Origin of the sequence: Phaeobacter cretensis (assembly GCF_047372505.1) — a bacterium.
Taxonomy (GTDB): Bacteria; Pseudomonadota; Alphaproteobacteria; order Rhodobacterales; family Rhodobacteraceae; genus Phaeobacter; species Phaeobacter cretensis.
This window is the reverse complement of record NZ_JBKBEU010000001.1, coordinates 1112936-1568331: the sequence shown is the minus strand read 5'-3', so window position 1 is coordinate 1568331 and position 455396 is coordinate 1112936. Positions and strand designations below refer to the sequence as shown.

The following is a 455396-nucleotide window of genomic DNA, read 5'->3' as shown; positions in this document are numbered from 1 at the left end:
CTGGTGGATGGTGACGGTGAACCCGTGCGCAACGATGCAGGTAACCCGCTGACTTATCCGATGTCCGTGGATGCCATTCTGTCGGTCGAAGAAGGCCAGCAGATCATGGCGGGTGACGTTGTCGCGCGTATCCCGCGCGAAGGTGCCAAGACCAAGGATATCACCGGTGGTTTGCCACGGGTTGCGGAATTGTTCGAAGCCCGTCGTCCCAAGGATCACGCGATCATCGCAGAAATCGATGGTTATGTGCGCTTTGGCCGCGACTATAAGAACAAGCGTCGTATCTCGATCGAACCAGCAGACGAGTCGATGGATCCCGTCGAATACATGGTGCCCAAGGGCAAGCACATCCCTGTGCAGGAAGGCGACTTCGTGCAGAAGGGTGACTACATCATGGACGGTAACCCAGCACCGCATGACATCCTGTCGATCATGGGCGTGGAAGCGCTCGCAAACTACATGATCGACGAAGTTCAGGACGTCTATCGACTGCAGGGCGTGAAGATCAACGACAAGCACATCGAGGTGATCGTTCGCCAGATGCTGCAAAAGTGGGAGATCTCCGACTCTGGCGAGACCACGCTGCTCAAAGGTGAGCATGTGGACAAGCAAGAGTTCGACACTGCAAACGAAAAGGCACTGTCGCGCGGTAAGCGTCCGGCACAGGGAGAGCCGATCCTGCTCGGGATCACCAAGGCCTCGCTGCAGACCCGGTCGTTCATCTCGGCGGCGTCCTTCCAGGAAACCACCCGCGTTCTCACCGAGGCTTCGGTGCAGGGCAAACGGGACAAGCTGGTGGGCCTGAAAGAGAACGTCATCGTGGGTCGCTTGATCCCTGCTGGTACCGGTGGTGCAACCCAGAGGGTGCGCAACATCGCCCAGTCGCGTGACAACGTCGTTCTTGAGGCACGTCGTGAGGAGGCCGAAGCCGCCGCCGCACTGGCTGCCCCGTCAATGGACGATATGACCACCGAGGACGGCTTCGACAATCTGGTGGAAACACCTGAGAGCCGCGACTGATCCACGCTGATCTGAGCTAAGATCTGCCCCTCGCAACCGATGTTGCGGGGGGCTTTTTATTTTCACCTATTGCTTGAGTTTACTGTCGCAGGATTGTGAATTCTGCCCTTTCCAATTGTCGTTTTGGATGGTCTGCTACATCGCGCTCCCGTCGGCTATCAGGTCTGATTGGGGCAATTCGTCAAGGAGGCTGAGCATATGGATATTAATCTGGGCATCGTAGGGCTTGTCCGTTTCTCTGTGTTGACGCCGACCTATTTTTCTGAGCGTTTTGCTACTTTGGAGGCCGCTGCTGCGCATCTTTTTTCGCCTGAGCGGATGGAACTACGTTTTCGAGTATTCGAACGGCTCTGTCTGCCGTCTCTCCTGCGGCAGAGTGACCAAGGCTTTCAACTCATCGTTCTTACCGCTGAAGACCTTCCACTTGTTTATTTGGAACGTCTCGCGGCCTTGTTGGAGCCTGTTCAGAATATAACATTGATCCCGGTTGGAGCCGGTGCTCACTACAACATGATAAAACGGGGTTACAACGCTGTCCCCACTGATGATGTTACACATCGCGTCTTGTTTCGATTGGACGATGATGATGCGATCGATCTGGACTATGTGGCACGTAGTCGGCGTTTGGCGATGGGGCTGATCCCATTGCAAGGAGAAGATACCCCCTTCATTCTCGCGAATAATCGAGGCTTCTACTTGCGTAAAACTTATGGTCCGCATGGCCTGCAGGATGAGATCTTTGATGCTTGCGAAAAGGCACCGCTGTCGGTGGGCGTAGCCTTAGTGGCACCAGTGAGCTATGGTGCCAACCCCTATCGCTACAACCATCGCCGTTATGCCCAACACTGGAATACAGTCTCGGATATCTCGACGCCCGGTTTTCTGCGCACCATCCATGGGGATAATATGTCCCAGCCGACCCAAATGGGGATCACCCACAAGATGATGGATGCAGATATTGCTTCTGCGCTGAAACAGCATTTTGGCATAACGCCAGATCAGTTGCGCGCTGTTCTGCCATGATTTCTAGATTGACGGGAAACCAACTGGGTGCACTCCTGATGGTTGGAAGCATGGCGGGTTTCACACTTAACGACGGCATGGTGAAACTCGCCGGTCAAAGCCTGCCGCTCTCACAGATCCTGGTCGTACGTGGCGCGGTTGTTAGCTTACTCATCTATGGTCTTGCGCGGGCTTATGGTGGGCTACGCCTAACAATAGGTCGACGGGATTGGGGCCTTGTCGCTGTACGCAGTTTAGCCGAGGTCGCGACTACTTATTTCTTCCTCAGCGCGTTGCTGACGCTGCCAATTGCCAATGTGACGGCCATCTTGCAGATGCTGCCGTTGACAGTGACCCTTGCTGCGGTGGTGTTATTTGGAGAACGTGTCGGGTGGCGGCGCGCTCTGGCTATCGGAGCGGGCTTCCTTGGGATGCTTCTGATCGTGCGCCCCGGGCCGGATGGGTTTGACACTGGCACGTTCTATGCGCTGGCGGCGGTATTCTGCATCACTGCCCGCGATCTCTTTACGCGCCGGATGTCGGCCGAGGTGCCGTCGCTCACCGTGACCTTGATGGCAGCGATTTCAGTGCTGGTGTTCGGTTTGGGTCTCGGAACCCAGGAGGACTGGCAACCGCTGACTATCACCACGACCTTGATCCTTCTTCTGGCGGCCCTGCTTATCTTCGCCGGTTACCTGTTTTCGGTAATGGTGATGCGTGTTGGTGATGTGGCAGCCGTTGCACCATTCAGGTATACAGGCCTTCTTTGGGCTCTTCTGCTTGGTTGGTTTCTGTTTGGCAATTGGCCCGATGCGCTAACCTTGCTGGGTGCGGCAATCGTTGTGGCGGCAGGCGTCTTTAGCCTATTGCGCGAACGTCCCCGCCGCAGGCTTTAACGAAACCCCTCGCTGCCCGAATAGTCGGCGTCACACCCGAATGGCAAAGCGGGCTTCGAACTCGGCTTCCTGCTCTGATGTAAGGCGGATCAGCTCAGGTTCTTGTGCGTTTTTCTGTCGGGAGTCGTTGTAGCCGTTTAGAGTTCTCACAAACATCGGTGCGTCCTGAATAGTGATGCTAGGCATAAAACGTGCGATCTTCTGGTGGGCAAAATTCATAATACTCTGTTTGCAGCCTCCGGCAATATACATGCCCATAGCGGCAACAAAATATGGGCGATGCACCTCTGTGGCATAGATCCCATCCGGTTCAAATCGGGCGGTGAATCCTTTGCAGAAATCGATAGCCAGAGTTTTGTTCCGGGCGATCAGCCCGTGGCAATCGGTAGTGGTCTGGCGCAGACGCTCGATAAAATCCACTGATACCGCATCATCATCATCATGGCGAAACTGCAGACAGGGTGCGCAGAGATCGTTGCGGGCTTCGTTCAGCACTTCTTTCATTACTTGACGGTGATTGCCGGGCGGCAGGGCACGGATTTGCACCTGAGGTATATCTGCTGTCAGCTCTTGCAGCCGTTTAATATGCTCAGGTGGCAGGCTGTTACCGATCACCACGACCAATGTGAAATTCTGATCGGTTTGCGCGCGTAGGCAGGGTAGGGCGACCATTTCCAGCATACGAAACCGCTCCTTCATCCGAGCATCGGCATAGAGATAGGCGATCCGTTCCTCAAGGCTATCATGTTCTACCTGAAAACCGCCGATAGCCGGATAGGAAAACCGGCATAGACCTATAACCTGCATCGTTGTATTTCCTGCTTGCTGCGCGATCCCTTCGTGGCGCGCTTGACGAACGGGACTATGCACCGCAACGGTTGCACCGACAAGGAAACATACCCGGTGAAGTGAGGTCCAGTGCGTGTCCGCCGAGCAACGCCTTGACTGGCCACTGATACAGCCAATCTGACAGAGTGGCGAGGCGGGCCGGTGCTGTTGACATCACACCCGACTCCCCATATACGCCCGCCTATCCGGCAACCGGGGGTCGCCCCAAAAGCCGATATCAAAATCTAAGTGGCTCAAGATCTCGTGCGCTTGTTTGCGCGGATCCTCTGTAAACCCACCGCGTCGTTCACCTCGGAATGGGAACGATAGCGGTCTTTGTGCTTGCGGACGCGTAAGTACGACGAATTTAGCCGTACGTTCAAGGACGTGCATGACACATGTGTTGTTGAGACGGGGAAAAAACCGGAATGCCAACGATCCAACAGCTGATCCGCAAGCCGCGGCAGCCGAAAGTAAAACGCTCTAAGTCTATGCACCTGGAACAGTGCCCGCAAAAACGCGGCGTCTGCACCCGTGTGTATACCACCACACCAAAGAAACCGAACTCCGCTATGCGGAAAGTTGCTAAGGTTCGCCTGACCAACGGTTTCGAAGTGATTTCTTACATCCCTGGCGAAAGCCACAACCTTCAGGAACACTCTGTGGTTCTGATCCGTGGCGGCCGTGTAAAAGACCTTCCCGGTGTCCGTTACCACATCCTGCGTGGTGTTCTGGATACCCAGGGCGTCAAAGACCGTAAGCAACGCCGTTCGAAGTACGGCGCGAAGCGTCCTAAGTAAGAGGAAGATAATATGTCTCGCCGTCACGCTGCTGAGAAACGCGAAGTCCTGCCCGACGCCAAGTTTGGCGACCGCGTTTTGACCAAATTCATGAATAATCTGATGATCGACGGTAAAAAATCGGTCGCAGAAAGCATCGTTTACAACGCATTCGACCGCGTTGAGACGAAAATCAAACGTGCCCCCGTGGAAGTGTTCCACGAAGCCCTCGACAACGTGAAGCCTTCTGTCGAAGTGCGTTCGCGTCGTGTGGGTGGTGCAACCTACCAGGTGCCCGTTGAAGTGCGCCCTGAGCGCCGTGAAGCTCTGGCGATCCGCTGGCTGATCAAAGCGGCACGCGCTCGCAACGAAAACACCATGGAAGAACGCCTCGCCGGTGAACTGATGGACGCTGTACAGTCCCGCGGTACTGCCGTGAAGAAGCGCGAAGACACCCATAAGATGGCAGAGGCTAACAAAGCCTTCTCCCATTACCGCTGGTAAGCTAGGGGATCTAGACCTATGGCACGCGAATATCCGCTCGATCTATACCGCAACTTCGGTATCATGGCGCACATCGATGCAGGTAAAACCACCTGCTCCGAGCGCATCCTGTATTACACCGGCAAATCCCACAACATTGGTGAGGTGCATGATGGCGCCGCCACCATGGACTGGATGGAGCAGGAGCAGGAACGCGGTATCACCATTACTTCGGCTGCGACCACCACCTTCTGGGAACGCACCGAAGACGGCGAAACTGCTGACTCGCCCAAGCACCGCCTGAACATCATCGACACCCCTGGCCACGTTGACTTCACCATTGAAGTCGAGCGTTCGCTGGCGGTTCTCGATGGTGCTGTCTGTGTTCTGGACGCCAACGCTGGTGTTGAACCTCAGACCGAAACCGTATGGCGTCAGGCTGACCGCTACAAGGTTCCGCGTATGGTTTTTGTCAACAAGATGGACAAAATCGGCGCTGACTTCTTCAACTGTGTTGAAATGATCGAAGACCGTACCGGCGCTCGCGCTGTTCCGGTTGGTATCCCGATCGGTGCAGAAACCGAGCTGGAAGGTCTGATCGACCTCGTCAACATGGAAGAATGGCTGTGGCAGGGTGAAGACCTTGGCGCATCGTGGATCAAAGCTCCGATCCGTGACAGCCTAAAAGACATGGCCGACGAGTGGCGCGGCAAGATGATCGAAGCGGCCGTCGAGCAAGACGACGCTGCGATGGAAAACTACCTGATGGACGGCGCCGAGCCTGACGTTGCAACTCTGCGTGGCCTGCTGCGTAAGGGTACATTGGCACTGGACTTCGTTCCAGTCCTTGGTGGTTCCGCGTTCAAGAACAAAGGCGTTCAGCCTCTGCTTAACGCTGTGATCGACTATCTGCCCAGCCCGCTGGATGTCGTTGATTACATGGGCTTCAAACCCGGTGACGAAACTGAAACCCGTGACATCCCCCGCCGTGCGGACGATGAAATGGCGTTCTCAGGTCTGGCGTTTAAAATCATGAACGACCCCTTTGTCGGCTCGCTGACCTTCACCCGGATCTATTCCGGTGTACTGAACAAGGGCGACACGCTGCTGAACTCGACCAAAGGTCGTAAAGAGCGCGTTGGCCGGATGATGATGATGCACTCGAATGACCGTGAGGAAATCACGGAAGCATTCGCAGGTGACATCATTGCGCTGGCAGGTCTGAAAGACACCACAACCGGTGACACGCTCTGCGCCGTCAACGATCCTGTGGTTCTGGAAACCATGACCTTCCCTGATCCAGTGATCGAGATCGCGGTTGAGCCTAAAACCAAGGCCGACCAGGAGAAAATGTCCCAGGGTCTGCAGCGTCTTGCTGCAGAGGATCCGTCCTTCCGCGTGGAGACCGACATCGAGTCCGGTCAGACCATCATGAAGGGCATGGGCGAACTTCACCTGGACATCCTGGTTGATCGTCTGAAGCGTGAATTCAAGGTCGAAGCCAACATCGGTGCACCTCAGGTTGCCTACCGTGAGACCATCGGTCACGAAGTCGAGCATACCTACACCCACAAGAAACAGTCGGGTGGTTCGGGTCAGTTCGGCGAAGTGAAGATGATCATCTCGCCGACAGAGCCTGGCGAAGGTTATTCCTTCGAATCCCGTATCGTTGGTGGTGCGGTTCCGAAAGAATACATCCCGGGTGTTGAAAAGGGCGTCCAGTCCGTCATGGATAGCGGCCCACTGGCTGGCTTCCCCGTGATCGACTTCAAGGTTGCGCTGATCGACGGTAAGTTCCACGATGTTGACTCCAGCGTTCTGGCCTTCGAAATCGCTGCACGTATGTGTATGCGTGAGGGCATGCGAAAAGCTGGCGCTAAGATGCTTGAACCGATCATGAAGGTGGAAGTTATCACACCCGAGGATTACACCGGTGGCATCATCGGAGATTTGACCTCTCGCCGTGGTCAGGTGACTGGCCAGGAACCCCGTGGCAATGCAATTGCGATCGACGCATTTGTGCCTCTGGCGAACATGTTCGGCTATATCAACACCCTGCGTTCGATGAGCTCGGGCCGTGCCCAGTTCACCATGCAGTTTGATCACTACGATCCGGTTCCACAGAACATCTCTGACGAGATCCAGGCAAAATTCGCGTAAGCGAAACGATATTGAAGGGTTCGCGCCAAAGCGCGTTCCCTTCTCAACAAAAAAGGAGGCCTCTCATGGCTAAGGAAAAGTTTGAACGTACAAAACCGCACGTCAACATCGGCACCATCGGCCACGTTGACCACGGTAAGACCACGCTGACCGCAGCGATCACCAAGTACTTTGGTGACTTCAAAGCCTACGATCAGATCGACGGCGCACCCGAAGAAAAAGCCCGCGGGATCACCATCTCGACCGCGCATGTTGAGTATGAAACCGAAGGCCGTCACTACGCCCACGTTGATTGCCCCGGCCACGCTGACTATGTGAAGAACATGATCACTGGTGCGGCGCAGATGGACGGCGCGATCCTGGTTGTGAACGCTGCTGACGGCCCGATGCCTCAGACCCGTGAGCACATCCTGCTGGGTCGCCAGGTTGGCATCCCGCACATGGTTGTCTTCATGAACAAAGTTGACCAGGTCGACGATGAAGAGCTGCTTGAGCTGGTCGAAATGGAAATCCGTGAGCTGCTGTCGTCCTACGACTACCCTGGCGACGATATCCCAATCATCGCGGGTTCGGCTCTGGCCGCAATGGAAGGCAACAAGCCTGAAATCGGCGAAGAGAAAATCAAAGAGCTGATGGCAGCTGTTGATGATTATATCCCAACGCCTGCACGTGCGGTTGACCAGCCGTTCCTGATGCCGGTTGAAGATGTGTTCTCGATCTCTGGCCGTGGTACTGTTGTGACCGGTCGTGTTGAGCGCGGCGTGATCAACGTTGGCGACAGCATTGAAATCGTTGGTATCCGTGACACCCAGACCACCACCTGTACCGGTGTTGAAATGTTCCGCAAGCTGCTGGATCGCGGTGAAGCTGGCGACAACATCGGCGCCCTGCTGCGCGGTATCGACCGTGACGGCGTTGAGCGTGGCCAGGTTCTGTGCGCACCCAAGTCTGTGAACCCGCACACGAAGTTCGAGGCAGAAGCCTACATTCTGACCAAAGAAGAAGGCGGTCGTCACACCCCGTTCTTTGCGAACTACCGTCCGCAGTTCTACTTCCGCACCACCGACGTGACCGGCACCGTGACCCTTCCTGAGGGGACCGAGATGGTTATGCCTGGCGACAACCTGAAGTTTGACGTTGAGCTGATCGCCCCGATCGCCATGGAAAACGGCCTGCGTTTCGCGATCCGCGAAGGTGGCCGCACCGTTGGCGCTGGCGTTGTGTCCAAAATCACTGAGTAAGGTCGAGTTTTCATAGGAAACTCCGGCCTCTGGTGACAGGTGGTTTTCCCTTGGGGGAATCACCGAGAGCCACTCAGGTGAAAAATAGAAAGGGCGCTCCAAATGGGGCGCCCTTGCTTGTTGTGCCGTTGTTACTTTGTCCAGCTATTGAGCCCCGGTTTACCAAGCTGTGAGAGACCTCTATGAAATCCGAAGTTTTGCAGCGGTTTTCGCTGGGCAAGGATCCAACCGGCTATACCGAAGACCGTATTGTTGAGGCATCAGGTTTCATTGGCATCTTGGACGGTTCCGCCGGTCCACTTGGGGAGGGCCGCAACCTGATCACTGCTATCCTCGATAGTGCCGTTGCTACGATTGAGAGCTTGCCCGACAACACGGATTTGCCTGATCTGGTGGACCTACTGAGCCGAGAAGTAGCGACCCGGAAACGTATCGCAGGGTCTCCAGATATGAGGCTTGATGGTGGATTTGTTTTCTGCTTGTTCGCGCGTGAATTCAGTGAAATTTGGCGTGTCGGAGATTGCAAGTTCCGGAATGGGCCTCAGGTGAATGACCGTATGTTTGGGGCCGAAGACATCTCTGCCAGCGCACGGTCCATGATTATCAAGGCCCGTCAGGCTGGTGGGGCTTCTGACTGTGAGATAATGGAAGCCGATGGCTATGACGACCTGATCTCAGAGTTGCTTAGGGAGCAATGCAACCTCCTGAACCGTGCAAATCATCCTTTGAGTATTGGCGCGATCAACGGCACCTCCGTTCCAGAGAATCTTGTGGAACGTTTCCCGGCTGAGCCAGGAAGGTTGATGATCACCTCCGACGGCTACCCGGAAGTCTTTTCAGAACTGAACGATAACGAGCAGGCGCTGGCACGTCTCTTGAAAGAAGATCCGCTGTGCATTTCAGTGAATCGGCAGTGTAAGGGGATGAGGCCGGGACGGCTATCGTTTGATGACCGATCCTGCATTTCGATAAGGCTCGTCTAGCGACAACGTAACGAGGGTTTGCTTTTTCTATTGCAAATCAGTCAGTCGCCGAATCAGAAACTGTTTCGGGCGCTAACCCCTTGCCACACACATCCATCGGGCGTATAGGACGCCATCCCGCACTGCGGGGCAGAGGCGGGGTGATTCCCGCCTTTTGGGTTCGATGAGGGTTCGGCGGTGGTCGCAGGCCCTCCTCTCAACCCCAACGCCTGACGAAAAAGGCATGATTATGCAAAGCCAAAATATCCGTATCCGGCTGAAGGCATTCGACTTCCGCGTTCTGGACGCCAGCACGCAGGAAATCGTGAACACTGCCAAGCGGACCGGCGCGCAAGTGCGTGGCCCGATCCCTCTGCCCAACAAGATTGAGAAATTCACCGTTCTTCGTGGCCCGCACGTTGACAAGAAATCTCGTGACCAGTTCGAGATCCGCACCCACAAGCGGCTCCTGGACATCGTTGATCCGACCCCCCAGACCGTGGACGCGCTGATGAAGCTCGACCTCGCCGCTGGTGTGGACGTCGAAATCAAGCTGCAATCCTAAGATCGGAGGGTAATGAATATGCGCTCTGGTATTATCGCAAAAAAAGTCGGCATGACCCGGCTGTTCCTTGAAGACGGCAAGCAGGTTCCTGTGACCGTTCTTCAGTTGGACGGTCTGCAAGTGACCGCACAACGCACCACCGAGAAAGACGGCTACACAGCTGTTCAGCTGGGCGCAGGCTCGGCCAAGGTGAAGCGCGTTTCCAAAGCTATGCGCGGCCACTTCGCAGCAGCGAAAGTCGAGCCTAAGCGGAAGCTGGTTGAGTTCCGCGTGCCTGCGGATGCCCTGATCGAAGTCGGTGCCGAAATCTCGGCCGAGCACTTCCTCGAAGGTCAAAAAGTTGATGTCACCGGTACCTCCATTGGTAAAGGTTTCGCCGGTGCGATGAAGCGCTGGAACTTTGGTGGTCTGCGCGCCTCGCACGGTGTATCGATTTCGCACCGCTCGCACGGTTCGACCGGTCAGTGTCAGGATCCTGGCAAGGTTTTCAAAGGTAAGAAAATGGCCGGCCACATGGGCGCTGCTCGCGTGACCACCCAGAACCTGGAAGTTGTCAAAACCGACGCCGATCGTGGTTTGATCATGATCAAAGGTGCCGTTCCTGGTTCCAAGGGTGGCTGGGTCACCGTCAAAGACGCCGTGAAAAAGAAGGCCCCCGAAGGTCTGCCTTTCCCGGCAGCTCTGAAGTCGGCCGCAGCGGAAGAAGTCTCCGCGGAAGGTGGTGAAGCATGAAACTTGATGTGATCAAACTGGACGGCGCCAAAGCCGGCGACATCGAGCTGGATGCAGAGCTGTTCGGCCTGGAGCCGCGCACCGACATCCTGCACCGTGTGGTGCGCTGGCAGCGTAACAACGCGCAGGCTGGCACTCACAAGGTAAAGACGCGGTCCGAGACCTCCTACTCGACCAAGAAGATTTATCGCCAGAAGGGCACCGGTGGCGCACGCCATGGTGACCGTAATGCGCCGATCTTCCGCAAGGGTGGTATCTACAAGGGTCCAACCCCGCGTTCTCACGGCCACGATCTGACCAAGAAATTTCGCAAGCTGGGTCTGCGCCACGCGCTGTCCGCCAAAGCTAAAGCGGGTGAATTGGTCGTCATTGAAAACGCCGATTCCGTAGGCAAGACAGCCGCTCTGGCCAAGCAGGTCAAAGACCTGGGTTGGAAGCGCGCGCTGGTCATCGATGGTGCATCCGTGGACGAGGGCTTTGCCCGCGCCGCGCGCAATATCGAAGGTCTGGATATCCTGCCGACAATGGGCGCAAACGTCTATGACATCCTGAAGCGTGACACCCTGGTGATCACCAAAGCAGGTGTCGAAGCACTGGAGGCTCGCCTGAAATGAGCGCGAAGGCAGAACACTACGACGTGATCCGCAAGCCGGTCGTCACCGAAAAAGCAACCATGGCATCCGAAAACGGTGCAGTGGTGTTTGAGGTCTCGATCGACTCCAACAAGCCCCAGATCAAAGAAGCTGTTGAAGCTCTCTTTGGTGTGAAGGTCAAAGCGGTCAACACCACCATCACCAAGGGTAAGGTCAAGCGTTTCCGCGGCCAGCTGGGCAAGCGTAAAGACGTGAAAAAAGCCTATGTCACCCTGGAAGAAGGCAACACCATCGACGTGTCCACCGGACTCTGAGATCTGCCTTTTTGACAAGACTGAGAGGCCCTCGCGCAAGCGGGGGCCTTTTTCCTTTTGGGTGTGTTCAAGTCACGAAGGGCGGCGCCTGACCCTAGGTGGTGCGAAAGCGCCCTCCTGTGGGGAGGGTCGGGTGACCGGCCTGCAGCCGAGCGGGAAACAGGTATCCGGTCCGCTCCGCTTAGCTCAATCCTGAAAGTTGTTTTGAGGAGTGTCCCGAGTTGGAGAAGGTGCGCTTATTCAATTTGCATATTCATGGCTCAAACATGAAATATGTAATTACTGCGGTCGGTTCGTCGCCGGATGTTCTTCGGCAGTGACTTCACATATCTACAGTAGACAGAGAAGCGATACTCTTTGGTACCAACAGAGTGTAGAGCGCGATCCTGTGAAACTTGCACAAATTGAAGCTGAGTTAGGGTCACGTGGTGAGTACAATTCTGGAAAATTTAACTTCATAGGTCGACGTACGGCTAAGCAAATTGGCAGAAAACGGTTTGAGAGATCACTGGCTGATCGGTTGAGGGGGAGTGATAGGAACTGTGATGACTTTGTCAGCGCAGCAGAGGCCCAGAAGTTCTTCCTGTCGGCAGGCGGGCCTTCGGCAGATCCACACAGATTGGATGCTGATGGTGATGGGTTCGCCTGCGAATGGGGCGGCGAGGTTCGGCGTACATATCGAAAGTTCCATTATATACCAAAAGTTCGCGCGTACCGATCAACTCGAAGGTGCTATACGGGTCCTCGCGGTGGGCGATATACAATTTCTGCAAGTGGTCGAAAGAACTATGGTGGGTGCTAGGGGGCAGGAATGAACTCCCCCATTGCCACCCCTCCCAACCTCTGCTAAGCCGCATCAATCCTGACGGCCCCGGATTCGCTCCGGGGCTATTACGTTTGTCAGGATGTTCGAACCTTGGGACCTTCGGGGCCCTATAATCTGGCCACCCTAGTAGGGCGTTTCATTATTGGGACAACCGGGCGGGGGGCTTACACATAGCGGGCCCAAAGACAAAAACCTAAGGGTCTGCACGCTAAACGGAAGACAGAAAGCATGGCACTCAAGTCGTATAAGCCGACGACGCCGGGCCAGCGTGGGCTGGTTCTGATCGACCGTTCGGAGCTTTGGAAAGGGCGTCCGGTTAAATCTCTCACCGAGGGTTTGACCAAGTCGGGCGGCCGGAACAACACCGGACGGATTACTTCACGTCGTCGTGGCGGCGGCGCAAAGCGTCTCTACCGGATCGTTGACTTCAAACGGAACAAATTTGATGTTGCGGCAACCGTTGAACGGATCGAATATGATCCGAACCGGACCGCATTCATTGCACTGATCAAATACGAAGACGGCGAGCAGGCCTATATCCTCGCTCCGCAGCGTCTGGCAGTTGGTGACAGCGTCGTTGCATCCGCAAAGGCAGACATCAAGCCGGGCAACGCAATGCCGTTTTCGGGCATGCCGATCGGTACCATCGTTCACAACATCGAAATGAAGCCCGGCAAAGGCGGCCAGATCGCCCGTGCAGCCGGTACTTACGCTCAGTTCGTTGGTCGTGATGGTGGCTACGCTCAGATCCGCCTGTCCTCAGGCGAGCTGCGTCTGGTTCGTCAGGAATGCATGGCCACCGTTGGTGCGGTCAGCAACCCCGACAACTCGAACCAGAACTTTGGTAAAGCAGGCCGCATGCGCCACAAGGGCAAGCGTCCTTCGGTACGTGGTGTTGTTATGAACCCGATTGATCACCCGCACGGTGGTGGTGAAGGTCGTACCTCCGGTGGTCGTCACCCAGTGACACCTTGGGGCAAGCCAACCAAAGGCAAGCGTACCCGCAACAAAAACAAAGCGTCGCAAAAGCTTATCATCCGCTCGCGCCACGCCAAGAAGAAGGGACGTTAATCTATGTCTCGCTCTGTATGGAAAGGCCCCTTTGTCGATGCTTACGTGCTGAAAAAAGCCGAAGCAGCGCGCGAGTCGGGTCGCAATGAAGTTATTAAGATCTGGTCGCGCCGCTCGACGATCCTGCCCCAGTTCGTGGGCCTGACGTTTGGCGTTTACAACGGTCAGAAACACATCCCCGTCAACGTCTCGGAAGACATGATTGGTCAGAAGTTCGGTGAATATTCGCCGACACGGACCTATTACGGTCATGCTGCGGACAAAAAAGCGAAGCGGAAGTAAGTCATGGGCAAGGCAAAAAATCCCCGCCGCGTGGCAGACAACGAAGCAATGGCGAAAATCCGCATGCTCCGTACCTCCCCGCAGAAACTGAACCTCGTCGCCGCAATGATCCGTGGCAAGAAAGTTGAGAAGGCTTTGACCGACCTGACTTTCTCCAACAAGCGGGTCGCACAGGACGTGAAGAAATGCCTTCAGTCTGCTATCGCGAACGCCGAGAACAATCATAACCTGGACGTCGATGAACTGATCGTGGCCGAGGCTTATGTGGGCAAAAACCTGACCATGAAACGCGGCCGTCCTCGTGCCCGCGGCCGGTTTGGCAAGATCCTCAAGCCGTTTTCGGAGATCACCATCAAGGTGCGTCAAGTTGAGGAGCAAGCCTAATGGGACATAAAGTCAATCCGGTCGGCATGCGCCTTCAGGTCAACCGTACCTGGGACAGCCGTTGGTATGCCGACACCAAAGATTATGGTGATCTGCTGCTGGAAGATCTGCGCATCCGTGATTTCATCAAGGATGAGTGCAAACAGGCAGGCATCGCCCGCGTGATCATCGAACGCCCTCACAAGAAGTGCCGTGTGACCATTCACACTGCGCGTCCGGGTGTGATCATCGGTAAAAAAGGTGCTGACATCGAAGTGCTTCGCAAGAAGCTGGCATCGATGACAGATTCAGAACTGCACCTCAACATTGTTGAAGTTCGCAAGCCTGAGCTTGACGCTCAGCTGGTTGGCGAGTCCATCGCACAGCAGCTCGAACGTCGTGTATCTTTCCGTCGCGCGATGAAGCGTGCCGTTCAGAATGCTATGCGCATGGGGGCCCTGGGTATCCGGGTGAACGTTGCTGGCCGTCTGGGTGGCGCAGAAATCGCACGGACCGAATGGAACCGCGAAGGTCGTGTGCCATTGCACACACTGCGCGCCGACATCGATTACGCTCACTCCGAAGCCATGACCCCTTATGGGATCGTTGGGATCAAAACGTGGATCTTCAAAGGCGAGATCATGGAACACGATCCTCAGGCGCGTGATCGTAAAGCACAGGAACTCCAAGACGGTCCGGCACCTCGTGGTGCAGGCGGTCGTCGCTAAGGAGGAGATGACATGCTTCAACCAAAGCGTACTAAATTCCGCAAAATGCACAAAGGTCGGATTTCCGGTCTGGCAAAAGGCGGTTCGGACCTGAACTTCGGCACCTATGGCCTGAAGGCAACCACTCCTGAGCGTGTGACTGCACGTCAGATTGAGGCTGCTCGTCGTGCCATGACCCGTCACATGAAGCGTCAGGGTCGTGTCTGGATCCGTATTTTCCCGGATACCCCGGTAACCTCTAAGCCCGTCGAAGTTCGTATGGGTAAAGGTAAAGGTTCCGTGGATTACTGGGCATGCAAAGTTAAGCCCGGTCGCGTAATGTTCGAGATCGACGGCGTCAATGACGACATCGCACGTGAGGCCCTGCGCCTGGCCGCGATGAAGTTGCCGGTCAAGACCCGCGTCGTGGTCCGCGAAGACTGGTAAGTCCGGTCTTTTGAGAAAATTTGAAACCCCCGCTGAGCGATCGGCGGGGGTTTTCTTGTATGGGGCGACTGAAATTAGCAGTACCTAGTAGGATGGATACGCCAGGATGGCGGGGAGGCGTTTGCCGCTCAGTCTATCGATACTGGGCAGCTGTGATGAATTCGCCAAATGTCTCACACCAGATCACCACAGTTGTGTAGTTCTCTATATCCACGTTGTCTGGGAGATCTAGAATCAGCCCATTGAACATTTTAACATCACCAACAAGCCTAGACATCTCTTTGATCGGCTCAAACCCGGCCTCGTCCTCGACGAAGGTTGGTGTCAGATAGAGCTTGTAGTCTGGTCCAGGGGCCAGTTCACCCATATGCGTGATCTGTTGTGGGGATAGGCTGATACTGCCAGTTCCCCAATGTAAGAAATCGCTGCCTGCCAGATCACGTGTGAAGGTCCCGGTATAGATCGCATCCTCGGCACTTGCCGTCAGGGCTGCTGCATCTGGGCTCGCTGGGGCGGTCAGGATTGGTAACATGTAGATCCCCAGTGCAAAGCCGATTGCGAGAGTGATCCCATGAGAAAGCAGCCTAGTTATCCAACGCATATCCTACTCCTTATCTTTGTTGCGCCCAACTTACCGGGGAGCGGAGCGAAAAGGGAGAGGGCCGCTTGGCTGGTACCCGGCAAAGCATCTCGTACTCATCTGCATGTTGCGGTAAACGACAGTTATGGCACAGATAGAATCCCTCTTCGTTACCCGTCTCTACCGCGCAACGTTGTCCGAACACGGGCCCAATATTGACGCCCGTGAACTTGAAAACTCTTGCTTTGTGATCGCACAGGACGACGAAGCGGGGCAGGATTGGTGCGAGGAGAACGGCTATCCCGGTTATACCTCCTATGCATCACTAACGGATCTGCCCTGGCGTTTCCCGATCTTTGCCGATGTGGTCAAATCGCTGGATCTGCATGTGGCCGCCTTTGCCGAGGATCTGGCACTGGACCTGGATGGCCGCAAGCTGGTGCTGGAGGACCTGTGGATCAACATCCTGCCGGAAGGCGGCACCCACGCCAGCCACATCCACCCCCATTCGGTGATCTCCGGCACCACTTACGTGTCGATGCCCGAGGGGGCCTCTGCCCTGAAGCTGGAAGACCCGCGTCACGCCATGATGATGGCGCATCCGCCGCGTACTAAGGACTGCCGGCAAGAGCTGAAGACCTTTGTCTATCAGTCGCCCCGTGTCGGCGACGTATTGTTGTGGGAAAGCTTCATCCGCCACGAGGTGCCATTGAACATGGCAGAAGAAGAGCGGATCTCGGTCAGTTTCAATTACCGGTGGGAGTGAAGCCTTATCTACCAAGCGGCAATAGCTTCGCAAGAGTGATTGAGGGCCGAACGGGTGGAAACCGATACCGTATCACGACGTGAGAGGCAGACCTCTGTGTATGATCATGCACCTATTGAGCTGAATACAGGCGAGCAGTTGGTTTACGCCGTTCATGCGCGAAATGTTCCAACTCTGACCGAAGTTGTTGTCATCGTTCTATGCGCACCGCTGGCAATGGTGATCTGGTTGTTCGTGCACCGGGTATTCCGGTCATCCACATATGTGATCACTACGCAGCGCGTGCTGTCAGTTGAAAGGTCCGGCGCTTGCGTTGAGCTGGCTATCAAGGACATTCAGCGGATGAAAACCCGCCGCGGCGCGATGGTGATTGTTGCAGGTGATAAACGCCTATGGCTGCCAAGGTTGCCGGACGGCTGGCATTTTGAAACGGTCCTGAACAAGGTGAAGAAACTGGTTGACCAGTGAACTTACCACATTATTCCAAAGGGCAGGCCCGCGCCCTGTGCCGGACCTGCCTGATTGCGTCAGCTCTTCAAGACCCTGATCGTCAACGGCGCGCCGCCAGCAATAATTCCCAGCAGCAGATCGATGTTCGGATGCACTCCGGGATGGTTCTTTGCGTCTTCGGTGTGTTCCGCAAAGACAGCGATGCCGTGCGACGCGGCGTCTGCATCCAGTGTGCTGAAGTTCTGCGCGAGATACTGATAGACCGCGAGCGAACCCTGTTTGCCGGGGATATTGTCAATGCGGGCGACAACGGTCCTGGAGGGGCCTAACACCTCAATACCGTTCAGGTCCTTAATGGAAGGGACAAGTCGGAGGTTGTCTTTGAACGACGCAGTGGGCTGGATCATTGCCATATCCTTTACTGTGTGATTTGGGGCTGGGTAACAGCTTTCGGAGCTTGCCACTACGGGGTAGCCAGGTGTGGGCCGTGTCTCCCAAATCTTTCCCTTGCCCCTGCAGGTCTTCTCCTCTATAGGGACCCATCGCCTATCCCTTATCCGCACTGGATCAGGGCACGGTGATTCTTTTTTGCCGTGGTCCGCCACGGTGTGACATAACCCACCAGGTAACAAGGTGACCCTCGGGGCCTTCTGGTGCTTTGGACAAGGAACAAAGGCGATGAACGCCAATGATCTGCGCGAGAAAACCGTGGATGAACTCCGCGATGCCCTCGCATCCCTGAAAAAAGAGAGCTTCAACCTGCGTTTTCAGCAGGCAACTGGTCAGTTGGAAAGCACTTCCGGCATCAAAGCGGCGCGCCGCAATGCTGCCCGTGTGAAAACCATCCTGAACGAAAAAGCTGCAGCAGCAGCTGAATAAGGAGCTTCTCGAATGCCCAAACGTATCCTGTCCGGCGTCGTGACCTCCGACGCTAACGCACAGACCGTAACCGTTTCCGTAGAGCGTCGCTTTACGCATCCGGTTCTGAAGAAAACCATCCGTAAGTCCAAGAAATACCGGGCTCACGATGAACAGAACGCTTTCAAGATCGGCGATTCCGTACGCATCATCGAGTGCGCGCCGAAATCGAAAACGAAACGCTGGGAAGTTCTGGAAGCCTAAGAGTCTCTTCTCGAGACTCCTGGCGACTAGACTTAACAGTTAGTCGAAACCCTGGGGGATCACGCCACGCATCGGCGCCCCAAAGGTCGGGAGAAACCACATGATCCAGATGCAAACAAACCTGGATGTTGCTGACAACTCCGGCGCTCGCCGAGTTCAGTGCATCAAGGTTCTGGGTGGTTCCAAGCGTAAGTACGCATCCGTAGGCGACATCATTGTTGTCTCGGTAAAGGAAGCCATCCCGCGCGGTCGCGTAAAAAAGGGGGACGTCCGTAAGGCCGTCGTCGTACGCACTGCCAAGGAAGTCCGTCGTGAAGACGGTACCGCAATCCGTTTTGACCGCAATGCAGCCGTCATCCTGAACAATAACAACGAGCCCGTAGGTACACGTATCTTTGGTCCGGTTGTTCGTGAACTGCGCGCGAAAAACTTCATGAAGATCATCTCGCTTGCTCCGGAGGTGCTGTAATCATGGCTGCTAAACTCCGCAAAGGCGACAAGGTCGTCGTGCTTGCTGGCAAAGATAAAGGCACAGAAGGTACAATTACCTCCGTTGACCCTAAAGCCGGCAAAGCCATCGTTGACGGTGTGAACACGGCAATCCGCCACACGCGTCAGACTCAGTCTGACCAAGGTGGCCGTCTGCCTAAAGCACTGCCTATCCAGCTGTCGAACTTGGCCCTGCTGGACGCAAACGGTAAAGCAACACGCGTTGGCTTCCGCATGGAAGGTGACAAGAAAGTGCGCTTCGCCAAAACCACGGGGGACGTGATTGATGCTTGATTCCGCAACCTACACCCCGCGTCTGAAAACTCTCTATAAGGACACCATCCGTGGCGCCCTGAAAGAAGAGTTCGGCTACAAGAACGAAATGATGACTCCCAAGCTGGAGAAAATCGTTCTGAACATCGGCTGTGGCCGTGCTGCCGTTAAAGACAGCAAGAAAGCCAAGTCTGCTCAGGCTGACCTGACCCTCATCGCGGGCCAGAAAGCACTGACAACAGTGGCAAAGAACTCCATCGCTGGCTTCCGCGTTCGCGAAGGCATGCCGATGGGTGCAAAGGTGACTCTGCGCGGCGACCGGATGTACGAATTCCTCGATCGTCTGACCACCATCGCGATGCCCCGTATCCGCGACTTCCGCGGTGTTCCGGGCAGTTCTTTTGACGGCCGTGGCAACTATGCCATGGGTCTGAAAGAGCACATTGTCTTCCCTGAGATCGATTTCGACAAGATCGACGAGCCTTGGGGTATGGACATCGTGATTGCCACCACCGCGAACACCGACGCGGAAGCAAAGGCGCTGTTGAAGCAATTCAACATGCCCTTCAACAGCTAAGCGCGGGAAGGAAGAGACATGGCTAAGAAAAGCATGATCGAACGCGAGAAGAAGCGCGAACGCCTGGTGGCAAAATACGCCGCAAAGCGTGCCGAGCTGAAAGAAATCGCAGCCGACGAAAGCCGTCCGATGGAAGAGCGTTTCAAAGCGCGCCTCCAACTGGCTAAACTGCCGCGTAATTCGTCGGCAACTCGTCTGCACAATCGCTGCCAGCTGACCGGCCGTCCTCACGCTTACTATCGTAAGCTGAAGATCAGCCGGATCGCGCTGCGGGAACTGGGCTCGAATGGCCAGATCCCCGGCATGGTGAAATCGAGCTGGTAAGGGAGAGACTGATATGAACGATCCTATCGGCGATATGCTCACCCGTATCCGTAACTCGCAAATGCGTGGCAAATCCACCGTCATGACCCCGGCTTCCAAGCTGCGGGCATGGGTTCTGGATGTGCTTAAGCAAGAGGGTTACATCCGCGGCTATGAGTCCGGGACTGATGCAAAGGGCCATCCGGCTCTGGAAATCAGCCTGAAATACTTCGACGGCGAACCTGTTATCCGTGAACTGAAGCGGGTTTCCAAACCCGGTCGTCGCGTTTACATGGGCGTCAATGACATCCCGTCTGTCCGTCAGGGCTTGGGTGTGTCGATTGTCTCCACCCCCAAGGGTGTGATGTCGGACGCAAACGCACGCGCAGCCAACGTCGGCGGCGAAGTGCTCTGCACCGTCTTCTAAGGAGGCCCCACGATGTCCCGTATTGGTAAAAAACCGGTCGAACTTCCCAGCGGCGTAACGGCTTCTGTGTCCGGCCAGACCATTGAAGTCAAAGGCCCGAAAGGCGCCCGTAGCTTCACCGCCACCGACGACGTCACCCTGACTGTTGATGACAATGTCATCAAAGTTGACCCTCGCGGCCAATCCAAGCGCGCGCGCCAGCAGTGGGGCATGTCCCGCACTATGGTCGCTAACTTGGTTGCAGGCGTGACCACCGGCTTCAAAAAAGAGCTGGAGATCCAGGGTGTGGGTTACCGGGCTCAGATGCAGGGTAATACCCTGAAACTGAACCTTGGTTACAGCCATGACGTTGATTTCACTGCTCCGGAAGGTGTGACTATCACCGCACCCAAGCAGACTGAAATCGTTGTCGAAGGTAATGATCAACAACTCGTCGGCGAAGTTGCGGCCAAAATCCGCGACTGGCGTCGTCCTGAGCCCTACAAGGGCAAAGGTATTCGCTACAAAGGCGAGTTTATCTTCCGCAAGGAAGGCAAGAAGAAGTAAGGACCAGCAAAATGGCAAACAGCAAACGTACCCTGTTTCTGAAGCGCCGGCTGCGCGTCCGGAACAAGCTTCGCAAGGTCAACGCAGGCCGTCCGCGCCTGTCTGTACACCGCTCGAACAAGAACATCTCTGTTCAATTGATCGACGACGTACGTGGTGTGACCCTCGCTTCGGCATCGACCCTGGAAAAAGACCTGGGTCAAGTTGGCAAGAACAACGTCGAAGCAGCTACCAAGGTGGGTTCGGTTATCGCCGAGCGTGCAAAGGCGGCTGGCGTCTCCGAGGCCTATTTCGATCGTGGCGGCTTTCTGTTTCACGGCAAGGTGAAGGCTCTGGCCGACGCTGCGCGTGATGGCGGCCTGAAGATCTAAGGATCTGCGCTTTCGTCGTCTCGGGCATCCGGGATAAAGGGGGCGCAACCAAAGTCAAAGAGGATGGCGTTCGCGCCATCCCGATGATCCGGGGGTAGCCGATCCGGCCTTTGCCCACCTGGATTGAGTTCCAAGTCAGGCGCTTGTCGCCAGAATGAAAAGGATTGCCTCATGGCAGAACGTGAAAATCGCCGTGGCCGTGGCCGCCGCGAAGAAGAAACACCGGAATTTGCAGACCGCTTGGTCGCGATCAACCGGGTGTCGAAAACCGTAAAAGGTGGTAAGCGCTTTGGCTTCGCCGCTCTTGTGGTTGTTGGCGATCAAAAAGGCCGTGTCGGCTTTGGTAAAGGTAAAGCGAAAGAGGTCCCCGAGGCTATTCGTAAAGCCACCGAGCAGGCCAAGCGTCAGATGATCCGCGTGCAGCTGAAAGAAGGCCGCACCCTGCATCACGACATGCACGGCCGTCACGGCGCGGGCAAAGTTGTCATGCGTACCGCTCCTGAAGGTACTGGTATCATTGCAGGTGGTCCAATGCGCGCCGTCTTCGAGATGCTTGGCATCAAAGATGTTGTTTCGAAGTCGATCGGTTCGCAGAACCCCTACAACATGATCCGCGCCACCATGGACGGTCTGAAAAAAGAGCAGTCGCCGCGTTCGGTTGCTCAGCGTCGTGGCAAGAAAGTCGCTGACATTCTCCCCAAACGGGATGATGCACCGACTGCCGAAGCTGCTGAAGCGTAAGGAGACGAACTCATGGCTAAAACCATCGTTGTTAAGCAGATCGGTTCTCCGATCCGCCGCCCCGCAGACCAGCGTGCCACGCTGATCGGTCTGGGCCTGAACAAGATGCACAAAACCCGCGTTCTGGAAGATACCCCTTCCGTACGTGGCATGGTGCGCAAAGTCTCCCACATGGTGGAGATCATCGAAGAGCGCGACTAAGCCTCTTTCGATCGGCCAGAATAAAAAGAGCGCCCCGATTAATTCGGGGCGCTCTTTTCGTATTTCAGTTCGATTTTGGGACTTTTCGAGCTTTTGTCCGCTGGGAGAGAGACGTCTGAGCCGTCCGTATATCCTGTTTCCAACATCAGCTATGAAAACCTGATCCACGAAGACCTACGCCAGGAGGGGCGTCCAACGGGGACTTTGGGATTAACCGAAGTAAGTGCGGGCGTCGTAGTAGGGAAGATCTGGTGCTGTTTCAGCAGCGTCTTTACGGTCGATCATGGCCTGCAGCAGGCGTGTCACCACTTCAGCGGTCAGCGGGTAGAGAACGAGGAGGGCAACGACTGTGGCGGAGAGACCAATGTAGCCGCTTGCAGCTGCGGTGATGGTTGCGGTTGCGCCGATGAGAGTGCTGAAGAGTGCCATGATAGAGTTCCTTGATGCTGATGTTTTCCTTGCATTCAATCTGCCATGTGACCTGAAACACAGCAATGGCACGAAAGGATAGTTTGCGGTTCCAGAGGCTAGCGAGTGCATCCCTTGGTGGTTCCTAATCGCCCATGGTGGGGATGAATTCCATGTTTCAGGCCGCAAAATTGTGCCGGACGCCGAGGAGATTGAGGAATGTTCTTAGATTGTCGGCGCCAAACATAGGCACAGGGCAGTACCCCTAGGGCTACAGATACAACAGGCCACCATTTCGTTTCTCGCGAGAGACACAGAACATCGTTCCTGAACGTCTTGTGCCTTGTAGACCGGCACCCGAAGGGCGAGTTGCAGTATGCGAAGGAAGCTAACCTATGAGTCATCTTCTATGCCTAGTGCGCATAGCGGGAAGTCCGAGCTGTCAGTTGTTTGCGCAAACAGGGTCTCTTATCTGTCAGGTGTCACTGAAACAGACACAACTGAGAACAACCGGAAATTCGTCCGGTCAGATAAAGGACTAAAATTATGGCACATGTCATCAATACCACCGAAACCGGCTTCACCTTCATTGCTCGCCTGCGCGGCGTGGTTGAAGAGATCAAAGACAGCTGGAACCGTCGCGCGGAATACAAACGCACCTTCGCCGAGCTGGACAGCTTGTCTAATCGTGATCTGGCAGACATTGGCGTGCGTCGCTGTGACATCGCACAGATCGCTCATGTTCAGGCTTACGGTAACTGAGCTCTGCCTTTCACTACGGCCCCGGCGGCTTAGTCGCTAACGAGGGCCTAGGATCAGATCGACTCTTTCTCCTCCCTTGGGGGCGGAATGAACGCGCCTCCGCTTTGCGGGGCGTTTTTCATTTCTGCTCCGTTTATCTTTGTGACCTCCCATACGCCTTAGTCTCCAAACTCCGTTCGCCTCGGTGTCCTGTGTCCATGCACCTCTGCGATTTAATAGTGATCGCAATCTAGGCTGAACCTGAAATTCGCGGAGCCGCTGATGAGGTAAGTGGCCTGGGTTCCGAATAACCGTGCACAGCTTTGTCGGACTTACTGCACACTCACATTCGTATAGACCTGATGCGGAGACGGAACCCTTGATCCCGCCCGGCATCAGGTCTATATGCCCCCGGTGGTCCTGCGGACTACAGAATCAGAAAACCAAGAAACGCCGTGTCTGCCCTAATCCGCTTCGGGGGCACTTCCGGCAAAGGAGAAGCGATATGAAACTCAATGAATTGCGCGATAATCCAGGTGCCACAAAGAAACGCATGCGCGTTGCACGTGGTCCGGGTTCCGGCAAAGGTAAAATGGGTGGCCGTGGTATCAAAGGCCAGAAATCCCGTTCGGGTGTTTCGATCAATGGTTACGAAGGCGGCCAGATGCCCCTCTACCAACGTCTGCCCAAGCGCGGCTTCAACAAGCCGAACCGTAAGTCCTACGCAGTTGTGAACCTGGGCCTGATCCAGAAGTTCATCGACGCGGGCAAGCTGGAAGCAGGCTCGATCAACGAAGACACACTGATTTCTTCAGGTGTTGTTCGCCGCAAGCTGGACGGTATTCGCGTTCTTGCGAAGGGTGAATTCACCGCCAAAGCAACCATTGCAGTGACCGGTGCCTCAAAGGCAGCAGTTGACGCGGTAGCGAAGGCTGGTGGCGCACTGACCGTGGCAAATACTGCCGCAGCTGAGTAACAGCTTGTGAGCGGCGCCGATGCCGCTTACATAGTCTTCAGTTTTCCATTGACGCCGCCCGAGCCGGAAAACGGCCCTGGGCGGCGTTTTCGCAAGAAGAGACCTTTTTCATGGTATCAGCAGCAGAACAAATGGCGGCGAACACCAGCTGGGCCGCTCTTGGCAAAGCCACGGATCTGCGCAACCGTATCCTATTTACGCTCGGGCTTTTGATTGTCTATCGCCTTGGCACATATATTCCCGTTCCGGGGATTGATGCGGATGCACTGCGCCAGTTCATGAACGCAGCAGGGCAGGGCATTGGGGGCATGGTTTCCATGTTTACCGGCGGTGCACTTGGTCGTATGGGCATCTTTGCACTTGGCATCATGCCCTATATTTCGGCGTCTATTATTGTGCAGCTGCTGACCTCGATGGTTCCAGCGCTCGAGCAGCTGAAGAAAGAGGGCGAGCAGGGCCGCAAGAAGATCAACCAATACACCCGCTACGGCACGGTGCTTCTGGCGACGGCGCAAGCTTACGGGTTGGCTGTCTCACTCGAATCGGGTGATCTGGCAACGGATCCGGGTCTCTATTTCCGCCTCGCCTGCATGATCACGCTGGTAGGCGGCACGATGTTCCTAATGTGGCTGGGCGAACAAATTACCCAGCGTGGCATCGGCAATGGTATCTCACTGATTATCTTCGTCGGCATTATTGCCGAGGTTCCTGCCGCAATCGCCCAGTTCCTCGCCTCTGGCCGCTCCGGAGCGATCAGTCCGGGGGTAATCATCGCGGTGATCCTGATGATGATTGCTATCATCATGTTCGTGGTGTTCATGGAGCGCGCGCTGCGTAAAATCCATATCCAGTACCCACGTCGTCAGGTCGGCATGAAAGTCTATGATGGCGGCTCCAGCCATCTTCCAGTCAAGGTGAACCCGGCGGGCGTGATCCCAGCGATCTTTGCGTCCTCCCTGCTTCTGCTACCGGTGACGATCTCGACCTTCTCGTCGAACGCAACTAACGGTCCGATTATGTCATGGCTACTGGCCAACTTTGGCCCTGGTCAGCCACTCTATCTGCTGTTCTTTGTCGGCATGATCGTTTTCTTTGCCTATTTCTATACCTTCAACGTGTCGTTCAAACCCGATGAAGTTGCGACCAACCTGAAGAATCAGAATGGCTTTGTTCCTGGTATTCGCCCGGGTAAAAAGACTGCAGAATATCTTGAGTATGTAGTCAATCGTGTGCTTGTTCTCGGCTCTGCTTATCTGGCTGCCGTCTGTCTGTTACCAGAAATCCTACGTGGTCAGTTGGCAATCCCGGTTTACTTTGGCGGTACGTCCGTGTTGATTGTTGTTTCTGTTGTTATGGACACCATCCAACAGGCACAAAGCCACCTGCTTGCGCATCAGTACGAAGGTCTCATTGAAAAGAGCCAGTTGCGCGGTCGCAATAAGAAACGGACACGACGGGGACCTGCACGCCGATGAGCAATATTATTCTTCTGGGCCCGCCCGGCGCGGGCAAAGGAACACAAGCACGCTACCTAGTTGAATCGCGAAATATGATTCAGCTTAGTACTGGCGACATGCTGCGCGATGCACAAGCATCGGGCAGCGAAATGGGCAAACGCGTCGCTGATGTGATTGCACGAGGCGAGCTGGTGACTGATCGTATTGTCATTGGCCTTATTCGTGAAAAAATCGAAGAAGGAGCCGAAGGTGGGTTTATCTTCGATGGGTTCCCTCGGACATTGGCGCAAGCGGACGCGTTGGCTGATTTGCTGCGTGAAACCGGCCAGAAGCTGGATGCTGTCATTGAGATGCAGGTTGATGACAAAGCGCTTGTCGCTCGCATTACCGGCCGCTCGACTTGTGGCGATTGTGGTGAGGTCTACCACGATCAGACCAAGCCTTGGCCTGCGGATGGCAAATGCGCCAATTGTGGCGGTACCAACCAAAAGCGCCGTCCAGACGATAACGAGGAAAGCCTCCGCACGCGTCTGATGGAATACTACAAGAAGACGTCGCCTCTCATCGGCTATTTCTATGCCAAGGGTAACCTTCAGCGGCTCGACGGGCTTGCCTCAATCGATGAGGTTCGTAAGAATCTTTCTTGGATCATGGGCGACTAACGAACCGTTCTTATTTCCAATGCAGTGTTTCGGGCAGTCTTAGGGCTGCCCGCTCTGCATTTGGGCTGCATGTGCGATGTGGTTTAGCACATGTCCCATGTCTTCAGCAGGGCTTGTGTCCGATAGGCCTTGTAGCATCGAGGAGAACGCAAGCTTTTTGCCGGACATATCCATATAACCCATCGACCAGTCACCAAACATACGCTGCTCGATTTCGACGAGCTGGATCATCTGGTATGCGTAATGGCGTGGGTCCTTGATTATTCCTTGGATAAGCGTGTTGACCGCCTCACGCTCTCCTTCAAGAACTTGAATATACATCCAGTCCAAGCGCACTAGAAATCCTGTGATATCGTTTTCGGAGTTATGGCTGTCTGCTTCTCGCATTATGTCGACATCGGTCACACTAAAGGGAGGGAAGGTTGCCCGAGATTTGTATATCAACCGAATAGTCATGCGCGTTCCTGTTGTATGTATCAGATATCGATTGATTGCATCACCGCAAATGAGTTGCAACCATAAGTTGTTCTTCCAATCAGTCGCTCCTTTGAACGGGCAAAGAGGTTGACCATACAGTGATTTCCACATAGGGAACCCCATCCCTATTGGGAATCATACCGGGTGATTGCAAGTTTTGCCACCTGGCCACCTCAAAATGCTGGACCCCCTGGCGACACTGCCACGGTCAAGCGTTGTGAAAAAAGGTTCCGGAGCTACGGAACCGCAACGAAAAGGAAAGTGACACGTGGCACGTATTGCCGGCGTAAACATCCCCACTGCAAAGCGGGTCCCTATCGCCCTCACATATATCACCGGCATTGGTACGACCTCTGCTGAAGCCATCTGCGAAGCTGTAGGCATCGACGCGACCCGTCGTGTAAACGAGCTGTCTGACGCCGAAGTTCTGGCCGTGCGTGAGCACATTGACGCCAATTTTACCGTCGAAGGCGACCTGCGCCGTGAAGTTCAGATGAACATCAAGCGTTTGATGGACCTTGGCTGCTACCGCGGTCTGCGCCATCGCCGTAACCTGCCCGTTCGCGGTCAGCGTACCCACACCAACGCTCGTACTCGCAAAGGCCCTGCAAAGGCCATTGCTGGTAAGAAGAAATAAGGGAGGGTTTGATCAATGGCACGCGATAAGACTCGTACCAAGCGCAAAGAGCGCAAGAACATCGCCTCGGGCGTTGCACATGTGAACTCCTCGTTCAACAACACCAAGATTCTGATCTCGGACGTGCAAGGCAATGCGATTTCCTGGTCCTCCGCAGGCACCATGGGCTTCAAAGGGTCGCGTAAATCGACTCCTTATGCTGCTCAGATGGCTGCAGAAGACGCAGGAAAAAAAGCGCAGGAACACGGCGTTAAAACTCTCGAAGTTGAAGTTCAGGGCCCCGGTTCGGGTCGTGAATCTGCTCTGCGCGCTTTGGCGGCAGTGGGCTTCAACATCACCTCGATTCGTGATGTAACTCCGATCGCGCACAACGGCTGCCGTCCGCCGAAGCGTCGTCGCGTCTAAGTGACACTGATTTTTGCTGGGGCTTTGCGATTTCTGCAAGGCCCCAGTACGCCATTTGAAACCTCGGGCGTCTGCACCTTCGGACATGAGGTACAGACAGGAATGGAGGGACCGCATGATCCACAAGAATTGGGCTGAACTGATCAAGCCGACACAGCTTGACGTTAAGCCGGGCAATGATCCCGCACGCCAGGCTACCGTCGTAGCTGAGCCGCTTGAGCGTGGCTTTGGTCTGACGCTTGGCAACGCACTGCGCCGCGTTTTGATGAGCTCGCTGCAAGGCGCGGCCATTACTTCGGTGCAGATCGACAACGTTCTGCATGAATTTTCCAGTGTCGCCGGCGTTCGCGAAGATGTCACCGACATCATCCTGAACCTTAAAGGTGTGTCATTGCGCATGGAAGTCGAGGGCCCAAAGCGTCTTTCGATCAATGCCAAAGGCCCCGCAGTTGTCACCGCCGGTGATATCTCCGATTCTGCGGGTATCGAAGTACTGAACCGTGAGCACGTGATCTGTCACCTCGATGACGGCGCGGATCTGTTCATGGAGCTGACCGTCAACACCGGCAAGGGCTATGTCTCTGCAGACAAGAACAAGCCAGAAGATGCGCCCATCGGTCTAATCCCGATCGACGCGATCTATTCGCCGGTCAAGAAGGTCTCCTATGACGTTCAGCCAACCCGCGAAGGTCAGGTTCTGGACTATGACAAGCTGACCATGAAGATTGAAACCGATGGTTCGATCACGCCTGATGACGCGGTCGCGTATGCGGCCCGCATTGTGCAGGATCAGCTGTCGATCTTCGTCAACTTCGACGAGCCGGAATCGGCAAACCGTCAGGACGATGACGATGGTCTCGAATTCAACCCACTTCTGCTGAAGAAAGTGGACGAGTTGGAGCTGTCTGTACGTTCTGCAAACTGCCTGAAGAACGACAACATCGTCTACATAGGCGATCTTATCCAGAAGACCGAAGCAGAAATGCTGCGTACGCCGAACTTCGGCCGCAAGTCGCTGAACGAGATCAAAGAAGTGTTGTCAGGCATGGGTCTGCACCTTGGCATGGACGTCGAGGACTGGCCGCCGGACAACATCGAAGATCTGGCCAAGAAATTCGAAGACAGCTTCTAAAGCGCGTCTTCGAGGGGAGGGCCAAGGTCCTCCCTGAAACATTCCCGGGTTTGGCCGGGGACAATTGGGTAAATGCCCCAAGGTGAGTGGCTGACACGCATCAGCTGCCTGACAAAGTAAAAACGCAGATCAAAGGAATATACAAATGCGTCACGCACGTGGTTACCGCCGCCTGAACCGTACTCATGAGCACCGTAAAGCCCTGTTTTCGAACATGTGCGGCTCGCTGATTGAGCACGAGCAGATCAAGACAACTCTTCCCAAAGCAAAAGAATTGCGCCCGATCATTGAAAAAATGATCACGCTGGCAAAGCGCGGCGACCTGCACGCTCGTCGTCAGGCCGCGTCCAAGCTGAAAGAAGACAAGGACGTCGCAAAACTGTTCGAGGTTCTGGGCCCGCGTTACAAAGACCGTCAGGGCGGCTATGTCCGTATCCTGAAAGCCGGCTTCCGCTATGGCGACATGGCTCCGATGGCGATCATCGAATTCGTTGATCGTGATCGCGATGCCAAAGGCGCCGCCGACAAGGCACGCCTCGTCGAAGCAGAAGCTGCTGCTGACGAATAATAGACTTCGGTCTCGACCGGACCTGACCCCCGCTCTGGAAACAGGGCGGGGGTTTTTCGTTGGCGGACCTGTGGCTGGACTCCGAGGTCTGGTTTTGGGGGGTGTCCGGTCGATTTTTCCCCGGAAAATCCGACCTTGTAAAAGCTGCCAGCGGTCAGCATATCCTGTTCACAAGAACAATCGGAGGCGTCATGTTCCGCATAATCCTGACAGTAGTCGGCCTACTATTGGCCACCCACAGCAGCCAAGCTATCGCAGAAACCCGTGTGCCGACATCACAGGCGGAGATCTCTCTTGGCTTTGCTCCTTTGGTGAAACAGGCAGCACCCGCTGTGGTGAATATCTACGCTAAGATCGTACAAGAACAGCGCCGCACCCCGTTTATGAACGATCCATTTTTCGACGATTTCTTTCGGGGATTATCCAAGCCGCAGCCGCGCGTACAGAACTCGCTTGGTTCTGGGGTGATCCTGTCAGCGGATGGCATTGTTGTATCGAACTACCACGTCGTTGGGATGGCAACGGATATCCGCGTCGTCACCACTGATCGTCGCGAATACGCAGCACAGGTCGTATTAGCGGATCGAGCTAGTGATCTTGCCATTCTCCAACTGCAAGAGGCACAAGACCTCCCCTATCTAGAGCTGCGTGACAGTGACCGGGTTGAGGTCGGTGAACTGGCGTTGGCAATCGGCAACCCCTTCGGTGTGGGGCAAACGGTGAGCAGCGGTATCGTCTCCGGCCTTGCACGCTCTGGTGCTGCTACGGGCGAAGGGATCGGCTATTTCATCCAGACCGATGCGCCGATCAATCCCGGCAACTCTGGTGGGGCACTGATTGATGTCAACGGTGATCTGATCGGTATCAATACCCGCATTGTGACGCGCTCGGGTGGGTCCAATGGTATCGGTTTCGCGATTCCGGCCAATCTGGTGCGTGCCTTTATGCGACAGGCCCATGATGGGGCCGAGGAGTTTCAGCGACCCTGGGCTGGCATGATGGGGCAGCCGGTGGATGCAGACCTGGCGGCATCGTTGGGTATGGATTTGCCTGAGGGGATGGTGATCTCTGAATTGCACCCGGCCAGCCCTTTCACCAAAGCCGGGTTCAAGGTTGGCGATGTTGTCCTTGACGTTGCGGGAGAGCCGGTGAATTCCCCCTCTGAGATGGTGTTCCGTATGTCTGTAACTGGCCTGGGCGACAGTGCTGAAGTAACTCGACTGCGTACAGGCCAGCGCGACGCGCTTCCCGTTGAGATGATGCTAGCGCCGGACGAGCCGCCGGCCAACCCGCGTAGCCTAGACGAAGGGACTCCGCTACCGGGCCTGACAGTTGCGCGGATCAACCCATTGTCGATATTGCGGTTCCAACTGCCTATGTCCTCTGACGGGGTGGTTATCACCGATCCGGGCGCATATGGTGGTCGAGTAGGCCTGCGCGCCGGCGACATCATTCTTGCCATCAACAATGATGCCATCAAAACGCCGTCAGATGTGACTGACGTACTGGCTAACATTGGGCGTTGGATGAAGGTTGATCTGAACCGTCAGGGCCAGCGCGTATCGCTGCGCTATCGGCTCTGAGTATGGCGGATCTTTTCGACAGTGGTGGCGCTCAGGCGCAACAAGACCCACACTTGGAGATGAACCGACCGCTCGCAGATCGCTTGCGCCCCAAAACACTGGGTGAAGTTATCGGTCAGGTGCAGGTTCTGGGAGAGGAATCGCCCCTTGGTGTGATGTTGGCGTCGGGATCCCTGTCGTCGCTGATCTTTTGGGGTCCGCCTGGAGTTGGGAAAACCACCATCGCCCGGCTGCTGGCCCGTGAAACCGACCTGCATTTTGTTCAGATCTCGGCAATCTTCACCGGAGTACCGGACCTGAAGAAAGTGTTCGAGGCTGCAAAGATTCGCCGCCAGAACGGGCAGGGGACGCTGCTGTTTGTCGATGAAATCCACCGCTTTAATAAGGCGCAGCAGGACGGGTTTCTCCCTCACATGGAGGATGGCACCATCCTTCTGGTTGGCGCTACTACGGAGAACCCGAGTTTTGAGCTGAACGCAGCTGTGCTGAGCCGGGCGCAGGTGTTGGTTTTGGAGCGCCTGTCGCTGGCGGATCTGGAACGCTTAACCCAGCGCGCGGAGCAGGAGTTGGACCGCGCCTTGCCGCTAACGCCTGATGCCCGCGACGCGTTGCATGAAATGGCGGATGGCGATGGACGGGCTCTGTTGAACCTCATTGAACAGGTGTCAGCTTGGAAGGTAGATACCCCGTTGGGCCGGGAGCCACTGGCCACGCGGTTGATGCGTCGTGCCGCGAAATACGACAAGTCAGGTGATGAACACTACAATCTGATTTCGGCACTGCATAAGTCAGTGCGAGGTTCTGATCCGGATGCAGCGCTCTATTGGTTCGCGCGGATGCTGGAAGGTGGGGAGGACCCGCGTTATCTGGCGCGACGGCTGACCCGGATGGCGGTTGAAGATATCGCCCTCGCGGATCCTCAGGCGCAGGGGATTTGTATTCAGGCCTGGGAAACCTATGAACGGCTAGGCAGTCCGGAGGGAGAGCTGGCACTGGCGCAGGCGGTAATCTACCTAGCGCTCGCCCCCAAGACCAACGCAGGCTATATGGCTTACAAGGCGGCACGGCGCCTTGCCAAACAGACCGGCAGCGCGCCGCCGCCCAAACATATTCTCAATGCTCCGACCAAACTGATGAAGTCGCAGGGCTACGGAGATGGGTACGACTATGATCACAATGCGGCGGATGGGTTTTCTGGGCAGAACTATTTCCCTGACGATTTACCGCGTCCGGTGCTTTATCAGCCAGTGGATCGCGGGTTTGAGCGGGAGTTGAAGCGTCGGACAGAGTATTTCGCCAATCTTAGAGCAAAGCGGAACCGCTAATCCGGTCTTGCCTAGTTACGCCAATGAGTTCTGCAGGAGTAATTAGCTAACGATACCAAGGCCTGCGCTCTGCCTGCAAGGCTGCCATGCTTGCGCAAAACTTGACATCAGTGCGTGAGCCGGCGAGAGACCGCAGATGGTTTTCTCGGTTTTATATGTGGCTTTGGGTGGCGCTATTGGCGCAGCCTGTCGCTATTTGGCCGGAATAGGGATTCACCGCCTGTTTGGGGCTGGCGAATTTCCGATCGCGATCCTGGCGGTTAATGTGATCGGCTCGTTTGTTATGGGGGCCTTTGTGATTGCTGCTACCCATAAAGGGCTGACCCATCTCAGTCCTTTTGTGATGACCGGCCTGTTGGGCGGCTTCACCACATTTTCGGCATTCTCGCTTGAGACGGCCAACCTGATCGAGCGCGGCGCCTTTGGGCAGGCTGCGCTATATGTGCTGTTGTCCGTGGGCCTGTCGGTGTGTGGACTGTTTCTTGGCCTGTGGGCCGCTAGAGGAGTGTTCGCATGAGCGGCGTACAGATGATTACCGTCACCGAAGACGACGCAGGCCAGCGCATTGATCGTTGGCTGCGCCGCCTGTTCCCGCATGTGAGCCAGGGCCGGATCGAGAAGATGTGCCGCAAGGGGGAACTGCGCCTGGACGGTGGTCGGGTCAAAGCCAGCAGCCGTGTCGATGCGGGGCAGGTGGTCCGGGTGCCACCATTGGGTGCCAGTGATCTGAAACCGGCTGCAGCGCCGAGCTATCGAATTTCCGAAGCGGATGCCAAGATGATCCGTGGCTGCGTGACCTACAAAGACGACGCAGTGATTGTGCTGAACAAACCTGCCGGGCTTGCAGTTCAGGGCGGTAGCGGTACGACCAAACACGTAGATGGGCTCAGTGCTGCACTACAGTTCGACGCTGAAGAAAAGCCGCGTCTTGTTCATCGATTGGATAAGGACACATCAGGTGTGTTGGTTTTGGCCCGCACCCGGCTCGCGGCCCAATCGCTGACAGCGGCATTCCGACATCGCGCGACGCGTAAGATTTATTGGGCATTGGTCGCGGGCGTGCCGACGCCCTATCTGGGTGAGATCAAATGCGGGCTGGTCAAGGCCTCGGGTCATGGCAAAGGCGGTGAAGGGGAAAAGATGATCGCCATCCACTCCAATGAGGTGGACAGCACGCCGGGAGCGAAACGATCACACACGCAGTATGCCACACTATACCGTGTGGCCAGCCGTGCTGCTTGGGTTGCTATGGAGCCGATCACTGGGCGCACGCACCAATTGCGCGCGCATATGGCCGAGATCGGCCACCCGATTGCAGGCGACGGCAAATACGGCGGCTCAAGTCAGGAAAACCTTGGCGATGGCTGGGGCGCACAACTGGGTGGAATTATCTCCAAAAAGCTGCATCTGCATTGCCGCCGTATGGCATTCGAGCACCCTGTGACGCGTAAACAGCTGTCGATCACAGCTCCGCTGCCCGATCATATGAAAGAAAGCTGGGACACCTTTGGCTGGTCTGAGGATCTGGCGGAAGATGATCCGTTTGAGAGCCTGCAATAGCAGCAAGGCTTGTGATGATGAGCAATGAATTGCGCCTTATCCTCTTTGATGTTGATGGCACGCTGGCAGACAGCCAGGGCGCGATTACTTCTGCAATGACCGCGGCTTTTGAAGGGGCTGGACTAGAACCGCCCACGCAGGCTGCGATTTTGTCCATTGTGGGTTTGTCGTTGCCGCAGGCGATGGCGACGCTGGCTCCTGATCTGGACGAGACCGTTCAGGCAACTTTGGTTGCTGTTTATAAATCTGCCTATAAGTCGGCGCGTCTAGCTGCCGGGGCGGGGCATTCGCCGCTCTATCCCGGTGCTGCCGAGGTTCTGGCCGAGTTAAATGCGGTGCCGGAGTATCTGCTAGGCGTTGCCACCGGGAAATCTCAGCGCGGGCTAGATGCTCTAATCGCAGCACATGACCTCAACTGTTTTGTGACCCGCCAATCTGCTGACCACCACCCGTCAAAGCCGCACCCTTCGATGGTACTACAAGCGATGGCCGACACCGGGGTGGCACCGGAACATACAGTGATGATTGGCGACACCAGCTTCGACATCGATATGGGGCGCGCGGCCGGCGTACACACCATTGCAGTAAATTGGGGATTTCACCCAACTGAGCGGCTGGGCGCGGACCACATTGTCCGCAGTTTTGCGGAACTGGCGCCGCTGCTACAAGACATCTGGAAGGCTTGAATACATGAGCGAGTGGAAGCAGAAACGATTCTGGAAAGCGGTAACGGTGGCCGAAACCGACGATGGTTTTGCGGTGGAATTGGATGGGCGTGGTGTAAAAACTCCGGCAAAAGCGCCGCTTGCTGTGCCGAGTCGCCAAATGGCCGAAGCAATTGCTGCAGAATGGGACGCGCAATCCGAATCAGTTAACCCTAACATTATGCCAGTCACCCGATCGGCGAACGCTGCAATTGACAAGGTGACACATCAGCACGGTGCAGTTGCCGATATGTTGACCGAATATGGCGATTCTGATCTTTTATGCTATCGCGCTGAGGGGCCGGCAGAATTGGTGCAACGTCAGGCAGAGTTCTGGGACCCGGCACTGGACTGGGCAGCTACGGCTCTCGGCGCACGTTTGCAGCCTCGCAGCGGCATCCGTCATACTTCGCAAGATCCAGCCGCGTTGGACCGACTTCGTGGCTTAGTCCATGAAATGACACCATTTCAGCTCGCCGCATTTCACGATCTGGTGGCGATGTCCGGGTCGTTGGTGTTGGGATTTGCGGCTGCAAGGGACTGGCGCACGGCTGATCAGATCTGGGATATATCGCGCTTGGATGAGCTGTGGCAGGAAGAACAATGGGGCCGGGACGAAGAAGCTCAGGCCACCGCAGACCTGAAACGCACCGCGTTTATACACGCTAAGCGGTTCTACGATTTCTCCTATTAATGCAATAAATTACCCAGATTGCCGCGTAATCGCAAAATTCGTTCGCAGCGGCAAAAATGTTCGCTATGCGTCCATCGAAATTCCTGATCCCGCACTTGACGTTTGTTGATGAATGCGACCACACTTGGTCGCGAAATGGGACAAACCCTGTTTCAACACCTATCTCCGGCATAGCTGGTGCCGGGCAAAAAGAGCCGTCAAATAGGCGGACAATCAGGAAGAGGTAAACATGAAGAATAAGGTAATTTTGGGTGCATTGACTATTGCTGGTCTTGCTGCCGGTGCCGCTGCAGCGGGTACGCTGGACGACGTCAAGGCCCGCGGTAAACTGAACTGTGGTGTGACCACTGGTCTGGTCGGCTTTGCCGCGCCCAATGCCAATGGCGAATGGGAAGGTTTTGACGTTGCCGTCTGTCGCGCAGTTGCTGCGGCTGTTCTGGGCGACTCGACCGCCGTTGAGTTCGTACCGACCACTGGCAAAACCCGCTTCACCGCTCTGGCCTCCGGCGAGATCGACATGCTGGCGCGTAACACCACATGGACCTTCAGCCGCGATGTCGACCTGAAGTTCGAATTTGTTGGCGTTAACTACTACGATGGTCAGGGCTTCATGGTTCCCAAGGAACTGGGTGTGTCCTCCGCGAAGGAACTCGACGGCGCGACTGTCTGCATCCAGACCGGTACCACAACCGAGCTGAACTTGGCGGACTTCTTCCGTTCCAACAACATCAGCTATGAGCCGGTTCCGATCGAAACTAACGCGGAAGCGCAGCAGCAGTACCTAGCAGGTGCGTGCGACGTTTATACCACGGACGCATCCGGTCTGGCCGCAACTCGCGCGACCTTTGACGATCCTTCAGCGCATACTCTGCTGCCCGAAATCATCTCCAAAGAGCCTCTGGGCCCGCTGGTTCGTCACGGCGACCACGAGTGGGGCGATGTTGTTCGCTGGAGCCTGATGTCGCTGATCGCAGCTGAAGAGCTGGGCGTGACCTCTGCCAATATCGCCGAAATGGCTGCTGGCACCGAGAACCCTGAAATCAACCGTCTGCTGGGTACCGAAGGTACTCTGGGCGAGATGCTGGGTCTGTCTGCCGACTGGGCGAAAAACGCAATCGGCGCAGGCGGCAACTACGGTGAAGTGTTTGCTAAGAACATCGGTGAAGACACTCCGATCGGTCTGGCACGCGGTCTGAACGCACAGTGGACCGAAGGCGGCCTGCTCTACGCTCCGCCCTTCCGCTAAAAACTACTGAGGAAAGGGCGCAGGACCAACCTGCGCCCTTTTCCATTGCCGACTTATCCTAACAAAAACGCTTAAGGTCTGATGCGAGCAGGGAACCAACCCCGCCGGACAGTCGACCTATAAGCCACGGGGATCACTAGTACATGTCAACTCTCACTGACCCTCCAAAGGCACAGTTTCAGCTGTCCATGTTGGTCAACGATACCCGCTATCGTTCTTTGACCTTCCAGGCGATTGCTGCACTGGTTCTGGCCTTGGCCATCTGGTATTTGGGGAACAACCTTATTCAGAACCTGCGTGCTGCGGGTCTGAATATCTCATATGGTTTCCTAGGGGATCCATCCGGTTACGATATCAACCAGCGTCTGATCGAATATGACAGTCAGTCCAGCCACGCTCGTGCTGCTGTTGTTGGTGTTCTGAACACGCTGCTAGTGGCATTTCTTGCCTGTATCACCGCCACAGTATTCGGCGTGATTGCTGGCGTCCTGCGCCTATCGAACAACTGGCTCGTCTCTAAATTGATGGCAGTATATGTGGAAATTTTCCGCAATATTCCGGTTCTAATCTGGATCATCATTATTTTCACCATCATGACCGCCGTGATGCCCGGCCCGCGGGAGTTCCGCGGAGACAATCCCACGTCGAGCATGTTGTTTGACCTCTTCGCCTTCACCAACCGGGGTGTCTACATTCCGATGCCTTGGTTCGAGAGTGGCCTGTTTACGTCCGGTGCCATGAACTGGCTGGTGGTGTTGGCAACCCTCGCGGCGTCATTCTTCGTTATGCGCAAGGTTGAAACCAACGCGACCAAGACGCAGGAAGAAACGGGTGTTCGCCCCAACACCAAACTGATTGCTTTGGGTGTTTGGCTGGTGCCGCTGCTTTTGGTGCTCTTCATCATGGGCCTCTCCTGGGAAGTGCCGGAGCTGAAAGGTTTCAACTTCAAGGGCGGGATTAAGATTGGTGGACCGCTGATCGCACTTTGGTTTGCTCTGTCGATCTATACCGGTGCCTTTATCGCGGAAAATGTCCGGGCGGGTATCCAGGCGATCAACCAAGGCCAGACTGAAGCCGCAGCTGCGCTTGGATTGCGCTCTGGGCGGATCATGAACCTGGTCGTGCTTCCACAGGCACTACGTGTGATCATTCCACCACTGATCTCCAACTTCCTCAATATTACCAAGAACTCATCGCTGGCGATTGCCGTTGGCTATGCAGACATCACCGCGACACTGGGCGGGATTACCCTGAACCAGACCGGCCGCGCGATTGAATGCGTGCTTTTGCTGATGTTGTTCTATCTCACGGCATCGCTGCTGATTTCGATGGCGATGAACGTCTACAACGCCTCCGTGAAGCTGAAGGAGCGCTGAGCCATGAGTGACAAGACAACAAATCCGATTGCCTTTGTTGCCAAAGGCACAATCCCAGAATCGCCGCCACCGGCTCGCGAGACTGGGGTCTATAAATGGGTGCGCGAGAACCTGTTCTCCAGCATCCCCAACTCGATACTCACACTAGTTGCCCTGGTATTGATCTATTCACTACTGAGCACGACGGTTCCGTGGTTGCTCAACGGTGTGTGGACGACCAATTCGCTCGCGGAATGCCGTGAGGTTCTGGATGGCAAGGTTGGGGCCTGTTTCTCGGTGCTTACCGAGCGCTGGAACCAGCTGCTCTATGGGTTCAAATATCCGTCCAGTGCGTACTGGCGTCCAAATCTGGCGCTGCTGCTACTGCTGATTGCGTTGACACCTGTGCTGTTCTTTGACCTACCGCGCAAGCTGCTGATCTTCACCGCGATCTACCCGTTCTTGGCCTTTTGGCTGATCTGGGGTGGAAGCATCCTGGTGCCAATCATTGCGCTGGTTGGCTTTGTTGCCGCTGGCTTCGTGTTCCAGAAATACGGCAAAAGCAGCTTTGCGGCTGGCTTCTTCGGCGCAATTGTAACGGCACTGGTGGTTTGGAACATCGGTGGCGTGCTGATCCCCGATGGGGCCTCCGACAATGCTCTGTTGGAAGCAGTACCGTCGCGTGATCTCGGTGGCTTCATGCTGAACATGATGCTGGGTGTGACCTGCGTTTCGCTTTCGGTTCCGCTAGGTATCGCGCTCGCGCTTGGGCGTCAGTCGAACATGCCGTTGATTAAGTGGATCTGCGTCGTCTTCATCGAATTCGTACGTGGTGTGCCACTGATCACGCTGCTGTTCGTGGCGTCAGTGATGCTGTCGTATTTCTTCCCACCGGATGCTACCGTTGATTTGTTCCTGCGCGTCGTAATCATGATCACCCTATTCTCGTCGGCCTATATCGCCGAAGTGATCCGGGGTGGGCTGGCTGCCTTGCCTAAAGGGCAGTACGAAGCGGCAGACAGTCTGGGCCTTGATTATCCGCAAGCAATGCGTCTGATCATTCTTCCCCAAGCGTTGAAGATCTCGATCCCTGGTATCGTGAATGTGGCCGTTGGTCTGTTCAAGGACACTACTCTCGTGTCGGTCATTTCGATGTTCGATCTCGTGGGTATGATCCGTGGTCCAATTCTCGCCTCGACTGAATGGAACGGGGTTTACTGGGAACTTCTCGGGTTTGCGGCTTTCCTGTTCTTCATCGTTTGCTACGGCATCTCTCAATACTCACAGTGGCTCGAGCGTCGTCTCGCCACCGACCACCGTTAAGGAGTTCAACATATGTCTGAACTTATGTCTGATCGCGCAATCGACCGCACCAAAATGCAGGTGAGCGATGAAGTTGCTATCGAAATCAATAACATGAATAAGTGGTACGGCTCGTTTCACGTGCTGCGCGACATCAATCTGACCGTCAATCAGGGCGAGCGGATCGTTATCGCGGGCCCGTCTGGCTCTGGCAAATCCACTTTGATTCGTTGCCTCAACGCGCTGGAAGAACACCAGCAAGGCAAGATCGTTGTTGATGGTACTGAATTGTCCAACGACCTCAAGAACATCGACAAGATCCGTTCTGAGGTTGGTATGGTGTTCCAGCACTTTAACCTGTTTCCACATTTGACCATTCTCGAAAATTGCACGCTGGCCCCGATTTGGGTGCGTAAAACGCCCAAGAAAGAGGCTGAAGAGCGCGCGATGCACTTCCTTGAGAAGGTGAAAATCCCGGAGCAAGCCAACAAGTATCCCGGCATGCTCTCTGGCGGTCAGCAGCAGCGTGTGGCGATCGCCCGCAGCCTCTGCATGATGCCACGGATCATGTTGTTCGATGAACCAACGTCGGCGTTGGATCCAGAGATGATCAAAGAGGTGCTGGACACTATGATCGAACTGGCCGAGGAAGGCATGACCATGCTGTGTGTGACCCACGAGATGGGTTTTGCCCGTCAGGTGGCCAACCGCGTTATCTTTATGGATGCAGGTCAGATTGTGGAGCAAAATGAACCGGAAGAGTTCTTCAACAACCCGCAAAGCGACCGTACCAAACTGTTCCTAAGTCAGATCCTCGGCCACTAAGGTCTTATATTCGTAACAAGGCAAAGGCCGGGCAAATCGCCCGGCCTTTTCGTTTTAGATTTGTGTTTCGTTAGGCCCCTAGTAGTTCACGTGGCACAGTGAATTCCGCCACTTTGCCACTGCTCCAGGTCAAATCGACCCATGTGCCTATGTCAAAACGGGCAATCATCGTGGCTCCGGTAGGGAAATCGTCAAATCGCGAATGATCGGGCGGATGTCGCACAATGGAGTGGGCAAAGGCAGCCAGACCAGGATTGTGCCCAAGAACCAGCACGGTGTTGTGTTCAGCTTCGCGCAGCACCTGAAACAGGATGTCGGCGCTTGCGTGATAGAGACGTTCGATAAAAACAGCAGGCGCCCCCAGTTTCATCAGCTCACAGGTTTCACGAGTACGCTGGGCGGAGGAGGATATCACCTGATCCGGGATCATTCCGATGTCACGCAACCAAGTGCCGACGGCGGTGGCCGAATGGCGCCCCCGGTTGTTTAGCGGACGGGCGTGGTCGCTGGGGGCGGATGTGTCCCAGGCAGATTTTGCGTGGCGGGTCAGGATCAGCGTACAGGTCATTTTGTGTGAAAATACCTCATGTGATGGGCGGATTGCGCCGGGGTACGGGAAGCGCCTGCGCTCAATGGGCAGGCACGGCGTGCAAGGCAGCCGCCGGACAGACAGGGCGTTCCAGACCCGCTATCAAGATGGCTGTGGCAGGCCGCCAGATTGTAAGGTCCGCCATGTGACAGGGCCTCTGCCGGGCAGGTGGAAAGGCAGGGTTGGTCGATACAGCTGAGGCAGGGTGCCTCGGCCATTGGCGGGGGTGGGAGATCAATGTGATGCGCGAAATATAGCGCGCCGCGATAGGAAATCATCATGCCATAGCGATCATGCACCAGCATTTGCGACGGCGATGTGAAACTGCGGCCAGTAGCCAAAGCCCAAGCCACAAATGGCATAAATGGTGGCTCGGTGAACGGGTATGCGGGGCACGCGCCCCATGCCTGTGCCATACGTTCAATGATACGGTTGGACCAGCGATCAATGGGGTGCGCCGCGCCATCCATATATTCGCGACTATTGGTGAAGTTTGGCCAAAAAGACGCTGTCGCGCCCAGTAGAATCATTGTGCCGTAGGTTCCGGTTCTGGACGAACTATCCGGACTATCCGCGCCGGGTATATTGGTAAGTTGTGAATGTGTCGGATGAAAGCCACCGTAGATGTCCAGCCCATGCACATCAGCCGCATCTTGCAGCGTGGCGTAGTCTGGTGCGCTCTTAATAGGGTCAGCAACGGCAGCCGATGTGGAGTGCTCCACAACGACCTTGGCCGGATTAGGGGGGGTGGTCATAACGACAGTCTAGCGCAGATCGGCGCGTTTCCCTAAAGGGATTTCACTCACGTAAACTCGTCGTAAAGCTTGTAGGTAGTAACGCCTATCCTATGAAGCCGGTTAGATCAGTCCGCCTCAAGGCCGGATCATGGAGCCAGCGCCATGATCGGTAAACAGTTCCAGTAGTACTGCATTTGGGACACGGCCATCCACAATGGTGCAGGCACGAACGCCGTTGCGCACGGCGGAGAGAGCGGTTTCGGTCTTGGGGATCATACCGCCGATGATTACGCCGTCGCGGGTCATTGCCTCAACGTCGGCGGCCTTCAGTTCGGTCACGACCTCACCTTCGCGGTTTTTCACGCCGGAGACATCAGTAAGCAACAACAGGCGGTCAGCCTGGAGCGCTGCCGCAATCGCACCTGCCGCAGTGTCGCCGTTGATATTGAAGGTTTCGCCTTCCGGCCCCGCGCCAATAGGGGCAATGACAGGGATCATATCTTGTTCAAAGAGATGGCGCAGCACGGTTGGGTCCATCTCGGACGGGGTGCCGACAAAACCCAGATCCGGGTTTGTCTGAGTGCAGGTGATAAGGTTGGCATCTTTACCCGACAGCCCAACAGCAGCGCCGCCTTGACGGTTGATCGCCTGTACGATGCGCTTGTTGACGACGCCAGAAAGCACCATTTCGACGACATTCATCGTTTCCGCATCTGTTACCCGTTTTCCGTTCACGAAGTTGGATTTGATCTGTAGCTTTTCCAGCATGGCATTGATCATTGGGCCGCCGCCATGGACGATCACCGGGTTTACTCCGACCTGACGCATTAGCACGATGTCGCGGGCAAAAGTGTCCATAGCCTCGTCGCTACCCATGGCGTGGCCGCCCAGTTTTATTACGACAATGGCGCCATCATAGCGTTGCAGGTAGGGCAGTGCGCTAGAGAGGGTTTCGGCTGTAGCAATCCAATCGCGGTTCATGTCTTGTTTCTTCATCGTTGCAATCCCTGGAGCTGGCAGTAGCAAACGGCGCGTGCGGCTGTGCCATGGGGCTTGTGTTACGCGGTTCTGTTCGCGGTGCCAAGCACCGGACATCGTATTCGCCCCATTGCGGCCGCGCGAGGAGGTGCTAGGTTCGGCTGGACGCGCCTAAGATAGAGTGCGGATTTTCTGAATGTCGGGCTAAACCTCGATTATGGCCTAAGGCCAAGGATGGAAAGATGCGCAAGAAGACCCTGTTGTTGACCGGCGCAAGCCGGGGCATTGGTCACGCCACGGTACAGCGGTTCAATGCTGAAGGCTGGCGGGTAGTCACCTGTTCACGCCAACCGTTTCCAGCTGAATGCCCGTGGGGTGGAGGCGACCAAAACCATGTGCAAGTTGATCTCTCTGATCCGACGGACACGATCAACAAAGTCGGCGTAATTCAGGAACTTCTGGACGGTCAGCTTGATGCGCTGGTGAATAACGCTGGTGTCTCACCCAAGGGACCGGAGGGTGAACGGTTGAGCACGCTGGACACGGATTTGATGACATGGGGCAAGGTCTTCCATGTGAATTTCTTTTCGTCGGTTGTATTGGCTCGTGGGTTGAAGGATGAGCTAGCAGCCGCCAAAGGATCAGTGGTCAATGTGACCTCGATCGCCGGCAGCCGCGTGCATCCTTTTGCTGGCGCGGCCTACGCGACGTCCAAGGCGGCACTGGCTGCTTTGACCCGCGAGATGGCACATGATTTTGGACCGCTGGGGGTGCGTGTAAATGCCATTGCGCCGGGTGAGGTTGAGACTGCGATTCTGTCGCCGGGCACGGACAAGATTGTCGAGAAATTGCCGCTGCAACGTTTGGGCCAGCCAGAAGAAGTGGCCGCTGCGATCTATTACCTGTGCTCGGACCAGAGTTCATATATCTCGGGTGCAGAGATCGAAGTGAACGGTGCACAACACGTCTGATATAGGGCCTATTAGGTCAGGCAGCGACAAAAACACCCCCAGATCAGCGGATCGCGGGGGCGTTTAATACTCAGAGAAGCGCGAGTCCCGGTGTTACTCAAGCCCGGCAATGATTGATCGAAGAGTGGCGATACCATCACCTTTCTCCGAGGAGGTCAGTACAATCTCGGGATAGGCCGCTGGATGTTTGGAAAGCGCGTTGCGTACTTGTTCCATCACGGCAGGGCGGTCCTTCTCCTTGACCTTGTCGGCTTTGGTCATAACGCATTGGAATGTAACGGCAGAGCTATCGAGTCGAGTCATGATCTCGTCATCGACGGCTTTGATGCCATGGCGGCTATCGATCAGCACGAAAGCGCGGCGCAGGGTCTGACGACCTGAGAGATATTGTTTCAGCAGACGTTGCCATTTCTCTACAACTGGCAGGGGGGCATTGGCGTACCCATAGCCTGGAAGGTCAACCAGATAGAGCTCAGGTCCCTGTGTGAAATAGTTAATTTCCTGCGTACGTCCGGGCGTATTGGAGGCGCGCGCCAAACCTTTGGTACCGGTCAGTGCGTTGATAAGGCTTGATTTGCCCACATTGGAACGGCCGGCAAAGCAGACTTCGATCCGATCTGCAGGCGGGAGACCGGACATGGCTACAACGCCTTTGACAAATTCCGATTGCCCAGCAAAAAGCTTGCGGCCTTTTTCTGTCATGAGTTCATCCGGCGACTCGGCCAGGGGGAACGGCATCTGCATCAGAGCACCTTTACATTATCGCCAACGCGGATCGCGCCGTCTTGGATGACCTCTGCATAGACAGCAAAATCCTGGTGCCCCCAGGTGTCACGCAACGTCTTGAGCGTGTCTGCATCACGTATGCCTGTGTCGGGGTTGGTTGTGGTCGCGAGGCACCGCACGGTGCGTTCGCGTATGGTCAGAACCGCTTCGCCAATCTGCACGTCGCGCCCTATCCAGTCATTTTCTTCCCAGGCGTTGCCTGTGTCGAACCAAATGTTACCTCGCCAACGTTGGGGCGACAGTGGGTGGCTGATGGCGGCTTCCACCGCCCGATGTGACGCCCAGTTGCACAGAGAGATTGACGGGAAATCACTGTCGGTCATGCCCCGTCCCGGCACCCGCAAAACTCGGGCAGAGGCTGCACGGTTCTCGGGCATTAAGGGGCGTACCCAGTCTAAGAAGCGCGGCAGGTCCGCATCGCTATCGGGGCTGAAGGTAAGTTCGCCCTGTCCCGGATGGATCAGAGTGACCTGTTCACTTGTTTCATCATAGCGAGCCTCAAGAGCCATTAGCTGCGGAGCTTTGGCTACGCGGCTAAAATTGGCGCAGGGCACCCAATTGCTGCCATCGGCCTCGGAAGCCTCATGCGCAACGGCCCAAACGCGATCGCCGGGCAGACACTGCCCGGCGATCAAAGAGGCGCTCTCTAGCGGCTCCCGACCATGTGATTTGATCGGGTGCCGCCAAATATGAGTTATGCCTTTGCTCATTTCTTTTCAGCCTTTGGCGTCTTCTTGAAGCCGGATTTGATATTGCCAAACACATCCGGCTTATAGCCATGGCTGCGCATGATCAAATACTGCTGCGTAAAGGTGATGGTGTTGTTCGCGATCCAGTAGACAACAAGACCCGAGGCAAAACCGCCCAGCATGAACATGAAGACCCAAGGCATCCATGCAAAAATCATCTGCTGTGTTGGATCGGTGGGGGCGGGGTTCAGTTTCTGCTGCACCCACATGGAGACACCCAGGAGAATTGGCAGAATCCCGATCAAGATCGTAGCCATCAACGTTCCTTCGACCGGCGCTGCAAAGGGCAGCAGGCCAAAGAGGTTCATGATTGATGTCGGATCGGGTGCGCTCAAATCCTGGAATGGGCCAAAGAAGGGGGCGTGACGCAGTTCCAGCGTCACAAAGATCACCTTGTAAAGCGAGAAGAAGATCGGGATCTGGATCAGGATCGGCAAACAGCCTGCCGCCGGGTTAACCTTCTCTTTCTTGTAGAGTGCCATCATCTCCTGCTGGAGCTTCTGACGGTCATCGCCAGCTTTTTCCTTAATCTCTTCCATCCGCGGCTGCAGCTCTTTCATCTTCGCCATGGATGCATAAGATTTATATGCCAAGGGGAAGACTAACAGCTTGATGAGGACGGTCAGGCCGATGATTGCCCAGCCCATGTTGCCAATCAGCGCGTGCAACCAGTGCAAAACTGCAAAGATCGGTTTGGTCAGGAAGAAAAACCAACCCCAGTCGATGCTGTCCAGGAAGCCTTCGATGCCGTCTTGTTCGTAGCCGCGGATGGTCGCCCATTCCTTAGCGCCAGCAAACAGCATGGTGGTGGCTTCGCTTGTCTCTCCATCAGCAACCGTGACTGTCGGTAATACGATATCTGTCTGATAGATGTCGCGGCGTTCATCAAATTTCGCGATGGCCCGAAACGACTGGCCCGGATCGGGGATCAAGGTCGACATCCAGTAGTGATCTGTGAAGCCGATCCAGCCGTTGGTTTCGGTTTGGGTCACTTCGGCGCGTGCACCGGTACGGCTGTCGATCTCGAAATCAGTCATGTCGTCATAATCGATTTCGGCCAGGGTTCCGTCGGCCATGCCGATCACCCCTTCGTGCAGGATGAAGAAGTTCTTCAGATCCTGCGGCTCGCCATGTCGAGCAAGGGTGCCATAGGGCGCCAGTGCCACGGTTCCGCCGGAGGCGTTGGTGACGGACTGCGTGATGGAGAATAGGTAGTCCTGATCCACAGCGATCGTACGGCTGAAGGTTAGACCATTCCCGTTATCCCACGTTAGGGTGATTGGGGCGTCCGGGGTCAGGGTCGCGTTTGCATCAGCCTGCCAAAGAGTATTGGCACCCGGCACCGCATCGGGACCGAGGCCAGCACCCGGTGCCCACCCATAAAGTGCGTAGTACGCATTAGGATCTCCGACCGGGGACAGCATCTTGACGATGGCGGCATCCTCGTTCAGCGAGACGCGATAGTCTTTCAGCGACAGATCGTCGAGACGCCCGCCCTGAAGGGATATCGTCCCAGAGACGCGCGGCGTGTCGATTGCCAAGCGCGGAGCATCGGCGACAGCCTCAGCCTCGGGACTGACGGTAGCTGCGTCGGTACCGGAGACGGAGCCAGCAGCGGTCGGCGCGACAGCAGCATCGCCCATTGGTGCGGTTTCGGCGACCACGGTGTCAGGCTGGGTTTGCTGCTCCGGCGGTGGAAAAAAGATATACCACCCCAGAATCACTAGGAAGCTAAGCGCGGTTGCGAGAAGAAGGTTCTTGTTCTGATCGTCCATTGGGGACTGCCACCTCGTGCATGGAATGACAGGGTGTGGTTCAACAGAGATGACCCCCCAAGGTCAAGCGGAATCGCCCCAATGATGCTCTAGCTGCTAGCTTGACGCAGGATTTTCCGAGATCCTACCTGCAAAATGCCGGATCATGCAGATATGGCAGGTCATTGCAGATCAGTTTTGTCCGATGATTGAGCTTTGCAAACAAAACGATTTATCAATGCAGGAAAACACATGTCTGCTTATCGGCTTATTGAAAAGGCGACGATTGGAAGTTAGCCAGTATGACCGGCCGATGATTGAGGGCCGGGTGATCTGGGCTTCGAAAAACCATTGTTAGGAACGGTTGGACCTGAAGTACCCATAGTGCGCCTACATATGCGAAGGTTACGCTCTGAGCTTGCGTAGTAAAGGCTACGTTGGGTTAGCAAGCGGACGATTAAACGTCGTGTATCAGGAGACTACGAAGGAGTAGTGGCTCTTCCCTTAAACCTCCTGCCTTCGTTGGCTACGCAAATCGATTTGGCAAGAGATCGTCGGCATAGGAAACTCAGTAGGTCAGTGACCGTGGCGGCCGATTGTGGGAGCATCTTGAAGCTTGGCCTCATGGGCAGCAATCCAGTCGAGCGTCTGGTCGAAGGGCATTGGTCGACCGATGCCGAAACCCTGCACATGATCACAGCCCAGTTGTGAGAGTAGTGCATGTTCGCCCACGGTCTCCACTCCTTCTGCTAGAGTGTCGAGATCCAGTCGTTCTGCCATGGTGAGGATTGCGGCGATCAGTTTTTGTTGTTCGGGATCGCGATCAGCCTTCATGACAAAGGACCGGTCAATCTTTATGCGTGATACGCGGAACCGCTGAACCGCAGCGATCGAAGCATGGCCAGTGCCAAAATCATCCAGATCGATGCCACATCCCAGCTCCCCAAGAGCCGCGATATTGCGCACAATTATGTCATCAGGGCGGTCGGTCATCACCGTCTCTAGAATCTCTACACACAGCCGGTCAGGAGTGAGACCAAAACGTTCCAGCTCCCACTGGATACGCTCCACCAGATTTACGTTTCGCAACTCATCGGTAGCGAAATTTACTCCAACGGAGGGAACATGCAGTCCGGCGGCATCCCAAGCCTTGAGTGCGGTCAACGCGTTATAGAGCATGATTTCACTCAGTCGCTCCATCCTGCCGGCACTCTCCAGTGCGGGAAGGAAGGACATAGGAGCGATCATGCCGCGGACCGGGTGTGCCCAGCGGGCCAGCGCCTCAAACCCAGAGACTCTACCAGTGTCGGTACAGATCTGCGGCTGAAACCAAGCCTGGATCTGCCCGTTTTCCAACGCGTCTGTTACCTCATCCAGCATATCACCGCGCGCTTTGGTCCGTTGACCCATTTCGGGTGAGAAGGCGCGGATACCGGACGGGCCATTGTTCTGTGCATCTAGGAGTGCTGTGCATGAGGCGCCCATCCAATCGCTGCCGGAGGGTTTCGGGGCCCGGCTATGTAGGCAGAAGCCGATGGAGCAGGACACATAGAGAGAGGCACCGTCTACGGCGATGGGTTCTTCGATGGCGGTTTGAAGGCGTCCGGCCATTTGGATGGCCAATTCCAGATCCATTTGCAGAACCGGTGTGAGGCAGATTGCAAAGCGAGAGTCACCGATCCGCGCTACATAATCCTGTGGGCGCAGAATCGAGAGGATCCGATCGCCAGAGCGATTTACCAGTTGATCTGCGGTTTCTTGCCCATGGCGCTGTGTAAGCTCCTTGAACTCGTCCAGTTCAATAATGAACACAGCAGAGCGCAGGCCTGTGTCGGCTGCACTGTCGTAAACTTCGGAAACGATTTCATTAAACCCGTCGCGCATCATCATACCGGTGAGACTGTCGCGGGGGGTATTTGGACGACGGAAGTAGGAAAATCCACCAGACGCTGCAAAGATCAATGGCAGTCCAAGCGCAACGATCAGCAGCGCTAGCTCACCGCCCATCCAGAAAGTCGCGAGGGTGAGGGCGGGCAAAAACGCAAGCAGCGGTGGGCCCAGCAACACTGGGACAATCCGTTTTCTGACCTGTGTCAGCGTCTGCGACAGCGATTTTGTCATCTGTAGACCTTTCACCTACGGCATGTGGTGCCTGCTACAGATTAGGGCTGCGGTCTGACCGGCAAGTTAACGCAAATCGGGAATTTCGTCCGAATCCGCCTGGAAATCGGTTTTTTTCAACATAAGACCCGTAAAATCGAACAGCTTGGGATCCAGAAGGTGCGAAGGGCGAGCATTCATCAATGCGCGGAACATCACTTGGCGGCGTCCGGGGCTGTTTGATTCCCAGCCGTCAAGGATCTGTTTGACCTGTTGGCGCTGCAGTCCATCCTGACTGCCGCAGAGGTCACATGGAATGATAGGGTAATTCAGAGCTTTGGCGAATTTTTCGCAATCACTTTCTGCCACGTGCGCCAAGGGGCGAAATACGAACAAGTCGCCTTCTTCGTTGACTAATTTTGGTGGCATCGTCGCCAGGCGGCCGCCGTGGAAGAGATTCATGAAGAAAGTTTCAAGGATGTCGTCACGATGATGGCCAAGCACGACCGCTGAGCAACCCTCCTCGCGCGCGATTCTGTAGAGGTTGCCGCGCCGCAAGCGGGAACATAGCGCGCAGAACGTGCGGCCCTGCGGAACCTTGTCCATCACGATACTATAGGTGTCTTGGTATTCGATTCGGTGCGGAACACCCATCTTACTCAGAAACTCAGGTAGTACAGTTGCCGGAAATCCTGGCTGACCCTGATCAAGATTGCAGGCAAGCAGATCGACCGGCAGAAGTCCGCGCCACTGCAGCTCATAGAGCACCGCAAGCAGCGTGTAACTATCCTTGCCACCAGACAGGCAGATAAGCCAGCGTGGTGTACTGCCATCCTCGCGCCGCTCCACCATGCCGTATTGCTCAATCGCTTCTCGGGCATAACGCACGATCCGTTTTCTGAGTTTCTTGAACTCGGTAGTCGAGGGAGCGCCAGCAAATAGCGGGTGGATATCGTCCAGATCATTATCAAGCATAGCCGCCCCTTAGCCCGGGAGAATGGGTTTTGCCAAGGAAAAACGCAGCAAAGGTATGGTGGCGGTCGGACGTGTGGTCGCTGTGCCGTGCCGCAGATTCATCCAAAGCCGGGATCGCTGCGTAGCTATGGGTAAGTGAAGCAAGACAATGATGAGGAGTGAGGTATGGCATTTGCAACCGCGATAGCGCGCAGGTTTCGGTTTGGTCGCTGCGCTGTTTTTGGCGCAGGAGCTATCTCGCTTGTGGTGCTAGCTTCTTGCGGTAGACCGAGTCTGACGGATGAAAAACTAAGCGGTAAAATGTTTAACCTAGAGGAGTATTTTGCGGGAAAAACTGTGGCCTACGGCCAGTTCGAGGATCGGTTTGGAACTGTTCGGCGGCGATTTAAAGTCGAGATAACTGGCGATTGGGATGGGCGCGTACTGACGCTGGTTGAGGATTTTATCTATGCGGACGGTAGCACCGAGCAGCGTATATGGTCGCTGACAAAAACGGGTGAGAGCGCATGGGAAGGTATTGCCGACGGGGTGCAGGGCATCGCTCACGGGGAGGAGAATGGCGATACGTTCAATTGGGGCTACACCATTGATTTGCCGGTGCCCGGTGGCAAAATCATGCGGGTCACTTTCGACGATTGGATGTGGCTGCTTGAGGACGATAGATTGCTCAACAAGGCCTATATGAGCCGTTATGGAGTGACACTTGGCCAAGTCACCATATTCTTTGAAAAGAAATGACTGGTGGCAGCACTAAGATTATTTAGGTTTTGCTGCCTGGTCGTGTTCACGATCACTGTCGGGCACCGGGTCATAGCCATCCCCTCCTAGGGGGTGGCAGCGGCCGATTCTCCGGGCTGTCAGCCAGGCCCCCCGGACTGCTCCGTGTTGCTCGAGTGCTTCCAACGCATAGGCTGAACAGGTTGGCTGATAACGGCAGTTGAAGCCGACCCATGGGCTGAATAGCAGCCGATAGGCGCGTACTGGCAAGGCAAAGAGATGGGCTAACGGGGTCATGCGCCTTAGATAGGTGCTGGCGCGTAGCACGGCAATACGTCACAACGAGGATCGCGTGTCGACGATGTTATTCTCTGGCGTCAGTATCTGCTAAAGGGTTCTGTGTTACTAGCGGTGGATCTTTTTCAGCGCGTAGATCAAGTCGCGTTTCAGTTCCTCGAAAGGTCGCCTGGCAGTTTCGTCAGCGCGGCCAATCAACACATAATCCCATCCCGGACGCCCGTGAGACGGTAGAATCAGACGGGCAATCTCGCGGAGGCGCCGTTTGGCGCGATTCCGGGCAACGGCATTGCCGACTTTCTTGGAACATGTAAATCCCAAGCGGGTGACATCACCGCCGGGCTCGTCTTCTCGGCGTTTGCGACCTTGAACCATCATCCCCTTTGTGCCCTGACGACGTGCACGCGCAGCTGCGAGAAAGTCGCGGCGTTTGGTGATGACCTCTGGTCGAGCCGTATCGGAGATGTTCATCGAGTTGTCTGGTACATAAACGGACACCGCCGGAGACCTAGTCCCTTGGGCAGCAAAGCCATCCTTGGGGGTCTCCGGCGGTGTCATGTCTGTCTGAACAGAGCTGGGCGCGATTACGCGCTCAGCGACTTGCGACCGCGTGCGCGGCGTGCGTTCAGAATCTTGCGGCCTGCCTTGGTGGCCATGCGCGCACGGAAGCCGTGGCGGCGTTTGCGAACCAGGTTCGAAGGCTGATAGGTGCGTTTCATCGCTCCGGTCTCCAACTGTTTACATCGGGACGGCGCGGAATCGGCCACCCGGGGGTCTATCTCGAAGCCCGGTCTCTAGAAGGGAATGACCTGCGAGTCAAACCCCAACGCGATTGTTTTCTACGTGAAATGCAACATTTCCATGAAAACCGGGTGCTGGAGGCCCTCTACCAGAAGAGATTTGTAACAGACAGGGGGCAGAACGGTGTATGGCTCACTTTTTTGCGGAGTACGATCAAGCGGGCGTGAAGAAACCCCGTGCAACCTCGTGCCACGCCTATTTACCGGATAGCCAGATACAAAGGCCATGGAACTTAGATTGGCCCAGACCGAACAGCCGCATCTGCGGTACACAGTATGACCCGCCAGACAACGGCCAAAGACAGCAGGAATTCATTGCCCATGCCTGACCATTCCGAACCTCCCGCCACCGGTGCAACGACACCGGGACAGAATGCTGAAATCGAATCAGGTGGCAGTGGAGAGAAGAAGCCTGCGCTGGCCCGTTTTCTGCCGTTGGCGGTCGTGCTGGTCGTTGCCATCATCGGGGCGATGACGCTGGGCGACTACCTGACATTTGACACATTACGAGACAACCGGGTGGCCTTGATGGCGTTTCGGGATGACAATTACCTGGGCCTCGTTGGGCTGTTTGTGCTGGCATATGTGGTGATTGTAGTTTTCTCGCTGCCCGGCGCGGCGGTTGCTTCGGTTACCGGCGGGTTCCTTTTTGGTTTGGTTTCGGGCACGGTGTTCAATGTGTTTGCGGCAACGGTTGGAGCGATTGGTATCTTTCTGGCGGCGCGCTGGGGGCTTGGCGCAGTGCTGACCAATCGGTTGGAGACTGCAGAGGGGCGCGTGCGTATCCTGAAGCAGGCCCTGCGCGAGAATGAAATCGAGGTGCTGCTGCTGTTGCGGCTTGTGCCTGCGGTGCCGTTTTTTGTGGCCAACCTCTTGCCTGCTTTGGTTGGCGTAAAGCTGATCAACTTCTTATGGACGACGGCAGTGGGCATTATACCGGGTGCCGTGGTGTTCACCTGGATTGGCGTTGGCCTGGGGGCGGTGTTTGACCGTGGTGAGACGCCGGATCTGTCGCTCTTATGGGAGCCGTTTGTGATCGGGCCGATTCTTGGGCTCTGTGTGCTCGCGGCGCTGCCAATTCTGCTTAAGAAACGCCGTCCCGCAGCGACCCGTGAGGAGCAATGAACATGTTGGATATTACATGTGATCTGCTTGTTATTGGCGCCGGATCGGGTGGCCTGTCCGTTTCGGCAGGGGCAAGTCAGATGGGCGCAGATGTGGTACTCTTGGAGGGCCACAAAATGGGCGGTGACTGTCTGAATTATGGTTGTGTGCCGTCAAAGTCACTATTAGCCAGCGCCAAGGTAGCCTACGGCCAGTCCCACGCCAGCGCGTACGGTGTCGCCGATCAAGTGCCTGTAGTCGATTACGCTGCTGCCAAGGACCATGTGCAAGAGGTTATCGCCACCATTGCGCCAGTGGACAGCCAGGAACGATTCGAAGGCTTTGGCGTACGGGTTATTCGTGACTACGGCCGTTTTATCGACGACCGCGTGGTTCAGGCGGGTGAGCACCGCATCATAGCCCGCCGCATTGTCATCGCGACAGGGTCTTCGCCTTTTGTGCCGCCAATCAGTGGATTGGATAATGTACCTTATTACACCAATGAGACATTGTTTGACTTGCGTGAACGCCCCGATCACCTGTTGATTATTGGCGGTGGACCAATTGGTATGGAAATGGCACAGGCTCATATTCGGTTGGGTAGCAAAGTCACGGTGATTGAAGGTGATAAAGCGTTAGGCAAGGATGACCCTGAGCTGGCCGCTGTTGTGCTGGAGCAACTCCGCGCCGAAGGGGTCGACATAGCAGAGGGTGCACAAGCCGATACAATCACGGCCACTGAAGCAGACGGCATTCGCGTTCTTACTAAGGATGGTCGCGAGTTCGATGGCAGCCATTTATTGATGGCGGTTGGGCGACGACCCAACATCGACAACTTGAACCTTCAGGCCGCCGGTATTGAAACCAATCGCGCAGGTGTGGTGGTGGATAACAGTCTGCGGAGCAGCAACCGCCGGGTCTATGCCATCGGTGACGTCGCAGGGGGGATGCAGTTTACCCATGTGGCGGGTTATCATGCCGGTGTCATTATCCGGTCCATCTTGTTTGGCCTGCCGTCCAAAGCCAAGATTAATCATATTCCTTGGGCGACCTATACTTCGCCCGAATTGGCTCAGGTGGGGCTGACCGAGGTCCAGGCGCGCGCAGAACATGGTGACCGGATGGAGGTCGCACGGTTTGAGTATCACCACAACGACCGCGCTCTTGCGGAACGCAAGAGCAAGGGGCTTATAAAGGTGATGGTCGTAAAAGGACGCCCTGTTGGTGCTTCTGTTGTAGGGCATCAAGGGGGGGAGTTGATGGCGCTGTGGTCCATGGCTATCGCCAATAATTTGAAGATGAGCCAAGTCGCCGGCATGGTTGCGCCTTATCCAACTATATCAGAAGTGAATAAACGCGTCGCAGGGGCCTATTTCTCACCACGGCTTTTTGATAGTCCAATGGTGAAACGAGTGGTGCAATTTGTGCAGCGCTGGCTCCCGTAACGCCGGAAGGGGCTGAATGCTCAATACGCTTTCAGGAAGATTCCTGATCCTGACTACGGTCTTCGTGATGTTGGCCGAGATCTTGATCTTTGTGCCTTCCATCTCACGGTTTCGACTCGACTATCTTGCAGATCGGCTGGAGCGGGCACAGATAGCCTCTCTCGCGCTGCTGGCGGACGATATGTTGGAAACTGAGCTGGAGGCGGAGTTGTTGGAAAACGCCGGTGTCTTCAACGTGGTTCTGCGGCGGGATGAGATGCGCCAGCTTGTGCTGTCATCACCGATCCCCTCACCGATTTCCGGCACCTATGATTTGCGGGCGAGCAGCCCGCTTGCGCTGATCGGCCACGCCATGCAGCGGCTGGTTACCCCGAATAACCAGGTCATCCGGGTGATTGGCGCGCCGGTGCGCGATGCCGGCCTTTTGATTGAAATCACGATAGAAACCGACGGGCTTCGTGCGGCGATGATCGACTATGGGGTGCGTATTTTACTCCTGTCAGCGGTAATTTCGATCTTTACAGCGGTGCTGTTGTTTGCTGCCGTGCGCCGGTTCATGGTGAAACCGATTAAGGGCGTTATTGGCTATATGCAGCGCTATGCGGCCGCGCCCGAGGATGCCCGTGGCATAATCCATCCCAACGCTGGGGTGCGGGAGTTGCGCGAGGCAGAAGAGGCTTTGATGCAATTGCAGACTGAGCTTACTCAGGCTCTAAAACAACGAGAACGGCTGGCACAACTGGGTGGTGCCGTCGCGAAGATCAGTCATGATTTGCGTAATATACTGACCTCCGCCCAGTTATTTACGGACCGCATAGAGATGAGCGAGGACCCTCTTGTACGCCGTCTCGCTCCAAAACTGGTCAATTCGATCACTCGGGCGGTATCGCTCTGCGAAGGCACATTGGCCTTTGGTCGGGCCGAGGAACCTGCGCCAACCTTTGGTCGCGTCGCACTGCATGGTCAGGTGGAAGATATCCTCGAGAGTGAGAGCCTCGCTGGCGGCGCAGATGGACGCGTCACCTTTTGCAATGATGTACCCGTTGATCTTAGCCTGCGGGCCGATCCCGAGCAGTTGTTCCGCATCGTGATGAACCTGGTACGTAATGCCCGCCAAGCGATTGAAGCAACCGGGAAGGAAGGGTGGATTACACTTTCCGCCCGCGAGGACCAGGAGGCCTGGTGGATCTCTGTTACGGATACCGGCCCTGGTCTGCCAGTAAAGGCACGGGAAAACCTGTTCACCCCGTTTCAGGGCGGTATCCGTAAGGGAGGTACTGGTTTGGGGCTGGCCATCGCTGATGAGTTGGCGCGTGGTCATGGCGGCATGGTGACCCTACGGGAAACAGGGCAGGCTGGCACTGTCTTTGACATCTGCCTGCCCAAGGGAGATGGCGCGCTATAAGGCCTTTGCTATGGTGTAAGCAGGCACAGAGAAGTAAAATAAGAAAACCTGCTAGCTTCGGCATTTTTGGCTTGCGCCGCTGAGCTGCTGCGCTTAAACCCCGCCGCAGTGGACCGATAGCTCAGCTGGATAGAGTACCTGACTACGAATCAGGGGGTCGGGGGTTCGAATCCTCCTCGGTCCGCCACTTTTCTGTATGCTGAGATTGCGTGTAGGTCTGTATTTTGCGATAGGCTTTCGCCTTTCACTATGCATAGTCTTTCCTTTTTTGATCAACTTGAGTGCTTTTACTCAGTCGTCACACCTCCTAATGCGCGCAGATTTTTAAGATCACCACTTCAGCGATCTACCCTGTAACCTTGCCAAGTGGAGAGCATGGATGGCGGCGAGGCAATGCTATTTGATAGGGGTTGAGCGGCCCGTAGCCTATTGGGGACATGGTCCAATATGGCGAGGGGGAAGTCTGCTCCTTGACCCTAACGTGGCGCACTGCTGTCCTGCTTTCGTCGGCTCCCGAGGAGGTAGGCTGTCTTAGGTGTCGCAGAGCAGGGCCCCGCCTCGGTTACGAGCGGACCGTGGATCAGTTTGAAGGACAAAACCGACCTTGCCAATTGACTGGCTAGCGATCGCTTTGTGCTGTTTTTTGTCTTTGTTGGTATTTTGTGAAACGCCCATATCCCCACGTATTAGCGTGAGTCTATCGGACAGAGCGCTCCCTCTTTACTGAAAATTGGCACTTTGGCCGTTCCGCTAGTCTGCTTCGCGGCAGGCTACCCATCAGTTTTGCCGGTGCCGCCGCTAGCACTAACCGTAGCATATGAATTCTCGGAGAGCCTCTGGGAGCAGGAAAAACTACCGGACGGGGCAGGTGGTTGGCGACAGTCGCTGTCATGCGCGGAATTGAGCGACATTATCGATCGCTTGATCGAAAAACCCGCGTTCAACAACTTGCACCACGGCGCCCTGCTTGAACTCGTCCGTAAATCGAATGCCCTTGCTCATGTCCGTTTCCTCTTGGTTCCAAAATTACCAAGCAAAGCGTCTAAGAATCTAGAGCACCTCAACTGTCGTCTATTGAGATTGGAGTAGTAATAACCACTTAAGGCTATTTGGCTGAGCTGCCATCCAACGCAGTTCGTGTTAATCTAACCAAGGCGGACGAAGCGACAATTCGCTTCGGATGAGCGAGTGGCTGCTTTCGCGCAACAGAAACTGGATGCTAGGTGGCGTTGGCCATACTCGCCGACTACCTTGGTCGCCCTATACTGCAAAAAAACCTGCGCCCGGGCGCCACGGAATATCCGTAGCACCATAGTCAATCCCCATGGAGTGCAACACACTGGTGACTTGACTGCGATGGTGGGTTTGGTGGTTGAAGAGCTGCACCACCATTACCCAGCGTGGGATCGCGGGCAAGTCATCACCTTGTGGGTCGCGTTTAGTGGTTTTCCCAGCCAGCCAGTCCTCAGTCCATTCGTGCCCGCCTTTCGACAGAAGTTCGTCCTGTTCAAGACGGACGGATTTCAACTCCTCCCAGTCAGGCCACACCGAGTGACCAGGTGGGGTTCGTTCTGGCAGCGTTCCATTGAGAAACGTCAGGATCGAGCGGTTGACCACACATATATGGTCCAGTGTATTGTGGATCGAACCGAAGAACATCCCGCGATCCCGCTTTCGTTCTTCCGGCCCGATCTCTTCGCAGCACCTATAAATATTGTCGTTCTGCCAACGAGCGTAGGTCGCCATCTCATGGATGTATTCATTTGTGATCATTGTTAAATTCTCAAATCTGTCTGATGGTTACTGACGCCACACAACGCCGTGGTCTTTCAACTTAGACAGTTTTATCTTCGTATGCGAAGAGTTGACAGATGTAGGCATTCGAACGCTGCGCAGCTCGGATCAAATTGGGCTCTCTTGGAACCTTCGCCGCACAGGTCGCGAGTGGCTGGTTCGGGAAACAGCGGCGTTCGCTGCCTGATGTACGAACTGGTAAGACGCGGACTTTTCGGTTATCCGCTTTTCCCGCTTCGCTGACGCAGCATCCTCTCGCGGTCGCGGCACTTATGTTGTTGCAACACAGCGTATGTCGTCATTCCAGCCATTCAGGGGCGTTGTAATGAATGGAACGGAGACGGCACTTCCGACGCACGCAGTCCGGACAACCTAGACGCGGGACATTCTCGCCGTTTGCTCTGTAGTCAATGCTAACGTAGCATTGTTTCCCGGGTACGGCACGCTTGTTACTGCATTGCAGCCGAAATTGTCAAAGCAGATCTGGTCGTCTGATTGGAGGCCCTTTGCTAGGCCCTTTGGCATGGGCTGCCCAAAACTATCGGATAGGGATGAAGGTCTATAAGAACGATCACCGGAAGTGAGAATTCGAGCGGAAAGAATACGTATTCGAGATTTTTTTGAATACGCATTCAAATTGATCTATCCTAACCTTACAAATTGCGAATCATCAGGGAGGATAGAATGCGCAAGAGAACTTTATTGAAGGCCAGTGTGGCGGCGGCGGCCATGTTGCTGGCTCCACTTTCTGCAGTTGCAGAAGAGTTGCCTTACAACCTCACAGAGGGAAAACCCTTCGCCGGGACAAAGCTGAATATCCTGAGTGTCGTGACGCCGCAATTTGACGGTTTGATGCTGCGTGATGGCGAATTCACAGAGCTTACTGGCATTGAAACCGAGTGGACATTTATCCCATTCGGCAGCCTGCAGGAAAAGATCAATGCAGAAGGTATCGCTGCGAATGGAACCTTTGACGTGGTCAATTACCTTGACAGTTGGGGCCCGCCCAACGCGCATTGGCTCATGCCAATTGATGACTTGATGGCGCGGGATGGCATCTCAATGGATCGCTATCCGGCAGCATTTGCCCGCTCTGCCCAATATGAAGGCCAAACGCTCGGCTTTCCGTTGCGTGCACACCCGCAGGTTATGTTTTATCGCAAAGATCTGATCCCAAACCCACCATCGTCTTGGGAAGAAATTGCGGCGATAGGCGAGAGCTGGGAACACGACGATATCGCGCCGATTGCGCTCTATTACAACAACGACGGTAACCGTCAGGCGTTGTTCATTTGGTTGAACTTCCTTTGGGGTGCTGGCGCGGAGGTCTTCAACGAAGACGGCACAGCGGGCTGGGCTTCTGAGGCTGGGCTAAAGGCCACCGAAGATTACGTTGCGATGCTAACCGAGCACAACGTGGCCAACCCGAACTCTGTTGCATTTGTTGAGCAGGACGCACGTCAGTCCTTTATGCAAGGTAAGTCAGCGATGATCCCTGGCTGGTGGTGGTTCTATTCTGCATTCCAGAATCCCGAGACGTCGACGTTGACCAAGGATCAGATCGGTTTCGTTGGTATGCCGTCCTATGAGGACACAACCAAGACATATGCAATCTCAATGCCATTCGCGATTTCGGAGTATTCCGAGAACAAAGATGCGGCATGGGAATTCATGAAATGGTTGTCCAACCCGGAAATGGACAAGGCAAACGCAACGGAGCGTGAAGTCGAAGGCGAAAGCATTGTCAACAATGTGGTGACCCATATCAGTTCACTGACTGACGATGATGTGAATGCTGCCAACGACAATATCCAGATGGCTGCTTGGGAGTCACTTAAGCAATCCGACATTATGCCGCAAATCCCGGAATGGCCGGAAGTTGGCGACCTGTTGGCGGCTGCGATTGCCGAAGCCGCGGCTGGTGGTGATACGCGTCAACTCATGTTGGACGCTGCTGAGCAGGCTAACCGCGCCTTGCGCCGTGCGGGCCGGATAGAATAACGGCTTTCTCCCTGTCCGCTCTTGATCGGGCTGTGCCTACCCACGCTGATGTCTTTCAGGGTGGGTCTTTTCCCAAGGATTCTGCGCATGCGCGACAATACTCTTAAATATCTTCTTGTCATGCCTGCAGTATTTGTAGTGTTCGCAACAGCAGTCTGGCCGCTGATCGAATCTCTCAGACTGTCATTCACTGTTGGTCGTCTAAACCGACCGGGGTCCCTCGATCAGTACCTCGGTTGGGAAAACTTTACCTGGGCGTTCTTTTACGAACCGGCCTTTTGGAATTCGGTCAAAGTGACCGCGATATACACATTGCTAACCGTCGGTCTGACCACACTCCTTGCACTTGGCTTGGCGATGTTGCTTGCGCCAGGTGGGCGCTTGCGCAGCGGGGTTCAAACGCTTTTGATCCTGCCTTTCGCCATGAGCCCTGCGCTCATTGGCGTTAGCTTCCGCTTCATGTTCAATCCGGAATTTGGACTGTTTGACGCATTCTTTGGCGTTATGATCCCGCCATTGGCTGATGTTTCTTGGTTGGCTGATCCTGTGCTCGCCTTTGCCGTCTGCGTCATGGCCGATGTCTGGGGGTGGATTCCGTTTCTGACGCTGGTTCTGATCGGCGGATTGGCCAGCGTGCCGCAAGACACAATTGAGGCGGCACAAGTTGATGGAGCGTCGGGCTGGCGGGTGTTTCGGGATGTGACCTTGCCGCAGCTGGCGCCCGTTCTGGCAGTTGTTGTTATCCTGAAATCCATTTTCAGCCTGAAAACTTTCGACCAGATATTCATGCTGACCAATGGCGGCCCCGGCACGGCCACGCAGACGCTAAGCCACTACATTTACTTTAACGGCATGAAATACGGGCAAATCGGATATGCCGCGTCCGTTGCCTGGCTTATGGTGATCCCGATGATCTTCCTCACCTACGCCTACGCTAAATTTGTGTTCCAGAAGAGGTGAGTGCGATGACCGGAAAACAAAGAAAACGGCTGATCAACGCGGGTCAGATCACACTTATCCTGATCGCAATCGTCATCATGCTGGCGCCGATCCTTTGGATTTTCATGGCCGCCTTCAAGAATCACATCGACGTATTCCAACTGAAGCTGTTCTTTAAACCGACGCTGGAAAACTTTGGCACGGTGTTCGAGGCCCCCTACTATCTGGGGCACAAGCTGATGAATTCGACAATTGTCGCACTTGTCACGGTTTTATTCGCAATCCCAATCGCAACTATGGCGGCCTATTCCTTCTCGCGGTTCCAATTGCGAGGGGAAACTTTGATGTTGGTGATCATTCTGGCGACACAATTCGTACCTGCGGTGGTGATCATACTGCCATTTTTCGTGATGTTCCGCGATATCGGTTTGTTGGACACGCGGTTAGGGCTGATCCTGGTCAATTTGGCAATCGTCATGCCTTTTGCGATCTGGATGATCAAAGGCTTCATTGACGGCATTCCCATGGATACGGAAGAGGCCGCCATGGTGGATGGATCATCGCGTATGCAGGTTATTCGCAATATTGTGCTGCCAATGGCGGCACCTGGACTGCTCACTGCTGGCATCTTTTGTTTTATCATCGCTTGGAACGAATTTTTGTTCGCGTTGATCCTGACCAACAAAGACTCGGTCACGCTGCCAATTGGGCTCGCTTTGTTCAAGGCCGAGGAGGGGGACTTGTGGAACCTTCTAAGCGCGGCCGGAATTATCATCATGATGCCAATGTTCGTGTTGGCACTGATCATTCGCAAATACTTCGTGCAAGGCATGACTATGGGTGCAGTTCGATGACATCGAATGAAAGGCGCGCCTTGGACACATCGGGAGCAAATTACTAATGGCTGAAGTCACACTCAAAAACCTGAGTAAGCGCTGGGGCGATTTCATCGGGGTTGATAACCAGTCTCTGGAAATTCAAGACAAGGAATTCCTTGTTCTCCTTGGACCCTCTGGCTGTGGTAAGACCACGACGATGCGCATGATTGCGGGTTTAGAAGACCCCACTGACGGGGAAATCTGGATTGGTGACCGTATCGTCAACGACGATTTGCCCAAAGATCGTGACGTGGCGATGGTTTTCCAGAACTACGGTCTTTATCCACATATGACGATATTCGACAATATCGCCTATCCGTTACGGGTGCGCGGTACGCCAAAAGCCGAGATCGCGCCTAAGGTTCAGAAAGCCGCCGAACAAGTCGAGTTGACCGAATTCCTGCACCGCAAGCCCAAGGCGCTTTCTGGTGGACAACGTCAGCGTGTTGCACTGGCGCGCGCCATCGTACGTACGCCAAAGGTCTTCTTGATGGACGAGCCATTGTCCAACCTAGACGCCAAACTGCGTGTCACTATGCGCGCTGAATTGAAACACCTCAGCCGCGAATTGAAGATCACCACTATCTACGTGACCCATGATCAGATCGAAGCGATGACTTTGGCTGACAGGGTTGCGGTGATGAAAAACGGCGTAATCCAGCAACTTGGCACGCCGGACGAAATTTACAACGACCCTGCCAACCTGTTTGTGGCGGGCTTTATCGGCTCGCCGGCGATGAACCTAATCAATGGGTCCGTGCAGGGTGGGATTTTTGTAACCACCGGCGGCACCAAACTGGTTCAGGTGGCTGCACCAGACAGTTCCAATGTCGTACTTGGCGTGCGTGCAGATGATATGCAGGTTTCGGACGAGGGCAAAGGCCAGATCGACGTAAGCATATATGCCTTCGAAAATACGGGCGAGGCGACGCTATTGACCGTGCAATGGGGCCAGCAGCGCGTCATCGCCAAAGGCGACAGGCACCTGCGCAAAGAGCAAGGCGACATCGTGAGTATCACACTCGATCCAGATCATCTTTACCTGTTTGACCCTTCAACTGGTAACCGCATCAAGAAGTAAGAAAATGGCAACTAACTATTTAAAACGCTCTAAACCCGAGACTGAAAAAGCAGCCGAGGACGCAAAAGTGGCCGAGGCCGTTGCCGCGACGCTCGCCGATATCGAGACACGGGGCGACGCAGCAGTGCGCGAACTGGCGAACAAATTTGACGGCTATGATCGTGATAGTTATCGCCTGACATCCAAAGAAATCGAGGCGATTATTGCCAAAGTACCAGCTCGGGATATGGAAGATATCAAATTCGCCCAAGAGCAGGTCATCAATTTTGCGAAAGCCCAACGCGCAAGCATGACTGACATCGAGGTCGAAACATTGCCTGGCGTGATTTTGGGTCACAAAAACATCCCCGTGCAATCCGTGGGCTGCTACGTGCCCGGTGGGAAATTTCCAATGGTGGCCAGTGCGCATATGTCGGTCGCGACGGCCAAGGTGGCGGGCGTCCCGCGTATCATTGCCTGCACACCACCGTTTAATGGCAAACCCAATCCGGCAGTGATTGCAGCGATGCATCTGGGCGGTGCGGATGAGATTTATGTCCTTGGCGGTATTCAGGCGGTTGGTGCTATGGCGCTTGGCACTGAAACGATTGAGCCAGTTCACTTGCTGGTCGGTCCGGGAAATGCCTTTGTTGCCGAAGCCAAGCGACAGTTGTTTGGACGCGTCGGTATCGACCTTTTTGCTGGCCCTACGGAGACTATGATTTTAGCAGACGAGACCGTTGATGCCGAACTCTGTGCGACTGATCTACTTGGCCAGGCGGAACATGGCTACAACTCGCCAGCATGTATGATCACGAATTCGAAGAAGCTCGCCGAAGAAACGGTCAGTGAAATCGCGCGGCTTTTGCAAATTTTGCCCACGGCCGATACCGCCCGTGCGAGTTGGGAAAACTATGGCGATATCATCGTTTGCGACACATACTGCGAGATGTTGGATGTGGCCAATGAGATGGCCTATGAACATGTGCAGGTGATGACGTCGCAAGACGATTGGTTCCTCCAAAATATGCATAGTTACGGCGCGCTGTTTCTTGGCCCGCGCACCAACGTCGCCAACGGAGACAAAGTGATCGGAACAAACCACACCCTTCCGACAAAGAAGGCAGGTCGCTACACGGGTGGGCTCTGGGTCGGCAAGTTCCTGAAAACTCACAGCTACCAACGGATCACAACCGATGAGGCTGCCACGATGATTGGTGAGTATGGCTCTCGTCTGTGCCTTTTAGAAGGATTTGTAGGCCACGCTGAACAATGCAATATCCGCGTTCGTCGTTACGGGGGCAAGAATGTCCCCTACGCAACAGCGGCGGAGTAACTATGGCAGACACACGGATAACAGCGGCCCAGGTGGCCCAAAGGGCGGGTGTAAGCCAACCGACCGTCAGCCGCGTATTTACCCCTGGGTCGCGTGTATCTTCGGATAAGAAAAAGCGCGTTCAAGACGCGGCCTATGAATTGGGTTATTTGCCGAATACTCTGGCACGTTCCTTGAATACAGGCCGGTCCTTCACCATTGGGATCGTGCTCGCCTATCTCAAAAACCCGTTTTACCCCGAAGCTCTTCAAAAGCTATCTGAACAACTATCTGAGCGTGGCTATCATGTGATGGTTTTTTTTGCGGCGAACCTTACCGAGGAAGTTGACGGCGTGGTCGAGGGGCTTTTGGCGCATCAGGTGGACGGGATCATTCTGGCTTCCGCCAGCATGTCGAACCAACTAACCGCGCGCTTGCAGGACCTCAAAAAACCGTTTGTCTTGTTCAACCGCGGACAAGAAGATAGGGCACTGCCCTCGGTCACAGCAGCAAACTATGCCGGTGGGCAAAAAGCAGGGCGCTTTCTGGCAGCTGGTGGGCATCAAAGGATTGCCCATATCGCAGGCTGGAAAAAATCGGTCAACGGATTGGACCGCCAAAAGGGATTTGTCGATGGCCTGGCGGAATTTGGTCTTGAGCCCTTTGCAATTTTCGACGGTCATTTCCGGCGCAGCATGGCGATTGATGCGACACGCCAATTGTTTGACGGCAAAGAAGTTCCCGACGCGATCTTTGTCGGTAATGACCATATGGCCTTTGCTGTATTAGAAACCTTGCGTTGTGATTTGGGACTGCGTGTCCCCGAAGATGTTTCCGTCGTTGGTTATGACGACGTGTCGATGGCGGCATGGAAAATCTATGATCTGACGACGCTGCGCCAGCCGGTCAAACAAATGGTTGATGAAACTGTCGCGATGCTTCTTGGCATGGTTGAAGACGGCACACAGTCAAAGGGACGGTTGGAAATTGCCAGCCCATTGGTCGTTAGAGGCAGCGCACGTGTACCAGAAGGATGGACCGATGAAAGCGCGTAAAGCCGAATGCCATATCCATAAATGCCGTGACCTGGTCCTCGCTCACTTGGCTCATCCGCGCCGCACAATAACACCATTACAATCGAGAAAAGGTACATAATATGACACCGCAAGATATGGATAAACGCATTGTGCGCTATGGTGATTTGAAACCTTGTAAAACCGCTTTCATCGACGCGCATACGCCGGGCAGTGACTTGAAGGAAAACTTTACCATCGTAGGAGGCGGTGTTTCCGAAAGCCCCGATCAGCATGTGCATATCCGCGAGACCCCCGGCTTCAACATTGGTGCTGCAGGCCAGCCGCCGCGGTGCCGCAATTCACTTCATGACCACCACACAGCCGAGGCATTCTTCGTGCTCAAAGGCCGCTGGCGGTTCTTTTGGGGGCGCTGGGGCGACGCAGGCGAAGTGACGCTGGAAGAAGGCGATATTTTCAACATTCCGACAGGCATGTTCAGAGGTTTTGAAAACATCGGAACAGACTATGGAATGATCATGGCTTTCTTAGGTGGCGATGACGCTGGTGGTGGCGTCATGTGGGCCCCGCAAGTCATCGAGGAAGCAACCGCACATGGCCTTATTTTGGGGGAAAACGGTGTGCTCTACGATAGCAAAAAGGGCGAAACCTTACCCCATAATGTCCATCCGATGCCGTTGATGTCTGGCGAAGAACTTGCCAAGCGAGCTGAGCCGACAACAGCCGATGTGGTTCCAAATTACGTTGCGCGCTATCTTGATTTGATGGCATTGGCCGACCGTCAGCCTGTCAATGTGATTGGGCAAGACGCTATTATTCGAGATCGCCCTGGGTTTGAGGCTGATTTTATTGCGCGTGGGTCAATCCCTGCGGACAATTATACCTGTGACGCGCCGGAAGTTTTGATGCCGGTAAAGGGCCATTGGCTCTTGAGCTGGGAGGGTGGTGAAACCGCCTTAGCCCCCGGTGATACCTGCCTCATGCCGGAAGGCGTGCCGCGATCACTCTCGCCATCGATGACAGGTGAAGCCAGTATGTACCGCGTACGTCGTACTGGCGATCCGGCTGGCAAAACCATGCCGCTCGGCTGATGGGAGACCCCTTAGTTCTACTGCCCGGCATGATGTGCGACGCGAGGCTATTCGCGCCGCAACTCGCAGCATTTTCCCATAAGAGAATGGTCGCAGTCGCACCTTTGCGAGACGGCAATACAATGGAGGCACTAGCACGCTCAGTCCTTGACCAAGCGCCGACGCGCTTTGCGTTGGCGGGGCTGTCCATGGGCGGCATTGTCGCCATGGAGATGATCCGCCAAGAACCGGAGCGGATTACCCGGTTGGCGCTGTTAGATACAAATGCGCTACCTGACCCGCCACAGAATGGCTCAATGCGAGACGCGCAGGTGGCAAAAGCACTGAGTGGCAACCTAAAAGCTGTGATGCGCGACCAACTAAAGCCGAATTATCTAGCAAATGGACCGCATCGCGACGACATTTTGGACCTATGCATGGATATGGCCGAAACACTTGGCCCTGACGTTTTCGCAGATCAATCGCACGCAATCCAGCATCGCCTCGATCAGCGCGAAACGCTTAAATCTGTGGGTATCCCGACGCTTCTGATTTGCGGTGCTGAGGATCGGCTTTGCCCGCTTGAGCGTCACCAATTGATGCATGACCTGATCGCCGGATCACATCTGGCCGTCATAACCGGGGCCGGACATTTGCCGACGCTGGAACAACCCGAACTTACAAACAGGACATTGAACGCATGGCTGACACAATAATTCCAGACGACTTGCTCGCTCTCTTACGCTCGGTTGATACACCGACAGTTTGCAATGCGATTGAGGTCGCACAGGGGAAGCGCGGTTTTAACCGTTTCACCCGTGGCACGATGCAACATTCAAAGCCCGGCGATCCTGCAACGGTTGGCTTTGCACGCACGGCCAAAATTGCAGGTCTCGCCCCTCCAAATGAATCGTCAGACGTTATTCGCGCGCGCCGCATGGACTATTTCCGCTCAATGGCTGGGGGCTCCGGGCCCACAGCAGCTGTTATCGAAGACGTCGATTATCCCAATTGTATCGCCGGTTGGTGGGGGGAGGTGCATGTCGCCGTGCACAAGGGACTAGGATTAGCCGGTGCGATTACAAATGGTGTTATGCGCGATCTTGATGTCATTGATGATGGTTTTCCGATCCTTTCGGGGTCAATCGGCCCAAGCCACGGGTTTGTCCATGTGGTCGAGATTGGAACTTCGGTAAATATTATGGGGATGCGCGTTGCGCAGGACGAGCTAGTTCATGCGGATCGCCATGGTGCCTTGGTTATTCCAAACGACGTCATCCCAGAACTGAAGAAAGCCATTGAGACTGTTGTCGCGAGCGAGTCTATCGTTTTAGCACCCGCGCGCGAGCCCGGCTTTGACATCGATAAACTTGAAAGGGTTTGGGCCGAGTTCGAAGCTGCGAGAACCTGAGGGAGCCAATAGATGAAGCCTAAGATTCTGGTGTCGCGTGCGTTGCCTGAGACGGTTGAAGCACGCTTGGCCTACTCATTTGATGCGACTTTCAATAAGACCGATGCCCCGATGACCGCAGCGGTATTATGCCAAGCTATGCGCGACTACGATGCGCTGGTACCGACTGTGAGCGACCGGATTGATGCAGAGGTCTTGTTAACCCATGGCCGTCGGGTTGGTATGATTGCCAACATAGGCGTCGGATATAGCAACATCGACACCGACATTGCACGTGAAGCAGGTATTCGCGTGTCAAACACACCCGATGTGCTGACAGATGCAACCGCTGACATTGCCCTGCTCTTGATACTTGCCGCCACGAGACGCTCCTACGCTGCCGAAACCAAGTTGCGCCAAAATCGCTGGGGCGGTTTTTCAATCGTGGATGGACTGGGTAGCAGCATTCAAGGCAAGATCTTGGGGATCGTTGGCATGGGGCGCATTGGCCGCGCGACGGCGCGGCGTGCGGCTCTTGGGTTCGGGATGAATGTGGTGTTTTACAATCGCTCGTCGGTCGATGACCTGGACTTTGAAGCGACACAACTTGGCAGTATCGATGCTGTTTTGTCCCAAGCAGATGTGGTTTCGATCCATGTGCCCGGTGGCTCCACACCTTTGGTAACGGCGGAACATATCGCGGCGATGAAGCCCTCGGCCTATCTGGTGAACACAGCCCGCGGTGATAGTATCGATCAGACCGCATTGATCGATGCCCTATCTGAAGGTCGCATCGCAGGGGCCGGATTGGATGTTTTCGAAGCAGAGCCATTTGTTCCCGATGTTTTGCGGGAATTGGAAAACGTAACGCTTCTGCCGCATATCGGTTCTGCAACGACTGAAGTGCGCACCGCCATGGGGATGTTGGCAGCTGATAACTTAGAAGCATTTTTCGCGGGCAAAGACCTGCCGTGCACGGTGGTATGACATTAAGTGGCGCTATTCTGGGCGTTATCGCCGACGACTTCACGGGTGCTACGGACATCGGATCCATGTTGGTGCGCGGTGGAATGCGCGTTGTACAAACCATTGGCGCACCTGACGAGAATTTGGTTTCCAGAGACTTTGATGCCGTGGTGGTTGCGCTCAAAACGCGCTCGTTTCCTGTACAATAGGCAATATCGCAGTCTCGTACCGCGCTCAAAGCGCTTCAGCGCATGGGCATTTCGTGCGCTCAATTAAAATATTGTTCAACCTTTGATTCCACGCACGAAGGTAATATCGGCGCTGTCGCTGTCGCTGTCGCTGTCGCTGTCGCTGTCGCTGTCGCTGTCGCTGTCGCTGTCGCTGTCGCTGTCGCTGATGCGCTTGCGACCAAGATGGCGTGCAATCAAGTCGTTCATATTCCGGCGCTGCCGGTGAACGGGCGCACGGTTTTCAAAGGTCGTCTTTTTGTTGGAAACGAGTTGTCGAATGAAAGTAATATGGAAAACTATCCCCTCAACCCAATGACGGACGCAAATCTGTGCCGCTTGTTAGATGCGCAGGTCGCGGGTGATGTGACCCTTGTTGATCACAGTGTTATTGCCGAGGGTCCGGAGGCAGTAGCAGCTGAGCTCAAGGCAAATGCGAGCACGCCCCATGTCATCGGCGATGCAACAGACGACAAAGATCTGGAAGTCTGGGCCTAGGTCCTCAAGGACGTTGCTTTCTTTGCTGGCGGTTCTGGGCTGGCGACACCACTTGCGCGAAAGCTCGTAGCGGCAAATGACATTACACCTACGCATGCCTCTGTTTTTTGTCCTCGAGGTGAGGGACACACGTTGATCCTTGCGGGGAGCCGTTCTGGCTCAACACTGGTGCAAATTGCAGCCTTTCGGCAAGGCGGTGGCACGATCTGCCAGATCGACCCCATCGCGCTTCATACGCATGAAACCACTGTGGAAGCAGTTGCAGCATGGGCCACTGAAGCACTGCGTGAGAGGCCCGTTTTGGTGCATGGGTCAGCATCGCCGACAGACGTCCAGCGCACGCAAGAACAGCTCGGCGCGGACAAGGCGGGCGCTCTTGTGGGAAGTGCTTTATCAGAATTGGGGGCTATGCTTGCGTCTTTACTCTCGGTTGCGAATATCGTCGTCGCCGGGGGGCGAGGTCTGCGGTGCAGTATTTGTAGTATTAAGCAGCCTTGCAATCTAGCTCATGAGGTGGCCAAACCCGCCCTGAGACGTGAAACTCTAACGCTGACATAGGAGAAAGCAGCGGTGCGATCAGTAGTGAAAATAGTTTCTGCGAGATTTTTATCCTTATTGTCAGTAGCTTGTGTTATTTTTGTAGTGGCAGGCGCTAGGTCTTCCGATTCTATGTCATCGACATTAATTTCTAGGATCGATGGTGAGCCACTAACTGTGACGATGTACTATCCACCTGCTGGTTTCGAAGACCACCTTAAGGAGCTGGATGAAGGAGGGGTTATTTTTAATTTCTCCGAGAGCTTTGATGATCCAAGACTGTCAGATCTATGGATTTTCTTTTTGAATTCCGCTGAAGATATTCATGACTTGCCTCCGGATGTCGTGGATCTTTTTATTACTGCAAGGGGTGGTGATAAAAAATTCAGATCTATATCCTTTAACTTTGATACGAATTCGGGGGATGAAAAGTTGGTTTCCTTTAACTTCATATCGGAGTTTGGTGAAATGGATGAATCTGAAATCTCCTGTCGGACTGCTGCGCTCATTTTTCTACGTGCTTCAAGGCAATTTACCGATGACGTCTACGCTAAGTTGGTGGCTGATTGTGGGGCGTGATTATGTTCGATTGTATTTTCAACAGTAATTAATCAGGAATTGCGGCGATGTCTAATTGGATCAGTGATAGCGTTTCATTGATCAGCCAGGGTGCCAGCGATGGGCCGAGGTTGTCCGCAATGGTGTCGGAAAGTTAACGGTCTTTCCGACAGAGCAAGAGGCCAAGGATTGGGTTGCTCGAACTGAGTTCGAATTCTTGAACCATGACAAGTTGGCGGCCAAGCTGACACTGGGAAAGTGTTTGAGCACTACGCCCGTGAATTTCCGCCTTCAAAGCGGGGGCATCGCGGGGAGATGATAGGGCTGAAAAGATCGGGCGGGATGCAATCGCCAAGATCCGGCTGAAGGATCTAACGGCCAAAGACTTCTCAGAATGGCGAGATCGGCGCCTAAAGGAAGTCGCGCCCGCAAACGTAATTCGCGAAATGCAGCTTATGTCATCGGTGCTGACCGTTGCGCGAAAATGATCACCTCGAACCCCATTAGCGATGTGCGTAAGCCCACGAAGCCGCAGCCCTATGACCGTTTGCCGACTTTAGATGAGATTGAGGTGATGCAAATCAGCGCGGGAGAAAATCTAAAAGCGGACTTTGCAAAGTCATCATTTTGAGCGACTTAAACGTCGTTCTTAGCTGCGCCGCCGCGCCGAGAAGCCGTCCTTCGCTGCAAGCGCAGCTGCCGACTGTAACTGGCTGGCGGCTGTGCGGGACGAAACCGCCATTTAGTTTGGCTAATCGAATGTCTGCTCTTTTAGGTTAAGATGACTCCGGCAAGGTCAGATCAACTGTTTCACACGCTCTTGAAGGGAGGGAATCACGTCGTCTTCGAACCAAGGATTGGATTTCAGCCATCGGTTATTTCGGGGGCTGGGATGTGGCAAAATCAGCTGTTCTGGCCAAAACTCAGCCCAAGACTTTACGGCAGCGGTTACCGTGGAACTGGAATACGCGGGCAAATGCCAATCGATGGCATAGCGCCCGATGATAAGAGTTAGCTCAACCTCCTGAAGCGTTGACAGAATACGTTCTCGCCAAGCTGGAGCGCATTCTGACCGTGGTGGTAGGTCGCCGCTTTTGCCTGTTCCCGGAAAACAAAACCCCATCGGCAGAATTGCAATTTTAGAGGCATCGTAGAACGTGTCCCGATCCACGCCTAACCAACTTCTCAAACGGTTCCCGGATGGGTCATCGAAGGGAATTCCCTTGTGATGTGTGATCCGTCCGGGTGCCTGCCCGACGATCAAGATTTTGGCGGATGCACTGATTTGTAGAATGGGTCGCGGCCCAAGCGGCAAGTCCTTACAGATCGTGCAAACCCGCACTTCTTCCAACAATGTCTTCGCGTCGGGATCGTCTGGCATACCTTGACCTTAAAAGGAGAGGGTCGCGATCAGCACGCGACCCCCTTTCGCTGGAGGGAACATCTTAGGCTATTGCCGCCTGATTTTCGGGTTTGTGTAGGCCTACGACCGCCAAAACAGTCAGGCCAAGCACCATGTAGTACCAGAAATCCATACCAGAAAAGCCCAGAACAATCGGCGCGGCAACGAAGGCAATCCCGACAAGACCGTCAACCGCAAGGTGCAAGCTGTAGGGTAGGACGCGAATGACGCCCAAATGATGATCCGTCAGGACGGTCAGTGCAAAGGCCGCTACCCCGGTCACGACAGATAGCCAGAGGGCCAATGGCGCGGTAGCACCCAATCCGAATATAAACGGCATCGCGATCAGGCCAAGGGCGACAGGATAGTCAAGATAAGCATGGATGGTTTTGGTGATGAAGCGTGAAAACATGGGTTTTCTTTCTCTAGTTTGAGCTGGTTGTCAGCGCCGATAGAGGAAGGTTACCCGGCGAAGTTCGACCGAAACATGCTAAAATATCCTAAAAGCAATGCAGATCGTTCAGAAATGCGAATGAACAGCGCCTCTGAACTTTCGGAATTCTGCCGGTGTTTGCCCGGTCTCTTTCTTAAATGCACGAGTAAATGCAGAATCCGAGGCATAGCCTGCGCTCTCCGCCGCATCGGTCAAGGATGTCCCTGCCTGTTGTAGAACTTTCTTGGCGATCTCCATCCGCCATGTCGTCACATATTCCATCGGCGACATCAGCATCAGCTTTTGAAACTGAACAGCGAATCCCGTTCGTGACATTCCGGCTGCACTGGCAAGCGATTCAACCGTCCACCGCTCCGCAGGGGCCTTATGAAACGCATCAATTGCACGGCTTAGATTCTTGTCAGCGAATGCGCCCAAAGCGAACTCCTGCGCGTCACCGTTTTCAATGTAGCTGCGAATGGCCTGCGCCAAAATCGCTTCGGACATCTTTAGGGCAATGAGGTCGCCCCCCATCTTTCGCCCGCCTGCTTCTTCGCCGATGACACGCAGTGTGGCTTCCATCCATCGTCCGGCGCTTTCACCGTAATTCGTTAGATGAATGAACGGCGGCAAGCGCTCCATCAAGATGTGGCGTGAATTCGGCTCAAACGAAAAGTGGCCGCAGATAAGTTGGGTTTCACTTTGTGGTTCGTCTCCACCATAGACAAGTACGCCAGACCCATCAAAGTCGGACTGTGCCAACACAACATCAAGCGGCATGACCGTGTGTTCGGTTTCATGTCCACAATATAAATCGTGGGATGCGCCATGTGGAACGATGACAAGGTCGCCTTGCGCAAGTGCAATCGGCTCTGCCACGCCATCAACGCGTACCAGGCAGTTGCCGCGATGTGCAAAGTGGAACCGGGCCACGTTTTCATAACTAGGAACAGTGACGCCCCACGGTTTTGTGAAAGACGTGCGAAAGTACAGCGTTCCGCGCATCGACAAGTTTGTGAGGATGTCACTCAGTAGATCAAGCATGGCTGTATTATAGACCCTTAGACGCATCTGTACACACAACTGAACGATCTGCACGAAACTTCGGACGTTCACGCATATATCGGACGCCATGGTCGCGATTACTCCTTGTGCATCGAAACACACTTTGGAGTTCCCGAGATGAAGAAACTGATTTCCACTCTTGCCTTGGCGCTGGCCATGACCAGCACACAGGCAATCGCCCAGGATGTTGCTGATATGAGCGATCTTGAATATGCGCACATCGCTTATACTGCCGATAACATCGACATTCGGTATGCCTATCTGGCACTGGCACTGTCTACCAACCCCAACATTCACGAGTTCGCCAATACGATGATCCGCGACCATACGGCGGTGAATGAAGCGGCTTTGGGCTTGCTGGACAAATTGGGTGCAAGCGCGCAGGACAATGCATTCAGCCAAACGCTGAACGCAAATGCCGAAGAAATCATCGACGGCTTCGTCAAACTACGTGGCGCGGAATTTGATGCTGCTTATGCGACCAACGAGCTGGCCTATCACCAGGCAGTGAATGATCTTGTTGAAAACACAATGATCCCCAACATCGACAATGCCGAGGTGAAGGCACTGTTCGAGCAAGGTCTTGAAATCTTCAAGGTGCACGAAGGACACGCCGAAATTATGGTTGAGGCGCTGAACTAATGGGACCAAACCTTTCACGCCGAAACGTGATCGGTGGGGCGGCTGCATCAGCAGTCGTCCTGACCACCACGTCGCTTCGCGCCGCTGGACCTGTCGTGCATGATGTCGCCATCAAGTCCTTCACTTTCGAGCCCGCACAGCTGCAAGTTCACGTAGGTGACACAATCCGCTGGACCAACCACGACGTCGCCCCGCACACGGCCACTGCCGACGAATTTGGTTGGGACACAGAGGAAATCGTCAAAGGCGAAATTGGCGAAGTTACCGTCACTGAAGATATGGAAACTTCATACTTCTGCGCCTTCCATCCGCACATGCAGGGCTCAATCGAGATTTTGTGACCCTGGAACGACTGGAGACCTGCAATGAAACCGAACCTTCTTGGCACGCTCATCTTCGTGCTCTTGACGCCATCGCAGGCCTTCAGTTGCTCAGATGTTCAAGCGGATCAATTTGAGCAGAACCGTCTCTATTCCGAACTGCGAACAGCCTCGAACGAGATGCAGGGCCGGGCCATTACTAATCAGCTTTGGGAAATTTGGATCACGGCCCCTGATGACCAGTCGCAGGAGTTGATGGACGCAGGGCGTGAACGGATCAGAGTTGCTGACTATAGCAAGGCGGCAGAGTACTTCACCCACCTGATCGAATACTGTCCACTCTATGCCGAAGGATGGAACCAACGCGCCTATGTTTACTTCTTGCGTCAAGACTACGACGATTCACTTGAGGACATTGCAAAAACACTAGAGCTTGAACCACGGCATTTTGGTGCCCTTGCAGGTCGTGCAACAGTCTTGCTTAGCATGGGGCGTACCGAGATTGGCTACGACGCGCTGCGTCAAGCTTTGGCGATCAATCCGTGGCTGAATGAACGTTTCCTTTTGCCAAAGGACAACGATATCTAAGTCATATTCAGCCACAGCACCGTCGAATTGAGTGCTGAGCGAGTGTTTGCCTAAGGCCGAGTGCGTCCATGTACTTCGCCAAAACAGCAGACACGGTTGGTAAATCACACAGTACGAATTCTTCCACAGGGTCTTACGCATCAGGATGCATGACGACGTTTGATTTGCGCGCTGACGTGACGAATTCGGGAGAGAATTGGAAATCAAATGGGTACGTCTACCAATGCAGTCCTCGGAGGAGCCTTTCTTCTGGTAGCGCTCTTTTTGACGTTTTTGATGTATTACCTGTGGGGCTTCCCCTTTGACAAACAAAAGCACCGCAGTTCGGCGCCGCGATCTTTGATGACTGTACATCGGGCGTTTGGTTACGTTTTTATTGCGATCTACATCGTTTTGATGTGGGAGATGGTGCCTCGCCTTTGGACTTACCAGGTTGAGCTGCCCGCGCGCACGGTAATCCATTTGACGATGGGAATTGCTGTTGGTGCGATCCTGATCATCAAGATCTCGATAGTTCGGTTCTTTAAGCACCTGGAATCAACACTCGCGCCCCTGCTCGGAACGGCATTGCTGATTTGCACATTGCTTTTGACCGGTTTGGCGCTGCCTTTTGCTGCGCGCGAGGCCTATCTTCGCGCCACGGCTCAAGAAGGTCAGAACTTCTCGGAAGAGCGGATCGCAAGGGTTGAAAAATTCCTGCCTTTAATCGGCTTTGAGGACACGGCAGGATTGGAAGTCCTGGCTTCATCGGCGGGGCTTGCGGAAGGGCGTGACGTGCTGACATACAAATGCACGCAATGCCATGACCTCCGGACCATTTTGATAACGCCCCGCACGCCAGAAGCATGGCACAAGACCGTCATGCGGATGGCCAATCGAGCGTCAACCCTCAGACCAATCACCGAAAGTGAACAATGGAGCGTTACGGCTTATCTTATCGCCATTACACCGACCTTGCGCAAAGGGGTCGGCGACAGGCTCACCCAATCCGCCGAAGCGACTGAATCCCGGGAGGCGATCAGGCTATCCGATTTGGCCAGGCCAGTCGATTATTCCACCGATGCGGCGGAAACCCTGTTCGAGACTAAATGTTCACAATGCCACTCGCCGCTTTTGGTTGAGAATGCCGGGCTACAAAGCCATGACGACGCAGTGACACTCGTCACTCGGATGATCGGAAACGGTTTGACCGCTGACCAAGCCGAGCTGAGCCAGATTCTGGCCTACCTGTCCGACCGCTTCGCCGTGGACGAACCTTGACACGGGTTTGCGCATCATACTGCGCATGTGGAAACGAATGTGCGGAGCGACTTTGCTGATCCAGACATTCGAAAGCACTGCAGCATCCAGTATTTTGGGCGCTTCCGTACCATTTGCCGCGAGCTGCACAAAGGTCCGATTCACAGGGATATTGCTGGGAAAATCAAAATATCTGTCGGTTGGCGACAAGGTTTTGCCCAGAGGGAGAAAAACGCCGGGACATTTATGAAGAGATGAGAAAGAGTGCATAGTTTCACCTCCAGAGTTGAAATTTATTATTTAAATTCAAAGTGGTGTAAATTTGTTGAAGAACGGAACTTGTCTCTTTGGTCACATAAGTCTGCATCTCGATTTGCGACAATTACTGGCTCGAGCTCCCCGGTAAACAGGTTTCGATTGTTAATGAGGTTTCCTGTTTGGCTTAGCCACAGCGGACGTTCAAAAATGACCGTGGAAATGTTTGGGCAGCGGGACAGAGCCGCCCTTTGCTGGCGCGGCTAGTGCTCACGCAAAAATGCCTCGGCATTTGTGGCAACGCCCTTTCAGCATTACTGCTACTTTCGCCAAACCAGTCGTTCGCTTAAGCTGATCCCTGCAGATCGCCAGCCGATCTCTAAAGAATTTGAAGGATAAACAGAGGCGAAACACCGGCAAGCGTCTGTCGCTGATTACTCCGGACGATAGGGGGTGCCGTCAAGATCACATCCTGGCAAGTGCCGTAAAGAATGGTCGATATGCTCAGGGGGATCGGCGGATTTCCGATACTGACGACGCGATGGCGCCGCCTGCGTCGAACAACAGCGGCGCAGGCGGCGATTTCTGAAATCTCACGCATGACCTCGGCCAGCCCAAATACTACGTTATCAGATGCGCGGCTCGGATCACCTCAAACAGCCTGTTTGGATTACCAGCCCTATCGATTGCGCCCATGCGCGGGAAATAGCCCCTGTCATTGTCGACCAACGTATCGCAGAAAAGCCGAGTTGTTTTTAGGCTTGGCCCGATTTCGAGAGCCGCTTTGAAACGGGCGCAGGTTTCGGTGTGATCACGATGCGGTTCGGCGGGATTATCGCCAGAAACGCGCATGTGAATCGAGGCACGTAGACCCCTTTCAGACATCATCATGTCAACGCCACTGATAGTTTCAACGACGGGCATCTGACTGCCCAACCGAAAGACCGCGCCGCTCACGCCGGGTAAGTTCATCGCTGCCAATTCATCAAGCTGCTGCGTGTCGGTCTGCGTGAAACCATGGTTGATCACGTGGAAGTACAATGCACCCGCTGGCAGGTCCTTTTTTGAGCGCATGCGCGACAGATAGATTGGCAGTCCGGCGAGGTCTTGTAGTTTGCTGAAGTCACTTTGCAATTCATTGAGCGAAGCCCAGTCAATCGTCATTTCCCAGTCGCGCAAGTATTCACGATTGCTACCGATCAGGGCCAGATCCGCGTCAGAGGGAATGCCAAATCCAAAGATCGTGGGTCTGAACCCGAGATGATTGAGGGCGCAAAGTCGTTGTCTGCGCATCGGATCGCGTAGGTCAGCCAAAGGGATGCGGATGTCGCGCACTCCCATCTCGATCAATGCAAGCAAAGGATAGTCGTTACGCACATGTTTGCGGTCAAATTCATCAAGCCCGCCCGAAGGTGGCACTTCGGAAATCTCGGCCCAGTTCTGACGCAGGTCGAACCCGATTAGAGGGGCCGCGTTTTCGGCAGGTGTTGGCGCGAGATTGCGCAGCGGAGCGGTATTATCACCCGCAGCTTGTTCGGTGCCATAGGTTCTGACGAAGCGTACAGTATGTCCTTTCTCAAAAACGCTCACAATGAAATAGCCCAGCTTAGCTTTGTCATCGCGGCCAAACTCGCTGCCATCCGGTGGCGTTACGCGCAGCATCTCAGAGTAATCCTGCCGGACAAAACAGGTTGAGGGCGCAAGATAATAGTCGGTCTCGCCAATCCGATCATACCAAAAATTATGCGCATGACCGGCGAACATCGCCTCAACACCGTGGCGTTCAATCAGACCAAGAATCCAGTCCCGCCCCGGCTGGTCGGTGTTGTCGTAATGGTCTGGCTCCTCGGGGAAACACAAATAGAGCGGGTGGTGCAGCATCACCATGACGCGGGTGTCGGTGGCTGCTAACTCTGCCTCGAACCATTGGGCTTGACGGGCCTCGTCTGGCAAGCCCGAATTGATCAGCTGCGCATTGAGAAGAATGAACCGCACGTCCCCATGCGAAAACGCTTGGTATTGCGCGCCAAATTCCTTTGTCCACGCCTCAATCGTTGCTTCAGTTGAAGGGCTGGCCGGCGCGCCTTTGACAGCTGTGTCGCCAATGTCATGGTTGCCCGGCACATGCGTGATGGGCACGCGCAGATCGGCCTCAATCGCGCGATAGGTGTTTGCGGCAGCGGCATAGAGATCACCGGTCTCTGGCACGGGATGGAGCAAATCGCCCAGATGGACAACAAAGTCGATGTCGCGGCGGTTCAGGTCGGCAATCACATGGCGAAATCGCCTGTTGGCACGGGCATTCACCGGAAAGGGTGAGTTACAGATGTCTTCATCTGGGTTCACATGGGTGTCCGATATGACCGCAAAAGCGAACAGTTGCTCGCCCAAATCGTTCCGGTTTCGCGACATCGTTATCCTCCTGTCGTTAGCACGGATGCTTTGCCGGTGCGTGCCGCCTGAATGCGGTTGCGCACGAGCACAAATAGGGAGAGGCAGGTCAGACCCCAAAAGATGATGCAGATAGTGTTGCGGAAGAAGATGGTGTTGTCCCCATCAGCTATCAGCAAGGATTGGCGGAAATTGTCCTCCAACAGGGGGCCCAGCACATAGGCAATCAGGAAGGGTGCGACCGGAATATTCAGCCGCAACATGCCATAACCCACCAGCCCCATCACCAGCATGACCAGAACGTCAAATAGGTTGTTGTTGACCGCATATGCGCCGTAAACACACAGCACGAAGACAATCGGATAGAGGATGCGGTTCGGCACCGTGGCAACCCGGCTAAAGAAGCGGATCGCGACTTTGCCAACGATCAGCAGATAGGCCGAGCTGAGCAATATACCCATAAACAGCGCATATATCATCGGCAGGTTCTGATCAAAAAGGATCGGACCGGGACGAAGCCCGTGGATCATGAAGGCTCCAAGGATAACGGCTGTGATGACATCGCCTGGAATACCGAGTGCAAGCAGTGGAATCATGGTGGCGCCGGCGACACCGTTGTTCCCGGCTTCGGCCGCCGCCAAGCCCTCAATTGAACCCTTGCCAAATTCTTCAGGCTTCTTCGACGTTCGTCGCGCCTCTGAATAGGACAGGAATGCAGCCGGTGCCCCGCCAATGCCGGGGATTGCGCCCAATATCACGCCAAAGATGCTGCCGCGGACCGTGGATTTCAGCACGCTTAGATAATCTGCCAACGTCGCGCCGACGCCCAGATTCTGGGCCCGCAGCCCGCCGGGGCGTGCACGGTGGGCCGCCCGGTTGATGATTTCTGGAAGGGCAAAAAGCCCGATCAGAACGGGAATGAAATTCAGGCCGGCCATCAGGCGGTAGTCACCAAAGATGAACCTTTCGGTGCCGTAAACCAGATCCAGGCCGATGGTGGCTAGGATCAACCCCAGACACGCTGACAGGATGCCTTTGGCGAGGCTCGGGCCAGAGACGCCTGCGATAACGGTCAGCGAAAAGACAATCAGGGTAAAGAACTCTGGCGGACCAAAGCTGAGCGCGAAGCTGGCCAGGACTCCTGCAAAGAGGATGAGCGACAGGTTCGAAATCAGATCGGCAGTACATGAGGCGTAAAGTGCGATGTCGAGTGCCTTGCGTGCTTCGCCTTTTTGGCTAAGCGGATAACCATCCAGCACAGTGCAGGCAGCGGCGGGTGTGCCCGGCGTTTTTATCAAGATCGCAGAGATGGACCCGCCATATAGCCCGCCCTTGTAGACACCCAAAAGCAGTAGAATACCTGCCACCGGCGGCATGGAAAACGTGAATGGAAGGGCCAGTGCCACACCCATCGGCGTGGTCATGCCCGGAATTGCCCCGATGATCGTACCGATCGCAACACCGATGCCAACAACAAGAATGTTTTGCCAAGACAGAAAGACGGATAATGCCTCAAGAATGACGTCCATGACTCAACTCCTCAATTTTCGAATATGCCAAGGGGGATGGGGACAGAGGCCACATATCTGAAAAACAGATATAGCAGTGCCGGTACCGCAACACTGAGAAGGGCTGCCAACCACAGTTTACGTTCTCCAAAAAACAACATCATCGCAAAGATCAGTATCATCGACGCCGCAACGACGCCCATGGTCGTGAGGCTTGCGTAAAACGCAAAAAGTGCGGCTACCAAAACAAAAATACGAAGCGTGGCGGGCAAGTTCGCAAACTGGTATTTTGCGATTTCTTCCGCTTCATCCTCATCGACTTGCGGTTGCGGCATAAGCGCTGTCTCGATCAACAAAAAAAGCGAGGCTGCAATAGTCCCGGATGCGATGATCCGGGGCCAAAAATCAGGAGACAAGGTTGCAATCTTCACGGTGCTTGGCACTTTGACACCACTTGGAATGATGAACAGAATTGCCCCGATCCCGAGTAAAAGAAAAATCAATGCCGTGATGATGTCTCGGTGGCGCTCGGAATTCATGCAGTGGTCTCCTGTTTTAGGGATGCAAGATCCAGATTTCCCATCGCTACGTTGTCGCGCAGGGAAAGCCAGCGGCTTGCGCCTGTTGGTGTCATATCGGAACAACGGACATCTGGTCTGCGATCGGGATGCCCAAGGCAGGTCTTTAGCGCCTGTTGAAAGCCCGAAACAAAGTCAGGTGACTTGGCCAGCGCCCCCGCCAGCAACACCCGTTCTGGCTGACCTACCTCTAGAACAAGCGCAAAGTATTCTGCCGTGCGTTTGCCGCGTTCTCTGAGCAGCGCTTGAATTTGTGCGTCGTTTACAGCGCGGACCACATCTTCGACCAACATTGCGCTAAGTGTCGCATCAGGTTGGCCCGAGAGCGCGACACTGCCGCGTGTCACCTCAAGCAATGATAGCCCGCCGCAGGCTTGGGACAGTGTCCGTCCACTGCCGTCTGGCGCTTTGCTTTCCGTCAGTACTCTGCCGAATTCCTGCCCGGCGCCATTGTCGTCGCCCTGTTGGCGAATGCCGATACCGAAACCCAATGAACAATATAGGGTTGTCAGGTTCGCAAAGCCGATTCCAAGCCCTTGTTCTGCTTCGGCCTTGTTGATTGCCGATGTCGGTGTATCAAGCACCAAGGGTGCCTCAAGAACCTCTCGGACGATCTCAGCGATCGCGATTGGCTTGTCCCATCCGAAAACAGGGGCGCGCAAGATTTGGCTGCGATCCCGGCTCAACTCCGCAGCGACAGCAATACCGACCCCAAAGAACCGACTGCGGTCGGTAACATGATCGCCCAGCATTTCTGCCGCTTGCGCCAAACACAGGCGCATAAACGCCTCTCCATCTTTATCGGGCGTGTCGCTGGACACCCACTCTGCAATTTTGCGATTTTCAAGATCCGCCAGAGTAACCGACTGCCGAAACGCGTTCAGGCCGATGCCAATAATGTATCCGCCGTCGCCATTGGGTTTCAGCCCGACGAAACGCCGACCCGGTCTTCCTTTGGGTCCGAATGCATCAGATTCCCGGATTAAATTCGCATCAATCAAGTCTCGTGTAATGCGCGAAACGCTTGCCACATTGAGCCCGACAGCATTGCCAATGTCCGTCCGTGACAGGCCGGGCCTGCGCAAAATCTCGGCAATGACCCGGTTGCGATTGCGGGTGCCTTGATCCTGCTCCAGTCGATGAGCGCTCATGTGAAATCCAACATATTTGTTTACTTGATGTAAGCAATTAAACTAACTTGATGTCAGAATCAACAATAAAACGAACTGTCAACAGGGAAGGTAGAGAGGTAACATTATGAAAATGCTTATAAATGCAGCGATTGCTGCGGGATTCACGATCGTGGGGGCGGCAGGTACCGTATTTGCGGAATATCCCACCAAGCCGATCACGGTCGTGGTGCCGTATGGCCCAGGGGGGGCTGCCGATCTGGCAGCGCGGATCATTGGGAATGAAGCCACGGAATATTTGGGTGAGGCCGTTCTGGTCGTGAACCAGACCGGTGCCGCCGGCGTCACCGGATCGACCATGGTCGCCAAAGGCCCGAAAGATGGCCATCAGGTTTTGATGAGCCGTGTTGGCTCACAAGCGACGGTGCCCGCGATGAACGAAACCATCCCTTATACATGGGATGAGTTTACCATGCTGGGGATTGTCGAGTTGAATCCGTTTGCCATCGCGGTTGCTGCGGATTCGCCTTATCAGACATTCGAAGACCTGGCCGCTGCGCTGAAGGGCGACGAAAAGCTGACCTATTCTTCCGCCGGTGTCGGAACGCTTTTGCATATGGCCTCACTGATCGTGATCGACGATCTGGGTGTCAGTAGTGATGCGCATATCCACGTGCCCTTCAAAGGCGGCGGCAATGCAACCGCAGCCGTTATCAGCGGCAACGCAGACTTTATCTTTCATAACCTTTCGGGCTTGATTGGCGGTATAGAAAGCGGCCAGCTGCGTGCGCTGGTGGTCACAACGCCCGAACGTGTTGATCGGATTCCGGAGACACCGACCGCGACTGAAGTGGGTCATCCCAACCTGAACACCGTTGTCGGTTGGTCAGGTGTGTGGGGGCCAGGTGGCATGGATCAAGAGGCGGTTGATACGTGGGTCGCTACTTTGGAAAGCCTTAAGAATGACGAAAGCTGGAATGCAGCGACAGCTGAATTGGGTTCCATTCCAACCGTGATGTCACCAGAAGAGACGCGCGCATTTGTTGAGCAGCAGTTCAACACGTTCCGCGTGGTTGCTGACAAGCTTGGCATGGTAGTCCGCTAGTCCGCCCTGACGTGAAACCATCCCGACCGGCTCGCTGGTCGGGCGCTTTTTGAAATAGGAAAACCACGATGACAGCCCCAAATATTCTTCTCATTCAGGTCGACCAGTTGGCAGCGAACGCGCTGTCTGCCCATGGCAACCAGACGGTGAAGGATCCCAACATCTCAGCGCTGGCTGAGGCGGGTGTGGTTTTTGAAAATTGTTATTGTAATTTGCCAATGTGCGGCCCATCGCGTGCATCGATGCATACCGGACGCCTGCCGTTTTCCATGGGCATGTACGATAACGCCAGCGAATTTCATGCGGATCAGCCCACCTTCTGCCACTACCTGCGCGATATGGGCTATCGCAGCGAACTGTCCGGTAAAATGCATTTTGTTGGTCCGGACCAATTGCACGGCTACGAAAAACGCCACACGACCGAAATTTACCCCGCGAATTTCGCATGGACGGTAGATTGGTCAAAGGGGCGCGAATATAGACCCACAAACCTCACCATGGCCCCGATCATTGAGAGCGGCCCGGCCGTGCGTACCATGCAAATGGATTATGACGATGAGGTCGCTTATAATGGAAAACAAGCGCTTTACGATCTGGCGCGCAAGGCGGATGACAAACCATTTCAGCTGACCATTTCATTCACCAGCCCCCATTCGCCCTTTGTGATTGGGCAAGAATACTGGGATCGCTACGATCACGATGATATAGAAGCCCCCAGCGTTCCGCCGCTGGAATTGGACGAGATGGATCATCTGAGCCGCAACCTGCATTACTGTCAGGCGCGGGACAAATTCACCGTCACCGATGAGCGCCGCCGCATGGCCCGTCATGGATACTACGGCATGATCTCCTATATCGACGACAAGGTCGGTGAGATCATGGAGGTCCTCAACCAGACCGGGCTGGCGGACAATACCATTGTTATCTTCACCTCGGACCACGGCGAGATGATGGGCGAACGTGGCATGTGGTTCAAGCAGCACTTCTTCGAATGGGCCGCACATGTGCCTTTCATTGTGGTAGCACCGGATCGGTTCAAGCCATCACGGGTTGAACAGAACATCTCACTCATCGATCTTATGCCGACATTGCTTGATCTGGCATCTAACGAGGAATTCACCGGATACGTCGCGCCCTGTGATGGCACTTCGCTTCTTCCTGCGCTCAATGGTGACACGTCGGATATGGCCGATATGGCAATCTCCGAATTCGCCGCCGATGGTTCGACCGGGCCAAGCCGGATGGTAAAAAAGGGCCAATGGAAGCTCATGTGGCTCGAAGGACATGACACCCTGCTTTATGATGTCACAGCGGATCCGAACGAGTTGGACAACCTTGCAGCGCGACCCGAACATGCAGCTATCGAAGCAGAATTGACCGAGATTTTGTTTGATGGCTGGGACCCTGACGCGCTGCGCACCGAAATCCGCGCTAGTCAGGAACGCCGTCTGGCAATCCACCGTGTGACTGGTGGCGCGCCAACCTATGTCAACAAGGTCAGGCTGGACGATGACCAACGCTATATCCGCAACGCAGGGGCCGCCGACACCAAAGCCCGCGCGCGCCTTCCCTATGTCGCACCTGCACAACCTGATTCCGAATAATGGCTCAAAGCTATGCTTTTATAGTGCTCGGGCCGGATCAGCTGGATGTGTACTGGCCAATCGTCTGTCGGCGAACCCTAAGAGCCGCGTACTGCTGATCGAGGCAGGCGGGCGGGACACTAACCCGTGGATTCACGTGCCGGTTGGCTATTTCAAGACGCTGCACAATCCGAAAACGGATTGGTGCTACAAAGCCGAACCCGATCCGGGTTTGAATGGTCGCAGCCTCGACTGGCCGCGCGGAAAAGGCATGGGCGGATCAAGCTCTATCAATGGGTTGCTGTATGTGCGTGGCAATCCACGCGATTATGACGACTGGGCGCAGGCCGGAAACCCGGGATGGTCCTGGGACGATGTGCTCCCCCTTTTCAAACGCTCAGAAGCACATGAGGCCGGTGAAAGCGAACATCACGGCGGTCGTGGCGGCTTGGCGGTCTCAACCATCCGCGCCAAAAGCCCAATTTCAGAGGCATTCATTGATGCGGCTGTTGAAATGGGCGTTCCACGCAATGACGATTACAACGGTGCCAAGCAGGAAGGCGCGGGCTATTTTCATCAGACCGCCCGCAAAGGCCTGCGCTGTTCCTCGGCAAGGGCATTTATCACACCGATACGCGGCAAACGTTCTAATTTGACGATTGAGACCAATGCGCTGGTACAACGGTTGATCTTTGCCAATGATGACCCGAAACGTGTGATTTGTGTCGCCTTTGCGCAAAAGGGTCACGACCGACAGGTCCGTCTGCGCGACGGCGGCGAAGTCATCCTTTCAGCAGGCGCCATCGGCTCACCTCAAATCCTTGAGCTTTCAGGCATTGGGCGCGGTGATGTGCTGCAAAATGCTGGCATCGCGCTGTGCCACGAACTGCCGGGCGTCGGCGAAGCCTTGCAAGACCACCTGCAAACTCGACTGGTCTATGAAGTCAACGTTCCCACCCTAAACGATGCGATCAACAGCGTCTTCAAACGGATGGGGATCGCGCTTCAGTACGCATTGAACCGGTCCGGCCCGATGAGCCTGGGTGCAAGTCAGGTCTGTATTTTTGCCCGTTCAACCGACGACGCGGACATTCCTGACATTCAATTCCATTTTCAGCCATTATCGGCAGATAAACCGGGCATCGAGATGCATCCGTTTTCCGGCTTCACCTCAGCGGTGTGCCAGTTGCGTCCGGAAAGTCACGGTCACATCCATATTGGCTCTCCTGACCCGAAAGCATATCCTAAAATCGTGCCATACTATCTGTCGGCAACCGCCGATCAGCTCTGTGCAATCCGCGCGGTACGGTTTGCCCGTGCCATGACAAAAACCAACGCGCTTTCGCCATTTATTGTGCGTGAGCATGTACCTCTGAGCCCGCCAATCTCGGATGAAGAGTGTCTGGAAGTGGCGCGTAATCTGTCACAGACCATTTACCATCCGACATCGACTTGCCGGATGGGCCAAGATGTGAATGCGGTGGTCGATGCAAGGCTTAGGCTGCATGGAATAACCAGTTTACGCATCGCGGATGCCTCGATCATGCCATCCATCACCAGCGGCTACACAAACGCACCGGCAATCTTGATCGGTGAAAAAGCTGCCGAACTGCTATTGGTAGATCATCGTTGATTTTGCGATGCGGCGAATAAGCCCCTCAGATCGTAAAATGCACTTGGTCAAATCTGGCGCCGCCTAGGCTCAGGACACACAACTAGAACAAGACAGTTGCTGCGAGAGCAATCGCAGATAAGAAGACCTTGGGACAGCGGTCATAGCGGGTTGCGACACGCCGCCAATCTTTCAGTCGACCAAACATGATCTCCATGCGGTTGCGCCTTTTGTATCGACGCTTGTCATCGTTGACTGCTTTACCGCGGTTCTTTGGAAAATACGGCGCAAGCCGCATCATCGGATCGTCGCTCAACCAGAGGCAATATACCTGACCAAAAAGGCAGAACTATGTGATCGTTTATAAGAGATGAGAAGGGGCACATAGTTTTGCCTCTGCCGTTGAATTTTTTTCTTTTAGATCAACGTGGCGAAAATCTGTTGAACAACGAAATTTGCCTCTTTGGTCACATAAGTCTGCCTCTCGGTTTGCGACAAATGCTGGCCCGACCTCCCAAGTAAGTGGGTTTCGATTGATGAGTGACATTACGTGTTTGGCTCAGCCACAGCGGACGTTCGAAAATGACCGTGGAAATGGCTTGTCAGCGGACATTATGAGCATTCGCTGCGCTATGTTCGAAGGTCCGGTTCATATGCATACAGGCAAGAAGGCCAATCCCGAAGTCGCTGGTCCTAGGAGCACTTGTCTAAACGAGGGCACCAGTGCAGTCTGCGGCTGCAACGGAATATAGAAAGACCAACATGGATCTGACCTACTGGCTGATTTTTGCAGGAACCGTCCTCGGCGTGTCGTTAATACCTGGTCCCAGCACCTTCATCGCATTCGCACATGGTGCTGCTTATGGGGGGTTACGAAGCTTGGCCACCGCATGTGGAAACGCTTCAGCCTCAACCTTGCAGGCGATTGCAGCATCTGCTGGTCTCGGTTTGGTCATCACGAGTTCGGCGATCCTGTTTGCGGTTATAAAGTACGCGGGAGCCCTATACCTCATCTATGTCGGCATCCAGCTTTGGCGATCCGCCGCGCAGCGCGTTTCGTTGGGAACGACGGACCATGGAGCTGCTGAACCGGCATTCAAGCTCTTTTCCAGTGGATTCACCGTTGCCGCCAGCAATCCAAAAGCAATTGCCTTTTTCACAGCGTTGTTTCCGCAGTTCCTGTCCGCTGATGGCAACAGCATCGGCCAACTAGTGGGAATGGTCTTAGTGGTCAGTGCTAGTGCTTTCACAGTCGCCGCGTTCTATGGGTGTTTTGGCGCATATGTGCGTGGACTGGAACTGTCCCGCTCAGTTATGACTCGTGTTTACAAGGCGACTGGCGGCCTGTTCGTCGCAAGCGGCGTTGGATTGGCTGCATCTAGGAATACCTGACATTTGTGCAATATGCAGCATCCGTCAAAGAGGGCTCTATGCGGTCATTCTCTGCGACACGCGAGAATGACCGGTCAGTTATTTTATGGTTTTTCGCTCAAAAATAAGATTGCATCTTGGTCCAAGCGGCAGGGGTACAATGCCTCGATCCAGTTGCAAGATCGCTTCGGTGCCTGGCAGTCTGCCTGTTTGTTTGGAAAGCTCAGTCACCGACACAAAACGCTCCCGAAATCTCTCCATTGACTTGGCACAGACATACCTCCGCTTTCGCCCCGACTGGAGTTCTGTAACTTCTCGTGGGATCAAGTGCCGCTGATCCAGTAACTTACGAATGGTGCGGATATTAAGGTTCAGGATTTCTGCTGCGCGTGTTGGCCGCACGGTACCTTCGTGATCCGTGGCGATGACGCCTTTCAGGTCCTCCATTGCGATCAGAAAATTTGGAAACTTAACCTTTTCCCGGGCTGATATCGCCAGCGCGATCCGGTTTCTCAAGATGATTTCAACCACCCGCTCAGTCGGTATGCGCACCCGGTGCGACGCTGATGGAATATCGAGGTAAGTTTTGTCGGTATCGTTCTTGGCAACCAAATCGCGTAGCACGGCAAAGAAACGCTCGATTTCACGCGGGTGATAGTGTGGGTAGGCGTTTTTGTCGGCGAAGTACTTGGAGATCAGGCCCGCGTTCGAGAGCTTGGTGAGCATGAAACGCTCGATCCCAAGCCATTCTGCGGTCTCGCTTGCATTGAGCAATGCATCGAAGTCCGTCACGATGTCATTGATGATTTCGGTCGATACGTAACGCCTCAGCACAAAGCCACGGCCCGAAGAGTTGCGTGTCGCCAATCCCATTGCTTCCAATCTCCGTGCGAGTTTCCAGCCTGAGACACCATAGTGGCTGCGAGCTGTCGAAAGAGAGTGGACGTATTGCTCGGGGCAGGGCTTCCCAAGGACGATTGCACCTTCGGAAATCGGAAAATTCTTGAAGATGAAATCCCGCACCAGATCACGGATGACATCAAACGCAGGATCATCGTCTCGATGACGGAGCCACTCAAAGAAAACTCGATAGCGGGTGCGGTACTGGGTGTTGTCTACTGGATGCGCCTCTTGGATTTCTCTGAGTTTGCGTCTAAACGCATCCGGACCTTTTCTCAGCACTTCAAATCCAGCGCTTCCAGCTTTTGCCCACCGCGCAGGGGTTGCGTCATCACGTTTGAACTTTGCACCTTGTGTCAGCAGTAGCCCAAAGCCTTCGCAGGTTTGCGCCGCGACGTGGAAGGGCAATTTATCCAGCCAAGAAATGCCCGGACCATTCTCAACTCGGTCTCGCAGGTAGTTTTCCAGTTTGAGATCAGCGTCGTTCGCGAGCTCAGAGGGAATGGGGTCGTATTGATCGCACAGATGCATGAAGTCAAATGTGTCCTTGTTGCTGCGCGCCTTGGGCATTGGCACCAAATAGCAACCGTGGCGTATGCAGGTCCGTACTGAGGTGAGTTGCCAGATGCCAAAGTGTGCCGCGTCCGTAGGTATCGCTGCCTCCTTCAGGCATTCGGGGCAGGCCTTGAGAGAAGTTCGGTTGAAGGCCGTAAACTTGATGGTTTCAGCCCCCAGCCGAAACCAGCCCGGGGAGGTAAGTTGTGGCGTGCCGCGCTGAAGATCCATGGCTGAGCAACCGGCCAAAGATGCCAGCCGCGCGACATCGTCTGGTTCGCCGTTGGTGATCCCAAGATAGGTAAGACCGACATCAGAGCCGAAGGTAATGGCGCGCGGAGCGCCATTCCTGCGGGCCAAGCGGGACGCCAATGACGCCGCTGTTTCACCTTGCCGAAATTCCACCGAAAGCGGCAGCGCTTGAGCTTTTGCAACCGTCATGTATCGGCCTCCGGGAAAACCTGACGGGAATCGATCCTGTAGAAATCTGGAATGATAAAGGGATTGAGAGTATTGTCGCAGGCAGATCGACAATGATAGGCTTTGGCGAAGTGGTCCCTCCGTAGGGTTGAAGACGCTTCAAGATATGCTTGTTCGAGGGCTGCGATTGTCAGCTCGATCACCAAACCGAATTGATTTGCAGCCGCATGGATGAGACGTTCGCCCATCGCCTGTTCCTGGGTGTTTTCATGGGCTGATACCTCCCCAGCGTCGCAATATGCTTCGATCAAATCGACTGCGTTTTCTGCATCTGCGGTCGGAGAGAGGCTGTCAAATCGGACAGTCTTCATCCGCCGCGCGAGCTGTGGGTCATGGTTCAAGATCCCTTCCAGCTCCGGCGTTCCCGAAAGGATGATGCCAACAGGCCATTCAGGATCAGTCATGAGTGTTTTCAGCATGGAGGCGACCGAATTCAATTCATGTTTGGTGCCGCGCGATGCGAGTTCCTGGGCTTCATCGAGTAGAATATTGGTAACACCCAACTCCTTGAGCTGATGGCGAACAAGATCCCAAATGTACCACGCCTGTCGCTCAGAGCTGATCTTGTACCCAAGCTCCCGCAACAGGGCTTGCCCAACGGATTTTAGGGTGGCCGGTGAGGGCACACGAAGGCTGACGATACACCTGTCGCCGTGTCCTTCCGCTCTCAGCCGTTCTTGTGTTCGTTGTGCAAGGAAAGACATGGCCGTGGTCTTGCCCGCGCCAGATGGCCCCGAAAGGGCCATGCCGTGAGCTTCATTGGTTTGCCCGATCTCGATGTCTGCCAGTCGTTTCTCCAGCAAGAGCGTCAATTGGGCCTCTAGCGGTTCAAAACGTTCATGATTGATGAAGTGATTGCGCAGAGCTGCAACTCGTTTTGCGGTGTGTTTGATGCGATCATTGGTCATTGTTGAAGGTCCAGCGTTTGCGGCGAGCGGGCGCGTTTGTTTCCGAAGAATTGGGAGATTGTTGTTCAGGCAAGGTTTGCGTCTCGGTGGAGGGCCTGATTTCAATGCCGCTGGCGAGCGGGTCATCGGATGAAGACATGTGATCCAAGCGGTCGGCGTCTGACCGAAGCGCATAGTGCAGCGCTGCTTCATGCCGTGAGACATCTTCGGTCGTGACGTGAAACGGTGTCAGTTCACGCAAGGTGAATGCGCGATTGTTTGCCTCTGAAATTCGTTCAATTGCGCGTCGGACGATGGGGGCATCTATCTCCGCATTGCGCTTGTTGCGAAGGCGAAGAGAGCGCCTTGCTTCAATTAACTGATCGTAGGAAATGCCCTCAAAACCTAATTGATTGGCGATGGCAGGATGCCAATCTGTACCCACCTTCACCGCAATCCAGCCGATGTCCGAAAGGTCGGCACGAATTTCCACGTCGCGGGTCGGGGAGTGGAGATACGCGTCGCGGAGCGCTTCACAACTGTAGGAGAGGCCTGCAAACAGCACGCCATCGCCGCGCAGTTTGCGCGTGAGTGGCCGCCCGAAGGCTTTCCGCATCGTCAGACCGTCTGGAACAGGCATAATACCATGTTCGCCGGTTAGGCGCTCCCAAGCTTGGTTGGGTGTTTCTCCGTTGAGTGATCCATGCGGCTCGTTGTGGTAGATGTCCACGATATAGGTCAGCAGTATGGTGATCAGGTCATCATCACACAGGCAGGCAAGCTGTTCCGATGGGTAGTCGCCTCGCTCTACTGTGTCGAAAAAGGTGCGCCCTAAAAGGAGCGGCATCAATCGGTGGCCTAGGGTTCTGAAGAAGGATTCAATATGGCCGCGTAACCAGGGCGTACCTGCTGGTGGCAGGTGAGCGGTGATGCCAAGTGAGGATAAAGTGCCCTGAAAGTCGTCTGAGACAAATGCAGACCCCATGTCAGTTACCAGGGTCTGTACGCCGCCGTGGTGGTGCCATGTGCTTTCGCAACCAGCCGCTTGTGCGATGGGTGTTTTGTCTCTGAAGATGTCGCGAAGTGCGCGGATGGCGTCATCTGAGTTCGGGTTTTCGGCCAACCTCAGGGACAATACGCACTTGGTGGCACAGTCGATGGCGATGTAGATCCAACGACGCCCGCTCTCCAATTTCTCTTGGCGCTCAGGTGGCAGGTGATCCCAAATGCCTGCCAAAGTCAGCAGCGTGATCACGTCGAGCTTGTTTTCATCCATCTCCACCCGCTCAAGTGGCAGTATAACATCGGGGCCGTTCTCAAAAAGTGTGAAACGCGCATTGGCCGCTGCTGTTCCATGGCGTTTGGCGTAGACATAGTAGGGATCAGCCAAGTCCAAACGACGGCGGATTGTGACTGCGGATGGGATCAGCAGCGGCGCAAGTCCCGCGTCTCCACGCCGCCAGTTCTCACTTTCGAAGAGAGTCTTCGTCTCAGCCACTGCTTGAACTTTGGTGGGGCGTTGGGTGTTGGCATAGAATTCGATCACCTGGTTCATCAGGGCTTCCGACTTCGGGCACCACCGTGGTTTTCTATTGCCAGACCGGTGTGTCTTGGGGATCAGGGCAAGCGCCGAGTAACCTGCATTTTCATAGGCTCGCAACCATTCAAGTGCTCTTCGGCTCCCAGGTAATTTGCGCATCGAAATCGTTGCGCTAGGTTTTATTGAGCCAGATGAATATTCACCTTCACCCAATCGCTTTCGAACGAGTGTTCCTAGTTTGTCTTTGATGCGCTTGTACCCCGCGTGAGATCGAAAGAACTCAGCTGCGGTTCTCAGTTGCAGAAGGACATCGCAGACCGCTTTGCGGAAAAGTACGATCGCGCGGGTTTTTCCGGACAGCTCATTGATGGTTGTGGCGTTGCTTTCAGCGCGCGCTTTTTGGCCGGCAAGATCAAAGTAATTTGGGTGAAACTTAGTGTCGGGCCGTTTGAGGAGATTGGTGAGATCTTGATAGGAGAACCACTCGACGATGCCGGGCTGAAGAACGCGCTCAAATAGCCAGCCGCCATTTTGTTGCTCGAGAGGGCGAATTGCTAAACCCTCACTAGCGATCATGTCTGATTTTGAAATACGACAAGGAGCATTCATGCTGCGGCCCCCGTCAAAGAGGGGCGAAGCGTTGCCAGTTTCCGCGCCGCTACCGCTGCCTTGCGGCGATCAATCTGCTTGTCTGTGATCAGGAGCACCCGATCCGCAAACTGCTTGGGCACGGACCGCGTGACGTGCTCGAGTTCACTCATAAAGTTGCGGCTGAGCACGCGATTCATGGGTTTGATGGCGATCGCTATTTTCTTCCCGCTCGAAAGCGTGATCAGAAAATCAAATACGTGTTTTGCGGGGCGGCCATCTGCACCGACGAACTGGATCGCAGGCGGCTGGTCCCAAATGTGATGGATGTCATCACGTATCAGCATCAAACACAGAAAGGCATATTCGAGTGCGCTTTCAAATTGCAGGATGCGCGGGCGACCAAATCCGGGAAGCTTTGCAATCATGCTGCCGCGCATGCTTGCTCTGGATCGCCGCGCAATGCGACGGGTTGCGCGACTACCTTCTGGGTCGCGGTGTATACGTACTGCCATATTGTTGTGGAGCGCACCTCTTTCAGCTCCGCGCAAAGCCGCGGATCGAGACAGGCGCTGTCTCCCCCTTGTTAAAAAGATGAGTGTATCCGCCCCGCCGGAACCATTCCGGCGGGTTGACTTTTCTTTGGTGTCGGGGGATGAATAGGGCGTCGGAACCAAACGACACTTTATTCCGAGAGGCCTTCCTGTTGACGCAGGAAGGCCTTTCACTTTCCCGAACTAGCTTTGCCTAGTGTCCTCCTCCTCCTGCTGTGGATAACGATCCGGGAACAGTGCTTCCGGGGTGGTGTCCAATTGCCTTGCGATTTCTGACTGCACTCGGTGCGACGTCCGATAACCTTGGCTCACCACGGTTACGCTGCTTTGTGCAATACCGAGAGTCTTCGCGACTTTAGACATGGACGATCCAACTAGCCTGAGACGGCACTTCAAAATTTCGTGGAGATTTCGGTCTACACTCATGAGGTTGTCTAAGTCCTTGGACTGCATATTTGCACAATGGCCAAAGAATCAGATGTCACCGAATCGGTCAATGTTGTTTCTAAAAATAAATATTGAAAACAATGGTTTGCTTGGTGTCACATATGTTTTGCTAGGAAACGTATGTTTTACATCGCAAGATATTTGACGCCTTTGAAACCTATGTTTGCGGTCACGTGTGATGTTGGATCGGCTTTTTCGATTAGCCAATTCTTTGAATGGTTTACGCTAAATATGCTCTATCAGTCATTGGATTTGTGGAATTCACTGGTGCTAAACCAATCTACCGTTGCTGGCCCATTTCGAGCTCTCCCTTGCCCACATGAAGAAAAAATTTTTCTGGAAACTTACGGTCTTTGAGGGTCAGAACAGACTATTCTGACCCCAGAACGTGTTTCTGCGAACAAGTTGTGGTAGTGACAGAGCGAATGATGAGAGGCTTTGATATGGCTGGAAATTTGGAAAGAGCCGGGAAACTAGCGGATCTTGAAACTGGTCAAGTTGCACATGGAGATGCGGCTCAGGCTGAGATCGCTCCCTTACTGGTCCGGATTGAACCCATATTGGAGAAGGTAGATCAGTTCGGCATAACTGACGCTGAATTTGACATGCAAGCCTTCACAGATGAAATGTGGGGCGGGTAGTCAGGGCCGTCAGAAACGAACCTGTTGGTCAGTGCTGCGTTCAACCTGAAGTCGGTTCACATAACACCCATTAACCTATGTTCTGTTTTTGTTATAGCAACGCAAATCACCTTTTAGTTGTGAAGGGGTGGTGCCGAAACGATAAACGCATTCGGCTCAAAGCGGCTATTCGACCTGGTACCACTATACTCCGGTCGCAACCTGCATGGTGGACTTTGCTGGGCATGCTGCATCGGTCAATACGCTGTCTGGGGAGTAAGGGGACGTCGTGATGAGGGTATGTCGAACCGGTTAGCTCCGATCTATGTAGCCATCACCCGATAGCTGGCTCTTGTAGTTACTGGTACAGCTAACTCAATTTGGGAAGCCATCCTCGTCGGTCCATCCCTCAGGAGGGAGGAGGCTGGGGAGCATGCCTTCACCAGCTTTTGCGCGTCGCATGGCTTCACTCATCCAGGCGGCTTTTGCTAGTTCGATACGAAGCGTTTCTTGATCGTAAACATATAGCTTCAACTCACCGACCCAACGACCGTGCCCTTCTAGATCGAATTCGACCTCTATCCGGAGGCGCTGTTCGTAGAGTGTCGTATCCGAGATACCAACGTGACGGACTTGTCGCACGCATACCAAAGGTGGGTATTTCGAGGTTGCCCCCATACTGGGCGGCCCACTAACAGATGCCATCCGGATCAGTTCACATGCGACAAGGTGTTCGAACCACACTGAATCTTTCAATGTCTCGTACAGCGCAGTGATATGGCTTCCACCATCCATGTTCGCGAACCATGTTCTGGGGGGCAAAGCGAGCGCTGTTTCGAAATACTGGATCCAGTAAGCCTCGCCAGAGATTAGAGCCCCGGTCCGATTGCACATGCCGGAGAGGTCGTTCGCAGGCAGGCGGGGCGCGGAAACGTCCAGGCAGAGGGTCACGAGCCACGCTGCACTGTCGCGTTCGATAACCGGAACGCCGCTAAGGCGGCCGCCAAGCCCAGCTTCGCTTAGCAGGGCATATCGGGTCCACGCATTTAGTTCTTCGAACCGGTGCACGAAGGCCAAAAGATCCTGCGCGGTGCCAACAAGAAAAAAGGACAGGCGAACCACAATGCCGTCAACCCCCACGCGCAGGACACGCCCTGCAGCGACAATATCGGGACCGAGTGAAATGAGCCCGACATCCGCATCGATAGAATAGCCCAGACGTGCGAACTCGGTGTGATCACTCCGGATAGTCCGGAGTGCCTCGACTGAGAACACCGCCTCATCCCTGTCGATCATGATGCTGCAAGTACCGCAGAGCCAGATGCCATTGTCGACGCCGCGACGCTCTTCAGTGGTGAGCGACGGATCATATCGACGCGCCCCGCGCCCAGGCGCGGCTGCTGTAATATGCGCTGCGACACCGACATTTGTGACCGCCTCGGGAGCCTCGTCGCTCGGCCCGGAAGTCGGCGTCTTACAAAGAGAACAACGATGCCCCGCCCGTGCAGCTAAGGCACGCCGGACAGAGGCAGGGAAGTCGTCTCGCGCGTTAGTCATCGAGCGGAACCTAGCATACGAGGCGACCAGGTGCGAGGCGTAGTCGCGGACGTCATGCTATCGGCCCTGAGCTGCCGTTCCCCAACGGGTCGCAATGCTGAGGCGCTGTCCGTCAGACCGGCCATTCGCTGCATGTGCGGAACCGGGGTCTAGCAATAACGCGACAAGTTAGGACAAAGTCAGAGAAGCTAGCCTGTGTTCGCCGGAGGTGTGGATATAGAGCGACCCGTCGTTCAATTGATCAGGCAAAACACCCACTGCAAACAGCAGGCGTTCGAAGTGTCGGTTGAGGAAATGCATCTCTTCTAGGTTCGCCCAATCCCCCAGTCGGCGGTTAAATGCGGCAAGGTCTTCTTCAAAGAGCTTTGACCACTTCATGAGTTCCAACTGCGCAAGTTTTTGATCCAATGGCTCTCCTGGTCGGCGCGGGCCGATTACTGAGGCGCGTGCCGCTAGATACCGTGCAATTGCCGTCATGAGACCCGACGCTTGGGAAGCACAAACTTCAAAGAAGCGTTTATGATCGCCGTCTGTTTGATATTGCGTGTGTGCATCTGTCGTGGCCGAAATCATCTGTCCAATTTGCAAGCGTGCTTGCTCAGAATAGAATTCCAGCGTCTCCGTGTTGGGGGCGAGGAGACGGGTGGAGAAATAAGTCGCCAGCAAAGACTCATTGTATTGAAAGAGCCAGCCCTCATAAGGATCCGTGTATGGGGAAAGCAGTGTTCCCGGGAATTTGCGTTCTAGAAGCGAGTTGAATGCGGCTGTCCCCAAGCAGTAGGAGATGACCGAAATGGCCTCCTCGCGTAAGGTTTCGTCTTCCGAAATCAACTGCTCCGCAAGATACCCTCTAAGGACAATGTGCGTCTTGATGCCGTCGTCACGTCGCACTGCGAGTGGCATAGCAACGCCATTGGGGTTTGCGCCCGCAGAAGGATCAATGCTGCGATCAACACCCAAACCTCGGTCAAGTCCCTGCAGTGCTCCTGCGTAATCCACGGCAAACGTGATGCCATCTAGGCGTTGGATGGGGAGGTAGCCCCCAAATGCTGTGACCACTTCATTGAGGCTTTCTGCTACTCTTTGCACATAGGCCTCGTCTCCGAAGTCCTTAAAAGAGACAGAATACGAAAAACCTTCATCTGTAGGCAAATCAGTCCATGTGACAGGCTCACTATCCTCCTGAAAAACGCTCGCGTTATCGCCGAGGAATTCTTCAACCGTTTCGCGGAACGCAGAAGAGGTTTTGTTGGCTATTTTGGCGCGCGCAGGGCCACCAAGCTCCGCAAGATCGGTTTGTGAGACTTCATCTCTTCGGTTCGCCAAATAGAAAGTAAAACAGCTTTCACGTGAGGCCCGGCTATATATTTCCACAACCTTGCCCCAGTCATCCGCAACACTGCCAACCGCTAGTTTTGAGGAAGACAACGGAACCACGACGCGAGTCATGCTTTTGTGATCCGCCATAATATAAGGTCCCCAACCGTTTGCGTCTTCGGCGACGGCAACACAGTCGGGCAGAACCGCATCTCCAGTTGGAAAGTCAACGATCCGCCATCGAAATTCCTCCAGCTTGGCTTTTCGAGGCCCAGGCACCAGCTCTTTCTTAAGAACTTGAGTATGCACCTTTCGGGGCATTGCTTGGAATTCTCCTTGGAAACGCTCCAGGAAAGCATCAAACTCATTTGACGCTGCATTCTGGAGTGCATCAAAGTCTTCTCGAATGGCCTGGTAGAGCAGACGCACAACCGCTTTGGGTGTCAAGTTGGTGAGCATGTTGATTGGATGCTGTTCGAACTGCTCTATCGCCATTTTTTCGAACTTTGACGGAACACGGTGTTTAGGTAATTCAATGCCATCGAAAAGCTCACTGGGTCGATGAATGAGGGTATCGATTGACGAAACAAGCTCCGATGCCCCTACATCTATCAATTCACGCAAGTACGCAGCTCGTATTGTCAGATGTGCAACTATCTCGCTAATCAGGTGACTTGGTAGAGTATCACCCGCTGCAACGGCGCGCGCCTCTTCGACACCGAATTTCAGCTCGTTTTCGTATTCGGTAATCAGATCGTCCAGTGTTGGCGCATCTGTCATGGCAGGCTTTGAATAGAAATCTCGGGTTGCAGCGGCATCATCGCGGGATACCGGTACAGGATTTGGCAGACCGCGCCGATGCATCCAAAGCTTGTCACTTCCGTCTTGAATGACAAATTCCTTTAGGAAATGCCTAGGGATGAAGTGCTGCTTTCGACCGGCCATGGTAGTCCCACCTCTCTTCAAGGAGCTCTTGGTCTGTTACTGGGAAACAGTTTTACTTTCGGTCTTATTCCAGGACGAAGACGGAATCTGTCTCGAAGAACCCTTTGGAAATCAGTTCTGTGCGCATTTGCTTCGTATCGTCGGCAAAGATGATTACCGCCAAATCCGACAGGGCTCGCGAGCAACACACATAGAACAGTCGCCTCGTTCTATCGATTACGGAATCCTTTTCCTCGGCAATGTTTGCTCGGTCTCGATCTGAGAGCTCTGTAACGCCGAAATATTTGCCGTAGGAGAAGGTGTTGGTTCGCCCTTCCTGATCGTCAACAACCACGATCACCTTGTCGAACTCCGCCCCTTTGATGCCTTGCTGCGTGGCGAATGGAGACATCTTCTCGATGTATTTCCGGTACCCCCATAGCTCCGATGCGCCGCACTGCATGAAACGAAGGGCGGCATTGTCGACCGCAGGCTCGGCAACAGGTTCGGCAGTACTTGCGTACAGGTCGATGAGCTCGACGTAGCGATCATCGAGCGCCATCAAGTTGTTGTCTCTCATGAAACGGACGACATCGCCGACGCGCGCGTCCCCCCCGGCTTCCAAAATCGCCACCAATTCGCCGATCTGTCCTTGCAGCCCATTCAGAAGTCCCGCGGTGTCGACACCAGCCAGCGCATCCGGCTGCAACCGCGGACAGTGTTTGCGAAGCAGGCGCATAATCTCGAACTCCCGCGCTTGTTGACGCGCAAGCACCACAGGAAGGACGTACGACAAAAACGGGCGTACCACCCAGGCAGTGCCGTCAATCACTCCGCTACTTAGGTCCTCTGGCGATCTGTCATTAAGTGCGCTGTAGAGGTTTGGAAAACCCAATCGGGTTGCCGCCATCCGGTGGACCAGCACCAGTAGTCGCAACGCTTCTTCGTCTTCTTCCTCCAACCAGCCTTCATCACCGTCCTGATTGGCGAGCCAGCGGCGTGCCTCTTCCAGACGTTCCTGTCGCCGATCATCGGCGGGCAGGATCAATACTCTGGCTGACCCTTCGACGGGAGTGTTTTCCCCGTTCACCTTAATGTGGCGGCCGCGCGTTTGCTCAAGCTGGTCGTCTTCCGCCCTGATCCGGTTGATGACGCGAAGCACGGCCTGCGGACACCGGAAATTTTCCGGCTTTTCAAGCGTCTCCCATCCCTCTTCTGGCGGAATGGGTCCGGCACCTTGCATGTAAATTTTCTGCACCGGATCGCCGAAGAAGCCGAGACAGAAGCCTAGTGGAACCGCTCGCGCCACTGCGCGGAGCGCATCCACAAAGGCCGGGTCTGTGTCCTGACTCTCATCGACAAAGATGACCGGAAAGCGACGTGTCAGAAGGGTCTGCATTAATGCGTGGCCGGCGATAAATTCGGGGCCGATCTTCAGGATATCGCTATGGCCGAGAACGCCGTTCACGTAGTCGCTTCCTGTCCCATACCGGAAGCTCTTCACCGCAGTAATCTCCGTTAGTTGTCGATTGTACCGTACGATGTTCTCCGTGGCGCGGGCTTTCGTGGCTTCTCTCGTTCGCGGTTTGTCGATTTTCTCTTGCTCTTCGGCAATCTTCTCTTGCAACCGGTTGCTTACCCATTCCCGTAGATTGTTCTGAAATGGCTTTATGACAGTCCAGAGAAAGCTGTGGATCGTCGAGACGTGAAACAGCTCATCATTCCCGACGTCTCCGCGAATTTCTTCCACAGCCACTTCGGTGTAGGTGATGCAGGCGACTTGTTGCCCGTTTCGGCGCAGTGCAGGCCCTTGGGTGCGTTCGATTTGAGCAAGGGCTTTCACGAGCGACGTTGTCTTTCCCGAACCCGCTCCCGCCACCATCACAAAATGCCGGTTGCCGTCACCCGCGAGCCGCTCATGAAGTGCCGTGTCGGTATCCGTATTGGGCTTGCCGATGCGGCTTGTCATGCGGCGTCACCTTCTTGCTGCTCGTCCTCTTCCACTGCTACGCCCAGCGTGGCTTCGAGCCACTCCAGGCCTTCGGCAATGTAGTGAGGGACGTTCCAAGCGTCAGGGTCCTTCGCGAGCAATGCGAGCGCGAAATCCGTTTTCTTGTAGTTCGAACTGTGAACTTTATCGTGAAGACGCCGTGCTAGGTCTTCCAGATTTTGCGGTGCGCGCACCCGGAGCCTCAACTCCCGATTGGCGAATTCCTGTGTCCACTCCAGATTGTCGAAGGCGAAGGCGACTTCGAGAGTGCGACCAGCGCGTTCTATTTGCTCGCCGTTGCGCTCAAGAATGACTGTGCAGGGATAAGTGACACGGATAGCGCCAAGCCCAAACTCGTCGGCGGCAATGGCCTTGGCTGTGGCAACGGCACCCAAAAGCTCATCGAGCTTATTCATGCCAGGCAACCATTGAGCAAGCATCTGGTTCGACGTCACCGCATCCGGTGTTTCCGGCGTACAAGTGCTGCCGGCTGCAACTTCATCCTCTTCATCGTCGCCTTCCACCGGGTTGAAGGCATCATCGTCTTCTTGTTCGACGGGTGCGTGTACGCTGTCCAGATCGGTAACGATGAGCGTTGTTATTCCGAGGAACTCAATAAGCGCTCGGAACAGGTGGGCATATGCGCCACCTATTTCGAGAACACTAAGGTAGCAGGAACGCAGACCGGGCGCTGCTTTAGCTATCATTTGCGGCATAACGAGCCGTTCGACATTGCCCTCGACGAGCACCGCCGCGTCGGCAAAGAAAAGGTCACAGTGCGTTAGCTTCAAATAGCGTTCCAGAAAATCACGGCTCGGGTTGGCCGCGGTACGATAGTATTCCGATAGGTTCAGGACCTTTGAGGTTTGTGCAATGCCTGTGCCTTCGCGCCTGAAATAGCGAATGGGCTGGAAGCCACGCTCGTACAGGATATGCGGAGAGTGCGTCGTCAACGCCAACTGCGTGTGGAAACCATCTGGCGCGTCACCTTCCGCCGCCAGAATCTCCAACACCTTGCTGACGAAGACTTGCTGCAACTGGGCATGCAAATGAGCTTCTGGCTCTTCGACAAACACCAGATGCAGAGGTGGGCGCTTCTCCTCTGTTGCTAGCCACTGTGCGTGAAGATCGAGAAGTTCGACCACCATATAGATCAGATTTTTGAAGCCGAGCCCGTTATATTTGTCGGGCAGCGTCAGTCCCTCATCGTTCAGGGCGTAGTGAACATGGGCACCGTCCTGGCTATTCATCACTGTCGCAGGATTAAGTGCGGATTTGATCATCAGGCGCGGATTGGTCAGTCCCGGATATCCCAGTTGTGCCAGCCGCTGGAGGGTATCGGCGAAGACCTGTTCGAGATGTTGGTTCAGCAGTATTTCCGAATCCGCGAGCGCCCTGATCGCGTTGTAGTCGTCACCGTGGCGCTCAAGATTTCTTTGGTAATAGCGGCTAAGGTGCCGCGAAAGTTCCTCGGAACGGCTGCCCCCCTCACTGTCTGAAAGATGGCGTTGGGCGTGTAGGAAATCGACTTTGATCAGCGAGTTGACGATGTCCTTTCCCGTTCGTCCCTGATCCCGTAGCAGCTCTTGCGGTTCGTAACCTTCGTTAGGCTCTAGTTCATCGTTGAATTGGGCCTCATCGAGGACGAAATACTTGAATTCATACTCTCGCTGGAGCTCGCCTTCTAGGTATTCTCGCAGCGTTCGCGGCGGAGCTACATATGGCTCCTGGCCTTCCGGCGTCTCAAGGTCGGCGACCGCTTCTTGTGCCTGTGCATGTCGTTCCTGAAAGCGCACCAAAGTCTCATCTTCGTTACGCGGTGCGAAGGCGATACGAACGCCGACCATTGCTCCTTGCCATTCAAGGTTGGGAAGAAGGTCGATGACTCGATGCAGATCCGCTTGCTCGACCCCAAACCATAGATCAAGCGACAGAACTGGAAGTGCAGCGTCTGCTTGAACGGATTCAAATGCGTCGATGTCCCTCCACCGGCATGCGCTTATGTCATGAAAACTGACACGGTCACGGGCACCGCTTATGAAGAAGTGCATTGCGTGGGCAACGGAGGTCTTGCCACTGTTATTTGCACCCACGAAAATCGAGATTTCGCTATCTAAATCAATCTTCACGTACGCGAGGCGGCGGTAATTCCTGAGTCTTATCTTGCTCAAATGCATTGCGTGTTCAATCTCAAACAACTCGACCCGTATACAATACCCTAGGTTGATAGTCGTGAGTAGGGCAAACTTCTTGCGTGCTTGTGTGTGCTGATCTTGTCTTCCCAAGTGTCGGCTCTCAACAAGCCGCGACTAGCATCTCGCACTTGCCGAGAATGACGGCTTTCGCCGATCATGCAGTGGTTTCATCTGCGTCGGATCGGTTAAGCATTATCGTTGAGGACAAATTTCGCGCAGTTAGAGGCAGTATCTCTGACTAAAAAGGTAAAACTATCCGACAATTTACAAGAGATGTTTGGTGGAGCCTAGCGGGATCGAACCGCTGACCTCCTGCATGCCATGCAGGCGCTCTCCCAGCTGAGCTAAGGCCCCAAACAGCCGCGTTTCGTTTCCGTTCCGCAGTGTGTCTCGGTGATTTAAGGGAGGCTGGCGCGGGCCGCAAGAGGAAAATGCACCACCATCCTAGATTTTTTAGACACACAAATTCCCGGTGTGTTTCGGGGTGTCCGGGGGAGGTGGCGGCACCTCCCCCAAGGGCCTTGTCGCCTTAGGAGTCGTCGTCTTCGGAGGCTACGTCAGCGATCTCGTCGAGCGAGACGTTATCCTCGTCATCGTCATCATCCAGGACGTCGTCGCCCAGATCCAGATCGACGTCTTCGGCATCATCAAGCACCGCGTCATCGCCGTCGGTGTTTTCCTTGGCCTTGCGGCTTGCCGCATCTTCTGCGTCCGCTTCTATCATGCGGCTCTTGCCATTGTTGAGTTCGACAGCCTCACCGGTGTAGGGGCTGACGATCGGGTTCTTGTTCAGGTCGTAAAAACGTTTGCCGGTTGTTGGGCAAACGCGCTTTACACCCCATTCTTCATTGGGCATGTGGATCCCCTTGATTTTCTGCTGAGTCGGTTCGACGATTCAGTTGCCTTGCCATATGCGTCAGGTAGTGTCAAAGCCTTTGCCAAAAGGGGGGGCGTTATGGCCGATCATCACCTGCCCGGAGATCCACCGGTTCCGTTGACACTGCGCCGTTCTGCACGGGCGCGGCGGATCAGTCTGCGAGTCTCCGGGCTGGATGGTCGGGTAACGCTGACGCTGCCGCCGCGGGTGCCAGACCGTGAGGCGCTGGCCTTTGCCCGTGAAAAGGAAAGCTGGATCCGCGAGCATCTTGAACGACATCCCGATAGCGTCGAGGTTGACTACGGCAGCGTGCTGCCCATCGACGGCCAGCCACGGCAGGTGGTTGCCGGGGGGGGGCGTCGTGTGCTTCTGAAGTCAGGGCAATTGGCTGTGCCGGGTGCTGACAAAGGTGTGAAGCCGGGGCGGCGTATTCAAAGATATCTGCGGGAGTTGGCGCGTGATCGGCTAGCGGACGCGTCCGACCAGTATGCCGCGGCGTTGGGTTGTGGATACAACCGCATTAGCCTACGCGATACCCGATCTCGTTGGGGGTCCTGTTCGTCAGAAGGGGCGTTGATGTACTCTTGGCGGCTGATTTTGGCGCCGCCGGAGGTGTTGCGCTATGTTGCCGCCCATGAGGTTGCACATCTGGCCGAGATGAATCATTCGCCTGCCTTTTGGGCCATCGTTCAACAGCTCTATGGCAACTATGATGGAGCGCGGGGCTGGCTGCGCAGTGAAGGCAACAACCTGCATCGTTATAGGTTCAGCTAGACCCAAATAGACTATGTTGCATAAGGATGGTTGTGGTTGACGGGTGCGCCATTTGTGATCACAAGGTCGGCCATGTCCAATCCCATTCGCCCCACCGCCGAGCCGCCCATAGGGTCTGTCCATGACCGTGTCTACCGGACCTTGCGGACCCGGATCATGCACGGTGAGGTCGCACCGGGAGAGGCGTTGACCCTGCGCGGGATAGGGCGGGAATTTGATGTGTCGATGACACCTGCTCGCGAATCGGTTCGCCGATTGGTGGCGGAAGGGGCGTTGTTCTTGTCCTCCTCGGGCCGGGTCTCGACGCCTGAGCTAACCAATGAGCGGATTGAAGAGCTGGCAGCGTTGCGCGCGCTTATTGAGGTCGAGTTGGCCAGTAGGGCTTTACCGCGTGCGCATATTGCGCTGATTGACCGGTTGCAAAGCATCAATATCAATGTTGCTGAGATGATCTCCAAACGGGATGCAGTTGGGTATATCCGCGCCAATCTGGAGTTCCATCGGACGCTTTATCTGCGCGCGCAGGCACCGGCGATGCTAGCCATGGCAGAAACGGTCTGGCTCCAGTTGGGGCCTACGATGCGAGCGCTTTATGGGCGTTTGCGGCGTACTGAGCCTCCACATGACCACAAGTTGATTATCGCAGCGCTCAAGGCGGGAGATGAGCCGGGGTTGCGGCTGGCAGTCCGATCAGATGTGACACAGGGCCTGAGAATGCTTGCGGGGTAGCCTATCTGTGTTCGTTGTGTTTAGGCGCAGTGCATGGCGTGCCAGTCACCCGACATTTATGTCCGCGAGAGGAAATCGCCGACGGCGCAAAAAAACCGGCTAAGAGGCCGGTCTTTCTGTGTCAGTTTTCTAATTCGCGCGTGACGAGTGTTAGGCGGCCAAGCCCTTTGAACCAATATCCAGAAATTTCTGACGGCGATCTTTGACCAATGCGGCGGCATCTTTGCCGCTCAGCTCGGCCAGCATTTCACCCAACGCGCCGCGCACAGCGTCAAAGGCGGCGTCAGCATTGCGGTGTGCGCCGCCAAGTGGCTCAGGAATGATCTTGTCGACGACGGCCAACTCCTTGAGATTCTGGGCGGTCAGGCGCAACGCTTCGGCGGCTTCGCGCGTTTTCTCAGCATCCTTCCAAAGGATCGAAGCGCAGCCTTCGGGGCTGATAACGGAGTAAACGGAGTGTTCCAACATTGCCACGCGGTTCGCTGTTGCAAAGGCCACAGCGCCACCTGAGCCGCCTTCGCCAATGATGATAGAAATCAGCGGTACGCCGATTTTCAAACACATCTCGGTAGAGCGGGCAATTGCTTCTGATTGACCACGTTCTTCAGCGCCTTTGCCAGGGTAGGCGCCGGCGGTGTCCACCAGAGTCACAACCGGAAGGCCAAATCGACCCGCCATTTCCATCAATCGGATGGCTTTGCGGTAGCCTTCGGGGCGGGCCATACCAAAGTTATGGGCGATCCGCGCCTTGGTGTTCGAGCCTTTCTCATGGCCAATAACCATCACGGGCTGATCGTTGAAACGGGCCAAGCCCCCCATAACCGCCAGATCATCGGCAAAATTACGGTCCCCGGCCAGCGGAGTGTATTCAGTGAACAGCGCATCGATATAGTCGCGGCAATGGGGGCGTTCCGGGTGGCGCGCTACCTGACATTTCCGCCAGGGGGTCAGATCTTTGTACAGGTCGATAAGCAGTTGCGCCGCCTTGGCATCAAGTGCCGCGGCCTCATCGCTCAGATCGGCCTCTTCATTTGTCCGCGCCATAGCGCGCAGTTCTTCCGCTTTGCCTTCGATCTCGGCCAACGGTTTCTCAAAATCCATGTACTGGGTCATGTCGTCTCACTTGGGCGGTTTGCTCGATATATGGCCTCAAGGGACGACGGATGCAACTCAGCAAGATTTGTGAATAGCTGCTATGGCATTCAAAACGGGTCAGAAGAGGGACGTTTTTCGATGCCTAACTCCTATGAGGACCGCATTTTGCGTGTGCTTGAATATATCTACGACAACCCGGAGGGAGATCTGTCGCTCGATGCCTTGGCGGACGTGGCAGCAATGTCGCGCTTCCACTGGCATCGAGTATTTCGTGCCCTGACTGGGGAAACATGCGCTCAGGCGGTGCGTCGTATCCGTCTGCATTTGGCTGCAACTGCTCTCGTAAAGGGTAAGACGTCGATCGAGACTATCGGCCGTGATGCAGGGTATCCAAATGCGCGATCTTTCGCCCGAGCGTTCGCCGATGCCTATGGTGCCTCGCCCGCAGTCTTTCGAAAAAGGGGCCGTCTTCTGCCGTCAAACCCTAACCTGAATGCACAAGGAGAGCCCATGTTTTCAACTACAATTCGCAGTGAACCTGCCCGCAGGCTAGCGGCTATCGCCCACAAGGGCGCCTATAGTGAGATTGGCCGCAGCTTTGAAGCGTTTTTGGCGCTATGCACGGCGCGTAATCTCTGGCCGCAGATGCGCCAGTTGATCGGCGTTTACCTGGATAGCCCAGACACAGTTCCTGATGCCGAGCTGCGCAGCTATGCTGGTGCGACCATCGCAACCGCTGATGCCATAACGCTGCCCGAAAATATGGAAGAGGTATTACTGCCGGGCGGAAAAACTGCGGTGATGACGTACAAAGGACCTTATTCAGGTATCCACGCCGCTTATGGAGATTTGTTTGGGGCTTGGTTGCCGCAATCGGGGGAGGAACCTGCTGATGCCCCCTGTTACGAAATCTACCTCAATGATCCACATGAGGTCGCGCCCGAAGAGCTGTTGACTGAGATTTGCCTGCCGCTGAAGTGATGCTCAGCGTTGCAGCAGGATGGTGCCGAGCGACGCGACGAGTAGCGCCGCCATGGTCCAATTAAACGCCCGCAGCCGTGCAGGCTGGGTCAGCAATCTGCGCAGTTGCTGGCCCAGAATCGTCCAGGTTGAAGCAGAGAAACAACCCACCATTAAATAGGTGCCGGAGACCCAGAGGATTGCTGTCAGATCGCGGCTGGCGGCGTAGAGCGTGATGGCACCCAGCGCCATTGCCCAAGCCTTTGGGTTCACCCATTGAAAGGCACAGGCCTGTAGAAAACTAAGCGGTGTTCCCTTTGCCTCTCCTTCGCGAGGGGGCGCGGCGTTGGCTACCTTCCACGCCAGCCACAGCATGTAGGCTACGGACAGGCTCGTCATGACCCATGTCAGGGCCGGGAAGGCGTCGAACATTTTCATCACACCCAAACCAACCGGTAGAATCATCAGCGGAAAGCCAAGGGCGACACCGAGGAGGTGTGGAATGCTGCGTTGGAAACCGAAATTGGCACCTGACGCCATAAGCATGAGGTTATTCGGGCCGGGCGTGAAGACTGTGCCAAAGACAAAGGCCACAAGCGCGAGGAACAGTTCGTAGGTCATGGCGATGAAACTGCAGTGTTGGCGTGCGAATGAAATTGCGTTTTCTGCGGCGTGGCGCCATATTTTGCAACAAATGGTGAAAATAGATCAAATAGGCGACAAAATATTGCGAGAGTTGAGCCGTGATGGTCGGATCAGCAATCTCGAGCTTGCTGAGCGGGTGGGGCTTTCGCCTTCGGCCTGTTTGCGTCGGGTGCAGGAAATGGAACGCCAGGGCATTATTGCTGGGTATCGCGCCGTACTGAACCGGCACGCGTTGGGTGTTGGGTTTGTCACCTATATCGGTGTCGGTTTGGGGGAGCATACCAAAGAGGCGCAGGAGGCCTTTGAGAATGCGATGCAAGAAGCCCCGGAAGTGGTGGAATGCCACAATATCACCGGGACTATCGAATATCTCTTGCGGGTCGAATGTGCTGATCTGCCCAGCTACAAACAGTTCCACACGGAAATTTTGGGGACCTCACCTTATGTGACGTCGATCACCACCTACGTAGTCATGGGATCGCCTAAGGATATGCGGGCCTGATATCCGAGTCCGTGGGTTTTGAGTGTTTGCAAAAAAGGAGGATGTTGGCGTCGGTCCTCATCTGTCAAAGATCACTTAACATTTTTTGCATAGCGATGGCTGGTGAGGTGAGCACTGGTATATCCGTTTCTATGTACTCGGCAGCTCCGGCCATAGATGCCTGCGCAAGTACTACACAAGAAGTGTCAGCCACGAGGGCCAGACTTGTACTGATCCAGGTTGCTATTTGCTTGTGAAACAGTTCGATATTCCCGTCGGTAAAATGCCGCCAGAGACCAGTCAAAGGTAGGGAGCGAATCTCTGCTGTCTTGCCCTGCTCCGAGAAGGCGCGTTCCAGCAGCGCGGTTGAGGGCTTAAGTGTGCTTTCCAGACAATATGCGATGAGCACCGGCCCGCCGATCTGTGCGGCCTTTTGCATCATCGGCTCGTCAAGCCGTGTTGCACCAGCAGTTTCGACCAACTCGCCCAATGTGGTGCAAGTGCAAAGAGCAGGTCCGGGCAATGCGCTGATTTCAGATGTTATTTCTTGGCGCAGGGTTTCATCGATACCCTGTTGCGCCCGTTCCAACCAGTCGGGACGAACAATGTGGTGTAGTATTGCCGTGCCTGCCAGCCCCTCGAATGTGTCGACGTGGATCTGTGCAGTGTGGATCAGAGTGAGGTCGGTCATGATCGGCGCCTACGCTTTGTTGGGGGCGCATTTTTACGCCCCCTTCATTGATACGCCTTTAGCCGTTTCGCGCAATCAATTCAGACTGAGCAACAATGACTTCGGCTTGTTTGATGGACGCGATATCGACAAGGCGACCTTGGTAGACGGTTGCGCCTTCTCCGTTGGCTTTGGCCTGTTCCATCGCGGCGAGTATCTCGCGGGCCTCACCGACAGCGGCGTCTGAGGGGGTGAAAACCTGATTGGCCAGCGCGATCTGTTTCGGATGGATGGCCCATTTGCCGACCATGCCCAGAGTGGCTGAGCGTTTGGCTTGGGCGATATACCCGTCATCATCAGAGAAATCACCGAAGGGGCCATCTACCGGCAAAATGCCATGGGTGCGGCAGGCGGCTACAATAGCTGCTTGCGCCCAGTGCCATGGGTCGGACCAGTGTTTCTCGCCGGCGCGCAGCATGTAGTAATCTTCCTGCGTGCCGCCGATGCCGGTGGTTTGCATGCCCATGGAGGCTGCAAAATCTGCAGCGCCAAGGCTCATAGCCTGTAGGCGTGGGCTGGAGGCAGCAATGGCTTCGACGTTAGAGATGCCTGCGGAGGATTCGATGATGACCTCAAACGACACCGGTTTGGTCCTACCCTTGGCGCGTTCGATAGCGGTGACCAGCGCATCTACGGCATAGACGTCCTCGGCGCAGCCCACTTTAGGGATCATGATCTGATCAATCCGGTCGCCTGCTTGTTCTAATAGATCCACGACATCGCGATACCAATACGGGGTATCTAGTCCGTTGATGCGCACCGACATGTATTTGGTGCCCCAGTCCACGGTATTGAGAGCTCCGATAACATTTGCGCGGGCGACGTTTTTATCCGAGGGGGCTACGGAATCCTCAAGATCGAGATTGATCACATCCGCCGCCGAGGCGGCCATCTTTGGAAAGAGCTTGGTGTTAGAACCCGGGCCGAACAGCTGGCAGCGATTAGGGCGGGCTGGGGCGGCGGGTTGGATGCGAAAGCTCATGCTGGTGACCTTCAGGTAAGGAAATGTCAAATTTACTTGTTGATTTGGTATTAAATTACATTGAGACCTGCAAGTCATTTATGCAGTCGCAGCATTGCATGTGCAGAAAGCGTGAGTCTGGCTGGTTTCAAGCGTACTAAGGTAAAGCAAGGAATGCGCGTGTATCTCGAAGGATCGGGAGTATCTTCTGATAACATCAGAAAATGTCGAAGATTCATGCGTCAATTTCCAGATGTTGCGCGAAATTCGGGATCGTCTCGCAAGTTGGTGCTTCTACACTCGCGCGGAACTTAAGTTTTTCTAAGGAGGCCCTGCAATGATCGAGACCCCATACCTGCTATTCTTGGGCGATGCGCCTGACATGCTGGCTGCTAAGGTGGCTATTGGCATCCGTGATTGGCGTCCGGACCATGCCGTGGGTCAGATCCGTCTGCCAGGCTGTGGTGCGGACCTTGGTCTGACGGACCTGACGTTAGCTGAGGCGAAGGCCGCCGGTGCAAAGACCCTGGTGATCGGTGTCGCCAACCGCGGCGGTGTGATCTCTCCGGCGTGGAAAGAAGTCCTGATCCAGGCCCTGGAGATGGGCTATGATCTGGCGTCGGGTTTACACAACCTGTTGCGTGACGAAGGCGATCTGGTGGCGGCGGCCCAGACCCACGGCGGTACCTTGCATGATGTGCGTGTACCCACTGTAGGCTACCCTATCGCCAATGGTGAGCCGCGTCGCGGCAAGCGCTGCCTCGCGGTGGGTACAGATTGCTCTGTTGGCAAGATGTATACTGCACTCGCGATGGATACCGAGATGCAGAAGCGCGGAATGAAATCAACGTTCCGTGCGACTGGTCAAACTGGCATCCTGATCACGGGTCACGGCGTGCCACTGGATGCGGTGATTGCAGATTTTATGGCAGGTTCGATCGAATATCTGACGCCTGACAATGAGGATGACCACTGGGATCTGATCGAGGGACAGGGCTCACTGTTTCACGTGTCCTATTCTGGCGTGACGATGGCATTGGTGCACGGTGGTCAGCCGGATGCACTTATCTTGTGCCATGAGCCAACGCGTGAACATATGCGCGGTCTGCCCGGTCATAAGCTCCCAAGCCTTGAACAGTTGCGCGATACTGCATTGCCATTGGCGCAGGTTTCGAACCCGGATTGCAAAGTTGTCGGGATTTCCGTCAACACCCAGCATCTGAGTGAGGATGAGGCAAAAGCCTACCTTGCCGGAGTTGAAGCACGCCTTGGCTTGCCTGCAGTAGATCCTTACCGCCATGGCGCGGGTCGTTTGGTGGACGCGTTAGATACGGTGTGATCTAAGACCTGTTGCTGCCGGAGCGTCGCCTGAGAACGGCGAGCCTCCGGCAGGAGTGTTTTGAGGAAATGAAAGAACGTCAGAGATACTTGACGTTCTTTTTCTGGGCGGTACCGGGTCTGGATGACCTGATGACCGCAAATATGGAGAGACCAATGCCGATCAGCGTGACCACCGACATCTTTAAGCTGGCGCAGGTTTTTACCATATCCCGCGGTTCGCGCACCGAGGCAAAGGTGCTGACTGTGCGTATCGAGGTAGACGGCGTGACTGGTTGGGGGGAATGCGTGCCCTACGCGCGCTACGGAGAGACCCTGGAAAGTGTTTCGGCAGAGATCGAAGGGCTGCCTGAGGCGTTCACCCGTGAAGAGTTGCAATCGCTGCTACCGGCAGGAGCCGCTCGTAATGCGGTGGATTGTGCCCTGTGGGATCTGGAGGCTAAGCAGGCAGGCAAACCTTTTTGGGAATTAGCAGGGCTGCCTGCCCCCGAACCGGAGATCACGGCCTATACGCTGTCGCTGGACAGTCCTGAAAATATGCAGGCGCAGGCAGCCAAAAACGCGCATCGCCCCTTATTGAAGATCAAGCTGGGCACCGCTGATGACATGGCACGGCTAGAAGCAGTGCGAGCAGGCGCGCCAGACGCCCGTATCATTGTCGATGCAAATGAAGGGTGGAGCGCTGAAGTATATGCTGACCTTGCAGCGCATCTGGTGCGTTTGGGAGTAGATCTGGTTGAGCAGCCTTTGCCTGCGGGCGACGATGACGCTCTGCTGGGGATGGATCGCCCGGTGCCGGTCTGTGCCGATGAAAGCTGCCATGACCGCGCGAGCCTGTCCAAACTGGTCGGCAAATATGATGTTATCAACATCAAATTGGATAAAACCGGCGGTTTGACTGAGGCACTCAAACTGCGTGATGCTGCATTGGCCCAAGGGTTTAGTGTGATGGTCGGCTGCATGGTCGGATCTTCGCTGGCGATGGCACCTGCGACACTGGTTGCACAGGGGGCGATGGTCACAGACCTTGACGGGCCGCTGCTTCTAGCCGAAGACCGCGAGGAACCGTTGAATTTTGACGCAGCAGGCGTGCACCCGCCGAAAGCGGCCTTGTGGGGTTAAGGAGAGCAATATGACCCGTACCGTATATGTGAATGGCGACTACCTGCCGGAAGACGAGGCAAAGGTCTCGATTTTTGACCGCGGTTTTCTGATGGCTGATGGTGTTTATGAGGTGACGTCGGTTCTGGGCGGCAAGCTGATTGATTTTGAAGGTCATGCGGTTCGTCTGAAACGGTCTCTAGACGAGCTGGCGATGGCGGAACCTTGCTCCAAGGATGAGCTGCTGGAAATCCATCGCAAGTTGGTAGACCTGAACGGCATCGATGAGGGGCTGGTTTATTTGCAGGTTACACGGGGTTCCGATGGAGATCGGGATTTTGTCTTCCCTGCATCTGACACCAAACCGACCATCGTTTTGTTCACACAGAGCAAACCCGGTCTTGCGGACAGCCCTGCTGCTCGTAAAGGAGCTAAGATTATCTCCATTGAGGATATCCGTTGGGGGCGCCGCGACATCAAGACTGTTCAGCTTCTCTACCCGTCGATGGGTAAGATGATGGCGAAAAAAGCCGGGGCGGATGACGCGTGGATGATTGAGGATGGTCATGTGACGGAAGGAACTTCGAATAACGCCTATTTTGTGAAAGACGGCGTGATAGTCACCCGCCCTCTGTCCAACGATATTCTACACGGCATCACCCGTAAGGCGGTGTTGCGACTGGCTTCCGAGGCGCAGTTGAAGGTCGAAGAGCGGTTGTTCACCATCGATGAGGCAAAAGAGGCGGATGAAGCGTTTACGACTTCGGCGTCGGCCTTTGTGATGCCGGTCATTGAAATCGACGGTGCGGCACTAGGGGATGGGACGCCCGGTCCAATTGCTAAGCGTTTGCGCGAAATTTACCTCGAAGAAAGTGTAAAAACGGCCATCTGAGAGTGAACTTATTGCGCTGTCTCACAGATAATAGGAAAGGCCGCCCCTGTTGCAGGGCGGCCTTTTTGTAATGCGATGCCCGTCGAGTTACAGGAGTGACAGAAGTTTATGGGCTACAGCCTCGGATGACGCCGGGTTCTGACCAGTGATCAGCTTGCCGTCGACGATGGCAAACTCCGCCCAATCATCTTGTTTCTCATAGAGGCCGCCTTTTGCTTTCAGCATGTCTTCCACCAGGAAAGGCACGACATTGGTCAGGCCGACAGCCTCTTCTTCGCTGTTGGAGAAGCCTGTGATGCGTTTGCCAGCGACCAGTGGCTTGCCATCGGCGTCGAGCGTGTCGCGAAACACTGCAGGGGCGTGACAGACGGCAGCGACTGGACGGTTGCTATGGGCAAAACCTTCGATCAGCCGATGGCTGTCTGTGTCTTCGGCTAGGTCCCACAGAGGGCCGTGGCCACCGGGATAGAACACCGCATCAAAACCTCCATCCTGCACATCACTCAGTACCTCGGTATTGGCGAGGGCTGCTTGGGCGTCGGCATCGGATTTGAACCGCTTGGTGGCCTCTGTTTGGGCACTGTCGTCGTCGCTCTTTGGGTCGAGCGGCGGCTGACCACCTTTGGGGGAGGCCAGCGTGAGCTCAGCACCCGCATCTTTGAATACGTAGTAAGGCGCCGCGAATTCCTCTAGCCAGAAGCCAGTTTTTTCGCCGGTTTCGCCCAAACTGTCATGCGAGGTAAGTACCACGAGAATTTTCATAATTGTTGTCCTTAGTTCCTGGTTCAGGGTCAGTCAGCTAGGTGAATGACGCGCTTTCCGAACGCTTCGCCCCGCAATAGTCCAACAAACGCTGAAGGAGCCTGCTCAAAGCCTTCGATCATCTCTTCGCGATATTTAACTTTGCCTTCCTGAACCCAGCCGGTCATCTGCTTCGCAAATTCTGGGTAGAGATGGCCGAAGTCGTCAAACACGATGAAGCCACGCATAGTGATGCGGCGACGCAGCAGCTGACCCATCAAATAGTTCATCCGGTCCGGACCTTCGGGCAGGGCGGTCGCATTATACTGAGAGATCAGGCCGCAGAGCGGGATTCGGGCGGATGCGTTCAGCAGGGGCATGACTGCGTCGAAGACAGCTCCGCCGACGTTTTCAAAATAGATATCGATGCCGGCGGGAACTGCTTTTGCCAATGCGTCAGCAAAACCATCAACCTTGTAGTCGATGCAGGCGTCAAAGCCGAGTGTCTCCACCACGTGCTTGCATTTTTCGGGACCACCGGCGATGCCAACTACACGCAAGCCGAGAATTTTACCAATTTGGCCGACGGTCGCTCCAACCGGGCCACTAGCCCCAGCTACAACCAGTGTCTCGCCCTCTTTTGGCTGACCGATTTGGGTCAGACCTGCCCAAGCGGTAAGGCCGGGCATGCCCAGAACACCAAGCGCCCAAGACGGGTTTTGCGGTGTTTTGCCCATGTTGATGACGGCTGTACCATCCGAGAGCGTATAGTCCTGCCAGCCACCGAAAGCGACAACCCAATCTCCCTGTTCATAGCCTTCGATGTTGGAGGTAACGACCTGAGCGACAGTGCCGCCAACCATAACTTCGCCGATTTCCACAGGAGCGGCGTACGATGGCGCGCTGCTCATACGGCCACGCATATAGGGGTCCAGAGATAGATATTCATTGCGCAGCAGCATCTGACCCTCACCGGGTGTAGGGATATCGCTGGTTTCCAGACGTAGGGTGCTGTCGGTCGGCTCTCCTTTTGGGCGTTCGGCAAGGACAAACTGACGGCTTCTGGTGTTGGATTGTGACATGTGGTGGTTCCTTATCGTATTGTTGTGATTAGACCGATCGTCTAGTGGCCGATAAAATTTTTTGCCTGGTAGAGCTAACGAGCGGATTGAGTTTGGATCAGATTTACTGGGGTGGCGGGAGCATGGCCTTGGTTTGAGCCATCGCAGTCTCAAACGGGGTTCCGTTTTGCGACAGGTGCGCCATCAGGCTCGCGCCAAGCCAGATCTGATAGAGCGTTGTGGCGGTCTGCACTGGATCAAGATCAGAGGTGAGAGAACCATCTTCCTGACCTTTGCACAGGCAAGCCATTAAGCGCGCTGTGATGCCCTCGACGGCCTTTTGCAGAATGCTGCGCATCGCCGGGGAGAGGTCGGAGATTTCTGCGGCGAGTTTGACGATGAGACATTTTTGTCCGGCCATGTCGGAGCTTTGGCGTTGCTGCCAAACGGTGACATAGGACAAGATTTGATCCCGCCCTGAGAGGGTCGGATTATTCAGCGTTGGCGCTAGTTCAAGCCGGTATTGATCGGCATAATGATGAAGCAAAGCGCAGCCGTAGTCCTCTTTTGAGGCGAAATAGTGATAGAACGAGCCCTTTGGTACCTGTGCTGCAGTCAGCAGCTCGGTCAGGCCGACTGAGGTATAGCCGCGCTGTGCGGTCAGCGCGCGGCCAGTGTCCAGAATTTGGAGGCGTGTATCACTCATGAGGCAAGACATAAGCGTATTAGACCGATTGTCTAGTGGTGACCGTGTATTTATTTGAGCCCGCCGAAAATGAGACAAGGCCCCGCGATTGCGAGGCCTTGCACTTGCTGATGTCAAGTCCTTGGGAGGAGTTACTTGATCATCAGTTGGGGAGAGACGACGTCAAGGCCTAGGGCCTTACCAACTGCGAAGTACGTCAGCTTGCCTGCGTGAACGTTCAAACCGTTCAACAGGTGTGGATCATCGGCGCAGGCCTGTTTCCAACCCTTGTTTGCCAAGTTCAGCAGGAACGGCAACGTCGCATTGCCAAGCGCCTGAGTTGAGGTGCGGGCCACCGCGCCTGGCATGTTGGCGACACAGTAGTGCATTATGCCGTCAACCTCGTAGATTGGGTCGGCGTGGGTTGTCGCTTTGGAGGTTTCAAAACAACCACCTTGGTCGATTGCAACGTCTACCAGCGCTGCACCGGGCTTCATCTCGCTGAGTTGTGCACGGGACACCAGTTTTGGCGCAGCTGCCCCTGGGATCAGCACAGCTCCGATGACCATATCAGCGTTGCGCACCAGATCGGCAGTAGCCCCAGCGGTGGAATACTGGTTCTTGAACTGGCGGCCAAAGACATCATCGAGGTATTTCAGGCGGGTGAGTGAGCGGTCGAGGATTGTGACATCCGCGCCCATGCCCGCGGCGATCTTTGCTGCGTGGGTACCAACAACGCCACCGCCAATCACCACGACTTTCGCCGGGGCAACACCGGGAACGCCGCCCATCAGTACACCGCGTCCGCCATTTGCTTTTTGCAGCGTGTAGGCACCGACCTGTGGTGCCAGACGGCCGGCTACTTCAGACATCGGAGCCAACAAGGGTAGGCCACCACGGTCGTCGGTCACGGTTTCATAAGCAATTGCGGTGCAGCCGGATTCCAGCAGATCATGGGTTTGCTCAGGATCGGGTGCCAGGTGCAGATATGTAAACAGCAGCTGGTTTTCGCGAAGCATCTTGCGTTCAACAGCCTGCGGCTCTTTGACCTTTACGATCATATCGGCCGTTGCGAAGATCTCTTCGGCGGTGTCGATGATGGCGGCACCAGCTGCTTTGTAGTCTTCATTGCTGAAACCGGCACCCATCCCGGCTCCGGCCTGAATGAGGACAGTATGACCATGGCCGACGGCTTCACGGGCGGCGTCGGGTGTCATGCCGACACGGAATTCTTGTGGTTTAATCTCTGTGGGGCAACCGATTTTCATGCCATCTCTCCTCCTACATGCTTATGTTATGATGCCCTATGTGATACGGAGATTGATGCTTTTTTAGGCGGAATAAAAAGGTGCATATGGGAGAATCTTCGAGTAATATGATCCTTAATCGAAGGATCTTTCAAAAAATGTCACTTGATCACACGGATCGCCGCATCTTGCAGGTGCTTCAAAAACAAGGGCGGATTTCGAACGCCGAGTTGAGCGAGCAGGTGAACCTGTCCGCTTCGGCCTGCCACAGGCGTGTGCAGCGGCTAGAGGCGGATGGTTATATACGCAATTATGTCGCGTTGCTGGATGCACGCAAGATGGATTTACCTGCGACAGTGTTCGTTGAGATCACCTTGCAGGGCCAAGCCGATGAACTTCTAGATGCATTTGAAAAGGCCGTCGGGCGGATTCCTGATGTACTCGAGTGCCATCTTATGGCCGGTACGGCAGACTACATTCTGAAGGTGGTGGCCGAAAACACCGATGATTTTGCACGCATCCATCGTCAGCACCTAACGCGGTTGCCTGGGGTCGCACAGATGCAGAGTTCTTTTGCGCTGCGGACGGTGTTCAAGACCACGGCATTGCCCGTCTAACGTAACTATCGTGCCGGCAGCGCTGCGAAAGCATAGCAAGGTTTCAAACATCCGTATTGATCATATTGGATCGTTTCGTGCCAAGTTTCGTTGCGCCCAACGGTCGGGTTATTCGAATGGGGAACGTTTCATTAAACTCGCGTGATCACGGCCATGTATAATGAAGTCGGCATGATTTTGTGCGATCATACGGGTAAATAGCGTGTTGTGAGCGTTGTCCCCTTGCACCCGATCCTATTATTCGATCCCATGTAACAGATCTGCTGCTGTGCCATCGGGCGAGTGCTTATTTTGGCGCTGCGGGGAGGGACGACGGCAGCCGTTGTCTGCATGGATGTGACATAAAAAGATAACATCCGCCTGTTAGAGCCGCGTAATTGACTACTGACCAACTGCTTATTGACCAAGGAGCCCGAGCGTGACCAGCGAATATGACCCTGAATCCTTTGACTGGCTGGATGCCGAACTTCAGGACACGCTGGACGAAGATTTCGAGATCGAATTCGCCGAGCCAATGCTGTCGATGGAGCTACGCAAGATTTACCGGTCGCAGCACCCCGAGATGCTGGATCGTAAGGTTTATTTCCGAAATTTGCTGCGTTTGCAGGCTGAACTGATCAAAGTGCAGGACTGGGTGCAACATACTGGCGCGAAAGTCTGCATTCTGTTTGAGGGCCGTGATAGTGCGGGCAAGGGCGGAGTGATCAAGCGGATCACCCAACGTTTGAACCCACGCGTGGCACGGGTGGTCGCATTGCCTGCGCCTAGCCGCCGCGAGCAGAGCCAGTGGTATTTCCAGCGTTATGTGCCTTATCTGCCGGCAGCGGGTGAAATCGTTCTGTTTGACCGCTCTTGGTATAATCGGGCAGGCGTGGAACGTGTTATGGGCTTTGCCAGTGATGATCAGGTCGAACAGTTTTTTCAGGACGTTCCCGAATTTGAACGAATGCTGGTGCGGTCAGGCATCATCCTGTTGAAGTACTGGTTTTCCATCACAGATGAGGAGCAGCAGCTGCGCTTCATGATGCGTATTCATGATCCCATGAAGCAGTGGAAGCTGTCGCCGATGGATCTAGAGAGCAGGATCCGCTGGGAGCAATACACCACGGCGAAGGAAGACATGTTTGAACGTACGAATATTCCCGAGGCACCGTGGTACATTGTTGAGGGTAACGACAAGAAGCGTGAACGGTTGAATTGTATCGAACACTTGCTGACCAAGATCCCTTATGGCGATGTGCCGAGCGAACGTGTGTCGCTGCCGGATCGCGAATATAAACCTGATTATGAGCGTCGGGTACTGCCGGACGATCTCCACGTGCCAAAGATCTATTAACCCTTAGACAGTAATCAACTCTTCTTGCTGCGCTTGGTGCAGGTAAGACGGCTGTGCGGCTGTTAAGGATTTGCCAATCAGCATAGCAGGGGTCACTTCGTGGAGCGGCTGTGTTTCTTGGTCCCGCCATTGAGGCATTTGGGGCTGTGCAATTAGGGTAGAAGGAACCCGGAGCGGCAAATGCCTTGGTTGTAAGGGGGTAAGACAAGCGCCTGATGGGGGGGAGACGCTGCCTGCTCCGGGTTAGACCATCGGGTGTTCCAAATCCGATGGAACGGGCAGCTGCTGGGGAAACGCGTCAGACCTGCCCGTGCATTAACCAGACTAGCGCAGTTTATTCGAAACGAACACACGTATTGCGTGCATTTTTCGATAAAATATTAAGTTTATAGGTGGCGGATTGTCGCACTCGCTATTTATGGGGAGGCAAAAACGACAAACCCCCGTGGCTGAGCCTCGGGGGTCGTCAATTTTGCGTCCAGAACTGCGGATTGAAGGGCTCAGAGGAGGCCTTCGCGCTGTGCTTTCTTACGTGCCAGTTTACGGGCACGGCGAATCGCTTCAGCTTTCTCGCGCGCTTTTTTCTCGGACGGCTTCTCGAAATGTTGCTTGAGCTTCATTTCGCGGAAGACGCCTTCACGCTGCAGCTTTTTCTTCAGGGCACGAAGCGCCTGATCGACGTTGTTGTCGCGAACACTAACCTGCATGTGGTTTTCACCACCTTTCTAAGTTGAGTTGCAAGGATTTGCAGGAAGTGGCCATATAGCAAGGTCATCCTAGCTTGTCCAGTGTCGGGCTTTGGGCGACGAAACGGGTCCATGAGTGTTTGATGCGCATTTTATGCTGAGACGATTAGCGCAATGTCCGTCGTCTGTACGGGAAGAGATACTCAGTGCTAAACACGCCGGATTGTGACTAGTTGAGCGACCAAACTTCGGAAGGCGATACCATGACGACCAAGCATCACAGCGATCCGCGCATCGGGTCTGAGGCGCGCGATATTATCGGGCAGCTATTGGATGCGGCCTTGTCGCATGTGCCATTCGACGGATGGAGTGCGCCGACCTTTGCCTCAGCCGTAGAGGAATCCAGAGTGGCACCTGCGCTGGCTGATGTGTTGTGCCCGCGTGGCGCAGTTGATCTGGCGGTTGCCTTTCACAAGCGTGGCGATCAACTAATGTTGGAACGGCTTGCGACAGAAAGTATGATCGGTCTGCGGTTTCGCGATAAGATCGCGCTCGCGGTACGACTGCGGCTTGAGATTGTGGAGGACAAGGAAGCCGTGCGTCGCGGAACCACGTTGTTTGCATTGCCTCAATATACGGGTGACGGTGTCGGCCTGATCTGGGGCACTGCAAATGCGATTTGGCTCGCGCTGGGCGATTCTTCCGAGGATATCAACTGGTACACGAAACGTGGAACGCTGACTGGTGTCTATTCATCGACCGTGCTGTATTGGCTGGGCGACGACAGCCCGGGTCATCAGGCGAGCTGGGATTTTCTGGACCGCCGCATCGACAACGTTATGCAGTTTGAAAAGCTAAAAGCGCAGGTGCAGTCAAATCCTTTGCTGAAGCCTCTTCTAACTGGGCCAAATTGGTTGGCAAAACAGGTCAAGGCCCCAAGCAGGCGTGATGATCTGCCGGGCAGGTGGACCACTTCGCGTCGGTAGTCGGCGCAACGTTTCAGCCGGTTCCACGATAGAGCATCTTTGACTGGGGCGCGTCCTTTGCTAGGCAGTTGCAACAGCGGAGGAATGCCAATGACCGAAATGATGAGCGCGATTGAAATCCGGGAACCCGGTGCCCCCGACGTATTGCAAGATTGCCAGCGTCCGATTCCGATGCCCGGTCATGGACAGGTCGTATTGAAAGTAGCCTATGCGGGGGTCAATCGCCCTGATGCGCTACAGCGTGCGGGCAAGTATGCACCACCACCCACAGCAAGCGATCTGCCAGGGCTGGAAGCCTCTGGCGTAGTGACCGCCGTTGGCGCTGGCGTAAGCGAACTTTCGATCGGAGATCGTGTTTGTGCGTTGCTGCCGGGTGGTGGCTATGCCGAATATGTGGCTACGCCAGCGGCGCATTGCCTGCCCGTGCCGACCGGGCTCTCGATGAAACAGGCGGCTTGTTTGCCAGAAACCTGTTTTACCGTCTGGTCCAACGTCTTCATGCGTGGTGGCTTACAGGCGGGTGAGCGATTCCTGGTGCATGGCGGGTCTTCGGGCATTGGGACGACTGCGATTCAGATAGCATCGCAACTGGGCGTGAGGGTATTCACGACTGCTGGGACGGACGAGAAATGTGAGGCCTGCCTGAAATTGGGTGCAGAGCGAGCGATCAACTACCGCGAAGAGGATTTTGTCGAGGTGATGAAGGGCGAAGGCGGTGCCAATCTGATTCTGGACATGGTGGGTGGGGATTACATTCCGCGCAATGTGCGCGCGTTGGCTGATGACGGACGCATGGTCCATATCGCCTTTCTTTCGGGACCAAAGGTGGAGCTGAATTTTGCGCAGATCATGGCGCGGCGGCTGACACTTACGGGATCGACCTTGAGGCCGCAGAGCGATCTGGCCAAGGCACAGATAGCGCAGGATCTGAGTGAGGTAATCTGGCCTCTCATTGAGGCCGGGAAGGTCGCACCAGTTATGGATCAGACTTTTGCTTTGACAGATGCAGCGGCGGCTCATGCCCGGATGGAAACCTCTACCCATATTGGTAAGATTGTGCTGGACGTTGGTGGGGAGGGCTAGACCCAGAGAGATGTCTGTTGTCTGCTCCAGATCATGGGAACAGGCAACGGCACCGCTATCGCCATGCCAACAGGTGTGTTTCAGTGTTGAGATAACCGCGGTGATTTCCGCAGATATAGTCTACCATGCCGAGGATCAGAGCATGCCTGATCGCTGCAGAACGGCACCTGGTGAAATCACACAATTCACCCGGCGTATATGTTGATGTAGCAGATCCGTGGTTGCTAGCGAATCGGTTCAAAAATCGCGTTTTTCTGGGTGCAATCGCGTATCACGTCGCGACCGCAGGGAACTGGTGCTAGGTCGCGAGATAAGCAGATGCGAGCCTCTTGAATGTGGTTGTCGCGGCAGGTGATGGTCAGGCTGTTGGGTTCTAGGTCGCGATTGTCTTGCAGAAAGGCCTGTTCTACCAGGCTGGCAGGTAAGGTGATTTGCTGTTGAAGTTTGCGAAAGGCCGCTGGTCGATTGATCTGCTCATATGCCCTCCGGGAAAGCGCAAAATAGTTGCGCGGTGACAGGCCGGAACAGGTGCCGTGCTTTTTCCATTGGTGCCATGCCAGGCCAGGTGTTCCCATGATATCCGCCATTTCTCGTGTTTGCTGACGCTTTGGTGGTGCCTCTGCGGTGCGGCAGTAGCTCGGCCAGCCGCGATGAAATTGGGGCCACAGACCATGTAGGGTCCAACCGTGATCATGGCGGGGATCGCATTGCTCGGATTGCGTTGCATCCCCCTCGATTGCGCACCAGTTCGGCGACCAACTAAGGCTGAGCACGTAGTAGTCGAACTGGCCGGAAATTTCGCCGTCGGCGCGTGCCTGCGTAGCTAATGCTCCACTCAGTCCGATGGTTGATACTGCAATGAGGGCCGCAATTAGTGCCTGTTTGATGCCGCGCATTCGCCTCTTTCCTTATAGAAACATCACGACTATATAGAACTGAAGTTCCCCGACAACGGAAACCGCCCCAAATCGGGGAAGCCTCTTTCAGGCGACGGGAAAGATGTATCTGGGACAACCGTTTTAGTAAGGAGATGAGCGCATGGCAAAACCGTTGATGGCTAGGGCGACCGCCGTGTGGCTGGTGGACAATACCACGATCAGCTTTAAACAGATCGCCGATTTTGTCGGTATGCACGAGTTGGAGATCCAGGGTATCGCTGATGGCGATGTTGCCACTGGCGTCAAAGGGTTCGACCCGGTTGCCAACAATCAGTTGACGCAGGAAGAGGTCGATAAGGCCGAGAAGAACCCCCTTCATAAGCTGAAGTTGAAGTTCAATCCGGCTGCGGCTGGCGAAGAAAAACGTCGCGGCCCGCGCTACACTCCGCTGTCCAAGCGTCAGGACCGCCCTGCTTCCATCTATTGGTTGGTGAAGTTCCACCCGGAACTTTCCGATGGTCAGGTGTCGAAGCTGGTTGGTACAACCAAACCGACCATTCAGGCGATCCGTGAGCGGACACATTGGAATATTGCCAATATCCAGCCGATTGATCCAGTTGCATTGGGCCTGTGTAAACAGTCCGAGCTGGACGCCGCCGTGCAGAAGGCCGCAGCCAAGAAGGCAGCTGAAGGCGGTGTGATGAGCGATGATGAACGCCGTAAGCTGGTGTCGACCGAGCAGTCGTTGGAGATGGATGCCGAACCGCGGATGCCTTCGGCAATCGAAGGTCTGGAGACCTTCACTCTGGGTGGGAACGACAAACCTGGTGGTGCTGAGGAAGAGAGGGTTGTGGATGCCGATAGCTTCTTCAACCTACCTGCCGGGGGTGACGACGAAGACGAAGACGAGGACAACGTAGATCCACGTTTCTGAAGAGCGAACGTGGGAACTTCGGTGACACGCAATTGAGAAAAGGCCACGGTGCGCGATGCATTCCGTGGCCTTTTCTGTTGTAAAACCCTGACCTTGGATCAGGAATGGCCGCGATATCCGTGCATGACGGCGTGGTTGTTAGGTTGAGTATTGAGGCGTCACAAAAAATTCGCCTTTCGATGTGAGTTGCAGCATTTTTCTAACATTTCTGCCTTGACGCGCGGGCGTGGCTGGCGTACCTCGCACCCCGATGGCGCGGTAGCTCAGTTGGTTAGAGCGAACGACTCATAATCGTTAGGTCGGGAGTTCAAGTCTCCCCCACGCCACCATTCTTCTTTTTCGATATCTACTCGACTAGCTGAAATCAGCATGGCGTTTGTCAGATGTCTTTGCGCGCGCGCATTGCGGCACTGATCGTGCCTTCATCTAGGTAGTCTAGCTCGCCGCCGATGGGCACGCCTTGCGCCAGCGAGGTGAGCCGCACCCGACCGTTGAGCTGATCGGCGATGTAATGCGCAGTCGTCTGGCCATCAATAGTGGCGTTAAGTGCCAGAATCACCTCGGTAACGTCTTCTGCCTGCACCCGATCCACCAATCGCGGGATGCGCAGATCTTCGGGACCGACGGCATCGAGAGCGGAGAGAGTACCGCCGAGCACGTGATAACGCCCCTTGAATACGCCTGCGCGCTCCATAGCCCAAAGGTCAGAAACATCCTCGACCACGCAGATTTCGCCGTTGGCTCGGGTCATGTCCTCACAGATTGCGCAAAGGTCGCTGGTGCCGACATTTCCGCAGTTAAGGCACTCTCGGGCGGTGGCTGCGACTTCGCTCATGGTTTCCGCAAGCGGTGTTAGGAGTAACGCACGTTTGCGGATCAGATGTAGCACGACGCGACGGGCGGAGCGCGGTCCTAGGCCCGGTAGTTTGGCCATCAGGGCGATCAGATCTTCGATATCGGTGGTTGAGTTCTTGATCATGCCTAAAGCCCCTGTCTGCCCGGCAATATAGGCTGATTGCTGCCGGGAAGTACAAGGGTCGGGCGGCAGAATGTTCAGGGTTTGTTTTGGCAATGCCACGCGCCAATAGAAAAGGCGGCCGAAGCCGCCTTATGCTTTGTGTGAGATAGGAGTGCCTTAGAATGGCAGCTTGATGTCTTTGGGGAGGCCCATGCTTTCGGTCAGGCTGGCCATTTCTTCCTGTGCCTTGTCGGCGGCTTTGGCCTGCGCGTCTTTGATCGCGGCAAGGATCAGATCTTCGACGACCTCTTTGTCGTCGCCATTGAAGATCGATGGATCGATATCCAGCGCTTTCAGATCGCCCTTGGCGGAGGCGGTTGCCTTCACCAGGCCTGCGCCGGCTTCACCGGTGACCATGACGTTGTGCAGTTCTTCCTGCATCTGCGTCATCTTACCCTGCAGTTCTTGTGCTGATTTCATCATCTTGGCCATGTCGCCAAGACCACCGAGGCCTTTGAGCATCTATTTTCTCCTAACTTTGAACTTGGGCAGTAGATACGGCTCTAGAGGCCACCAAACAAGGGGGCGGACGTCTTTCTAGTACGAGGCCTTGGCTGGGATTACTCTTCTTCGAAGGGATCCCATTCGTCTTCGACTTCCGGCAGGGCTTCGGCCTCGACCTCAGCAGCGAGATCTTTGGCAGTGCGGATACGTGTGATCTTCGCCTCGGGGAAGCTCTCCAATACCGCCTGCACAATTGGATGTGTACTGGCTTCCTCTCGCAGGGCGTTTTCGGCAGCGCTATCGCGTTCGGTGATGGTCTCACCGCCACCTTCGTTTGCGAGGGAGATGACCCAACGGGCTTGGGTCCAGGTTTGCAATTGTTGACCTAACCGCTGCGCTAGATCCTTGGGGGCATCATCGGTAGGCTGAATGGTGATCCGGCCGGGCTGATAAGACACCAGCCGAAGATAGGTTTTTACATACTCCAACAAAAGCCCGTCACGGCGAACGCGAATCAGCTCCACGATATGTTCAAAACTGGGAAATTTGGCCAGTGCCTGATCCATTTTTGGGGCAAGGGCTGTTGCCTGCCCACGGCCCTTTGATCCGACACTAAGGGACATATTTGGCCCGTTGCTTGGGCCACCTTGGTAACTCGTTTGAGACTGGCCAATGTGATGGCCCGCCTGTTGCCCCCGTGGCCCGCTTTGGCTATTGCCCTGCTGTATCTCTGCACCGTTGCCTGGGCCTCCCGACCCGCTGGGCGGAGGGGTAGGCGTGTCCTGAAGTGTACGCATCAGCTGTTCAGGTGTGGGCAGATCAGCCACATGCGTCAGCCTGATCACGGCCATTTCGGCCGCCATCATTGCGTTGGGGGCGGCAGCGACCTCTTCCAGTGCTTTCAGCAGCATCTGCCACATCCGCGTCAGCACCCGCATTGGCAGGGCTTCTGCCATCTGGCTGCCGCGGGCGCGCTCATCGGGGCTGACGGTAGGATCTTCAGCGGCGTCAGGGGTAATCTTGACCACAGAAATCCAGTGGGTGATTTCCGCAAGATCGCGTAGCACCGCCAGCGGATCGGCGCCCTCGGCGTATTGCGCGCTGAGTTCGGTGAGGGCGGCGGCCGCATCGCCGCGTAATATCATGTCAATGAGATCCAGCACCCGGCCGCGATCGGCAAGCCCTAGCATTGCGCGCACCTGATCGGCGGTTGTTTCGCCTGCGCCATGAGAAATCGCTTGATCCAGCAGCGAGGTAGCATCTCGGGCAGAGCCTTCTGCGGCACGAGTAATCAGGGCCAGCGCATCATCGGCAATTTCTGCACTTTCGGCGCCTGCGATCTTTCGCAGGAGAGTGATCATGACTTCTGGCTCAATGCGGCGCAAATCAAAGCGCTGGCAGCGCGAGAGGACCGTTACGGGTACCTTGCGGATCTCGGTTGTGGCAAAGATGAACTTCACATGCGCGGGGGGTTCTTCCAGCGTCTTCAACAGCGCGTTGAAAGCGCTGGTCGAGAGCATGTGGACCTCATCGATGATGTAGATTTTGTAGCGGGCCGAAGCTGCGCGATACTGTACGCTGTCGATGATTTCACGAATGTCGCCAACGCCGGTTCGACTGGCGGCGTCCATTTCCATCACATCGACATGGCGACCTTCCATGATGGCGGTACAATGTTCGCATTTGCCGCAGGGTTCAGTGGTTGGTCCACCTTGGCCGTCCTCGCCGATGCAATTCATCCCTTTGGCGATGATCCGGGCTGTGGTCGTTTTGCCGGTTCCCCGAATGCCCGTCATGATGAAGGCCTGTGCGATGCGATCTGCCGCAAAGGCGTTTTTCAGCGTACGGACCATCGCATCCTGACCGACCAGATCTGCAAATGTCTCAGGCCGGTATTTTCTGGCCAGGACCTGATATTGGCCGGGACTTTGATCTGCCGCTTGGCCTGCTGTGTCGCCTGCTGTGTCGTTCATGATGTCTCGTGCCAGATTCGGGGGTAGATCATTGATGTGTCGGTAAAGTAGGGAAGCCCGCGCGTGGCGTCCACTGCTGATGGTGATCCCAGGCGGATGACAGTGTTTACAGTAGCGGTTTCAGAAACCACTAGGTGCAGAGGTTGCGGGCCGTTACATTGGTGGATGTGATCGTCCGGGGGGATTATCTGCATAGGAACTGGCAGTGGGGGCTGACCATGAAGGATCGATCTCAATACAGTCAAGCAGAGGCAGCCGCTAACTCAAAGAGCGCAGATGCTTTAGTTCTGCATGCGCTTTCGGTGGCGGATGGGATCTTGGCACTGTGCCCGTTGCCGGGAGCAAATGGGTGCTATCGGGCCGACATGGACCACATCCGCGAGTGGCGGCCTGGCCTTGTGATATCAATGACCACCGATGAAGAGCACGCAGCCGTCGGCGCAGAGGCAATTGGGGCTGATTTGCAGAGCGTCGGGTGCCGGTGGATCCATTTGCCGGTCTCAGATTTTAGCGCGCCACCTCCGGATATCCTGGCTCGCTGGTCCGAAGTAAGTCACCTTGCACGTAAGGCGCTTGTCGGCGGTGGCCGGGTCTTGGTGCATTGCCGGGGGGGCTGTGGCCGTTCCGGCATGGTTGTTTTGCGGTTGATGACGGAATGTGGCGAGCGGCCTGATCTGGCATTGGCGCGACTGCGTGCAGTTCGGCCTTGTGCCATTGAAACCGACGCGCAGATGGCGTGGGCGTATGGCCCCAGGCGTATTCCCAGTAACGGCGGGGATTGAGCGCTGAACCCTTGTATCATTGATATCAAAGATAAGGTCGCACGTGGATGTGACCTTGGTGGGGTCACATCCACGTGCTCGTTGTGTGCTGCGCAGGTATGTTCTTGGCACGGATTAGGCCGACAACGCCATCTGTGACGCGTCGACCTCAGTTTTTCCTATCGCCAGTGGCCGAGCCTGTGCCAATCCACAAGGGTACTCGGATAGCTTAGGGAAAATTCTGCTGTTTGGAACCTCGTTGAAAAGCGCGTCAGCAAAGTGATCAAGACTATTTTGATCGGCCTCCGCCGAAACGCCGCAATAGATGCGAATCCGATCATGGCTGGCGTTGAATTTCGCCTGACAGGGCTGCCCGCAGGCCGCCAATTGGCACGTCCCTGCAATTTCGAAATCATCCGCGGTTACACCGCGCGCCTGCCCCAAAGCAGTAGCGAGGCGGGAAAGCATGCGCTCTGCGGCTGGGCATGGGCGCCCCAAATGCTGGCAGGTGCTCAGCGAATAGCTGTGTGTCTTATCGGTCCAGTTCATTGCGCCCTCCGCGCGAAGGAGGAGGTGAACGGTCAGAGTTGGCAAGCCGATCGGTGGACATGCAGACACTGCCAGGACACCCCGCCCGGTTTCGAGTTTCTCATAGGATGGCAGGTCTCCTGACTCGCGGGTCACAGCAACACCGGGGCCTTCCCAATGCCGCGGGCCGATCTAGGCCTTAGCATCAGTGGCATGGTCCGAAGTCGCTCGCCGCTTACAGTTGCGGGGGCAGTCGCGGCGTTGATAGGGTATTGCTACCGTCTCGCACCGTGTTCCCTTTTCATCCTGAACCGCATCGCAGCGGTGCAAGAACCATCTGCCCAATGGCTAGCTGTTGTAAGCCCGAGTCGTCAAGCGCTTCGTCAGAGCCGAGTTTGATTGATTGCTAACTTGGAGAAGCCATATGTGGAGCCTAAGGCTCAACAGGCCACTAGATAGGGGTGGTATCTGGTGCTGCTGCGTAGTGCAGTTTGTTCGTGCTGGGTATGCTATCGAGCCCAGTACTACGGTCAGTTCATTCCGCAGGGGGAGATAAGGTGAGAGGCTGGACATCGACCCAAGCGGGGCTCGTTGTGGCTGCTTCCTTCCGGATCTGACCAGGTTGGCGAGGCGCTCGCCCGCGCCAACCTCTCAATGCACGATATAGGCAGACAAGCGGCGAATGGCAAGCCTGTCAAAGCTGCAATCCACGAGATTCAAAATCCGCTGAGGTATTCATATAGACTCATAGTTTTATAGAATTATAGTTTTACGCTGATCCGTAAAAAGCCGTTGGCTGTCATGCCGTGGAAATTATGGCGTGTTGGATCAAGGTCGAGCATGTAAGTTAGCGCACCGGGGCCGGTAAAAATCTCGACTTCGGTTGAGGCGTGACCTGTCAGATGCCAGGGAGGCGATGCCTGTTCTAGCGGATCACGGGGGAGACGCCCGGCAACGTAGTCGCAAATGACATCGCGGACACGCATGGGTGGGATCGGTAGGCGTGTGGCCGTTTGTGCCATAGCAAAGTTACCTCCACCACCAATCCGATAACTGTTTACCGCAACAGCGAAGTGCTGTGTGTCCCGCACTGGGGTACCCTTCCAACGTAGGTTGCGAATGCGGTGAGTCTCCGGGTTTGCTAACGTGCCATCGCTGGAAAACCGAGCGGGTACAGAGACATCGATTTCATACTGCAATCCGAAAATAACATCGAAGTTATGACCGGCTCGTTCTTCATCAAGCAACCGCTGACCTGTAGTGCCTGGAGTGATTTGATTGAACAAACCGGCGGACATTTCCAGCCAATCACGCAATTGGGCACCATTCAATACAACTGACCTGAGTTCATTCGGAAAAGGCTGGATATCGACGATATGGCGCATGTGCATTTGACCGGCTGGGACGTCGGTGTAATTGGATGGGCCTGAGCGCGCGCCAAATTTTCCAGGAGCTGAGGCCGAGAGTAAAGGGAGATTGCCTGCAACGGTGTCCTTGAGCGCGGGCCGTATAGCTGCGGCCTGAGACCATGCGACCAAGGCCAATGCCTGATCTCGGCCCAAGAATGTGAAATAGGAGTGCAAGGCTTCGCTGGTGCTGCCAACGGGTTGAGCCATTCTGATACGTGTTTCGGTGTGATCTTCGGCCAGCGCTTCAAGTATCTCGGGCTGTTCGTGTGCCAGTGGAGTTAGGACGCCACCGGATCCGCCAATGATCTGCCGTCGGGCAATTGGGCGTAACGAGCATTCAGAATTTGTAACGTTCCAACCATCATCTGTGTGCATCACACGAAGATCAATCACCCCCAGGTGCGATCCATGCGCACCGGGCATAACCACCGGCATCGATAAAGGGCTACGTGGATCCGGTAAAGTCAGATGTGTGTGGCCGCCGATAAGCGCATCGAGAATACCCGATTCGGATAACGGACGCAGAGCATTTTCCATACCATTCGAGGCGTTCTTATCGCCAATTCCAGTATGGGCCAATGCTATGACTATGTCGCAGCCCCGACTACGTAGTGCTAGGGTTTGTTGCTTAGCTGTTTGCACCATATCGTCGATGACGACCTTGCCCTGCAACAGATGCGCTGCCCATTTCAGTGTCTGCATGGGGAGCACGGAGAGTACTCCGATACGGAGGGGAGGCGCAGTGGGGGCGTTCGGAAGGCTACGTTCCAGCACGGTAGTTGCGCAAAACGGTAGTGATGCCTGTGGATCAACTGGGCGCATGTTGGAACATAGCACTGGGCAAGGAACTTGCATAAGCGCCAACTGAAGTTGTTCGAGACCAAAGTCGAAGTCGTGGTTCCCCAGCCCAATTGCATCATATCGCAAGAGGTCAAAGGCGCGTGCAACCGGAGCGGGACGAGCATCGCAGAGCTGCAGTGGACGTTCTGCGATTGGTGTGCCGAACAGGCTGTCGCCGTTGTCCAGAAGAAGTGCGACGGCACCAGCGGAGGCCGCTTCCTCGCGTGCTTTGGCAACTAGGGTGGCGATCCGTGACAGCCCCACTCCGGCGTCCGGTTGGTCAGAATAGTAGTCATGACCCAATAAGTTAGCGTGCAGATCCGTGGTCGCCAGAATGCGCAGGGATCCAACAATGCGATCTTCGGTTTGATCCGATCCTGTCATGTCACGTTTCTTAGGGGTTTCACGATAAATCCCAGGTTGGCGATGATTGCCAATTTATTAACAAGCCTGTTTCATGCTTTGAAGCAAACAAATGTGGCACACGAAAGCCGCTTATTGATGATAATTCTATTCAATCTCGCTGCTTTCCTCTTGAGATGAGCAGGATTTGAGGGTCTCAGATACTGATCTAGGTCGGGAAATTTTTTGACCACTGTGGCGCAGAGGGAACAGTGTTTCTCGCCTTGATTGCATTCCCTTGGTGAATGCAGGCGAAACGGAACATTCGTGCGTGTGCTTAACAATGGAGTGGGGCGATGCGACAGGCAGAACAGGTGACATTCGGCGGTAGCAGTCTGGAAAGGATGGCAGAACTGCGAGAGGACGCCAGCGCTCTGGCAGACCTATGGCAAAGGCCTGACAGTCGTATCCTTTTGATTTGGCGCGGAAAGCCGTTGTGCGCCTTGCCGAAAACCTCCCAAAGTGAGAGCGGTAAAAACACGCTGCCGACGGCTTTGGCCTGGATTGCGTCAGACCATCCTCTGGTTGAAAATACCCGTGCCAATGCAATTTTTCTTGGGCGTTGTTCTGCGGGGCGTGGCCGGTTTGCAGTTGATATTAGCGAGTGGCAGCCAGACAACCTTGGCGATACGTCTCTAGGTGGTTTTGTAGACGTCAGCCAACAACAGCACCCCGAGCTAACAGAAAGTACCGGTTTCGTAGAGCTGCGGCGTATTATGGCAGGGCTCACCCGTGAGGATGCAGAGTTGGCGGCGACGGCACGGGCGGTAATTGGGTGGCATCATACACATGGCTTTTGTGCCTGTTGTGGAGCCGCAAGCACTCTGGCGCAGGCCGGTTGGCAGCGAAATTGCCCCGGCTGTGGCGCGTCACATTTCCCGCGCACCGATCCTGTCGTCATCATGCTGATCACCCATGGTGATGCTGTGCTCGTTGGCCGCTCGCCGGGTTGGCCGGATGGGATGTACTCATTGTTGGCAGGTTTCGTTGAGCCAGGTGAGACGCTGGAAGCAGCGGTGCGGCGTGAAACTAAAGAGGAAACTGGAGTTAAGGTCGGTGCGGTCACCTACCTGTCCAGCCAGCCTTGGCCATTCCCGATGTCGCTGATGTTTGGTTGCGCTGGTGAGGCGCTGACGCGGGAGATCGATATCGACCCAAAAGAGATCGAAGATGCACTTTGGGTGTCGCGACAGGACATGATGACGGTGTTTGAGGGGACGCATTCAACGATTCGCCAGCCTCGCAAAGGTGCGATAGCGCATTTTCTATTGCAAAACTGGCTTGCAGATACGCTGGATTGAAACGAATAGTAGCTATCAACTAATGACCGCAATTTACTACGGCCGGTCGACCGCAACCACAGGACGCACATGAATTTCTCAAGCACAGAGGACATCGACGCACCCATCGCTGAGGTTTTTCAGTCGATTTCTGATTTCGAGAGTCTGGAGCGTACAGCTCTCCGCCGTGGCATTGATGTACAGCGAATGGGTGATGTAGAGCACCCAGAAAAAGGACTGGCTTGGGAGATTGAGTTTCAGTTTCGCGCTAAAAAACGAACGCTACATCTGACACTCGGTACCTATGAGCCGGTGACGCAGATTGTTTTGAGCGGTACGGGAAGCGGTACGGATGGCGCGTTGGAGATTGATCTCCTGGCTTTGTCGCCTCAGCGCACGCGTCTATCGGTTACTTTGTCGCTGGAACCCAAAACATTATCAGGACGGCTGCTTGTTCAATCACTGAAACTGGCGAAGACCAAGTTGAATCGCGGCTTCAAAAAACGGGTGTCCGAATTTGCCAAACAGACGGAAGACCGTTTGAGCAGGACAGCTTAGTGGTCGAGCCGAGCAGTTGATCTTGGCCTGTACTAAATTTTGCCCGTAGGGATGCATCGCGCATTGATCCGGTTACGATGCGACAGAAACGGACCAAGGTACCGGCAAACCAAACAATATATACCTGATCAGAATCTGTCGTCGTTGGCCGGATATACGCCCAGAACTTCTATGTTTGTTGTGAAATAGGCTAATTCATCCATAGCGAGCCTGACGTTGGCATCATCCGGGTGCCCGTCGATATCAGCATAGAACTGCGTCGCGGTGAATGATCCGTCGACCATATAGCTTTCCAGCTTGGTCATGTTGATTCCATTGGTCGCAAACCCGCCCATCGCTTTGTAGAGCGCGGCAGGGATGTTGCGGACCTGAAAAACAAAACTTGTGATCATGCCGTGGTTGCCGCGACGCTCCAGATTTGGATCGCGTGACATGGTCAGAAAACGAGTGGTGTTGTTGACATGGTCTTCGACATGGCGGGCCAAGACATCTAGCCCGTAGATTTCCCCGGCGAGCTCACTTGCCAACGCGCCGTGTGTGTTGTCGCCCTGTTCGGCAACATCGCGGGCAGCTCGGGCATTGTCGGGGCTAATACGGCCGCGAATATTGTTTTCGCTGAGAAACCGCGCGCATTGAGGCAGAAGTACCAGATGTGAATACGCATCGGTTATATCTTCTAACGTTGCGCCCGGAACACCAAGAAGATTGATGTGAACGCGGACGAATGTTTCGTCGATGATGTGCAGGCCGCTGTCAGGCAAAAGACGATGAATGTCAGCCACGCGCCCGTAGGTGGAGTTCTCAACTGGCAGCATCGCCAGCTCAGCCTCACCATTACGTACAGCGTCGATTGCATCCTCAAAGTTGCGACATGGTAGCACATCCATTTCTGGACGTTCCTTACGGCAGGCCTCGTGGCTGTAGGAGCCAAGCTCCCCCTGAATGGCTATTCTTTGGGTCATAACTGCGACATCCGTGCAAAACTTCAAAAAACGGGCGTTTCGTCGCGCTGTCTATACCTTGCCACTTGAGAGGGGAAGCCTTAGACACCCTCCCAGACAGCTGAAATGGACTCGCGATCATGTTTGACACGATGACCCTTACCAAAGCGACCGCAGGCGTTTGCGGCGCGTTCCTTGTGTTCCTCTTGGGCAAATGGGCCGCAGAGGAACTCTATCACACTGAAAGCCATGGCGAGGCTTCCTATGTGATTGAAGTGGAAGAGGCAGGTGCGGAAGAAGTTGCTGAAGTCGTTGACTTTGGTGAACTGATGGCCGCTGCAGATATTGGCAAAGGTGCCAAGGTCTTCAAGAAGTGCTCCTCCTGCCACAAACTTGAAGCCGGTGAAAACGGAACCGGCCCTTACCTGTATGGAGTGGTTGATCGCCCGATCGCCGCAGCGGACGGGTTTGGCTATTCTTCCACGTTGGCCGGTCTTGGCGGCGCGTGGACTGTCGAAGAGCTGGATGCTTTCCTGGCGAAGCCATCGAAGTATGCGCCTGGTACCTCGATGAGCTTCAGTGGATTGAAGAAGCAAAAAGATCGGGTGAATCTGATTGCTTACCTCGCTGGTCTCGACGACTGATCGAAGTTGATTTGTGAAATGTGCAAGAGACCGCGCCATTTGGTGCGGTCTTTTGCGTTGAGGCATGCTTATGCAGATGTAAGGGCATCGTCAGCAGGTTCGTGCTGTGTCGCTGGTTGATACACGGGAAATTCAACCAATCTGAACTTGAAAGTTAGGGGGGCAGCCGCTTAGCTTTGTGTTAGACAATGATCTTGGCAGCGAACGCCGGACATAGGAGGTACTAGCAGATGAAGACATCCACAGCACCGCAACGCGCCGTTTTGGTCCGAGTGATTGATTCACAACCGTTTTTCCGTGCTGCGGCGATAGGATTTACCTCTCTGATGGTTCTACTGCTGGCCGCGACACTGACGCAGGCTGAAGAAGCTGTAGTCAAAAGCTACGGGTTCACTGAATTTGGAGAGTTGAAATATGCAGAAGGCTTCGCGCATTTCGATTATGTCAACCCTGACGCGCCAAAGGGAGGTGAGCTTTCTCTCTCTGCGGTAGGGACTTTTGATAGTATGAACCCTTACACACGTAAAGGGCGGGGCGGCGCTATGTCAGCGGATCACTTTGAGTCGTTGATGATTGGGTCTTATGACGAGCCGGGGTCATACTATGGGCTGCTGGCCGAAAGCCTGGAATATCCGGAGAGTCAGGATTGGGTGATCTTCAACATGCGCCCAGAAGCACGATTTTCCGACGGAACACCCGTGACCGCCGAAGATGTTCTGTTTTCTCACAATCTCCTGCTTGAGCAGGGTTTGCAGTCATACGCCGAGGCGGTGAAAAAGCGCATTCCCAAAGCCGAGGTGCTTGGACCACATCGGGTGAAGTTCTATTTCTCGCCGGATTTTCCACGTCGAGCGATGATCACCCAAGTTGCAGGAACATCGGTTTTTTCCAAAGCATGGTATGAGGCGGACCCTGAAAACCGTCGCTTAGATGAGCCACGTCTTGATCCGGGCATAGGTTCCGGGCCTTATGTTCTGGAAACGGCCGATGTGAACCAACGTATCATCTACAAGCGCAACCCGAACTATTGGGGCAAAGATATCAATGTGAACATCGGGCGTCACAACTATGACCGCATCCGCATTGAATATTTTGGCGATAGCGTCGCTGCAATGGAGGGGTTCAAGGCCGGTGTTTACACACTGCGATCGGAAACCAGCTCAAAGAGTTGGGCGACGGCTTACGGGTTTGATGCGGTAGAAGAGGGGACTGTCGTTAAGGGTGAATTCCCTGACGGCAATGTCCCGGCGGCCAGCGGTTTTGTATTGAACCTGTTACGGCCAAAATTCCAAGACCCACGTGTGCGTGAGGCGATCCAGCTCGGGTACAATTTTGAATGGACCAATGATAGCTTGCAGTATGGATTGTTCGCACAGCGACATTCGTTTTGGCAGGATACTACGCTGGAGGCTAAAGGCCTGCCTGAAGGGCGTGAATTGGAGATCTTGAAAGATCTGGGCGACCTGATCGATCCCGCGCTTTTGACGAGCGAGCCGGTGATGCCACATAGTTCCAAAGCCGTGCGTGCCGTTGACCGGCGTAATCTACGCCGCGCAATGAAGCTGCTGGATGAGGCAGGTTGGGTAGTTGGCGATGATGGGCTGCGTCGCAATGCCAGCGGCGAATTGCTGAAACTGGAGTTCCTAGTCGCTACGCCCACTCTTGAACGGATCGTACAGCCATATGTCGCCAACCTGCGCCAGATGGGAGTTGATGCGACCTCCAGCCGTGTGGATTTCGCACAATATACCAGTCGTCGCCGTGAAAAGGACTTCGATGTGATCAATTTTGCATATCCGAAGTACCTGCTTCCCTCGACAGGGTTATTCCAGCAATTCGGCTCCGACGCGCACGAGTTCTCGGTGTTTAATCCAGCAGGCATGGCGGATCCTGCAGTTGATACACTGATCAAGGCGATTGTTAAATCTGAAGAACAGGAAGAGCTTTACGCCAATGTACGGGCATTGGATCGGATCCTGCGCGCCAAACGGTTTATGGTGCCGACTTGGTATCTGGATGTGAAGTGGGTGGCCTATTGGGATTTTTATAGACAGCCTGAGACGCTGCCGATCTTTGATCTTGGGCTGAAGGATGTCTGGTGGGTCAACGCCGAGAAAGAAGCAGCATTGAAATCCTCTGGTGCGTTGCGGTAAGCGCCTGACATGGCAGCTTACATCCTCAGACGTTTTCTCCTGGTGATCCCGACATTATTCGGGATCCTCGTAATCAATTTCGCTTTGGTACAGTTTGTGCCGGGGGGGCCCGTTGAACAAATGATCGCTCAGCTGGAAGGCGGCGGCGATGTATTCGAAAGTTTTGCGGGTGGCGGTGGCGACGCCGGAGGCGAGGCTGTCGTAGCCAATGACAGCTATGCCGGCCGCCAGGGGCTGCCGCCGGAACTGATCGCTGAGCTGGAAGAGCAATACGGTTTGGATAAACCAGCACTTGAGCGGTTTTTCCTGATGCTCGGCAACTATATGCGCTTCGATTTCGGAGAGAGCTACTTTCGCAAGATCGATGTGATGGATCTGGTTCTTGAAAAGATGCCGGTTTCGATTTCGCTAGGGCTATGGTCAACATTGATTGCCTACTTGATCTCTATTCCACTTGGGATCCGCAAAGCGCTACGTGACGGCAGCCGGTTTGACACCTGGACCAGCGGCCTGATTATCGCAGCCTATGCGATACCAGGCTTTCTTTTTGCGATCATGTTGTTGGTGCTGTTTGCAGGTGGATCATATTGGCAGATTTTTCCACTGCGAGGGCTCACCTCGGACAACTGGGAAAATCTTAGCCTCTTTGGGAAGGTCGCTGACTACTTTTGGCATATCACGCTGCCGGTGGTGGCCTCGACCATCGCCGCCTTTGCCACGCTGACCCTGCTGACCAAGAATTCCTTTCTAGATGAGATCAAGAAGCACTACGTTATGACTGCCCGAGCCAAAGGTTTGAGCGAGCGGCGGGTCCTTTATGGCCACGTGTTTCGCAACGCGATGCTCATTGTGATCGCTGGTTTTCCAGCGGTGTTCATCGGTGTTTTCTTTTCCGGCAGCCTGATTATTGAGACGATTTTCTCGCTCGACGGGTTAGGACGGCTGGGATTCGAAGCGGCTGTAGCGCGTGATTATCCCGTTATCTTTGGTACGCTGTTCATCTTTGGTTTGATGAGTCTCGTCGTCGGTATCGTTTCGGACATCATGTATGTGATTGTTGATCCCCGCATCGACTTTGAAAAGAGAGAGGGCTGACGGATGGCTTTGTCTCCACTCAACCAACGCCGCTGGAATAACTTCTGTCGCAATCGCCGGGCCTTTTGGTCGCTATGGATCTTTGCGGCGTTGTTCGGGATTTCGCTTTTTGCGGAATTCGTCGCCAACGATAAGCCGATGTTGGTGAACTACCGGGGAGAATATTTCACCCCGGTGTTCAACTTTTATCCGGAGACTGTCTTTGGTGGGGATTTCCAGACCGAAGCCAGCTACCGTGATCCAGAAGTGAAATGCCTTATCGCATCCGGTGGGTTGGAAGACTGTTTCGATGATCCAGAAGGAATGCTCAACGAGATCGAGGCAGGTACATTTGCGGCGGAGGGGTTTGAGGAAGGTTGGGCAATTTGGCCGCCGATCCCTTATTCTTTCAATACCACTGTCGACCGTCCTGGTGCGGCGCCATTGCCGCCGAATGGGCAGAACCTGTTAGGGACCGATGATACCAAGCGTGACGTGCTGGCTCGGGTCATCCATGGTTTTCGGTTGTCGATTTTGTTCACCCTGATGGTGACAGGTGCGGCCACGTTGGTGGGTATTGCGGCAGGTGCTGTTCAGGGTTTCTTTGGCGGATGGCTCGACCTGATTTTTCAGCGTGTGATTGAGATTTGGGGGTCCATTCCGCAGCTCTATGTCATCATCATCATGTTTGCGATCCTTGGCCGCAGTTTCTGGTTATTGGTAGTCCTGATGATCCTGTTTAGTTGGACCGCGTTGGTTAGCGTGGTGCGAGCTGAGTTCCTGCGTGCGCGTAACTTGGAATATGTTCGTGCGGCGAAGGCGTTGGGTGTCGGCAATATGACCATTATGTTCCGCCATATGTTGCCCAATGCGATGGTTGCTACGCTTACGTTCCTGCCATTTCTCGTTACAGGCACCATCGGAACACTCGCCGGATTGGATTTCCTCGGCTTTGGCCTTCCGGCATCAGCGCCGTCACTGGGGGAGCTGACATTGCAGGCCAAGCAGAACCTCGAAGCACCCTGGCTGGCGTTCACAGCCTTTTTCACCTTTGCCATTATGCTGTCGCTTCTGGTTTTCATCTTTGAAGGTGTGCGCGATGCCTTCGATCCGAGAAAGACGTTCTCATGATCATATCAGGCTCTCCGAAGCAGTTTAGAGATGCTTTTTGCCACTACTTCACCGGCACAGTTGCCCTACAGGCAGCTACTTCAATTCATGGGCATCCAAAATGAACACGACTGATCAAGCTGCTCCTCTGTTGCGCGTAAAGGATCTGCGGGTGTCTTTTGGCCAAGACGGCAAAGTAACCGAAGCTGTACGCGGTGTATCCTTTTCGGTGGACCGCGGAGAGACCGTAGCTCTGGTCGGCGAATCTGGCTCGGGCAAGTCGGTTACCGCACTGTCGACGGTATCTTTGCTTGGAGATAGCGCCAGCGTCAGCGGTTCTGTGACCTATGAGGGGCGGGAGATGGTGGGAGCTAGCGAGCGCTGCCTCCAGCAAGTGCGCGGCAATGACATCAGCTTTATTTTCCAAGAGCCAATGACCTCTCTCAACCCGCTACATACGATCGAAAAGCAGCTCGCCGAGTCTTTGGCTTTACATCAAGGACTGGATGGCAGTACGGCGCGGGATCGGATCGTGGATCTGTTGAACCGGGTGGGGATTCGTGATGCTGAAACCCGCTTGGGTGCGTATCCGCATCAGCTCTCGGGCGGTCAGCGTCAGCGGGTAATGATTGCCATGGCGTTGGCCAACAAGCCTGACATCCTGATCGCGGATGAACCGACCACAGCGCTTGATGTGACAATCCAGGTGCAGATCCTTGAATTGCTTGCTGATCTGAAGGCCAACGAGGGCATGGGCCTTTTGTTCATTACTCATGATCTGAGCATTGTGCGTAGAATCGCGGATAGGGTTTGTGTCATGCAGGCCGGCGAGATTGTCGAAAGCGGACCTACAGCGGAGATTTTCGCTAATCCGCAGCATGCCTATACGCGCAAACTTCTTGATGCCGAGCCGAAGGGACAACCGCAACCTGTTCCCCAGAATGCGACGGAGTTGATCTCCACAAAAGACCTAAAGGTCTGGTTTCCTATTCAGAAAGGCTTGCTTAAGCGGACAATCGGTCATGTTAAGGCTGTGAACCCCACCTCGATCTCGGTGCGCGGAGGAGAGACGCTGGGCATCGTTGGTGAAAGCGGCAGTGGCAAGACCACGTTGGCGCTGGCCATTATGCGGCTTATCGCTTCCGAAGGTCGGGTCGAGTTCCTAGGGCAGGATCTGCGTCAGTGGTCGACACGGGACCTGCGCCGCCTGCGGGCAGATATGCAGATTGTGTTTCAGGACCCGTTCGGCTCTCTCAGCCCGCGTATGACCTGTGCTCAGATTATTGCCGAAGGGTTGGGCATCCACAGTGTTGGCCAAGATCGTGATCCGCGGGATCTGGTGCGTGAGGTTATGACGGAGGTCGGCTTGGATCCTACCTTCATGGATCGCTATCCGCATGAGTTTTCCGGTGGGCAGCGACAACGTATCGCTATTGCACGCGCCATGGTTTTGCGACCGAAATTGGTGGTATTGGACGAGCCTACTTCGGCCTTGGACATGACGGTGCAGGTGCAGATCGTCAATCTGCTACGCGATCTACAGGATCGTTATGGGCTGGCCTATCTGTTCATTTCACATGATTTGAACGTTGTGCGGGCGATGTCGCATAAAATGATCGTGATGAAGCAAGGTGATGTTGTTGAGGCTGGATCTGCGGCCGATCTGTTTGCGAATCCATCGGATCCTTACACTCGGCAATTGTTGGCCGCTGCAGGTTAGACACCGTCTTAGCGGATGCAGATAGCTCAGTCGCGACGGTATGGCGCATACGATTGATTTGGTTCATATCTGCCTTGTAGAACACATAAGCGGGGATTTTCCCGCAAAATCAGGGCACTGGCTTTGGGGTCTTTGATGGGCAAACAGGCTGTTGTTGCGAGATCCCGGCCAACAGGCACCGCGTTACCAATTGTGATTAGGACTCTATCTGCCTAGATTGGATCCGCAGGTGGGTTTTGACCTTGGTGCAGATTAAATCGGATTCGTCATGAACGCTCCTACTATTCAGAACGTAAATTGCGGCGATTGCCCCATTCGCCACCGTGCGGTTTGCGCGCGTTGTGATACGGCTGAATTGGAAGTGCTGGATTCGATCAAATATTACCGGACCTATGACGCAGGTCAGCATATTACTTGGTTTGGTGATCGGATGGATTTTGTCGGTTCGGTGGTTTCAGGGGTCGCGACCCTGACACAGACCATGGAGGATGGGCGGACCCAGATGGTGGGTTTGTTGTTACCGAGCGATTTTGTTGGTCGGCCCGGGCGGGATGCCGCAGCTTATAACGTGGTGGCGACATCAACTGTTGTCATGTGCTGTTTTCGAAAAAAACCGTTTGAAGACATGATGTCCCATACACCGCATTTGGCGCACCGGCTGCTTGAAATGACATTGGATGAATTGGATGCAGCGCGGGAATGGATGCTTGTTCTCGGGCGCAAGACTGCGCGCGAGAAAATCGCCAGCCTATTGTTGATTCTGGCACGGCGCGATGCGTCTTTGCAGCTCTCTAACGATAGCGACCGACGGGTATTCGATCTACCTCTCACCCGAGAGGCGATGGCGGACTATCTGGGCTTGACGCTAGAGACTGTTAGTCGCCAGGTGTCGGCCTTACGCAAGAATGGCGTGATTGAGCTGGAAGGCAAGCGGCATGTGACCGTTCCGGATATGGGTCGCCTCATGGAAGAAGCCGGTGATGATAGTGACGGCGGATGCCTGAACTGATTCTTTCCTTGGTTTGAATTAAGTGCGACAGCTCATTTCGACCAGACCGGCCGTCGTCTTAGTGGGCCATCAGCACCGGCACCTGCGCCTTTTCCAGCATGTTACGGGTGGCACCACCCAAGATTGCTTGACGAAAACGGGAATGCCCATAAGCGCCCATAACGATCAGATCGGCAGCCGTATCAACAGCGTGGCGGTTCAGTACTTCTGACACATTCGGCATCGTCTTGCTGAGCACATCGATCTCACAGTTGACGCCATGACGAGACAGCATCTGACATAGAAGACCACCGGGATCGGAACGCTCCGGTCCGTGTTGTGGTGGGTCAATGACTACAACACGAACCATATCGGCGGCCTGCAGCATTGGCAGAGCTTTTCGAACAGAAGTCATGGCTTCAATGCTCTCATTCCACGCAATCAGGACAGTTTTGATATGATCAGGTAGGGTTGTATTGTCAGGCATGACTAGTACCGGAGCCCTGCCTTCGAAAAGGGCAGATTCTACAATGGCTTCGGCCTCAGTGGGGCGATTTTTGCCATAGGGCTGTGCCAGCACTACGAGATCAGAGAAACGCGTAAGACGGGCAACGTGTCGGCCGATATCAGCCATCTGGGCAACGCCGGTCTCAACATTGAAATTTACAGCCGATTGGCTCAAACGTTTGGTGACTGACCTTTCAATAGCGCCGACCTCTTCCTTCGCGCGAGCAAGCGTCTCCTGCAATACCATCGCATTTGCGCCAGCATAGTAATACCCGGTCTGAGTGCGATCCACACCCAAGCATAAGGCATTCACATGGCCTTCCGTTAGCCGCGCTAGGGCGACGGATTGTTCCAGCTGTGTTTCGGTGTTCACAGGTGTGGTCAGAACGGTCAGCAGCGTTTTGTAGCACATAGAAACCTCGCATCTTCAAGAGCGGCTCCAACTCGCGTTTGGCTTCGTCGCAGGTTGCGCCTTTGGGAATTTGCTTCACACATTCTGAGGCACCCCGTCTTGATACAGATCAAGGTGAAGTCTCGTGTCTTTCGACATCTAAGGCCCAGAACAAAACTGTCTGATGCGATCTATAGAATTGTGTTGGGCAAGGAAGAGGGACGCAAGATGTCTAGTTATATCAGGCTAATAGTGCTTGGTTTGGTCACGCTCTTTGCGATGATTGCGACAAACTACGCGAGGGATTTAGCCTATCAGGTGCATGCGATAATCATCATGATCGTTTCCGGGGGGCTTTTTCTTTACACCCTTCGATACACAGACGAACCGCCCGTTGCGGCTGGATCGCTCCAGAATGAGTATTTCGATAGCGTTGTGCGGGCTGGCGTGGTGGCAACCGCGTTCTGGGGGATTGTGGGGTTTCTGGTCGGTGTCTTTATTGCCTTTCAACTGGCCTTTCCGGTCCTGAATTTTGAATGGGCACAAGGGTTAGCCAATTTTGGACGATTAAGGCCGCTGCATACCTCGGCGGTTATCTTTGCCTTTGGCGGGAACGCGCTGATAGCGACATCTTTCTACGTGGTACAACGCACCTCAGCCGCCCGTCTATGGGGGGGTAACTTAGCGTGGTTCGTGTTCTGGGGCTATCAGCTATTTATCGTTCTGGCGGCAACTGGCTACCTGTTGGGGTCGACCCAATCAAAAGAATACGCTGAACCTGAGTGGCACGTTGATCTGTGGCTGACCATCATCTGGATCGCCTATTTGGCAGTTTTCCTAGGCACAGTCATCAAACGCAAAGAGCCACATATCTATGTGGCGAACTGGTTCTACCTGGCCTTTATCGTGACCGTAGCGATGCTGCATTTGGTCAACAACCTGACGATCCCAGTTAGTATTTGGGGATCCAAATCCGTGATCCTGTGGTCCGGTGTTCAGGATGCAATGGTGCAGTGGTGGTATGGGCATAACGCTGTAGGTTTCTTCCTGACAGCGGGTTTCCTCGGTATGATGTACTACTTTGTGCCGAAACAGGCTGAACGGCCAGTCTTTAGCTATAAACTATCGATCATCCACTTCTGGGCGCTGATCTTCCTCTATATCTGGGCCGGACCGCACCACTTGCACTATACAGCGTTGCCTGACTGGGCTTCTACCTTGGGCATGGTGTTCTCAATCGTGCTGTGGATGCCCAGTTGGGGTGGCATGATCAACGGTCTGATGACCCTTTCGGGTGCCTGGGACAAGTTGCGTACTGATCCGGTGATCCGAATGATGGTGATTTCCATTGGTTTCTACGGCATGACCACCTTTGAAGGGCCGATGATGTCGATCCGTGCCGTCAACTCACTGTCGCACTACACCGACTGGACTATCGGTCATGTACACTCTGGTGCGCTTGGATGGAACGGCATGATCACCTTCGGTGCGCTGTATTTTCTCGTCCCTGTTCTGTGGAAGCGTGAACGCCTTTATTCACTCAGCCTAGTGTCTTGGCATTTCTGGCTGGCGACCATTGGCATCATTCTCTACGCGGCATCCATGTGGGTGACCGGCATAATGGAAGGTCTGATGTGGCGTGAAGTCGACGCCAACGGGTTCCTTGTGAATTCCTTTGCCGACACAGTCGCGGCCAAGTTCCCGATGTATGTGGTGCGCGCTTTGGGTGGCGTCATGTTCCTCTCTGGTGCTTTGATCATGTGCTATAATCTCTGGATGACCGTTCGGCGGGCTCCGGCCAAAGAGGCCAGCCTGACCGTTGCGGTTCCGGCCGAATAAGGAGGGTCGGAAAATGGCATTTCTTGACAAACACAAAGTCCTCGAGACCAACGCAACCCTCCTTCTGGTGTGCAGCTTTCTAGTCGTGACCATTGGTGGGCTGGTCCAGATCGCCCCGCTTTTCTGGTTGGAAAACACCATTGAAGAGGTGGAGGGTATGCGCCCATATACCCCGCTGGAGCTGGCCGGCCGTGATATCTATGTCCGTGAAGGCTGCTATGTCTGCCATAGCCAGATGATCCGCCCAATGCGCGATGAGGTCGAACGCTACGGGCCATACTCGCTCGCAGCAGAGTCGATGTATGACCACCCGTTCCAATGGGGTTCAAAACGCACCGGGCCCGATCTGGCCCGTGTCGGTGGCCGTTACTCGGATGAATGGCATGTCGACCATCTGCGGGATCCGCAGTCTGTTGTGCCGGAATCTGTGATGCCCAAATATGGCTTCCTCGAAAATAACCGGATCGATGGAGAATACATTGGTGATGTGATGGCCGCGAACGCCTTTGTTGGCGTACCGTACTCCGGCGAGATGCTGGACAGGGCTCAGGAAGATTTCTACTCCCAAAGCGACCCTGATGCCGACTATGACGGCCTGTTGGACCGCTATGGTGCAAAGGTCAGCGTGCGCAACTTTGACGGCCAGCCTGGTATCTCCGAGGCCGATGCGTTGATCGCCTATCTACAGATGCTGGGGACGTTGGTTGATTTCTCGACCTTCACCCCCGTCGCCAACCGTTGATTGGACGCAGACATGGATATTTACACTCTGCTTCGGGAATTTGCAGATAGCTGGATGCTGCTCTTCTTGTTTGTGTTCTTTGTTGCTGTGGTGATCTGGGCGTTCCGCCCGGGCAGCACCAAAGTCTACAGTGACACAGCCAACATCCCGTTCCGACATGAAGACAAACCCGCCTCAGGTCCGGGTGAAGCCAAGGAGGCGCGATCATGACTAAGAAAGTGACAAAGTTCGAAGATGATCCGAACACCACTGGCCATAGTTGGGACGGCATCGAGGAATTTGACAACCCAATGCCACGTTGGTGGCTTTGGACCTTATACGCGACCGTCATCTGGGCCATCGGCTATACCATTGCCTATCCGGCATGGCCTGGGATCCAATCAGCTACCGCCGGTGTGTTGGGGTGGAACTCCCGCGCGTTGGTCGCGGCAGAAATCGCCGCCGTGAATGAGGCCAATGCCTCAATCAATAGCCGCCTTGAGGAGATTGAACTTGTATCAATCACCACTGATCCTGAGCTGAACGGCTATGCTGTATCGGCGGGGTCGGCGGTGTTCAAAACCTGGTGCGCGCAGTGCCACGGCGCTGGCGCGGCCGGGGCCAAAGGGTATCCTAATCTCCTTGACGATGACTGGCTCTGGGGCGGGTCGATGGAGGATATCCATGCAACGATCGCCCACGGTGTTCGCAACGAAGAAAGTGGCGATGCACGTTATTCGGAGATGCCTGCCTTTGGCCGGGATGAGCTGCTTCAGAAAGAAGAGATCGATCAAGTTGTGAACTATGTAATGTCGCTGTCTGGTGAGCCGGAGGATACGGCCAAAGTTGAAGCAGGAGCTGTAGTTTTTGCTGACAATTGTACCTCCTGTCATATGGAAAATGGTACTGGTGACCGCTTGCAAGGTGCGCCCAACCTTGCAGATGCGATCTGGCTCTATGGTGGCGACTATGAAACGCTTACCAAGACGGTCAATAACTCGCGTTATGGCGTTATGCCGAACTGGAACACACGCCTGACTGAAGCGCAAGTTCGCGCGGTCACGGCCTATGTGCACCAGTTGGGCGGCGGCGAATAAACGCCTTTCTTCTGCTGTGAAATTAGAAAAGGGTCGCTCATGGAGGGGCGGCCCTTTTTTACGTTTCTGGACTTGTCTTAGGGCTTAAGTTTCGGTGCAAAGCTGTCGGGGAGGGCAGGGATTTTCCTCGCCCTTTCGCTGTGTTTGGATCATGGCTCTGATCCGCAGGATCTGGCGGCGGATTAATCCCGTACTGCGCGCAGGCGGGGTGTGGGGGGCAGGGAGTTCGCGCACCTGAACAGAGGTCTGGCGCGTCGCGGTTAACATGGATCGGGCGTAGATATCTGTCAGCATCTTGAAATCTCCTGTGCTGGGGTTTCTGCCTTTGATTGTCGCTCTGAAGTGGGCAAAATGCGACTCAGGAAAAATGTAGTTATGTAAGTCAGGATTACATATGGATTGGCTCTCCCTACCGCCGCTTGCCGCATTAAGGTCCTTTTCTGCCTATGCGGAACACGGAAGTCTAACCAAAGCTGGGGAGGCGTTGAATGTCAGCCACGCTGCCATCAGCCAACAATTGCGCAGCCTAGAGGATTATCTAGGTACGCCGCTGCTGGACCGCAGTGGTCGGGCCTTGGTACTGACTGAAGAGGGCAAACATTTGGCGCAGGCGCTGTTGCTGGGCTTTGGGGCTATTCAATCGGCGGTTCAGGATCTTAACGCGCTGGGCACGGCGCGGCCCCTGCATGTCAGCTGTACACCAATGTTTGCAGCCAATTGGTTGATGCCGCGCCTTGCGGAGTTTCGCATCGGGCACCCGGATGTTGATCTGGTGATCGATCCGCGCGGCGAAATCGTTACGTTGCAGCCAGGGGGTGTCGATATCGCGTTGCGCTACGGCGATGGTAATTGGGCCGGACTTGAGGCCGAAATGCTATTGTGTTCTCCAATGGTTGTTGTAGCCAAGCCCAGTCTGTTGCGGGATCGCATCGTGCAGACGCCCGAGGATCTGTTGGATCTGCCCTGGCTCGAAGAGCTGGGCACCACGGAGGCGGCCCATTGGCTGCGCTCACGCGGGGTGGCCGAGGTCATTCGCGGTGCCAGCCTCAAACTGCCGGGCAATCTTTTGATGCAGGCAGTGCGCGAGGGGCAGGGGGTCGCGGTGAGCGTGAAGGACTTTGTGCGCGAGGATCTTGAGACCGGGAGATTGGTTGAGCTTTTCACCGGAACTGAGGGGCGTGGCTATTACACCGTGACGCGTCCGGGTGTGCAGCGCCAAAATGCGCGAAAGTTCATCTCCTGGCTGCGCCGGTACAAAAAGGCAACTCTTCACGAGTGACGTTGGGATCAGCGGATAAAGGTATCTGTCCGATACGCTTTTTGATCCACGTCAAAGAGCGCACTACTGAAATTTGAAAGAACCACACCACAAGGACATAAATTCAGTGGAGTGAGTCCGTGAGTGATTCCGATCCCGCCCCGAGCCTCTATGCGCCCCGCGAGCCAATTTTTCCGAGGCGTGTGTCCGGGCTTTTTCGCACTTTGAAATGGTACATCTTGGCGGGCACGCTGGGCATCTACTACATAACACCATGGCTTCGTTGGGACCGCGGTCCGGCATTGCCGGATCAGGCGGTGTTGTTGGATCTGGCCAATCGCCGGTTCTATTTCTTCTGGATCGAAATCTGGCCACATGAGTTCTATTTTGTCGCGGGCCTTCTGATCATGGCTGGGTTGGGGCTGTTTCTTTTCACCTCTGCACTAGGGCGCGTCTGGTGCGGCTACGCCTGCCCACAAACGGTTTGGACCGACCTCTTCATTCTTGTTGAACGCTGGATCGAGGGGGATCGCAATGCGCGGCTACGCCTCCACCGGCAGACGACGATGGATTTCCGGAAGGCGCGTTTGCGTATCACTAAGTGGGTGTCGTGGCTGCTGATCGGCCTCGCAACAGGTGGGGCCTGGGTATTCTACTTTGCTGATGCGCCAACACTGCTACAGGATCTGATCGCAGGGAATGCCCATCCGGTTGCATACACCACGATGGCTATCCTCACGGGCACCACCTTTCTGTTTGGCGGTTTCGCTAGGGAGCAGATTTGTATCTACGCCTGCCCTTGGCCACGTATTCAGGCCGCAATGGTGGATGAAGATACGCTGACCGTTGGGTATCGCGAATGGCGGGGAGAACCGCGTGGCAAGACGCGCCAGACCGATGAGCCCGGGCTGGTGCATGGTGATTGCATCGACTGCATGGCCTGCGCCAACGTCTGCCCGATGGGGATCGACATTCGCGATGGGCAGCAATTGGAATGTATCACTTGTGCACTCTGCATCGACGCATGTGACGACGTGATGGAGCGTCTCGGCAAACCGCGCGGTTTGATTGACTACATGGCGCTCAGCGATGAGATGAATGAACGCTCGGGACAGCCCCCCAAGAACATTTGGAGGCATGTCCTGCGCCCGCGGACGACTATGTATACCGTACTTTGGGGTGGCGTCGGTCTGGCACTTTTGTTTGCTCTGTTTATCCGCTCCGATATCGAACTGACCGTTGCACCGGTGCGTAACCCGACGTTTGTAACGCTGTCTGACGGCGCTATCCGCAACACCTATGACGTACGTTTGCGCAACAAGACCGGCGAGCCGCGCCTGTTTGAGCTGTCGATCAAAGGAGGCCGCGATATGGAGCTGAATTTGGAAGGTGTGGATGGCACGATCGTCACCGTACCGGCCGACACCAGTTTCTTGCAACGGGTTTACATTTCGGCACCTAAATCTGCAGCGACGGCGGCTGCACGTAGCACGCCGGTGCGGATCTGGGTTGCAGATATCGGTAATGGCGAGCGCGCGCACAAAGATACCAGCTTCAATGGACGTGGGAGCGACAAATGATGGGAGACGAACCAATTCGCCAGTTAACTGGTTGGCATGTTCTGCTGGTCTTTGGTGGCGCATTTACCGTGATCATTGGCGTCAATATCGCGCTTGCGTTCAATGCAGTGCAGACCTTTCCGGGACTTGAGGTGAAAAACAGCTATGTTGCCAGCCAAAGTTTTGATGCACGTCGCGATGCGCAGCAAGCATTGGGCTGGTCAGTCTACGCCTCTGCTGTCGAGGATCAGATAAAGCTGGAGATCACCGATGCTGATGGCTCTCCGGTAGAAGTTGCGCAGCTGTCCGCGACCCTTGGGCGGGCCACCCATGTGAAAGATGATCAGGCGCCGGAATTTCGTTTCGATGGCGAGGCTTATATTGCTGCTGCAGAGCTAAGCGCGGGCAATTGGAACATCCGCATGATTGCAGAAGCAAATGATGGGACCGAGTTTACTCAACGCGTTATTCTACATGTCGCGCGGTAGACGGTCATGACCACTGCCCTTCGTCCTCAGCTTGCTGCGTGTCCGGGCTGCGTAGCGGCCCCAAACGGTGCTGTTGAGCAGGCTCCAAGCGAAGCGCGGCTGACCTTGTCGCTGCCTGGAATTCACTGTCAGGCCTGTATTTCTGCTGTCGAGCGTGGATTAAATGCGGTGCCCGGCGTTCGTAGCGCGCGGGTAAACCTGACGCTCAAGCGCGCCCTGATCGAGTCTGATCCAGATGTCCAAGCATCGGATTTGGTACCGGTCTTGGAACAACTAGGAATTGAGGCGCACGAGCTGGATCTTTCCGCATTGGGTACAACCACCACTGATCAGGCAGGGCGCGACCTGTTGATGCGATTGGCGGTGGCATTCTTTGCGTCCATGAATGTGATGCTGCTGTCGATCTCTGTCTGGTCCGGCGCAAGCGATGCGACTCGTGATATGTTCCACTGGATCTCTGCGGCGATTACATTTCCCGCGATCCTCTTTGCCGGTCAGCCTTTCTTTCGCAACGCTAGGCAGGCGCTTCGGGTAGGACGGCTTAATATGGATGTGCCGATCGTTCTGGCACTGGTATTGGCGCTGGTTACATCGCTTTGGGAAACCTCGCTATCTGGTGAGCATGCTTACTTTGATGCCGCTCTGACTCTTACGTTTTTTCTGTTGGCCGGGCGCTATCTGGATCACCGTACCCGAGCAGTCGCGCGGTCCGCTGCCGAGGAGTTGGCAGCGCTTGAGATTTCACGGGCTTTGCGGTTGGACGAGGACGCGAAAACAGTTGAGCTTGCTGTTGCTGACCTGACTATTGGCGACCGTATTCTTGTGCGCCCTGGCGGGCGAATGCCGATTGACGGTGTTGTAGTTGACGGGCGATCCGAATTGGATCGGTCGCTGCTAACCGGGGAAACGCTGCCAGTGTTTGCTGAGGCTGGCAGTCTGGTATCTGCAGGTGAGGTGAACCTGACCGGTCCTTTGGTTGTGCGCGCTACGGCTGACGGAACCGATAGCTCATTGCACCGGCTTGCTGATCTGGTGGCCGTCGCTGAATCCGGGCGGTCGCGCTATACCTCGCTCGCAGACCGAGCAGCGAAGCTCTATGCACCGGGGGTGCATATCTTGTCTGGATTGGCCTTCCTTGGTTGGTATCTATTTACGTCGGATTTGAGAGTGGCGATGAATATCGCTGCGGCGGTTCTGATCATTACCTGTCCCTGTGCTCTTGGACTAGCGGTGCCTGCGGTAACGACAGCAGCCTCGGGTAGGTTGTTCAAAAAAGGTATGCTCATCAAACATTCTACGGCACTGGAACGGCTTGCGGAGGTCGATACCGTAGTTTTTGACAAGACCGGAACACTAACCAATGGCACGCCCAGTTGCGATGATTTAAGTCGGTTGCCACCGTTGGGTCAAAAGCTTGCCTTTGCGCTTGCGCGGGGCTCTGATCACCCGTTGTCGGTTGCCATCTGTCGTGCGGCAGAGCAGATGGGGATAGAGCCAGCTCCCTTGAAGGGACTGCAAGAGGTGCCAGGCTATGGTACCGAGGCCCTGTATGAGGGTAAGCGAGTGAGGCTCGGTCGTGCAGCTTGGGTCGGCGCATTTCCCGGTGCAAAGACGGCTGCATATCTCGACCGGGGCGATGGGCCACCACAATCACTGACGTTTTCAGACAGCTTGCGAGTGGGCGCTACTGAAGCGGTCGTTGCATTGCAGAAGGTGGGTAAGGAGGTCTGGCTTGTCTCTGGCGATACCGACACGGTCGTAGACGATCTCGCGGATCGTCTTGGGATCGAAAACTGGATCGCATCTGCTTTGCCAGAGGACAAAGCCGACCAGATTGTGGCTCTGTCCGAAGCAGGGCATCGGGTTCTGATGATCGGTGATGGTCTCAACGATACGGCTGCTCTGGCCGCGGCACATGTGTCGATTTCACCTGCGTCGGCACTGGATGCTGCGCGAGTTGCTTCTGACATTGTTTTGTTGGGGCAGAATCTTCTCCCTATCGCGGAAGCCTGCAGCGTTGCAAATAAGGCAACACGCCGGATTCGCGAGAACTTTCGTATCGCCACGCTTTACAACGCGATCGCTGTGCCCTTGGCCGTGGCGGGGCTGGCAACACCACTGGTGGCTGCTTTGGCGATGTCGATGTCCTCCATAACGGTGTCTCTGAATGCTTTGCGCTTGCGGTGAATGCCTGCGCATTGCAATCCGACCCAGATCGAAAGGCCTGCAATGAGTGTCCTTACCTATCTGATTCCGATCTCTATATTTCTAGGTGGGCTCGGGCTTGTCGGTTTTCTGTATACCGTGCGGTCGAACCAATATGACGATCCGGAAGGGGATGCGCGGCGCATTCTCAACGATGAATGGGATGAACACCCCAAGCCATGATGCATGACGCTGCCTGATAGCCCGCATGATAAAAGAAAAGGCGCCTCAGATGCGCCCTTTCCTATTGGCTTTTCTGCTACCCCTCAGGAGGGGCCGACCGTTTCGCAGGTGATATTGCGGGCGGAGAGGCGGCGGCAGGCGAGAGCCGCACTCTCCTTAGTCATGCCAAGAAAGTTGGCATCAAAGCCACGAGGTGTCCGAACAACTTTGCGCAAACTGCCATCCAATGTCGCCATCTCGGCCAGCGCGGTGCGCAATAGAACTTTTTCAGCCTGATAGCGATTGCCGTAACGTCCGACATTGATACCCCAGTACCGTCCACCGGAGGTCGAAAGGCGGGTCACAACAACCGGTTCAGGCTCTGCGGTGACTTGGTTCTCGGCCAGTCGTGCCGGGCGAGCCATTGGACGCAGGCCAACAAAAGGGCGCGGTTTCACAATCGGTGTGGCTGGTTGTTCGGCGATAGCGGCAATCACTTCTGCCTCAGCAATGGCGGCGGTGATGCTGGCTTGTAAAACGTCGCGATCCAGTTTTAGCGTGGTTTCTGGCGCAACTGCCGCGGTTTCAGAAACCGTTGCGTCGAAGGGCAGCGCATCTGTCTTCGCTTCGGCTAACAGGGTTTGGGTTTCCGGAGCCGCGCTTGCAGGACGTCCTTTGGGCCGCAGGCTGGTTTTTACCAGGCCAGAGACTCGAATTGTCTTGCCGGCACCTGCATTAGGAGTGCTGCTGCTCGAACTGGCCAGCTGGGTACCAAGGCCACGATTACCCTGATACGCCGGGCGGGCAGGGCGGCGAAGCTTGGCGCGCGATGGGGCGCGCCGAAACCCAAGGTCGAGAAGTTCGGCTACCTTAGCATTGCGTGAAGTGGTGGATTTGCCTCCAAAAACTGTTGCGATAATCCGTTCACTGCCCCGTTCGGCAGAGGCTACAAGGTTAAAGCCCGCAGCACGGGTATAACCTGTCTTAATCCCATCAGCGCCGCGATAGGCAGCCAGAAGACGGCGATTGGTATTGGGTACATTCCGCACACCTGCGTCCGTCGATTTGCGTGAGAACAGATTGTAATATTCAGGATAATCATAGAGCAGGTGACGCCCGAGTGTAGTCATATCTCGGGCGGATGACATGTGACCTTTCTGAGTGAGGCCATGCGCATTTTTGAATGTAGTCCTCGACATGCCAAGCGCCTTGGCGGTGCGTGTCATGCGTCGAGCAAAGGCAGCCTCTGACCCGGCCAAAGTTTCACCAATAGCAGTGGCGGCATCATTTGCGGATTTCACCGCAGCAGCCCTGATGAGATAGCGGAAAGCGATACGCTGACCAGTTTTCAAGCCCAGTTTTGAGGGTTGCTCTGAAGCGGCGTTGCGGCTGATTTTTACTTTGGTATCCAAGCTGATCTCGCCGTTTCGCACGGCCTCAAACGCGATGTAGAGCGTCATCATCTTGGTCAGTGATGCTGGGTGAAGCCGGGTATCGGCGTTTCGCGAATGCAAAACCTCGCCGGTGCGCGCATCAATTACCATAGCCGCATAGGGCGCAGCCGTTGAAACGCTGGGCGCAGCCGCGGCCATTGATAGGAAAATAGTCAGTCCCAAGATCCAACGCCCCAAACGGGAACACGCCCGTGGTGCGCCGATCAGCGGAGTCCGCTTGACCTGCACGATATCTGCCATGTTTGCCTCTTGCCGCCGGTTTTCCGACTGACGTTTTTGCCTGTACTAAAACCGTAACACAGGGTTTCTTTCGAATAAACTACGAGGTTTTCAGAAGAAATTGTCATATTGGCAGGTGTCTTCGACATCTAGTGGGTCATCAGCGAAGCGCACACTAGATCGGCGGTTGGTTAAGGAAGTGTTAGCGAAAAAACTTGTGGTGATCCCTTGAATCAGCGGTTACGTGCTGGCTTTTGATGCCGTGATGCAACAACGCAAACCCATAAATCCGGCTAAGAATCGGTTTGGAGGGCAGTCCGGTGAATTATTTGGCATTGATCAGGGATGCTGCCCTGTTGTGTAGAACGGACCAAAGTAATTGAGTTCCAGTGAGAAGGCGCAGGCCGCAGGGATTCGCGCGGTGACAGCGGTCTTTAGCGCCTCCAGCAAGGTATTGGAAAAATCTGCATCACGGTGCGGTTTCACCAGGACGGATACCGTCGCGGCTACATGGGTGTGATGATAACTGTCGGTCGGATAGCCGCGCCCTTTGCAATCGCCTGAACCAGAATCGTGAGACAAGATCACTTGTTCAATTTCGGCAAGGATCGCAGGAATGTCGAGATCCAGGTCACTAGTGTATTTGATTTCGGCATGAGGCATCGGTGCATCCGTTTCTACAGTCTTGGATTATGCTTGAGTTAGGTAATCTCGGCAGCCAGTGCGGGCAACGCGCCGAGGTTGGGGATTTCCATGTATCGTGGGCTGTGATCTGGTGCCGGCGCATACTCGACCTCCCAAACCAGTCCATGTGGAACGTATATGCCCCAGCCGCCGGCTTCGATGACAGGCACCACATCGGAGCGCATGGAATTGCCAACCATCATCGACCGTTCAGGGCCGTCACCATGGCGGTTGAAGATGTCCACATATATCTCCGGGGTTTTCTCCGATACGATCTCGACCCCGTCGAACAACCCACCCAATCCTGACTGCGCCAACTTACGTTCTTGGTCCAGAAGGTCGCCCTTGGTTATCAGAACCACGCGATGACTTTCCGACAGAACTTCCACTGCGGCGCGAGCGCTTGGCAACAATTCTATCGGATAAGAGAGCATCATTTGTCCCGCGACGATCAGCTCTTGAATAACACTGGCGGGTACACGGGCATTGGTCACCTCTATGGCAGTTTCAATCATCGATAGGGTGAATCCCTTTACGCCATAGCCATAGCGCCCGAGGTTCTGTTTCTCGGCGGCCAACAATCGTTCGGCCAACGTATGAGAATCAACGTTATCCGGGACGTGGTCGATGAGCAGTTCGGCAAAGCGATCTTGGGTAATGCGGAAAAATCGTTCATTATGCCAAAGGGTATCATCGGCATCGAAGCCAATTGTTGTCAATTTTCGGGTCAATCTGACACTCGCAATCCCTTTTCCTATCCGTAGGAAAGGCTATATAAGCGGGACACCAAAATCCATCCAAGATCGGAAGTCTGAGCCAATGTTGTCTACGCCAGTTATGATGTCGGATCATTCAGATGACGACACCGATCTCGGTGTCTTGACCAAGACCCGGCCAAAAACGCAGCGCCCGCCGCGTTATAAAGTGCTGCTGTTGAACGACGACTATACGCCAATGGAATTCGTGGTGATGGTTCTGGAACGCTTCTTCAACATGACCCACGCCGAGGCGTTTGAAGTCATGCTGACAGTGCACAAAAAAGGTGTAGCAATTGTAGGCGTGTTCAGCCACGAGATCGCCGAAACCAAGGTGGGGCAAGTGATGGATTTTGCCCACCGCCATCAGCATCCGTTGCAGTGCACGATGGAAAAAGAAGAATAATACGAGGCTATTATATGTCTGTTCGCCTGTCCTTGGCCGTCGAGACGGGCGGATATTCCGTGCCCGAAACCGGCCGTATCGCGGTGTTTCACCCCGCGTCCGATATTGATCTATCGTCACTGCCGAAGGACCGCGTGTTGGTCATCCAGCCGTTTGCACCTGATCATGCCGCCCTAAGCGCCGGAGGATTTGATTGCGTGCCTGAGTTGCCCGCAGGTGAACGCTTTTCCGCGGCGGTTGTCTTCTTGTCGCGCGCAAAGGCATTGAGCCGTGCAGCATTGGCTACGGCGGCAGACGTCAGCGATGGACCGGTGTTGGTTGACGGCGGTAAGACTGATGGCATCGATTCGGTGATCAAGGCTCTGCGCGCTCGCGCCGAAATTTCAGCACCAATTTCCAAAGCGCATGGCAAAACATTCTGGTTTGATGCGACAACAACTGATCTGAGCGATTGGCTGGCTGCGCCTACTCAGATCGAGAATGGATATCAGACGGCACCGGGGGTGTTCTCCGCAGACGGCATCGACCCGGCATCGGCCCTCTTGGTTGCGGCATTGCCGGAGAAACTGGGCCGTAGTGTGGTCGATCTGGGGGCTGGCTGGGGCTATCTTTCGGCCACGGTCTTGCTACGTGGGAGTGTGGAGACCCTGCATCTGGTCGAGGCCGATCACAGTGCATTAAACTGCGCACAGCAGAACGTGAGTGACCCGCGTGCGCAGTTCCACTGGGCGGATGCGCGTAGTTGGCAGGCACCAGATCGTGTTGATTGCGTTGTATCCAACCCGCCTTTCCATACTGGCCGAACGGCAGAGCCCTCGCTCGGGCAGGCCTTTATCACAGCGGCCTCGGGAATGCTTGCGCCATCCGGGTCACTTTGGATCGTTGCGAACCGACATCTGCCTTATGAGGCGACGCTTGCCGAGCAATTCGTGACAGTGAGCGAGACAGCAGGTGACAATCGTTTCAAGGTGCTACACGCAAGTCGGCCCCGACGCCACCGCCGCTGATAGCCAGTTCTTGGCAAAGGGTGGTTCCCTTGTTTCAGTCTGCAGTCTAGGTTGCGGGCAACGGGGCAGGCCGCAGGCGCGTCCTTAGGATCCTGACGGAGATCATTCATGTCTTTTTCGATATCTGGCAAAACGGCGATCGTTACAGGTTCAGCCAGTGGCATAGGCTTGGCCATCGGTAAGCAATTTGCAGCGGCGGGAGCCAATGTCATGTTTGCCGACACTGATGAGACCGCGTTGCTGAGCGAACTGGGGACACAAGCAGACGAAAGCAATATCCGTTACTTTGCTGGAGATCTGCGCGAACGGTTGACCATTGCAAACCTTCTATCCGCAACTATCGATGCATTCGATGAGGTGGACATTCTGGTCAATGGCGCGCGGCAAGTTGTACCGACCGATCCTCTGGACCCTGAGGACCAATCAATGGAACTCCTGCTCAATGAAACCCTGTTGCCGACCATGCGCCTTTCTCAACAGGTGGCGCGTCGCATGATCAAACAGGGAGAGCAGCGCGACAGTAGCGGGCCGAATGGGGCGATTATCAACCTGTCGTCGATTGCCGCGCGGCGGTCTCATCCGGAATTGATGGCTTATTGCGTTGCATCTGCTGCGCTGGACCAGCTGACTCGATCACTGTCAGTGTCGCTCGCACCACATCGGATCCGGGTCAATTCTATTGCATTTGGATCCGTTATGAGCGCCTCAATGCAAGCCACGCTCAAGGACAATCGCGCCTATCGGCAGGACATCGAGCGGCATACGCCTCTGGGTCGGATCGCCTCACCCACCGAATTGACAGAGGCGGCGCAATTCCTGGCGTCTGATGCGGCCGCCTTTATGACCGGACAGATCGTTACATTGGATGGTGGGCGCACACTGCTGGACACTGTAGCCGTACCGGTCCACTAACCCAATTCCCCTTCCTGCTGACATAGGTCGCCAGATGAGCAACGATATGATCGACGAAAAGGCCCGCGCGGTGGTCTGGTTCAAATCCCTGCGGGACAAGATTGTCGCCGCTTTCGAGACTCTTGAGGACAGCCACGAGAGCGGACCTCTTAGCGATCAGCCCGCTGGTCGCTTCGAAGTCAGCGAGACGTCACGTAACTCAGATGATGGTGGCGACGCTGGAGGCGGTCTGATGAGTGTGATGCGTGGTGGTCGCGTGTTTGAAAAGGTCGGCGTCAATATCTCTGAGGTGTACGGCACACTTGGTACCCGGGCTCAATCCGCGATGGCGGCTCGCAAAGGCATTCCGGGTATGCAGGGTGATCCCCGGTTTTGGGCATCAGGTATTTCTCTGGTCGCACATATGCAGAACCCGCATGCCCCTGCCGTCCATATGAACACCCGGATGTTCTGGACCCCGCATGCATGGTGGTTCGGCGGTGGCTCGGACCTCAACCCGTGCATTGAATACGATGAGGACATCGCTCATTTTCATCGCACACAGGAACAGCATCTGGTTGCTCATGGTCAGGATTTGTACCCGAGCCTTAAGAAATGGGCGGATGAGTATTTCTATATCCCTCACCGCCATCGAGCACGCGGCGTCGGCGGCATATTCATGGATGATCGCAATAGCGGTGATTGGGAAGCGGATTTTGCTTTAACGCAGGATATCGGCCGCGCGTTCTTACCGGCCTATATGCCGTTGGTCGAAAAACGTAAGGGCCTAGACTTCGGGATGACGGAAAAGGACGTCCAGCTGGTGCATCGTGGGCTCTATGCAGAATATAATCTCGTTTATGATCGGGGCACAAAGTTTGGGCTGGAAACCGGTCATGACGCCAACGCGGTATTGATGAGTCTACCGCCCATGGCGAAGTGGGTCTGACGTTGCGGGTTTTTGCTGATTGCAGCAGGCCTCTATTTTGGTCATTGCTCTGACCGATCTGTCACGCTTTACTTTACCAAAGCGCGACAATGCGCACAGAGCAGGGCAGATCCGGATGAGCAAGTTTTGGCTGATAGGTGCAGGCATGCTGGTGCTGGCCGCATGCGCGTCACGGACAACGCCTGTTGACCCTCCTTCGCCTTCTCTTGGCCGGCCTGTACAGCCCGGTGAAACCGCTGCTACATCGGCAGCTGCGAGGGCGCGGCTGATCACCCATCCCAAATTTGCCGACAATGATCCACACCCATGGGAGGGGCGCACCCCTTGGTCCTATCCGATCCATGGCATCGACGTTTCGCGTTGGCAGGGGGATATCGACTGGCGGCGAGCCAAGGCATCCGGCATCAGCTTTGCCTATATCAAGGCGACGGAGGGTGGCGATCTCGCTGACCCTAGGTTCCGGGATCACTGGAGCGGAGCGCGACGAGCCGGGGTTAAACGCGGGGCCTATCACTATTTTTATTTCTGCCGTCCTGCAGCTGAGCAGGCACGCTGGTTCATTCGCCATGTTCCCCGTGATAGCCAAGCTCTGCCGCATGTCTTGGATATGGAATGGACACCGCATTCGCGCACCTGCACGAAACGTCCCGCTGGCAGCAAGGTTCGCGCTGAGGCCGATCGCTTTCTGGACATACTTGAGGCGCACTATGGCCGCCGACCCGTGATTTACACCACTGTTGATTTTTATCGTGACACCGGGATTGGCCGCCTACGGGGCACCGAGTTCTGGTTGAGGTCTGTCGCTGATCACCCTCATGTCACCTATCCGGGCGCGCTTTGGCGGTTCTGGCAATATACTGGGACTGGGCGTGTCCCCGGAATTGATGGCAATGTTGATCTGAACGTCTTTGGCGGTGGGCCGGAGCGTTGGCTGCGCTGGTCGGGGCAAATCTGAGCCCCACCGCTCTCTCACAACATTATTGCGCGCGGAATTTTCCGGCGCTTAGAGCATAGCTTCGCACCATTGGCTTTAGCCGTTACCGCTTCCAGTCGAAAAAACCTGGACCAGCCTGCGTTAGCAATTTTTCCGCCATGTCGCGACCCAACTGGGCACCATTTTCTATTGGGCAGGTTTGGTCATCGCTGATGGCTTCTGATCCGTCAGGACGCAGCACCTCCCCGCGCAATCGCAGTGTGCCTCCGTCCAGAGTAGCGAGCCCGGCGATAGGTGTTTCACAGGAGCCGTCCAGTGCCGCAAGGAATGCGCGTTCTGCTGTTAGACGTTGACCTGTTTCACGGTCGTGCAGCGCCGCCAACATGTCGCCAGTGCGTATGTCGCCTTGTCGTCTTTCAATCCCGATGGCTCCCTGGGCTACAGCGGGTAACATTTCCTCGGGCGGAATGGCGGTCGCCGGAACTTGATCAGCAGCCAGACGGTTCAGCCCGGCCATCGCAAGAAACGTACATTCGGCGACACCATCATTCAGTTTGGTAAGTCGGGTCTGCACATTGCCACGAAACTCCACAACGTTGAGATCGGGGCGACGGTGCAGGAGTTGCGCACGCCGCCGCAGGGATGAGGTGCCGACAACTGCGCCTACACGTAGATCCGCGATGGCGGACACCTCGGGAGAGATAAACGCATCCCGTACATCTTCGCGCGGCAGATAGGTGTCCAGCAGCAGGCCAGCGGGCTGCGCCACCGGCATGTCCTTCATCGAATGCACTGCAATGTCGATCGCGCCGGACAAAAGATCTTCTTCTATCTCCTTCGTAAACAGCCCTTTTCCACCCACTTCCTTTAGCGGTTTGTCGGCCGCAATCAGCGCTTGATTGTCGCCGCTGGTCTTAATGACAACGATCTCAAAAGCGTCTTGCGGAAGATCGAATGCGGCGCTCAGCCGGGCGCGGGTTTCGTGTGCTTGGGCCAGTGCGAGTGGCGAACCGCGGGTGCCAATTTTCAGGGGCGAGGCGGGGGAGGGCAGATCGATCTGTGTCATGTACTGACCCTTAATCGCGACATAATGCCATGACAAGCGCTGGCCCCGGTACCCTTGACAATTTGCCGCCAAGGCTAGACCTCAATTGCGACAACGAAATGAGGGTGACCATGTCCGAACAGAAAAAGCTGCTGCGCGCATTGGCGGGCGATACACAAGATGTGCCGCCAATCTGGATGATGCGCCAGGCAGGTCGCTACTTGCCGGAATACCGCGCAACGCGGGCCAAGGCCGGCGACTTTCTGTCGCTATGCTATAACCCTGAACTGGCGACCGAGGTGACGCTGCAACCGATCCGACGCTATGGATTTGATGCGGCGATTCTGTTTGCTGATATACTGCTGGTGCCGCAAGCGTTGGGCGCGGATCTTTGGTTTGTTACCGGCGAGGGTCCGCGCTTGTCGACCATCACCACTGAAGCGGATTTTGCCAAACTGGGGCCTGTCAGTGATATCGACGAGACGCTCAACCCGATCTACGAAACGGTGCGTCTCTTGTCGCAGTCGCTACCGGCCGAGACGACTTTGATTGGTTTTGCCGGCGCACCTTGGACTGTGGCAACCTATATGATCGCTGGCAAAGGCACGCCGGATCAGGGCCCTGCGCATCTGCTGCGTGAGGAAAATAATTCTCTGTTTGAGGCATTGCTGGCCCGGATCACAGAAGCAACGATTGAATATCTGTCGATGCAGATCAAAGCTGGTGCTGAAGTAGTTAAGATCTTTGACAGCTGGGCGGGATCGCTGCGCGGAGATGCGTTTGAGAAATATGCCTTGGAACCGTGTCGTCAGATCGTAGCCGCATTGAAGCAACGCCACCCCAATATCCCTGTCATTGGTTTTCCGCGAGAGGCAGGCGAGAAGTACATTGGTTTTGCCAACACAACAGGTGTGGATTGCGTGGCGCTTGATAACTCGGTGGATCCCGAATGGGCGGCTGCAAATGTCCAGGTTGATGGCTGTGTGCAGGGAAATCTTGCGTCCCGGCACATGGTTTCTGGGGGGCAGGACTTGATCGATGACACCCGTCGAATTGTCAAAGCCTTTGGGAACGGGCCGCATGTCTTTAATCTTGGGCATGGGATCACGCCTGATGCGGATCCTGACAATGTGCAGCTGATGATCGATACGGTCCGTGGCGGCTGAACAATTGGTCCTGTAGCACACTGTTCTCTTGCGCGCTGAGGCCAACTGCGGCATCAGCGCCTTTTCCAATCAGGCCGAAAGGGCATTTCGATGGATTACAAGAAATCTGGCAACGCGAAACAGGGTAAGAACCGTCCGCGTCACCAAGAGCATAATGCCAAAGGCACAAACAAGAACCCTTATGGCGCGCGTGAAACCAAGTCCGAGTTATTGACACGGATGAAGGCGGCGGCTGAGAAGTCAAAGCAAGGCGACTGATTTAGCGCCGCCTCTGCCTCAACTCTTCTAGTATCTCCTTGGTATGCTGGCCTCGCCCCGGGGCCGGTGGTGCCACCCAAGGTTCCTGACCGGAAAACCGTGGCGCTGGGGCCGCCTGAAGACCGTTTGCACCCATGACCCATGTATTGCGTTGGTTCATCGGGTGATTGCTGGCCTCTTCCGGCGATAGCACAGGTGTGACGCAAGCATCAGTACCCGCGAAAATGCTTGCCCAATGATCGCGTGGCTGCTGAACAAAGAGCCCCGCCAATCGCGCAGCCAGAACTGGCCATAGTTCTTTATCGTGTTGTGACGAAAATTGCGGATCTTCGCTTAAATCAAGAAGCGACAGAAACTCCGCATAGAACTGGGATTCTAAGCATTGGACGCTGATGTTACCTCCATCTGCGCAGGTGTAGCAACGGCTCCAATGGGGCCCATCAAGCAAGCTTGCTCCACGGGTTGTGGTAAACTGCCCTGATTGCTGCAACGTCATCAGAAGGTTCATCATATGGGCCGAGCCATCGTAGATCGCGGAATCCACCACACACCCGGCTGAAGCGCCATCTGTAGCGCTGTCGCGCGCTACGAGTGCTGCGAGAATACCGGCCACTAGATACAGCGCGCCGCCGCCTATGTCGCCTATCAGGGTGGCTGGCGGATGGGGCGGGGTTCCGGGCTCCGCATCGTACCAAAGGGCACCCGAAAGAGCGACATAATTCAGATCATGGCCCGCAGTATGAGCCAGCAGGCTGTCTTGCCCCCAGCCAGTCATACGACCGTAGATCAGTGCAGGATTGCGGGCATGGCAGATAGCGGGCCCGAGGCCGAGCCGCTCCATCACGCCGGGGCGAAAGCCCTCGACCAGTGCATCTGCGGTTTTGATCAATTGGAGCAGAGTCTCCTTGTCTCTATCGGATTTCAAATCCAGTGTGACGGAGCGCTTGCCGCGATCGATGATGGGGTAAGGGGGCACTAGGTCGCCGTTGCTAGTTTTGCGATGAACACAAATGACATCGGCGCCAAGATCAGCCAACATCATAGAGGCAAAGGGTGCCGGACCCAGTCCTTCGATTTCAATGATGCGAATTCCTTGCAGCACGGGCAGGCTCCTCTGTCGTGGCGTTGACCTCTCAGTGGTCATATCTCCAGCGTAGCGGTTTTGTGCCAGTACCCAACAAGGCCGTTGCGGCACATAGGTAAAAAGGCCATTTCTGAAGCCCTCAATATTACTGAAAAAACTTCTTGAAGCTCTAGTGGCTAGAGCAATTACAAACCCAACTGACTCGAGATATAGACAGGAAAGGTCGCGTAGAAATGGCCAAGGATACATACGAGCAGTTGGAGTGGCGGATAGCAGGAATGGATTGCGGGGCCTGCGCATCCAAGGTGCGTGGTGCGGTTGAACGGCTGCCGGGCGTCAGTAGTGTTGAGGTCACCACTATGGCTGAGCGGCTGCGGCTCGATCTGGATCCGGAACAGGGATCGGCTGACGCAATTGAAAAGGTCGTTCGTGGGCTGGGGTATAGCGTCACTCCGCGAATCGGTTTTGATGGCCATGCCGACGCCGCGACGTCGGAACCCTATTGTAGCAGTGAAATGGGCGGCCACACTCAGGGGGCAACCACAACGGGTGATTTGCCTTGGCATAGCAGCAAAAAAGGACGGCTGTTGTTGGGCACCGGGGCCTTGTTGGCCATTGCGTGGGCGACTAAACTACTTGCATCGCCCAACGTAGGTCTATGGGCCTTTATGCTGGCAACGCTGATCGGCGTTGCACCTGTGGCACGCCGCGCATTTGCTATGTTACGGGCGGGAATGCCCTTCACTATCGAAATGCTGATGACGATTGCTGCGCTTGGCGCTTTGTTCATCGGTGCTGCGGAAGAGGCCGCTCTGGTGGTTTTTCTGTTTGCTGTGGGTGAAATGCTGGAGGGGCTGGCGGCGAATAAGGCGCGGGATGGTATTCGTGCGTTGACGGAATTGGTACCGAAAACGGCACTGATTGAAGTTAATGGCGCGTTGAAAGAGATCGCGGCTGGGCGATTGTTGAAGGGGCAAACGGTTGTTGTGCGGCCGGGCAGCCGTGTACCTGCTGACGGCGAGGTTATTGCTGGTATTTCGGGCGTTGATGAAAGCCCGGTCACCGGTGAAAGCGTGCCACGGCTTAAAGAACCCGGATCGGAGGTCTTTGCCGGATCTATCAATGCGGAGTCGGTACTGCGGGTACGGGTTACTCGGGCAGCCGCAGACAACACCATTTCCCGGATCATTCGTCTTGTCGAAGAAGCAGAGAGTGCCCGCGCCCCGACTGAGCGTTTCATAGACCGATTTAGCCGGATCTATATGCCAATCATCGTTGGGATTGCTCTGCTGGTGGCTCTTGTGCCGCCGCTCGTGTTTGGGTCGAATTGGGAAATCTGGATCTATCGGGCACTTGCTCTGCTATTGATCGGTTGCCCCTGTGCGCTGGTGATCAGTGTGCCTGCAGCGATTGCGTCGGCGCTCTCTGCCGGAGCGCGCAATGGGATCTTGTTGAAAGGCGGCGCAGTGATTGAGGCTGCGGCACGTACTACCCATGTGGCATTTGACAAGACTGGTACGCTAACCCGTGGACGACCTGAGGTTACCGATGTTGTGGGGGTTGAGGCAAGCGAAGATCAAGTCCTGGCGTTGGCAGCGGCTGTCGAACGGGAGTCCAGTCATCCGTTGGCAAAGGCAATATGCGCACAGGCAATAGATGCTGGAGTGGATATTCCTCTTGGGCATGAGGCCTATGCCGTGCCCGGGAAAGGGGCTGCGGCTAAAGTTCAGTTGGTCATGATCATCGTGGGTTCCCCCCGCTTTGCAGCTGAAACGGGTGTGACGACCAATTTGGTCACGGCACAGGTGACTGAGTTGGAATCCCAGGGAAAGACTGTTGTTGTGGTATTCAGTGACCAGATGCTCTACGGGCTGATCGCTCTCAGGGATGAACCTCGCGAAGATGCCGCAGTAGCGATCGAGCAGCTTAAGCAGATGGACATCAAACCGATCATGCTTACAGGTGATAATGCGCGAACGGGGCGGGCCATCGCCGGACAATTGTCTATGGATCACTGTGCAGAATTGATGCCCGAGGATAAGGTAGCAGCTCTGCAAGAACTGGCTCAAAACAAAGATGTCATGATGGTGGGGGACGGTATCAATGACGCTCCTGCCCTGGCGACGGCGCGGGTCGGGGTGGCGATGGGATCCGGCACCGATGTGGCACTAGAGACCGCAGATGCTGCTATCTTACGCAACCGCGTCAGCGATGTAGTCGGCACCATTCGGCTCTCGCGTGCCACAATGCGCAATATTCGCCAGAATGTTGCTTTGGCGTTGGGTCTGAAGGGTGTTTTTTTGGTGACTTCGGTTCTGGGAGTTACCGGCCTGTGGATTGCGATCCTCGCTGATACCGGAGCGACGGTTCTGGTCACACTGAATGCCCTGCGCTTGCTTGCCTTCACCCCTGCGCAGGGCAATGCGGACAGCTGACAGCCCGAAAATTGGGCTATCGTTTGATCGCATCAGTAGTGGGGCGGGCGTTCATCCCCAATCACTACGCCGCCACCACCGTCTTGCTCGCGGGAGGCTTCTCTTTGGAACAGCATGGCGACACGATGGGTCAGCCGGTCAATCTCAGATTGCTGTCGGTTGACCACCTCGCTCAGATCTTCGACGCTCCGTGTTAGGTGGGCGATCTTTTCTTCCAGATGTTGCATTGGTCTCTCCCTTTCGGCTTGGCGCTGTCATAGGGCCAGTCGCGTTCGGGGTCTATGCTTGGCTGCATTCAGATAGTGGACTGCGGTGCAAGGGTATCAGGCAAAACAGGCGTTGTCGTAGGTGGCGTACGCTCTGCCTCCTTGCTGTTGGGCCGCCCTTGGGCTAGACCGCCGGGCGAGTATCTGACCCATTTGACACCCCGAGGAGGCCAAGATGGCCAAAGTCAAGAAACAGCCCCGCCCCAAGGCAGTTACGCCCAAGGGTTTCCGTGACTATTTCGGCGAAGAGGTGAGCCAGCGCAGCGAGATGCTGCGCGCCATCGCGGGTGTGTACCATCATTACGGGTTTGATGCGCTGGAAACTTCGGCTGTGGAAACGGTAGAGGCGCTCGGCAAATATTTGCCCGATGTTGATCGTCCAAACGAAGGCGTATTTGCATGGCAGGAATACGATGAAAGTGACGATGGCGACTGGATGGCGCTGCGCTATGATCTGACTGCACCATTGGCGCGTGTTTATGCCCAGCATCGCAACGATCTGCCAACCCCCTATCGCCGCTATGCGATGGGCCCTGTTTGGCGCAATGAAAAGCCCGGCCCAGGGCGGTATCGTCAGTTCTATCAGTGTGATGCTGATACGGTCGGCACGGCCTCTATGGCAGCGGATGCAGAGATCTGCATGATGCTGTCCGATACGCTTGAGAAGGTTGGCATCCCACGTGGCGACTATCTGGTGCGCGTCAACAACCGCAAGGTTCTGGATGGCATCTTGGAAGCCATTTCTGTTACTGATCCGAACCAGCGCGAAGCCGTAATGCGCACAATAGATAAGTTTGACAAAATAGGTTCGGAGGGAGTTGCACAGCTTCTAAATGAAGGTCGGCTTGATGCTTCTGGAGCTTACATCGATGGTGTCGGATTAACTCAAGAACAGATCTGGCCAGTGATTTCCTTTCTTACGGCCAAATCAGATACTGTGGCAGAGACCATGACCAACCTGCGCGCTGCCGTGGGCGACAGCAAGGTCGGCCAGGAGGGCATTGCCGAGCTGGAACTGATGGGCGCGCTCTTTGCCGCTGCGGGCTATGGCGACGACCGCATCCTGATAGACCCCTCCATCGTGCGCGGGCTTGGCTATTACACCGGCCCGGTGTTCGAGGCGGAGCTGACTTTCGAGATCTTCGATGAGAAAGGCCGCAAACGTCAGTTCGGCTCGGTTGCGGGTGGGGGGCGCTATGACGGTCTGGTGAAACGCTTCACCGGGCAAGAGGTCCCTGCGGTGGGTCTGTCCATCGGCGTTGACCGCTTGCTGGCAGCGCTGCGCGAAAAGGGCCGTCTGGCGACGTCTCCCACTGGCCCTGTGGTCGTCACTGTCATGGACCGGGCACGGATGGCGGATTACCAGGCAATGGTGGCCGAGCTACGCAACGCAGGCATCCGTGCGGAGGTTTATCTGGGTAATCCAAAGAACTTCGGCAACCAGCTGAAATACGCGGACAAGCGCAACTCTCCGATAGCGGTGATCGAAGGCGGTGAGGAAAAAGATCGCGGTGTGGTGCAGATCAAGGATCTGATTCTGGGTGCCCGGATTGCAGAGAATGCAACTTTGGAAGAGTGGAAAGAACGTCCCAGTCAATTTGAAGTGGGCCGTGGCGATCTTGTTGCCAAAGTGCGCGAAATTCTCGCAGGGCAGGGCTGATATCATGACTGATAGACGAAGCGCCCTGGCATTGGCCGCCCGGCTGCGCATGAGCTTTGAGGCGGCCGGCGCCCAAGTGGTGGAACCTCCGTTCCTGCAACCGGCCGAGACATTGCTTGATCTCTATGGAGAAGACATCCGCGCCCGTGCCTATGTGACCTCTGACGCGTTGCGCGGAGAGCAGATGTTGCGACCAGATTTCACCGTGCCAGTGGTGCAAATGCATATGCGAGACGGCGCAGAGCCTGCCCGCTATACCTATTCCGGAGAGGTGTTTCGCCGTCAGGAACACGATGAAGACCGGGCGAACGAATATCTACAAGTTGGGTATGAGGTCTTTGAACGCAATGATCCTGCTCGCTCCGACGCGGAGGTTTTTGCGCTGATTGCACTGCAGCTCCGCGGCCTGCCTGTGCATGCTGCGACCGGCGATATTGGGATCTTGATGGCTGCGGTACAGGGGCTCAATACCACCAAACTGCGCAAAGCTGCGTTAATGCGCCATATCTGGAGGCCACGCCGGTTCCGTGCGATGTTGGATCAGTTTGCCGGACGCAGCCCAATTGCGGAAAGCCGTCGTAAACTATTGTCTACCGAAGGAGTATTAACCGGTCAGGTACCCGCTATCGGCAAGCGCCGCCCGGCGGAGATCAATGACCGGGTCGATGCCCTGCGTGCTGATGCCGCTGCACCGCCGATCGCTGAGAATGAACTGACCGCGTTAGAGGCTTTGATGGGGGTACGCGAGACCATTCCCTATGCCACCGAGCAGCTTCGTGACATTGCGGTAGACTTGCCTGCGATCAATCCGGCGTTGGATCGGTTAGACGCACGTACCGCAGCGATGAAAGCCCGTGGTATCGATGTCGACAACCTTGATTTTGAGGCGTCATATGGGCGGACATCAATGGAATACTATGATGGTTTTGTCTTTGGATTTTATGCGGATAGTCGTCCGGATCTGCCGGCGCTCGCCAGCGGTGGCCGTTATGATGCCCTAACACGGCATCTGGGCCAGGGAGCAGAAATCCCTGCCGTCGGCGGTGTTGTTCGCCCCGATCTGGTTCTGCAGTTGGAAGGTGTGAAATCATGAGCCTGAAGCTTGGTGTGCCGTCCAAGGGGCGGCTGATGGACAAGACCTTCGAGTGGTTCGCCAAGCGTGGTATCACGCTGTCGCGTACTGGATCTGACCGTGAGTATGCCGGCGTTGTCGAGGGTATCGGCGGTATAGATCTGGTGCTTTTGTCGGCGGGCGAAATGCCGCGTGAACTGGCCGCTGGACGTATTCACCTGGGGGTGACTGGCACCGATTTGGTGCAGGAAAAACTACCACTCTGGGAGCAGCAGGTTGAAGAGATCGCGTGCCTCGGATTTGGGCATGCCGATCTTATTCTGGCAGTTCCGCAGATCTGGGTTGACGTGGAAACTCTGGATGATTTGGACGCCGTTGCGGCGGCATTCCGGGCCAAGCATGGTCACCGGCTGCGTATCGCGACCAAATACCACCGCTTGGTGCGCGAGTTTCTGATGGATGCTGGCGTGGCGGACTACCAGCTGGTCGATAGCCAAGGGGCCACTGAAGGCACTGTCAAAAACGAGACCGCTGAAATGGTCGCGGATATTACATCTACGGGTGAAACCTTGCGGGCCAACCATCTGAAATTGATGGCTGACGGGCCGCTCCTGCGATCACAAGCGACCCTGTGGCGTAGCCGCGTTGCTAAATGCACGGTCGAGGAAAAGGCGGTCCTTGGCGACTTGCTGTATCGATTGCACGGTTAAGAGGTCGTAGTCTGTAGGTTCAGGCCTTAGACGCAGATTAGAGTCATTTGTTGTCTGTAGTGAATTAGGCTGTAACGGGCGTACTCTCGTTGCGGCCATTTTCTGTTTATGTGCTCATTTCCTGGGCGCGCGGGCATATATATTCCAGCGCGTGATGAAGTTATGCGGCGCACATGTTCGTGAAGTGGCGCATAGACATAGAGCCTGAGTTTGAAAACCTTCCAGCGGCCTCTACCTAGATGGTTAGGGATGTAGACTGCAATTGCGTATTTTGTACGCGATCTCTGAATGCGCCAGATCTCTACTGACCCTATACAGCAAGGGAGAGAACAATATGACATCGACCAAAACTGCAGTGAGAGCAGCACTGACTGCAATTCCACTGTTTTTGGGTGGGGTTCCAGTAGCCTGGGCTCAAGACACCAGCATGAGCTTTTTTGTCACTAGCGTCGGATCGGGGAAAGGTGGTGATCTTGGTGGACTAGACGGGGCTGACGCGCATTGTGCCAATCTGGCTGAGGCGGCGGGTGTTAGCGGGAAATCTTGGCGTGCCTATCTGAGCACACAGGAAGATGGCAAACGTGGTATTTCCGCACGTGATCGTATTGGCAGCGGTCCTTGGCACAATGCAAAGGGCGTAGAGATTGCTGGAAACTTGGACCAGCTGCACCTTTCTCCCAATATTGTTAAGTCCACCGGGCTGGATGAGAACGGGGATCTGGTCAACGGGCGCGGCGACAGTCCGAATGTCCATGATCTGCTGACAGGCACCATGGCGGATGGTACTGCCTACTTCCCCTGGATGGAGGGCGACAAAACTTGCAGCAATTGGACTAGCTCCGGCGAAGGCAGCGCTACGGTCGGGCATCACGACCGGCATGGCGGTGGGAACACCTCATGGAATGCCGCGCACGACTCTCGCGGTTGTTCGATGGAGGCCTTGGCAATGACAGGTGGTGCGGGCTTGTTCATGTGTTTTGCTAGAAATGAAGGCTGAGGCACTTGATGCTTGATTTAATAAACACAAAAGGCGCCCAAGGGCGCCTTTCCATATTTGGTCGGAGCGAGAGGATTCGAAGCTCGGACCCCTGCCTCCTGAAGACAGCAACAGGCGGTTAGTTCGCTTTACATTCGTGTTGTGCTCTTGATTTAAATGCAGTCGAGCCCCCCTGAAATCGATGTAACTGCTACTTTTACCATAAACTATCTGCGTTCAGCGGCGTGCAAGGCAGGTTCTTGCTGGTCTGATGAGTGGTGGCCATAGGCCTTTTCGATCGGTTCGGCGCTCGTCGCAAAAAACCTGCCGCATCCCAAACACTGGCGCCGTTCTGCAACGCCCAGGTTATAGCGGTTTGTTGCAAAGCGTGAGGACTACAAGTGGATACGCTCGCATCTTGCACCGCCTTGGCAAATGCACGTTCGATGTCACAAACACGGGCCCTAATTGTTCGACAGCCCAGACTGATCCGGTCGCGTGCCTGTGGCGCAAAGGCGCAGACGGCTGGCGTGGTACGCCTGCGAGAGTGGGCTGAGTGCTGGTCTGTTGGTCCGTATCGCTTCGTCGAAACATGATACCTTGATCATTATCGAACTAGCCGCCCACGGTGTTGGGTTCGAACCCAACATCGTGGGTGCCGCGCCGATTGAGCAGTCGCTACGTAAAGAAAAAGCGGGCAGCGGTCTGGTATGATCGCCCTTACGTTCCGAAGCTGCTGTTCTGCGTTGTCTCGGGAATTTACCGGCGCGATGTCTATGGCCTGAAGCATGTGATCGGGAAGCCAATACAGCTGTCCCGGTTGGATATCGACGGTGACAACCAGCGCGGCGCGCCCGGGTCGCGGGAGTTTCAGGCATGGGTTGATGCGGAATACCTTGATGCGTAGCGTCTCCGTCGAGATCTTTGGAAGAGCAACACCTGCCGAGTTGGATCCGGATCAGGTCGGGCAGGTGGCGGGGTAAGCGTCCTCATGTGGCGCGAGCCTAACCGGTAGGTTGGCGTGCGGTTGCGATGTAACGGCTGTCAGCCGATAGCCGACACTCGTATTGCCCCGGGCACATCCCATGCTGCAATTGCATAAACGCCAATCAGTTTCCCCGAGAGTAACCGATCACGGGGAAGCCCCAACGCTGGTAGATGCCGCTGAGGTAACAAGCGGCTGTGATGCGCAGAGTCCGGACTTTGCAAACTCAAACACTTGCCCGAAGCGAACATTTATCCGTGCTGTCAGTTTGGTTGTCCTAAAGCCAAGGCAACAGCTTAACGCGTGCCATGAACATCGGTTCACATTGAAATGGGTTTTGGTCTGAGGTAGCTTTGCAGTGTGACATGCCTTCGGAACATAACCACGACGCTGCTTTTTGTTTTGCTATTCCTCACGACAGGACTGGGAACTGCAGCGTATGCAGTGTCGAAAAATTGCGTTGGTGGGCATTGCGATGACCACATGGGCATCGCTGTGGAAGACAGTCATCCTGGTCACGTTCAAGGAACAACCACCAAGAGTGCTTCGCAGGGATTAATTGGAGTGGCACATGATGAATGCAACCCATTCCTGTGTAACGTTCTTGCACTCACCGAGCAGTCTTCCGAAGTAGTCTTTAGCCAGTCTGAGACGACTTTAGCATGGCAGGTAGCAAGTCTCTCGACGCTAGAAGAACCGGGCAGTCCAGAGAGACCACCTAACTTTTGAAAACAGACCTCCGACGCTGTTCACGGCGGTGAGCGCGTTCCGTTGCGCCGTGATGAATTTGCGGCCCGATCCTGTTTTTCAAAGTTTGGACCAATACATGAGCCATAAATACCTTCTGTTCGGCGCATGCGCCGTCGCGGCGGTCGCTGCTGCTTACAGCTTACTACGCCCGGAACCCACCCAACACGTACGGCAGTTGGCACCGCCCGAAGTCAGCGCCTTGGTCGAAATCCAGATGCCGCAGATTGAAGGAAATGCCGTTATCGGACAGCGTATATTTGCAAGCGCTTGTGCCGAATGTCACGGCAGCAATGCGGTTGGCATTGAGGGCGTAGGACCGCCGTTGATCCATGTTATCTATGAACCCAGCCACCATGCAGACGAATCCTTTCAACGCGCAGTCGCGATGGGTGTCAAAAGCCATCACTGGCGGTTTGGGGACATGCTGCCGGTTGGGGGGCTGACCCGTGGCGATGTCGCCATGGTCATCGCCTACATCCGCGAAATTCAGCATGCCAATGGAATCAACTGAGGAATACGAAATGAAACAACTTGCTACACTTGCACTGCTCTCAACCCTCGCTACCAGTGCCTTTGCGCATTCCCGTGTGGACAGCACGACGCCCAAAAATGGCGCGGTGATTGCGAAAGCCCCAGTCGAAATCGGTTTCGACTTTGCTTCCGACATCCGGCTGACACGGGTGGTTATGATCTATCAGGACCATCCTGCCGTCAGACTCGATCTGAGTGGGCAGACGGGCTTTGATCGGGTTTTCAAACTCCCGTTTCAAAGTATGGGTGAAGGCACCTATCAAATCGAATGGCGGGGCTTGGGGAAGGACGGGCACGCCATGCAGGGCGATTTTTGGTTCTCGGTGGATTGAGCATGCCGGATATTTGGGGAATAGCCGCAATCCTAGCGAAGCTTATGCTTTACATGGGCGTTTCGGGATCCGTTGGGCTTGTGATCATTAAGTCCGCCTTTGTCGATCTGGTATCACCTATTAGTGATCGGATCCGACTACAGGCAGCACTATTGGCGGTGGGAGCGCTTGCCGTTGCGGTCCTTGCTTTCATGCTTCGCGGGGCCGCGCTGACGGGCGGGGCCGATGGTATGGTCGATCCGGAAATGCTTGGCGTGTTGTGGCAAACCCCGGTTGGCGGCGCGCTAGTCTATCGGATCGCTGGGTTGGCGCTGATCATACTTGGGCTGTTTATACCCAGCGTTGGCCAATGGATTGCGCTCACCGGTGGACTTGTTGCCCTGTGGTCATTTGCTCAAATCGGGCATGTCCCCGCATTGGAGGCAACAGGTGCCCGTCTGCTCTTGCTCCTGCACCTTCTGGGCGTTGCCTTTTGGATCGGCATTTTGGGACCTCTGCACACCCTGTCGCGACAGCCGGAATTTTTAGCCGACGCAGCCACTTTGGGACACCGCTTTGGGCAAGCTGCTTTGGTGATTGTTCCTACCCTGATCTTGGCGGGGTTGCTGATGGCTTGGATGCTGCTGGGTGACTTGCGGGCTTTGGTAACAAGCGGCTACGGGCTAACCCTTCTAATTAAGTTGGTTCTTGTATTCGTGGTTCTGACGCTGGCAGCCGCAAACAAACTTCGCTTCGTTCCAGCTATGCAAGCTGGAGATGACAAAGCTGCGCGCCATCTGGCACGTTCCATCGAAATCGAAGCAATGGCTATTCTGGTGGCGCTGGCGGTAACTGCGACGCTCACCACCGTTTTGCCCCTTCCGAATTGAGGTATTCCATGAATAGGCGAGATTTTCTGATCACAACAAGCGCAGCGGCGATGACTCCTCGCATCGCGGGCGCAGCAGCACCCATTGAGTTGGTTGCACAGCCCGTTAGTGTTCAAATTTTACCCGAAGGCGAACCAGAAACTCCGATGCTTGGTTTCAACGGTAGCACACCCGGTCCGGTGCTTCGCGCTCGTCAGGGCGAAGTCTTTGATATCCGGTTCCTGAACCAACTTGATGAGGGCTCGGCGGTGCATTGGCACGGTCTACGCATCGACAATGCGATGGATGGCGTGCCGGGAATGACCCAAGATGTGGTCGGAAGGGACGGTGAGTTCGGATACCGCTTTCGTGCGCCCGATGCGGGAACATTCTGGTATCACTCGCACAACCGATCATGGGAACAGGTCGCCAAGGGTCTCTATGGTCCGCTGATCGTTGAGGAATCAACACCGCCCGAGGTGGATCACGACCTGGTCGTCATGATTGATGACTGGCGTATGACCGAAGGCGGCGCACTCGCAGATGGTTTCGAGACCATGCACGATCAGGCGCATCAAGGGCGGCTGGGAAATTTCGCACGCGCCCTTGTCGAACCAAACACAATCGTCCGTCACGGAGACCGCCTGAGGCTACGGCTGATCAATGTCGCGACGGATCGGGTTTTTCCGGTTTATTTTGAAGGCATTGATGGAATGGTAGTCGCCTTGGATGGAATGCCGCTTGTGCGTCCACAAGAGCTATCCGGCCTCGTTCTCACCCCCGCCCAACGCGCCGACATAATTGTTGATGTACGTTCTACCAACTCGGTTAGCATTTTCTTCCCGACACGGGACGCACCATACCTGTTGGGTAAAATCCAGGTTGAAGGGAAGAACACATTACGGCAACCAGCGGATATTCCCACGCTGCCCCCCAACGAGACCACGCACCCAGATATGGGCAACGCCGTTTCCCTGACCCTCATCATGGAAGGTGGGGCTATGAGCCACCGCATGATGCAAGGTATGATCGATGGGGATATCTGGGCGTTCAACGGCCAATCCGGTCTCAAAGATATGCCATTTCACAGTTTCGAGAACGGACAAACAGCACACATTCGCCTGGTGAATGACACCCGTTTCCCACATGGTATCCATTTGCATGGCCATCATTTCTTTGAGGTCGAGACCGACGGCAGTTTGGGGGCTTTTCGAGACACCACATTGGTAGAGGCAGGCGAGACCCGCGACATTGTTTGCGTGTTCGATAACCCCGGAGATTGGCTATTGCACTGTCACATGCTTGGTCACCAGGCGGCGGGTATGAAGACATGGGTGAAGGTTGCATGAAGCAGTTTTGATCATTGCTCTTTCCAGCCTCGCGACTGGTTCAGCAGCCGGCCACAAGCTGGATGACCGGTGCTCACCATTGGTCAAACCCTCTAAGCAGAAGAATGCGCTTCTTGCCACAGCGCAAATCTGAAAGGACGGCCCAACAGGCTCTCCCTTGATGCAGACGGAGTTCTGCTCGCACCGCAGCATGGTGCGTATGGGCATACATGGCAGTACGACAATCTGCTTCTACTCGAATAAGCGCCAATGGTCTCGAATTTGGATCACGACTGAGAGCCATACGCTCCGATTAGGACAACAATTCGAAAGTCGGCTTGTACCGCCAGAAATGCTTTCTCGATCATCTTTGGGCTGTGAATACGCGCCAGTAGGTCTGTGGAAACAATTTTGCGATGTTCGAAATCTTGCGAAATTTCTTACTTTGGTGCTGGTTGCAGCAGAACAGATAGCGCCGTTTGGACAGTCAAAGTGCCGAGCGGCTGAACATATGCACATTCGCTGCTGCAGGCCGGATACAGGCGATAGAGGACAAATTAGGGTCCGGCGTCCTATGGGTTACAAACGGGCCTGTAGAACTCTGCCTTTGGGCGATGTCCAGTGTTTGCTCATCTGTACGACGTTCCAGGAGTTTCCTTGTGTGCTGCAGCATGCGGACAGCAGAATAGGCAATGCTATCCACTTTGCCGCTGTTTCTGCGACTAGCAACAGAAACAGCCAACTTTGTGAGACTTGCAAACTATTGATTTTATTGGTCGGAGCGAGAGGATTCGAACCTCCGGCCCCTGCCTCCCGAAGACAGTGCTCTACCAGGCTGAGCTACGCTCCGACCGTGGCGGGGGATTACATGGCAGTGGTTGGCGATGCAAGCCCTATTCTGCCTGATTTTCAGGGGGTTGGCGCCTCAGAATGAGCGAAACATTGGTGCCACCAGCAGTATACCCGCGTGTCCGAGTGCGCAGTACGGGGGTGTTGTCAGAACCTCCGCCAAAGGCCTCGCGCAGGACAATGAAAATGCCACTGGCGATGATAATCGCAGCCCCGACCAAGGTCATGAAATCGACCTTCTCGTTAAACAGAAACACGCTGAAAATGGTTGCCCAGATGATCTGTGAATATTGCATGGGAGCGACAATAGCGGCTTCGCCGATGGTATATGCGCTGACTGTTAGCAAGGTCGCACAAAAGCCAAATAGGGCCACGATCGCGATACCGCTAAACATCACACCTTCCATGGGCACATAGACCAGGGGCAGGGCTAGCCCCATAACGATAAAGGTCATCAGCATCGGATAAATCATCAGCACCACACGGCGTTCATCTGCGCTGATTTTGCGTAGTACGACCGATTGAAAGGCCGCGCACAGAGAGGCAAAAAGCGCTGCACCGTGGCCTAGGCCGAAACTGGTTGCGCCGGGTCGCAAGACCACCATTACACCGATGAACCCAACCACAACGGCAGCAAACCGCGGTAGACCAACGCGTTCGCCAAGGATCGGTATCGACAACAAAGTGATCAGTAAAGGCGTGGCAAATAGCAGTGCATAGGTTTCGGCCAATGGCAGTTCAGAGAACGCATAAAAGGCACTGGCGGGGACAACAGCCAAGGTTGCTGACCGCGCGGCCATCCACCAAGGATGAACCGGTCTGAGGTGGCCAGGGGTCACATCTTTGATCAGCATCAACACCAGCAGTGGGAATGAAAGAAGGCTGCTGAAGAAGACCAACTGAATTGGTGAAACATCGGCCCCAAGAACTTTTACCACCACGTCGTGGGTTGAAAAGATCGCATAGGCCAATAGGGCGAGCAGAGCGGCTTTTATGTTCATGAGACAATCCGGCAGAGCGCAAGAATAGCGGCGGGTCACTTGTGACTATAGCGCTAACATGGATGTGAATATACCAAAAACAGATGCATCAGGCTTGCTCTCTATTCTTTGCACGAACCCATGCTGGGAAGTTTGATTGCAAGATGCAAGCGGGGAGCTAACCCATAGTGTGACGAGGGCCTGATATGGCCCTCGTGCGGTGATGTCGTGAAGGCAGCGTTAGAGGCTGGCGTCGAGCGCGGCGATGATCACATCGCCCATTTGGGAGGTGCCGATCGGCGAGACGCCTTCTTCGCCCAGAAGATCGCCGGTGCGATGACCATCTGCCAGAACTTTCTCGACGGCTGCTTCCAAGCGGTCTGCTTCGGCGCTTTGATCAAAGCTATAGCGCAGAGCCATCGCAAAGCTGAGGATACAGGCGATGGGGTTCGCTTTGCCTTGGCCTGCGATATCGGGTGCGGAGCCATGTACAGGCTCATAGAGGGCTTTGGGGCGGCCATTAGCCATCGGTGCGCCCAAGGAAGCAGAGGGCAGCATGCCCAGCGAACCAGTAAGCATCGCCGCACAATCGGACAGAATGTCACCAAACAGGTTGTCGGTCAGGATGACGTCGAACTGTTTGGGGGCACGCACCAGCTGCATAGCGCCATTGTCGGCGTACATATGGGACAGCTCAACCTCGGGATAATCGGCGGACACGCGGGTTGTGACCTCGCGCCATAGAATACCGGATTCCATCACGTTGGCTTTTTCCATCGAGCAGAGTTTTTTGTTCCGACGCATCGCCAGCTCAAACGCGGATCGAGCGGCGCGTTCAATTTCGCTTTCTGTGTAGCGCTGAGTGTTAATACCGACGCGCTCATTTCCCTCTTCGAAAATGCCGCGCGGCTCGCCAAAGTAAACGCCGGAGGTCAGTTCGCGCACAATCACGATATCAAGACCGGCAACGATGTCCTTTTTCAGCGAAGAGAAATCGGCAAGCGCGTCAAAGCACTGTGCCGGGCGCAGGTTGGCGTAAAGGTCCATTTCCTTGCGCAAGCGCAAAAGGCCACGTTCCGGTTTTACGGAGAAATCGAGGTCATCATATTTCGGTCCGCCAACTGCTCCCAGCAGCACGGCATCAACCTCTTGGGCCTTGGCCATTGTCTCATCCGATACCGGTGCGCCATGCGCATCATATGCGGCGCCACCGACTAAATCTTCGCTTACATCGAACTGTAGGTCGCGCTTTTCGCCATACCAGCCGATGACCTTGCGGACCTCCGCCATGACCTCAGGGCCGATCCCGTCACCGGGGAGAATCAAAATCGATGGGTTGGACATGCGGGTACTCCTTGAAATCGCTTAAGCCGGGGGTAACGGCACATTGGCTATTGGTCAATGTTCGCAGCGCCGATTGCGTGAAAGAGCTTTTTTATGGGTGTTTCCTGCATTTTGGGTCATTCAAAATGAAGAAGTCAGGGCGTAATTAAGAGATCGACCCAAATCAGAGCGTGACGGCTTGCAGGGCGTGCCTCTGATCCAATCGATTTAGGCCAAAGAACACCGGAATCCTGCACGGAAACATCCACCGAAGGTAGGAGATAATCCACACGCATTCGCCGGGATTCGCCCCAATCGACGGTCGCTACAGATCCTGTCGGATCGTGAGGTATTGTATTCTGCAATCTGGGATCTGTTAGCAGGTCTCTAATCGCCTGTCGCATTCCCGCACCTCGATCAGGATCGAGGTTTGCGCCCCCGGCAATGACCCAGGGGGAGTGTGGTGCGGGACCTAAAGCGCCATCCAGTAGCAGCTGCCACAGACGGATCTCATCGCGGTTGCGTAGCCCGTTGCGATCCTCAGGTCCGTCGAATAGCGGCGGGGTTGCCTGAAAGGCCAATACAGTAAGGCGAGTGCCATCGGGGATGAGGATGGGAACCACCCAATGTCCGGTTGTGGACAGGCGTTGAATGGCCTGGGCCTCCCGGCTGGGGAACGGCTCACCATCAGGATGTTCTGGTAAGACAGCACCGGGAAGGTCTTTCCAGTGCAGATCTGAAAAATTGCGTATTTCTGCGAATAGGATCGGAAATCGCGATAGGATCGCCATACCATCCTGACCGGTGAAATGCCCATAGCCTTGCGCATCGCGTGCGCTGCCACGCCGTTTGTCCCCATCCATGTCCAACCCGGTTGGCAACCCTGTATTAGGTTGCGCTGCATAGATGTAAGAGTAGCGCGTCAGTCGTTTTACCAGTTGGTTACGCAGTTCGGTAATGGCACGGTTATCGTTATCCCAATCGACACCTTGCAGAACGACTATGTCCGCATTTGCCTGGGTGAGTACGTCCAGAATAGCGACGATTTGCGGATCGTTTCCACGATGCAGATCTCGCAGCAAAAGGCCCGGCCCCTTGCGCGAGAGTTCGGTGTTGAAACTGGCAATCCGCAGTGGCTTGGTGCTTTTGGCATCGGCAAAGCAGATCAATGGAAGGAGGGCAGCCGCTATGACTGCCAGCAGCTTCCTCATGCGGTTTGCAAGGCCTCGGCGTTGGCATAGGCCGCACGGCGCTTCTGGGCTATCAGATCGGATATTCTTAGCATGGCCAGACCGCGCATGATCATGGAGGCAGGCACAAAGGCCCAAGCCGAGATGACCCAAACCAATGTTTGCGGGGCTGAAAGAAGGCCGGGATCAATCATTCCAGCGGCTAGTTTTACCACTGCCGGAATGGCAAAGGGTAAAAGAACGCCACCAATGATGTTGATGCATGCATCCCTTTGTAGACGTTCAACGACATCGCCCCCGGTTGTCGGATCAAAGAGCGGCAGGTTGGTCCAGACATTGAACGGGCCATTGCCAAGTGGCCAGTCTCGAAACCTGATAGCCAGCACAAACCCTGCAATCGCACCCAGTGCTATAACATAAGTCAACGCCGCAGCCGCCATCACCTGAGCAACGAGATCCGGTGCTGTTTGCGCAGGCATCATCAAACCAGTCAGTTGTATCGGGGAAAAGGCAAAGTTCATGACCTCTCCCAGCGAAAAGGCAAGGCTGTGAACCAGTGCGGTCAATGCCGTGGGCTCTATCGGGTGGCGGGCCAGCAGACTGACAAGAATGACCATTAGAAACAAAGCAATAAACCTCATCCGGTTCAGCGGTGGGGCTTCGCGAAACTCGACAAAACTGGGGTAGCTGGAGAAATACTCGGCAAAGGTCAAAGCTGCCGCAAGAATAGCAAGCAAAGCAATCACCTCAGGTGATCTGGTCGCCGAATCCGGTAACAACAGCGATGGCATTGCAATCAGCAATGCAACAACGATGCCGCGGATGGCCGCGCCTGTAATCCGTGTTATCACGCCCTATTCCCTTCAAACTGGACTGGCCGGTGCATTGCCGTGCCGTTGTTCCAACTTGATGCCCGGTGCATTTCTTAGCGAAATGTCTCTTCCGGGCGCTGCCTCATTTCCGCCCCATTTGTGCCTGTCAGCGAGATGTTGCTCAAGTTTGCTGTGTGGATTTGGTAGATTTTCGCATGTTTTGGGTGTCGGGGTGGTGCCGGTTTGCATCAGTGGAATGTTTTGAGAGTGATTAAAAACAATGGCTTACGGGGTGTTGTACTAGATGTTGTGGATGGGCGGGCTGTCAGGGGTAGTAGAATCGCTCATTAAATGGGGTCGCCAGCCCAGACAATGTTACGGATCACAGAACGGCTGGCTTGGTTGGACAGGGCACAAATGACAACTGAGATTGCAACACGCTACCTTAGATTCGCTCAGCTGGAGGCGGCGGGTCAGTCGCTAATCTATGAACATCTGGCAACACACGTGGCCCGGTCGCAGCTCTGTCTGAATTTCCTATCAGCGTTGCCACCGGATCGGCAGCAACCAAACTTGCTGTTTGCTGCGGTTCGGTGTGTTGTAGGCGATATCACCTCCTCCGACGCTTTGGATATTGCGCTTAGTGAGCATGCAAGAGCCATAGCAGAATTGATGTTGAGCCGGACGACACAGACAAATGAACCGGGGCGTTGTGCAGTATTGCTGCCCGTGCTTGCTCAGATCGACGGGCCTATCGCTCTGATCGAGGTCGGTGCATCAGCGGGGCTCTGTCTGTTGCCGGATCTATATTCATACGATTGGGGCAGATATCAGCTGTCGCCGCCGCAGCTTGATCAGGTTGTTGCACCGACAATCGCCTGTCGGGTCTCACAGAATACTCCGTTACCGTGGAAATACCCCGACGTCGTCTGGCGCATGGGATTGGATCTTAACCCGCTTGATGTGCACAATAATGCAGATGTCACCTGGCTGGAGCATCTGGTCTGGCCAGAGCATAGTATGCGTCTGGATCGGCTACGAACCGCTATTGCAGTTGCGCAGTCGTGTCCGCCGCGCATTGTGGCTGGGGATCTGATGCGGGATCTGCAGGGGTTGATTGCGGAGGCACCACCTTATGCGACCGTTGTCGTCTTTCATACTGCGGTATTGACTTATATTGCGGATCAAACCCAGCGGGATACATTTGCCCGCATGATGTTGGAAAGTCGGGCGATCTGGATCAGCAACGAAGGCGTGAGCGTTTTTCCGCAGCTCGCGGCAGGGGCAGGCCGATTGCAGGAAAACATGTTCCTGCTGACAAGGAATGGTAACCCATTGGCCTGGACTGGGCCGCATGGTCAGAAAATCGACTGGCTTACGACAGTACCGCCCTAGCCTGAGCAAGGCGTTCCTTTAGTGGAATCTTATACAGGAGAAGCCGCCCGAAGGCGGCTTTCCATATCTAGATATGGGATGTCCGATCGACAGGCAGATCAGACCCAGGGACGCTCCTGTGCCGCTTTGCTTTCAAAGCTGGCGATGGAAGCAGATTTCTCCATTGTCAGGCCGATATCATCCAGACCGTTCAGCAGGCAGTGCTTGCGGTGGCTGTCGACATCAAACGTCACAACTTCACCATCAGAAGTGGTGATCTCCTGCGCTTCCAAGTCCACAGTCATCCGGGCGTTTTGACCCTTTTCCGCGTCCTTCATCAACAGATCAATCTGCTCCTGCGGTAGCACGATCGGCAGGATACCGTTCTTAAAGCAGTTGTTGAAAAAGATATCGGCAAAGGATGTGGAAACGACACATTTGATGCCAAAATCTTTGATTGCCCAAGGTGCGTGCTCCCGCGATGAGCCACAGCCAAAGTTATCGCCAGCGACGAGAATTTCAGCACCGCGATACTGCGGTTTGTTTAGCACGAAATCGGGGATTTCAGTGCCGTCACGGTTATAGCGCATCTCATCAAACAGGTTTTTGCCAAAGCCGGTACGCTGAATCGACTTCAGAAACACTTTTGGAATGATCATATCGGTGTCGATATTGACGAGCGGCATAGGGGCTGCGACGCCGGTGAGTTTTTCAAACTTGTCCATTGTGCGTGATCCTTACATAAGCTCGCGGATATCAGTCAGCTTGCCGGTCAAAGCAGCAGCGGCAGCCATTGCAGGCGACACCAGATGGGTACGGCCTTTATAACCTTGACGCCCCTCAAAGTTGCGGTTCGAGGTGGCGGCACAGCGCTCGCCTTCAGATAGCTGATCGGGGTTCATAGCCAGACACATGGAACACCCAGCAAGGCGCCATTCAAAACCAGCGTCGGCAAAGATCTCAGCCAGACCTTCTTCCTCGGCCTGTGCACGCACCAGGCCTGAACCGGGTACAATCATTGCTCGCATGCCGTCCTTGATCTTCTTGCCCTTCACGACGTCAGCCACGGCACGCAGGTCTTCGATGCGGCCGTTGGTGCATGAGCCGATGAACACAGTGTCGATTTCGATATCGGTCAGTTTTTGACCGGGGACCAGACCCATGTATTCAATCGAGCGGCGCGCCGCTTCAATCTTGCCACCTTCGAAATCCTCAGGGTTCGGCACAACGCTGGTGATTGGCAACACGTCCTCGGGCGATGTGCCCCATGTCACGACCGGCTGGATGTCTTCACCTTTTAGCGTGACGATCTTGTCAAAATCGGCACCTTCGTCAGTGAACAGCGTTTTCCACCAGTTCAGAGCCGCTTCCCACTGTGCAGCCTTAGGAGCATGCGGGCGACCTTTGACATAGTCGTAGGTGGTCTGGTCAGGGGCAATAAGACCGGCGCGGGCGCCGCCTTCAATAGCCATGTTGCAGACAGTCATGCGGCCTTCCATCGAGAGATCACGGATTGCTTCGCCACAATATTCGATGACATAGCCGGTGCCGCCGGCGGTGCCGGTTTCACCGATCACTGCAAGCGTAATATCCTTGGCAGTCACACCCGGCTTCAATTTGCCGGTGATCTCCACCTTCATGTTCTTAGATTTTTTCTGGATCAGAGTCTGGGTGGCAAGAACGTGTTCCACTTCGGAGGTCCCGATGCCATGCGCCAGTGCGCCAAAGGCCCCGTGGGTGGCTGTGTGGCTGTCGCCGCAGACAACCGTCATGCCGGGCAGTGTCCAACCCTGTTCCGGACCAACAATGTGCACAATACCCTGACGAACATCATCAACGGGATAGTAGTGCACGCCAAACTCCTTAGCGTTTTTGTCCAGCGCATCAACCTGAATGCGGCTTTCTTCGTTCTCGATGCCTTTGGCGCGATCAAGCGTGGTGGGCACGTTGTGATCGGGAACGGCAATGGTTTTGTCAGGTGCGTGCACCTGGCGACCAGTCATGCGCAACCCTTCAAAGGCTTGCGGCGAGGTCACTTCGTGGACCAGGTGACGGTCAATATAAAGCAGGCAGGTGCCGTCTTCGGCTTCGTGCGCAACATGCGCATCCCAGATTTTATCGTAAAGCGTCTTGGGGGACATAGGTCCTCTCCCGTGTTTTTTGGAGTGTGCTGGCAAAGGGCTGGGCAGCAGCCTTATAGGCGCGCCAGGACCGTGCGGGCGGCACCAAAGAACCGTTCGCGCAGGCGGGCGCGATCTTGCAGTTCGATGAAATGGGCCAAAACCAGGGTCATGGAGGCTGAGATACCCCGCTAAGCCGCGGCAATCAAGATTCGTTCTGGCCGCAATAGTGGAGTTGAGAGGCAGAATGGGCTAGGCAACGATGTAAACTGTCTTCTAGGCGCTGTCGTTCAGTACAATAACGATGACGATAGCAGGGGCTGTCGGCAGGCCTAGGGCGTTGCAAAAACATCAGAACTAGCGAATGTCGCGATCACTTCCCCTTGTCTATGCGCTCCCGGTGTCGGCATCTTAGATGTCAGGAGGCGCACTATGGAAGAACTTGAACTGCCGGAAACAGTGGCCACGCTTGGGGATCAGATTCTGCAGGTGCTTGAGCTGGCGCTGACCCCAGGCTGGCGCCAATATCAGCTTGCAATTATCTTCGGTCTCTTTGCCGTTGCCTTTGTTCTGCGGATTTTGACGCGGCCCGGCTGGGATCTCTGGGCCAGGTCGCGCAGCGGTTGGCCAAAGTGGCGGCTCCGCGTTCTGGTGCAGATTTTGCGGCGTATCACTTTGATTTACTTCGTAATTATGTGTTGGGGAACCTACGTTCTCATGCAGCAATTGACCTGGCCGTCGCGAAGTTACCTGATCGGGGTTGCGGCAACGTTGGGCGTCGCTTGGCTGATCATCGGGTTCCTTGCGCGGCTGGTTCACAATCGGACACTCCGCCGTCTGGTGACGTGGTCACTATGGATCTATGCAACGCTTGTTGCACTCAATCTCGTTGATAACGTTGCACAGTTTCTGGACGATATAGCATTGAACATCGGATCGATGCATCTGTCTTTGCTGGCGGTCCTGAAGGCCTGTGTTTTGGGTGCTATTTTGCTGACAATGGCACGGCTAGGGACGCAGGCGGCCACCGGCGGACTACGCCGAAACGAAGATATCTCGCCATCGATGCAGGTGCTAATGGGTAAGGCCGTACAGGTGGTTCTGTACGGTCTGGCATTGGTTTTCAGTATCCGAGCCATTGGTTTTGACCTTACCGGACTGGCGGTTTTGTCAGGTGCGATCGGTGTTGGTATCGGTTTTGGCCTGCAAAAAGTGGTCTCGAATCTCGTCTCCGGGATCATCATCCTAATGGATCGCTCGATTAAACCGGGGGACGTCATTTCTCTGGGCGAGACCTTTGGTTGGATCAATGCGCTTGGCGCGCGCTACGTGTCTGTGGTGACGCGCGACGGGCGCGAATATCTGATTCCCAACGAGGATTTTATCACCAGCCAGGTGGTAAACTGGTCCCATTCAGATCGATTCGTACGGCTCGATCTTAACTTTGGCACCGGTTACAGCGATGATCCCCACGAGGTGCGCAGGGTCGCTATAGAAGCAACTAAGACAGTTGGTCGTGTCCTCAGTGATGGCAATCGCGCGCCGGTCTGTCACATCGTCGGTTTTGGTGACAGCAGCGTAGACTATGTGCTGCGTTTCTGGATCAGCGATCCGACCGGCGGGCTGACCAATATCCGGGGGAATGTTTACCTTGCGCTCTGGGATGCGTTCAAAGGCGCAGGAATCTCCATTCCGTTTCCCCAGCGAGAAGTGAGGGTGCTGAACGAGGCTTTGCCTGTTTCGATGCAAGACATGGGAGTGAGCCAGGGCCAAGAGACGGTGTAGGGCTGGCGATTTACAATGCTCTGATCAGCATTTGATGCTGCTTTCACGCCTGCGCGGGGCGCATAGCGGCCGGCCATCAAGGTTTATTGAAAAACCACCGTTGGCTTGCTACATTAAAGCATCCCCAGCGCCGGGGGACCGGCGGCGCGCTACAAGGAGGACAATGTCCTGTCACCCGAACCTCAGGCGGCCCACAATGCTGGCCGCGGAGTGGCCGTAATGGCTACCACATCACAGCCCACCAGCGACGAGCTGTTGGCACGTGTTCTTTCCTCGCTGAATGACGACAAGGCCGAAGATGTTGTGCAGATTGACCTGCGCGGCAAAACAGCTATTGGCGACCACATGGTTATTGCCTCGGGGCGTTCGACCCGTCAGGTCGCATCGATGGCTGAAAAACTGGCTGACCGTCTGAAGCAGGACTACGGCATGATCTGCAAAGTCGAAGGCAAAGATACCGGCGACTGGGTGCTGATTGATACCGGCGATATTATCGTTCATTTGTTCCGCCCCGAAGTGCGTGAATTCTATCAGCTTGAAAAGATGTGGCTGCCTACAGGCACGTCACCGGCTCAGAGCGAGAACTGATCCGCAGACCGGGATCAGATCCAAGCAGATCGGCCCGCTCAGATAGCTCTCTGCGTCTGGCGCGGGCCTGTATCGAAAGTGTCCTCATGAAACTTCATTTCTGTGTGGTCGGACGCCTGCGGGCCAGTCCGGAAAAACAGCTGATTGATGACTATCTTGAGCGGTTTGACCGCACGGGTCGCGCGCTTGGTCTGGGTCCCGGTCGGATTGTTGAAGTGGAAGACAAGAAAAATGCAGGTATGGCGGCTGAGGCCGACCTCTTGCGCAAGGCAATCCCCAAGGGGGCTGTCATCTGTACATTGGATGAACGCGGAAAACTTCTGAGTTCACCGGATTTCTCACAGCGGCTGGCCGATTGGCGCGACACTGGCCGCCAGGACGTTGCTTTTGTGATCGGTGGCGCTGATGGTATCGATCCCAGTCTGCGCGCTGCTGCTGACTTTTCTATCTCATTGGGAAAAATGGTCTGGCCGCATATGTTGGTGCGGGTGCTTTTGGCCGAGCAAGTCTATCGCGCCGCCACAATTCTAGCAGGTGGCCCCTACCATAGGGTCTAGGATCTGTTGCTGCTGCAAGGGAACATAGATTGCAGTGGACCTGCTATGACGTCAACAAGATGTGCAGGTCAAAGGCAGCACATAGACACTCTCTGCCCAGCCTTCGGTGTTGCAGCGGGGTTGGATCTGCACCTTGCTTAACTCCTTGGGGATCGCGATTCCCGCGAGGGATCGTGTAAATGGCTGTTCATCCACATGTGGATGCGCCAGTTCGCGCAGACCCAGCACATTTCCGTCCATATCCAGCACCCGCCAGCCATCGGCATAGTGATCCCAGCCTGTATCCGAGTGGGCCAAGGTGACGCTGATGCGCCAGCTGTCACCAGTTTGCTGCGCGGTTGCTTCGATGATTTGTGGATCGTCTGCCAATACTGCCGCTGGGAGTAACATTGCAAGAAGTAGGGGAGCAATTCTGATCATACCGTAGTTATAGATCCAGACTTAAACTTGTAGATGTCACAACTGCGTGTGCACAGGGGAAACAGTCTCTGGTTCTGCCTTTGCCTCAGGCGGTGTGATCTCGGCAGGAACACGTTGCAGAATGCTGCGGGACTGAGACGCAAATTCCCGCCTATAAAGAACTGCAAATGTAACGACAGTCGCTGCAATCAGCGCCCAGGATCCGATCAGCCAGGCCACCGCCGCAAGGGCAAAATAGGTGGAGCGCATGGCCCGATTGAAGCTGCGCGCAGCCGTGATGCTAAGGTCTGCAGCCTGACGGGCGCGTGGATAGGCACGGGGATCTTCATCGGTGTTGGGCACCGCGGCCATCAGGACAAAGCAATAGCCAAACAACCGATGGGCCCAGACGTATTTCAAAAATGCGTTCGACAGCAGCAACAGGACCGTCAGGATTTTCACATCCCAGACAAATGCAGGCGCGCTGCCTAGGCTCAGATCCTGAGCTACTCCGGCCAATTGATCTGTGTTCCCAATTAGCGCCAGGCCACCGCCGATGGCGATCATTGAGGCCGAGGCGAAGAAAGCGCTTCCTTGCCGCAGATTTGAGATCAATTGGGCGTCAAAGATCCGGGGGTCGCGTTGTACCATCTGGATCATCCAGGCATGGCGAAATTCTGCCATAAGGCCAGAGACCGATGGATGTTTCTTGGTGGCGTTTTCAATGCGCCAACCGATGCCCAGCCAGCAGACAACCAACAAAAGGCAGGCAGCGAGATCAGCGGGCGAAAACAGGGTGATACTGTCAGCTAGGGTCATGCCGAGACTCTAACTTGGGAACAACACGCTTGCCAGATGTGAAAATTGGTAATATTAATTTACCAAAGCGGAAGAGCCACAGGAGAGCCCCATGGAAATGCCAGTCCCGGATCAGCGCGTTCTTGCGCAGAAGGCAGACTTGGTCTCGCGCCTATCTGCTATATTGCCGGACGATGCCTTGGTTCAGGATCCGGCGGAAACCCGCGCCTATGAATGTGACGCGTTGACGGCCTATAAGTGCCCTCCGATGTTGGTTGTGCTGCCTCGCAGCACAGAAGAGGTCTCGGAGGTGCTGCGGATTTGCCATGCCGGGGGCGTTCCAGTGGTGCCGCGCGGATCAGGGACGTCGTTGGCCGGTGGGGCGCTGCCAACCGCCGACTGCGTAATATTGGGTGTGGCTCGAATGAACGAGGTTCTCGAGACCGACTACGACAATCGCATCATTCGAGTTCAATCGGGACGCACCAATCTAAGCGTATCAGGCGCGGTGGAGGAGGAGGCGTTTTTCTACGCTCCGGATCCGTCGTCGCAACTCGCCTGCGCGATTGCTGGTAACATCGCGATGAATTCCGGAGGGGCGCATTGCCTTAAATATGGGGTGACCACCAACAACCTGATGGGGGCCACCATGGTGATGATGGATGGCACGGTAGTCGAGATTGGCGGTGCTCATCTGGATGCGGGAGGGCTAGACCTGCTTGGTGTTATCTGCGGCAGCGAGGGGCAGTTAGGTGTGGTGACAGAGGCTACCCTGCGGATCCTGCGCAAACCCGAAGGCGCCCGGCCTGTTTTGATCGGATATGACAGTAATGAGGTGGCCGGCGCATGTGTCAGTGACATCATTAAGGCGGGTGTGTTGCCGGTCGCGATCGAGTTTATGGACCGGCCCTGCATCGAGGCTTGCGAGGCCTTTGCTAAGGCGGGCTATCCGATGTGCGAGGCGCTGTTGATTATTGAAGTCGAAGGTAGCGATGCAGAAATCGACCACCAGCTGCGTTTGATCACAGATATCGCCCAATCGCATAATCCGGTTGAACTGCGTGAAGCTGCTGACAGTGACGAAGCCGCGCGGATCTGGTTGGGACGTAAATCTGCCTTTGGCGCAATGGGGCAGATCAACGACTATATGTGCCTCGACGGTACGATACCTGTTACATCTCTGCCTCATGTGTTGAGACGCATCGGGGAGATGAGCAAGGAATTTGGGTTGGATGTGGCGAATGTTTTCCATGCCGGTGACGGCAATATGCATCCGCTGATCCTGTTTGATGCCAATAAGCCGGGCGATCTGGAAACTTGCGAGGCCTTTGGAGCCGAGATCCTGAAGCTCTGTGTAGACGTTGGCGGCTGTCTGACTGGCGAACATGGCGTTGGCATCGAAAAACGTGATCTGATGCTGAACCAATATGGCCGAGCTGACATTGAGGCACAGTTGCGGGTGAAGGATGTCTTTGATCCTAAATGGCTGCTTAACCCTGCCAAGGTTTTTCCGTTGTCCACAACCGAAAGCCGCCGCATTTCGGCGCAGATGTCGGCGTGACAGCCCTGTTTCGGGCCTACTGCAGGGCTTCACTCTGCACCCCAAAGAATTTTGAAAAGGTGAAGGAATGACTCCTCAGAGCGAGGCCGAACTGGCCGAGATCATTGCTAGGGCGAAGGGTCCATTGGCGATCAAGGGCGGTGGTACACGCGGGGTGTCGGGTGCTGGCGATGCTCTGTCTGTAGCAGGTCTGTCAGGTGTGACGCTGTACGAGCCTGGTGCGTTGACTCTGGTTGTCGAGGCCGGCACTCCGGTCGAAAAGGTGCAGGCACTATTGGCCGAAGAAAATCAACGGCTGGCCTTTGAGCCGATGGATCATCGGGGGCTGTTGGGTACGGACGGCGCACCAACGATGGGCGGGGTGTTCGCGGCCAATGTCGCTGGTCCGCGGCGAATTCAATGTGGCGCGGCGCGTGATTTTCTGCTGGGTGTCCGCTTTGTTGATGGCCGCGGCGATATTCTGAGCAATGGCGGTCGCGTAATGAAGAATGTGACGGGCTATGATCTGGTAAAATTGATGGCGGGTGCTCACGGCACGTTGGGTGTGCTGAGCGAGGTCTCGCTGAAGGTGCTGCCACAGGCAGAGGCCTGTGCGACTGTGACGGTTCAGGTTTCAGATCTGGAACGGGCTGTGTTGGCTATGTCTAAGGCGCTAGGATCGCCATATGACGTGACGGGTGCAGCCTTCGATCTGGATCAGGAAGCTGTGCATATCCGGGTCGAAGGGTTCGATGCGTCAGTCCGCTACCGGGTGGAGGCGCTCACGACGGAATTGTCGATCTTTGGCGAGGTAACTGTAAGCCTCGGCGAGGGGGCAGCGTTTTGGGAGAGCATCCGGGATGTTGCTGCCTTCCATGATCGGATGGGGGATGTCTGGCGGATATCGGTGAAGCCCTCTGATGCGGTGGCGCTGGCGCCAAGACTAGAGGCGGAAGGATTGTTGTTTGATTGGGGCGGTGGGTTGCTTTGGGCGCTGGTGCCCCAGGGCACCGACCTTCGGGCCCGGATGACTGTGCCAGGACATGCGACGCTGGTACGTGCTTCCACTGAGACAATGGCGAAGCTTGGTCGGTTCCAACCTCAGCCAGCAGCACTTGCCGCGATATCTGCAGGGCTACGCCAGCAGTTCGATCCGCGCAGCATTCTCAATCCGGGACTGATGGGGTAGAATATGCAAACCACGTTTACCGAAGAGCAACTGCGCGATCCCGGTACCAAGCGCGCAAATGAGATACTGCGCAGCTGCGTCCATTGTGGGTTCTGCACTGCTACTTGCCCGACCTATCAGGTCTTGGGCGATGAGTTGGACAGCCCGCGTGGACGGATCTACCTGATCAAGGACATGCTGGAAAACCAGCGTGTGCCCGACGAGAAAACCGTTAAACATATTGATCGTTGCCTTGGCTGCTTGGCTTGCATGACCACCTGCCCGTCGGGGGTGCATTATATGCATCTGGTAGACCACGCCCGCGCTTACATAGACAAACATTACGATCGCCCGTGGAGCGATCGTGCGTTGCGCTGGCTGCTCGCACGGATTCTGCCCTATCCAAGCCGGTTTCGCCTCGCGTTGATCGGTGCCAAGCTGGTGCAGCCTTTCAAAGGTTTGATGCCGGATGCCCGTCTGCGGGCTATGCTGGATATGGTGCCCAAATCCATTCCACCAGTAAGCCGCAATGATGACCCGCAGAGTTTTACTGCCAGCGTGCCGCAAAAGAAGCGTGTGGCCTTGATGACCGGATGCGCGCAAAAGGCGCTCAATACCGATATCAATGACGCTACCATTCGTTTGCTCACCAGATTGGGCTGCGAGGTTGTCGTGGCCGAGGGAGCGGGCTGTTGTGGTGCCCTTACCCACCACATGGGACGCGAGGCGGAGAGCCGTGCCACCGCTGCGAAAAACATTCGTGCCTGGACGGCTGAGATCGACGGGCAGGGTTTGGATGCGATTGTTATCAACACCTCGGGTTGTGGCACGACGGTCAAGGATTATGTGCATATGTTCCACAATGGCCCACTGGCGGCGGATGCCGCTCGGATCTCAGCCATTGCAATGGATGTATCGGAGCTGTTGATTCAGTTGGACCTGCCTGATGGGCGCGCGCGGGATCTTACTGTGGCCTATCACGCCGCCTGTTCTTTGCAGCATGGCCAGCAGATTAAGACCTACCCAAAGTCGTTGCTAAAACGTGCGGGTTTCAAGGTCGTAGAGCCTGCAGACAGTCATCTTTGCTGCGGATCGGCGGGGACCTACAACCTTTTGCAGCCCGAGATATCAACCGAGTTGAAGGCGAGAAAAGTAAAGACATTGGAAGCCAAGGCTCCGGATGTCATCGCGGCAGGAAACATTGGGTGCATGATGCAGATCGGCTCTGCCACCAACACACCTATCCTGCATACGGTGGAGCTATTGGACTGGGCGACCGGCGGACCCAAGCCTCGTGCGCTCGACGGCGACGGAGCGACAGCCACGGTGCGGGCTGGTGAAATCCCAATCCTGCGGTGACATTGATCGGCAGAATACCGCCGCTGATACTGCCTATAGAGAGTGCAATCTCAGCCTTGCTGCCGTAATTTCGCCCCAAGCACGGCTTACCCTTTGGGTGAAGTATTGGGACTTGGGGCAGTATAATGACGCGCGCAGGAAAACGGATCAGACAGCTGCTGTTGTCGCTGGCGGTTGGTGTGTCCTGCATTGCTCTGCCTACCAATACCATTGCAGAGGATAGCCGTTTGCAGCGGCTTGAAACCACCCATGCAGGGCGGGATTGGCAGGCCGTCGGGCGGCTGGATGTCAACGGAGAGGGGTTTTGCACTGGCGCGTTGATCGCACCCGATCTGGTTCTGACCGCGGCTCACTGCCTCTATGATCGCGACAGCCAATCCCGGATCGCACCGCAAACGATTGAATTTCTGGCTGGCTGGCGCAATGGTCGCGCATCTGCATATCGCAGCATTCGCCAAGCGGTAGTCCACCCACAGTACATCTACGATGGCCAGGTTTCGACTGACCGGGTTCGCAATGACATTGCGCTCTTGCAGTTGCAGCGGCCAATTCGAAATACCACCGTCACCCCTTTCGAAACCGATGACCGCCCGCGGAAGGGCGCGCGTATTGGCGTAGTGTCTTACGCGCATGACAGGTCCGAAGCGCCTTCCCTACAGGATGTCTGCGCGGTTATGGCACGACAGGAGGGGGTGCTGGTGATGTCTTGTGACGTAGATTACGGATCCTCCGGCGCGCCAGTGTTCTCGTTTGAGGCAGGTCGACCAAAAATCGTGTCGGTGGTATCGGCTAAGGCAGAAGTTTCCGGTCAGCAGGTTGCCCTTGGTGCGGCATTGGCCGAGGAACTGACACTGCTGCGCGCACAGCTGACCGGGAGCAGGGTCGGAGGGCAGATGCCACCGGGTGTAGGCCGAGTGAGAGTGGGTGAAGGCCGCGGCACATCCGGTGCCAAGTTCATCAAACAATGACTGTGCCTGTATCGATCCGCGCCTTGATGTGCGCCGGCGAGGTGCTGTCGCAAGGAACCGGGTTGCGGCGTCTTAGTGACCGTGACGACCTGCTTGGTTGAGAAGCTGTGGGGCGTTTGGAATTGAATGGACAGGGGTTCTGCACCGGAACACTGATTGCGCCTGATCTGGTACTGACGGCCGCCCATTGTGTATATGACCACAACAACAACCTACGAGCCGCCGAATAGATCACGTTTCGTGCAGGCCTGCGCGGTGATGTCGCCATTGCGGAACGTCGCGCCTTGTAGATTGCAGCACATAGAGGGTACCGCCCGCATCGGGCGCTCGATCTGAAGAACATGCGCCACGACGTTGCTCTCATCCGGTTGGCGGAACCTGTCGGCATTGGTCAGGCCAGTGCGTTTGCACTGCACTCGGGCCTGGACTACGGCAGCGATATCTCGGTGACATCTTATGGCATGGGTCGGGCAGAGGCACTGTCCCGGCAACGTCGTTGTCGTTTGATGGCTGAGCGCGGTGGCGTTTTGATGATCGATTGCAATGTGACCTTTGGCTCCTCGGGTGCGCCAGTGTTTTCCAAGGTTGGCGGTCGGGGCCGAGTTCTGGCTTTGATTTCCGGCGGCCGCACATATGGTGGCGAGCAAGTCGCTTTTGGTATGAAGTTGCCGGAAGGGGTGGCCGAATTGAAAGCACAGCTGCGCCGGAACCCGGTCGCAGCACAGGATAGGCGGATCAAACGTATCCGTGTTGGTGGCGGAACATCGGCGCGTGGTGCAAAATTTGTCCGACCCGGCGGCTGAAACCCCTCTTGAACCGTCAATATCAATCCTTATCTCAATCCTGTTGAGGTCGCCGATGATCGGGACCCGACGCTTTAAGGGTCTGTCCCATGCGGGAGGGCCCAATCATATCGCTCGAAGATGAGGATAACACATGCGTAGTTTTGATTTTGCACCGCTGCACCGTGCCACTATTGGCTTTGATCAGATTGCCGACCTTATGGATCGCGCTCTCAGCTCTGACGTCGCGCAGCCAAGCTATCCACCTTACAACATTGAGAAAACCGCTGCAGATGCTTACCGTATCTCAATCGCCGTTGCTGGCTTCTCCGAGGCTGATCTGGGCGTTGAGGTGAAAGAAAACGCGTTGATTATATCAGCAAAGAGATCCGAAGATGACGCCGATCGCACCTATTTGCATCGCGGGATTGCAACGCGTGCGTTTGAACGCCGGTTTACCCTCGCCGATCATGTCCGTGTCACCGGCGCCAGCCATGCCGACGGCATGCTTCACATTGATCTGCAGCGCGAGGTTCCCGAGGCGTTGAAGCCGCGTCGGATCGAGATCGCCACCGGTCAGACCCCAGGTCTGGACGCAAAGGCGGTGAATTGATCCTGCTCCGATTAGTCTGATCTGACAGTTCTGAACGCAGCAGCCCCTCGGTGTTCCGAGGGGCTGTTTTGTCATGCTCGATAGGCGCGGGGGGTCGAATGGTCAGTGGGATCAGTTGACCTTCTGTTGGTCGACCGCTCCGATTGAGAAGAACATTGTCTCACCGGAGGCATCATCAACACCGTCATTGTCGGTCACAATGAATCCTTCCCCATCGGCGGTGATCGCTAGGCCTTCGACCTTGTCCAGAACATAGCCGCCAGTGGAGGTGAGGTCAGGCAACAGATCACGCACGAGTTCTTTGCTAACAACCGGTAGCGTCTCACCCAGCGTGGCGGGCTGCATCTCGGCCAGTGGTATGCGGTAGATCTTTTTGGTTACAGCACGGAAATCATGCTGATTGTCGCGTTCAATGACATAGACATGATCGCCATGGGCTACGATCTCAGACAGGCCAGTCCAGCCGGTGTCAGGTTCTGCTTTGGGGTAATGAACAGCGCCCCATTCCTTGGTTTCCAGATTGTAAGCTACCAGTTTTACATGGTGCTTTGGATCATCTTTCCATTCGCGCTGAACGGCCATCCACAATGTATCGCCGATCTTTGTGATGCCTTCAAAGCCAAAGCGTTTCTCAACAGACATCAGTTCAGCGGGCAGGCCAATTTCGCCTTTTTTGGCCTTGATCAACCCGTCTTTGTTGACATGGTAGATAGCGTGGGGGGTCACACGGTCTGTGCGCCCTTCAGAGGCGAGGTAGAACCCTCCCTTGCCGTCCAGAGTGATGCCTTCCAGATCCAGTTTCTGCGCGGGGTTGCCATCCTGACGGTGGATGCGGACCACATCAACGATGCGGGCAGGTGTCTGGGTTGGATCAATCTTGAAGATCGAAGGCTGAAAGCCATAGAAGCTGTCGTTGATGGCATAGATCATGCCATCCTCATCCGCGACCATCCCGGAGAGCGCGCCCCAACCGATCAGCTCATCTGCGCCCTCAGACGTCAGATGCGGATAGCGTGGCGTGCCGTCTTGCAGTTCAAACAGCATGACATGTGCGCGCGCGCCTTTATCCTCGATCAGGTCTTTTTCATTGGCGGAGACCAATAGACCACGCTCCGGGATAACTGCGTAACCTTCCGGGCCAACACCCGAGGGCAGCAGCTGTGTCAGAACCGGGCTGGCCAGATCGCTGACATCATAAACGCCTACAACCGACGCACGCTCAGCGCCCACAAATACATAGGGAGTCCCGTTGAATTCAGCGAAGGTCACGCTCTCAGGCTCTACGCCCTTGGAGTCGGAACGTTTGTCCGGGTAGTGGCCAATTTGGACAATCGCGTGCTCGAATGAGGTGCCGCTGTCATAGACTACGGCGCCGTTTTTATTGAAGATGGTCCAACCGCGCGAGCCGCCCTCGTAGTCGCCTTCATTGGCGGTGGCAAAGTGCTCGTCGTCGATCCAGGTCACGGCATCGGGCTCACGCAGACGACCATCCTGGCTTTCGGTGAAGATCAATGCGCCACGTTCATCAGTGGCATCAATCCCGTTCAGGTCAACGGCACCTGCTGAGAAATGGTTCAGGACCTCGCCGTCCTTCGACACGATGGCGAGGTGGTTGTTTTCCTGTAGGGTTACAACCGTTTCACCCAATCCATTGATCGAGACATATTCCGGTTCGGGGTCGCTACCAGCAACATCGGCCAGTCCGGTCAGACCAACCACTTTCATCGAGGCGCAGTCGAGGCCGCCCGTTGTCGTGTTGATCATGATGAGGTTGCCAGCTGGCATCTGTGGGATCAGGCCGTCGTTCAGGTCCTCATCGCGCTCATTTTCGATCGCAACCGAGATAAACGCGCCGTCTTTGGATTTGGCGACCGAGTCTGGTTGACCACCAAGATCGCAGGAGCCGGTTTCGCTCCCGGTCATCGTATCAAATGCCTTCAACATGCCGGAGGGCTTGGTGTAGCTCTCAGAGGTATTCACCCCCACATAGGCGGTGGAGCCAATTACTGCGACAGATGTTGGTTCACCCGGCAGGGCAATGTTGCCTTTGGGTAAGGGGTTTGATGGGTCAGTGATGTCGATCAGACCCAAGGATTCAAGTGGGCTGTCGGTGTAAACCAGAGTCATGCCATCCGCAGTCGCATCGATGATTTCCGGCGAGCTTTCGCGTGCGGTGTCTTCGCCATCTGCCATGTTCTGGACGACAGGGAAGGATGCAATGCGATTAAAGGATGTTTCTGCCTGCGCGATACCAGCGGTCAGCGCGAGAGCAGAGGTCAGGCACAAAAGGCGTGTGGACATCGGCAGCTCCAATATTGGTTATATGAGTGCCTTGCTCCTGACGGGTCTGCATCAAGGTTTTGTGACGCTTTGATGTAGTTTTAGTGATGTGGCGACTGCGGCAGGTGGGACTGCCGCAGCCATTCAGCTGTTATCATACGGACATGCAGATGTATTTCATTTCCAGGTAGTCTTCGATCCCGTGATGGCTGCCTTCGCGGCCCAGTCCAGACTGTTTGACGCCGCCGAAGGGGGCAACTTCGGTGGAAATGATGCCTGTGTTCACGCCAACGATGCCGTATTCCAATGCCTCTGCCACTTTGTATACCCGGCTCAGGTCCTTAGCGTAGAAGTAGGAGGCAAGGCCAAAGATGGTGTCGTTTGCCATCTCGATCACATCGTCTTCGGTCTCGAATTTGAACAGCGGCGCCATCGGGCCAAAGGTCTCATCCTGTGCGAACACCATTTCCTGTGTTGCTCCTTTGATGATGGTGGGCTGGAAAAAAGAGCCGCCCAGTTCGGATGGATTGCCGCCCAGAATGATCTCGCCGCCCTTGTCTTTTGCATCGGCGATATGCGCTTCGACCTTTTCCAGCGCTTTCTGGTTAATCAGCGGGCCGAATTGGACGTCTTCGGCCAATCCATCGCCGACCGTCATTTTGGCGACTGCGTCTTTGAGCTTTTCCGCGAAAGCGTCATAAACACCAGCCTGAACATAGATCCTGTTGGCACAGACGCAGGTCTGACCATTGTTGCGGAACTTGCACATGATGGCGCCTTCGACGGCAGCATCCAGATCGGCGTCATCAAACACGATAAACGGCGCATTGCCGCCCAGTTCCATAGAGCATTTCATGACCGTGTCTGCGGCCTGTCGCATCAGGATGCGACCCACTTCGGTAGACCCGGTAAAGGTCAGCTTTCGCACGGCATTGTTTTCACAGAACTCCTTGCCGGTCTCAGACGCGTTGGAAGAGGTTACGACGTTGAAAACACCGGCGGGAATACCTGCGCGGTCTGCCAGTACTGCCAAGGCAGTTGCGGACAAAGGCGTAAGCTCGGCAGGGCGTGCGATAAAGGAACAGCCCGCAGCCAGCGCTGGGCCAGCCTTACGGGTGATCATCGCATTTGGAAAGTTCCACGGCGTGATCGACGCGGCAATGCCGATAGGCTGTTTGATCACGGTAATGCGTTTGTCACGCTGATGCCCAGGAATGGTTTCACCGTAGATCCGCTTGGCTTCCTCGGCAAAGAATTCAATGAAAGAAGCACCATAAGCAATTTCACCCCGTGCTTCCGACAGTGGCTTACCCATCTCGGCGGTCAGGATAACCGCGAGGTCTTCCTGATTTTCCATCATCAGATCAAACCACCTGCGCAGCACATTTGCGCGTTCTTTTCCAGTCCACGCGGCCCAGTCTTTTTGTGCTGTGCTGGCCTGTGCGATTGTATCTGCCACCTGCGAGCGGCTGATATCGGCCACATTTGCAATCACATCGCCACGTGCTGGGTTCTTTACCTCAAATGTCCCTTGGTCCCCGTCGACAAAGCCGCCACCGATATAGGCGCGCGCCTCCAGCAGGCTTGGATCGGTGAGCAGGGATTTCAGATCAGTGGTTGCGTCGAGCATTGTGAGCCTCCGGTATGTCATTTGCGGGCATGCAAATCAGCTGTGGCTTGATAAGTCCAGAAAGAGTGATGAGTCCAGAATATGATCAAATTACTCCATGACTTTATATCCAATCACCGCCACTAAGGTTTGACCACGTCATTTGACATGCTCCCTGTCAGACTGTCAGGTAACCGCAACGTAAAGATCATGGGAGACTGGGCATGGAGCTCGACGACGCCTATTCAAATGGTGCCTATATCGAAAACGCCGAGAGCTATCCGCCGCGCTGGGCGGCGTCCGCAGAGGATTTCCGCAATGCGGTGCGCGCGCGCTCAAAACTGGATGTGCCTTATGGGGAGGGCGCACGCGAGTGCTACGACCTGTTCATGCCTGAAGGCACAGCCAAGGGGCTGATGATTTTTGTGCACGGGGGCTATTGGATAGCCTTTGATAAATCTAGCTGGTCGCATCTCGCGGTAGGGGCGCTGGCTCACGGCTACGCGGTTGCTATGCCGTCCTATGATTTATGCCCTGATGTGCGGATTGCTGACATCACGCAACAGATCGCCGCTGCAATCACCGCCATCGCGGCAGAGATAAACGGCCCGATCTCATTGGCGGGACATTCTGCTGGTGGCCATCTGGTTGCGCGGATGCTTGATCGGCGTTTGTTGCCAGATATGGTGGGTGCGCGGATTGCAAGTGTGGTGCCGATTTCACCGCTCGCTGATTTGCGGCCCTTGCTGCGCACCTCAATGAACGGAAAATTCAAACTGGATGCTGCGAGCGCAGCCACAGAAAGCCCTGTTGATATGGAAGATCGCTACCCGGCGGAGGTGACCGTCTGGGTCGGAGGGGAGGAACGACCGGCGTTTCTGGATCAGGCGGTCTGGTTGACCGAAGCGTGGGGCGCAGATCACGTCATTGCGTTGGGAAAGCACCATTTTAACGTGATCGAGCCGCTTGCCGACCCGGAAAGCGATCTTGTCGCAGTCTTGGTCAGACCATCGTAGGCGACATTCTATCGTTCTGGAATAAACTGGCAGCGAACCGCAGAAAACTGCGGTTCCTGTCGTTTTTGGACCATCCAGAGAGGTTTCAGGCTTGCCAGTGTTTTGGCTCTGCCCCATGTTTGCGCCAAGGGCCAGGCGATGGCGTCGCCGCATGATCTACATGCCGCCCTAACTCACAAAATCGTCCTGAACGCCGGGACCTTTCTCGTAAGAAGGAAGGGTCAACTATGACTTCACGTCCAGAAATGTATCGTTTCCACAATGGCGAAAAAGCGCCATTGCAATTCGCTGTCTCAGAATATGAGGCGCGTATCGTCGGGTTGCGCAAGATCATGGCCGAGACTGGCGTTACCGCCGCGGTTTTCACCTCGATGCATAATATCTCATACTATTCGGGCTTTACTTATTGCGCCTTCGGTCGTCCCTACGGCTTGGTCGTGACAGCCTCCGAAGCTGTGACAATATCGGCGGGCATTGACGCGGGTCAGCCTTGGCGCCGGTCGTTCTGTGACAACATCACCTATACTGACTGGCAGCGCGATAACTTCTGGCGCGCGATCAAATCGGTCTCCGGCGCAGGTGCGATTGTAGGCTACGAAAGCGATCACCTGACGCTCCTGCAAAAGGCAAAACTGGAATCGTTCCTGACGCCTTCGAGCCTAGTTGATCTCTATGCGCCGACCATGGTGCAGCGAATGGGCAAATCGGCTGCGGAACTTGATATGATCCGTGCGGGTGCTGCTGTCGCCGATGTTGGCGGTTTTGCGATCCGGGATGCGGTCAAAGAAGGCGCGCGCGAAGTTGATGTCGCCATGGCGGGCCGCGACGCGATGGAACTGGAAATCGCAAAACGCTTCCCGGATGCCGAGTATCGCGACAGCTGGGTTTGGTTCCAGTCTGGCATCAACACCGATGGGGCGCATAACCCGGTCACCAGTCGGACCCTGCAACGCGGAGATATCCTGTCGTTGAACACGTTCCCGATGATCTCCGGCTATTACACTGCTCTTGAGCGTACAATGTTCGTCGGTGAAGTGGATGCCGATAGCCTGCGAATTTGGGAGGCGAATGTCGCCGCGCATGAGCTGGGCATATCGCTTTTGAAACCTGGTGCAAGCTGCGCGGAAATTACCCATCAGATCAATGCGTTCTTCGAAGAGCAGGACTTGTTGCAATATCGTACCTTTGGGTATGGGCACTCGTTCGGCGTTTTGTCGCATTACTATGGTCGCGAGGCTGGGCTTGAGCTGCGTGAAGACATAGACACGGTTCTGGAACCAGGGATGGTGATCTCGATGGAGCCGATGCTGACAATTGCTGACGGTCAGCCGGGTGCCGGTGGCTACCGGGAGCATGATATCCTGATCATCCACGAAGACGACAATGAGAACATCACCAAATACCCCTATGGACCAGAGTTCAACGTCGTCGGCTGAGCCAACAATTTGGTTTGACGGATGATGTCTAGGGGCAGGCGGTTCTCCCGCCTGCTCGTGGCCTCCCAAGGGGAGGCCGTCACAGTTGGGCGTGGCACCGTGCATTGCACGGTGCCGTTTCGTTTTTGGAGATGTCACTGCCTACGTGAAGTATGCGGATAGTAGCCTATACGGCGGGCTCGAGGGGTGGACTTATGCGCAGGCGTTGCACCGAAGCGTCGCATCAGGCATATGTTCGCAACGGTCGCGACTGAGTTGTCCAAAGATCGCAGAGGTTGCGGTGTATCGTTGCCGTCTAATAGGAAAAGCCACAGACATGCACCACACCCCGGAAAAGCGAAAATCCGAATATGCGCTGATCCAGCTGTTACCGAATATGATGACCATCGCAGCGATCTGCGCTGGGCTGTCAGCGATCCGTTTTGGGGTGCAAGGCAATTATACGCTGGCGGTACAGTTGATTTTGGCGGCGGCCATTCTGGATGGGTTCGACGGGCGTTTGGCGCGAATCTTGCGCAGTGACAGTAAAATGGGTGCGGAGCTGGATTCTCTCGCCGATTTTCTCAACTTTGGCGTCGCCTCCCCGTTGGTGATCTACTATTGGGCACTGCAGGACATGCGCGGACTGGGCTGGCTCGCGGTGCTGGTTTTCTCGGTCTGCTGCGTTGTGCGGCTGGCACGGTTCAATGTTTCCAGCAAGTCCGAAGAAAAGGTCACTGCAAAAAGCATTTATTTTGAAGGGGTACCCTCCCCGGCAGGCGCGCTGTTGGCGATGCTACCTATGTTTATTTCCTTTGCTTTTGCCGATGCGCCAATTGTGCCGGATGTCCTGATCTGCCTTCACATGGTTGTCATTGGATTGCTTATGATCAGCCACGTACCAACCTGGTCACTGAAGGCTGTCAAAATTTCACGCGAAAACGTGAAGTACTTCTTGGTCGGTTTTGCCTTTGCGGGTGCCGCTGTCCTGATTTACGCATGGATAACGCTTGTGATCCTGTGCCTTGGGTATTCCGTGATGGTGGCCTGGGGATTGTTTAAAAAGAAAACACCGGAGACCGGTGAATAAACGAGTAAGGGTGGATAATTGGATATCAAGGCCGTCGAAACGTCGTATGCCCGTTGGGCCCCTGTTTATGACCGAACATTCGGGGCAATAACCAATGTCGGCCGTCGCCGCGCTGTTGGTTACGTGAACGAACACCGTAGCGGATGTGTTTTGGAGGTCGGAGTTGGTACCGGCCTGTCCTTGCCGCTTTATAAATCACACTTGAAAGTCACAGGGATCGATTTCAGCGAAGACATGCTGCGCAAAGCCAAGAAGCGTGTCGCTGAAAGCAAACTGCATCACGTCGAGGCCCTGCGCCAGATGGATGCGCGCGCGCTCGATTTTCCTGATGCGACCTTCGACACCGTTTCGGCCATGCATGTATTGTCGGTGGTGCCCGACCCCGAGAAGGTGATGGGTGAGATCGCTCGTGTCTTGAAGCCCGGCGGAAAGGTTGTGATCACCAATCATTTCCTGCGCGAACAAGGTGTGTTGGCCTTTCTTGAACGGGTGTCCGCGCCATTTGCGAATGTCCTTGGTTGGCACTCTGATTTTGAGCTTGATACCGTATTGGGCGAAGATCACCTGTCCGTAGAGCATCACCAGTCATTGCCGCCCTTCGGGCTGATGACCTTCTTGGTGCTGTCCAAGATCAAACCAGCTTAACGCAACAGAGCGATAGTCCCTGAGCACCGTTCCCCTCAAGGGCTAGCACTGCTTGGCCATGGGCCTTTTCTTTGCAAGACTCCTCTGCGACACTGCTGGCAACAGACGTGTGCAGTGGTGAAAATTAATTTCCCCAGAGAGTTTTTGTTTGATTTAGGGGTATGTAATTTCGATTAACATTTCCCATATGACACATAAGACATCGAAGAAAGGGCACTTTATGAGCCAGTCACAATTTGACGAGATGGTACGCGCCTCCCAGGCCAAGGTGGGCGAGTCGCAGAAAAAGATAGCAGCACTAACTTCCCGCATCGAAACCGCGCGGGCAAAGATCTCGGCCGGGGAAGATGCCAGCATTGATATTGAAAATGCGACGCTGGATGATGTCCACGCCCATACGGATGTGATGAATGCAAATATCGCCGAGCTGATCATGGGGCTCGATGATGTAACCACTGCATTCTCCAAAGATTTCGACGAGATGCGTTCAAAAACTGGGTGGGAGAGCTTTGTTGGCTTCTTCAGTCGTGGCAAATCGGACTCGATGCGGCAGGAACGGATGCGTACGGCCAGTATCGACGACAAATTGCAGGATCTGATTGCCAAGTCGGATGTCATTGTGAAGCTGTTGGAAGGTCAGCTGGCCACCTTGGATGAGCAGCGAGAAAAGGTGCAGGTGAATCTGTCGGCGACACTCGACGACCGCGAATTCACCGTGCAGGAGCTGGAAACCGTACGAGCAGAAATCGTAGCGCTAGACCCGAAAATCATTGAGCTCGAGAATAATATTTCGGTCGAACAGGACGCCGCCGCGCGTACCAAGCTTGAGACCGAACTGGCTGATTTGAACGCAAAATACAACGCGATGGTGCAGGATGAGCAGGTCAAGCTTGCGAAATCCCAAACGCTTGAACGCTATATCGAGAAGGGTAAGACCTGGGTCGATTCATTGCAGAACCAGGCGGCGACACAGATGGTGTTGATCAACAAGCTGCAGACAGATACGCAGCAGCGGGTGGTGCTGTATGATGCGCTGACCAAATCGCTGAAAACTGCGCAGCAGCAGGACGTGGCGCACCGGATCAACGAGATCGGCGTGCAGACCGATAAAGAAGCCCAGGCCGCCATGGCGGCAATCGGCACAGCGACCAATCAGAAGATGGCCGACATGCTGGAGTCCCACGAGGACAATATGGTGTTTGCTCGCGACGTGCTTGAGAAGAAGGCCAAGGCGGACGAACGCTTTGCCCGCAGGTTTGCTGCCATTGTCGAGAAGCACGACAAGAACCTTTATGGGGGGTGAATTGCCATATCGGCCACCGTTCACTCTGTTGAGATGGGCGCTGGGAATTGCAGGCCTTGCCATCGCATTTCCCATTGTCGCCAATGCCCTTCTCAAATTTGAGATAGAGCGGTTAGAGACGATCGGCCTTGGTTTTGGCTTAGCATTCTACTTTGGCAGCTTCTTGATGCTGGCACTGTCAGGTGTGCTTGCGGTTTGGGCTATGGTCTTGCTGGGGCTGATGTTCGTTCTCAACCGATTTGCAAGCCTCAAAGACTGATCCGGCCCGCGAAAACAGTCTGAATGCCTTGTTTGTTACTGCAGCGATGAAAAGTGCGATGGAAACAGCTAGAGTTGAATTTACGCGAAACGGAGGCCAACTCTCGGCCGCGGGTGGGGGCGTAGCGCCCGCCCGGCGGGACGGGGGGGCACTGGCCGCGCCGCAAGCGGCACGTCCGGAAGTGGAAGGGTCTTGCTCATGACCGATCCTTCTCGCGATCACGCTGGTCTCACCGATACATTTGCCTCGCGTCGGTATTTCAAGAAATTTGAAACCATCATCCAGCATCTAACCCGTGTGGCTGCTGCGATGCAGGCGGAGGGACGGCTTTCGAAATCTGATGTGAAGGTGCTGACCTCCTACCTCATGCGGCTAAACTTCACCTTCCGCGCACTTTCGATGAAATACCTAATGGCAGGGCGCGACACTGGACGCTTTTTCGGCAGCCTGGAGATGGATAAGCGCGACAGCGGCTTCCCGGTGGCGGCGGAGCTGATGACGATGGCCAATGACACTCAACAGGCGCAGCGTCATCTCGATAATATGGCCGGTGAAGAGCAACTCAAAGATGATATGGTGCGGACCATCATTGCGGATCGTGCAGTGCCTTCCAAACTGCAATTCGCCCTGTCGCAGCGGTTGTATTATCAGGAACTGCTGAAAGGGGATCTGTTCTGGACCCAGAACGATCCGAAATGTGAATGGCTGGAAAACATCGGCGAGCGCCGTCGCAGGTTCCTGCTGCATTGGGCGGCCTATGACAGTCAGGTGAACCTGCCGGTGATTTACCTGATGGAGCTGGAAGACAGCGGCAAGGTGGCACTGCCGAAGGACGAACGCCGCTGGCCCGAGGTGCAGGCGCATCTGATGGCGCAAGGGCTGGCGGGGCTGAAGCTGGTGACCATTGCCAAAGGCTTTGACGAGGATTTTGACGATCTCCACCCCAAGCGGTTCCGCCGCTATCACGTGGGACCGATGTATTCCTCGGCCTACACCGAACAATCCGGCCCGCTGCACCGTGTGCTGGAGGAGGCGGACGCCCCTGAGGGGCAGGATTGGGCTCTGGCCTGGACACTGGAAGAGTTGGAAAGCGAAGACGTGCGCGAGGAACGCTCCGGTTGGTTCGGAACGGTGGAGCGGGAGATTTTCGCCCTCGACCCCTTTGGTGGACGCGGCGCTGATACCGGCGCTACGCGCACGCAACGTGCTATCATTCTGCCGCAACGCCCATTTCAGGTGCTGGCCGAACTGGATCCGCCGGGGTTTGACGATGTACAAAAATTTGTGGTCAGCGATGCCGGACAGGTTTTGCGGTATTAAAACAGCGTTTCAGGCAGGGTCAGGAGGCCCGGCGAAGAAATATATATAGCCAGAAGATAAACGGACCGGTTTAGCGGTCTGCGGCCTAAGGATTGTGAGGGTGAGATGAGTGTTTCAGGCAACCAGATGGAGCTGCGGGAAGAGGATATCCGCAAGCACTATACCGCGGCGGTTGCAATGCTGGAGGGGTTTGATCACACCCCGCGTATTGCAAAGTCCGCCGTTGAGGGCAAGGCATCCGAACGGTCGTCAGGAATCGGATCGCGCAGACGCTTCCGTTCGACAACGCCGGGGCTGGTAACGCGATCTACCGCGCGGCCTGAAGGTGTGCATCTCGTTTCCCGTATCGAAGCGGCAGACGAGGATGACCCGCTCACCTCGCCGTTGCAGGCGACCTTGCAGCACACTCTGCGCCGGGCCTTGGCAATTGCTCTGGCGATGGGGGAGGCTTATGCTGATGTTTCCGGTCTGGGCGATTTGAAACGTGCCAATCTCGCCGGATCACTTGATGCGACGCGCAAGGGAGAATTTACCGAATTGCTGGCCGCAGAGGCGCTAATAGCCGCACATGCTTTTGCCAATGCAGCGGCCTATCTGTTGGCCCCCCACGGCAGCGAGGTGCAGGCGGAGGTTGGCGAGGCAGAGGAGCTGCTGACGGACAACGCGCCGCTGGCGCTGCACGGACTATTGTGGGAGCTGGATCAGAAACTGGCCGTACATGCCCCGGATGACGCGCAGCTGATTGCAGCGACCGCAGCCTATGCTGAGCAGGTGATGGAGAAAGTAACTCTACGGGCTCAGAACGCCCCTCGGCTTGAAAGTTTCACCGGCGCTGATTGGCGGGTTGAGGCGGATGATCTGACCATCAGCGGCTTTGAGCCAGCAGTAAAGGCGAAATCCAGCACTCTGACCATGGCGTTCAAAAAGCCGCATGAGGTGGTCGGCAACCATATCGCCAAATATCAGGCGCTGCGCCTGTCCAAGATGCTGATGGCCTATGATTTCGACCGCCGCCTGAACCCATTCGCTGAAATGGGCGGCTTCATCTTTACCTTCATGGGTGATGGCAAGCCCGGCACCGGCAAGACGACACTCATTCAGATGATGGCGGGTCTTATCAACGACTATTGTCAGAACGCGGGTTATGCCTTCCGCTATCAGAACTTCGGCATCGACAATATAGACAGCTATCAGGGTAAATCCGGGCAGAACGCCAAGTCGTTTATCCAAAATGTGATAGAACCCGGCGTGATCGGCTTTGGTACCATCGATGACATCGACCAGATCGCGGGCAAGCGCGGTGATCGCCAGTCCAGCGCCGGGCAGCAAGAGGTCACGGCGGTGTTCATGGAAGCATTTGCCGGCGCAAATACCGTGGTGCGGGGCAACTGTACCTTTGGCATGTTCTCCAACTACCCGGAGAATGTGGACGACGCGCTGCGCCAACGGGCTGGGGCGCGTTTTCTGGTCGATGGGCCGCAGACGCGCGAAGACTACATCGACATCCTGACCCTGTTGATGGGCAAGAACCACGATATCCCGCTGGGCGATCACGACCTATACGGCGCGCAGGAGATCAAACAGGCCGTTGCCCGCTCGTTTGAGGCTTACAATCGCCCACACGAACCGGGTCTGGTCGAGGTCTTTGGCCGGGTACAGGAGCAGATTGGTGATCTGGATAATCTGACCAAACTGGGCACCTATCTGAAGGCCATTCAGCAGGCGGATGAACGCTTCACCGGCCGCGCCATCAAGAACATCACCGATGCGGTCAAGGTGCGCGCGATGGATTTTGAGATGCCGGATGACTGGATGGAGAACCCGGAGCTGTTCCTGTTCAAGGATTACGACACCAAATCCGCGATGATTGCAGAGCTGCGGGTGCCGATCACCGTGGACATGGTGGTGCAGGAGATCAACCGCTACGCCGACAGCGAGTTCCGCTATGCCGATAAGTCGGACGAGGTGGCGATTGACAACATGGTGCGCGATTTCGGGCGACAGGAAGAGGCCAAACGGCGGTATCTGGAGGGGCAGGGGTGAGGAGTACGAAGAATGTACGCCGGGTGCGCAAATTGGAAATACCCAAGAGTACTATTCAGGACCTTCCCGAGGAAACGATTGCTGTCCTAGCGGCTTTGAGCTTCGCTATTAGCGAGGTTAACGCTTTGTGGCGGATATACGATAGTTGTAAATTCAGGACGACTGGGAACGAGGATGTTGATTCAGCCATTTCTATTCAGCAAAATTTGGTTCTTCGCATCTGGTCGGCAAAGATCTTTGAACTGGCGGTTAAATTAGACTGTGAAATCAATGATGCAGCTCTGAAAGGTTTTCTGGAGAGTGCAAAAGAGAAACTGCTTGAAGGCGAGGAACAGTCACTGAAGTCCATCATTGGGAACTTTAGACATGAAGCTACCAACCACCTCAATGTTGGCCACATCAAGAAAAAGCGCTTGGGGCATGTCTCTACGGCAGCAACTACAAGTTTTTACTTCGACGAACGAGAAGCAAATTCGTTTTTTCCTTTTGGTGAAGAAGTAGTTTTCGCTGCATGTTTCAACCGAACGGTAGGCCAAAGGAAGACTGAAGAGCGCTTGCCAGCCTTTGCGGACTGGTTGTCATGGATAATTAGAGCATCAAAAGCACTTATGCCCTTGTTCGATAAGTTTTTGCAGGAGTTTGTATTCAAAGGCCGTGAGCAACCGAGTTGGCAGTGGATCGAACTTGAACTCGAACCAGGGATGGTTGCAGGAGCGGGGGATCAGAAGGTTCCTCTAATAATTGTGGAGGATGCGATCTGAAACTGTTTGGTGCAAATCGTAGGCCGTTCGGTTCCGCGGCGAAGCCGCGACGCGCCCGACCCGCCCCCCAGGGCGGGCGCGTTCCGCACCCACCCTCGGGCCGGGCGCATCGCTTTCGTGATACGGATAGGAGGATTGCATGAAACGCCTCATCCAGCATGGCCTGATGTTCGGCAATCTCTTCCATGTGGCCTCGCCCGCGCTGGTAGAACGCTACAATCGCGCGCTGAAGCATTTGACGGGCAAGACCACGGGCCTCACTGATTTCCACGTTGATATCTCTGGCTACTCTCCCGAAGTGGGCGATGAGCTGGGGGATGACCACTATCTGAACCATGCGGGCGTGAACCGGCAGTTTATTCTGCTCAGCACCGAACAGAAACGTTGCCCGCTTCTCAATGTGAAATTCTCCACCAGCCGGGACATCCTGCGCCGGTTCATTGTCGCGAACGAAAACCAGCTTTTTGCGCTGACAGCGACAGACGCGGTGGCAGGCGAGCTGGTGAACTCGGTGTTCGAGGTGCCGACCGCGGCCAAACTGTTCGATATCCGTCAGGTTCGGATAGAAGCCGATACCACCAAAGGGACCTTGCGGCAGGCCGATCGATTGGCCGATCTGGTTGAGCGGTTCAAGACGGAAGACGACGGCTGGTTCGACGATGTGCTGATCGGCGAAATGATTGAGACAGCAGAGCGGACGGGCGATGTCACCCGCAATCCGGTGCGGCTAAAACATGAGGTGTTTGAGCAGCAGAATTTCTGGACGGCGCATTTTGGCGGGCTTTATGTGTTTCAGGACGTTGAGCACCCGGCGTTGATTGCCAGCGGGGAGAAGCCTGAAGGCGTTCCGCTTGACCACGTATTTGATTGTACACAAGGCAATGCTATCGCGAAGTTCCTTGAACTGAACGGGCTGGTGGAACCAATCATTCGGGCCCGCGGTGTCGATGGTGCAGCCATCCTGCGCCAGAAGATGGGGTTTCTGGCGATCAGTGTCCTTGCAGACAAGGGAATGGATCTCTCTGGGCTGTCACGTAGCGATCTGCGGCGCATGGCAGCACGTCATGCTGGTGAGTTGCCGCCTGAGTTTGAGGGCATGGCAGCGATGGTGCGCTGGGCGGAAAGTGGTGGCAAGTGGCCCAAGATCAAATCGGATCACCCAGCCTATTTCTATTGCCTGCGGGCGACCAATACGCCCGAATGTGATTTGGTCAATATGCTTTTGGCCGAGCTGACACCACTGGATTTCCGCCAGCTATTCATCTGCCACAAGGATGCGTTCTATCAGCAGTATCGTGGCTGGCCCGAAGCCAAAAAAGATCACGTTGTGGCTTTCCTCGCGCGTGAATATGCGGTGGATAAGGTTGGTGCCCGAGCGGCGCTGTTTGGCCATGAACCGGACATGAATGGCCGCAGTGTCGGTGGTGAAGACCGCCGAAAAAACAGCAAATCGGGACGTCGGCGCGATAGCCTGATGGAGCGGGTCGGCCCATGGGGGGCTATCAGCAGCCGGTCTGGTAACCGGAGGCGTCGCTGATGTTTGCTTTCCTACGCCTGATGGCGATCCTTCTTGTAGTGTTGACCGTGATCTATGGCGTTGTCTCGCTCTACTCGCGTGAGGTGCGGCGGGCCAGGTTGAAACGTCGCTGGGCCGAGAAAGGGTTGACCGGAGACCGTTCCGCCTTCATCCAGCGCGGGTTGAACAAATACGACCGCTCGATGCGCCGCAAGCTTATCCTGTTGGTCTATGTCGTGCCGCTGGGGGCAATTGCCCTCTTGGTTTATGTCATGAATTTCATGTGAGGTCGCAGATGCGTTACGTAAAATGGGTGTTCATTCTCACCATCTGGCTTCTGGCCGGGGCCTTTTTACACTACACGCTGCCGCAGAATGATGTGGTGCGCGTGGTCAAAACCGAGGTGCGGCGGGTTGATTTTGGTGAGAACTCACTCTTCTGGGCGCAGCAGGATACCGCGCAGGAAAGCGCCACCAGCATCAACCGCGATGTGCGTTTTATCGAGGCGTTTTTTCCCAACGGCCGCCCTATCGTCTATCGCAACGAAGATACCGGCTGGGGCTGGCCGCCTTATTTCAAATTGGACAGCTCTAACCTGCAGGCCGAGCTGACTGATTTCGTCTCCAGCAAGTCAGAGCCGCAATGGGTGCTTATTCGCCACTATGGCTGGCGCAATGAGTTTATGTCGATCTTTCCCAATGCGGTGGCCGTAAAGCCGGTGGATGGTCCGGATCATACTCAGGTCAATTGGTTCAATATTATATTCCTGGCCCTGCTGGCAGCCGTGATCTGGGCGCTTTATGTGCGCTGGCGGCGGTTTCGCCAGGCTCGCATCGACCCGATGGTCGAGAATGTCGAAGACAGCCTTTATGCAGCTGGTGATGCCTTGTCTGAACGCCGTGGCCGCTTCCGCCGTTGGTTGGATAGCTGGAGACAGAAATAGCCCGGATACGCTGAACGAGATCAGGCTGGGGCAGCCAGTGCGGCAGCCCTAGTCAGTAAAGAGATGTTCGGTCCGCGCCAGTGCCAATGCGGCATCACGATCCAAGGCCAGAAACGGCATCAGTTGTTCGGCAATCTGTTCGTCGCTGTCGCTCTCGCGGATCAGGCTGTGATGATCAAAACCCACATCGCGGATGCGATCGGATTCGTGCTGGATGTCATTGCGGATGGTTGGCAGCAGCCGCTCCAGCGCAATTGAGGATGTTTGCTGGCCGGCCAGACCGATCCTCTCGGCATGACCCCTTAGATATTCGTCGCTCAGGGTGCATTCAATCTGCAGGATGCGTGTCACCGCTCGATCCGCGCAAAAATCCTGCATCAGTTCTAACGCAGATGGGTCAAGGCAGATCACCATCCGGTCAGCCTCATAGTAATCCAACAACATCCGCACCAATGCGCGGCGGTGACGGGTTCGTTTCAACATGGTTGCCTGCAGGCCGCCAAGGTTGGGCATCTCTGTGCCTTCTTCATCAAACAGATAGGCAAGGGCGGGAATGTTGCTGACATCGCGTAGACGTCCGATCAGCCGTTTGGCGACGTGCCATTTCTTACAGGCAATGATCAGCAATTCGCGATCTCGGCCTAGGGTGCTTTCGGTTTCCCAAAACCGTGGGGCAAACCTCAACCCATTGCGCCCGCGTTTGGTCAGAAAGCCATAAAGGTTCCTGCCCTCGTCGGAGATCTGAAACTCGACACCTTGCTCGGCATAAAGAGCACCGAGACGATGTTTTAGCTCCAATGCCTCAGAGCTGATTTTGCGAGCAAAGAGAAAGTCTTGCCCCATCAGCATGTCATAGTGGTCGTTGTAGAACTGCACCGGCATTCCATAATCCGAGAACATCAGAAATGTCAGAGTACGGCTTTCGATTTCCTTTGCTGGGACAAGATGGCGCACCAAGGTCTGGAAAAAGGTCTCATCCGGGATCCAGGTGGTGCGAAAGAACCGAAGCACATCGCGACGTTCTTTCAAAAACGAGAGTATCCATTCAACAGTACGGCGGCGCAGACACCACCATTGGCTGCCAATCTGGACTTGGATGTCCTCGGGCAGGGCGCGTGTCAATCCCAGGTGTTTCTGTAGGCCGTAGCTCAGATCGAACAGACGTTTGTTTTTACGTTCATTAAAGACATGGCGGTAAATAAGCCGGTCTTCCTTCATCCCGGTCTTGATCCAATCACTATCGAAAAAATCAAAACTCTCGATGTAGTCTTTGTCCTGCGCATCCAGAAGTCGATGAGCATATTCAGCCGTTTTGATGGCCATACAGTCGCCCGACACCATGTAAAAGTGAGTGGCGCGTGGGAAATTGGCTACTGCACATTCCAGCGCATATAAGGTGGCCTGAACCAGCGACCATTCCCCCCAACCACATTTGACCCGCTTGCGGGCAAAACAGACATTGGGCGTGTTCTTCAGCGCGTCTTGGATTTGCTTAAACGCAGCGGCGGAGGCTCGGCCATCGAAATGGATCGCCATGTAGTCGCCCGCAGCCGTCAGTCGCTGGGCTTGCTGGATGATAGCCTCAGGGTCTTTATGGCACAGCAGAACATATGCGATTTTTGCCATTGCGGTGCCCCGGTGTCGTATTTTGATTGATTGTTTCCTTGATACTGACGAATTCTCGCTGAATAAACCGCCTTATTGAGCTTTTAACGACTAAGCTTGCACAGAGGGCCAATTGCGGCGCGCGGGCATGGGGGACTAGTATTATGGGATTTCCAGGCACTTGGATGACAGAAAGCGAAAGCGTGGTGTACCGCGTGGTGCCTAAATGCGCCTGCTCGACGATTGGTCAGATCATGTATTATTCCGATCACGGACAATTCTTCGATGGTGATATTCATGATGCAACCAGCGGTTTGCACAAATGGGCCCTGTCTGACAGTCAGCCCTTGATTGCAGGCAATGTTCAGTCACAGAAATCCTATGCCTTCACCTGCGTGCGGAACCCGTATACCCGAGTCCTAAGTTCGTTTTTTGACAAAATTTGCGGCATTCAGCGCAATGGCAAACGCTACCGCGGTAATCTGGTTCCGCGGTTGACCTACGAATATGGGATCGACGTTGGTGGCGAAGATGGCAAGCAACCCTTTGATCAGATCAAGAGCTTTCGCCGGTTCCTATTGTTTGTCCGCGATACGGTCAAATTTCGCCGCCCTATGGATCCCGATATTCACTGGTCCGCGACTTCGGGCCATGTCTCCACCTTCATCTGCAATGGCGGCCGCTACGACAAGGTGATTTGGACCGAAGCGTTTAATGATGGAATACAGGGTGTGCTGGATGCCATCGAGACGCGGCATAAAGTAGATCTTGCGCAAATCCCGCGGTTCAACGAAAGCGAAGGTCATGGCCCCAAACGCGCGCATGCGGTTGAGGACTATTTTGACGATCTGTCGATGCATCTGGTCTACGAGATCTACAAACGCGATTTCGAAGTATTCAAATATGATTTTGAGAACCCCGCCAATAAGATGCCGATAGGCGAGATCGATCTGGACGAAGTGCACGCCAAACTGGGCGAGTAATCTCAAGGCACAGAACAACTCCCGCGCCATGCCCCTGCATCAAAGATGCCTGCGCCTGCCTTGGGCCAGGCGCCGCTGACGCGGCGCGGTTCCGACAGATCTATGTGTGAAGAGGTAGAGTGGGTTCAGCCGCTGTACGTTGCGTTTAGCAGCACCTGTTTCAGCCCTGTAGGATAGAGCGCTGGACCACCCGTATCCAATTCATCAAGTGTGAACCATCTGGCTGTGCACTCGACGCCGCTGTCTTCTTTGAAGACAATGGGATCGTCTGACGGCAGTGCAGCGGTGGGCAGTGTGACTTCGGCGGCGAAGATGACCTCATGGCCGGTTTTGCCTTCATGCGTGAAGATGTTTTCCAACACATGGGGCCGACCGGGTGTGGTGATTTCAATACTGAGCTCTTCTTGGAATTCGCGCGCCAGCGCTTGCTGCCAAGTTTCCCCGAATTCGACTGTGCCTCCAAGCGGACGAACACCCTTGATATGGCCCGTGTCTGTTGTGACCTCTGCGGCCAAAAGGCGATCACCTCGCCAACAGATGCCAATGGCTTTTACACGAATGTACTGAACCGGTCGCCAAATCGTCATGGGTGTCCTGCGAATGAGTTGAGAAAGGTGCCGACTAAGGTGATACAGGGATTGCTGCAATGCTGCAATTCAACCAGTTTACGGCCACGGATCACCGTCGATCGCAAGCCGCTCAGATCACGAAATATTTCACTTAGCCTTTTGCTGGTGTTGCCGCTATCCGTGGCTCATGGCTTACAATTATGATAAATTATATGGCGAAACGCCTGATGCTCTTGGCGATCCCAGCCCGGTGTTCATGCAGTTTTTCAACCAACACTCTGACACGGATCTTCGGGTTCTGGATGTCGGTTGTGGACAAGGCAGAGATGCGCTCTTTATTGCGCGCAAGGGGCACCGGGTGGTCGGGGTTGATACGTCAACCAATGGGATCCGAGATCTGGTCGCAACTGCCGGAAAGGAAGACCTCTCAATCGAGGGGGTTGTCGCCGACATCACCGATTATGCGCCGGACGGGATATTCGACATCATCCTCTTTGACCGAACGTTGCACATGTTGCCCAAAAGCCTGCGACTGGCGGTTTTGAAACAACTGCTTGATCACGTGGCTGTCGGGGGATGGGTTCTGATCGCAGATGAGGCTTCGAACATGGGTGGGTTTGAATCTGCCTTTGCGGGTCATGAATATGCATGGAGCGATGAATATTCAAAATCCGGATATCAGTTCCGACGGCGCAGCGAGACCAGTTGAGCGTCGCGGTTCAACGAATTGAAAAGGGGCGGGTATTATGCCCGCCCCTTAAGTCTATGATGTATGTACTTATGTTCGACAGGTATTAATCTTCGTCAGGCAAAGCGCGAACAGCACCTTTTGCGGCGGAGGTGGCGAGCAGGGCATAGGCCTTCAAGGCCTTAGAAACCTTGCGTTTCCGCGGTTTTACAGGCTTCCATCCGGCAGCATCCTGTGCGGCACGGCGCGTGGCCAGTTCCTCGTCCGAGACAGCCAGATGGATGGTTCGGTTGGGGATATCAATCTCGATCTTGTCGCCTTGTTGCACCAGACCGATTTCGCCGCCTTCCGCAGCTTCGGGCGAGACATGGCCAATCGACAGGCCAGAGGTGCCGCCGGAAAACCGTCCATCGGTCAAGAGAGCGCAGGCTTTGCCCAGGCCTTTTGATTTCAGATAGGAGGTTGGATAGAGCATTTCCTGCATGCCCGGGCCGCCGCGCGGACCTTCGTAGCGGATCACGACGATATCGCCTTCTTTCACCTTGCTGGTGAGAATGTCGTTCACCGCCTGATCCTGACTCTCGCAGACATAGGCAGACCCGGTGAACGTCAGGATATCTTTATCCACGCCGGCTGTTTTTACGATGCAGCCTTCGCGCGCGATATTGCCAAACAGAACTGCCAGACCGCCGTCCTGACTAAAGGCGTGCTCCTTGGCGCGGATGACGCCGCCTTCGCGATCCGTATCCAGCTCCTTGTAGCGGTTGGACTGCGAAAACGCCTCGGTGGTGCGTACGCCACCCGGTGCTGCCTTGAACAGCGCTTCCGCTTCCGGATTGTTAGCAACCTTGATGTCCCATTTGGCGATGGCCTCGCCCATAGTGCTGGTATGCACGGTGCTGCAATCATTGTGCAGCAGGCCGGCACGGCTCAACTCACCCAGGATCGAGAAGATCCCGCCAGCCCGGTGAACATCCTCCATGTGGACGTTCTCAATATTGGGGGCCACTTTGCACAGACAGGGGACTTTGCGCGACAGACGATCCATGTCGGTCATGGTGAAGTCGACGTAGCCTTCATTTGCAATTGCCAGAAGGTGCAGAACAGTATTGGTTGACCCGCCCATAGCAATATCGAGGCTCATTGCGTTCTCAAAGGCTTCGAAGGTTGCGATTTGGCGCGGCAGCAGACCGGTCTCATTGCCCACGTAGTGGCGTTTGGTGATGTCGACAATCTTGCGACCGGCTTCCAGAAACAGATGTTTGCGGTCGGCATGGGTGGCGAGTGTCGAGCCATTGCCTGGCAACGCCAGACCCAGCGCCTCGGCCAGGCAGTTCATCGAGTTCGCCGTGAACATGCCCGAGCAGGAGCCGCAGGTAGGACAGGCGTTTTCTTCGATGTGCTGAACTTGCTCATCCGTCATCGTGTCGCTGGCGGCTGCTACCATCGCGTCCACCAGATCGATTTTCTTCATGTCGAGGTCAGCAAGGTCGATCTTGCCAGCCTCCATCGGACCACCAGAGACAAAGATCGCCGGAATATTCAGGCGCATGGCGGCCATGAGCATGCCGGGGGTAATCTTGTCGCAGTTGGAAATGCAGACCATAGCATCGGCGCAATGTGCATTGACCATGTATTCGACACTGTCTGCGATCACTTCGCGCGATGGCAGTGAATAAAGCATCCCGTCATGGCCCATTGCGATCCCGTCATCTACGGCAATGGTATTGAACTCTTTGGCGACACCGCCGGCAGCCTCTACTTCGCGGGCAACCATCTGGCCCAGGTCCTTGAGGTGAACGTGGCCAGGCACAAATTGAGTGAAGGAGTTGACGATGGCGATGATCGGTTTGCCGAAATCGTCGTCTGTCATACCTGTTGCGCGCCACAGGCCGCGTGCGCCCGCCATATTGCGGCCATGGGTGGAGGTTCTGGATCGGTACATTGGCATCTGGCTGGTTCCCTTGTCTTTGCCCCTCAGGGACACGATTTGCGCAATAAAGGCAACATGTCGGGACGGTCTTCGGTAATTATCAGGCGGTTTCTTTGAATTTATGCGATGTTTGGCAGGCTACGGCTGGGCAGGTTGGCTCCACTGTCCTGTTCCTTCTTATGCACTAAGTGTTGGTTCGGTGTTCTGAGCAGGTGATTCACCGCCAATCCCAGTACCAGCGCCCAGAAGGGAGCGCCGAGACCCCAAAAGCTGATACCCGAGACAGTGGTCATAAAAGTGATCAGCGCAGCCTCACGGCCTTTAGTGTCCGATAGGGCAGCGGCCAAGCTATTGCCGATGGTGGTCATCAGCGCAAGTCCTGCTATCGTTGCAATCAGCGCTTTGGGCGCGATCAGGAACAGGCTGATCACTGTAGCGCCGCCAAGACCAACCAAAATATAGACGATCCCTGTCATGACGCCGGCTATATAGCGCGTATCTGGATTTTCATCGGCTTCGGGACCGGCGCAGATGGCCGCGGTGATGGCCGCGAGGTTGAAAGAATAGCCACCAAATGGTGCAAGCAATAGCGTAGCAACACCCGTCACCGTCAGGCTGGCAGAGATCGGTGGCTGATAGCCGGCGGCTCGCAGCGCCACGACGCCGGGCATAGTTTGCGAAGACATGGTGACCACATAGAGCGGCAACCCAATGCCGATTAGCACCTGTAGTGAAAAGGCAGGCATGATGAATGCAGGTCGCGCCAGTGTCAGATCCAAATTGCCAATATCGCCAAAAGCCCCGGTAGCGGCACACCATATGGTGCCGACTGCGAGAACCGCAGGAATGGTATAACGCGGCAGCAAACGTCGCCCGAGCAGAAAAGTCAGTCCCATAACCGCCACCAGTGCTGTATCGGTCTGCAAAAAGGTGAAAGCGGAGAGGCCGAACTGAAATAGGATACCGGCCAGCATGGCATTTGCCAGATTGTCCGGGATTAACCGCGACAGAACTCCAAACCAGCCCGACACCCCAGTTAGGGTCAGTAAAAGCCCGCAAAAGACAAAGGCTCCAATGGCCTGTTCTAACGGTACCCCGTTGAGGCTGACCGCCAATAGGGCTGCTCCGGGTGTAGACCAGGCAGTCAATATTGGCATCCTGAAGCGCAGGGACAGAATCAGGCAAGTGATGCCCATGCCTAACCCCAATGCCAGCATCCAGCTGCTGGCTTGGGTCTGGCTGGCGCCCACGGCTTCAATCGCCTGAAAGATGATTGCCACTGATCCTGTATAGCCAACCAAGACTGCGACCGCGCCAGAAACGATGTGAGAGAGCTTCAGGTCTTTGAGCATAAGGGTTTTCCTATCAAGATGGATCGGGTACGAGTTTTGGTGCGTGCGTTATAGCGCACGATATCCGTTGTGCGCTATAACGCACAAGACCTTTATGTGGGCAAAGGACAGACAGCAGTGGCGGGCAGAAAATCACCATGAGCAACGAGAGCATTACGTTGAATTTGCGGGAAATTCGCACTGCTGCCGGACTTAGTTTGACCAGTGCAGCCGAGGTCACAGGCGTCAGCAAAGCAATGCTGGGTCAGATCGAACGAGGCGAATCAAGCCCGACAATTGCCACCTTATGGAAAATCGCAAAAGGGTTTCACCTACCATTGACCGCGCTGATCGGACAGGCGTCACAGGCAGGTGGTGTCAGCGGCAGCAGCTTCTGCTCAGTCCAGTTCCCGGGATCGATTGCTGTCAAAATGGTATTTCCCTTCGATCCTATGTTGGGAGCAGAGACCTTTCACGTCAGTCTACGGCCAGGGCAATGCCACCAATCGCAGCCGCACGACAGTGGTGTCATCGAGGAGGTGTTTGTGCTGGAGGGGGCTATGGAGGTGCTGCGCGACGGAGAATGGGTGCCTCTGAAGACCGGTCAAGGGCTGCGGTTTTCGGCGGATCAGCCACATGGTTATCGCAGCGGTGACAGCGGAGCGGCATTTTTGAACATGCATCATTACCGCAGTGTAGCGAGCCAGATCTGACTTCCATCTGATGCGGTGGTGGTTGGCGGTTCAATTGGCCGCAGTCGCATGGCTTGTGTCGCCAGGGCATAGGACCTAATGTTTTGCATCTATTGATTTCAATGACTTTTAGGGCTCGCGCCAAGGCATATCGGAACTGCAATTTTTGCATCGTATCTCGCCGCTGAGCCATTTCGGGGAAAGTATGACCATGGATACCCTGCGCGGCAGTCTCTTGATGGTGTTGGCCATGGCAGCTTTTGCTTTGGAAGATATGTTCATCAAATCTGCAGCTCAAAGCCTGCCGGTTGGGCAAATTCTGATCCTGTTCGGGGTGGGCGGCATGGCGATTTTTGCTGTCATGGCGCGTGCGCAAGGGCAGCGACTGTGGAGCCCGGTGTACTACACGCGCGCGCTGGTGGTGCGTTCAATCTCGGAGGTGGCGGGGCGATTGTGTTTTACGTTGGCGATTGCGCTGACCCCGCTGTCGTCCGCATCAGCAATACTACAGGCAACACCCCTGGTGGTATCGGCTGGTGCTGTGGTGTTCTTCAACGAACATGTCGGATTGCGTCGTTGGCTTGCGATTGCTGCTGGATTTATCGGGGTCTTGATGATCCTGCGCCCGGGCGCGAACGGGTTTGAACTGGCCTCGCTCTTTGCGGTTGCGGGCACATTGGGGTTTGCCGGGCGGGATCTTGCCACCCGCGCCGCGCCTTCGGGCCTCTCCAATACCCAATTGGGGCTCGTAGGATTTGCCATGCTGGTGGCTGCCGGGCTGATTGCGCTGCCTTTTGGAGACCAGATGGTAATGCCGGATGTCGCGACAAGTGTGAGCTTGGGGGCCGCAACGCTTGTAGGGGTGGTGGCCTATCAGGCCCTAACCGGTGCCATGCGAACAGGTGAAATTTCCGTGGTCGCCCCGTTTCGCTACACGCGGTTGATCTTCGCCATGGTGTTGGGTGTTGTCGTGTTCCACGAACGTCCGGATCTGTGGACCCTGATCGGGAGTGCCGTCATTGTGGTCAGTGGCGGCTTTACCTTGTTACGTAGCAACCGTCGCGGGGCTGAGACCTAGATCCGACCCAGGTTGCGGGCCGAAGCCTCCTTCTGCATCGCGCCTGCATCATCATCTTGCACCTCTGCCTCTGGCACCTTACATCTGCGACCCATGGCCAAGCAAAAATCAGACCCGAACTACAAAGTTATCGCGGAAAACCGCCGTGCGCGGTTTGATTACGCGATTGAAGACGATCTGGAATGCGGAATTCTCTTGGAAGGGTCCGAGGTCAAATCGCTGCGCGTGGGCGGTACCAACATCGCTGAGAGCTACGCCACTGTCGAAGACGGTGAGTTGTGGTTGGTGAATTCCTATATCGCGCCCTATGAACAAGCGAAAATGTTCAAGCACGAAGAACGCCGTCGGCGGAAACTGCTGGTTTCGCGCAAGGAACTTTCTGTGTTGTGGAACGCAACCCAGCGGAAAGGGATGACCCTAGTTCCGCTTGTGATGTACTTCAATCACCGCGGGCTGGCGAAGATGAAGATCGGCGTCGCCAAGGGTAAGAAGAACCACGACAAGCGCGAGACCGAGGCCAAGCGGGATTGGTCACGGCAGAAACAGCGCCTGCTGAAAGATCACAGCTAACGTCGGCACATCTGGATAACGACAGTGAATGACCGATCGCGGCCAGTGATGCGTCAGTCGGCACATGTACTTTCAGCCATGTTTTTACTGCATTGTATTACCTGACTAAATAAGTCAGATAGCGCGCACCCAGCCGACTCATCCCTCAGTCAAGCCCGGCAGTCCATGCTTCTCCGACTGTAATAGGATGACACCCGATGACTGAGGCGTACTCTGATCCCTTGAAATCTGAACAGTTTCCGCAAACTGCAGAGGCTGTGCTCCATGGGGAAGCAAGCTTTGCGGATCTGGGATTGGATGCCTTTGAAGTAACTTTGCTTCCACAGCTGCGCCATTTCATGACCTGCTTGTTGCATCCGGAAAGCCAGGCCTGGCAGCTTGCCTATCGCAGCGCGTCGGAACGCTGGGGTGACACCTACGGATTGGCTGTGGCACATGCGTTGTTTAAGGTGGTCCGCTGCCTGTACGATATCCGCGGAGATCTCTACCAGGTCCATGACGCTCTGAACCTTGAGACACGCGCAAGCGTGACAGCAGATGAATCCGCCTTTTTGCGGATGCTGCACCACATGCGCCGCGATGAAACCCCTGCGGCGCGCGATGCTGTGGCAGATCTGACAGGTGGCTGGATGGAACCACATGTGATCCGAGCGGCGCTGGCCTTCGCGCATCGCTTCCCGGTCGGCAAAGTCGAACAACAGAGGCCGCAACAGACGCTTCAAAATGCGCGGTTGCGATCCGGGTTGCGTGTTGTCGGCTGACAAACCGGCTCCGCCCTAGTGCCCGCTACCCCTGGCCGCCGTCGTACGAGACAGATTATTGCGCTGAGCGCCCAGCTTCCCTTGCGACTCTGTCCGGTCGGATGTACGGATGCCTCAGCACATATGAGGGGAGACGGAAACGTTGGACGATCCTAAAACGCTTGTGTCGACAGACTGGCTGGCCGCGCATCTGAAAGATCCCGACCTGCGGATCCTTGATGCCTCTTGGTACATGCCGCACGAAGGGCGCGATCCTAAAGCGGAATATGACAATGTTCATATTCCCGGTGCCCGCTTCTTTGACATCGACGATATCGCCGATAACCGCTCCGATCTGCCGCATATGGTTCCCCCGGTCGAGAAATTCATGTCGCGGCTGCGGGCAATGGGCGTCGGTGACGGTCATCAGGTTGTGGTCTATGATGGGATGGGACTGCGCTCTGCAGCGCGGGTTTGGTGGCTTTTCCGGCTGATGGGCCAGACGAATATCGCGGTTTTGGACGGTGGCTTGCCGAAATGGCAATCCGAGGGCAACCCGGTTGAAGATCTGCCGCCGGTGATCCGCGACCGCCACATGACAGTGCGGGTGCAGAACCACCTGCTGCGTGATGTGACGCAGGTATCCTCCGCGGCCAAGCTCGGCGATCACGAGATTATCGATGCCCGTGCGGCTGAACGTTTCCAAGGCAACGTGCCAGAGCCTCGCGAAGGCCTCCGTTCCGGCCATATTCCGGGCTCCAAGAATCTGCCCTATACCTATCTGCTGAACGGTGATCAGACGATGAAATCGCCTGATGAACTCCGCGCCGCCCTTTACAACGCGGGCGTTGATCTCAGTAAACCCGCTATCACCACCTGCGGGTCCGGTGTCACCGCTGCTGTTCTCAGCCTGGCCATGGAGCGGATCGGCAAGACCGATCACTCGCTCTATGATGGCTCCTGGACAGAGTGGGGCGCCTTCCCGACCCTACCCGTCGCAACCGGAGAGACTTGATGTTCGAAACCCTGAAACCCCAGCCTGCGGATAAAATCCTAGCGTTGATGCAGATGTATCGCGATGACCCGCGCGATAACAAAATCGACCTTGGCGTTGGCGTCTATAAGAACGCCGAAGGGGTGACCCCGGTCATGCGCGCGATTAAGGCGGCGGAGCATAAACTGTGGGAAGAGCAGACATCCAAATCCTATGTCGGTCTCGCAGGGGATCCCGGCTATTCCGACGCGATGATCAATCTGATCCTCGCCGATAGTGTCGAGCGCGGTAACGTTGCCGCAGCAGCGACCCCCGGTGGTACCGGCGCGGTGCGTCAGGCATTTGAGTTGATCCAGATGGCCAACCCGGGTGCGCGGGTCTTTGTTTCTGATCCAACATGGCCAAACCATATTTCGATCTTGAAGTATCTGGGCATCGATACCGTCGCCTACCGGTATTTTGATCGCGAGACCTGCGGTGTAAACTTCGACGGTATGATCGAGGATCTGAAAACCGCCAAGAAGGGCGATGTGGTGCTGTTGCATGGTTGCTGCCACAATCCCACCGGTGCCAACCTCAATATGGTACAGTGGCATGAAGTGGTTGCCCTGCTGAACGAGCGTGGCCTTATCCCGATGATCGACATCGCCTATCAGGGCTTCGGTGATGGTCTGGAAGAGGATGCGCAGGGCGTGCGCTACGTCGCCGCAAACACGCCTGAGTGTCTGATTGCAGCCAGCTGCTCCAAGAATTTTGGCATCTACCGCGAGCGTGCGGGCCTGTTGATGGCTGTGTCGCAGGATACCGGCGCGCAGGCGCTGAACCAGGGCACACTCGCCTTTCTGAACCGTCAGAACTATTCTTTCCCGCCAGACCACGGCGCGCGTCTGGTTACGATGATCTTGAACGACGATGCGCTGCGTGCGGATTGGGCGGCAGAGCTGGAAGAGACCCGACTGGGTATGCTGAAACTTCGCGAAGGTTTGGCGAGCGAGTTGCAACGCCTGACCGGCTCTGACCGCTTCAGCTTTTTGGCGCAGCATCGTGGCATGTTCTCACTGCTTGGCACTTCGCCTGAGATGGTCGAAAAAATGCGTGCTGACAGTGGCATTTACATGGTTGGCGACAGCCGCATGAACATCGCCGGCTTGAACGAGAAAACCGTGCCAATCCTTGCTAAGGCGATTATCGACGCCGGTGTCTGAGACAAAGTCCTCACAATAGATGAAAACGCGCCTCTGATCCGGGCGCGTTTTTGTCTTCTAGGACTTTTCGTAGATGTCTTGGGTGATGGTTTTAGGCGTTTTCCCAAATCACCACTACAAAGGCTCAAACGAAAAACGCGGCCCCTGTTACAGGGCCGCGCGTCGCGATGTTAGTTTTAAGGCTTAGCTAGGGGAGAACTCGGGGTAGGCTTCCATACCCATTTCCGCCATATCCAGTCCGTTCACCTCATCATCTTCGGTCACACGGATGCCAGTGACAGCGCGCAGGATCAGCCAGACCACTGCAGAGCTGATCACAACAAACAGGGCGACAACCACAATACCGGTCAGCTGAGTTATGAGACTTGCGTCGGGATTGGTTAGCACAACCGCGATGGTGCCCCAGATGCCCGCAACCAGGTGCACAGGAATTGCTCCAACCACATCGTCAATCTTCATCTTGTCCAGCAATGGAACAACGAACACCACGATGATACCACCGATCGCACCGATCACGGTCGCCATGCCTAGGGTTGGTGTCAGTGGTTCAGCAGTGATCGACACGAGGCCGGCCAGTGCGCCGTTCAGGATCATAGTGAGGTCGGGCTTCTTGAACAGCAGCTGCGTCAAGACCAGCGCAGCAATGGCACCACCCGCGGCGGCAGCATTGGTATTGGCAAAGATCCGGCTGACATCTGCCACATCGCCTACCGTGCCCATTGCCAGCTGCGAACCACCGTTAAAGCCGAACCAACCGAGCCACAGGATAAAAGTACCCAAGGTCGCCAGCGCCAGATTGGAACCGGGCATCGGTACGGTTTTGTTGCCCTTATACTTGCCAAGGCGCGGGCCGAGGATCAGCGCACCGGTCAAGGCCGCCCAACCACCTACAGAGTGCACAACTGTCGAGCCGGCGAAATCCAGGAAACCCATTTCGTCGAGGAAGCCACCGCCCCATTTCCAGCTGGCCTGCAGCGGGTAGATCACTGCGGTCAGAACAATAGTAAAGGCAAGGAACGGCCATAGCTTCACGCGCTCTGCCAATGTGCCGGACACAATCGACGCAGTGGTGGCACAGAACATCAGCTGGAAGAAGAAATCCGAGCCAGTCGAGGCATAGGAATAGTCATCAGCCGCATCCGACGTAACGCCGACCGCTTCCAGAACACCAGGGCCCCAGACACCGGACAATACGCCTTCTACAGACCAAGTGCCCAGCGGGTACATCAGGTTGTAGCCGATTAGATAGTAAAAGATCGCCGCCAGGGAGAACAATGCGACGTTCTTGGTCAGCTGCATGGTCACGTTTTTGGAACGCACCAGACCAGCTTCCAACATGGCGAAACCTGCCGCCATCCAGAACACCAGAAAACCGCCGACCAGGAACAGCAAAGAGTTGAGGATAAACACAGTGTCGGTGGCAGCGGCCCCGGCAGGTGCGGCCTCCTGCGCGGCGGCGAGGCCGGGCAGGGCCAGCGCCGTTACGGCCGCAAGGGCGAGGGTTGATTTACGCATAACTTAATTTCCTTCCTTGGCGCGTTTTCACAGCGCGTCGTGATTGGTTTCGCCGGTACGCACGCGAACTGCTTGCGACACGTCGAGAACAAAGATCTTTCCGTCACCGATTTTGCCGGTCCGTGCAGTCTGGGTAATGGTGTCGACGGCCTGGTCGGCCAGCTCCGAAGGCACCACTAGATCCAGGCGTACTTTGGGTACGAAGTTCACTTCGTATTCCGCACCGCGATAGATCTCGGTATGGCCGGATTGAGCGCCAAACCCCTTGATTTCTGTGACCATCAAACCGGACACACCGATGGAGGTCAGCGCCTCGCGGACCTCCTCCAGTTTGAACGGTTTGATGGTTGCTATGATCATCTTCATCCCTGAACCCCTGCCATGGTGACTGCGCGTGATGGCTGCGCTTGAACTGTTTGCAGCTGCAGAAAATCCGTTGAACCGAGTCGGTGGAACGTTAACGCGGCATTTTCGGGGGGGTGGCATAGCGCTAAGGTGAAAAAAGAGGCAGTCTTTTGCCGATGCGCCTAAAAAACAGCCAGCCTGCAGAGGGGAATTGCTGACAAACTGCCCCTCAACAAACCGAAGCAGACACGGTAGTGTGTACAAAACGGGCAAACCGGGCAGGATTTGGAATATGGCACAAGGAACGCGGCGCCGACCTCTGGTCGCAGACAAGCGCTATGCGGCAGCAGGGCGTGGGGCGCAGGGTAAACCTGCGGCGCGCAAGGCGAAGCCACGACCAAAAGCAGGAACCAAAACGCGCAGACCGGGCTTCCTTAGCCTGTTCAAACGTAACCGCAAGACCAGCCGAAAAGGCGCTGGCGGGAGCGGCCCGCGCAAACCGCAAAAGCCCAAGACCCTCTTTGGCAAAATCTTGGCGCTGATACTGGCACCATTCCGCTGGGCGTTCCGGCTGGCTTGGGGATTTACCTGGCGCATCGGTCTTATCTCAACCGCCTTGGTGGCGTTGGCGGTGGGGTATCACTATACAAAGCTTCCCGAAGTTGCCGAGCTGCTGGATGGGCGTGCACGAGGGTCTGTTACCCTGACGGATCGCAATGGCGAGGTGTTTGCCTGGCGCGGGGATCAATTTGGCGGAGTGGTCACTAGCGAAACGGTGTCGCCTTACCTCAAGAACGCGATCGTCGCGACCGAGGATAAGCGCTTCTACCGCCACTTTGGCGTGTCGCCACGTGGTGTCGCCAGTGCGGTGCGTATCAATCTGCGCGAGGGGCGGGGGCCGCTCTCTGGCCATGGGGGGTCGACAATCACCCAGCAGACCGCAAAGCTGCTTTGCCTTGGCGTGGTTTATGATCCAACCGAATGGGAGAGCGAGCGCGCCTATGAACGTGACTGCCGTCAGGGGTCTCTCTGGCGGAAAGCCAAGGAAGCCATCTTTGCGATGGCGATGGAGACAAAATACACCAAGGGCGAAATCCTCTCGATCTATATGAACCGTGCCTATCTTGGTGGTGGCGCATATGGTGCAGAGGCCGCGGCGCAGCGCTATTTTGGCAAATCCGCCAACCAAGTTGACGCGGCTGAAGCCGCAATGTTGGCGGGGCTTTTGACTGCTCCCTCGACGCTGTCCCCTACAAATAATCTACAACGCTCGCAGGATCGCGCCGCCACGGTGCTGCGTTTGATGCAGGAACAGGGCTATCTGACTGCAGGCGAGACGCAATCAGCGCAGAATTCTCCTGCGGTATTGAGCCAGGCGGCAGCTGCCCGCGCAGGTGGGTACTTTGCCGATTGGGTGATGGATACGATACCGGATTTCTTTGGCAGCGAGACAACAGAAGATGTGGTGATCCGTACAACCATTGATCAGCGTTTGCAGCGGGCCGCAGAAGAGGCGTTAAATCATGTTTTTGACACCAAGGTGCGCAAAGGGTCCAAGGCGCAGGCCGCGATTGTGGTGATGAGTGCCGACGGCGCGGTGCGAGCTATGGTGGGGGGACGTAAGTCGCGTGTTTCTGGCGTGTTCAACCGCGCTACACAGGCCAAGCGCCAGACCGGATCGGCATTCAAGCCTTTCGTCTATGCAACAGCACTTGAGCTGGGGTATTCGCCACTGGATAGAGTGTTAGACGCGCAATACTGCCTTGATGTCCCGGGCTCCGGTCAGTGGTGCCCCAAGAACTACACCCGGAAATTCTATGGCGAAGTAACCATGGCGCGGGCACTGCGCGACTCGCTGAATATTCCGGCTGTCAAAATTTCCGAAGCCGTAGGCCGCGATCTGGTCCGCCGCGTGGCCGGCGACTTTGGGCTCGACAGTGAGTTGGCCGCAGGCCCTGCATTGGCTCTGGGCGCCTCTGAAAGTACGCTCATTGATATGACAGGTGCATATGCGGGTATCTTGAACGGCGGCTCATCGGTGACCCCTTATGGCGTTACCGAGCTGACCTTGATTGGCGATAATAATCCGTTGATGGGCGCGAGCGGTGGTCTTGGTGAACGGGTGATCCAGACCAAAGCGGCACGCGAATTGATCTGGATGATGGAACAGGTGGTATCACAGGGCAGCGGCCGCCGCGCACAAATTCCCGGTTGGCAGGCGGCCGGTAAAACTGGCACCACACAAGCTGCCCGCGATGCCTGGTTCGTTGGCTTCACCGCCGATTACGTGGCTGGCGTGTGGATGGGTTATGACGACAATACGCCCCTGTCGGGTGTGACCGGAGGGGGCTTGCCCGCTGATATCTGGCGCGAGGTCATGGTCCGGGTGCATGACGGGCTACCGCCGAAACCGTTGCCGATGATCGCCCCGAAACCCATCGCTCCACCGCCGCAACCACAACCTCAGCGCCGTCAACAACCAAACGTGGGCCAGGAGCTGGGCCGTGCGGTTGACGGGCTGTTGCGTGACATCTTTGGGAACTGACGACGTATGGCCACTGCTGCAAAACTAGTGACAAGATCATCCCAGCCGGGCGATGAGCATGAGATGAGCGCCATTCTGGTGGAAGTGCTGAACAGCTGGCAAAGTACACGACCAGGCGATCCATCACATGTGCTGGACTATTATATCAGCCACCCTGACCGGATCGACTGTGCGGTTTGCGAAAAACCGGGCGTAGGGATCCTTGGGTTCCAGTCGCTCAGGCTGGCTACGCCGGGTAATCAGTATAACGTGGAGCCAGGTTGGGGCATCATAGGAACCTATGTAAGCTTGGGTATGGGGCGGCTGGGCATTGGTGCAGCGTTGTTTCAACATTCGCTCCGGGCGGCGCAGGATGCTGGTTTGACTTGGATCGAAGCAACAATCGCCCTAAGCAATCCCTCTGCCCAAAAATACTACGGCGCGATGGGGTTTCAGATCTACAAGACTGATACCGAAGCGGTGCGTAAGCGCTGCCGGGTATCACCACCAACATGAGAAAAGGGGGCCAGCGGCCCCCTTCTGTTCGTATTCTCAGATTTGCTCAGATCGAGCGGGATCAGCTCAATCGCTTCAACTCGGCGGTTAGCTTGTTGATATCACCCTTGTTGCGGTCAAGGATTGCGCCGATCTCGGTGCGCTCGGTCAACAGCAGATTCACGCCTTCGATGAACATATTGTAGAACTTGTCACGACCGGATTTATCCGACACTAGGAAGGTAACCTCAAATGGTGCCTTACCTTTCAATTTGGCCAGTGATTTGATCTCATATCCGGCCTTGATCTTGCGGGCGGACTTAACCTCGACCGAACCGCCAATGAATTCGCGGAACCGCTTGCCGTATTTACGGGCGATATACCCTTGGAACGCACCAGAAAACGCCTTCAGCTGTGCCTTGGAGGCGCGGCGGGCATCAACACCTAGCGCATAGCGAGCCATGATGTTCACATCCGCATAGCGCACAAAGATATTCTCGAAGTCGCGTATCATCGCGCTTTCGGACTTGCCCGATCCGATCACCTTGTTGATATCGTTGACAACACTGCCAACAAGGTTGCGGGCGCCGGATTCAGTCAGTGCAAGCAGTTTGCCCGGCACAGCGGCAAGACCTGCAAAGGCCAAGCCAGTGGCCAGAAAATTGCGGCGGGTCAGAAAATCACTCGGCATAGATGTCCTCATACGGATCTGAATAGGGATCGCCATAGACCCCTTCATATTCACTTTGATCGCCGCCCAACTCAAAACGGCGATTCTGTAGGTAGATCAGCCGTGCTTGAGCATAGCTGTCTGCGCTTTCATACAAAATCGAGTCGACCGTATCGGAATATGTGCCACGATTGCCAAGACGGCGCACCACCTCGGCGTAGATGCTGATGTTGTCGGCTGGATTATGCCGAGCGTAGCCGATTGGATTGGTGAAGAAATCAACCAGAATTCCGGTGCCGTCGCGGGCAGTGGACGGACCAAAGAATGGCAACTCGACATAGGCACCTTCGCCGACGCCCCAGACATGCAGTGTTTCACCAAAATTGGTGTCCACACGCGGCATGTTGAAATCAGACGCGGGATCACCCAGGCCGCCAATACCAAAGATCGTGTTGACCACAAAGCGCGACATCGCGATGCCGGATTCCTTAAGATTGCCTTGCAGTAGTGCATTCACGGCTTGGCCCGGCATCGACAGGTTTTCGGCAAAGTTATTGAAACTAGTCACCATATCCGGGGGAACAATCGCGACGTAGCCTTTGGCAGCCGGGCGAAACGCGAAACGGTCTACACCACGGTTGAAGTTGTGGATCGAACGGTTGGTGTTCTCGTAGGGATCAAACACCTCTCCTGAAGCGCGAGACACACTATCTTGGGTTGCGCAACCCGCCAGTGCCGACGTAACAGTTACCAGGGCCAATAGTAAAAAAGGTCGCAGCGGGAAAGTCATTCGCTTGGGTATCCGATCTGTCTTCGTGGGCGTATTTGAACCCACTTATAAAGTTTCTAAGGTCTGCCTAGTCAGAGACCGGGATTGTTTACACTGTTGTGGCAGATTTGGAACAGGTATGGACTGCTTTTCTGCGCGCTTGGCTGATACATAGGGCATATCGATAAGGAATTGCAGGCCTCTCATGACGAAAACTTCCTTTAAATCCGGCGTGGAAGAACTTCTTTCGCATCGCCGCCGCAGTCGTGGCCTCTATTGGTCTGTCGGTATTTTCAGTTTTTTTGTGAACATGCTGATGCTGACCGGGCCGCTCTATATGATGCAGGTCTATGATAGGGTGCTAGGCAGCCGGTCAGTGGCAACATTGATCGCGTTGTCGCTATTGGTTCTGTTCCTCTATGGGACAATGGGGGTTTTGGACTATGCGCGGGGGCGTATTCTGGCGCGTGCCGGCGCGCGGTTTCAGTCAGGACTGGATCAACGTGTGTTTGATGCGATGATCCGCCGCTCGGCAGTGGCCCCGGATCCTGTGGCCCAAACGGGTCTCAGCGATCTGGAATCGGTACAGCGGTTGATTGCCTCGCCGGTGCTGGGTGCGGCATTTGATTTGCCATGGACGCCGATCTTCCTGTTCGGGATTGCGTTGTTCCACCCTTGGTTGGGGATGTTGGCGCTTGGTGGTGGGGCGGTGCTAATTGCCATTGCCATTCTGAACCAGCTGATGTCACGGAAACCACAGATGCAGGCCGGTATCTCTGGCCATCGCGCCAATCTCATGTCTGAGGAAATTCGCAGCGAAGCCGAGATGATCCAGTCGATGGGGATGCGCCGCGCCGCTTTTGAGCGTTGGAAAACAGGTCGCGATGCGGCACTTGTTGATAGCGTTTCGGCCAGCGATGTTGGTGGCGGTTTCACCACACTAACAAAGACACTGCGCTTGTTCCTGCAATCGGCCATGCTGGGTCTTGGTGCCTATCTGGTGTTGCAGAATGAGGTCACAGCTGGGGCGATGATCGCAGGATCCATCCTGATGGGGCGCGCACTGGCGCCGATCGAACTGGCGCTTGGTCAATGGGCTATGGTGCAGCGCGCGCTTAAAGGTTGGCGCAACCTCGCGGAGCTTTTGGAAAAGGTCCCTGAAGAGGCACCGCGTACCGAATTGCCGAAGCCTGCAGCCAATCTGGATGTTCAGGCATTGGCCGTCGTGCCACCCGGAGACAGCCGGCCTCAGCTGCGCAATGTCACATTCCGGGTGCAGCCAGGTCAGGCCATTGGCATTATCGGCCCATCTGGTTCCGGCAAATCCACGCTCGCAAAGGCATTGACCGGGGCTTGGCGTCCGGCTGCGGGCACCGTGCGGCTTGATGGCGCCTCGTTGGATCAATACGCCCCCGAAGTGCTGGGTCAAAACATTGGCTATCTGCCTCAACGGGTGCAGTTGTTCGAAGGGACCATCGCACAGAATATTGCTCGACTGCTGCCGGAACCCGATTCCGCCAAAGTGGTCGACGCTGCGAAAAAGGCAGCTGCTCATGACATGATCGTGCATTTGCCAGACGGCTATGACACCCGTATCACCGCAGGCGGTGGGCGGCTTTCAGGCGGCCAGATGCAACGTGTCGCACTGGCGCGCGCGCTCTATGATGATCCGGTTATTGTTATCCTGGATGAGCCGAATTCAAATCTCGACAACGATGGCTCGGTAGCGCTGAACCGGGCGATTAAACAGCTCAAGGCGGATGGTCGATCTGTAATGATCATGGCTCACCGTCCGGCGGCCATTCAGGAATGCGAACTGCTGCTAGTGATTGATCAGGGTGTTCAGACGGCCTTTGGCCCTAAGGATAAGGTGCTGCGCGAGATGGTATCGAACCATCAAAGTATTCAACAGGCTGCGCCAGGGGGTGTACGATGAACCAGAGCAACACCGGAAACCATGCGTGGTCTGCAAAGCGCCCGCTGATTATCGGCTTAATCGGCGTTTTGATCCTGCTTGGTGGCTTCGGCACCTGGTCCGTCGCCACTTCAATCGCGGGCGCTATCGTGGCCTCAGGACGGATTGAGGTTGATCGCAATCGGCAGGTGGTACAGCACCTTGATGGCGGCATTGTGGAGGAGATTCTGGTCGACGAAGGCGACACCGTGGTTGAAGGCGCTGTGCTCCTGCGTCTGGATGCCAGAGAGTTGCGCTCGCAGTTGGTCATCACCGAAGGACAGCTATTTGAACTGATGGCGCGCCGCGGCCGGCTGGATGCACAACGCGACAGCGCGGATACCGTTGAATTCGATCCCGAGCTGCACCAGCTGGCAGAGACACAGGTCGAGGTCGCCGATTTGATGCAGGGGCAGGTTCGGCTGTTTCAGGCCCGAAAGGATTCGGTGGCGCGTGAAATCGATCAGCTGGAAAAACGTCGTTCCCAGATCAAGGATCAGATCAGTGGTGTGCAGGCTCAGCAAGCATCGCGCCGCACTCAGCTTGAGTTGATCAGTGAAGAACTTGAGAACCAGCAGTCTCTGCTGGATCGTGGACTGGCGCAGGCGGGTACGGTCCTGAATCTGCGTCGCACCGAGGCCGATTTGCAGGGGTCGCTGGGTGAGCTTGTCGCCACAGAGGCCCAGGCTGACGGGCGCATCACCGAGATCGATATCGAGATTCTGAAACTCGGTACACAGCAGCGGGAAGAGGCAATCACGCGCCTACGCGACCTGCGCTATCAAGAGCTGGAACTGGCAGAAACCCGCCGGGCGCTGTTAGACCGGTTGGCACGCCTTGATATTACTGCGCCGGTGTCCGGTGTCGTCTATGGCCTACAGGTGCACACGCCGCGTTCTGTGGTCCGCGCTGCGGAACCGGTGCTCTATCTGGTGCCACAGGATCGTCCGTTGATCATTGCAGCTCAGGTTGCGCCAACGGATGTTGATCAGATCTTTGTTGGCCAACCGGTGACACTGCGTTTCCCGGCATTGGATCAGCGCGCCACTCCTGAATTGTTCGGCACCGTGAAACAGGTCTCGGCGGATGCGTTTGAGGATGAGGCCAGCAAACTCTCCTATTACCGCACTGAGATCGAGCTTGATCCCGGTCAGCTTGATACACTGCCAGAAGATACGGTTTTGATTCCTGGCATGCCCGTCGAAGGATATATTCGAACCGCAGACCGGACCCCGCTTGCCTATCTTGTCAAACCTCTGTCCGACTATTTTGTCCGCGCGTTCCGCGAGAGTTGACGGGTTTTCCAGGCCATCGGTCCCTGCGTCGCCAAACCACCCCTTCAGGGGTGGTTTTTTGCTTTCCGCCTTAGCACTTCCCGGTTAGCGTTCCGCCAAATCAGACGTAAAGGATCACACCGATGGATATCGAAGCCAAACTCAAAGAACTGGGCATCCAACTGCCGAGCGCTCCGGCCCCGGCGGCCAACTACGTGCCCTATGTGGTGGTGGACAATATGGTCTATATTTCTGGCCAGATCTCTGCCGGACCCGAAGGTTTGATCACTGGCAAGCTGGGCGCGGACATGGATGTGGCGGCTGGTCAAAAAGCGGCCCGCCAATGCGCGATCGCTCTTTTGGCACAGCTCAAAGCTGCCTGCGGCGGTGATCTCAATCGTTTGAAGCGCGTCGTGAAGCTGGGGGCTTTTGTGAATTCCACTGACAGCTTTACCGACCAGCCGCAGGTGGTGAACGGGGCTTCTGACCTGATGGTCGAGGTGTTGGGCGACGCAGGTCGTCACGCCCGTGCCGCCGTCAGCTCGCCCTCGCTGCCATTGGGCGTGGCGGTTGAAATCGATGGCGTGTTCCAGATCGCATGACACCTACGCTGCCGGCCGCATTCTTGAGCATGCCCATAACCCATCGCGCACTGCATAACGTGCGCGATGGTCGCCCGGAGAACAGTCGTGCGGCCATTCTTGCCGCGATAGAGGCCGAGTATGGGATAGAAATGGATCTGCAACTGTCTTCTGACGGCTGCGCCATGGTGTTTCACGACTATGCTCTGGAGCGGCTCGCCGACGGCACCGGATTGGTTGCGGATCACACCCGTGCCCAATTACGCACCATCCCGCTTAAGGGCGGCGACGGTGAATGCATCCCCGATCTGTCTGAAATCCTCGCTCTGGTGGATGGCCGGGTGCCTCTGTTGATCGAACTGAAGGATCAGGACGGGAATATGGGCACAGGTATCGGCGCGCTTGAAGCGGACACTGTTCGCCAGTTGCAAGGCTACAAAGGCCCGGTCGCGTTGATGTCTTTCAATCCGCATTCGGTGGTGGAGCTGGCGCGTCTGGCCCCGGATCTGCCGCGTGGCATTACCACCTGTTATTATGACCCGGTCAGCTGGCGTGAACTGACCGCTGAAACCTGCGATCATCTGCGGCGAATCCCTGATTTCGACCGTACTGAGGCGTGTTTCATCAGCCATGACGTGCGGGATCTTACCAGTGAGCGGGTGGCGGAGTTGCGGGCACGCGGCGTGCCGGTGTTGTGTTGGACTGTGACCTCGGCGGAGATGGAGACAGAGGCGCGAAAATACGCCGACAATGTCACCTTCGAACGCTATCTTTCTGATAATTGAATGCTATCTTTTTGATATTGCGACTTGAACAGCGCCGCGACGGACACAGATACTATCTGTCGCGGAGGCATTGAATGGAACAGGCGCAGATCGAAATCGAAGTGCTCGGCGCGTTGTCGCAACTGGATGCGGCAGAGTGGGACGCCTGTGCTTGTCCAGAAGCTGCTGATGGTGGACGAGCTTTGGATCCGTTCACCACCTATCGATTTCTCTCCGCATTGGAGGACAGCGGGTCGGTCGGCCGTGGAACAGGTTGGCAACCGCAATATCTGACCGCTCGGCGCAATGGAACACTGATCGCCTGCGCGCCTATGTATGCGAAATCCCACAGCCAGGGCGAATACATCTTTGATCACAATTGGGCCCATGCCTATGAGCAGGCAGGCGGGCGCTACTACCCCAAACTGCAGATTTCCGCACCATTTACACCCGCAACCGGCCGCCGCTTTTTGGTCAGACCGGAGTATGAGGGAATAGGTCAGTCCGCATTGGTGCAGGGGGCTGTACAGCTGGCCGCCGACAATCGTGTATCCTCGCTGCATGTGACCTTCTGCACTGAAGATGAGGCCAAGTTGGGGGCTGAAATGGGCCTGATGGCCCGCGTCACACAACAGTTCCACTGGCTGAATGACGCGTATCACAGCTTTGATGATTTTCTCGGTGCACTTGCCTCACGCAAGCGCAAAACCATCCGCAAGGAGCGCGCACAGGCCCAGGGTTTTGGCGGCGCGATCCGATGCTATCATGCAGAAGATCTGCGGCCAGAACATTGGGATGCGTTCTGGACCTTTTATCAGGACACTGGGGCACGCAAATGGGGGTCGCCTTATCTCAGTCGCCAGTTCTTTGATATCGCCCATGCTACCATGGCGGATGACATGGTGCTGATTCTCGCCGAGCGGGATGGCGTACCGGTTGCGGGCGCCCTGAATTTCCTTGGTCGCAAGACGCTTTACGGGCGCTATTGGGGGTGTGTTGAACACCACCCCTGCTTGCATTTCGAACTGTGTTACTATCAGGCAATCGAACAGGCGATCCTACGCGGCCTTGATCGGGTCGAGGCTGGCGCCCAGGGCGAACACAAACTGGCGCGCGGTTATTTGCCAACCCAGACCCATAGCCTGCATTGGGTTGGGGATCCGGGCTTTGCTGATGCGATTGCCCGCTATCTGGATGCCGAACGTGGTGCCATTGAAGAAGAGATCGAAGTTCTGACGGACTATGGTCCGTTCCGCAAACCCGATGTGGAGGAGCAACAATGACCGAAAAACTCTCTGAAGCAACCCGTGGACCGCTGCTGGACCCGCTGTTTAGTGCCGGGTGGGAGGTCGTCGAGGGCCGCGACGCAATCACCAAAACCTATAAGTTCGACAGCTTTGTAGAGGCTTTTGGCTGGATGACACGCGCCGCTATCTGGGCTGAAAAATGGGATCACCATCCGGAGTGGAGCAATGTCTACAGCTCAGTTACCGTGGTGCTGACCACCCATGACGTGGGCGGTGTCAGCTCGCTGGATGCCAAATTGGCGCGGAAGATGGAAAGCCTATTTTAGGGTGACCATCCTGTTATGAATAGAAAGAGGCGCAGACAATTCTGCGCCTCTTTTTGGTTCGACGTATCAGTGCGGCTGAGCTTTAGCCCATCGCCTCCAGCAGGGCTTCCCCCGCGGACAGTTCACACTGGCCGGGGTTCTCTTCGGCGTTCATGATCTCGACCTTGCCGTCGCGGGCCAGCATCGCATAGCGCAGCGACCGCCCGATTAGCCCCGCCGCAGGTGCGTCGAGCCGCATCCCAATCGCATCGGTAAAGCCACATTCGGCATCCGACAACATGGTGATGCCCGCAGCACCGGCTTCTGTGGCCTCAGACCAGGCTTGCATCACAAAGGGATCGTTGCCAGCAATGCAGATAATCTCGTCCACACCTTTGGCTGCCAGCGCTTCGGCATTGCGCACAAAGCTGGGCACGTGGGCAGAATGGCAAGTCGGCGTAAACGCGCCGGGAACGGCAAAAATTGCCACTGTGCGCCCCTTGGTTAGATCAGCCATGGCGACCTGTTCCGGTCCTTCACTACCCATCCGCGTTAATGTTGCTTCGGGCAGGGTGTCTCCTACAGAAATCATACGGTGTTCCTCTCTCAGCTGATTGTGTTTTATGTTGCCCCACATATAGGGTTCGGCGACAGCCTGGCCATAGCACAAACTTGCAATGGCATATTCATACGACAACAAAAGGCACGGAAGAAAATGACCCATTTCATTGTGATCGGTGCAGGGCAGGCGGGGGCCTCCTTGGTGGCTCAGCTGCGCAAGCAGGGTTTTGAAGGAGAGATCACGCTGATCGGCAGTGAACCAGTTGTGCCGTATCAGCGCCCACCTCTGTCCAAGGCATATCTGCTGGGCGAGATGGAGATGGAGCGTCTGTTCCTGCGGCCCGAGAGCTTTTATGCGGACAACAATATCACGCTAAAGCTGGGCCAAGAGGTCCGCAACATTGATCCCGAGGCCAAGACCGTGACACTCGCGGACGAGGTGTTGCACTATGATCAGCTGGCCCTGACGACCGGTTCGACGCCCCGCCGTATACCTGCCGCGATTGGTGGTGATCTGGACGGTGTCTATGTGCTGCGTGATTTGGCCGATGTGGATGCGATGGCGCCGGTTGTCACTGATGGTGCGCGTACGCTGATTGTTGGAGGTGGCTACATTGGGCTGGAAGCGGCCGCCGTCTGCGCCAAACGTGGTGTCGCGGTGACGCTGGTGGAAATGGCCGACCGTATCCTGCAACGGGTCGCAGCCCCAGAGACCTCGGACTACTTCCGCACGTTGCACAGCAACCATGGCGTCAACATCCGCGAAGGCATCGGGCTTGAACGGCTGGAGGGCGTAGACGGTGCTGTCAAACGGGCGGTTCTGAGCGATGGCAGCACGGTTGAGGTGGATTTTGTCATCGTTGGTGTCGGTATTGCCCCTGCCACCGGCTTAGCTGAGAGCGCGGGTCTGACGCTTGATAACGGCATCAAAGCGGACGCGCGGGGCCGCACCTCCGATCCAGCAATCTGGGCAGCGGGGGATTGTGCCTCTTTCCCCTATCGCAACGCCCGTATCCGACTGGAAAGCGTACCCAACGCGATCGATCAGGCCGAGGTTGCCGCCCGCAATATGTTGGGCGCTGATGAGACCTATGTGGCCAAGCCTTGGTTCTGGTCCGATCAATACGATGTCAAACTGCAAATCGCCGGATTGAACACTGGCTATGACAATGTCGTCACTCGCGCAGGCAACGATGGCACCATGTCGTTCTGGTATTATGCCGGTGATCAATTGGTTGCCGTGGATGCGATGAACGACCCGCGCGCCTATATGGTTGCCAAGCGTCTGATCGAGGCTGGCCGCACGGCTGACAAGACACTCGTCGCCAATCCGGATGCGGATCTGAAGCCGCTTCTGCGCGCATGAGGATCATCGCGGGGGAGTTTCGCGGTCGCGCCCTGACCAGCGTTGGTAAGGGGGATGCGGGTGCACATCTGCGCCCGACAACTGACCGGGTCCGCGAAAGCCTGTTCAATGTGCTGAGCCATATCGTTGATTTTGATGATAGCCATGTGCTTGATATGTTTGCTGGCACCGGTGCATTGGGTCTTGAGGCGCTGTCGCGCGGCGGCGCCGCTGCGGTTTTTGTCGATGATGGGCGCATATCGCAGGGGCTGATCTCCAAGAATATCGACCTCCTTCGTGTAAAAGACCGTGCGGGGCTGATCCGCCGCGATGCCACTCGTTTGCCCGCGAACGATGGCCCTCCTGCTGATTTGGTTTTCCTTGATCCTCCCTATGGCAAGTCACTTGGGGAAAAGGCGCTGGCGACAGCGACCTCAGGCGGCTGGATTGCGGATGACGCGCTGATCGTCTGGGAAGAAAGCACGCCTATGCAAACACCGGACGGGTATAGCCTGCACGATAGTCGCAAATACGGTGACACGTATATCACTCTGATGTGGCGCGACGCATAGCGCCGCCAGTTCTCATTTTTGGTCAATAGGATATTCGCACCATGCCTGTCACATACCCCACTCCGGATCTGGTGATTTTTGATTGCGACGGGGTGCTGGTGGATAGCGAAATCCTCAGCAACCAGGTGTTGGTTGAAAACCTTGGACGCTACGGACTGGACCTGACGCTCGCGGATTGCATGGATCTCTTTGTTGGCGGCACGATGGCCGATGTTCGGGCCAAGTCGATTGCGTGGGGGGCCACACTACCAGAGGATTGGGTAGCGCAGGTCTATGACGAAACCTATGCCAAGCTTCGGGAGGGGGTTGATTTGGTGCTCGGAATTCCCGACCTCTTGGCGATCTTGCAGAAAAAGGGCATCGCCTTTTGCGTGGCCTCCAACGGCAGCGAGGATAAAATGCGCATCACCCTGGGTCAGAACGGCCTTTGGGATATGTTCCACCCGCACGCCATGTTCTCGGCCCATACACTCAAAACCGGGAAGCCGGATCCGGATCTGTTTCTTGCTGCGGCCTGTCATTTTGATGTGCAGGCCCGTAACTGCCTGGTGATCGAAGACAGCGAAAACGGCGCTGTGGCCGCTGCGCGTGCGGGTATGCGTTGCCTTGGTTTTGATCCCCATGGCAAAGGCACCCGTCTGACACGTCACAACGCCGAGCACATCACCTCAATGACCGAAGTGCCGCGCCTGATTGGCTTGGCCTGACTATGTCGGGGATACATTCAGAGGCAAAGTAACCCCCAAATAGAAAGGGGGGCAAGGTTATGAACCTGCTCCCCTGATTTATGTGTGGCACGTATTGTTCAGCCGTAAGTTGGATGAAACTTGCCGCTGGGTGACAGGGTGAAGATTTCAGCCCCGTCAGCGGTCACACCTACCGAATGTTCGAACTGTGATGACAGTGATTTGTCGCGTGTTACGGCTGTCCATTCGTCGGCCAGGATCTTGGTTTCGGGCCGACCCAGATTGACCATTGGTTCAATGGTAAAGAACATGCCTTCTTCCAGCACCGGGCCAGAGCCTTCGCGCCCATAGTGAAGGACGTTCGGCGGTGCGTGAAACACTTGTCCAAGACCGTGACCGCAGAAATCCCGTACCACACTCATGCGTTGGGCTTCCACGTAGGACTGAATGGCATAGCCAATATCACCAAAGGTGTTGCCGGGTTTTACCGCCTCAATCCCCTTCATCAGTGAATCATGGGTGACCTGGATCAGCCGTTCAGTCTTGCGTGACAACTTGCCCGCCACATACATCCGGCTGGTGTCGCCGAACCACCCGTCAACGATAACGGTGACGTCGATATTCAGGATATCGCCATCTTTCAGCTTCTTGTCGCCGGGGATGCCGTGACAGACCACATGGTTTACGCTGATGCAGCTGGCGTGCTGGTAGCCCTTGTAGCCGATGGTGGCGGAGGTCGCGCCTGCATCGTCAACCATCTGAGTGATCAGCCGGTCCAGTTCTCCGGTGGTTTGACCGGGTACAACATGGGCAGCGATATCATCAAGGATCCGCGCCGCCAGCGCCCCGGCTGCGTGCATTCCGGCAAAATCACCGGGCTCATAAATGCGAATGCCGTCTTTGGTTGTGCGGCCGTCTTTCGATCTCATCAGCTGAGGCTCCATCGGGTATCTATACCTAAACTATGTAAGCGTTTCGTGAGAAAAGGACCAGAGCCAGTGCTACCGCCTACCGGGTACTTTTTCCCCGCACTTGCGTTTGCTGCTGTGATGACTTTCAAGCGCAAAACGTGGGAGCATCGCTATGCAGCGTAAGCACCTGATCTCTCAGTTCGCGCCGACAGGCCCCGTGATCTCAACGCCTTCGGGGGTGACGTGAGTGCCTATCACCAACCGTTCCACACCTGCGGCGGCAGCGCTTTCCCAGGCGGCTGCATAGTTGGGGTCGATGTCGCGGGCAATTTCAAAGCGATCACAATCGCCGCGTTGAAACAGATATAGCAGCACAGCGCGGTGACCAGCACGGCACATCTCGGCGAGATTGCCCAGATGCTTTGCACCTCGCGCGGTGACACTGTCGGGAAACTCCGCCAGACCGGACCGGCGCGATAGGGTCACGCTTTTGACCTCAACATAGCAATCCGGCAGCCCGGGCTGGCTCAACAGGAAATCAATGCGGCTTTTCTCGGCGTATTTTATCTCTGCTTGGACGGTTTCATAGGCCGCAAGCGCTGCAATCTGTTGTGCCTCCAACGCTATTTTGAGCGCCCGGTTCGGCACCGAGGTATCAACACCGACCAGAGCACCATCTGCGGTCTCAACCAGCCGCCAGCCATACTTCAGTTTTTTCTTCGGATCGTCATTTGGTTCCAGCCACACCGGGCTGCCGGGCTCCGCCAGTCCCATCATCGATCCCGGATTAGCGCAGTGTGCTGTTACTTCGCGCCCATCTGGTAACTGGCAGTCGGCCAGAAATCTTTTGTAGCGTCGGATCAGCACGGCGGGCAGGAGTGGGGTTTGAAAGCGCATGTCACAGGGCCTATACCTGCGCTATCATTGGTTCAAGAGGAGGAGCGCACATGGCCAATCCAACCGCCGCTATGCTGGTTATCGGAGATGAGATCCTGTCCGGGCGCACGCGCGATGCCAATATGTACTATCTCGCAGGCGAGTTGAGCAAACATGGCATCGACTTGCAGGAGGTCCGGGTGATCAGTGATGACGAACGTGCGATCATCGCTGCCGTTACTGCATTGTCCGGCGAATTCGACCATGTGTTTACCAGCGGTGGCATCGGCCCAACCCATGATGACATTACCGCCGATTGTATCAGCAAGGCTTTTGGCGCGCATCTGGACGTGCGTGCGGATGCCCGTGCGTTGTTGCAAGCGCATTATGACAAATCCGGCCAGGAATTGAACGCAGCGCGTTTGCGCATGGCGCGAATCCCTGAGGGAGCGACACTGATCGACAACCCCGTGTCAACTGCGCCGGGATTCACCTTGCGTAATGTCCATGTAATGGCAGGTGTGCCTAGCGTGTTTCAGGCCATGGTGGCATCGGTTTTGCCAACTTTAACAGGCGGAGCACCTCTGTTGTCGCAAACATTACGCGTGCAGCGCGGAGAGGGTGATATCGCGCCAATCCTGACTGCCATCGCGGAGGCATTCGATGATCTATCAATCGGTTGTTATCCGTTTCAGCAGAACGGCGCTTTTGGTGCCAACGTTGTTGTGCGAGGCGCGGATGGCGTGCGGGTGGATGCTGCCATTACGGCGCTGGCGCGGGATCTTGATCTTTGACTGTCAGAGCTGCCTTGACCCATCCGAAATACTACGACGTCACTGACCACACATGGCCCGCTGCTGAAACACGACAACTGGGCCCTGTGACTCTGCGTCGGGGGCTGGGTGGTGGCAGCCGTGTTTCTTCGGCAACGGTCGATGATGGCCGCGCCACAGAGGCTGAAATCATTGCGGCCGAACATGCCATGCGGGATATGGGGCAGGACCATCTGTTTATGATCCGCGACGGGCAGGAGGTGCTGGATGCGCAGCTTGAGACGCGCGGGTATGTGATCAAGGATCCGGTTGTGCTTTGGACATGTCCGGTTGATCAGCTCTGCGATGTTGAAATTCCGCCGGTCACCGCCTTTTATGTGTGGGAACCTCTGGCGATCCAACATGAAATCTGGGCCGCAGGAGGCGTCGGTCCAGAACGTTTCGCGGTAATGCATCGGGTGCAGGGGGCCAAAACTTCGCTGCTGTGCCGCTGCGATGACTCCCCGGCAGGCACTGGTTTTGCTGCCATCCATAGTGGCGTGGCCATGGTACACGCGGTTGAGATTTTGCCGCACCAACGGCGCAAGGGCATGGGCGTCTGGATGATGCGCCGTGCTGCCAAATGGGCGGCGGAACAGGGCGCGCATGAATTGGCGGTTCTTTGCACACAGAGTAACGGCGGAGCCAACGGCCTATATGCCTCACTTGGCATGCAGCGTGCAGGACGATACCACTACCGACACAACCCAGAGAAAGTGTAATGAATGACCCGCGAAACTGATACGCCCAACGATAGGCCAACTGCACTGGATCTGCCAATGGTCGATCCGCTGCCACCCGAAACGCAGAAGTATTTCGATGTCTGTCAGGATAAATTGGGCATGGTGCCCAATGTGTTGCGGGCCAATGCGTTCGACATCGATAAGCTCAATGCGTTTACGGCAATGTATAATGATCTGATGTTGGCTGACAGCGGTCTGAGCAAGCTGGAGCGGGAGATGATCGCGGTTGTGGTTTCGGCCATCAATAGTTGTTTTTACTGCCTCGCTGCCCATGGTGCTGCGGTGCGTCAGCTGTCTGGCGACCCCAAATTGGGTGAAATGCTTGTGATGAACTACCGCGTCGCCCCGCTCGATGCCCGCCAGCGCGCAATGTTGGATTTCGCCGCCAAGGCCACCAAGGCAAGTGCTGAAATAGAAGAGGCAGATCGCCAGATCCTGCGTGACAATGGTTTCAGCGATCGTGACATCTGGGACATTGCGAATGTCACCGGCTTTTTCAACATGTCCAATCGGGTCGCTAGCGCCACGGGCATGATCCCGAACAACGCCTATCACGCGCAGCATCGGTGATCCGTTGCATGGTCCCTGCTGGTAAGCGGATGGCATCTTGGTTCTGTCTCTGTCTGTGTGTGGCGCTGCCATCTTATGTAATGGCACAGGAGGTCGAGCTGCCGCCCGGCGCGCGTCAGCTGGCAGAGCGTGTCACCGCGCTCGGCAGCTATGCTGTGCCGCTGGGGGCCGCCAGCGACGGTGGCGTGCCTGCGCGTCAGGTTGAAGGGCATATTCTGCGTCGTAGCTGGCGTATATACGGCGACGCCACCGTGTTGCAGGTCTTGGCCCCGCTGCGGGAACAATTGGTCGAAAGCGGTTTTGAGCTGCTTTATCAATGCCTGGCTCGCAGCTGCGGTGGCTTCGATTTCCGCTTCGATATCGAGGTGATCCCCACGCCTGATATGATGGTCGATGTTAGCAACTACAGCTTTGTTGCAGCCGAACATTCCGACGGACGCATAGTGACTTTGTTGGTCTCGCGCTCCGGCAATGCCGCCTTTGTTCAAGCGATTGAGGTGCAGCCAACCGGCACAGAAGCTCCTGCAGTCGCCGGTAATACCCTTGCGGGTGGAGATGAAAGCGCGGAAACCAATGGCGACGCTACTGCACAACCTCTGATCGGGGCGGCTGAACTGATCGATCATCTACGCCGCAATGGGCGCGCGGTGTTGGCGGATCTGGAATTTGAAACCGGTGCTGCTGCTCTAGAGGCGAAACCCTATGACAGTCTGACCGCGCTTACGGCTTTTTTGTCGGATAATCCCGACTATTCCGTTCTTCTGGTTGGACATACCGACACGGTTGGCCGTCTTAGCCAGAATGTAACACTCTCCGAGCGTCGTGCTGCTGCCGTACGCGAACGCTTGCTAGAAGAAAGCACATTGGATCCGGGCCGGGTTTCGGTTGCAGGGGCGGGGTTCATGGCACCGCTGACCAGCAACCTCAGCCCCGAAGGACGAGAAGCCAATCGCCGTGTGGAGGTGGTACTGATCGCCGGTTAAGCCAATATGGCCAGCCTCCGGATTATGACAGAAAACCCGGCACACTAGCCGGGTTCTGTCCAATTCCAAAGGGCGTGCAAGTCACCAGGTGATGCCGTCTTTGTCAGCAAAAGCATTGGCGAGAAAGTCGATAAACGCCCGCACTTTGGGTTGGGTAAAGCGGCCGGGAGGGTAGACCGCATAGATGCCTTGGGTTTCCATCGGAAGCGAGGGCATGACGTCCTCGACCAGCCCTTCAGTCAGCGCCTCAGAATAAAGATAGCTTGGCAAATAGGCGATCCCGAGACCGGAAATCGCGGCATTCAGCAGCGATTGCCCGTCATTGACTGATAGCCATCCGGAGGTGCGCACCTGACGTTTTTCGCCCGAAGGGGCGGTGATTTTCCACATGCTGCCGCTCGACTGGTTTGAATAATGCAAAAGCTTGTGCGTATTGAGATCGTCGATCTTCTGCGGCCGACCGAATTGCTCCAGATAAGCAGGTGAGGCGATCATGCGTTTTGTTGTCTCGGTCAGCTTACGTGCCCGCAGGGAACTGTCTTCTAGCTCGCCAATCCGTAGCGCCATGTCAAAACCTTCAGAGATCAGCTCAACATAGCGGTTGTTCAGGACCATATTGACGGTGATATCCGGGAAATCCCGCAGGAAATCCGACAACACCGGCGACAGGTGGTTGACGCCAAAATCCGTTGCAACTGAAATGCGGAGCAGGCCCGACGGGGCTGACTGCATGGATGTTACCAGCGCGTCTGCTTCACCGGCATCGTTCAGAACACGACGCGCGCGGTCATAGTAAGCCAGCCCAATTTCTGTGGGCGACACGCGCCGTGTGGTGCGGTTCAGCAGCCGTGCACCCAACCTTGCTTCAAGGCTGGAGACATGTTTGGACACCGCCGATTTGGAGATCCCCATTTTCTTGGCCGCATCGGTGAAACCGCCCTGATCCACCACATTGGCAAAGGCCTCCATTTCGGTCAGTCGATCCATAACGCTTACGTCCTTGTCCATTCGTGTTCCCCCATTTGTCGGGGTGAAATCGGGCAAGAAGGGGGCGATGGTGGGATAATTGCAGGGTTATCTGCCCATAGTTTACCAGCTGGAAACACCCGCCCGATGCCTCCAAACATCGAAAACCCACCCACATCGCGCCGTTAAGATAGTCGCTATGTTGGTCAGAGGACTTGTTATGCGTGCTATTGTTGAATGTGTGCTCTGGCTGCTTCCCGGCCCCAGAAACGGCGGAGATCTATTTCGTGACGTTCAACGATGGAGCGGTTTTCTTAACGCCGGTCACTGTTGTCTTTGATCTGCGTAGTGCGGCCACAGAACACTTCGATCTAGGGCGAAGCGTTCCACGTAGCCCAGCTGCTACATCGGGGCGTATCATCTAAATAAGGACACCCCCGATGCTGACTTGTGTCATCCGTTACCAGATCGACCCGACCAAACGCGACGATTTCGTCACCTATGCCCGCAACTGGGAGCAGGCCATACCGCGCTGCGGCGCCAATCTGATCGGCTATTACGCCCCTCACGAGGGCTCTTCAACGTTGGCCTATGGTCTCTATAATGTGGCAAGTTTGGCCGAGTATGAGACCTATCGCGCGCGGTTGACTGCGGATCCGTTGGGGCGTGAAAACTATGCATTTGCCCAGGATCGCCGGTTCATTCTGCGCGAGGATCGTACGTGGTTGAAAAAAGTCTCCGACCCGGAAGGACAAAGTGGATGATCGCAGTGATTTTTGAGGTCGAAATCAAAGACGGCGCAAAAGACCGCTATCTGGATATCGCGGGGGGGCTGAAACCCCTGCTAGAGCAGATCGACGGCTTCATCTCCATCGAACGCTTCCAAAGTCTGACCACGCCCGGCAAGCTGGTGTCGCTGTCTTTCTGGGAGAGCGAGGAGGCGGTCGCCAACTGGCGTCAGCTTAGCGCTCACCGCGAGGGTCAAACCGAAGGGCGCGAGGAGGTGTTTGGCGATTACCGGCTACGCGTGGCCGGTGTCTTGCGTGACTACGGCATGACCAACCGGGATGAGGCCCCTCAGGATTTGCGGGACCTGCACGGCTGATGCGTCACGTGAAACCATACCAACCAACATAAAAAACGACCCTCGCGGCCAGTTGGCTTGCAAGGGTCGCGTAAATCACTGCACTTAGTGCATCTGCAGTTCAGAGGCTGGCTGCCAGTCGAGTGCCCTGGTTGATGGCACGCTTGGCGTCCAGCTCGGCCGCCAGATCTGCGCCACCAATCACATGGCAATGTGTGCCCTGAGCCTCAAGCGTATCCGCGAGCGAACGTTCAGACAGCTGGCCGGAACACAGGACCACGGTATCAACGGCGATCAAAGTTGGTGTTTCGCGCGCCTCGCCAAAGCTTATGTGCAGACCTTCGTCGTCGATCTTCTCGTAGTTGACGCCACCGACAAAGACCACGTTTTTCATCTTCAACGTGGCGCGGTGTATCCAGCCTGTGGTTTTGCCCAACCGTTTGCCGTGGCGTTCTGCCTTGCGCTGTAGAAGGGTCACCTCGCGTGCGGGGGCTTCGGGTTGTGGGCCTTCGGGAGAGAGACCCGCGCGATGTTCTGCAGGGTCGGCGACGCCCCATTCTTTCATCCATAGCGGCAGGTTTTCGGTCGCACTTTCGCCTTCATGCAACAGGAATTCCGATACATCAAAGCCAATACCACCGGCGCCAATCACGGCCACCCGCTTGCCGACGTCGGCTTTGTGGCGCAGCACATCGATGTAATCGACTACATTGTCACGGTCCTGACCGGGGATTTGCGGGTCACGGGGCACAACACCAGTGGCAATCACCACCTCGTCAAATCCTTTAAGATCTCGCGCAGACACTTCGCGGTTCAATTCAACCGCCACATCACTCTTGGCCAGCATGGTGCGATACCAATCCACCAACCCCCAGAACTCCTCTTTGCCCGGCACTTGTTTGGCCATATTCAACTGACCGCCGATTTCACTGGCGCGATCAAACAGCGTCACCTTGTGGCCGCGCTCTGATGCTGCCAGCGCGGTGGACAGACCCGCAGGACCGGCGCCAACAACGGCCACAGTCTTGGTTGTTTCGGCTGCGGTCAGCACCAGCTCAGTCTCATGGCAGGCACGCGGGTTCACCAGACAAGAGGTCAGCTTGCCGCCGAATGTATGGTCAAGACAGGCCTGATTACAGGCAATGCACGGCGCGATCTGATCGGCCTTACCGCTTTCGGCTTTGGCGACGAAATTCGCATCGGCCAGCATCGGGCGGGCCATCGAGACCATATCGGCACACCCGTCTGACAGCACTTGCTCGGCGACCTCGGGCGTGTTGATCCGGTTCGACGTGATCACCGGAATAGAGACTTGCCCCATCAGTTTCTTCGTGACCCAGGCAAAGGCCGCGCGCGGTACGCTGGTCGCGATGGTGGGAATGCGGGCCTCATGCCAGCCGATTCCGGTGTTCAGGATGGTGGCTCCGGCCTTCTCAACCTCTTGGGCCAGCTGAACCACCTCGTCATAGGTTGATCCATTGGGGACAAGGTCGATCATCGATAGGCGGTAAATGATGATGAATTCACGTCCCACAGCCTCACGGGTGCGGCGTACCACTTCGATGGGTAGCCGCATCCGATTCTCATAGGATCCGCCCCAGCGGTCTTCCCGTTTGTTGGTATGAGTGACGAGGAACTGGTTGAGGAAATAGCCCTCGCTGCCCATGATTTCAACGCCGTCATACCCAGCCTTCTGCGCCAGGAGGGCGGCGTTCATGATGTCTGCGATCTGCTTCTCAATGCCCTCTTCATCCAACTCGTTTGGCGGGAAGGGCGAGATTGGCGATTTTACCGGGCTGGGGGCCACACATTTGGGCCCATAGGAATAACGACCTGCGTGCAGGATCTGCATCGCGATTTTGCCGCCGGCCTCATGCACGCGTTTAGTGACAATACTGTGGTTCTCGACATCCTGATCACTGGCCATCATCGCCGCTCCGGGCAGCACAGACCCTTCGAGGTTGGGACCAATCCCACCGGTCACCATCAGTGCCACGCCGCCACGCGCCCGGTCCGCATAAAATTCGGCCACCCGGTTCCAGTCTTTGGTTTCTTCTAGCCCGGTGTGCATCGATCCCATCAACACACGGTTTTTCAACGTGGTAAAGCCGAGATCCAGCGGCGCCAACATTTTCGGGTACGCAGTCATGACACTCTCCCTGGTTAAGTCTCTGATCAGTCTTTCATCGAGGTTTGCGTGAAAATGACCCAAGCTTATAGGGATTGTCACTTCGGACGCGGCGTCAACCTCTTGCACGACGCTGGGGCAAAGGTACACAAGGGGGTATCCAACCGAGGAGAGCCTTGATGACGCCCGATGAAATCGCCGCCTTGCCTTACCGGCCTAATGTGGGCGTGATGCTGCTGAACAGCGTGGGGGATGTCTGGGTTGGCCAGCGCATGGACCGGCACAAGGATGCTTGGCAAATGCCGCAGGGCGGCATTGACGCGGGTGAAGATCCAAAAGTGGCAGCCTTGCGCGAGCTGGAAGAAGAGACCGGAGTGACCTCTGATCTGGTTGAGATCATCGCAGAAAGCGATGGCTGGCTGCCCTATGATCTACCCGTCGATGTGGTGCCGCATTTCTGGGGTGGAAAATATCGCGGGCAGGAACAAAAATGGTATCTGATGCGCTTTCATGGGCGCGATGAGCAGATCAATATCGCGACCGATCATCCCGAATTCTCGGCATGGTGCTGGCAACCGGTCGATCATTTGGTCGGCAAGATCGTGCCATTCAAACGCGAGGTCTATGAACGGGTTATCCAGGAGTTTCGCGACTATCTATAAAGGGCTGAGTTTCCTCTCTGCCTGACAAAGGGTATTCTGATGCCGCGTCGCCTTCGCTTTTTGCCCGCTGCTGTCGCATACACGGCGTTGCTTATGCTTGCTGGCCCTGCGGTCGCGCTCAGTTGCCTGCCTTCGGGGCCGTCCGATGCCTATCTTGAGGCGGTAACGTCCGACAAGAGTTACGTCGTTGTCGAAGGCGTGCTCAGCTTTGATGAGGATGCGCTGCCCAAAGCGCCACAGAACAACGTCAATGACACCCCGCCGCGCAGCCTCATACCGGCCCGGATTGATGGTAAGTTGATGACACGTGATGGGTTTTCAAAGGATGTTGATCTGGCGATCACGCTGGAAATCCTGTGCTTTGGTCCTTGGTGCGCTGGGGCGGCGGATGGTGTCGATTATCTTGCTTTTCTGGAGCAGCGTGCAGATGGCTACGTGCTGCGCTTCGACCCCTGCGGCGGTTTTGGGTTTGGCGGCACCAACGGCGCCGCTAGAGAAGAGGTGTTGGCCTGTCATGCAGGTCAAGCATGTACTCCATGGTCTGAGCGATAATCAGATCTGTATCTCAGACACTCGCCATTCAACGTTTGCGCCAACCCAAGGTGCCTTGCCCCAGCCATAGGCTGAATAGCGCGAGTCCGGCACCAATGGCCTGTTTCGCCGACAGCACCTCTCCGAGGAAGACCCATCCCAACAGCACCGCTGACAACGGACTTAGAACACTCAGAAGTGACACCGCTGATGGCTCCAGCCGGGCAATGCCACGAAACCACAACACATAGGTCGCAGCGCCTCCAATCAGGCTCATATAGGCCAGCCCTACGAGGTTCTCACCGTCCAGATGTGGCAGGGCGGGCAGGGACCAAACTGTAACAGGCACCAACAGCAGCCCGCCCGCAGTCAGTTGCCAGGCGGTGAAGGTCAGCAGGGGCACCGGCGGTTGCCACTTGCGGCTCAGCACAACACCGGCTGCCATCGCAATTGCCCCGGCCAGCCCGGCAATCACGCCGATCAAGTCCAGTTCCGCGCTTGGGGCCAGCACCAGCAACGCCACACCAAAGATGCTCAATGCGGCTGCCAGCACTGCGGCCGCACGCACAGGTGTCTTCAGGACCAGCGCAGACAGGAATACGACCACCAGCGGCTGTATTGCACCGAGGGTCGCAGCCACCCCGCCTGGCAACCGATAAGCGGCAACAAACAGCAGGCTCCAGAAGATAGAAAAATTCAGCGCGCCAAGTATCAGTAGGCGTGGCACCCAGTTCAGTGGCGGCAACTGCCGCACCATGAGCAATAGCAATAGACCCGCAGGTAAGGCGCGGAGCAGGGCAACCAGCAGTGGTGATTGTCCCGGCAACAATGTGGTCGTGATAATATAGCTGCTTCCCCAGATGATTGGCGCCAATGCGGTTAGGATCAAATCGCGGCTCTGCATGGCAGGCTCCTTCAAGGTTTCTTGACGTCAAGATATGTAGGTTTTTCTTGACGTCAAGATACTCTGCGATAAAACCGAATATATGGACCACGTAGACTTTGTGACCCAGCAATGGGAGAGAGAGCGCCCGGACCTTGATGTATCAGCGATGGCTGTCATCGGGCGGGTCGGGCGGTTGGCGCAAGCCTATCAGAAGGAAATGCAGAAAACCTGGGCGCGCTATGACCTGAACGGGGCAAAGTTTGATGTTCTGGCCACTCTGCGCCGCGCGGGTGAACCCTATCGGTTGTCGCCGGGGGACTTGCTACAGGCCACTATGGTGGCTTCCGGCACCATGACCAACCGTATCGACCGGCTGGTGGACGCCGGTCTGGTCGCGCGCGGCGTCAATCCAGAGGACAGCCGCAGTTTTCTTATCGAACTGACACCGCAAGGGCTGACCTTGATCAATGAGGTGGTCGAGGTCCATGTCGCGACGCAGGCGCGTCTGCTGGGCGCATTGCCTCCGGAGGAGCAACGCAGTCTTACCGATCTGTTGTCAAAGGCGCTTGTCTCAGCTGAAAATGCCTGACCTGAATAGGCAATGCTATCGGGATCACACATGAAAAGAGCCGCCCCCGATTGTACCGGGGCGGCTTTGTATTAAGCATAGGCTTGGTTGCCTTAGATCAGCCCTTCACGGCGCAAGACCTGACTCATCACCGCCTTGGGGCGGGGACCAATGTGGCTGATCACCTCAGCAGCACATGTGTTGCCGATCTTGGCACAGGTCTCGATATCCAGTCCCTTGGCCATGCCAAACAGGAAGCCAGCGGCGAACTGATCGCCCGCACCCGTTGCATCGACGGGCACCACGCGCTCAACCGGAACATATACGCGGGTGTCGCCTTGGACGACGGTAACACCATCGCCGGAGCGGGTGCAGACCACCAGTGGACAGATGGCTGCCGTCTTGGCTAAGGCTTCTTCCAGATCGTCGGTCTCAAAAAGGGATTTGATTTCGGCCTCATTGCCGATCACGAAATCAAGGTCTTTTTCAATCAACGACAGAAAGTCGGCGCGGTGCCGTTCTACGCAGAAGGGGTCGGAAATCGCGATACCGCATTTGCCGCCGCCTTTGTGACATTCCCGCGCGGCTTCCATAAAAGCGGTCTTGCCCTTGTCCTTATCGAAGAGATAGCCCTCAAGGAAAATCAGCTTCGCCTCGCCCGCAACGGTGTCGGGAACATCCGACGAGGACAACTCGGATGAGATACCCAAATAGGTGTTCATCGACCGTTCGCCATCGCCGGACACAAAGATCATCGACCGTGATGTTGGCAGTTCGCCACCTTTGACTGGTGGGTTCACAAAATCAACGCCATCGTCAGCCATTGCCTGCGCATAGAACCGTCCCAGCGCATCATCGTGAACCCGGCCAATGAATGCCGCATCCAGCCCCAGCGCGCCTGCACCTGCAATGGTGTTCGCGACTGAACCGCCGGGTGTTTGTACGCGCTCCTGCATGGCTGCATACAGCACCTCGCCGCGATCGCGTTCGATCAGCTGCATGATACCTTTTTCGATGCCCATATGCTCCAGAAAGCTGTCGTCGCATTGGCTGATCACGTCCACAACGGCATTGCCGATTCCGACGAGCTGGTAGGTTTTCATAGAGTTTTATCCTCAAACTGGCAAAGATCGCGAATAATGCAGGTGGGGCACATCGGTTTGCGAGCTTTGCAATGGTATCGGCCGTGCAGGATCAGCCAATGATGGGCATGGAGCTGAAAATCTGCCGGTATGTTATCTTCGACGGCACGTTCGACCGCATCGACGTCTTTGCCCGGCGCTATGCCTGCCCGGTTGCCGACACGGTATATATGCGTGTCGACCGCTTGTGCCGGCTGACGCCACCACATGTTCAAGACCACATTAGCCGTCTTGCGCCCGACACCGGGCAGTGATTGCAGTGCTGCGCGGGAATTGGGTACAACGCCGTCATAGTCTTCGACCAATATCCGCGACATCTTGATCACGTTTTTGGCTTTCTGACGGAACAACCCGATAGTCTTGATATGCTCGGTCAGCCCTTCCAGCCCCAAATCCAGCATCTTCTGCGGGGTATCGGCGATCTGAAACAACGCCCGTGTCGCTTTGTTGACCCCAGCGTCGGTGGCCTGCGCAGACAGCGCCACTGCCACCACGAGGGTGTAGACGTTGACATGCTCCAGTTCGCCCTTGGGCTCTGGATCCGCTGCCTGAAACCGCGTGAAGATTTCCCGCAGCGTGTGATAATCGAGTTGCTTTGCCATCGCAGACCTTAATGCCGCGCAGGACCACCCGGCGCAAATAGAAAAGCTGGTATAGGTGAGCGAAGCGTTACCGGGAGAGCCAAAGCGGGTCGTAACAACGTAGAACCCGCGTTCTCGCAAGATCCGGGTCGCATGCCTTGGCCCTGGTCGTGTACTAAGAGAGCGAACCACAGATCGGGAGAGTCCCTCATGAATATACAGCCACGCGAGGAGAGCTATCATTACGGCGTTATGCGCCGCGCGATTGAGCTGATTGATGCGGACGGTGAGGATCTGACGCTGGCCGAGCTAGCCGCCGCCATGGATATGAGCCCGGCACATTTTCAACGGGTGTTCTCTGCTTGGGTTGGGGTCTCTCCCAAACGCTATCAGCAGTACCTGCGTCTGGGTCATGCCAAGAGCCTATTGCACGGTCGTTTCACCACGCTGGAGGCGGCCCATGCGGTTGGTCTATCCGGTAGCGGTCGCTTGCACGATCTGTTCCTGCGCTGGGAGGCCATGAGTCCCGGTGAATATGCCCGCAAGGGAGCCGGTCTACGCATCTATTGGGGCTGGTTCGACAGCCCCTTTGGCCTAGTGCTGGTAATGGGGACTGCAAAAGGTATTTGCGGTATTGGATTTGCGGCCGAGACCGGTTCCGAGCCGACTATGGCTGACATGCGGAGCCGTTGGCCCCAGGCCGACTATGTCGAAGATCCAATGGCCCTGCGGCCCATGATTGAGGCGATCTTTGACCAGCGTGGCGAGGCAAATCTGCATATGATCGGCGCACCGCTGCAGATTAAGGTGTGGGAGGCGTTGCTGCGTATTCCATCGGGGCAGGTCACCACCTATTCCGAAATTGCCCATTCCATTGGTGCGCCCCGTGCCGTGCGCGCGGTGGGCACGGCGGTGGGGCGCAATCCGGTCAGTTGGCTCATTCCCTGTCATCGCGCCCTGCGTAAATCCGGCGCGCTCGGGGGCTACCACTGGGGCCTGCCCGTCAAACGCGCGATGCTGGCCTACGAGGCTGCGCGGGATGAGGGCACGCCGATTGCTGACGGTCAACTGACCGGCTGAACCAGCGTGACCACAGCCGTGAGCGCGGGTGTTTTGTAGCTGAGAGTCCGACCGAGGCTAGGGCGGTAGTCATCCCAATGGACGTATCCGCCCTCTCACTAGCGGCCTGTTTTTTGCGTTCATAACGCAGACGTGCCGCTTCGCGTTCTTGCTCATAAGGTGCCATTTCATAAGAGGCGGTCGGATGGCGGTGCTTTCCCCAGCGATCCAATCCAAGGGTGATGAGGACGATCCAGTCATATGACAGCATGATTTCTCTCCTTCTGTACTAATGACAGAACAACAGAACGCTGCTGACACATGATGTCAGCGGGGTGTGCTATCGTGTCAGCAGGTTGTCACTGGAGAGAACTCATGCCGCGAACCGATCGCCTGTTCGAAGTTATTCAAATCCTGCGTGCCGCCAGCGGACCCGTTCGCGCTGAGGATCTGGCCGAGAAGCTGGAGGTATCTAAGCGAACGGTCTACCGGGATATCGTGGCATTGCAGGCGATGCGTACCCCGATCGAGGGGGAGGCGGGCATCGGCTACGTGTTGCGCAAGGGTTATGATCTACCGCCGCTCAATTTCGACGACGAAGAGCTGGAGGCCTTATATGTGGGGCTGTCGATGCTCATGCGCACCGGCGACGAGGCGCTGCAACAAGCCGCCACCCGGATTTGCCGGAAGGTCATGGAATGCCGGTCTCCTCGGGATCGGCTGCAAGTCGCGCCTTGGGGCGCGCCGCTGGATGATCCCGAACAGGGCTGCGTGTCCAAAGGACTGTTGCGCCAAGCAATCCGTGAGAGTCGCAAGTTGCATTTGACGTATCTTGATCCGGATTGCGTTGAAACTCAGCGAATCCTGCGTCCGTTGGCGCTTATCTACAATGTCGAATCCACCTTGCTTGCGGCGTGGTGTGAGTTGCGAGGCGGTTTTCGCCACTTCCGTACCGACCGTATGCTTCGCGCCGATTTACTGGACCAAAGTTTCGTCCCTGAAGCCGATACTCTGCGCAAATTATGGGCCGAACAGGAGGAAAACACCTGGAGCGATGAGACTCGCGTCCTTTCGTCCTAAGGTCGAAATTGGGCAGGTTTTCGCCGAATGCACAAGACATTGCCTTGTGGTGACAGCGCGGTGACACGATATTCTTCCGAATGCACGGGCGTTGCCCGGATTGAGCAAGCAAAAGGCAGATTTTGATGATGCAGATGAAACTCACCACCGCCGCCATCCTGGCCGCCGGCCTTGGCCTGACCGCCTGTACTGATCCAGCAACCGTGGGCACGCCCGGCAGCAAGACACAGCGCGGCGCGCTTATCGGTGGCCTGATTGGCGCCGGGGTTGGCGCTGCTGCCAATGATTCTGACCGTGGACTAGGTGCTGTTACCGGCGCACTGGTTGGGGCAACCGCAGGTAGTGTGATCGGCAACCAGCTGGATGCACAGGAACGCGAGCTGCGCCAGTCCATCTCCAACGACGGGATTTCTATCGTCAACACTGGCGATCGTTTGATCGTCTCGTTGCCCAATGATCTGACATTCGCCACGGATAGTGCTGCGATATCGTCCGCAGTGCGGTCGGACCTGAACAAAGTTGCGGCCAGCTTGGTGCGCTACCCCAATAGTCAGGTTCAGGTGATTGGACATACCGACAGTGATGGCGATGCGGGTTATAACCAAGGCTTGTCTGAACGCCGCGCCAACGCCGTTGCGGATCAGATCCAGGCCGGTGGTGTCCCTTACAACCGCGTGCAGATCGTCGGTCGCGGAGAGAGCCAGCCAGTGGCCTCAAACCTCACTGCTGAAGGCAAAGCACGCAACCGTCGCGTAGAAATTGTGGTGATCCCGCAAGCGGCGTAAATCGTCGGTTGGCCTAACGATTTGAACAAAGAGAGACCGCTCCACTAGGTGCGGTCTTTTTTGTATCCGCTCGCATGTTGGTATCCACTCGAGTGTGCATTTATGCGCAATTGATATGATTTTGCGCGCATTCTGTATTGGTGCACATCGGTTGCGCCGTGTTGGACCTTTTCTTGTTAGGTAACTTGCATAGGTTCATACGAGACGAAGCATTCAATGAAAGAAGGCCTTGACCATGTCCGATCCAAAAATCATCACCATTTCCGGCTCGCTGCGTGCAGAGGCTACCAATCGCAAACTGCTGGCAGAGGCCGTACGCCTGTTCGGGCCCGCCGAGGTCATCGAGGCGGATCTTAACCTGCCGCTTTATGACGGCGATGATGAACAGGCCAAGGGTATTCCCGAAGCTGTTCAGCGCCTGTCGGACCAGATCGAGGCAGCAGATGCAGTGATTATCTCGACGCCTGAATACAATGGCGCGCCTTCGGGTGTTCTGAAGAACGCGCTTGATTGGGTCAGCCGTACCAGCAGTTCACCTTGGCAGGACACGCCTGTTGCGATCATGTCTGCTGCTGCCGGCCGGTCAGGAGGTGAGAAATCGCAGGTTATCTTGCGGACCTTCCTTGTGCCCTTCCAGGCGCGTGTTCTGACCGGGCCGCAGGTTCATCTTGCAAAGTCACATAGCGAGTTTGACGACAGCGGTCGTCTGCGGAGCGAGCGGTACACAGAAACACTGGAAGCACTGATGACGAAGCTGCGCGTTGAAATCAGTCGCTAACAACGTCGCGCCAAACACGGGAACGGGTCGGCGTCACATATTGTCCTCGACCCGAAATCCATTGGGGATAGTGTCTACCCCGTCCAACACCAGATCGGCCATGGTTTCAGCAACTTTGGGCGCCATGCCAAAACCAATCTTGAAGCCGCCATTGGCGATAAAATGCTGCGCTTTCCCGGGATGCTTTGAGGGCCAAGACCCGAGCATCGGCGCACGAGATTTGGCACGGGGGCGGACTCCGGCCCAACGTTCGATGACATCCGAGCCTTGCAGTACTGGCAGGGCAGCAAGGGCCCTCTCAATCACGTCATCAAGTTGCACATCGGTGCTATTGGGATCGTCAAATTCTCGTTCGTTGGTGGAGCCGATCGCCAATGTGCCATCCGCATGGGGAATGATATGCAGCCCGTCGGCATAAAGCTGCGGCACATCTGGCGTCTGGCCAAAACGCAATAGCGCGGCTTGTCCCTTGACCCCGTTTCCTACGGGCCTGTCCAAAACTGCGTTCAAGTCCATCAATCCGGCGTAGCCCGTAGCATGTATGACTTGCCCCTGATCGGGAGCCTCTGCTTGGACATTGATCCCCATGGCCGCGAGTGCTGCGACCAGTGCTGTGCAGGCGCGGCGCGGATGCATCCGACCGCTGAGCGTGTCGTGAACCACAAAGCCGGTCGCGCTGGGCGGTACCCAAGCACCAAGGGTTTCGCTCTTGGTAACCGTCCAAGTGGCCTTACCCTGCCATAACTCAACGGCAGTGCCTTCGCGCTGACGCGCCAGATCCAGAGTGCGCTGATCATTGATCGGCTGCAGCCGCCCGGTGCGGCCATAGCCTGGTGATACGCCTCCGGTGGCCTCGACCGCCTGCCAGAATTCCTGTGCCATCAACAGGCTTTCCAGCTGGTACTGTTTTTTGGCATTCCAGTTTTCCGGCACATGCGGCGCCAGCGCTCCTACCAGACCACCACTGGAGCCGGCCCCGGCACCAAAGGGATCGATAATCTGCACGGATGCACCACGCCGCGCGCAGGTCCAGGCGATGGACAGGCCAAAAATTCCGGCTCCGCGCACAGTGATATCTGCCATTGCCATTTTCGAGCCCTTTCGCCAGTGTCCGGCCATTCCAGCGCATCATCTAGGGGATAATTGCATGGCAGACCAGCAGGCGCAGCTCAGCTGGCGGGATGGCAGCATTCCGGTATCCGATCAATTCGACGACCCCTATTTCTCCATACAGGATGGGTTGGCCGAAACTGAACATGTGTTTCTGGACGGAAACGACCTTCTGCAGCGGTTCACAAGCGTGCCGGATGGGTTTCAGATTGCCGAACTGGGCTTTGGCACCGGGCTGAACATGCTGACCGCATGGCGCGCGTGGGAGACATCACGCGCGGATATGGATCATGTAGACGTGCTGCATTTCACCAGTTTCGAAGCTTTCCCTATGGTGCCCGCCGATATGGCCCGCGCGCTGGAGGCTTTCCCGGATGTGGCCCCATGGGCGGCGCGGTTTCTGGCAGAATGGACCGGGCAAGGGATGTGCGATCTGGGGACATTGAAGCTGGAGGTGATCACCGGCGACGCCCGCGTGTCGCTGCCAGAATGGACAGGTAAGGCAGATGCTTGGTTTCTGGATGGGTTTTCCCCAGCCAAGAATCCGGAGCTGTGGCAAGAGGATCTTCTGGCATCGGTCGCAGACCACACCCGGCGAGGCGGCACGGCAGCGACATATACGGCGGCAGGGTTTGTTCGTCGTGGGTTGGAGGCCGCCGGTTTTGAGGTTACCCGCCGCGCAGGTTTCGGACGCAAGCGACATATGACAAAGGCGACACTGCGATGAGCATGACACCACAAGCCAAGATCCTACCCCCGCGCCCAACCGAAGCACCGCGGGTGCAGAGCAACAATGTCTCGGCTGGTGTGTTGCTGATGATCGCTGCGACCATTGTATTTGCTTTGCAGGACGGGATTTCGCGCCATCTGGCAGGGGTATACAACACCTTCATGGTGATCATGGTGCGCTATTGGTTCTTTGCGCTGTTTGTCATCGCCCTAGCTGCCCGCGCACCGGGCGGGATTCGCGGCACGGCACGCACTGATCAGCTCGGACTACAGATCTTTCGCGGAGTGCTGCTGGTCGCTGAAATCTGCGTTGCTGTCTACAGTTTTACAGTTCTGGGGCTGGTAGACAGTGTCGCCGTCTTTATTTGTTATCCGCTTCTGGTCGCCGCACTCAGCGGACCTGTGTTGGGAGAGAGCGTTGGTTGGCGTCGGTGGGCCGCAATCGGCGCGGGGCTTATTGGTGTCTTGATCATCCTGCAACCTGGTGCCGGAATCTTTAACCCCTTGGCGGTTATTCCGTTCGTCTCGGCGCTGATGTTCGCGCTTTATGCTCTGGTCACGCGGTATGCCGCACGACGTGACAGCACTGCCACCAGTTTTTTCTGGACCGGTGTTGCGGGCATGGTGGCGATGACCTTTGTAGGTCTATGGCACTGGCAACCGATGAGCCAGGGTGACTGGGGTTGGATGGCAGTGCTTTGTGTTTCAGGCGTGACCGGCCACTGGCTGCTAATCAAATGCTACGAGATGGCCGAGGCCAGCGCAGTACAGCCGTTCGCCTATTTCCACCTGATTTGGGCCGCGATGCTGGGCGTTGTCGTGTTTGGCGAGGTGATCCGCATCAATGTGGCTGTTGGGGCGTCGATCATCGTTGCGGCTGGGCTGTTCACCCTATGGCGCGAACGCGTCAAGGGTTGAGCCTGACAGCTCCTGTGAGAACGGAACAGGCAGTGGTGTCTTCCCCAGACGCGCGCGATAGACTGGCAGGCTTTCGGTGACCCGCATCACGTAGTTGCGGGTCTCGTTAAAGGGGATGTGCTCAATCCAGTCGACAATAGCCGGGGTGCCGTCTCGGGGGTCGCCGTAACGCTCCATCCAGGCCTTGGGGCGGTGGGGCCCGGCGTTGTAACCAGCCGCCATCATAACCACGTTGCCATTGAAATCGCCCGCCAGATCAGCCAGATAATTGCTGCCCAACTGCGCGTTATAGGACCAGTCGGAGATCAACCGTGGGGTCGTATGATTGGCCAGAATACCCATGTTACCGGCCACAAGCTTTGCAGTGGCAGGCATCAACTGCATCAAACCGCGTGCGCCTGCGTGGCTGATCACGATGGGATCAAATTCGCTTTCGCGGCGAGCAATAGCGAGCGTCATTTCGCGCGCCATGGGCAGATCCTTCTGTGCCACAGGATGCAGCGGGAAATAGGCGGCTTCCAGCTCTTCACCCTTTTGCGCTGCGCGTTTGGCGATCATCACCGCCAGATGGGGTTCGTTCATGCTTACAGCCATTTCGCCCAGCTGGCGGGCTTCAATCGGGTCTAGCCCTTCGACCAGATGGGTGAGGAATCGTTCCGCTAGCGGCAGATCTCCTGCCTGCAACAGTAGCATGCCAGCTTCTGCAACGGTGGAGTTCAGAAAACGAGCGGCGCGCCAATCGGGCAGTTGCGGCGGAGTGGTCAGATCTGGATCAAAGGGACGGCCCAGAACCTCTGCGGCCAGCAGCCCGTAAAAGGAGGTCTGATAATCCGCTGCCTTGGCATAGGCAGTATGAGCCTTCTCAATATCGCCATGTGCTCCATAGGCTTGACCCAGCCAGTAGCCGCCGCGACCCACAGAGATGGGGCTTTCAACCGAGGCAAGGAACCGTTCGAAATGATAAGCAGCCAGTTCTGGGTCCTTTAGCTTGCGCAGCGCGATATAGCCCGCAAGCCATTCACAGTCCGAATAGCCATAGCCCGCATCGGGCGAGGAAAAATGATGTGCCGCTAGTTGGTAAGCCCGTTCATGATTGCCGTCGCGCATGTCCTGTCGTGCCAGATCACGACGGCGTCGCAGCCAGTTTTCCGGCTCGCCCAGTTTCTTGGCGGAGGTGCTGCGATCCATCATCAGCGTGATGGCATCTTCCTGCCGTCGTTTCCGGTCGCGCCAGGCAAAGCGATCATAGGCCAGACCGGGATCATCACGCAGCGTATCCGGTACAGCGGCAATTTTGCCATCGACGCCGGGTTCGGCATCCATAAGGGCCAAACGAGCTTCGGCGAGTTTGCGTTGATCGTCGTTGACCAGCGTAAGCATCCGTCGCCCGCTGACTTTGTGACCATCCCACAACAGCTGGTTCAGCCGCGCTGCGTGATGCGAGGCCAGCAATTTGGCATGACGTTTGACATAGTCTTCCTGGATGACCGATCCCATAGGCATCGTGCGCCAGGCTAGAACCAGCTCCGCTTCGCCTTCGCCTTTCTGCCCTGCCGCGATTAGGGCCTGCCCATAGCTCAGCGCGCCTTCGGCGGTCTGGGGTCGTTGGTCGCTGTAGAACTCCAGAATAGCCTTACGGCCCGCACCAGCAATCTCAGGCTCATTCTTGCGCCGCAACAGCGCAAGTCCCGGCCAGTCAGAACGGCGGGCAAGAAAGGCCATGACATCAGAGGCAGAGCCCATCCCAGCCCGTAACCGGTGCCATTCAATGATATCACGCGCAACAGTTGCCTCGCGCCCGGCGTTGCGACTGGCCTCGCTCCATTTCTCCGAACGCATCAGTTCCAACGCCTTACCGAGGTCAGCGGCCGTGGCTGATTGTCCGGCCAGAGAGGCGGAAATGAGGGCAATGAGGGCCAGAATGCGTGTCATCTCTTGCATTTTCCAACGTTCCGAGGATAGAGCCATTGACGATAACCCGTGACGTGCCGGTATCAACTCAAATTCCCGGTATGTCCTTCACTCAGGCGGCGCAACCCCGCGTCGGCACGAACAGCAAAGGGAGCGTGCCCATGTTCAAAGGCTCTATGCCAGCCCTCGTCACCCCGTTTTCCAACGGCGAGCTGGATTTGGATGCGCTCAAACGCTTGGTCGAGTGGCATATTGATCAGGGATCCAGCGGTCTGGTTCCGGTTGGGACCACCGGGGAAAGCCCAACCCTGACGCATGATGAACACGAAACCGTGATTGCAGAGGTCGTGAAAATCGCTGCGGGCCGTGTGCCTGTGATAGCGGGTGCGGGGTCTAACAATACGGTTGAAGGCAAGCGGTTTGTAAAATTCGCAGCCGAGGTTGGCGCTGATGCTGCATTGGTGGTGACGCCCTATTATAACAGGCCGACCCAACGTGGTCTGATTGGGCATTTTACCGAACTGCATGACTGCGCCGATATCCCGATTGTGATCTACAATATTCCCGGTCGCTCGGTTGTTGATATGACCCCTGCAACCATGGGCGAGTTGGCGAAGCTGCCGCAGATCATTGGTGTCAAGGATGCCACCGGTGACATCGCTCGCGTGTCGCAGCAGCGTGCCTCTTGCGGTTCGGATTTCGTCCAGCTGTCTGGCGAAGATGCAACCGCGTTGGGTTTCAACGCGCATGGTGGTGTTGGCTGCATTTCGGTGACAGCCAATGTCGCGCCTAAACTTTGTGCTGAATTCCAGGCGGCAACGCTCGCGGGGGATTACGCATTGGCGTTGGAGTATCAGGACAAGCTGATGCCGTTGCATGAGGCGATCTTTATGGAACCGGGTCTGGTCGGCGCAAAATACGGCTTGTCCAGACTGGGCTTGTGCAGCGAGGAGGTTCGTCTCCCGTTGACCACTCTGGAAGACAGCACCAAAGCAGCGATTGATGCCGCCATGCTGCATGCAGGTCTGCTGTAAGCCTCGGCATTCGCAAAACATAGCATTTTAGGGCCGGGACGCAGCTGCGTTCCGGTCTTTTTTGTTCGGGCTCGATTTGGCCTCGAACAGCTTGTTTAGGGTCGATCCTGCATGATTGGACCGTAGAAAATAGGAAAGGCGGCGCCGCCCCGAGAGAGATCCCGGGAATAGCTGGAGGTCGCAGGGCGCGTCACCGCCCCTGTGCCAAACTGTTTTGCACAAACCCCGTTGGCGGGATGCCATTGGAGTCGGTTTCCAAGTGGTCCGGGGTCGTAAATCCCGGATGTGATCGCGATCCCGAATAGGGTAGCGCTATGAAATGTATCACTCGTATGGGCGCCGTACGCTGGTTGGCAACGGGGTGTAGGCCGACCGTTGATCAGTCCAACAGATCGATCAGATGCCGGGTCTTGTCCGGGTTGCGGATCACATAGATACGGGCAATTTTGCCGTCGCGAATATCCAGTGACGTGGCCTGAAAAACGCCGTCCTCGGCCCAGTTCAGGATTGCCGGTAGACCGTTCAACTGACACAGCCGCCAGCGATCTGGAGTCCGCTTGCCGGATTTGCGGGCAATCCCGTCCAGCAGGCGCAGCACCTTGTCGCGTCCGTAAATCGGATTGAGCGCGGCCATTGCCTTGCCTCCGCCGTCGGAAATCAGCTGCACATCTTCGGACAACAACTGTGTCAGAGCGGCGGTATCGCCGGTTTTGGAGGCGTGAAAGAAAGCGTCGGTAAGGGCGCGGCCCTGATCCGGGTTGTTGGGGCGCTTCGGCCGCAGATCCTGTACTTTTCGTCGAGCACGGGTGGCCAGCTGGCGACAGGCGGAGGGCGAGCGGTCCAGAGCCGTAGCGATATCCTGATAAGGGCTGTCAAAGATGTCATGCAGCAGAAAGGCTGCGCGTTCCAGCGGCGACAGCGCTTCCAGCGCCAGCAGTAGCGCCACAGAGACATCGTGATCCAGCTGGTCGGTCGCATCGTCAGTCAACACAGGATCGGGCAGCCATGCACCGGTATATGTTTCGCGCCGGGCGCGGGCGGATTTTAACTGATCCAGACAGAGCCGAGTAGTGATACGCAGTAAGTAGCCGGTCGCGTCGAGAACCTCATCCTGAGGCGCGGCCTGCCAGCGCAGATAGGCGTCTTGCAGGATATCCTCGGCGTCGCTGACGCTGCCCAGCATCCGGTAGGCGGCCGCAAATAAACGCGGCCGCGCAGACAGGAACGCATCGGTTCCGTTGTCTTTGGTTATTGCTGTCACGCGGCGCTGGCCTCCTCGTCGACAGGATGGGATGTGTGAAAACCGATTGCAATCCGGTTCCAGGCGTTGATCGCGCTGATCAACAGGGTCAGCAACACCTGTTCGCGCGGCTCAAACACCGTGGCCACTGCATCGAAATCCGCATCGGGCGCGCCGATGGTTTCTACCCGCGTCAGCGCTTCGCACCAAGCAAGAGCCGCCCGTTCCCGCGGGGTATAGAGAGTGGATTCACGCCAGGCATTCAAGAGCTGCATCCGATCCTCGCTTTCGCCTTGGGCGCGCAGGTCGTGGCTGTGCATATGAATGCAGAATGCGCAGCCGTTGATCTGGGAGGCGCGCAGTTTGACCAATTCTACCAAGCTGTATTCCAGCGTGCCGTTCTTGAACAGGTTTTCCTGCTCCATCATAGGTTTGAACAGCTCAGGTGCGATGGCGAAGTAATCAAGGCGTTGGGTCATCATCTTGTTCCTTTCAGTGGGCTTCAGGAACAGGACGAGCCAGGGGAAGCGTTTGTGACGTCGAATACAAAAGAAATTTTGAGATTAACACAAAAAGCGGGGCGTCTGATCAGGACGCCCCGCTTTTGTTTACCGTTTTCCGTAGTACAGCCCGACCACATGTTCGGCCTGCGCAAAGAACAGCCAGCGCGATACGGCAATGCCGGCGATGTGCAGGAGCACAGCGAGACCCGCGAGGGTATGTTTGAGCATCAGCCCCTCTACGGGCAGGATCAGGCAAAGTAGCGGCAATGCGAAGCCAAGAGTAAAGGCGATCACCCGCAGTTTCTGCACGTGTTTGCGACCCACAACATGGACGAATTCACGCAACAGGTAGTTGGATCCTGTGTGGGGCGGTTCAAACGCGCGCACTGTGCCGCGATCTCCCAGACCTGTGGCGGTGCCCATAGTCGTGCCCGACGTCGCAAAGGCCTGATCGCCCTTTGCCCAATAGGCCAGCTGCACAGACCCAGCGATGGCTAGCAACCAAGGCGCAAGAGCCTCGGCCCCTGCAAGCAGAGAACCACCGGCAAGACTGAATGAGAGGAACATCAACGGTGTTAGCGGCATGTTCCACCGTGGTATGGTCTTCAGTTGGGTGTAGATCATCGAGGTGGTGAAGACCGTTGCCAGCGACAGTATCGCGCCCAGCCAGCCGAGCGCCGACCAATGGGTGTCAAGAAACACCGCACCAAAGGCAAAGAGCCCCATCACGATCAGGGCGGCGACTGCACAGATGCCCTCGCGCGACAACCAGCTGGTTTTCCACTGGGTAAAGGCACGCCATGCCCGTTCAGGACGGCCCAAGTGAAAGGTTGAGGCAAGAAGACCGCCGACAGCAAAGCCAAAGGCAATCGCATAGAACACAAAGGCCACCCAGCCGGTGACCGCTGGTTTGCCCAGGCCAAGGAAGGTCAAGAGACCAAAGCCCAGACCCGACAGGGTGGTGAAGATTATAACGGAAGGTGCAGGATGCATCAGTTGGTTCCTCCCGAAGACTGGCCGGGCAGTTTATCAAGCGTCTTGTCCAGCCACCCGAGGAAACCTTTAGGATCTTCGGCGACAGGGGCCAGAAGCGGCGCGAGAATGTCGATCTGTTCCTCGATCTGATCCTTGGGCCGGGGTGGCAGGTATTTGTTCACCGGCTTGGTGCCCATTTCCGGCATCAGATCCATACCGCCGCGCTCTGCTACCAGTTTGGAGACATTACTGTCCGGATCGCCAAGATCACCAAAATGCCGCGCGCCTGCGGGGCAGGTCCGCACACATGACGGCACGCGGTCGACCTCTTCGAGGTTTTCGTTGTAGATTCGGTCCACACATAGTGTGCATTTCTTCATTACGCCTTCGGCCAGATCCAGTTCGCGTGCGCCGTAAGGACAGGACCAGGCACAAAGGCCGCAGCCGATGCAGTTGTCCTCATTCACCAAAACGATGCCATCCTCGACCCGCTTGTAGCTAGCGCCGGTGGGGCAGACAGTGACGCAGGGGGCGTCCTCGCAGTGCAGGCAGGATTTCGGAAAATGCACAAGCTGTGCTGCGGGATTGGGCTGGCTCGCGCAGGGAGAGGGCTGCACCTCGTAGGAATGCACGCGATTGAGAAAAGTTCCCGAAGGGTCACCGCCATAGGGGCTCTGATCCGATAGCGGCGCGCCATAGTTTTCGGTGTTCCAGCCTTTGCACGAGATCACGCAGGCATGGCAACCGACGCAGGTGTCCAGATCAATAACGAGGCCCATCTTGCGGTTGGTTGTTGTAGGAAGTTCGGTCATGTCAGCGGCCCTCCACGAATTTGATGAAGGCTGATCGGGGGATTGCCCGCCGCCATTTCTTTTTCGAACCCGTCGCGCAAATGCAGTGGGCCGCCAGGATATTTTTAGCCAGAAGGTGCCGGGTCATTTGCCTACTTTCCACTTCAGTTCGTTCGGACCGGTGCCCACAGGTGATGTCTGCGCTTGAATTTCGGGTTGGCTTTCGCTCAGGTCCTGCGGTGCTGCAGCCTTTTCGATCTTTACTTTCAGGTCGAACCACGCGGCCTGACCGGTGATCGGGTCAGAATTGGCCCATCGCAGCCCGTCTCCTTTTGGCGGTAAGAGCTCGTGGATAAGGTGGTTCAGCAGAAAACCTTTGGTGACTTCGGGCGCATCCTTCTCCAGAGCCCAGGCACCTTTACGTTTGCCGATGGCGTTCCATGTCCAGACGGTGTTTTCATTCAGCGCCGCCATCTCCATCACGGGGACGGTGATTTCCCCATGTGGAGAGGTGATCTTGGCCCAGTCGCCATCGCTGAGGTTGTTGTCACGCATCAGCTTGGTTGGCACGTAGAGCGGGTTGCGCCCGTGGATCTGACGCAGCCAGGCATTTTGCGTACCCCAGGAATGATACATCGCCATCGGGCGCTGGGTGAGTGCATTGACGGTGAAGCCCTCGTTGCCCTGCTGGTCAGTCTCGTACCAGATCGGCAGCGGGTCCATGGTTTCTTTGATCCGGTCACGCAGATGGTCCGGTGGCTGGCGTTCGCCGTGACCTTCGGCGGCCAGCTGGAATTTGCGCAGCGGTTCTACATAGAGTTGGAACAGATAGGGCTGTGGGCTGTCAAAAAGGCCAAGGTTCACCGCCCAATCCTGGTAAGCCATGTTCCAGGGTTTGAAATAGCTTGCCTCCGTTGGGATGTGTTCGACAAAGAATCCGCCATTTTCGATGTATTTATCAAGCTGATCGGGGTTTACCTCACCACGTCCAACCTTGTCGCCGTTCTCTCCGCGGAAACCGGCCAACGGGCCAATCCCCGGTTTGCGCTCATGGTTTACGATATAGTCGGCATAGTCCTGCCACTTGGCGCTGCCGTCTTCGTTTGTGAAACCCGGCAGCTTCATCTTGTTGGCGAGTTGCACCAAAACTGACTGGAACCCACGCACGTTGCGATCGGGTTCGACGACGGGCCAACGGATTGCATCCGCCGCGCCGTCAGCTTCGCAGATCGGGCGATCTAAGAGCGAGATACAGTCGTGACGCTCCAGATAGGTGGTGTCTGGCAGGATCAGATCGGCATAGGCGACCATCTCGGAGGAGTATGCATCGGAATATATGATACGCGGGATTACATAATCGCCGTTGTCGTCCTTGTCGGTCAGCATCTCCATCACGCCGCGCGTATTCATCGACGAATTCCACGACATATTGGCCATATACATGAACAGCGTGTCGATTTTGTAGGGATCTCCCGCATGGGCGTTGGAGATCACCATGTGCATCAGCCCGTGGCTGGACATCGGGTTTTCCCAGGTGAAGGCTTTGTCGATGCGGGCCGGGCTGCCGTCAGTTTTCAGCGCCAGATGCTCGGGTCCATGGACAAAACCCAGATGCGGGCCATCCAGCGGTTTGTTCGGGGTAACACGACAATGGGGGGCCGGATGTGCCTCGACCGGTTTGGGATAAGGGGGTTTGAAGCGGAAACCGCCCGGGGCCTCCACCGTGCCTAGAATGATTTGCAGCACATGCAGCGCACGGCAGGTTTGGAATCCATTGGCATGGGCCGAGACACCGCGCATGGAATGCATGGCGACGGGGCGGCCTTTCATCGTTTTATGGGTTTCGCCTCGGAAATCGGTCCATTCCTGATCCAGCTCAAATGCTTCGTCAAAGGCCACGCGCGCGAGTTCGGCAGCGATGGCACGGATACGTTTGGCGGACACGCCGCAGCGTTCGGCCACGGCTTCGGGGGCGTAGTCGTCGCTGAGATAGCGCTGGGCCATCAGCTGGAAAACCGAGACATGGGTGATACCGTTCAGTTCAAACGAGCCGCCCAGATCAGGGCGCACACCATGCATGTCAAAAGGGGCAAGTTTACCCGTCGCGCGGTTGATGACCAGAGGTGCGCCATGGTCATCGCGCAGGAACAGGCCATAATCGGGGCTGTCAGGATCCTGATTGACCAGAACCGGTGCATTGGTGAACTGGCCGAGATAGTTGAGATCAATCTTGCCGGCCTTCATCAGCACATGGACCAGAGCGAGGATGAACAACCCGTCTGTGCCCGGTGTGATGCCGACCCAGTCGTCTGCCACGGCATTATAGCCGGAGCGGATCGGGTTGACGCCAATGACACGCGCGCCTCGGGCTTTGATCTTACCTATGCCCATCTTGATCGGATTGCTATCGTGGTCCTCTGCGACGCCAAACAGCATGAACAGTTTGGTGTGATCCCAATCCGGTTGGCCAAACTCCCAGAAGGCACCGCCCATGGTATAGATGCCTGCGGTTGCCATATTGACCGAACAAAAGCCACCATGCGCCGCATAATTGCAGGTGCCGAAGTTCTGGGCCCAGAAACTGGTGAAGCTTTGTGATTGGTCACGCCCGGTGAAAAACGCCAGCTTTTCGGGGTTATCCTCGCGGATGGGTTCCAGCCAGCCAGCGGCGATCTCCAGCGCCTCATCCCAGGAGATTTCTTCGAACTTGCCTGAGCCGCGCGGGCCAACACGCTTCATCGGTGCACGCAGGCGCGATGGCGCATTGTGCTGCATGATCCCGGCGCTGCCCTTGGCGCAGAGCACGCCTTTGTTGACGGGATGATCGCGATTGCCTTCGATATAGGCGACCTTCTTCTTACCATCCTCGTCGGTTTTCATATGTACATTGATGCCGCAGCGGCATGCGCACATGTAGCAGGTGGTCTGGCGGATCTCTTCCGACACGGGCGGCGAGGTGTCTAGCTTAGGCTGGGTATGTGCCATGGTGTCCCTGTCTTGTGGTGCGCCTAGTCTGCATGGTCCGGGCGGCGTTATGGATTATCTTGGCGTGGCAAACCTTGCGGCGTTAGCGGTCGTCGATTGGGGTATAGGTGCGCGGTTCCGGCCCGTTGTAAAGTGTCAGCGGGCGGATCAGGATGTTACCCCGTTGCTGTTCGATACATTGGATGATCCAGCCGGGCATCCGCCCAATGGCAAAGATCGGCACATAGAGGTCCATGGCGATACCATGTAGCTGGTAGATGACGCCGGAATAGAAATCGACGTTTACGTTCAGTCCATGGCGCGCATAGGGTTGCATTGCTTCGACCACGGCCTGCAGGATTTCGTACCACTCTGGTGCGCCCATTTCTGCGCCGAGTTGGCGTACGCCTTCGCGCATGTGGCGCGCACGGGGGTCTTCTTTGCGGTAGACGCGATGACCAAAGCCGGTGACCGCTTCTTTGGCTGCCCGTTTGGCCTTTACATAGGCGGCGGCCCTATCTGCGGTGCCAATCTCCTGCACCATTTTCATCACGTCCTCTGCCGCGCCGCCATGGGCGGGGCCTGCAAGCGTGGCAAGTGCGGTTACGATCCCACCGTGGAGATTGGTTTCCGTTCCGATGGTCACCCGTGCGGCAAAACTCGAGGCATTGGCACCATGTTCAGCGTGCAGAATAAAATCTACATCCGCAAGCCGGGTCGCCTCAGGGGTTGGTTTCTCACCCTTTAGCATCCACAGCCAGTTGCCCGCGTGGCTGAGGTTTGCGTCGGGTACAACCGGCGTGCGGCCATTGCGGATGGCATCATGTGCGGCAATGATGATTGGCACCTGTGAAATCAGTCGGATGCCATTGGCGACAAAAGCCTCCTCACCGACGTTCTGGCTGTCCGCCTCCATCGCCGCGAGCGCGGAGACGGCGGTGCGTAGCACATCCATCGGATGGCCATGTTGACAGGCGGTGATGATATCCATGATTGCCGGTGGGAGACTGCGTGCGGATTTGAGAGTGGCGTCAAAAACTGCCAGCCGACCAGCATCTGGCAGCTCGCCATGGATCAGCAGATAGCAGACTTCCTCAAAGGTGGAGTGGCTGGCCAGATCGTGGATCGAATAGCCCCTATAACTCAGCTTGCCCTGGCTGCCATCAATGTCGGATACGCCGGAGCGTTCAAAGTAGATGCCTTTGAGGCCACGGTTTATCTTGACGTTATCGCTCATTGCTGGCTCCTTTTGCCGCCACTGGGATCGAAACGGGCATCTGAAGGTGGATCAAAATGACGGTACTTGAAAAAGCACATGCGGTGGCACGCAATCGTGCGGCACGCGTTGTGTTTCCTGAAATCGACGAACCGCGGGTCGCCGCTGCGGTGGAGCACCTGACCCGCGATGGATTGTGCGAGGCGATGCCGTTGGCGCCGGTGTCGCAGGCGCATGTCGATGTATTGGTTGCAGCGCGTGGGATGAAAGAGACAATTGCCCGACGGATGCTTGCCAAGCCTTTGTACCGTGCGGCGGCCATGGTTGCTGCAGGAGAGGCAGACGCGATGGTAGCCGGTGCCGATGTGCCGACGCGCCGCGTAATAGAGGCTGCCAGCATTTGCATTGGTTTGAATGAGGGTGTCAGCCTCGCCTCGTCGTTCTTCCTGATGGTCTTTCCGGACGGGCGTGAATTGGTGTTTGCCGATTGCGCCGTGAACGTGGCACCAGATGCGGTGCAGCTTGCGGATATCGCACGTGCCTCTGAGCGGTCTGCTGAGGCGCTATTGGGACATGCCGAGGTGGCGATGCTGTCGTTTTCCACCGGGACTTCGGGTGAGGGAGACAGCGTCGCCCTAGTGCGTGAGGCGGCGGAGCTGGCGGGTTTCGCCGGGCCGGTGCAGGCGGATGCGGCGCTGAATGGGGTCATTGCAGAGAAAAAGGGCATCGCGCCGGTGGCGGCCAATGTCTTGGTTTTTCCAACGCTGGATGCGGGCAATATCGGATATAAGCTCTGCCAGGAATTGGCTGGCGCGCAGGCGTTGGGGCCATTTTTGCAGGGCTTTGCCAAACCTGTCTGCGATCTGAGCCGGGGCGCGTCGGTTGAGGACATTGTGGCGGCAACTGTGTTGACCATCGCGCAGATCTGATCTGTTTGCGATCTGGCCGTTTGGATAGCGCTGGTCATAGCGTCTCCATCAGGGTCTGGGCGTCCATCGCGATCTGACGCTCTTCCTCGGCGGCAACCACCCAGATGGCCACCTTGGAGGAGGAGGCGTGCAGGCGGAGTTTGCGGGCGTGGTTGGCATCAACGTCCATTCGTGCCCCGATCCACTCTAACCCACGCAGGATGCGGGCGCGCACAGCTACGGCGTTTTCACCGATTCCACCGGTAAAGGCGACTGCATCCAATCCTTCCATTGCCGCAATCAGGCTACCCGCGTGGCGCAGGCTCCAATAGCAAAAATGTTCGATGGCAAAGGCGCTGTCAGCGCTGGGATCCAGCATCAGGTTACGCATGTCGGATTTGCCGCCCGACAGACCCAGGAGACCGCTTTCGTGGTTCAGAATCGCCTTGGTACGCTCAAGCCCGTTGTCTTCGACGAGCCGTAGTACAGCGTTGGCGTCGATGCCGCCAGAGCGTGTGCCCATGGTCAGCCCATCAAGGGGCGAGTAACCCATTGTGGTGGCCACGGACTGGCCGTTGCGGATTGCGCACAGAGATGCACCATTGCCAAGGTGAAATGCCAGAACCCGCGAAGGCAGGGCAGTGCCCGACAGGTCCGGTAGACGTCGCACCAGCGAGGCATAGGACAGCCCGTGGAACCCGTAGCGACGAATGCCCTTGGTTTCCTCGACGCGGGGAATAGCGTAGCGGGTTGCGACTTCGGGATTGGTCGCATGAAACGAGGTGTCGAAACTGGCAAATTGCGGCAGGTTTGGAACCAGTCCTGTCATCGTGTCAATCGCGGCCAGACTATGCGGGTTATGCAGCGGGGCCAGCGGCGTACAACTGGCGATTTCTGCGCGTACATCCGGGGTGATGCGCAGCGGTTTTGTCAATTTGCGCCCACCATGCACAACGCGGTGCCCGACGGCTGCCAGCGCCTGTGGGTCGATCCCATGTTCCGGTAGAGCTGCAAGGATCGCGGCAAGGGCACCGGGATGATCGCTAAATTGCGCGGTCAGGTCGGTCTTTGCGATGCATAGGCGTGCGTCGGGGGTCCCGATACCCTCGGCGAGGCCTGCGACGCGTTCTGACAGCTGGGCGTCAAAAACAGCAAATTTGATCGAAGATGACCCCGCGTTGAGGACAAGGATGTCTGTAGCGGTGGTTTGCGGCGTGGTCATAGTGCCCCCTTTGCAAGGTTTAGCAATGCCAGCGCTGCCAGCAGAGCCACGACGTAGCGGCGGAACAATGTGGGCGAAGTGACAGCAAACCCACGTGAGCCACACCAGACGCCGATACCAAGGACCGGAAAGGCCAGAACCACTGCCCAGACGGTATCTTGTCCAGTCAGACCATGCGCCGCCATCACCGGCAACGCCATCAGGTCAATGCCGGTTAAAAACACCACCATAGTGGCGCGAAATACGGCCGGATCAATGGGTTGCGCAGTCAGGAACGCGGCTGTGGGTAAGCCGCCAACGCCCGCGCTATTTGCCATGCCTGCGCCAATCCCGACCAGACCGTGGCCCATTGCGCCGATGGAGCGTGATAGCGTCCAACCGCTGAGCAAGAGCAGGCTGAGTGCCAACACCAGCAGTGAGATCGCCAGCCGCGCCTGATCAGCACCAAGACGGGACATGACCGCAACTGCGGGCAGGGTGGCAATGGCGGCACCGGCCAACAACGCGATGGCGCGCCTCCAGTCGATATGAGGGCGGATACCACGTGCCTGAAACAGAGTCATGGCAATCTCACAGGAGAACACCACAGGGATCAGCGGTAGCGGGTTGGTGACCAATGTGGCCAGAATGATAAAAATCGCGGAGAAGCCAAAGCCTGAGTACCCGCGAATAACGGCCGCCGCAAATAATGCGACGGCCAGAAATACGCCCTGTCCCGATGAGAGATCAAAAGGCAGGGGCATGGGGTTTAGACCTGCTGGTCGCGCATGTCCGCCTTGTCGATGCCTGCCACACGGACCGGCTTCTTCATGGCGTCACGGCGGAACGGCTCACCCAGTTCCTGATTGATCAGGGCTTCGATCAGGGTGGTCTTGCCGTTCTTCTGGTCTTCGATGGCTTTGGCCAGAGCCGCAGTCAGCTCATCCATGGTGCGGGCTACAACACCTTCCAGGCCGCAGGATTTGGCGATGCCAGCATAGGAGACCTGCTCGTCCAATTCGGTGCCGACGAAATTGTCATCGAACCAAAGCGTCGAGTTCCGCTTTTCGGCACCCCATTGATAGTTGCGGAAAACGATATGGGTAATTGCGGGCCATTCGCCCCGGCCAATCGCCGTCAGCTCGGTCACCGCGATACCAAATGCACCGTCACCGGAGAAACCCACAACAGGCGTGTCAGGGCAACCGATTTTCGCGCCCACGATCGCAGGCAGACCATAGCCGCAGGGGCCGAATAGGCCTGGGGCGAGGTATTTGCGACCTGCTTCAAAGGATGGGTAGGCGTTGCCGATGGCGCAGTTGTTGCCGATGTCAGAGGAGATGATCGCCTCTTTCGGCAGAGCGGACTGGATCGCGCGCCACGCCATGCGAGGGCTCATCCACTCGGGTTTATCAGCGCGGGCACGTTGGTTCCAGGTCGTGCCGGGGTCATCGTCCTCATGCGTCATTTCAGTGAGCTGTTGTGCCCATACAGATTTCTTATGGGCGATATTTGCTTTGCGCTCATCGCGGCCTGCGTCGCCTGCGGTATCGCTGAGTTGGGTGAGGATACCATTCGCAACTTTGGCAGCGTCACCAATGATACCAACCGAAACGGTTTTGGTCAGGCCAATGCGATCAGGATTGATGTCTACCTGAATGATTTTGGCATCTGCGGGCCAATACTCCATACCGTAGCCGGGCAGGGTCGAGAACGGATTGAGACGGGTGCCAAGGCAGAGGACAACATCGGCCTCCTTGATCAGCTCCATCCCGGCCTTGGATCCGTTATAACCCAAGGGGCCTGCAAACAACGGGTGCGAACCGGGGAAAGCGTCATTGTGCTGGTAGCCAACGCAAACCGGCGCGTCCAGACGCTCGGCCAGCGCTTTGGAGGCCTCGATGCCGCCCTTGGACAGGACCACGCCTGCACCGTTCAGAATCACTGGATTTTTGGCATTCGACAGCAAGGCCGCCGCGTCAGCGACCGCAGTCTCACCGCCGGAGGGGCGCTCAAACTCGACGATGGCGGGCAGGGCGACGTCGATCACCTGCGTCCACATATCGCGAGGGATGTTCAGCTGTGCCGGCGCGGAAGCGCGTTTGGCGTTCATGATGACGCGGTTCAGGACCTCGGCCACACGGGAAGGATCGCGGACCTCTTCCTGATAAGCAACACAGTCGGCGAACATGCGCATCTGTTCCATTTCCTGGAAGCCGCCCTGACCGATGGTCTTGTTGGCGGCCTGCGGAGTGACCAGCAACAGTGGGGTGTGGTTCCAGTAGGCGGTTTTAACAGCGGTCACGAAGTTGGTGATGCCGGGGCCGTTCTGGGCGATCATCATCGACATTTTGCCGGTTGCGCGGGTGAAACCATCGGCCATCATGCCGCCGGAACCTTCGTGGGCGCAGTCCCAAAAGGTGATGCCCGCTTCTGGGAAAATGTCGGAAATTGGCATCATGGCTGAGCCGATGATGCCAAATGCATGTTGGATGCCGTGCATTTGTAGCGTTTTTACAAAGGCTTCCTCGGTGGTCATTTTCATCGCGTGTTCTCCTGATGAGATGCCAAAAGGGCGGCACAAAGGCCGGGATGCAACCGGTGTATTCTGGGTGGGGAAGTCAAGTTAGGGCCAGTTGCTGAACCCGCTTAGTACCAGTAGGGGCGGCTGCTCAGAATGCTGCATTGCCGTATGGAGCTCAGCTCCAAGCATTAGGTCCTTGAGACGGCACAGCAGAGGCGGTTAGTCGACCCGTGATTGGCCGGGACGCAGGGCTTCTGCGACCAAGGCCAGACCGGGCTCGATCCGGTTTGCCGGGATAGACGAATAGCCAAGCCGGTAGTAATTCGGCTTGCGGTTTTCGGTGGAAAAAAACGGCGCGCCGGGTTCGATGAGCACGCTCTGATCCTTGAGCGCGTGAGCCACGGCAGCGGTATCAACATCCCCATTTGCCCGCATCCACAAGGACGAGCCACCATAGACGCCAACTCCTGCCACGCTCAGCCCGTGATGAGTGACTGCATCCTCAATCACACAGCGGCGATCATGCAGAACCTTGGCCATGCGGCGGATCTGGGCGTCGTAGTGACCCAACGATAGGAAATAGGCGACGGTACGTTGAATATGACCCGGCGGGTGCCGCAACACATTTGCCCGCAGCGCGCGTGCCTGGCGGATAAAAGGCTCAGACCCGACGAGATATCCCAGCCGTAGCCCCGGAAACAACGATTTGGAGAAACTGCCCGCATAGACTACACGGCCGTCCGTATCGAGTGATTTCAGCGCAGGTGAGGGCGCACCCAGGAAGGACATTTCGAATTCATAGTCGTCTTCGACAATCACCGCATCAATCTCGCGGGCGCGGTCAAGAAGCTGTTTTCGCCGCGCCATCGGCATTGTAGCTGTGGTCGGGCTTTGGTGACTGGGGGTTGTGAAAATTACATTGGTGTCGTCGCTGATCGCCTCCGGTGGCAGTCCGTCGTGATCCACAGGAATACAGTCAATCGCACAGCGACGGTGCATTAGCTGGTCACGCAGAGTGTAGTAAGTGGGATCCTCGAGCGCCGCCTTGCGGTTTTTGTTCAGCAGCAGCTGTGCCACCAACCAAAGCGCATTCTGAGCTCCAAGGGTTATCAGGATTTCCTCGGGCCGGGCCGAGATGCCGCGGCGCGGCAGCGTGTGGCGGGCGATATGTTCGACGAGTAGCGGGTCGTCCTGATCGAAGTAGTCATTGGTCAGCGCGGCGAAATCCTTTTGGCCCAAGGCGCGCAACGCACACAGCCGCCAGTTTGCGTGGTCAAACAGCGACGCATCTGCCTGACCGTAGATAAAGGGATAGCGATAATCGCGCCAGTCCCGCGGCTTGCGCGGAGTGTCCCCACCGCTGAAGCGCTGCACAATTGCAGTGGACCAATCGACGGTATCGGCTGATTTTTGTGAGGGTGAGTATGATGGTGGAACCGGCGCGTTTTCGGATACATAGTAGCCGGACCGCCCTCGAGACGTCAGATAGTCATTGGCCAGCAGTTCGGTGTAGGCCAGCGTCACGGTGATGCGGCTGATGCCCAGATGCGCGGCCAGTTTACGCGAGGAGGGCAATTTCTCCCCCATCCGCAGTCGCCCCGAAAGTATGCCTTCGGCAATCATCTCCTGGATCTGCGCCTGCAGGGTGCCCTGTGCGTCAGGATTGAGGAAGAAGGTGTCGACAGAAATTCCCATGGGTCACCATATATTGGACATAAGCGGGGTCAATCTGGACTTAAGTGTTTTCAAAGAAGGGTTGCAATCTATTCTTACGTCTATAAAACTAGTTATGTCGAATCAATTGCAACGCAGGAGAATAACCATGGAATGGGAACAAGCCGCAGGCGGGTTTGCCGCTATGGGGTCCGAGGCGCGGCTGGCGGTGTTGCGCTGCCTGGTTCGCGCTGGCGACACTGGGTTGATTGTGCAGGATATCCAGGAGCGGACTGGCATTATGCCGTCCACGTTGGCGCATCACCTGAAGTTGCTTGTTGGGGCGGGGCTGGTGGTGCAGCGCAAAGATGGCCGCAGCACGATCAATACGGCCGATTACACGCAGTTGCGGTTATTGGCGGGGTTCATTCTGAGCGAGTGTTGCGCAGATGAAGAAACGGGACTGAACGTAGCATTGGAGGCCGCGAACGATGGCTGAACTGACACAAAACCCTGGGGCTGGATCAGCGTTGGTGAATTGGTTGAAAACGCCCTGGGCACTGAGCATTGCGATCCTACTGGCTGTGGCTGTGCTGGATCCCGGCAATCTGGTTGCAACGATATCCTTTGCGGCGGCGGCGCTGTTGCACACCGGTCGCTATATCTTGTTTGCGGTGCTGCTGCTGTCTTATCTTAAGGCAACGGGAGCAGAAGTGATGGTCGCGCGCGCCTTTGAGGGGCGTGAAGTTCGGATGATTTTCCTAGCGGCCGTGTTCGGGGGGCTCGCGCCTTTCTGCTCCTGCGAGGTGATACCCTTTATTGCTGGACTACTGGCGTTGGGTGCGCCGCTGTCGGCGGTTATGGCGTTCTGGCTGGCCTCGCCTCTGATTGATCCGCCGACGCTGCTGATCACTGCGGCCGCCCTGGGTTGGCCGTTTGCCATTGCCAAGGCAGTGGCCGCAGTAGCGCTTGGCCTGTTTGGTGGTTTTGCTATCAAGGCGTTGCGGGGCGCCGGGGCCTTTGCCAGCCCGCTTAAGCAAGCGCCGCGTTCCGGTTGCGGTGGCTGTGGAGCGCCGAAAGCCGAGGCGCCGGTCTGGGCCTTTTGGAGAGAGCCTGCGCGGCGCGGTCAGTTTCGGCAGGAGTTCGTTAGCAATGGCCTGTTTCTAGTTAAATGGCTGACGCTTGCCTATGTGCTGGAGGCGTTACTGGTGTCCTATGTGCCTGCGGATCTGATTGCTAATTTGGTTGGCGGGGAGGGGATCTTGCCGATCGCCACTGCGGCGCTGGTGGGGATGCCTGCCTATCTGAATTCCTATGTGGCGCCGCCCTTGCTGGCGGGGCTGATGGAGCAGGGCATGAGTGCCGGGGCCGCGATGGCATTTATGGTGGCAGGGGCGGTGAGCTCAATACCGGCGATGGCGGCGGTTTGGTCGCTGGTGAAACCGCAGGTTTTTGCTACTTATCTGATCTTGGGGATCACCGGCGCGATCCTGTCTGGCATCCTGTTTCAGATGATCTGAGGGTGCGGGCGGGCCACGAAGGCTATCCCGCCCGATCCTGCGGCACCATTTATGCGTTGCACCCATTGGGTCAAGCGCAGGCTGACGCGCGGCGCACTGCGTTATGAAACAGGCCCTATCTGCCCAAAAGATGTAGGAGATGGGGGCGGATCGTCGGCCATTCGGCGGCGGTGATTGAATAGATTGCCGTGTCCCGTATGGTGCCATTAGAAAGTATCATATGAGCGCGCAAGATACCGTCCAACTGCGCGCCAAGCCGTTCGATGGCGGCCCGGCTTTGACGGTTGAGGCGATGGGTGCGGAACTCCACGGCGATGGCATCAAGGGTCTCGAAGGCGTGGCTTAGCATCAGGAATTTGCATTCAGTGTTGATCCCGCTGCGCTGCACCGATTTACGATACCAGGTCGAGCCGATCTCGAGCCTCCGGTTTGTGGCATCTATGTTCATATAGGTGGTCATGCCGACTGCGCGACCGTCATGATCAAGAATGGCAAATGGGGCCATGCTGCCTGCCGCCCGCAGCGACTGGCGATGATCGATTTCAGCAGCCATTTCAGCGGGGTGGGGCACCGAAGTGTACCAGAGCTGATGCAGTTCACCGGCTGCTGCGGCCTCGGCCAGGTCGGCCTGATGGTCTTGAGTAAGTGGGGTGAGGGAGACAGATTCGCCAGAGAGGCGGAGCGGGGAAGCCCACATGGGTGTGCACCTTTGATCAGAGTAATCCGGTGCAGAGATGCAGAAAAAGTGGCCCTGTAGAAAGGGCCACTTTTAGAAATTTACATCAGGCCAGATCGGCTGGATCGATTAGACTGTAAGATCGGTATCAGCCGAAGACCTTGGTCAGGGCAACGTCTACTGCGTCCGTGATCTTATCCACGTCTTCTGCAGTGACGATCAGAGCAGGGCTGAAACACAGGGTGTTGTTCCGGCCGGGAATGGAGCGGTTGGTAACGCCTATGATGACGTTCTGATTGCCACATTCCGCCACAACAGCTTGAGCCAGCTTCTCTTCGACCGGTTCCTTGGTTTCGCGGTCCGCTACCAGCTCTGCGCCGATGAACAGGCCTTTGCCCCGGACATCACCAATGACCTGATGCTTCTCCATCAGGGCTTCTAGATTGGCTTTCATCCGCTCACCCATGGTGATGCAGTTTTCGAGCAGATTCTCATCTTCGATGATCTGCATGTTGACCAGAGCTGCCGCTGGCCCTGCGGTGCAGCCGCCAAAAGTGGAGATGTCGCGGAAGTAGTTCATCGGATCGCTTGCGTCGTCCTTGAACATGTTGAACACGTCCTCGGTAGTGACGAGGCAGGCAATGGCCGCATAGCCGGAGGCCACGCCTTTTGCCATGGTCACAAAATCGGGCTGAATGCCATAGTGCTGATAACCAAACCAGGTACCGGTCCGACCAACGCCGCAGACGACTTCGTCGATGTGCAATAGGATGTCGTATTGTTTGCAGATCTCCTGCACGCGCGGCCAGTAGCCCTCGGGGGCCTCAATAACACCGCCTCCAGCTGTCACCGGCTCAAGGCAGAGCGCACCAACAGTGTCAGCACCTTCGCGCAGAATGACCTCTTCGATCTGGTTGGCGGCTGCAATGCCGAACTCTTTGCCGGAGAGATGCTCCAGACCCAGCTCATGCTTGCGGTATTCCATGCAGTGCGGAACCTTCACGAAATCGGGGGCGAAGGGGCCGTATTGCATGTTGCGCTCTTCCTGACCGCCAGCGGACATGGCCGCGAGTGTGGAGCCGTGGTAGTCGCGGTCGCGGTACAGGATCTTGGTTTTCTTGCCGCCATATTTCTTGTGCGCTATCTGGCGCACCATCTTGAAGGCTTTCTCGTTCGCCTCGGAGCCAGAGTTGTTGTAATAAACCCGGCTCATACCCGGCATTTTTTCAATCAGTTTCTCGGCAAACAGAGCGCCGGGGATGGAGCCTGCGGACTGGGCAAAATAGCATAGTTTCATCAGCTGGTCATAAACCGCCTTGGCGATTTCTTCACGGCCGTAGCCCACGTTGACGGTCCAGACGCCACCGGAGACGGCATCCAGCCATTCCTTGCCGTTCTGATCCCAAACCCGCATGCCTTTGCCCTCGACGATGATGCGGGGGTCGTTTTCTTCAAACGGTTTGTGCTGGATCAGGTGATGCCAGACGTTGGCCTTATCGGCGGCGATGACCCGGCTCAGGTCGTTTTCATTGAACGTGCCATCCATGACATGCCCTTTCCAAGTTGTTCGAAAATGCGACCTGCCACCGGTCAACCGGTCAGTTCGCCCTTTGTCTACGAAACGCTATATTTGCGCTTTGCTCTAGGTCCAGTTGCTTGCGCGCTTTAGTTCCAGACGGGGCATGGGGAGGCGACAGGCGGGGATATAGATGAAAAGAACATTTGTTCTGTGAATGGCATATTGAGAACATGCGTCGCCTGATCCAGAACAAATACAACCGATGATCCGGCGTTTGCAAAAGCGGAGAGAGCGTTTGACGAAGTATCACCTGATGGTGGCCCCCAATGGGGCACGGCGGCAACAGGCACAGTATCGCGGATTGCCCCTGCACACGCAGGAAATTGCTGAGAGCGCTGCCGCTTGCCAGCGTGCAGGAGCGGATGCGTTGCACCTGCATGTCCGTGATGCAGAAGGCAAGCATTCGTTGGATGCGGGTCGCTACCGGGAAGCGATGGTGGCTGTCGCCGAGTCGGCTCCGGGGATGGCAATCCAGATCACCACAGAAAGTGCTGGGATCTTCAGCGTCGCGGATCAGCTTGCCTGTCTTGAGGAGCTTCGCCCGGCTGCGGCCTCTATTTCGGTTCGGGAACTGGCACGGGATCCGGAATTGGCTGCGCGTGCCTATGCGATCTGTGCGGAAGCGGGCACTGATGTGCAGCATATCCTTTATGATCTGACCTGTGTTGAGGCGCTACGAGCAAGCTATGCAGAGGGCCGTATCCCTGCGCCCATGCGTTTGGCGATCTTTGTGCTGGGGCGCTATGACCCGCCGCGTCTGGCCAGCCCAGCAGAGCTGCAACCATTTCTGGTTGCGGCTGAAGATCTGGATCTGGACTGGGGGCTCTGTGCCTTTGGCCGTCGCGAACACGCGTGTCTGATGGCAGGGCTAGAGGCTGGTGGGCAGTTGCGGATCGGGTTTGAAAATAACACGCAGGCACCGGACGGAACCGAGTATGCTGATAACGCAGCCTCGGTCGCCGATTTTGTGGCGACGGCCCGCGCGGCGGGGCATCTGCCGAATGCGATTGATGATGATCAAGGAAACCTGTCATGAGCCATGTTTTCCCTCGCCACACCAAAGCAAATCTCCCTACCGCTGTTGCGGGTGATGGCTGCTACCTTATTGATGCAACCGGTAAACGCTATTTTGATGGCTCTGGTGGCGCGGCAGTGTCCTGTCTGGGCCATTCGGATCCCGAGGTGATTGCTGCCATTCAGGATCAAGTTGGAAAACTGGCATTTGCGCATACCGGGTTTATGACGTCAGAGCCCGCCGAGGCACTGGCGGACCTGCTGATTGCCAATGCACCAGGAGATCTGGACCGGGTCTATTTGGTTTCTGGCGGGTCAGAGGCGACAGAAGCTGCGATCAAACTGGCGCGGCAATATCATCTGGAGCGCGGCGATTCCGCGCGTAGTCACGTTATCGCGCGGCGACAAAGCTACCACGGGAACACGCTTGGTGCGCTTGCTGCCGGCGGCAATGAATGGCGGCGTCAGCAGTTTGCGCCGCTGTTAATCGACATTTCCCACATAGCGCCCTGTTACGAATATGCGGATCGCGGGGAAGGTGAGAGCAGCTATGACTATGGCCAGCGGGTCGCAAATGAGCTCGAGACCGAAATTCTGCGATTGGGACCGGAAACCGTGATGGCCTTTATGGCGGAACCGGTGGTGGGGGCTACGTCGGGCGCGGTGCCAGCGGTTGAGGGGTATTTCAAACGCATCCGCGAGATCTGCGATCAATACGGTGTGTTGCTGATTCTGGACGAGGTGATGTGCGGCATGGGGCGTACGGGACATCTGTTTGCCTGTGAGGCTGATGGTGTGTCGCCTGATATCCTGTGTATCGCTAAAGGGCTGGGTGCAGGGTACCAGCCGATAGGTGCAATGTTGTGCAGCAGTGCAATCTACAAGGCGATCGAGGACGGCAGCGGGTTCTTTCAGCATGGTCACACCTACATCGGCCATCCGGTTGCGACGGCGGCCGGGCTGGCCGTGGTGCGTGCCCTGCTGGACCGTGGTCTGGTGCAGCGCAGTGCCAAGATGGGAGAATGCCTGCATGACGCTTTGGTTGAGCGGTTTGGCCAGCAGCCCCATGTGGGCGATTTGCGCGGGCGGGGGTTGTTCCGCGGGGTTGAACTGGTTGCTGACCGCGAGAGTAAAACTCCGTTTGATCCGGACCTTGGCATCGCGGGTAAGCTGAAGAAAGCGGCCTTTGATGCTGGGCTGATTTGCTATCCGATGTCCGGCACGCGGGATGGGCGCAATGGAGATCACATCTTGTTGGCGCCGCCCTTTATTCTGAGCGAGGCGCAGATCGGTGAGATCACCGACAAATTGGAGATCGCTTTGGGGCAGGTACTGCCGCAGGTTTGAATGGGAGTGAACGGTTTTATGTCCAATTGACGATCAATAAATTATATCAAACGCACCATTTTGGGTATTTGATCTGAATTATGAACTATTGTTGTGTCATAGTGTAAATCTTTATGTGTTTTTCTGCGCAGATTGAGTGAAAATTCGCGGGTTCTGCTTGGTAGTGTTTCTGTGACACAGCAAAAAGGCCGTTCAAATGACCGCGCATATCTCTTCCACTGACCTTCTTGATCGTTTCAGCGCCTCGCTTGCTGGCCCCGATTGTCTTAACCGTTTGCGGGCAGGCGTTATTGGGGAGGGCGTAGCATTGCCTGGCCCGAGCGGCCCTCGCCCGATGATCTATGCCGACTATGTCGCTTCTGGCCGGGCACTGCAGCAAGTCGAAGACTTCGTCCTGAATGAGGTGCTGCCTTATTATGCGAACAGCCATACCGAGGCGTCCTACTGTGGTAGTTTCATGACCCGGTTGCGCAACTCTGCCCGCCAGACCATCGCGCGGATTTGTGGTGCGGATGATCGGTTCGCCACTGTATTTACCGGATCTGGCGCGACCGCTGGGTTGAACCGGTTGGTGCATCTTCTTGGTGTGTCGGAAGCTCTTGCTTCTGGTCAGGCGCCACTGGTGATCCTGGGCCCTTATGAACATCACTCGAATATCCTGCCTTGGCGCGAAAGCGGAGCCGAAGTGGTCGAGATTGCCGAAGCCGCTGAGGGTGGGCCTGATATGGCAGCGCTTGAAGCTATACTGTCGGCCGAACGTGGCGAAGACGGTCAAGCGAAGCGCCTGATCATCGGCGCGTTCTCGGCAGCCTCGAATGTAACCGGAATTGTCACTGACACTGATGTGGTCAGCCGGATGTTGCGTCGCTTTGATGCGCGGGTCGTCTGGGACTACGCAGGCGGCGGCCCCTATCTGCCGATGGATATGGCGGCAGGTACTGATGCTGAGAAAGATGCGATTGTATTCTCCGTGCATAAGTTTCTGGGCGGTCCCGGTGCATCCGGGGTGATGATCTTGCGCAAAGACGCGGTAAAAAGCGCCCGGCCGACGTTACCCGGCGGCGGCACCGTGAAATTTGTCTCGCCCTGGCGCCATGATTACGCCGACGATATCGCCGCACGCGAAGAAGCGGGCACTCCGAATGTTGTTGGTGACATCCGCGCGGCGCTGTGTCTGCTGGTGAAAGAGGCGATGGGGCAGGCGTTCATGCTCAAACGGCAGGAAGAGCTGCGCCAGCGTGCACTTGCCGCTTGGAAAGACCTGCCTAATCTGCAGATTTTGGGCAACCCGAATGCTGCGCAGAAATTGCCGATCTTCTCATTTCAGGTAACAGATCCTGAAACCGGTGCGCCGATCCACCAGCAGCTGTTCACCCGGATGTTGTCGGATCACTATGGTGTGCAGGCTCGCGGTGGTTGCGCCTGTGCGGGGCCTTATGCGCACCGATTGCTGGAGATTGATCAGACCCAGTCCACGCAGATGCGTGCCGCGATTCTGGGCGGTCAGGAAATTGAGAAACCCGGTTGGACGCGGCTTAATTTCTCGGCCACTCTAAGCGATGAGAAAGCAGATGCGATTATTCATGCCGTAAGTGAGCTGGTGCGCGATCCGCAGCGGTTCTGTGATGACTACAACGTAGATGTCGCAACAGCGCGTTTTGCGCCGAAGGTGGCCTAATGTGCCGTCTTCTGGCCTGGAACGGCGCCCCGCGTTATCTTGAGGATCTGGTGTTCGTGCCAGAGCATTCACTGGTGCATCAGTCCCGCAATGCATTGATCTGTAAGACGCCGATCAATGCCGATGGATTTGGTATGGCGTGGTATTCGGATCGCTCCGAACCCTGCCTTTACAAGGACACCCACCCGGCTTGGTCTGATCCGAATCTGGCGCAGATATCGCGCCATACCCGCACCGGCTTGTTTCTGGCGCATGTGCGCGCCTCAACCGGGACGGCGACCTCGAGAAACAATTGCCATCCTTTTGCGAGCGACAAGTGGAGCTTTATGCACAACGGTCAGGCTGGCGGTCATATGAAATTCCGCAAACGGTTGGATACGATGATCCCGGACGCGTTCTATGATCACCGTTTGGGCGGGACTGAGAGTGAGGCGATTTTTCTGATTGCCCTGGGGCTGGGTCTTGATGCTGATCCTATCGGCGCCGTTGCGGGAGCGGTACAGCAGGTCGAGGCCGTCTCTCGCGAGCATGGCACAACACCGCACATGCGGTTTGGCGCTTGCTGGTCGGACGGTACTCGTCTTTATGCGGCGAGATATGCCTCCGACAAACACGCGCCGAGCCTCTATTATCGGGTCTACAAAGAAGGGGTGATTGTAACCTCTGAACCGCTAGACAGTGATATCGGAAACTGGATTGAGGTTCAGCCGAACCGTGCGCTGGTGGTGGAGGACGGTGAGGTCATGGACTTGCCATTTGCCCCAGCCCTCGCTGCTTAATCCGGCATCATGTATGACAGACCTTGCGTGTTTCTGAGAAACGGTGACGCGGCGCGGTAATGTGCGGTTGACTATCCTCTCTTTGCGGCGCAACCCTGTGGCGAAAATTGATCGGCCCGTTGGGACCGGGAAGTCGCCCATGCCCGCTATCGGAGGAACCATGTTGCGCCAAGGAACACCCACCTATCCATTGATCCGAAATATCGGGCTATCAGGAATGTTGGTCAGCTTTGGCGATCAACTGGATGAAGCCACCAACCGCGCCACACTTGCATTTCGTAGTGCAATCAATGAGTTGCACCTGAGTGGAGTTGTAGAAACCGCAACCTCTCTGGCTTCAGTCTTTGTGCGGTTCGATGTGAAAGAGCTGTCGCATGATCGCCTGCACGGGATTTTGGCAGATCTGCTGCAGACACAAGATTGGCGCGACGCGCCGCTGCCGCAAGGCCGGCGTTTCTGGCGTGTACCAACAGTTTATGGCACCGATCTCGCCCCACAGCTGGCGGAAGCGGCGGATCTGGCTGGCCTGAGTGAAGAGGCTGCGATTGAGCAACTGAGTGCGGCGCAGGTGCGTGTTCTGACTATCGGCTTTGCGCCCGGGCAGCCTTATCTCGGCACATTGGGAGAAAACTGGGATATACCGCGCCAGACACAAGTCACGCCGCAAGTGCCGGTGGGGGCGCTGGTGCTGGCGATCCGGCAGTTTGTACTGTTCTCCACTGCTTCACCTACCGGGTGGCGGCATGTCGGGCAAACGGCTCTCACGTTGTTTCAGCCGGATATCGCTGATCCTTTTGCGTTGCGGGCAGGCGATGAGCTGCAGTTTGAAGCTGTCAGCAAGGCCCAATTTTTGCGCCTGCGCGAAATAGGTGCGGAGCAAGGTGGCGCCGTTGTGAGCGAGGTCGCAGCATGAGAGCGCTGAAGGTTCTGCGCGCGGGCCCTTCTTGCACGGTGCAAGATCAAGGTCGCATCGGTTATCTCGGGCAGGGGCTCTCACAGGGCGGAGCGGCGGATACGCTTGCGCTGGCTGAAGGGGCCGCTCTGTTGCGTCAAGACCCCAGGATGGCGGCGTTGGAGATGGCCGGTATGGGTGGTGTGTTCGAAGCGAGCGAGCCCATGCGTATTGCCCTAACCGGGGCGGCGATGGCGGTGACGCTGGATGGTGCGCAGTTGATTTGGAATGCATCTCACAGAATTGAACCGGGGCAGCGGCTTGAAATCGGTGCCGCGAAACGCGGCGTCTACGGGTATCTGCATGTAGGTGGCGGTATCGCGACTCCGGAGCGACTGGGCGCGCGGGCCGCGCATCTGGTAGCGGCACTTGGTGCGCCGGTGGCTGTGGGCGACACCCTGCCTGTGGGGGACGAGACACTTCCCGTGGCGCGGCAGGCGACCGGGCTTTGTCTTGATGTGGCGGACCGCTCTTCTGGTGGTGAGTTGCGAATGGTCGAGAGTTTCCAATCTGATCTTTTTGAAGATGGGGTGCGTCGCCGGTTTGCCCAGACGCTGTTTTCGCCGGGGCGACGTGCGAGCCGAATGGCGTTGGAACTGACAGCGGAGGGCGAGGGGTTCGCTGCCGAAGGGCAGCTGGATGTGTTGTCTGAGGTGATCGTGCCAGGGGACGTGCAGATGACAGGCGATGGTCGTCCGTTTCTGCTCCTGCGCGAGGCGCAGACCACTGGCGGCTACCCCCGGATCGGAACGGTTCTGCCCTGCGATTTGTCGCGAGCGGTGCAGGCGACCGCTGGGACAACACTTCGGTTTCGCTGGGTCTCTTTGGAGGAAGGTCTGGCGCAACAGGCCGCACATGACGCGGCGATAACGCGGCTGCCCTCGGCGTGCCGGCCTCTGGTGCGCGATCCTGCTGATATGGCCGATCTTCTTTCTTATCAGCTGATCGGTGGAGCCATCTCTGCCGAGGCCGACCCTTTTGATGATGCCGGAAATGGAACCCAGACATGAACAAGACCGTCGATTTGAACGCCGATATGGGTGAAGGCTTCGGTCCATGGACCATGGGCGATGATGCTGCGCTGTTGGATGTTGTGACCTCGGCCAATATTGCCTGTGGTTTTCACGCGGGAGACCCGGATGTGATGGCCGCGACGATGGCGTTGGCGCGCGATCACGGGGTTGGCATTGGTGCGCATCCGGGGTTTGATGATCTGCAAGGCTTTGGCCGACGTAAGATGCAGGTGCCGCATGATACGCTTGCAAATATGATCCGCTATCAGCTGGGTGCTGCGCAAGGCATGGCGCGAGCGGCGGGCAGTGAAGTGCGACATCTGAAACTGCATGGCGCTTTGTCTAATATGGCCTGCGTGGATCATGCCATGGCGCGGACCTGTTATGAGGCGGCACTGGATCTGGACCCGGATCTGATCATCATGGTTCTGGCGACGACAGCTATGGAGGACGTTGTGCGCGAGCTAGGTTGTAGTTGGTGTGGTGAGATCTTTGCCGACCGTGCCTATAACAACGATGGTACGCTTGTTGATCGATCCTTGCCCGGCGCTGTGATCCATGATCCTGCCATCGCGGGGCCACGTATCCTGCAAATGGTGGAAGAGGGCGCGATCATCACGGAGAGTGGCGCGCGTATTCCAACGGCCATAGACACGATCTGCCTTCATGGTGATACGCCAACCGCTGTGCAGCTGGCGCGATCGGTGCGTGCCGCTTTGTCAGGTGGTGGAATTGAGATCCGCTCCTTTGACGGTCGACGAAGTTAGGTCGTTACTAATTTCGATTGGATGCTGATATTTTTGTTATAAAACATATGCTTAAGTTATCTTCATTTAATATTGGATGTTGGAGCCTATTATGAGGCGCCTATTCTGGTGTACAAGCTTATCGTCAGGCTAGCGGTCGCTGGGTTCTGACGTTTGGCCAATGACATCAGGATCCGCCTATGCCCCTCCGACTGTTTTCGACCCGGTCTCGTCCAATGCACATGGGGCCGTTCCCGATGGAACGGTTGCAGCCAGGGCCAATGCCGGATCTGACAGCGGTGCCCGTCTTTCAGCAATTGAGTTTTGCGCGGCCGGATATGCCAGCCTCTATCGTCAATGCGATGGGCGAATATCAGGCAATGATGGATGCGATCCGTGATGGGTTGGTCAACAAAGCGCGCGCTGAGTGCCCGGATGATCCGCAGGACCGGGCGGATCACATCAAAGCCTTCGGCTATTTCAATGATGCCGCCATGGTGGGAATTGGGCCGCTGCCGGTTTCAGCGCGATTGGCAACGCCCTATCGCAACCCTGATATCGACCGGTTGGCGCATGATCTGAAGACGCGGCAGACTAAGACGCTGGCCTCTGGCATCGATATGATTATGGCGGATCTGAAGGATGCGATGGTAGCGCCGCCGACAACCATCGGCGATCACCGCCATTCGATTGTGTTCCTGTACGAGATGCCACGCGATCCGCGCCCGGACGAAGCGGGCTGCGATTGGCTTGAGGGAGCGGAAACACACCGTGCCTGTCTTCGCGCCTCGGAAACAGCAGTCGTGCTGGCGAACTACATCCGCCTTTTGGGGTGGGATGCAAAGGCGCATACGGGTACTTCGTCGGATGTTGATCTCAACCAATTGACGGTCGCGGCGGGGCTGGCCACGGTTGAGGATGGTCATCTTGTGAACCCCTATCTGGGTCAGCGATTTGGGGCGGCGGCGGTAACCACGGATTTCGATTTGATCCGCGACAAGCCACTCTTGCCGCAGGAATTGCAGCCTGTGATGCAGGTGAAAGGACCAAAGTGGTGGCTGGGGTTGGGATCGGAGCGCTCCGCACTGAATGGTGATCCTTTTGCGCGGCGGGACTACCGCGATGGGCCGCATCCGTTTGAGACGCTTAAGCGGGTGGGTGACCCAACCACCTATATCGACGAGGCTCGCGTGGCGCGGGTGCCAAAACGTGCCGATATGTTCGCCCGCAGTCAGTTTGGTGACATGGGAAAGGCCAACCAAAAGGTGGCAACCGGCGGGTTTTACGTTCGCAAAGCAGCACCGTCGATGGCGCAACGGCGCATGCTTGGTGCCTTTGTTTTGTTGCAGGATGGGACGCCTGCCCAAAATGGTGCTCGGCCCACTGATGCGGAGCGCAATGCCTCTAATATTAAGGCGGCCAGTTACTGGCTAGGCATTGATGCGGTTGGGATCAGCCGCTGCCCTGACTGGGCATGGTACAGCCACGACGCGACCGGGGCAGAGATCCATCCGGAGCACGATCAGGCGATTTCAATGATCGTGGATCAGGGGTTCGACACGACCGAAGGAACGTCCGGTGATGATTGGATCGCCGTGGCGCAATCCATGCGGGCCTATTTGCGGTTTTCGCTGCTGGGTGGCGTAGTTGCCCGGCAGATCCGCAATCTCGGATACAAGGCAAAGGCGCATACTGTGATGGACGGCGAGGTGCTGCAACCGCCGCTTTTGTTGTTGTCGGGGTTGGGCGAAGTCAGCCGCATTGGAGAGGTGATCCTGAACCCCTTCCTCGGGCCACGCCTGAAATCGGGTGTGGTGACGACCGATATGCCGATGGCCCATGATAAGCCGATTGATTTCGGCCTGCAGGCGTTTTGCGAAGCTTGCAATAAATGCGCGCGTGAATGCCCTGCTGGGGCGATCACCGCCGGGCCCAAGCTGATGTTCAACGGATATGAGATCTGGAAATCAGATAGCCAGAAATGCACAACCTATCGTATCACCACGCCGGGTGGCGCGATGTGCGGGCGCTGTATGAAGACCTGCCCATGGAATCTTGAGGGGATTTTCAAGGAAAAACCGTTCCGCTGGGCGGCGATGAATATGCCGTCAGCGGCGCCGGCCCTGGCGAAACTGGATGACATGGTTGGCAATGGTGAGATGAATCCAGCCAAAAAATGGTGGTGGGATCTGGAGCTGGAAGAGGGCGGTGCCTACCGTCCGACGCGCCTGCCAGTCAATGCACGTGCGCTGCAAACGGATCTGGATCTGAAGTTCGAGGATCAGACATTAGCTGTCTATCCGGCCAATCTTGCGCCACATCCCTGGCCTTATCCATTTCCCATGGACCGCGAGGCGGGGATCGAGGCCTATCAGGCGATGATCACCGCGCAAGAATATAAATCCCGTCGCGCCCGTGGTGAGAGTGGTGACTGGGATCACATCTATACCAGCGATGGCGACAGCCCGGTCTTGCGGGTCGAGGTGTCCGAGGTCGAGATGATGAGCAGCGGTGTCACTAAATTTGAGTTTCAGAGCCTGGATGGCAGTCCCTTGCCAGAATGGACTGCCGGGGCTCATCTGGACATTGTAGTCGCGCCTGAGTTTCTGCGGCAATACTCCATGTCGGGGGATCCTGCGGACCGGTCGAAGTACCAGATCGGTGTGCTGCGCGAAGATATGGGACGGGGCGGTTCGAAACTGTTGCACCGTATTTTCACCAAAGGCCGAAAGGTGTTCATCTCCAAACCCATCAATCACTTTCAGCTGGAAGAAGGCGCGAGCCGCACGTTCCTTATGGGAGGGGGAATTGGTGTGACGCCGATGATTGCAATGGCGCATCGTTTATATGCGCTTGGACGGGCGTTTGAGCTGCACTATTCTATCCCCTCGCGAGGGGAGGCGGGCTATCTGTCAGATCTTATGGCAGCGCCTTGGGCAGAACATGTGCATTTTCATGTTTCGGACGAGGGTCGTCGTGCGAATTTAGATCAGTTGCTCGCGAGCTATAGCGAGGGCTGGCACGTCTATACATGTGGCCCGGATCGCTACATGGGTGGCGTGATGGACGCGGCTGAGCGGCAGGGGTTTCCGGAAGAGGCACGCCATCTGGAGTATTTCTCCGTGCCGGAGGTGCCTGAGTATGAAAATCACGATTTCACGTTGAGGTTGGCCCGTACCGGCCGCGAGCTACTGGTGCCAGCCGACAAGACCGCTACAGATGTGTTGGCAGAGAACGGAATTCATGTGGATGTGAAATGTGCCGATGGCATTTGCGGCGTGTGCAAATGTGGATTGATATCCGGTGAGGTCGAGCATCGTGATTTCGTGTTGTCCAAAGCACAGCGCAAAGATTCCGTGATCCTGTGCCAGTCTCGCGCAGTTGAACGGGACGGGCTGATCGAGGTGGATCTCTGATCGTCCACCGGGCAAATAATGTGCCAGACCCTGCGCGTAATCTCGCGCCGAGAGCCACAGTCCAATGCGCGATCTGGCGTAGGTTTGCGAACAAAAGGATAGAGTGGGTAGATATCTAGGAGAGCCTTTATCGTGCCCGCAGTAAAACTGCTCTAGGGAGCGAAAATTTTTCTCCAATTCAAAGCCTTGATCTCGAATTGTAGCGTTGCGAGTCGGCTGGTGTTTAGTGGTCGACGTAGCCCTGACAGCTATATGTAGATCTGTCTGTATACGCTCCTTGTCGTGTCTCGCCTGTAATTTAGGCAATCGTGGTCCATGAGGATAAGAAATAGGAAAAAATATAACATTTAACTATCTGTATTATAACGATTATTTTGTGTACTTTAGAAAACGTCATGAAAACGTCAAAAAACCCCTTGCGGGTTTTGTTGAGTGGGCTTAGAACCCCCTTCACCGGCGGCGGGGACGCTGCTGGGTTGGCTGCTACGGTAGCCGGACTGGCCGGAGAGACGGTCTGCCGCATCGGAAAGACGGTGACATTATGGAGATTTTGTTGGCGGGCGTGCCATGAGAGTGGCGCATCTGTTGGTTATTGTCTCTTGGTGTATGCTCTTTGACATTGATGATATCTGAAGAGATATGTGGGCGGTTTGGTTCATTCGATGGATCAGCCTCTTCATATCAACGCTTTTAGCGATGCCCTGCGCTCAAGTAGCGAAGTGGTAGCGCGATAATAAAGTGTCAGCTTCACTGTTTGGACGGCTTCGGTTTCTTTTGAAACCAAGCACGAAAAACAGAGAAAGTTTTGATGTTCGTTTCGAGTTCCTAGCCGGGTTCGAAGCCGTGCTGACTGAGGTCCGTCCTTGGTTGGCGTCAGCGGTAGGACATCAAAGATGTGCAGAGGTTCGAACGTCAAGGATATGCCTGCAAGGGCATTTCAACTTGAGAGTTTGATCCTGGCTCAGAACGAACGCTGGCGGCAGGCCTAACACATGCAAGTCGAGCGCACTCTTCGGAGTGAGCGGCGGACGGGTTAGTAACGCGTGGGAACGTGCCCTTCTCTAAGGAATAGCCACTGGAAACGGTGAGTAATACCTTATACGCCCTTCGGGGGAAAGATTTATCGGAGAAGGATCGGCCCGCGTTAGATTAGATAGTTGGTGGGGTAATGGCCTACCAAGTCTACGATCTATAGCTGGTTTTAGAGGATGATCAGCAACACTGGGACTGAGACACGGCCCAGACTCCTACGGGAGGCAGCAGTGGGGAATCTTGGACAATGGGCGCAAGCCTGATCCAGCCATGCCGCGTGAGTGATGAAGGCCTTAGGGTCGTAAAGCTCTTTCGCCAGAGATGATAATGACAGTATCTGGTAAAGAAACCCCGGCTAACTCCGTGCCAGCAGCCGCGGTAATACGGAGGGGGTTAGCGTTGTTCGGAATTACTGGGCGTAAAGCGCACGTAGGCGGATCAGAAAGTATAGGGTGAAATCCCAGGGCTCAACCCTGGAACTGCCTTGTAAACTCCTGGTCTTGAGTTCGAGAGAGGTGAGTGGAATTCCGAGTGTAGAGGTGAAATTCGTAGATATTCGGAGGAACACCAGTGGCGAAGGCGGCTCACTGGCTCGATACTGACGCTGAGGTGCGAAAGTGTGGGGAGCAAACAGGATTAGATACCCTGGTAGTCCACACCGTAAACGATGAATGCCAGTCGTCGGCAAGCATGCTTGTCGGTGACACACCTAACGGATTAAGCATTCCGCCTGGGGAGTACGGTCGCAAGATTAAAACTCAAAGGAATTGACGGGGGCCCGCACAAGCGGTGGAGCATGTGGTTTAATTCGAAGCAACGCGCAGAACCTTACCAACCCTTGACATCCTAGGACCGCCAGAGAGATTTGGCTTTCACTTCGGTGACCTAGTGACAGGTGCTGCATGGCTGTCGTCAGCTCGTGTCGTGAGATGTTCGGTTAAGTCCGGCAACGAGCGCAACCCACATCCTTAGTTGCCAGCAGTTCGGCTGGGCACTCTAGGGAAACTGCCCGTGATAAGCGGGAGGAAGGTGTGGATGACGTCAAGTCCTCATGGCCCTTACGGGTTGGGCTACACACGTGCTACAATGGCAGTGACAATGGGTTAATCCCAAAAAACTGTCTCAGTTCGGATTGGGGTCTGCAACTCGACCCCATGAAGTCGGAATCGCTAGTAATCGCGTAACAGCATGACGCGGTGAATACGTTCCCGGGCCTTGTACACACCGCCCGTCACACCATGGGAGTTGGGTTTACCCGAAGGCCGTGCGCCAACCTTTCGAGGGGGCAGCGGACCACGGTGAGCTCAGCGACTGGGGTGAAGTCGTAACAAGGTAGCCGTAGGGGAACCTGCGGCTGGATCACCTCCTTTCTAAGGATGTATCTAGCTAGATCAGAGCTTGCTCTGTCTCGTGATACACTTAGCATAAGATCAGTATTCAAAACTGATCAACATCAGGACCAGGCCGTCCTCATATCTCTTCAGAACTGTCATGATCTTGCTTTGGTGCAGGATCTAGCAAGGGGCCTTAGCTCAGCTGGGAGAGCGCCTGATTTGCATTCAGGAGGTCAGGAGTTCGATCCTCCTAGGCTCCACCACTCATGCGAACGGCCCACATAGAATGGGTCGGTAGCTCAGGTGGTTAGAGCGCACGCCTGATAAGCGTGAGGTCGGAGGTTCAAGTCCTCCTCGACCCACCATTCTGCAAGAGACGATTTGATCGTTAAGCATCCTGAGATGTTTAACCGTCCAATCGGACCGGATCGATGTTCCTTCGGGAAGGTTGATCATATTGACATCGTTTAGAGAGATACAATCAACAACACTGTTGGTCACCCGTGTGAGGGATCGACCTCAGTTTGGTGCTGAAGATCATTTATTTGGTCTGATGCGAGCCTTTGCATTCCGCCCTTTTCCTCGGGCGCGCGAGGGTCTGCCGGATTGAAACCGCAGTGTTGTCCAAGTCAAGTACACTAACCCGGTTCATATTCCGCAAGGTTTATGAGCCATTGTTCACTTCTTCGGAAGTGAGCGGGAAAGTATGCTTTTGGTTCAGAATAAGGCCACAGTTTCTTACCAGCTTCTGTGGCGTGACAGTTCACTGTCTTTTTCTGGACCAGATCAAGCGCGAGAAGGGCGTTTGGTGGATGCCTTGGCAGTAAGAGGCGATGAAGGACGTGATACTCTGCGATAAGTCATGGGGAGCCGAGAATAGGCTTTGATCCATGAATTTCCGAATGGGGGAACCCACCTGACAGTTTGTTATTGTGACTCTGCATTTTGCGATGAGAGGCCAGTCCTTGAGTGGCAAAGCGGCAGGACATCAATAATGAGCTTAATCAGGTACTTAAGACCTGAATACATAGGGTTTTAAGAGCAAACCCGGGGAACTGAAACATCTAAGTACCCGGAGGAAAGGACATCAATATGATACTCCCCTAGTAGCGGCGAGCGAACGGGGACCAGCCGAGCCTTGAGTGTGAATAGAATGTGTTGGGAAGCACAGCCATAGTGGGTGATAGCCCCGTATATGAAGCATGATAGGACGTATTAAGTAGGGCGGGACACGTGAAATCCTGTCTGAAGATCGGAGGACCACCTTCGAAGGCTAAGTACTCCTTACTGACCGATAGCGAACCAGTACCGTGAGGGAAAGGTGAAAAGCACCCCGACGAGGGGAGTGAAACAGTACCTGAAACCGAACGCCTACAATCAGTTGGAGGCCCCTTGAGGGCTGACAGCGTACCTTTTGTATAATGGGTCATCGACTTGGTCTCACAAGCAAGCTTAAGCCGTTAGGTGTAGGCGCAGCGAAAGCGAGTCTTAATAGGGCGAATGAGTTTGTGGGATCAGACCCGAAACCGAGTGATCTAGGCATGGCCAGGTTGAAGGTGCAGTAACATGCACTGGAGGACCGAACCCACATCTGTTGAAAAAGATCGGGATGAGCTGTGCCTAGGGGTGAAAGGCCAATCAAACTCGGAGATAGCTGGTTCTCTGCGAAATCTATTTAGGTAGAGCGTCATCCGAATACCCCGGGGGGTAGAGCACTGGATGGGTAATGGGGCCCCACAGGCTTACTGATCCTAACCAAACTCCGAATACCCGGGAGTACTAGATGGCAGACACACTGCGGATGCTAACGTCCGTAGTGGAGAGGGAAACAACCCTGACCTACAGCTAAGGCCCCTAATTCATGGCTAAGTGGGAAAGCAGGTGGGATGTCCAAAACAACCAGGAGGTTGGCTTAGAAGCAGCCATCCTTTAAAGATAGCGTAACAGCTCACTGGTCTAATTAAGACGTCCTGCGGCGAAGATGTAACGGGGCTCAAGCCATGAGCCGAAGCTTAGGATGCACATAGTGCATGGTAGCAGAGCGTAGTGTGACATAGTCTCATGTCTCTTTTACTCATTTTATAATGAGTGCCGGAGACACGAGGCTTTCGATGAAGCGGGCGCGTGAGCGATCCCGTGGAGAGATCACTAGCGAGAATGATGACATGAGTAGCGACAAAGAGTGTGAGAGACACTCTCGCCGAAAGTCCAAGGGTTCCTGCTTAAAGCTAATCTGAGCAGGGTAAGCCGGCCCCTAAGGCGAGGCCGAAAGGCGTAGCCGATGGGAACTAGGTTAATATTCCTAGGCCAGGAGGATGTGACGGATTGTGAAGGTAGTTCATCCTTATCGGATTGAATGGGCTGCTGATCAGTCCCTGGAAATAGCCCTCCATGAGACCGTACCCTAAACCGACACAGGTGGACTGGTAGAGAATACCAAGGCGCTTGAGAGAACGATGTTGAAGGAACTCGGCAAAATACCTCCGTAAGTTCGCGAGAAGGAGGCCCGGTTCCAAGGCAACTTGGAGCTGGGGGCACAAACCAGGGGGTGGCGACTGTTTATTAAAAACACAGGGCTCTGCGAAGTCGCAAGACGACGTATAGGGTCTGACGCCTGCCCGGTGCCTGAAGGTTAAAAGGAGGGGTGAGAGCTCCGAATTGAAGCCCAGGTAAACGGCGGCCGTAACTATAACGGTCCTAAGGTAGCGAAATTCCTTGTCGGGTAAGTTCCGACCTGCACGAATGGCGTAACGACTTCCCCGCTGTCTCCAACATCGACTCAGCGAAATTGAATTGCCTGTCAAGATGCAGGCTTCCCGCGGTTAGACGGAAAGACCCCGTGCACCTTTACTACAGCTTCGCACTGGCATCAGGATTGTGACGTGCAGGATAGGTGGTAGGCATCGATACGTGAACGCTAGTTCACGTGGAGCCTCCCTTGAGATACCACCCTTCGCACTCTTGATGTCTAACCGCGGTCCGTTATCCGGATCCGGGACCCTGCGTGGCGGGTAGTTTGACTGGGGCGGTCGCCTCCTAAAGCGTAACGGAGGCGCGCGAAGGTTGGCTCAGAGCGGTCGGAAATCGCTCGTTGAGTGCAATGGCAGAAGCCAGCCTGACTGCGAGACTGACAAGTCGAGCAGAGACGAAAGTCGGCCATAGTGATCCGGTGGTCCCAAGTGGGAGGGCCATCGCTCAACGGATAAAAGGTACGCCGGGGATAACAGGCTGATACTGCCCAAGAGTCCATATCGACGGCAGTGTTTGGCACCTCGATGTCGGCTCATCTCATCCTGGGGCTGGAGCAGGTCCCAAGGGTACGGCTGTTCGCCGTTTAAAGAGGTACGTGAGCTGGGTTTAGAACGTCGTGAGACAGTTCGGTCCCTATCTGCCGTGGGTGTAGGATACTTGAGAGGAGTTGCCCCTAGTACGAGAGGACCGGGGTGAACGATCCACTGGTGGACCTGTTGTTGCGCCAGCAGCAGTGCAGGGTAGCTATGATCGGACAGGATAACCGCTGAAGGCATCTAAGCGGGAAGCCCCCCTCAAAACAAGGTATCCCTGAGGGCCGAGGTAGACCACCTCGTCAATAGGCCGGAGATGTAAGTGCAGCAATGCATTCAGTTGACCGGTACTAATCGCCCGATAGGCTTGATCTGTTCCAGTAACAGTCAGTGACACAATGAACCAAAAGCAAAACAAAACTGGACTTCATGTTGGTTGTATCTCGACGAGCGTCTCACAAAAATTGTGAAACATCGTCGATATATGGATTTTTCTCGGTTTGGTGGTCATAGCGCAAGTGAAACACCCGGTCCCATCCCGAACCCGGAAGTTAAGCACTGTTGCGCCGATGGTACTGCGTCTTAAGGCGTGGGAGAGTAGGTCACCGCCAAACCTAGTAAAATCCATAACTCTTAAACGATATTAATAACGAATACCCTTCAGACCATATCACCCTGAAGGGGACACGCAGTCGTGCTACAAGCAATACTGCAATAGTCCTAAACCGCCAAAATCGGCGATAGGACAAACAAAAGGGCTCAAGTAGCGTAAGCGATCGCCCAACAAAAGTGTCGCGGGATGGAGCAGCCCGGTAGCTCGTCAGGCTCATAACCTGAAGGTCGTAGGTTCAAATCCTACTCCCGCAACCAATCTTACAAAATCAAAAACAATAAATATACTTCCCCAGCCGTGGGGAGACTACGTTGTGTTAGCGCTTGTGGATCAATAGGTGCAAGACAAGGGCATGAGGCGCACTAAAAGGCGGCGTTGCAACGGGGGCCCAATTTCGGATCTTCACCTGTTAAAGATCAACAGCTATATTGGCGTTAAGCCAATACGGAAGCGAAAAATGACGGGACTCTGTCCGATTCCCACCGTCACCTGATCGTCAATAAGCTGCAGTAGCGGCCCGCATTGCAGACATCTAGTGTGGCTTAGCGACTGCCTCCCAGTTGGATATACTCCATGAGAACGTGAGAATAGGGCCGCACTAAGTTTACGTTGAAGTCTAAGACCGCCAGCGGAACACCGTTCCGAGCCTCCTCCAATTCCAGGTTGGCAGCACATTTTTTCAAAAGTTCGCCATCAAGATGGCCGGCGCGGGCCAAGATTGTAACACAAGCGACAAATGCGTCTGGAGAAGTCTCGCCGTCTAAGCTGGCTCGTAGAATGGATCGAGCCTGCGGATCGCGGATCACTCGTTCGACCAATACCTCGGCAATTTGTGGTTGGTGTGACCAGCCCGGACCGATTACTCGCTCGGCTGCTCCGCGCACGATAGTCGCGAAAGTCTCCGGTGGATCTAGCCGAGAGGCAATCTGGGCAGCGGCCAACCAGTCTCCACGGTCCTTTCCAATGTCTAGAGTCGGTATCCTATCCTGATGCAGACCAGGCGCGTCGGGATCTACAATGGCCAAAGCAATCGCAGCATGCGTGTCCTTGGTCTCGTCAAACACCTTGCTCAGTTCAACCACATGTTCAGGCGAATTGAACTGGTCTCTCAGGATTTCGGCCGCTGCGATTTTCATGGATAATTCGTGGTCGTTGTAGGTGTTCTTCCGTCTCAAAATCCTGAGCGTATGTTCCAGTAGAACGCTGTTCTGAGGCCAAAACTCAGCCAAAGACAATAGCGATGCTAAACCGATGTTTTCTTCAGATTTACACCACTCGAAAAAGTCGCGGCGCATGTTCTGGTTAGGACCAGCAAAACGGGCAATGGCGTTCCAAGCCGAACGATCATCCGAGAACACCTCATCAACAAAGTTCAACCCTAACTGTGATTTGAGCATGTCCCACTTCTTGGCGAGTAAAGCTCCTAGCGCGCTGCTCAAGCCGTCGGCTCGGTAAGACAGGAGGCGAACCTTGCCGCTAGCATGTGTAGTAGTTAGCACTGCTTGAGGTCGATCCATGACTACCAAACCAGAAAAAGCGGTCGTTCGGTTCTCTTCAAAATTAATTCCGGGCCGGTCGATCTCGGCGGTTAGATAGTCGACGACACCATCAACATCGCCTCTAGCTAGGCGGAGCTGATAGTAATCTACGGCTAGTTGGACACTTACGTGAAAGTCGGACTCTTCATTGTAGCTTTCTAGAACAGAATACAGCGCTTTATGACGATCAGCGCCAATTCCTGCAGCAGTCGCAATCGCGGCGCGCAACGATGGTGGAACAGATGAGACGGCTGATAAAGCTGCCTCCATGATAAGTGGCTCGTTTGGAAACGCTTCGGCCAAAACATGGATTGGTGGTTCCGGCTGCTTTAGCCGGATCAACGCTTGATCGCGTATCTCTTGGTGTGCCGAAAATTGATGATAAGCCATCAAAGGCTCGGCATTCGGTTTTGCATCCCGCAGAAATGGCAAGATTGCCTGCACCGCTTCTTCATCCTCTTCATCACATCCCAGTTCACCTAAGGCTTTGACGATGAGATCCACTCGCGCCTTCGGCTGATGATGCAAGATAGCGATTAGGCGCGCGCGCGCCTCTTTAGGGTCAGTGTGTAAATCTGGAAGGAGAGCGACGAGCATTCCCAATTCGTCGTCGGGCAGAGCAACTACTTCTCGAACCAGAGCCTTGACGTCCGGTTCGTCCGCCCAACCTGAAAGGAGTGGCAACAGACTCCAGTACTTATTGTAACTCTTTTTAGACCTGACATCTGAGATGGCGTTGTCTCGAAGCCGTACATCGCCCAATTGGGCTATGATTGGCCAGTACTCATATCTTCTGTGTGCTCCATCTTCGGAAGTGATCGCAGATACGACAGCCTCATGGATGTCAACGTCATGTTTGGCGAAATTGATCAGTTTCGACCACAGCCCACGTTGCATTGAATTGAAAGGAAACTTGTCTGCGAGCTCCTTCAATATCCATCTCTTGACCTCAGGACGACCTGGCTCCGTATTGAGCAAGGCGGCTGAGGCAACATCGCGTCTTAAGCCCCCACTCGAGCGCCACGCCAGCGATTTCTCAATTACGTCATCGTCGTTTGGCCAACCTTCGAGCAATGCTTCATCAGCAATCGCCTTATCAAAATAGTCGAGACCAGAATTGTCATCTACGAGTTGTAAGCATCTTGCTCGATCCGCATCAGTTTTTGAGTTGAGCTTGACGCGTGCCCAGATCGCTGTTGCCTCTAGGATTGGCGAACGGCTAACCGCCGCTTCATCGACGAAGGATTTTATATTTGCCTCAGGCCAGCCAAGTACGAGAGCCTCGATCGTGCTCGCCACGACTGCTAACTCTGCATCCGAAGAAGCTAGAGAAATCAAGCGCTTTAGAACGTCTTGGTTGGCCTTGTAGACCTTGGCTAGGCATCTTGCGGCAGTTCGGGCCGCTCCTCTGTTCTCATCCCCAAGGCCTCTGATTAATGCCTCCAATTGGTCAGCACCTTGCCCCCAAGATGCGATTGCTATGAAAAGCTGTTGCGGAAAATCCTCTCTCCGAGGAACCCACCGACGAAGTCGGTCCTCAACTGCAGTCCGGAGCAACGGATCACTTAAACCGTTAATCGCAAGTTTCACCATTGCAGTACGTTCGGCAAGCGGTCCAAACCCCTCGATCGTTTCAAAGGTTCGATTTGCCAGTCTTTGGGCAGTCTGCGAACTCATCGATGACTGGCTAAAAGCAAGTTCGGAAAGGAGCTGGCGACGGCTAAAGTCTCTGGCGATATCTAAATCTGCAGTTTCCAGAGCGTCTACAATTTGCTCGATTTCGTCGGGCCTCTCATTGATACCAACCAAATTACCCAAAACTTTGTTCCAGCGTGCGCTACCGGCATTCTCCGAAACAAATTTAGTAAGTTCGCTGAACGGCCAGCTCTGGATATGAGTTGCCGCAAGATACTCCTCAAGGCTGGCGTGCGCGAACCCTATGTCGTCTGGCCCCTTTTCGATAATAAGCCCAACTGTTTCTGCGTTTACAGCAAGGAGCTCACTAGCTACTCCACTCGCAATGATAGTTTCAAAGCCTCTATTGGTTAGCCCTTCTATGATGGCTTTAGAGGCTTCACTTCGACTGTAGCCAGCATCACCGCCGTCGCGGCGTGACGCGAAAGCAAGAGCTCCTAATGCAACAAGCCGGATTTCTGGCGTACCCGCATGTTCAAACCGTGCACGTCCCTCGCCAGCCGCTGTGGCTCTCGCCTCAGGGTGTGTTTCGTTGAGTAACTTTACCAAGTCTCGGAGAGCTTGTGTACGATTGCGTGGCAAAACTACATTACACAAAGAAAGAGTAGACCGACGAACAATAGAGGCGTTCCTGCCAGCTCTCCGAGAGCCGCGTCCGCGTTCAGTTCCTTCAAAAAACGACCTGCTCGCCAAGCTGCGTTGTTGTCGCCCACTATCTGGCCGCCCGTGGAATGCGGTTGCAGATGTTGGAACCAAACATTCGCCAAATAGCCCTGTTGAGCCGACGACAGCGGAGCCAGTTCGGCCGTACTCCAAGCCTGGGGAAGGGATCCGATTCTGCGTAACCCTTGCGGTCGTCCTGATACTAAAGTGGGGATATTATGGACCTGAACCAATGTCAGTAAGGTTTGTAGAGCTGTTCGTGCCGCCTGTTCGTTTGACCATTCATCTAAACCATCAACTATGAGGACGATACGTTGCTCTTCTACTGCGCGGTTAACTAACGAGACAATATCGCTGGTCAGCAAAGGTTGTAAGCTCTGAGCAACCATATCCGTAAGGCTAATCTCTCCGTCTTGGAGGTTCGTAGCCCTGGCCCATTTGGCAAATGGTAATATGACAGGTAGTCGGTCGCCCCAACGTTGCCCCAAAGCCGTAAACACCGACTGATCACCAAGTAGATCAAGCGCTATTGCGCGCAAAAGCGTACTTTTCCCTGTTCCAGCATCACCAAGAATGGCAAGCTTATTGCCATCAATCAGCCAGTCGGCGGCTGAGACGCGTCGAACTTCGTACGGATTTGCCGAACGAAGTATCCTACCCTCAATCTCGGCACGAAGCTCGCGAGCCGAAACATCGTCGTTCTCCAACCGGTTTTGCTTGATTGCCGTTTCTGACGTCTGCTCCTTAATAAAAACATCCGCCATTGCAAACCGTTCCAAAAGAGCTAGGGGCTGATGCGAACCAGGCGTGGTTGCAAAGCGTGCTCCGACCATTCCTTGGTCCAGATCGCTAAAACGCGTAGTGTAGAATGTTGCCAGTTGAGCACGAGCCTTGTCGAACTCAATCCCGTCAAGCCTGTCTTTGATATTTGGATCGATTGCGTCGCCATAGAAGGCCTCGAGCCAATGACGACCGAAGAATGCGGACACCAGTGTTTGATGTGGGCGGATCCGTTCAGCGAGTGTGTCGCCGCCAAGAACCTCAAGAACTATGTTCTTGGCAGCCAATTTCTTCGTTTGCCGTTCGATCTCGTCTTGAAGCTTGGTGTCATCGAGTAAAGCTTGCACCGCGATTACAAGAGTATCGGATTGCTCAACCCACTGCCCAGCGAGGAATGCTTCTACCGCTGACTTTAAGTTCGCAGGCTTGTAAGTTGTGTAACGTTTTGCCTGCCAGACAGTATAGCGCCCGTTAGGCTTGCGGGCGAATACGTCTATTCCTTCCTGCTTTTGTCCTTGCTTGCCGTATCGGGCCACATGATCGAACGTGCCTTGGGACAAGGCCAGACGATAGCACAAACGCTCAAAATTTTCCCACGACAAAGACCCCAGCGGCAGCATCATGTGCACCGGCTGTGCGGGCGGTGTAGGGAAAACACCTGAAGGCGGAGTGGCAAGGTCACCTGCCTGATTAGAAAACTGATCCACGCTAAGAGTCATTAACGTGGCGTGCCCCCATTGGGTGGTCCGGTTTGATTGTTAGTGCATCGTCGGCCTCTGGTCTATCGGAACGATGCTTTGTGGCGCGGGCGAACGATAGCCCAATGCGCTGTGCGGCCTGATGGTGTTGTAGTGGATTCTCCATTGTTCGATCAGGATTTGGGCCACCTTTAAGGTATAGAACAGCTCGCCGTTGAGAAGTTCATCCCGGAACTGGGCGTTGAAGCTTTCGCAGTATCCGTTTTCCCAGGGTGATCCCGGCTCGATATAGGCCGTCTTGGCACCGACAGCCGCGATCCAATCGCGCACTTTCTGGGCGATAAATTCTGGGCCATTGTCCGACCTTATGTATTTAGGTGGGCCGCGCAGGATGAACAAATCTGTCAGCGCATCCAACACGTCCGTGGAGTTGAGCTTACGATCAACGCGGATCATCAGCGCCTCCCTTGTGTATTCATCGATGATGTTGAGCGTTCGATATATCCGGCCATCAGCCGTGCGATCTTGGACAAAGTCGTAGGACCAAACGTGGTTTGGGCGCTCTGGCCTGAGACGCACGCATGACCCGTCATTCAGCCAAAGCCGACCTTCTTTCTTCTGTTTCTGTGGGACTTTCAGCCCTTCACGTCGCCAGATACGTTCAACGCGCTTGTGGTTCACATGCCAGCCCGCATTGTTCAGCAAGCCGGTCACCATGCGATAGCCATAGCGCCCGTATTGATCGGCCAACTCGATGATGTCGTCGGTCAGCCGCTCCTCATCGGCCCGGCCATGCGGCACCTTGCGTTGGGTAGAGCGATGCTGACCAAGCGTGCGGCAGGCGCGGCGCTCTGAAACACCCAACTCTTGCCGCACATGGTCGATGCACCTGCGACGACGCGAAGGGCTTAGAAGTTTCCCTTCGCTGCTTCGCTTAAAATGAGTTTGTCCAACGTCAAGTCAGACACCGCTCTCCGAAGCCGCTGGTTCTCTTTCTCCAGCTCTTTCAACCGAGCAAGCTAAGACCGCTGCATCCCGCCATAAAGCTTCCGCCATCGGTAAAACGTCTGCTGCGTCACGCCGATCTGGCGCACCGCCTCTGCAATCGTCGCGCCTTGTCCTTGTAGAACTTCAACCTGCCGAAGCTTCGATGCGATCTCTTCGGGCTTTTCTCGTTTTCCAGCCATCGCTGATCCTCCAATTTGCGGGACAAACTATCCCGGTTGGTGGACCACTTTCAGGGGGCTATTCCAGGCATTCGGATCGAAACTGCACAGATGGGCTGCGTTGGTCCTGAAGCTTCGGCGGTCAAGCGCGCGTTTGCTCAGCGAAATCGCCGGTTTGATGAGCTCTTTTCGTGGAGTTCTGGAGGTGAAACGGCGTAGCTTTGCTCAATGGCATTCTCTAAGCTGACGGCTGCGCCAATTGTTCGTCTTGTGCAAATGACAAAAAAAAGCCATAGTTAAGAACTAGTTTAACAAAGATATCTAGCGTAAAATAATCGGGCGTGAGTACATGGCAACCGTAGGATATTACTCGATGTCATCAGGCCAAGGTTTGGCCTCTCAAGTTGATGAGATCACGAACAACGGTGATACCGCGGTGAATGTAACTGTTCCCAACGCGGCTCAGCTTGCCTCGCTTGACTCTCTATATGTGGTCAATCCTAGCAATAGCAGCTTTGGCTCCGAATATATCGCCAATCTTCCCGATATCTCGGCTGCTGTAAACGCAGGGATGAATTTGATCATTTTTGATCGTGCAGTCAGCAACGCCCAAACAATTTTACCAGGTGGCAGTGCGATTACAGCGGTGCGTGACTTTGCAAGCGGCTCTGATGTTAATGTTGCAGCAGGTGCACCCTCTTCGTTTACAAACGGTCCCAACGGCGTAATCGACGATAGCACATTCGATGGCGGCAATATGTCGAACCATGGATATGTTGAGCTAAGCTCTCTTCCGCCTGGCGCGGTTCCGCTTCTCACTACATCTGACCCCAGCCATATCGTCGCCTTTACCTATCCGGTGGGCTCTGGGAACGTCTTCTATTCGACGATACCTCTTGATTTCTATACTGGTACAAACAACGCAGCGATTACTCCGGCAGAGATCTTTACCCTATTTGGAAACACTCAAGAGATATTGTGTTTCACACGGGGTACATTCATCGAGACCGCGAGCGGTCAACGACATGTGGAGACACTCATGGTTGGTGATTCCATTGTTGTTTCCGGTGGCGAGACCAAGCCCATTCAATGGATTAGCTCTAGCAAGGTTGGAGCCGCAGCGCTGGCTCGTAACCCGAAAAGTCGACCTGTGCGCATCAAGGCGGGTGCACTTGGCAACGGATTGCCTCGTCGGGATCTGATTGTCAGCCGTCAGCACAGAATGCTCGTCAGTTCCAAAATAGCCGAGCGTATGTTTGGAACGACTGAGGTCCTTATTTCGGCCATTAGGCTGACTGAACTGCCTGGGATTTATATCGATGATGAAGTGGAGGACGTAGAATATTTTCACATCCTCTTCGATACCCATGAGGTCATCTGGGCCGAAGGCGCGCCCAGTGAGAGTCTTTTCACCGGTCCTCAAGCACTTGAATCGGTGCCAGTAGACGCGCGGAAGGAAATAGAAAATCTATTCCCGGAATTGAAATCTTTGGACTATGAGGCATCAGCTGCTGCTCTTATTCCTACACATAAGCGCCAAAAACAATTGGTTGCACGCCACGTTAAAAACTCGAAGGCGATGATTGATAGGATGCAACTGGGTTAGTTCGCGCGCAGATCACCAGTTCGGCACTACCCGGCAACATTCGGCATTGCTGGTAATGTTTCAGTCGTCGTTAAATTTGCATTTGGTGCAGCGGCCGGGACCAAAAGCATTCTTGCAAGGCGTTCCCTCACTCTATTGCAGCCATTTCCTAGGCTATGACCAAGGCGGATTGCGGTCTGATGTTTGGCCTGTTGACAGTGAGCCCTACTATGCTGGCGGCGTTTGTCTTCGCTGACGTCTCTATTTTTGGCGTCAGAAAACGTGAGAGCCGAAAAGGCACTGGGCGCGAAACGCCTAATTCATACTATGAAAAGGGCGCAACCGAAGTTGGAGATGTGCAGGCTTGAGGCAGCCCATACCTTATGAGCGGCGTTGATTAACCACTAACTCTACCGCGCTGAGGGGCCAGCGGCCAAAGTTGAACTCAATCGGGCGTCCCTCTGGGTCAAGATTGACTGACGAAACGCGCATTAGCGGTGTCCTATGCGTGAGCCCGAGTGCGTCGGCCTCATGGCGATGGGCAAAGCCCCCTGTTATCCGGGTTTCTTCACGCGTGTAGCGGGGAATGCCATGGGCACGATAGACGTCAGTGACTGATTGATTTGGGGAAAAAGCCTCTTCGAACCGTGGGAACCGGTCTGCCGGAAATTCCTTGGATGTCAAATAGATAGGCTCACCCTCTACGATGCGCAACCGCACCATGCGTATGACTTCTGAAACTGCTCCCATTCCTAAAGCTACAATAGCTTCTCGGCTCGCCGGTGCACGGGTCAATTCCAGCGTTTTGGTGTCGATTTCCGATGCGTTGGCTTCAAGGCTTTGGGAAAATCTCAGATCGTCGTCGATGACATAACGCGTGCGCCTTTGCCTGACAAAAATGCCTACGCCCTTGCGGGCTTGCAGCTGTCCTTCTTGCTGCAGTTTGGACAGGGCCTTGCGCATGGTCAGGCGGCTAACGGAAAACAGCTCTGCCATGTGGTTTTCGCCCGGAAGCCGGGCACCGGATTCAAGCGGCCCGTTTATGCAGGCTTCTGCCAGACGATCATATATCTGGAGCCAGAGTGCGCGCTCGCCTTTTGAGCGGTAGGGCACATTGGCGATTTGTATAATCCTCTCCAGGTCATCACTGTCGACACTGTCAATGTTGAGCTGTTTTTTCACGCTCAAGAACCTTTCTGCCATCCACAAACACTGCCCTGATTTGACGCGTTTGGGGATGAAGTACAATCAAATCCCCTCGCAGCCCGTCTCGGATCTCGCCACGATCACTCAATCCAACGGCCCGCGCCGGACCAGAGGACACCAAAGCCCAGGATTTACCAAGATCCACCGTACCTCGATCAACCAGTGCAAAGGCGGCGGCCAATTGTGCCGGATAGTAGTAATCAGAGGCCAAGACCGTGCACAGATCTTCGGCAATTGCGGGCTCGGCATCGATGGCGTTATTCTGGGTGCCGCCGCGAACCACATTGGGCGCGCCGAGAACCACACTGTCCCCGCCGCGGATGGCAGATCTGGCGGTGTCCCAGGTCATCGGAAACTCGCTCACAGACACGCCCAGTGATTTATTGGCTGCGCGTTGTTCTGGTGAGAGTTCGTCATGGGCAAACATGACATTGCCAATCCGTTGCGCTGCTGTGGCCATGCGATCCACGGCGGCTGGTATTTCTCCTGCGCGTGCCGATAGCGCATTGATCAATTCAATCGCCTCATGCGGGGGCAGACCCGCACGGTCAGCCAGCCGGCTGATTTTGGTGCTGCCCACGTCCAGCCCTTTATAGGCGGTAAGATGGTCGTTCAGGGACAGGACCATCGTTGGAAATTCCTCTAGCCACGTTTCGATCTCATCCAGATGGTCCAGACAGAACAGCTCCCATCGTAAGTTGATATGTGTGTCACAGGCCAGCAAGTCGCGTGTCTCACTCAACGCGGCTAGAAACTGTCGCCCGGTCTCCACGCTTCTTAAGCCGGGCTCCCAGGATGCCGATAACCCGTGAAATGCTGTGGTAATGCCATTGGCAATCAGTTGACTGTCAGCTTCCTGCAGCGCCAAGGGCAACGGAAAGTGGACATTGGGCCGAGGGTTTACAACACGCTCAAATCCATCGCCATGGGCGTCCACGATGCCCGGTAAGACGAGGTAGTCACTCGCATCAAAAACCTGAGCATCTTCCAACGAGTCGCGATACAGCTGACCGTCTTTAATCCCGATGTCAGTTGTTTCCAAGCCCGAGGGCAAAAGGCATGTGCCGCCTTTGATAATCCAGTTTTGCATGCCAGTTCCTGCTCTGTTTTTCGTCATGGTCTCGTTACAGGAATCACCTATCCCATTGTTGTGTGACATTGCTGTGTATACAGCACAACGCCAGGGAGCTAAATCATGTTTCGCACCGTCCTAACCGCCGCCGCCCTTTTTGCGGCCACTCCGCTTGTTGCCGAGCCGATCAAATTTGCCGTGACTGACATCGAAGGCCTGGAAGTTCTACAGCAGGAGTTTGCTGCGTTCGAAACTTCCTTGGAGGAAGTGACGGGCCTTGATGTTGAGCTGTATCCAGTAAGCTCGCGCACCGCCGCTGTAGAAGCTATCAATCAGGGTCAGGTTGACCTCGTACTGACTGGCCCCGCCGAATATGTTGTGATCAAGGAGCTGACCGACGCGCAGATCGTCGTGTCATGGCAGCGCCCCAACTACTATGCCCAGATTGTCACCATGTCCGAAGGCGACATCGGCTCGGTAATGGATCTGAAAGGCAAAATCGTGACTTTTGGTTCTGTCGGCTCGACCTCCCAGCATCTCGGCCCAGCTCAGGTTCTGGCTGACTTTGGTTTGACCTATGGCAATGCGTATGAGCCAAAGATTATTTCCCGCAATGTTGCTGTTGAAGCGTTGATCCGCGGCGACGTGCAGGCCGTTGGCATGAACGAAGGCCATCTGCGCAAAATCCGTGCGGCCTTCCCGGAACAGGCTTTCACCGTTGTAGCCCGTGGCCGCGACCTGCCCAACGACATTCTTGTAGCCCGCAAAGATATGGACGCAGCTGCGCTGGAGAAGATTGCCAACGCTTTCCTGAACGATGCTGACGCTCTGATGGCCGCTTTGCTGAAAGGCGATGATAATCAGAAATACGATGGTGGATTTTTCCTCACTGCCACCAATGACGCTGACTATGACTATGTGCGCGATATGTACAAAACCATCGGCGTGGACACTTCGTCTTTCGTCGGCAACTGATCCTGTAGAGTTTTGAGAAAGGGGCGAGTTTCTCGCCCCTTTTTGCCGCGATCAACGAGGGGATCTCCTTTGCAAGAGCTACTAGAAGCGGTCCGCCCGCCTGCACAGATCAAAGCCGCCTACCGGCCTGCTACGACCCCCATTATTGAGGTCTCCGATGTCGGAAAAATCTATGGGCGCGGTGCGCCTATCTTGGATGGCGTCAATCTGACTGTGCACGAAGGCGAGCGGGTGGCCTTGATCGGTGCAAATGGTGCCGGGAAGTCCACGCTTCTCAAATGTCTGATTGGTTTGCATCCAACTTCCAACGGCACGGTAAGCACTTTGGGCGAGCGATTTGAAGTAATACCTAGCAAGGTGCAGCGCAGACGGATGCGTCTGGAGACCGGGTTCGTATTTCAAAAGCATTGTTTGGTAGCACGGCGTAGCGTGTTGTCCAATGTCATCCATGGGTTTCTGGGAACTGTCGGTAGTTGGCGCGGCTTCAGCCATACGACCTCCCCAAAAGCGTGGCGTGAGGCCGCGATGCGCGCGTTGGAAGACGTTAATCTCTTAGATTTTGCGTTACATCGTGCAGATGAATTATCTGGGGGACAGCAACAACGCGTGGCAATTGCGCGTGCCTTGGTGCGTAAGCCAAGATTGCTGATCGCCGATGAACCGGCCGCCAGTCTTGACCCGACTTCGGGGAGAGACGTGATGGAGCTCTTTAGCACTCTGTGTAAGCGTCAGGGGATCACGCTCTTATTCACATCTCATGACATGCAGCATGCGCGCAGCTTTGCTGACCGGGTTGTGGCCCTGCGCAACGGCCGCATTTTCTTAGATCGTCCAAGCGCGGACCTGACTGATCGTGATCTTGAGGAAACATTTAATGTCTGATGTGAACTCACGCTACGAGCTCAGTCGCTGGACTGGCATGTCGGCACTCAAGTTCGTTCTGTTGGTTGCGGTGTGCGCCGTCATTCTCGCCTCAATCCAGCAGGTGGCCCCGTCGCCCAAGCAACTGGCGAGTGGTGCCCCCGGCATGGTCAACCTATTGGACCGCATGATACCGCCGAACATGGACGCCGCGTTTCTGACGCGGATGGCTTGGCGTATCTTCGAGACCTTCCAAATCGCTCTGGCTGGTGCTGCCATTGGCATCGCAATCAGCCTGCCCATTGGTTGGCTCGCGGCTAAGCAAGTCACGCCCATTGGTCGTTTTGGCTATCTGGTGAAGGTTCTCGTCTCTCTCTTGCGCACGATACCCGATCTTATCTGGGCTCTCCTGTTTGTCGCCACTGTGGGGCTTGGTGCTGTGGCAGGGACAATGACGATTGTCATGGATACCGTTGGCTTTTGTGGGCGCTTTTTTGCGGAGGCCATGGAAGATGCGGATAAACAACCGCAAGAAGCCTTGTCTGCAGTTGGAGCAAGTCGGGTATCAATATTGTTTGCCGCTATTTTGCCAGACACTGCGCCGTCGTTGATCAACACTTCGCTGTTTGCGCTTGAACAAGCGGTCCGTTCCTCTGTTGTATTAGGCCTGGTCGGTGCTGGTGGCATCGGACAGGAACTGAAAGCGGCCTTTGATTTATTTCAGTACAAGAATGCAGCTACGATCATTCTGGCAATATTCGCAATTGTCTTGCTCATGGAGCTCCTAACCGAACGACTAAGAACGCTGGTAAAGTAGGGCTCGGTAATTGACACCTGACGAAGGGCTCGAGCGAATAGTGAGGGATAGAAAGTCCAATTTTTCTTAGAGCCCTCGCACTTCTCACATCAGTTTGCAGGACTTGAACACGCGGTGGTCAAGGCGTTTTCCAACAGACTCATCACCCCCAACTCTCCTCGACAACTGAGCTGGCCAAGTAGACCTCTGCTTTTGGCACATATCACTGCAAAATTGGTATAGTTGCTCGGCGGCGAGGGTAAGCCAACAGCCATAGGCGGAACTGATATAGTCTCCTGTAAGATTCCATGCGGGCAAGGATCACGTTTATGCGTAAACTCTGCTGAAGATCAGCGGAGGTTGTAGGAACGGCTCGAGCCTATGGTCGTGACCGCAAGCCACTAGTCGTTGTGTTACTAGGCATAAGTGATTTGATCGCGCTTAGGGTGATCTGCCTATGAGCGGAGGAAGTGACAGGTAGATTTCCGTTGACGAGTTAGGGTTTTCTACCGTTAGCGCTTGTTTGGATTGAAGGATCTACTACTATTGAGTGTGTTTTGAAGTTTTGGAGATTATTTGTGCTCCGTTTCTCATCAAAAGGCGGTGTTGCTGTTTCAGCAATGTTGTTGATCGCTGAAGGCGTAGAGGCTCAAGAGAACGGTCAAACGTTTCTATATGATGCCAATGGCTTAGAAGTTCGTAGCCACTTGCAGTTTGGCTTTAATGCAGTTTCCGAGGGTAACCTGTTCTGGGATCTGGCTGCGACGACAGTGCCAGGAAGCGGATTTGCCCATGACACGGAATGGTTGGAATCCTACATCAAGCCCGGTGTGAGCTTTGAGTATCGTCTCGACAGGGGCGACGTCGTCTATGGAAAACTCTCGGCGGTTTCGTCATACACTTGGGGTATCGATGCGTTCGACACTGGCGATACTGGCTCCTCCACACTTGAAGAAGCGTACCTCGCAATTCGCGGCGACCTGGGGCGCGGTGTCTCGTATGATCTGTCGTTGGGCCCGCGTGAATTGACACTTGGGACAGGGATGTTGATCGCGAATGGCGCAACCAGCGGCTTCGAGAGAGGTGCATTGAAGCTTGGTCCGCGCAAGGCCTGGGAAATGGCGGTAATCGGGCGCTTGTCCCTCGGAAATGTTACAGGAACAGCATTCTATCTCGATCCAAACGAGCTGCCCTCTACAGACGGAAGCAACGAACTCGTAGGTTTTGATTTACGTTATGATGATCCCGCAGGAGGTTATCTGGGGGCAACTTATGTGGATGTTCGGAGGTCTGAATCTCCATATCCATTGGCAGCTCCTGGCGGAGTTGGCGCACCTGCCGTGCTATCTGGCGCACGGGAGGGCACTCGTACGATTAGCGCCTACGCTAGGTCAAACCCGTTCGAAGGCGCGTTGAAAAATTGGGTTTTTACAGGCGATTTTGCATATCAATGGAACGATAGGATCGAGATGGAAGCTTGGGCTGGTCGAGTGACCGCTGGATACAGATTTTCGCATCTAGCTTGGTCGCCGAGTCTTACGCTAGGATATCAGTCCTTTTCGGGCGATGATCCGAATACCGCAACACTGGAACGGTTCGATCCGCTTTACTATCAGGGCAGCCCGAGTGCATGGGCGACGGGATCTAAATCTGCTTCGACCTTCATTAACTCCAACGTAAATGCTCTGACGGTAGCGCTTCGGCTGCAGCCAAGACCCGCCGACACATGGACGCTGCGCTACGCGCGTATCCGCGCAAACGAGTTGAATAGCCCCGTTCAGTTCGGCCAGGCTACGCGGGTAGATTTAAATGGCAATGTCGTTTCAGGTGTTACCGATGCACATCTCGCCGACGACTTGTTTCTTGAGTACAGCCGTATCATCAATCGCAACACGTTTTTGACCGCCGGTGTCTCAGTTTCTTTTCCCGGCAAAGGTATCGACAACGTCGTGGGCGGTAGTGCTGACCCATGGACAGGAGGGTTCGTCAATGTCGTCTATAACTTCTAATCTCACAGCATTGATCCTGGGGATTGGCATGACGTTTGGCGCGTTACCGGCTTCAAATGCGCAATCACAAGTGCTTTCCGCTCAGGAGTCCGACCCCAACGTGATGGGCTGGATGAAGGGATTTCCACCGCCTCTCGATAAGCTGATTACTCAGCCTGACAGCAACTATTTCAGCTTTCCAAAGCTGCGTTGGTCGGTTTGCCATCTCCGTGAATTCCTGCCGACGGAGGAGATTAGCCGGGGGCTCAGCGCTCCTCAGCAGCTCGCCTATCCACCATTGGCGGAATTCTCTGAATTGGGCGATCAGATCGATGCGCTGACACTCATGCCGATCGATGGTGAGAAGGAGATGACCTGGGAGCAGACACTGTATGCCAACTATACCGATGGCATATTGATCCTGCACAAAGGTGAAGTTGTCTATGAACGCTATTTCGGCTGCCTCGAAGAGGGTGGTAAACACGCTATCATGTCGATGAGCAAGTCGATCACGGGACTGCTGGGTGAAATTCTCGTCGCCGAAGGGGCGCTGGATGACACGTTGATGGTGCGCGACGTCATACCCGAGATCGGCGTAAGCGCCTTTGCTACTGCGACCGTGCGCCAGGTCATGGATATGACCACGGGTGTTCAGTACTCCGAAGATTATTCGGATCCTAACGCGGATATCTGGCTCTATTCTTCCGCCGCTAGTCCGCTGCCGAAGCCCGCCGACTACGAAGGGCCCGATGGTTACTGGGAGTATCTCCAGCAGGTACCACACGAAGGCAATCATGGGGATGCTTTCCACTATAAGACGATCAATTCCGACATGCTTGGGTGGATCATCAGCCGGGTGACGGGCAAGGCAATGACCGGGCTTGCCTCCGAACGGTTGTGGAGCCGGATGGGTGCTGAACAGGATGCCTATCAGACTGTGGATGGCAAGGGCGTGCCCTTCGCAGGAGGCGGGATCTCTGCTGGGCTACGAGATCTAGGGAGGCTGGGGCAACTGTTGTTAGATGGCGGTGTTGCTGCAGACGGCACACGCGTATTCCCGGCCGAGGTTGTAGAAGTGATTGCTGCCGGAGGGGACCAGAGTAAGTTTAGCGGCTTCCCGACGATCTCGAACGGGAGCTACGTCAGTCAGTGGTGGGTCTTCCACAACGACCATGGTGCATATGCGGCCCGCGGGGTCCATGGTCAGACGATTTATATCGATCCGACCGCTAACATGGTGTTGGTGCGTCTTGCCTCTTTTCCTAAGGCGCAAAACGGTTTCATCGACCCAACGTCGCTTCCGGCCTATCAGGCTGTCGCGGAGTACCTGATGGCTCGATAGGTGCAGGAGAGGTTTGCCCAATGGCTTTAACTTCCGCAATCGTGCCGATAGGTCATGCGTTGCCCTATGCAGGTGTCCAAACTGGGCAGGTTGGATTTGTGTCCTGGAAACCAATTGATAGATGCTTAGAAATTTCCCGGCGCACATTGAAGACAGACAAGCCCGGCGTCTCGCCATGCTTCCACAACGCTGGAGCGGTCATCGATTATAATCCAGGGGTCCCATTTATCAGCACGCATTTCGGCCAACAGTAGGCGTTTAATATCCGGATCGCTCTCGGCATCCAAGTCCTCAGGACGTAGGTAAACTCCGTCGAAAGGAAGGTCATTCTTCCGCAACCATGCGGTGGTGTGATCCACCCATCCAGCTGGCCGCCCTGAGCAAATAACAATTTTTTCGCCAGCGGCCTTTAGTTGCCGTAGAAGTCTAGCGACCGGCTCTATGGGTGCAGCATCTGCCATGGCTATGTGAAAACCATTCCAATCCTTAACCTCTCCGTGAACAAGGTGGCCAAGCTCTTTGGCGTCGAAATGTGCCAACGTCCCATCCACATCAAAGACCACACAAGGCTTGCCTGAGCCCTGCACCGCAGTGTTATTCAACATCATAAATTTCCTTATGCTCGCGCCCCGTCCACTCGAAATAAATCGGCTGAGCATTGTGTGGTCGAGCACCAACATTACTTTGCCCGGCTAATATGCGCGTGGCGCGGATGACGCCTGAATGGCAGACAAAGATAGGCAATAGATCTTGCGCAAGTGCGCAGCCTTCAGAAATTGCAGAGGCCACCCGACGCTGCATTTCGCCCCAATCTTCACCGCCTTCGGGCTTTCCATCGCGCGGGGGAAGTTGGGTTATGGGCAAGCCTTCGAATATGCCCCAATCCCTTTCCCGCAGGTCACTTTGAGTGTGAAACGGTGCATCGGGAAAGGCCAGAGCACAGGTGTCTTGCGCTCGTCGCTTCGGGCTTGCAAAGAGCATAGTCGCCGTTGGCCATTCGGTTTCGCGCAAAGCTTCTGCTTGCTTGCGGCCCTTATCTGTCAAATCGACATCATGCGCACCGGCGATAATTCCATCGCGGTTGGCCGATGTCTCACCATGTCTGATCAGGCAAAATGTCTTTGGCGGGAGTTGCAGCATCATAGCTTGATAGCCTCATGCATAAAGACCTTTGCTCCAAGCTCAGGTTCGACAAGGTAGTCCTCGGGTTGGGAGCAGAAGGCAGGTGCGAAACGCTTGGCATTTAGATGTTGGAGCATCTTGACCTGATCGCCGAGTGGTGGATGGACATTCCAGCGTCTAAAATGGCCTCCGGGCACGGCGCAGATGCCGCGTGCATGCGCCGTCATATGACCGGTAAAGACCACATGAGCGTTGCGCCCCAAACGCTCGCTTTCCCGCCATGCTCTTGCATAGCCCCAAGCAGCCCCGCCATCGGCATTGGGCGTGTCACAGATCAAAAACCGTGCGTCGTCCGTGTCACCTCGTTCAAGCAGCGGCGCGATTTCCTGCGCGCGCGGGGTGAGACTGTCACTTGCAAGTGCGGCCTTCAGCGCCGTGCGGCATTCCGGATCAAGGATCACGGCATCAAACCCAAAGAGTTCGACCAGATGTAGCGCCATTTCGCCCGCCCGCCCTGACGGCGGAACCGGCAATAGGATTTGCCCGGGCAAATTGTCGATTAATGTGTCAAAGGCTGAGAAGCGGTCTTTTTGCGCAATTGCATCCAAATGATAGGAGCAATCCAAAATAGCTGTAGCCGCCTTGGGCGGCGTATCATAGGCAAACCAACTGGACTCTTCTGACCAGTCACCAGAGTAAAACAACCCCTCACCGATACCAAAATGCAGCCACACTCCTCCCAATGCATGGCCATTGCGCCCTGTGGTTATGCGAACGCCACTAAGATCGTAGATTCCCTGTTCGGGTAGCATACGGACTTCGGCTGCGGGCGGCAGGGCCTTGGCGGTTTGAGCGGTCGCATAGATCGGTAGTCCTGCCTCCACAGCATAGGCCGCGCCGCCGATGTGGTCGATGTGATCATGGGTCACAAAGACTGCATCAGCTCCGTCGAGCCAGGCCGGGTTGAACCGTGCGGTAGCTTCCGGTCCATGACCACAGTCCAACAACCAGACCTTTCCATTGACATTCAGACGCATACAGGCCGGTCCTTTTTCGCCGATGCCGGAGAGGATTTTAATCTCACCCATTTAAATCTCCTGAAAGGCCCAGGGTTGGTGCAATGAGAGCCCCAACTGTTCGCCTGTCTTGTGATAGAAGCGGCTCTCCGCAATCAGGTTCTCTGCGTTGGGGCCTTGTAGCGTGAGCCGATAGTGCCCGCCCAAATAGGTGCAGCGTTGTACCACGCAGCGCATGTCGCCGGTCTCTGACAGCGAAATATTCTCCGGACGCAGGCAGATGTGGTTGGGCTGTGCGCTATCGCTACTAATCGCGACCGTGGTTTGGTTGAATTGGGCCATCAGGTTATCACCCTCTTGGCGGATCTGATCGATGGGAAGGACGGTGCCCTCGCCAACAAAACCGGCGACAAAGCGGCTTCGTGGACGAGCATAGAGTTCCTGCGGAGTGTCGAACTGGGCAATGCGGCCCCGTTCTAAGACGGCAATGCGGTCCGCCATGGCCATGGCTTCGGCCTGATCATGGGTTACATAGACCATCGTTGCCTGCGTGCGGGCGTGGAAATCCAGGAACACGTCTTGCATTGCGGCCCTCAGAGCCACGTCAAGGTTCGCAAGAGGCTCGTCCAACAACACCGCCTGCGGATCAGATACCAAACAGCGTGCAAGTGCCACACGCTGGCGCTGTCCCCCAGATAGGTCCGAGGGCATCCGATCGGCAAACTCGCTAAGTCCGGTGGCCTCAAGCGCTAGATTGGTCTGTTCGCTACGGGCCTGTCTGGGCAATCCGCGCACCTCAAGCGGGTAGGATACATTCCGCCGTACTGTCATATGCGGCCATAGAGCATAGGATTGAAACACAAAGCCAATATTGCGTGCCTCGGGGGGAATGGTGTGACCGGTGTCCCCATTGGCAACCTCCTGCTCACCGATAGAAATTCGCCCGAGGCTGGGCGTTTCGAACCCGGCGAGCAGGCGCAACAGCGTGGACTTGCCACAGCCAGAGGGCCCAAGCAGAGCGACAAACTCGCCATCCTCGATCCTCGTGGTAATGGAATGCAAGGCAGGCACCCCATCAAAGTGTTTTTCTACGGCTGTTAGGCTTAGGTCTGCCATGGGACAACTCCTTGAGGGAGGCGGCGGGCAGAAAGCTGAATGATCCCCATTAGGGCCATCACCGCCAGAACGATGGTCATCGCCAGAGCTGACGCCATTACCGTCTCGCCGCTGTCATCTAAATTGAAAATCATGACCCCGAGGGTTTCGGTGCCCGAAGACCACAAAAGCGCGGATACCGTGAGCTCATTAAATGCGGTCAGGAACACAAGGATCGCGCCCGCCGCCGCTGAGGGCGCTGAGAGTGGCAAAATGATCGACCGCAACCGCTGGAACAGGTTGGCTCCAACCGACTGCGCGGCTTCATTCATGGCCGGATCCAGTTGGCGGATACTGGCTTGAATGGGACGGAACATCACCGCCATGAATCGTGCAAGATATGCAAGGAAGATGATCCAGATCGTCCCATATAGTGTCGCTTGGGTGAACGGCAGCTTGATCAGCAGCAGGATCATTGCAATGGCCAGCACGACACCGGGCAACGCATAGGGGAGATCGACCAAACTATCGAACAGACGCGTGAGCCGGGTTGGATGTCGCTCCATCAGCCAGGCCAGCGGCAGGCAAATTATTATCAGCACGGCTGCTGCACCAAGAGACAGCATGAACGAATTGGTAAAGGCGCGCGCGGTCACAGGTTGGCGGAACAGTGCTTCGTACCAAGAGTCTAGTGTGATGGTGTCAAGACGAAGCGGCACGCCGTATGCTGGCACCAGAGAGGTCGCCAGCAGCCCGGTCATTGGCAACACCAGAAGCGCCGCTACGACAAGCCACATGACAATTTCTATAGGCAAACGCTTGCGCCCCAGCGGGATCGACAGCGGACGGGACGAGGCGCCGACTAGATGCACCCTCTGGCGCGCTTGGAAAAATCGTTGCAGCAAAATGCCGAAGATGGCCACACAACCGATAAGCATTGCTAGAACGGCAACCTCTGCCAGAACCGAGGTGCCAAGCCCGGCGAGTTTCTGGTAAATCAACGTCGGCAGTGTTGAATACCCGGCTGGGATTCCAAGCATCGCCGGAATGCCAAAGTTCCCCAACGCCGTCACGAAGGTGATCGCCGTCCCAGCAAGTAAACCGGGAACGCACAGCGGCAGGACAACTTGCCACCACAAGCGCAGCCCTCGCGCCCCGCTGATCCGCGCGGCTTCGACTACCTCTTGTGGGATTGCGCGCAAACTGGCCCGCAGGGTGAGGAAGATTATCGACGCGTGTTGCACACCCAAGAGCAGAATAATCCCGCCCGGCGAATAAAGCGGCTGTGGTGCGCCCAGTGGCGGTGCAATTCCCAGCGTCTTTAGCAATACTGATGACGGGCCCATGATCTGCGTCCACGACAGGGCTGTGATCTGCGGGGGAATCATCATCGGGATCATTAGACAGAATACCAAGGCAGCCTTGGCACGCAGATCTGTCAGCGCCACTAAAAAAGCAAATGCGCCGCCTATCAGTAGCGAAACCACGGTGCCGAGCCCGGCAGTAAATAGTGAATGTTGCAGCGCTTTATGCGTTGAAGCTTTGGACAGAACATCAACGATCCGCCCAGAACTCAGCTGATCTCCGACGGTCAGCCCTTCGACAAACAATCGCAGAACCGGTGTCAAAGTCAGACAGATTGCAATGAGAAGTACAATGGAAAGCAGCCGATCCTCTGACCGGCTGCCCCCAAGTGTTTTGCGAAGGTGCATTAGTCGGCACCAAAAATCTCGGCGAATTTCGCTTTGTTTGCTTCGGCATTCTGCAAAGCAACCGCCGGGTCGAAGGCCATCAGCTTGATATCGTCACGCGCTGGGAAACCTGCAGGAACACCCATATCGTTGCGGGCGGGGATGTAGCCCATCTCAAGCACCAGATCTTGACCTTTTTGGCTCAGTAAAAAGTCGACAAAGTTCTGTGCGGCGTCGACGTTTTTGGCTGACGACATGATCGCAACAGGCTCGGTCACATAGGAGACGCCTTCTTCTGGGAAGACGAAATCAACGGGGGAACCTTCGGCCTTGTTGCGGATCGCAAGAAAGTCCACGACCATGCCATACGGTTTTTCACCAGCAGCGACGGCCTTGAATGTACCGCCGTTGCCGCCCTTGGCACGGGCATCGTTGCTGGCAAGCTGGTTGTAGTAGTCCCAGCCAAGGGTGTCGTCTCCGGTTAGGGTGGCAAGATGGATCAGTGCCGCACCGGAATAGAGCGGCGATGGCATTGCGATCTGACCTTTGAGGGACGCATCTTTCAGATCCGCCCAGGATGACGGAGCGCTTTCAACCCCGGTGTTATAGACGATACCCGTCGTGATCAGCTTGGTCGAATGATAGAACCCATCCGCGCTATAGAGCGTTGGATCAAAGGCGGCGGCCTCAGGAGATTTATAAGCAGTCAGCAGGCCTTGCTGTGCCATGCCTTCGAGGGTGACAGTGTCGGCGATCAGCAGCACATCTGGCTGCGGGTTGCCTGCTTCGATTTCGGCACGCAGGCGCGCCATCAGCTTGGTGGTGCCATCGCGCACCCATTCGACTTCGGTGCCTGGGTTGGCGGCCATAAAGGCGTCAACGGTCTTTTGCGCATCAGCATTTGGCTGCGAGGTATAGACAGTAAGTGTGTCTGCAAAGGCGACAGAGGCAAGGCAAGTAAGTGCTGCGGCAGTCAGAAGGGATTTCATCACAGATCTCCAGAAGGATTACTTTCGAACGAAAGTTATTACGATGACACTCTTATTGACCTGCATTGCAAATTTAATGTGACGAAACTGTTTAATATTTATGTTTCTGGACTTCATGGTCGCTCTGTGTAGATTGATGCTAAATTTTCTTTCGAAAGACGCAGGATGAAGCGCATAGATCTAAAAGATCGCCGAGACCGGATTGTTACCCTTCTTTCAGAGGTGGCCGAACTGTCTGCGAGCGAACTTTCTGAACGTTTGGATGTCTCGGTGCAGACCATCCGTACGGACTTGCGCGATCTCGACGACGCAGGTTTGGTTCAACGCCGAAATGGCGCTGCGCGGCTGCGTCAGCATTCTGAGAATATCGCCTATTCCCCGAGAGAGAGTATTTCCAGGCAGGAAAAACAACACATCGCAATGGCCGTGAAAAACCTTGTAGAGGATGGCGCACATATCGCGTTGGGAACCGGGACTACGGTTGAGCATTGCGCGCGTCTGTTAGCGGTGCGGAAAGATCTCTTTGTTGCCACCAACAGCCTGCATGCGGTTGTTGCAATGCAAAATGCCCCTGGCGCGGTTGTTGAGCTGGCGGGTGGGATGGTGCGCTTGCGTGACCTCGATCTGATCGGCAGTGCGAGCATGGAGTTCTTTTCACGCTTTCATTTGGATCAAGCCGTCTTTAGCTGCGGCGGTATTTCGGCTGGTGGGGATGTTCTGGACTATAACTCCGACGAAATCCTGGCGCGACGCTCTATTGGCCAATGCGCCAGGGAAAAGATCCTTGTTGTGGATAGTACAAAATTTGGTCTCGATATGCCCTGCGGTATGCACAAGATCTGGGACTACGATGTGGTCGTTTCAGGCCAAAAGCTTGCGGTTGACTTGCTCGAGCGCTGCAAAACGTCGGGATGTCGGATCATCGAAGTGCAAACGATGGGGCAGGAATAGAGCACCTGCATAGACAAGTGCACCTATTTCCTCAGGTGTTCGACTTTAGCAGCCGTTTCTGGATAGCTAAAGCCAAAGCAAAGATGAAAATGCCAATACCGTCAGTTAGCCAACCTCCGGCGATCATGGCTAGACCTGCCGCGACGAGTGCGACGCGTACGGCTGTTCCTGCATGGCCAAAAAACCAACCTTGAACTGCGCAAGACAGGAAGTAGACGCCTGCGACCGCTGTTACAGCGACATGGAGGATTTCAAATGGGCTCCCTTGCAGCAACATCGCCGGTGAGAAGAAGAACATGTATGGGACAACAAAAGCGGCAAGCCCGATCTTGAAGCTTTCAACGCTCGTTTGCACCGGATCTGATCCGGCCAGTGCTGACCCAGCGTATGAGGCCAAGGCAACGGGCGGGGTGATCGCCGACATTACGGCAAAGTAGAAGATGAAAAGATGCGCCACCAATGGCTGCACACCAAGAGCGACGACACCGGGAGCGATGACGCTGGCGGCAACCGCATAGGCGGCTGTTGTGGGCATCCCCATGCCGAGGATGATGGACACAACCATAGCAAAGAACAGCGCCAATAGCTGGCTTTGGTCTGCAAGGGTCAGCAAGACGGTCGAGAAACGTGATCCAATACCTGTCAGCGCAATGACCCCAACGATGATACCTGCAGTTGCGCAGACCGCCACCAACTGCAGAACCATGCGTGCGCCATTGTCGAGCGCCTGGAAGAGCTGCTTTGGCCCCATTTTATGTGGTGTTAGCCAGGACACGACCGCAGCCGTTACCATGGCAAGTGTCCCACAGCGAATGACGGAGTATCCGGCGAACAACGCGCCGATAAGCACTACGATAGGTGTGAACAGATAGAACTGGCGGATCAATTGGCCAAATTTTGGCAACAAGTAGCGGGGCAGGCCCTTCATGTTCAGTTTCTTAGCGGCAAGATCGACCATGAAGTAGACAGAGATAAAGTACAGTGCCGCTGGGATTAGAGCAGCCCAGACGATCTCCATGTAAGAAATGCCTGTGATCTCTGCCATGATGAACGCACCGGCCCCCATGATGGGTGGCATGATTTGGCCGCCTGTTGATGCAGCGGCTTCTACAGATGCGGCGGTTTGTGGTTTGTAGCCCACTTTTTTCATCATCGGGATGGTGAGGGATCCGGTTGCCACGACATTCCCGGCAGAGGTTCCGTTGATCATGCCCATCAAGCCTGAGGCAAAGATAGCCACTTTTGCGGGACCACCACGTTTGTGGCCGGCTGCAGCAAAGGCGAGGTTGACGAAATATTCTCCCACGCGCGTGGTCTGTAAGAAGGCGGCAAAGACCACAAACAGGATGATGTAGGTCGATGAAATTGCAATTGGCGCGCTCAGGATTCCATTGTCTGTCACGATGTAAGAAAAGAAGCGCTTGGCATCATAGCCGCGGTGCTCAAACAGTCCGGGTAACCAGGGCCCGAGGAAGGCATAGGCTACAAAAACGGAAGCGATCATCACAAGCGCCATGCCAGCGACGCGCCGTGTGAGTTCAAGGATCAGTACTACGATAACGACTGCCGACCACATGTCACCGGGCAGAGCCATCGGCATTCCGGCGCGCAATTGCAATTGGCGCGCGAAGAAAATCAAATAGGCTGTACAGGTCACGGCCGCGATGGCCAGAAGGATGTCTGCCCATGCAAACCGTGTTCGGTCGGTTTGAGCAAAATACCAGCCGTGCAAGATTGCAAAGACAGTCCCAATGGCTAGAGGTATGCCGAAGCTACCCATCGCCCAGGCGGGCGGTAGAGTTGCCCCCAACACACGCCCGTTGATCCAGATCGCGGCAACAGCAATGGCTGCATAGAGGATGCCGACGCCGGCCACCGCCAGAACGGCCGACCCAAAACCTGTATCATGCAGCTGCGGTTGTGATCTCAGATCAGAGGCACCGAAAAGCAGATAGCCAAGCATCAGCCCGCCCCCGATATGAGTCAGACGGTAAGCCCAGGTTTCCAGGGGATAGACGTTCATCACCATCAGATGGAAGACGGTGTAGCTCACGCAAAGGATTGCTATAATCCAGTGCCGGTTGCCCTCAAACACCCGCTGATTGGACGCTGCGCGTTCTTCATCGACGTTTGCATTAGCTGTTTCTTGTTCGATGACAGATGCCTTAAGGGCATCGGCGTTTTGTGCTTGGGGTTGAAGGGGCAAGGCGGAGATCCAAATTCTGAAAGGCTGTGAGTGAAGCACGGGCCGGCTATTGCCCGCCCGTGCTTGTAGGTAATACGCGGAAGGGGTCCGCGCTTATTTCAGGGCGTCAGGAATTTCGATCCCGTTTTCCTCAAACCACTTCACGGCACCGGGGTGAAACGGGATGACCTGGTTTTTAAGTGCGTTCTCGGCCAGTGTTTCCTTTGCCGCTGCGTGAACAGTCAACATGCGGTCATTGTTTTCCATCGCGAGTTTGGTGATTTCATAGGCCAAGCTATCGGGCATGTCCGCGCCCACAATTGCGAAATTCCAAAGCGAGACAGTTTTTAGGTCTTCTGACTGGTCTTCATAGGTGTTGGCTGGAATGGTGAATGGGGCAAAAGCTGGTGCCACCTCCATCATCTTGTCCAGTGTTGCAGTGTCCATTGACAGAAATTCAATGTCATTCTCCACGGCCAGCTGGGCGTACGCCCCTGTTGGCAAACCCGCCGCGTAAACGAAGGCGTCAATCAAGCCATCTTTAAGCTGCCCGGCAGTATCAGAGCCACCTGCATTGCTGATGGCGGCACCATTGTCCTGTGCGTCAAAGTAGCGGGTCCAATAAGTGGCTGATGTGCCGCCTGCAGGTCCGACGCCTACGCGTTTGCCGGCCAGATCGGCAAAACCTTTGATCCCGGAGTTCGCCAATACTGCCGCCTGCAGAGGTGTCTGATACATTGGGAACAATGTGCGTACCTGTTCGTGTGGTACGCCTGGCATCAGCGGGCTTTGGCCACGCCGTGCTTCGTCTGCCGGGCCAAGGGTTACGAACCCCATGTTGTGCTCACCCGTTTCGACCAATGTAACATTCTGTACCGGGCCACCAGTGATCTCGACGCCCGCGTTAATGTCGAGTGCTTCGCTCAGCATCGCGCCAAAACCGCTGCCATATGTAAAGTAAGTGCCGCCCTGGCTACCTGTGCCGATGGTCAGGCTGTTCGGCCAGCCATCGCGGTCCTGCGCGGCTGCGGGCAATGCGATCAAGGTGCAGAGTGCGGCTGCTGTGAATGTCGTGAATTTCATGGTTATCCTCCCTACGATTCCCGATGCCACTCAGATGAATGAGACCTCCTGCATCGTTGCGAACCAGACTGAGCAGTGCCGGGCACACATACAACGCGCCAATTATTATATTCAGAAGGAATATAATTTAGGCGGTTGCTTCGATAGCTTTGAGGTGGCTTTCCAATACAGCAACCACAGCGTCCCGCATCGGGTCGCGGATACCGCGTGGCCATGCCGCAGCCAGTACCAATTTGGACTGATTGCCAAGTTCGGACATTGCAATAGGCACAAAGCGCACGCCGGCAACCTGTAGCCGTGACGTCCAACGCGGAACAATCGCAACTCCAGTTCCAGTCGCGACCAGATTGACAATGGTGTGCTTTTCTTCTGCGATCTGTGCGATGCGTGCGGTCAGACCTGCGTCTACAAACATCTTAATTGTCAGGTCATGGGAATGTGGACGTGACCTGCGGTCCGGCACGATCAATGGCTCGTCAGCCAAGTCGGCAATATGTATCACCGCACGATCTGCAAGAGGGTGGCTGTCAGGTACAGCTACGACCGCTGTTTCAAAGAAAAGCGTGCGAAAATGCAGGCGGGGATCTTTTACATCTGGGGTGCGGCAAAATGCGAGATCCACACTGCCGCTCAATAGCTTAGGCAGGAGGTGGATGGTTTTCTGTTCAATCAGTTGAATTTCGATCTCGGGATGTGATTGGCGCAATAGCTGCATGAGCTGCGGCATCAGGCCTGCCGCCGCGCTGTCAATCGCGCCAACTCTTAGTACGGCGGTTTCCGCACGTCTCACACTGCGCACTTTTTGCTCGAACCGGGCTGTTTGCTCAACCAACTCCCGAGCGTCATCCAAGATCGACAATCCAGCTTGTGACAGGGACACATTTCGAGTCGTACGCACAAATAGGCGGGTATCCAACTCATCCTCAAGCAAGCGAATTTGCCGTCCCAGTGAGGCGGGTAACATATCTAGTGACTGTGCTGCCCGCCCAAAATGCAGCGTATTGGCGACCGCCAGAAAGCATCTAATCCGTTTAATATCCATCTGTCCTACGCCACTCATACTATTTCATTTTAGTATATAATCTCAGATTGATTGAGAAACACAACGTGGGACCTGTAGCGTCACGCAAGATCGCCGGTATTCGATGTTGAAGGGGGCGCCAGATCGATGGTAGCTCACCCCCACCGCCTCCTTTGAATGTCACCGGCCTAATGACAGTCCTTGAAAAGCGGATACCTCTAATGACCACCTACAAAATCGCCGCCATCCCAGCTGATGGCATTGGTCCGGAAGTGATTAACGCGGGCTTGCAGGCCCTGGAGACACTGGCCAGTTGGGATGGTGGTTTCAAATTACACGTGACCGAATTTGACTGGAGCTCCGAGCGTTACAAAAGGACCGGGGCGCTGATGCCCGAGGACGGCACTGAGCAACTCAAAGCGTTTGATGCGATTTTCTTCGGAGCTGTGGGCGCGGCAGACGTGCCTGATCATATTACTCTGTGGGGGTTGCGCCTGCCGATCTGTCAGGGGTTTGACCAATATGCCAACGTGCGGCCCACTAAAATTCTTCCGGGCATCCAATCGCCGCTTGCGGGCGTCGGGCCGGGTGATCTGGATTGGGTAATCGTGCGCGAAAACTCCGAAGGCGAGTATGCGGGCCATGGCGGCCGTGCTCACAAGGGTTTCCCTGAAGAAGTGGGCACGGAGACCGCTATTTTCACACGTGTCGGCGTGACCCGTATCATGCGCTATGCGTTCAGACTGGCGCAATCGCGGCCGCGCAAATTTTTGACGGTGGTGACCAAATCGAATGCGCAACGGTTCGGCATGGTCATGTGGGATGAAATTGCAGCGGAAGTCGCGCAGGAATTTCCCGATGTGAAATGGGATAAAATGCTGGTTGATGCGATGACCGTGCGCATGGTGAAGGACCCGCAAAGCCTTGATACAATCGTCGCGACCAACCTGCATGCAGATATTTTGTCTGATCTGGCCGGTGCGCTTGCTGGGTCCTTAGGCGTTGCCCCAACGGGTAACATTGATCCCGAACGCCGGTTTCCATCTATGTTCGAACCTATTCATGGCTCAGCATTTGATATCACCGGCAAGGGGATCGCCAACCCTGTCGCGACATTCTGGACCGCTGCGCAGATGTTAGAGCATTTGGGTGAGGACAAGGCAGCTGGGCGTATGATGAGTGCGATTGACCAGGTCTGCGAGGCCGGGATCATGACGCCTGACATCGGCGGCACAGCCAGCACACAACAAGTGACCGATGCCGTCTGCGAGGCTATTCGCGGAGCCAACGTTCTGGTTGCCTGATATGCCGCACTTAGATCCGGAGATGTTGCTGCGTGTAATGTTTGCTGCTGCTATATCTGCGGCAGATCCTGCTACCGTCCTTGCGCAGCATCTTCCAGAAAAACCTGCAGGCAGGTGCATTGTCGTGGGGGCAGGGAAATCTGCTGCCGCTATGGCGCGAGCCTTGGAAATCGCGTGGCCCGATGTAGATATTTCGGGCGTTGTGGTCACGCGGTATGGTCACAGCGTGCCTTGTAGCCGCATCATTGTGCGTGAGGCATCGCATCCCGTTCCCAACGCATCAGGCGAGGCGGCGGCAATGGAGATTCTAGCGACGGCTCACGGTGCTGGGGCTGATGATCTGGTTTTAGCGCTGATATCCGGCGGGGGATCGTCGCTGATGCCTATGCCGGTGGCGCCACTTAGCTTGGCGGATAAGATCGATGTCAATCAGCGCCTCTTGGCGTCCGGCCTGACCATCGAAACGATGAACAAAGTCCGCCGCCGTCTGTCTGCGATCAAAGGCGGCGGGCTGGCACGTGCTGCGCATCCTGCCCGGCTTGTAACACTGGCGATTTCGGATGTGCCGGGCGATCATCCGGCGAACATCGCGTCTGGGCCAACTGTTTCGGATCCCTCTGCGGATGAGGACTTATCCTATTTACTAGAATCACTGGGGGATGATCTGCCAGCGGCCGTTGTCGCCTTGCTCGCCAAGCGTTCGGATGCATTGCTGGATTTCAAAAGCGATTTCCGCCTGATCGCAACGCCGATGATGGCCCTGACTGCAGCGGCGGAGATCGCCAGGGCAGCTGGGGTTAGGCCGATGATTTTGGGTGACGCAATCGAGGGCGAAGCACGTGAACTGGGTATTGGAATGGCTGGAATCGCAAAATCAGCAGCGGCGCATGGCTACCCTATTGCTCGGCCTTGCGTCCTGCTATCGGGAGGTGAAAGCACCGTCAGCATTGGTGCCCAAAAGCCGGGCCGCGGCGGTCGCAACACAGAATTCCTGCTGTCTCTTGCGATAGCGCTGAATGGCCTGCCGGGCATTTACGCTCTGGCAGGCGATACGGATGGCATTGATGGAACAGAAGATGCCGCTGGTGCTATCGTCGGGCCGTCCGATTTGGCCAGAGCGGCAGACTTGGGCCTGAATCCTCAGGCCTATTTGCAAGCTCATGACAGCTATTCTCTTCTGGATCGCTTGGAGCGGTTAGTCAAAACCGGCCCGACGTTGACCAACGTTAACGACTTTAGAGCGGTTCTTGTCTCGTAGAGCGTCGGCGGAATACTGCAGCGCGACGCCACCCTAACGTGGATGGCGTCGCTTCTGTCTTATAGGCTTGAGCGATCAGCTCCGCTGCATAGTGCGGGGCATTTCCGACAGGATTTCAGCGCCATCTTCACGCAGTATAACGATTTCTTCCAGCCGAACGCCAAACCGGTCTTTCAGATAGATGCCCGGCTCAATCGAGAAGACATTGCCCGCGCGCAGCTCTACGTCGGAGGTTGCGGTGATATACGGTGGTTCGTGGATGTCGATTCCCAGCCCGTGTCCGGTGCGGTGCAGGAATTGTGGGCCATACCCGGCAGCGGTGATGGTGTCGCGAGCTGCGCGGTCGATCTCGCTGGCACGTACGCCGGGTTTTGATGCGGCGACTGCGGCCTGAACGGCGGCCTCTACCACTTTGAACACCTGTTCGTATTCTGCTTTTGGTGTGCCGAACCAGCCGCAGCGCGTCATATCGGACGGATAGCCGTTCAATCGGCACCCTGTATCGATCAGCACGGCCATGTCACGGGTCAGTTTGGTGTCGCCAGTGTGGTGATGGGGGAAAGCGCCATTCGCTCCGAAGCCTACGATGGTGAATTCCGGCGTTGCACCATTGACCTTGTAGTGCTCGTGCAGAATTGCCTGCACATCCCACTCAGTCATGCCTTCTTCGAGACTGGAAAACGCCTCAACTACGGCGGCATCATTCAACAGATGCGCGGCTTTCAACGCGTCATATTCTGCGGTATCTTTCATTGCGCGCAGCAGGCCAACTGTATCGTCGGTAAAACGTCGCTCTGGGCAGTCCATCGCGTCCAGCACGCGCAGTGCAAAATCGGCACGCATGGTTTCGTCCAATACCACAGACAGGCCTGCATCGGTTGCACTACAATCCGCAAGCAGGGCCGCGAGGGCTGCATCGGGTCCTTCGTCATCAGACCAGCAGTGGAACGGTAAGTCGGTCGCCTGGCGCGCAGCGTCCGCGTTCAATCTTGGCATCAGAAAACCTGCGTGGTTCTGGCTAACCATCAACATCACCGGGCGTTCATCGCCATGTGGGTTCACGCCGGACAGCCACATCATATGGCTGGAAGGACCGAGTACCACCATATCCGTGGCTGTCTCACTCATGCGCTGGCGTAGCCGGACCAGCCGGTCGGCATAGGGGGGGTGTGTCATATATTGGGCTCCTGCGGCGCACGTGGTCATAAACCGCGGCCGGTCTGTAAATTGGGTCGAATAGGTCGTTGAGGTCGAGTTGTGATGTGCCGACTTAGCTGCCTGCCCAAAGATAAAATGGGCAGGCCAATGTGCTGTGTAGCACCAGAAATCAGCGTTTTTCCACCAGACGGTAGAAAACAAAGTCAGAGGTCGCCCCATTCACATAGCCCGTGACATCCTCATCCATCGCCACCTGATAGGCAGCCTGGAACATGATCACGATGGGAGAGTTTTTTTGAACCTCTGCTTGCAGCTCTTGGTACATCACCAATCGCTTTTCGGGGTCTGCTTCGGTGAGCGCGGCCTTGGTCTTTGCGTTCATCTCCGCTGGGACAGCCCAAGAGTTACGCCATGTGGTCGTCGCTGCATAGTTGTCGTCGGAGTTGTCGGAATTATACGCAAACGCCTTCGCGTTGGAATGCGGGTCCATAAAGTCAGGACCCCAATAGAGCAGCATCGCCTCATGGCTGCGTTCGCGGTACTTTGTAATCACCTGGCTGCCGGTCCCTGGCAGGATTTCAAAGTTGATGCCCGCATCGGCAAAGCTGGCCTGCAAGGATTGTGCCATATCAGTAAAGGGAGCCGCATTGATCACATCCAGTGAGACGGTGATTGGTGTTTCAATCCCGGCCTCGCTTAGGATCGATTTAGCGCGCTCAGGATCATACCCAAACGGAGCGTCGTCGTAGGATCCCGGGAAGCCTTTTGGCCAGAACGCCTGATGGATTTCCATCTGGCCGTTGATGATTGTGTCGGTCATGCCTTTGTAGTCCACCAGATAGCGGGCAGCCTCCCAAACAGCAGGGTCTGTGAGGCTGTCGGTCTTCTGGTTGAAAGACAGAAAATGCACCGCAGCCTGCGGATAAGTCTCCACCCGAATGGCATCGCCGTCAAAGCCACTGATCTGATCCGGTGTCAGATTACGAGCCATGTCGATGTCGCCAGATTCCAGCAGCAGCTCTTGCGTGGCAGCCTCTGCCACATGGCGAATGATGACGCTCTCCATCTTTGGCGCGCCTTTGAAGTAATCCCCGTTAGCCGCCAGCCGCACCATCTGCGCTGGGCGATAGTCTTGCAGTTTAAACGGTCCGGATCCGGCTGCGTTCTCGTTCAGCCATGCATTGCCCATATCACCGTCAACGGCATTGGCCATCACCATCTCTTTGTCGACGATGGAGGCAGGACGCGCGGCCAGAACGTTCATTACAAACGCTGGTGAGAAGTCGCCCTCGTATTTGACAGTGATGATGCTGCCGTCGCTGGTGATCATTTGGTCTACGTTCTCGGCTGTCCAGCCCAGCTGCACAAGGATAAAGGCAGGGGTCAGGTTCAGCTTAATCACTCGGGCCAGTGAAAACACCACGTCTTCACCACGCACGGGGTTGCCTGAGTGGAACACCGCGTTATCGCGCAGCGTAAAGCGAATAGTCTTGGTAGCCGCATCTATGTCCCATGCGCTGGCAAGACCCGGGGCCAGTATGGTGGGATCTTCGGCATCATATTGCACCAAGCGGTCATAGAGATTGGTGACCAGTTCACCAGAGGTGAATTCATAGGCCTGTGCCGGATCAATCGCGACAATATCGTCGATGTTCTGGGCTACAATCAGCGCATTGGCAGGGGTGTCAGCAAGCGTGGTGGTCGCCAGAGGCAACGCTATTGCACTGGCCAGTAAGGCGGATTTCACGAGGTTCATGTCAGTCTCCCTATTTGGTTTATTTGTACCCTGTCGGCATGTTCGATCATGTTGGACCTACCTGCAGGGCCGTACGCGCTCAGGGCAGGTCTGGTGTGTTTTTGCTATGCAAAACGCTGAGCGTGCCGGTCCACAAAAGCCGCGCCACTTGTGCGGTCGGGTTGCTCCAGGAATGTGAGGTCAGCCCGCTGTAGTGCAGACTGTCGCCCGCTTTCAGGCGAAAGAGCTGCCCACCCAGAGATTGGTCGATCTCTCCCGCCAGCACATAAAGCATCTCTTCACCCTCATGGCTGACCTCCTCAGATACATATCCGGGCGGTACATGCAGGATGTAGCTAGATAGCTCGGCGCCCGGAAATTGGGCGCCGAGTGCCTCATATGTGATTGAGGATCCCGCCAGAGAAAACTGTGTGCGTGTTGAGGCCCGTGTTAGGGCGTCCGAAGGTTTTGGCGTTGCGATGAAGTATTCCAACCCCACCTCAAGTGCTGCAGCGATCTGCGCCAGAGTGCCCAGCGTCGGCGTAGCGTTGTTGCGTTCCAGCTGGCTGAGGTAGCCGACGGAAACACCAGCAGTGTCGCAGAGCGCCTGAAGCGTCAGCCCCATCTGCTTGCGTCGCTTGCGGATCAGCGCGCCGAGCATCGGGCCTGCAGTGTTACGGGACATTACTGGTTTTTGGGTGGCGCTGGTGTTTGGCATTGACGACTTTCACAATGATGATCACCTGATTAGCTTAGAAAAAAATTTTTTGTGAAGCAAAAACTTTTTGCTTTTGCAAAAAATAATATTTATGCCGAAGGGAAATTCGTCGGTATTCCGGCGGCGCTGCGTCGTGTGTCACGGCCATGTGGAGGGCAGGATATCTTGACCAGCACATCAAAAACGGGACGTGTAATTCTGCTTTTTACGCAGGGGGTTGCGGGTTTTGTTCTGGTGACAACGCTGACTTTTCTCGGCCTGCTGTCGATCACATTTTTCATTGGTCGAGTGGTGCCGATTGATCCGGTTCTCTCGGTCGTGGGGGATCGCGCCACACAGGAGCAATATGAAGCGGCGCGGATTGCCATGGGCCTTGATCACTCACTGGTGGTCCAGTTTTTCTCTTATGTCGGAGACGTGTTTCAAGGAGACTTGGGGCGCTCTGTTTCTACCAACCGGCCCGTTACTTCTGATCTTGCAAGGGTGTTTCCGGCAACGCTAGAGATGGCCACACTGGGTATACTGATTGGAGTGGCTCTGGGCGTTCCGATGGGGGTCTGTGCTGCCGCGCGGCAGGGCACCTGGGTTGACCAGGTTATCCGCGTTTTTGCCCTGCTTGGGTATTCAGTGCCAGCCTTCTGGTTGGGTTTGGTTGGGCTGGCCGTATTTTATGCGGGACTGGGCTGGGTTGCGGGGCCAGGGCGAGTTGATATCTTCTATGACGGGTTGATTGACCCGATAACTGGTTTGCTGTTGGTCGACAGCTTATTGGTCGGCGATACTGAGGTGTTCTGGAATGCGTTGTCGCATTTGGTGCTGCCAGCAGTCATCCTCGGTTTTTTCAGTCTTGCCTATATCGCGCGCATGACCCGCAGTTTCATGCTGGACCAGCTTAGTCAGGAGTTTATCACCACAGCCCGCGTCAAAGGCGTGCCGGAATGGAAGGTGATCTGGGTGCACGGGTTCAAGCCAATTCGGGTGCCATTGATCACCGTAATTGGACTGTCCTATGCGGCTCTGCTGGAAGGCTCGGTGATGATCGAAACCGTCTTCAGTTGGCCGGGTATCGGTAATTACCTTACTGTTGCGCTGCTGAATGCCGATATGAATGCGGTGCTGGGTTCCACGCTGGTAATCGGTGCAGTGTTCATCTTCATCAACAAGATCTCGGATGTGCTTTACCGGGTTCTCGACCCAAGGAGCTAGTGATGTCGAGCCGTGACTGGTTGCTGGACGACTCCCCGGCCACAAGAACTCAGGCCACTGCGGTACGGGCCTATCGTATGCTTGTTGCGCTGATGCGCAATCCGCTGGCAGTCGTGGGTACAGTGATCATTGCCATGCTGATCCTCGCAGCCGCGCTTGCCCCCTGGGTCGCACCACATAGTCCGATCGGGCAGGACCTTCCGGCCCGCCTCTTGCCGCCGTCTGCTGCACATTGGATGGGCACGGATGAGTTGGGGCGTGATATCTTCTCCCGTGTGGTCTACGGCGCGCGGATTACGTTGATGATCGTGGCATTGGTGGCAGTAATCTCTGCGCCACTTGGTCTTATCATTGGTGCAATATCGGGCTACTTCGGTGGCTGGATTGACCGGGTCCTGATGGGGGTGACCGATGTATTTCTTTCGATGCCCAAGTTGATCCTGGCATTGGCCTTCGTTGCTGCCCTTGGGCCAGGGATCGAAAATGCGATCATTGCCATCGCTATCACCGCATGGCCCGCCTATGCCCGTATCGCGCGAGCCGAAACACTGACGTTTCGCAATGCAGAGTTCATCGCGGCGACCCGTCTGCTGGGCGCTTCGCACTCTCGCATCATTCTGCAACATGTGCTGCCGTTGTGTACGTCCTCGATGATCGTACGGGTGACACTGGATATGGCAGGTATCATCCTGACAGCGGCGGGCCTTGGGTTTCTGGGCCTCGGCGCGCAGCCGCCCTTACCGGAATGGGGCGCGATGATTTCACGTGGACGGGTGTTTATTCTGGATCAATGGTGGGTCGCGACCATGCCAGGCATTGCAATCATTTTGGTCAGCCTTGGTTTTTGCTTTCTCGGCGATGGGTTGCGCGATGTACTGGACCCGAAGCAGGGGGGCAAGTCATGAACCATGCCGCCGCGCCATTGCTGGAGGTCGATAACCTCCGCGTCAGTTACCCGACCCCAAAGGGCCGGGTCGAGGTGGTCAAAGGGCTGAGCTTTACCCTTGGGCGTGAGCGGTTGGGTATCGTGGGAGAGAGTGGATCAGGCAAATCCATGACTGGCCGCGCCATATTGCGACTGATCCGCAATCCCGGACAGATGGCCGCTGACAAACTGGCGCTGGAAGGACAGGATCTACAAGGCCTGAACGACCGCCAGATGCGGGGCATACGCGGCGCTCGTATTTCGATGATCATGCAGGACCCCAAGTTCTCGTTAAATCCGGTGATGACCATCGGGGCGCAGATCGCCGAGTCGCTGGATGTCCATGAACGGCTCAGCCGACGCGATACGAACGCTCGCGTGTTGGATATGCTGGGCGCCGTGCGCATCAATGATCCTAAGGCGGTCGCTCGGATGTATCCGCATCAGGTGTCCGGTGGCATGGGGCAGCGGGTAATGATCGCCATGATGCTTATCCCGCGTCCGGATCTGCTGATCGCGGATGAGCCGACCTCAGCGCTTGACGTATCGGTGCAGGCTCAGGTGCTGGACCTGATTGATGAGTTGGTCCGTGCCAAGGGGATGGGGCTGATCTTGATCAGTCACGATCTCAATCTGGTTGCACGCTATTGCGACCGGATCATGGTGATGAACGGTGGTCAGGTGGTGGAAAGCTGTGCCGCGGGTGATCTGCACAAAGCCAGCCATCCCTATACCCAAGGGTTGCTGGCAGCGGTGCCTCAGATGAAGGAAATCCGAGACACACTGCCTGTGCTTGACCGTCAAAGTTGGAGCAGAACATGACGGCGATCTCTCTGAAATCCCTCGATATCTCCTACGGGGATACCAAGGTCGTGCAGGGCGTTAGCTTTGATGTTGCGGAAGGCGAGAGCTTTGCTCTCGTTGGGGAAAGTGGCTCTGGAAAATCCACCGTTTTGAAGGCGATTGCCGGGCTTGCGCCGGATTGGACGGGCGAGATGTCAGTTCTCGGACAGCCGCGCAGCCACGGCATTGATAGGGCGTTTTCGCGTAGCTGCCAGATGGTGTTCCAGGATCCTTACGGTTCATTGCACCCACGCAAACCGGTCGATTGGGTGCTGCGGGAGCCCTTGCGGGTGCATGGAATTGGTGCGCGTGACGGTCGCGTGGCAGAAATGCTGGCAGCGGTCGGGCTCGATCAGCGGTTCCGCTTTCGCTATCCACATCAGCTTTCCGGTGGTCAGCGTCAGCGTGTCGCGATCGCGCGGGCCTTGATGCTCAATCCCAAGGTGTTACTGCTAGATGAGCCGACGTCGGCATTAGATGTCTCAGTACAGGCCGAGATTCTCAATCTGCTGAAAACACTGCGGCGTGCGCAGGGGCTGACCTATCTGATGGTGACCCATAATCTGCCGGTGGTCAGCTTTATGTGCGACCGCATGGCTGTAATGAACAAAGGCTACATTGTCGAAATCGCGCCAGCAGATGCATTGCATGATGGGCGGTTTAGCGATCCTTATGCGCAACAGCTCTATGCTGCCAGCGGCGGAGCAGATTAGCCAAGCTAGTAAGAAATTTGACAGGGCCATGCGGCGGATGTCGCTATGACGCCTATTGTGACATTTTGATTGAGGACCCGATGACGCGACACGATCCCGAACAGAAACTGATGCAAGACGCCGCTACAGCAGACGCGCTAGGCCAGTTCACGACTGCTCTGGCTGGAGCGACCGTAGCGCAGGCCGCTTATGATGCGCTGTGCACGCTGACCAAGGCCACGATCGGTGCTAAGTTGTTCACGGTTATGACGGTTGATATGGCGGCCATGCTGGCCTGTCGAACTTACACTGATGACCACGAAAACTATCCAATATCCGGCACCAAACCGATTGAGATGAACGACTGGTTCCAGATTGTGCATGGCCAGCATCAGTGTTTCGTTGCCAACACGCTGGTGGAGATTGACCAGGTGTTTCCCGATGGCAAACTGATCGGCAACTTGGGCTGTGGATCTGTCATTAATCTTCCGGTGCTGATGCGCGGTGAATTGGCGGCGACCATCAACATCCTGCATGAGCCGGGCTATTATAACGAGGCGCGGGTGCGGGCTGCGAAAGCAGTGCTGACGCTGCCGTCTCTGGCGACCTTGGCAGTGGTTAAGTCGCTATGATTTCATTCGGCTTCCCTTTGCGCAGGAACCGGGTCGCGCGCTAGGCTGCTTCTGCGATAAACCCAAGGATGTTTGCTGCATGGGATCCCGCCGGTATGACCTTGGATATGATGCTCGCTCTTTTGGTGTTTCTTTTCCCGTTGGCCTACAGCCCCGGACCGGGGAATCTCTTCTTTGCTGCCAATGGCGCGCAGTTTGGGTTTCGTGCGACCATTCCCGCAACCCTAGGCTATCATATAGCGACGGCAGTGGTGACGTTACTGATCGGTAGTGGTGCGCTGGCGGCCCAAGCGATCTCGCCCGAGTTGTTCCAGATGCTGAAGCTGGCCGGGGTTATCTATATGGTGTGGATCGCATCGAAACTGTGGCGCGCCGGAGGCACAAAGTCCGATTTGCATGCACAGCCCGCACGGTTTCGCGATGGCGTTGTGTTGCTGGTGTTGAACCCCAAAGCCTATGTGATCATCGCGGTGATGTTCAGCCAGTTCCTGACGCCTGTGGACGCTGCCATGGCAAATGCGTACAGCACGGCCCTCGGGCGGACGGGGCAGTTGGGTGTCGTTGCCGTTATTACGTTTGTCTTTACGCTCAATAACTTCGTAGCGTTTTCGATTTGGACATTGATTGGAGAGGGTCTGGCGCGTCAGTTCGCCCGAGATGCGCGCGCACGGCAGCTAAATCGCGGCTTCGCACTGCTGCTTGGCGGTGTTGCTATTTGGATGCTGTTGATGTGATGGCGGGTCGTATTGCGCCGATGTGGCTGCGGTAGGGGCGAGCCCGCTTGCGCTGACACTCTGCTGGCCGAATAGAAAAACGCCCGGAGCGACCCAGGCGTTTTTGATTGTTTAGCGGCTGTCTCCAGCCTGATTGCGCGAATGTGCAATTAGCCGATGATGCCGTTCAGCGTGGCGCTTGGGCGCATTACAGCAGCGGTTTTCACCGGGTCGGCATGGAAGTAGCCACCCAGATCTGCTGTTTTGCCCTGGACCGCTGCCAGTTCAGACAGGATCGCCTCTTCTTTGGCGGCCAGATCAGCTGCGATAGGTGCAAAATGAGCCGCCAGTTCAGTGTCATCGCTCTGTGCCGACAGGGCCTCTGCCCAATACCTGGCAAACCAATAGTGGCTGGCGCGGTTATCAGGCTCACCAACTTTGCGGCTGGGTGACCGGTTGTGATCCAGAATACCCTGCGTCGCGGCCTCAGCCGCGGCACCTAGCACGCCTGCCTTGGCGTTACCCTTGCTGTCTGCAAGGAAGTTCAGGCTCTCACCGAGCGCGCAGAACTCGCCCATGGAGTCCCAACGCAGGTGGTTTTCCTCAACAAGCTGCTGAACGTGCTTGGGCGCAGACCCACCTGCACCTGTTTCAAACAAACCGCCGCCGTTCATCAATTTCACAATCGACAGCATTTTGGCCGATGTGCCCAATTCCAGGATCGGGAACAGGTCGGTGAGGTAGTCGCGCAGCACGTTGCCGGTGATCGCGATACTGTCCTTGCCTGCGGTGATTGTCTGTAACGATTGTCCAGTCGCTTCGCGCGGTGCCATGGTCTGGAATTTGTCGGCCACGCCAGCCGCGTCCAGCACGGGCTGCACGTATTTGATCAGCTCGGCGTCATGGGCGCGGTTTGCATCCAGCCAGAAGATTGCCTCGGAGCCGGTCAGACGCTGACGGTCCATTGCAAGCTGGATCCAGTTCTCAATCGGTGCCTTTTTCACGGTGCAAGAACGCCAGATATCGCCAGCTTCAATGTCATGCGAATGCAGCGTGTCACCATTGGCCAAAACGATGCGGATGGTACCATCCGCAGGCGCTTCGAAGGTGGTTGGATGCGAGCCGTATTCCTCAGCCTTCTGCGCCATCAGGCCGACGTTGGCGACGGAGCCGGCGGTGGTCACATCCAGCGCACCATTGGCTTTGAAGAAATTGATGCTTTCGTCGTAGACGGTGGAATAGCAGCGGTCAGGTATGACGCAGTTGGTGTCGCCCTTGTTGCCTGCTTCGTCCCAGCCTTTGCCACCCGCACGGATTACGGCCGGCATGGAGGCGTCGATGATCACATCAGACGGCACATGCAGGTTGGTGATGCCCTTGTCGCTGTCGACCATATACATGGAGGGGCGCTCAAGTGCGGCGATCTCGGATTTGATCGCATCGGCATTGGGAAGGCCGTCGATGGTTGCAAGGACCGCGCCGAGACCGGAGTTGGCAGAGCCACCGGCAGCTTCGATTTCAGCACCAAATTTATTCCAAACCGGACCAAGCCATGCTTTTACCGCGTGACCAAAGATGATTGGGTCAGAGACCTTCATCATGGTGGCTTTCATGTGCAGCGAGAACATGGTGCCGTCGGATTTGGTATCTTCAATGGCACCCATCAGGAAGGACGACAGAGCCTTTGCGGACATGAAGGTCGCATCGGCTACGGTGCCTTCTTCCAGCGGCCAGCAGTCTTTCAACGCGCTGACTGTGCCATCCTTGGCTACAAATTCGATCTTCGCATCACCGGCCTGAGCGGCAGAAATGGTGGCCGACACTTCGTTGGCGTAGAAATCATTGCCAGGCATTGAAGATACTTTGGTCTTGCTGTCGGCGGACCATTTGCCCATCGAGTGCGGGTTTTTCTGGGCAAAGTTCTTAACCGCGCGCGCGGCGCGCCGGTCGGAGTTACCTTCGCGCAGTACCGGGTTCACGGCGGAACCTTTGATGGTGTCGTAGCGCGCGCGAGTTTCTTTTTCCGCATCGGTGGTGGGATCTGCCGGATAGTCGGGAATGCCAAAACCCTGCTCCTGCAGTTCGGCAATCGCATCCGTCAGTTGGGGCACAGAGGCCGAGATATTCGGCAGCTTGATGACATTGGCTTCTGGCGTTTTTACCAGCTGGCCCAGTTCCGCCAGATCATTGCTCTGACGCTGTGCGTCACTCAACGTTTCTGGGAAGGTCGCAAGAATGCGGCCTGCCAGCGAGATGTCCTTGGTCCCGACAGAGACGCCCGCCGCATCCGCAAAGCTGCGGATGATTGGCAACAGAGAGGCGCTGGCCAACTCAGGGGCTTCGTCTACGATGGTATACAAAATGTCGGGGGTCGAATTTTCTGCCATATTCCACAACCTTTTTTCAGCGATATCGGAAACTTGGGTGAGCGGTCGTTGCTGCACCAGATGGACGGGTTGCTGCAGTCCAGTGAGGATGCGGCAGGCGGTCATAGTGGTCAGATTTGGCCTGACAAACCGGCAGCCCGCAAGGACAACAGCCATTCATATGGCCCCCGTGTAAATCAGGTCGCGCGCGGGCGCAATTGCCGGCATCGTCTTTGTAGGGTGCAGATTGCCGCGCTTTTGAGTTTATTGAGCGGTTTTGCCGCCAATACGGGCAGTTTGTCCCGGTTTGGCGACTCATTTTGAATTGGGTGCGGCTTTACCCGCGCCAGCGCAGCACGTGACGCTCGACCAATCCGATCAGGCTGCTGACGAGCACGCCTAAGATCGACAAAATGGCCACACCAGCAAACAGGCGCTCCAGATCGTAAAGCGATCCGGCTTCAAGTATATAAGCGCCAATACCATGTTCCGCGCCCAGCATTTCGGCGGCAACCAGCAGGATGATGGCTATCGCCAGGCTGATGCGCAGCCCGGACAGGATGCCGGGCATGGCCCCCGGCAGCACGATTTTGCGCACGATCGAAAGCCACGACAGGTTAAAACTCTGCCCCATGCGGATCAGCGTGCGGTCGACATTGTCCACCGCGCCATAGGTAGCCACCACGGTGGGGGTGAAGGTGCCAAATGCAATCAGTGCGTATTTAGATGCTTCGTCAATACCGAACCAGATGACAAACAGCGGCAAAAGCGCGATCTTGGGAATTGGGAATAGGGCCGCCACAAGGGGCACAAGTCCTGCGCGCACATACGAGAACAGCCCGATTATTAGTCCAACGCCGATGCCAACACTGGCACCCAAGGCCGCTCCAACGATCAGGCGTGACAACGAAACGCTTACATGGGTCCACAACAGACCCGAGGCATAAAGCTCCGTCAATGTCGCAAGCACATCGTAGGGCCGGGGCAGGGTGAGTTTGGAAATCCAGCCCTGACGGGAGCCCAGCTCGGCAAGGGTGATCAGCAATACAAAGATCAATATACCCACCCAGCGAGCGCCACGCGGGGCAAAGCCGCCTCCGCGAAACTGGACCGGTCGTACGGCCGCGTGTTGGTGCGGTCTCTTAGGTGCGACCTTGGGTAGGTCTTCTGCCATCTGCGGGTCAGACATTCATTAGCTCCGCATCTGCCGCGCGCGCCTCATCACGCATTAGCTGCCATAGATATTTCTGTTTCTGCTCAAGATCGACGTCACCGAATGCCCGTTCGGCCAGCGGTGTCTCCAGATGAACGATCTCGCGGATCTTGCCGGGACGGCGTGACAGCACCACGATTTGGTGGCCCAGTCGCACTGCCTCAGCCAGATTGTGGGTCACGTAGACGGCGGTAAATGGCGTGCGTGTCCACAGCGCCACGAGATCGTCCATCAATAATTCACGGGTTTGGCTATCTAACGCCGACAAAGGCTCGTCCATCAGCATCACGGCTGGGTTCACGGCCAGAGCGCGGGCAATCGCCACACGCTGCTTCATTCCACCCGACAGCTGTTTTGGAAGGGCGTCTGCAAACTCGCTCAATTTGGTGCGTGCCAGAACATCCTTGATGATCCGTGCAGCCGCGGCACCACGAATGCCGTGATCCTCTAGGACCAGGCTGATATTGCCGCGAACCGTGCGCCAGGGCAGCAGGGCAAAGTCCTGAAACACATAAGTGAGCGGGTTCAGGCAATCTTTGGAGGGCTGCCCGACCTGCAAGATCTCGCCCCGAGCTGGTCGTTCCAGCCCGCCGATAAATCGCAACAAAGTGGACTTTCCACAGCCAGAAGGACCGACAATGCAAACGATTTTACCACTGGGAATGTCCAGAGTGATGTCGTGCAAGACTTCTACATCTTCATAGGCGTGACCCACCTGTGACAGGCGAATATCCATGATATTGCTCCGCTCGTAAATGAGGCCGGGGCAGGATATGCCCCGGCATCGTCATCAGTCGATGGTTTCGACGTAGCTGGGATCGATGATCGTCTGCAGCGAAATGTTTGCATTCACAAGCTTCTCAGCCTGGAACCAGGCCAGTTGATCCGCCAGTGATTTGGTGTTCAGCGCTGCCCCTTCGTTCAATCGCATGGTGCCGTTGATGATCGACTTTGCAGCCTTTTCACGAGGACGATCTGCATAGACATATTTATGGATTAGATCGACCAGCTCATCGACCCCGGAGTCTCCGTTGCTTCGATCTATCATCGTTGCGTTGTAATCAGCCACACCGCGGCTGTAGGCGCTCAGGAAATCCTTGGTCATTTGTTGCTCGTCGCTGGCATTGCGTGCAGAGGTAAAGACAGTCGTCACCTGATAATTCGGCAGATAGCTTGCGACGTCGCCTATAATATGAACCGCCCCGGAACCGGCCAGCGGCTTGGCGATATGGGGCACGATGGACCAGGCGTCAATCTGGCCCGATTTCAATGCACCGATGATGGCGCCCACTTTTTGCAGTGGCTTGAAGGACAGCGAGGCACCTTCTTTCAGGGCCATACGGGACCCCATATAGTGGAACGAAGACCCTGCCGTTGTCATGCCAAAGCTTTTGCCGTCCAGCGCGGCGGGGCTGGTGACGCCAGCCTGGAAAGCCGCATCTGAGACCAGGATTTTCTGCCCATCGATGCCCGGCTCTTCCGACAATGCACCGCCGATCACTTTGATCGCGCCCTTATCTGCGAGAGAGATCAAACCGCCCGACATAGCAGTTACTGCGTAGTCTAAATCGCCCGATGCAATGGCCACCGACATTGGTGCGGCAGCTTGGAAAAAACGCAGCTCAACATCCAGGCCGGCATCTGCAAAGTAACCGCGTTCCTGTGCGATGAAGCTGGCGGAATGGCTGGTAAACCGTAACGCCCCAAGCACGATTTTGCGACGACTGGCCAGCGCAGGTGTCGCCAGCCCTGCCACGGCGCCAATACTACCCAGAGCCGCAATGGTTTGGCGGCGTGTCCAATTGGTCATTTCACATGTCCTCCGTTTAGTGAGTCTTTGTCTTCCGCCCGTCCGACGATTTTTTCATAAAGGCACTGGGTGGGCGCCGAGGGATCTCCAGCGATGCAATTCAAGTGCCCATGTCGTCAGAAACGTAGGTTTTGAGCGCTGCTAGTGCTGCATCGGCGTTGCGAGTTAGAATTGCCTCGACCAGCACCTGCTGCTGCTTTGCGCGCAGGGCAAAATCCAAACGTCCTTCGCGGAGCAGGGCTAGCCGAAACCGGCGTGACTGGTCGTAGAACTTAAGCTGCATATGCGACAGTCGGGGTGATTGTGCCGCCTCTACCAGCACCGAGGCGAAGGTACGGCAAGCCATATCCCAATCCAGCGCTAAGGCATCGCTTATACCCCTGGCCAATGCCTCTTCAGTGCGCCGCAATGCGTGATGCGCTGCCAAAACCCGGCCCTCCCACTGAACATCTCCATGTTCCAATGCCATCCGGAGACCCAGTTGTTCCACCTGCAGTCGCATCAACAGAATGTCGCGCAGATCACCTTCGGTCGCGGAGGTCACACGAAATCCGCGCTGGGCGGTAGCTTCCACCAGACCCTCAGCGCTGAGCATCCGCAGGGTTTCGCGCATGGAGTGATTTGAGCCGCCATAGGTTTGGCGCAGGGCTTCGATCTTCAGCTTTTGGTCCGGTGGCAACACGCCAAAGGAGATATCCCGACGCAGCGCTGCAGCGAGCATAGCCACTACGGTGTCGTCGTCTGCGCCTTGGCCGCGACCAAACATATATCAATCCATATTTTCCGAAATCTCCAATATTTTTGCGGCAAGTGCCGCAGTCTGTCAATCCGGTGCCGACTGATGAAAAATGTACTGCGTCTACTGCGCATATGTGGACAGCGTTGACGCCCCGGCTTGGCTCTGTCACTTCTGCAATCCACCTTGCGAGTGACTGCAGTCAATCACCGCCCATCCAAAGGATTCTGTCCCGCATGACCAGCCTGCGCTTGTTGCACACCTCTGATCTGCATCTGGGCAAGCGTTTCGGTCAGTTCGACGAAGAGACCCGTGCAGCACTGCAACAGGCCCGTCAGGGTATTTTATCTCGGTTGGCGCAGGTCGCCGCGCAGGAGGGCGCAGGCCATGTGCTGATTGCAGGAGACCTGTTTGACACGGAAACACCGTCCGCGCGTGTGATCCGTCAGGCGCTTGCGGCAATGGCAGCAGCAGATCCCGTGAAGTGGTGGGTCATTCCTGGCAATCATGACAGCGGTGCGGCGGAGCCGCTTTGGGCTGAAATGGCGCGCCATGCGCCGGACAACGTGCATTTGCTGCTGCAGCCGGAGGCTGTTCAGATCGCACCGGGGGCAACACTTCTACCAGCGCCCTGCCAGCACCGCTTTGCAGGGCAGGATAGCACGCGCTGGATGGATGATACAGAAAGCCCCGAAGGGCATCTGCGTATCGGTTTGGCCCATGGCGCTGTGCTGGATTTCGACCGTGACCAGAACGGGGCCGAGACAATAGCGCCCAACCGCGCCAGCACCGCAAGGCTGGATTATCTGGCGCTGGGCGACTGGCATGGGGACTTCACCCTGAACAAGCGTAGCCGTTATTCGGGGACGCCGGAGCGTGACCGCTTCAAGCATTCAGGCCGGGGTCTGTGTCTGTTGGTAGATTTGCCTGGGCCGGGCGAGCTGCCACAGCTGCGTCAGATCGAGGTTGGGCAGTATTATTGGCAGGATCTGCCACTGGAGCTGGCACCGGGTCAGGATGTTTCGACCACTTTAACACAGGCCCTGCCATCAGATCGGGATGACTGGCCTGATTGCCTGATCCGTATCCGTGCGAGGGGGTGGGTTACTGCCGCGCAACATCTAGAGCTTACGCGCCTGGTTGCGGAACAGGCACCGGCTTTTTGCCATCTTAGCCTAGATGAAGCGGCGCTGCGGATCGAGCACAGGGTTGAGGATCTGGACCAGATTGCGACCGGAGGCACTCTGCGCGTGGCGGCGGAAATTCTGATGGCGGAGAGCCAGAATAGCGCTCTCGCTCAGGACGATCGCGAGATTGCTGTTGCGGCTCTGAACAGGCTGTATGCGGTGCTGGGAGAGGGTGCGGAATGAAGCTTACCGCCATCCGACTGACCAACGTGCGCCGTTTTGGCGATCCGGTAGAAATCACTGGTATCGGTTCCGGTCTAAATGTGCTGAGCGCGCCGAATGAACACGGGAAGTCCACCGTTTTTGATGCGCTGCATGCGCTTTTCTTCAAGGATGCGAAATCCTGGGACAAGGAGGTGCGAGCCTTAGCGCCTTATGCAGGCGGAGATCCCGAGGTGGAGGTTGAGCTGAGCTATCAGGGCAGCGAATACCGCATCGCTAAGACCTTTACCAAAGCATCGGGGAAAGGGTTCGCACGGGTCTGGCGTAATGGCGCGTTGGTGCATCAGGCGGATGCTGCCGAGGCTTTTCTGGGTAGTCTCATTGCGCCTCCTAAAGAGGGACCTGTTGGAATGCTTTGGGTGCGACAGGGGCTAACGGATTTCTCTGATGCTAAGGACACGCTTGTGTCGCGCCGCGACTTGATGTCGTCGCTCAGCGGTGAGGTAGAGGCGGTCACCGGAGGGCCGCAGATTGACGGTTTGCGCCGTCGGCTGCGCGTAGATCTTGATCGCCTTGTGACCAGCCGTGGCGCGCGGAAGGGTGGTCCGCTTGCAGAGTCTGAGGCCCGTGTAGTGGAGCTGGTTGAACGGCGTGATATCCTAGTGGCCCAGATCACAGAACTTCGCCAATTGCTTGATCAGCGGCAATCCCTGCGCCGAGAACGGGACGAGCTGTCCGCTTTGAACGAAGTCGAAGCGCGCCAATCCCGGTTGGTCCGTGCTGAAAAAGCGCTGACTGTGGCGCAACGCCACCGCGAGCAATGCGAAAAGGCGGGTCGAGCATTGGATTTGGCAATATCGCGTCGTGATGGTCAGATGGCGCGTATCGACACACAAGCCGCTCGTTTGGCTGATTACGCCCGCACAACCAAAGAACAGCAGCAAGCGGTTGAGCGGCGCGCAACAGCGGCCACTATCGCTGAGCAGGCCGCGCAGCAATTGAATACGGCGGAGATGGAAGCCAAAGCTGCCCGTGCCGCCGTATCTTCGGCGCGCAAGGCTGTTGCCACCGCATTGCGTTTAGAGGCTTCCGAACAGGCAGAATTGCACCGCCGTGAGTTAGTAGAACGGCTGGCGCAGTTTGATGCGCTTCAGGTAGAGATTGCTGCGGATCGGCAGCAGGCCAAGCAAGGTCTCGATGCCAGTGCCTTAGAACAGCTTGAGGAGTTGGCACAGTTAGTTAGTTTGGCGCGCCACGCTCGCGCAGTTTCGGCGGCCGCCCTGAGCGTCGCGTATCTGCCTGAGGCAGAAATGCAGCTACTATTTAACGGTGAAACCTTGGCAGATGGGGCCGAAGTTTCGTTGGCAGACGGTGGCACACTGATGATCCCAGGCCTCGCAAATGTCACCCTGCGCCCGGGGCACAGCGATGATGCCGAGGCGTTGTTAGGAGCAGAGGCGGGCTTAAGGGCTGCGTTGGATGCGCTTGGGTTCGACACTCTGGATTTGGCGCGAGCGTCGCATCAAGCACGCCTTGCCGCTGTAATGCGCTTGAAAGAGGGTGAGGCCACCCAACGAGCGTTGGCCCGTGATGGTCGAGACGCACTGGTTACGGCGATTGCCAGCTTACCTGATGCAGCTGAGGAAATGGCCGACGGGCAGATTGAGCGGCAACCTGTCATTCGGCCAGATCGTGCCTCGCTGGAGGTCGCCTTGGCCAACGCGGAGACCTCTCAGACTGAAGCGGAGGCACTGCTGGTCAAATGCCGCACAGAGGAGGCCGCTGCCCAGAAAAGCGCGCATATTTCTCTCGCCAATGCCGAAGCCGTCGAGGTTGCATTGTCGCGAGCCGTCCAGGCACTGGGAGATGCAGAAGTTGCCTCCGCTGAACTGGAGACGCTCCGAGCGGGAATGTCAGCCCTTGAACAGGCTGTCGCGGAGGCTCGTGCTGACGATACCCGCTTGACGGCTACAGCTCCGGATCTTGACCAGGCTCAGGCTTCTTGTCAGCGTGCTCGTTCAGTGGTGGAGGCGGCGCAGGCTCGCTTGCAAGCTTTGGCGCAAGATTTGGCTGTATTGGATGCTCGAATTAGTGCCCACGCCAGTCACGCGGTGGAGGAAGAGCTGGCCGAGGTGATCGACCAATTGGAGGTTGCAGAAGCCCTGCAGCAGACATTGCTGTTTGAGGTCGCAACCTTGCGCCGTTTGGATCAGGCGCTGCAAGTTGCACAAGAGGGCGAACAGGCACAATATCTGGGGCCCTTGATGGCGGAGCTGACGCCACTGTTGCGCAGGCTCTGGCCCGAGGCGCAGTTGCAGATCGATGCTGACAGTGTGCTGCCCAGTCAGCTGGCGCGCGGCGTTGCAGAGGAACAGCTGAGCCAACTCTCGGGAGGCACACAAGAACAACTGGCATTGATGGTGCGGCTGGCGTTTGCTCGGCTTCTGGCCAAGTCCGGGCGCGGTATTCCTGTCATCCTGGATGATGCACTCGCCTATACCGACGATGCTCGCATTGAGGCACTGTTTGACGCGTTGACGCTACAGGCCAATGATTTGCAGATCTTGGTGTTTTCCTGTCACCAGAAAAGCTTTCGCGATCTTGGCGGAACCAGTATAGCGATCCGCCCCGCCTCAGTTAGGCGTTGATAGGGATCAACGTGGCTAGATGATATTGGGCTTCAGTCGCGCAGTTCATCCGGTGTCACGCCCCATAGCTTTTCTTTGGGTGCCCAACCACGATAGCCGCCTGCTGATATCGAACACCAGCTGGCATCGCATGTGCCCAGCCGCGCTACGACACCCAGCTCAAAAGCGGCAGTCACCGGCGCGCCTGTGTCTGGACGGGCATGAACCGTCAACATGTCTTCTTCGACCAACACGGTGCGTGCGCCTGACAGCAGTGCATAATGTACCCAACCGCTAGCGCCATCGCGGTCACGAACCCGGCGCCAGTGGCCATATTCAGCAGTGATTTCCAATGGCATGCCGCGCCGTTTGAACACCCAGTCAATTTTGTGGGTAAGAGACGGCCCGCGTCTTACGTTGCCCTCAGCGGCCTTCATCGACACGAACCGTGGTAGTGGTAGGTTCGTCACTGGCCCGCGCTCATCTCTCGCATGGCCGGGAGCGGGTATGACCGCCCCGATCAATCCGATCAAGATCATGCTGACCGCGGCCAGGTAGGACCGCAGATGAAATGCCGAAATGTTCACTGCCTGCTCGCTTCTTTTGTCGCTAACTGTCGCCTGTCAAAACCGATCCAGAAGCTTTGCGTTTCTGCTGATCTGCCCCTGATCTGATGCCGGGTGCCGACAGGTCTGAAAAGAAAGCCGTATCAGATGGGCCGGAGGGCAGGATGGGTTCTTGTACCTGCCCGCGTCCTGCGCCACGATGCCACGAGGCCAGAGAAATTGCAAAGCCGAGGGAGAGCAGCAGTGGCAAAAGAACGTCTGAGTGTTGTCGTTACGCGACGGTTGCCGGAGCCGGTAGAAACCCGGTTGAGCGAGTTGTTCGATGTGTGTCTCCGTGAGGACGACACGCCTATGACTCGCGCGGAATTGTCCGTGGCCTTAAAGGACGCCGATGTGCTGGTGCCGACGGTTACGGATACCGTCGATGCTGCACTGCTTGCGCAGGCCGGTGACCAACTGAAACTGATCGCCAATTACGGCGCAGGGGTGGATCACATTGACGTGGCGACTGCTCGTCAGCGCGGAATTTTGGTCTCGAATACCCCCGGAGTACTCACAGATGACACTGCCGATATGGCAATGGCGCTGATTATGGCCGTGGTGCGCAGAATCCCTGAAGGTCTCTCTATTATGCAAAAAGGTGACTGGGAGGGATGGTCCCCCACCGCACTGTTGGGTGGGCGTCTGGCGGGACGGCGGCTTGGTGTTCTCGGTATGGGCAGCATTGGCCAGGCTGTTGCCAAACGGGCGGGGGCCTTTGGCATGCAAGTTCACTACCACAACCGCCGCCGCCTGCGTCCGGAGGTCGAAGACCGATACGAGGCTACTTATTGGGAGAGCCTTGACCAGATGGTGGCACGTATGGATGTGATCTCCGTCAATTGCCCTTCCACACCTTCGACCTTTCACCTGATGAACGCGCGGCGGCTGAAATTGATGAAACCGGATGCGGTAGTGGTGAACACATCACGAGGCGAGGTGATTGACGAGCACGCCCTGACACGGATGTTGCGCGCTGGCGAAATTGCCGGTGCGGGTCTGGATGTTTATGAGCATGGCATTGATATCAATCCGCGTTTGCGCGAATTGGAAAATGTCGTTCTGCTGCCTCATATGGGGTCCGCCACGCTTGAGGGGCGTCTCGAGATGGGTGAAAAAGTTCTATTGAATATCAAGACATTCGAAGATGGTCATCGGCCACCGGACCAGGTTGTTCCGTCCATGCTATAGCGATTTTGGGAGAAGGTCAAAGTTCCCATCTGGGCGCGTTGATCAGAACTTGTTTCTGAAATGCCTAGTAATTCAGGTATATTTTCCTAAATCTGGTCTTTCAGGGGGTAATTTTTCCCATCGTCAATACGACTAAATCGCACATACTTCTGTGCGCTGACGGTGGTATTGATCCATTGCCGAAGTTACCTCAGAGATGTCAGCATAGGGCAACAATCACTATGGGACCGAGGAGCAAGACGATGAATAAAAAGCTGATTGCGGGAGCTTGGATCGCAGCGCTGGGGGTTGCGACTCCCCTCATGGCGCAGGAGGCTGCGGATGCCGTAGCACCGGAAGGCGCAGCAGAAACCGCAGATGCAGGGTTTGCGGCGATCAGCGAAGAGGTTGCTGCAGCTATTCGAGCCAAATCTGAGGGAACGCCAGTTGAGGCAGATAACTGGATGGTTGCTGCTGCTAACCCGCATGCTGTAGTCGCCGGCGCTGAGGTTTTGCGTGCTGGTGGTACGGCGGCGGACGCCATGGTCGCAGTTCAGACAGTGTTGGGTTTGGTAGAGCCGCAGTCGTCTGGTCTCGGCGGGGGCGCGTTTTTGGTCTGGTACGATGCCGCGACCGGTGAGGTAACGACATTGGATGGCCGCGAAACCGCACCTCTGGCCGCCACGCCTAAATTGTTTCAGAACGATGCAGGTGAGCCGCTGAAGTTTTACGATGCAGTTGTTGGCGGGCTCTCCGTTGGCACGCCGGGTACTCCTGCTTTGCTCGAAGCGGCGCATCGCCGTTGGGGGCGTGCATCATGGCCAAGCTTGTTTACGGCGGCCATTGATCTGGCCGACGATGGCTTTGCGGTCTCGCCGCGTCTGGCCGAGCTTATCGAAGGCGACGCCGACCGGCTGTCACGCTGGTCTGAGACTGCAGACTACTTCCTGCCTGATGGCACTCCACTGGCTGTGGGCGCGACCCTAAAGAACCCAGCCTATGCCAATACATTGCGCCACTTAGCTGCTGACGGAGCGCGAGGTTTCTATACTGGTTCTATAGCTGAAGCGATCACTAGCGCTGTGCGCGGAGCCGAAGGCAATCCGGGTGTGCTGTCGGCGATGGATCTGGCGCTTTATCAGGTAAAGGAACGTCCGGCTGTCTGCGTTGCCTACCATACGTTTGATGCCTGTGGGATGGGGCCACCTTCGTCCGGGGCGCTGACTGTTGGGCAGATCCTTGGTATGCTTGGTAACTACGACCTTGCTGAAATGGGTGCAGATAATCCCGATGCTTGGCGTCTAATCGGCGATGCCTCTCGCCTCGCCTTTGCCGACCGAGGCCGTTATATGGCCGATAGCGATTTTGTGCCGATGCCAACGCAGGGGTTGGTTGCACAAGACTATCTGGGCAAACGAGCGGCCCTGTTGAGCGGCGATGACGCCCTGCCGGAAGTGAGCGCAGGGACGCCTGAGTTTGATCACGCGTTGATGCTGGCCGATGATGAGTCGATTGAACTACCGTCGACCTCGCATATTTCAATCGTTGATCAATATGGCAATGTGCTATCGATGACGACCACGATCGAGAACGGCTTCGGATCGCGGTTGATGGCGGCTGGGTTTCTGTTGAACAACGAGCTTACCGATTTCTCATTCCGTACCCATCGTGACGGCGTGCCGATTGCCAACCGTCTGGAGCCGGGTAAGCGCCCACGGTCGTCCATGGCACCGACTATTGTACTGAAGGATGGCAAACCGGTTCTCGCAGTGGGCTCTCCCGGTGGTAGCCGTATCATCGGCTATGTCGCCAAGACCATCATCGCCTGGGCAGACTGGGGTATGGACGTACAGCAGGCGGTAGCCCTGCCACATGCGGTAAACCGTTTTGGCACCTATGACGTCGAGGCTGGCACCAGTGCTGAAGAGATGGCACAGCCACTTACTGACATGGGGTTTGAGGTAAACATTCGCGATCTGACATCTGGTTTACATGTGATCGAGATCGGCAAGAGCCTGAAAGGTGGCGCAGACCCTCGCCGTGAAGGCATCGCGCTGGGCGACTAAAGCTGAAGCCCGGCCGCATCCACTCGGCCGGGCTGTCTCTATTGTACCGACTAGTGGGTAATGGGTATTGCTGCGCTTGCTTCATCGCGGATAGGTTGACGCGTCAACGTCTTCTCTGTTCGCTAAGGATCTCCGTCATGGTGCAAGCCACAACATTGCCGCGCAACGAAGCTGGTATCAAAGCCGCCATTGATGTGTTGAAGCAGCGTCTCGGCGAGCAGCTGCAAACCGGTCAAGCGATCCGCGAGCAGCATGGGCATACCACCACTTGGATTGCTAATCAGGCACCAGACGCGGTTGTCTTTCCCACCTCTACTGAAGAGGTCGCGGAGATTGTGAAAGTCTGTGCTGACTATGGTGTCCCGGTGATCCCTTTTGGCACTGGGACCTCTCTGGAGGGCCATGTGAACGCGCCCGCAGGCGGTATCTGCGTCGACATGATGCGGATGGACAAGATCCTTACGGTACATGCGGAGGACCTCGATGTGGTGGTTCAACCGGGTGTGACACGTGAACAGCTCAACACATACTTGCGTGACCAAGGCCTATTTTTCCCCATCGATCCCGGTGCGAACGCTTCGCTTGGCGGCATGGCCGCCACACGGGCCTCTGGCACCAATGCGGTGCGTTACGGTACAATGAAGGACAACGTACTGGCACTTGAGGCCGTGATGGCCGATGGCGGCGTGATCCGCACCGCACAGCGGGCCAAGAAATCCTCGGCGGGGTACGACATGACGCGCCTTTTAGTTGGATCAGAGGGAACCCTTGGTTTGATCACCGAGCTGACCCTGCGCTTGCAAGGCATCCCTGAGGCGATCCGCTCCGCCCGCTGCGCCTTTCGCAGCGTCGATGATGCCTGTCGTGCAGTTATGATGACCATTCAATATGGCATCCAGGTTGCTCGCATTGAAATGCTCGATACGCTTAGTGTGCAGGCAGCTAACGCATACTCCAGTCTGAGCCTGCCGGAAATGCCGCTTTTGTTGCTAGAATTCCATGGTTCAGAGGCGGGCGTGGTCGAACAGGCGGACACCTTTGCCCAGATCGCCGAGGATTTCGGCGGCTTTGATATCGCCGCGACCTCCACCGCAGAAGAGCGCAATGCGCTTTGGCAGGCGCGCCACGATATGTATTGGGCCTGCCTGCAATTGCGTACTGATGCCAAAGGGATATCCACTGATGTTTGCGTGCCTATTTCGCGACTTGCTGAATGCGTCAGCTCAGCACGCGCAAAGGCAGAAGATATGGGTCTGTTGGCACCAATGGTGGGTCACGTCGGGGATGGCAATTTCCATGCGCTACTGTTGATCGATATGGAAAGCGTAGACGAGCGTGAAAAGGCCGATATTTATATGGCCTGGCTGAATGAACTGGCCATTGAAATGGACGGAACCTGCACCGGAGAGCATGGTATCGGCCAAGGAAAACGCCCCTATCTGAAACGGGAACTTGGCGAGACCACTCGCTATATGGCAGCTATCAAAGCTGCGTTGGATCCTGAAAACATCATGAACCCGGGCAAAATCCTGGAAATGTAGTTGGCCTTTCTGGTGCAGGAACACCACGGCACCGGCGGCCATGGTGTCTTAAGATAGCCGTTAGTCTTGTGTCTCGAACATGCCGGATTTGAACAGCAAACCGGCCGCCAGTGCCCCCAGAATTGGTGCGACAATAAACAGCCAAAGCTGCGACAGCGCGGTTGTTCCGCTAAACAGAGCCGGTCCTATAGAACGGGCGGGGTTGACCGAAACGCCTGTTATATTGATGCCAACAAGGTGGATTACCACCAGTGTAAGCCCAATGGCCAAACCTGCAAAAGCGGTAGGCGCGCGGCTGCCGGTTGACCCAAGAATGACAACCATGAACAGGAATGTTGCAACGGCTTCAAAAACGAAGGCGGCAAGAATATTGTATTCCCCCAGATATCCGGTGCCCCAGCCGTTCTGCCCAAGGCCATTGACGGCAACATTATAGTCCGCCTTGCCGCTGGCAATGACCAGAAGCACCAGTGCGGCCGCAATCGCTCCGGCGATTTGTGAAATGATGTATCGTATCGCTTCAGGCATCTGCATCCGGCCTGCAACCACCATGCCCAGCGAAACGGCCGGGTTGATATGGCAGCCGGACACCGGCCCGATCCCATAAGCCATCCCGATTAAAGCCAACCCAAAGGCAAAGCTGATACCCGTTAGCCCGATATCTGCCCCTGCTATGACCGCAGATCCGCATCCGAACAAAACAAGCGTGAATGTCCCCAGAAACTCGGCAACTTCTTTTTTCATTGGTTTTCCTCTCCAAAGGTGAGCCGCATGAAAAACGTTACGCATGTCAGCGACTTCACCGCATGGGGAAATATCGGTTCTAAAACTCAAGCGGTGGATGAGCGCGAGGCTTCTGATTGTCGGGTCTTACGCACCGTACCAGAAGACGACGATGTTCTGGCAGGCTAAGCCCCGGACTGCACGAACTGGTTTATCCAACCGGGAAAATTCGGGCTTTCAATCTCAGCAGTAAACACGAAAACCGGCGTGTATAGGACAGAAACCTGCTTTCCGGGCGACGTAAGGTCGGTTTTGTCGTGTTTTGGGTCGGATGGATTTGGCGCAAAATCCGCAGGCGGGGCATAACTCCCTGCAAACGAGTCATCATTTTCCGGAGAGCGGGCCCATGAAAACCCAAGTCAAAGCATTGGTCGTCGGCGGCGGCGCTGTCGGCACCTCGATCGCCTATCATCTGGCCAAGGCAGGCTGGGACGACGTTATGCTTATTGAGCGCGATGAGCTGACCTCAGGCTCGACCTGGCACGCGGCCGGTCTATTGCCGCTGTTCAATATGTCCTATGCGACTACACACATCCACAAATATTCGGTGGATTTCTACAAGCAGCTGGAAGAAGAAACGGGCCTTAATGCGGGCTTCGCTGTGGTTGGCAATCTGCGTATGGCCCAGACGGATGAGCGCATGGATGAATACATGCTCTATGCCTCGACCGCGGAAACCTGCGATGTGGACTATGAATGGCTGACTCCTGATCAGATCAAGGAACGCTGGCCACTGATTGAGACCTCCGACCTGAAGGGGGCGATCTACCATACAGAAGATGGCTATATTAACCCTGCTGACGTGACCCAAGCGATGGCCAAGGGCGCGCGTCAACGTGGCGTCGATATTCACCGTAAACTGCAAGCAGATGCGTTCCATTGGACAGGCACCCATTGGGAAGTTACCTGCACCAAGATGGTGGAGAAAGGTGGCAACCTGATCGAGAGCGACGAGAAGGTGGTGATCACTGCTGAGCACGTTGTGACGGCGTCGGGCAACCACGCACAGCGTACCGCAAAGATGTTGGGCATCAAGATGCCTGCTATCCCGGTTGAGCACACTTTCATCGTTATGGACAAAGACCCAGAGCTGGTCAAATGGCGCGAAGCAGGGAACCCTGAACACCCGGTTGTGCGTGACGCTGACAACGAATCCTATGCCCGAGAAGAGCGTGGAGGCTGGATTCTTGGGATCTATGAGCGTGGCGCGCCTGCGCGTTTTGAGCACGGTGTTCCCGATAGTTTCCGCGCCGATCTGTTCCCGCTGGAGCTGGACCGGATCGCCGATCAGTATATGGCGATGGCAGAACGTGTACCATCCTGTGCTGAGAGCGGCCTAAAGGACGATTTCAATGGCCCAATCTGCTACACCCCAGATGGCAACCCGCTGGTTGGCCCGGCACCGGGTTTGCGCAATATGTGGCTTGCTGAAGGCTTCTCCTTTGGGATCACGGCTGCGGGCGGTACTGGTTACTATCTGGCGCAGATGATGGTCGAGGGCGAAGCTGAGATCGATATGGCCTCGCTGGATCCCAAGCGATACTCCAGCAACTGGATGACCACCGAGTTTGCAGCGCGCAAGAATGAAGAATGCTACGAGCATGTTTATATCCTTCACCACCCGGACGAAGAGCGCCCTGCAGCGCGGCCGTTACGTACTGCGCCTGCATTCGACCGTCAAAAGGCGCGCGGCGCACAGTTTGGCTGGGTCAACGGCTGGGAACGTCCAAACTATTTTGGCCCTGTTGATGCGCCTGAAAACTTTGACCACGATGCGCGTTCCTTCCGCCGGGGCGGCTGGTGGCAGCACGCTGTTGATGAAGCCAAAGCGATCCGCGAAGGCGTCGGACTGGTGGATGCGACTGCCTTCACCAAACATGTGGTCAAGGGCCCTGGTGCCACCCAATTTCTGGATTGGTTCACCTGCAACAAACTGCCAAAGGTTGGCCGTATCAACCTGACCTATGCGCTGACTGCAGCAGGCACGACCCGCACTGAATACACAATCGTTCGCAACGGTGAGAACAACTACTACCTCGTATCTGCAGGCGCTTGGACTGAATACGATGCTGATTTTCTGCGCAAAGCCGCAGAGGATAAGATGGAAGAATTCGGCTACATCGAGATTCAGGACGTCACTACACAGTGGGGTGTCTTTGCCATCGCCGGTCCAAAATCGCGTGATGTGCTCAAAGAGGTGATCGTCGACGCCGATCCTGAGACGGCGCTGACAAACAAACGTTTCCCATGGCTTTCAGCACGTCAGATCGAATTGGGCATGTGCCCGGTCAATGCAATCCGTGTGGCCTACACTGGGGAGCTTGGCTGGGAGCTGCATCACCCGATCGAGATGCAGAACTACCTCTTTGATCTGCTTGAAAAGGCAGGCGAGAAGCATGGGATGAAGCTTGTCGGCGCCCGTGCCCAGAACTGGCTGCGTCAGGAAAAGTCATACCGCGCCTTCGGCAACGAACTGGGCCGGGATGCTACTCCGCTGGAGGCTGATCTGCCCCGCTTTGTCGACCTTGAAAAGGATTTCAACGGCAAGAACAAAATGGTCGAAACTGGCGTGCGCGTAAAATGCTGTACGTTGCTGATCGATGGGCCAGATGACGCGGATCCGTGGGGTCGCGAAGTGCTCTACACGCCTGAGGGTGAGCGCGTGGGACGCCTGACCTCGGGCGGCTATTCTGTAGCTTTCGAGAAGTCCATCGGCATGGGCTACGTGAAACCCGAGCAGGCAGTGGAAGGCACTAAGCTGCAAGTCAAGATTCAGGATAAACTCTGGGACGCTGTAGTCACCTGCGACAGCCCCTATGACCCTAAGAATGAAACCATCCGCCAAAATGGGTGATCACAAGCAGCGCCTGCGCTCCTTTGTTCAGTCACAGCTAAAGAAAGCCCCGGCCAATGTGCCGGGGCTTTCTTCCTAAATGGGATAGTCGTGTCGGAACCGAGAGGTCGGGCCTTGCCGTTACAGACTAATACCTGTCAGATGCGTCCCTCTATGATGTCTTTGAACACTGTTGGATCTGTGATCCCCTCGGAGCCGATGATCACAACACGAGAGTCAGCGTCCAGTTTTAGATCTGCCCGCAACTTTGGATCCAGGGCGCCGCACATCAGCCCGATGAGACCGGCGACCGCGCTTTCACCAGCGTCGATGCAGGGATCTCTGTAGTCTCCGTTTGCGAGCATCCGGACAGTTGGAGCAACCAGATGTTCAGGAATGGTCATAAAACTATCTACGGACTCGCCAAGGATTTCCCAGGCGCTCTGTGACGGCTCACCACAAGACAGCCCAGCCATCATGGTTTCTTCACGAATTTTGACAGATGTCGGTGTATTTGCTTTACCGCTGGCAAAGAGACAGGGCGCTAATTCCGGTTCAACTATGATGCTTCGTGGAGAGGCGATGCCCCACTCCTGATGAAAAACCGCGATCACTGCTGCAGCCAGCCCACCGACACCACCTTGCAGGAACACATGCGTCGGGGGTACCTGCAGGTCTCGCACGATCTCGCGGGCCATAACACCGTATCCGGCCATGACATCCAGTGGTGGCTGCGTGTAGCCGGGCCAAGAGGTGTCTGACACAATCATCCAACCGTGTTTTTCGGCATCTACGCGGGTTTGCGCGACGGTAGCATCATAGTCGCCATCGATGCGAATGACCTCTGCGCCGAGGTCTTGCATTGCGCGCTCCCGGAACGGGCTCACTTCCGCATGGATGTAAATCCGGCAATTTGCACCAAACCGTTTTGCTCCCCAAGCAACAGAACGCCCGTGGTTTCCGTCGGTTGCCGAGATCACGGTCGACTCTGCAATCTGAGCTGCGAAGTCACCGTTCTGAATTTCTGCAACGGTAACATCGCGACCTACGGTTTCTGACAGTTTGCGCTGTAGAACACGCAAGGTGGCATAAGCCCCTCCCAGAGCCTTGAAACTTCCTAACCCAAATCTTGAGCCTTCATGCTTGTAGTGGATTTCCTGTAGGCCAAGTTGATCCGCTAAACCGGTCAGGTTCGGCATAGGTGTTGGTTCATACCCATCCCAAGTGAATATTTCACCTGCGGCGTCGTCAAAGGCGCGTCGGGATAGTGTCTCCGTCACGGCCGCGCCAAGTGACGGTATTCTGGTGAACAGTTCCGACTGTGTATTTTCATATATTCCTAGCATTTTGCGCTCCTATTTTTGCGTTCTTGCAAAAATACGTCACCAAGCGCGAGTACGGTCGTCGAATTTGTGGAAGTTGATGAGAATATTTTGCAGAATGAGTTCATGAGAAAAGAAAATATATCGCACAGCCTAGATGCCTTCGATCTGGCGATTCTACGGATCTTGCAGAAAGACTGCACCAAGCCACAGCGTCAGATTGGTGAGGCGGTGAACCTTTCAACCGCGTCGGTGCAAAGGCGTATCCGGCGTATGGAGATGGATGGTGTTATCAGTGCTCAGACCGCCCAGATCGATCCAAAGGCGGTTCAGATGCCGCTCACTATTCTGGTGGAAGTCGAGCTTAGGTCTGAGACAGCAGGCCGGATTGATGACATCAAACGTAGCTTTCAAGACGCGCCTGAAATCCAGCAATGCTACTATATCACCGGCGAAGTCGATTTCATTCTGATTGTGATTGTCGACGATATGTCTGAATATGAGGCGCTAACCCAACGGCTGTTCTTTCCGAATAACAACATTCGGAAGTTTCGAACTTTTGTCACCATGGATAGAACCAAAGTTTCGATGCAGCTGAATATCTAACATGTGACGAGACGACGGCAGAAGGCATGGCGGCCGCTCGCCTCTGATGTTATCCGGGCTTTTGCATGGCCACTAGCGCCAGATTGTTGGCAGGCATTTCGATGACTTCTGACATGTCCAGACCGTTCGATTGTAGCCAGTCCATCACGTCGAAATCATCCTTGTAGCCAACTTCTGGATCGTGGGCGGCTAGCTTGGAGTGAAATGCGTGGTCGCCGTCGCTGGTCAGCACGCCGCCACGTTTGAATGGGCCGTAGATCACGAATTGCCCTCTCGGTGCCAGGTGGGTCGCAGCCCCTTGGATCAGAGCTTGTGCCTCGGGTATGCTGATCAGATGCAATAAGTTGCACAGTACGATCAGATCGAATTTCCCTATGGTATCGGGCCAGGGGGCTTCGGTTGCATCCAGTTGCAGGGCAGGCGAGATATTGGTGCAGCCGCTGTCGGCGACATAGGCGTTGATGCTGCTTAAGCGAGCCTGATCCACGTCAGTTGGCTGCCAGTTCAGATGTCCGCAGCAGACGGCAAAGCCGATCACATGCTGGCCAGTACCGCTGGCAATTTCCAACGCACGGAGGCGGGGAGCATTTCCGTCAGAGGGTTTTGGAGCAATCTGTACCAAGAGATCGGCAATCGGGCCCAGATTGCGCTCGGCTGATGGAGCAAACAGTTTCTCACCCTCATCAGATAATGCGACAGAGGCCTCTCCGGGAACGGTGCGAACGACCATCAGCGCAACCTCTCAGGGCTAAGGGCCGCAACGGTGGCAGCATCGAATTCGGCTGCCGCTCCGGTGACCAGAGCAGCAATCAATCGTCCAGCAGCTGGCGAGATCTGCACGCCATAACCGCCCTGACCTGCGCACCAGACAAAGCTGGGGTCGGCGGGATCCGGACCCAGCACCGGAATACCGTCGGCCACAAAGCTACGCAATCCGGCCCAGTTGTGCTCGACCCGGGTCACCGGGGTTGTCACCATCTCCTCATAGCGGGCGAGCCCTTCGGCCAGCACAAGGTCATCGGCGTATGCGTCATGAGGGGCGACCGGATCTGCCTCGGCGGGAGAGACCAGCAGCTTGCCCGCATCGGGTTTGGCATACCATGTTTCTCCCGCGCCCATGGTCATGGGCCAGCGGCTAACGTCATGGCCGCCGGGCGCGGGTAGCCGCGCCATTGAACGGCGCTTGGGCTGTAGGCAGATGGGAGCGATGCCGGCCATCTTTGCCAGCTCATCCGCCCAAGCCCCGGCTGCATTAACAACGGTTTTTGCCGCGATCTGATCCTCGCCACAGCGAACCTGCCAGCCATCCTCTGAGCGGCTCAATGCGCTGACGGCGGCGCGGGTTCTTATCTCGCCACCATGGGCACGCAGGGTTTTTGCAAATCCCTGCAATAGCAGATCTGCATCCAGATCCATCGCCGCACTGTGGTGGGCAGCGAAGCTGACCTGTTCGGGATCAAGCACCGGAATCATTTCACAGGCTTCTGCAACTGAGATCTTGTTCAACGCCAGCGCCGTACAATCAGCCTCGAATATCTCGGCTTGATCGGCCCGCCCGACCAGCAACAGGCCACGCGGGCTAAGGCATTTCTGATCCCGGTGGTGTGCTTCGCTTGCCTGACTTAAGACTTGCACCGGCGCAGGGCCATAATGGGCCTCGAACATGGCGGCAGAGCGGCCCGATGAGTGATAGCCAAGCGCTTCTTCCCGCTCCAGTACCAGAATGCGTGCGTCGGTTGGTGCGAGGGCTGCAGCGGCGCTCAGACCAGCTAGTCCACCGCCAATGATCAGATAGTCAACTTCTGTCATTTTTGCTCCTCCAACCTGTCGGTTGCGGGCGCGGGACGTGGGCTTAATGCCGAAACCCGTGCGTAAAGATCAGCTGTCATGTCGATATCAAGTGCAGCCAGTGAAGGGCGAAGCTGCTCAACTGAGCGGGCTGAGATGATCGGCGTCACATTTGCTCCATAAGCGGCAGCCCAAGCCACGGCGAGACTGGCCGGGGCTACGTCCATCTCTTGTCCCAATGTGATGAGGTCCATAGCGGTTTCCTGCATCCATTTCTGGCCATAGCGTTCAGCATAACGCGGATCCTCGTCCAGCCGTCCACGGCTGCCGTTAGTATGGGGTGCGTTGCTATATTTTCCTGTCAGCATGCCGCCGCCCAGCGGCGAATAGGGCGCAACGGCGATGCCCTGATCGGCGCACATTGGCAAGATCTCAACCTCGACCTGGCGTTTGATCAGGGAATACATCGGTTGCAGGATCGCGGGACGCAGGTCAAATGTCTGGCCGGCGATGATTGCCTTCATCACCTGCCACGCTGCAAAATTTGATAGCCCAAGATAGCGGATCTGTCCGGCTTCTCGCAGGCTGGCCAAGCACTCCAGACTCTCTCGCAAATCTGTATCAGGGTCGAACCGATGCAGATAGAGAATGTCGACCATATCCTGACTGAGTCTTCTGCGCGATTGGTCAAACTGTCGTCGGATGTTTTGCGCCCCTGCGCCGCCGGTATAGGCTACCTTTGTGGCGATCAACAGGCTGTCGCGCTCGCTCTTGATCAACTGGCCAAGGATCTCTTCGCTTGTGCCATCGGTGTAGATCCAGGCAGTGTCGAAATGGGTGATCCCTGCAGCACGGCAGGCATCATACATTGCAGCTGATTGGCCTGCATCGGCGCGGCCGCCAAATTGCATGGTGCCGAAGGCAAGGTCGCTTGCAACGGTGCCATCAAGGCTTGTCAGCGGGGTGGTGCGTGCGGATGTCTGTAGATCTGTCATGGCGCGGAGGTTGGCACGCATCTGATGTAACCAAAAGCGCAAAATGACAAGGGCTGGGTACAAAGAGATCTGAGAGATACCCTTGCGATACCCTATCATAATCGTGAGTGGCAAAGCTCCCGGTCGCAAGGTAGGGAAAAATATGTTTGATTCAAAAATTCGCCCGTTGATTGACCCAGTGTTGAACGCGCAAGGCCAAGTGATTGCGCGGGCAGGGATCAGCGCCAATCAGGTCACTCTTATTGGGTTGGCGCTGGGACTGCTGGCAGCAGGGATGATTGCCTGTGGCATGTATACACTGGCGCTACTGCCGTTACTTTTGTCTAGACTGGCCGATGGATTGGACGGAGCGGTGGCCCGCGCCAGTGAGCCAAGTGATTTTGGCGGTTATCTGGATATTACATGCGACTTTCTATTTTACGGCGCAATTCCGTTGGCGTTTGTGCTGGCTGACCCGGTACGAAACGGTGCTGCAGGTGCATTTTTATTGATGACCTTTTATGTCAATGGAACCAGTTTTCTAGGCTATGCAGTGCTGGCCGAAAAACAAAAGATGAAGAGCACAGCGCGTGGGGTGAAGACGCTCTATTTTACTGGCGGTTTGCTAGAGGGGGCAGAGACTATCGGTTTCTTTGTCCTATTGTGTATCTTGCCGCAGTGGTTTGCATCATTGGCCTGGGTTTTTGGTGTGCTGTGTCTGGTCACGGCGACATCGCGGATTCTGTTGGCACGGCGTGTGTTTCAACAGGAATGATCTTGGGAACCAGGCTGTCCAAACGTAGCCGGCCCCGTCAGCACCACGTAAAAGGCCCGCCAAAGAAGCGGGCCTTTTTTGTGTTTGTAATCAGGACGATCCGTGTCGCTTACTGCGGGATGTCACCCTGGATACCTTCTACGAAGAAGTTCATGCCAGCCAATGTGCCATCGTCAGCGGTGTCACCCTCTGCCAGCCAGTCGCTGCCGTCCTGCTTTTTGATCGGGCCGGTAAACGCATGGTAGGAGCCATCGGCCAATGAGGCCTGCAGCGCCAGCGCTTCTTCTTTCACAGCGGCGGGAACTGCGTCGGTGATCTCGCCGATTTTTACCATGCCTTCGCCGATACCATGCCAGGTGTCCGTGCTGGACCAGTTGCCATCCATCACTGCCTGCGTGCGGGCAATATAGTAAGGTGCCCAGTCGTCAATGATCGACGAAACGCGTGGTTTCGGGCCATATTCTGCCATGTCTGACGCCTGACCGAAGGTGTAGACATTGCCCGCCGTCTGAGCCGCCGCCTGTGGTGCAGTGGAATCGGTGTGCTGCAGGATCACATCAGCGCCTTGTTCAATCAGAACCTTGGCTGCATCGGCCTCCTTTGCCGGGTCGAACCAGGTGAAGGCCCAGACGATTTTGAACTCGACGTCAGGGTTTACCTTCTTGGCATGGATGTAGGCCGAGTTGATGCCGCGGATCACTTCAGGGATTGGGTAGGACCCGATGTAGCCAATGATATTGCTTTCAGTGATGTTGCCTGCGATATGGCCCTGCACTGCACGACCTTCATAGAAACGTGCGGAGTAGGTTGAGACATTGTCCGCGCGTTTGTAGCCGGTGGCGTGCTCAAACTTCACTTTGGGGAATTTCTTGGCGACATTGATGGTGGGATCCATGTAGCCGAAAGAGGTTGTGAAGATCAGATCTGCACCTTCCAGCGCCATCTGTGTCATCACGCGTTCTGCGTCGGGGCCTTCGGCGACGTTTTCGACATAGACGGTTTCGACCTTGTCACCGAATTCTTCTACAACCGCCTTGCGGCCTTGGTCATGTTCAAATGTCCAGCCACCATCGCCAACCGGGCCCACATAGACAAAGCCCACTTTGGTTTTGTCGTCAGCTGCCATGGCGCTGGTTGCCAGGCCAAGCGCCATGGCGGCGCTGGTCAGCAGTGTATTGAGTTTCATAGTTAGGGACTCCCCGTTTTTGTTGTTGTGCCCAGGAGAGGACCCTGGACAGAGGTTCCGCCACACACCAGATCAGCGCGAAGCATGGAAATTGCGACCAAGCGCTGCAGGTGCGCTGCTCTTGTCCGCGGAAAGGATAACAAGCACGACAATTGTGATTACATAAGGCGACATTGCCAGATACTCGACCGGGATGGCAACGCCCGCAGCCTGAAGATTGAGTTGCACCACAGTGACGCCGCCAAAAAGATAGGCACCCAATAAAGCGCGCCAAGGTTTCCAGCTGGCAAAGACCACCAGCGCCAGTGCAATCCAGCCGACGCCCGCCGTCATACCCTCGGTCCACTGCGGTACCCGGATGAGGCTGATATAAGCGCCCCCGATACCGGCACATGCGCCGCCAAACAGGATCGCCATCAGGCGTATCCGAACCACTTTGTAGCCAAGCGCATGGGCGGCATCATGGTTTTCACCCACCGCACGCAGGATCAGCCCTGCGCGGGAAAATTTTAGCAGCGCCCAGACCGATGCCGTCAGTGCAATGCCAAAATAGAGAATGATATCATGACCAAAGAGGATCGGCCCCACAACTGGAGTATCGCTTAGGATTGGGATGTGGATATCCCCCATTTGGGGAGGTTTGACGCCGACATAGGACTGCCCCATCAGCGCCGATAACCCAAGGCCGAACAGCGTCAGCGCCAGACCAGATGCCACCTGGTTGGCTTGTGCAAATTGAGTGAGAAAGCCAAATAAGACGGATAGAGCTGCACCGGCAACAGCTGCCGCAACAAAGCCAAGAAGCGGCGAGCCGGTTTCCACCGCAGTGGCAAAACCCGCGATGGCGCCAGTGATCATCATGCCCTCAACACCGAGGTTTAGAACGCCCGATTTCTCGACCACCAACTCGCCGATCGCAGCGATCAGGATCGGTGTTGCCGCGACCATCAGCGAGGCGATGAGGAGAACCGGATTGATTGCTGAAAGATCCATATTAGGCGTTCCTCGTTTCACGCAAGGCAAAATAGAGCGGCAGGGCAAGGGGCAGGCCTGACGTAAAGGCCGCAGGCAAGGTAAGTCGCCAGGTTGCGAGCCTTTGCATTATGTTGCCTCCGGCTTGAGCAGGGTAACGCGGAAATTGGTCAACAGGTCTAGGGCCAAGAGGAAGAATAACAACATCCCCTGGAACACCTGTATTGCGGCCGATGGCAGACCCATGTTCGACTGGGCGATATCGCCGCCAATATACGTCAACGCCATCAACCCTCCTGCCAACAGAATGCCCACTGGGTGCAGACGGCCCAGAAAGGCCACGATAATCGCCGTGAACCCATAGCCAACGTTGAAATCAATGCTGATCTGACCAGAAGGACCGGAGACCTCAAACAATCCGGCAAGCCCTGCCAGCGCACCCGAAGTGCCGAGACAGAACAAGATCAGTCGCGTTGGTTTCACCCCGGCAAAGCGAGCGGCACGAGGAGCTTCACCGGTCAACCGGATATGATAGCCTAGCATGTGGCGGTTCAGCAGAACGTAGGCGAAGATGACGGCAATCAAAGCAGCGACCACGCCCCAGTGCAGGCCAGTACCAGTGACCAGCTCGGCATTATGAGCACTGTCCCAGGCCTGAAGATTGCGTGAGCCTGGGAAGCCAAAGCCCTCCGGGTTTTTCAATAATCCGAGCGAGACCGAGGCAAGAAACTGCTCGGCTACGTAGACCAGCATGAGCGAGACCAGGATTTCATTGGTGCCAAAGCGAGTTTTCAGCACGGCTGGTATCGTCGCCCAAACCCAGCCGCCGAGAGCACCTGCCAGCACCATCAATGGGAAGATCAGAGCCGACTCCGTCGGGTAGAAGGCAAGGCCCGCACCCGCACCGCAGATGGCACCCATAATATATTGGCCTTCAGCCCCGATGTTCCAAATACCGGCGCGAAAGCCGAGGCTAAGTCCGATGGCAATCAGCACCAATGGTGCGCCTTTGATCAGCAACTGTGGACGGTAATAAAAGGAAAATTCGCCAAACAGAGGGTCCCAGAAAATCGTGCGGATGGCCTCCACCGGGTTTTTGCCAAGTGCTGCAAACAACAAGCCGCCCGCAATCATTGTTGCCAGAACCGCCACCAACGGCGTTGCCAAGGACCAGGCCCGCGAAGGCTGCGGTCGTTTCTCTAGCCGGATCATCCCTGTTGCCCCTCTTGGCCGGAGATTAGGTCTCCGGTTCTTGTCATCGTTCCGAAATTACGCCTGACAGAGCCATCGGCCCATTGTGGCAACTGCGTTCGATTCGAATTCAGTGGCTCAGACATGCGCCACCTCCATGCCGTGTGCACCGCCCATCATAAGGCCGATTTCATTGACGCTCAGCCCGGCAGTGGGGCGTGGCGCGCTTAGTCGGCCTTCGTTCAGTGCTGCAAAACTGTCGGCGATTTCCATCAGCTCATCCAGATCTTGGCTTATGCAGATCACAGCAGTGCCGTTCGCAGCCAGATCCAAAAGCGATTGGCGAATGGCCGCTGCTGCGGCAGCATCCACGCCCCAAGTCGGCTGGTTCACCACCAGCACTTCCGGGCGTTGCAATACCTCGCGGCCAATCACGAATTTCTGCAGGTTCCCGCCCGAGAGTGAACGTGCGGCGTTTTCCGGTCCCGGCGTGCGCACGTCAAATTCCTTGATAACTCGTTTGGCAAAATCAGCGGCCGCGCCCCATTTTAGGAATCCCTGGTTGGATAAACCTTCGCGGGTTGCTGCGGTCAGCATTGCGTTTTCTGTCAGGCTCATATCCGGGGCGGCAGCATGGCCCAGTCGTTCTTCGGGTGCTGCTAGAATACCCAGTCGGCGGCGCGCTACGGGGCCCAGATTGCCCACAGGTGCCCCATGCATAGTGACACCGTCGGCGGTTGTCGTGGTCTCGCCCGACAAGACCGCCAGCAGTTCATCCTGACCGTTGCCGGCAACGCCGCCGATGCCAAGGATCTCACCTTTGCGGACGGTCATACGGATATCTTTCAGAGCGGTGCCAAAGGATGAGGGAGCGGGCACCGACAAGCCGTTAATATCCAGGGCGACCTCACCAAGGGCGCGACCGGAGCGTTCCGGCGTCTGCAAGGCGGTGCCCACCATCATCTCGGCCATATCCCCTGCCGAAGTTTCGGCGGGTACACATTCGCCGACGTTTTTACCTAATCGCAGAATGGTGGCGTGATCACACAGCGTGCGGATCTCTTCCAGCTTGTGCGATATATATAGAATTGAAGTGCCTTCGACGCGCAACTTCTTCAACGTCTCAAACAGAATTTCCACTTCCTGCGGGGTCAGTACCGAGGTCGGCTCGTCCATGATCAACAGCTTCGGGTCTTGTAAAAGGCAACGAATGATCTCTACCCGTTGACGCTCACCGGCGGACAGATCTCCGACTGTGCGAAACGGGTCAAGCGGCAGGCCGTAGGTTTCCGAAACCTTACGTATCTGGTTGGCCAGATCTCGTAGCGGTGGTGGGGTCTCCATCCCAAGCGCGATGTTTTCTGCCACGTTTAGCGCATCAAACAATGAGAAATGCTGAAATACCATGGCGATACCATCGGCGCGGGCCTGGCGCGGTTCGCTTGGGGCATATGCCTCGCCGCGCAATAGCATCTTGCCGCTGTCTGGCTTCACCAGGCCATAGATCATTTTGACCAAAGTAGACTTCCCGGCACCATTTTCGCCGAGCAGGGCATGAACCTCTCCTGCACCGATATTAAAAGAGACCGTATCGTTTGCGACAACACCGGGATAGGCCTTTGTCAAACCTTGCAGGCTTAAGAGGGGTTGGGTCACGCGCGTCTGTCCTTTTTTAACTCGGTTGTGGCGCTCAAGCGCAAGAGATCCGCCGCTACCCCAACCGCAATCATCTGAGGGTGTTTTCCCAGGGCAGGATCGCCGATCGGACAGCTTAGCCGGGCGATCTGATCCGGCCCGTGCCCCAGATCCGCCAACCGCGACCGGAAACGCGCCCATTTGGTGGCAGACCCGATCACACCGGCAAAGGCAAAACCGCGCTGCAATAACGCGTGGCATAGCGCCAGATCCAGGTCATGGGAATAGGTCAGCACTAAATGCCGTGCATTTTCAGGAGTATGAGGCATCAATACCGCGGGCTTTGCGGCCGGAATCACAGTGACATTCTCAGGAACTTCTGTGGGGAAGCGCTCCGGCGCTGTGTCGACCCAAGTGATGTCCAGATCCGGCATCGGGGCTAGTACATGTATTAGCGCGCGGCCCACATGGCCTGCCCCCCAAATCCACAACTGTGTTTCGGCATGGTGCACAGGTTCCAGTAGCCAGCCGTCGACTAACTGTGCCACCGGTCGATGGCCCTGACTGCGCGTCAGCGCCAATTGACGGCGCAGCGCTAACGGTGGGTCGCCTTCACTGAGGTTCAGGGATCGCAGGATAACGTCTGGATCCATATCTAGCAGATCCTCAGCGCGGTAAATCTCGCTCCATAAGGTGACAGTGCCGCCACAGCATTGACCAAGATCAGGACCCAGCGCCCGCACGGTTTGCACCCGTGCCTTGTTATCTTGCATCTGGCGACGGGCAGCTTCAGCCGCCTCATACTCAAGCACGCCACCCCCGATGGTGCCGGACTGACCACCTGCCCAGACCAGCATCGCAGCGCCGACTTCGCGTGGGGAGGAGCCGCGAATGGCCGCAATCACCACCCTAACAACTGGGCCATGCCTGTGAATAGCTCTGCTCAGATCGTTAAGATCAAACCCCATTTCTATAAGCTCGTCTCAAGCTGTGCAGTAGCTCGCCAGAGTTCTTCTGACGTGGCGGGCGCGTTCAGGGCAGGGTAGCTGGCGCCAAACTGCCCCACGGCATCGCTCAGGGCTAGCAAGGCAGAAATTCCCAGCATAAACGGCGGCTCTCCCACTGCCTTGGAGCGGTAAATGCTGTCCTCTCGATTTACCCCATCCCAAAGCGCGACGTTAAAAACGTCGGGTCGATCTGAACAGGCAGGAATCTTGTAGGTTGAGGGCGCGTGGGTCAGCAGCGCACCACGCTTGTCCCAGACCAGCTCCTCGGTTGTGAGCCAGCCTGCGCCTTGCACATAAGCGCCTTCAATCTGGCCTATGTCCAGTGCCGGGTTCAATGACGCCCCTGCATCATGCAGCACATCAGCGCGCAGGATGCGATTTTCGCCAGTAAGCCGATCTACGACCACCTCGGTGATGGCGGCACCATAGGCAAAATAGAAAAACGGTCGCCCTTCACCCTTGATCCGGTCCCAATTCAGGGACGGCGTTTTGTAGAACCCGGTGGCTGACAGGCTTATGCGCCCCTCGTAGCAAATCTGTGCGGCGTGGGCGAAAGGCAGGCTCTCTGAGCCAATCTTCACCGCGTCAGCTCTAAATTCAACTTCCGACGGAGTGACCTGATAGAGCTCGGCCAGATGGGTCGCCATGCGGTCGCGAATGGTGTCGCAGGCGGCTTTTACAGCCATGCCGTTGAGGTCGGTCCCGGAGGAAGCTGCGGTGGCTGAGGTGTTCGGGACCTTGGCCGTATCGGTTGCGGTGATTTTCACCTTTTTCAGCCCGATACCAAAGCGGCTGGCGGCGACCTGCGCGACCTTTTGGAACAAGCCCTGCCCCATTTCGGTGCCACCATGGTTCAGATGCACCGAGCCGTCACTGTAGACATGCACCAACGCACCTGCCTGATTGAGATGGGTTAGCGTGAAGGAGATACCGAATTTTACTGGCGAGAAGGCAATCCCTCGCTTCATCCGGTCATTCCCAGCATTCCAAGTCGCGATCTCAGCCTTGCGGGTGGTATAGTCTGCGTCATCGAGCAGCTGCTGAGTCATCCCATGAAGTTCAAAATCGGTGACCTCCATCCCATAGGGGGTGGTGTTATCCTTGGCAGGGTCGCGGGCGTCGGCGGCGTCATAGTAGTTGCGTTGACGTAGATCGACGGGATCAAGACCTAGTTTATGCGCCGCGTGATCCATCACCCGTTCGATTCCCAACATTCCCTGCGGTCCGCCAAAGCCACGATAGGCGGTGGCGCTTTGGCGGTTGGTCTTGAGCCGATGGCTCTCAATCCGGATTGCGGGGATCGCATAGGCATTGTCGCTGTGCAGCATGGCGCGGTCGGCGACGGGCAAGGATAGGTCCTGCGCCCAGCCACAATCCACCATGTGAATAAACTCTACGCCCGTGACGCGGCCATTGGCATCAAAGCCTGCGCGGTATGAAATGCGGAAGGCATGACGCTTACCAGTGATGGTCATATCGTCATCGCGGTCATAGCGCATTTTGCAGGTGCGACCTGTTTGACGTGCAGCAATGGCGCAGGCCACGGCCAGAGCATTGCCCTGGCTTTCCTTACCGCCAAACCCGCCACCCATGCGCCGTGTCTCTACCCGGACACTGTGCATCGGCAGGCCAATTGCCTCGGCCACTTTGTGCTGGATTTCAGTTGGGTGTTGGGTGGATGAGTTGACCAGCATCCCACCATCTTCCTGCGGTACGGCCAATGCGGCCTGTCCCTCCAGATAGAAATGTTCCTGACCACCGATATCAAACGTGTCTTCAATCACATGGGTAGCGCAGTCGATGGCGGTAGTCGCATCGCCTTTTTGGTAGATGCGGGGGCCATCCTCGAACCGGCTGTCTGCGGCCAGCGCCTCTTCCAGTGTCAGCAGGGCCGGGCGTTCGGCATAGTCAATCTGACCCTTGCGCGCAGCTACACGGGCTGCACGGTGTGACGTTGCGACCACCAGAAACACCGGCTGGCCGAGATAATGGACCGTGTCCTTGGCCAATAGTGGTTCATCATGGGCGGATGGCGAGACATCATTGTCAAACGGCAGATCCTTTGCTGTAAGTACGGTCACCACGCCATTACTGTGACGCACAGCATCCAGATCCAGCGCAGCGATGTCAGCGCTTGCTACAGTCGCAAGGCCAAAGGCTAGATGCAGCGTGCCACGCGGGGTGGGGATGTCATCCACATAGCGCGCCTGACCGGTTACATGCAGCCGTGCGGCATCATGGGGAAGTGATTTTGTGACGCTCATCCCTTCACCTCCAGCACGTGACAGGGCAAAGGATCACTGGCGGCGGCTTCGTCAATATCGGCAAAATAACGTGACAGCATATTGGCTGCTGCGTCCAACCGGTAATCCGCTGAGGCGCGCATGTCGCTCATTGGTGTGAAATCCCTGCCAAACTTCTTCTGAGCCATAGCGATAGTGGCCAAGGACCAGTTTTGCCCGATCAGCGCTGCTTCAACATCGCCCGCACGTTTGGGCACTCCGGCCATACCGCCGAAGGCGATGCGAGCGTCTGTTATTATGCCATCTGTCACCGCCAGATTGAAGGCCCCAAGCACCGCAGAAATATCCTGATCAAAGCGTTTGGATAGCTTGTAGACACGCAGGTTATCCGCTTGACCTGTGGGTTGTGCCGGCAGTGTGATCGCCTCGACAAACTCGCCATCTGCGCGGTCTTGTTTGCCGTAGTCGAGGAAGAAACTTTCCAGCGGCAGTTTACGGCGGTTGTCGCCGTGGCGCAGGTGTAGCATAGCACCTAGCGCAATCAGGGCCGGTGGGTTGTCTCCAATGGGTGATCCATTGGCGATATTGCCGCCGATGGTGGCTGCCGCTCGGACCTGTTGGCTGGCAAAGCGGCGCAGCATTTCGCCGTAGGAAGGGTGACGAAGCGCAATTTCGTCGCGCAGTCGGTTCATGTCCACCATTGCGCCGATGCGCAAGCTGCCATCAGCATCCTTGCTTATTTGTTTTAGATCATCACAACCATCCAGAAAGATCACATCGTCCAGCTCGCGCAGCTGTTTTGTGACCCAGAGACCTACATCTGTAGCCCCTGCAATCAAGGTCGCATCTGGTCGCGCCGCATAGGCAGCTGCGAGTTCATCGGCATTGGTTGGACGTTGCGAGGCTTCGGGCGTAACTGGGGCCTCCCCTCGGAGTGCTTCGGATGCGTCGAGAGGGGCTTCGGCGGCGATCCATTCAGGCACCGGTGCCTCTGTGGCCGTCTCTGCAGCGCGGATAATCGGGGCGTAGCCTGTGCAACGGCAAAGGTTGCCTGCCAGTTGATCGTCATGATCCAGCGCTCCGTTTTTATGGGCGGTGACCATCGACATGATGAAACCCGGCGTACAGAAACCGCATTGGCTGCCATGATGGGTGACCATTGCCTCTTGCACAGGATGCAGCTGTCCATCGGGGCCTGCGACACCTTCGATTGTGCGGATGGATTTACCATGTAGTTGGGGTAGGAACAGAATACAGGCGTTGAGCGGCTTTGCGCCCTGACCATCGGTGACCATCACCGTGCAGGCGCCACAGTCGCCTTCGTTACAGCCTTCTTTGGTGCCGGTGAGGCCGCGCTCTTCGCGGAGCCAATCCAGCAGCGTCGCCGTTGGGGAGATCCCGGTCAGCGCGACTTCTTCACCGTTCAGTTGAAAGGTGATTGTCATGTCAGAAACCCGTCGCGTTACTTTGGTTTTCCCTTGGTGCCACCCCTTCGATGCGACGTAGAAGACATGGCGGGCCTTGGTAGATCTGTTGCCAATAGCCTAGAAAGCAGGGTGTTGTTATGGCAAGGAAAATTGACTCTGCCATGGAGTGGGGCTAAGGCGCAAGATCCTTGCGGTGTGCCGCCGTATGCCGTTACTTTTGAACAGCTTAGTGACGGATCGGTGCACGGTTCCGGAGCGGGCTGATAAGACTTTCAAAGAAAGCGGAAGAATAAGCGCCTAATATCTTGGCACTGGATGGCTAACACTTTGGTGCGTGAACTTCGAAACTTGGGTGCGGAAGCGCTTTAACCTTGGCGGCGGCGGCGATAGCTTGGAGACATGACAAGTTCTCCTCGATTCATTCACCTGCGCACCCATACCGAATATTCGCTATTGGAAGGCGCGCTGCGACTGAAAAAGCTGCCGGATCTGTGCAAGAAGCATGAGATGCCCGCGATTGCGGTTACAGACAGCAATAACCTGTTCGCAGCATTGGAATTCTCCGTGTCGGCCAGCGGTGCCGGGGTGCAGCCTATTATGGGCTGTCAGGTGGATCTGCGGTTTGCGGCGTCTGCACCAGGCGAGCGACCGAAAGCTCCTGCGTCATTGGTCTTACTGGCACAGAGTGAGGCCGGGTATGAGCATCTGATGAAGCTCAATTCCTGTTTGTATATGCGTGAGGGTAGTGAGCTGGCGCATGTGACACTGGAAGAACTGGCGGAGCATTGCGAGGATGTAATCTGTTTGAGTGGCGGGCCTGACGGGCCAGTTGGGCAGCTGTTGCAACAGGGGCAACGCCCGGCGGCTGAGGCGCTTATGCAGCGGTTGAAGGCGATCTTCCCGGATCGGCTCTATGTGGAATTGCAACGCCATCCGGGCGAACACGGCCAGCCGGAGGCGGAGAAGCAGACCGAGCGAGGCCATGTTGAAATGGCCTATGCCATGGGCCTTCCGTTGGTTGCTACGAATGACGTCTATTTCCCCAATACCGAGATGTACGAGGCGCATGATGCGATGATTTGCATCGCGGAGGGCGCCTATGTCGATCAGGCCGAGCCGCGTCGCCGCCTGACTGCGCAGCACTATTTCAAAAGCCAAGAGGAAATGGTTGCGTTGTTCGCCGATCTGCCCGAGGCGATTGAGAACACGGTTGAGATCGCCAAACGTTGTGCGTTTATGGCGTATCGGCGCGACCCAATTCTGCCGAAATTCGCTGATGACGAAGTGGCCGAACTGCGCCGCATCGCCAACGACGGCCTGCACAAGCGTCTGGCGGTGATTCCCCACGCGGTGAGCGTGGAGGAGTATCAGGAGCGGCTTGATTTCGAACTGGGCATTATCGAGGGGATGGGATTTCCCGGTTATTTCCTAATTGTTGCCGATTTTATCCAATGGTCCAAGGATCACGATATTCCCGTGGGGCCGGGCCGGGGGTCTGGCGCCGGTTCGCTTGTGGCTTATGCGCTGACGATCACCGACCTTGATCCTCTGCGGTATTCGCTGCTGTTTGAACGTTTTCTCAACCCAGAACGTGTGTCGATGCCAGATTTCGACATCGATTTCTGCATGGATCGCCGGGAAGAGGTGATCAAATACGTGCAGAAGAAGTACGGTCGCGACAAGGTCGGCCAGATCATCACCTTTGGTGCATTGTTGTCGAAGGCGGCCGTGCGCGACATGGGACGGGTATTGCAGATGCCCTATGGCCAGGTAGACAGGCTGTCGAAGCTGATCCCGGTTGAAGGGGTGAAGCCGATGTCCATTGTGGACAGTTTGCGCGAGGAACCGCGACTGCGCGAGGAAGCCGAGAATGAAGAGGTTGTTGACCGGCTTCTAAAATACGGCATGCAGGTCGAGGGGCTGCTGCGTTCTGCTGGTACGCACGCGGCGGGGGTTGTGATTGGCGACCGGCCACTGGATGCGCTGGTCCCGCTTTACCGCGATCCGCGCTCCGATATGCCCGCTACCCAGTTTAACATGAAATGGGTCGAACAGGCCGGTCTTGTCAAATTCGACTTCCTCGGCCTGAAAACGCTGACTGTGATCCAGAATGCTATGGATCTGATTTTCCAATCGGGCCGTGATCTGCATGTCGCGGCGAATGGAAAACAACTCTATGACCCTCCAGAGGGCGCGGCAAACCAGATCAACGCTATTCCTCTGGATGACGTGGCCACTTACGATCTGTATTCCCGGGCCAAGACTGTGGCGGTGTTTCAGGTGGAATCCACCGGCATGATGGATGCGCTGAAGCGTATGAAGCCGACCTGTATTGAGGATATCGTGGCGCTTGTGGCGCTATACCGGCCGGGCCCGATGGAGAATATTCCTGTCTATTGTGAGGTTAAGAACGGCCTGCGCAAAATCCAGTCGGTGCACCCTCTGATTGACCATATCCTTGAGGAGACGCAGGGTATTATCGTTTATCAGGAACAGGTGATGCAGATCGCCCAGGTGATGGCGAACTACACGCTTGGCGGCGCGGATCTATTGCGGCGTGCGATGGGTAAGAAGATTAAGGAGGCGATGGACGCGGAACGCCCGAAGTTTGAAACAGGCGCTGCAGAAAATGGCGTACCGGCCAAGAAAGCTTCGGAGGTTTTCGACCTTCTTGAGAAATTCGCAAACTACGGTTTCAACAAATCGCACGCTGCGGCCTATGCTGTTGTCAGCTATCAGACTGGTTGGTTGAAGGCGAACCACCCGGTGGAATTCATGGCCGGTGTGATGAACTGCGATATCCATCTGACGGATAAGCTGGCGATCTACTTTGAGGAAGTGAAAAAGGGCCTTGGCCTGCCCTATGTGCCACCTTGCGTGAATCGCTCCGAAGCGACGTTCAATGTGGTCAAAGGAGAACTGGTCTATGCGCTGGGCGCTCTGAAAAATGTCGGTGTCGAGGCCATGCGGCTGGTCACAACAGCGCGGCGTGAAAGCGGGCAGGATAAGCCCTTTGCCACGCTGTTTGATTTTGCCCGCCGGGTGGATTTGAAAAAAGTCGGCAAACGACCGCTGGAGATGCTGGCGCGGGCGGGGGGCTTTGATCAATTGGATAGCAATCGCCGCCGGGTCTTCGACAGTCTGGGCGCATTGGTAGACTATTCTGCCGCGGTCCATGACCAGCGCAATTCTAGCCAGGTGTCGCTGTTTGGTGAGGCCGGAGAGGACCTGCCGGAACCACGTCTGCCTGGAACTCCGGACTGGCTGCCAGCCGAGCGGTTGAGTGAGGAGTTCAAGGCCATTGGTTTTTATCTCTCTGGTCATCCGCTGGATGACTATATGCCCGCTCTGAAGCGAAAGGATGTGATGACGCTGGACGAGGTCACGGCCAAGGCAGAGCGCGGGCCGTTCATGGCCAAGATGGCCGGTGTTGTCGCGGGTCGGCAGGAGCGTAAATCGGCACGCGGCAACCGCTTTGCCTTTGCCCAGCTGTCGGACACCAGCGGCGGCTATGAGGTTACGTTGTTTTCCGAAGTGCTGGAGAAATCACGCGAATTTCTGGAAACCGGCGCCAAGGTGGTGATCACCGCCGAGGCTACGATGGAGAGCGATCAGCTGAAGCTCTTGGTGCGCTCTGTCGGGCCGGTGGATGCGGCGATTGCCGATGCCGGACGCAGTTCGCTGCGGGTCTATGTCTCGGACGCGAAGGCCGTGGCGACGGTGGCACAGGTGCTGGAAGACGCCAAATCCGCCGCCCGCAACGCCGCGCGTGGGGAGGTTTATATGTACCTGCAGGATCCCGGCCTGCCGGGGGATGTTGAGATGGATCTAGGCCAGCCCTTCCCCATCAACCCTCAAATCAAAGGCGCGCTAAAGTCGCTGGACGGGGTGATGGATGTAGAGGAGATCTGAGGGAGGGCGCAACTTGAGGAAGTCATATGATGAGTTCGGATTGTTCAATTGGGGGTAGATACTCCGACATAAATCTAGATTTTGCTAGATCTGAGTGGGAGCAGAACCGGATCCAAACCCGAATGGCGTTACAGGCCATTTGGCGTTTGGAAATAGTAATATTGTCCGGGTACGCAGCATTTTATGGGTGGTTTGTTTCCAAATTTAATGCAGGTGGGCCGCCGGTTGGGATTGAATATATATTGTCAATAAGTACAATTTTTTGTGGCCTTTGTTTGTACCGTTTGAAGGTCGATTATTCGATCTTGAAGGCCTTAGGTGAATACAGTGGTTTACTGGAGGCATATATTTATGGTGGTGGTGACTCGCAATCAAAACCTGTTGGTTGGCAGAAGTACTTGAATGATACCTCCCGGCCTGGGAGAAAGTTCCCCAACGTTTGTAAAAGATATATCGGTGCGACTATTACCTTTGCCGTTCTATTACTTGTGAATTGTGGTCTAACAGGATGGGCTTTTTATTTGCGGTTTAGCGATGGCGGAATCCAGGGCTTTTGGGCGTGATGTCAGAGCCCGTCTCACATAATTCATGCCGCCCACATGACTGACCATCCAGGCCTTACCCTACGGGTTGCAGATATGGCGGATGCCTCCAGCCTTGCAGCGTTGTCGATCGAGGTCTGGATCGGCACCTATCTGCGTGAGGGGGTGAGCGGGTTCTTTGCGGATTATGCGTTGGCAGAGCTGACGGCCGCGCGGTTTGAGATGCATCTGGCGAACCCGCAGGAGTATTTCATTGTCTCGCAAAACAAGATCGGTATTGATGGCTATATCCGCATCAGCCGAGGTAGCCCGGCGCCGGTTACGGGTTGCTCGGATGTGGAGATAAAAACGCTCTATGTGCAGCCACACCACCATGGGCGAGGTATCGGTGCTGCACTGTTGCGGGCGGGGCTGGCACATTGTGCTGACGTGGGCGTGAGCGATGTATGGCTGGCGAGCAATGCAGAAAACGTGGGTGCTAAGGGCTTTTACCTCTCTCAGGGATTTGCAAGGGTCGGCGATACGGTGTTCGTGATCGATGATCAGTCTTATCTCAATGATGTCTTTGCACGGCGCTGTGTGGTCTGACCTAGAAGCCAGATCGATATTTTTGGTATAGCACTAGAGCGCGGCATTGAAGACCGAGTTGGTGTCCAGAAGATACTGCGAGATCACCGGACCGCTGGCAGCGCCTATAGCACGGGCGTTCGGGCCAATCGCGCCGGGATCAATGCGTGGCAGAATGAGGCCGCGCGCGTCCAGTTTACTGAGTGAGGCTCGGGCGCGTTCAACCAGCGCGTCACGGGTGCTGTCGGGTAAGGCGCCGTCGATCAGTATGGCCTCAAAGTCAAACACAGCGCAGGTGGTAAGGCTCGCGCGGGCGATCGCATCGGCAGCTTGATCGAGCCAGGGATCGACCTCGCTCTCCAACCCAGACCAATCCATTGGTGGCTGCCAGAGCTGCCCGGGGTCCTTGCCAGCATCGCGCAGGCGCTGCTCTAGTAGATGGAGGGAGGCCAGGTCCAAGAGCTTGGCTTCTCGCCCGTCCGAGCCACGTGCGGGCAAGGAGCCGAGCGCACCCGCATTGCCTTGACGGCCTTCTAACACACGATGATTGAGCACCACTCCGCCGCCGATGAAAGCGCCGACAAAGAAATAGGCGTAGTCGCGATAGGCTTTGCCTCGGCCGTACATATGTTCGGCTCGACAGGCGGCGGTCGCGTCATTGACCACATGTACGGGGAGGGCGCTGAATTTTGATATTTTATCCGCGAAGTCAACGGACTGCCAGTCTTCGAGCGCCTTTTCTGGCGCATTGATCTGGGCGTGCCATGTCCAGAGTTGGTAGGGCGTCGCGACGCCGATGCCGCAGATCCGTGTGTGTAGCGCTGTCGGCAACGTGGCCTCAATCTGTACCATGCTGTCGCGCAGAAAATCGAAGACCACTGTAGGAGTCGGATAGGGATAGCGCAGTCGTAGCTGTTGGCGCACGGCGCCACAGACATCCATAAGCAGGACCTCAACGCTGCGGCGGCCAATCTTGAGGCCGTAGGAGAACAGGCCGTCAGGATTGAGCCCCATTGGAACGGAAGGTTTGCCAACGCGGCCGCGCTGGCTGGTTCCGCGTTGCAGCAGCCCATCGGTTTCCAGTTTTCGTAAGATGACCGAAACGGTTTGCGGGGAGAGCCCGGTCCCACGGGCCAGCACGCTGCCAGGCATGGGGCCGTTACGTTGCAGCAAAGAGAGGATCAAACGTTCGTTAAAAACGCGCACTCCGGTCTGGTTTACGCCGCCGCTCAGGGATCTGGCTTGCTCTTGTTCCATGCGGCTGACCCTAATCACGCTTTGAGATTATTGAAAAGTGCGGATATCGCTTTAATAAGTCAAGTTGATTTACTTATTGACAGGGAGACTAGAATCACGGCTCTCTGTGGGCGACATGACGGCCAGCCCGTCCTGTTTATTGTATTCATTGTGATGCTGAGGGAGGACATCATGAAGAAATTGCTATTGGGTACCGCTATTGGATTTGCCGCTATGACCGGCACCACATTTGCTGCAGAGGGCGTTACCGCTTGCCTGATTACAAAAACCGATACCAACCCGTTCTTCGTCAAAATGAAGGAAGGTGCCGAGGCTAAGGCCGCGGAGCTGGGCATGACGCTTAAGAGCTTTGCCGGGAAGGTAGACGGTGACCACGAGACACAGGTCGCCGCGATTGAGACCTGTATTGCTGACGGGGCAAAGGGTATTCTGCTGACCCCTTCGGACACATCGTCAATTGTGCCTGCGGTTCAGCAAGCACGGGACGCTGGGCTTGTGGTGATTGCATTGGATACGCCACTGGATCCGATTGACGCCGCCGACGCGACCTTTGCCACCGATAATTTCCTGGCTGGTGAGCTAATCGGAAAATGGGCTGCCGCAAGCCTTGGTGATGAGGCCGCGAATGCCAAAATCGCCATGCTGGATCTGGCGGTTAGTCAGCCTACTGTGGGGGTGCTGCGCGATCAGGGCTTCCTTCAGGGGTTCGGCATTGATCTTGGCGATCCCAACAAATGGGGCGATGAAACCGACGCACGCATTGTTGGCAATGATGTCACCTCAGGACATGAAGAAGGTGGTCGCCGCGCGATGGAGAACCTGCTGGCCAAAGATCCTATGATCAATGTGGTCTATACTATCAACGAGCCTGCCGCCGCTGGTGCCTATGAGGCGTTGAAGTCAATCGGACGTGAAAACGACGTGCTGATTGTTTCGGTCGATGGTGGTTGCCCCGGTGTTCAGAACATCAAAGACGGCGTGATTGGTGCGACCTCGCAGCAGTACCCGCTCTTGATGGCGTCAAAGGGCATTGAGGCGATCAACACTTGGGCGACAACCGGCGAGAAACCAGAGCCAACTCCTGGCAAGGCGTTTTTTGACACTGGTGTGGCGCTGGTCACGGACCAGCCGACAGAGGGCGTTGAAAGCATCGACACTGCTGAGGGCACCAACCTCTGCTGGGGATGACCCTACGCGGTGGCCTATAGTGGTCGACCCAAGATCAGTCCCCGAGAGTTAACAATAGGTACCGCGGTGGTGCTATCATCAGGGGGCGGTGGCAACATCGCCCCTTTTGTACCGATGCGAACCTGTTCGCAGTTTTTCCTGGAGCGGGGCCGTGATGCCCGACCGGATGCCGGATTTACGGAGATAGATATGACTACGCCACAAAGCTTTGAAGCGGCTGCCAGCGGCAGCCCCGAGGCCGTAGCGGATTTTGATCAGGGAGAGACCTCCTTGATCAGCCGATTGCAGCATCTTTTGCATGTGACACCGTCACTGGTGCCGTTGATTGTGCTGGTCCTCTCGGTGATCGTGTTCGGGCTGCTGCTGGGCAGCAAGTTTTTCTCGCCCTTTGCGTTGACTCTGATCCTGCAGCAAGTTGGGATTGTTGGTATTGTGGCCTGTGCGCAGTCGCTGGTGATCCTCACAGCAGGTATTGACCTGTCGGTTGGAGCCATCATGGTGCTGTCGTCAGTTGTAATGGGGCAGTTTACCTTTCGCTATGGTCTGCCTGTGGAGGTTGCCGTGGCCGCTGGCATGATCTGCGGTACGCTCTGCGGTTTTATCAATGGCTGGTTGGTCGCGCGGATGAAATTGCCACCGTTTATCGTGACACTGGGTATGTGGCAGATCGTACTGGCTACGAATTTTCTCTATTCCGCGAATGAAACAATCCGTAGCCAGTCAATTGCTGCCGAGGCACCACTGCTGCAACTATTTGGTGAAAAGATAAAAATCGGTGGGGCAGTGTTCACCTATGGTGTGATTTTCATGGTGATCCTGGTGCTGCTCTTGGCATATGTGCTGCGCCATACAGCGTGGGGACGACACGTCTATGCCGTAGGTGACGACCCTGAAGCAGCCGAGCTGTCCGGGGTTAAGGTCACTCGCGTGCTGATCTCGGTCTATATGCTGTCGGGGTTGATCTGCGCTTTTGCGGGATGGGCCATGATTGGGCGTATCGGATCAGTTTCGCCGACGTCCGGGCAATTGGCCAATATCGAGAGCATCACAGCTGTGGTGATCGGGGGCATCTCATTGTTTGGCGGACGCGGCTCAATCCTGGGCACATTCTTTGGCGCATTGATCGTGGGGGTTTTCACCCTTGGCTTGCGTCTATTGGGGGCGGACGCGCAGTGGACCTATTTGCTGATTGGTCTTCTTATTATTGCCGCAGTGGCGGTGGATCAGTGGATCAGAAAGGTGTCGGTCTGATGGAACCTATTTTAAAAGCCCGAGGTCTGGTCAAGCGTTATGGGCGTGTGACTGCGCTTGATCATTGCGATTTTGATCTGATGCCGGGGGAGATCCTGGCCGTGATTGGCGACAATGGGGCCGGGAAATCCTCTCTGATCAAGGCCATCTCTGGCGCTGTTATCCCCGATGCCGGAGAGGTCTGGCTTGAGGGGCGTCAGGTCCAGTTCAATACGCCGATTGATGCGCGTAAAGAAGGGATCGAGACTGTCTATCAAACGCTTGCGATGTCGCCGGCGCTCTCGATTGCCGACAATATGTTCATGGGGCGGGAGCTGCGCAAACCCGGCTGGCGTGGCAGCCTATTGCGGCAATTGGATCGAGCCCAGATGGAGCAGATCGCCCGTGACAAGCTGAACGAGCTGGGGTTGGCGACGATCCAGAACATCAATCAGGCAGTTGAAACCCTGTCAGGTGGCCAGCGTCAGGGCGTGGCCGTGGCACGGGCGGCGGCTTTCGGCTCCAAGGTAATCATCCTGGATGAACCTACGGCTGCGCTCGGGGTGAAAGAAAGCCGAAGAGTGCTGGAGCTCATTCAGGATGTAAGGTCCCGGGGCATTCCGATCATCCTTATCAGCCACAATATGCCCCATGTGTTTGAGGTCGCGGATCGCATCCACGTGCACCGGTTGGGCAAGCGGCTGTGTGTGATCGATCCCAAACAACACAGCATGTCAGACGCGGTTGCCTATATGACCGGTGCGCAGGAGCCGACCGGGGAACTGACGGCGGCATGAGTGCTGAGATGAAATACCTGGCTGATCTGGTAGCGGCCGTGCAGGCGCTGCCCATCGCCGACGGGCGGTCGCGGCGTCTGGTAGCGGTGGCGGGCGCTCCGGGCAGCGGTAAATCCACCTTGGCAGAACTGTTGGTACAAGCGCTTTGCGCCAACGGTAGTTCAGCTGCGGTGGTGCCTATGGATGGCTTCCATCTGGACAATCGGTTGCTGTCGGAGATGAATTTGCTGGCCAGGAAAGGCGCGCCAGAGAGTTTCGATGCAGCGGGATTTCAGCGCTTGGTCGCGGCGATCGCGATTGAAGAGGAGGTGGTCTACCCTCTGTTCGACCGCGCGCAGGACATGGCCATCGCGGGTGCCGCGCGCTTGCATGCGGGTGTTGAGATTGCCGTTATTGAGGGCAATTACCTGATGTTTGATGCCCCAGGCTGGCGTGATCTTGCGGCGTTGTGGGATCTCTCTATGCAGATAGATGTTCCACGTGAGGAATTGCGGGCACGCCTTGTCGCCCGTTGGCAGGCGTATGGTCTGAGCGATGTCGAAGCAGAGGCAAGGGCCGAGGGCAACGACATGGCCAATGTGGATCGGGTTGCTGCTGCTGCCCTGCCTGCAGATGTGATTTGGAAAGGACAGGCGATATGATCCTGTGTTGTGGAGAGGCGTTGATCGACATGATACCAACGCCAGTTACGGATGCTGAAAAGGCTAAAGACGGTGCAGATGCGCAAATGGGTTTTGTGCCCCATTGCGGCGGCGCCGTCTTCAATACGTCGGTTGCGTTGGGGCGGCTGGGTCAGGAAACCGGTTTGTTTTCGGGCCTGTCGCGAGATCTGTTTGGGAGGCAATTGATATCGGCGCTTAAGGCCTCGAATGTTGATCCCGGTTTTGCGGAGGTCTCCGATCAACCAACAACGCTGGCATTTGTGCATCTGAAGGATGGCCACGCGGAATATCATTTCTTTGACGAAAACTCTGCCGGGGCCAACCTGCGCCCGGAGCGTTTGCCTGAATTGCCTGACAATGTTAGTGCGTTGTTTTTTGGAGGTATATCCCTGTGCAACGGTGCGGCTGCAGAGGCCTATGCCAAACTGGCCGTACGCGAGAAGGGCGAGCGGATCATTATGATTGATCCCAATGTAAGGGCTGGTTTTGCCACAGATGAGGTCGTCTACCGCCAGCGCCTGACAGCGATGATTGCTACAGCTGGGATCGTTAAAGTGTCCGATGAGGATCTCAACTGGATTTATCCCGGCAATGCGCCGATTGAAGAAAAAATCCAGCAGATCCTTAAGCATGAGGCAGGCCAAGGCCCCGGCCTTGTGATTCTCACGCTAGGTAGCAAAGGGGCCAAAGGGTTCTTGCGGTCGGGCCCTACGGTAGAGGTTCCGGCGCAAGCTGCTGAGGTGGTCGATACAGTGGGCGCGGGAGACACATTCAACGCAGGTTTTCTTGCTGCTGCTAGTGAGGCGGGCGTATTGGCAGACGCCGCAAGTGGTGAGATTGATCCGGAGCAACTGCGCGGGTGTCTTGGATACGGTGCGCATGTCGCCGCTGTTACCGTCTCGCGTCCGGGGGCTAATCCGCCGTGGCGTGCGGAGCTTGTCGGTTGAGGGCAGGCCTGTTCTTGCCTTCAGCAAGGTCGGAACTTGTCACATGGAAACGCCGCCCTGCGATATGCCGGGGCGGCGTCTTTGTATGAAGTGATGAATCCAAAAGGTGTATGAGGCCAATCCGCTAATATTCTGTGGAACAGCTTCTGTAGCGAGCTCTGACGTTCAGCGTGGCAGTTGGCTGGCAGCGCGGGCGAGATCTCGGATAGCCTCCCAATCGCCTGCTTCGACAAGATCGGCCGGGGCGACCCAGCTGCCGCCAGCGCAAACCACATTGGGCAGTGACAGGTAGCTTCGAGCATTGTCCGGGCTGACGCCGCCGGTTGGGCAGAAGCTGATCTGGGGCAGCGGTGCGCCGATTGCCTTCAGCGCAGGCGCACCGCCAGAGGCTTCGGCGGGGAAGAACTTCAGCATATCATAGCCGCGTTCCAGAAGGCGCATTGCCTCGGATGCAGTGGCTGCACCGGGTAGCATCGGCAGACCTGCAGCCTCGCAGGCGTCCAGTAGCATATCCGTCGCCCCAGGGGAGACGCCGAATTGTGCACCTGCGGCTACGGATTTTGTAACATCCTCTGGCGTGACTAGGGTTCCGGCCCCGACAATGCCGCCTTTGACCTTGGCCATTTCGGCGATCACATCAAGGGCCGCTGGGGTGCGCAGGGTGACTTCTAGTGCGGGCAGGCCGCCTGCAACCAGAGCTTCTGCGAGGGGGCGGGCATGGGCGACATCATGTACAACCAGCACCGGTACGATAGGAGCCAGTTGGCAAGTTTCGCGGTTGCGGGCGCTGGCGCCCTTTGGTGTAATGGCCATGTGTCAGTCTCCGATCAGAGTCGAGAATACGGTTGCGCCGGTATCGGCAGAAGTGACGGCATTGCGAAATAGTGCGAACATCTCGCGACCGGTGCCATGTTGATAGGATGAGAGATCTGCGACCACAGACGCGCGGCTATCAAAGCCTTCAGCGATAACCTCCAGCGTGCCAGCAACGGCGTCGACGCGGACGATATCACCATCGCGCAGTTTGGAGATGGGGCCTCCATCAAGAGCCTCTGGCACCACATGGATGGCGGACGGGATCTTTCCAGAAGCTCCTGACATACGTCCGTCCGTGACCAGAGCCACCTTTTGGCCACGGCCCTGCATAATGCCAAGGAAGGGCGTCATTGAGTGTAGTTCAGGCATCCCGTTTGCTTTGGGCCCCTGAAAACGCACAACAATGACAACATCGCCTGTGTCCAGTTCACCAGCCTTAAAGGCAGCTTTGGCCTCGTCCTGATCATGGAAGATGCGGGCAGGGGCCTCAACCACGCGGTGTTCTTCGGCGACGGCGGAGATTTTCATCACCCCGGTGCCAAGGTTGCCTGATAGGCGCGCAAGGCCACCGGTGGACTGGAATGGTTCTGAGGCAGGACGCAGGATCTTTTCGTTAAGGCTTTCGCCAGAACCCGGTTTCCACACCAGACCCTCGCCGGTGAGGAAGGGTTCGGCGGTGTAGCGTTCCAGCCCGGTGCCCGCCACGGTCTTGGTATCTGCGTGCAGGTGGCCGGAATTCAGGAGCTGGCCGATTACATAGCCCAGACCGCCAGCGGCGTGGAAGTGGTTCACGTCGGCCAAACCGTTAGGATAGACCCGCGCCAGCAGCGGCACCACATCCGAGAGATCGGAAAAATCCTGCCAGTCCAAAATGATACCACCGGTGCGCGCCATAGCGATCAAGTGGATCAGTAGATTTGTAGAGCCACCGGTGGTCATCAGCCCAACGATGCCGTTGACATAGGCGCGCTCATCCAGGATATCGCAGACTGGTGTGTAATCATTGCCAAGCGCGCTGAGTGCCAGCGCGCGGCGGGCACCTTCCTCAGTCAGGGCAGCGCGCATGTCGGTGCCGGGATTGACGAAGCTGGAGCCGGGCAGGTGCAGCCCCATGAATTCCATCAGCATCTGGTTGGAATTGGCGGTGCCATAGAACGTGCAGGTGCCTGGGCCGTGGTACGCAGCCATCTCTGCTTTCAGCAGCTCATCCCGACCGATTTCTCCTGCAGCGAACTTCTGGCGGATCTGAGCCTTCTCATCATTTGCCAGTCCGCTGGTCATCGGACCTGCAGGCAAAAAGACCGAGGGCAAGTGGCCGAAGACCTGTGCGCCGATCACCAGACCTGGCACGATCTTGTCGCAGACGCCGAGATACACGGCAGCGTCAAAAACGTTGTGGCTAAGCGCAACGCCTGTGGCCATCGCGATAGTGTCGCGGGAAAACAGGCTGAGCTCCATCCCGGCCTCGCCTTGGGTGACGCCATCGCACATGGCCGGCACGCCGCCGGCTACCTGTGCCGTACCGCCAACCCGGCGCACAGCGTCACGGATCAGGTGCGGATATGTTTCAAATGGCTGATGCGCGGACAGCATGTCATTGTAGGCGGTGATGATGCCAAGATGCCCGGCGGTGCCTTCGGCCAGCGGCATCTGATCCTCACCAGCGGCTGCGTAGGCATGCGCCTGCCCACTACAGGACAAGTGTGCGCGAGCAGGGCCTTTGCCCTTGGCGGCGCGCATCCGGTCTAGGTAGGCCGCGCGAGGTTTAGCGCTGCGGGCAATAATTCGGTCTGTGACGTCTCGGAGTGTTTTGTTCAAACGCATCGGGTGCCTCTTTCAGTCGTCAGGTGCCGGTTTGGTTGGTTCATATCGGTGGCGCTTAGGCTCGGATGGAATGCCGTGGCCATAATCAGGAGCCGATGCCGCGCCAGCGCCGGTTGTCGCGGTGCATCAGCAGCAATGCGTCCTCTGGCCCGGAGCTGCCGGGATCATAGGGCTGCGGGGTATCGTTGCCATCGTCGGTCCAGCCCGCAATGATCGGGTCGGCCCAGGCCCAGGCGGCCTCGACCTCGTCTCCGCGCATGAACAGTGTCTGATTGCCTCGGATCACATCCATGATCAGCCGCTCGTAAGCATCCTGCGGGCGGCCAGCTTCTGGCAGGCTGTCGGCAAAGGTCATATCGAGATTGGCCCCGGTCAGGCGCATTCCGCCCGGTCCAGGGTCCTTGATGGTGGTGCGCAGGGTAATGCCCTCGTCGGGTTGCAGGCGGATCACCAGCACGTTACCCTTGATGCCGCCAGTGCCGGTGTCTTCGGCAAAGATATTGTGCGGCGGATCGCGAAAGAATACGGCGATCTCGGATTCACGCGCGCGCAGGCATTTGCCAGTGCGCAGGTAAAACGGCGTGCCGGCCCATCGCCAGTTTGCAACCTCGACCTTCATCGCGATGAAGCTTTCGGTGGTGCTGGCTGGATTGTCGGCATGCTCTCGGTAGGACTCGCCCTGCGTTCCACGGTATTGGCCACGTGCAATCTGATCGGGAGAGACCGGGTTCAACGCCTCAATCACTTTGACTTTTTCGTCGCGCACAGCATTGGGGGTAAAGCGCGCAGGCGGTTCCATTGCAGTGAGGCACAGGAGCTGCATCAGATGGTTCTGCACCATGTCCCGCATGGCACCGGATTTGTCGTAGTATTCACCACGCCCTTTGACGCCAATGCTCTCTGCGACAGTGATCTGCACATGATCAATGTGGGAGGAATTCCACAGTGGCTCAAACAGCGAATTGGCAAAGCGCAGCGCCATCAGGTTCTGCACGGTCTCTTTGCCGAGGTAATGGTCGATACGGTAGATCTGGTGCTCTTCGAAGTTGGCTCGCAGGGCCGCGTTTAGCGCCTGCGCCGACGCGAGGTCATGGCCGAAGGGTTTTTCCAACACGATACGGCTATCTGGCGTGGCGATCCCGGTGGACCGCAAACGACCCGCGATATCGGGGAACAGGCTGGGGCCAACCGATAGGTAGAAGGCACGAATGGCATCATCGCGCAACAGATCGCCAAGCGCCTGCCAGCCCTTGTCGCCGCGTGCATCCACTGCAGTGTAGTGCAGCAATTCGACAAAGGCGGTGATTTCCGCGTCGCTGGTTTCACCGGGTTGGCCATAGGTGCGGATGGCGTCTGCCACCATCTCCTGAAAGCCTGTCCGGTCAATCTCGCTGCGCGATGTGCCGATGATGCGACAATCCTCAGAGAACTGGCCAATCTGGAAGCGGTGGAACAGGCTGGGAAGAATCTTGCGGCGAGCAAGGTCTCCGGTCGCGCCAAATAGCACGAGGTCAAAGGACTGGACGGGAATGACGCGGGAAACCATGGCTCTCTCTCTGACAGCTCGAAAAGGTGAAGTACGGTCTTACGGTGGCTAGGATTGCGGATCGGTGAGTTTTGACAGCAAGCCCCGGGTGGAGCCATCTTTCTCAGAATAGGCCTCAGCCGGGGCCGAACCGTCGACCAGTGGCAACAGGCTGACGGCCAGTTCTTTACCCAGCTCGACACCCCATTGATCAAAAGAATTCAGGCCCCAGATCACACCCTCGACAAAGACGCGGTGTTCATAAAGCGCAATGAGCTGGCCTAGGACAAAGGGTGTCAGCTTCGGATAGGCCAAGGTTACTGAGGGGCGGTTGCCCTCAAAGGCGAGGTGGCCTGCCATCTGTTCCAGCGCGTCGCCGCTGAAGCCGCGTTTGGCTGCGATGACCCGGGCGTCCTCGCGAGAGCGGCCCAACATCAGTGCTTCGGACTGGGCAAGGCAATTGGCCACGAGTAGCTGGTGATGATGAGCCAAATCGGCTTCATGGGCCTGTGCGGCTATGAGAAACTCAGCAGGCACCACTCGGGTGCCCTGATGCAGCAATTGATAAAAGGCGTGTTGGCCGTTGGTGCCGGGCTCTCCCCAAACGATGGGGCCGGAGTCACGCTGCAGAAGGCTGCCATCCAGGGCGACGCTTTTGCCGTTACTCTCCATATCCAACTGCTGGAGGTAAGCCGGGAAGCGAGATAGCCTTTGGTCATAGGGCAGGATTGCACGGCTGTCGTAGCCGCATATGTTGTGGTGCCAGATACCAGTTGCCGCCAACATCATAGGCAGGTTGTTGCGAAAAGGAGCCGTTCGAAAATGACGATCCATGGCAGCAGCACCGTTGAGGAACTGGCGGAAGTTTTCGATCCCGATAGCGATCATGATCGGCAGACCAACAGGCCCCCAGAGCGAATAGCGCCCGCCGACCCAATCGGCAAAACCGAACACCCGCTCTGGCGCGATACCGAAGGTGCTGGTTTTATCCAACGCCGTAGAGACCGCCGCCAGATGCGCAGAGGTGTCGTCGCCCAATGCAGCGCGCAACCAATCCAGCGCAGTGCGAGCATTGGTCATGGTTTCAATTGTGGTAAAGCTTTTAGACGCGATGATGACCAATGTGGTCTGTGGATCCAAACCCTTCAGCGTGTCAGCGATATGAGCACCATCAATATTGGACACGAAATGGCATCGGGGGCCGTTGTGGTAGGGGGCCAGTGCCAGTGTCGCCATAGCGGGTCCAAGGTCAGAGCCGCCAATACCGATATTGATCACATCGGTGAATTTGCTTCCACTGTTTGAATGGATGGAACCGCAACGAACGGCTTCGGCGTAGCTCTCCATCTGTTGCAATGTCTGGCGTATCGCCGGAAGGACGTTCTCACCATCAACCGTGATCGGCTCATCCGTTTGGGCGCGCAATGCTGTGTGCAGCACGGCACGGTTCTCGGTCGTGTTGATCTTCTCGCCGTTAAACATCTCGCTGATACGATCTGTCAGACTGACCTCAGTGGTGATATGTTCCAGAAGAGAGAGCGCGGTAGTATCCAGTGCGGTTTTGGAATAATCCAACAACAGGCCGTCCGCTTCCGCAGAGAAGCTCTTAAAACGGTCGGCTGAGTCAAATAATGAAAGCAGCGAGGTATCCGCTGTCTGTTCCCGATGCTTAGCCAGAAGTTGCCAAGTCTGTGTCATCTTCGGTTTCCCTCGGTTGTCCTTGCCCTATTGCGAATCACTCTTGGGCACCGCTGTTGATTAGTTAGCGCTAACATGTGTGTTTGTAACGCCCTAATATAGCAGCCTGCCACATTAGACTGAAATAGCGCCTTCTATGCGTGCAACGAGCGCGAAATATAGGGAAACTGTCGGGTGATCTGTACTCAAACTCGCTGGCCTACCGCATCAAAGGTGAGGCAGTTGGCCGGATCAAAGTCAAACCGCAGCGTTTCACCGACATTCGTGTCATGCTGACCAAAGAGCCGAGCGGTGAAGGTGAGGTCCTTGCCCATATCGACCAGGATGTTGGTGTCTCCGCCCAGCTTTTCCACGTGGATGACCTCGCCCGACAGCTTACCGGCAGGGCTGATGCGGGCATATTCGGGTCGAATACCGATGAATTGTCCGTCGGGGCCGCCAAGGCGGGGAGCTGGTACAAAGTTCATGGCAGGGGCGCCGATAAACTCTGCCACGAAACGATTGGCGGGATTGTTGTAAAGTTCCATCGGGCTGCCGACCTGTTCAACGCGACCATCACGCAGCACAACGATTTTGTCGGCGAGAGTCATCGCCTCGATCTGGTCGTGGGTCACATAGATCATGCTCGCAGACAGCTGGCGGTGCAGGCGGGCGATTTCCAGTCGCGTGTTCATACGGAGGGCGGCATCAAGGTTGGAAAGCGGCTCGTCAAACAAGAACAGTTTTGGCTCACGCACCACTGCGCGACCAATAGCAACGCGCTGACGTTGTCCTCCCGAAAGTTCGGAGGGGCGGCGGTCGAGATAGTCTTCCAGTGACAGCATGCGGCTGGCCTCAGCGACACGGGCGGCGATCTCTTCTTTGGGCTGGCGTTCCTGTTTCAGGGCCAGCGCCATGTTTTCGCGTACGGTGAGATGCGGGTAGAGCGCGTAGGACTGGAACACCATCGCAATGCCGCGTTTAGCGGGCGGCGTGGTGGTCACGGTTTGCCCGCCGATGCTGATTTCGCCGGCGCTGGCATCCTCCAGTCCAGAAATCACTCGCAGCAAAGTGGATTTGCCACAGCCCGATGGGCCGACAAAGACCACGAACTCTCCGTCCTCGACTGTGAGATTGATGTCTTTTAGAACCTCGATCGGGCCGAAGGATTTGCAGACATTGGTAAGCTGTAGCGCGGTCATTGCGGAATTCCTTCAGATCTTCGGGTTCGTAGGGAGGGTGGTGGATGTAGCCACAGCCTCAGTCTGGTCACGGTGTTGTTCTATGCATATATCGACTGGCGTGCCGCTGCGGATGCTTTGATCGGCAGCAAGACAGATCGCAAGTGACGCAACGGCATCCTGCATGTGACGGTCCATATCGAGGTCTTCGGAAATGGCCCGCAACATATGGGCCTGTTCCGCCGAGCAAAGCGCCTGGTGGCCGGGTTCATCGGGCAGGTCAATGTGGCGGTCATCGTGGTCTTGTGTTGCGCGATGCACAATGATGCTGCCCACAGAAGTATGTCCATCAACATCATCCGAGCCGCTCTTGTCGGTTTCGGTAATCGAGACGGAGCCATTGGGCGAGATCACGTCTTTCACGAAGTAGGCAGTTTCGGACATCATTGGCCCCCAGCCCGCCTCATACCAACCGACAGATCCGTCGGAGAAAGTCACCTGAAACTGGCCGTAGTTGTACATGTCCGCAGCAATTTCATCTGAGAGGCGCAGGCCGATGCCGTGGACGCGCTGCGGTGTGGCGTCGGTGATCTGGCACATCACATCGACATAATGAACGCCGCAATCGACAATCGGAGATGTCGTCTGCATCAGCGCCTTATGTGTGTCCCATGTAGCACCGGCTGACTGTTGATTAAGGTTCATGCGGAAGACGTAAGGCGGGCCCAGATCGCGGGCTTCGGCAATCAGGCGCTGCCAGCTCGGATGGTGACGCAAGATGTAACCTACCATCAGCTTTCGGCTGAGGCGGCGAGCGGTATCCGTCACGGCGTGTGCGTCAGCAACGGTTGTGGCCAGCGGCTTTTCGACAAATACATGTGCGCCTGCTTCCATTGCGGCGATGGCATAGGCGGCATGGCTGTCGGAATAGGTGGCGATTACCACCAGATCAGGGGTGGTGTCGGTCAAGGCCTGCTGAAAATCGTTGTAGACCGGGTAGTCCTGTAGCGGCGCCTGCGCAGGTCTGCCAGAGCGGTTAACTAGCCCGACGATTTGGGCATTGTCATCTTGGTGATGGGCGACCGCATGGGCAAAGCCCATATTGCCGAGGCCGGCAATCAGAACACGGGTCATTGGCCACCTCTGTCGAGGTTCGGCTGCGTATTTGGTACTGCTATCACCTGCGCCGGACCAGTGAGCCATGAAAATACATCGCTCTGGGGGAATGGTCCGGCGCTGCCCGGCGTTGCCGCCGAGCTGGGGGTGGGAATTAGGGACCGTTTCATTTTACGGCTCCTGACGTAATGCCACGGATAAGCTGGCGTGAGAAGATAACGTAGAGAACCATTACCGGCAGGATTGCCATCGACAGGGCCGACAATACAGCATTCCAGTCGGTAACGAACTGACCGATGAAGACCTGACTACCCAGTGTCAGCGTCTTGGTTTCCTCTGCCGGGGCCAGAATCAAGGGGAACCACAGATCGTTCCAGATTGGGATCATGTTGAAAACAGCTACCGTGGCCATGGCCGGGCGCACGAGTGGCAGCACGAGACGGAAGAAGATGGTGTATTCTGACAATCCATCGATACGACCTGCATTTTTCAGATCATCGCTGACCTGTTTCATAAACTCCGACAGTATGAATACGGCAAGCGGCAGGCCTTGCGCGGTATAGACAAGGATTAGCGCTGCTAGGGTATTTACCAACCCGGTGTCCACCATCAGTTCCAGAATGGCGACGGTGCCGATGCGGATCGGGATCATAATCCCGAGGGCGAGATAAAGACCCAGGAACATATTGCCCTTGAAACGGTACTCAGCAAGCGCAAAGGCCGCCATGGCACCGAACAAAAGCACCAGCGCCAGTGACACTACGGTGACAATCATCGAATTCTGAAAGTAGAGGAAAAAATCTCCCTGCTTCAGGACTGTCTGGTAGCCGACCAATGAAAACGTGTCCGATGTCGGCAGGGCCAGTGGGTCTCGAAAGATCGCTTTGCGGGTCTTGAAGCTGTTAACCAGGATCACGAAAACCGGAAATAAAGCTATCAACGTGTACGTGATCAGCGCGCCGTGGGCGAGAATGCTGTTGAACGGGTTTGAGCGTGATTTGTGCATCGTCTAGTCCTCAGAACTGATAGCGGCGCAGGCGGGTCTGGATGCCGAAGAGATAGATGCACACGCCAATCAGGATGATCGCAAACATTGCAGTTGCGATAGCGGAACCCATGTGAGGATCCCCCAGTTGCAGCTGAAATCCGAAGAAGGTGCGATACATGAATGTGCCAAGGATATCGGTGGAGAAATCGGGCCCTGCCAATGCGCCCTGAGTGGTGTAGATCAGGTCGAATGCGTTGAAGTTACCAACAAATGTCAGGATGGATATGATCCCAATTGAGGGCAGGATTAGCGGTAGTTTGATTTTCCAGAAGGCGGACATACCGGTGATACCGTCAACCTCGCCTGCCTCGATCACCTCTTCTGGGATCGACAGCAGGGCTGCATAGATCAGCATCATCGGGATGCCGACAAATTGCCAGACGGAGATCAGCGCCAGTGTGGTTAGTGCATAGCTTTCCTTGCCAAGCCATGGGGCGAACAGCCATTTCAGACCGACGGCATCCAGCAGATCAGGTGTGATGCCCCAGATCGGCGAAAGGATCAGTTTCCACGCAAAGCCGACGATAACAAAGCTGAGGATGGTGGGCACAAAAATAGCGGTGCGATAAAGCGCGGCCATGCGCAGCCGGGGATGACTGAGGATAGCCGCTAGGGCCACCCCAATGGGATTCTGAACCAGCATGTGAATGAAAAAGAACCAGAAGTTGTTGCCAAGTGCGTTCCAGAATTGCTCAGACCAATTTGGGTTGCCAAACAGGGTTTGGAAATTTGCGAGACCGACGAACTGGCGGATCTGATCGTTCTCACTATAGAGCGCGAGGCGGAGGGTGTTGAACAGCGGGAAGATCATGATGGCCGTGTAGACCAGCACAGCGGGGGCTAGAAAAACGGCGATATGCCAACGTCTGCGCTGTTTATGAGTGGTGTGTTGCATGATGTTTCCCATCTATCGGCGTGTCCGGGCCGCAAAGGGGCCGCCCGGATGCCTGAGTATGATGTCAGTCAGGTCGTGACGCGCTTACTTCTGCGGATCGTACCAGCTGGCCAGACCATCCTGCAGCTCTGTGCCCAGATCGGCGGGCGCTTTGGTGCCTTTGATGGCGGCTACGGATGCGCCCCATGTCTCGTTTTCGAGGTTCGGGGTGCCGCGTGACAGGATTTGATAGGTTGAGCGAATGGTGCTTTCACACTCTCCACGCCAGGAGACGAATTCCTGTGCCAGCGGATCTTCCATCGCGACCTCGTGGTTCGACAACGAGAAGAAGCCCGGCAGTGCATTGGCGTAGATCGCGGCGAAATCAGCCGAACCAACCCAGTTCAGGAACGTCTTGGCGGCTTCCGCATTCGGAGAGGCGGCGTTCAGGCCAACAGCGATATCGGTGTGATCCGAGATGTAGCAGGTGTCGCCAGCAGCTTTGACAGGTGGCTTGAATGCGCCCATTTCAAAATCGGCCTGGCTGTTGAAGCCAGAGATTTCCCAGCTGCCCGCAGGATAGATTGCGGCACGCCCAAGGGTGAAGATATTCTGGCTGTCTGGATAGGTTTGGGCTTCGTAGCCGTCACCCATATAAGATCCCCATTTCGACAGGGTCTCGTATGGGGCAACCCATTGATCATCGGTCAGCTTCTGATCGCCTGCAATCAGTGCAAGACGGCCTTCCTCACCTTTCCAGTAGTTCGGGCCGATGTTGTTGTAGCCCATCGTGGCGGCTTCCCACTGGTCGTTGGTGCCCATCGCCAGTGGAGTGTAGTTGCCGTCCTGTTTGATCTTTTCCAGTGCGGCAAAAAAGTCGTCTTCAGTAGCAGGCACGTCGAGGCCCAGCTCGGAAAAAGCGTCCTTGTTGTAGATGAAGCCATGGATAACCGAGGCAATCGGAACACAGAAGGTCGCCGAACCATCGTCAGTCTGCCATGCGGATTTCGCCACGTTGGAGAAGCTGCCCATTGCGTCCAGATCGGAGAGGTCTGCAAGCTGGCCCTTATCATAGAGACCGAGCGACGCATCAAAGGGGCGGCATGTGATCAGATCACCGGCGCTGCCGGCATCCAATTTTGAATTCAGAACGGCGTTGTATTCCGCAGGGGCAGAGGGTGCGAACTTCAGTTTGATGCCGGGGTTGGCGGCTTCAAACGCGGGGATGATCTTATCCTGCCAGAGGGCGAGATCATCATTGCGCCAGCTTTCGATCGTCAGCGTCACATCTTCCGCGGCCGCAGCGCCGCCAATCACGGTCGAGCCTAGCAGCGCGAGGGTGAAGAGTTTCCGTGTCATGTTTAGTCTCCCAGTTTTCAAGTTGTTATTAAAATTAGGGTCTTGGTGACCTCTTGGGTGGCACGTGGCCGACCTTTACAATTGTGCGAGCGCAGCTCGCAGGTTGTCCTTGTGATCGTGCAGCAGTGCTTCTGCCGCTGTAGGTGTCGTCGCACCGCTCAACAGCAAGATGGCGGGTTTGACGCTGCCATCTGTTCTGTCCAACGCGTCGGCGGCGGTATCCGCGTCGCAGTCTGTCAGAGTGCAGACGATGCGGATGGCGCGCTGGCGCAGTTTCGCGTTGTCGGCGATCAGATTGACCATCATGCCGTCCATCACATGCCCAAGTCTTATACCGGTAAGAGTAGACATCATATTGAGCACAGCTTTCTGCGCGGTGCCTGCGCCCATGCGCGTAGAGCCTGCGATCACCTCTGCCGGAGTGGGCAGGCAGATCGCGACATCTGCCAGTTCCAGCAACGGTGTGTGATCATTGTTGGCAATGGCGACAACCTTGGCCCCGGCGGCCTGCGCCGCTTTTGCAAAGCTCATGGGGAAGGGTGTGCTGCCGCTGGCGGAGATGGCTATCACGACATCCCCAGAAGCGACATTTGTGGCAGCTTTCGCGCCTGCTTCGCTATCGTCTTCGGTATGGCCGGGCATGCGCCCGTCTGTGGGGATGCCGCCTGCCATGTGAATGAAAATCTGATCTGCACTGATGCCAAAGGTGCCCGGCAGTTCCGCTCCATCGGCAAGAGCCATTAGCGCAGAGGATCCTGCAGCTGCGTAATGCAGATTTCCATTGTTTCGCAGCTGCTTGGTGAGCAGATCTGCGCCTGCGGCTATATCGGAAAAAGCGCTACGTACGACGTTCAACGCATTTAGCTGACCGTCGAGCAAAGTGTTTAGGACGTCACTGTCGGCACGCAGTTCAAGCCCCAGGGCATGAGGGTGTAGCGTCTCAGTCTGTGCGCTATGTTGCTCAGGTCTGCGGGTCTCGGACGGTTGTTCGCTGGTCGATCCCATGTGATTCCTTCCCCTCAAGGCAATGAGAAGTATCTAATACCTATACAATACCACTTGTCCACTGTTTAATTTTTGCACGCGTACTTTGCTGATATTACTTGTATTTACCTCTGGTTGTGGTTTGATGTGGGTTAATAGGTCTTTGTTTTCGTCGAAAGGTATCGTATAGGTATTGCCATGACTGACTCGCGTTTTCCATATTTGATCGCCGTTGATGGTGGGGGGACTTCCTGCCGTTTTTCTTTGTTGCAGACAGGGGCGGTCGCGACTCCGCAGCGGATTGTGGTGACTGGCGGCAGTGCCAACGTCTATACCGCGCCCGATCGGGCGGTTGAGACATTGCGGGCTGGATTGGCAGATCTGCAGCGCCAGACGGACCTGACGGATGAGGAATATCATCTGATTCCGGTATATGCTGGGTTGGCTGGTGTGATTGACGCAGGATCTGCTGCGCGCGTGGCAGGGGCCCTGCCACATACCCACGTGCGGGTAGCGGATGATCGAATTCCTGCGGTTGTCGGTGCGTTGGGCCATGAGACCGCTTGTCTGATCGGTGTCGGGACTGGCTCGTTTCTGGGGCGTCAGGTGGCTGGGCAGATCACGCTGATCGGTGGTCATGGAACAGTGTTGGGCGATGAAGCTTCTGGCGGTTGGCTGGGGCGCCGGGTGTTGCAGCTCACATTGCAGGCTGCCGAAGGGATTGAACCAATGACGCCGCTCTTGCGCAGCTGCCTCAAGGATTTTTCTAATGAAACTGCTGAGATCGTCCGCTTTGCTCAGACTGCTCAGCCAATAGCGTTTGGTGCCTATGCGCCGAGGGTGGTGGTCGCAGCTGTTGATGGGGATGAGGCAGGTCGGCGGTTGATGGAGGAGGGGGCGCAATATCTATGTAATGGCCTGCGGGCGTTGGGACGCCGACCTGAAGAACCAGTTTCTCATATTGGCGGTGTGGCCGCGCACTATGCGGCCTATCTACCTGCTGAAGTGGCTAGTTATTTATGTCCGGCTGAAGGCTCTCCATTGGACGGAGCATTGGAGCTAGCTCGCCGATTTGCCCGCGAAATAGCGCAGGAGGTTGTATGACGGTTGAGGGATTTCTGAAACCGGCCGCCTGGCTTGAGGAGGCGGTGGGCCCACGCTATGTGCGGTTGCGCCAACGCATAGAGGACGGGGTCGAAACGGGGTTGTTGCCCAAGAGTGCACCTTTACCTGCGGAACGCGAAATCGCAACTTTGACTGGATTGTCGCGTGTTACGGTGCGCCGTGCCATGCAGGATCTTGTGGATCGCGGTATTGTGGTACAGCGGCAGGGGTCTGGCAGTTTTGTAGCCGATGGACCCCCCAAGGTGGAGCAATCACTGTCGCAGCTTACCTCCTTTACCGAGGATATGGAGCGACGCGGGTATGACACCAGTGTAGAATGGCTGGAACGCGGCATCCATACACCATCTCCGGAAGAAGTGATGGCACTGGCGCTGACCTCAGGAGAGGCAGTGGCCCGAATTGCACGACTGCGACGGGCCAATGGGCGCCCCATGGCAATTGAGCGAGCGTCCTTGCCGGTGGATGTTTTGCCAAATCCGCAGGCAGTACAGGGTTCGCTTTATGAGGTGTTGGAGCAGTCTGGTAGCCGTCCTGTGCGTGCATTGCAGCGGATTTCGGCGATCAACCTGCCCCAACATGAGGCGCAGTTGCTGGGAGTCGAACCGGGGATGGCTGGGCTCAGCATCGTGCGCACATCCTATTTACGCAACCGTCGCGCAGTGGAGTTCACCCGCTCTATTTATCGCGGCGACGCTTATGATTTTGTCGCCGAACTGCGGCTCGGAACGACGTAACCCGGCGACCCTTAGGAGGGGACCATGACAGATATCACCAAAATGCGTCGCGAGATCGACGAGATTCCGACCGCCGTGGAACGCCTGCTAAGCAGAGGCGAAACTGATATTGACGTGGTGGCCGAGACTGTACGCGGTTTGGACCCCAGCGTTATGGTGACCGTAGCACGCGGATCTTCCGACCATGTCTGTACCTATCTGAAATACGCTAGTGAGATCCTGTTGGGGGTGCCTGTAGCATCGGTCGGGCCGTCGGTTGCATCGATTTACAAGGCGCCGCTGCGATTAAATGGCGCGTTGAGCCTGGCGGTGTCACAATCTGGTAAGAGCCCAGACATTGTCGCCATGGCGCAAAGCGCGCGCAGCGATGGTGCGCTTTCGGTTGCGTTGACAAATGATGCAGGATCGCCGCTGGCAGCAGCTGCACACCATACGCTAAATATTCATGCAGGACCGGAGCTGAGTGTCGCTGCCACCAAGACCTTTGTCACGTCAGCTGTGGCCGGGTTGTGGTTGCTGGCGAAGTGGGATCGTAATCAGGCGCTGTTGTCGGCGCTACACACGCTACCGGAGCAATTGGAGCGGGCGTGCCGGATCGATTGGCCCGAGGTGCGTGAGGCCATTGGAGAGCGATCCTCGCTGTTCACACTGGGGCGTGGGCAGGCACTGGCGGTTTCCAACGAAGCGGCGTTGAAATTCAAGGAAACTTGTCAGTTGCATGCAGAAAGTTATTCCTCAGCGGAGGTTTTGCACGGACCGGTGTCGATCGTGGAGGAAGGCTTTCCGGTGCTTGGCTTTGCTGCGGCGGATGCGGCAGAGGACGCATTGGCGGGTATTGCTGATCAGATTGCTGCTAAAGGCGCGCAGGTCTTTGCCACTACCGGAATGGTGATGGGGGCACGGCAGGTGGAGCATGTACGAACCGATCATTCGCTCACTGATCCAATCAGTCTGATCGTCTCGTTTTATGCGATGGTCGAAGCGTTCGCGGCATCGCGTGGGATTGATCCTGACGCGCCACGCCATCTGAAAAAAGTAACGGAAACGGTATGACCGGCGATCCACATCAGATATCTGCATTGACCGGCGCCCGCATCCTGACCCCGGTTGGGTGGGAGGACGACAGCGCGCTGATGATACGCGGGGATCAGATCGTGGCAGTGCTGCCTAATGGTAAAATTCCCGATGGGGCCGATGTAACGGTGCTGGACGGCGGGGTCCTGTCGGCTGGGTTTGTTGATCTACAGGTCAACGGCGGCGGTGGCGTCATGTTCAACGATGCACCTGAATTGGAGCAGCTGCAGGTGATCGCTGCAGCTCATGCCCGAATTGGCGCGACGTCGATACTGCCGACGTTGATTACCGATGCTCCGAATTTTGTGATACGTGCCATTGATGCAGTGATTGAAGCAGTCGCTTTGGGCGTGCCAGGGATTATTGGCCTTCATCTGGAGGGGCCGCATTTGGCCGTGTCGCGTAAGGGCGCGCATGATGCGTCTTTGATCCGACCAATGAGTGATGTGGATCTGGAGGTGCTCTGTACAGCGGCTACGCGGTTGCCGGTTTTGAAGGTGACACTTGCCTGCGAAGCTGTAACGCCCTTGCAGATCCGTTGCTTGAGTGATGCGGGTGTGTTGGTGTCGCTGGGCCATACCGATGCCAGCCATGCTGATTGTATGGCAGCGGTTGCGGCAGGGGCACGTTGCGTAACCCATTTGTTCAACGCTCAAAGCCAACTTGGCAACCGGGAGCCGGGTGTGGTGGGAGCCGCGCTTGATCTCGGAGGGCTGTCGGCAGGGTTGATTGCGGATGGCGTGCATGTGCACCCGGCCACGATGCGCGCGGCTTTGGAGGCCAAAACCGGACCGGGGCAAGTGTTTCTTGTCAGCGACTCCATGGCCACTGGAGGTTCGGAGATTGACCGGTTTACGCTGAATGGCCGGGGGATCCGCCGTGATGGCAATCGTTTGACCCTTGCAGACGGCACTCTTGCTGGTGCGCATCTAGAACTGGCGACGGCGGTAGGGGTTTTGGTGGAACACTGCGGCGTGCCGCTGGATACAGCGCTTGATATGGCGTCTACCCGGCCTGCGGATCTTCTTGGGCGGTCTGATCTGGGTCGACTGCAACCCGGTGCACGTGCCGATGTTCTGCATCTGAGTGATGGGTTGGAGTTGCAACGTGTCTGGCAAGGCGGGCAGGCCGTATAACGGCCAGTTGCATGTGGTTGCCTAAAGGATCGTGGCGCGACCAGCAGCTGTTTTGGGCGCAAAGCATATTTTGATCAAATTATTTGCCCAAGGGCGGAAAGATGGGTTAAGTCTCTGACAGAACGCCATGTCACCCATGTGTGACCGAGGGATGGCCCGCTAGCAACGGGCAAGCTGACAGGAGAGCCCATGACACCGCTTGCAGGTTTGAAGGTGGTCGAGTTGGCCCGCATATTAGCGGGACCGTGGATCGGCCAGTCGCTCGCAGATCTGGGCGCTGCGGTTGTTAAGGTCGAAAGTCCTGCGGGTGATGATACGCGCCGTTGGGGGCCACCGTTTATTGAGCGGGGCGACGACAAGACCGCTGCCTATTTTTACGCCGCCAACCGAGGGAAATCCTGCGTTACCGCAGATTTTCGTACTGACGAAGGGCGTACGCGAGTGATCGAATTGATCCGTGATGCCGATATCCTGATCGAGAATTTCAAGGTTGGTGGGCTGGTCAAATACGGACTGGACTACGAAAGTCTAAAGGAGGTTAACCCCCGGCTCATCTATTGTTCTGTAACTGGGTTTGGGCAGAATGGGCCATATGCGGCACGGGCCGGGTATGACTTTCTGTTGCAGGGTATGTCGGGGCTAATGTCGATCACCGGTGCCGCCGACGGCGAGCCCCAAAAAGTGGGCGTTGCGATCACTGATGTTGTAACGGGCCTCTATGGCACGATCGGTATTTTGGCAGCGGTGGAACAGCGTCACACAACAGGACGGGGCCAGCATATCGATATGTCGCTGTTGGATTGTGCCACCGCTATGCTGGCCAATCAGAACATGAATTATCTATCCACGGGCAACAGCCCAACGCGGATGGGCAATGCGCATCCAAATATTGCACCTTATCAGGTGATGGCCGTACGTGATGGCCATGTGATCCTTGCTGTAGGCAACGATGGACAGTTTGAACGGCTTTGTGGCGTGTTGAACATGGCCGGGCTGACGTCAGATCCGCGGTTTGTCTCGAACCAACTGCGGGTCGCCAACAGAGATGATCTAACCCCGATGTTGTCGGCAGCTCTGGCACAGTGGGGACAGACGGATTTGTTGATGGCGCTTGAGGCTGCAACCGTTCCTGCAGGTCCGATCAACACCATTGCGCAGGCGTTCGACGATCCGCAGATAAAACACCGCGAGATGCAGATCGCCCCGGAAGGGATTCCGGGTGTACGAGGGCCTTGGGTGTTTTCCGACGCGGAGCTGGCGTTGGAAAAATCTGCCCCTATCTTGCCAACCGCTACGGTGATGTCGCGGGGAGACTAGAACGCCGGGTTGCCCTGCGCTTGGTTGGGTAGAAATACCCCGATGTCAAATTCGCAAAAAGAGAGCGCGCTTATGCCAATGGAAATCACTGTCATCGAGCATCTGTGGATTCCACTGCCCGATGGGCGCAGATTAGCAGCTCGGATGTGGCGCCCGGTGGCCGAGGGTCGCTATCCCGCTATCCTTGAATATCTACCCTATCGCAAACGCGACGGCACCGCACCGCGCGATGCCACCACGCATCCGGTTTTTGCCGCCGAAGGGTACGTTTGTCTGAGGGTGGATATCGCTGGCACCGGCGATAGCGAGGGGATCTTTGACGATGAATACTCTGAGCAGGAGTTGAGTGACGGTGAGGCAGTGCTAGCTTGGCTTGAAGGGCAAACCTGTTGCAATGGAAATATCGGGATGATTGGTATTTCCTGGGGTGGCTTTAATGGCCTGCAACTGGCCGCGCGCCAGCCCGAGGCGCTGAAAGCCGTAGTCAGTGTTGCTTCTACTGTGGATCGCTATGCCGATGATATTCATTTTATGGGGGGGTGCCTGCTTAGTGACAATGCCAATTGGGCCTCGCAGATGTTTGCCTATCAGACGCGACCGTTGGACCCTAAGTTACGCCCTGATTGGCGTGAGGCTTGGGTCGAGCGGATTGAAACACTGCCATTTATGGCCGCTGACTGGTTGGGCCATGGGCAACGCGATGATTTCTGGAAACATGGATCTGTCTGTGAGGACTGGTCAGCGATGGAAGCGCCTGTGCTGGCGATCACCGGTTGGGCAGACGCATATCTGAACGCACCTCCCGCGATTGTGGAGAATATGCAAGCCCCAGCAAAGGCGCTAATCGGCCCGTGGGAACATCGCTATGCCCATATTTCTAAGTTGGGCACGCATGATTTTCACGGTGAAGTTCTGCGCTGGTTTGACCGTTGGTTGAAGGGTGAAAACAGTGGCGCAGAGGCGCTGCCGGACTATCGCACCTACATGCAGGAGCATTTTGTCCCCACAAAGGAAAATAAACCTCGTCAGGGCCGCTGGATTGCAGAGGCACAATGGCCCTCGCCTAATGTTCGCGCGGTTACGCATCAGTTAGGGCAAGATGGCTGTTTGCAGAATACGCCCGCCACAGGCGAGGTTGTGGTGAGTAACCCGGCCACGCTTGGCGCGGCTGGCGGATACTTCTGCGCCGGTATGCGTATCGACAATGAGTTGCCCGGTGATCAGTCCGGCGATGATGCGCTGTCTGCTTGTTTTGACAGCGCGCCGCTAGAGGCTCCATTGGAAATTCTGGGGCGGGCGAAGGTGCGGTTGGCGTTTTCAGTTGACCGACCGGTCGCGCAGGTGGTGGCACGGCTTTGCGACGTGGCACCTGATGGTGTGTCGCAACGGATTACCTATCGCGGGCGTAATCTGTGTCACGATGACAATCATGAGATCGCGCGGCAGCTGGTGCCCGGCCAACGCTATGAGGTCGAATTTGACTTGAATGAATGTGCGCACCACTTGCGGCAGGGGCATGTGCTGCGGTTGGCGCTCTCGACTTCCTATTGGCCAATTGTCTGGCCTAGTCCCGAACCCGTGGCGCTGACATTGCATCTGGATGCTTGTGCTCTGATCCTGCCGGAGCGAACGGTACCGGTGGAAGCCGACGCACAGGCGCCGGATGTGGCACGGAAATATCCCGTATATGCAGCAGCGGTGACGCGCGCAGCTTCTGGTACATCGAATACTTATGAAGAGGACGACGGGACGCTGGTTCTGGAGACATTTGACGACTACGGCTCAGCGATTGATCCCGTGCACGGGATGGAGGTCGGCAGTCATGTGGCCATGCGCTACTCCGTACATCCTGATGACCCGGCGGGCGCGACCTTCAGCAGCCAGTGGCAGTTTACGTTTGCGCGTGGTGATTGGCGTGTGCAGGTCGATACCGACAATCTGATGCGTGGCGATACGCAGGATTTCCACCTCTGGCGCAAGGTTGTGGCCAGTGAAGGGACTTACAACCACGAGGTCTGTGTTAAGGAATGGAGCCAGACCCTGCCGCGCGATTGTTTGTGATTTCGCATCAAATCCTGTTAAAAATCGCTGTTTTTCCCCGGATTGACCCCTAGTTCGCCACGGTTTGGCCATGTTCTGTGACCAAAAACAGAACTGCGCGTTAACCATTTCGGGTGAGAATAGCCCCTTGAGATGTTTTCATCGCGCTGGAATGCCGGGCGGATGGTCCTCCGGTTGTGAGCAGACGATAAACAGAATTGGGGCGAGAAGGTGCATCTATCCGTTGTTGTACCCTGCTATAATGAGGAAGAGTCCATCCCCCTGTTGGTGGATCGGTTGGTGCAGGCAATCGAACCTTGGGCGGAACGGGCTGAGATCATTTTAGTCGATGACGGCTCCAGTGATGAGACATGGGCTGCTATGGAGGCGGCCCATACACGGCACCCCGTTGTACGTGGTATTCGCTTATCGGCCAACCGTGGCCACCAGGTTGCCCTGACCGCCGGGCTGGAGGCCGCAAAAGGCGCGCGCATTTTTATGCTGGACGCTGATCTGCAGGATCCACCTGAAATTTTGCCAGACATGATGATGATGATGAATCGCGGCTATGATGTGGTCTATGGCCGTCGGGCTGAACGTCAGGGCGAAACGCTATTCAAAAAGGCGACAGCCTATGTGTTCTACCGTTTCCTCAATACGTTGTCTGACGTGGATATCCCGAAGGACACCGGGGATTTCCGCTTGGTAAGCCGCCGGTCACTGGATGCAGTGCTGAAAATGCCCGAACGCGCTCGGTTTATTCGGGGTATGTTTGCCTGGGCTGGCTTCCACCAGATCGGGTTGGAATACATCCGTGAGGCCCGTGTCGCAGGCGAGACTAAATATCCCTTTAAGGCGATGGTTCGCTTTGCCACCGATGCGCTGACAGGATTTTCTACCAAGCCGCTCAAAATGGCCACCCGCCTAGCTTTTGTCAGCCTTTTGGTGACTGTTCTGATGGCGGTCTATGTCTTTGGCTCCCTAATCCTGTTTAGCACGGTGCCTGGTTGGGCTTCGGTTCTCTTGGCGATCTCGTTCTTCTCGGCAATCCAGCTGCTAACATTGGGAATCCTCGGCGAATATGTCGGGCGCCTCTATATGGAGAGCAAGCAACGACCGCTTTATTTTCTGTCGCAGGAAACGGGGCATCCATCCGCTCATGCGGTGGACTTCATCGGCGAAGCTCGACTGGCTGAAGACCGGGCACCGCAGCCTGCGCATAAAGAAGCGTCATGATCCGCTCTGTTGCTCAACAGGACCTTGGGCAGTTAGTCCGCTTCGCCATCGTTGGTGTTACAGTTGCTGCGATCTATGTGTTGTTGTTTCTGATTTTCTTGCAAATCGGCCTGGTGACGGGGTTTGCCAATGCCTTGGCTTTTGGACTGGCGGTCTTGGCGCAATATGTCGGACAGACTGTCTGGACCTTTCGCCAGAAACTTAATCAGCCACGTCAGGCAATGCGGTTCGGGTGTGCTGTCGGGCTTGGGTTTGTTGCGTCTGGTCTGCTGACGACTTTTATCGGTCCGATGCTGGGCTGGCCCGACTGGATGGCGGCGACGATCGCAGCAGTCTGGCTGCCGGTGCAAAATTATCTGTTTTTCAAAATCTGGGTCTATGCCGGCAACGGCCTATAAAGAGGAGACGCTTGCTGTGTCGCATGTCTATTCAAATGAGTTTTACGACTACATCGATATTGGTGCACGCAGTTCCGCACAGGCGCTGATTGCTGCTGTTCAACCTTGGTTAGGAGCACGCAGTGTCTTGGATTTGGGGAGCGGTCGCGGTGTCTGGCTTAGTGAATGGGCAAAATCGGGTGTGGAAGATATCGCGGGTGTTGATGGCGACTACGTAGATCGCAGCCGTCTTGCAATTCCGGCAGCACAATATCACGCAGCGGATCTGACGCAGGATGTTGATCTGGGACGCCGATTTGATTTGGCCCAAAGCCTGGAGGTGGGCGAGCATTTGCCCGCGGATGCATCGCACAAATTGGTCGCAGGATTGACCCGCCATGCGAATCGTATCCTGTTCTCAGCCGCTGTACCGGGGCAGGGGGGGGAGTTTCATATCAACGAACAACCTCTATCCTTCTGGCAAGACCTCTTTGCAGCCAAAGGGTATCGTGCCTTCGACTGTGTGCGCCCAGCACTAAAAAACGCTGAGGGTGTAGAGCCCTGGTATCGCTACAATACAGTTCTTTATATGAATGACGCAGGACGTACCGGCTTGCCAGCGGAGGTTCTGGCTACAGAAATTCCAGCAGAGCAACCTGTGCCTCTAGCGGGGAGTCTTGGGTGGCGGCTGCGCCGGGGTGTGGTGTCCGCGATGCCGCGGCCGATGGTTACGCGTATTGCCCAAATCCGCGCTGCGATTATCGCGCGGCAGGCACGTGCAGCGGGGCTGGTAGGCGCTGATTCAGCAAAAGGCGCTATGTAATGACACTGGTGATGGACAGCCCGGGAGTGGCGTCTCGGAATATGTTACTGCCATTGGCGGCGACAATCGCAGTGGCCTTTGTTGGGTTGCTGATTGCGGCGGCATTCCAGTTGCCGGATCCGCTGATCCGTCACGATGACTATCCGGCGCTCTTCGGGGATGCCGAAACCTATTACATCAAAACACTGATGGAAGGGCGTTGGGTCAATTATCTATGGCATCTCCGCGAAACCTTGTTACCTAGCTGGATCAACTATCTGATCTACAACGCGCTTTGGGCAGTGGTTCTGGGGTGTTTGGCGCATAACGCGCTTGGGCGTGAGGCGGCGTTATGGCGCAAGGGAGCGGTGGCGTTGATTGCAGGCCTATCTGCGCCTGCGCTGCTAATCTCGCTGTGGTTCAACACATTGATCCCGGGCATGGCTATCCTTGCCATCTATGCATTGGCAACGACACAGTTGTCTGAGCGAGTTTGCCGCTGGCTTCTGGTGCCCTTTGTTCCGATGGCGTTGACCGCTTACACCACCTACCCGTTTTTTCTGCTGGCGCTTTGCCTGACTCGCGCAGACACGCAACGGTCAGCCAAGGATCTGGCGGCTCTGCTGGGGCTGTTTATTCTGTGTTTTGCTCTGGCGATGGCTTCGATCTATTCGTTGAATTATCTGTTCCACGGTGTCTTTGGTATTCCTATGGCGGAATGGCGGATGCCGAACCCGGCGCATGATTTGGCATCGGTGCTGGAGAACATTGGTCTGATTGGAGAGTTTCTGAGCAGCTCAGCATCTCTTGTGTCGTTTCATTTTATGCCATTGACGCTGTTTCAGTTGGTGCTGTTTGGTTGGGCAGTCTGGGAGGTCGGCAAATCTGATCCCTGGCGCGCGGTCTACCCACTGGCTGGCATTTGCCTTGGTATGGCGTTGATATTCATCCAAACAGTCAAAACAGGCATTACGCTGCCGCCGCGGGTTTCCGGGTTTGTCTGGCTGTACTACGCAGTGCTTCTGGGGCTGATGTCACAAGAGCTGACTGTGAGAGGCGCAGGCTGGGATCGCATTGGCCGTAATCTTTTAGCGTTTGTTGCCATGATCTACCTGGCCTTCAACATATTGCAACATCGCGACGTGACCGCGTGGCAGACGGATAGCCGTAGGATGGTAGATCAGATCATCCCGGTGGATGGGCCGATCTATGTGACGGGGACCTATCTGTCGTTAAGCTCGGGCGAGAAATCTGGGCTGCAGCATGATCTTTCGGTTGCCTTTCGCCTGACCCAGTTGACCGGTCGCGAGGTGATCATGTGCGCGATGGGATCCACGCACTGTGCTGAATTACCTCAGGAGGTGCAAGCGGGCGCCGCAGGGCCGGATTATGAGGTGCGTAATCTGGACGGGGTGAGCGTTGTAATGTTGTCAGCTATTCCGATCCGTGTGGGTGCGCCAAATGTTCCGGACGGCGGTTGAGATCTGGTTGAGGCGACCCGAGCGGCCAGAATAGAAAAAGATGCGGGGGCCACAGGCCCCCGTTTTCATCTTACCAGTCAGGCTTAGTAAGTCTAGAAGTCGAGGCCCAGATCCAGTGTTTGCGCCGAATGGGTCAGCGCCCCGGATGAAATATAGTCAACACCGGTGGCAGAAACCTCTGCGATACGATCGCGACGCATATTGCCGGATGCCTCAGTCACCAGATGACCCTTGGCCAGTGCAACTGCCTGGGTGAGGGTTGGCGTGTCCATATTATCCAGAAGCACGACATCAGCCCCACCGGTGTCGAGCGCCTCTTGCAACTGGTCGAGACGATCAACTTCGATCTCTACTTTCATCATATGGCTGACATTGGCCTTAGCGGCGCGCAGAACGGCGGCTACACCGCCAGCCGCGGCGATATGATTGTCTTTGATGAGGATCGCATCAGACAGGCCATAGCGATGGTTGTAACCACCGCCATGCAGCACGGCCTGTTTTTCGACCATGCGCAGGCCGGGCGTGGTCTTCCGGGTGCAAGTGACGCGGGTTTCAGTGCCTTTGGTCTCGGCTACAAAACTGGCGGTTAGACTGGCGACTCCGGACAGGCGCCCCGCAAAATTTAGCGCGACGCGCTCGCCGGACAGGATTGACGCTGCGGAGCCCTCAATTGTCATCAAGGTTTGGCCCTGCGCACACGGGCGGCCATCCGGCACAAGCGTTTCGATTTTCAGTGACGGGTCAACCAGATGAAAGGCGATGCGCGCGATCTGCATGCCGGATACCACCCCCTCGCTGCGGGCGTTTAGACTGGCTTCGTATGTGGTTCCCATCGGGATAACGGCACGTGTGGTGACATCACCGCTTTGGCCGAGATCTTCCAGCAGGGCGGCGCGGACCAAAGGTTCGACGATCAGGTCTGGCAGCGTGGCGAAGGACGGGGTCATGTCGGATCCTTGATGGCGGCAGCGCGGATTGTGCGTGCCTCGGTGAGGGTAATGTGGGTGCGGTGGGCCAGCGTGGGATCGGCTTCGGGGAAATCGGTGCGGAAGTGGCCTCCGCGACTTTCACGGCGGGCCAATGCTGCGGCGGTGATCAAAGTGGCAGTTGCGCACATATTGGCAAAACCCTCGTCATCGCCATGCTCAATCAGCAGCTGTTCTATGGTTGCCAAGGCGGTCTCGAGTCCGGCCTCATCGCGCAGCACGCCGACACAGGCCGTCATGGTCTCGCGAAGTTTGCTGATAGCGGAAGCGGGTGCTGCAGGCATGTTTGCCGGGACAAATGCCAAAGAAAGTTCGGGAGACACACGCAGTGGATCAGGCTGTAGGCCCAGCGTTTCACCGATATCTTGCGCGGCGGTACGGGCGTACACCAGCGCCTCCAGCAGGCCATTGGAGGCAAGGCGATTGGCACCGTGCAACCCGGTCGAAGAGGCTTCACCGCAAACCCAGAGATTGCTTAGACTGGCGCGTCCTTGCATGTCGGTGTCTACTCCACCCATGTGATAATGTGCGGCGACCGTTACTGGAATTGCGTTCGCGACTGGGTCAATACCTGCGCGCGCGCAGGTTTCGGCCACGGTGGGGAAACGGCTCAGAACCTCTGTACCCAGGGCATCTCGGGTGTCCAGCATCGGTCGTCGCCCGGCCTGGGTCTCGGCAAAAATCGCGCGGGCCACAATGTCACGCGGAGCCAGCTCAGCGTCTGCGTGCGTAGCCAACATAAACCGAATGCCATTCTTGTTGATCAGTGTCGCGCCATCGCCGCGCAGGGCTTCTGTCGCGAGAGGGGCCGGGTCTTCACCGATGTCAAAGGCTGTAGGGTGGAACTGCACAAATTCTGGATCGGCGATTCGAGCGCCTGCACGGGCAGCAAACCCGATTACTTGCCCTCTGATGCGAGGCGGGTTGGTGGTATGCGCAAATAGCCCGCCAGAACCGCCACCAGCCAGAAGGATCGCCGGTGCGTGGATCAACAGGGGCGCCGAGGTGCCGCTGGCGTCGTTTACCCAAACTCCGGTTACGCGGTCGCTTTCTACCTCCAATCGGACAGCCTGCGTACCTTCATAGACTTGCACCGATGGGGTGGCGCGCACGGCCGCGATAAGCGTTTCCATGATCTGGCGACCGGCCTGATCGCCCTTTACCCGTACTACACGGGCCATGGAATGGGCTGCCTCGCGACTCATGACAAAGCCGCCTTCTGCGGTACGGTCGAAAGGCGTACCAAGGTTTGTGAGGTCCAGAATATGATCCTGTGCGACCTTGGTGACCATTTCGGCGACGGCTGCATCAACCGTGCCGGCGCCTGCACGTACCGTATCGGTGGCATGGGCCGCTGGGCTGTCGGCCTGATCCATTGCTGCAGCGACACCGCCCTGCGCCCAGGCAGAACTGGCACCTTCACCAAGGGTTTCGGGTGAGATCATCAGGACGGGGTGCGGAGCCAGTTCAAGAGCGGCATAAAGCGCGGCCATGCCGGCGCCCACGATCACCACGCGATTGGTGTTGTAGCTGCCAGTGGTTTCGTTGAGGGGCTGAACACCCACCTGTTCTGCGGTTGGATTGCCGAGTGAAGGTTGGGATGTGAACTTGACGCCCGAGGTGTCCAAAGATCAGATCCCCAGCTTCTGGCTAAGATCGATCATACGCTGCACGGCGACACGTGCTTTTTCCGCGACCTGTGGGTCGACTTCTACCGGTTCGGACATGGTGTGCAGTGACCAAAGGATTTTCTCCAGCGTGATTTTCTTCATGTAGGGGCACATGTTGCATGGCCCTACGAAATCAACTTCCGGCAACTGATCAGCGATATTCGAGGCCATCGAACATTCTGTAATCAGCATCGCCTTTTCTGGTTTTTCATCAGTTACATATTTGATTATGCCGCTGGTCGACCCGGAGAAATCGGCTTCATTCACCACATCCGGTGGGCACTCGGGATGTGCGATCAACCGTGTGCCTGGGTTCCATTCTCGGAAATCGCGCAGATCTTTTGCAGTGTACTGTTCATGAACGATGCAGGAGCCCTCCCACCAGACCACGTTTTTCTGTGGCACCTGTTGGGCAATATTCTGAGCCAGGTACTGGTCCGGCGTCATGATCACCGTATCGCTTTCTTGCGCTGCAACAATTTGGGCTGCGTTGGACGAGGTGCAGCAGATATCCGAGGCCGCTTTGACTTCGGCAGTGGTGTTCACATAGGTGACAACTGGCGCGCCGGGGTATTTCTCACGCATCTGTGCAATGCCGTCAGCGGTGATCGATTCTGCTAGCGAACAGCCGGCCTCCATATCTGGGATCAATACGATCTTGTCGGGGCTTAGGATTTTGGAGGTCTCGGCCATGAAATGTACACCGCACTGCACAATCACATCCGCCTCGACCTTGGTAGCCTCCATCGCGAGTTGCAGGCTGTCGCCGACCACATCGGCAACGCCGTGGTAGATTTCAGGTGTCATGTAGTTGTGCGCGAGAATTACCGCGTTGCGCTCTTTCTTGAGGGCAAGGATAGCGGCGACGTATGGCGCATAGGTGGCCCAATCGATGGGATTTACCACCCGGTCCATCTTGGCGTGGATTGCGGACATCTCTGCGGCCAGAGCCGGATTTGGCGCAAGATCATAGTGGTTGGCGAGCTGATCGCGCATGGTTTGCAGATCGAACATGGCATTTCCTCAAAGCTGCGCCAGACATGGCACTTTGGGAAATTCTTGTTTCATGTTCACATATAGCGCGCAAGCAAAGGAAGCAGGTTTATCGTATGAAAACCCGAAATTCCTTCTGCAAATCAGCGCTAGCTGAACAGTGTCGGCTAATTGACGAGATCATTTGTGCCACGACCTTATGTCCTTTCAACAATGTCAGCGCAAACGGTCTGGGGTCATTTTGTCCAAATTTCGACTTAGATGACGTTTTTGTCTATTGGGCGGCCTGATATTGTGGTTTGCAGATAGGATAAACACCGTAGACGGAAGCGGTAAGACCGGTCCCACAAGGGAGAAGCTCCACCTCCATGTCTGATCTCTGGGAAGGACTGGTCCAGGCCGTTTGGCTGGTGATCACGCTGGATAATGATCTGGTGGAGATCACATTGCGATCGTTACGGGTCACTTTGACCGCGTTGCTAGTGGCATCGGCGATTGCTTTGCCGCTGGCTGCCCTATTGGCTGTGCGCCGCTTCCGGCTACGCCGGGTAGCGATTGCAGTACTTAATGCCCTAATGGGGCTGCCGCCCGTTGTTGTGGGTCTTGTGGTCTATGTGATGTTGTCACGGGCCGGGCCGTTTGGCGTGCTGGGGTTGCTGTTTACGCCCACCGCGATGATTGTCGCGCAAGTGATCATTATTGTCCCGCTAGTCGCATCCATCGCGCATCAGTCACTGAGAGATCTGTGGAGTGACTATCATGACCTGCTGATCTCCCTGAATGCAAGTCAGTCCCAGCGGATCCGTACGCTTCTTTGGGATGGGCGGCGCGCCTTGCTAACGGCGGCATTAGCTGGTTTTGGCCGTGCGATTGGCGAAGTCGGTGCGATCATGATTGTCGGTGGCAATATCGACCATGCGACCCGTGTTCTTACCACGGCGATTGCGCTGGAGACCGGGAAAGGCGATTTTGCCATGGCGCTGGGCCTAGGATTCGTGCTGATCGCGCTGGCGGTAGCAGTCAATCTGACCATTCACTGGTTGGGTAAAACTGAAAGTGAGGGTCGGTGGTGAGTGGCCTGTTTCCTTTGTCAGTTGAGGGAGCGCAGGTGCGCAGGCGCGGCAAGACGCTGATTGGGCCCGTTGACCTACGGCTCGATGGCCATGGCACCACGATCGTGATTGGACCAAACGGATCCGGCAAGACGTCTTTGCTGAAGATGTTGCATGGTATTCTGCGGTTGGGACAGGGGCAGATCAAATGGGGCTGTACCACTGCCGAGGCGCAGCGACAGCAAGCATTTGTATTCCAGACACCAGTGATGATGAGGCGTTCGGTTGTTGAGAATATCGCCTATCCATTGCGACTGAACCGGGTGCCACGCCAAGAAGCGCTGGCAGCGGCCGAGATTTGGGCCAACCGGATCGGGTTGGGCGATGCCCTGCAACGACCTGCGGTGCTGTTGTCCGGTGGTGAACGGCAAAAACTGGCGCTGGCGCGGGCCTTGATCCGCAAGCCGCAGCTGTTGTTTCTGGATGAACCCTGTGCATCGCTAGATGGGCGGGCTACTCGTGAGATCGAGGAGATCCTGACCGAAGCAGCGACGGCAGGGACGCGATTGATCATGTCCACTCATAATATGGGGCAGGCGCAACGCTTGGCGGATGAGGTGCTGTTTGTGCTGCACGGAGAGATCGCAGAATTTTCTGCGGCTGAGTCTTTTTTTACCCGACCGCACACCGAACAGGGACGCGCATTTTTGAGAGGGGATATTGTAGAATGAAGTATACTGTATTTGGGGCATTGGCTGCTCTTGTGCTAGGGACTCCGGCCTTGTCGGAGGATATGAAGCTTGCGGTGACCACATCGTTCCACAACTCAGGCCTTGCCGAGGTGCTACTGCCGCAGATCAAGGTTGATCTGGGGTTGGATGTACAGCTGTTGGTGGTGGGGACGGGTCAGGCGATCCGCCTGGGCGAGGCTGGCGATGTCGACGCCATTCTTGTGCATTCCCAAAAAGCCGAGGAGGCGTTTCTGGCGGGGGCGAACGGCACCCACCGCCGCGAGATCATGTATAATGATTTTGTGTTTATCGGACCTGAGGCAGATCCAGCGGCGGTCAATTCTGCCAGCTCAGCCAAAGAGGCCCTGCGGAAAATTGCGGGTGCCGAAGCGGCGTTTGTCAGCCGAGGGGACGACAGCGGCACCCATAAGAAGGAGCTTAGTCTTTGGGTTGCTGCAGATTTGAAACCAGACGCATTTGGCAATTGGTACAACGCTGTTGGTGCGGGTATGGGGGCTGCGCTGAACACTGCATCAGGCATGGATGGCTACATCATGTCAGACCGAGCGAGTTGGCTCAATTTCGCCAACAAGGGTGACCTCGGATTGCTCTATTCTGGTGATCCGGTTTTGTTCAACCAATATGCCTACCTGCCCGTAAACCCAGAGAAGCACGACCATGTAAAAGCGGGTCTAGCGATCAAGCTGGAGGAATGGCTGGTGTCTGACACTGCCAAACAATTGATCAACAGCTATCAGATCAATGGTGAATCACTGTTTGTGTTCAACGCCAAGCAGTGATTAGCGTTGACCAAGATGTCAGCATCAAAACAAACGCACCGCGTAATCATGTTTGGTGTGTTTGTGTTCACAAGCAATAGTGATCAATCATCGGTGACGTGGATTGCAAACTGCTCAAGCCCTGCATCCTGAGCTTCGATCGCACGATAGCTTTCCTTGACGCCAGCGTCTGTCAGTTCGCGCATCACAGTTAGTAGCGTGTTGGGTGCGTGGTCTGCGCAGAGCTCTGCCATATGGGCGAGCTCCTCCTCGGCCACGGGGCGCGCAGTGTCTGCATCCGGCGCGCCATAGTAGCTCACAAAATGCTTCGCCAGTAGATCGGTGAGAGTAGCCAGCTCAGTCTCTTCGATTTTCGTGACCGCTACAAATGTGGCTCGGCCTCCGGTTTCCAACCCCATCCAGCCATTGGCAAATGCCTGGCGTTGTTTTCCGGTCAGATCAGCCTGCTCCCAGTTGGAAAACTCAAACCCACCCGAGATGCACCATTCACCGGTGCGCGCAGGGCTGGCAAAGACGTTCTGGTCACTTTCGTCGAAATGAATGGCTCGGGCCAACTGCATCACGGGGTCTCCAGCAAGGTGGTAAGGGGGATCAAGTGGGTAGTCTCAGCGTCGCGTAGCAATAGGCCGAAATTTTCGTCCACTCCAAGAAAGGTACCAGTAAGGGAACCTTGGCTTAGGTCGTCGCCAATGCCATGGACCAACCCGCGCCAGGTGCTGTGAACCGGTTCGGTGCCGTCATCCTCCCAACGCGTTATCCAATGCAAGGCGTGTCGGGCGTAGCTTTCCAGAAGGCCAACAGCATCAACATCGGCGCAGCCTTCGGCATAAAGCGCGGTATCTTCCGGCGTGGTGCCAGTTTCCACATCGCTTGGCGGCCACAGTGCGAGGTCCAGAGCTATCACCAGCCAGTCTGGAGTGGTCGTTGGATCATTGGTGCTGGCAGCGACGCGTAGGTGCCCGCAGCGCCCGCCATTGATGCGGATACCGCCATCCCATTGCAGATGTACCGCAACCTCCGGCGGGGCCAGTGCGCCAAGGGCGTTTTGAAAAGCAATACCACTGATTGGCAGCATGGTCATCGCTTTGGCCAGCGGGACCTCCGGCGCACAGACCAACGCGACGCTGAGGCGATCCGAGGCGAGGTTGTGTACGATCAGACCGGCATCGCAACCCAGGACAGCTTTCTGAGAAGCAAGCGCAAAGGGATCTTCCGCCCCTGATGCTGCATGGCCTGCCATGAGCGGTGGAAAGCTCGGTTCGGTCATGCGTGGCCTTTGTTGACCAGATCGGCGGCCAGATCGTGGAATGCTTGGGCTTGAGCGCTGTCCGGTTTGCTGACTGCGATAGGCGCACCACCGTCGGCGGCCAGACGCACATCCAGATGCAAAGGTATTTCCGCCAGCAACGGTACGTTGAGCTTTTCAGCCTCTGTTGCGACGCCGCCATGCCCAAAGACATGCTCCTCATGCCCGCAGTTGGAGCAGATGTGAGTGGACATGTTTTCGATCATACCTAGGATCGGTACGTTTAGCTTTTGGAACATGTCGATGCCCTTGCGGGCGTCAATCAAAGCCACATCTTGGGGGGTGGAAACCACGATAGCCCCATCCACATGTGCTTTCTGTGCCAGCGTCATCTGAACATCACCGGTGCCCGGCGGCAGGTCAACGATCAGCACATCGAGTGCGCCCCATTGAACCTGCATCATCATTTGCTGCAATGCACCCATCAGCATCGGGCCGCGCCAGACCACCGCTTGATCCTCATTGGTCATCAGGCCGATCGACATCATGGTGACCCCATGGTTACGCATCGGTAGAATAGTCTTTCCATCCGGGCTGGCAGGACGACCAGACACACCCAGCATCCGCGGTTGCGAAGGGCCATAGACATCGGCGTCCAATAGTCCAACGCGGCGGCCCTGGGCCGCCAGCGCGCAAGCGATATTGGCCGAGACTGTAGATTTTCCGACGCCACCTTTTCCCGAGGCAACGGCGACGATGCGATCCACGCCAGGAATTTTCTGCGGCCCCTGCGGCTGTGCGGGTTTGTTCGGCTTTAGGTCAGGGGGGGATTTAGCAGAGTGCCCTGTCAACATGGCTGAGACCTTCTCGGCTCCGGGCAGGGCGGTCACCTTGGCGTCAGCCTCGTCCCGGATAGGGGCGTAGATGTCGGATTTAGCCGGGTCAATTTCCAGAACAAAGCGGACTGTGCTCTCTTCGATGTTGAGTGCGCGGACGATACCGGCAGCGACGATATCAGTGCCGGACACGGGGTCCTTAATGGTCTTGAGCGCCTCAAGGACGATTTCACGAGTGAGGGACACGCCGGGGTTGCTCCTTCCTGTTATTCGCTTGTTTCAAGCAGACTTGTTTGTGGATGGTTGGCTGCGGAGATGTCTGCCCCGGCTGCAACAGTTCTTGACGACTATGTAGATGGTTTCTTAGCATTTCATATGGTTTGGGTATGCACTCTTTTGCGTCGTTACGCGGGAATACTCGCGATATTTGTGATCGCGGTGATCCTGCGACCCGCCTTCGGGTTGGCTGAGACTGATCCGCGCAAGTTGCGATTGATTGCGCCTCAGGCACTGATTGAGACCGGTGTGCTGGGTTTTCTGCTGCCGCGATTTTCGCTGAAAACACAGGTGCGGGTTGAGATTGTCGATATCGGCAGTACCGCTGACGCGGCGCTGGGGCCAACTGGTCAACCAGTTATGGTGGGCGATGGCTTGATCTGGCATCTGCAGCTGATCACTCCGGATCATGCAGGGGCGCGACGGTTTGCGGATTGGCTGGCCTCTGACGTGGGCGGGCGCACGATTGCAGCCTTTGCCCCCGATGGTACCCAGATGTTTCAGGTGCCAGAACAGATTGATGCGCTGGCCGAGGCGACAGTCTGGGAAGGCGATTCCGGGCTTGGGTATGAGCTGTCCAAGACCCACTGTGGGCGCTGTCATGCGGTAGAAGAGGCCGGGCGGATGAACAGCATCGGATCGACGCCGTCGTTTTATGTCCTGCGCAGCCTTACCGATTGGCAAGAACGGTTCCAGGCGTTCTACGCGTTGAACCCGCATCCGGCCTTTACCCAGGTTGCCGATGTGACGCCGCCCTTTAATGAGGCGCGCCCCTCGCCGATTGTCCCGGTGGAGATTACGCTGGATGAACTGGAGAACATTCTGGCCTATGTGGCCGTCCTCACCCCTGCTGATCTTGGTGCGCCGTTGGAGCATAAATAGGCTCATCATTCTGGCTAGGCGCGTCTGGATCAATGGTCTTTGCGCTTGCTGAGATAGTCTTCGGTTGTGCGAACCTTGGGGCGATCTGCGCCCGCAAAGGGAGAGTTTTTCTGATGAAACTGTGCATTTACTCTACAATCATCACACATTTGGATCATCCGCGCAGCATCTGGGTTGGCGAACATGGAGTGTTTGCCTGCCAGTTTTTCGGTGATCTTGTCGATTGTGGACTTTACTCCAAAAAGTGACCCGCATTCGACACAGGCGAATGGCTCCTCTTCGTGCAGGACGACCTGTGACAGCGCCTCAGATGTCAAATTGAGGCGCGGTTCATAGCTGATCGCATCCTCGGGACAGATATTCGCACACAGACCGCATTGCAGGCAGGCGTCCTCCTGAAATCGCAACTGTGGCAGGTCGGGATTGTCTCCCAATGCGCCAGAGGGGCAGAGCGAGACACAGGACAGGCACAATGTGCAATTGTCTGCCGATACTAATACCGCGCCGTAGGGAGCGCCCTCGGGAAGGGGAAGGGTGTCAGTATCTGGCAATAGCGCTTTGGCAGCTTGCCGAGTGATCTGTCGGCGGTTGCCGATCGGACGTTGCCGGGTCTCGACCAAGGTGCGGGTACCTTCTCGGGCAAAGAGCACATCGCTCAGCTGTTCAGGGTCGTTAACGTCGAGAAGATGTAGATGTGGACCGGCAATTGCGGTTGCCAGGGTGATTTCGTGGTTTTGGACGTCTCCCTCCGCCTTGGGGGAGAGCAAGACCGAAACTTCGGAGAACCCAGCAGCGAGGGCGGCGAGCCCTTCGGCATGTCCAAAGCTGTTGAGCGCATAAACTGATAATGGGATGACATCCGCAGGCAGTCCGCGGGCATGGCGAGCGGCCAGTTGCACCATTTCATCACCGTGGTGATCTACCACCAGCAGGCGAGGGGCGTTACCGCCCGCGTCAAGAAACGCTTTGGCCAGGGTCTGAATGCGCCGCATCAGCGCGTCCGTGGGTGGTGCATCGTAGGTGATGGCACCAGAGGGACAAAGCGATGCACAGGAACCGCAACCGGCGCAGACCATTGGATCAATACTGACATGGTCGCCAGCGGGGGTGATCGCCCCTGTTGGGCAGGCGTCAAGGCAGCGTGTGCAGCCGATCTGACCTGCACGGGAATGGGCGCATAACAGCGGCTCACTGCGCACGTAAAGTTGTTTTTCGAAGGTCCCGATCAGCTGACTGGCAGCCATCGTTGCCTCAGCAACTGCCAGAGCAGATTTTGGATCAGCGCGTAAGTAGCCGTCACGCTTTTCGGGCGCTGGAAAGAGCGGCTGACCACCGCGTAGATCTAGAATGATATCACAAATTGATTGTCCGCCGTCTTGCGCCGGACCCCATGTCCAGCTGCGGCCGGTAACATCCAGTTGCTGTAGCCGATCAATGGTTACAGCAAATTGTCCCAATGCGCCCTGAGCGCGTCGCAACTGGCCAGAAATGACATCATAGGCGCGAGTAGTCGGTGGCACGTCGGGGCTGTCCAGCAACACGGTGATCGCTAGATTATCCTGCAGCCGCTCTGCTGCGGCAAACGCCACATCCGGCGCGCCAATGATTAGGCAAAGCCCTTCTGAATGCAGGTCAACGGTCTTTGCAGGCGGCGGCGTCAGCGTCGCTTCGGCGATCAATGCGGTCATTTTGGGCAGTGTTGACCCAGTGTCGGCAGTCCATCCGGCCCGGTCACGGAGGTCGAGATAATCGGGTGCCGGGCTATCTATTTCCTCTGCCAGAGCGTCGAAAATGCGGTGCTCTTGGGCGCAACAAATAATTGCATCTCCTTGGCCTAGGGCCGCCGCTGCCTGCTCAATTTCGTCGGTACAAAGCGCAGAATACAATTTGGAGCAGGGCAGGCCGGTGCTGTGCGACAATGCCTCAGTGTCGATCGACTGAGTTCCTGAACAATCGCATAAAATCAGTTGCTTAGGCATGTAATCTCCGCGTGTTCGGCAGTCGTTGACAGCAGCATAAATCCGCCAGTTCGAGCTTAGACTAGGCATGTTTGCACGAGCAGGTAAACCGCAATTTGCGGAAAAGGGAGGTGACCGTTGGGGCAATTGGACTGGGTGATTCGCAGTTTTTTGGAGCTGTTTGCCTCCAGCGTTAAGTCTGAGTGAAATAGTCAAATTAGACTTTTCGTCCGGGCCGCCTTGCGGTGTCACCATGGGCTGGTCAATTTGACCATTGATGTTGATTTAATGTGCGATCAGCAAAACTTATCTTTCAGCCTGTCGAAGGGATGCGGCACTGTTTCGACAACCGAACCGAGGACAGGGCTTTGGCGTGACCGAGACCGCAGACCGCACAACAAGCACAGATGTTATGCCGTTGGGCGTCGTATTGCGACGTCAACCGGGTGTTACTCGTTGGGCGCGTTGGTCTTGGAAAGCCAGCTCTGTATTGCCCGGCGCGGCAGATGCAGATTGGCAATTGTTGCGGGCAGAGGGAGAAGTTAGCGAGTTCCACGCCGCGACACTGCCACTGGAACTGCACCGCAGCGAGGCAGAGGCTTATCTTCACGGGCTGACCGCCGAGCCGCCTTGTATCTATATCATCCTACGTGAGGATGCGGCGGACGATCGCCCGCTTGACGTACTTTTGGTGACTGCCTCACCCTATGAGGCGCAGGACTACGCTGACAACGGCGAAGATCTGGTCGAGAAAGTACCGATGCCAGAGGGATTGATCGCGTGGATCCGGGACTTTGCGCAGCTGCATTATTATGATGAACCTTTCAAGAAACGGCGTCGGGACCGGGTGAATACAGGTGCAACCGAGGACGGTATCGGCGATCCGCGCATAACGCAGCTGACGGATGTGTACCGCTCGCCGACGCTTAAGAAGGCACGTCTGTCATGAGCGGTGATGATTTCTGGTCCCGTCGTCGCGCCCGCGTCGCAGAAGAGATGAAGGCGAATGAGGCTGAGTTGCGAACCGCTGAGCTGGCCAAAGCGGAAGGGCAGTTGGCAGACAAGAGTGACGCCGAAATCCTCGAAGAGATGGAGCTACCCGACCCGGACACTCTGGGCAAAGGGGACGATTTTAGCGTTTTTTTGCGCGAGACCGTTCCAGCAAGGATCCGGACCCGCGCATTGCGTAAGCTGTGGCGGACAAATCCCGTGTTGGCCAATGTCGATGGTCTGCTGGACTACGGCGAAGATTTCACCGACAGCTCCATGGTCGTGGAGAACCTACAGACGGCCTATCAGGTGGGAAAGGGCATGACTGCCCATGTCGAAGAGCTAGCTCGTCAAGTCGAAGAGGCTGCGGCTCTTGAGGGTGATGACAGCGATTCAACGCTTGCGGAATTGGAGCTGCCGGAGGTCGCGGAGGTCCATCTGGCATCGCCTGACACTGCGACCGGTGTGACAACGACGCGGTTACCAACAACGCCGCTGCGTTCAGCGGAGACCCTCTTGGGTGTTGACCGGGATGAGTTGGAACCGGACGCAAGTACACAGCCTGTAGAGGGATTTGACACCTCGGAGCATGCGGCGCTACCGCCGCGACGGATGCGGTTTACCTTCGCGACGGATGCATCTGTCGAAGGAACAGCCACATGATGGGAACAGCGACCTGCTGCTTAGAAACAAGATCCCAGAGATGGCCACATAGGAGAGACGTATGACGGCAGAGCAAACCCAGAGTGAGATCGCTGCTTCAACGATGGCGGTACCTCGTGATGAGGATCGCCTGCGCGCGGATCTCTATAATTTTCTGGGACTAATGCTGGCCGCCCCTCCAGATGATATGTTGCTGAGCCAGATGGCATCTTTATCTGGTGATGACACCGATTTAGGCACGGCCATCAACGCATTGGCAAAACTGGCCAAGCTCACTAAACCCAGCGCAGCTGAACGGGAATTCAATAAACTGTTCATCGGGTTAGGTCGTGGCGAACTGTTGCCGTATGCCAGCTATTACCTAACGGGGTTCCTGAACGAGAAACCGCTGGCAGCCCTACGGCAAGACATGGCTGCGCGCGGGATGACACGGGCGCAGAATGTCTATGAGCCGGAAGATAACATCGCCTCGCTGATGGAGATGATGGGAGCGCTGATTGCCGGTCGATTTGGTGCAACGGCCCCGTTGGCCGACCAAAAACAGTTCTTCAATAAGCACATCGGCCCATGGGCGAGCCATTTTTACTCCGATCTCGAAGCGGCCAAGAATTCAGTTTTATACGCCGCTGTCGGTGCCGTTGGGCGCGTCTTCATGGAGATCGAGGCCGAAGGATTTCGAATGAGTGCGGAGCAATCCGCCTGAGCCGGGCCGGTTCGCCGGTCCATAACCCCGTGAGCCAACATTTGAGGAGGAGGATCACATGACCAGAAAGAACGAGGAGGCTACCAGCCGCCGCGACTTTCTAAGGCTGGCAGCGACCACAACGCCGATTGCGGCGGTAGCAGTCGCAACGACCGGTGGTTCGGCAGAAGCAGCCGAGCCGGACCTGACGTCGGAAGTGATACAGGATACCACGCATACTCGCGCGTACTACGACAGTCTCCGGTTCTGACAAGCCGGTGACGTCTGAACGCCAATGGCGACTGGTTGCGTGACGCCCGACTGCCAAAGGCCCCCAATAACCCAGCGAACCTGTAAGGGAAGCAAGGGAGGAACACATGCTTAGGAAAAAGACCAACGGGGTTGCGCGACGCCCCCAGCGGACCAGTATCCTGTCCAAGGTTGCGGAGAGCTCCGTTGACCGCCGCGCGTTTCTGCGCGGATCTGGCCTGGCCATCGGTGGCCTTGCTGCTATCAGTGCCACAGGTGGCTCTGTCACTAAGGCAAATGCAGCAACTGCGGCTGCCGGTGCTGTCGAAACCGTTAAATCCGTCTGCACTCACTGCTCAGTCGGCTGTACTGTTGTGGCAGAGGTGCAAAACGGTGTCTGGACCGGTCAGGAACCCGGTTGGGACAGCCCGTTCAATCTGGGCGCGCACTGCGCTAAGGGCGCGTCGGTGCGTGAACACGCCCATGGTGAACGTCGCCTCAAATACCCGATGAAGAAAGAGGGCGGGGAATGGAAACGCATCAGCTGGGAACAGGCGATCAACGAGATCGGCGATGGCATGATGCAGATCCGCGACGAGAGTGGGCCGGATTCCGTTTATTGGCTCGGCTCGGCAAAGCACAATAACGAACAGGCATATCTGTTCCGCAAGTTTGCCGCCTACTGGGGCACCAACAACGTCGATCATCAGGCGAGGATCTGTCATTCGACCACGGTGGCAGGTGTCGCGAACACATGGGGCTACGGCGCCATGACCAACAGCTATAACGATATCCATAACTCCAAGGCTATCTTTATCATTGGCGGCAACCCGGCTGAAGCACATCCGGTATCGCTGTTGCATGTGCTGAAGGCCAAAGAACAGAACAACGCGCCTCTGATCGTGTGTGATCCCCGGTTTACCCGTACCGCGGCCCATGCCGACGAATATGTGAGGTTCCGTCCCGGATCAGACGTGGCATTGGTCTGGGGTATTCTGTGGCACATCTTTGAAAACGGCTGGGAGGACAAAGAGTTCATCCGCACTCGCGTCTGGGGTATGGATCAGATCCGTGAAGAGGTTGCCAACTGGAATCCTGAAGAGGTGGAGCGCGTCACCGGCACCCCCGGTAGCCAGCTCAAGCGGGTTGCACGGACATTGGCTAACAACCGTCCCGGCACCGTAATCTGGTGTATGGGCGGCACCCAGCACACCACTGGTAACAACAATACACGTGCCTATTGCATCCTTCAGCTTGCGCTGGGGAACATGGGCACGTCGGGTGGTGGCACCAACATCTTCCGCGGCCATGACAATGTGCAGGGCGCGACCGATCTTGGTGTTCTGAGCCACACGCTGCCGGGCTATTATGGTCTATCCAAGGGCGCATGGGCGCATTGGGGCCGTGTCTGGGGTGAGGATCGCGAATGGCTGGCCGGCCAGTTTGACACGACCAAAGGCGCTGACGGCAAAGATAAGTCGATGCAGAACCTGACGGGTATCCCGGTCAGTCGTTGGATTGATGGTATCCTTGAAGACAAGGAGAACATGGACCAGCCCAATAATGTCCGGGCAATGGTTCTATGGGGTCACGCGCCGAACTCTCAGACCCGTATGACGGAGATGAAGACGGCGATGGAGAAGCTGGACATGCTGGTCGTTGTCGACCCGTATCCAACTGTCTCTGCCGTCCTGCATGATCGCACCGATGGTGTCTATCTGTTGCCGGCCTGCACTCAATTTGAGACCAGAGGCTCAGTCACTGCGTCCAACCGTTCCTTGCAATGGCGCGACAAGGTTGTTGATCCGCTGTTTGAGAGCCTGCCGGACCATGTGATCATTGCCAAATTTGCGAATAAGTTTGGTTGGGGTGATCGTTTCTTCCGCAATATCGAAATGGAAGATGCGGAAACCCCGAATGTTGAGAGCGTAACGCGCGAATTCAACAGTGGTATGTGGACCATCGGTTATACCGGCCAATCGCCGGAGCGGATGAAGACGCATATGGCCAATCAGCACACCTTTGACCGCACTACGTTGCGGGCGATTGGTGGTCCTGCTGACGGGGATTACTATGGTATGCCCTGGCCCTGCTGGGGCACCGCCGAAATGGGTCATCCTGGCACGCCGAACCTCTATGATATGTCCAAACCGGTCTCCGAGGGTGGCCTGACCTTCCGTGCCCGATTTGGTGTGGAACGCGATGGCGACAATCTCTTGGCGGATGGCGTTTATTCCGTGAATTCCGAAATCCAGGACGGCTATCCTGAGTTTACCATGCAGATGCTTATGGACTTAGGATGGGACGGCGAGCTGACTGAGGACGAACGTTCCGCGATTGATGCCGTGGCTGGACCCAAAACCAATTGGAAAACCGACCTGTCGGGCGGTATTCAGCGGGTGGCGATTGCGCATGAATGTGCACCGTTCGGAAATGCCAAGGCCCGTGCCGTGGTCTGGACATTCCCGGATCCGGTGCCAATTCACCGCGAGCCGCTGTACACCAACCGTCGGGATCTGGTTGAAGACTACCCGACATATGAGGATCGCCATGCCTACCGGCTGCCGACCCTCTATGCGTCGATCCAGAAAAACGACGTCTCCAAGGAGTATCCGATCATTTTGACCTCCGGTCGTCTGGTTGAATACGAAGGCGGTGGTGAAGAGAGCCGGTCCAACCCATGGTTGGCGGAATTGCAGCAAGACATGTTCGTCGAAATGCACCCGCGCGATGCCAACAATAATGGTATTCGGGATGGCTCTCAGGTCTGGGTTGAAGGCCCCGAGGGCGGCAAGGTCAAAGTCATGGCGATGGTCACAGAGCGGGTCGGAGAGGGCGTAGCCTTCATGCCGTTCCACTTTGGCGGTCACTACCAAGGCGAGGATCTGCGCGACAAATACCCCGATGGCGCTGATCCCTATGTTTTGGGTGAAAGCTGCAACGTCGCACAGACCTATGGCTACGACAGCGTAACGCAGATGCAGGAGACGAAATGTACTCTCTGCAAAATCAGCGCAGCATAAGGAGAAAGAGATATGGCAAGAGCGAAGTTTCTCTGTGACGCCGAACGCTGCATTGAATGCAACGCCTGCGTGACCGCCTGTAAGAACGAGCACGAGGTGCCTTGGGGTATCAACCGGCGTCGGGTTGTAACCATCAATGATGGCAAGCCCGGCGAACGGTCGATCTCGGTTGCTTGTATGCATTGCTCGGATGCACCCTGTATGGCGGTGTGCCCGGTTGATTGCTTCTATCAGAACGAAGAAGGCGTGGTCCTGCACTCCAAGGATTTGTGCATTGGTTGCGGTTACTGCTTCTATGCATGCCCGTTTGGCGCGCCGCAGTACCCACAGGCAGGCAACTTTGGCAGCCGTGGCAAGATGGATAAATGTACCTTCTGCGCCGGTGGCCCCGAGGAGACCCATTCCAATGCGGAATTCTCCAAGTACGGTCGCAACCGGATCGCCGAGGGCAAGTTGCCCATCTGTGCCGAGATGTGCTCGACCAAGGCGCTGCTTGCCGGAGATGGCGATGTTGTATCGGCCGTCTACCGCGAGCGTGTTGTGGCCCGTGGCTTTGGCTCCGGTGCTTGGGGCTGGGGTACAGCCTATGATCAGAAAGGTGGCTGAGTAGCCTCCTTTTGAAATAATGGGACGACCCGTCGTCGCGGGCCGTCCTGTTTCCCTCTCTCGTTTTTCACGACCATTCATGAAGGAGTGTGGCCCATGCTGCGCATCGCCTTTGCAATTCTGATGCAGCTGACGTTGATGGCTGGGATCGCTGCCGCGCAGGATTCTCAGGATGCCCCAGCAGCTAGCGCGGTTCAGGATCGCAGTTCCACAGGTGGGGCGCAAACGCTCGAGGATATTCTGGCCCGTCAACGGGGAGAGAACATCGACGATAGTTTCCGCCGTGACGACACGGGCGCAGGTGCGCTTGGGGCTGAAATGACCCAGCAGCTTGGCACCCTTGGTGGCGCCTCTGATCCCGAGTTGTGGCGGGCATTCCGCTATAATGCAGCTGACCTGAGTGTTTCAGCGGGCGGCGATGTGGCTGCCGTGCTTGTGCAGGATGGTGGGATGCGCTGGCTAAGCTTCCGTGAAGGGCCTTTGCGCACATACGGCGGTTGGCTCTTGCTGGGCACCCTGGCAGCGCTGACTGTGTTCTACCTGCTGCGCGGCCGTGTTCGCATTGATGCACCATCAACCGGGCGTACCGTGACTCGGTTCCAGTTTATCGAACGGTTTGCCCATTGGATGTTGGCAGGTTCGTTTGTACTGCTTGGGCTCACCGGATTGGCCAGCCTGTTTGGTCGATTGTTTATTGCGCCCTATCTGGGCAAGGACATCAATGCCGGCCTGCTGATTTGGAGCAAGTGGGTCCACAACAATGTTTCTTGGGCCTTCATGCTGGCGCTGATCATGGTGTTTGTCATGTGGGTCGCTCACAATATTCCGAACCGCACTGATTTGGTGTGGATCCGCCAGATGGGCGGTATTGTTGGAAAAAATCACCCACCGGCAAAGAAATTCAATTTTGGACAGAAGCTGATTTTCTGGTCGGTGATCGTACTTGGAGCCTCGATCTCAGCCTCTGGCCTGTCTCTATTGTTCCCGTTTGAACTGCCGCTCTTTGGCAAGACGTTTGCAATATTGAATGATCTCGGGCTACCGCAGTTGGTTGGCTATGGAGCACTGCCGGTAGAGCTGGCTCCGCAAGAAGAAATGCAGCTCGCCCAGAGCTGGCACGCGATTATTAGCTTTGTATTGATGGCGATCATTCTGGCCCACATCTATATCGGCTCGGTTGGTATGGAAGGCGCGTTTGATGCGATGGGCAATGGAGAGGTCGACGAGGCCTGGGCGCATCAGCATCACTCTATCTGGCTGGAGGAAATGCGCGAAAAGGGCGCGGTGAGCCAGGGTGGAAATGACAGGGGTCGCGCCGAGGGCGCAACACCTGCGGAGTGATCGGCGGTGCGGCCTGACCTGCCTGTCGTGCTTGCAAACCGATTGTGCCGGGCGCTGGTCGGGCTGGTATGTCTTTTTGAGCTGGTTCTGATTGGAAGTGGTCAGATCGCGCTCGCGGATGACTTCACCACGCTGAAAGGCCACGGTGGACCGGTCATGGCGCTCGCGGTATCACCCGAAGGGCAGGTGGCTACAGGCAGTTTTGACAATGCGGTAGGCTTATGGACGGATCGAACGCCACGCTGGCTAGAGGCGCATGATGCCGCGGTTACAGCATTGGCCTATATCGATGCTACGAGGTTGGTCACGGCGGGTGATGATTTCGCGCTGTACCTTTGGTCGCACGATACTGGAAAGGCAGAGTTAATCGGACGACATCTGGGCAAGATCCGTGCACTATCCGTAGCCCCAGATGGGGCGAGCCTAGCATCTGCCAGTTGGGATGGTGAGATTAGACTGTGGCCTATAGACGGTGCTGGCAGCGAGCAGCAGATCAAGGTTGGCAGTGGTGTCAATGATGTGGTTATCGGGCCGGATGGTTCGATCTATGCGGCGACAATGGATGGGCAAATACTCGTCTACGATGGCACGGGCGGACGACTGCTTCGTTTGGTCGATCAAGGATTCGGAATTAATCAACTAGCGATCGGCCCGAGTGGAGACTGGTTGGCCTATGGCGCGGTGGATGGCGCAACCCGTGTTATTGATAGTCAGACTGGCGATCCCGTGGCGGATTTTTCGTTGGAACGACGGCCCATTCTGGCGATGGCTCATCATGGTGGCACGGGACGGCTCGCCGTGGGGGATGGTCAGGGCTATATTATGATGGTCGATACAGAAAACTGGCGTATCACCTCTGATTTTCGGGCCACACGCGAGGGGCCGATCTGGGCGTTGGACTTTGCGCCAGACGGGCAGACGATTTGGGCTGCTGGATTGGATGATCTGGCCTACGGCTGGCCAGTTGTATTGATGGGCGAGGCAGAGGCACAGATAGTTGGAAGTCGAGGGTTTCATCGGGACCCGGCGACGATGTCGAACGGAGAGCGTCAGTTCATGCGCAAATGCTCGATCTGCCACGCGCTTGATCCTGGTGAAAGCCGTAGAGCCGGGCCGAGCCTGCACTCTGTCTTTGGCCGCTTGGCTGGTACGCTGGAGGGGTATCGTTATTCAGAGGTCCTTGATGGATCTGACATAATCTGGGGAGAGGCAACAATTGATGCCCTCTTCGATTTGGGGCCGGATCACTATATTCCGGGATCTAAAATGCCAATGCAGAGGATTACCGATCCGCAGGATCGGCGTGATTTGATCGCGTTCCTGAAACGCGCAACCAAGGTGGAGAAGTGACACAATGAAAGCCATGTTGACGGGATTCGCCGCCATCATCGTTATTGCCGCCGGAGCCTACTTCGCGCTGGACGAAGCCGGTTTTGCCTCGCACGAGGTGTATTCCGGACCCTCTGTCCGTCTGGATTGAACGTGCTGACAACCGCACCGCCGCCCCGCGATGAATATGGGGAAAATCTTGCTGGGGCGTCGATCCTTGTGATCGACGATGAACCGGGCATGCGCAATTTTATGACTAAAATTCTGACTCCGCGCTGCAAGCGGGTGGAGCAGGCAGCCTCCGCTGCAGAGGCGTCGAGTATTCTGGATCAGGCGCATTTTGACCTGATCATTCTCGACAATATCATGCCGGGAAAAACGGGTCTGGAATGGGTGCAGGAACAGCACAAGGTGGGGCTGTTCGCCGATACAGTGCTGGTAACGGCCTATGCGGATCTTGAGACCGCCATTCAGGCGTTGCGTGTCGGGGTGGCCGATTTTGTGCTGAAACCATTTCGCGCCAATCAAATCCTGAATTCGGTGGCGCGGGCCTTGGACCGAAAACATCTCCGGAGGGAAAATTATCTCCTGAAACATGCGCTCTCCGCCGAAGGTACGGCAGCACGAGGGCGGTTGTTGGGGAAATCGCCTGCCATTCAGACCGCACGCGATATGATCACGCGGCTAGCACCGCTGCCAACGCCGGTTTTGTTTACCGGTGCCAGTGGCACCGGCAAGGAAATCGCCGCTCGCACATTGCATTCGCTGTCAGACCGCGCGGAAAAGCCGTTTGTAGCAGTGAACTGCGCTGCTATCGCCGCCGATCGCATCGCGCATGAGCTATTTGGGATGGTGGATGCACAGGACCGTCGGCAGGATGGCCTGTTTCTATATGCCGATGGTGGAACGCTGTTTCTTGATGAGGTTGCCCAAATGCCTGAACAGGTGCAGGCAGCGCTTTTGCGGGTGCTGGAAGATCAGCGTATCCGTCCTGTTGGTGCAGAACGTGACATTCCGCTGAATTTGCGGTTTCTGTTTGCCACTAACGCTGACCTGGATCAGGCCGTAGCGGAAGGGCGTTTCCGCGCGGATCTCTACCACAGGATCAATGTCGTCAATATCCAGATGCCACCGTTGAGCGAAAGGGTTGAGGATATTGTCGAACTCGCAGCGCTGTTCATGGAGCAATTTTCCACGACATTGGCGATGCCAGCTCTGGAATTGGACGCGGATACATTGTTGAAATTCAGCCGCTACAACTGGCCAGGCAATGTACGCGAACTGCGCAATCTCATCGAGCGTTCAGTTATTCTCGGAGCCTTTCCTGAGGAATTCGTGGGGACCGGCGGTATCACAGGTAGCGCGGCCATGGATACGCTGGACCTGGTGATGCAGCGCCATATTATGCATGTGCTGGATGCTTGTGATGGGAACCGTGCTGAAGCCGCCCGTAGGTTGGGCGTGTCGCGCAAAACCGTTGACCGCAAATGTGCTGGTTGGGGGCTTTGACCATTAGCGTGGAGTTCCTAGGAGGCGTAAGCCTTGGTCTCGCCCTCGATTGTGACTGAGGGTAGCCAGATTGAAAATACAGCGCCTATGATTGACCCGTTTTCAACCTTGTTGCCACCAGAGATTACGCCGCCGGCGCGTTGGATCAGGGTCTGACTGATCGATAGGCCCAAACCAGTGCCTTCGCCCAGTTTCGTAGTGTAGAATGGGTTGAACACGGAAGGCAGATCATCAGCGGAGATGCCAGGGCCGGTGTCTGTCACCTCAAGGCATGCCCCGCTAACCCCGTCCCGATCCATCTGCTTTAGGGTTAACAGCAGCATGCCGCTGCCTTTCATCGCCTGAACCGCGTTTAGGATCAGATTGATCACCACTTGTTGCAATTCTCCGGGGTCTATACGAACCTGTGGGGCCTCCTCGAACTGCTTTTCCACAGTAACGGCCTGTTTGGTGACCACATGATCGACCAGCACCAGACAATCCGAGACCACCGGTGCGAGATCCAGGCTTTCTTCAAACGTGCCGAATTCGGTCGGTCGGGCAAATTGCAGTAGTTTGCCGACAATCGCACTGATGCGCAGAATCTGACTGTCGATCAATGCCAGTTCCGTTTCGACATCATCCGTTGCATCGCCAAGTGTCATACGCATGACGTCGACGTTGCCTTGAATGACCGCAATGGGGTTATTGATCTCATGTGCGACACCGGCGGTGATTTCACCAATCGACGCTAGCTTTTCGCTCATCACCAATTGTTTGTAAGTGGATTCCAGTTTTTCGTTGGCAGCACGTAACTCAACTGTGCGTTTGTCGACCCGTTCATTCAATTCTTCGGCCCAATCGCGCAGTCTCTGGTCTCGTTCCTGAACCTGATCAAGCAAGCTATCAAGATGGGACGCGACCTGACCTATCTCATCGCGTCGCCCGACATTGCCATTGCGGGCAGCCAGATCCCCGCGCTCAACACGGGCCATGGTGCGGCTCATCTGTTCAAGCGGAGCAAAGATCCCCTTGGCGAGCCAGAGGAACAGGGGCGCAGACAACAGCATAACGGAGAGAAATGAGAGGACTACAGTCCAATAGGCAGACCGTTTGGCGGCGGAGAAAGGCGCTTCAAGAAAACCGACATAGAGCATACCAACACGTTTTCCGAAACTGTCGGTGAGCGGCAGATAGCCGGAGATATACCAGTCGTTGACCACGAAAGCGCGGTCGAGCCAAGTTTGCCCTTTACCAAGAACCGCATCTCTTACGGCTTGTGAAACCCGAGTGCCAAGTGCGCGAACATCTTCAAACAGGCGCACATTTGTCGAGATCCGGGTGTCTTCCAGAAACAACGTCGCGGTGCCCTTGCGGCTAATACGATGGCTGTCACCAAGGTAGACAAGCGCGTTGATCGTATCGATAAAGCCGAGGTCACGGTTGAGCAATCGACCAGCCACGAGTACGCCCTCGCCACCGCGATTTGTTACCGGGGCGGCAGAATGGATCACCATCCCCCGGTCCTCGGCAGGGCGGGTTGTGGGAGCGGCAGCCTCTGTTTCGATCAGGGAAATGCGCGCCCTGTCACGTAGATCAGCAGAAATTACATCCAGATCGGCCGCTGAAAAAATATCTATTTCGGAAGCCAATTCGCCGTCCGCGGCGCGTGCGATCACGGGCCAGCGACGGGCGTCTCGGTCAATATTGCGCATTGGCAGGTAGTAGAGAAAATCGAGCTGAAGTGACTGTCTCTGTTGATTGAGAAACCGCAGCTGCTCCTGCAGTGGCGCGCGTAGCACGTCGGCAAAACGCGCAGAGCTGGCGATCGCCGCGAGATCGTCGCCTGTGCCAGCCTGTAACTGACGCAGATATTGGTCGGCGATCTTCAAATCGCTTTCGACGTTGACGATCAAGACGTTGTCGTAGTCTGTGTTCCATCGCGCCATTGCAACAACCAGAAGCAGCGGCATCACCACGCTGAGCGGCAATAGAGCAAGCAAGAGGAGGCGAAGCCGAACGGATTTCAAGGCAGCTATAGTCCTGTGAACTACTGACAGGTAGGGCGGCAGGCACTGAGTAGAGCGCCCGCTTATATCTTATAACTGTCGCACGGGTCCGATAAGCGGGGCAAGTCTGGAACATGTATGGGTATCGCGCCCTCGATGCTCAGGACGGGATTTCCTCGCCTTTCCAGTCGAATACCCGCCCGCTGTCTCCGGGGGAGAGTCTATCGACAACATCAGCCAGATATGCGGCGGATTGTGCTGTTTCAAAGAGTGAGCTGTCAGGAATGTTTGCCGCGAAAGGATCAGACAACGCAGTACGCACAGTGCCGGGATGTAGGCCTACACAGATCATCGCTTCATTGCTGCGCGCCATCTCAATCGCGTAGTTGCGGATCAACATGTTCAGCGCTGCCTTGGAGGCGCGATAGGCGTGCCAACCACCCAAGCCGTTGTCCCTGATGGATCCGACCCGTGCAGAGAGTGCGGCAAAGACTCCCCGACCTTTGCGTGGCATGATCGGCAGCAAATGCTTGGCAACGAGAGCCGGGCCAATGGTATTGATCTCAAATACCTTCTGAAAAGCCGCAAGATCCTGCTGACGATAGCTTTTTTCCGGCCTGAGCCCGCTCTTATCCGACAAAATGCCCGTCGCAACAATGACAAGATCGGGGGCAATGCCTCTTGAGCGCAGATCATCAGCGAGACGGGACAGTTGATCTTCGTTGGTGATATCTACCTTGCAGTTAGCTACGCCGGAGCGGGGTGGTAACATATCACGCGCCGCAGCGGTTAAGCTATCGGGGCTCCGCTCCGAGTAGTGATCGATCAATGCTGATCCAATACCGCCAGAAGCCCCTATGACTACGATGTTCTTTGGCGGATTGCTGTTCACTTACCCGCCCCCATTAATCGTAGAAATAATCTGCGAGGCAGATATCTGCCGATTGTGAAGACCCAGGCAAATGGGGCCGGGAAACTGGTACTGAACCGACCGCTTCGAATTGCCGTCAGACAGGCCTCCGCCGCCTGTTCTGGTGTCTGTATCATCGGCATGTCGAAATCGTTTTTTTCGGTCAGCCGGGTCTTGATAAAGCCCGGGTTGATGACCTGCACATGAATCGATGTCCTAAATAGATCGGCCTGCAGCGTTTCTGCCATATGCATAACGGCGGATTTTGACGCGCCGTAGCCCGTCGCGCCGGGAAGACCCGTATGGCCTGCAAGCGAACCAATCAATACGATGTGGCCCCTATTGGTAGCTATCATCTGCGGCAGCACGCGGCCGATCACTCGGATAGCGCCCATAAAGTTCACATCACAGATCAGCTCAACCTTTTCGGCGTCCCACTCTTGCGCAGGCATGGGATCATAGGTCCCTGCGCAGTAGAGCACACCATCCGGCTTGCCTATATTCGCAACGGCGTTTTGGACAGCTTGTGCATCGGTGACATCCATGGGTACAACGCTAGCGTTGCGCAGCTTGCATGCGAGATCCTGAAGCCGCTGTTCACTGCGCGCTGACAGTATCACCTTGGCTCCTGCCGCATCCAATTGCTCAGCGATTGCCCGTCCGAGGCCCTCGCTTGCGCCAACTATCCACCAAGTTTGCCCAGCGAACACTTTTTAATGTCCCTTTGGGCGGATAGTCGCGATCAGCTCAGCGACTTTGATGCCGAATTTGCGCATCTCGGAGCGGTTCATGATGCTGCCGTTCTCCATTAGATACATCCAGTCAGTGACATCGAGAACATGGCCGCCGGCGCTTTCAGGCAGACGAATGCGATAGGTCAGGCGAACCGAAGCGCCTGCCTGCTGGCCGTGCCCGGTGCCTATAATATCATCGGCGGTGGCGGTGAATTGTCCATTGTCGCCCATGGTGAGAAACCACTTGCGCTGTTGGTTGCTGCCGCCAGCATAGGTGAAATTCTCGCTTAGGGTGCCAGTCGCGCCATCCCATTCGCCATGCATCGTCGCGACAAAGCGCGATACCACGCGCCCCATAGGGCCGTAAATCATGCCCTCCGAGATCATTTCGCCGTTCAAATGCGTGCGAATGTCAAATGCAGGGCCAGTCCCTTCATAGTGCTGAGAACGCTGGCTGCGAAAGCCAAAGCCGGGCCAAAAAAGCGCAAGCAGCAGCAATATTATGATGGCTACAAGCAAGAGTTTCATTGTGAGAGAACCTTTCTGGGGAGGCGGAGGACCATCGCTATGGCGATGAATTTGATACAGCAGGGAATGATAGCATAGGTCCATGTCAGGGTCTGAAGGGCCGCTGAGCTGTTCTGACCGCCGGGAGTGAAGCCGCTGACTTGTAGCAGCGGCAGGAGCAATACGGCTGCCGCAGCAAGCGCCAGTTTTGCGGCAAACGACCATAGGCCGAAGGCCTGTCCAGCTTGCAGTCCTGCGCGAGCTAAAGCGCGGGAGAATAGTACCGGCAGGATTACCATATCCGCACCAAGCGCGGCACCAGATCCAATACATATCGCAGCAAAGCCAAGCGAAGCTCCGGCAGGAAGAAACGCGGCGGACACGAAAGAAACGATCGCCAGTACCATCGCCGGGAATAGCACGTTTCGCGCGCCGAAACGTTCCGCAGCTTGTGTCCACATCGGAACCGAAACGCCGGCAGCGAGAAAAAACAACACCAGAAACGGACCTGCCATATCGGGCAGGGCCAACTTGTCCTCGACGAAGAACAGGAACAGCGTTGAGGTCATGGCAACAGGCAGACTGTTGACGAGCGCCAGGGCGAGCAGCCGGAACCCGCCTGATTCACGTAACGCTATAATTGAAAGGGGCTGTTCAGGGCGTGATGCAGCCGTCCAAAGCCCACGGGTGGTCCACCATATCGCAGCACAGAGCACAGCGAGCAGCCAGCCAAATGCCGGATATCCACCCTGAGCGGCCCCCATGGCGACCAATATGCTTGGGGCAAGCGCAGCGACAATGATCCCGGCCAATGTGCCTGCTTCACGGAAACCGGCAAGACGGATAAGTGCTTGCGGGCTTCCGGCCAGGGCAGTGCTTTGTCCGTAGAACAGCACAGTACCAAGACTATACGCCGTGAACAGAAGGATCAGTGAGATCACAAACCATGGCAATACACCACCCGCAGCAGGGCGGTACGCGTAGAGAAGAACAAACCCTATTGCCATGCCGAGTGCCGCCAACGCCGCAAATGTTGCGCGCTTTTGTGGCCAACGGTCGGTGAGCCAGCCCAGCAGAGGGTCCTGAATGAAATCGAGCACCCGTATCCCCGCCAGTACTGCCGCAAGAGTGGCCAGGCTCAATCCCAGCTCGGCCGTCGCAAAGCGAGGCAGATGGATATAGAGCGGCAGGCCAGCGGCGGCTAGCATCAGTGCAAATAGGGAAACACGGGTCGTTTGCATTATTCGCCTCGAAGACGGCTGGACAACCGTGCAGCGCGGCTGTTGGGGGATAGCCAGATGTCGAGGAACCGCTTGCGCGCGTCCTTGTGGCGGATCTCACATGTCTGTCGACCATTCAGATACAGGGCGACGTGATCCGGATCACGTGTCGTCGCGACAAAGCTATCGCCCGCTGCCACATCGCGAAAACAGAGATCAAGTTTGGCGATCAATTCGTTCTGGTCACCGCGAGGCCCTTCCAATCGGGCAAGTTCCGCAGTGGTGGCTTGCATCAGTTGTGATTGGGTAAAGCCCCGCCGGTAGCTGAGCCTGAGCGCCATGGGTGTTTGCCAGTCGAAGCGGTTCTGACCTTCCGCATAGAGGCTTGCGTCATAAAGTGGCAGGCCGAACCAGCGAAAGGTGACCTCTCCCAGCTTGGTCGGCGCCTTGAGGCCGGTGTCCGCATACGTGGGACCACTTAGGATTGTGAGGAGTAGCCCAATACATAGGGCGAGCGCGGGTGTAACGGAGTGGAGCGGGTCTTCGTGGGTTTGGGCATCCGAGCGAGCATCAGGCATGGGCCAGCTCCACCTGCACCACGTTGGTCTGTCCCACCTCAAAAGAGGCGGCACAGGTCTCAAGATAATAGCGCCAATTGCGAAAGAATGCGTCTCCATATCCCAAGGTTTGAATTTTGGGAGAGATCTCGACAAGGCGTGCGGCCCATTCGCGGCAGGTGCGGGCATAATCCTGTCCGAAGGCAAAGTTATCTTTGACCTTCAATCCTGCGCTACGCGCTTGATGCGAAATCACGGCGTCAGACAGCAACATCCCACCCGGGAAAGTGTACTGACGAATGTAGTCGGAGGAATGTCGATAGATATCAAAGTAACTGTCCTGCACGGTGATCGCCTGAATAACCGCACGGCCATCGTCTGACAGACGGTCTTTGAGGGTAGAAAAATAGCTTGGCCAATATCGCTCACCCACGGCTTCGACCATTTCGATAGAGACGATGTTGTCGAATCTACCTTCCGAGTTGCGATAATCGCAGAGACGAATATCGGCACGTCCATCCAGTCGGGCATCAGCGTAGCCGAACTGGCTTGGAGATATGGTCAACCCTGTGACACTGCGTCCCAGTTCGGCGGCGCGGTCTGCAAAGCCGCCCCAACCGCAGCCTACTTCCAGCACCCGCTCGCCTTCTGTGAGACGGCTCAGGACGCGGTCGTATTTGCGGGTCTGAGCTCTAGTAAGATCATTGTCGCCGGGCGCGAACAAGGCCGAGGAGTAGGTCATGCTTTCATCGAGCCAAAGCTGGTAGAATTCATTGCCCACATCGTAGTGGGCCTTGATGTTGCGTGAAGCCCCCTTGATCGAATTGGCCCGTAGCATCCGGTCAACCACACGATATCTCAGGCTGGCCCAGAAGCTCGGATATGCGAAGTCAGCAAGGTGATCGAGGTTCATCAAAGCTACTTTGATCACGTCTTCGATGCTCGGTGTATCCCAGAGCCCGGCAACATACGCCTCACCGAGACCAATGTCGCCACGCGCGGCCATCGCAGTGATCGCACTCCAGTCAAGTAGCTTGATTTCAGCGTGGGGTGGGCCATTGCCAAAATCATGAACATCACCCTCAGGCGTATAGAGGCGCAGGCTGCCCTTGCGGATGCAGGCGCAGCTGTCGAGAAAGTCGTGCTTTACACGTTTGGTAAGAAAAATCATCAGCTGACCTCATGTTCAGGTGGGCTAGGGCGAGGACGGTAGCTGGCGCCCTTTAACTTCAATTTCAGTGCTTGCCAGTAGATCAAAGCGACGGTGCGCATTGTACCGGCGGGTCGTCGCAGGCTCGAACGAAGCAATGCTGCATTGCTTAGTGGCTGACGGGGTCCGGTCAGTGTGGCAACTACCCCTTCGCCGTCATTTTTGTGGTCAATGCGGATCGCGATACGTTGCGGGCTGATGTCAAAGTTGAACCAGTAGTCCCCAGCGATCTGTTGAAAGGGGGAGACGTGAAAGACCTTCTTTGACAATAGCTTGTCCGTTGGCGTGATCGCCGTGAACGCCGGTTTGTGGCACAGATAGCTGTGGCGGTCGCCAAAAGTATTGCTGACCTCCGCGATCACAGCATGTAGGGCTGTGCCGCGAAAGGCGAGCCAGAAGCTGACTGGGTTGAAGTTATGTCCAACATAGCTGGGCTGAGTGAGCAGCCGGATCGTGAGGCCATTCGGCTTCAGTCCTGCTTTGGCAAAGACACTCTCGGCCCAAGGTAGACCGAGACCCTGTCGCGGAGCGCCGCCATGATTGCGATCATGTACCGCCGCGAGGTTAAAGCGATTGCGCGAGAACAATAGCGGCCCGCTTTCTGACCTCGGATCGATCAGCACATAGTCGACGCCATAGCGAAAACTATTGGCGATAGCGCCATAGCGGGCGTGGGTGGTGTGTCCCGCGATATGATCAGGCCATTGTGTCATGCTGGTATGCTTTCGCGGGCAGAGATCGCGCGGGCCACTCGTACCGCGCTCGCGAAACCATCTTCGTGGAAACCATGACGTAAATAGGCACCTGCGAACCAGGTGTTGTTCTGGCCCTGAATGTCAGTGATCCGCGTCTGTGCGCGCAGAGCAGCGGTGTCGAAGACCGGGTGACGAAACGTTTTCTGATCGTAGATCAAACCCGACTGCACATCCTTAACCGGGTTCAATGAAACGAACAGTGGGTCGTTTTCGTCGATGTTCTGTAGGCGGTTCATCCAATAGGTCACGCCGATGGCCGCGCGGTTGTCGCGGGTATCGGCCTTATAGACCCAAGAGGACCAACAGGCACGACGGCGGGGCATCTGTGCGGTATCACAGTGCAGGATCATCTCGTTGTCCTGATAACGCATGGCGCCGAGAGTGGACTGCTCCGCCTTGGTTGGTTGCGCCAGCAATCGCAGACTATCATCTGAATGACAGGCCATCACCACTTGATCAAAGGCCTCGTTGGAGCCATCAGGCATGTGAATGCGTACGCCTTCCGGGGTGCGTTCAACGCTGCGAACGGGTGTATCTGGGCGCAGCTGGCACCCCATCTGTTCAAGTCTGGTGGTTAGGCGGCGGACATATTCGATACTACCACCTTTGACCGTCCACCATTGATGCTGGCCTGAAGCGCTGAGCAATGCGTGGTTGCGAAAAAATCGCACCAAAGACTGTGCCGGAAATCCGCGAATTTCATCGGGTGGCGTGGACCAGATCGCGCCGCAGATAGGCATCAGATAATAGCGTTGGAACCAATCGCCCAACTTGAGATCGTTCACCAGTTCGCCGATGGTTACGCTGTCGCTTTGGGCGACTTGTTCGGCATTTGCATTAAACCGCAGGATGTCGCGCACCATTCGAAAGAAGGCAGGCCGTGTGATATTGCGACGTTGCCCTAGCAGGGCTCCAATATCACGCAGCCCGTATTCCATGCGGCCGTCACCGATGCTTGCGCCAAAGCTCATGTCACTTTTGACAACAGGCACGTCCAGATCGCGGAACATCGACGTCAGATGAGGATAATTCACATAGTTGAAGACGATGAAACCCGTATCAACCGGTTGATCGCCATTTCGCCCTGCGATCACGGTTCGGGCATGGCCACCAAGCTGCGGCCCGGCTTCGTAGAGTGTCACATTGTGCGTCTTGGCCAATAGCCACGCCGTGGCCAGTCCAGAGATACCGCCGCCGACGATGGCGATGCGCTGGCGGGCGGATGATACTGCGTCAAAGGACATGCTGTCTCCATCTGTATTTTCAAGTTGTTACGGGGGTCCTGCTCAGGCGGATCAAAAAATGTCACAGGTAATTTTCGTGGATTTGGAAAAAATCGAAAAAAATCGTGCGCAAAGTGATCCAGCGCCGCAAAGCGCTCGTAATTTCTACATGTTGACCACGCTGAGCGATCGACCTCTTGAAGTGACTGCACCGCCCGTTAGGGTGGGCCGCAACACAAGTGCATTGCACGAAAGGAAAAAGGTGGAACGCGATAGCCTGTCAGATCAGACGGTTTGGATGCTGGCAGTGCGTGACAAACGCTGCAAAGTGGCCTTTGGAAAGTTATTCGATTATTTCGCGCCGCGGCTGAAAGGGGTGATTTGCAGATCCGGCATGCCTCCAAGTCAGGCTGAGGAGGTGGTGCAGGACGTGTTGCTGACCGTATGGCGCAAATCGGCCATGTTCGATCCTGAGCGTGCACAGGTTTCTGCCTGGATCTATCAGATCGCCCGTAACAGGCAGATTGATGTGATCCGTAAGGAACGGCGGCCGATACCGGAAGAACTGAAGCTTCCGGAAGAAACGCAGGAAGATGCGACCCAGATCCTCGCACTGGATCAAGAGACGTCAAAACTGCGAGCCGCCTTGGCACTCTTGAAACCGGCCCAGCGTGAGATGTTAGAAAAGGCTTATCTGGGTGAGTTGACCCATGCTGATATCCGGGAGCAAACAGGACTGCCTCTGGGGACAATAAAATCCCGCATCCGCCTCGGACTTGAGCGGTTGCGTCATGAATTGAAGGAACAAGGACTATCATGACCGGCGTGCGCCATCATATCCCTGACTCGTTGTTGGTGGCATATGCCTCCGGCAATCTTCCCTATGCGTATTCTCTGGTGTTGGCGACGCATTTATCTATGTGTGACAGCTGCCGCATCCGATTGAACGCCCATCAGGCCGTTGGTGGTTCCGTTTTGGAAGCCTGTGGCACCCGGGACCTTTCAAGCGATCTCAGGGATCGCGTATTCGCCGAATTGGATGATCTCTTCGAAGATGCGCCGACATTTGAACGATCGGGTATTTTCCCGGCCCCGGTCATGGAAGCATTGGGTGGTTTGCCGCCCAAATGGAAGTCACTCGGCATGGGAGTGAGGCAGTCGATCCTGAGCCACAATGACGGTGGCAGCGTACGGTTGCTGTATATCCCGCCCGGTCAAGCGGTGCCAGATCATGGCCATAATGGTTTGGAGTTGACCTTGGTCTTGCAGGGGGCCTTCCGCGACGAGACAGGTCGCTTTGGGGTTGGTGACCTTGAAGTTGCTGACGATGACTTGGAGCATACGCCGATTGCTGAGGACGGCGAGACCTGCATCTGTTTGGCCGCGACTGATGCTGCCCTACGATTCCGATCACTTGTCCCGCGTTTGTTGCAGCCGATCTTCCGCATCTAGTGATGGTCTGACTTATTTTACAACAGAGGACCAACTCTAGATGATAAAGGGCTGCCCGATGGCAGCCCTTCTGTCGTTCGTGTGCGCAGTTGGCGACGTCGGCAATCAGCCGTTCATCACCTTGCCCATGTGGCGGCCCGTATCGACCATGCGGTTGGAGAAACCCCATTCATTGTCATACCAGCTGACCACACGGACCAGACCTTCGGCCGTGACGGCGGTTTGTGGTGCGGCGAAGCATGACGAATGCGGATCATGATTGAAGTCAATAGAAACCAAAGGTTCGGTTTCGAATGACAGAATACCGGCAAGACCGCCTTCGGAGGCGGCTTTGATCGCGTCGTTAATGCCTTCTACAGATGCGGGTTTTTCAGGGACAAAGCTAAGATCAACCACGGACACATTTGGTGTTGGAACGCGAATGGCTGACCCTTCGAGGCGGCCCTTTAAATGCGGTAACACCTCCGAGATTGCGCGCGCAGCCCCGGTTGAGGTCGGGATCATCGAAAGTGCAGCTGCACGTGCCCGATAGAGATCTTTGTGGCTGGTGTCATGGGTGGGCTGGTCACCGGTATAAGCATGGATTGTTGTCATATATCCGGTTTTTATCCCAAACGCGTCATCCAGTACCTTGGCGACCGGTGCGAGGCAGTTGGTGGTGCAGGACGCATTGGAGACAATGACATCGTCATTGGTCAGATCCTTGTGGTTCACACCAAAGACTACCGTGCGGTCGACCTCTTTGCCGGGAGCCGAGATCAATACGCGCTTGGATCCGTTCTGCAGATGTTTGGCGGCTGTAGTGCGGCTGGTGAACAGGCCGGTGCATTCATAGGCAATATCGACATCCTGCCATGGCAGATCTTCGGGATTGCGGATCGCGGTCAGACGGATGTTGTGTTTGCCCACATGCATGGTGTCGCCGTCAATCTTTACTGGTGTACGCAGGCGACCATGTACGCTGTCGTATTTTAGCAGATGGGCCAGGGTTTCAGCGGGCGAAAGATCATTTATGGCCACAACCGAGATATCGTCGGCGTTGCTATCCAACAGCGCACGCAAGACGCCACGGCCAATTCGTCCAAATCCATTGATCGCGATTTTCAGGGTCATAGAGGAAACTCCGGCTGATGATGTGGTACAGCCCTTTTCGGGTATGCCCGGGGCCTGACAATTGTCGCATCGTTATCGCTAACAGTATCGAAAATCAAGCCCGTTCCCAGTCATCTGACCGCTGTCCCTACACGGTTGCGCGACCCACCGCTTCAGTTTGTTTTATACGGTGAGGTGCAGAGGCTCTGGCCGATCAAAAGGGAAGGCCAAGCCTGCCCGCCGCCAGACCTGTCTATGAATGCGAGAGCACTTGCTACCCACCGCTTTAGAAACCGCTTTATAAACAGAGGGTTTTAATAGTCTGACGGTGGTGTTTTCTCAAATGTCGAGACAGCTAAGCCTGCCACCGGCTACGCGAGAGGGCACTGACTGGTTTGTGTATGCCTGCCGCACGTCGCGGCAAGCGGATCTGATTGTGGTTCAGGTACGTGCAGCTTCAAAGGCGCTCCTGGCCGTTTCGAAGGCCTCGAAATCAAACCCCTCTTTGCTAGCGGGACTCAGCACCAGCTTCTCCGTTGCCAACAGCTTTTGGATGGCGTGTTCCAGATTTGGCAGCACCGCTGGCGGGATTACCAAGGCACCGTGCCGGTCGGCGTGGACCAAATCGCCATCCTTGATCTGGAGACCAAAAAGAGTGACCGGGGTGGTGATTTCATTGACGTGTACAAATCCGTGGGAGGGGGCGATGGAACCGGCCACCACAGGAAAACCATCCGGCAAATCGCCCAGATCGCGCATAACACCGTTGGTGAATGCGCCGCTGATGCCAAATCCTTAGTGCACTGTGGTGTTGATGTCGCCCCAGTACGCACCAAAACAATTCGGGTAATCGACGTCCTCGACCACTGTCATGGCAGGACGGGGGCCATCGGCCATATGGCGACAATACGTCATCCGGCGTGCTGTGATGACCTCCGGTTCGTCGGTCGGCGGTGCCAACGCCGAGATCTTGGCGGTTCTGGCAAACTCTACCATTGCGGATGCATCGGGTACGGAGGCCAGCATGGTGCTACGTGTAAAGGCGTTGAACCCACGTTTGCCTTCGGCGACTTCGATGGCATTGCAAACAGTTGGGGTATCAATCTTGCGTAATAGGTCCAGAAGTGTGGGTGTCATAGGCTCTCCAGCCAACGGCAGAGGGCCTCTGTGGTTTGATCAGGGGTTTCCAGCGTCGGCAGGTGGCCGGCGTTGTCTAATATTTCCAGATGGCTTTGTGGCAGTAGCTCATGCATCAGCTCATGACGGTGCGGTGGGCAAAGCACATCCTGGCGTCCGCACAATATCAATGTTGGGCGCTCGAATTGTTGTAGCGTATTGCATTGATCTAAGCGGTCCCGCAGGGCCTTGGATTGGTTTACAAAGACCTCCGGACCGAGATCCAGAGCCATCTCCATACAAAGGTCCAGAATCGCGATGCGGTTCGGGCTGTCGGTCAGATAGTTGGGCTTCATCTCATCGCGCATAACCTGCTTTAACCTGCCATTGCGGGCTGCTTCGATCTGGGGTGCCCGACGCGCCTGACCCTCAGGTGTTTCCACCAGCGGGTTGGTATCCATCAGCGCTGCGCCTAAAACACGCTCGGGGGCCTGTCGGATCAGTTCCATCGCGAGGATGCCGCCCATGGAGAGGCCTGCCAAAGCAAACCGGGATGGTGCAATGGCGAGTATCTCTTGCGCCAGGGTTTCCATGCTGTCGGCTTGCCCTATTGGGGCGGTCATAAGTGGGAAACGGCCCGACAACGCGGCGATCTGTGGCTGGAACAATCGCGCGTCGCACATCATGCCGGGGAGGAGGATGAGAGGTATCACGCGCGTTTTGTCGCCAGATTGGCGCCTTCGGACAATGCTGCGAGTTTGGCATAGGCGATGTCCGGGTCCACGGCGCCAAACCCTGCGAATGTTCCAAAGCCGCAGTCCGATCCGGCAATGACGCGATCTTGGCCCAGAATGTTGGTAAATCGTTCGATACGCTGGGCGACGACTTCCGGGTGTTCTACAAAATTGGTCGTCGTATCCACAACGCCAGGCACCAGGACCTTATCCTCCGGGATCTGGGCCTTGCGGTCCTGGAATACCGTCCATTCGTGGGCGTGGCGGGGATTGGAAGTCTCAAACAGCACATAGCGCGCTTTGGTCGCCATCAGCGGGGCAAAGACTTTGTCCATGGAGATATCGCAGCAATGCGGGCCTTCGTAGTTGCCCCAGCAGATATGCACGCGCACCCTGTCAGTTGGAACATCGGACAACGCGTGGTTCAGCGCTTCGACGTGCATCTGGGCGATTTTGACGAAGTCATCATCGCTTAGGTCGTTGAACAACATATGCCGTGAAAGCGCGAGATCCGGGCAATCCAGTTGCAGGTCCAGTCCCGCTCCTATGATCGTTTCATATTCGTTCTTCATGGCGTCGGCGAGCGCGGCCAGATAGGCCTCGCGCGTTGGGTAGAAATCATTCTGCAGAAACAATGAAATCACACCCGGCGATGCTGCATTCATAAATCCACACTCGGCACCGTGTTGCGCCATTGCGGCCTTTAGATTGGCGATATCCTTCTCCAACTCACCTTGTCCTTTGGAGCGGACTTCGCCGGTGCACATAGGGCGGGCGTATTGCGGTGTACCACCATCGTCGGCAATCCGCTTCAAAAAGCCGGGAAACATCTTGAGATCGGCTGGTGCGTTGCGCGGGCTGTCGCCGGAAAACCCTGTATAGCGGTCTTTGACATAGGTCGCATACGAGATCTTCGAGGTCTCGCCATCACCGACAATATCAATCCCTGCGGCGACTTGTTTTCTAACGGTCTCACTTACGGCGTTACGCATGCAGGCATCAAATTCTGCCTGTTCAAAAGCGTGCTCGCGCTCGCGGGCAAAGATAAAGTCAACGACATCCTGCGAGCGAGGAAGTGAACCTACATGGGTTGTCTTTGTCATATGGTAACTCCCTCAAATTACATCTGGGGCGGGCGGTTCAGTCTAATTGCCCGGCGCAGTCGTTGCTACCGCGCCGGGCCGGTGTATTACTGACCAGTCCAGGTGGCACCGGCTGGATCATCGGTGGCTGTTACCCGATAGAGGCTGGCTTCGCCTGTCATGGACGGTTCCAGACTGTGTACTTCACCCGCCTTGATAAGGGCCGTGTCGCCGGGGTTGAGCGTGGTTTCGCCACCGGCCCATTTTAGCCGCCAGTGGCCGCGCACTGGCAACAGGACACTGTGTTGGTCATGGCTGTGCATCTCGCCGGGCAAGGAACCACGGGTCAGGAAATCCACACAGAACCCGGGTTTGTCTTTTAGCAGCGCCGTGGCCCCTATCACCTTGGCTGGTTTGTCACGTGCCAGCGCCATCAGATCCCAGTAGCGGGCAACATAGGCAGGCACGACGGCTTCAACTGGCACTTCGGGATAGTGCGACAGCTCCTCCTCGGTGAGTACCGGCATTGGTTTGACGTCTTCGGGCAGCGCAACGCCTTTTTTGGTATCATAGAGCACGCCGTTATTGCCCAGAACCAGCCCATGATCACGGGCGTCTTCAATCACCTGCGGGGCCCACGTCACGCCGCCCCCGGCATCGTCGCCCCCCAAGACAGCCATGATCATCCCGTAGTCCGTGCCAATATTCTCGAACCCGCGGAAAATCCCGGTTGGAATATTGAAGATATCCCCTTCGTCGGCAATAAATTCGCCTGCATCGCCGTTCCGACCCCAGAAGAACCGCCAACGCCCCTTGAGGACAAAAAACACTTCGGCGGTAGTGTGGCTATGAAGAGAGTTGCGGCACTTCGGGGGCTGGCCTGCTGCGCCGATGTTAAACCCGATTTGATCTGTGATATGCACGTGCTGATCCGGGCTCTCAGAGACGCCACCACCAATGATGGTAAAGTTCTCTTTCTGGTTTGACCCCGGCGTATGGGCGTCAATGAAGGCGGTTTTGCAGGGGCGTAGTTCACCGTAGCGGACGATGCGATCTTGGATGGTACTCATGGTGTTTTCTCCGGTGTGCATGTTGGGTTTGAGAGAGTTCAAACCCATGTTCCGGGAGGCCGGTTGTTTAACCGTCGAGCTCGCAAGGACGCGCGGTGCGCATGATAGCGCCGCGCAGCCTTGCTGGCATTGAGAGATGATGTCTGTGGCATCACTTACAGATCGCCAGTCTGCAGCAGTATCTGCTTCCAGACGGCAGTTTCATCAAAGAGCGTCCATTCGCGGCGGAGTTTTATATTGCCGCCAGTTAACTCGCCCCATTCCGCGTGGCTGATGCCCAGAACATAGATATCTGCACCGGTTGGTGCGCCCAATGCCCCCCATCCGTCATGTTTGCCATGCATGCTCCAGCGGACGGCAGAGCGCGGCGGCATGTTGGCATCAGCCCGCCCAATCTGGTGGTGGACCTTGAATTCAGCCGAGGGCAGGGCTGCGCGCAGGGACATCCAGAACCGATCGACCGGTGCCCAACTGTGGCCGGTTGTTCCACCGGGGTATTCTGTATGAACCGCTCGGTCATAGATCGCTTCAATAGCGCTCATATCCGCGTTCATCATGCGCGTAAGGACATCGGTATGGCGCTGCCCCCATTCGCTATCGTTGCCTGTACCCTGATAGGGGCCGACGAGGTCTGTGGCGGGCGTCAAGGGTTTGACCGCATGCTCTGGTCCGCCTTCGCGGGCGATCAGATCGCGGGTGAACTCTTTTGGTTCCCAACCCATTTGCTTAACGACAGCCCCATTGTCCCGGATCAGCCATTCGTCGTCGATGGCATTGTTCTTGGCGTGACAGTCGGCCAAAATCCGGTAGGTCAGTTTGCTCCCGGTCGCCTTGCCAAATGCCCCGTCGCCCAGATGCGTGGCAGTGGACATGATCCGATGGCTTGATAACATTCCCCGTTCGGGGGTCCCGGACCAGATCACGTCTTCGCCCAAAAGGGTGCGGTCCGGAAACTCAGCCAGAGTAGCCATCGTAGCGCCGATCACACCTTGATTGCCGACTGAGACCGAACCAGGCATTCTCACGACAATGTCTGGCGCGTAGTAGTTGCGCAGGGTAGCAATGCCTCGATCTTCCCAGATCTCTTTTGTGATGCCGATGATGTAATCGGGGAAGTCTTTGAATTTGGGATCAAAACCCTTCATTTTTCCATCCTTCAGGAATGCGGGCCGAGCCGCGAACTATCAATGGGCCATCAATCGCGATGCGGCGCGGCCCCTGTGGGGCACCGCTGATTTCATCAAGCAGAATATCCACCGTCTCTAAGACCATGCGATTGGCGGGCTGGCGAACGGTGGTCATGTCATAAGCAGGCCAAGCAGCGGTGGGCACGTCATCGTAGCCTACAACAGAGACATCACCCGGCACCTCCAATCCAAGTTCGGACCGAAGGACATCCATGACCGCAAATGCCATGTGATCATTGCCAACAAACACAGCATCTGGCTGGTCGTTGGCAAACATCTGGCGAGTTGCTTCGGACGCAGTTTCCATCTGAAAATTGCCGACCCCACGTGCGTGCAGTGTTAGGCCATCCTCAGCCAGACGTTCGCAGAAGCCAGCTTCGCGATCACGTTGGGTCGAAGCGCCTTCCCAACCGGCGATATAGCCGATCTTTCGATGGCCGGCTGCCAGAAGGAAATCCGCGACCTTACGTCCGCCTGCATGATTGTCCGAGGTAACCGCTGACATGCAAGGGTCATCCTGAGACCGGTTGAACAGCACCATGGGCACACCTGCGGCGCGGCAGCGATCCGACAGTTCTGACGACATCGCGACTGAGGCCGCGATAATGCCATCAACTTGATAATCAAGAATTTCCTCGATCACGCTGTCGATGCTGGTGGCGGTGTTCGGGGCCATGAACATCAACACATGATAGCCCTGTTCTTGCAATGCGTTGGAGAGTTTTTCCAGGGCTTCCGGGTAGAAATGGTTTTCCAGATAGGCAACGACCAATCCAATGATGCGGGAGCGCCCGGAAACCATGGCGCGAGCCAGCGAGTTTGGCCGATAGCCAAGGGTCTCAGCAGCAGCTCGCACCTTATCCACGGTCTTTTTTGATGCAGATGCGCCGGGGGTGAAGACTCGGCTGACGGCGGATTGTGACACGCCCGCCAGCCGTGCAACATCAGCCGAGGTGACTTTTGCAACGGTCATTCTGATGTCCACCCGCCGTCGATCATCAACGCGGTGCCGGTGATCAGCGCAGAGGCATCAGAGGCGAGATAGACGACGCCGCCCATGATATCTTCGACCTCGCCGATGCGACCCAGCTGTATCTTGCTTTCAATCCATGTCCGACGTTCTGGACGATCAAAAGTGGATTGCGTCAATGGCGTTACAATGAAGGTGGGGCAGATCGTATTCACCCGAATACCGGCCTTGCCCCATTCAATGGCCATGGATTTTGTAAAGCCTTCAACGGCATGTTTTGTCGCGGAATAGACCGCTCTATCCAGGCCGCCGACTTTAGCCATCTGGCTGCTAATGGTGATCAGCGAGCCGGGTTTTCCGGCGGTCATCAGATCTTGGGCTACTGCCCGTGTCAGGAAGTAAGCGCCCTTGAGATTGAGATCGACAACCGCGTCGAAATCATCTTCGGCCGTGTCCGTAGCGGGGCTATGGCGGGCCAACCCGGCGGAGTTCACAAGAATATCGAATGCACCGTTCCGCGCGCTGGTCTCTGCAATCGCAGTTTGGGTCGCGTTGATATCCGCAACATCTAGAACCAGTGCCTCTGCCTGCATATCCACGGCGCGCATTTCAGCCACGAGCGTTTCAAGTGGTTTTGTACGTCGGGCTGCGATGGTGACATGTGCCCCGGCCTCAGCAAGGGCGACAGCACAGGCGCGCCCTATCCCGGAACTCGCTCCGGTTACCAATGCGCGTTTGCCATCAAGACGGAAAGAGGGGGTTCGAGGCAGGCTCACGGGCGGTCTCCGTTTGTTGGTGCAATAGGACCCAGATTGCGGGCTTTGTTGAACTCGCGCAGACGGGCCATCACGTCAACGCCCAGCTGCGCATAGACATCGAGAAGATCTACCAAGACCCAGTTTTCGCGGATCAAGCCGTTTTCCATTCGCCAGAAATCGAGACTTCGCAGATCAATCATCTGACCAGTAGGAGGAAGGCCCAACCAACCGTCGTCTGAAATGCTCTGGCGCATATTTGGCCAACCTGTGACTGCCGCATAGTCTCCATCCCCAAAGAAATGAAAATTAAGGGCATCATCCTTAGCGCCGCGGTTGGGCATAGCATTCAGAAACGGGATCTGATGCCAGTCCCGAAACCCCGAGATGCCGCGTGCGGTACCAATGCCCGCTGGGCCATACCAATTAAATCGAGGGTGCCAGAACTTATTCATTTCCATTACCTCGGGACCGCCTTGAGCCGGATGGCGAACGAGATGGGCCAGCATATCCACAATGTGATTGCAGGACGCGGCTGCGTGCTTCCGATCCCACGGGCCCCGAACAAATCCGTCCTGCGTGAGTGGACCTGGCACGAGCATCTCACGCCCGAGCGACGGGGACATTGGCCAAGCCCCGGCTTGCATCATCAGTTCCGGGATGTCCCAGATCGCCTGCATCTCGACAATCTTGCCTTCGGAGATGCGATAAAACTCATGATACCGCATATGTGCAAAATGGCCGGTTGGGGGAATATCCATCCAAGGGGCTGTGAAGGTACCAATATACTGCCCGCCAGACCCCAACCATTGATCGCCCTGAGAGGTTTCGCCAGCCATCACGATCCAGTCCCGACGCTCCAGATCAGGCATCGCTTCCAGTAGTGGCGCATAGGCCTCATCGTAGAACGCGTCGGCACCGACCATAGTTCCAAGCGGGTGACACAAACGGATTTCGGCATCGGATGAGAAAACTGACGCCATTGCACTGCGCACCGGGTCAGCCGCGAAATCGCGCATGGCTGAAAACAAAGGAGCCATCAGGGCCTTATGTGCGCTTGGGCGATCCATTATTGATCCTGATCGGAAAAGCAAAATTGGTTTTGCTCAGGCGAGTGTTCCACCGCCCGAGCGATATGTCGGCTCTTACTCAGCAACATCACGGTAGGCTGCACCTTCACCATAGGGAACATTGGCCCCCCCGTAGCGGCGCACCCGGATGTTGCATTGTTCGGCATGCCCAACAAAACCCTCTAGCATACACAGGCGTGAGCCGTATTCGCCGATCAGGGTTGCCGCTTCATCAGTGGTGATTCTCTGATAAGAGTGCGTTTTCAGAAACTTACCCACCCAAAGCCCACCTGTGTAGCGACCGGCCTTTTTCGTAGGTAAGGTATGATTTGTGCCAATGACTTTGTCTCCATTGGCGACATTGGTGCGTGGACCAAGGAACAGCGCGCCGTAACAGGTCATGTTTTCTAAGAACCAGTCATCGCGGTCGGTCATCACCTGAACATGTTCCGATGCAATGTCATCGGCTACGGCCAGCATCTCATCATAGCTGTCGCAGAGGATTACCTCTCCGTAATCTTCCCAGCTCACACGGGCGGTACCGGCGGTTGGCAGGATGGTCAGGATGCGGTCGATCTCTTTCAGCGTGTCTTCGGCGAGTGTCCGACTGTTGGTAACCAGAACGGCGGGGCTGTTGTAGCCGTGTTCGGCTTGTCCCAGCAGGTCTGTGGCGCAGAGCTCTGCATCAACAGTGTCGTCGGCGATGACCATGGTTTCAGTTGGACCCGCAAAAAGATCGATACCCACGCGACCGAATAGTTGGCGTTTGGCTTCTGCGACAAAGGCGTTGCCTGGGCCGACGAGCAGATGCACAGGCGCTATGCTTTCGGTGCCAATAGCCATCGCACCAACCGCCTGTATGCCGCCCAGGACATAGATCTCATGGGCGCCGCCCAAATGCATCGCGGCGATAACGGCAGGGTTCGGCTCGCCGTTGAACGGTGGTGTGCAGGCGACAATTCGTGGCACGCCCGCCACCTTAGCAGTTGCGACAGACATATGGGCCGAAGCAACCATCGGGAATTTACCACCGGGAACATAGCAACCAACGGATTGTACCGGTATATTTTTGTGACCCAGGATCACGCCGGGCATTGGTTCAATCTCAATATCCAGCATGGAGTCCCGTTGAGCCTGTGCGAATTTGGTCACCTGCTCCTGTGCGAACTTGATATCTGCCATCTCGCGTGGTGTCACTTTGGCAATGATCGTTTCGATCTCGGTCTCACTGAGGCGATAGCTTTCACGGTCGTAGTTATCGAACTTACAGGCCAGTTCACGCACAGCGGTGTCACCGTGCGCTTCGATATCCTTCAGTGTAGCAGCGACCACTGCACTGGTTTCGGCGTCATCTTCGGCCCGATCTGCTTCTGGTTTGCCGCGTTTGAGATAGTCAATCGCCATCGTCTTATCCTTTGTTGTCGGGTCGAGGCGCCTGTTTGTCGCCGCGATCAAATGCTTCCCAGCCTTCGCCGTTGAATAGATCGACGCCAAGTTGGGCGGCGACATGGGCAAAATCGACGTTCACCCAATTGTCCAAGATCTTGCCGTCAACGACTTTCCAGAAATCCATGTACCGGATTTCAATCCGCTTGCCGGTCGGTTCAATTCCGAGGAACGTGCCGCTGTGCGTGGCTTCCTGACGGCCAAATGCCGCGGCCCATTCACCCATGTAGAGACGGGCCTCATCTATGCACACCTTGTCGGAGAACGCGGCCTGAAAGGGACGCTGCCAGTTGTCCTGGAATTCCTTTAATCCGGTTTTGGTGCCGCAACCTTGGTTGCCCATCCAGCGAAACCCATCGGAAAAGAAGTCGCCAATATCGTTGATGCGGTGGTCATTTAACCCGTCCACCATCTCTTCAATCACGCGGCGGGTGTCGTCGGTTTTGCTCAGGTCCGTGTCTTTGGTCAGCACGGCTTGTTCGGGGCGGGAACCTTTCATCGGTCTTGTCCTTTTAGTTTGCCAAAAGAAAATCTGCGCTGGGGGGGAGAGCCCGCATACAGAAAATCCCTTGGCATCCTGTTCAGCGCCGGATGACGGCCGAGAGCGTTATGGCGAAATGATGTGCTCATCCCTTGACCGCACCTGCGGTGAGGCCGCTGACGATCTGGCGCTGGAAGAACATCACCAAGACGAACAAGGGAGCAGTTGCAGAGACCACGGCGGCGACGGCAAACATCACGTTGCCTTCCGTCTGAGTGGTGCCCATGAAACTGGCGATCTTCGGGATCATTGTTTGATTGTCTTTGCTCAACAGCATCGAGGTTACAGCAAAATCATTGTACGCCAGCAGGAACGAGAACAGGCCTGTGGTGATGACGCCCGGCCACATCACGGGGATGATGACATGGCGGAAAGCCTGGAATTGGGTGCAACCATCGACCTTGGCGCTTTCGTCCAGCTCTTTGGGGATCGACTGGAAGAAAGAATGCAGCATCCACAGGGTGAAGGGCTGGTTGATAGCCACCAACACGATAACAGTCGTGGCCAGGTGGCCCCACAGATTCCATTCAAAGAACGGTAGCAGATAACCCGCAACCAAGGTGATCGGTGGCATTGCCCGGAAGATCAGTGCAGTGATCAGCAGCCAGAATGTGTAGCGGTAGCCTGAACGGGACAAGGCATAGCCGCCCAGCGTCCCGATGGTCAGCGACGTCATCACTACGAAGATGCAGACCAGCACGGTGTTGATGCCAGCTTTCCAGAATTCTTCCTGGATCCAAGCGCCCTCGTACCCAGCACCTGTAACAGAAGAGCCATGCGCTTCTTTTGTCAGCTCACCGGTTAGTGCATTGGTCCAATCCGCGATCGAGAAGAAGTCCAACTCGACCTTGAAGGATCCCCAGAATGTCCAGAGGAAGGGGAAGGCGGCGAGAAGCAACCAGAACAGGATAAAACCGTTAACCAGAAGGCGCAGGCCCATGGGGCGGCGGGTGGCGGCAGAACTGCTCATGTTAATTCTTCCCTTTGAAGTCTTGCCAGGTCCGGATCAGCACCGGGGTCAGCAGCACGGCTACGCCGAGAATGGTCAGGACAGATGTGGTGGCGGCGGACGATAGCAGCCGGGTTTCACCGCCCAGATCGTTGAAGATGATCCAGCTGAAGGATGTCGCGTGAGCTTCGGCATTGAAGCCGACGATGGGTTCAAAAACACGGAAGTTGTCCATGAGCTGGATAAGCGCCACAAATGTCACCAGCGGCATCAGATGTGGGACAACAACATAACGAACGCGCTGCCAACGGGTAGCGCCATCAATCTGGGCGCTTTCCAACTGGTCCTGGGGCAAGGTTTGAAGACCGGCGTAGAAGACAACAAAGGCAAAAGGCGCCGAGTGCCAAACACCGTAGACCATCAGCATAATCCAGGTCAGCCCGGTTGAGGCCTTGAGAGACAGCGTCGGATCATCGGCTAGATACTGTAGTGCCGACCCCAACACGCCACGGCTGTCGATCATCCAGAACAGGATGAGAGAGCCAATCAGCGGTGTCACGATCATCGGCAACAGCGAGAAAAAGATCACCAACCCCTTAAGGTGCTTGTTAAGCGAGTTCACGGCGAGCGCAATCATCAATCCCAGCACAATCAAAAGCGGGGTCACGGTGAACGTGTAAGTTAGTGTGAAACCCATTGCGCGATAGAATGGCAGGTCGCTGATTTCGCCAAAGAAGTCACCGATGCTATCGGTCGTGCGCCAGGCCTCGGCAACCTCATTTACGGCGAGGTGCCCGCGATCAAAATAGATCTGCAAGCCGACGAATTTTCCCAGTGGCTCTGCATCACGCAGGGCGCGGGTAGCCTCCTGGTCAATTGAGGTCTCTTCCTTGCAGCCAAAGGGGCCACAGTTTTCGACGACCACCAGAACAGCGTCATGCGGGGTATGAACGGACTGGAACAATACCGACACGATAGGCAGCGCGATGAACAGCAGCATCGCAAGCCCCGTGGGCAGAAAGAACCAGAAGAAGGTACGGTGTTTCATGACAATCCGGTGTCCAGAGTTCAGATCGTGGCGGAGGGGGCGTGGCCTCTCCGCCGTTAGGGACCCAACTTAGTTGAGGAACCCTTTTTCCTTGGCAGCAGCGGTATAGGCCGCTTCGGCACCAGCAAGAGCCTGCTCAGCACTTTCCTTCCCCTGCATGTAGTCGCTCAGCTCAGCGCCGAGTGCGGTGTGCAGGAGCCCCATGTAGGGCAGCATTGGATAGGGGCTGGTGCTCATCTGAACAGCTTCAAACACGCCCTGCGCCGCATCCGTAGGCTCATAACCATCAATCAGCCAAACCGCCTGGGAGGCCGTTTCTTCGTTCAACATCGCCGGGCGAATACCATGGGTCATTGCTACAAAGGTTGCCTCTGCTTCGGCATCCGGGATGTTCTTGGCCACGGTCCAGCCATCCCACCACAGGGTGGACGCTGCATCAGATCCACCCGCAACGGTGAGCGGGCCGGAGATGGCCATATGGTCTTTGACTTCCTGCACCACACCTTCAGCGTCTGCCAGGGTAGCGGCGCGGCTGCCCCACATATTCATAAGGGCGACATTGCCGGCCCGGAATTCAGCGTTGGTTGCGTTGGAGTCATGGGTCAGGAAGTCGGGGTTCATGTATTCCGACAGCGACTTCATCATTTCCAGCGCGGCTACGCCCTGTTCATTGTTGATGGAGACTGTTGCGCTGCCCGGCTCAAAAAAGCTGCCGCCATGGCCCAGGTACATATTGTTGAATTCCTGGGCGAGGTTCCAGCCTGCTTTGTATGCGCCGCCAACAGGGTTTTCCATAATCCCTTCTTCGCGGATCATTTTGGCTGCTGCCAGAAGGTCTTCATAGCTTTTGGGAGCCTCGACACCAATCGCATCCAGCACGTCTTCGCGGTAAACCAGATGCTGGGCGTTCGCCATGAAGGCGACAGCCATAATCTTGCCGTTGATGGTGATCAGCTGAGTCTTCTTCAGGCTATCGCCATGTTTCGCAACGAGGTCATCCAGCGGACGGATGACGTCATCGTTCATCAAGGCCACGATAGACGAATTGGCGATGATGGCCGAAGTATATTCAGCGGGGTTGCCGGTCATGCCAGCTACGTTGATTTTCTGGTGGTCGGCAGTCAGGTTCGCCTTTACCTCGCCACCGGAACATTCCTTGGCTGCACCCGCGACCGAGTGAATCGCCGGGAATTCATTGCCAACGATATTAACCCGCGCCGAAATTTCGCAGGCAGACCCTGCGGTAGCGGCCAATGCCAGGACCGAGCTGGAAAGTGCGATATGTGTGAATTTCATGGTATTCTCCCTGTTATTTGGGGGAAGCCGTCCGGACAGCATCCCCATCGGTGCCCCGTCGGATGAACGAAGGTGGTGGTGGTTGGGGATTACCCCCCCAGCCGCGCACCTGTTTGTTTGTCAAACAGGTGGCAGTGATCTGTGGGCACGTGGATCGACACCATATCGTCGATGTCTGCCCGGAAGGTTTTGTCAGCCTTGACCGATACTAACACGCCGCCGATACGGACGGTGACCATGGTTGCATCGCCGAGGAGCTCCATCGTGTAGATCGGCGCGTTGATCTGTCCGCCGCTCTCGACAACGCTTGCGTCTTCGGCGCGAAAGCCCAGTGTGACGGCGCCGTCTTGGCCATTCAGACCCGAAATCTCGGTGTGCTGTGTAGCAAAGCGCCCACTAGCGAGGTCACCCTCCATCAGGTTCATTGCAGGGGAGCCGATGAAGCTGGCAACAAAGGCGTTGGCAGGACGGTCATAGATCTCGGTGGGGCTGCCGACTTGCTGCACCACACCTTTGTTCATAACCACCACGCGATCAGCGAGGGTCATCGCCTCGATCTGGTCGTGGGTCACATAGATCGTGGTAACGGCCAGCTCATGGCTGAGGTTTTTGATCTGTGCTCGCGTTGAAACCCGAAGCTTTGCATCCAGATTTGAGAGCGGTTCGTCCATCAGGAAGACATTTGGTTCGCGTACGATGGCACGCGCCAAAGCCACGCGCTGGCGCTGACCACCAGACAATTCTGCCGGTTTGCGATGCAGAAACTCGTCCAACTCAACCATCGCGCTGGCGCGGCGTACCTTGGCGTCATGTGTCTTAGGGTCGATACCGCGCACCTTCAGAGGGAAGCGGATGTTCTCGTAGACGTTCATATTCGGGTAGAGCGCGTAGCTTTGGAACACCATTGCAACGTCACGGTCTTTTGGTTCCAGTTCGTTCACCCGATTGCCATCAACAACGATGTCACCCTCGCTGGCGCTTTCGAGGCCGGCGATCATGCGCATTGTTGTGGTTTTGCCGCAGCCTGATGGCCCGAGCAGAACCAGAAACTCCTTGTCTGCGATGGTGAGGTCGAAATTATCCACCCCGACAAAGCTGCCCCAACGCTTGCTGATATTACGCAGCTCTATCTGTGCCATGCGGGTTCGCCTCCCTGCGAAATCTAATTTGCATACGATTGCAAAAAGATTAGTCTTTGCTGTAATAATTTGGCAAGATATTTTTGCATTCGTATGCAAATTTGTGTTAATAGACTGAAATCGTAGGGAAAAGTCATGAAACATCTTCAGGCGGCAAAGGCAGTTGTTCGCGCATTCTACGAAGAGCTAGACGCTCCGGGGACCGATCTTGAGACAGTTCTGATTCGACACACTGCGGCGGATTACCTGTGGCGTGGGTTTCACCCGTTCAACGAGTTGACGGATGCTACTGACGTTGCTCGCCGCTTTTGGAAGCCTCTGCGCCAAAGCCTCACATCACTGCAGCGACGGGAAGATATTTTCTTTGCCGGGCGCAATCAAATGGATGGGTTCCAGGGCACATGGGTGGTGTCTATGGGGCATCTTATGGGATTGTTTGATGCGCCATTTTTGGGAATTCCATCGGCGGGTAAGATCGTGATGCTGCGATACTGCGAGTTCCACCGGGTCGAGAACGGAAAGATTGCTCAAACTGCTATGTACTTTGATCTTCCCCACCTGATGGAGCAGGCAGGGATCACAGCTTTCCCCAGGCAGACTGCTGCGCAGCTGGTACAGCCGGGTCCGATGACGCATGACGGATTGCTTTTTGAGGCCCAGCCGGAGCAGGAAGGGGAGGCAACACTGGCCGTGATCAACCAAATGATCGGCGATCTGGGGCAATGGGACAATGATCTCAGCCTTGAGGATGAACTTCGCCAAACCTGGTGCGAGGATATGCTATGGTGGGGACCGACTGGCATTGGTGCCACTTATACCATTCCCCGCTATGCACAGCAGCATTCCGGTCTCTTTCGCGCGGCATTCTCAGACCGCTCGAAGACCACGCATACTGCGCGTCTCGCCGAAGGTGCCTATGGTGGCTTTGCGGGGTGGCCGAACTTTACTGCGCGCCTTAGCGGAGACTTCATGGGGCGCCCGGCGACCAATGAGATTGGCGAATTCCGGGTCATTGATATCTACCGTCGCAAGGGTGACAAACTCGCAGAGAACTGGATCTTCATTGACCTGCTGCATTTTTGGAAGGGGCAGGGATATGATGTCTTACAACAGCTCAACGATGGGAAATTCACATGATCGATGCACATCATCATCTTTGGGATTTGAATGCTGTGAATTACCCGTGGCTGGCTGCGAAAGGCGTGAAGCGGTTCTTCGGTGATCCAACCCCGATCCAGCGCGACTATCTGTTGTCTGAATTTCGAGCAGAGGCCGGTGTCTTGGGTATCACCGGATCTGTTCATATTCAGGTCGGCGCTGAAGACCCTCTGGCCGAAGCGAAATGGGTGCAATCGATTGCAGATGCAAACCCTGATTGGCCGATGGCGCAGGTTGTGTTTTGTGATTTGACCGCACCAGATCTGGCTGAGAAGCTTGATGTCTTCAAATCGCTGTCAACTGTACGGGGCGTGCGCCAAATCGTCGGTCGCGCACCGGGCGAGGATGCCGAAACCGGGACCAACGCTCTTTTGGATGATCCAAGGTTTTTGGAAGGGCTTTTGCTGGTTGGTGAGCGTGACCTAAGCTTCGATCTGCAACTCATTCCTGAACTAATGGAAAAAACGGCTCACGTCCTGGCACAATCTCTACAGACAGATGTAGCACTTTGTCACGCTGGTAGCCCCCATGACCGCAGTCGAGCGGGATTGAAGTCTTGGGGCCAGCATCTTGGTTCGCTCTCCGATCTACCTAATGTCTACTGTAAATTGTCAGGGCTAGGGATGTTTCAGCATCGCTGGAGGGCGGACGATTTCATGCCAATCATCAAGACCTGTCTCGGTCAATTTGGCGCCGGCCGCTGCATGTTTGGATCTAACTTTCCGGTTGATAGTCTCTATTCTGATTATGATACACTCTATCAGGCCCACCGGGCAGCGGTTCCTGAGCCGCTGTGGCCGGAAGTTTTTGGCAAAACAGCTGCACGGTTCTACCGTATTTAAGAACCTTTTGTTTGCGGAGGCGCTGGTCCACTGCGTTGACCACCTGTCCAGTCGTTTGGCCGAGAGCGTGTCGGTACAAGGTCGTGGCCTGAATTCATACCGGGCCGGATTGCCGCCGCAGACGCGCGACCTCAGGTCATAATCCGGGTGAGGTCTGCCCATTGCGCACGGGTTACAGCATCCTTTCCGGAGATAACCCAATATGTTGCGTGGTGGTCCATCTGATCCCGGCTAAGGCGCATCAGCCGTTCTGTTGCGAGATCAGCACGGCAGAGTGCTTGAGACCCCAGCAAGACGCCGGCCCCTACACGTGCGGCACCAAGGGCGGATAGAAATGTATCAAAGCGCAGATGTGGCACCGGTGTCGTCCCGCCGCCGTAATGTGCCACCCAGTCTGACCAGTCGGGACGAGGGCCGGAGCATGCGATACGGGGCCATTCGCTCCAATGACCTGAGCTATTGATTAGCCCTGGCGCGGCCATCGGTGTGATTTCTTCTGAATAGAGCGGCATTTTATAGGGATGAGGCCAGTCACCGACGCCGTAGCGAATGCGGATCATCTCATCCTCCGGCGCATCATGGGCCCCTAATACCATGGTCTGGACAGCAAGCTGACCACCTGCGATCTCGCTCAATGCGTTGAGCCGGGGTGCTAACCACAGATCGATCACGGATTGGCTGGCTGAAATCGTCAGATGTCGCCGACCGGTGCCAAACAATGCTTCTGAGCTGTCGCGCATGGTGTCCAGCGCTGACTGAATATGCGGCAACCAGGCTTCACCCTCTACAGTCAGTGTGATTGCGCGAGGGTGCCTATGAAACAGGACGGCACCCAATCGTTTTTCCAGTTGGGCGATCCGTTGAGAGATGGCAGATTGCGTGATCCCTATCTCAACAGCAGCAGCCGTAAAGCTGCCGCAGCGCGCGGCGGCTTCAAATGCACGGATCCATTCTAGGGGCGGTAGGGTGGCGCGCTGCTGATGCATTAGCTGAACTTGGCCTGAGTACGAAAATTCCTAATTTGAGATTATGTAAAGGCAATGCCAACATGCGCACAAGAGTCATCTTCCAAGCAGTACTCCCCTGTGCCAAACCAATGAGGACACTATGCCGTCAGTAACTGTTGCCCCTGCGGGCGATTATCTTACCCTGTCTCTCGGATCATCAACGCTTCGCTTTCATGCGATTTGGCTTCGTGACAACGGAGCCGATCCCGAAACCCGTGCGATGGCCAATGGCCAGCGGCTGATTGCTCTGCGAGATATCCCGGCAGAGACGGCAATTGCAGAGGCCTCGTTGGACAGTGGCGGTCTGCTGGTTCGGTTTGCGCCCGAGAACAAGACTGTGACCTATGATCTGTCTTGGCTGGAATCGCATGGCTATGACCGTGAACCGGTTCAGCAGTCAGGATGGTTGGCGGATGGGACAGAACCCTGGGATGCCGGATTGATGGAGGCTGTACCAAGCGGTGACTTTGCGGCGTTAGAAGCTGGCGGGGTGGCACTGGGCGACTGGCTGGGCGCTGTCACACGTTACGGTTTTGGCAAAGTCGTCAACGGCCCGATAGAGGAAGGCGCATTGTTTCGGTTGGTGGATCTGTTCGGCCATGTCCGCGAGACGAATTATGGGCGTCATTTTGAAGTCCGCACTGAAGTTAATCCAACCAACCTTGCCTTTACCGGGCTTGGTCTGCAGGCCCATACTGATAATCCTTACCGTGATCCGGTACCAACTATCCAGGTGCTCTATTGCCTCGAAAGCTCTGCTGCAGGTGGTGAGAACATGGTGGTTGATGGCTTTGCTGCAGCCCTGCGCCTCAAGGCAGAAAATGAAGCCTATTTCAATGTTCTGGCTGACCATTGCGCGCGGTTCGAATATGCCGGTGAAACAGAGGTCTGCCTGACGTCGCGTCGCCCGATGATCGAGTTAGCCCCGGATGGTGAGTTGATTGGGGTTCGGTTCAATAACCGTTCGCTGGCGGCTGTACAGGATGTCCCGTTTGATAAGATGGCACTCTATTATGCGGCCTATCGCCGGTTTGGTGAAATCATTGATGATACTGCAATGGAAGTCACCTTCCGGCTCAACCCCGGTGAGGCGTTTGTGGTTGATAACACCCGTGTCCTACATGCGCGCAAGGGTTATTCCGGTGAGGGTACCCGTTGGCTGCAGGGCTGTTACGCCGATAAAGATGGGCTGCGTTCGGTCTATGAGGCCGGGCGTCGGCAGGCACAGGCGGAGGCGGCAGAATGAACAACCGTCAGCAATCGCCAGCGTCTTATACCCCTCCCGGCACGCTAGATCGTGAAACGATCGTCGATTTTCTCGGTTCAATCTTCGACCGGCGCGGGGGCGAAGAGTATCTTGGTGAGCCAGTGACCATGGGCGAACATATGTTGCAGGGTGCAACCATAGCCGAACAGAATGGCCAACCGGAAGAAATCATCGTGGGCGCTTTGCTGCATGACATTGGTCATTTCACCTCGGAATTTGGCACATATCATCCCGACGATACCGAGGACCGCCATCACGAAGACGCCGGCGCTGAGGTGCTGGAGCAGTTCTTTCCTAGTGTGATCACCGATAGCTGCCGTTATCATGTCGCAGCGAAGCGTTATCTGTGCGCCACGAAGCCCGAGTATTTCAAACGCCTGTCTCCGGCGTCTATTCATACTTTGGAATTGCAGGGCGGACCGATGACAGCCGAGGAAGTGGCTGAATTTGAAACGAATCCAAACCTGAAAGAGATCATCGCGGTGCGCTACCTTGACGAAGCGGGCAAGCGTGAGGGGATGACGACCCCGGATTTCTGGCATTTTGCGCCGATGGTGCAGCGCATGGTCGACCAACATTGCGGAACCGCAGACTAGAGGTCTTTGATAAAACTGCGCCCCCTTCTCTTACTCGGAGGGGGCGCAGTTCAGACTCTATCACAACGTCGTTGCGATGCGCTCAGCCGAGGATCGCCTGGGCGCAAACGTAGTTTCTATATACGCCAGACCCTATGGCGCTCAGAGTGCGTCCTTGAACAGTTGTGTGAGGTTTGCCTCGTCAAGAGTGATCGGGTTGCCGCCGCAAGAGGGATCGATCAACGCGCCTTTTACCAGCTCCGGGATGGCGTCTGCAGTGACGCCAAGGTCAGACAGCCCGCGCGGAATACCAAGCGAGTCGTTCAGTTCCTGCACATAAGCGCAGAACCCGTCGAAACCGCCTGCAATGTCCAGGTAGGCGGCTGCTGTCTCAAAGCGGTCGCGGATCTGCGGTGCGTTGAAGGCCAGAACCGCTGG

The 455396-nt window shown here is 56.0% G+C and carries 429 protein-coding genes, 7 tRNA genes, 3 rRNA genes, 1 other RNA gene, 4 pseudogenes and 1 riboswitch (2 of these 445 running past the window's edge); of the genes and pseudogenes, 263 read left to right on the top strand and 181 right to left on the bottom strand.

Features of this window, described 5'->3' with window-relative positions:
- From rpoC to ACEWZM_RS07565, 3 genes are all read left to right on the top strand, one after another.
- Nucleotides 1-1020 carry the final stretch of a DNA-directed RNA polymerase subunit beta' gene (gene rpoC, locus ACEWZM_RS07575; RefSeq protein ID WP_414005856.1) on the top strand. The gene continues 3222 nt to the left of window position 1, outside the view, so only the last 1020 of its 4242 coding nucleotides appear in the window; its start codon lies off the left edge, out of view; the stop codon is at nt 1018-1020.
- Between the two features lie 198 nt (nt 1021-1218).
- The gene (locus ACEWZM_RS07570) at nt 1219-2043 is read left to right on the top strand and encodes a glycosyltransferase (protein WP_414005855.1); all 825 of its coding nucleotides are present in this window, start codon (nt 1219-1221) and stop codon (nt 2041-2043) included.
- Nucleotides 2040-2918 (top strand): DMT family transporter, encoded by an 879-nt coding sequence (locus tag ACEWZM_RS07565; protein WP_414005854.1) that lies wholly within the window; start codon nt 2040-2042, stop codon nt 2916-2918. The genes ACEWZM_RS07570 and ACEWZM_RS07565 overlap by 4 nt, the downstream gene beginning before the upstream one ends.
- Before the next feature lie 30 nt (nt 2919-2948).
- Here ACEWZM_RS07565 and ACEWZM_RS07560 read toward each other — a convergent pair whose 3' ends face one another.
- On the bottom strand, nt 2949-3725 hold the full coding sequence (locus tag ACEWZM_RS07560; RefSeq protein WP_414005853.1) for a putative rhamnosyl transferase: 777 nt from the start codon (nt 3723-3725) through the stop codon (nt 2949-2951).
- 449 nt (nt 3726-4174) lie between these two features.
- Here ACEWZM_RS07560 and rpsL point away from each other — a divergent pair, with 449 nt between their 5' ends.
- The 15 genes from rpsL to rplP all read left to right on the top strand — a co-directional run bounded on the left by rpsL (nt 4175) and on the right by rplP (nt 15271).
- Complete coding sequence (gene rpsL / locus ACEWZM_RS07555) at nt 4175-4546, top strand: 30S ribosomal protein S12 (protein WP_005621086.1); 372 nt, start codon at nt 4175-4177, stop codon at nt 4544-4546.
- Between the two features lie 12 nt (nt 4547-4558).
- On the top strand, nt 4559-5029 hold the full coding sequence (gene rpsG, locus ACEWZM_RS07550; RefSeq protein ID WP_414005852.1) for a 30S ribosomal protein S7: 471 nt from the start codon (nt 4559-4561) through the stop codon (nt 5027-5029).
- 18 nt (nt 5030-5047) lie between these two features.
- On the top strand, nt 5048-7168 hold the full coding sequence (gene fusA, locus ACEWZM_RS07545) for an elongation factor G (protein ID WP_414005851.1): 2121 nt from the start codon (nt 5048-5050) through the stop codon (nt 7166-7168).
- A 65-nt stretch (nt 7169-7233) separates the two neighbouring features.
- Complete coding sequence (gene tuf / locus ACEWZM_RS07540) at nt 7234-8409, top strand: elongation factor Tu (protein ID WP_414005850.1); 1176 nt, start codon at nt 7234-7236, stop codon at nt 8407-8409.
- A 182-nt stretch (nt 8410-8591) separates the two neighbouring features.
- On the top strand, nt 8592-9392 hold the full coding sequence (locus tag ACEWZM_RS07535) for a hypothetical protein (protein ID WP_414005849.1): 801 nt from the start codon (nt 8592-8594) through the stop codon (nt 9390-9392).
- A 229-nt stretch (nt 9393-9621) separates the two neighbouring features.
- On the top strand, nt 9622-9936 hold the full coding sequence (gene rpsJ / locus ACEWZM_RS07530) for a 30S ribosomal protein S10 (protein ID WP_008563081.1): 315 nt from the start codon (nt 9622-9624) through the stop codon (nt 9934-9936).
- An 18-nt stretch (nt 9937-9954) separates the two neighbouring features.
- Nucleotides 9955-10668: a 50S ribosomal protein L3 gene (gene rplC / locus ACEWZM_RS07525; RefSeq protein ID WP_414007981.1), complete on the top strand. Its 714-nt coding sequence runs from the start codon at nt 9955-9957 to the stop codon at nt 10666-10668.
- Nucleotides 10665-11282 carry a 50S ribosomal protein L4 gene (rplD, locus tag ACEWZM_RS07520; RefSeq protein ID WP_414005848.1) on the top strand — a complete coding sequence of 206 codons (618 nt, stop codon included), beginning with the start codon at nt 10665-10667 and terminating at the stop codon, nt 11280-11282. The genes rplC and rplD overlap by 4 nt, the downstream gene beginning before the upstream one ends.
- Nucleotides 11279-11575, top strand: coding sequence for a 50S ribosomal protein L23 (locus tag ACEWZM_RS07515; protein WP_072503637.1), 297 nt, complete (start codon nt 11279-11281; stop codon nt 11573-11575). The genes rplD and ACEWZM_RS07515 overlap by 4 nt, the downstream gene beginning before the upstream one ends.
- 211 nt (nt 11576-11786) lie before the next feature.
- Nucleotides 11787-12377, top strand: coding sequence for an excalibur calcium-binding domain-containing protein (locus ACEWZM_RS07510; RefSeq protein WP_414005847.1), 591 nt, complete (start codon nt 11787-11789; stop codon nt 12375-12377).
- Nucleotides 12378-12629: 252 nt separating this feature from the next.
- Nucleotides 12630-13472, top strand: coding sequence for a 50S ribosomal protein L2 (gene rplB, locus ACEWZM_RS07505; RefSeq protein ID WP_414005846.1), 843 nt, complete (start codon nt 12630-12632; stop codon nt 13470-13472).
- 3 nt (nt 13473-13475) lie between these two features.
- On the top strand, nt 13476-13754 hold the full coding sequence (gene rpsS / locus ACEWZM_RS07500; protein WP_005980699.1) for a 30S ribosomal protein S19: 279 nt from the start codon (nt 13476-13478) through the stop codon (nt 13752-13754).
- 3 nt (nt 13755-13757) lie between these two features.
- Complete coding sequence (gene rplV, locus ACEWZM_RS07495) at nt 13758-14138, top strand: 50S ribosomal protein L22 (RefSeq protein ID WP_414005845.1); 381 nt, start codon at nt 13758-13760, stop codon at nt 14136-14138.
- Nucleotides 14138-14845 (top strand): 30S ribosomal protein S3, encoded by a 708-nt coding sequence (gene rpsC / locus ACEWZM_RS07490; RefSeq protein ID WP_414005844.1) that lies wholly within the window; start codon nt 14138-14140, stop codon nt 14843-14845. Before rplV ends, rpsC begins: the two co-directional genes overlap by 1 nt.
- 12 nt (nt 14846-14857) lie before the next feature.
- Nucleotides 14858-15271 (top strand): 50S ribosomal protein L16, encoded by a 414-nt coding sequence (gene rplP, locus ACEWZM_RS07485; protein WP_014876004.1) that lies wholly within the window; start codon nt 14858-14860, stop codon nt 15269-15271.
- 133 nt (nt 15272-15404) lie between these two features.
- Here rplP and ACEWZM_RS07480 read toward each other — a convergent pair whose 3' ends face one another.
- A complete protein-coding gene (locus tag ACEWZM_RS07480; protein ID WP_414005843.1) occupies nt 15405-15872 on the bottom strand; it encodes a DM13 domain-containing protein in 468 nt (155 codons plus the stop codon).
- A gap of 124 nt (nt 15873-15996) precedes the next feature.
- Between ACEWZM_RS07480 and ACEWZM_RS07475 the strand changes: the two genes are divergently transcribed.
- Together ACEWZM_RS07475 and ACEWZM_RS07470 are read left to right on the top strand one after the other, a co-directional pair.
- The gene (locus ACEWZM_RS07475; protein WP_414005842.1) at nt 15997-16617 is read left to right on the top strand and encodes a TIGR02466 family protein; all 621 of its coding nucleotides are present in this window, start codon (nt 15997-15999) and stop codon (nt 16615-16617) included.
- Nucleotides 16618-16713: 96 nt separating this feature from the next.
- Nucleotides 16714-17085: a hypothetical protein gene (locus tag ACEWZM_RS07470; protein WP_414005841.1), complete on the top strand. Its 372-nt coding sequence runs from the start codon at nt 16714-16716 to the stop codon at nt 17083-17085.
- A 59-nt stretch (nt 17086-17144) separates the two neighbouring features.
- On the opposite strand, the gene ACEWZM_RS07465 is transcribed toward ACEWZM_RS07470, so the two are convergent.
- Nucleotides 17145-17474, bottom strand: a complete 330-nt coding sequence (locus ACEWZM_RS07465) for a DUF2322 family protein (protein ID WP_414005840.1) — start codon at nt 17472-17474, stop codon at nt 17145-17147.
- Between the two features lie 271 nt (nt 17475-17745).
- On the opposite strand from ACEWZM_RS07465, the gene rpmC reads away from it, so the two are divergent.
- The 11 genes from rpmC to rpmD all read left to right on the top strand — a co-directional run bounded on the left by rpmC (nt 17746) and on the right by rpmD (nt 22117).
- The gene (rpmC, locus tag ACEWZM_RS07460) at nt 17746-17946 is read left to right on the top strand and encodes a 50S ribosomal protein L29 (RefSeq protein WP_414005839.1); all 201 of its coding nucleotides are present in this window, start codon (nt 17746-17748) and stop codon (nt 17944-17946) included.
- A 12-nt stretch (nt 17947-17958) separates the two neighbouring features.
- On the top strand, nt 17959-18189 hold the full coding sequence (gene rpsQ, locus ACEWZM_RS07455) for a 30S ribosomal protein S17 (RefSeq protein WP_414005838.1): 231 nt from the start codon (nt 17959-17961) through the stop codon (nt 18187-18189).
- Nucleotides 18190-18289: 100 nt separating this feature from the next.
- The gene (gene rplN, locus ACEWZM_RS07450; RefSeq protein WP_005621870.1) at nt 18290-18658 is read left to right on the top strand and encodes a 50S ribosomal protein L14; all 369 of its coding nucleotides are present in this window, start codon (nt 18290-18292) and stop codon (nt 18656-18658) included.
- Between the two features lie 2 nt (nt 18659-18660).
- A complete protein-coding gene (gene rplX / locus ACEWZM_RS07445; RefSeq protein ID WP_414005837.1) occupies nt 18661-18972 on the top strand; it encodes a 50S ribosomal protein L24 in 312 nt (103 codons plus the stop codon).
- The gene (gene rplE, locus ACEWZM_RS07440) at nt 18965-19528 is read left to right on the top strand and encodes a 50S ribosomal protein L5 (protein ID WP_414005836.1); all 564 of its coding nucleotides are present in this window, start codon (nt 18965-18967) and stop codon (nt 19526-19528) included. Before rplX ends, rplE begins: the two co-directional genes overlap by 8 nt.
- An 18-nt stretch (nt 19529-19546) precedes the next feature.
- A complete protein-coding gene (gene rpsN / locus ACEWZM_RS07435) occupies nt 19547-19852 on the top strand; it encodes a 30S ribosomal protein S14 (RefSeq protein WP_414005835.1) in 306 nt (101 codons plus the stop codon).
- Between the two features lie 13 nt (nt 19853-19865).
- Entirely contained in the window at nt 19866-20258 is a 393-nt protein-coding gene (rpsH, locus tag ACEWZM_RS07430) for a 30S ribosomal protein S8 (RefSeq protein ID WP_414005834.1), read from the top strand.
- A 12-nt stretch (nt 20259-20270) separates the two neighbouring features.
- Nucleotides 20271-20804, top strand: coding sequence for a 50S ribosomal protein L6 (gene rplF, locus ACEWZM_RS07425; RefSeq protein WP_414005833.1), 534 nt, complete (start codon nt 20271-20273; stop codon nt 20802-20804).
- Nucleotides 20805-20815: 11 nt separating this feature from the next.
- Nucleotides 20816-21175 (top strand): 50S ribosomal protein L18, encoded by a 360-nt coding sequence (gene rplR / locus ACEWZM_RS07420; protein WP_414005832.1) that lies wholly within the window; start codon nt 20816-20818, stop codon nt 21173-21175.
- Nucleotides 21176-21346: 171 nt separating this feature from the next.
- Nucleotides 21347-21916, top strand: coding sequence for a 30S ribosomal protein S5 (gene rpsE / locus ACEWZM_RS07415; RefSeq protein ID WP_414005831.1), 570 nt, complete (start codon nt 21347-21349; stop codon nt 21914-21916).
- A 12-nt stretch (nt 21917-21928) separates the two neighbouring features.
- Nucleotides 21929-22117 (top strand): 50S ribosomal protein L30, encoded by a 189-nt coding sequence (gene rpmD / locus ACEWZM_RS07410; protein WP_414005830.1) that lies wholly within the window; start codon nt 21929-21931, stop codon nt 22115-22117.
- 210 nt (nt 22118-22327) lie between these two features.
- On the opposite strand, the gene ACEWZM_RS07405 is transcribed toward rpmD, so the two are convergent.
- Nucleotides 22328-22546: a hypothetical protein gene (locus tag ACEWZM_RS07405; RefSeq protein ID WP_414005829.1), complete on the bottom strand. Its 219-nt coding sequence runs from the start codon at nt 22544-22546 to the stop codon at nt 22328-22330.
- 525 nt (nt 22547-23071) lie between these two features.
- Here ACEWZM_RS07405 and ACEWZM_RS07400 point away from each other — a divergent pair.
- The 4 genes from ACEWZM_RS07400 to ACEWZM_RS07385 all read left to right on the top strand — a co-directional run bounded on the left by ACEWZM_RS07400 (nt 23072) and on the right by ACEWZM_RS07385 (nt 26361).
- Nucleotides 23072-23287 carry a DUF1127 domain-containing protein gene (locus ACEWZM_RS07400; protein ID WP_414005828.1) on the top strand — a complete coding sequence of 72 codons (216 nt, stop codon included), beginning with the start codon at nt 23072-23074 and terminating at the stop codon, nt 23285-23287.
- 484 nt (nt 23288-23771) lie between these two features.
- Nucleotides 23772-24242, top strand: coding sequence for a 50S ribosomal protein L15 (rplO, locus tag ACEWZM_RS07395; protein WP_414005827.1), 471 nt, complete (start codon nt 23772-23774; stop codon nt 24240-24242).
- 110 nt (nt 24243-24352) lie between these two features.
- Nucleotides 24353-25717: a preprotein translocase subunit SecY gene (secY, locus tag ACEWZM_RS07390; RefSeq protein ID WP_414005826.1), complete on the top strand. Its 1365-nt coding sequence runs from the start codon at nt 24353-24355 to the stop codon at nt 25715-25717.
- Nucleotides 25714-26361, top strand: coding sequence for an adenylate kinase (locus ACEWZM_RS07385; RefSeq protein ID WP_414005825.1), 648 nt, complete (start codon nt 25714-25716; stop codon nt 26359-26361). The genes secY and ACEWZM_RS07385 overlap by 4 nt, the downstream gene beginning before the upstream one ends.
- Nucleotides 26362-26400: 39 nt before the next feature.
- Here the strand turns inward: ACEWZM_RS07385 and ACEWZM_RS07380 are convergent, their stop codons facing one another.
- Nucleotides 26401-26817: a BLUF domain-containing protein gene (locus ACEWZM_RS07380; RefSeq protein WP_414005824.1), complete on the bottom strand. Its 417-nt coding sequence runs from the start codon at nt 26815-26817 to the stop codon at nt 26401-26403.
- A gap of 289 nt (nt 26818-27106) precedes the next feature.
- Between ACEWZM_RS07380 and rpsM the strand changes: the two genes are divergently transcribed.
- From rpsM to ACEWZM_RS07310, 14 genes are all read left to right on the top strand, one after another.
- Complete coding sequence (gene rpsM / locus ACEWZM_RS07375) at nt 27107-27475, top strand: 30S ribosomal protein S13 (RefSeq protein ID WP_414005823.1); 369 nt, start codon at nt 27107-27109, stop codon at nt 27473-27475.
- Between the two features lie 15 nt (nt 27476-27490).
- Entirely contained in the window at nt 27491-27880 is a 390-nt protein-coding gene (rpsK, locus tag ACEWZM_RS07370; RefSeq protein WP_014875982.1) for a 30S ribosomal protein S11, read from the top strand.
- 115 nt (nt 27881-27995) lie between these two features.
- Nucleotides 27996-29012, top strand: coding sequence for a DNA-directed RNA polymerase subunit alpha (locus ACEWZM_RS07365; protein ID WP_414005822.1), 1017 nt, complete (start codon nt 27996-27998; stop codon nt 29010-29012).
- A 145-nt stretch (nt 29013-29157) separates the two neighbouring features.
- Nucleotides 29158-29580 (top strand): 50S ribosomal protein L17, encoded by a 423-nt coding sequence (gene rplQ / locus ACEWZM_RS07360; protein ID WP_414005821.1) that lies wholly within the window; start codon nt 29158-29160, stop codon nt 29578-29580.
- Nucleotides 29581-29771: 191 nt separating this feature from the next.
- Nucleotides 29772-31163 carry a trypsin-like peptidase domain-containing protein gene (locus tag ACEWZM_RS07355; protein ID WP_414005820.1) on the top strand — a complete coding sequence of 464 codons (1392 nt, stop codon included), beginning with the start codon at nt 29772-29774 and terminating at the stop codon, nt 31161-31163.
- A gap of 2 nt (nt 31164-31165) precedes the next feature.
- A complete protein-coding gene (locus ACEWZM_RS07350; protein ID WP_414005819.1) occupies nt 31166-32488 on the top strand; it encodes a replication-associated recombination protein A in 1323 nt (440 codons plus the stop codon).
- Nucleotides 32489-32624: 136 nt separating this feature from the next.
- On the top strand, nt 32625-33005 hold the full coding sequence (gene crcB / locus ACEWZM_RS07345; RefSeq protein WP_414005818.1) for a fluoride efflux transporter CrcB: 381 nt from the start codon (nt 32625-32627) through the stop codon (nt 33003-33005).
- Nucleotides 33002-34048, top strand: a complete 1047-nt coding sequence (locus ACEWZM_RS07340) for an RluA family pseudouridine synthase (protein WP_414005817.1) — start codon at nt 33002-33004, stop codon at nt 34046-34048. Before crcB ends, ACEWZM_RS07340 begins: the two co-directional genes overlap by 4 nt.
- A 17-nt stretch (nt 34049-34065) precedes the next feature.
- Nucleotides 34066-34734, top strand: coding sequence for an HAD-IA family hydrolase (locus ACEWZM_RS07335; RefSeq protein ID WP_414005816.1), 669 nt, complete (start codon nt 34066-34068; stop codon nt 34732-34734).
- Between the two features lie 4 nt (nt 34735-34738).
- A complete protein-coding gene (locus tag ACEWZM_RS07330; RefSeq protein ID WP_414005815.1) occupies nt 34739-35446 on the top strand; it encodes an ATP12 family chaperone protein in 708 nt (235 codons plus the stop codon).
- A gap of 229 nt (nt 35447-35675) precedes the next feature.
- Nucleotides 35676-36692, top strand: a complete 1017-nt coding sequence (locus ACEWZM_RS07325) for an amino acid ABC transporter substrate-binding protein (RefSeq protein ID WP_414005814.1) — start codon at nt 35676-35678, stop codon at nt 36690-36692.
- A gap of 143 nt (nt 36693-36835) precedes the next feature.
- A complete protein-coding gene (locus ACEWZM_RS07320; RefSeq protein WP_414005813.1) occupies nt 36836-38068 on the top strand; it encodes an amino acid ABC transporter permease in 1233 nt (410 codons plus the stop codon).
- A 3-nt stretch (nt 38069-38071) separates the two neighbouring features.
- On the top strand, nt 38072-39370 hold the full coding sequence (locus ACEWZM_RS07315) for an amino acid ABC transporter permease (protein ID WP_414005812.1): 1299 nt from the start codon (nt 38072-38074) through the stop codon (nt 39368-39370).
- 12 nt (nt 39371-39382) lie between these two features.
- A complete protein-coding gene (locus ACEWZM_RS07310) occupies nt 39383-40174 on the top strand; it encodes an amino acid ABC transporter ATP-binding protein (RefSeq protein WP_414005811.1) in 792 nt (263 codons plus the stop codon).
- Nucleotides 40175-40244: 70 nt separating this feature from the next.
- Here ACEWZM_RS07310 and ACEWZM_RS07305 read toward each other — a convergent pair whose 3' ends face one another.
- The 3 genes from ACEWZM_RS07305 to argB form a co-directional block, all read right to left on the bottom strand.
- Entirely contained in the window at nt 40245-40742 is a 498-nt protein-coding gene (locus ACEWZM_RS07305; protein WP_414005810.1) for a SixA phosphatase family protein, read from the bottom strand.
- Entirely contained in the window at nt 40739-41518 is a 780-nt protein-coding gene (locus ACEWZM_RS07300) for a ferredoxin (protein ID WP_414005809.1), read from the bottom strand. Before ACEWZM_RS07300 ends, ACEWZM_RS07305 begins: the two co-directional genes overlap by 4 nt.
- Nucleotides 41519-41635: 117 nt before the next feature.
- Nucleotides 41636-42496 carry an acetylglutamate kinase gene (gene argB, locus ACEWZM_RS07295; RefSeq protein ID WP_414005808.1) on the bottom strand — a complete coding sequence of 287 codons (861 nt, stop codon included), beginning with the start codon at nt 42494-42496 and terminating at the stop codon, nt 41636-41638.
- A gap of 224 nt (nt 42497-42720) precedes the next feature.
- Between argB and ACEWZM_RS07290 the strand changes: the two genes are divergently transcribed.
- A complete protein-coding gene (locus ACEWZM_RS07290; RefSeq protein WP_414005807.1) occupies nt 42721-43449 on the top strand; it encodes an SDR family NAD(P)-dependent oxidoreductase in 729 nt (242 codons plus the stop codon).
- A gap of 93 nt (nt 43450-43542) precedes the next feature.
- On the opposite strand, the gene yihA is transcribed toward ACEWZM_RS07290, so the two are convergent.
- From yihA to ttcA, 5 genes are all read right to left on the bottom strand, one after another.
- Nucleotides 43543-44193 carry a ribosome biogenesis GTP-binding protein YihA/YsxC gene (gene yihA, locus ACEWZM_RS07285; protein WP_414005806.1) on the bottom strand — a complete coding sequence of 217 codons (651 nt, stop codon included), beginning with the start codon at nt 44191-44193 and terminating at the stop codon, nt 43543-43545.
- A complete protein-coding gene (locus tag ACEWZM_RS07280) occupies nt 44193-44945 on the bottom strand; it encodes an MOSC domain-containing protein (protein WP_414005805.1) in 753 nt (250 codons plus the stop codon). Before ACEWZM_RS07280 ends, yihA begins: the two co-directional genes overlap by 1 nt.
- Nucleotides 44942-46759, bottom strand: a complete 1818-nt coding sequence (yidC, locus tag ACEWZM_RS07275; protein ID WP_414005804.1) for a membrane protein insertase YidC — start codon at nt 46757-46759, stop codon at nt 44942-44944. Before yidC ends, ACEWZM_RS07280 begins: the two co-directional genes overlap by 4 nt.
- A gap of 555 nt (nt 46760-47314) precedes the next feature.
- Complete coding sequence (locus ACEWZM_RS07270; RefSeq protein ID WP_414005803.1) at nt 47315-48859, bottom strand: putative bifunctional diguanylate cyclase/phosphodiesterase; 1545 nt, start codon at nt 48857-48859, stop codon at nt 47315-47317.
- A 66-nt stretch (nt 48860-48925) separates the two neighbouring features.
- Nucleotides 48926-49813, bottom strand: coding sequence for a tRNA 2-thiocytidine(32) synthetase TtcA (gene ttcA, locus ACEWZM_RS07265; RefSeq protein WP_414005802.1), 888 nt, complete (start codon nt 49811-49813; stop codon nt 48926-48928).
- Nucleotides 49814-49978: 165 nt separating this feature from the next.
- Between ttcA and ACEWZM_RS07260 the strand changes: the two genes are divergently transcribed.
- Nucleotides 49979-50551, top strand: a complete 573-nt coding sequence (locus ACEWZM_RS07260) for a DUF3833 domain-containing protein (protein WP_414005801.1) — start codon at nt 49979-49981, stop codon at nt 50549-50551.
- Nucleotides 50552-50569: 18 nt separating this feature from the next.
- On the opposite strand, the gene yidD is transcribed toward ACEWZM_RS07260, so the two are convergent.
- The 3 genes from yidD to rpmH all read right to left on the bottom strand — a co-directional run bounded on the left by yidD (nt 50570) and on the right by rpmH (nt 51546).
- Nucleotides 50570-50827 carry a membrane protein insertion efficiency factor YidD gene (yidD, locus tag ACEWZM_RS07255; protein WP_414005800.1) on the bottom strand — a complete coding sequence of 86 codons (258 nt, stop codon included), beginning with the start codon at nt 50825-50827 and terminating at the stop codon, nt 50570-50572.
- 108 nt (nt 50828-50935) lie between these two features.
- Nucleotides 50936-51385 carry a ribonuclease P protein component gene (gene rnpA, locus ACEWZM_RS07250; protein ID WP_414005799.1) on the bottom strand — a complete coding sequence of 150 codons (450 nt, stop codon included), beginning with the start codon at nt 51383-51385 and terminating at the stop codon, nt 50936-50938.
- Between the two features lie 26 nt (nt 51386-51411).
- The gene (gene rpmH / locus ACEWZM_RS07245; RefSeq protein WP_005980833.1) at nt 51412-51546 is read right to left on the bottom strand and encodes a 50S ribosomal protein L34; all 135 of its coding nucleotides are present in this window, start codon (nt 51544-51546) and stop codon (nt 51412-51414) included.
- 402 nt (nt 51547-51948) lie between these two features.
- Here rpmH and ACEWZM_RS07240 point away from each other — a divergent pair, with 402 nt between their 5' ends.
- From ACEWZM_RS07240 to ACEWZM_RS07225, 4 genes are all read left to right on the top strand, one after another.
- Nucleotides 51949-52752 (top strand): TVP38/TMEM64 family protein, encoded by an 804-nt coding sequence (locus tag ACEWZM_RS07240; protein ID WP_414005798.1) that lies wholly within the window; start codon nt 51949-51951, stop codon nt 52750-52752.
- A 2-nt stretch (nt 52753-52754) separates the two neighbouring features.
- Nucleotides 52755-54176: a dihydrolipoyl dehydrogenase family protein gene (locus tag ACEWZM_RS07235; RefSeq protein ID WP_414005797.1), complete on the top strand. Its 1422-nt coding sequence runs from the start codon at nt 52755-52757 to the stop codon at nt 54174-54176.
- 16 nt (nt 54177-54192) lie between these two features.
- Nucleotides 54193-55581: a sensor histidine kinase gene (locus ACEWZM_RS07230; RefSeq protein ID WP_414005796.1), complete on the top strand. Its 1389-nt coding sequence runs from the start codon at nt 54193-54195 to the stop codon at nt 55579-55581.
- A gap of 110 nt (nt 55582-55691) precedes the next feature.
- Nucleotides 55692-55768, top strand: a tRNA-Arg gene (locus ACEWZM_RS07225).
- Between the two features lie 1073 nt (nt 55769-56841).
- Here the strand turns inward: ACEWZM_RS07225 and ACEWZM_RS07220 are convergent.
- On the bottom strand, nt 56842-57354 hold the full coding sequence (locus ACEWZM_RS07220; RefSeq protein ID WP_414005795.1) for a DinB family protein: 513 nt from the start codon (nt 57352-57354) through the stop codon (nt 56842-56844).
- A gap of 705 nt (nt 57355-58059) precedes the next feature.
- On the opposite strand from ACEWZM_RS07220, the gene ACEWZM_RS07215 reads away from it, so the two are divergent.
- From ACEWZM_RS07215 to ACEWZM_RS07150, 14 genes and pseudogenes are all read left to right on the top strand, one after another.
- Nucleotides 58060-59376 carry an ABC transporter substrate-binding protein gene (locus tag ACEWZM_RS07215; protein ID WP_414005794.1) on the top strand — a complete coding sequence of 439 codons (1317 nt, stop codon included), beginning with the start codon at nt 58060-58062 and terminating at the stop codon, nt 59374-59376.
- Nucleotides 59377-59463: 87 nt separating this feature from the next.
- Nucleotides 59464-60336, top strand: coding sequence for a carbohydrate ABC transporter permease (locus ACEWZM_RS07210; RefSeq protein ID WP_414005793.1), 873 nt, complete (start codon nt 59464-59466; stop codon nt 60334-60336).
- 5 nt (nt 60337-60341) lie between these two features.
- On the top strand, nt 60342-61169 hold the full coding sequence (locus ACEWZM_RS07205) for a carbohydrate ABC transporter permease (RefSeq protein ID WP_414005792.1): 828 nt from the start codon (nt 60342-60344) through the stop codon (nt 61167-61169).
- Nucleotides 61170-61215: 46 nt separating this feature from the next.
- Entirely contained in the window at nt 61216-62274 is a 1059-nt protein-coding gene (locus ACEWZM_RS07200) for an ABC transporter ATP-binding protein (RefSeq protein WP_414005791.1), read from the top strand.
- A gap of 4 nt (nt 62275-62278) precedes the next feature.
- Nucleotides 62279-63589 (top strand): histidinol dehydrogenase, encoded by a 1311-nt coding sequence (gene hisD / locus ACEWZM_RS07195; RefSeq protein WP_414005790.1) that lies wholly within the window; start codon nt 62279-62281, stop codon nt 63587-63589.
- Between the two features lie 2 nt (nt 63590-63591).
- Entirely contained in the window at nt 63592-64623 is a 1032-nt protein-coding gene (locus tag ACEWZM_RS07190; RefSeq protein WP_414005789.1) for a LacI family DNA-binding transcriptional regulator, read from the top strand.
- Nucleotides 64624-64724: 101 nt separating this feature from the next.
- Nucleotides 64725-65693, top strand: coding sequence for a cupin domain-containing protein (locus tag ACEWZM_RS07185; RefSeq protein WP_414005788.1), 969 nt, complete (start codon nt 64725-64727; stop codon nt 65691-65693).
- Nucleotides 65693-66388 carry an alpha/beta fold hydrolase gene (locus ACEWZM_RS07180; protein WP_414005787.1) on the top strand — a complete coding sequence of 232 codons (696 nt, stop codon included), beginning with the start codon at nt 65693-65695 and terminating at the stop codon, nt 66386-66388. The genes ACEWZM_RS07185 and ACEWZM_RS07180 overlap by 1 nt, the downstream gene beginning before the upstream one ends.
- Nucleotides 66373-67083 carry an RraA family protein gene (locus tag ACEWZM_RS07175; protein ID WP_414005786.1) on the top strand — a complete coding sequence of 237 codons (711 nt, stop codon included), beginning with the start codon at nt 66373-66375 and terminating at the stop codon, nt 67081-67083. Before ACEWZM_RS07180 ends, ACEWZM_RS07175 begins: the two co-directional genes overlap by 16 nt.
- Before the next feature lie 12 nt (nt 67084-67095).
- On the top strand, nt 67096-68049 hold the full coding sequence (locus ACEWZM_RS07170) for a 2-hydroxyacid dehydrogenase (protein WP_414005785.1): 954 nt from the start codon (nt 67096-67098) through the stop codon (nt 68047-68049).
- A pseudogene (locus ACEWZM_RS07165) lies at nt 68046-68753 on the top strand (four-carbon acid sugar kinase family protein). Before ACEWZM_RS07170 ends, ACEWZM_RS07165 begins: the two are co-directional and overlap by 4 nt.
- Before the next feature lie 132 nt (nt 68754-68885).
- A complete protein-coding gene (locus ACEWZM_RS07160) occupies nt 68886-69311 on the top strand; it encodes a nucleotide-binding domain containing protein (RefSeq protein ID WP_414005784.1) in 426 nt (141 codons plus the stop codon).
- A 12-nt stretch (nt 69312-69323) separates the two neighbouring features.
- Complete coding sequence (locus tag ACEWZM_RS07155) at nt 69324-69869, top strand: hypothetical protein (protein ID WP_414005783.1); 546 nt, start codon at nt 69324-69326, stop codon at nt 69867-69869.
- A gap of 373 nt (nt 69870-70242) precedes the next feature.
- A complete protein-coding gene (locus ACEWZM_RS07150; protein WP_414005782.1) occupies nt 70243-70479 on the top strand; it encodes a hypothetical protein in 237 nt (78 codons plus the stop codon).
- A gap of 165 nt (nt 70480-70644) precedes the next feature.
- Here ACEWZM_RS07150 and ACEWZM_RS07145 read toward each other — a convergent pair whose 3' ends face one another.
- The 3 genes from ACEWZM_RS07145 to ACEWZM_RS07135 form a co-directional block, all read right to left on the bottom strand.
- The gene (locus ACEWZM_RS07145; RefSeq protein ID WP_414005781.1) at nt 70645-71229 is read right to left on the bottom strand and encodes a uracil-DNA glycosylase family protein; all 585 of its coding nucleotides are present in this window, start codon (nt 71227-71229) and stop codon (nt 70645-70647) included.
- 64 nt (nt 71230-71293) lie between these two features.
- A complete protein-coding gene (locus ACEWZM_RS07140) occupies nt 71294-71662 on the bottom strand; it encodes an SPW repeat domain-containing protein (protein WP_414005780.1) in 369 nt (122 codons plus the stop codon).
- Nucleotides 71663-71770: 108 nt separating this feature from the next.
- Nucleotides 71771-72817, bottom strand: coding sequence for an AraC family transcriptional regulator (locus tag ACEWZM_RS07135; protein ID WP_414005779.1), 1047 nt, complete (start codon nt 72815-72817; stop codon nt 71771-71773).
- A 48-nt stretch (nt 72818-72865) separates the two neighbouring features.
- Here ACEWZM_RS07135 and ACEWZM_RS07130 point away from each other — a divergent pair, with 48 nt between their 5' ends.
- The 4 genes from ACEWZM_RS07130 (at nt 72866) to ACEWZM_RS07115 (ending at nt 75558) form a co-directional block, all read left to right on the top strand.
- A complete protein-coding gene (locus tag ACEWZM_RS07130; RefSeq protein ID WP_414005778.1) occupies nt 72866-73390 on the top strand; it encodes a DUF4142 domain-containing protein in 525 nt (174 codons plus the stop codon).
- Entirely contained in the window at nt 73390-73731 is a 342-nt protein-coding gene (locus ACEWZM_RS07125; RefSeq protein ID WP_414005777.1) for a plastocyanin/azurin family copper-binding protein, read from the top strand. The genes ACEWZM_RS07130 and ACEWZM_RS07125 overlap by 1 nt, the downstream gene beginning before the upstream one ends.
- A gap of 24 nt (nt 73732-73755) precedes the next feature.
- Nucleotides 73756-74298, top strand: coding sequence for a tetratricopeptide repeat protein (locus tag ACEWZM_RS07120; protein ID WP_414005776.1), 543 nt, complete (start codon nt 73756-73758; stop codon nt 74296-74298).
- Nucleotides 74299-74505: 207 nt separating this feature from the next.
- The gene (locus ACEWZM_RS07115; RefSeq protein WP_414005775.1) at nt 74506-75558 is read left to right on the top strand and encodes a hypothetical protein; all 1053 of its coding nucleotides are present in this window, start codon (nt 74506-74508) and stop codon (nt 75556-75558) included.
- Between the two features lie 855 nt (nt 75559-76413).
- On the opposite strand, the gene ACEWZM_RS07110 is transcribed toward ACEWZM_RS07115, so the two are convergent.
- From ACEWZM_RS07110 to ACEWZM_RS07095, 4 genes are read right to left on the bottom strand one after another with little or no spacing between them, the layout of a single operon-like run.
- Nucleotides 76414-78204, bottom strand: a complete 1791-nt coding sequence (locus tag ACEWZM_RS07110) for a metallophosphoesterase family protein (RefSeq protein WP_414005774.1) — start codon at nt 78202-78204, stop codon at nt 76414-76416.
- Nucleotides 78205-78206: 2 nt separating this feature from the next.
- Nucleotides 78207-79712, bottom strand: a complete 1506-nt coding sequence (locus ACEWZM_RS07105) for a tripartite tricarboxylate transporter permease (protein WP_414005773.1) — start codon at nt 79710-79712, stop codon at nt 78207-78209.
- 11 nt (nt 79713-79723) lie between these two features.
- On the bottom strand, nt 79724-80230 hold the full coding sequence (locus tag ACEWZM_RS07100; RefSeq protein WP_414005772.1) for a tripartite tricarboxylate transporter TctB family protein: 507 nt from the start codon (nt 80228-80230) through the stop codon (nt 79724-79726).
- Nucleotides 80227-81420 carry an ROK family protein gene (locus ACEWZM_RS07095; protein WP_414005771.1) on the bottom strand — a complete coding sequence of 398 codons (1194 nt, stop codon included), beginning with the start codon at nt 81418-81420 and terminating at the stop codon, nt 80227-80229. Before ACEWZM_RS07095 ends, ACEWZM_RS07100 begins: the two co-directional genes overlap by 4 nt.
- Nucleotides 81421-81526: 106 nt before the next feature.
- On the opposite strand from ACEWZM_RS07095, the gene ACEWZM_RS07090 reads away from it, so the two are divergent.
- From ACEWZM_RS07090 to ACEWZM_RS07080, 3 genes are all read left to right on the top strand, one after another.
- Nucleotides 81527-82504, top strand: a complete 978-nt coding sequence (locus ACEWZM_RS07090) for a Bug family tripartite tricarboxylate transporter substrate binding protein (protein WP_414005770.1) — start codon at nt 81527-81529, stop codon at nt 82502-82504.
- A 68-nt stretch (nt 82505-82572) separates the two neighbouring features.
- Nucleotides 82573-84108 (top strand): choline-sulfatase, encoded by a 1536-nt coding sequence (gene betC / locus ACEWZM_RS07085; RefSeq protein ID WP_414005769.1) that lies wholly within the window; start codon nt 82573-82575, stop codon nt 84106-84108.
- On the top strand, nt 84014-85720 hold the full coding sequence (locus tag ACEWZM_RS07080; RefSeq protein WP_414005768.1) for a GMC family oxidoreductase: 1707 nt from the start codon (nt 84014-84016) through the stop codon (nt 85718-85720). The genes betC and ACEWZM_RS07080 overlap by 95 nt, the downstream gene beginning before the upstream one ends.
- A gap of 82 nt (nt 85721-85802) precedes the next feature.
- On the opposite strand, the pseudogene ACEWZM_RS07075 reads toward ACEWZM_RS07080, so the two are convergent.
- A pseudogene (locus ACEWZM_RS07075) lies at nt 85803-85973 on the bottom strand (transposase); the annotation flags it as partial.
- Between the two features lie 488 nt (nt 85974-86461).
- Between ACEWZM_RS07075 and ACEWZM_RS07070 the strand changes: the two are divergent.
- Nucleotides 86462-87091 (top strand): LysE family translocator, encoded by a 630-nt coding sequence (locus ACEWZM_RS07070; RefSeq protein WP_414005767.1) that lies wholly within the window; start codon nt 86462-86464, stop codon nt 87089-87091.
- Between the two features lie 78 nt (nt 87092-87169).
- Here ACEWZM_RS07070 and ACEWZM_RS07065 read toward each other — a convergent pair whose 3' ends face one another.
- The 3 genes from ACEWZM_RS07065 to ACEWZM_RS07055 are packed head-to-tail and all read right to left on the bottom strand — an operon-like array spanning nt 87170 to nt 91447.
- Nucleotides 87170-88966, bottom strand: coding sequence for a TniQ family protein (locus tag ACEWZM_RS07065; protein WP_414005766.1), 1797 nt, complete (start codon nt 88964-88966; stop codon nt 87170-87172).
- A complete protein-coding gene (locus ACEWZM_RS07060) occupies nt 88963-89913 on the bottom strand; it encodes an ATP-binding protein (protein WP_414005765.1) in 951 nt (316 codons plus the stop codon). The genes ACEWZM_RS07065 and ACEWZM_RS07060 overlap by 4 nt, the downstream gene beginning before the upstream one ends.
- A complete protein-coding gene (locus ACEWZM_RS07055) occupies nt 89903-91447 on the bottom strand; it encodes a hypothetical protein (RefSeq protein ID WP_414005764.1) in 1545 nt (514 codons plus the stop codon). The genes ACEWZM_RS07060 and ACEWZM_RS07055 overlap by 11 nt, the downstream gene beginning before the upstream one ends.
- A gap of 282 nt (nt 91448-91729) precedes the next feature.
- Between ACEWZM_RS07055 and ACEWZM_RS07050 the strand changes: the two genes are divergently transcribed.
- Entirely contained in the window at nt 91730-91951 is a 222-nt protein-coding gene (locus ACEWZM_RS07050) for a hypothetical protein (RefSeq protein WP_414005763.1), read from the top strand.
- A gap of 86 nt (nt 91952-92037) precedes the next feature.
- On the opposite strand, the gene ACEWZM_RS07045 is transcribed toward ACEWZM_RS07050, so the two are convergent.
- Entirely contained in the window at nt 92038-92448 is a 411-nt protein-coding gene (locus ACEWZM_RS07045; protein WP_414005762.1) for a hypothetical protein, read from the bottom strand.
- A gap of 309 nt (nt 92449-92757) precedes the next feature.
- On the bottom strand, nt 92758-93000 hold the full coding sequence (locus tag ACEWZM_RS07040; protein WP_414007980.1) for a helix-turn-helix domain-containing protein: 243 nt from the start codon (nt 92998-93000) through the stop codon (nt 92758-92760).
- Between the two features lie 464 nt (nt 93001-93464).
- Here ACEWZM_RS07040 and ACEWZM_RS07035 point away from each other — a divergent pair, with 464 nt between their 5' ends.
- Entirely contained in the window at nt 93465-93662 is a 198-nt protein-coding gene (locus ACEWZM_RS07035; protein WP_414005761.1) for a hypothetical protein, read from the top strand.
- Nucleotides 93663-94016: 354 nt separating this feature from the next.
- Here ACEWZM_RS07035 and ACEWZM_RS07030 read toward each other — a convergent pair whose 3' ends face one another.
- From ACEWZM_RS07030 to ACEWZM_RS07005, 6 genes are all read right to left on the bottom strand, one after another.
- Nucleotides 94017-95198 carry a hypothetical protein gene (locus tag ACEWZM_RS07030; protein WP_414005760.1) on the bottom strand — a complete coding sequence of 394 codons (1182 nt, stop codon included), beginning with the start codon at nt 95196-95198 and terminating at the stop codon, nt 94017-94019.
- 168 nt (nt 95199-95366) lie between these two features.
- Entirely contained in the window at nt 95367-97460 is a 2094-nt protein-coding gene (locus tag ACEWZM_RS07025; RefSeq protein ID WP_414005759.1) for a hypothetical protein, read from the bottom strand.
- Nucleotides 97461-97524: 64 nt separating this feature from the next.
- Complete coding sequence (locus ACEWZM_RS07020; protein WP_414005758.1) at nt 97525-99408, bottom strand: UvrD-helicase domain-containing protein; 1884 nt, start codon at nt 99406-99408, stop codon at nt 97525-97527.
- Complete coding sequence (locus tag ACEWZM_RS07015; protein ID WP_414005757.1) at nt 99405-101606, bottom strand: ATP-dependent nuclease; 2202 nt, start codon at nt 101604-101606, stop codon at nt 99405-99407. Before ACEWZM_RS07015 ends, ACEWZM_RS07020 begins: the two co-directional genes overlap by 4 nt.
- A 296-nt stretch (nt 101607-101902) precedes the next feature.
- A tRNA-Ala gene (locus ACEWZM_RS07010) sits at nt 101903-101978 on the bottom strand.
- Nucleotides 101979-102153: 175 nt separating this feature from the next.
- The gene (locus ACEWZM_RS07005) at nt 102154-102480 is read right to left on the bottom strand and encodes a TIGR02300 family protein (protein ID WP_414005756.1); all 327 of its coding nucleotides are present in this window, start codon (nt 102478-102480) and stop codon (nt 102154-102156) included.
- A gap of 99 nt (nt 102481-102579) precedes the next feature.
- On the opposite strand from ACEWZM_RS07005, the gene ACEWZM_RS07000 reads away from it, so the two are divergent.
- Together ACEWZM_RS07000 and ACEWZM_RS06995 are read left to right on the top strand one after the other, a co-directional pair.
- Nucleotides 102580-103275, top strand: coding sequence for a M48 family metallopeptidase (locus ACEWZM_RS07000; RefSeq protein WP_414005755.1), 696 nt, complete (start codon nt 102580-102582; stop codon nt 103273-103275).
- A 72-nt stretch (nt 103276-103347) separates the two neighbouring features.
- Entirely contained in the window at nt 103348-104004 is a 657-nt protein-coding gene (locus tag ACEWZM_RS06995; RefSeq protein ID WP_414005754.1) for a GntR family transcriptional regulator, read from the top strand.
- A 150-nt stretch (nt 104005-104154) separates the two neighbouring features.
- Here ACEWZM_RS06995 and ACEWZM_RS06990 read toward each other — a convergent pair whose 3' ends face one another.
- Complete coding sequence (locus tag ACEWZM_RS06990; RefSeq protein ID WP_414005753.1) at nt 104155-105117, bottom strand: acetyl-CoA carboxylase carboxyltransferase subunit alpha; 963 nt, start codon at nt 105115-105117, stop codon at nt 104155-104157.
- 120 nt (nt 105118-105237) lie between these two features.
- Between ACEWZM_RS06990 and ACEWZM_RS06985 the strand changes: the two genes are divergently transcribed.
- The gene (locus ACEWZM_RS06985; protein WP_414005752.1) at nt 105238-106080 is read left to right on the top strand and encodes an AraC family transcriptional regulator; all 843 of its coding nucleotides are present in this window, start codon (nt 105238-105240) and stop codon (nt 106078-106080) included.
- Nucleotides 106081-106083: 3 nt separating this feature from the next.
- Here ACEWZM_RS06985 and ACEWZM_RS06980 read toward each other — a convergent pair whose 3' ends face one another.
- Nucleotides 106084-106680 carry a LysE family translocator gene (locus ACEWZM_RS06980; RefSeq protein WP_414005751.1) on the bottom strand — a complete coding sequence of 199 codons (597 nt, stop codon included), beginning with the start codon at nt 106678-106680 and terminating at the stop codon, nt 106084-106086.
- Between the two features lie 73 nt (nt 106681-106753).
- Here ACEWZM_RS06980 and ACEWZM_RS06975 point away from each other — a divergent pair, with 73 nt between their 5' ends.
- Nucleotides 106754-107206 (top strand): Lrp/AsnC family transcriptional regulator, encoded by a 453-nt coding sequence (locus ACEWZM_RS06975; RefSeq protein ID WP_414007979.1) that lies wholly within the window; start codon nt 106754-106756, stop codon nt 107204-107206.
- 64 nt (nt 107207-107270) lie between these two features.
- Here the strand turns inward: ACEWZM_RS06975 and ACEWZM_RS06970 are convergent, their stop codons facing one another.
- Complete coding sequence (locus tag ACEWZM_RS06970) at nt 107271-107876, bottom strand: hypothetical protein (protein ID WP_414005750.1); 606 nt, start codon at nt 107874-107876, stop codon at nt 107271-107273.
- A 58-nt stretch (nt 107877-107934) separates the two neighbouring features.
- A complete protein-coding gene (locus tag ACEWZM_RS06965; protein ID WP_414005749.1) occupies nt 107935-108897 on the bottom strand; it encodes an L-malyl-CoA/beta-methylmalyl-CoA lyase in 963 nt (320 codons plus the stop codon).
- A 316-nt stretch (nt 108898-109213) separates the two neighbouring features.
- On the opposite strand from ACEWZM_RS06965, the gene dgcN reads away from it, so the two are divergent.
- The 3 genes from dgcN (at nt 109214) to ACEWZM_RS06950 (ending at nt 112207) form a co-directional block, all read left to right on the top strand.
- Nucleotides 109214-110215: an N-acetyltransferase DgcN gene (gene dgcN, locus ACEWZM_RS06960; RefSeq protein ID WP_414005748.1), complete on the top strand. Its 1002-nt coding sequence runs from the start codon at nt 109214-109216 to the stop codon at nt 110213-110215.
- A gap of 155 nt (nt 110216-110370) precedes the next feature.
- Nucleotides 110371-111336: an N-acetyl-D-Glu racemase DgcA gene (gene dgcA / locus ACEWZM_RS06955; RefSeq protein WP_414007978.1), complete on the top strand. Its 966-nt coding sequence runs from the start codon at nt 110371-110373 to the stop codon at nt 111334-111336.
- 10 nt (nt 111337-111346) lie between these two features.
- Nucleotides 111347-112207 (top strand): D-amino-acid transaminase, encoded by an 861-nt coding sequence (locus tag ACEWZM_RS06950; RefSeq protein WP_414005747.1) that lies wholly within the window; start codon nt 111347-111349, stop codon nt 112205-112207.
- A gap of 87 nt (nt 112208-112294) precedes the next feature.
- Here the strand turns inward: ACEWZM_RS06950 and ACEWZM_RS06945 are convergent, their stop codons facing one another.
- The 4 genes from ACEWZM_RS06945 to ald form a co-directional block, all read right to left on the bottom strand.
- Nucleotides 112295-112969, bottom strand: coding sequence for a type 1 glutamine amidotransferase domain-containing protein (locus tag ACEWZM_RS06945; protein ID WP_414005746.1), 675 nt, complete (start codon nt 112967-112969; stop codon nt 112295-112297).
- Between the two features lie 29 nt (nt 112970-112998).
- Nucleotides 112999-114030, bottom strand: a complete 1032-nt coding sequence (locus tag ACEWZM_RS06940; RefSeq protein ID WP_414005745.1) for an NADP-dependent oxidoreductase — start codon at nt 114028-114030, stop codon at nt 112999-113001.
- 103 nt (nt 114031-114133) lie between these two features.
- On the bottom strand, nt 114134-114715 hold the full coding sequence (locus ACEWZM_RS06935) for a TetR/AcrR family transcriptional regulator (protein ID WP_414005744.1): 582 nt from the start codon (nt 114713-114715) through the stop codon (nt 114134-114136).
- Nucleotides 114716-114846: 131 nt separating this feature from the next.
- Nucleotides 114847-115962 carry an alanine dehydrogenase gene (gene ald, locus ACEWZM_RS06930; RefSeq protein WP_414005743.1) on the bottom strand — a complete coding sequence of 372 codons (1116 nt, stop codon included), beginning with the start codon at nt 115960-115962 and terminating at the stop codon, nt 114847-114849.
- 137 nt (nt 115963-116099) lie between these two features.
- Between ald and ACEWZM_RS06925 the strand changes: the two genes are divergently transcribed.
- Together ACEWZM_RS06925 and ppk2 are read left to right on the top strand one after the other, a co-directional pair.
- Nucleotides 116100-116558 carry an Lrp/AsnC family transcriptional regulator gene (locus ACEWZM_RS06925; RefSeq protein WP_414005742.1) on the top strand — a complete coding sequence of 153 codons (459 nt, stop codon included), beginning with the start codon at nt 116100-116102 and terminating at the stop codon, nt 116556-116558.
- Between the two features lie 418 nt (nt 116559-116976).
- On the top strand, nt 116977-117894 hold the full coding sequence (ppk2, locus tag ACEWZM_RS06920; RefSeq protein WP_414005741.1) for a polyphosphate kinase 2: 918 nt from the start codon (nt 116977-116979) through the stop codon (nt 117892-117894).
- Between the two features lie 500 nt (nt 117895-118394).
- Here ppk2 and rpsU read toward each other — a convergent pair whose 3' ends face one another.
- Entirely contained in the window at nt 118395-118601 is a 207-nt protein-coding gene (rpsU, locus tag ACEWZM_RS06915) for a 30S ribosomal protein S21 (protein WP_005614280.1), read from the bottom strand.
- 242 nt (nt 118602-118843) lie between these two features.
- Between rpsU and ACEWZM_RS06910 the strand changes: the two genes are divergently transcribed.
- Both ACEWZM_RS06910 and ACEWZM_RS06905 read left to right on the top strand, forming a co-directional pair.
- Nucleotides 118844-119566: a COQ9 family protein gene (locus ACEWZM_RS06910; RefSeq protein ID WP_414005740.1), complete on the top strand. Its 723-nt coding sequence runs from the start codon at nt 118844-118846 to the stop codon at nt 119564-119566.
- A gap of 90 nt (nt 119567-119656) precedes the next feature.
- The gene (locus ACEWZM_RS06905) at nt 119657-120649 is read left to right on the top strand and encodes an NAD(P)H-quinone oxidoreductase (protein ID WP_414005739.1); all 993 of its coding nucleotides are present in this window, start codon (nt 119657-119659) and stop codon (nt 120647-120649) included.
- Nucleotides 120650-120873: 224 nt separating this feature from the next.
- Here the strand turns inward: ACEWZM_RS06905 and ACEWZM_RS06900 are convergent, their stop codons facing one another.
- On the bottom strand, nt 120874-121545 hold the full coding sequence (locus tag ACEWZM_RS06900; RefSeq protein WP_414005738.1) for a ribonuclease T2 family protein: 672 nt from the start codon (nt 121543-121545) through the stop codon (nt 120874-120876).
- Between the two features lie 142 nt (nt 121546-121687).
- Here ACEWZM_RS06900 and ACEWZM_RS06895 point away from each other — a divergent pair, with 142 nt between their 5' ends.
- On the top strand, nt 121688-122461 hold the full coding sequence (locus ACEWZM_RS06895; RefSeq protein WP_414005737.1) for a DUF1013 domain-containing protein: 774 nt from the start codon (nt 121688-121690) through the stop codon (nt 122459-122461).
- A 252-nt stretch (nt 122462-122713) separates the two neighbouring features.
- Nucleotides 122714-122790 (top strand) — tRNA-Met (locus tag ACEWZM_RS06890).
- Nucleotides 122791-122840: 50 nt separating this feature from the next.
- Here the strand turns inward: ACEWZM_RS06890 and recR are convergent.
- The 3 genes from recR to ACEWZM_RS06875 all read right to left on the bottom strand — a co-directional run bounded on the left by recR (nt 122841) and on the right by ACEWZM_RS06875 (nt 125896).
- Complete coding sequence (recR, locus tag ACEWZM_RS06885; protein ID WP_414005736.1) at nt 122841-123440, bottom strand: recombination mediator RecR; 600 nt, start codon at nt 123438-123440, stop codon at nt 122841-122843.
- A 156-nt stretch (nt 123441-123596) separates the two neighbouring features.
- Nucleotides 123597-123941, bottom strand: coding sequence for a YbaB/EbfC family nucleoid-associated protein (locus ACEWZM_RS06880; RefSeq protein WP_414005735.1), 345 nt, complete (start codon nt 123939-123941; stop codon nt 123597-123599).
- A gap of 98 nt (nt 123942-124039) precedes the next feature.
- Nucleotides 124040-125896, bottom strand: coding sequence for a DNA polymerase III subunit gamma/tau (locus ACEWZM_RS06875; protein ID WP_414005734.1), 1857 nt, complete (start codon nt 125894-125896; stop codon nt 124040-124042).
- Nucleotides 125897-126114: 218 nt separating this feature from the next.
- On the opposite strand from ACEWZM_RS06875, the gene ACEWZM_RS06870 reads away from it, so the two are divergent.
- The gene (locus tag ACEWZM_RS06870; RefSeq protein ID WP_414005733.1) at nt 126115-126678 is read left to right on the top strand and encodes a protein-tyrosine phosphatase family protein; all 564 of its coding nucleotides are present in this window, start codon (nt 126115-126117) and stop codon (nt 126676-126678) included.
- Between the two features lie 114 nt (nt 126679-126792).
- On the opposite strand, the gene ACEWZM_RS06865 is transcribed toward ACEWZM_RS06870, so the two are convergent.
- From ACEWZM_RS06865 to ACEWZM_RS06855, 3 genes are all read right to left on the bottom strand, one after another.
- Nucleotides 126793-127206: a hypothetical protein gene (locus tag ACEWZM_RS06865; RefSeq protein ID WP_414005732.1), complete on the bottom strand. Its 414-nt coding sequence runs from the start codon at nt 127204-127206 to the stop codon at nt 126793-126795.
- 92 nt (nt 127207-127298) lie between these two features.
- A riboswitch (cobalamin riboswitch) is annotated at nt 127299-127538 on the bottom strand.
- A 202-nt stretch (nt 127539-127740) separates the two neighbouring features.
- An RNA gene (gene ffs / locus ACEWZM_RS06860) (signal recognition particle sRNA small type) lies at nt 127741-127839 on the bottom strand.
- 107 nt (nt 127840-127946) lie between these two features.
- Nucleotides 127947-129818, bottom strand: coding sequence for a 5'-nucleotidase C-terminal domain-containing protein (locus ACEWZM_RS06855; RefSeq protein ID WP_414005731.1), 1872 nt, complete (start codon nt 129816-129818; stop codon nt 127947-127949).
- A 314-nt stretch (nt 129819-130132) separates the two neighbouring features.
- Here ACEWZM_RS06855 and nudC point away from each other — a divergent pair, with 314 nt between their 5' ends.
- A complete protein-coding gene (nudC, locus tag ACEWZM_RS06850) occupies nt 130133-131137 on the top strand; it encodes an NAD(+) diphosphatase (RefSeq protein WP_414005730.1) in 1005 nt (334 codons plus the stop codon).
- A 69-nt stretch (nt 131138-131206) separates the two neighbouring features.
- Entirely contained in the window at nt 131207-131674 is a 468-nt protein-coding gene (locus tag ACEWZM_RS06845; protein ID WP_414005729.1) for an SRPBCC family protein, read from the top strand.
- A gap of 128 nt (nt 131675-131802) precedes the next feature.
- On the opposite strand, the gene ACEWZM_RS06840 is transcribed toward ACEWZM_RS06845, so the two are convergent.
- Complete coding sequence (locus ACEWZM_RS06840; RefSeq protein WP_414005728.1) at nt 131803-132636, bottom strand: prephenate dehydratase; 834 nt, start codon at nt 132634-132636, stop codon at nt 131803-131805.
- 119 nt (nt 132637-132755) lie between these two features.
- Here ACEWZM_RS06840 and ACEWZM_RS06835 point away from each other — a divergent pair, with 119 nt between their 5' ends.
- The 6 genes from ACEWZM_RS06835 (at nt 132756) to fnrL (ending at nt 140325) form a co-directional block, all read left to right on the top strand.
- Nucleotides 132756-133259, top strand: a complete 504-nt coding sequence (locus tag ACEWZM_RS06835) for a c-type cytochrome (protein ID WP_414005727.1) — start codon at nt 132756-132758, stop codon at nt 133257-133259.
- 230 nt (nt 133260-133489) lie between these two features.
- Nucleotides 133490-135412 carry an extracellular solute-binding protein gene (locus ACEWZM_RS06830; protein WP_414005726.1) on the top strand — a complete coding sequence of 641 codons (1923 nt, stop codon included), beginning with the start codon at nt 133490-133492 and terminating at the stop codon, nt 135410-135412.
- Between the two features lie 9 nt (nt 135413-135421).
- Nucleotides 135422-136507, top strand: coding sequence for a microcin C ABC transporter permease YejB (locus ACEWZM_RS06825; RefSeq protein WP_414005725.1), 1086 nt, complete (start codon nt 135422-135424; stop codon nt 136505-136507).
- 3 nt (nt 136508-136510) lie between these two features.
- Nucleotides 136511-137617, top strand: a complete 1107-nt coding sequence (locus tag ACEWZM_RS06820; protein WP_414005724.1) for an ABC transporter permease — start codon at nt 136511-136513, stop codon at nt 137615-137617.
- A 100-nt stretch (nt 137618-137717) separates the two neighbouring features.
- Nucleotides 137718-139316 carry an ABC transporter ATP-binding protein gene (locus tag ACEWZM_RS06815; protein WP_414005723.1) on the top strand — a complete coding sequence of 533 codons (1599 nt, stop codon included), beginning with the start codon at nt 137718-137720 and terminating at the stop codon, nt 139314-139316.
- A 268-nt stretch (nt 139317-139584) separates the two neighbouring features.
- A complete protein-coding gene (gene fnrL, locus ACEWZM_RS06810) occupies nt 139585-140325 on the top strand; it encodes a transcriptional regulator FnrL (RefSeq protein ID WP_414005722.1) in 741 nt (246 codons plus the stop codon).
- Nucleotides 140326-140383: 58 nt separating this feature from the next.
- On the opposite strand, the gene ACEWZM_RS06805 is transcribed toward fnrL, so the two are convergent.
- Nucleotides 140384-141223 (bottom strand): universal stress protein, encoded by an 840-nt coding sequence (locus tag ACEWZM_RS06805; protein ID WP_414005721.1) that lies wholly within the window; start codon nt 141221-141223, stop codon nt 140384-140386.
- A gap of 207 nt (nt 141224-141430) precedes the next feature.
- Here ACEWZM_RS06805 and ccoN point away from each other — a divergent pair, with 207 nt between their 5' ends.
- From ccoN to ccoS, 9 genes are all read left to right on the top strand, one after another.
- On the top strand, nt 141431-143041 hold the full coding sequence (gene ccoN / locus ACEWZM_RS06800; protein ID WP_414005720.1) for a cytochrome-c oxidase, cbb3-type subunit I: 1611 nt from the start codon (nt 141431-141433) through the stop codon (nt 143039-143041).
- Between the two features lie 13 nt (nt 143042-143054).
- Entirely contained in the window at nt 143055-143783 is a 729-nt protein-coding gene (gene ccoO / locus ACEWZM_RS06795) for a cytochrome-c oxidase, cbb3-type subunit II (RefSeq protein WP_414005719.1), read from the top strand.
- A gap of 12 nt (nt 143784-143795) precedes the next feature.
- A complete protein-coding gene (locus ACEWZM_RS06790; RefSeq protein ID WP_414005718.1) occupies nt 143796-143993 on the top strand; it encodes a cbb3-type cytochrome c oxidase subunit 3 in 198 nt (65 codons plus the stop codon).
- Entirely contained in the window at nt 143990-144859 is an 870-nt protein-coding gene (ccoP, locus tag ACEWZM_RS06785; RefSeq protein WP_414005717.1) for a cytochrome-c oxidase, cbb3-type subunit III, read from the top strand. The genes ACEWZM_RS06790 and ccoP overlap by 4 nt, the downstream gene beginning before the upstream one ends.
- 394 nt (nt 144860-145253) lie before the next feature.
- Complete coding sequence (locus ACEWZM_RS06780) at nt 145254-146138, top strand: LysR family transcriptional regulator (protein WP_414005716.1); 885 nt, start codon at nt 145254-145256, stop codon at nt 146136-146138.
- Nucleotides 146139-146257: 119 nt separating this feature from the next.
- Nucleotides 146258-147697: a cytochrome c oxidase accessory protein CcoG gene (ccoG, locus tag ACEWZM_RS06775; protein ID WP_414005715.1), complete on the top strand. Its 1440-nt coding sequence runs from the start codon at nt 146258-146260 to the stop codon at nt 147695-147697.
- Nucleotides 147694-148164: a FixH family protein gene (locus ACEWZM_RS06770; RefSeq protein ID WP_414005714.1), complete on the top strand. Its 471-nt coding sequence runs from the start codon at nt 147694-147696 to the stop codon at nt 148162-148164. Before ccoG ends, ACEWZM_RS06770 begins: the two co-directional genes overlap by 4 nt.
- 6 nt (nt 148165-148170) lie before the next feature.
- Complete coding sequence (locus ACEWZM_RS06765; protein ID WP_414005713.1) at nt 148171-150351, top strand: heavy metal translocating P-type ATPase; 2181 nt, start codon at nt 148171-148173, stop codon at nt 150349-150351.
- Nucleotides 150352-150393: 42 nt separating this feature from the next.
- Nucleotides 150394-150552 carry a cbb3-type cytochrome oxidase assembly protein CcoS gene (ccoS, locus tag ACEWZM_RS06760; RefSeq protein ID WP_414005712.1) on the top strand — a complete coding sequence of 53 codons (159 nt, stop codon included), beginning with the start codon at nt 150394-150396 and terminating at the stop codon, nt 150550-150552.
- A gap of 83 nt (nt 150553-150635) precedes the next feature.
- Here ccoS and ACEWZM_RS06755 read toward each other — a convergent pair whose 3' ends face one another.
- The 3 genes from ACEWZM_RS06755 to ACEWZM_RS06745 all read right to left on the bottom strand — a co-directional run bounded on the left by ACEWZM_RS06755 (nt 150636) and on the right by ACEWZM_RS06745 (nt 153619).
- Nucleotides 150636-152225: a D-alanyl-D-alanine carboxypeptidase family protein gene (locus ACEWZM_RS06755; protein WP_414005711.1), complete on the bottom strand. Its 1590-nt coding sequence runs from the start codon at nt 152223-152225 to the stop codon at nt 150636-150638.
- Nucleotides 152226-152543: 318 nt separating this feature from the next.
- Nucleotides 152544-152867 (bottom strand): hypothetical protein, encoded by a 324-nt coding sequence (locus tag ACEWZM_RS06750; RefSeq protein WP_414005710.1) that lies wholly within the window; start codon nt 152865-152867, stop codon nt 152544-152546.
- Between the two features lie 38 nt (nt 152868-152905).
- Nucleotides 152906-153619, bottom strand: a complete 714-nt coding sequence (locus ACEWZM_RS06745; protein ID WP_414005709.1) for an HAD family hydrolase — start codon at nt 153617-153619, stop codon at nt 152906-152908.
- 88 nt (nt 153620-153707) lie between these two features.
- Between ACEWZM_RS06745 and clpS the strand changes: the two genes are divergently transcribed.
- The 5 genes from clpS (at nt 153708) to ACEWZM_RS06720 (ending at nt 157851) form a co-directional block, all read left to right on the top strand.
- Nucleotides 153708-154049, top strand: a complete 342-nt coding sequence (gene clpS, locus ACEWZM_RS06740; RefSeq protein WP_414005708.1) for an ATP-dependent Clp protease adapter ClpS — start codon at nt 153708-153710, stop codon at nt 154047-154049.
- 14 nt (nt 154050-154063) lie between these two features.
- Nucleotides 154064-155056: a class I SAM-dependent methyltransferase gene (locus ACEWZM_RS06735; RefSeq protein ID WP_414005707.1), complete on the top strand. Its 993-nt coding sequence runs from the start codon at nt 154064-154066 to the stop codon at nt 155054-155056.
- 108 nt (nt 155057-155164) lie between these two features.
- Nucleotides 155165-155968 (top strand): SDR family NAD(P)-dependent oxidoreductase, encoded by an 804-nt coding sequence (locus ACEWZM_RS06730; RefSeq protein ID WP_414005706.1) that lies wholly within the window; start codon nt 155165-155167, stop codon nt 155966-155968.
- Between the two features lie 34 nt (nt 155969-156002).
- A complete protein-coding gene (gene hemF, locus ACEWZM_RS06725; protein ID WP_414005705.1) occupies nt 156003-156896 on the top strand; it encodes an oxygen-dependent coproporphyrinogen oxidase in 894 nt (297 codons plus the stop codon).
- A gap of 115 nt (nt 156897-157011) precedes the next feature.
- Nucleotides 157012-157851: a glycoside hydrolase family 25 protein gene (locus ACEWZM_RS06720; RefSeq protein WP_414005704.1), complete on the top strand. Its 840-nt coding sequence runs from the start codon at nt 157012-157014 to the stop codon at nt 157849-157851.
- Between the two features lie 82 nt (nt 157852-157933).
- On the opposite strand, the gene hemC is transcribed toward ACEWZM_RS06720, so the two are convergent.
- A complete protein-coding gene (gene hemC, locus ACEWZM_RS06715) occupies nt 157934-158896 on the bottom strand; it encodes a hydroxymethylbilane synthase (protein ID WP_414005703.1) in 963 nt (320 codons plus the stop codon).
- Between the two features lie 110 nt (nt 158897-159006).
- Between hemC and hemE the strand changes: the two genes are divergently transcribed.
- Both hemE and ACEWZM_RS06705 read left to right on the top strand, forming a co-directional pair.
- Nucleotides 159007-160041: a uroporphyrinogen decarboxylase gene (gene hemE / locus ACEWZM_RS06710; RefSeq protein WP_414005702.1), complete on the top strand. Its 1035-nt coding sequence runs from the start codon at nt 159007-159009 to the stop codon at nt 160039-160041.
- Between the two features lie 90 nt (nt 160042-160131).
- Nucleotides 160132-160299 (top strand): hypothetical protein, encoded by a 168-nt coding sequence (locus ACEWZM_RS06705; protein WP_414005701.1) that lies wholly within the window; start codon nt 160132-160134, stop codon nt 160297-160299.
- Between the two features lies 1 nt (nt 160300).
- On the opposite strand, the gene ACEWZM_RS06700 is transcribed toward ACEWZM_RS06705, so the two are convergent.
- Nucleotides 160301-161401 (bottom strand): CaiB/BaiF CoA transferase family protein, encoded by a 1101-nt coding sequence (locus ACEWZM_RS06700; protein WP_414005700.1) that lies wholly within the window; start codon nt 161399-161401, stop codon nt 160301-160303.
- Nucleotides 161402-161616: 215 nt separating this feature from the next.
- Here ACEWZM_RS06700 and ACEWZM_RS06695 point away from each other — a divergent pair, with 215 nt between their 5' ends.
- Nucleotides 161617-163818 (top strand): heavy metal translocating P-type ATPase, encoded by a 2202-nt coding sequence (locus tag ACEWZM_RS06695; RefSeq protein WP_414005699.1) that lies wholly within the window; start codon nt 161617-161619, stop codon nt 163816-163818.
- Between the two features lie 32 nt (nt 163819-163850).
- Here ACEWZM_RS06695 and ACEWZM_RS06690 read toward each other — a convergent pair whose 3' ends face one another.
- Nucleotides 163851-164045 carry a SlyX family protein gene (locus ACEWZM_RS06690; protein ID WP_414005698.1) on the bottom strand — a complete coding sequence of 65 codons (195 nt, stop codon included), beginning with the start codon at nt 164043-164045 and terminating at the stop codon, nt 163851-163853.
- 214 nt (nt 164046-164259) lie between these two features.
- On the opposite strand from ACEWZM_RS06690, the gene hisS reads away from it, so the two are divergent.
- The 9 genes from hisS to ACEWZM_RS06645 all read left to right on the top strand — a co-directional run bounded on the left by hisS (nt 164260) and on the right by ACEWZM_RS06645 (nt 173297).
- The gene (gene hisS / locus ACEWZM_RS06685) at nt 164260-165744 is read left to right on the top strand and encodes a histidine--tRNA ligase (protein ID WP_414005697.1); all 1485 of its coding nucleotides are present in this window, start codon (nt 164260-164262) and stop codon (nt 165742-165744) included.
- 4 nt (nt 165745-165748) lie between these two features.
- Nucleotides 165749-166837 carry an ATP phosphoribosyltransferase regulatory subunit gene (locus ACEWZM_RS06680; RefSeq protein WP_414005696.1) on the top strand — a complete coding sequence of 363 codons (1089 nt, stop codon included), beginning with the start codon at nt 165749-165751 and terminating at the stop codon, nt 166835-166837.
- Entirely contained in the window at nt 166834-167526 is a 693-nt protein-coding gene (gene hisG / locus ACEWZM_RS06675) for an ATP phosphoribosyltransferase (RefSeq protein WP_414005695.1), read from the top strand. The genes ACEWZM_RS06680 and hisG overlap by 4 nt, the downstream gene beginning before the upstream one ends.
- A 334-nt stretch (nt 167527-167860) precedes the next feature.
- On the top strand, nt 167861-168523 hold the full coding sequence (locus ACEWZM_RS06670) for a hypothetical protein (RefSeq protein WP_414005694.1): 663 nt from the start codon (nt 167861-167863) through the stop codon (nt 168521-168523).
- 646 nt (nt 168524-169169) lie between these two features.
- Complete coding sequence (locus ACEWZM_RS06665; protein WP_414005693.1) at nt 169170-169409, top strand: hypothetical protein; 240 nt, start codon at nt 169170-169172, stop codon at nt 169407-169409.
- 904 nt (nt 169410-170313) lie between these two features.
- A complete protein-coding gene (locus ACEWZM_RS06660; RefSeq protein ID WP_414005692.1) occupies nt 170314-170748 on the top strand; it encodes a cytochrome c in 435 nt (144 codons plus the stop codon).
- Nucleotides 170749-170758: 10 nt separating this feature from the next.
- Nucleotides 170759-171100 (top strand): copper resistance CopC family protein, encoded by a 342-nt coding sequence (locus ACEWZM_RS06655; protein ID WP_414005691.1) that lies wholly within the window; start codon nt 170759-170761, stop codon nt 171098-171100.
- Between the two features lie 2 nt (nt 171101-171102).
- On the top strand, nt 171103-171969 hold the full coding sequence (locus ACEWZM_RS06650) for a copper resistance D family protein (protein WP_414005690.1): 867 nt from the start codon (nt 171103-171105) through the stop codon (nt 171967-171969).
- Nucleotides 171970-171977: 8 nt separating this feature from the next.
- Nucleotides 171978-173297: a multicopper oxidase family protein gene (locus ACEWZM_RS06645; protein WP_414005689.1), complete on the top strand. Its 1320-nt coding sequence runs from the start codon at nt 171978-171980 to the stop codon at nt 173295-173297.
- A 752-nt stretch (nt 173298-174049) separates the two neighbouring features.
- Here ACEWZM_RS06645 and ACEWZM_RS06640 read toward each other — a convergent pair.
- The 5 genes from ACEWZM_RS06640 to ACEWZM_RS06620 all read right to left on the bottom strand — a co-directional run bounded on the left by ACEWZM_RS06640 (nt 174050) and on the right by ACEWZM_RS06620 (nt 178469).
- Nucleotides 174050-174126, bottom strand: a tRNA-Pro gene (locus ACEWZM_RS06640).
- A 43-nt stretch (nt 174127-174169) separates the two neighbouring features.
- Nucleotides 174170-175126 (bottom strand): DMT family transporter, encoded by a 957-nt coding sequence (locus tag ACEWZM_RS06635; RefSeq protein WP_414005688.1) that lies wholly within the window; start codon nt 175124-175126, stop codon nt 174170-174172.
- 219 nt (nt 175127-175345) lie between these two features.
- Entirely contained in the window at nt 175346-176449 is a 1104-nt protein-coding gene (gene leuB, locus ACEWZM_RS06630) for a 3-isopropylmalate dehydrogenase (RefSeq protein WP_414005687.1), read from the bottom strand.
- 134 nt (nt 176450-176583) lie between these two features.
- Complete coding sequence (locus ACEWZM_RS06625; RefSeq protein ID WP_414005686.1) at nt 176584-177639, bottom strand: endonuclease/exonuclease/phosphatase family protein; 1056 nt, start codon at nt 177637-177639, stop codon at nt 176584-176586.
- Nucleotides 177636-178469 carry a hypothetical protein gene (locus tag ACEWZM_RS06620; RefSeq protein WP_414005685.1) on the bottom strand — a complete coding sequence of 278 codons (834 nt, stop codon included), beginning with the start codon at nt 178467-178469 and terminating at the stop codon, nt 177636-177638. Before ACEWZM_RS06620 ends, ACEWZM_RS06625 begins: the two co-directional genes overlap by 4 nt.
- Nucleotides 178470-178847: 378 nt before the next feature.
- On the opposite strand from ACEWZM_RS06620, the gene ACEWZM_RS06615 reads away from it, so the two are divergent.
- Nucleotides 178848-179825: a DUF2332 domain-containing protein gene (locus ACEWZM_RS06615; protein ID WP_414005684.1), complete on the top strand. Its 978-nt coding sequence runs from the start codon at nt 178848-178850 to the stop codon at nt 179823-179825.
- A 98-nt stretch (nt 179826-179923) separates the two neighbouring features.
- Here the strand turns inward: ACEWZM_RS06615 and leuD are convergent, their stop codons facing one another.
- The 3 genes from leuD to ACEWZM_RS06600 are packed head-to-tail and all read right to left on the bottom strand — an operon-like array spanning nt 179924 to nt 182097.
- On the bottom strand, nt 179924-180529 hold the full coding sequence (gene leuD / locus ACEWZM_RS06610) for a 3-isopropylmalate dehydratase small subunit (protein ID WP_414005683.1): 606 nt from the start codon (nt 180527-180529) through the stop codon (nt 179924-179926).
- Nucleotides 180530-180541: 12 nt separating this feature from the next.
- Entirely contained in the window at nt 180542-181945 is a 1404-nt protein-coding gene (leuC, locus tag ACEWZM_RS06605) for a 3-isopropylmalate dehydratase large subunit (RefSeq protein ID WP_414005682.1), read from the bottom strand.
- Nucleotides 181946-181998: 53 nt separating this feature from the next.
- Nucleotides 181999-182097, bottom strand: coding sequence for an isopropylmalate isomerase (locus ACEWZM_RS06600; RefSeq protein WP_414005681.1), 99 nt, complete (start codon nt 182095-182097; stop codon nt 181999-182001).
- Nucleotides 182098-182356: 259 nt separating this feature from the next.
- On the opposite strand from ACEWZM_RS06600, the gene ACEWZM_RS06595 reads away from it, so the two are divergent.
- The 3 genes from ACEWZM_RS06595 to rlmH all read left to right on the top strand — a co-directional run bounded on the left by ACEWZM_RS06595 (nt 182357) and on the right by rlmH (nt 184854).
- Nucleotides 182357-183709: a mechanosensitive ion channel family protein gene (locus tag ACEWZM_RS06595; RefSeq protein WP_414005680.1), complete on the top strand. Its 1353-nt coding sequence runs from the start codon at nt 182357-182359 to the stop codon at nt 183707-183709.
- Nucleotides 183710-183928: 219 nt separating this feature from the next.
- Complete coding sequence (gene rsfS / locus ACEWZM_RS06590) at nt 183929-184297, top strand: ribosome silencing factor (protein ID WP_414005679.1); 369 nt, start codon at nt 183929-183931, stop codon at nt 184295-184297.
- Between the two features lie 86 nt (nt 184298-184383).
- On the top strand, nt 184384-184854 hold the full coding sequence (rlmH, locus tag ACEWZM_RS06585; protein WP_414005678.1) for a 23S rRNA (pseudouridine(1915)-N(3))-methyltransferase RlmH: 471 nt from the start codon (nt 184384-184386) through the stop codon (nt 184852-184854).
- A gap of 51 nt (nt 184855-184905) precedes the next feature.
- On the opposite strand, the gene ACEWZM_RS06580 is transcribed toward rlmH, so the two are convergent.
- Together ACEWZM_RS06580 and ACEWZM_RS06575 are read right to left on the bottom strand one after the other, a co-directional pair.
- On the bottom strand, nt 184906-185274 hold the full coding sequence (locus tag ACEWZM_RS06580) for a hypothetical protein (protein ID WP_414005677.1): 369 nt from the start codon (nt 185272-185274) through the stop codon (nt 184906-184908).
- A 36-nt stretch (nt 185275-185310) separates the two neighbouring features.
- A complete protein-coding gene (locus ACEWZM_RS06575; RefSeq protein WP_414005676.1) occupies nt 185311-186072 on the bottom strand; it encodes a DUF599 domain-containing protein in 762 nt (253 codons plus the stop codon).
- Between the two features lie 91 nt (nt 186073-186163).
- Between ACEWZM_RS06575 and ACEWZM_RS06570 the strand changes: the two genes are divergently transcribed.
- The 7 genes from ACEWZM_RS06570 to ACEWZM_RS06540 all read left to right on the top strand — a co-directional run bounded on the left by ACEWZM_RS06570 (nt 186164) and on the right by ACEWZM_RS06540 (nt 192481).
- Nucleotides 186164-187612 (top strand): FAD-linked oxidase C-terminal domain-containing protein, encoded by a 1449-nt coding sequence (locus tag ACEWZM_RS06570; RefSeq protein WP_414005675.1) that lies wholly within the window; start codon nt 186164-186166, stop codon nt 187610-187612.
- 67 nt (nt 187613-187679) lie between these two features.
- Nucleotides 187680-188780 (top strand): FAD-binding protein, encoded by a 1101-nt coding sequence (locus ACEWZM_RS06565; RefSeq protein WP_414005674.1) that lies wholly within the window; start codon nt 187680-187682, stop codon nt 188778-188780.
- A 3-nt stretch (nt 188781-188783) separates the two neighbouring features.
- The gene (gene glcF, locus ACEWZM_RS06560) at nt 188784-190118 is read left to right on the top strand and encodes a glycolate oxidase subunit GlcF (protein ID WP_414005673.1); all 1335 of its coding nucleotides are present in this window, start codon (nt 188784-188786) and stop codon (nt 190116-190118) included.
- Nucleotides 190119-190243: 125 nt separating this feature from the next.
- Nucleotides 190244-191086, top strand: a complete 843-nt coding sequence (locus ACEWZM_RS06555; RefSeq protein WP_414005672.1) for a trypsin-like serine peptidase — start codon at nt 190244-190246, stop codon at nt 191084-191086.
- A gap of 107 nt (nt 191087-191193) precedes the next feature.
- Nucleotides 191194-191316: a trypsin-like serine peptidase gene (locus ACEWZM_RS06550; RefSeq protein ID WP_414005671.1), complete on the top strand. Its 123-nt coding sequence runs from the start codon at nt 191194-191196 to the stop codon at nt 191314-191316.
- Between the two features lie 111 nt (nt 191317-191427).
- A complete protein-coding gene (locus ACEWZM_RS06545; RefSeq protein ID WP_414005670.1) occupies nt 191428-191889 on the top strand; it encodes a trypsin-like serine peptidase in 462 nt (153 codons plus the stop codon).
- A 133-nt stretch (nt 191890-192022) separates the two neighbouring features.
- Nucleotides 192023-192481, top strand: a complete 459-nt coding sequence (locus tag ACEWZM_RS06540; protein WP_414005669.1) for an Hsp20 family protein — start codon at nt 192023-192025, stop codon at nt 192479-192481.
- A 111-nt stretch (nt 192482-192592) separates the two neighbouring features.
- Here the strand turns inward: ACEWZM_RS06540 and ACEWZM_RS06535 are convergent, their stop codons facing one another.
- Both ACEWZM_RS06535 and ACEWZM_RS06530 read right to left on the bottom strand, forming a co-directional pair.
- Entirely contained in the window at nt 192593-194782 is a 2190-nt protein-coding gene (locus ACEWZM_RS06535; protein WP_414005668.1) for an esterase-like activity of phytase family protein, read from the bottom strand.
- 133 nt (nt 194783-194915) lie between these two features.
- Nucleotides 194916-196391 (bottom strand): NAD-dependent succinate-semialdehyde dehydrogenase, encoded by a 1476-nt coding sequence (locus ACEWZM_RS06530; RefSeq protein ID WP_414005667.1) that lies wholly within the window; start codon nt 196389-196391, stop codon nt 194916-194918.
- Between the two features lie 203 nt (nt 196392-196594).
- Between ACEWZM_RS06530 and ACEWZM_RS06525 the strand changes: the two genes are divergently transcribed.
- From ACEWZM_RS06525 to ACEWZM_RS06470, 12 genes are all read left to right on the top strand, one after another.
- Nucleotides 196595-197386, top strand: a complete 792-nt coding sequence (locus ACEWZM_RS06525; RefSeq protein WP_414005666.1) for an alpha/beta hydrolase — start codon at nt 196595-196597, stop codon at nt 197384-197386.
- Between the two features lie 227 nt (nt 197387-197613).
- Nucleotides 197614-198822, top strand: coding sequence for an aminopeptidase P family protein (locus tag ACEWZM_RS06520; RefSeq protein WP_414005665.1), 1209 nt, complete (start codon nt 197614-197616; stop codon nt 198820-198822).
- A gap of 316 nt (nt 198823-199138) precedes the next feature.
- A complete protein-coding gene (locus ACEWZM_RS06515) occupies nt 199139-199891 on the top strand; it encodes a CDP-alcohol phosphatidyltransferase family protein (protein WP_414005664.1) in 753 nt (250 codons plus the stop codon).
- An 18-nt stretch (nt 199892-199909) separates the two neighbouring features.
- On the top strand, nt 199910-200536 hold the full coding sequence (locus ACEWZM_RS06510) for a class I SAM-dependent methyltransferase (protein WP_414005663.1): 627 nt from the start codon (nt 199910-199912) through the stop codon (nt 200534-200536).
- A 220-nt stretch (nt 200537-200756) separates the two neighbouring features.
- Nucleotides 200757-201839 (top strand): coiled-coil domain-containing protein, encoded by a 1083-nt coding sequence (locus tag ACEWZM_RS06505; protein WP_414005662.1) that lies wholly within the window; start codon nt 200757-200759, stop codon nt 201837-201839.
- Nucleotide 201840: 1 nt separating this feature from the next.
- Entirely contained in the window at nt 201841-202098 is a 258-nt protein-coding gene (locus ACEWZM_RS06500) for a hypothetical protein (RefSeq protein ID WP_414005661.1), read from the top strand.
- A gap of 198 nt (nt 202099-202296) precedes the next feature.
- The gene (locus tag ACEWZM_RS06495) at nt 202297-203418 is read left to right on the top strand and encodes a hypothetical protein (RefSeq protein ID WP_414005660.1); all 1122 of its coding nucleotides are present in this window, start codon (nt 202297-202299) and stop codon (nt 203416-203418) included.
- A gap of 105 nt (nt 203419-203523) precedes the next feature.
- The gene (locus ACEWZM_RS06490; RefSeq protein WP_414005659.1) at nt 203524-205461 is read left to right on the top strand and encodes an ATP-binding protein; all 1938 of its coding nucleotides are present in this window, start codon (nt 203524-203526) and stop codon (nt 205459-205461) included.
- A gap of 32 nt (nt 205462-205493) precedes the next feature.
- The gene (locus ACEWZM_RS06485) at nt 205494-206222 is read left to right on the top strand and encodes a hypothetical protein (protein ID WP_414005658.1); all 729 of its coding nucleotides are present in this window, start codon (nt 205494-205496) and stop codon (nt 206220-206222) included.
- 139 nt (nt 206223-206361) lie between these two features.
- Nucleotides 206362-207759, top strand: coding sequence for a DUF6638 family protein (locus ACEWZM_RS06480; protein WP_414005657.1), 1398 nt, complete (start codon nt 206362-206364; stop codon nt 207757-207759).
- Nucleotides 207759-208025, top strand: coding sequence for a hypothetical protein (locus tag ACEWZM_RS06475; RefSeq protein WP_414005656.1), 267 nt, complete (start codon nt 207759-207761; stop codon nt 208023-208025). Before ACEWZM_RS06480 ends, ACEWZM_RS06475 begins: the two co-directional genes overlap by 1 nt.
- 8 nt (nt 208026-208033) lie before the next feature.
- On the top strand, nt 208034-208681 hold the full coding sequence (locus ACEWZM_RS06470) for a DUF1523 family protein (RefSeq protein ID WP_414005655.1): 648 nt from the start codon (nt 208034-208036) through the stop codon (nt 208679-208681).
- A gap of 48 nt (nt 208682-208729) precedes the next feature.
- Here the strand turns inward: ACEWZM_RS06470 and ACEWZM_RS06465 are convergent, their stop codons facing one another.
- Nucleotides 208730-210307: a DUF5928 domain-containing protein gene (locus ACEWZM_RS06465; protein WP_414005654.1), complete on the bottom strand. Its 1578-nt coding sequence runs from the start codon at nt 210305-210307 to the stop codon at nt 208730-208732.
- Nucleotides 210308-210450: 143 nt separating this feature from the next.
- Between ACEWZM_RS06465 and ACEWZM_RS06460 the strand changes: the two genes are divergently transcribed.
- Nucleotides 210451-211269 (top strand): sulfotransferase family protein, encoded by an 819-nt coding sequence (locus tag ACEWZM_RS06460; protein ID WP_414005653.1) that lies wholly within the window; start codon nt 210451-210453, stop codon nt 211267-211269.
- A gap of 125 nt (nt 211270-211394) precedes the next feature.
- Here the strand turns inward: ACEWZM_RS06460 and ACEWZM_RS06455 are convergent, their stop codons facing one another.
- Nucleotides 211395-211856, bottom strand: a complete 462-nt coding sequence (locus tag ACEWZM_RS06455) for an NUDIX hydrolase (RefSeq protein ID WP_414005652.1) — start codon at nt 211854-211856, stop codon at nt 211395-211397.
- 169 nt (nt 211857-212025) lie between these two features.
- On the opposite strand from ACEWZM_RS06455, the gene ACEWZM_RS06450 reads away from it, so the two are divergent.
- A complete protein-coding gene (locus ACEWZM_RS06450; RefSeq protein ID WP_414005651.1) occupies nt 212026-212547 on the top strand; it encodes a class I SAM-dependent methyltransferase in 522 nt (173 codons plus the stop codon).
- 85 nt (nt 212548-212632) lie between these two features.
- On the opposite strand, the gene ilvD is transcribed toward ACEWZM_RS06450, so the two are convergent.
- Both ilvD and ACEWZM_RS06440 read right to left on the bottom strand, forming a co-directional pair.
- Complete coding sequence (ilvD, locus tag ACEWZM_RS06445; protein WP_414005650.1) at nt 212633-214477, bottom strand: dihydroxy-acid dehydratase; 1845 nt, start codon at nt 214475-214477, stop codon at nt 212633-212635.
- A 101-nt stretch (nt 214478-214578) separates the two neighbouring features.
- Nucleotides 214579-215811 (bottom strand): benzoate/H(+) symporter BenE family transporter, encoded by a 1233-nt coding sequence (locus ACEWZM_RS06440; protein WP_414005649.1) that lies wholly within the window; start codon nt 215809-215811, stop codon nt 214579-214581.
- A gap of 137 nt (nt 215812-215948) precedes the next feature.
- On the opposite strand from ACEWZM_RS06440, the gene ACEWZM_RS06435 reads away from it, so the two are divergent.
- From ACEWZM_RS06435 to ACEWZM_RS06410, 6 genes are all read left to right on the top strand, one after another.
- Nucleotides 215949-216503: a helix-turn-helix domain-containing protein gene (locus ACEWZM_RS06435; RefSeq protein ID WP_414005648.1), complete on the top strand. Its 555-nt coding sequence runs from the start codon at nt 215949-215951 to the stop codon at nt 216501-216503.
- Nucleotides 216504-216693: 190 nt separating this feature from the next.
- The gene (locus ACEWZM_RS06430; RefSeq protein WP_414007977.1) at nt 216694-217560 is read left to right on the top strand and encodes a DMT family transporter; all 867 of its coding nucleotides are present in this window, start codon (nt 216694-216696) and stop codon (nt 217558-217560) included.
- A 93-nt stretch (nt 217561-217653) separates the two neighbouring features.
- Nucleotides 217654-218130, top strand: coding sequence for an SsrA-binding protein SmpB (gene smpB / locus ACEWZM_RS06425; RefSeq protein WP_414005647.1), 477 nt, complete (start codon nt 217654-217656; stop codon nt 218128-218130).
- A gap of 197 nt (nt 218131-218327) precedes the next feature.
- Nucleotides 218328-218891 (top strand): hypothetical protein, encoded by a 564-nt coding sequence (locus ACEWZM_RS06420; protein ID WP_414005646.1) that lies wholly within the window; start codon nt 218328-218330, stop codon nt 218889-218891.
- A gap of 142 nt (nt 218892-219033) precedes the next feature.
- Entirely contained in the window at nt 219034-219885 is an 852-nt protein-coding gene (gene sseA / locus ACEWZM_RS06415) for a 3-mercaptopyruvate sulfurtransferase (protein WP_414005645.1), read from the top strand.
- Complete coding sequence (locus ACEWZM_RS06410) at nt 219885-221069, top strand: amino acid aminotransferase (protein WP_414005644.1); 1185 nt, start codon at nt 219885-219887, stop codon at nt 221067-221069. Before sseA ends, ACEWZM_RS06410 begins: the two co-directional genes overlap by 1 nt.
- A 183-nt stretch (nt 221070-221252) precedes the next feature.
- Here the strand turns inward: ACEWZM_RS06410 and ACEWZM_RS06405 are convergent, their stop codons facing one another.
- Nucleotides 221253-222584, bottom strand: a complete 1332-nt coding sequence (locus ACEWZM_RS06405; RefSeq protein ID WP_414005643.1) for an ammonium transporter — start codon at nt 222582-222584, stop codon at nt 221253-221255.
- A gap of 27 nt (nt 222585-222611) precedes the next feature.
- Nucleotides 222612-222950, bottom strand: a complete 339-nt coding sequence (locus tag ACEWZM_RS06400; RefSeq protein ID WP_414005642.1) for a P-II family nitrogen regulator — start codon at nt 222948-222950, stop codon at nt 222612-222614.
- A gap of 271 nt (nt 222951-223221) precedes the next feature.
- On the opposite strand from ACEWZM_RS06400, the gene ACEWZM_RS06395 reads away from it, so the two are divergent.
- Nucleotides 223222-225474, top strand: coding sequence for a transglycosylase domain-containing protein (locus ACEWZM_RS06395; protein ID WP_414005641.1), 2253 nt, complete (start codon nt 223222-223224; stop codon nt 225472-225474).
- A 63-nt stretch (nt 225475-225537) separates the two neighbouring features.
- The gene (locus tag ACEWZM_RS06390) at nt 225538-225969 is read left to right on the top strand and encodes a GNAT family N-acetyltransferase (protein WP_414005640.1); all 432 of its coding nucleotides are present in this window, start codon (nt 225538-225540) and stop codon (nt 225967-225969) included.
- 61 nt (nt 225970-226030) lie between these two features.
- On the opposite strand, the gene ACEWZM_RS06385 is transcribed toward ACEWZM_RS06390, so the two are convergent.
- Together ACEWZM_RS06385 and ACEWZM_RS06380 are read right to left on the bottom strand one after the other, a co-directional pair.
- A complete protein-coding gene (locus ACEWZM_RS06385; protein ID WP_414005639.1) occupies nt 226031-226639 on the bottom strand; it encodes an MlaC/ttg2D family ABC transporter substrate-binding protein in 609 nt (202 codons plus the stop codon).
- Nucleotides 226629-227408, bottom strand: a complete 780-nt coding sequence (locus tag ACEWZM_RS06380) for an MlaA family lipoprotein (RefSeq protein ID WP_414005638.1) — start codon at nt 227406-227408, stop codon at nt 226629-226631. The genes ACEWZM_RS06385 and ACEWZM_RS06380 overlap by 11 nt, the downstream gene beginning before the upstream one ends.
- Before the next feature lie 184 nt (nt 227409-227592).
- Between ACEWZM_RS06380 and ACEWZM_RS06375 the strand changes: the two genes are divergently transcribed.
- The 6 genes from ACEWZM_RS06375 to ACEWZM_RS06350 all read left to right on the top strand — a co-directional run bounded on the left by ACEWZM_RS06375 (nt 227593) and on the right by ACEWZM_RS06350 (nt 233533).
- On the top strand, nt 227593-229323 hold the full coding sequence (locus ACEWZM_RS06375) for a type I secretion system permease/ATPase (protein ID WP_414005637.1): 1731 nt from the start codon (nt 227593-227595) through the stop codon (nt 229321-229323).
- Entirely contained in the window at nt 229320-230636 is a 1317-nt protein-coding gene (locus tag ACEWZM_RS06370) for an HlyD family type I secretion periplasmic adaptor subunit (RefSeq protein WP_414005636.1), read from the top strand. The genes ACEWZM_RS06375 and ACEWZM_RS06370 overlap by 4 nt, the downstream gene beginning before the upstream one ends.
- 122 nt (nt 230637-230758) lie before the next feature.
- Nucleotides 230759-231217, top strand: a complete 459-nt coding sequence (locus ACEWZM_RS06365) for a RidA family protein (RefSeq protein WP_414005635.1) — start codon at nt 230759-230761, stop codon at nt 231215-231217.
- Nucleotides 231214-231981 (top strand): glycerophosphodiester phosphodiesterase family protein, encoded by a 768-nt coding sequence (locus ACEWZM_RS06360; protein WP_414005634.1) that lies wholly within the window; start codon nt 231214-231216, stop codon nt 231979-231981. The genes ACEWZM_RS06365 and ACEWZM_RS06360 overlap by 4 nt, the downstream gene beginning before the upstream one ends.
- A 74-nt stretch (nt 231982-232055) precedes the next feature.
- Nucleotides 232056-233243: a GNAT family N-acetyltransferase gene (locus ACEWZM_RS06355; RefSeq protein WP_414005633.1), complete on the top strand. Its 1188-nt coding sequence runs from the start codon at nt 232056-232058 to the stop codon at nt 233241-233243.
- Nucleotides 233240-233533: a 4a-hydroxytetrahydrobiopterin dehydratase gene (locus ACEWZM_RS06350; protein ID WP_414005632.1), complete on the top strand. Its 294-nt coding sequence runs from the start codon at nt 233240-233242 to the stop codon at nt 233531-233533. The genes ACEWZM_RS06355 and ACEWZM_RS06350 overlap by 4 nt, the downstream gene beginning before the upstream one ends.
- Nucleotides 233534-233615: 82 nt before the next feature.
- Here the strand turns inward: ACEWZM_RS06350 and ACEWZM_RS06345 are convergent, their stop codons facing one another.
- Nucleotides 233616-234104 (bottom strand): peroxiredoxin, encoded by a 489-nt coding sequence (locus ACEWZM_RS06345; protein ID WP_414005631.1) that lies wholly within the window; start codon nt 234102-234104, stop codon nt 233616-233618.
- 123 nt (nt 234105-234227) lie between these two features.
- Between ACEWZM_RS06345 and ACEWZM_RS06340 the strand changes: the two genes are divergently transcribed.
- The 3 genes from ACEWZM_RS06340 to ACEWZM_RS06330 are packed head-to-tail and all read left to right on the top strand — an operon-like array spanning nt 234228 to nt 236697.
- The gene (locus ACEWZM_RS06340) at nt 234228-235439 is read left to right on the top strand and encodes an NAD(P)/FAD-dependent oxidoreductase (protein WP_414005630.1); all 1212 of its coding nucleotides are present in this window, start codon (nt 234228-234230) and stop codon (nt 235437-235439) included.
- Nucleotides 235436-235990: a 16S rRNA (guanine(966)-N(2))-methyltransferase RsmD gene (rsmD, locus tag ACEWZM_RS06335; protein WP_414005629.1), complete on the top strand. Its 555-nt coding sequence runs from the start codon at nt 235436-235438 to the stop codon at nt 235988-235990. Before ACEWZM_RS06340 ends, rsmD begins: the two co-directional genes overlap by 4 nt.
- Nucleotides 235991-236031: 41 nt before the next feature.
- Entirely contained in the window at nt 236032-236697 is a 666-nt protein-coding gene (locus ACEWZM_RS06330; RefSeq protein ID WP_414005628.1) for an HAD family hydrolase, read from the top strand.
- A 98-nt stretch (nt 236698-236795) separates the two neighbouring features.
- On the opposite strand, the gene map is transcribed toward ACEWZM_RS06330, so the two are convergent.
- Both map and sfsA read right to left on the bottom strand, forming a co-directional pair.
- Nucleotides 236796-237605 carry a type I methionyl aminopeptidase gene (map, locus tag ACEWZM_RS06325; RefSeq protein WP_414005627.1) on the bottom strand — a complete coding sequence of 270 codons (810 nt, stop codon included), beginning with the start codon at nt 237603-237605 and terminating at the stop codon, nt 236796-236798.
- A gap of 177 nt (nt 237606-237782) precedes the next feature.
- Nucleotides 237783-238484, bottom strand: a complete 702-nt coding sequence (gene sfsA / locus ACEWZM_RS06320) for a DNA/RNA nuclease SfsA (RefSeq protein ID WP_414005626.1) — start codon at nt 238482-238484, stop codon at nt 237783-237785.
- A gap of 50 nt (nt 238485-238534) precedes the next feature.
- Between sfsA and ACEWZM_RS06315 the strand changes: the two genes are divergently transcribed.
- Genes ACEWZM_RS06315 through ACEWZM_RS06300 form a run of 4 tightly spaced genes read left to right on the top strand, consistent with a single transcriptional unit; the run spans nt 238535 to nt 241571 of the window.
- Nucleotides 238535-239257: a competence/damage-inducible protein A gene (locus tag ACEWZM_RS06315; protein WP_414005625.1), complete on the top strand. Its 723-nt coding sequence runs from the start codon at nt 238535-238537 to the stop codon at nt 239255-239257.
- Complete coding sequence (locus ACEWZM_RS06310; protein ID WP_414005624.1) at nt 239254-239997, top strand: GNAT family N-acetyltransferase; 744 nt, start codon at nt 239254-239256, stop codon at nt 239995-239997. Before ACEWZM_RS06315 ends, ACEWZM_RS06310 begins: the two co-directional genes overlap by 4 nt.
- A gap of 3 nt (nt 239998-240000) precedes the next feature.
- Nucleotides 240001-240588 (top strand): peroxidase-related enzyme, encoded by a 588-nt coding sequence (locus ACEWZM_RS06305; protein WP_414005623.1) that lies wholly within the window; start codon nt 240001-240003, stop codon nt 240586-240588.
- Nucleotides 240589-240617: 29 nt separating this feature from the next.
- Nucleotides 240618-241571, top strand: coding sequence for an OmpA family protein (locus tag ACEWZM_RS06300; protein WP_414005622.1), 954 nt, complete (start codon nt 240618-240620; stop codon nt 241569-241571).
- An 81-nt stretch (nt 241572-241652) separates the two neighbouring features.
- On the opposite strand, the gene ACEWZM_RS06295 is transcribed toward ACEWZM_RS06300, so the two are convergent.
- Nucleotides 241653-242558: a LysR family transcriptional regulator gene (locus ACEWZM_RS06295; RefSeq protein WP_414007976.1), complete on the bottom strand. Its 906-nt coding sequence runs from the start codon at nt 242556-242558 to the stop codon at nt 241653-241655.
- Between the two features lie 419 nt (nt 242559-242977).
- Between ACEWZM_RS06295 and ACEWZM_RS06290 the strand changes: the two genes are divergently transcribed.
- Together ACEWZM_RS06290 and ACEWZM_RS06285 are read left to right on the top strand one after the other, a co-directional pair.
- Nucleotides 242978-243301: an NIPSNAP family protein gene (locus ACEWZM_RS06290; RefSeq protein ID WP_414005621.1), complete on the top strand. Its 324-nt coding sequence runs from the start codon at nt 242978-242980 to the stop codon at nt 243299-243301.
- Nucleotides 243298-243642 (top strand): antibiotic biosynthesis monooxygenase family protein, encoded by a 345-nt coding sequence (locus ACEWZM_RS06285; protein WP_414005620.1) that lies wholly within the window; start codon nt 243298-243300, stop codon nt 243640-243642. Before ACEWZM_RS06290 ends, ACEWZM_RS06285 begins: the two co-directional genes overlap by 4 nt.
- A 100-nt stretch (nt 243643-243742) precedes the next feature.
- Here ACEWZM_RS06285 and ACEWZM_RS06280 read toward each other — a convergent pair whose 3' ends face one another.
- Nucleotides 243743-245770, bottom strand: a complete 2028-nt coding sequence (locus ACEWZM_RS06280) for an FAD-dependent oxidoreductase (protein ID WP_414005619.1) — start codon at nt 245768-245770, stop codon at nt 243743-243745.
- 158 nt (nt 245771-245928) lie between these two features.
- Here ACEWZM_RS06280 and ACEWZM_RS06275 point away from each other — a divergent pair, with 158 nt between their 5' ends.
- Both ACEWZM_RS06275 and ACEWZM_RS06270 read left to right on the top strand, forming a co-directional pair.
- Nucleotides 245929-246411: an RNA pyrophosphohydrolase gene (locus ACEWZM_RS06275; RefSeq protein WP_414005618.1), complete on the top strand. Its 483-nt coding sequence runs from the start codon at nt 245929-245931 to the stop codon at nt 246409-246411.
- Nucleotides 246412-246450: 39 nt separating this feature from the next.
- On the top strand, nt 246451-246963 hold the full coding sequence (locus ACEWZM_RS06270) for a hypothetical protein (protein ID WP_414005617.1): 513 nt from the start codon (nt 246451-246453) through the stop codon (nt 246961-246963).
- A 28-nt stretch (nt 246964-246991) separates the two neighbouring features.
- On the opposite strand, the gene ACEWZM_RS06265 is transcribed toward ACEWZM_RS06270, so the two are convergent.
- Nucleotides 246992-247846, bottom strand: a complete 855-nt coding sequence (locus ACEWZM_RS06265; protein ID WP_414005616.1) for an EamA family transporter — start codon at nt 247844-247846, stop codon at nt 246992-246994.
- 82 nt (nt 247847-247928) lie between these two features.
- Between ACEWZM_RS06265 and ACEWZM_RS06260 the strand changes: the two genes are divergently transcribed.
- On the top strand, nt 247929-248417 hold the full coding sequence (locus ACEWZM_RS06260; RefSeq protein WP_414005615.1) for a MarR family winged helix-turn-helix transcriptional regulator: 489 nt from the start codon (nt 247929-247931) through the stop codon (nt 248415-248417).
- 92 nt (nt 248418-248509) lie between these two features.
- On the opposite strand, the gene ACEWZM_RS06255 is transcribed toward ACEWZM_RS06260, so the two are convergent.
- The gene (locus ACEWZM_RS06255) at nt 248510-249499 is read right to left on the bottom strand and encodes an adenosine kinase (RefSeq protein WP_414005614.1); all 990 of its coding nucleotides are present in this window, start codon (nt 249497-249499) and stop codon (nt 248510-248512) included.
- Nucleotides 249496-250140, bottom strand: coding sequence for an endonuclease III (gene nth, locus ACEWZM_RS06250; RefSeq protein WP_414005613.1), 645 nt, complete (start codon nt 250138-250140; stop codon nt 249496-249498). Before nth ends, ACEWZM_RS06255 begins: the two co-directional genes overlap by 4 nt.
- A 189-nt stretch (nt 250141-250329) precedes the next feature.
- On the opposite strand from nth, the gene ACEWZM_RS06245 reads away from it, so the two are divergent.
- From ACEWZM_RS06245 to ACEWZM_RS06230, 4 genes are all read left to right on the top strand, one after another.
- The gene (locus ACEWZM_RS06245) at nt 250330-251199 is read left to right on the top strand and encodes a methylated-DNA--[protein]-cysteine S-methyltransferase (protein ID WP_414005612.1); all 870 of its coding nucleotides are present in this window, start codon (nt 250330-250332) and stop codon (nt 251197-251199) included.
- 354 nt (nt 251200-251553) lie between these two features.
- Nucleotides 251554-252258, top strand: a complete 705-nt coding sequence (locus ACEWZM_RS06240) for a helix-turn-helix transcriptional regulator (RefSeq protein ID WP_414005611.1) — start codon at nt 251554-251556, stop codon at nt 252256-252258.
- A 125-nt stretch (nt 252259-252383) separates the two neighbouring features.
- Nucleotides 252384-253043, top strand: coding sequence for an OmpA family protein (locus tag ACEWZM_RS06235; RefSeq protein ID WP_414005610.1), 660 nt, complete (start codon nt 252384-252386; stop codon nt 253041-253043).
- Nucleotides 253044-253278: 235 nt separating this feature from the next.
- Nucleotides 253279-253821 carry an NADPH-dependent FMN reductase gene (locus tag ACEWZM_RS06230; RefSeq protein WP_414005609.1) on the top strand — a complete coding sequence of 181 codons (543 nt, stop codon included), beginning with the start codon at nt 253279-253281 and terminating at the stop codon, nt 253819-253821.
- Between the two features lie 33 nt (nt 253822-253854).
- Here the strand turns inward: ACEWZM_RS06230 and ACEWZM_RS06225 are convergent, their stop codons facing one another.
- Complete coding sequence (locus ACEWZM_RS06225) at nt 253855-254910, bottom strand: NAD(P)/FAD-dependent oxidoreductase (protein ID WP_414005608.1); 1056 nt, start codon at nt 254908-254910, stop codon at nt 253855-253857.
- A 58-nt stretch (nt 254911-254968) separates the two neighbouring features.
- Here ACEWZM_RS06225 and mnmC2 point away from each other — a divergent pair, with 58 nt between their 5' ends.
- Both mnmC2 and ACEWZM_RS06215 read left to right on the top strand, forming a co-directional pair.
- Nucleotides 254969-255658, top strand: coding sequence for a tRNA (5-methylaminomethyl-2-thiouridine)(34)-methyltransferase MnmC2 (mnmC2, locus tag ACEWZM_RS06220; protein WP_414005607.1), 690 nt, complete (start codon nt 254969-254971; stop codon nt 255656-255658).
- A complete protein-coding gene (locus ACEWZM_RS06215; protein ID WP_414005606.1) occupies nt 255655-256578 on the top strand; it encodes a DMT family transporter in 924 nt (307 codons plus the stop codon). Before mnmC2 ends, ACEWZM_RS06215 begins: the two co-directional genes overlap by 4 nt.
- On the opposite strand, the gene ACEWZM_RS06210 is transcribed toward ACEWZM_RS06215, so the two are convergent.
- Nucleotides 256552-258510, bottom strand: a complete 1959-nt coding sequence (locus ACEWZM_RS06210; protein ID WP_414005605.1) for a lytic transglycosylase domain-containing protein — start codon at nt 258508-258510, stop codon at nt 256552-256554. The two genes, ACEWZM_RS06215 and ACEWZM_RS06210, sit on opposite strands and share 27 nt — an antisense overlap.
- A 140-nt stretch (nt 258511-258650) precedes the next feature.
- Here ACEWZM_RS06210 and dapA point away from each other — a divergent pair, with 140 nt between their 5' ends.
- Nucleotides 258651-259523 (top strand): 4-hydroxy-tetrahydrodipicolinate synthase, encoded by an 873-nt coding sequence (dapA, locus tag ACEWZM_RS06205; RefSeq protein ID WP_414005604.1) that lies wholly within the window; start codon nt 258651-258653, stop codon nt 259521-259523.
- 379 nt (nt 259524-259902) lie between these two features.
- Here the strand turns inward: dapA and sigJ are convergent, their stop codons facing one another.
- The 6 genes from sigJ to ACEWZM_RS06175 form a co-directional block, all read right to left on the bottom strand.
- A complete protein-coding gene (gene sigJ, locus ACEWZM_RS06200) occupies nt 259903-260784 on the bottom strand; it encodes an RNA polymerase sigma factor SigJ (RefSeq protein ID WP_414005603.1) in 882 nt (293 codons plus the stop codon).
- Nucleotides 260781-261242, bottom strand: a complete 462-nt coding sequence (locus ACEWZM_RS06195) for a carboxymuconolactone decarboxylase family protein (protein ID WP_414007975.1) — start codon at nt 261240-261242, stop codon at nt 260781-260783. Before ACEWZM_RS06195 ends, sigJ begins: the two co-directional genes overlap by 4 nt.
- Before the next feature lie 129 nt (nt 261243-261371).
- Nucleotides 261372-262259, bottom strand: a complete 888-nt coding sequence (locus ACEWZM_RS06190) for a dimethyl sulfoxide reductase anchor subunit family protein (protein ID WP_414005602.1) — start codon at nt 262257-262259, stop codon at nt 261372-261374.
- Complete coding sequence (locus ACEWZM_RS06185; protein WP_414005601.1) at nt 262259-263053, bottom strand: 4Fe-4S dicluster domain-containing protein; 795 nt, start codon at nt 263051-263053, stop codon at nt 262259-262261. The genes ACEWZM_RS06190 and ACEWZM_RS06185 overlap by 1 nt, the downstream gene beginning before the upstream one ends.
- A 123-nt stretch (nt 263054-263176) precedes the next feature.
- A complete protein-coding gene (locus ACEWZM_RS06180) occupies nt 263177-266017 on the bottom strand; it encodes a molybdopterin oxidoreductase family protein (protein ID WP_414005600.1) in 2841 nt (946 codons plus the stop codon).
- 82 nt (nt 266018-266099) lie between these two features.
- A complete protein-coding gene (locus tag ACEWZM_RS06175; protein WP_414005599.1) occupies nt 266100-267233 on the bottom strand; it encodes a citrate/2-methylcitrate synthase in 1134 nt (377 codons plus the stop codon).
- A gap of 56 nt (nt 267234-267289) precedes the next feature.
- Here ACEWZM_RS06175 and ACEWZM_RS06170 point away from each other — a divergent pair, with 56 nt between their 5' ends.
- A complete protein-coding gene (locus tag ACEWZM_RS06170) occupies nt 267290-268141 on the top strand; it encodes a phosphate acyltransferase (RefSeq protein ID WP_414005598.1) in 852 nt (283 codons plus the stop codon).
- 34 nt (nt 268142-268175) lie between these two features.
- On the opposite strand, the gene ACEWZM_RS06165 is transcribed toward ACEWZM_RS06170, so the two are convergent.
- The 4 genes from ACEWZM_RS06165 to pdxR form a co-directional block, all read right to left on the bottom strand.
- Nucleotides 268176-269342 (bottom strand): acetate/propionate family kinase, encoded by a 1167-nt coding sequence (locus ACEWZM_RS06165; RefSeq protein WP_414005597.1) that lies wholly within the window; start codon nt 269340-269342, stop codon nt 268176-268178.
- Nucleotides 269339-270085 carry a TSUP family transporter gene (locus ACEWZM_RS06160; protein WP_414005596.1) on the bottom strand — a complete coding sequence of 249 codons (747 nt, stop codon included), beginning with the start codon at nt 270083-270085 and terminating at the stop codon, nt 269339-269341. Before ACEWZM_RS06160 ends, ACEWZM_RS06165 begins: the two co-directional genes overlap by 4 nt.
- A 5-nt stretch (nt 270086-270090) precedes the next feature.
- A complete protein-coding gene (gene xsc, locus ACEWZM_RS06155) occupies nt 270091-271866 on the bottom strand; it encodes a sulfoacetaldehyde acetyltransferase (protein ID WP_414005595.1) in 1776 nt (591 codons plus the stop codon).
- 198 nt (nt 271867-272064) lie between these two features.
- Complete coding sequence (gene pdxR, locus ACEWZM_RS06150) at nt 272065-273540, bottom strand: MocR-like pyridoxine biosynthesis transcription factor PdxR (RefSeq protein WP_414005594.1); 1476 nt, start codon at nt 273538-273540, stop codon at nt 272065-272067.
- Nucleotides 273541-273667: 127 nt separating this feature from the next.
- Here pdxR and ACEWZM_RS06145 point away from each other — a divergent pair, with 127 nt between their 5' ends.
- Both ACEWZM_RS06145 and ACEWZM_RS06140 read left to right on the top strand, forming a co-directional pair.
- A complete protein-coding gene (locus ACEWZM_RS06145) occupies nt 273668-273997 on the top strand; it encodes an ArsR/SmtB family transcription factor (RefSeq protein ID WP_414005593.1) in 330 nt (109 codons plus the stop codon).
- A complete protein-coding gene (locus ACEWZM_RS06140; protein ID WP_414005592.1) occupies nt 273990-275018 on the top strand; it encodes a permease in 1029 nt (342 codons plus the stop codon). Before ACEWZM_RS06145 ends, ACEWZM_RS06140 begins: the two co-directional genes overlap by 8 nt.
- 115 nt (nt 275019-275133) lie before the next feature.
- Here the strand turns inward: ACEWZM_RS06140 and ACEWZM_RS06135 are convergent, their stop codons facing one another.
- A complete protein-coding gene (locus tag ACEWZM_RS06135) occupies nt 275134-275715 on the bottom strand; it encodes a GNAT family N-acetyltransferase (RefSeq protein ID WP_414005591.1) in 582 nt (193 codons plus the stop codon).
- 127 nt (nt 275716-275842) lie between these two features.
- Complete coding sequence (locus ACEWZM_RS06130) at nt 275843-277240, bottom strand: aminotransferase family protein (protein WP_414005590.1); 1398 nt, start codon at nt 277238-277240, stop codon at nt 275843-275845.
- Between the two features lie 268 nt (nt 277241-277508).
- On the opposite strand from ACEWZM_RS06130, the gene ACEWZM_RS06125 reads away from it, so the two are divergent.
- From ACEWZM_RS06125 to ACEWZM_RS06060, 14 genes are all read left to right on the top strand, one after another.
- Nucleotides 277509-278309 (top strand): beta-keto acid cleavage family enzyme, encoded by an 801-nt coding sequence (locus ACEWZM_RS06125; RefSeq protein WP_414005589.1) that lies wholly within the window; start codon nt 277509-277511, stop codon nt 278307-278309.
- Nucleotides 278306-279634: an aspartate aminotransferase family protein gene (locus tag ACEWZM_RS06120; RefSeq protein ID WP_414005588.1), complete on the top strand. Its 1329-nt coding sequence runs from the start codon at nt 278306-278308 to the stop codon at nt 279632-279634. The genes ACEWZM_RS06125 and ACEWZM_RS06120 overlap by 4 nt, the downstream gene beginning before the upstream one ends.
- A gap of 196 nt (nt 279635-279830) precedes the next feature.
- Nucleotides 279831-281312 carry an aminotransferase class V-fold PLP-dependent enzyme gene (locus ACEWZM_RS06115; RefSeq protein WP_414005587.1) on the top strand — a complete coding sequence of 494 codons (1482 nt, stop codon included), beginning with the start codon at nt 279831-279833 and terminating at the stop codon, nt 281310-281312.
- Nucleotides 281312-282091 carry a class II glutamine amidotransferase gene (locus ACEWZM_RS06110; protein ID WP_414005586.1) on the top strand — a complete coding sequence of 260 codons (780 nt, stop codon included), beginning with the start codon at nt 281312-281314 and terminating at the stop codon, nt 282089-282091. The genes ACEWZM_RS06115 and ACEWZM_RS06110 overlap by 1 nt, the downstream gene beginning before the upstream one ends.
- Before the next feature lie 160 nt (nt 282092-282251).
- A complete protein-coding gene (locus tag ACEWZM_RS06105; RefSeq protein ID WP_414007974.1) occupies nt 282252-283004 on the top strand; it encodes a 5-oxoprolinase subunit B family protein in 753 nt (250 codons plus the stop codon).
- Complete coding sequence (locus ACEWZM_RS06100) at nt 283001-284053, top strand: 5-oxoprolinase subunit C family protein (RefSeq protein WP_414005585.1); 1053 nt, start codon at nt 283001-283003, stop codon at nt 284051-284053. Before ACEWZM_RS06105 ends, ACEWZM_RS06100 begins: the two co-directional genes overlap by 4 nt.
- The gene (locus ACEWZM_RS06095; RefSeq protein WP_414005584.1) at nt 284050-284823 is read left to right on the top strand and encodes a LamB/YcsF family protein; all 774 of its coding nucleotides are present in this window, start codon (nt 284050-284052) and stop codon (nt 284821-284823) included. Before ACEWZM_RS06100 ends, ACEWZM_RS06095 begins: the two co-directional genes overlap by 4 nt.
- 179 nt (nt 284824-285002) lie before the next feature.
- A complete protein-coding gene (locus ACEWZM_RS06090; RefSeq protein ID WP_414005583.1) occupies nt 285003-288218 on the top strand; it encodes a 2Fe-2S iron-sulfur cluster-binding protein in 3216 nt (1071 codons plus the stop codon).
- Between the two features lie 938 nt (nt 288219-289156).
- Nucleotides 289157-290620, top strand: a 16S ribosomal RNA gene (locus ACEWZM_RS06085).
- A gap of 151 nt (nt 290621-290771) precedes the next feature.
- Nucleotides 290772-290847, top strand: a tRNA-Ala gene (locus tag ACEWZM_RS06080).
- Between the two features lie 25 nt (nt 290848-290872).
- Nucleotides 290873-290949: transfer RNA gene (locus ACEWZM_RS06075), tRNA-Ile, on the top strand.
- Nucleotides 290950-291368: 419 nt separating this feature from the next.
- Nucleotides 291369-294243, top strand: a 23S ribosomal RNA gene (locus tag ACEWZM_RS06070).
- A 124-nt stretch (nt 294244-294367) separates the two neighbouring features.
- A 5S ribosomal RNA gene (gene rrf / locus ACEWZM_RS06065) occupies nt 294368-294482 on the top strand.
- The 16S, 23S and 5S rRNA genes sit together here with 3 tRNA genes alongside, the layout of an rRNA operon.
- A gap of 179 nt (nt 294483-294661) precedes the next feature.
- Nucleotides 294662-294738, top strand: a tRNA-Met gene (locus ACEWZM_RS06060).
- A 285-nt stretch (nt 294739-295023) separates the two neighbouring features.
- On the opposite strand, the gene ACEWZM_RS06055 is transcribed toward ACEWZM_RS06060, so the two are convergent.
- The 3 genes and pseudogenes from ACEWZM_RS06055 to ACEWZM_RS06045 form a co-directional block, all read right to left on the bottom strand.
- On the bottom strand, nt 295024-298263 hold the full coding sequence (locus ACEWZM_RS06055) for an NACHT domain-containing protein (protein WP_414005582.1): 3240 nt from the start codon (nt 298261-298263) through the stop codon (nt 295024-295026).
- Between the two features lie 35 nt (nt 298264-298298).
- Entirely contained in the window at nt 298299-299864 is a 1566-nt protein-coding gene (locus ACEWZM_RS06050; protein WP_414005581.1) for an NACHT domain-containing protein, read from the bottom strand.
- Nucleotides 299865-299915: 51 nt separating this feature from the next.
- A pseudogene (locus ACEWZM_RS06045) lies at nt 299916-301042 on the bottom strand (IS3 family transposase).
- Nucleotides 301043-301370: 328 nt separating this feature from the next.
- Here ACEWZM_RS06045 and ACEWZM_RS06040 point away from each other — a divergent pair.
- Nucleotides 301371-302627 carry a Hint domain-containing protein gene (locus ACEWZM_RS06040; RefSeq protein ID WP_414005580.1) on the top strand — a complete coding sequence of 419 codons (1257 nt, stop codon included), beginning with the start codon at nt 301371-301373 and terminating at the stop codon, nt 302625-302627.
- Nucleotides 302628-302987: 360 nt separating this feature from the next.
- Here ACEWZM_RS06040 and phnF read toward each other — a convergent pair whose 3' ends face one another.
- Nucleotides 302988-303788, bottom strand: a complete 801-nt coding sequence (gene phnF, locus ACEWZM_RS06035) for a phosphonate metabolism transcriptional regulator PhnF (RefSeq protein ID WP_414005579.1) — start codon at nt 303786-303788, stop codon at nt 302988-302990.
- Nucleotides 303766-304902 (bottom strand): alpha-D-ribose 1-methylphosphonate 5-triphosphate diphosphatase, encoded by a 1137-nt coding sequence (locus ACEWZM_RS06030; RefSeq protein WP_414005578.1) that lies wholly within the window; start codon nt 304900-304902, stop codon nt 303766-303768. Before ACEWZM_RS06030 ends, phnF begins: the two co-directional genes overlap by 23 nt.
- Before the next feature lie 105 nt (nt 304903-305007).
- Here ACEWZM_RS06030 and ACEWZM_RS06025 point away from each other — a divergent pair, with 105 nt between their 5' ends.
- The 5 genes from ACEWZM_RS06025 (at nt 305008) to ACEWZM_RS06005 (ending at nt 310846) form a co-directional block, all read left to right on the top strand.
- The gene (locus tag ACEWZM_RS06025) at nt 305008-305859 is read left to right on the top strand and encodes a PhnD/SsuA/transferrin family substrate-binding protein (RefSeq protein WP_414005577.1); all 852 of its coding nucleotides are present in this window, start codon (nt 305008-305010) and stop codon (nt 305857-305859) included.
- 69 nt (nt 305860-305928) lie between these two features.
- Complete coding sequence (locus tag ACEWZM_RS06020) at nt 305929-306741, top strand: phosphonate ABC transporter ATP-binding protein (protein WP_414005576.1); 813 nt, start codon at nt 305929-305931, stop codon at nt 306739-306741.
- Nucleotides 306734-307537 carry a phosphonate ABC transporter, permease protein PhnE gene (phnE, locus tag ACEWZM_RS06015; protein WP_414005575.1) on the top strand — a complete coding sequence of 268 codons (804 nt, stop codon included), beginning with the start codon at nt 306734-306736 and terminating at the stop codon, nt 307535-307537. The genes ACEWZM_RS06020 and phnE overlap by 8 nt, the downstream gene beginning before the upstream one ends.
- A gap of 557 nt (nt 307538-308094) precedes the next feature.
- Entirely contained in the window at nt 308095-309525 is a 1431-nt protein-coding gene (locus tag ACEWZM_RS06010) for an alginate export family protein (RefSeq protein ID WP_414005574.1), read from the top strand.
- The gene (locus ACEWZM_RS06005; protein WP_414005573.1) at nt 309506-310846 is read left to right on the top strand and encodes a serine hydrolase domain-containing protein; all 1341 of its coding nucleotides are present in this window, start codon (nt 309506-309508) and stop codon (nt 310844-310846) included. Before ACEWZM_RS06010 ends, ACEWZM_RS06005 begins: the two co-directional genes overlap by 20 nt.
- 125 nt (nt 310847-310971) lie before the next feature.
- On the opposite strand, the gene ACEWZM_RS06000 is transcribed toward ACEWZM_RS06005, so the two are convergent.
- From ACEWZM_RS06000 to ACEWZM_RS05975, 6 genes are read right to left on the bottom strand one after another with little or no spacing between them, the layout of a single operon-like run.
- Nucleotides 310972-311454 (bottom strand): phosphatase domain-containing protein, encoded by a 483-nt coding sequence (locus ACEWZM_RS06000; RefSeq protein WP_414005572.1) that lies wholly within the window; start codon nt 311452-311454, stop codon nt 310972-310974.
- Nucleotides 311441-311989: a histidine phosphatase family protein gene (locus ACEWZM_RS05995; RefSeq protein ID WP_414005571.1), complete on the bottom strand. Its 549-nt coding sequence runs from the start codon at nt 311987-311989 to the stop codon at nt 311441-311443. The genes ACEWZM_RS06000 and ACEWZM_RS05995 overlap by 14 nt, the downstream gene beginning before the upstream one ends.
- Entirely contained in the window at nt 311986-313056 is a 1071-nt protein-coding gene (locus ACEWZM_RS05990) for an MBL fold metallo-hydrolase (RefSeq protein ID WP_414005570.1), read from the bottom strand. Before ACEWZM_RS05990 ends, ACEWZM_RS05995 begins: the two co-directional genes overlap by 4 nt.
- A complete protein-coding gene (locus ACEWZM_RS05985; protein ID WP_414005569.1) occupies nt 313057-314100 on the bottom strand; it encodes an ABC transporter ATP-binding protein in 1044 nt (347 codons plus the stop codon).
- Nucleotides 314088-315791: an ABC transporter permease gene (locus tag ACEWZM_RS05980; protein ID WP_414005568.1), complete on the bottom strand. Its 1704-nt coding sequence runs from the start codon at nt 315789-315791 to the stop codon at nt 314088-314090. Before ACEWZM_RS05980 ends, ACEWZM_RS05985 begins: the two co-directional genes overlap by 13 nt.
- On the bottom strand, nt 315791-316759 hold the full coding sequence (locus tag ACEWZM_RS05975; protein ID WP_414005567.1) for an ABC transporter substrate-binding protein: 969 nt from the start codon (nt 316757-316759) through the stop codon (nt 315791-315793). The genes ACEWZM_RS05980 and ACEWZM_RS05975 overlap by 1 nt, the downstream gene beginning before the upstream one ends.
- A gap of 165 nt (nt 316760-316924) precedes the next feature.
- Here ACEWZM_RS05975 and ACEWZM_RS05970 point away from each other — a divergent pair, with 165 nt between their 5' ends.
- A complete protein-coding gene (locus ACEWZM_RS05970) occupies nt 316925-317710 on the top strand; it encodes a DeoR/GlpR family DNA-binding transcription regulator (protein ID WP_414005566.1) in 786 nt (261 codons plus the stop codon).
- 31 nt (nt 317711-317741) lie between these two features.
- On the opposite strand, the gene ACEWZM_RS05965 is transcribed toward ACEWZM_RS05970, so the two are convergent.
- The 3 genes from ACEWZM_RS05965 to ACEWZM_RS05955 all read right to left on the bottom strand — a co-directional run bounded on the left by ACEWZM_RS05965 (nt 317742) and on the right by ACEWZM_RS05955 (nt 322038).
- The gene (locus ACEWZM_RS05965; protein WP_414005565.1) at nt 317742-319916 is read right to left on the bottom strand and encodes a TRAP transporter permease; all 2175 of its coding nucleotides are present in this window, start codon (nt 319914-319916) and stop codon (nt 317742-317744) included.
- Nucleotides 319917-320009: 93 nt separating this feature from the next.
- Nucleotides 320010-320978: a TAXI family TRAP transporter solute-binding subunit gene (locus ACEWZM_RS05960; protein WP_414005564.1), complete on the bottom strand. Its 969-nt coding sequence runs from the start codon at nt 320976-320978 to the stop codon at nt 320010-320012.
- Between the two features lie 127 nt (nt 320979-321105).
- On the bottom strand, nt 321106-322038 hold the full coding sequence (locus ACEWZM_RS05955) for a LysR family transcriptional regulator (RefSeq protein ID WP_414005563.1): 933 nt from the start codon (nt 322036-322038) through the stop codon (nt 321106-321108).
- Between the two features lie 182 nt (nt 322039-322220).
- Between ACEWZM_RS05955 and ACEWZM_RS05950 the strand changes: the two genes are divergently transcribed.
- Both ACEWZM_RS05950 and ACEWZM_RS05945 read left to right on the top strand, forming a co-directional pair.
- Nucleotides 322221-323303 (top strand): tartrate dehydrogenase, encoded by a 1083-nt coding sequence (locus tag ACEWZM_RS05950; RefSeq protein ID WP_414005562.1) that lies wholly within the window; start codon nt 322221-322223, stop codon nt 323301-323303.
- A 1-nt stretch (nt 323304) separates the two neighbouring features.
- Complete coding sequence (locus tag ACEWZM_RS05945; RefSeq protein ID WP_414005561.1) at nt 323305-324561, top strand: glycerate kinase type-2 family protein; 1257 nt, start codon at nt 323305-323307, stop codon at nt 324559-324561.
- Nucleotides 324562-324636: 75 nt separating this feature from the next.
- On the opposite strand, the gene ACEWZM_RS05940 is transcribed toward ACEWZM_RS05945, so the two are convergent.
- The 3 genes from ACEWZM_RS05940 to ACEWZM_RS05930 all read right to left on the bottom strand — a co-directional run bounded on the left by ACEWZM_RS05940 (nt 324637) and on the right by ACEWZM_RS05930 (nt 328172).
- Entirely contained in the window at nt 324637-325737 is a 1101-nt protein-coding gene (locus ACEWZM_RS05940; RefSeq protein WP_414005560.1) for a M24 family metallopeptidase, read from the bottom strand.
- Nucleotides 325738-325888: 151 nt separating this feature from the next.
- Complete coding sequence (locus ACEWZM_RS05935; RefSeq protein ID WP_414005559.1) at nt 325889-327475, bottom strand: ABC transporter substrate-binding protein; 1587 nt, start codon at nt 327473-327475, stop codon at nt 325889-325891.
- Between the two features lie 79 nt (nt 327476-327554).
- Nucleotides 327555-328172, bottom strand: coding sequence for a helix-turn-helix domain-containing protein (locus ACEWZM_RS05930; RefSeq protein ID WP_414005558.1), 618 nt, complete (start codon nt 328170-328172; stop codon nt 327555-327557).
- A gap of 195 nt (nt 328173-328367) precedes the next feature.
- Between ACEWZM_RS05930 and ACEWZM_RS05925 the strand changes: the two genes are divergently transcribed.
- The 6 genes from ACEWZM_RS05925 to ACEWZM_RS05900 all read left to right on the top strand — a co-directional run bounded on the left by ACEWZM_RS05925 (nt 328368) and on the right by ACEWZM_RS05900 (nt 333204).
- Entirely contained in the window at nt 328368-329378 is a 1011-nt protein-coding gene (locus ACEWZM_RS05925) for an ABC transporter permease (RefSeq protein ID WP_414007973.1), read from the top strand.
- A 2-nt stretch (nt 329379-329380) separates the two neighbouring features.
- Nucleotides 329381-330283: an ABC transporter permease gene (locus ACEWZM_RS05920; RefSeq protein ID WP_414005557.1), complete on the top strand. Its 903-nt coding sequence runs from the start codon at nt 329381-329383 to the stop codon at nt 330281-330283.
- A complete protein-coding gene (locus ACEWZM_RS05915) occupies nt 330280-331125 on the top strand; it encodes an ABC transporter ATP-binding protein (RefSeq protein ID WP_414005556.1) in 846 nt (281 codons plus the stop codon). The genes ACEWZM_RS05920 and ACEWZM_RS05915 overlap by 4 nt, the downstream gene beginning before the upstream one ends.
- Nucleotides 331122-331859, top strand: coding sequence for an ABC transporter ATP-binding protein (locus tag ACEWZM_RS05910; protein ID WP_414005555.1), 738 nt, complete (start codon nt 331122-331124; stop codon nt 331857-331859). The genes ACEWZM_RS05915 and ACEWZM_RS05910 overlap by 4 nt, the downstream gene beginning before the upstream one ends.
- Nucleotides 331860-331939: 80 nt before the next feature.
- Nucleotides 331940-332470 (top strand): GAF domain-containing protein, encoded by a 531-nt coding sequence (locus ACEWZM_RS05905; protein WP_414005554.1) that lies wholly within the window; start codon nt 331940-331942, stop codon nt 332468-332470.
- A 95-nt stretch (nt 332471-332565) separates the two neighbouring features.
- Nucleotides 332566-333204 (top strand): LysE family translocator, encoded by a 639-nt coding sequence (locus ACEWZM_RS05900; protein ID WP_414005553.1) that lies wholly within the window; start codon nt 332566-332568, stop codon nt 333202-333204.
- A gap of 149 nt (nt 333205-333353) precedes the next feature.
- Here ACEWZM_RS05900 and ACEWZM_RS05895 read toward each other — a convergent pair whose 3' ends face one another.
- The 5 genes from ACEWZM_RS05895 to ACEWZM_RS05875 form a co-directional block, all read right to left on the bottom strand.
- Nucleotides 333354-335570 carry an NADP-dependent isocitrate dehydrogenase gene (locus ACEWZM_RS05895; protein ID WP_414007972.1) on the bottom strand — a complete coding sequence of 739 codons (2217 nt, stop codon included), beginning with the start codon at nt 335568-335570 and terminating at the stop codon, nt 333354-333356.
- A 316-nt stretch (nt 335571-335886) separates the two neighbouring features.
- A complete protein-coding gene (locus ACEWZM_RS05890) occupies nt 335887-336723 on the bottom strand; it encodes an ABC transporter permease (RefSeq protein ID WP_414007971.1) in 837 nt (278 codons plus the stop codon).
- Nucleotides 336724-336730: 7 nt separating this feature from the next.
- Nucleotides 336731-337498, bottom strand: a complete 768-nt coding sequence (locus tag ACEWZM_RS05885; RefSeq protein WP_414005552.1) for an ABC transporter ATP-binding protein — start codon at nt 337496-337498, stop codon at nt 336731-336733.
- A 54-nt stretch (nt 337499-337552) separates the two neighbouring features.
- On the bottom strand, nt 337553-338572 hold the full coding sequence (locus tag ACEWZM_RS05880) for an ABC transporter substrate-binding protein (RefSeq protein WP_414005551.1): 1020 nt from the start codon (nt 338570-338572) through the stop codon (nt 337553-337555).
- 100 nt (nt 338573-338672) lie between these two features.
- On the bottom strand, nt 338673-339338 hold the full coding sequence (locus ACEWZM_RS05875) for a GntR family transcriptional regulator (protein WP_414005550.1): 666 nt from the start codon (nt 339336-339338) through the stop codon (nt 338673-338675).
- A gap of 206 nt (nt 339339-339544) precedes the next feature.
- Between ACEWZM_RS05875 and ACEWZM_RS05870 the strand changes: the two genes are divergently transcribed.
- Both ACEWZM_RS05870 and ACEWZM_RS05865 read left to right on the top strand, forming a co-directional pair.
- Nucleotides 339545-340678, top strand: a complete 1134-nt coding sequence (locus ACEWZM_RS05870) for a metallophosphoesterase family protein (protein WP_414005549.1) — start codon at nt 339545-339547, stop codon at nt 340676-340678.
- Nucleotides 340675-343305, top strand: a complete 2631-nt coding sequence (locus tag ACEWZM_RS05865; protein WP_414005548.1) for an AAA family ATPase — start codon at nt 340675-340677, stop codon at nt 343303-343305. The genes ACEWZM_RS05870 and ACEWZM_RS05865 overlap by 4 nt, the downstream gene beginning before the upstream one ends.
- Before the next feature lie 32 nt (nt 343306-343337).
- Here the strand turns inward: ACEWZM_RS05865 and ACEWZM_RS05860 are convergent, their stop codons facing one another.
- Entirely contained in the window at nt 343338-343823 is a 486-nt protein-coding gene (locus ACEWZM_RS05860; RefSeq protein ID WP_414007970.1) for an SH3 domain-containing protein, read from the bottom strand.
- Between the two features lie 270 nt (nt 343824-344093).
- On the opposite strand from ACEWZM_RS05860, the gene ACEWZM_RS05855 reads away from it, so the two are divergent.
- The 3 genes from ACEWZM_RS05855 to ACEWZM_RS05845 all read left to right on the top strand — a co-directional run bounded on the left by ACEWZM_RS05855 (nt 344094) and on the right by ACEWZM_RS05845 (nt 348666).
- Nucleotides 344094-345080, top strand: a complete 987-nt coding sequence (locus ACEWZM_RS05855) for a 2-hydroxyacid dehydrogenase (RefSeq protein WP_414005547.1) — start codon at nt 344094-344096, stop codon at nt 345078-345080.
- 242 nt (nt 345081-345322) lie between these two features.
- The gene (ggt, locus tag ACEWZM_RS05850) at nt 345323-347125 is read left to right on the top strand and encodes a gamma-glutamyltransferase (RefSeq protein WP_414005546.1); all 1803 of its coding nucleotides are present in this window, start codon (nt 345323-345325) and stop codon (nt 347123-347125) included.
- A gap of 137 nt (nt 347126-347262) precedes the next feature.
- Complete coding sequence (locus ACEWZM_RS05845) at nt 347263-348666, top strand: FAD-binding oxidoreductase (protein ID WP_414005545.1); 1404 nt, start codon at nt 347263-347265, stop codon at nt 348664-348666.
- Between the two features lie 60 nt (nt 348667-348726).
- Here the strand turns inward: ACEWZM_RS05845 and aqpZ are convergent, their stop codons facing one another.
- The gene (gene aqpZ, locus ACEWZM_RS05840) at nt 348727-349410 is read right to left on the bottom strand and encodes an aquaporin Z (protein ID WP_414005544.1); all 684 of its coding nucleotides are present in this window, start codon (nt 349408-349410) and stop codon (nt 348727-348729) included.
- 27 nt (nt 349411-349437) lie between these two features.
- On the opposite strand from aqpZ, the gene ACEWZM_RS05835 reads away from it, so the two are divergent.
- Both ACEWZM_RS05835 and ACEWZM_RS05830 read left to right on the top strand, forming a co-directional pair.
- On the top strand, nt 349438-349578 hold the full coding sequence (locus tag ACEWZM_RS05835) for a hypothetical protein (RefSeq protein WP_414005543.1): 141 nt from the start codon (nt 349438-349440) through the stop codon (nt 349576-349578).
- 217 nt (nt 349579-349795) lie between these two features.
- The gene (locus tag ACEWZM_RS05830) at nt 349796-352303 is read left to right on the top strand and encodes a GcvT family protein (protein ID WP_414005542.1); all 2508 of its coding nucleotides are present in this window, start codon (nt 349796-349798) and stop codon (nt 352301-352303) included.
- 137 nt (nt 352304-352440) lie between these two features.
- Here ACEWZM_RS05830 and ACEWZM_RS05825 read toward each other — a convergent pair whose 3' ends face one another.
- Nucleotides 352441-353628, bottom strand: a complete 1188-nt coding sequence (locus ACEWZM_RS05825) for a diaminopropionate ammonia-lyase (RefSeq protein WP_414005541.1) — start codon at nt 353626-353628, stop codon at nt 352441-352443.
- Nucleotides 353629-353730: 102 nt separating this feature from the next.
- Between ACEWZM_RS05825 and ACEWZM_RS05820 the strand changes: the two genes are divergently transcribed.
- A complete protein-coding gene (locus ACEWZM_RS05820; protein ID WP_414005540.1) occupies nt 353731-354210 on the top strand; it encodes an Lrp/AsnC family transcriptional regulator in 480 nt (159 codons plus the stop codon).
- A gap of 49 nt (nt 354211-354259) precedes the next feature.
- On the opposite strand, the gene ACEWZM_RS05815 is transcribed toward ACEWZM_RS05820, so the two are convergent.
- From ACEWZM_RS05815 to ACEWZM_RS05805, 3 genes are read right to left on the bottom strand one after another with little or no spacing between them, the layout of a single operon-like run.
- Complete coding sequence (locus ACEWZM_RS05815; RefSeq protein ID WP_414005539.1) at nt 354260-354940, bottom strand: DUF938 domain-containing protein; 681 nt, start codon at nt 354938-354940, stop codon at nt 354260-354262.
- Nucleotides 354940-356019, bottom strand: coding sequence for an NAD(P)/FAD-dependent oxidoreductase (locus ACEWZM_RS05810; RefSeq protein ID WP_414005538.1), 1080 nt, complete (start codon nt 356017-356019; stop codon nt 354940-354942). The genes ACEWZM_RS05815 and ACEWZM_RS05810 overlap by 1 nt, the downstream gene beginning before the upstream one ends.
- A complete protein-coding gene (locus ACEWZM_RS05805) occupies nt 356016-357014 on the bottom strand; it encodes an aldo/keto reductase (protein WP_414005537.1) in 999 nt (332 codons plus the stop codon). Before ACEWZM_RS05805 ends, ACEWZM_RS05810 begins: the two co-directional genes overlap by 4 nt.
- 121 nt (nt 357015-357135) lie before the next feature.
- Between ACEWZM_RS05805 and ACEWZM_RS05800 the strand changes: the two genes are divergently transcribed.
- On the top strand, nt 357136-357747 hold the full coding sequence (locus ACEWZM_RS05800; RefSeq protein ID WP_414005536.1) for a CDP-alcohol phosphatidyltransferase family protein: 612 nt from the start codon (nt 357136-357138) through the stop codon (nt 357745-357747).
- Nucleotides 357748-357856: 109 nt separating this feature from the next.
- Here ACEWZM_RS05800 and ACEWZM_RS05795 read toward each other — a convergent pair whose 3' ends face one another.
- From ACEWZM_RS05795 to xdhA, 7 genes are all read right to left on the bottom strand, one after another.
- Nucleotides 357857-358933 (bottom strand): BMP family ABC transporter substrate-binding protein, encoded by a 1077-nt coding sequence (locus tag ACEWZM_RS05795; protein ID WP_414005535.1) that lies wholly within the window; start codon nt 358931-358933, stop codon nt 357857-357859.
- A gap of 72 nt (nt 358934-359005) precedes the next feature.
- A complete protein-coding gene (locus tag ACEWZM_RS05790) occupies nt 359006-359926 on the bottom strand; it encodes an ABC transporter permease (RefSeq protein ID WP_414005534.1) in 921 nt (306 codons plus the stop codon).
- A gap of 108 nt (nt 359927-360034) precedes the next feature.
- Nucleotides 360035-361117, bottom strand: a complete 1083-nt coding sequence (locus ACEWZM_RS05785; RefSeq protein ID WP_414005533.1) for an ABC transporter permease — start codon at nt 361115-361117, stop codon at nt 360035-360037.
- 117 nt (nt 361118-361234) lie between these two features.
- Entirely contained in the window at nt 361235-362752 is a 1518-nt protein-coding gene (locus ACEWZM_RS05780; protein ID WP_414005532.1) for an ABC transporter ATP-binding protein, read from the bottom strand.
- Nucleotides 362749-363699 carry a xanthine dehydrogenase accessory protein XdhC gene (gene xdhC / locus ACEWZM_RS05775; RefSeq protein WP_414005531.1) on the bottom strand — a complete coding sequence of 317 codons (951 nt, stop codon included), beginning with the start codon at nt 363697-363699 and terminating at the stop codon, nt 362749-362751. Before xdhC ends, ACEWZM_RS05780 begins: the two co-directional genes overlap by 4 nt.
- 2 nt (nt 363700-363701) lie before the next feature.
- Entirely contained in the window at nt 363702-366002 is a 2301-nt protein-coding gene (gene xdhB, locus ACEWZM_RS05770) for a xanthine dehydrogenase molybdopterin binding subunit (protein ID WP_414005530.1), read from the bottom strand.
- Entirely contained in the window at nt 365999-367426 is a 1428-nt protein-coding gene (gene xdhA, locus ACEWZM_RS05765) for a xanthine dehydrogenase small subunit (protein WP_414005529.1), read from the bottom strand. Before xdhA ends, xdhB begins: the two co-directional genes overlap by 4 nt.
- Nucleotides 367427-367807: 381 nt before the next feature.
- Here xdhA and dnaE point away from each other — a divergent pair, with 381 nt between their 5' ends.
- Both dnaE and ACEWZM_RS05755 read left to right on the top strand, forming a co-directional pair.
- On the top strand, nt 367808-371320 hold the full coding sequence (dnaE, locus tag ACEWZM_RS05760; RefSeq protein ID WP_414005528.1) for a DNA polymerase III subunit alpha: 3513 nt from the start codon (nt 367808-367810) through the stop codon (nt 371318-371320).
- Nucleotides 371321-371919: 599 nt separating this feature from the next.
- Nucleotides 371920-372450, top strand: a complete 531-nt coding sequence (locus tag ACEWZM_RS05755) for a GNAT family N-acetyltransferase (RefSeq protein WP_414005527.1) — start codon at nt 371920-371922, stop codon at nt 372448-372450.
- A gap of 33 nt (nt 372451-372483) precedes the next feature.
- Here ACEWZM_RS05755 and ACEWZM_RS05750 read toward each other — a convergent pair whose 3' ends face one another.
- On the bottom strand, nt 372484-373686 hold the full coding sequence (locus tag ACEWZM_RS05750) for an ROK family transcriptional regulator (RefSeq protein WP_414005526.1): 1203 nt from the start codon (nt 373684-373686) through the stop codon (nt 372484-372486).
- Between the two features lie 171 nt (nt 373687-373857).
- On the opposite strand from ACEWZM_RS05750, the gene ACEWZM_RS05745 reads away from it, so the two are divergent.
- The 5 genes from ACEWZM_RS05745 to ACEWZM_RS05725 all read left to right on the top strand — a co-directional run bounded on the left by ACEWZM_RS05745 (nt 373858) and on the right by ACEWZM_RS05725 (nt 378510).
- Complete coding sequence (locus ACEWZM_RS05745) at nt 373858-374874, top strand: sugar ABC transporter substrate-binding protein (protein WP_414005525.1); 1017 nt, start codon at nt 373858-373860, stop codon at nt 374872-374874.
- 189 nt (nt 374875-375063) lie between these two features.
- Complete coding sequence (locus tag ACEWZM_RS05740) at nt 375064-376125, top strand: ABC transporter permease (RefSeq protein ID WP_414005524.1); 1062 nt, start codon at nt 375064-375066, stop codon at nt 376123-376125.
- A complete protein-coding gene (locus tag ACEWZM_RS05735) occupies nt 376125-376901 on the top strand; it encodes an ATP-binding cassette domain-containing protein (RefSeq protein ID WP_414005523.1) in 777 nt (258 codons plus the stop codon). Before ACEWZM_RS05740 ends, ACEWZM_RS05735 begins: the two co-directional genes overlap by 1 nt.
- Nucleotides 376898-377542, top strand: coding sequence for a nucleoside/nucleotide kinase family protein (locus ACEWZM_RS05730; RefSeq protein WP_414005522.1), 645 nt, complete (start codon nt 376898-376900; stop codon nt 377540-377542). Before ACEWZM_RS05735 ends, ACEWZM_RS05730 begins: the two co-directional genes overlap by 4 nt.
- Nucleotides 377539-378510 (top strand): carbohydrate kinase family protein, encoded by a 972-nt coding sequence (locus tag ACEWZM_RS05725; RefSeq protein ID WP_414005521.1) that lies wholly within the window; start codon nt 377539-377541, stop codon nt 378508-378510. Before ACEWZM_RS05730 ends, ACEWZM_RS05725 begins: the two co-directional genes overlap by 4 nt.
- Before the next feature lie 165 nt (nt 378511-378675).
- Here the strand turns inward: ACEWZM_RS05725 and eda are convergent, their stop codons facing one another.
- The 10 genes from eda to ACEWZM_RS05675 all read right to left on the bottom strand — a co-directional run bounded on the left by eda (nt 378676) and on the right by ACEWZM_RS05675 (nt 390935).
- Nucleotides 378676-379323 carry a bifunctional 4-hydroxy-2-oxoglutarate aldolase/2-dehydro-3-deoxy-phosphogluconate aldolase gene (gene eda / locus ACEWZM_RS05720; RefSeq protein ID WP_414005520.1) on the bottom strand — a complete coding sequence of 216 codons (648 nt, stop codon included), beginning with the start codon at nt 379321-379323 and terminating at the stop codon, nt 378676-378678.
- 3 nt (nt 379324-379326) lie between these two features.
- A complete protein-coding gene (gene edd, locus ACEWZM_RS05715; protein ID WP_414005519.1) occupies nt 379327-381150 on the bottom strand; it encodes a phosphogluconate dehydratase in 1824 nt (607 codons plus the stop codon).
- An 85-nt stretch (nt 381151-381235) separates the two neighbouring features.
- Nucleotides 381236-382696 carry a glucose-6-phosphate dehydrogenase gene (gene zwf, locus ACEWZM_RS05710; RefSeq protein ID WP_414005518.1) on the bottom strand — a complete coding sequence of 487 codons (1461 nt, stop codon included), beginning with the start codon at nt 382694-382696 and terminating at the stop codon, nt 381236-381238.
- A gap of 48 nt (nt 382697-382744) precedes the next feature.
- Nucleotides 382745-384373 (bottom strand): glucose-6-phosphate isomerase, encoded by a 1629-nt coding sequence (pgi, locus tag ACEWZM_RS05705; protein ID WP_414005517.1) that lies wholly within the window; start codon nt 384371-384373, stop codon nt 382745-382747.
- A gap of 185 nt (nt 384374-384558) precedes the next feature.
- Nucleotides 384559-385554 (bottom strand): ABC transporter ATP-binding protein, encoded by a 996-nt coding sequence (locus tag ACEWZM_RS05700; protein ID WP_414005516.1) that lies wholly within the window; start codon nt 385552-385554, stop codon nt 384559-384561.
- Nucleotides 385555-385566: 12 nt separating this feature from the next.
- The gene (locus ACEWZM_RS05695) at nt 385567-386667 is read right to left on the bottom strand and encodes a Gfo/Idh/MocA family protein (RefSeq protein ID WP_414005515.1); all 1101 of its coding nucleotides are present in this window, start codon (nt 386665-386667) and stop codon (nt 385567-385569) included.
- A gap of 148 nt (nt 386668-386815) precedes the next feature.
- Nucleotides 386816-387655, bottom strand: a complete 840-nt coding sequence (locus tag ACEWZM_RS05690) for a carbohydrate ABC transporter permease (protein ID WP_414005514.1) — start codon at nt 387653-387655, stop codon at nt 386816-386818.
- A 10-nt stretch (nt 387656-387665) separates the two neighbouring features.
- Nucleotides 387666-388592: a carbohydrate ABC transporter permease gene (locus ACEWZM_RS05685; protein WP_414005513.1), complete on the bottom strand. Its 927-nt coding sequence runs from the start codon at nt 388590-388592 to the stop codon at nt 387666-387668.
- An 84-nt stretch (nt 388593-388676) separates the two neighbouring features.
- Nucleotides 388677-389930 (bottom strand): ABC transporter substrate-binding protein, encoded by a 1254-nt coding sequence (locus tag ACEWZM_RS05680; protein WP_414005512.1) that lies wholly within the window; start codon nt 389928-389930, stop codon nt 388677-388679.
- Between the two features lie 75 nt (nt 389931-390005).
- On the bottom strand, nt 390006-390935 hold the full coding sequence (locus ACEWZM_RS05675; RefSeq protein WP_414005511.1) for an N-acetylmuramic acid 6-phosphate etherase: 930 nt from the start codon (nt 390933-390935) through the stop codon (nt 390006-390008).
- Between the two features lie 177 nt (nt 390936-391112).
- Here ACEWZM_RS05675 and ACEWZM_RS05670 point away from each other — a divergent pair, with 177 nt between their 5' ends.
- From ACEWZM_RS05670 to ACEWZM_RS05625, 10 genes are all read left to right on the top strand, one after another.
- On the top strand, nt 391113-392018 hold the full coding sequence (locus ACEWZM_RS05670) for a glucosamine kinase nucleotide-binding domain-containing protein (protein ID WP_414005510.1): 906 nt from the start codon (nt 391113-391115) through the stop codon (nt 392016-392018).
- Nucleotides 392015-392773, top strand: a complete 759-nt coding sequence (locus tag ACEWZM_RS05665; protein WP_414005509.1) for a GntR family transcriptional regulator — start codon at nt 392015-392017, stop codon at nt 392771-392773. Before ACEWZM_RS05670 ends, ACEWZM_RS05665 begins: the two co-directional genes overlap by 4 nt.
- A gap of 24 nt (nt 392774-392797) precedes the next feature.
- Complete coding sequence (locus ACEWZM_RS05660; protein ID WP_414005508.1) at nt 392798-393826, top strand: SIS domain-containing protein; 1029 nt, start codon at nt 392798-392800, stop codon at nt 393824-393826.
- Complete coding sequence (nagA, locus tag ACEWZM_RS05655; protein WP_414005507.1) at nt 393823-394983, top strand: N-acetylglucosamine-6-phosphate deacetylase; 1161 nt, start codon at nt 393823-393825, stop codon at nt 394981-394983. Before ACEWZM_RS05660 ends, nagA begins: the two co-directional genes overlap by 4 nt.
- 189 nt (nt 394984-395172) lie before the next feature.
- The gene (locus tag ACEWZM_RS05650) at nt 395173-396300 is read left to right on the top strand and encodes a CaiB/BaiF CoA transferase family protein (RefSeq protein WP_414005506.1); all 1128 of its coding nucleotides are present in this window, start codon (nt 395173-395175) and stop codon (nt 396298-396300) included.
- Between the two features lie 72 nt (nt 396301-396372).
- On the top strand, nt 396373-398361 hold the full coding sequence (locus tag ACEWZM_RS05645; RefSeq protein ID WP_414007969.1) for a CocE/NonD family hydrolase: 1989 nt from the start codon (nt 396373-396375) through the stop codon (nt 398359-398361).
- Between the two features lie 210 nt (nt 398362-398571).
- Entirely contained in the window at nt 398572-399576 is a 1005-nt protein-coding gene (locus ACEWZM_RS05640) for a glycosyltransferase family 2 protein (RefSeq protein WP_414005505.1), read from the top strand.
- Nucleotides 399573-399974 carry a GtrA family protein gene (locus ACEWZM_RS05635; RefSeq protein WP_414005504.1) on the top strand — a complete coding sequence of 134 codons (402 nt, stop codon included), beginning with the start codon at nt 399573-399575 and terminating at the stop codon, nt 399972-399974. The genes ACEWZM_RS05640 and ACEWZM_RS05635 overlap by 4 nt, the downstream gene beginning before the upstream one ends.
- Nucleotides 399975-399990: 16 nt before the next feature.
- Nucleotides 399991-400776 (top strand): methyltransferase domain-containing protein, encoded by a 786-nt coding sequence (locus ACEWZM_RS05630; RefSeq protein ID WP_414005503.1) that lies wholly within the window; start codon nt 399991-399993, stop codon nt 400774-400776.
- On the top strand, nt 400776-402236 hold the full coding sequence (locus ACEWZM_RS05625; protein WP_414005502.1) for a hypothetical protein: 1461 nt from the start codon (nt 400776-400778) through the stop codon (nt 402234-402236). The genes ACEWZM_RS05630 and ACEWZM_RS05625 overlap by 1 nt, the downstream gene beginning before the upstream one ends.
- A gap of 92 nt (nt 402237-402328) precedes the next feature.
- Here ACEWZM_RS05625 and nadC read toward each other — a convergent pair whose 3' ends face one another.
- From nadC to nadA, 3 genes are read right to left on the bottom strand one after another with little or no spacing between them, the layout of a single operon-like run.
- A complete protein-coding gene (gene nadC, locus ACEWZM_RS05620) occupies nt 402329-403183 on the bottom strand; it encodes a carboxylating nicotinate-nucleotide diphosphorylase (RefSeq protein ID WP_414005501.1) in 855 nt (284 codons plus the stop codon).
- A complete protein-coding gene (locus ACEWZM_RS05615; RefSeq protein ID WP_414005500.1) occupies nt 403180-404850 on the bottom strand; it encodes an L-aspartate oxidase in 1671 nt (556 codons plus the stop codon). Before ACEWZM_RS05615 ends, nadC begins: the two co-directional genes overlap by 4 nt.
- Before the next feature lie 3 nt (nt 404851-404853).
- Nucleotides 404854-405906, bottom strand: a complete 1053-nt coding sequence (nadA, locus tag ACEWZM_RS05610) for a quinolinate synthase NadA (RefSeq protein ID WP_414005499.1) — start codon at nt 405904-405906, stop codon at nt 404854-404856.
- Nucleotides 405907-406253: 347 nt separating this feature from the next.
- Here nadA and ACEWZM_RS05605 point away from each other — a divergent pair, with 347 nt between their 5' ends.
- The 3 genes from ACEWZM_RS05605 to ACEWZM_RS05595 are packed head-to-tail and all read left to right on the top strand — an operon-like array spanning nt 406254 to nt 408468.
- A complete protein-coding gene (locus ACEWZM_RS05605; protein ID WP_414005498.1) occupies nt 406254-406958 on the top strand; it encodes an ABC transporter permease in 705 nt (234 codons plus the stop codon).
- Complete coding sequence (locus ACEWZM_RS05600; protein ID WP_414005497.1) at nt 406955-407668, top strand: ATP-binding cassette domain-containing protein; 714 nt, start codon at nt 406955-406957, stop codon at nt 407666-407668. Before ACEWZM_RS05605 ends, ACEWZM_RS05600 begins: the two co-directional genes overlap by 4 nt.
- Nucleotides 407665-408468: an ABC transporter substrate-binding protein gene (locus tag ACEWZM_RS05595; protein ID WP_414005496.1), complete on the top strand. Its 804-nt coding sequence runs from the start codon at nt 407665-407667 to the stop codon at nt 408466-408468. Before ACEWZM_RS05600 ends, ACEWZM_RS05595 begins: the two co-directional genes overlap by 4 nt.
- Before the next feature lie 83 nt (nt 408469-408551).
- On the opposite strand, the gene ACEWZM_RS05590 is transcribed toward ACEWZM_RS05595, so the two are convergent.
- The 3 genes from ACEWZM_RS05590 to apbC are packed head-to-tail and all read right to left on the bottom strand — an operon-like array spanning nt 408552 to nt 410796.
- Nucleotides 408552-409028: a DUF6505 family protein gene (locus tag ACEWZM_RS05590; RefSeq protein WP_414005495.1), complete on the bottom strand. Its 477-nt coding sequence runs from the start codon at nt 409026-409028 to the stop codon at nt 408552-408554.
- Nucleotides 409028-409735, bottom strand: a complete 708-nt coding sequence (locus ACEWZM_RS05585; RefSeq protein ID WP_414005494.1) for a biotin/lipoate--protein ligase family protein — start codon at nt 409733-409735, stop codon at nt 409028-409030. The genes ACEWZM_RS05590 and ACEWZM_RS05585 overlap by 1 nt, the downstream gene beginning before the upstream one ends.
- A complete protein-coding gene (apbC, locus tag ACEWZM_RS05580; protein ID WP_414005493.1) occupies nt 409732-410796 on the bottom strand; it encodes an iron-sulfur cluster carrier protein ApbC in 1065 nt (354 codons plus the stop codon). Before apbC ends, ACEWZM_RS05585 begins: the two co-directional genes overlap by 4 nt.
- Before the next feature lie 69 nt (nt 410797-410865).
- Between apbC and ACEWZM_RS05575 the strand changes: the two genes are divergently transcribed.
- Nucleotides 410866-411708, top strand: a complete 843-nt coding sequence (locus tag ACEWZM_RS05575; RefSeq protein WP_414005492.1) for a hypothetical protein — start codon at nt 410866-410868, stop codon at nt 411706-411708.
- A 29-nt stretch (nt 411709-411737) separates the two neighbouring features.
- Here ACEWZM_RS05575 and ACEWZM_RS05570 read toward each other — a convergent pair whose 3' ends face one another.
- The gene (locus ACEWZM_RS05570) at nt 411738-413687 is read right to left on the bottom strand and encodes a 4Fe-4S binding protein (protein WP_414005491.1); all 1950 of its coding nucleotides are present in this window, start codon (nt 413685-413687) and stop codon (nt 411738-411740) included.
- Between the two features lie 391 nt (nt 413688-414078).
- Between ACEWZM_RS05570 and ACEWZM_RS05565 the strand changes: the two genes are divergently transcribed.
- The 10 genes from ACEWZM_RS05565 (at nt 414079) to ACEWZM_RS05520 (ending at nt 424058) form a co-directional block, all read left to right on the top strand.
- Nucleotides 414079-414615, top strand: a complete 537-nt coding sequence (locus ACEWZM_RS05565) for a DUF3305 domain-containing protein (RefSeq protein WP_414007968.1) — start codon at nt 414079-414081, stop codon at nt 414613-414615.
- Nucleotides 414612-415319 (top strand): DUF3306 domain-containing protein, encoded by a 708-nt coding sequence (locus ACEWZM_RS05560; RefSeq protein WP_414005490.1) that lies wholly within the window; start codon nt 414612-414614, stop codon nt 415317-415319. Before ACEWZM_RS05565 ends, ACEWZM_RS05560 begins: the two co-directional genes overlap by 4 nt.
- 61 nt (nt 415320-415380) lie before the next feature.
- The gene (locus ACEWZM_RS05555) at nt 415381-416022 is read left to right on the top strand and encodes a TorD/DmsD family molecular chaperone (RefSeq protein WP_414005489.1); all 642 of its coding nucleotides are present in this window, start codon (nt 415381-415383) and stop codon (nt 416020-416022) included.
- A 58-nt stretch (nt 416023-416080) separates the two neighbouring features.
- Nucleotides 416081-416272 (top strand): twin-arginine translocation pathway signal protein, encoded by a 192-nt coding sequence (locus tag ACEWZM_RS05550; RefSeq protein WP_414005488.1) that lies wholly within the window; start codon nt 416081-416083, stop codon nt 416270-416272.
- Between the two features lie 106 nt (nt 416273-416378).
- Nucleotides 416379-419273: a formate dehydrogenase subunit alpha gene (locus tag ACEWZM_RS05545; RefSeq protein ID WP_414005487.1), complete on the top strand. Its 2895-nt coding sequence runs from the start codon at nt 416379-416381 to the stop codon at nt 419271-419273.
- A gap of 12 nt (nt 419274-419285) precedes the next feature.
- Entirely contained in the window at nt 419286-419879 is a 594-nt protein-coding gene (fdh3B, locus tag ACEWZM_RS05540; protein WP_014875661.1) for a formate dehydrogenase FDH3 subunit beta, read from the top strand.
- Between the two features lie 96 nt (nt 419880-419975).
- Complete coding sequence (locus ACEWZM_RS05535) at nt 419976-421220, top strand: formate dehydrogenase subunit gamma (RefSeq protein ID WP_414005486.1); 1245 nt, start codon at nt 419976-419978, stop codon at nt 421218-421220.
- 63 nt (nt 421221-421283) lie between these two features.
- The gene (locus tag ACEWZM_RS05530; RefSeq protein WP_414007967.1) at nt 421284-422570 is read left to right on the top strand and encodes a c-type cytochrome; all 1287 of its coding nucleotides are present in this window, start codon (nt 421284-421286) and stop codon (nt 422568-422570) included.
- Nucleotides 422571-422574: 4 nt separating this feature from the next.
- The gene (locus tag ACEWZM_RS05525) at nt 422575-422700 is read left to right on the top strand and encodes a hypothetical protein (protein WP_414005485.1); all 126 of its coding nucleotides are present in this window, start codon (nt 422575-422577) and stop codon (nt 422698-422700) included.
- On the top strand, nt 422697-424058 hold the full coding sequence (locus ACEWZM_RS05520) for a sigma-54-dependent transcriptional regulator (protein ID WP_414005484.1): 1362 nt from the start codon (nt 422697-422699) through the stop codon (nt 424056-424058). Before ACEWZM_RS05525 ends, ACEWZM_RS05520 begins: the two co-directional genes overlap by 4 nt.
- A gap of 17 nt (nt 424059-424075) precedes the next feature.
- Here ACEWZM_RS05520 and ACEWZM_RS05515 read toward each other — a convergent pair whose 3' ends face one another.
- From ACEWZM_RS05515 to ACEWZM_RS05475, 9 genes are all read right to left on the bottom strand, one after another.
- Entirely contained in the window at nt 424076-426067 is a 1992-nt protein-coding gene (locus tag ACEWZM_RS05515) for a sensor histidine kinase (RefSeq protein ID WP_414005483.1), read from the bottom strand.
- A 139-nt stretch (nt 426068-426206) separates the two neighbouring features.
- Nucleotides 426207-426938: an SDR family NAD(P)-dependent oxidoreductase gene (locus tag ACEWZM_RS05510; protein ID WP_414005482.1), complete on the bottom strand. Its 732-nt coding sequence runs from the start codon at nt 426936-426938 to the stop codon at nt 426207-426209.
- Nucleotides 426935-427666: an SDR family NAD(P)-dependent oxidoreductase gene (locus ACEWZM_RS05505; RefSeq protein WP_414005481.1), complete on the bottom strand. Its 732-nt coding sequence runs from the start codon at nt 427664-427666 to the stop codon at nt 426935-426937. The genes ACEWZM_RS05510 and ACEWZM_RS05505 overlap by 4 nt, the downstream gene beginning before the upstream one ends.
- 3 nt (nt 427667-427669) lie before the next feature.
- Nucleotides 427670-428218 (bottom strand): DUF3833 domain-containing protein, encoded by a 549-nt coding sequence (locus tag ACEWZM_RS05500; RefSeq protein WP_414005480.1) that lies wholly within the window; start codon nt 428216-428218, stop codon nt 427670-427672.
- Nucleotides 428215-429438 carry an MFS transporter gene (locus tag ACEWZM_RS05495; RefSeq protein WP_414005479.1) on the bottom strand — a complete coding sequence of 408 codons (1224 nt, stop codon included), beginning with the start codon at nt 429436-429438 and terminating at the stop codon, nt 428215-428217. Before ACEWZM_RS05495 ends, ACEWZM_RS05500 begins: the two co-directional genes overlap by 4 nt.
- Nucleotides 429438-429995 carry a chalcone isomerase family protein gene (locus ACEWZM_RS05490; RefSeq protein WP_414005478.1) on the bottom strand — a complete coding sequence of 186 codons (558 nt, stop codon included), beginning with the start codon at nt 429993-429995 and terminating at the stop codon, nt 429438-429440. The genes ACEWZM_RS05495 and ACEWZM_RS05490 overlap by 1 nt, the downstream gene beginning before the upstream one ends.
- Nucleotides 429988-431145, bottom strand: coding sequence for a class I SAM-dependent methyltransferase (locus tag ACEWZM_RS05485; RefSeq protein ID WP_414005477.1), 1158 nt, complete (start codon nt 431143-431145; stop codon nt 429988-429990). The genes ACEWZM_RS05490 and ACEWZM_RS05485 overlap by 8 nt, the downstream gene beginning before the upstream one ends.
- Nucleotides 431145-431897: a DUF1365 domain-containing protein gene (locus ACEWZM_RS05480; protein ID WP_414005476.1), complete on the bottom strand. Its 753-nt coding sequence runs from the start codon at nt 431895-431897 to the stop codon at nt 431145-431147. Before ACEWZM_RS05480 ends, ACEWZM_RS05485 begins: the two co-directional genes overlap by 1 nt.
- Nucleotides 431894-433183, bottom strand: coding sequence for an NAD(P)/FAD-dependent oxidoreductase (locus ACEWZM_RS05475; protein ID WP_414005475.1), 1290 nt, complete (start codon nt 433181-433183; stop codon nt 431894-431896). Before ACEWZM_RS05475 ends, ACEWZM_RS05480 begins: the two co-directional genes overlap by 4 nt.
- 148 nt (nt 433184-433331) lie before the next feature.
- Here ACEWZM_RS05475 and ACEWZM_RS05470 point away from each other — a divergent pair, with 148 nt between their 5' ends.
- The gene (locus ACEWZM_RS05470) at nt 433332-433982 is read left to right on the top strand and encodes a sigma-70 family RNA polymerase sigma factor (RefSeq protein ID WP_414007966.1); all 651 of its coding nucleotides are present in this window, start codon (nt 433332-433334) and stop codon (nt 433980-433982) included.
- On the top strand, nt 433979-434614 hold the full coding sequence (locus ACEWZM_RS05465; protein ID WP_414005474.1) for a ChrR family anti-sigma-E factor: 636 nt from the start codon (nt 433979-433981) through the stop codon (nt 434612-434614). Before ACEWZM_RS05470 ends, ACEWZM_RS05465 begins: the two co-directional genes overlap by 4 nt.
- Nucleotides 434615-434719: 105 nt before the next feature.
- Here ACEWZM_RS05465 and gap read toward each other — a convergent pair whose 3' ends face one another.
- The 15 genes and pseudogenes from gap to ACEWZM_RS05390 form a co-directional block, all read right to left on the bottom strand.
- Nucleotides 434720-435727, bottom strand: coding sequence for a type I glyceraldehyde-3-phosphate dehydrogenase (gap, locus tag ACEWZM_RS05460; RefSeq protein ID WP_414005473.1), 1008 nt, complete (start codon nt 435725-435727; stop codon nt 434720-434722).
- Nucleotides 435728-436147: 420 nt separating this feature from the next.
- Nucleotides 436148-436843: pseudogene (locus ACEWZM_RS05455) on the bottom strand (RraA family protein).
- On the bottom strand, nt 436840-437535 hold the full coding sequence (locus tag ACEWZM_RS05450) for an alpha/beta fold hydrolase (RefSeq protein ID WP_414005472.1): 696 nt from the start codon (nt 437533-437535) through the stop codon (nt 436840-436842). The pseudogene ACEWZM_RS05455 and the gene ACEWZM_RS05450 overlap by 4 nt, the downstream one beginning before the upstream one ends.
- Nucleotides 437532-438659, bottom strand: coding sequence for a cobalamin-independent methionine synthase II family protein (locus ACEWZM_RS05445; protein WP_414005471.1), 1128 nt, complete (start codon nt 438657-438659; stop codon nt 437532-437534). Before ACEWZM_RS05445 ends, ACEWZM_RS05450 begins: the two co-directional genes overlap by 4 nt.
- A gap of 86 nt (nt 438660-438745) precedes the next feature.
- Nucleotides 438746-439708 (bottom strand): cupin domain-containing protein, encoded by a 963-nt coding sequence (locus tag ACEWZM_RS05440; protein ID WP_414005470.1) that lies wholly within the window; start codon nt 439706-439708, stop codon nt 438746-438748.
- A gap of 155 nt (nt 439709-439863) precedes the next feature.
- Nucleotides 439864-440853, bottom strand: a complete 990-nt coding sequence (locus tag ACEWZM_RS05435) for a nuclear transport factor 2 family protein (protein ID WP_414005469.1) — start codon at nt 440851-440853, stop codon at nt 439864-439866.
- Entirely contained in the window at nt 440840-441868 is a 1029-nt protein-coding gene (locus ACEWZM_RS05430; RefSeq protein WP_414005468.1) for a LacI family DNA-binding transcriptional regulator, read from the bottom strand. The genes ACEWZM_RS05435 and ACEWZM_RS05430 overlap by 14 nt, the downstream gene beginning before the upstream one ends.
- The gene (locus ACEWZM_RS05425) at nt 441865-442641 is read right to left on the bottom strand and encodes an SDR family NAD(P)-dependent oxidoreductase (protein WP_414005467.1); all 777 of its coding nucleotides are present in this window, start codon (nt 442639-442641) and stop codon (nt 441865-441867) included. Before ACEWZM_RS05425 ends, ACEWZM_RS05430 begins: the two co-directional genes overlap by 4 nt.
- Nucleotides 442638-443690, bottom strand: coding sequence for an ester cyclase (locus ACEWZM_RS05420; protein WP_414005466.1), 1053 nt, complete (start codon nt 443688-443690; stop codon nt 442638-442640). The genes ACEWZM_RS05425 and ACEWZM_RS05420 overlap by 4 nt, the downstream gene beginning before the upstream one ends.
- A gap of 75 nt (nt 443691-443765) precedes the next feature.
- Entirely contained in the window at nt 443766-445094 is a 1329-nt protein-coding gene (gene hisD / locus ACEWZM_RS05415) for a histidinol dehydrogenase (protein WP_414005465.1), read from the bottom strand.
- A 4-nt stretch (nt 445095-445098) separates the two neighbouring features.
- Entirely contained in the window at nt 445099-445635 is a 537-nt protein-coding gene (locus ACEWZM_RS05410) for an ester cyclase (RefSeq protein ID WP_414005464.1), read from the bottom strand.
- A gap of 127 nt (nt 445636-445762) precedes the next feature.
- Nucleotides 445763-446647 (bottom strand): carbohydrate ABC transporter permease, encoded by an 885-nt coding sequence (locus ACEWZM_RS05405; RefSeq protein ID WP_414005463.1) that lies wholly within the window; start codon nt 446645-446647, stop codon nt 445763-445765.
- Between the two features lies 1 nt (nt 446648).
- Nucleotides 446649-447674: a carbohydrate ABC transporter permease gene (locus ACEWZM_RS05400; protein ID WP_414005462.1), complete on the bottom strand. Its 1026-nt coding sequence runs from the start codon at nt 447672-447674 to the stop codon at nt 446649-446651.
- A gap of 69 nt (nt 447675-447743) precedes the next feature.
- Nucleotides 447744-448970 carry an ABC transporter substrate-binding protein gene (locus ACEWZM_RS05395; protein ID WP_414005461.1) on the bottom strand — a complete coding sequence of 409 codons (1227 nt, stop codon included), beginning with the start codon at nt 448968-448970 and terminating at the stop codon, nt 447744-447746.
- 89 nt (nt 448971-449059) lie between these two features.
- Complete coding sequence (locus ACEWZM_RS05390; RefSeq protein ID WP_414005460.1) at nt 449060-450109, bottom strand: ABC transporter ATP-binding protein; 1050 nt, start codon at nt 450107-450109, stop codon at nt 449060-449062.
- A gap of 135 nt (nt 450110-450244) precedes the next feature.
- Here ACEWZM_RS05390 and ACEWZM_RS05385 point away from each other — a divergent pair, with 135 nt between their 5' ends.
- Nucleotides 450245-451246 carry a nuclear transport factor 2 family protein gene (locus ACEWZM_RS05385; RefSeq protein WP_414005459.1) on the top strand — a complete coding sequence of 334 codons (1002 nt, stop codon included), beginning with the start codon at nt 450245-450247 and terminating at the stop codon, nt 451244-451246.
- Complete coding sequence (locus ACEWZM_RS05380) at nt 451243-452109, top strand: amidohydrolase family protein (protein WP_414005458.1); 867 nt, start codon at nt 451243-451245, stop codon at nt 452107-452109. Before ACEWZM_RS05385 ends, ACEWZM_RS05380 begins: the two co-directional genes overlap by 4 nt.
- A 131-nt stretch (nt 452110-452240) precedes the next feature.
- Here the strand turns inward: ACEWZM_RS05380 and ACEWZM_RS05375 are convergent, their stop codons facing one another.
- Nucleotides 452241-453095, bottom strand: a complete 855-nt coding sequence (locus ACEWZM_RS05375) for a LysR family transcriptional regulator (protein ID WP_414005457.1) — start codon at nt 453093-453095, stop codon at nt 452241-452243.
- A gap of 121 nt (nt 453096-453216) precedes the next feature.
- Here ACEWZM_RS05375 and tmpA point away from each other — a divergent pair, with 121 nt between their 5' ends.
- Nucleotides 453217-454362, top strand: a complete 1146-nt coding sequence (tmpA, locus tag ACEWZM_RS05370; protein WP_414005456.1) for a 2-trimethylaminoethylphosphonate dioxygenase — start codon at nt 453217-453219, stop codon at nt 454360-454362.
- Entirely contained in the window at nt 454359-454979 is a 621-nt protein-coding gene (gene tmpB / locus ACEWZM_RS05365; protein ID WP_414005455.1) for a (R)-1-hydroxy-2-trimethylaminoethylphosphonate oxygenase, read from the top strand. Before tmpA ends, tmpB begins: the two co-directional genes overlap by 4 nt.
- Nucleotides 454980-455120: 141 nt before the next feature.
- On the opposite strand, the gene ACEWZM_RS05360 is transcribed toward tmpB, so the two are convergent.
- On the bottom strand, nt 455121-455396 hold the 3' end of the coding sequence (locus ACEWZM_RS05360) for an iron-containing alcohol dehydrogenase (protein ID WP_414005454.1). It continues 870 nt past the right edge of the window; only the last 276 of its 1146 coding nucleotides appear in the window; the start codon falls outside the window, past its right edge; it ends in the stop codon at nt 455121-455123.

Coding starts and splice junctions, on each gene's coding strand:
- ACEWZM_RS06580 (WP_414005677.1), bottom strand. CDS start 185,274: ATGATCAGAATTGCTCCCCTACTTCTTGCAATGTTACTCCCAGCGGCA.
- ACEWZM_RS06650 (WP_414005690.1), top strand. CDS start 171,103: ATGCCGGATATTTGGGGAATAGCCGCAATCCTAGCGAAGCTTATGCTT.
- ACEWZM_RS06440 (WP_414005649.1), bottom strand. CDS start 215,811: ATGCTCAAAGACCTGAAGCTCTCTCACATCGTTTCTGGCGCGGTCGCA.
- ACEWZM_RS05385 (WP_414005459.1), top strand. CDS start 450,245: ATGAAACATCTTCAGGCGGCAAAGGCAGTTGTTCGCGCATTCTACGAA.
- ACEWZM_RS06460 (WP_414005653.1), top strand. CDS start 210,451: ATGGGATTTCCAGGCACTTGGATGACAGAAAGCGAAAGCGTGGTGTAC.
- ACEWZM_RS05790 (WP_414005534.1), bottom strand. CDS start 359,926: ATGGATCTTTCAGCAATCAATCCGGTTCTCCTCATCGCCTCGCTGATG.
- ACEWZM_RS07030 (WP_414005760.1), bottom strand. CDS start 95,198: ATGACTAACGCGCGAGACGACTTCCCTGCCTCTGTCCGGCGTGCCTTA.
- ACEWZM_RS07405 (WP_414005829.1), bottom strand. CDS start 22,546: ATGGCACTCTTCAGCACTCTCATCGGCGCAACCGCAACCATCACCGCA.
- ACEWZM_RS05795 (WP_414005535.1), bottom strand. CDS start 358,933: ATGAAACTCAATACACTGCTGACCAGCGCCGCCATGGCGCTTGGCCTG.
- ACEWZM_RS06525 (WP_414005666.1), top strand. CDS start 196,595: ATGGAGCTCGACGACGCCTATTCAAATGGTGCCTATATCGAAAACGCC.
- ACEWZM_RS06705 (WP_414005701.1), top strand. CDS start 160,132: ATGGATTACAAGAAATCTGGCAACGCGAAACAGGGTAAGAACCGTCCG.
- ACEWZM_RS07120 (WP_414005776.1), top strand. CDS start 73,756: ATGAAACCGAACCTTCTTGGCACGCTCATCTTCGTGCTCTTGACGCCA.
- ACEWZM_RS06555 (WP_414005672.1), top strand. CDS start 190,244: ATGACGCGCGCAGGAAAACGGATCAGACAGCTGCTGTTGTCGCTGGCG.
- fusA (WP_414005851.1), top strand. CDS start 5,048: ATGGCACGCGAATATCCGCTCGATCTATACCGCAACTTCGGTATCATG.
- ACEWZM_RS07290 (WP_414005807.1), top strand. CDS start 42,721: ATGCGCAAGAAGACCCTGTTGTTGACCGGCGCAAGCCGGGGCATTGGT.
- dgcN (WP_414005748.1), top strand. CDS start 109,214: ATGATCGAGACCCCATACCTGCTATTCTTGGGCGATGCGCCTGACATG.
- ACEWZM_RS06825 (WP_414005725.1), top strand. CDS start 135,422: ATGGCAGCTTACATCCTCAGACGTTTTCTCCTGGTGATCCCGACATTA.
- ACEWZM_RS06255 (WP_414005614.1), bottom strand. CDS start 249,499: ATGAAAACCTACCAGCTCGTCGGAATCGGCAATGCCGTTGTGGACGTG.
- ACEWZM_RS06140 (WP_414005592.1), top strand. CDS start 273,990: ATGGCTGAACTGACACAAAACCCTGGGGCTGGATCAGCGTTGGTGAAT.
- ACEWZM_RS05820 (WP_414005540.1), top strand. CDS start 353,731: ATGAGAAAAGAAAATATATCGCACAGCCTAGATGCCTTCGATCTGGCG.
- ACEWZM_RS06835 (WP_414005727.1), top strand. CDS start 132,756: ATGTTTGACACGATGACCCTTACCAAAGCGACCGCAGGCGTTTGCGGC.
- argB (WP_414005808.1), bottom strand. CDS start 42,496: ATGAAGAAACAAGACATGAACCGCGATTGGATTGCTACAGCCGAAACC.
- tmpB (WP_414005455.1), top strand. CDS start 454,359: ATGAACAACCGTCAGCAATCGCCAGCGTCTTATACCCCTCCCGGCACG.
- ACEWZM_RS06600 (WP_414005681.1), bottom strand. CDS start 182,097: ATGACCCTGGTTTTGGCCCATTTCATCGAACTGCAAGATCGCGCCCGC.
- ACEWZM_RS07065 (WP_414005766.1), bottom strand. CDS start 88,966: ATGACGGTTGCAAAAGCTCAAGCGCTGCCGCTTTCGGTGGAATTTCGG.
- ACEWZM_RS05500 (WP_414005480.1), bottom strand. CDS start 428,218: ATGAAACTCTTGCTTGTAGCCATCATAATATTGCTGCTGCTTGCGCTT.
- ACEWZM_RS06990 (WP_414005753.1), bottom strand. CDS start 105,117: ATGACCCAGTACATGGATTTTGAGAAACCGTTGGCCGAGATCGAAGGC.
- ACEWZM_RS06515 (WP_414005664.1), top strand. CDS start 199,139: ATGCACCACACCCCGGAAAAGCGAAAATCCGAATATGCGCTGATCCAG.
- rplR (WP_414005832.1), top strand. CDS start 20,816: ATGGCAAACAGCAAACGTACCCTGTTTCTGAAGCGCCGGCTGCGCGTC.
- ACEWZM_RS06165 (WP_414005597.1), bottom strand. CDS start 269,342: ATGACCACGCCGCAAACCACCGCTACAGACATCCTTGTCCTCAACGCG.
- ACEWZM_RS06095 (WP_414005584.1), top strand. CDS start 284,050: ATGAACAAGACCGTCGATTTGAACGCCGATATGGGTGAAGGCTTCGGT.
- rplP (WP_014876004.1), top strand. CDS start 14,858: ATGCTTCAACCAAAGCGTACTAAATTCCGCAAAATGCACAAAGGTCGG.
- ACEWZM_RS07230 (WP_414005796.1), top strand. CDS start 54,193: ATGCTCAATACGCTTTCAGGAAGATTCCTGATCCTGACTACGGTCTTC.
- ACEWZM_RS07400 (WP_414005828.1), top strand. CDS start 23,072: ATGGCACATGTCATCAATACCACCGAAACCGGCTTCACCTTCATTGCT.
- ACEWZM_RS06265 (WP_414005616.1), bottom strand. CDS start 247,846: ATGCAGAGCCGCGATTTGATCCTAACCGCATTGGCGCCAATCATCTGG.
- ACEWZM_RS05865 (WP_414005548.1), top strand. CDS start 340,675: ATGAAGCTTACCGCCATCCGACTGACCAACGTGCGCCGTTTTGGCGAT.
- ACEWZM_RS05685 (WP_414005513.1), bottom strand. CDS start 388,592: ATGCAACACACCACTCATAAACAGCGCAGACGTTGGCATATCGCCGTT.
- ACEWZM_RS06865 (WP_414005732.1), bottom strand. CDS start 127,206: ATGAACTGGACCGATAAGACACACAGCTATTCGCTGAGCACCTGCCAG.
- ACEWZM_RS05835 (WP_414005543.1), top strand. CDS start 349,438: ATGAAAAACGTTACGCATGTCAGCGACTTCACCGCATGGGGAAATATC.
- ACEWZM_RS06490 (WP_414005659.1), top strand. CDS start 203,524: ATGAGTGTTTCAGGCAACCAGATGGAGCTGCGGGAAGAGGATATCCGC.
- ACEWZM_RS07260 (WP_414005801.1), top strand. CDS start 49,979: ATGGCATTTGCAACCGCGATAGCGCGCAGGTTTCGGTTTGGTCGCTGC.
- ACEWZM_RS05555 (WP_414005489.1), top strand. CDS start 415,381: ATGACGGCAGAGCAAACCCAGAGTGAGATCGCTGCTTCAACGATGGCG.
- ACEWZM_RS06595 (WP_414005680.1), top strand. CDS start 182,357: ATGGAAGAACTTGAACTGCCGGAAACAGTGGCCACGCTTGGGGATCAG.
- ccoN (WP_414005720.1), top strand. CDS start 141,431: ATGTCTAGTTATATCAGGCTAATAGTGCTTGGTTTGGTCACGCTCTTT.
- ACEWZM_RS05430 (WP_414005468.1), bottom strand. CDS start 441,868: ATGACCGTTGCAAAAGTCACCTCGGCTGATGTTGCACGGCTGGCGGGC.
- ACEWZM_RS05830 (WP_414005542.1), top strand. CDS start 349,796: ATGAAAACCCAAGTCAAAGCATTGGTCGTCGGCGGCGGCGCTGTCGGC.
- ACEWZM_RS05815 (WP_414005539.1), bottom strand. CDS start 354,940: ATGGTCGTTCGCACCGTTCCCGGAGAGGCCTCTGTCGCATTATCTGAT.
- ACEWZM_RS05585 (WP_414005494.1), bottom strand. CDS start 409,735: ATGACCGAACCGAGCTTTCCACCGCTCATGGCAGGCCATGCAGCATCA.
- ACEWZM_RS06570 (WP_414005675.1), top strand. CDS start 186,164: ATGGAAATGCCAGTCCCGGATCAGCGCGTTCTTGCGCAGAAGGCAGAC.
- ACEWZM_RS06505 (WP_414005662.1), top strand. CDS start 200,757: ATGAGCCAGTCACAATTTGACGAGATGGTACGCGCCTCCCAGGCCAAG.
- ACEWZM_RS07535 (WP_414005849.1), top strand. CDS start 8,592: ATGAAATCCGAAGTTTTGCAGCGGTTTTCGCTGGGCAAGGATCCAACC.
- ACEWZM_RS06900 (WP_414005738.1), bottom strand. CDS start 121,545: ATGCGCGGCATCAAACAGGCACTAATTGCGGCCCTCATTGCAGTATCA.
- ACEWZM_RS05980 (WP_414005568.1), bottom strand. CDS start 315,791: ATGCACCTTCGCAAAACACTTGGGGGCAGCCGGTCAGAGGATCGGCTG.
- ACEWZM_RS05735 (WP_414005523.1), top strand. CDS start 376,125: ATGGAACCTATTTTAAAAGCCCGAGGTCTGGTCAAGCGTTATGGGCGT.
- yihA (WP_414005806.1), bottom strand. CDS start 44,193: ATGCAGATGCCGTTCCCCCTGGCCGAGTCGCCGGATGAACTCATGACA.
- edd (WP_414005519.1), bottom strand. CDS start 381,150: ATGCGTTTGAACAAAACACTCCGAGACGTCACAGACCGAATTATTGCC.
- ACEWZM_RS06385 (WP_414005639.1), bottom strand. CDS start 226,639: ATGCCGAGTGATTTTCTGACCCGCCGCAATTTTCTGGCCACTGGCTTG.
- ACEWZM_RS06535 (WP_414005668.1), bottom strand. CDS start 194,782: ATGTCCACACGCCTTTTGTGCCTGACCTCTGCTCTCGCGCTGACCGCT.
- smpB (WP_414005647.1), top strand. CDS start 217,654: ATGGCCAAGCAAAAATCAGACCCGAACTACAAAGTTATCGCGGAAAAC.
- hemC (WP_414005703.1), bottom strand. CDS start 158,896: ATGACACAGATCGATCTGCCCTCCCCCGCCTCGCCCCTGAAAATTGGC.
- rpsH (WP_414005834.1), top strand. CDS start 19,866: ATGAACGATCCTATCGGCGATATGCTCACCCGTATCCGTAACTCGCAA.
- ACEWZM_RS05480 (WP_414005476.1), bottom strand. CDS start 431,897: ATGACACAATGGCCTGATCATATCGCGGGACACACCACCCACGCCCGC.
- ACEWZM_RS05405 (WP_414005463.1), bottom strand. CDS start 446,647: ATGAGCAGTTCTGCCGCCACCCGCCGCCCCATGGGCCTGCGCCTTCTG.
- ACEWZM_RS06670 (WP_414005694.1), top strand. CDS start 167,861: ATGACATCGACCAAAACTGCAGTGAGAGCAGCACTGACTGCAATTCCA.
- xsc (WP_414005595.1), bottom strand. CDS start 271,866: ATGAAAATGACCACCGAGGAAGCCTTTGTAAAAACGCTACAAATGCAC.
- ACEWZM_RS06895 (WP_414005737.1), top strand. CDS start 121,688: ATGGCAAAACCGTTGATGGCTAGGGCGACCGCCGTGTGGCTGGTGGAC.
- ACEWZM_RS06230 (WP_414005609.1), top strand. CDS start 253,279: ATGTCCGATCCAAAAATCATCACCATTTCCGGCTCGCTGCGTGCAGAG.
- ACEWZM_RS06475 (WP_414005656.1), top strand. CDS start 207,759: ATGTTTGCTTTCCTACGCCTGATGGCGATCCTTCTTGTAGTGTTGACC.
- ACEWZM_RS05560 (WP_414005490.1), top strand. CDS start 414,612: ATGAGCGGTGATGATTTCTGGTCCCGTCGTCGCGCCCGCGTCGCAGAA.
- ACEWZM_RS06730 (WP_414005706.1), top strand. CDS start 155,165: ATGTCTTTTTCGATATCTGGCAAAACGGCGATCGTTACAGGTTCAGCC.
- ACEWZM_RS07090 (WP_414005770.1), top strand. CDS start 81,527: ATGAAAATGCTTATAAATGCAGCGATTGCTGCGGGATTCACGATCGTG.
- ACEWZM_RS05410 (WP_414005464.1), bottom strand. CDS start 445,635: ATGAAAGGTTCCCGCCCCGAACAAGCCGTGCTGACCAAAGACACGGAC.
- ggt (WP_414005546.1), top strand. CDS start 345,323: ATGAATAAAAAGCTGATTGCGGGAGCTTGGATCGCAGCGCTGGGGGTT.
- ACEWZM_RS06430 (WP_414007977.1), top strand. CDS start 216,694: ATGGATACCCTGCGCGGCAGTCTCTTGATGGTGTTGGCCATGGCAGCT.
- ACEWZM_RS06495 (WP_414005660.1), top strand. CDS start 202,297: ATGACCGATCCTTCTCGCGATCACGCTGGTCTCACCGATACATTTGCC.
- ACEWZM_RS05935 (WP_414005559.1), bottom strand. CDS start 327,475: ATGAACCTCGTGAAATCCGCCTTACTGGCCAGTGCAATAGCGTTGCCT.
- ACEWZM_RS05420 (WP_414005466.1), bottom strand. CDS start 443,690: ATGGATCGCCCAAGCGCACATAAGGCCCTGATGGCTCCTTTGTTTTCA.
- ACEWZM_RS06935 (WP_414005744.1), bottom strand. CDS start 114,715: ATGAGTGATACACGCCTCCAAATTCTGGACACTGGCCGCGCGCTGACC.
- ACEWZM_RS07105 (WP_414005773.1), bottom strand. CDS start 79,712: ATGGACGTCATTCTTGAGGCATTATCCGTCTTTCTGTCTTGGCAAAAC.
- hisD (WP_414005465.1), bottom strand. CDS start 445,094: ATGGCGATTGACTATCTCAAACGCGGCAAACCAGAAGCAGATCGGGCC.
- rsfS (WP_414005679.1), top strand. CDS start 183,929: ATGGCTACCACATCACAGCCCACCAGCGACGAGCTGTTGGCACGTGTT.
- zwf (WP_414005518.1), bottom strand. CDS start 382,696: ATGGTTTCCCGCGTCATTCCCGTCCAGTCCTTTGACCTCGTGCTATTT.
- rplX (WP_414005837.1), top strand. CDS start 18,661: ATGGCTGCTAAACTCCGCAAAGGCGACAAGGTCGTCGTGCTTGCTGGC.
- ACEWZM_RS06735 (WP_414005707.1), top strand. CDS start 154,064: ATGTCTGTTCGCCTGTCCTTGGCCGTCGAGACGGGCGGATATTCCGTG.
- ACEWZM_RS05445 (WP_414005471.1), bottom strand. CDS start 438,659: ATGACAAAGACAACCCATGTAGGTTCACTTCCTCGCTCGCAGGATGTC.
- ACEWZM_RS05400 (WP_414005462.1), bottom strand. CDS start 447,674: ATGAAACACCGTACCTTCTTCTGGTTCTTTCTGCCCACGGGGCTTGCG.
- ACEWZM_RS06115 (WP_414005587.1), top strand. CDS start 279,831: ATGACCGCGCATATCTCTTCCACTGACCTTCTTGATCGTTTCAGCGCC.
- ACEWZM_RS07565 (WP_414005854.1), top strand. CDS start 2,040: ATGATTTCTAGATTGACGGGAAACCAACTGGGTGCACTCCTGATGGTT.
- ACEWZM_RS05545 (WP_414005487.1), top strand. CDS start 416,379: ATGCTTAGGAAAAAGACCAACGGGGTTGCGCGACGCCCCCAGCGGACC.
- ACEWZM_RS05465 (WP_414005474.1), top strand. CDS start 433,979: ATGACCGGCGTGCGCCATCATATCCCTGACTCGTTGTTGGTGGCATAT.
- ilvD (WP_414005650.1), bottom strand. CDS start 214,477: ATGCCAATGTACCGATCCAGAACCTCCACCCATGGCCGCAATATGGCG.
- ACEWZM_RS06805 (WP_414005721.1), bottom strand. CDS start 141,223: ATGTGCTACAAAACGCTGCTGACCGTTCTGACCACACCTGTGAACACC.
- ACEWZM_RS06400 (WP_414005642.1), bottom strand. CDS start 222,950: ATGAAGATGATCATAGCAACCATCAAACCGTTCAAACTGGAGGAGGTC.
- nadA (WP_414005499.1), bottom strand. CDS start 405,906: ATGTTCGATCTGCAAACCATGCGCGATCAGCTCGCCAACCACTATGAT.
- ACEWZM_RS06815 (WP_414005723.1), top strand. CDS start 137,718: ATGAACACGACTGATCAAGCTGCTCCTCTGTTGCGCGTAAAGGATCTG.
- ACEWZM_RS07380 (WP_414005824.1), bottom strand. CDS start 26,817: ATGACTATTCGGTTGATATACAAATCTCGGGCAACCTTCCCTCCCTTT.
- ACEWZM_RS06330 (WP_414005628.1), top strand. CDS start 236,032: ATGCCTGTCACATACCCCACTCCGGATCTGGTGATTTTTGATTGCGAC.
- ACEWZM_RS05810 (WP_414005538.1), bottom strand. CDS start 356,019: ATGACAGAAGTTGACTATCTGATCATTGGCGGTGGACTAGCTGGTCTG.
- ald (WP_414005743.1), bottom strand. CDS start 115,962: ATGAAAATCGGTTGCCCCACAGAGATTAAACCACAAGAATTCCGTGTC.
- ACEWZM_RS07060 (WP_414005765.1), bottom strand. CDS start 89,913: ATGACCAATGATCGCATCAAACACACCGCAAAACGAGTTGCAGCTCTG.
- ACEWZM_RS05680 (WP_414005512.1), bottom strand. CDS start 389,930: ATGACACGGAAACTCTTCACCCTCGCGCTGCTAGGCTCGACCGTGATT.
- ACEWZM_RS06210 (WP_414005605.1), bottom strand. CDS start 258,510: ATGACACGCATTCTGGCCCTCATTGCCCTCATTTCCGCCTCTCTGGCC.
- ACEWZM_RS05755 (WP_414005527.1), top strand. CDS start 371,920: ATGACTGACCATCCAGGCCTTACCCTACGGGTTGCAGATATGGCGGAT.
- ACEWZM_RS05650 (WP_414005506.1), top strand. CDS start 395,173: ATGACACCGCTTGCAGGTTTGAAGGTGGTCGAGTTGGCCCGCATATTA.
- ACEWZM_RS07235 (WP_414005797.1), top strand. CDS start 52,755: ATGTTGGATATTACATGTGATCTGCTTGTTATTGGCGCCGGATCGGGT.
- hemF (WP_414005705.1), top strand. CDS start 156,003: ATGAGCAACGATATGATCGACGAAAAGGCCCGCGCGGTGGTCTGGTTC.
- ACEWZM_RS06965 (WP_414005749.1), bottom strand. CDS start 108,897: ATGAGCTTTCGCATCCAACCCGCCGCCCCAGCCCGCCCTAATCGCTGC.
- ACEWZM_RS06365 (WP_414005635.1), top strand. CDS start 230,759: ATGGATATCGAAGCCAAACTCAAAGAACTGGGCATCCAACTGCCGAGC.
- xdhC (WP_414005531.1), bottom strand. CDS start 363,699: ATGGGGTTTGATCTTAACGATCTGAGCAGAGCTATTCACAGGCATGGC.
- ACEWZM_RS06410 (WP_414005644.1), top strand. CDS start 219,885: ATGTTCGAAACCCTGAAACCCCAGCCTGCGGATAAAATCCTAGCGTTG.
- ccoP (WP_414005717.1), top strand. CDS start 143,990: ATGACTAAGAAAGTGACAAAGTTCGAAGATGATCCGAACACCACTGGC.
- ACEWZM_RS05805 (WP_414005537.1), bottom strand. CDS start 357,014: ATGCGTGCCAACCTCCGCGCCATGACAGATCTACAGACATCCGCACGC.
- ACEWZM_RS05395 (WP_414005461.1), bottom strand. CDS start 448,970: ATGAAATTCACACATATCGCACTTTCCAGCTCGGTCCTGGCATTGGCC.
- hemE (WP_414005702.1), top strand. CDS start 159,007: ATGTCCGAACAGAAAAAGCTGCTGCGCGCATTGGCGGGCGATACACAA.
- ACEWZM_RS06405 (WP_414005643.1), bottom strand. CDS start 222,584: ATGCGTAAATCAACCCTCGCCCTTGCGGCCGTAACGGCGCTGGCCCTG.
- ACEWZM_RS06940 (WP_414005745.1), bottom strand. CDS start 114,030: ATGTCACAATCCAACACCAGAAGCCGTCAGTTTGTCCTTGCCGAACGC.
- ACEWZM_RS06870 (WP_414005733.1), top strand. CDS start 126,115: ATGAAGGATCGATCTCAATACAGTCAAGCAGAGGCAGCCGCTAACTCA.
- ACEWZM_RS06185 (WP_414005601.1), bottom strand. CDS start 263,053: ATGACCGAACTTCCTACAACAACCAACCGCAAGATGGGCCTCGTTATT.
- ACEWZM_RS05730 (WP_414005522.1), top strand. CDS start 376,898: ATGAGTGCTGAGATGAAATACCTGGCTGATCTGGTAGCGGCCGTGCAG.
- aqpZ (WP_414005544.1), bottom strand. CDS start 349,410: ATGAAAAAAGAAGTTGCCGAGTTTCTGGGGACATTCACGCTTGTTTTG.
- ACEWZM_RS07015 (WP_414005757.1), bottom strand. CDS start 101,606: ATGCATTTGAGCAAGATAAGACTCAGGAATTACCGCCGCCTCGCGTAC.
- nth (WP_414005613.1), bottom strand. CDS start 250,140: ATGGCAAAGCAACTCGATTATCACACGCTGCGGGAAATCTTCACGCGG.
- ACEWZM_RS05495 (WP_414005479.1), bottom strand. CDS start 429,438: ATGCAAACGACCCGTGTTTCCCTATTTGCACTGATGCTAGCCGCCGCT.
- ACEWZM_RS06910 (WP_414005740.1), top strand. CDS start 118,844: ATGACGACCAAGCATCACAGCGATCCGCGCATCGGGTCTGAGGCGCGC.
- ccoO (WP_414005719.1), top strand. CDS start 143,055: ATGGCATTTCTTGACAAACACAAAGTCCTCGAGACCAACGCAACCCTC.
- ACEWZM_RS06160 (WP_414005596.1), bottom strand. CDS start 270,085: ATGCCCCTGCCTTTTGATCTCTCATCGGGACAGGGCGTATTTCTGGCC.
- rplD (WP_414005848.1), top strand. CDS start 10,665: ATGAAACTTGATGTGATCAAACTGGACGGCGCCAAAGCCGGCGACATC.
- ACEWZM_RS05490 (WP_414005478.1), bottom strand. CDS start 429,995: ATGCCTGATGCTCGCTCGGATGCCCAAACCCACGAAGACCCGCTCCAC.
- ACEWZM_RS05375 (WP_414005457.1), bottom strand. CDS start 453,095: ATGCATCAGCAGCGCGCCACCCTACCGCCCCTAGAATGGATCCGTGCA.
- ACEWZM_RS07150 (WP_414005782.1), top strand. CDS start 70,243: ATGGCGAGATCGGCGCCTAAAGGAAGTCGCGCCCGCAAACGTAATTCG.
- ACEWZM_RS06240 (WP_414005611.1), top strand. CDS start 251,554: ATGCCGCGAACCGATCGCCTGTTCGAAGTTATTCAAATCCTGCGTGCC.
- ACEWZM_RS05390 (WP_414005460.1), bottom strand. CDS start 450,109: ATGGCACAGATAGAGCTGCGTAATATCAGCAAGCGTTGGGGCAGCTTT.
- ACEWZM_RS07190 (WP_414005789.1), top strand. CDS start 63,592: ATGGCAGACACACGGATAACAGCGGCCCAGGTGGCCCAAAGGGCGGGT.
- ACEWZM_RS05700 (WP_414005516.1), bottom strand. CDS start 385,554: ATGACCGCGCTACAGCTTACCAATGTCTGCAAATCCTTCGGCCCGATC.
- nudC (WP_414005730.1), top strand. CDS start 130,133: ATGCGACAGGCAGAACAGGTGACATTCGGCGGTAGCAGTCTGGAAAGG.
- ACEWZM_RS06480 (WP_414005657.1), top strand. CDS start 206,362: ATGAAACGCCTCATCCAGCATGGCCTGATGTTCGGCAATCTCTTCCAT.
- ACEWZM_RS07210 (WP_414005793.1), top strand. CDS start 59,464: ATGCGCGACAATACTCTTAAATATCTTCTTGTCATGCCTGCAGTATTT.
- ACEWZM_RS06360 (WP_414005634.1), top strand. CDS start 231,214: ATGACACCTACGCTGCCGGCCGCATTCTTGAGCATGCCCATAACCCAT.
- ACEWZM_RS05970 (WP_414005566.1), top strand. CDS start 316,925: ATGAAGCGCATAGATCTAAAAGATCGCCGAGACCGGATTGTTACCCTT.
- dapA (WP_414005604.1), top strand. CDS start 258,651: ATGTTCAAAGGCTCTATGCCAGCCCTCGTCACCCCGTTTTCCAACGGC.
- rpsC (WP_414005844.1), top strand. CDS start 14,138: ATGGGACATAAAGTCAATCCGGTCGGCATGCGCCTTCAGGTCAACCGT.
- ACEWZM_RS07515 (WP_072503637.1), top strand. CDS start 11,279: ATGAGCGCGAAGGCAGAACACTACGACGTGATCCGCAAGCCGGTCGTC.
- ACEWZM_RS06345 (WP_414005631.1), bottom strand. CDS start 234,104: ATGATTTCTGTAGGAGACACCCTGCCCGAAGCAACATTAACGCGGATG.
- ACEWZM_RS05990 (WP_414005570.1), bottom strand. CDS start 313,056: ATGGGTGAGATTAAAATCCTCTCCGGCATCGGCGAAAAAGGACCGGCC.
- ACEWZM_RS05440 (WP_414005470.1), bottom strand. CDS start 439,708: ATGAGTACCATCCAAGATCGCATCGTCCGCTACGGTGAACTACGCCCC.
- ACEWZM_RS06315 (WP_414005625.1), top strand. CDS start 238,535: ATGGCCAATCCAACCGCCGCTATGCTGGTTATCGGAGATGAGATCCTG.
- ACEWZM_RS05550 (WP_414005488.1), top strand. CDS start 416,081: ATGACCAGAAAGAACGAGGAGGCTACCAGCCGCCGCGACTTTCTAAGG.
- hisS (WP_414005697.1), top strand. CDS start 164,260: ATGGCCAAAGTCAAGAAACAGCCCCGCCCCAAGGCAGTTACGCCCAAG.
- rplB (WP_414005846.1), top strand. CDS start 12,630: ATGGCACTCAAGTCGTATAAGCCGACGACGCCGGGCCAGCGTGGGCTG.
- ACEWZM_RS06180 (WP_414005600.1), bottom strand. CDS start 266,017: ATGGCACATACCCAGCCTAAGCTAGACACCTCGCCGCCCGTGTCGGAA.
- ACEWZM_RS06995 (WP_414005754.1), top strand. CDS start 103,348: ATGTCCAATCCCATTCGCCCCACCGCCGAGCCGCCCATAGGGTCTGTC.
- ACEWZM_RS06370 (WP_414005636.1), top strand. CDS start 229,320: ATGAACCAGAGCAACACCGGAAACCATGCGTGGTCTGCAAAGCGCCCG.
- tmpA (WP_414005456.1), top strand. CDS start 453,217: ATGCCGTCAGTAACTGTTGCCCCTGCGGGCGATTATCTTACCCTGTCT.
- rplN (WP_005621870.1), top strand. CDS start 18,290: ATGATCCAGATGCAAACAAACCTGGATGTTGCTGACAACTCCGGCGCT.
- ACEWZM_RS06520 (WP_414005665.1), top strand. CDS start 197,614: ATGACTTCACGTCCAGAAATGTATCGTTTCCACAATGGCGAAAAAGCG.
- ACEWZM_RS06305 (WP_414005623.1), top strand. CDS start 240,001: ATGACCCGCGAAACTGATACGCCCAACGATAGGCCAACTGCACTGGAT.
- hisG (WP_414005695.1), top strand. CDS start 166,834: ATGAGCCTGAAGCTTGGTGTGCCGTCCAAGGGGCGGCTGATGGACAAG.
- ACEWZM_RS06190 (WP_414005602.1), bottom strand. CDS start 262,259: ATGCATCCTGCACCTTCCGTTATAATCTTCACCACCCTGTCGGGTCTG.
- ACEWZM_RS07240 (WP_414005798.1), top strand. CDS start 51,949: ATGCCTGACCATTCCGAACCTCCCGCCACCGGTGCAACGACACCGGGA.
- ACEWZM_RS07110 (WP_414005774.1), bottom strand. CDS start 78,204: ATGTCGCGAAACCGGAACGATTTGGGCGAGCAACTGTTCGCTTTTGCG.
- ACEWZM_RS06350 (WP_414005632.1), top strand. CDS start 233,240: ATGACCGAAAAACTCTCTGAAGCAACCCGTGGACCGCTGCTGGACCCG.
- ACEWZM_RS06245 (WP_414005612.1), top strand. CDS start 250,330: ATGAATATACAGCCACGCGAGGAGAGCTATCATTACGGCGTTATGCGC.
- ACEWZM_RS06765 (WP_414005713.1), top strand. CDS start 148,171: ATGACCACTGCCCTTCGTCCTCAGCTTGCTGCGTGTCCGGGCTGCGTA.
- ACEWZM_RS07040 (WP_414007980.1), bottom strand. CDS start 93,000: ATGAGTGTAGACCGAAATCTCCACGAAATTTTGAAGTGCCGTCTCAGG.
- ACEWZM_RS06530 (WP_414005667.1), bottom strand. CDS start 196,391: ATGCTCGACGCAACCACTGATCTGAAATCCCTGCTCACCGATCCAAGC.
- rlmH (WP_414005678.1), top strand. CDS start 184,384: ATGAAACTTCATTTCTGTGTGGTCGGACGCCTGCGGGCCAGTCCGGAA.
- ACEWZM_RS06855 (WP_414005731.1), bottom strand. CDS start 129,818: ATGACAGGATCGGATCAAACCGAAGATCGCATTGTTGGATCCCTGCGC.
- ACEWZM_RS06030 (WP_414005578.1), bottom strand. CDS start 304,902: ATGCAAAACTGGATTATCAAAGGCGGCACATGCCTTTTGCCCTCGGGC.
- clpS (WP_414005708.1), top strand. CDS start 153,708: ATGTTGTCTACGCCAGTTATGATGTCGGATCATTCAGATGACGACACC.
- ACEWZM_RS06435 (WP_414005648.1), top strand. CDS start 215,949: ATGAGCAACGAGAGCATTACGTTGAATTTGCGGGAAATTCGCACTGCT.
- rpsJ (WP_008563081.1), top strand. CDS start 9,622: ATGCAAAGCCAAAATATCCGTATCCGGCTGAAGGCATTCGACTTCCGC.
- ACEWZM_RS07330 (WP_414005815.1), top strand. CDS start 34,739: ATGAGCGAGTGGAAGCAGAAACGATTCTGGAAAGCGGTAACGGTGGCC.
- ACEWZM_RS05470 (WP_414007966.1), top strand. CDS start 433,332: ATGTTGACCACGCTGAGCGATCGACCTCTTGAAGTGACTGCACCGCCC.
- ACEWZM_RS06845 (WP_414005729.1), top strand. CDS start 131,207: ATGAATTTCTCAAGCACAGAGGACATCGACGCACCCATCGCTGAGGTT.
- ACEWZM_RS06170 (WP_414005598.1), top strand. CDS start 267,290: ATGACGGTACTTGAAAAAGCACATGCGGTGGCACGCAATCGTGCGGCA.
- ACEWZM_RS06450 (WP_414005651.1), top strand. CDS start 212,026: ATGGCTTACAATTATGATAAATTATATGGCGAAACGCCTGATGCTCTT.
- rpsE (WP_414005831.1), top strand. CDS start 21,347: ATGGCAGAACGTGAAAATCGCCGTGGCCGTGGCCGCCGCGAAGAAGAA.
- ACEWZM_RS05575 (WP_414005492.1), top strand. CDS start 410,866: ATGTCTGCCCCGGCTGCAACAGTTCTTGACGACTATGTAGATGGTTTC.
- rpsK (WP_014875982.1), top strand. CDS start 27,491: ATGGCACGCGATAAGACTCGTACCAAGCGCAAAGAGCGCAAGAACATC.
- ACEWZM_RS06655 (WP_414005691.1), top strand. CDS start 170,759: ATGAAACAACTTGCTACACTTGCACTGCTCTCAACCCTCGCTACCAGT.
- ACEWZM_RS06340 (WP_414005630.1), top strand. CDS start 234,228: ATGACCCATTTCATTGTGATCGGTGCAGGGCAGGCGGGGGCCTCCTTG.
- ACEWZM_RS07465 (WP_414005840.1), bottom strand. CDS start 17,474: ATGATCCAGCCCACTGCGTCGTTCAAAGACAACCTCCGACTTGTCCCT.
- ACEWZM_RS05535 (WP_414005486.1), top strand. CDS start 419,976: ATGCTGCGCATCGCCTTTGCAATTCTGATGCAGCTGACGTTGATGGCT.
- gap (WP_414005473.1), bottom strand. CDS start 435,727: ATGACCCTGAAAATCGCGATCAATGGATTTGGACGAATTGGCCGTGGC.
- ACEWZM_RS05875 (WP_414005550.1), bottom strand. CDS start 339,338: ATGTTTGGTCGCGGCCAAGGCGCAGACGACGACACCGTAGTGGCTATG.
- rplV (WP_414005845.1), top strand. CDS start 13,758: ATGGGCAAGGCAAAAAATCCCCGCCGCGTGGCAGACAACGAAGCAATG.
- crcB (WP_414005818.1), top strand. CDS start 32,625: ATGGTTTTCTCGGTTTTATATGTGGCTTTGGGTGGCGCTATTGGCGCA.
- ACEWZM_RS07220 (WP_414005795.1), bottom strand. CDS start 57,354: ATGATCACAAATGAATACATCCATGAGATGGCGACCTACGCTCGTTGG.
- ACEWZM_RS07340 (WP_414005817.1), top strand. CDS start 33,002: ATGAGCGGCGTACAGATGATTACCGTCACCGAAGACGACGCAGGCCAG.
- rpsN (WP_414005835.1), top strand. CDS start 19,547: ATGGCTAAGAAAAGCATGATCGAACGCGAGAAGAAGCGCGAACGCCTG.
- ACEWZM_RS07025 (WP_414005759.1), bottom strand. CDS start 97,460: ATGGCCGGTCGAAAGCAGCACTTCATCCCTAGGCATTTCCTAAAGGAA.
- ACEWZM_RS06105 (WP_414007974.1), top strand. CDS start 282,252: ATGTTGCGCCAAGGAACACCCACCTATCCATTGATCCGAAATATCGGG.
- ACEWZM_RS07130 (WP_414005778.1), top strand. CDS start 72,866: ATGAAGAAACTGATTTCCACTCTTGCCTTGGCGCTGGCCATGACCAGC.
- secY (WP_414005826.1), top strand. CDS start 24,353: ATGGTATCAGCAGCAGAACAAATGGCGGCGAACACCAGCTGGGCCGCT.
- ACEWZM_RS05890 (WP_414007971.1), bottom strand. CDS start 336,723: ATGGCAGAAGACCTACCCAAGGTCGCACCTAAGAGACCGCACCAACAC.
- ACEWZM_RS07570 (WP_414005855.1), top strand. CDS start 1,219: ATGGATATTAATCTGGGCATCGTAGGGCTTGTCCGTTTCTCTGTGTTG.
- ACEWZM_RS06395 (WP_414005641.1), top strand. CDS start 223,222: ATGGCACAAGGAACGCGGCGCCGACCTCTGGTCGCAGACAAGCGCTAT.
- ACEWZM_RS07205 (WP_414005792.1), top strand. CDS start 60,342: ATGACCGGAAAACAAAGAAAACGGCTGATCAACGCGGGTCAGATCACA.
- ACEWZM_RS05740 (WP_414005524.1), top strand. CDS start 375,064: ATGACTACGCCACAAAGCTTTGAAGCGGCTGCCAGCGGCAGCCCCGAG.
- ACEWZM_RS05565 (WP_414007968.1), top strand. CDS start 414,079: ATGCCGTTGGGCGTCGTATTGCGACGTCAACCGGGTGTTACTCGTTGG.
- ACEWZM_RS06545 (WP_414005670.1), top strand. CDS start 191,428: ATGCGCCACGACGTTGCTCTCATCCGGTTGGCGGAACCTGTCGGCATT.
- ACEWZM_RS07020 (WP_414005758.1), bottom strand. CDS start 99,408: ATGACAAGCCGCATCGGCAAGCCCAATACGGATACCGACACGGCACTT.
- ccoS (WP_414005712.1), top strand. CDS start 150,394: ATGAGTGTCCTTACCTATCTGATTCCGATCTCTATATTTCTAGGTGGG.
- ACEWZM_RS06820 (WP_414005724.1), top strand. CDS start 136,511: ATGGCTTTGTCTCCACTCAACCAACGCCGCTGGAATAACTTCTGTCGC.
- ACEWZM_RS07080 (WP_414005768.1), top strand. CDS start 84,014: ATGACCAACGCTATATCCGCAACGCAGGGGCCGCCGACACCAAAGCCC.
- ACEWZM_RS06005 (WP_414005573.1), top strand. CDS start 309,506: ATGTCGTCTATAACTTCTAATCTCACAGCATTGATCCTGGGGATTGGC.
- rpsQ (WP_414005838.1), top strand. CDS start 17,959: ATGCCCAAACGTATCCTGTCCGGCGTCGTGACCTCCGACGCTAACGCA.
- yidC (WP_414005804.1), bottom strand. CDS start 46,759: ATGGACGATCAGAACAAGAACCTTCTTCTCGCAACCGCGCTTAGCTTC.
- ACEWZM_RS07325 (WP_414005814.1), top strand. CDS start 35,676: ATGAAGAATAAGGTAATTTTGGGTGCATTGACTATTGCTGGTCTTGCT.
- ACEWZM_RS06025 (WP_414005577.1), top strand. CDS start 305,008: ATGTTTCGCACCGTCCTAACCGCCGCCGCCCTTTTTGCGGCCACTCCG.
- ACEWZM_RS07335 (WP_414005816.1), top strand. CDS start 34,066: ATGAGCAATGAATTGCGCCTTATCCTCTTTGATGTTGATGGCACGCTG.
- ACEWZM_RS07180 (WP_414005787.1), top strand. CDS start 65,693: ATGGGAGACCCCTTAGTTCTACTGCCCGGCATGATGTGCGACGCGAGG.
- ACEWZM_RS07310 (WP_414005811.1), top strand. CDS start 39,383: ATGTCTGAACTTATGTCTGATCGCGCAATCGACCGCACCAAAATGCAG.
- ACEWZM_RS06235 (WP_414005610.1), top strand. CDS start 252,384: ATGATGCAGATGAAACTCACCACCGCCGCCATCCTGGCCGCCGGCCTT.
- ACEWZM_RS05920 (WP_414005557.1), top strand. CDS start 329,381: ATGTCGAGCCGTGACTGGTTGCTGGACGACTCCCCGGCCACAAGAACT.
- ACEWZM_RS06275 (WP_414005618.1), top strand. CDS start 245,929: ATGACGCCCGATGAAATCGCCGCCTTGCCTTACCGGCCTAATGTGGGC.
- rplF (WP_414005833.1), top strand. CDS start 20,271: ATGTCCCGTATTGGTAAAAAACCGGTCGAACTTCCCAGCGGCGTAACG.
- ACEWZM_RS05905 (WP_414005554.1), top strand. CDS start 331,940: ATGACGCGACACGATCCCGAACAGAAACTGATGCAAGACGCCGCTACA.
- leuD (WP_414005683.1), bottom strand. CDS start 180,529: ATGGACAAGTTTGAAAAACTCACCGGCGTCGCAGCCCCTATGCCGCTC.
- ACEWZM_RS07305 (WP_414005810.1), bottom strand. CDS start 40,742: ATGACCTGTACGCTGATCCTGACCCGCCACGCAAAATCTGCCTGGGAC.
- ACEWZM_RS05665 (WP_414005509.1), top strand. CDS start 392,015: ATGACGGTTGAGGGATTTCTGAAACCGGCCGCCTGGCTTGAGGAGGCG.
- ACEWZM_RS05895 (WP_414007972.1), bottom strand. CDS start 335,570: ATGGCAGAAAATTCGACCCCCGACATTTTGTATACCATCGTAGACGAA.
- ACEWZM_RS06575 (WP_414005676.1), bottom strand. CDS start 186,072: ATGACCCTAGCTGACAGTATCACCCTGTTTTCGCCCGCTGATCTCGCT.
- ACEWZM_RS05785 (WP_414005533.1), bottom strand. CDS start 361,117: ATGATCCGGCTAGAGAAACGACCGCAGCCTTCGCGGGCCTGGTCCTTG.
- dnaE (WP_414005528.1), top strand. CDS start 367,808: ATGACAAGTTCTCCTCGATTCATTCACCTGCGCACCCATACCGAATAT.
- ACEWZM_RS06690 (WP_414005698.1), bottom strand. CDS start 164,045: ATGCAACATCTGGAAGAAAAGATCGCCCACCTAACACGGAGCGTCGAA.
- ACEWZM_RS06980 (WP_414005751.1), bottom strand. CDS start 106,680: ATGACCTACGAACTGTTCCTCGCGCTTGTGGCCTTTGTCTTTGGCACA.
- ACEWZM_RS07350 (WP_414005819.1), top strand. CDS start 31,166: ATGGCGGATCTTTTCGACAGTGGTGGCGCTCAGGCGCAACAAGACCCA.
- ACEWZM_RS07280 (WP_414005805.1), bottom strand. CDS start 44,945: ATGAGCAAAGGCATAACTCATATTTGGCGGCACCCGATCAAATCACAT.
- rsmD (WP_414005629.1), top strand. CDS start 235,436: ATGAGGATCATCGCGGGGGAGTTTCGCGGTCGCGCCCTGACCAGCGTT.
- ACEWZM_RS06615 (WP_414005684.1), top strand. CDS start 178,848: ATGACAACTGAGATTGCAACACGCTACCTTAGATTCGCTCAGCTGGAG.
- ACEWZM_RS06975 (WP_414007979.1), top strand. CDS start 106,754: ATGGTGAAAATAGATCAAATAGGCGACAAAATATTGCGAGAGTTGAGC.
- ACEWZM_RS07045 (WP_414005762.1), bottom strand. CDS start 92,448: ATGATTGCAAAGCTTCCCGGATTTGGTCGCCCGCGCATCCTGCAATTT.
- ACEWZM_RS07055 (WP_414005764.1), bottom strand. CDS start 91,447: ATGAACCAGGTGATCGAATTCTATGCCAACACCCAACGCCCCACCAAA.
- ACEWZM_RS05695 (WP_414005515.1), bottom strand. CDS start 386,667: ATGACCCGTGTTCTGATTGCCGGCCTCGGCAATATGGGCTTTGCCCAT.
- ACEWZM_RS05945 (WP_414005561.1), top strand. CDS start 323,305: ATGCCGCACTTAGATCCGGAGATGTTGCTGCGTGTAATGTTTGCTGCT.
- ACEWZM_RS06285 (WP_414005620.1), top strand. CDS start 243,298: ATGATCGCAGTGATTTTTGAGGTCGAAATCAAAGACGGCGCAAAAGAC.
- ACEWZM_RS06720 (WP_414005704.1), top strand. CDS start 157,012: ATGAGCAAGTTTTGGCTGATAGGTGCAGGCATGCTGGTGCTGGCCGCA.
- ACEWZM_RS06985 (WP_414005752.1), top strand. CDS start 105,238: ATGCCTAACTCCTATGAGGACCGCATTTTGCGTGTGCTTGAATATATC.
- eda (WP_414005520.1), bottom strand. CDS start 379,323: ATGGCCATTACACCAAAGGGCGCCAGCGCCCGCAACCGCGAAACTTGC.
- ACEWZM_RS07070 (WP_414005767.1), top strand. CDS start 86,462: ATGGATCTGACCTACTGGCTGATTTTTGCAGGAACCGTCCTCGGCGTG.
- ACEWZM_RS05670 (WP_414005510.1), top strand. CDS start 391,113: ATGACTGACTCGCGTTTTCCATATTTGATCGCCGTTGATGGTGGGGGG.
- rpmC (WP_414005839.1), top strand. CDS start 17,746: ATGAACGCCAATGATCTGCGCGAGAAAACCGTGGATGAACTCCGCGAT.
- ACEWZM_RS05435 (WP_414005469.1), bottom strand. CDS start 440,853: ATGAAGGGTTTTGATCCCAAATTCAAAGACTTCCCCGATTACATCATC.
- glcF (WP_414005673.1), top strand. CDS start 188,784: ATGCAAACCACGTTTACCGAAGAGCAACTGCGCGATCCCGGTACCAAG.
- ACEWZM_RS06215 (WP_414005606.1), top strand. CDS start 255,655: ATGAGCATGACACCACAAGCCAAGATCCTACCCCCGCGCCCAACCGAA.
- fdh3B (WP_014875661.1), top strand. CDS start 419,286: ATGGCAAGAGCGAAGTTTCTCTGTGACGCCGAACGCTGCATTGAATGC.
- rplO (WP_414005827.1), top strand. CDS start 23,772: ATGAAACTCAATGAATTGCGCGATAATCCAGGTGCCACAAAGAAACGC.
- ACEWZM_RS05475 (WP_414005475.1), bottom strand. CDS start 433,183: ATGTCCTTTGACGCAGTATCATCCGCCCGCCAGCGCATCGCCATCGTC.
- ACEWZM_RS05675 (WP_414005511.1), bottom strand. CDS start 390,935: ATGGGATCGACCAGCGAACAACCGTCCGAGACCCGCAGACCTGAGCAA.
- ACEWZM_RS06130 (WP_414005590.1), bottom strand. CDS start 277,240: ATGGATGGCACGTTCAATGAAAACGACCTGAGCCGGGTCATCGCCGCC.
- ACEWZM_RS06100 (WP_414005585.1), top strand. CDS start 283,001: ATGAGAGCGCTGAAGGTTCTGCGCGCGGGCCCTTCTTGCACGGTGCAA.
- dgcA (WP_414007978.1), top strand. CDS start 110,371: ATGCCGATCAGCGTGACCACCGACATCTTTAAGCTGGCGCAGGTTTTT.
- ACEWZM_RS06770 (WP_414005714.1), top strand. CDS start 147,694: ATGATGGGAGACGAACCAATTCGCCAGTTAACTGGTTGGCATGTTCTG.
- ACEWZM_RS06270 (WP_414005617.1), top strand. CDS start 246,451: ATGCCGCGTCGCCTTCGCTTTTTGCCCGCTGCTGTCGCATACACGGCG.
- rpmD (WP_414005830.1), top strand. CDS start 21,929: ATGGCTAAAACCATCGTTGTTAAGCAGATCGGTTCTCCGATCCGCCGC.
- ACEWZM_RS06390 (WP_414005640.1), top strand. CDS start 225,538: ATGAGCGCCATTCTGGTGGAAGTGCTGAACAGCTGGCAAAGTACACGA.
- ACEWZM_RS07140 (WP_414005780.1), bottom strand. CDS start 71,662: ATGTTTTCACGCTTCATCACCAAAACCATCCATGCTTATCTTGACTAT.
- fnrL (WP_414005722.1), top strand. CDS start 139,585: ATGAACGCTCCTACTATTCAGAACGTAAATTGCGGCGATTGCCCCATT.
- ACEWZM_RS05745 (WP_414005525.1), top strand. CDS start 373,858: ATGAAGAAATTGCTATTGGGTACCGCTATTGGATTTGCCGCTATGACC.
- ACEWZM_RS05635 (WP_414005504.1), top strand. CDS start 399,573: ATGATCCGCTCTGTTGCTCAACAGGACCTTGGGCAGTTAGTCCGCTTC.
- ACEWZM_RS05910 (WP_414005555.1), top strand. CDS start 331,122: ATGACGGCGATCTCTCTGAAATCCCTCGATATCTCCTACGGGGATACC.
- ACEWZM_RS06565 (WP_414005674.1), top strand. CDS start 187,680: ATGACTCCTCAGAGCGAGGCCGAACTGGCCGAGATCATTGCTAGGGCG.
- ACEWZM_RS05900 (WP_414005553.1), top strand. CDS start 332,566: ATGACCTTGGATATGATGCTCGCTCTTTTGGTGTTTCTTTTCCCGTTG.
- ACEWZM_RS06635 (WP_414005688.1), bottom strand. CDS start 175,126: ATGAACATAAAAGCCGCTCTGCTCGCCCTATTGGCCTATGCGATCTTT.
- ACEWZM_RS06380 (WP_414005638.1), bottom strand. CDS start 227,408: ATGACTTTCCCGCTGCGACCTTTTTTACTATTGGCCCTGGTAACTGTT.
- ACEWZM_RS07215 (WP_414005794.1), top strand. CDS start 58,060: ATGCGCAAGAGAACTTTATTGAAGGCCAGTGTGGCGGCGGCGGCCATG.
- ACEWZM_RS07145 (WP_414005781.1), bottom strand. CDS start 71,229: ATGCCAGACGATCCCGACGCGAAGACATTGTTGGAAGAAGTGCGGGTT.
- ACEWZM_RS06000 (WP_414005572.1), bottom strand. CDS start 311,454: ATGATGTTGAATAACACTGCGGTGCAGGGCTCAGGCAAGCCTTGTGTG.
- ACEWZM_RS06840 (WP_414005728.1), bottom strand. CDS start 132,636: ATGACCCAAAGAATAGCCATTCAGGGGGAGCTTGGCTCCTACAGCCAC.
- rplC (WP_414007981.1), top strand. CDS start 9,955: ATGCGCTCTGGTATTATCGCAAAAAAAGTCGGCATGACCCGGCTGTTC.
- ACEWZM_RS06420 (WP_414005646.1), top strand. CDS start 218,328: ATGACTGAGGCGTACTCTGATCCCTTGAAATCTGAACAGTTTCCGCAA.
- hisD (WP_414005790.1), top strand. CDS start 62,279: ATGGCAACTAACTATTTAAAACGCTCTAAACCCGAGACTGAAAAAGCA.
- ACEWZM_RS06295 (WP_414007976.1), bottom strand. CDS start 242,558: ATGGATCGACTGACCGAAATGGAGGCCTTTGCCAATGTGGTGGATCAG.
- ACEWZM_RS06135 (WP_414005591.1), bottom strand. CDS start 275,715: ATGTGGGCTTCCCCGCTCCGCCTCTCTGGCGAATCTGTCTCCCTCACC.
- ACEWZM_RS06880 (WP_414005735.1), bottom strand. CDS start 123,941: ATGCTCAAAGGCCTCGGTGGTCTTGGCGACATGGCCAAGATGATGAAA.
- ACEWZM_RS05645 (WP_414007969.1), top strand. CDS start 396,373: ATGCCAATGGAAATCACTGTCATCGAGCATCTGTGGATTCCACTGCCC.
- ACEWZM_RS07200 (WP_414005791.1), top strand. CDS start 61,216: ATGGCTGAAGTCACACTCAAAAACCTGAGTAAGCGCTGGGGCGATTTC.
- ACEWZM_RS05975 (WP_414005567.1), bottom strand. CDS start 316,759: ATGAAATCCCTTCTGACTGCCGCAGCACTTACTTGCCTTGCCTCTGTC.
- ACEWZM_RS05605 (WP_414005498.1), top strand. CDS start 406,254: ATGTCTGATCTCTGGGAAGGACTGGTCCAGGCCGTTTGGCTGGTGATC.
- rpmH (WP_005980833.1), bottom strand. CDS start 51,546: ATGAAACGCACCTATCAGCCTTCGAACCTGGTTCGCAAACGCCGCCAC.
- mnmC2 (WP_414005607.1), top strand. CDS start 254,969: ATGGCAGACCAGCAGGCGCAGCTCAGCTGGCGGGATGGCAGCATTCCG.
- rplQ (WP_414005821.1), top strand. CDS start 29,158: ATGCGTCACGCACGTGGTTACCGCCGCCTGAACCGTACTCATGAGCAC.
- ACEWZM_RS06470 (WP_414005655.1), top strand. CDS start 208,034: ATGCGTTACGTAAAATGGGTGTTCATTCTCACCATCTGGCTTCTGGCC.
- ACEWZM_RS06195 (WP_414007975.1), bottom strand. CDS start 261,242: ATGACCCAACGCCTTGATTACTTCGCCATCGCACCTGAGCTGTTCAAA.
- betC (WP_414005769.1), top strand. CDS start 82,573: ATGACAGCCCCAAATATTCTTCTCATTCAGGTCGACCAGTTGGCAGCG.
- ACEWZM_RS06905 (WP_414005739.1), top strand. CDS start 119,657: ATGACCGAAATGATGAGCGCGATTGAAATCCGGGAACCCGGTGCCCCC.
- ACEWZM_RS05800 (WP_414005536.1), top strand. CDS start 357,136: ATGTTTGATTCAAAAATTCGCCCGTTGATTGACCCAGTGTTGAACGCG.
- ACEWZM_RS07315 (WP_414005812.1), top strand. CDS start 38,072: ATGAGTGACAAGACAACAAATCCGATTGCCTTTGTTGCCAAAGGCACA.
- ACEWZM_RS06040 (WP_414005580.1), top strand. CDS start 301,371: ATGGCAACCGTAGGATATTACTCGATGTCATCAGGCCAAGGTTTGGCC.
- ACEWZM_RS07005 (WP_414005756.1), bottom strand. CDS start 102,480: ATGCCCAATGAAGAATGGGGTGTAAAGCGCGTTTGCCCAACAACCGGC.
- ACEWZM_RS05845 (WP_414005545.1), top strand. CDS start 347,263: ATGGTGCAAGCCACAACATTGCCGCGCAACGAAGCTGGTATCAAAGCC.
- ACEWZM_RS06970 (WP_414005750.1), bottom strand. CDS start 107,876: ATGACCGACCTCACTCTGATCCACACTGCACAGATCCACGTCGACACA.
- ACEWZM_RS05595 (WP_414005496.1), top strand. CDS start 407,665: ATGAAGTATACTGTATTTGGGGCATTGGCTGCTCTTGTGCTAGGGACT.
- leuB (WP_414005687.1), bottom strand. CDS start 176,449: ATGTCCAACCCATCGATTTTGATTCTCCCCGGTGACGGGATCGGCCCT.
- ACEWZM_RS06090 (WP_414005583.1), top strand. CDS start 285,003: ATGCCCCTCCGACTGTTTTCGACCCGGTCTCGTCCAATGCACATGGGG.
- xdhB (WP_414005530.1), bottom strand. CDS start 366,002: ATGAGCGTCACAAAATCACTTCCCCATGATGCCGCACGGCTGCATGTA.
- tuf (WP_414005850.1), top strand. CDS start 7,234: ATGGCTAAGGAAAAGTTTGAACGTACAAAACCGCACGTCAACATCGGC.
- ACEWZM_RS06110 (WP_414005586.1), top strand. CDS start 281,312: ATGTGCCGTCTTCTGGCCTGGAACGGCGCCCCGCGTTATCTTGAGGAT.
- ACEWZM_RS06120 (WP_414005588.1), top strand. CDS start 278,306: ATGAGCCATGTTTTCCCTCGCCACACCAAAGCAAATCTCCCTACCGCT.
- ACEWZM_RS06750 (WP_414005710.1), bottom strand. CDS start 152,867: ATGCCTCATGCCGAAATCAAATACACTAGTGACCTGGATCTCGACATT.
- ACEWZM_RS07000 (WP_414005755.1), top strand. CDS start 102,580: ATGGCCGATCATCACCTGCCCGGAGATCCACCGGTTCCGTTGACACTG.
- ACEWZM_RS07115 (WP_414005775.1), top strand. CDS start 74,506: ATGGGTACGTCTACCAATGCAGTCCTCGGAGGAGCCTTTCTTCTGGTA.
- ACEWZM_RS07185 (WP_414005788.1), top strand. CDS start 64,725: ATGACACCGCAAGATATGGATAAACGCATTGTGCGCTATGGTGATTTG.
- sfsA (WP_414005626.1), bottom strand. CDS start 238,484: ATGCGCTTTCAAACCCCACTCCTGCCCGCCGTGCTGATCCGACGCTAC.
- ACEWZM_RS07385 (WP_414005825.1), top strand. CDS start 25,714: ATGAGCAATATTATTCTTCTGGGCCCGCCCGGCGCGGGCAAAGGAACA.
- ACEWZM_RS06280 (WP_414005619.1), bottom strand. CDS start 245,770: ATGACTGCGTACCCGAAAATGTTGGCGCCGCTGGATCTCGGCTTTACC.
- ACEWZM_RS05870 (WP_414005549.1), top strand. CDS start 339,545: ATGACCAGCCTGCGCTTGTTGCACACCTCTGATCTGCATCTGGGCAAG.
- rplE (WP_414005836.1), top strand. CDS start 18,965: ATGCTTGATTCCGCAACCTACACCCCGCGTCTGAAAACTCTCTATAAG.
- ACEWZM_RS05380 (WP_414005458.1), top strand. CDS start 451,243: ATGATCGATGCACATCATCATCTTTGGGATTTGAATGCTGTGAATTAC.
- ACEWZM_RS07270 (WP_414005803.1), bottom strand. CDS start 48,859: ATGACAAAATCGCTGTCGCAGACGCTGACACAGGTCAGAAAACGGATT.
- pdxR (WP_414005594.1), bottom strand. CDS start 273,540: ATGGGAATTTCTGTCGACACCTTCTTCCTCAATCCTGACGCACAGGGC.
- rpsL (WP_005621086.1), top strand. CDS start 4,175: ATGCCAACGATCCAACAGCTGATCCGCAAGCCGCGGCAGCCGAAAGTA.
- ACEWZM_RS06290 (WP_414005621.1), top strand. CDS start 242,978: ATGCTGACTTGTGTCATCCGTTACCAGATCGACCCGACCAAACGCGAC.
- ACEWZM_RS05525 (WP_414005485.1), top strand. CDS start 422,575: ATGAAAGCCATGTTGACGGGATTCGCCGCCATCATCGTTATTGCCGCC.
- ACEWZM_RS06145 (WP_414005593.1), top strand. CDS start 273,668: ATGGAATGGGAACAAGCCGCAGGCGGGTTTGCCGCTATGGGGTCCGAG.
- ACEWZM_RS06830 (WP_414005726.1), top strand. CDS start 133,490: ATGAAGACATCCACAGCACCGCAACGCGCCGTTTTGGTCCGAGTGATT.
- ACEWZM_RS07300 (WP_414005809.1), bottom strand. CDS start 41,518: ATGACCACCCCCCCTAATCCGGCCAAGGTCGTTGTGGAGCACTCCACA.
- ACEWZM_RS05960 (WP_414005564.1), bottom strand. CDS start 320,978: ATGAAATTCACGACATTCACAGCAGCCGCACTCTGCACCTTGATCGCA.
- pgi (WP_414005517.1), bottom strand. CDS start 384,373: ATGACACAGACTTGGCAACTTCTGGCTAAGCATCGGGAACAGACAGCG.
- ACEWZM_RS05485 (WP_414005477.1), bottom strand. CDS start 431,145: ATGATTTTTCTTACCAAACGTGTAAAGCACGACTTTCTCGACAGCTGC.
- ACEWZM_RS06875 (WP_414005734.1), bottom strand. CDS start 125,896: ATGAACGACACAGCAGGCGACACAGCAGGCCAAGCGGCAGATCAAAGT.
- ACEWZM_RS07475 (WP_414005842.1), top strand. CDS start 15,997: ATGGCACAGATAGAATCCCTCTTCGTTACCCGTCTCTACCGCGCAACG.
- ACEWZM_RS05880 (WP_414005551.1), bottom strand. CDS start 338,572: ATGACCAATTGGACACGCCGCCAAACCATTGCGGCTCTGGGTAGTATT.
- ACEWZM_RS06945 (WP_414005746.1), bottom strand. CDS start 112,969: ATGAAAATTCTCGTGGTACTTACCTCGCATGACAGTTTGGGCGAAACC.
- ACEWZM_RS05915 (WP_414005556.1), top strand. CDS start 330,280: ATGAACCATGCCGCCGCGCCATTGCTGGAGGTCGATAACCTCCGCGTC.
- ACEWZM_RS06355 (WP_414005633.1), top strand. CDS start 232,056: ATGGAACAGGCGCAGATCGAAATCGAAGTGCTCGGCGCGTTGTCGCAA.
- ACEWZM_RS07480 (WP_414005843.1), bottom strand. CDS start 15,872: ATGCGTTGGATAACTAGGCTGCTTTCTCATGGGATCACTCTCGCAATC.
- ACEWZM_RS05660 (WP_414005508.1), top strand. CDS start 392,798: ATGACAGATATCACCAAAATGCGTCGCGAGATCGACGAGATTCCGACC.
- ACEWZM_RS07170 (WP_414005785.1), top strand. CDS start 67,096: ATGAAGCCTAAGATTCTGGTGTCGCGTGCGTTGCCTGAGACGGTTGAA.
- ACEWZM_RS07560 (WP_414005853.1), bottom strand. CDS start 3,725: ATGCAGGTTATAGGTCTATGCCGGTTTTCCTATCCGGCTATCGGCGGT.
- ACEWZM_RS05825 (WP_414005541.1), bottom strand. CDS start 353,628: ATGCTAGGAATATATGAAAATACACAGTCGGAACTGTTCACCAGAATA.
- ACEWZM_RS06660 (WP_414005692.1), top strand. CDS start 170,314: ATGAGCCATAAATACCTTCTGTTCGGCGCATGCGCCGTCGCGGCGGTC.
- rpsG (WP_414005852.1), top strand. CDS start 4,559: ATGTCTCGCCGTCACGCTGCTGAGAAACGCGAAGTCCTGCCCGACGCC.
- ACEWZM_RS06790 (WP_414005718.1), top strand. CDS start 143,796: ATGGATATTTACACTCTGCTTCGGGAATTTGCAGATAGCTGGATGCTG.
- ACEWZM_RS05930 (WP_414005558.1), bottom strand. CDS start 328,172: ATGCCAAACACCAGCGCCACCCAAAAACCAGTAATGTCCCGTAACACT.
- map (WP_414005627.1), bottom strand. CDS start 237,605: ATGAGATCGAAAGACGGCCGCACAACCAAAGACGGCATTCGCATTTAT.
- ACEWZM_RS05625 (WP_414005502.1), top strand. CDS start 400,776: ATGACACTGGTGATGGACAGCCCGGGAGTGGCGTCTCGGAATATGTTA.
- ACEWZM_RS05570 (WP_414005491.1), bottom strand. CDS start 413,687: ATGCCTAAGCAACTGATTTTATGCGATTGTTCAGGAACTCAGTCGATC.
- ACEWZM_RS06455 (WP_414005652.1), bottom strand. CDS start 211,856: ATGACGATTTGGCGACCGGTTCAGTACATTCGTGTAAAAGCCATTGGC.
- recR (WP_414005736.1), bottom strand. CDS start 123,440: ATGATCAAGAACTCAACCACCGATATCGAAGATCTGATCGCCCTGATG.
- yidD (WP_414005800.1), bottom strand. CDS start 50,827: ATGACCCCGTTAGCCCATCTCTTTGCCTTGCCAGTACGCGCCTATCGG.
- ttcA (WP_414005802.1), bottom strand. CDS start 49,813: ATGCTTGATAATGATCTGGACGATATCCACCCGCTATTTGCTGGCGCT.
- ACEWZM_RS05725 (WP_414005521.1), top strand. CDS start 377,539: ATGATCCTGTGTTGTGGAGAGGCGTTGATCGACATGATACCAACGCCA.
- ACEWZM_RS07125 (WP_414005777.1), top strand. CDS start 73,390: ATGGGACCAAACCTTTCACGCCGAAACGTGATCGGTGGGGCGGCTGCA.
- ACEWZM_RS07100 (WP_414005772.1), bottom strand. CDS start 80,230: ATGAATTCCGAGCGCCACCGAGACATCATCACGGCATTGATTTTTCTT.
- xdhA (WP_414005529.1), bottom strand. CDS start 367,426: ATGACAATCACCTTTCAACTGAACGGTGAAGAAGTCGCGCTGACCGGG.
- phnE (WP_414005575.1), top strand. CDS start 306,734: ATGTCTGATGTGAACTCACGCTACGAGCTCAGTCGCTGGACTGGCATG.
- ACEWZM_RS05955 (WP_414005563.1), bottom strand. CDS start 322,038: ATGAGTGGCGTAGGACAGATGGATATTAAACGGATTAGATGCTTTCTG.
- ACEWZM_RS07035 (WP_414005761.1), top strand. CDS start 93,465: ATGGCTGGAAATTTGGAAAGAGCCGGGAAACTAGCGGATCTTGAAACT.
- ACEWZM_RS06755 (WP_414005711.1), bottom strand. CDS start 152,225: ATGGCAGATATCGTGCAGGTCAAGCGGACTCCGCTGATCGGCGCACCA.
- leuC (WP_414005682.1), bottom strand. CDS start 181,945: ATGTCCCCCAAGACGCTTTACGATAAAATCTGGGATGCGCATGTTGCG.
- ACEWZM_RS06695 (WP_414005699.1), top strand. CDS start 161,617: ATGGCCAAGGATACATACGAGCAGTTGGAGTGGCGGATAGCAGGAATG.
- ACEWZM_RS05940 (WP_414005560.1), bottom strand. CDS start 325,737: ATGACACACCCCCCCTATGCCGACCGGCTGGTCCGGCTACGCCAGCGC.
- ACEWZM_RS07320 (WP_414005813.1), top strand. CDS start 36,836: ATGTCAACTCTCACTGACCCTCCAAAGGCACAGTTTCAGCTGTCCATG.
- ACEWZM_RS06175 (WP_414005599.1), bottom strand. CDS start 267,233: ATGAGCGATAACGTCAAGATAAACCGTGGCCTCAAAGGCATCTACTTT.
- ACEWZM_RS06225 (WP_414005608.1), bottom strand. CDS start 254,910: ATGGCAATGGCAGATATCACTGTGCGCGGAGCCGGAATTTTTGGCCTG.
- ACEWZM_RS07095 (WP_414005771.1), bottom strand. CDS start 81,420: ATGAGCGCTCATCGACTGGAGCAGGATCAAGGCACCCGCAATCGCAAC.
- ACEWZM_RS06645 (WP_414005689.1), top strand. CDS start 171,978: ATGAATAGGCGAGATTTTCTGATCACAACAAGCGCAGCGGCGATGACT.
- ACEWZM_RS06625 (WP_414005686.1), bottom strand. CDS start 177,639: ATGAGGAAGCTGCTGGCAGTCATAGCGGCTGCCCTCCTTCCATTGATC.
- ACEWZM_RS06780 (WP_414005716.1), top strand. CDS start 145,254: ATGGATTGGCTCTCCCTACCGCCGCTTGCCGCATTAAGGTCCTTTTCT.
- rpsU (WP_005614280.1), bottom strand. CDS start 118,601: ATGCAGGTTAGTGTTCGCGACAACAACGTCGATCAGGCGCTTCGTGCC.
- ACEWZM_RS05995 (WP_414005571.1), bottom strand. CDS start 311,989: ATGATGCTGCAACTCCCGCCAAAGACATTTTGCCTGATCAGACATGGT.
- ACEWZM_RS05985 (WP_414005569.1), bottom strand. CDS start 314,100: ATGGCAGACCTAAGCCTAACAGCCGTAGAAAAACACTTTGATGGGGTG.
- ACEWZM_RS05590 (WP_414005495.1), bottom strand. CDS start 409,028: ATGCAGTTGGCCCGAGCCATTCATTTCGACGAAAGTGACCAGAACGTC.
- ACEWZM_RS07135 (WP_414005779.1), bottom strand. CDS start 72,817: ATGGCGTCCGATATATGCGTGAACGTCCGAAGTTTCGTGCAGATCGTT.
- ACEWZM_RS05885 (WP_414005552.1), bottom strand. CDS start 337,498: ATGGATATTCGCCTGTCACAGGTGGGTCACGCCTATGAAGATGTAGAA.
- ACEWZM_RS06540 (WP_414005669.1), top strand. CDS start 192,023: ATGCGTAGTTTTGATTTTGCACCGCTGCACCGTGCCACTATTGGCTTT.
- rpsS (WP_005980699.1), top strand. CDS start 13,476: ATGTCTCGCTCTGTATGGAAAGGCCCCTTTGTCGATGCTTACGTGCTG.
- rnpA (WP_414005799.1), bottom strand. CDS start 51,385: ATGACACCGCCGGAGACCCCCAAGGATGGCTTTGCTGCCCAAGGGACT.
- ACEWZM_RS06925 (WP_414005742.1), top strand. CDS start 116,100: ATGTCACTTGATCACACGGATCGCCGCATCTTGCAGGTGCTTCAAAAA.
- ACEWZM_RS06300 (WP_414005622.1), top strand. CDS start 240,618: ATGGCATCTTGGTTCTGTCTCTGTCTGTGTGTGGCGCTGCCATCTTAT.
- ACEWZM_RS06375 (WP_414005637.1), top strand. CDS start 227,593: ATGACGAAAACTTCCTTTAAATCCGGCGTGGAAGAACTTCTTTCGCAT.
- nadC (WP_414005501.1), bottom strand. CDS start 403,183: ATGACCCCGTCCTTCGCCACGCTGCCAGACCTGATCGTCGAACCTTTG.
- ACEWZM_RS05860 (WP_414007970.1), bottom strand. CDS start 343,823: ATGATCTTGATCGGATTGATCGGGGCGGTCATACCCGCTCCCGGCCAT.
- ACEWZM_RS07175 (WP_414005786.1), top strand. CDS start 66,373: ATGGCTGACACAATAATTCCAGACGACTTGCTCGCTCTCTTACGCTCG.
- ACEWZM_RS05690 (WP_414005514.1), bottom strand. CDS start 387,655: ATGCACAAATCACGCTCAAACCCGTTCAACAGCATTCTCGCCCACGGC.
- ACEWZM_RS06260 (WP_414005615.1), top strand. CDS start 247,929: ATGGACCACGTAGACTTTGTGACCCAGCAATGGGAGAGAGAGCGCCCG.
- ACEWZM_RS07365 (WP_414005822.1), top strand. CDS start 27,996: ATGATCCACAAGAATTGGGCTGAACTGATCAAGCCGACACAGCTTGAC.
- ACEWZM_RS06950 (WP_414005747.1), top strand. CDS start 111,347: ATGACCCGTACCGTATATGTGAATGGCGACTACCTGCCGGAAGACGAG.
- nagA (WP_414005507.1), top strand. CDS start 393,823: ATGACCGGCGATCCACATCAGATATCTGCATTGACCGGCGCCCGCATC.
- ACEWZM_RS06465 (WP_414005654.1), bottom strand. CDS start 210,307: ATGGCAAAAATCGCATATGTTCTGCTGTGCCATAAAGACCCTGAGGCT.
- ACEWZM_RS05950 (WP_414005562.1), top strand. CDS start 322,221: ATGACCACCTACAAAATCGCCGCCATCCCAGCTGATGGCATTGGTCCG.
- ACEWZM_RS06680 (WP_414005696.1), top strand. CDS start 165,749: ATGACTGATAGACGAAGCGCCCTGGCATTGGCCGCCCGGCTGCGCATG.
- ACEWZM_RS07355 (WP_414005820.1), top strand. CDS start 29,772: ATGTTCCGCATAATCCTGACAGTAGTCGGCCTACTATTGGCCACCCAC.
- ACEWZM_RS05750 (WP_414005526.1), bottom strand. CDS start 373,686: ATGGAACAAGAGCAAGCCAGATCCCTGAGCGGCGGCGTAAACCAGACC.